Annotated in this window: 395 protein-coding genes, 4 tRNA genes and 5 pseudogenes (1 of these 404 cut by a window edge); 176 read left to right on the top strand and 228 right to left on the bottom strand. The window is 66.2% G+C overall.

All coding sequences use genetic code 11. From position 1 onward, the window contains the following. Positions 1-110: 110 nt before the first annotated feature. From pdxT to ACZY0X_RS24390, 11 genes are all read right to left on the bottom strand, one after another. Positions 111-695 carry a pyridoxal 5'-phosphate synthase glutaminase subunit PdxT gene (gene pdxT / locus ACZY0X_RS24440; protein WP_463774075.1) on the bottom strand — a complete coding sequence of 195 codons (585 nt, stop codon included), beginning with the start codon at positions 693-695 and terminating at the stop codon, positions 111-113. Next, entirely contained in the window at positions 692-1,537 is an 846-nt protein-coding gene (gene tesB, locus ACZY0X_RS24435) for an acyl-CoA thioesterase II (RefSeq protein WP_463774074.1), read from the bottom strand. Before tesB ends, pdxT begins: the two co-directional genes overlap by 4 nt. An 8-nt stretch (positions 1,538-1,545) precedes the next feature. Then, a complete protein-coding gene (gene pdxS, locus ACZY0X_RS24430; protein WP_463774072.1) occupies positions 1,546-2,466 on the bottom strand; it encodes a pyridoxal 5'-phosphate synthase lyase subunit PdxS in 921 nt (306 codons plus the stop codon). Between the two features lie 77 nt (positions 2,467-2,543). Then, entirely contained in the window at positions 2,544-3,575 is a 1,032-nt protein-coding gene (locus tag ACZY0X_RS24425; protein ID WP_463774070.1) for an NUDIX hydrolase, read from the bottom strand. Beyond that, positions 3,572-4,696, bottom strand: a complete 1,125-nt coding sequence (locus tag ACZY0X_RS24420; RefSeq protein ID WP_463774069.1) for a glycosyltransferase family 4 protein — start codon at positions 4,694-4,696, stop codon at positions 3,572-3,574. Before ACZY0X_RS24420 ends, ACZY0X_RS24425 begins: the two co-directional genes overlap by 4 nt. Further along, positions 4,696-5,697, bottom strand: a complete 1,002-nt coding sequence (locus ACZY0X_RS24415; RefSeq protein ID WP_463774067.1) for a phosphatidylinositol mannoside acyltransferase — start codon at positions 5,695-5,697, stop codon at positions 4,696-4,698. The genes ACZY0X_RS24420 and ACZY0X_RS24415 overlap by 1 nt, the downstream gene beginning before the upstream one ends. Beyond that, positions 5,694-6,371, bottom strand: coding sequence for a phosphatidylinositol phosphate synthase (pgsA, locus tag ACZY0X_RS24410; protein WP_463774065.1), 678 nt, complete (start codon positions 6,369-6,371; stop codon positions 5,694-5,696). The genes ACZY0X_RS24415 and pgsA (ACZY0X_RS24410) overlap by 4 nt, the downstream gene beginning before the upstream one ends. Then, positions 6,368-6,949 carry an ATP adenylyltransferase gene (locus ACZY0X_RS24405; protein ID WP_463774127.1) on the bottom strand — a complete coding sequence of 194 codons (582 nt, stop codon included), beginning with the start codon at positions 6,947-6,949 and terminating at the stop codon, positions 6,368-6,370. The genes pgsA (ACZY0X_RS24410) and ACZY0X_RS24405 overlap by 4 nt, the downstream gene beginning before the upstream one ends. 80 nt (positions 6,950-7,029) lie before the next feature. Next, positions 7,030-9,084, bottom strand: coding sequence for a threonine--tRNA ligase (gene thrS / locus ACZY0X_RS24400; protein ID WP_463774063.1), 2,055 nt, complete (start codon positions 9,082-9,084; stop codon positions 7,030-7,032). A gap of 64 nt (positions 9,085-9,148) precedes the next feature. Continuing rightward, the gene (locus ACZY0X_RS24395) at positions 9,149-9,583 is read right to left on the bottom strand and encodes a TIGR02611 family protein (RefSeq protein WP_463774062.1); all 435 of its coding nucleotides are present in this window, start codon (positions 9,581-9,583) and stop codon (positions 9,149-9,151) included. After that, entirely contained in the window at positions 9,580-10,200 is a 621-nt protein-coding gene (locus ACZY0X_RS24390; protein ID WP_463774061.1) for a PaaI family thioesterase, read from the bottom strand. Before ACZY0X_RS24390 ends, ACZY0X_RS24395 begins: the two co-directional genes overlap by 4 nt. A 12-nt stretch (positions 10,201-10,212) precedes the next feature. Here ACZY0X_RS24390 and ACZY0X_RS24385 point away from each other — a divergent pair, with 12 nt between their 5' ends. Next, positions 10,213-10,761, top strand: coding sequence for a DUF1990 domain-containing protein (locus ACZY0X_RS24385; protein WP_463774059.1), 549 nt, complete (start codon positions 10,213-10,215; stop codon positions 10,759-10,761). Here the strand turns inward: ACZY0X_RS24385 and ACZY0X_RS24380 are convergent. The 5 genes from ACZY0X_RS24380 to ACZY0X_RS24360 all read right to left on the bottom strand — a co-directional run bounded on the left by ACZY0X_RS24380 (position 10,733) and on the right by ACZY0X_RS24360 (position 15,803). After that, complete coding sequence (locus ACZY0X_RS24380) at positions 10,733-11,824, bottom strand: hypothetical protein (RefSeq protein WP_463774058.1); 1,092 nt, start codon at positions 11,822-11,824, stop codon at positions 10,733-10,735. The two genes, ACZY0X_RS24385 and ACZY0X_RS24380, sit on opposite strands and share 29 nt — an antisense overlap. 49 nt (positions 11,825-11,873) lie before the next feature. Continuing rightward, positions 11,874-12,764, bottom strand: a complete 891-nt coding sequence (locus ACZY0X_RS24375) for an SDR family NAD(P)-dependent oxidoreductase (protein WP_463774057.1) — start codon at positions 12,762-12,764, stop codon at positions 11,874-11,876. A gap of 31 nt (positions 12,765-12,795) precedes the next feature. Beyond that, complete coding sequence (locus ACZY0X_RS24370) at positions 12,796-14,010, bottom strand: CaiB/BaiF CoA transferase family protein (protein ID WP_463774125.1); 1,215 nt, start codon at positions 14,008-14,010, stop codon at positions 12,796-12,798. A gap of 116 nt (positions 14,011-14,126) precedes the next feature. Further along, positions 14,127-14,549 (bottom strand): nitroreductase family deazaflavin-dependent oxidoreductase, encoded by a 423-nt coding sequence (locus ACZY0X_RS24365; protein ID WP_463774056.1) that lies wholly within the window; start codon positions 14,547-14,549, stop codon positions 14,127-14,129. Between the two features lie 54 nt (positions 14,550-14,603). Next, complete coding sequence (locus tag ACZY0X_RS24360; RefSeq protein ID WP_463774054.1) at positions 14,604-15,803, bottom strand: thiolase family protein; 1,200 nt, start codon at positions 15,801-15,803, stop codon at positions 14,604-14,606. Between the two features lie 64 nt (positions 15,804-15,867). On the opposite strand from ACZY0X_RS24360, the gene ACZY0X_RS24355 reads away from it, so the two are divergent. Further along, positions 15,868-16,221 carry a Zn-ribbon domain-containing OB-fold protein gene (locus ACZY0X_RS24355; RefSeq protein WP_463774053.1) on the top strand — a complete coding sequence of 118 codons (354 nt, stop codon included), beginning with the start codon at positions 15,868-15,870 and terminating at the stop codon, positions 16,219-16,221. 4 nt (positions 16,222-16,225) lie between these two features. Here the strand turns inward: ACZY0X_RS24355 and ACZY0X_RS24350 are convergent, their stop codons facing one another. Beyond that, a complete protein-coding gene (locus ACZY0X_RS24350; protein ID WP_463774052.1) occupies positions 16,226-17,854 on the bottom strand; it encodes a PucR family transcriptional regulator in 1,629 nt (542 codons plus the stop codon). Positions 17,855-17,994: 140 nt separating this feature from the next. Between ACZY0X_RS24350 and ACZY0X_RS24345 the strand changes: the two genes are divergently transcribed. Together ACZY0X_RS24345 and ACZY0X_RS24340 are read left to right on the top strand one after the other, a co-directional pair. Next, positions 17,995-19,485, top strand: a complete 1,491-nt coding sequence (locus tag ACZY0X_RS24345; RefSeq protein ID WP_463774050.1) for a CoA-acylating methylmalonate-semialdehyde dehydrogenase — start codon at positions 17,995-17,997, stop codon at positions 19,483-19,485. Between the two features lie 131 nt (positions 19,486-19,616). Beyond that, positions 19,617-20,999, top strand: a complete 1,383-nt coding sequence (locus ACZY0X_RS24340; protein WP_463774049.1) for an aminotransferase class III-fold pyridoxal phosphate-dependent enzyme — start codon at positions 19,617-19,619, stop codon at positions 20,997-20,999. A 2-nt stretch (positions 21,000-21,001) separates the two neighbouring features. On the opposite strand, the gene ACZY0X_RS24335 is transcribed toward ACZY0X_RS24340, so the two are convergent. Next, on the bottom strand, positions 21,002-21,868 hold the full coding sequence (locus ACZY0X_RS24335) for a polysaccharide deacetylase family protein (RefSeq protein WP_463774047.1): 867 nt from the start codon (positions 21,866-21,868) through the stop codon (positions 21,002-21,004). A 61-nt stretch (positions 21,869-21,929) separates the two neighbouring features. Here ACZY0X_RS24335 and ACZY0X_RS24330 point away from each other — a divergent pair, with 61 nt between their 5' ends. Further along, complete coding sequence (locus tag ACZY0X_RS24330; RefSeq protein ID WP_463774045.1) at positions 21,930-22,322, top strand: MerR family transcriptional regulator; 393 nt, start codon at positions 21,930-21,932, stop codon at positions 22,320-22,322. Here the strand turns inward: ACZY0X_RS24330 and ACZY0X_RS24325 are convergent. Both ACZY0X_RS24325 and ACZY0X_RS24320 read right to left on the bottom strand, forming a co-directional pair. Further along, positions 22,297-23,607 carry an NtaA/DmoA family FMN-dependent monooxygenase gene (locus tag ACZY0X_RS24325; protein WP_463774043.1) on the bottom strand — a complete coding sequence of 437 codons (1,311 nt, stop codon included), beginning with the start codon at positions 23,605-23,607 and terminating at the stop codon, positions 22,297-22,299. The two genes, ACZY0X_RS24330 and ACZY0X_RS24325, sit on opposite strands and share 26 nt — an antisense overlap. Positions 23,608-23,670: 63 nt before the next feature. Next, the gene (locus ACZY0X_RS24320) at positions 23,671-25,197 is read right to left on the bottom strand and encodes a purine-cytosine permease family protein (protein WP_463774042.1); all 1,527 of its coding nucleotides are present in this window, start codon (positions 25,195-25,197) and stop codon (positions 23,671-23,673) included. Between the two features lie 148 nt (positions 25,198-25,345). Here ACZY0X_RS24320 and ACZY0X_RS24315 point away from each other — a divergent pair, with 148 nt between their 5' ends. The 3 genes from ACZY0X_RS24315 (at position 25,346) to ACZY0X_RS24305 (ending at position 29,764) form a co-directional block, all read left to right on the top strand. Further along, positions 25,346-27,052: a tetratricopeptide repeat protein gene (locus ACZY0X_RS24315; protein WP_463774040.1), complete on the top strand. Its 1,707-nt coding sequence runs from the start codon at positions 25,346-25,348 to the stop codon at positions 27,050-27,052. Positions 27,053-27,211: 159 nt separating this feature from the next. Beyond that, on the top strand, positions 27,212-28,363 hold the full coding sequence (locus tag ACZY0X_RS24310; RefSeq protein WP_463774124.1) for an LLM class flavin-dependent oxidoreductase: 1,152 nt from the start codon (positions 27,212-27,214) through the stop codon (positions 28,361-28,363). Positions 28,364-28,378: 15 nt separating this feature from the next. Next, positions 28,379-29,764: an NtaA/DmoA family FMN-dependent monooxygenase gene (locus ACZY0X_RS24305; protein WP_463774039.1), complete on the top strand. Its 1,386-nt coding sequence runs from the start codon at positions 28,379-28,381 to the stop codon at positions 29,762-29,764. 2 nt (positions 29,765-29,766) lie between these two features. On the opposite strand, the gene ACZY0X_RS24300 is transcribed toward ACZY0X_RS24305, so the two are convergent. The 6 genes from ACZY0X_RS24300 to prpD form a co-directional block, all read right to left on the bottom strand. After that, a complete protein-coding gene (locus ACZY0X_RS24300) occupies positions 29,767-32,109 on the bottom strand; it encodes an arylsulfatase (protein WP_463774037.1) in 2,343 nt (780 codons plus the stop codon). Between the two features lie 178 nt (positions 32,110-32,287). Beyond that, entirely contained in the window at positions 32,288-33,490 is a 1,203-nt protein-coding gene (locus ACZY0X_RS24295) for a cytochrome P450 (RefSeq protein ID WP_463774123.1), read from the bottom strand. Positions 33,491-33,611: 121 nt separating this feature from the next. Further along, a complete protein-coding gene (locus ACZY0X_RS24290; protein ID WP_463774036.1) occupies positions 33,612-36,995 on the bottom strand; it encodes a pyruvate carboxylase in 3,384 nt (1,127 codons plus the stop codon). A 4-nt stretch (positions 36,996-36,999) separates the two neighbouring features. Next, the gene (locus ACZY0X_RS24285; protein ID WP_463774034.1) at positions 37,000-38,100 is read right to left on the bottom strand and encodes a bifunctional 2-methylcitrate synthase/citrate synthase; all 1,101 of its coding nucleotides are present in this window, start codon (positions 38,098-38,100) and stop codon (positions 37,000-37,002) included. Continuing rightward, a complete protein-coding gene (gene prpB, locus ACZY0X_RS24280) occupies positions 38,097-39,014 on the bottom strand; it encodes a methylisocitrate lyase (protein WP_463774033.1) in 918 nt (305 codons plus the stop codon). Before prpB ends, ACZY0X_RS24285 begins: the two co-directional genes overlap by 4 nt. After that, positions 39,011-40,516, bottom strand: coding sequence for a 2-methylcitrate dehydratase PrpD (gene prpD, locus ACZY0X_RS24275; RefSeq protein ID WP_463774032.1), 1,506 nt, complete (start codon positions 40,514-40,516; stop codon positions 39,011-39,013). Before prpD ends, prpB begins: the two co-directional genes overlap by 4 nt. A 118-nt stretch (positions 40,517-40,634) precedes the next feature. Here prpD and ACZY0X_RS24270 point away from each other — a divergent pair, with 118 nt between their 5' ends. Continuing rightward, the gene (locus ACZY0X_RS24270) at positions 40,635-42,050 is read left to right on the top strand and encodes a short-chain fatty acyl-CoA regulator family protein (protein ID WP_463774030.1); all 1,416 of its coding nucleotides are present in this window, start codon (positions 40,635-40,637) and stop codon (positions 42,048-42,050) included. Here ACZY0X_RS24270 and ACZY0X_RS24265 read toward each other — a convergent pair. Continuing rightward, complete coding sequence (locus tag ACZY0X_RS24265) at positions 42,037-44,937, bottom strand: MMPL/RND family transporter (RefSeq protein ID WP_463774029.1); 2,901 nt, start codon at positions 44,935-44,937, stop codon at positions 42,037-42,039. The genes ACZY0X_RS24270 and ACZY0X_RS24265 overlap by 14 nt on opposite strands. Next, complete coding sequence (locus tag ACZY0X_RS24260; protein ID WP_463774122.1) at positions 44,934-45,350, bottom strand: MmpS family transport accessory protein; 417 nt, start codon at positions 45,348-45,350, stop codon at positions 44,934-44,936. Before ACZY0X_RS24260 ends, ACZY0X_RS24265 begins: the two co-directional genes overlap by 4 nt. A gap of 152 nt (positions 45,351-45,502) precedes the next feature. On the opposite strand from ACZY0X_RS24260, the gene ACZY0X_RS24255 reads away from it, so the two are divergent. Next, positions 45,503-46,156 (top strand): TetR/AcrR family transcriptional regulator, encoded by a 654-nt coding sequence (locus tag ACZY0X_RS24255; protein ID WP_463774028.1) that lies wholly within the window; start codon positions 45,503-45,505, stop codon positions 46,154-46,156. Positions 46,157-46,176: 20 nt separating this feature from the next. Here the strand turns inward: ACZY0X_RS24255 and ACZY0X_RS24250 are convergent, their stop codons facing one another. The 8 genes from ACZY0X_RS24250 to ACZY0X_RS24215 form a co-directional block, all read right to left on the bottom strand. After that, positions 46,177-47,484 carry a cytochrome P450 gene (locus tag ACZY0X_RS24250; RefSeq protein WP_463774026.1) on the bottom strand — a complete coding sequence of 436 codons (1,308 nt, stop codon included), beginning with the start codon at positions 47,482-47,484 and terminating at the stop codon, positions 46,177-46,179. Then, positions 47,481-48,704 (bottom strand): cytochrome P450, encoded by a 1,224-nt coding sequence (locus ACZY0X_RS24245; protein ID WP_463774025.1) that lies wholly within the window; start codon positions 48,702-48,704, stop codon positions 47,481-47,483. Before ACZY0X_RS24245 ends, ACZY0X_RS24250 begins: the two co-directional genes overlap by 4 nt. A 24-nt stretch (positions 48,705-48,728) precedes the next feature. Beyond that, positions 48,729-50,207 (bottom strand): aldehyde dehydrogenase family protein, encoded by a 1,479-nt coding sequence (locus ACZY0X_RS24240; RefSeq protein WP_463774024.1) that lies wholly within the window; start codon positions 50,205-50,207, stop codon positions 48,729-48,731. Then, entirely contained in the window at positions 50,200-51,225 is a 1,026-nt protein-coding gene (locus ACZY0X_RS24235; protein ID WP_463774022.1) for an SDR family oxidoreductase, read from the bottom strand. The genes ACZY0X_RS24240 and ACZY0X_RS24235 overlap by 8 nt, the downstream gene beginning before the upstream one ends. Before the next feature lie 8 nt (positions 51,226-51,233). After that, positions 51,234-52,379 carry a spirocyclase AveC family protein gene (locus ACZY0X_RS24230; protein WP_463774021.1) on the bottom strand — a complete coding sequence of 382 codons (1,146 nt, stop codon included), beginning with the start codon at positions 52,377-52,379 and terminating at the stop codon, positions 51,234-51,236. Positions 52,380-52,406: 27 nt separating this feature from the next. Next, positions 52,407-53,522 (bottom strand): ABC transporter substrate-binding protein, encoded by a 1,116-nt coding sequence (locus ACZY0X_RS24225; RefSeq protein WP_463774020.1) that lies wholly within the window; start codon positions 53,520-53,522, stop codon positions 52,407-52,409. A 44-nt stretch (positions 53,523-53,566) separates the two neighbouring features. Continuing rightward, positions 53,567-54,430, bottom strand: a complete 864-nt coding sequence (locus tag ACZY0X_RS24220; protein ID WP_463774018.1) for an AAA family ATPase — start codon at positions 54,428-54,430, stop codon at positions 53,567-53,569. A gap of 162 nt (positions 54,431-54,592) precedes the next feature. Next, on the bottom strand, positions 54,593-56,266 hold the full coding sequence (locus tag ACZY0X_RS24215; RefSeq protein ID WP_463774017.1) for a nitric oxide reductase activation protein NorD: 1,674 nt from the start codon (positions 56,264-56,266) through the stop codon (positions 54,593-54,595). Positions 56,267-56,745: 479 nt separating this feature from the next. On the opposite strand from ACZY0X_RS24215, the gene ACZY0X_RS24210 reads away from it, so the two are divergent. From ACZY0X_RS24210 to ACZY0X_RS24200, 3 genes are read left to right on the top strand one after another with little or no spacing between them, the layout of a single operon-like run. Continuing rightward, the gene (locus ACZY0X_RS24210; protein ID WP_463774015.1) at positions 56,746-58,023 is read left to right on the top strand and encodes a TetR/AcrR family transcriptional regulator; all 1,278 of its coding nucleotides are present in this window, start codon (positions 56,746-56,748) and stop codon (positions 58,021-58,023) included. A gap of 14 nt (positions 58,024-58,037) precedes the next feature. Next, on the top strand, positions 58,038-58,967 hold the full coding sequence (locus ACZY0X_RS24205) for an NmrA family NAD(P)-binding protein (protein WP_463774014.1): 930 nt from the start codon (positions 58,038-58,040) through the stop codon (positions 58,965-58,967). A 10-nt stretch (positions 58,968-58,977) separates the two neighbouring features. After that, positions 58,978-59,931 carry an FAD-dependent oxidoreductase gene (locus tag ACZY0X_RS24200; protein ID WP_463774012.1) on the top strand — a complete coding sequence of 318 codons (954 nt, stop codon included), beginning with the start codon at positions 58,978-58,980 and terminating at the stop codon, positions 59,929-59,931. Between the two features lie 2 nt (positions 59,932-59,933). On the opposite strand, the gene ACZY0X_RS24195 is transcribed toward ACZY0X_RS24200, so the two are convergent. Beyond that, on the bottom strand, positions 59,934-60,227 hold the full coding sequence (locus ACZY0X_RS24195; RefSeq protein WP_463774010.1) for a hypothetical protein: 294 nt from the start codon (positions 60,225-60,227) through the stop codon (positions 59,934-59,936). A 447-nt stretch (positions 60,228-60,674) separates the two neighbouring features. Here ACZY0X_RS24195 and ACZY0X_RS24190 point away from each other — a divergent pair, with 447 nt between their 5' ends. Next, positions 60,675-61,358 carry a glycosyltransferase gene (locus tag ACZY0X_RS24190; RefSeq protein WP_463774008.1) on the top strand — a complete coding sequence of 228 codons (684 nt, stop codon included), beginning with the start codon at positions 60,675-60,677 and terminating at the stop codon, positions 61,356-61,358. Positions 61,359-61,672: 314 nt separating this feature from the next. Here the strand turns inward: ACZY0X_RS24190 and ACZY0X_RS24185 are convergent, their stop codons facing one another. The 3 genes from ACZY0X_RS24185 to ACZY0X_RS24175 all read right to left on the bottom strand — a co-directional run bounded on the left by ACZY0X_RS24185 (position 61,673) and on the right by ACZY0X_RS24175 (position 66,772). After that, positions 61,673-63,280: a GAF domain-containing sensor histidine kinase gene (locus ACZY0X_RS24185; protein WP_463774006.1), complete on the bottom strand. Its 1,608-nt coding sequence runs from the start codon at positions 63,278-63,280 to the stop codon at positions 61,673-61,675. Between the two features lie 313 nt (positions 63,281-63,593). Continuing rightward, a complete protein-coding gene (locus ACZY0X_RS24180) occupies positions 63,594-65,633 on the bottom strand; it encodes an MFS transporter (RefSeq protein WP_463774005.1) in 2,040 nt (679 codons plus the stop codon). Between the two features lie 146 nt (positions 65,634-65,779). Next, positions 65,780-66,772 carry an Acg family FMN-binding oxidoreductase gene (locus tag ACZY0X_RS24175; protein WP_463774004.1) on the bottom strand — a complete coding sequence of 331 codons (993 nt, stop codon included), beginning with the start codon at positions 66,770-66,772 and terminating at the stop codon, positions 65,780-65,782. A gap of 199 nt (positions 66,773-66,971) precedes the next feature. On the opposite strand from ACZY0X_RS24175, the gene fdxA reads away from it, so the two are divergent. From fdxA to ACZY0X_RS24155, 4 genes are all read left to right on the top strand, one after another. Next, complete coding sequence (gene fdxA / locus ACZY0X_RS24170) at positions 66,972-67,325, top strand: ferredoxin (protein WP_463774002.1); 354 nt, start codon at positions 66,972-66,974, stop codon at positions 67,323-67,325. Between the two features lie 191 nt (positions 67,326-67,516). Next, complete coding sequence (locus ACZY0X_RS24165; RefSeq protein ID WP_463774000.1) at positions 67,517-68,386, top strand: universal stress protein; 870 nt, start codon at positions 67,517-67,519, stop codon at positions 68,384-68,386. Positions 68,387-68,476: 90 nt separating this feature from the next. Beyond that, positions 68,477-69,118 (top strand): hypoxia response regulator transcription factor DosR/DevR, encoded by a 642-nt coding sequence (gene dosR / locus ACZY0X_RS24160; RefSeq protein WP_463773998.1) that lies wholly within the window; start codon positions 68,477-68,479, stop codon positions 69,116-69,118. A gap of 60 nt (positions 69,119-69,178) precedes the next feature. Continuing rightward, positions 69,179-70,900 carry a sensor histidine kinase gene (locus ACZY0X_RS24155; RefSeq protein WP_463773996.1) on the top strand — a complete coding sequence of 574 codons (1,722 nt, stop codon included), beginning with the start codon at positions 69,179-69,181 and terminating at the stop codon, positions 70,898-70,900. A 9-nt stretch (positions 70,901-70,909) separates the two neighbouring features. On the opposite strand, the gene ACZY0X_RS24150 is transcribed toward ACZY0X_RS24155, so the two are convergent. Continuing rightward, positions 70,910-71,800: a universal stress protein gene (locus tag ACZY0X_RS24150; protein ID WP_463773995.1), complete on the bottom strand. Its 891-nt coding sequence runs from the start codon at positions 71,798-71,800 to the stop codon at positions 70,910-70,912. A gap of 140 nt (positions 71,801-71,940) precedes the next feature. After that, the gene (locus tag ACZY0X_RS24145; RefSeq protein ID WP_463773994.1) at positions 71,941-72,930 is read right to left on the bottom strand and encodes an Acg family FMN-binding oxidoreductase; all 990 of its coding nucleotides are present in this window, start codon (positions 72,928-72,930) and stop codon (positions 71,941-71,943) included. Between the two features lie 397 nt (positions 72,931-73,327). Between ACZY0X_RS24145 and ACZY0X_RS24140 the strand changes: the two genes are divergently transcribed. Further along, positions 73,328-74,686 carry a wax ester/triacylglycerol synthase family O-acyltransferase gene (locus ACZY0X_RS24140; RefSeq protein ID WP_463773992.1) on the top strand — a complete coding sequence of 453 codons (1,359 nt, stop codon included), beginning with the start codon at positions 73,328-73,330 and terminating at the stop codon, positions 74,684-74,686. Between the two features lie 5 nt (positions 74,687-74,691). On the opposite strand, the gene ACZY0X_RS24135 is transcribed toward ACZY0X_RS24140, so the two are convergent. The 3 genes from ACZY0X_RS24135 to ACZY0X_RS24125 form a co-directional block, all read right to left on the bottom strand. Continuing rightward, on the bottom strand, positions 74,692-75,573 hold the full coding sequence (locus tag ACZY0X_RS24135; protein WP_463773991.1) for a universal stress protein: 882 nt from the start codon (positions 75,571-75,573) through the stop codon (positions 74,692-74,694). After that, positions 75,566-77,899, bottom strand: a complete 2,334-nt coding sequence (ppsA, locus tag ACZY0X_RS24130) for a phosphoenolpyruvate synthase (protein ID WP_463773990.1) — start codon at positions 77,897-77,899, stop codon at positions 75,566-75,568. Before ppsA ends, ACZY0X_RS24135 begins: the two co-directional genes overlap by 8 nt. 90 nt (positions 77,900-77,989) lie before the next feature. After that, on the bottom strand, positions 77,990-79,486 hold the full coding sequence (locus ACZY0X_RS24125) for a bifunctional aminoglycoside phosphotransferase/ATP-binding protein (RefSeq protein WP_463773989.1): 1,497 nt from the start codon (positions 79,484-79,486) through the stop codon (positions 77,990-77,992). Positions 79,487-79,636: 150 nt separating this feature from the next. Here ACZY0X_RS24125 and ACZY0X_RS24120 point away from each other — a divergent pair, with 150 nt between their 5' ends. Then, the gene (locus ACZY0X_RS24120) at positions 79,637-80,638 is read left to right on the top strand and encodes an Acg family FMN-binding oxidoreductase (protein WP_463774120.1); all 1,002 of its coding nucleotides are present in this window, start codon (positions 79,637-79,639) and stop codon (positions 80,636-80,638) included. 34 nt (positions 80,639-80,672) lie between these two features. Here the strand turns inward: ACZY0X_RS24120 and ACZY0X_RS24115 are convergent, their stop codons facing one another. Then, positions 80,673-81,656 carry a 1-phosphofructokinase family hexose kinase gene (locus ACZY0X_RS24115; RefSeq protein WP_463773988.1) on the bottom strand — a complete coding sequence of 328 codons (984 nt, stop codon included), beginning with the start codon at positions 81,654-81,656 and terminating at the stop codon, positions 80,673-80,675. A 114-nt stretch (positions 81,657-81,770) separates the two neighbouring features. Next, the gene (locus ACZY0X_RS24110) at positions 81,771-82,199 is read right to left on the bottom strand and encodes an Hsp20/alpha crystallin family protein (protein ID WP_463773987.1); all 429 of its coding nucleotides are present in this window, start codon (positions 82,197-82,199) and stop codon (positions 81,771-81,773) included. A gap of 250 nt (positions 82,200-82,449) precedes the next feature. Between ACZY0X_RS24110 and ACZY0X_RS24105 the strand changes: the two genes are divergently transcribed. From ACZY0X_RS24105 to ACZY0X_RS24065, 9 genes are all read left to right on the top strand, one after another. Next, positions 82,450-83,127, top strand: coding sequence for an SRPBCC family protein (locus ACZY0X_RS24105; RefSeq protein WP_463773986.1), 678 nt, complete (start codon positions 82,450-82,452; stop codon positions 83,125-83,127). An 87-nt stretch (positions 83,128-83,214) separates the two neighbouring features. Further along, the gene (locus ACZY0X_RS24100; protein WP_463773985.1) at positions 83,215-85,497 is read left to right on the top strand and encodes a heavy metal translocating P-type ATPase; all 2,283 of its coding nucleotides are present in this window, start codon (positions 83,215-83,217) and stop codon (positions 85,495-85,497) included. Between the two features lie 189 nt (positions 85,498-85,686). Further along, the gene (locus tag ACZY0X_RS24095) at positions 85,687-87,342 is read left to right on the top strand and encodes a sensor histidine kinase (protein ID WP_463774118.1); all 1,656 of its coding nucleotides are present in this window, start codon (positions 85,687-85,689) and stop codon (positions 87,340-87,342) included. 115 nt (positions 87,343-87,457) lie between these two features. Continuing rightward, positions 87,458-87,724: a hypothetical protein gene (locus ACZY0X_RS24090; protein WP_463773984.1), complete on the top strand. Its 267-nt coding sequence runs from the start codon at positions 87,458-87,460 to the stop codon at positions 87,722-87,724. Next, positions 87,721-89,517, top strand: coding sequence for an acetate--CoA ligase (gene acsA, locus ACZY0X_RS24085; protein ID WP_463773983.1), 1,797 nt, complete (start codon positions 87,721-87,723; stop codon positions 89,515-89,517). The genes ACZY0X_RS24090 and acsA overlap by 4 nt, the downstream gene beginning before the upstream one ends. A gap of 35 nt (positions 89,518-89,552) precedes the next feature. Next, positions 89,553-90,497: a pyruvate dehydrogenase (acetyl-transferring) E1 component subunit alpha gene (gene pdhA / locus ACZY0X_RS24080; protein WP_463774117.1), complete on the top strand. Its 945-nt coding sequence runs from the start codon at positions 89,553-89,555 to the stop codon at positions 90,495-90,497. Further along, the gene (locus ACZY0X_RS24075) at positions 90,494-91,471 is read left to right on the top strand and encodes an alpha-ketoacid dehydrogenase subunit beta (protein ID WP_463773982.1); all 978 of its coding nucleotides are present in this window, start codon (positions 90,494-90,496) and stop codon (positions 91,469-91,471) included. Before pdhA ends, ACZY0X_RS24075 begins: the two co-directional genes overlap by 4 nt. After that, positions 91,468-92,649 carry a dihydrolipoamide acetyltransferase family protein gene (locus ACZY0X_RS24070; RefSeq protein ID WP_463773980.1) on the top strand — a complete coding sequence of 394 codons (1,182 nt, stop codon included), beginning with the start codon at positions 91,468-91,470 and terminating at the stop codon, positions 92,647-92,649. Before ACZY0X_RS24075 ends, ACZY0X_RS24070 begins: the two co-directional genes overlap by 4 nt. A 4-nt stretch (positions 92,650-92,653) precedes the next feature. Beyond that, positions 92,654-92,896, top strand: coding sequence for a phosphopantetheine-binding protein (locus tag ACZY0X_RS24065; RefSeq protein ID WP_463773978.1), 243 nt, complete (start codon positions 92,654-92,656; stop codon positions 92,894-92,896). On the opposite strand, the gene ACZY0X_RS24060 is transcribed toward ACZY0X_RS24065, so the two are convergent. Then, positions 92,893-93,885 carry an Acg family FMN-binding oxidoreductase gene (locus ACZY0X_RS24060; protein WP_463773976.1) on the bottom strand — a complete coding sequence of 331 codons (993 nt, stop codon included), beginning with the start codon at positions 93,883-93,885 and terminating at the stop codon, positions 92,893-92,895. The genes ACZY0X_RS24065 and ACZY0X_RS24060 overlap by 4 nt on opposite strands. Positions 93,886-93,920: 35 nt before the next feature. Further along, positions 93,921-94,790, bottom strand: coding sequence for a universal stress protein (locus ACZY0X_RS24055; RefSeq protein ID WP_463773974.1), 870 nt, complete (start codon positions 94,788-94,790; stop codon positions 93,921-93,923). Between the two features lie 381 nt (positions 94,791-95,171). Here ACZY0X_RS24055 and ACZY0X_RS24050 point away from each other — a divergent pair, with 381 nt between their 5' ends. After that, a complete protein-coding gene (locus ACZY0X_RS24050) occupies positions 95,172-96,533 on the top strand; it encodes a wax ester/triacylglycerol synthase domain-containing protein (protein ID WP_463773972.1) in 1,362 nt (453 codons plus the stop codon). Here the strand turns inward: ACZY0X_RS24050 and ACZY0X_RS24045 are convergent. From ACZY0X_RS24045 to ACZY0X_RS24025, 5 genes are read right to left on the bottom strand one after another with little or no spacing between them, the layout of a single operon-like run. Beyond that, positions 96,482-97,015 carry a hydrogenase maturation protease gene (locus ACZY0X_RS24045; protein WP_463773971.1) on the bottom strand — a complete coding sequence of 178 codons (534 nt, stop codon included), beginning with the start codon at positions 97,013-97,015 and terminating at the stop codon, positions 96,482-96,484. The two genes, ACZY0X_RS24050 and ACZY0X_RS24045, sit on opposite strands and share 52 nt — an antisense overlap. Then, positions 97,012-98,304 carry a Ni/Fe hydrogenase subunit alpha gene (locus tag ACZY0X_RS24040; RefSeq protein WP_463773970.1) on the bottom strand — a complete coding sequence of 431 codons (1,293 nt, stop codon included), beginning with the start codon at positions 98,302-98,304 and terminating at the stop codon, positions 97,012-97,014. The genes ACZY0X_RS24045 and ACZY0X_RS24040 overlap by 4 nt, the downstream gene beginning before the upstream one ends. Beyond that, the gene (locus ACZY0X_RS24035; protein ID WP_463773968.1) at positions 98,301-99,059 is read right to left on the bottom strand and encodes an NADH-quinone oxidoreductase subunit B family protein; all 759 of its coding nucleotides are present in this window, start codon (positions 99,057-99,059) and stop codon (positions 98,301-98,303) included. The genes ACZY0X_RS24040 and ACZY0X_RS24035 overlap by 4 nt, the downstream gene beginning before the upstream one ends. Next, a complete protein-coding gene (locus tag ACZY0X_RS24030) occupies positions 99,060-99,875 on the bottom strand; it encodes an FAD/NAD(P)-binding protein (RefSeq protein ID WP_463774116.1) in 816 nt (271 codons plus the stop codon). 31 nt (positions 99,876-99,906) lie between these two features. Continuing rightward, positions 99,907-101,004 carry a 4Fe-4S dicluster domain-containing protein gene (locus ACZY0X_RS24025; RefSeq protein WP_463773967.1) on the bottom strand — a complete coding sequence of 366 codons (1,098 nt, stop codon included), beginning with the start codon at positions 101,002-101,004 and terminating at the stop codon, positions 99,907-99,909. 151 nt (positions 101,005-101,155) lie between these two features. On the opposite strand from ACZY0X_RS24025, the gene ACZY0X_RS24020 reads away from it, so the two are divergent. Both ACZY0X_RS24020 and ACZY0X_RS24015 read left to right on the top strand, forming a co-directional pair. After that, a complete protein-coding gene (locus ACZY0X_RS24020; RefSeq protein WP_463773966.1) occupies positions 101,156-101,590 on the top strand; it encodes a pyridoxamine 5'-phosphate oxidase family protein in 435 nt (144 codons plus the stop codon). A gap of 237 nt (positions 101,591-101,827) precedes the next feature. Beyond that, positions 101,828-103,873, top strand: a complete 2,046-nt coding sequence (locus ACZY0X_RS24015) for an erythromycin esterase family protein (RefSeq protein WP_463773964.1) — start codon at positions 101,828-101,830, stop codon at positions 103,871-103,873. 21 nt (positions 103,874-103,894) lie between these two features. Here the strand turns inward: ACZY0X_RS24015 and ACZY0X_RS24010 are convergent, their stop codons facing one another. Then, positions 103,895-104,770 carry a 3-oxoacyl-ACP synthase gene (locus ACZY0X_RS24010; RefSeq protein ID WP_463773963.1) on the bottom strand — a complete coding sequence of 292 codons (876 nt, stop codon included), beginning with the start codon at positions 104,768-104,770 and terminating at the stop codon, positions 103,895-103,897. Further along, complete coding sequence (locus ACZY0X_RS24005) at positions 104,754-105,857, bottom strand: 3-oxoacyl-ACP synthase III family protein (RefSeq protein WP_463773962.1); 1,104 nt, start codon at positions 105,855-105,857, stop codon at positions 104,754-104,756. Before ACZY0X_RS24005 ends, ACZY0X_RS24010 begins: the two co-directional genes overlap by 17 nt. Positions 105,858-105,964: 107 nt before the next feature. Between ACZY0X_RS24005 and ACZY0X_RS24000 the strand changes: the two genes are divergently transcribed. Then, positions 105,965-106,639, top strand: coding sequence for a hypothetical protein (locus ACZY0X_RS24000; RefSeq protein ID WP_463773960.1), 675 nt, complete (start codon positions 105,965-105,967; stop codon positions 106,637-106,639). A 53-nt stretch (positions 106,640-106,692) separates the two neighbouring features. Here ACZY0X_RS24000 and ACZY0X_RS23995 read toward each other — a convergent pair whose 3' ends face one another. Both ACZY0X_RS23995 and ACZY0X_RS23990 read right to left on the bottom strand, forming a co-directional pair. Beyond that, positions 106,693-107,577, bottom strand: a complete 885-nt coding sequence (locus tag ACZY0X_RS23995; protein WP_463773959.1) for a universal stress protein — start codon at positions 107,575-107,577, stop codon at positions 106,693-106,695. A gap of 5 nt (positions 107,578-107,582) precedes the next feature. Beyond that, on the bottom strand, positions 107,583-108,173 hold the full coding sequence (locus ACZY0X_RS23990; protein WP_463773958.1) for an Rv1733c family protein: 591 nt from the start codon (positions 108,171-108,173) through the stop codon (positions 107,583-107,585). 237 nt (positions 108,174-108,410) lie between these two features. Here ACZY0X_RS23990 and ACZY0X_RS23985 point away from each other — a divergent pair, with 237 nt between their 5' ends. Together ACZY0X_RS23985 and ACZY0X_RS23980 are read left to right on the top strand one after the other, a co-directional pair. Beyond that, the gene (locus tag ACZY0X_RS23985; RefSeq protein ID WP_463773956.1) at positions 108,411-109,406 is read left to right on the top strand and encodes an Acg family FMN-binding oxidoreductase; all 996 of its coding nucleotides are present in this window, start codon (positions 108,411-108,413) and stop codon (positions 109,404-109,406) included. A gap of 17 nt (positions 109,407-109,423) precedes the next feature. After that, positions 109,424-109,957 carry a GNAT family N-acetyltransferase gene (locus ACZY0X_RS23980; protein WP_463773955.1) on the top strand — a complete coding sequence of 178 codons (534 nt, stop codon included), beginning with the start codon at positions 109,424-109,426 and terminating at the stop codon, positions 109,955-109,957. A gap of 39 nt (positions 109,958-109,996) precedes the next feature. Here the strand turns inward: ACZY0X_RS23980 and ACZY0X_RS23975 are convergent, their stop codons facing one another. The 4 genes from ACZY0X_RS23975 to ACZY0X_RS23960 all read right to left on the bottom strand — a co-directional run bounded on the left by ACZY0X_RS23975 (position 109,997) and on the right by ACZY0X_RS23960 (position 112,090). Then, a complete protein-coding gene (locus tag ACZY0X_RS23975; protein ID WP_463773954.1) occupies positions 109,997-110,902 on the bottom strand; it encodes a universal stress protein in 906 nt (301 codons plus the stop codon). Further along, positions 110,895-111,173, bottom strand: coding sequence for a DUF1918 domain-containing protein (locus ACZY0X_RS23970; RefSeq protein ID WP_463773952.1), 279 nt, complete (start codon positions 111,171-111,173; stop codon positions 110,895-110,897). The genes ACZY0X_RS23975 and ACZY0X_RS23970 overlap by 8 nt, the downstream gene beginning before the upstream one ends. Before the next feature lie 74 nt (positions 111,174-111,247). Then, positions 111,248-111,724 carry a hypothetical protein gene (locus ACZY0X_RS23965; protein WP_463773951.1) on the bottom strand — a complete coding sequence of 159 codons (477 nt, stop codon included), beginning with the start codon at positions 111,722-111,724 and terminating at the stop codon, positions 111,248-111,250. 84 nt (positions 111,725-111,808) lie between these two features. Next, complete coding sequence (locus ACZY0X_RS23960) at positions 111,809-112,090, bottom strand: SHOCT domain-containing protein (protein ID WP_463773950.1); 282 nt, start codon at positions 112,088-112,090, stop codon at positions 111,809-111,811. 521 nt (positions 112,091-112,611) lie between these two features. Here ACZY0X_RS23960 and otsB point away from each other — a divergent pair. Then, complete coding sequence (otsB, locus tag ACZY0X_RS23955) at positions 112,612-115,914, top strand: trehalose-phosphatase (RefSeq protein WP_463773948.1); 3,303 nt, start codon at positions 112,612-112,614, stop codon at positions 115,912-115,914. 60 nt (positions 115,915-115,974) lie between these two features. Here the strand turns inward: otsB and ACZY0X_RS23950 are convergent, their stop codons facing one another. Then, entirely contained in the window at positions 115,975-116,922 is a 948-nt protein-coding gene (locus ACZY0X_RS23950; protein ID WP_463773947.1) for a universal stress protein, read from the bottom strand. 347 nt (positions 116,923-117,269) lie between these two features. Here ACZY0X_RS23950 and ACZY0X_RS23945 point away from each other — a divergent pair, with 347 nt between their 5' ends. Continuing rightward, entirely contained in the window at positions 117,270-118,277 is a 1,008-nt protein-coding gene (locus ACZY0X_RS23945) for a zinc-binding alcohol dehydrogenase family protein (protein ID WP_463774115.1), read from the top strand. Positions 118,278-118,419: 142 nt separating this feature from the next. On the opposite strand, the gene trxA is transcribed toward ACZY0X_RS23945, so the two are convergent. From trxA to ACZY0X_RS23930, 3 genes are read right to left on the bottom strand one after another with little or no spacing between them, the layout of a single operon-like run. Further along, positions 118,420-118,794: a thioredoxin gene (gene trxA / locus ACZY0X_RS23940; protein WP_463773946.1), complete on the bottom strand. Its 375-nt coding sequence runs from the start codon at positions 118,792-118,794 to the stop codon at positions 118,420-118,422. A 34-nt stretch (positions 118,795-118,828) separates the two neighbouring features. Next, positions 118,829-120,031 carry an NAD(P)/FAD-dependent oxidoreductase gene (locus ACZY0X_RS23935; RefSeq protein WP_463773944.1) on the bottom strand — a complete coding sequence of 401 codons (1,203 nt, stop codon included), beginning with the start codon at positions 120,029-120,031 and terminating at the stop codon, positions 118,829-118,831. A gap of 26 nt (positions 120,032-120,057) precedes the next feature. Continuing rightward, positions 120,058-121,437, bottom strand: coding sequence for an MBL fold metallo-hydrolase (locus ACZY0X_RS23930; RefSeq protein ID WP_463773942.1), 1,380 nt, complete (start codon positions 121,435-121,437; stop codon positions 120,058-120,060). Between the two features lie 204 nt (positions 121,438-121,641). On the opposite strand from ACZY0X_RS23930, the gene ACZY0X_RS23925 reads away from it, so the two are divergent. The 4 genes and pseudogenes from ACZY0X_RS23925 (at position 121,642) to ACZY0X_RS23910 (ending at position 123,797) form a co-directional block, all read left to right on the top strand. Beyond that, on the top strand, positions 121,642-122,235 hold the full coding sequence (locus ACZY0X_RS23925) for a rhodanese-like domain-containing protein (protein ID WP_463773941.1): 594 nt from the start codon (positions 121,642-121,644) through the stop codon (positions 122,233-122,235). A 6-nt stretch (positions 122,236-122,241) separates the two neighbouring features. Further along, complete coding sequence (locus tag ACZY0X_RS23920) at positions 122,242-123,117, top strand: sulfite exporter TauE/SafE family protein (RefSeq protein WP_463773939.1); 876 nt, start codon at positions 122,242-122,244, stop codon at positions 123,115-123,117. Between the two features lie 62 nt (positions 123,118-123,179). Next, the gene (locus ACZY0X_RS23915) at positions 123,180-123,449 is read left to right on the top strand and encodes a metal-sensitive transcriptional regulator (RefSeq protein WP_011891882.1); all 270 of its coding nucleotides are present in this window, start codon (positions 123,180-123,182) and stop codon (positions 123,447-123,449) included. Positions 123,450-123,481: 32 nt separating this feature from the next. Next, positions 123,482-123,797, top strand: a pseudogene (locus ACZY0X_RS23910) (DUF302 domain-containing protein). 131 nt (positions 123,798-123,928) lie between these two features. On the opposite strand, the gene ACZY0X_RS23905 reads toward ACZY0X_RS23910, so the two are convergent. Then, entirely contained in the window at positions 123,929-124,897 is a 969-nt protein-coding gene (locus ACZY0X_RS23905; protein WP_463773938.1) for an alpha/beta fold hydrolase, read from the bottom strand. Positions 124,898-125,045: 148 nt separating this feature from the next. Here ACZY0X_RS23905 and ACZY0X_RS23900 point away from each other — a divergent pair, with 148 nt between their 5' ends. Beyond that, the gene (locus tag ACZY0X_RS23900; protein ID WP_463773937.1) at positions 125,046-125,960 is read left to right on the top strand and encodes a universal stress protein; all 915 of its coding nucleotides are present in this window, start codon (positions 125,046-125,048) and stop codon (positions 125,958-125,960) included. Between the two features lie 43 nt (positions 125,961-126,003). Beyond that, positions 126,004-126,873, top strand: coding sequence for a universal stress protein (locus tag ACZY0X_RS23895; RefSeq protein ID WP_463773935.1), 870 nt, complete (start codon positions 126,004-126,006; stop codon positions 126,871-126,873). A gap of 236 nt (positions 126,874-127,109) precedes the next feature. Here the strand turns inward: ACZY0X_RS23895 and ACZY0X_RS23890 are convergent, their stop codons facing one another. The 3 genes from ACZY0X_RS23890 to ACZY0X_RS23880 form a co-directional block, all read right to left on the bottom strand. Further along, a complete protein-coding gene (locus ACZY0X_RS23890; RefSeq protein ID WP_463774113.1) occupies positions 127,110-127,988 on the bottom strand; it encodes a universal stress protein in 879 nt (292 codons plus the stop codon). 176 nt (positions 127,989-128,164) lie between these two features. Beyond that, on the bottom strand, positions 128,165-129,859 hold the full coding sequence (locus ACZY0X_RS23885) for a SulP family inorganic anion transporter (RefSeq protein ID WP_463774111.1): 1,695 nt from the start codon (positions 129,857-129,859) through the stop codon (positions 128,165-128,167). A gap of 60 nt (positions 129,860-129,919) precedes the next feature. Continuing rightward, the gene (locus tag ACZY0X_RS23880; protein ID WP_463774110.1) at positions 129,920-130,162 is read right to left on the bottom strand and encodes a three-helix bundle dimerization domain-containing protein; all 243 of its coding nucleotides are present in this window, start codon (positions 130,160-130,162) and stop codon (positions 129,920-129,922) included. Positions 130,163-130,636: 474 nt separating this feature from the next. Between ACZY0X_RS23880 and ACZY0X_RS23875 the strand changes: the two genes are divergently transcribed. Then, positions 130,637-131,482 carry a universal stress protein gene (locus tag ACZY0X_RS23875; protein ID WP_463773934.1) on the top strand — a complete coding sequence of 282 codons (846 nt, stop codon included), beginning with the start codon at positions 130,637-130,639 and terminating at the stop codon, positions 131,480-131,482. On the opposite strand, the gene ACZY0X_RS23870 is transcribed toward ACZY0X_RS23875, so the two are convergent. Further along, positions 131,462-132,277 carry a universal stress protein gene (locus ACZY0X_RS23870; protein ID WP_463773933.1) on the bottom strand — a complete coding sequence of 272 codons (816 nt, stop codon included), beginning with the start codon at positions 132,275-132,277 and terminating at the stop codon, positions 131,462-131,464. The genes ACZY0X_RS23875 and ACZY0X_RS23870 overlap by 21 nt on opposite strands. Positions 132,278-132,647: 370 nt before the next feature. Here ACZY0X_RS23870 and ACZY0X_RS23865 point away from each other — a divergent pair, with 370 nt between their 5' ends. Then, the gene (locus tag ACZY0X_RS23865; protein WP_463773930.1) at positions 132,648-133,520 is read left to right on the top strand and encodes a universal stress protein; all 873 of its coding nucleotides are present in this window, start codon (positions 132,648-132,650) and stop codon (positions 133,518-133,520) included. A gap of 86 nt (positions 133,521-133,606) precedes the next feature. On the opposite strand, the gene ACZY0X_RS23860 is transcribed toward ACZY0X_RS23865, so the two are convergent. Further along, positions 133,607-134,050 carry a hypothetical protein gene (locus tag ACZY0X_RS23860; protein WP_463773929.1) on the bottom strand — a complete coding sequence of 148 codons (444 nt, stop codon included), beginning with the start codon at positions 134,048-134,050 and terminating at the stop codon, positions 133,607-133,609. Positions 134,051-134,309: 259 nt separating this feature from the next. Here ACZY0X_RS23860 and ACZY0X_RS23855 point away from each other — a divergent pair, with 259 nt between their 5' ends. The 3 genes from ACZY0X_RS23855 (at position 134,310) to ACZY0X_RS23845 (ending at position 136,030) form a co-directional block, all read left to right on the top strand. Continuing rightward, on the top strand, positions 134,310-135,026 hold the full coding sequence (locus tag ACZY0X_RS23855; RefSeq protein ID WP_463773928.1) for a VIT1/CCC1 transporter family protein: 717 nt from the start codon (positions 134,310-134,312) through the stop codon (positions 135,024-135,026). Between the two features lie 49 nt (positions 135,027-135,075). Then, a complete protein-coding gene (locus ACZY0X_RS23850) occupies positions 135,076-135,537 on the top strand; it encodes a DUF2231 domain-containing protein (RefSeq protein ID WP_463773925.1) in 462 nt (153 codons plus the stop codon). 142 nt (positions 135,538-135,679) lie between these two features. Further along, positions 135,680-136,030, top strand: coding sequence for a cupin domain-containing protein (locus tag ACZY0X_RS23845; protein WP_463773924.1), 351 nt, complete (start codon positions 135,680-135,682; stop codon positions 136,028-136,030). A 36-nt stretch (positions 136,031-136,066) separates the two neighbouring features. Here ACZY0X_RS23845 and ACZY0X_RS23840 read toward each other — a convergent pair whose 3' ends face one another. Continuing rightward, positions 136,067-137,266 carry an NAD(P)/FAD-dependent oxidoreductase gene (locus tag ACZY0X_RS23840; RefSeq protein WP_463773923.1) on the bottom strand — a complete coding sequence of 400 codons (1,200 nt, stop codon included), beginning with the start codon at positions 137,264-137,266 and terminating at the stop codon, positions 136,067-136,069. A gap of 30 nt (positions 137,267-137,296) precedes the next feature. Beyond that, a complete protein-coding gene (locus ACZY0X_RS23835; protein ID WP_463773921.1) occupies positions 137,297-138,676 on the bottom strand; it encodes an MBL fold metallo-hydrolase in 1,380 nt (459 codons plus the stop codon). Between the two features lie 199 nt (positions 138,677-138,875). On the opposite strand from ACZY0X_RS23835, the gene ACZY0X_RS23830 reads away from it, so the two are divergent. The 6 genes from ACZY0X_RS23830 to ACZY0X_RS23805 all read left to right on the top strand — a co-directional run bounded on the left by ACZY0X_RS23830 (position 138,876) and on the right by ACZY0X_RS23805 (position 143,153). Further along, a complete protein-coding gene (locus ACZY0X_RS23830) occupies positions 138,876-139,469 on the top strand; it encodes a rhodanese-like domain-containing protein (protein WP_463773920.1) in 594 nt (197 codons plus the stop codon). Positions 139,470-139,554: 85 nt separating this feature from the next. Further along, positions 139,555-139,824: a metal-sensitive transcriptional regulator gene (locus ACZY0X_RS23825; RefSeq protein ID WP_011891882.1), complete on the top strand. Its 270-nt coding sequence runs from the start codon at positions 139,555-139,557 to the stop codon at positions 139,822-139,824. Positions 139,825-139,856: 32 nt separating this feature from the next. Next, the gene (locus tag ACZY0X_RS23820) at positions 139,857-140,270 is read left to right on the top strand and encodes a DUF302 domain-containing protein (protein WP_463773919.1); all 414 of its coding nucleotides are present in this window, start codon (positions 139,857-139,859) and stop codon (positions 140,268-140,270) included. Between the two features lie 87 nt (positions 140,271-140,357). Continuing rightward, the gene (locus ACZY0X_RS23815) at positions 140,358-141,128 is read left to right on the top strand and encodes a sulfite exporter TauE/SafE family protein (RefSeq protein ID WP_463773918.1); all 771 of its coding nucleotides are present in this window, start codon (positions 140,358-140,360) and stop codon (positions 141,126-141,128) included. Positions 141,129-141,891: 763 nt separating this feature from the next. Then, positions 141,892-142,686 (top strand): polysaccharide deacetylase family protein, encoded by a 795-nt coding sequence (locus ACZY0X_RS23810; protein ID WP_463774109.1) that lies wholly within the window; start codon positions 141,892-141,894, stop codon positions 142,684-142,686. Beyond that, the gene (locus ACZY0X_RS23805) at positions 142,683-143,153 is read left to right on the top strand and encodes a DUF6319 family protein (protein ID WP_463773916.1); all 471 of its coding nucleotides are present in this window, start codon (positions 142,683-142,685) and stop codon (positions 143,151-143,153) included. The genes ACZY0X_RS23810 and ACZY0X_RS23805 overlap by 4 nt, the downstream gene beginning before the upstream one ends. 6 nt (positions 143,154-143,159) lie before the next feature. Here the strand turns inward: ACZY0X_RS23805 and ACZY0X_RS23800 are convergent, their stop codons facing one another. Beyond that, positions 143,160-143,402 carry a hypothetical protein gene (locus tag ACZY0X_RS23800; RefSeq protein ID WP_463774128.1) on the bottom strand — a complete coding sequence of 81 codons (243 nt, stop codon included), beginning with the start codon at positions 143,400-143,402 and terminating at the stop codon, positions 143,160-143,162. Then, a pseudogene (locus ACZY0X_RS23795) lies at positions 143,344-143,516 on the bottom strand (SPFH domain-containing protein); the annotation flags it as partial. The gene ACZY0X_RS23800 and the pseudogene ACZY0X_RS23795, both read right to left, overlap by 59 nt. 170 nt (positions 143,517-143,686) lie before the next feature. Between ACZY0X_RS23795 and ACZY0X_RS23790 the strand changes: the two are divergent. Both ACZY0X_RS23790 and ACZY0X_RS23785 read left to right on the top strand, forming a co-directional pair. Next, positions 143,687-144,487, top strand: a complete 801-nt coding sequence (locus ACZY0X_RS23790; protein ID WP_463773915.1) for a universal stress protein — start codon at positions 143,687-143,689, stop codon at positions 144,485-144,487. Then, positions 144,480-145,832 carry an acyltransferase family protein gene (locus ACZY0X_RS23785; protein ID WP_463773914.1) on the top strand — a complete coding sequence of 451 codons (1,353 nt, stop codon included), beginning with the start codon at positions 144,480-144,482 and terminating at the stop codon, positions 145,830-145,832. Before ACZY0X_RS23790 ends, ACZY0X_RS23785 begins: the two co-directional genes overlap by 8 nt. On the opposite strand, the pseudogene ACZY0X_RS23780 reads toward ACZY0X_RS23785, so the two are convergent. From ACZY0X_RS23780 to ACZY0X_RS23765, 4 genes and pseudogenes are all read right to left on the bottom strand, one after another. Further along, a pseudogene (locus ACZY0X_RS23780) lies at positions 145,752-146,371 on the bottom strand (phosphatidylglycerol lysyltransferase domain-containing protein); the annotation flags it as partial. The gene ACZY0X_RS23785 and the pseudogene ACZY0X_RS23780 overlap by 81 nt on opposite strands. 323 nt (positions 146,372-146,694) lie before the next feature. Then, the gene (gene mgtA, locus ACZY0X_RS23775) at positions 146,695-149,328 is read right to left on the bottom strand and encodes a magnesium-translocating P-type ATPase (protein WP_463773913.1); all 2,634 of its coding nucleotides are present in this window, start codon (positions 149,326-149,328) and stop codon (positions 146,695-146,697) included. Positions 149,329-149,550: 222 nt separating this feature from the next. After that, entirely contained in the window at positions 149,551-150,018 is a 468-nt protein-coding gene (locus ACZY0X_RS23770; protein ID WP_463773912.1) for a hypothetical protein, read from the bottom strand. 207 nt (positions 150,019-150,225) lie between these two features. Beyond that, positions 150,226-150,300: transfer RNA gene (locus ACZY0X_RS23765), tRNA-Val, on the bottom strand. A 114-nt stretch (positions 150,301-150,414) separates the two neighbouring features. Here ACZY0X_RS23765 and ACZY0X_RS23760 point away from each other — a divergent pair. The 4 genes from ACZY0X_RS23760 to ACZY0X_RS23745 all read left to right on the top strand — a co-directional run bounded on the left by ACZY0X_RS23760 (position 150,415) and on the right by ACZY0X_RS23745 (position 151,323). Continuing rightward, positions 150,415-150,951 (top strand): DUF6636 domain-containing protein, encoded by a 537-nt coding sequence (locus ACZY0X_RS23760; protein ID WP_463773911.1) that lies wholly within the window; start codon positions 150,415-150,417, stop codon positions 150,949-150,951. A 109-nt stretch (positions 150,952-151,060) separates the two neighbouring features. Next, positions 151,061-151,133, top strand: a tRNA-Gly gene (locus ACZY0X_RS23755). A gap of 27 nt (positions 151,134-151,160) precedes the next feature. Beyond that, positions 151,161-151,234, top strand: a tRNA-Cys gene (locus ACZY0X_RS23750). A gap of 14 nt (positions 151,235-151,248) precedes the next feature. Continuing rightward, positions 151,249-151,323, top strand: a tRNA-Val gene (locus ACZY0X_RS23745). A gap of 294 nt (positions 151,324-151,617) precedes the next feature. On the opposite strand, the gene ACZY0X_RS23740 is transcribed toward ACZY0X_RS23745, so the two are convergent. From ACZY0X_RS23740 to ACZY0X_RS23725, 4 genes are all read right to left on the bottom strand, one after another. Beyond that, on the bottom strand, positions 151,618-151,989 hold the full coding sequence (locus ACZY0X_RS23740) for a heme-binding protein (RefSeq protein ID WP_463773910.1): 372 nt from the start codon (positions 151,987-151,989) through the stop codon (positions 151,618-151,620). 163 nt (positions 151,990-152,152) lie between these two features. Then, positions 152,153-152,647 carry a hypothetical protein gene (locus tag ACZY0X_RS23735; protein WP_463773909.1) on the bottom strand — a complete coding sequence of 165 codons (495 nt, stop codon included), beginning with the start codon at positions 152,645-152,647 and terminating at the stop codon, positions 152,153-152,155. Positions 152,648-153,002: 355 nt separating this feature from the next. Continuing rightward, positions 153,003-153,452 carry a nitroreductase family deazaflavin-dependent oxidoreductase gene (locus ACZY0X_RS23730; RefSeq protein ID WP_463773907.1) on the bottom strand — a complete coding sequence of 150 codons (450 nt, stop codon included), beginning with the start codon at positions 153,450-153,452 and terminating at the stop codon, positions 153,003-153,005. A gap of 34 nt (positions 153,453-153,486) precedes the next feature. Next, entirely contained in the window at positions 153,487-154,791 is a 1,305-nt protein-coding gene (locus ACZY0X_RS23725) for a cytochrome P450 (RefSeq protein ID WP_463773905.1), read from the bottom strand. 120 nt (positions 154,792-154,911) lie between these two features. Between ACZY0X_RS23725 and ACZY0X_RS23720 the strand changes: the two genes are divergently transcribed. The 7 genes from ACZY0X_RS23720 (at position 154,912) to ACZY0X_RS23690 (ending at position 158,884) form a co-directional block, all read left to right on the top strand. Beyond that, on the top strand, positions 154,912-155,577 hold the full coding sequence (locus tag ACZY0X_RS23720) for a TetR/AcrR family transcriptional regulator (protein WP_463773903.1): 666 nt from the start codon (positions 154,912-154,914) through the stop codon (positions 155,575-155,577). Between the two features lie 31 nt (positions 155,578-155,608). Further along, positions 155,609-155,950: a hypothetical protein gene (locus ACZY0X_RS23715; RefSeq protein ID WP_463773901.1), complete on the top strand. Its 342-nt coding sequence runs from the start codon at positions 155,609-155,611 to the stop codon at positions 155,948-155,950. A 39-nt stretch (positions 155,951-155,989) separates the two neighbouring features. Then, positions 155,990-156,496, top strand: a complete 507-nt coding sequence (locus ACZY0X_RS23710; protein WP_463773900.1) for an SRPBCC family protein — start codon at positions 155,990-155,992, stop codon at positions 156,494-156,496. Between the two features lie 31 nt (positions 156,497-156,527). Then, a complete protein-coding gene (locus ACZY0X_RS23705) occupies positions 156,528-157,262 on the top strand; it encodes a Clp protease N-terminal domain-containing protein (RefSeq protein ID WP_463773898.1) in 735 nt (244 codons plus the stop codon). Positions 157,263-157,290: 28 nt separating this feature from the next. After that, positions 157,291-157,713, top strand: a complete 423-nt coding sequence (locus tag ACZY0X_RS23700) for a PPOX class F420-dependent oxidoreductase (RefSeq protein ID WP_463773897.1) — start codon at positions 157,291-157,293, stop codon at positions 157,711-157,713. Positions 157,714-157,799: 86 nt separating this feature from the next. Next, on the top strand, positions 157,800-158,348 hold the full coding sequence (locus ACZY0X_RS23695) for a hypothetical protein (RefSeq protein WP_463773896.1): 549 nt from the start codon (positions 157,800-157,802) through the stop codon (positions 158,346-158,348). After that, positions 158,345-158,884, top strand: coding sequence for an N-acetyltransferase family protein (locus ACZY0X_RS23690; protein ID WP_463774107.1), 540 nt, complete (start codon positions 158,345-158,347; stop codon positions 158,882-158,884). The genes ACZY0X_RS23695 and ACZY0X_RS23690 overlap by 4 nt, the downstream gene beginning before the upstream one ends. A gap of 10 nt (positions 158,885-158,894) precedes the next feature. Here the strand turns inward: ACZY0X_RS23690 and zapE are convergent, their stop codons facing one another. After that, on the bottom strand, positions 158,895-159,929 hold the full coding sequence (gene zapE / locus ACZY0X_RS23685; protein ID WP_463773894.1) for a cell division protein ZapE: 1,035 nt from the start codon (positions 159,927-159,929) through the stop codon (positions 158,895-158,897). Between the two features lie 34 nt (positions 159,930-159,963). Between zapE and ACZY0X_RS23680 the strand changes: the two genes are divergently transcribed. The 4 genes from ACZY0X_RS23680 to msrB are packed head-to-tail and all read left to right on the top strand — an operon-like array spanning position 159,964 to position 164,058. Further along, positions 159,964-160,755 carry a pyrimidine reductase family protein gene (locus ACZY0X_RS23680; protein ID WP_463773893.1) on the top strand — a complete coding sequence of 264 codons (792 nt, stop codon included), beginning with the start codon at positions 159,964-159,966 and terminating at the stop codon, positions 160,753-160,755. A gap of 23 nt (positions 160,756-160,778) precedes the next feature. Continuing rightward, on the top strand, positions 160,779-162,347 hold the full coding sequence (locus ACZY0X_RS23675) for an alpha/beta hydrolase (RefSeq protein WP_463773892.1): 1,569 nt from the start codon (positions 160,779-160,781) through the stop codon (positions 162,345-162,347). 32 nt (positions 162,348-162,379) lie between these two features. Continuing rightward, positions 162,380-163,654 (top strand): arabinofuranan 3-O-arabinosyltransferase, encoded by a 1,275-nt coding sequence (gene aftC / locus ACZY0X_RS23670; protein ID WP_463774106.1) that lies wholly within the window; start codon positions 162,380-162,382, stop codon positions 163,652-163,654. Beyond that, positions 163,651-164,058, top strand: coding sequence for a peptide-methionine (R)-S-oxide reductase MsrB (gene msrB, locus ACZY0X_RS23665; RefSeq protein ID WP_463773890.1), 408 nt, complete (start codon positions 163,651-163,653; stop codon positions 164,056-164,058). The genes aftC and msrB overlap by 4 nt, the downstream gene beginning before the upstream one ends. Before the next feature lie 18 nt (positions 164,059-164,076). On the opposite strand, the gene hemQ is transcribed toward msrB, so the two are convergent. Genes hemQ through hemE form a run of 3 tightly spaced genes read right to left on the bottom strand, consistent with a single transcriptional unit; the run spans position 164,077 to position 167,226 of the window. Further along, positions 164,077-164,769 (bottom strand): hydrogen peroxide-dependent heme synthase, encoded by a 693-nt coding sequence (gene hemQ / locus ACZY0X_RS23660; RefSeq protein WP_463773888.1) that lies wholly within the window; start codon positions 164,767-164,769, stop codon positions 164,077-164,079. A 28-nt stretch (positions 164,770-164,797) separates the two neighbouring features. Further along, positions 164,798-166,180 carry a protoporphyrinogen oxidase gene (locus tag ACZY0X_RS23655; RefSeq protein ID WP_463773887.1) on the bottom strand — a complete coding sequence of 461 codons (1,383 nt, stop codon included), beginning with the start codon at positions 166,178-166,180 and terminating at the stop codon, positions 164,798-164,800. Continuing rightward, a complete protein-coding gene (hemE, locus tag ACZY0X_RS23650; RefSeq protein ID WP_463773885.1) occupies positions 166,177-167,226 on the bottom strand; it encodes a uroporphyrinogen decarboxylase in 1,050 nt (349 codons plus the stop codon). Before hemE ends, ACZY0X_RS23655 begins: the two co-directional genes overlap by 4 nt. Positions 167,227-167,304: 78 nt before the next feature. On the opposite strand from hemE, the gene ACZY0X_RS23645 reads away from it, so the two are divergent. Both ACZY0X_RS23645 and ACZY0X_RS23640 read left to right on the top strand, forming a co-directional pair. Further along, entirely contained in the window at positions 167,305-167,886 is a 582-nt protein-coding gene (locus ACZY0X_RS23645; RefSeq protein ID WP_463773883.1) for a DUF3000 domain-containing protein, read from the top strand. A 1-nt stretch (position 167,887) separates the two neighbouring features. Then, positions 167,888-169,171 carry an HRDC domain-containing protein gene (locus tag ACZY0X_RS23640; protein ID WP_463773881.1) on the top strand — a complete coding sequence of 428 codons (1,284 nt, stop codon included), beginning with the start codon at positions 167,888-167,890 and terminating at the stop codon, positions 169,169-169,171. Between the two features lie 11 nt (positions 169,172-169,182). Here ACZY0X_RS23640 and ACZY0X_RS23635 read toward each other — a convergent pair whose 3' ends face one another. Further along, positions 169,183-170,097: an alpha/beta fold hydrolase gene (locus ACZY0X_RS23635; protein WP_463773879.1), complete on the bottom strand. Its 915-nt coding sequence runs from the start codon at positions 170,095-170,097 to the stop codon at positions 169,183-169,185. A 22-nt stretch (positions 170,098-170,119) separates the two neighbouring features. Then, positions 170,120-172,033 carry a 1-deoxy-D-xylulose-5-phosphate synthase gene (gene dxs / locus ACZY0X_RS23630; RefSeq protein ID WP_463773876.1) on the bottom strand — a complete coding sequence of 638 codons (1,914 nt, stop codon included), beginning with the start codon at positions 172,031-172,033 and terminating at the stop codon, positions 170,120-170,122. Between the two features lie 312 nt (positions 172,034-172,345). Between dxs and nhaA the strand changes: the two genes are divergently transcribed. Next, entirely contained in the window at positions 172,346-173,689 is a 1,344-nt protein-coding gene (gene nhaA, locus ACZY0X_RS23625; RefSeq protein ID WP_463773873.1) for a Na+/H+ antiporter NhaA, read from the top strand. Between the two features lie 25 nt (positions 173,690-173,714). Here nhaA and ACZY0X_RS23620 read toward each other — a convergent pair whose 3' ends face one another. Then, a complete protein-coding gene (locus ACZY0X_RS23620) occupies positions 173,715-174,905 on the bottom strand; it encodes a class I SAM-dependent RNA methyltransferase (RefSeq protein WP_463773872.1) in 1,191 nt (396 codons plus the stop codon). Beyond that, positions 174,902-176,893, bottom strand: coding sequence for an APC family permease (locus ACZY0X_RS23615; protein ID WP_463773870.1), 1,992 nt, complete (start codon positions 176,891-176,893; stop codon positions 174,902-174,904). The genes ACZY0X_RS23620 and ACZY0X_RS23615 overlap by 4 nt, the downstream gene beginning before the upstream one ends. Before the next feature lie 109 nt (positions 176,894-177,002). Between ACZY0X_RS23615 and ACZY0X_RS23610 the strand changes: the two genes are divergently transcribed. Together ACZY0X_RS23610 and ACZY0X_RS23605 are read left to right on the top strand one after the other, a co-directional pair. After that, positions 177,003-177,677, top strand: coding sequence for a potassium channel family protein (locus ACZY0X_RS23610; RefSeq protein WP_463773869.1), 675 nt, complete (start codon positions 177,003-177,005; stop codon positions 177,675-177,677). A 36-nt stretch (positions 177,678-177,713) separates the two neighbouring features. After that, positions 177,714-178,373, top strand: coding sequence for a potassium channel family protein (locus tag ACZY0X_RS23605; RefSeq protein ID WP_463773867.1), 660 nt, complete (start codon positions 177,714-177,716; stop codon positions 178,371-178,373). 21 nt (positions 178,374-178,394) lie between these two features. Here ACZY0X_RS23605 and ACZY0X_RS23600 read toward each other — a convergent pair whose 3' ends face one another. From ACZY0X_RS23600 to ACZY0X_RS23590, 3 genes are all read right to left on the bottom strand, one after another. Next, a complete protein-coding gene (locus ACZY0X_RS23600) occupies positions 178,395-179,846 on the bottom strand; it encodes an MFS transporter (RefSeq protein WP_463773866.1) in 1,452 nt (483 codons plus the stop codon). Between the two features lie 10 nt (positions 179,847-179,856). Further along, complete coding sequence (locus ACZY0X_RS23595; protein WP_463774105.1) at positions 179,857-180,510, bottom strand: DUF3159 domain-containing protein; 654 nt, start codon at positions 180,508-180,510, stop codon at positions 179,857-179,859. 92 nt (positions 180,511-180,602) lie between these two features. After that, positions 180,603-180,974: an OB-fold nucleic acid binding domain-containing protein gene (locus tag ACZY0X_RS23590; protein WP_241399496.1), complete on the bottom strand. Its 372-nt coding sequence runs from the start codon at positions 180,972-180,974 to the stop codon at positions 180,603-180,605. Between the two features lie 133 nt (positions 180,975-181,107). Here ACZY0X_RS23590 and ACZY0X_RS23585 point away from each other — a divergent pair, with 133 nt between their 5' ends. Continuing rightward, on the top strand, positions 181,108-181,806 hold the full coding sequence (locus ACZY0X_RS23585; protein ID WP_463773865.1) for an alpha/beta hydrolase: 699 nt from the start codon (positions 181,108-181,110) through the stop codon (positions 181,804-181,806). A gap of 20 nt (positions 181,807-181,826) precedes the next feature. Here ACZY0X_RS23585 and ACZY0X_RS23580 read toward each other — a convergent pair whose 3' ends face one another. Then, on the bottom strand, positions 181,827-182,621 hold the full coding sequence (locus ACZY0X_RS23580) for a DUF3710 domain-containing protein (RefSeq protein WP_463773863.1): 795 nt from the start codon (positions 182,619-182,621) through the stop codon (positions 181,827-181,829). Further along, positions 182,621-183,085 (bottom strand): dUTP diphosphatase, encoded by a 465-nt coding sequence (gene dut, locus ACZY0X_RS23575; protein WP_463773861.1) that lies wholly within the window; start codon positions 183,083-183,085, stop codon positions 182,621-182,623. Before dut ends, ACZY0X_RS23580 begins: the two co-directional genes overlap by 1 nt. Positions 183,086-183,110: 25 nt before the next feature. On the opposite strand from dut, the gene ACZY0X_RS23570 reads away from it, so the two are divergent. Then, positions 183,111-183,590, top strand: a complete 480-nt coding sequence (locus tag ACZY0X_RS23570; protein ID WP_241399500.1) for a DUF3093 domain-containing protein — start codon at positions 183,111-183,113, stop codon at positions 183,588-183,590. A gap of 14 nt (positions 183,591-183,604) precedes the next feature. On the opposite strand, the gene ACZY0X_RS23565 is transcribed toward ACZY0X_RS23570, so the two are convergent. Beyond that, a complete protein-coding gene (locus tag ACZY0X_RS23565; protein ID WP_241399501.1) occupies positions 183,605-183,907 on the bottom strand; it encodes a DUF4193 domain-containing protein in 303 nt (100 codons plus the stop codon). A 176-nt stretch (positions 183,908-184,083) separates the two neighbouring features. On the opposite strand from ACZY0X_RS23565, the gene cei reads away from it, so the two are divergent. Next, the gene (gene cei, locus ACZY0X_RS23560) at positions 184,084-184,734 is read left to right on the top strand and encodes an envelope integrity protein Cei (protein ID WP_463773859.1); all 651 of its coding nucleotides are present in this window, start codon (positions 184,084-184,086) and stop codon (positions 184,732-184,734) included. Positions 184,735-184,741: 7 nt separating this feature from the next. Here the strand turns inward: cei and ACZY0X_RS23555 are convergent, their stop codons facing one another. Next, positions 184,742-185,590, bottom strand: a complete 849-nt coding sequence (locus ACZY0X_RS23555) for an inositol monophosphatase family protein (protein WP_463773858.1) — start codon at positions 185,588-185,590, stop codon at positions 184,742-184,744. Positions 185,591-185,738: 148 nt separating this feature from the next. Here ACZY0X_RS23555 and ppgK point away from each other — a divergent pair, with 148 nt between their 5' ends. Further along, complete coding sequence (gene ppgK, locus ACZY0X_RS23550) at positions 185,739-186,536, top strand: polyphosphate--glucose phosphotransferase (protein ID WP_463773856.1); 798 nt, start codon at positions 185,739-185,741, stop codon at positions 186,534-186,536. A gap of 66 nt (positions 186,537-186,602) precedes the next feature. Here the strand turns inward: ppgK and ACZY0X_RS23545 are convergent, their stop codons facing one another. Then, on the bottom strand, positions 186,603-189,374 hold the full coding sequence (locus ACZY0X_RS23545; protein ID WP_463773855.1) for an AAA family ATPase: 2,772 nt from the start codon (positions 189,372-189,374) through the stop codon (positions 186,603-186,605). A 399-nt stretch (positions 189,375-189,773) separates the two neighbouring features. On the opposite strand from ACZY0X_RS23545, the gene ACZY0X_RS23540 reads away from it, so the two are divergent. Beyond that, positions 189,774-191,144: an RNA polymerase sigma factor gene (locus ACZY0X_RS23540; RefSeq protein ID WP_463773854.1), complete on the top strand. Its 1,371-nt coding sequence runs from the start codon at positions 189,774-189,776 to the stop codon at positions 191,142-191,144. A 95-nt stretch (positions 191,145-191,239) separates the two neighbouring features. Here ACZY0X_RS23540 and ACZY0X_RS23535 read toward each other — a convergent pair whose 3' ends face one another. Beyond that, positions 191,240-192,271, bottom strand: coding sequence for a glycosyltransferase (locus ACZY0X_RS23535; protein ID WP_463773852.1), 1,032 nt, complete (start codon positions 192,269-192,271; stop codon positions 191,240-191,242). A 124-nt stretch (positions 192,272-192,395) separates the two neighbouring features. Further along, positions 192,396-193,178 carry a hypothetical protein gene (locus ACZY0X_RS23530; RefSeq protein WP_463773851.1) on the bottom strand — a complete coding sequence of 261 codons (783 nt, stop codon included), beginning with the start codon at positions 193,176-193,178 and terminating at the stop codon, positions 192,396-192,398. A 57-nt stretch (positions 193,179-193,235) separates the two neighbouring features. Here ACZY0X_RS23530 and ACZY0X_RS23525 point away from each other — a divergent pair, with 57 nt between their 5' ends. Further along, complete coding sequence (locus ACZY0X_RS23525; RefSeq protein ID WP_463773849.1) at positions 193,236-194,327, top strand: methyltransferase; 1,092 nt, start codon at positions 193,236-193,238, stop codon at positions 194,325-194,327. 10 nt (positions 194,328-194,337) lie between these two features. Continuing rightward, positions 194,338-194,706 (top strand): RidA family protein, encoded by a 369-nt coding sequence (locus tag ACZY0X_RS23520; RefSeq protein WP_463773848.1) that lies wholly within the window; start codon positions 194,338-194,340, stop codon positions 194,704-194,706. Here the strand turns inward: ACZY0X_RS23520 and ACZY0X_RS23515 are convergent. Next, entirely contained in the window at positions 194,691-195,059 is a 369-nt protein-coding gene (locus tag ACZY0X_RS23515; protein WP_463773846.1) for a DUF952 domain-containing protein, read from the bottom strand. The genes ACZY0X_RS23520 and ACZY0X_RS23515 overlap by 16 nt on opposite strands. Positions 195,060-195,188: 129 nt before the next feature. On the opposite strand from ACZY0X_RS23515, the gene ACZY0X_RS23510 reads away from it, so the two are divergent. Together ACZY0X_RS23510 and ACZY0X_RS23505 are read left to right on the top strand one after the other, a co-directional pair. Then, on the top strand, positions 195,189-195,380 hold the full coding sequence (locus ACZY0X_RS23510; protein WP_463773845.1) for a DUF7455 domain-containing protein: 192 nt from the start codon (positions 195,189-195,191) through the stop codon (positions 195,378-195,380). 63 nt (positions 195,381-195,443) lie between these two features. Continuing rightward, complete coding sequence (locus ACZY0X_RS23505; RefSeq protein WP_463773844.1) at positions 195,444-196,454, top strand: YihY/virulence factor BrkB family protein; 1,011 nt, start codon at positions 195,444-195,446, stop codon at positions 196,452-196,454. Here ACZY0X_RS23505 and ACZY0X_RS23500 read toward each other — a convergent pair. Further along, the gene (locus tag ACZY0X_RS23500; RefSeq protein WP_241399513.1) at positions 196,444-196,680 is read right to left on the bottom strand and encodes a DUF3039 domain-containing protein; all 237 of its coding nucleotides are present in this window, start codon (positions 196,678-196,680) and stop codon (positions 196,444-196,446) included. The two genes, ACZY0X_RS23505 and ACZY0X_RS23500, sit on opposite strands and share 11 nt — an antisense overlap. Before the next feature lie 76 nt (positions 196,681-196,756). Here ACZY0X_RS23500 and ACZY0X_RS23495 point away from each other — a divergent pair, with 76 nt between their 5' ends. The 3 genes from ACZY0X_RS23495 to ACZY0X_RS23485 all read left to right on the top strand — a co-directional run bounded on the left by ACZY0X_RS23495 (position 196,757) and on the right by ACZY0X_RS23485 (position 199,075). Further along, positions 196,757-197,158, top strand: coding sequence for a DUF3099 domain-containing protein (locus ACZY0X_RS23495; RefSeq protein ID WP_463773842.1), 402 nt, complete (start codon positions 196,757-196,759; stop codon positions 197,156-197,158). A 147-nt stretch (positions 197,159-197,305) separates the two neighbouring features. Further along, positions 197,306-198,265, top strand: a complete 960-nt coding sequence (locus ACZY0X_RS23490) for a sigma-70 family RNA polymerase sigma factor (RefSeq protein WP_463773840.1) — start codon at positions 197,306-197,308, stop codon at positions 198,263-198,265. A 120-nt stretch (positions 198,266-198,385) separates the two neighbouring features. Continuing rightward, positions 198,386-199,075 (top strand): metal-dependent transcriptional regulator, encoded by a 690-nt coding sequence (locus ACZY0X_RS23485; protein ID WP_463773839.1) that lies wholly within the window; start codon positions 198,386-198,388, stop codon positions 199,073-199,075. On the opposite strand, the gene ACZY0X_RS23480 is transcribed toward ACZY0X_RS23485, so the two are convergent. Further along, positions 199,056-200,123: a DUF4192 domain-containing protein gene (locus ACZY0X_RS23480; protein ID WP_463773838.1), complete on the bottom strand. Its 1,068-nt coding sequence runs from the start codon at positions 200,121-200,123 to the stop codon at positions 199,056-199,058. The genes ACZY0X_RS23485 and ACZY0X_RS23480 overlap by 20 nt on opposite strands. Positions 200,124-200,381: 258 nt before the next feature. Here ACZY0X_RS23480 and ACZY0X_RS23475 point away from each other — a divergent pair, with 258 nt between their 5' ends. The 8 genes from ACZY0X_RS23475 to sthA all read left to right on the top strand — a co-directional run bounded on the left by ACZY0X_RS23475 (position 200,382) and on the right by sthA (position 209,817). After that, a complete protein-coding gene (locus ACZY0X_RS23475; protein WP_463773837.1) occupies positions 200,382-201,362 on the top strand; it encodes a substrate-binding domain-containing protein in 981 nt (326 codons plus the stop codon). A 49-nt stretch (positions 201,363-201,411) separates the two neighbouring features. Continuing rightward, entirely contained in the window at positions 201,412-202,503 is a 1,092-nt protein-coding gene (locus ACZY0X_RS23470) for a galactitol-1-phosphate 5-dehydrogenase (RefSeq protein ID WP_463773835.1), read from the top strand. Positions 202,504-202,506: 3 nt separating this feature from the next. Further along, entirely contained in the window at positions 202,507-204,066 is a 1,560-nt protein-coding gene (locus ACZY0X_RS23465) for an FGGY-family carbohydrate kinase (protein WP_463773833.1), read from the top strand. Further along, a complete protein-coding gene (locus ACZY0X_RS23460; protein WP_463773831.1) occupies positions 204,066-205,028 on the top strand; it encodes a sugar-binding transcriptional regulator in 963 nt (320 codons plus the stop codon). The genes ACZY0X_RS23465 and ACZY0X_RS23460 overlap by 1 nt, the downstream gene beginning before the upstream one ends. Further along, positions 205,018-206,565, top strand: a complete 1,548-nt coding sequence (locus tag ACZY0X_RS23455; RefSeq protein WP_463773829.1) for a sugar ABC transporter ATP-binding protein — start codon at positions 205,018-205,020, stop codon at positions 206,563-206,565. Before ACZY0X_RS23460 ends, ACZY0X_RS23455 begins: the two co-directional genes overlap by 11 nt. Continuing rightward, positions 206,558-207,565, top strand: a complete 1,008-nt coding sequence (locus tag ACZY0X_RS23450) for an ABC transporter permease (protein WP_463773827.1) — start codon at positions 206,558-206,560, stop codon at positions 207,563-207,565. Before ACZY0X_RS23455 ends, ACZY0X_RS23450 begins: the two co-directional genes overlap by 8 nt. A 33-nt stretch (positions 207,566-207,598) precedes the next feature. Next, positions 207,599-208,297, top strand: coding sequence for a deoxyribose-phosphate aldolase (gene deoC / locus ACZY0X_RS23445; protein WP_463773825.1), 699 nt, complete (start codon positions 207,599-207,601; stop codon positions 208,295-208,297). 104 nt (positions 208,298-208,401) lie between these two features. Beyond that, a complete protein-coding gene (gene sthA, locus ACZY0X_RS23440; protein ID WP_463773824.1) occupies positions 208,402-209,817 on the top strand; it encodes a Si-specific NAD(P)(+) transhydrogenase in 1,416 nt (471 codons plus the stop codon). Here the strand turns inward: sthA and ACZY0X_RS23435 are convergent. Beyond that, entirely contained in the window at positions 209,814-210,599 is a 786-nt protein-coding gene (locus ACZY0X_RS23435; RefSeq protein ID WP_463773822.1) for a trypsin-like serine peptidase, read from the bottom strand. The two genes, sthA and ACZY0X_RS23435, sit on opposite strands and share 4 nt — an antisense overlap. A gap of 161 nt (positions 210,600-210,760) precedes the next feature. On the opposite strand from ACZY0X_RS23435, the gene ACZY0X_RS23430 reads away from it, so the two are divergent. From ACZY0X_RS23430 to ACZY0X_RS23420, 3 genes are read left to right on the top strand one after another with little or no spacing between them, the layout of a single operon-like run. Then, entirely contained in the window at positions 210,761-211,738 is a 978-nt protein-coding gene (locus ACZY0X_RS23430; RefSeq protein ID WP_463773821.1) for a proteasome assembly chaperone family protein, read from the top strand. Positions 211,739-211,762: 24 nt separating this feature from the next. Next, positions 211,763-212,788 carry an alpha/beta fold hydrolase gene (locus tag ACZY0X_RS23425; protein WP_463773819.1) on the top strand — a complete coding sequence of 342 codons (1,026 nt, stop codon included), beginning with the start codon at positions 211,763-211,765 and terminating at the stop codon, positions 212,786-212,788. Between the two features lie 48 nt (positions 212,789-212,836). Continuing rightward, on the top strand, positions 212,837-213,535 hold the full coding sequence (locus ACZY0X_RS23420) for a PhzF family phenazine biosynthesis protein (RefSeq protein ID WP_463773817.1): 699 nt from the start codon (positions 212,837-212,839) through the stop codon (positions 213,533-213,535). Positions 213,536-213,548: 13 nt separating this feature from the next. On the opposite strand, the gene nrdR is transcribed toward ACZY0X_RS23420, so the two are convergent. Together nrdR and ACZY0X_RS23410 are read right to left on the bottom strand one after the other, a co-directional pair. Continuing rightward, complete coding sequence (gene nrdR / locus ACZY0X_RS23415; protein ID WP_463773816.1) at positions 213,549-214,013, bottom strand: transcriptional regulator NrdR; 465 nt, start codon at positions 214,011-214,013, stop codon at positions 213,549-213,551. A 95-nt stretch (positions 214,014-214,108) separates the two neighbouring features. Further along, complete coding sequence (locus ACZY0X_RS23410) at positions 214,109-214,555, bottom strand: LysM peptidoglycan-binding domain-containing protein (RefSeq protein WP_463773814.1); 447 nt, start codon at positions 214,553-214,555, stop codon at positions 214,109-214,111. Between the two features lie 208 nt (positions 214,556-214,763). Between ACZY0X_RS23410 and lexA the strand changes: the two genes are divergently transcribed. Then, positions 214,764-215,462: a transcriptional repressor LexA gene (lexA, locus tag ACZY0X_RS23405; protein ID WP_241399532.1), complete on the top strand. Its 699-nt coding sequence runs from the start codon at positions 214,764-214,766 to the stop codon at positions 215,460-215,462. Between the two features lie 15 nt (positions 215,463-215,477). Here lexA and ACZY0X_RS23400 read toward each other — a convergent pair whose 3' ends face one another. Together ACZY0X_RS23400 and ACZY0X_RS23395 are read right to left on the bottom strand one after the other, a co-directional pair. Beyond that, positions 215,478-217,598, bottom strand: coding sequence for an LGFP repeat-containing protein (locus tag ACZY0X_RS23400; protein WP_463773812.1), 2,121 nt, complete (start codon positions 217,596-217,598; stop codon positions 215,478-215,480). Between the two features lie 159 nt (positions 217,599-217,757). Beyond that, positions 217,758-218,930, bottom strand: coding sequence for an acyl-CoA dehydrogenase family protein (locus ACZY0X_RS23395; protein ID WP_241399534.1), 1,173 nt, complete (start codon positions 218,928-218,930; stop codon positions 217,758-217,760). Positions 218,931-219,036: 106 nt separating this feature from the next. Here ACZY0X_RS23395 and ACZY0X_RS23390 point away from each other — a divergent pair, with 106 nt between their 5' ends. Continuing rightward, positions 219,037-221,316, top strand: coding sequence for a molybdopterin guanine dinucleotide-containing S/N-oxide reductase (locus ACZY0X_RS23390; protein ID WP_463773810.1), 2,280 nt, complete (start codon positions 219,037-219,039; stop codon positions 221,314-221,316). 22 nt (positions 221,317-221,338) lie between these two features. On the opposite strand, the gene ACZY0X_RS23385 is transcribed toward ACZY0X_RS23390, so the two are convergent. Further along, positions 221,339-222,052, bottom strand: a complete 714-nt coding sequence (locus tag ACZY0X_RS23385; protein WP_463773809.1) for a FadR/GntR family transcriptional regulator — start codon at positions 222,050-222,052, stop codon at positions 221,339-221,341. 228 nt (positions 222,053-222,280) lie between these two features. On the opposite strand from ACZY0X_RS23385, the gene ACZY0X_RS23380 reads away from it, so the two are divergent. The 4 genes from ACZY0X_RS23380 to ACZY0X_RS23365 are packed head-to-tail and all read left to right on the top strand — an operon-like array spanning position 222,281 to position 226,384. Beyond that, on the top strand, positions 222,281-223,201 hold the full coding sequence (locus ACZY0X_RS23380; protein ID WP_463773807.1) for an ABC transporter substrate-binding protein: 921 nt from the start codon (positions 222,281-222,283) through the stop codon (positions 223,199-223,201). Positions 223,202-223,257: 56 nt separating this feature from the next. Further along, entirely contained in the window at positions 223,258-224,835 is a 1,578-nt protein-coding gene (locus ACZY0X_RS23375; RefSeq protein ID WP_463773806.1) for an amino acid ABC transporter permease/ATP-binding protein, read from the top strand. Beyond that, the gene (locus ACZY0X_RS23370) at positions 224,832-225,269 is read left to right on the top strand and encodes a RidA family protein (protein WP_463773805.1); all 438 of its coding nucleotides are present in this window, start codon (positions 224,832-224,834) and stop codon (positions 225,267-225,269) included. Before ACZY0X_RS23375 ends, ACZY0X_RS23370 begins: the two co-directional genes overlap by 4 nt. Then, on the top strand, positions 225,266-226,384 hold the full coding sequence (locus ACZY0X_RS23365) for an acetamidase/formamidase family protein (RefSeq protein WP_463773803.1): 1,119 nt from the start codon (positions 225,266-225,268) through the stop codon (positions 226,382-226,384). The genes ACZY0X_RS23370 and ACZY0X_RS23365 overlap by 4 nt, the downstream gene beginning before the upstream one ends. Before the next feature lie 32 nt (positions 226,385-226,416). Here ACZY0X_RS23365 and hflX read toward each other — a convergent pair whose 3' ends face one another. The 5 genes from hflX to ACZY0X_RS23340 are packed head-to-tail and all read right to left on the bottom strand — an operon-like array spanning position 226,417 to position 231,385. Continuing rightward, positions 226,417-227,814 (bottom strand): GTPase HflX, encoded by a 1,398-nt coding sequence (gene hflX, locus ACZY0X_RS23360; protein ID WP_463773801.1) that lies wholly within the window; start codon positions 227,812-227,814, stop codon positions 226,417-226,419. A 51-nt stretch (positions 227,815-227,865) separates the two neighbouring features. Then, complete coding sequence (dapF, locus tag ACZY0X_RS23355) at positions 227,866-228,732, bottom strand: diaminopimelate epimerase (protein WP_463773800.1); 867 nt, start codon at positions 228,730-228,732, stop codon at positions 227,866-227,868. A 50-nt stretch (positions 228,733-228,782) separates the two neighbouring features. Next, positions 228,783-229,736, bottom strand: a complete 954-nt coding sequence (gene miaA, locus ACZY0X_RS23350; RefSeq protein WP_463773799.1) for a tRNA (adenosine(37)-N6)-dimethylallyltransferase MiaA — start codon at positions 229,734-229,736, stop codon at positions 228,783-228,785. Further along, positions 229,733-230,479, bottom strand: coding sequence for a class III extradiol ring-cleavage dioxygenase family protein (locus tag ACZY0X_RS23345; protein ID WP_463773797.1), 747 nt, complete (start codon positions 230,477-230,479; stop codon positions 229,733-229,735). Before ACZY0X_RS23345 ends, miaA begins: the two co-directional genes overlap by 4 nt. Before the next feature lie 9 nt (positions 230,480-230,488). Continuing rightward, on the bottom strand, positions 230,489-231,385 hold the full coding sequence (locus ACZY0X_RS23340; RefSeq protein WP_463773795.1) for a DMT family transporter: 897 nt from the start codon (positions 231,383-231,385) through the stop codon (positions 230,489-230,491). Between the two features lie 207 nt (positions 231,386-231,592). On the opposite strand from ACZY0X_RS23340, the gene ACZY0X_RS23335 reads away from it, so the two are divergent. Further along, positions 231,593-232,912, top strand: a complete 1,320-nt coding sequence (locus tag ACZY0X_RS23335; RefSeq protein ID WP_463773793.1) for a DUF349 domain-containing protein — start codon at positions 231,593-231,595, stop codon at positions 232,910-232,912. Between the two features lie 14 nt (positions 232,913-232,926). Here the strand turns inward: ACZY0X_RS23335 and ACZY0X_RS23330 are convergent, their stop codons facing one another. Both ACZY0X_RS23330 and miaB read right to left on the bottom strand, forming a co-directional pair. Beyond that, positions 232,927-233,529 (bottom strand): Rv2732c family membrane protein, encoded by a 603-nt coding sequence (locus ACZY0X_RS23330; protein WP_463773792.1) that lies wholly within the window; start codon positions 233,527-233,529, stop codon positions 232,927-232,929. Further along, the gene (miaB, locus tag ACZY0X_RS23325) at positions 233,517-235,049 is read right to left on the bottom strand and encodes a tRNA (N6-isopentenyl adenosine(37)-C2)-methylthiotransferase MiaB (protein WP_463774104.1); all 1,533 of its coding nucleotides are present in this window, start codon (positions 235,047-235,049) and stop codon (positions 233,517-233,519) included. The genes ACZY0X_RS23330 and miaB overlap by 13 nt, the downstream gene beginning before the upstream one ends. 190 nt (positions 235,050-235,239) lie before the next feature. Between miaB and ACZY0X_RS23320 the strand changes: the two genes are divergently transcribed. Genes ACZY0X_RS23320 through ACZY0X_RS23305 form a run of 4 tightly spaced genes read left to right on the top strand, consistent with a single transcriptional unit; the run spans position 235,240 to position 238,475 of the window. After that, positions 235,240-235,968, top strand: coding sequence for an amino acid ABC transporter ATP-binding protein (locus ACZY0X_RS23320; protein WP_463773791.1), 729 nt, complete (start codon positions 235,240-235,242; stop codon positions 235,966-235,968). A gap of 39 nt (positions 235,969-236,007) precedes the next feature. After that, the gene (locus ACZY0X_RS23315) at positions 236,008-236,844 is read left to right on the top strand and encodes a glutamate ABC transporter substrate-binding protein (RefSeq protein WP_463773790.1); all 837 of its coding nucleotides are present in this window, start codon (positions 236,008-236,010) and stop codon (positions 236,842-236,844) included. Between the two features lie 40 nt (positions 236,845-236,884). Then, on the top strand, positions 236,885-237,565 hold the full coding sequence (locus ACZY0X_RS23310; RefSeq protein WP_463773788.1) for an amino acid ABC transporter permease: 681 nt from the start codon (positions 236,885-236,887) through the stop codon (positions 237,563-237,565). A gap of 31 nt (positions 237,566-237,596) precedes the next feature. After that, positions 237,597-238,475 (top strand): amino acid ABC transporter permease, encoded by an 879-nt coding sequence (locus ACZY0X_RS23305; RefSeq protein WP_463773787.1) that lies wholly within the window; start codon positions 237,597-237,599, stop codon positions 238,473-238,475. A gap of 51 nt (positions 238,476-238,526) precedes the next feature. Here ACZY0X_RS23305 and ACZY0X_RS23300 read toward each other — a convergent pair whose 3' ends face one another. Further along, on the bottom strand, positions 238,527-239,009 hold the full coding sequence (locus ACZY0X_RS23300) for a carboxymuconolactone decarboxylase family protein (RefSeq protein WP_463774103.1): 483 nt from the start codon (positions 239,007-239,009) through the stop codon (positions 238,527-238,529). A gap of 183 nt (positions 239,010-239,192) precedes the next feature. On the opposite strand from ACZY0X_RS23300, the gene ACZY0X_RS23295 reads away from it, so the two are divergent. Continuing rightward, complete coding sequence (locus ACZY0X_RS23295; protein WP_463773786.1) at positions 239,193-240,092, top strand: RNA polymerase sigma-70 factor; 900 nt, start codon at positions 239,193-239,195, stop codon at positions 240,090-240,092. Between the two features lie 11 nt (positions 240,093-240,103). Here ACZY0X_RS23295 and recX read toward each other — a convergent pair whose 3' ends face one another. Together recX and recA are read right to left on the bottom strand one after the other, a co-directional pair. Beyond that, complete coding sequence (gene recX, locus ACZY0X_RS23290) at positions 240,104-240,679, bottom strand: recombination regulator RecX (RefSeq protein WP_463773784.1); 576 nt, start codon at positions 240,677-240,679, stop codon at positions 240,104-240,106. Next, positions 240,648-241,700, bottom strand: a complete 1,053-nt coding sequence (gene recA, locus ACZY0X_RS23285) for a recombinase RecA (protein ID WP_241399550.1) — start codon at positions 241,698-241,700, stop codon at positions 240,648-240,650. Before recA ends, recX begins: the two co-directional genes overlap by 32 nt. Positions 241,701-241,935: 235 nt before the next feature. Here recA and ACZY0X_RS23280 point away from each other — a divergent pair, with 235 nt between their 5' ends. From ACZY0X_RS23280 to ACZY0X_RS23205, 16 genes are all read left to right on the top strand, one after another. Then, positions 241,936-242,265: a hydrogenase maturation nickel metallochaperone HypA/HybF gene (locus ACZY0X_RS23280; protein ID WP_463773782.1), complete on the top strand. Its 330-nt coding sequence runs from the start codon at positions 241,936-241,938 to the stop codon at positions 242,263-242,265. A 1-nt stretch (position 242,266) separates the two neighbouring features. Then, positions 242,267-243,058: a hydrogenase nickel incorporation protein HypB gene (hypB, locus tag ACZY0X_RS23275; RefSeq protein ID WP_463773781.1), complete on the top strand. Its 792-nt coding sequence runs from the start codon at positions 242,267-242,269 to the stop codon at positions 243,056-243,058. Positions 243,059-243,186: 128 nt separating this feature from the next. After that, positions 243,187-244,242: an NADH-quinone oxidoreductase subunit B family protein gene (locus ACZY0X_RS23270; protein WP_463773779.1), complete on the top strand. Its 1,056-nt coding sequence runs from the start codon at positions 243,187-243,189 to the stop codon at positions 244,240-244,242. Between the two features lie 29 nt (positions 244,243-244,271). Beyond that, positions 244,272-246,071, top strand: a complete 1,800-nt coding sequence (locus ACZY0X_RS23265; protein WP_463773778.1) for a nickel-dependent hydrogenase large subunit — start codon at positions 244,272-244,274, stop codon at positions 246,069-246,071. 3 nt (positions 246,072-246,074) lie between these two features. Beyond that, complete coding sequence (locus tag ACZY0X_RS23260) at positions 246,075-247,046, top strand: NifU family protein (protein WP_463773776.1); 972 nt, start codon at positions 246,075-246,077, stop codon at positions 247,044-247,046. Further along, a complete protein-coding gene (locus ACZY0X_RS23255; protein WP_463773775.1) occupies positions 247,046-247,702 on the top strand; it encodes a DUF5947 family protein in 657 nt (218 codons plus the stop codon). The genes ACZY0X_RS23260 and ACZY0X_RS23255 overlap by 1 nt, the downstream gene beginning before the upstream one ends. Continuing rightward, complete coding sequence (locus ACZY0X_RS23250) at positions 247,699-248,346, top strand: DUF6084 family protein (protein ID WP_463773773.1); 648 nt, start codon at positions 247,699-247,701, stop codon at positions 248,344-248,346. The genes ACZY0X_RS23255 and ACZY0X_RS23250 overlap by 4 nt, the downstream gene beginning before the upstream one ends. Continuing rightward, positions 248,343-249,674 (top strand): hypothetical protein, encoded by a 1,332-nt coding sequence (locus ACZY0X_RS23245; RefSeq protein ID WP_463773772.1) that lies wholly within the window; start codon positions 248,343-248,345, stop codon positions 249,672-249,674. Before ACZY0X_RS23250 ends, ACZY0X_RS23245 begins: the two co-directional genes overlap by 4 nt. Continuing rightward, entirely contained in the window at positions 249,674-249,793 is a 120-nt protein-coding gene (locus tag ACZY0X_RS23240; RefSeq protein ID WP_463774101.1) for a DUF6893 family small protein, read from the top strand. The genes ACZY0X_RS23245 and ACZY0X_RS23240 overlap by 1 nt, the downstream gene beginning before the upstream one ends. A 12-nt stretch (positions 249,794-249,805) precedes the next feature. Beyond that, positions 249,806-250,309, top strand: coding sequence for a hydrogenase maturation protease (locus ACZY0X_RS23235; protein WP_463773771.1), 504 nt, complete (start codon positions 249,806-249,808; stop codon positions 250,307-250,309). 6 nt (positions 250,310-250,315) lie between these two features. Further along, positions 250,316-250,570, top strand: a complete 255-nt coding sequence (locus ACZY0X_RS23230; protein ID WP_463773769.1) for a HypC/HybG/HupF family hydrogenase formation chaperone — start codon at positions 250,316-250,318, stop codon at positions 250,568-250,570. After that, positions 250,567-252,873, top strand: coding sequence for a carbamoyltransferase HypF (gene hypF / locus ACZY0X_RS23225; protein WP_463773768.1), 2,307 nt, complete (start codon positions 250,567-250,569; stop codon positions 252,871-252,873). The genes ACZY0X_RS23230 and hypF overlap by 4 nt, the downstream gene beginning before the upstream one ends. 14 nt (positions 252,874-252,887) lie before the next feature. Next, complete coding sequence (locus ACZY0X_RS23220; protein WP_463773766.1) at positions 252,888-253,193, top strand: HypC/HybG/HupF family hydrogenase formation chaperone; 306 nt, start codon at positions 252,888-252,890, stop codon at positions 253,191-253,193. Beyond that, entirely contained in the window at positions 253,190-254,290 is a 1,101-nt protein-coding gene (hypD, locus tag ACZY0X_RS23215) for a hydrogenase formation protein HypD (protein WP_463773765.1), read from the top strand. The genes ACZY0X_RS23220 and hypD overlap by 4 nt, the downstream gene beginning before the upstream one ends. Then, entirely contained in the window at positions 254,283-255,362 is a 1,080-nt protein-coding gene (hypE, locus tag ACZY0X_RS23210) for a hydrogenase expression/formation protein HypE (protein WP_463773763.1), read from the top strand. The genes hypD and hypE overlap by 8 nt, the downstream gene beginning before the upstream one ends. A 5-nt stretch (positions 255,363-255,367) precedes the next feature. Then, positions 255,368-256,096: a DUF6390 family protein gene (locus ACZY0X_RS23205; protein ID WP_463773762.1), complete on the top strand. Its 729-nt coding sequence runs from the start codon at positions 255,368-255,370 to the stop codon at positions 256,094-256,096. Positions 256,097-256,102: 6 nt separating this feature from the next. On the opposite strand, the gene ACZY0X_RS23200 is transcribed toward ACZY0X_RS23205, so the two are convergent. Together ACZY0X_RS23200 and ACZY0X_RS23195 are read right to left on the bottom strand one after the other, a co-directional pair. Then, a complete protein-coding gene (locus tag ACZY0X_RS23200) occupies positions 256,103-256,297 on the bottom strand; it encodes a DUF3046 domain-containing protein (RefSeq protein ID WP_241399566.1) in 195 nt (64 codons plus the stop codon). Positions 256,298-256,306: 9 nt separating this feature from the next. Beyond that, the gene (locus tag ACZY0X_RS23195; RefSeq protein WP_463773761.1) at positions 256,307-257,479 is read right to left on the bottom strand and encodes a glycosyltransferase; all 1,173 of its coding nucleotides are present in this window, start codon (positions 257,477-257,479) and stop codon (positions 256,307-256,309) included. A gap of 77 nt (positions 257,480-257,556) precedes the next feature. Here ACZY0X_RS23195 and ACZY0X_RS23190 point away from each other — a divergent pair, with 77 nt between their 5' ends. Beyond that, positions 257,557-257,994, top strand: coding sequence for a limonene-1,2-epoxide hydrolase family protein (locus ACZY0X_RS23190; protein ID WP_463773760.1), 438 nt, complete (start codon positions 257,557-257,559; stop codon positions 257,992-257,994). A 67-nt stretch (positions 257,995-258,061) separates the two neighbouring features. Continuing rightward, positions 258,062-258,586, top strand: coding sequence for a P-loop nucleotide/nucleoside kinase family protein (locus tag ACZY0X_RS23185; RefSeq protein WP_463773759.1), 525 nt, complete (start codon positions 258,062-258,064; stop codon positions 258,584-258,586). Between the two features lie 50 nt (positions 258,587-258,636). On the opposite strand, the gene pspM is transcribed toward ACZY0X_RS23185, so the two are convergent. The 4 genes from pspM to pgsA (ACZY0X_RS23165) all read right to left on the bottom strand — a co-directional run bounded on the left by pspM (position 258,637) and on the right by pgsA (ACZY0X_RS23165) (position 261,449). Then, positions 258,637-259,455 carry a phage shock envelope stress response protein PspM gene (pspM, locus tag ACZY0X_RS23180; protein ID WP_463773757.1) on the bottom strand — a complete coding sequence of 273 codons (819 nt, stop codon included), beginning with the start codon at positions 259,453-259,455 and terminating at the stop codon, positions 258,637-258,639. Positions 259,456-259,466: 11 nt separating this feature from the next. Then, positions 259,467-260,276, bottom strand: a complete 810-nt coding sequence (gene pspA, locus ACZY0X_RS23175) for a phage shock protein PspA (RefSeq protein WP_463773755.1) — start codon at positions 260,274-260,276, stop codon at positions 259,467-259,469. A 167-nt stretch (positions 260,277-260,443) separates the two neighbouring features. Then, positions 260,444-260,767, bottom strand: a complete 324-nt coding sequence (gene clgR, locus ACZY0X_RS23170) for a transcriptional regulator ClgR (protein ID WP_463773754.1) — start codon at positions 260,765-260,767, stop codon at positions 260,444-260,446. An 85-nt stretch (positions 260,768-260,852) separates the two neighbouring features. Further along, on the bottom strand, positions 260,853-261,449 hold the full coding sequence (gene pgsA, locus ACZY0X_RS23165; protein WP_463773753.1) for a CDP-diacylglycerol--glycerol-3-phosphate 3-phosphatidyltransferase: 597 nt from the start codon (positions 261,447-261,449) through the stop codon (positions 260,853-260,855). Between the two features lie 68 nt (positions 261,450-261,517). On the opposite strand from pgsA (ACZY0X_RS23165), the gene ACZY0X_RS23160 reads away from it, so the two are divergent. Further along, on the top strand, positions 261,518-262,006 hold the full coding sequence (locus ACZY0X_RS23160; RefSeq protein ID WP_463774100.1) for an amino-acid N-acetyltransferase: 489 nt from the start codon (positions 261,518-261,520) through the stop codon (positions 262,004-262,006). Here the strand turns inward: ACZY0X_RS23160 and ACZY0X_RS23155 are convergent. Further along, positions 262,003-262,845, bottom strand: coding sequence for a hypothetical protein (locus tag ACZY0X_RS23155; RefSeq protein ID WP_463773751.1), 843 nt, complete (start codon positions 262,843-262,845; stop codon positions 262,003-262,005). The genes ACZY0X_RS23160 and ACZY0X_RS23155 overlap by 4 nt on opposite strands. A gap of 119 nt (positions 262,846-262,964) precedes the next feature. Continuing rightward, a complete protein-coding gene (locus ACZY0X_RS23150) occupies positions 262,965-265,535 on the bottom strand; it encodes an FtsK/SpoIIIE family DNA translocase (RefSeq protein WP_463773750.1) in 2,571 nt (856 codons plus the stop codon). Positions 265,536-265,796: 261 nt separating this feature from the next. Between ACZY0X_RS23150 and ACZY0X_RS23145 the strand changes: the two genes are divergently transcribed. Genes ACZY0X_RS23145 through ACZY0X_RS23135 form a run of 3 tightly spaced genes read left to right on the top strand, consistent with a single transcriptional unit; the run spans position 265,797 to position 267,822 of the window. After that, on the top strand, positions 265,797-266,111 hold the full coding sequence (locus ACZY0X_RS23145) for a putative quinol monooxygenase (RefSeq protein WP_241399575.1): 315 nt from the start codon (positions 265,797-265,799) through the stop codon (positions 266,109-266,111). Between the two features lie 11 nt (positions 266,112-266,122). Beyond that, a complete protein-coding gene (locus tag ACZY0X_RS23140; RefSeq protein ID WP_463773748.1) occupies positions 266,123-266,944 on the top strand; it encodes a mycofactocin-coupled SDR family oxidoreductase in 822 nt (273 codons plus the stop codon). A 2-nt stretch (positions 266,945-266,946) separates the two neighbouring features. Further along, positions 266,947-267,822, top strand: a complete 876-nt coding sequence (locus ACZY0X_RS23135; RefSeq protein ID WP_463773746.1) for an SAM-dependent methyltransferase — start codon at positions 266,947-266,949, stop codon at positions 267,820-267,822. Positions 267,823-267,842: 20 nt separating this feature from the next. Here ACZY0X_RS23135 and ACZY0X_RS23130 read toward each other — a convergent pair whose 3' ends face one another. The 13 genes from ACZY0X_RS23130 to ACZY0X_RS23070 all read right to left on the bottom strand — a co-directional run bounded on the left by ACZY0X_RS23130 (position 267,843) and on the right by ACZY0X_RS23070 (position 282,165). Continuing rightward, a complete protein-coding gene (locus ACZY0X_RS23130) occupies positions 267,843-270,011 on the bottom strand; it encodes a thiamine pyrophosphate-dependent enzyme (RefSeq protein WP_463773745.1) in 2,169 nt (722 codons plus the stop codon). A 28-nt stretch (positions 270,012-270,039) separates the two neighbouring features. After that, positions 270,040-271,218, bottom strand: a complete 1,179-nt coding sequence (locus ACZY0X_RS23125; protein WP_463774098.1) for an acyl-CoA dehydrogenase family protein — start codon at positions 271,216-271,218, stop codon at positions 270,040-270,042. Between the two features lie 47 nt (positions 271,219-271,265). Next, a complete protein-coding gene (locus ACZY0X_RS23120; RefSeq protein ID WP_463773744.1) occupies positions 271,266-272,501 on the bottom strand; it encodes an amidohydrolase family protein in 1,236 nt (411 codons plus the stop codon). Then, complete coding sequence (locus tag ACZY0X_RS23115) at positions 272,502-273,638, bottom strand: FUSC family protein (protein ID WP_463773741.1); 1,137 nt, start codon at positions 273,636-273,638, stop codon at positions 272,502-272,504. Then, the gene (locus ACZY0X_RS23110) at positions 273,625-274,140 is read right to left on the bottom strand and encodes a (2Fe-2S)-binding protein (RefSeq protein ID WP_463773739.1); all 516 of its coding nucleotides are present in this window, start codon (positions 274,138-274,140) and stop codon (positions 273,625-273,627) included. Before ACZY0X_RS23110 ends, ACZY0X_RS23115 begins: the two co-directional genes overlap by 14 nt. Then, positions 274,130-275,011, bottom strand: coding sequence for an FAD binding domain-containing protein (locus ACZY0X_RS23105; RefSeq protein WP_463773738.1), 882 nt, complete (start codon positions 275,009-275,011; stop codon positions 274,130-274,132). The genes ACZY0X_RS23110 and ACZY0X_RS23105 overlap by 11 nt, the downstream gene beginning before the upstream one ends. Then, complete coding sequence (locus ACZY0X_RS23100) at positions 275,008-277,290, bottom strand: xanthine dehydrogenase family protein molybdopterin-binding subunit (protein WP_463773736.1); 2,283 nt, start codon at positions 277,288-277,290, stop codon at positions 275,008-275,010. Before ACZY0X_RS23100 ends, ACZY0X_RS23105 begins: the two co-directional genes overlap by 4 nt. A 50-nt stretch (positions 277,291-277,340) precedes the next feature. Further along, positions 277,341-278,132, bottom strand: a complete 792-nt coding sequence (locus ACZY0X_RS23095) for an ABC transporter permease (protein ID WP_463773735.1) — start codon at positions 278,130-278,132, stop codon at positions 277,341-277,343. Further along, positions 278,129-278,980, bottom strand: a complete 852-nt coding sequence (locus ACZY0X_RS23090; protein WP_463773734.1) for an ABC transporter permease — start codon at positions 278,978-278,980, stop codon at positions 278,129-278,131. The genes ACZY0X_RS23095 and ACZY0X_RS23090 overlap by 4 nt, the downstream gene beginning before the upstream one ends. After that, positions 278,977-279,780: an ABC transporter ATP-binding protein gene (locus ACZY0X_RS23085; RefSeq protein ID WP_463773732.1), complete on the bottom strand. Its 804-nt coding sequence runs from the start codon at positions 279,778-279,780 to the stop codon at positions 278,977-278,979. Before ACZY0X_RS23085 ends, ACZY0X_RS23090 begins: the two co-directional genes overlap by 4 nt. 31 nt (positions 279,781-279,811) lie before the next feature. Then, the gene (locus tag ACZY0X_RS23080) at positions 279,812-280,807 is read right to left on the bottom strand and encodes an ABC transporter substrate-binding protein (protein ID WP_463773730.1); all 996 of its coding nucleotides are present in this window, start codon (positions 280,805-280,807) and stop codon (positions 279,812-279,814) included. Positions 280,808-280,876: 69 nt separating this feature from the next. Beyond that, the gene (locus ACZY0X_RS23075; protein ID WP_463773729.1) at positions 280,877-281,170 is read right to left on the bottom strand and encodes a hypothetical protein; all 294 of its coding nucleotides are present in this window, start codon (positions 281,168-281,170) and stop codon (positions 280,877-280,879) included. Beyond that, positions 281,167-282,165, bottom strand: a complete 999-nt coding sequence (locus ACZY0X_RS23070) for an LLM class flavin-dependent oxidoreductase (RefSeq protein ID WP_463773727.1) — start codon at positions 282,163-282,165, stop codon at positions 281,167-281,169. Before ACZY0X_RS23070 ends, ACZY0X_RS23075 begins: the two co-directional genes overlap by 4 nt. A 98-nt stretch (positions 282,166-282,263) precedes the next feature. Between ACZY0X_RS23070 and ACZY0X_RS23065 the strand changes: the two genes are divergently transcribed. Continuing rightward, positions 282,264-282,899 (top strand): SRPBCC family protein, encoded by a 636-nt coding sequence (locus tag ACZY0X_RS23065; RefSeq protein ID WP_463773725.1) that lies wholly within the window; start codon positions 282,264-282,266, stop codon positions 282,897-282,899. Here ACZY0X_RS23065 and ACZY0X_RS23060 read toward each other — a convergent pair. From ACZY0X_RS23060 to dapA, 4 genes are all read right to left on the bottom strand, one after another. Next, positions 282,880-283,350, bottom strand: a complete 471-nt coding sequence (locus ACZY0X_RS23060) for a RidA family protein (protein ID WP_463773724.1) — start codon at positions 283,348-283,350, stop codon at positions 282,880-282,882. The genes ACZY0X_RS23065 and ACZY0X_RS23060 overlap by 20 nt on opposite strands. Next, on the bottom strand, positions 283,347-284,111 hold the full coding sequence (locus tag ACZY0X_RS23055) for a GntR family transcriptional regulator (protein ID WP_463773722.1): 765 nt from the start codon (positions 284,109-284,111) through the stop codon (positions 283,347-283,349). Before ACZY0X_RS23055 ends, ACZY0X_RS23060 begins: the two co-directional genes overlap by 4 nt. A 105-nt stretch (positions 284,112-284,216) precedes the next feature. Further along, the gene (locus ACZY0X_RS23050) at positions 284,217-285,884 is read right to left on the bottom strand and encodes a ribonuclease J (RefSeq protein WP_463774097.1); all 1,668 of its coding nucleotides are present in this window, start codon (positions 285,882-285,884) and stop codon (positions 284,217-284,219) included. 17 nt (positions 285,885-285,901) lie between these two features. Continuing rightward, complete coding sequence (gene dapA, locus ACZY0X_RS23045) at positions 285,902-286,804, bottom strand: 4-hydroxy-tetrahydrodipicolinate synthase (protein ID WP_463773721.1); 903 nt, start codon at positions 286,802-286,804, stop codon at positions 285,902-285,904. Between the two features lie 74 nt (positions 286,805-286,878). Here dapA and ACZY0X_RS23040 point away from each other — a divergent pair, with 74 nt between their 5' ends. Further along, a complete protein-coding gene (locus ACZY0X_RS23040; RefSeq protein WP_463773720.1) occupies positions 286,879-287,478 on the top strand; it encodes a nucleoside deaminase in 600 nt (199 codons plus the stop codon). 61 nt (positions 287,479-287,539) lie between these two features. Beyond that, positions 287,540-288,076 carry a hypothetical protein gene (locus tag ACZY0X_RS23035; RefSeq protein ID WP_463773719.1) on the top strand — a complete coding sequence of 179 codons (537 nt, stop codon included), beginning with the start codon at positions 287,540-287,542 and terminating at the stop codon, positions 288,074-288,076. A 9-nt stretch (positions 288,077-288,085) separates the two neighbouring features. Here the strand turns inward: ACZY0X_RS23035 and ACZY0X_RS23030 are convergent, their stop codons facing one another. From ACZY0X_RS23030 to ACZY0X_RS23015, 4 genes are read right to left on the bottom strand one after another with little or no spacing between them, the layout of a single operon-like run. After that, complete coding sequence (locus tag ACZY0X_RS23030) at positions 288,086-289,186, bottom strand: GGDEF domain-containing protein (RefSeq protein ID WP_463773717.1); 1,101 nt, start codon at positions 289,184-289,186, stop codon at positions 288,086-288,088. Continuing rightward, entirely contained in the window at positions 289,183-290,412 is a 1,230-nt protein-coding gene (locus tag ACZY0X_RS23025; RefSeq protein ID WP_463773716.1) for a winged helix-turn-helix domain-containing protein, read from the bottom strand. The genes ACZY0X_RS23030 and ACZY0X_RS23025 overlap by 4 nt, the downstream gene beginning before the upstream one ends. Continuing rightward, complete coding sequence (locus ACZY0X_RS23020; protein WP_463773715.1) at positions 290,409-290,891, bottom strand: dihydrofolate reductase; 483 nt, start codon at positions 290,889-290,891, stop codon at positions 290,409-290,411. Before ACZY0X_RS23020 ends, ACZY0X_RS23025 begins: the two co-directional genes overlap by 4 nt. Then, complete coding sequence (locus ACZY0X_RS23015) at positions 290,888-291,688, bottom strand: thymidylate synthase (protein ID WP_463773713.1); 801 nt, start codon at positions 291,686-291,688, stop codon at positions 290,888-290,890. Before ACZY0X_RS23015 ends, ACZY0X_RS23020 begins: the two co-directional genes overlap by 4 nt. 186 nt (positions 291,689-291,874) lie before the next feature. On the opposite strand from ACZY0X_RS23015, the gene ACZY0X_RS23010 reads away from it, so the two are divergent. Together ACZY0X_RS23010 and ACZY0X_RS23005 are read left to right on the top strand one after the other, a co-directional pair. Next, positions 291,875-292,612 (top strand): dienelactone hydrolase family protein, encoded by a 738-nt coding sequence (locus ACZY0X_RS23010; RefSeq protein WP_463773712.1) that lies wholly within the window; start codon positions 291,875-291,877, stop codon positions 292,610-292,612. Between the two features lie 83 nt (positions 292,613-292,695). Beyond that, positions 292,696-293,610: an HpcH/HpaI aldolase/citrate lyase family protein gene (locus tag ACZY0X_RS23005; protein ID WP_463773711.1), complete on the top strand. Its 915-nt coding sequence runs from the start codon at positions 292,696-292,698 to the stop codon at positions 293,608-293,610. Here ACZY0X_RS23005 and ACZY0X_RS23000 read toward each other — a convergent pair. From ACZY0X_RS23000 to ACZY0X_RS22980, 5 genes are all read right to left on the bottom strand, one after another. Continuing rightward, positions 293,604-294,059, bottom strand: a complete 456-nt coding sequence (locus ACZY0X_RS23000; RefSeq protein WP_463773709.1) for a hypothetical protein — start codon at positions 294,057-294,059, stop codon at positions 293,604-293,606. The two genes, ACZY0X_RS23005 and ACZY0X_RS23000, sit on opposite strands and share 7 nt — an antisense overlap. A 107-nt stretch (positions 294,060-294,166) precedes the next feature. Then, on the bottom strand, positions 294,167-295,207 hold the full coding sequence (locus ACZY0X_RS22995) for a cation diffusion facilitator family transporter (RefSeq protein WP_463773708.1): 1,041 nt from the start codon (positions 295,205-295,207) through the stop codon (positions 294,167-294,169). Then, a complete protein-coding gene (locus ACZY0X_RS22990; RefSeq protein ID WP_463773706.1) occupies positions 295,204-295,608 on the bottom strand; it encodes an ArsR/SmtB family transcription factor in 405 nt (134 codons plus the stop codon). Before ACZY0X_RS22990 ends, ACZY0X_RS22995 begins: the two co-directional genes overlap by 4 nt. 107 nt (positions 295,609-295,715) lie before the next feature. Continuing rightward, positions 295,716-296,138 (bottom strand): nuclear transport factor 2 family protein, encoded by a 423-nt coding sequence (locus ACZY0X_RS22985; protein WP_463773704.1) that lies wholly within the window; start codon positions 296,136-296,138, stop codon positions 295,716-295,718. A gap of 385 nt (positions 296,139-296,523) precedes the next feature. Further along, on the bottom strand, positions 296,524-297,258 hold the full coding sequence (locus ACZY0X_RS22980) for an SDR family NAD(P)-dependent oxidoreductase (protein WP_463773701.1): 735 nt from the start codon (positions 297,256-297,258) through the stop codon (positions 296,524-296,526). Between the two features lie 126 nt (positions 297,259-297,384). On the opposite strand from ACZY0X_RS22980, the gene ACZY0X_RS22975 reads away from it, so the two are divergent. Next, positions 297,385-298,035 carry a TetR/AcrR family transcriptional regulator gene (locus ACZY0X_RS22975; protein ID WP_463773699.1) on the top strand — a complete coding sequence of 217 codons (651 nt, stop codon included), beginning with the start codon at positions 297,385-297,387 and terminating at the stop codon, positions 298,033-298,035. Positions 298,036-298,440: 405 nt separating this feature from the next. On the opposite strand, the gene ACZY0X_RS22970 is transcribed toward ACZY0X_RS22975, so the two are convergent. From ACZY0X_RS22970 to ACZY0X_RS22960, 3 genes are read right to left on the bottom strand one after another with little or no spacing between them, the layout of a single operon-like run. After that, complete coding sequence (locus ACZY0X_RS22970) at positions 298,441-298,866, bottom strand: nuclear transport factor 2-like protein (RefSeq protein ID WP_463773698.1); 426 nt, start codon at positions 298,864-298,866, stop codon at positions 298,441-298,443. Then, on the bottom strand, positions 298,863-299,804 hold the full coding sequence (locus tag ACZY0X_RS22965; protein WP_463773697.1) for an SDR family oxidoreductase: 942 nt from the start codon (positions 299,802-299,804) through the stop codon (positions 298,863-298,865). Before ACZY0X_RS22965 ends, ACZY0X_RS22970 begins: the two co-directional genes overlap by 4 nt. A gap of 28 nt (positions 299,805-299,832) precedes the next feature. Further along, positions 299,833-300,465 carry an NADPH-dependent F420 reductase gene (locus ACZY0X_RS22960; RefSeq protein WP_463773695.1) on the bottom strand — a complete coding sequence of 211 codons (633 nt, stop codon included), beginning with the start codon at positions 300,463-300,465 and terminating at the stop codon, positions 299,833-299,835. 89 nt (positions 300,466-300,554) lie between these two features. On the opposite strand from ACZY0X_RS22960, the gene ACZY0X_RS22955 reads away from it, so the two are divergent. Then, positions 300,555-301,034 (top strand): MarR family winged helix-turn-helix transcriptional regulator, encoded by a 480-nt coding sequence (locus ACZY0X_RS22955; RefSeq protein ID WP_463774095.1) that lies wholly within the window; start codon positions 300,555-300,557, stop codon positions 301,032-301,034. Between the two features lie 134 nt (positions 301,035-301,168). Here ACZY0X_RS22955 and ACZY0X_RS22950 read toward each other — a convergent pair whose 3' ends face one another. Genes ACZY0X_RS22950 through dapB form a run of 3 tightly spaced genes read right to left on the bottom strand, consistent with a single transcriptional unit; the run spans position 301,169 to position 302,853 of the window. Then, positions 301,169-301,621, bottom strand: coding sequence for a flavodoxin family protein (locus ACZY0X_RS22950; protein WP_463773693.1), 453 nt, complete (start codon positions 301,619-301,621; stop codon positions 301,169-301,171). Positions 301,622-301,633: 12 nt separating this feature from the next. Beyond that, complete coding sequence (locus ACZY0X_RS22945; protein WP_463774094.1) at positions 301,634-302,068, bottom strand: tetratricopeptide repeat protein; 435 nt, start codon at positions 302,066-302,068, stop codon at positions 301,634-301,636. A 47-nt stretch (positions 302,069-302,115) separates the two neighbouring features. Beyond that, a complete protein-coding gene (dapB, locus tag ACZY0X_RS22940; protein WP_463773692.1) occupies positions 302,116-302,853 on the bottom strand; it encodes a 4-hydroxy-tetrahydrodipicolinate reductase in 738 nt (245 codons plus the stop codon). A gap of 106 nt (positions 302,854-302,959) precedes the next feature. Here dapB and ACZY0X_RS22935 point away from each other — a divergent pair, with 106 nt between their 5' ends. Further along, positions 302,960-303,862, top strand: a complete 903-nt coding sequence (locus tag ACZY0X_RS22935) for an NAD-dependent epimerase/dehydratase family protein (protein ID WP_463773690.1) — start codon at positions 302,960-302,962, stop codon at positions 303,860-303,862. A gap of 16 nt (positions 303,863-303,878) precedes the next feature. Here ACZY0X_RS22935 and ACZY0X_RS22930 read toward each other — a convergent pair whose 3' ends face one another. Next, positions 303,879-304,751: a hypothetical protein gene (locus tag ACZY0X_RS22930; protein WP_463773689.1), complete on the bottom strand. Its 873-nt coding sequence runs from the start codon at positions 304,749-304,751 to the stop codon at positions 303,879-303,881. Positions 304,752-304,938: 187 nt separating this feature from the next. Here ACZY0X_RS22930 and ACZY0X_RS22925 point away from each other — a divergent pair, with 187 nt between their 5' ends. After that, positions 304,939-306,603 carry a serine hydrolase gene (locus ACZY0X_RS22925; RefSeq protein WP_463773687.1) on the top strand — a complete coding sequence of 555 codons (1,665 nt, stop codon included), beginning with the start codon at positions 304,939-304,941 and terminating at the stop codon, positions 306,601-306,603. 77 nt (positions 306,604-306,680) lie between these two features. Here ACZY0X_RS22925 and aldR read toward each other — a convergent pair whose 3' ends face one another. Next, positions 306,681-307,196 (bottom strand): HTH-type transcriptional regulator AldR, encoded by a 516-nt coding sequence (aldR, locus tag ACZY0X_RS22920; RefSeq protein WP_463773686.1) that lies wholly within the window; start codon positions 307,194-307,196, stop codon positions 306,681-306,683. 95 nt (positions 307,197-307,291) lie between these two features. On the opposite strand from aldR, the gene ald reads away from it, so the two are divergent. Continuing rightward, the gene (gene ald, locus ACZY0X_RS22915; protein ID WP_463773685.1) at positions 307,292-308,407 is read left to right on the top strand and encodes an alanine dehydrogenase; all 1,116 of its coding nucleotides are present in this window, start codon (positions 307,292-307,294) and stop codon (positions 308,405-308,407) included. Positions 308,408-308,493: 86 nt separating this feature from the next. Continuing rightward, positions 308,494-309,060, top strand: coding sequence for a DUF4334 domain-containing protein (locus ACZY0X_RS22910; protein ID WP_463773683.1), 567 nt, complete (start codon positions 308,494-308,496; stop codon positions 309,058-309,060). An 11-nt stretch (positions 309,061-309,071) separates the two neighbouring features. Here ACZY0X_RS22910 and bla read toward each other — a convergent pair whose 3' ends face one another. The 6 genes from bla to ACZY0X_RS22880 all read right to left on the bottom strand — a co-directional run bounded on the left by bla (position 309,072) and on the right by ACZY0X_RS22880 (position 315,698). Further along, complete coding sequence (gene bla, locus ACZY0X_RS22905; RefSeq protein ID WP_463774092.1) at positions 309,072-309,986, bottom strand: class A beta-lactamase; 915 nt, start codon at positions 309,984-309,986, stop codon at positions 309,072-309,074. Then, complete coding sequence (locus ACZY0X_RS22900) at positions 309,983-311,284, bottom strand: M16 family metallopeptidase (protein ID WP_463773681.1); 1,302 nt, start codon at positions 311,282-311,284, stop codon at positions 309,983-309,985. The genes bla and ACZY0X_RS22900 overlap by 4 nt, the downstream gene beginning before the upstream one ends. Beyond that, the gene (locus ACZY0X_RS22895) at positions 311,262-313,550 is read right to left on the bottom strand and encodes a polyribonucleotide nucleotidyltransferase (RefSeq protein WP_463773679.1); all 2,289 of its coding nucleotides are present in this window, start codon (positions 313,548-313,550) and stop codon (positions 311,262-311,264) included. The genes ACZY0X_RS22900 and ACZY0X_RS22895 overlap by 23 nt, the downstream gene beginning before the upstream one ends. Before the next feature lie 285 nt (positions 313,551-313,835). Continuing rightward, complete coding sequence (gene lppU / locus ACZY0X_RS22890; protein WP_463774091.1) at positions 313,836-314,324, bottom strand: LppU family putative lipoprotein; 489 nt, start codon at positions 314,322-314,324, stop codon at positions 313,836-313,838. Positions 314,325-314,344: 20 nt separating this feature from the next. Continuing rightward, positions 314,345-314,614, bottom strand: coding sequence for a 30S ribosomal protein S15 (gene rpsO / locus ACZY0X_RS22885; protein WP_463773677.1), 270 nt, complete (start codon positions 314,612-314,614; stop codon positions 314,345-314,347). Positions 314,615-314,720: 106 nt separating this feature from the next. After that, the gene (locus tag ACZY0X_RS22880) at positions 314,721-315,698 is read right to left on the bottom strand and encodes a bifunctional riboflavin kinase/FAD synthetase (protein WP_241399633.1); all 978 of its coding nucleotides are present in this window, start codon (positions 315,696-315,698) and stop codon (positions 314,721-314,723) included. An 82-nt stretch (positions 315,699-315,780) separates the two neighbouring features. Between ACZY0X_RS22880 and mntR the strand changes: the two genes are divergently transcribed. Together mntR and ACZY0X_RS22870 are read left to right on the top strand one after the other, a co-directional pair. Continuing rightward, positions 315,781-316,476 (top strand): manganese-binding transcriptional regulator MntR, encoded by a 696-nt coding sequence (mntR, locus tag ACZY0X_RS22875; protein WP_463773675.1) that lies wholly within the window; start codon positions 315,781-315,783, stop codon positions 316,474-316,476. Positions 316,477-316,493: 17 nt separating this feature from the next. After that, positions 316,494-316,925, top strand: coding sequence for a type II toxin-antitoxin system Rv0910 family toxin (locus ACZY0X_RS22870; RefSeq protein ID WP_463773672.1), 432 nt, complete (start codon positions 316,494-316,496; stop codon positions 316,923-316,925). Positions 316,926-316,946: 21 nt separating this feature from the next. Here the strand turns inward: ACZY0X_RS22870 and truB are convergent, their stop codons facing one another. From truB to ACZY0X_RS22855, 3 genes are read right to left on the bottom strand one after another with little or no spacing between them, the layout of a single operon-like run. Continuing rightward, a complete protein-coding gene (gene truB, locus ACZY0X_RS22865) occupies positions 316,947-317,834 on the bottom strand; it encodes a tRNA pseudouridine(55) synthase TruB (RefSeq protein WP_463773670.1) in 888 nt (295 codons plus the stop codon). Continuing rightward, a complete protein-coding gene (pptT, locus tag ACZY0X_RS22860; RefSeq protein WP_463773668.1) occupies positions 317,831-318,496 on the bottom strand; it encodes a 4'-phosphopantetheinyl transferase PptT in 666 nt (221 codons plus the stop codon). The genes truB and pptT overlap by 4 nt, the downstream gene beginning before the upstream one ends. Next, positions 318,493-319,458, bottom strand: coding sequence for a metallophosphoesterase family protein (locus ACZY0X_RS22855; protein WP_463773667.1), 966 nt, complete (start codon positions 319,456-319,458; stop codon positions 318,493-318,495). Before ACZY0X_RS22855 ends, pptT begins: the two co-directional genes overlap by 4 nt. 130 nt (positions 319,459-319,588) lie before the next feature. Here ACZY0X_RS22855 and ACZY0X_RS22850 point away from each other — a divergent pair, with 130 nt between their 5' ends. Then, positions 319,589-320,173: a DUF3558 domain-containing protein gene (locus ACZY0X_RS22850; RefSeq protein ID WP_463773665.1), complete on the top strand. Its 585-nt coding sequence runs from the start codon at positions 319,589-319,591 to the stop codon at positions 320,171-320,173. A 9-nt stretch (positions 320,174-320,182) separates the two neighbouring features. Next, entirely contained in the window at positions 320,183-321,820 is a 1,638-nt protein-coding gene (locus ACZY0X_RS22845) for a CocE/NonD family hydrolase (RefSeq protein WP_463773664.1), read from the top strand. On the opposite strand, the gene ACZY0X_RS22840 is transcribed toward ACZY0X_RS22845, so the two are convergent. Beyond that, the gene (locus tag ACZY0X_RS22840) at positions 321,809-322,357 is read right to left on the bottom strand and encodes a DUF1802 family protein (RefSeq protein ID WP_463773662.1); all 549 of its coding nucleotides are present in this window, start codon (positions 322,355-322,357) and stop codon (positions 321,809-321,811) included. The two genes, ACZY0X_RS22845 and ACZY0X_RS22840, sit on opposite strands and share 12 nt — an antisense overlap. Positions 322,358-322,364: 7 nt before the next feature. Continuing rightward, on the bottom strand, positions 322,365-322,634 hold the full coding sequence (locus ACZY0X_RS22835) for a DUF2277 domain-containing protein (protein ID WP_463773660.1): 270 nt from the start codon (positions 322,632-322,634) through the stop codon (positions 322,365-322,367). Positions 322,635-322,679: 45 nt separating this feature from the next. Here ACZY0X_RS22835 and ACZY0X_RS22830 point away from each other — a divergent pair, with 45 nt between their 5' ends. Further along, positions 322,680-323,435: an enoyl-CoA hydratase gene (locus ACZY0X_RS22830; protein WP_463773659.1), complete on the top strand. Its 756-nt coding sequence runs from the start codon at positions 322,680-322,682 to the stop codon at positions 323,433-323,435. Positions 323,436-323,512: 77 nt separating this feature from the next. Here the strand turns inward: ACZY0X_RS22830 and ACZY0X_RS22825 are convergent, their stop codons facing one another. Further along, positions 323,513-323,968: a cupin domain-containing protein gene (locus tag ACZY0X_RS22825; RefSeq protein WP_463773658.1), complete on the bottom strand. Its 456-nt coding sequence runs from the start codon at positions 323,966-323,968 to the stop codon at positions 323,513-323,515. Positions 323,969-324,103: 135 nt separating this feature from the next. Between ACZY0X_RS22825 and ACZY0X_RS22820 the strand changes: the two genes are divergently transcribed. Genes ACZY0X_RS22820 through ACZY0X_RS22805 form a run of 4 tightly spaced genes read left to right on the top strand, consistent with a single transcriptional unit; the run spans position 324,104 to position 328,568 of the window. After that, positions 324,104-325,015, top strand: a complete 912-nt coding sequence (locus ACZY0X_RS22820; RefSeq protein ID WP_463773656.1) for an IclR family transcriptional regulator — start codon at positions 324,104-324,106, stop codon at positions 325,013-325,015. Next, the gene (locus tag ACZY0X_RS22815; protein WP_463773654.1) at positions 325,012-326,187 is read left to right on the top strand and encodes an amidohydrolase family protein; all 1,176 of its coding nucleotides are present in this window, start codon (positions 325,012-325,014) and stop codon (positions 326,185-326,187) included. Before ACZY0X_RS22820 ends, ACZY0X_RS22815 begins: the two co-directional genes overlap by 4 nt. Positions 326,188-326,235: 48 nt before the next feature. Beyond that, complete coding sequence (locus ACZY0X_RS22810) at positions 326,236-327,561, top strand: MFS transporter (RefSeq protein WP_463773653.1); 1,326 nt, start codon at positions 326,236-326,238, stop codon at positions 327,559-327,561. Then, positions 327,558-328,568, top strand: coding sequence for an LLM class flavin-dependent oxidoreductase (locus ACZY0X_RS22805; RefSeq protein ID WP_463773651.1), 1,011 nt, complete (start codon positions 327,558-327,560; stop codon positions 328,566-328,568). Before ACZY0X_RS22810 ends, ACZY0X_RS22805 begins: the two co-directional genes overlap by 4 nt. A gap of 441 nt (positions 328,569-329,009) precedes the next feature. Here ACZY0X_RS22805 and ACZY0X_RS22800 read toward each other — a convergent pair whose 3' ends face one another. Further along, on the bottom strand, positions 329,010-329,297 hold the full coding sequence (locus tag ACZY0X_RS22800) for a hypothetical protein (protein ID WP_463773650.1): 288 nt from the start codon (positions 329,295-329,297) through the stop codon (positions 329,010-329,012). 392 nt (positions 329,298-329,689) lie between these two features. Here ACZY0X_RS22800 and ACZY0X_RS22795 point away from each other — a divergent pair, with 392 nt between their 5' ends. Together ACZY0X_RS22795 and ACZY0X_RS22790 are read left to right on the top strand one after the other, a co-directional pair. Next, positions 329,690-330,562 carry a potassium channel family protein gene (locus ACZY0X_RS22795; RefSeq protein WP_463773648.1) on the top strand — a complete coding sequence of 291 codons (873 nt, stop codon included), beginning with the start codon at positions 329,690-329,692 and terminating at the stop codon, positions 330,560-330,562. A 233-nt stretch (positions 330,563-330,795) separates the two neighbouring features. Beyond that, positions 330,796-331,038: pseudogene (locus ACZY0X_RS22790) on the top strand (WS/DGAT domain-containing protein); the annotation flags it as partial. Between the two features lie 165 nt (positions 331,039-331,203). Here ACZY0X_RS22790 and ACZY0X_RS22785 read toward each other — a convergent pair. The 7 genes from ACZY0X_RS22785 to rimP form a co-directional block, all read right to left on the bottom strand. Then, positions 331,204-332,532, bottom strand: a complete 1,329-nt coding sequence (locus ACZY0X_RS22785) for an MATE family efflux transporter (protein WP_463773646.1) — start codon at positions 332,530-332,532, stop codon at positions 331,204-331,206. Between the two features lie 17 nt (positions 332,533-332,549). Then, the gene (locus ACZY0X_RS22780) at positions 332,550-333,557 is read right to left on the bottom strand and encodes a DHH family phosphoesterase (RefSeq protein ID WP_463773644.1); all 1,008 of its coding nucleotides are present in this window, start codon (positions 333,555-333,557) and stop codon (positions 332,550-332,552) included. Continuing rightward, positions 333,532-334,038 carry a 30S ribosome-binding factor RbfA gene (gene rbfA / locus ACZY0X_RS22775; protein WP_463773643.1) on the bottom strand — a complete coding sequence of 169 codons (507 nt, stop codon included), beginning with the start codon at positions 334,036-334,038 and terminating at the stop codon, positions 333,532-333,534. The genes ACZY0X_RS22780 and rbfA overlap by 26 nt, the downstream gene beginning before the upstream one ends. Beyond that, a complete protein-coding gene (gene infB, locus ACZY0X_RS22770; RefSeq protein WP_463773641.1) occupies positions 334,039-336,864 on the bottom strand; it encodes a translation initiation factor IF-2 in 2,826 nt (941 codons plus the stop codon). A 102-nt stretch (positions 336,865-336,966) separates the two neighbouring features. Continuing rightward, a complete protein-coding gene (locus ACZY0X_RS22765; protein ID WP_463773640.1) occupies positions 336,967-337,218 on the bottom strand; it encodes a YlxR family protein in 252 nt (83 codons plus the stop codon). Positions 337,219-337,359: 141 nt separating this feature from the next. Continuing rightward, entirely contained in the window at positions 337,360-338,403 is a 1,044-nt protein-coding gene (gene nusA, locus ACZY0X_RS22760) for a transcription termination factor NusA (RefSeq protein ID WP_463773639.1), read from the bottom strand. Continuing rightward, positions 338,400-338,960, bottom strand: a complete 561-nt coding sequence (gene rimP, locus ACZY0X_RS22755; RefSeq protein WP_463773638.1) for a ribosome maturation factor RimP — start codon at positions 338,958-338,960, stop codon at positions 338,400-338,402. The genes nusA and rimP overlap by 4 nt, the downstream gene beginning before the upstream one ends. Before the next feature lie 177 nt (positions 338,961-339,137). Here rimP and ACZY0X_RS22750 point away from each other — a divergent pair, with 177 nt between their 5' ends. Both ACZY0X_RS22750 and ACZY0X_RS22745 read left to right on the top strand, forming a co-directional pair. After that, on the top strand, positions 339,138-339,650 hold the full coding sequence (locus ACZY0X_RS22750) for a hypothetical protein (protein WP_463773636.1): 513 nt from the start codon (positions 339,138-339,140) through the stop codon (positions 339,648-339,650). A 107-nt stretch (positions 339,651-339,757) separates the two neighbouring features. Further along, positions 339,758-340,333: a ferritin-like domain-containing protein gene (locus tag ACZY0X_RS22745; RefSeq protein WP_463774089.1), complete on the top strand. Its 576-nt coding sequence runs from the start codon at positions 339,758-339,760 to the stop codon at positions 340,331-340,333. Here ACZY0X_RS22745 and ACZY0X_RS22740 read toward each other — a convergent pair whose 3' ends face one another. Genes ACZY0X_RS22740 through mqo form a run of 10 tightly spaced genes read right to left on the bottom strand, consistent with a single transcriptional unit; the run spans position 340,334 to position 353,165 of the window. Beyond that, positions 340,334-342,085 (bottom strand): proline--tRNA ligase, encoded by a 1,752-nt coding sequence (locus ACZY0X_RS22740; protein WP_463773634.1) that lies wholly within the window; start codon positions 342,083-342,085, stop codon positions 340,334-340,336. Positions 342,086-342,134: 49 nt separating this feature from the next. Further along, positions 342,135-342,821, bottom strand: coding sequence for a VOC family protein (locus ACZY0X_RS22735; protein ID WP_463773632.1), 687 nt, complete (start codon positions 342,819-342,821; stop codon positions 342,135-342,137). Beyond that, positions 342,818-344,299, bottom strand: coding sequence for an MFS transporter (locus ACZY0X_RS22730; RefSeq protein ID WP_463773631.1), 1,482 nt, complete (start codon positions 344,297-344,299; stop codon positions 342,818-342,820). The genes ACZY0X_RS22735 and ACZY0X_RS22730 overlap by 4 nt, the downstream gene beginning before the upstream one ends. 57 nt (positions 344,300-344,356) lie before the next feature. Next, entirely contained in the window at positions 344,357-345,937 is a 1,581-nt protein-coding gene (locus ACZY0X_RS22725) for an MFS transporter (protein WP_463773629.1), read from the bottom strand. A 22-nt stretch (positions 345,938-345,959) separates the two neighbouring features. Further along, the gene (cobA, locus tag ACZY0X_RS22720) at positions 345,960-347,180 is read right to left on the bottom strand and encodes a uroporphyrinogen-III C-methyltransferase (protein WP_463773628.1); all 1,221 of its coding nucleotides are present in this window, start codon (positions 347,178-347,180) and stop codon (positions 345,960-345,962) included. A gap of 19 nt (positions 347,181-347,199) precedes the next feature. Further along, on the bottom strand, positions 347,200-348,588 hold the full coding sequence (locus ACZY0X_RS22715; RefSeq protein WP_463773627.1) for a cobyrinate a,c-diamide synthase: 1,389 nt from the start codon (positions 348,586-348,588) through the stop codon (positions 347,200-347,202). Between the two features lie 47 nt (positions 348,589-348,635). Beyond that, positions 348,636-349,250 carry a cob(I)yrinic acid a,c-diamide adenosyltransferase gene (cobO, locus tag ACZY0X_RS22710; protein ID WP_463773626.1) on the bottom strand — a complete coding sequence of 205 codons (615 nt, stop codon included), beginning with the start codon at positions 349,248-349,250 and terminating at the stop codon, positions 348,636-348,638. A gap of 22 nt (positions 349,251-349,272) precedes the next feature. After that, positions 349,273-351,174, bottom strand: a complete 1,902-nt coding sequence (locus tag ACZY0X_RS22705) for a magnesium chelatase subunit D family protein (protein WP_463773624.1) — start codon at positions 351,172-351,174, stop codon at positions 349,273-349,275. After that, entirely contained in the window at positions 351,164-351,628 is a 465-nt protein-coding gene (locus tag ACZY0X_RS22700) for a GNAT family N-acetyltransferase (RefSeq protein ID WP_463773623.1), read from the bottom strand. Before ACZY0X_RS22700 ends, ACZY0X_RS22705 begins: the two co-directional genes overlap by 11 nt. A 10-nt stretch (positions 351,629-351,638) precedes the next feature. Further along, positions 351,639-353,165, bottom strand: a complete 1,527-nt coding sequence (gene mqo, locus ACZY0X_RS22695) for a malate dehydrogenase (quinone) (RefSeq protein ID WP_463773621.1) — start codon at positions 353,163-353,165, stop codon at positions 351,639-351,641. Between the two features lie 142 nt (positions 353,166-353,307). Here mqo and ACZY0X_RS22690 point away from each other — a divergent pair, with 142 nt between their 5' ends. Both ACZY0X_RS22690 and mtr read left to right on the top strand, forming a co-directional pair. Beyond that, on the top strand, positions 353,308-354,351 hold the full coding sequence (locus ACZY0X_RS22690; RefSeq protein ID WP_463773619.1) for an alpha/beta hydrolase: 1,044 nt from the start codon (positions 353,308-353,310) through the stop codon (positions 354,349-354,351). 5 nt (positions 354,352-354,356) lie between these two features. Continuing rightward, positions 354,357-355,751 carry a mycothione reductase gene (mtr, locus tag ACZY0X_RS22685; RefSeq protein ID WP_463773618.1) on the top strand — a complete coding sequence of 465 codons (1,395 nt, stop codon included), beginning with the start codon at positions 354,357-354,359 and terminating at the stop codon, positions 355,749-355,751. 142 nt (positions 355,752-355,893) lie between these two features. Here the strand turns inward: mtr and ACZY0X_RS22680 are convergent, their stop codons facing one another. The 10 genes from ACZY0X_RS22680 to ACZY0X_RS22635 form a co-directional block, all read right to left on the bottom strand. Next, complete coding sequence (locus ACZY0X_RS22680) at positions 355,894-358,797, bottom strand: MMPL/RND family transporter (protein ID WP_463773617.1); 2,904 nt, start codon at positions 358,795-358,797, stop codon at positions 355,894-355,896. Continuing rightward, on the bottom strand, positions 358,794-359,219 hold the full coding sequence (locus ACZY0X_RS22675) for an MmpS family transport accessory protein (protein ID WP_463773615.1): 426 nt from the start codon (positions 359,217-359,219) through the stop codon (positions 358,794-358,796). Before ACZY0X_RS22675 ends, ACZY0X_RS22680 begins: the two co-directional genes overlap by 4 nt. Next, a complete protein-coding gene (locus ACZY0X_RS22670; RefSeq protein WP_463773612.1) occupies positions 359,212-359,712 on the bottom strand; it encodes a MarR family winged helix-turn-helix transcriptional regulator in 501 nt (166 codons plus the stop codon). The genes ACZY0X_RS22675 and ACZY0X_RS22670 overlap by 8 nt, the downstream gene beginning before the upstream one ends. Before the next feature lie 337 nt (positions 359,713-360,049). Continuing rightward, positions 360,050-361,165, bottom strand: coding sequence for a Nickel transporter NicT (nicT, locus tag ACZY0X_RS22665; protein WP_463773611.1), 1,116 nt, complete (start codon positions 361,163-361,165; stop codon positions 360,050-360,052). Between the two features lie 89 nt (positions 361,166-361,254). After that, positions 361,255-361,575, bottom strand: coding sequence for an ArsR/SmtB family transcription factor (locus ACZY0X_RS22660; protein WP_463773610.1), 321 nt, complete (start codon positions 361,573-361,575; stop codon positions 361,255-361,257). 9 nt (positions 361,576-361,584) lie between these two features. Beyond that, the gene (locus ACZY0X_RS22655) at positions 361,585-362,304 is read right to left on the bottom strand and encodes a FadR/GntR family transcriptional regulator (RefSeq protein ID WP_463773608.1); all 720 of its coding nucleotides are present in this window, start codon (positions 362,302-362,304) and stop codon (positions 361,585-361,587) included. 4 nt (positions 362,305-362,308) lie between these two features. Next, positions 362,309-363,082: a 3-oxoacyl-ACP reductase gene (locus ACZY0X_RS22650; protein WP_463773606.1), complete on the bottom strand. Its 774-nt coding sequence runs from the start codon at positions 363,080-363,082 to the stop codon at positions 362,309-362,311. Continuing rightward, positions 363,083-364,447, bottom strand: coding sequence for an aldehyde dehydrogenase family protein (locus ACZY0X_RS22645; protein ID WP_463773605.1), 1,365 nt, complete (start codon positions 364,445-364,447; stop codon positions 363,083-363,085). It lies immediately after the preceding gene. Continuing rightward, complete coding sequence (locus ACZY0X_RS22640) at positions 364,444-365,202, bottom strand: gamma-glutamyl-gamma-aminobutyrate hydrolase family protein (RefSeq protein WP_463773603.1); 759 nt, start codon at positions 365,200-365,202, stop codon at positions 364,444-364,446. Before ACZY0X_RS22640 ends, ACZY0X_RS22645 begins: the two co-directional genes overlap by 4 nt. Further along, a complete protein-coding gene (locus ACZY0X_RS22635) occupies positions 365,183-366,532 on the bottom strand; it encodes a glutamine synthetase family protein (RefSeq protein WP_463774088.1) in 1,350 nt (449 codons plus the stop codon). Before ACZY0X_RS22635 ends, ACZY0X_RS22640 begins: the two co-directional genes overlap by 20 nt. A gap of 192 nt (positions 366,533-366,724) precedes the next feature. Between ACZY0X_RS22635 and ACZY0X_RS22630 the strand changes: the two genes are divergently transcribed. Together ACZY0X_RS22630 and ACZY0X_RS22625 are read left to right on the top strand one after the other, a co-directional pair. Then, a complete protein-coding gene (locus tag ACZY0X_RS22630) occupies positions 366,725-368,305 on the top strand; it encodes an amino acid permease (protein ID WP_463773602.1) in 1,581 nt (526 codons plus the stop codon). A 65-nt stretch (positions 368,306-368,370) separates the two neighbouring features. After that, positions 368,371-368,742 (top strand): cupredoxin domain-containing protein, encoded by a 372-nt coding sequence (locus tag ACZY0X_RS22625; RefSeq protein WP_463773600.1) that lies wholly within the window; start codon positions 368,371-368,373, stop codon positions 368,740-368,742. Positions 368,743-368,759: 17 nt separating this feature from the next. Here ACZY0X_RS22625 and ACZY0X_RS22620 read toward each other — a convergent pair whose 3' ends face one another. The 5 genes from ACZY0X_RS22620 to ACZY0X_RS22600 all read right to left on the bottom strand — a co-directional run bounded on the left by ACZY0X_RS22620 (position 368,760) and on the right by ACZY0X_RS22600 (position 373,083). After that, the gene (locus tag ACZY0X_RS22620) at positions 368,760-369,323 is read right to left on the bottom strand and encodes an alpha/beta fold hydrolase (RefSeq protein ID WP_463773599.1); all 564 of its coding nucleotides are present in this window, start codon (positions 369,321-369,323) and stop codon (positions 368,760-368,762) included. Positions 369,324-369,387: 64 nt separating this feature from the next. After that, complete coding sequence (locus ACZY0X_RS22615; protein WP_463773597.1) at positions 369,388-370,050, bottom strand: hypothetical protein; 663 nt, start codon at positions 370,048-370,050, stop codon at positions 369,388-369,390. Positions 370,051-370,059: 9 nt separating this feature from the next. Beyond that, on the bottom strand, positions 370,060-371,547 hold the full coding sequence (locus ACZY0X_RS22610; protein ID WP_463773596.1) for a cobyric acid synthase: 1,488 nt from the start codon (positions 371,545-371,547) through the stop codon (positions 370,060-370,062). A gap of 73 nt (positions 371,548-371,620) precedes the next feature. Next, positions 371,621-372,481, bottom strand: coding sequence for a type I methionyl aminopeptidase (gene map, locus ACZY0X_RS22605; RefSeq protein WP_463773594.1), 861 nt, complete (start codon positions 372,479-372,481; stop codon positions 371,621-371,623). Positions 372,482-372,498: 17 nt separating this feature from the next. Beyond that, positions 372,499-373,083 carry a TetR family transcriptional regulator gene (locus ACZY0X_RS22600; RefSeq protein WP_463773593.1) on the bottom strand — a complete coding sequence of 195 codons (585 nt, stop codon included), beginning with the start codon at positions 373,081-373,083 and terminating at the stop codon, positions 372,499-372,501. A 59-nt stretch (positions 373,084-373,142) separates the two neighbouring features. Here ACZY0X_RS22600 and ACZY0X_RS22595 point away from each other — a divergent pair, with 59 nt between their 5' ends. The 3 genes from ACZY0X_RS22595 to ACZY0X_RS22585 are packed head-to-tail and all read left to right on the top strand — an operon-like array spanning position 373,143 to position 375,827. Further along, on the top strand, positions 373,143-374,234 hold the full coding sequence (locus ACZY0X_RS22595) for a DUF1214 domain-containing protein (protein ID WP_463773592.1): 1,092 nt from the start codon (positions 373,143-373,145) through the stop codon (positions 374,232-374,234). Then, positions 374,231-375,400 carry a sulfotransferase family protein gene (locus tag ACZY0X_RS22590; RefSeq protein ID WP_463773591.1) on the top strand — a complete coding sequence of 390 codons (1,170 nt, stop codon included), beginning with the start codon at positions 374,231-374,233 and terminating at the stop codon, positions 375,398-375,400. The genes ACZY0X_RS22595 and ACZY0X_RS22590 overlap by 4 nt, the downstream gene beginning before the upstream one ends. A 43-nt stretch (positions 375,401-375,443) precedes the next feature. Beyond that, a complete protein-coding gene (locus ACZY0X_RS22585; protein WP_354525029.1) occupies positions 375,444-375,827 on the top strand; it encodes a PaaI family thioesterase in 384 nt (127 codons plus the stop codon). Positions 375,828-375,861: 34 nt separating this feature from the next. Here the strand turns inward: ACZY0X_RS22585 and ACZY0X_RS22580 are convergent, their stop codons facing one another. From ACZY0X_RS22580 to dxr, 6 genes are all read right to left on the bottom strand, one after another. Next, positions 375,862-376,470 (bottom strand): DUF1707 SHOCT-like domain-containing protein, encoded by a 609-nt coding sequence (locus ACZY0X_RS22580; protein WP_463774086.1) that lies wholly within the window; start codon positions 376,468-376,470, stop codon positions 375,862-375,864. Positions 376,471-376,539: 69 nt separating this feature from the next. Beyond that, positions 376,540-378,363 carry a penicillin-binding transpeptidase domain-containing protein gene (locus ACZY0X_RS22575; protein WP_463773590.1) on the bottom strand — a complete coding sequence of 608 codons (1,824 nt, stop codon included), beginning with the start codon at positions 378,361-378,363 and terminating at the stop codon, positions 376,540-376,542. 214 nt (positions 378,364-378,577) lie between these two features. Then, a complete protein-coding gene (locus tag ACZY0X_RS22570; protein WP_463774085.1) occupies positions 378,578-379,432 on the bottom strand; it encodes a GNAT family N-acetyltransferase in 855 nt (284 codons plus the stop codon). Positions 379,433-379,487: 55 nt separating this feature from the next. After that, positions 379,488-380,624 (bottom strand): flavodoxin-dependent (E)-4-hydroxy-3-methylbut-2-enyl-diphosphate synthase, encoded by a 1,137-nt coding sequence (gene ispG, locus ACZY0X_RS22565; protein ID WP_463774084.1) that lies wholly within the window; start codon positions 380,622-380,624, stop codon positions 379,488-379,490. A 32-nt stretch (positions 380,625-380,656) separates the two neighbouring features. Next, a complete protein-coding gene (locus tag ACZY0X_RS22560) occupies positions 380,657-381,886 on the bottom strand; it encodes a M50 family metallopeptidase (protein ID WP_463773588.1) in 1,230 nt (409 codons plus the stop codon). Continuing rightward, positions 381,883-383,064: a 1-deoxy-D-xylulose-5-phosphate reductoisomerase gene (gene dxr, locus ACZY0X_RS22555; protein ID WP_463773587.1), complete on the bottom strand. Its 1,182-nt coding sequence runs from the start codon at positions 383,062-383,064 to the stop codon at positions 381,883-381,885. The genes ACZY0X_RS22560 and dxr overlap by 4 nt, the downstream gene beginning before the upstream one ends. A 181-nt stretch (positions 383,065-383,245) precedes the next feature. Between dxr and ACZY0X_RS22550 the strand changes: the two genes are divergently transcribed. Continuing rightward, positions 383,246-383,923, top strand: coding sequence for a fasciclin domain-containing protein (locus ACZY0X_RS22550; RefSeq protein WP_463773586.1), 678 nt, complete (start codon positions 383,246-383,248; stop codon positions 383,921-383,923). Positions 383,924-384,044: 121 nt separating this feature from the next. Beyond that, positions 384,045-384,635: a fasciclin domain-containing protein gene (locus tag ACZY0X_RS22545; protein ID WP_463773583.1), complete on the top strand. Its 591-nt coding sequence runs from the start codon at positions 384,045-384,047 to the stop codon at positions 384,633-384,635. 18 nt (positions 384,636-384,653) lie between these two features. Here ACZY0X_RS22545 and sigI read toward each other — a convergent pair whose 3' ends face one another. Further along, positions 384,654-385,529 carry an RNA polymerase sigma factor SigI gene (gene sigI / locus ACZY0X_RS22540; RefSeq protein WP_463773582.1) on the bottom strand — a complete coding sequence of 292 codons (876 nt, stop codon included), beginning with the start codon at positions 385,527-385,529 and terminating at the stop codon, positions 384,654-384,656. Positions 385,530-385,609: 80 nt separating this feature from the next. Here sigI and ACZY0X_RS22535 point away from each other — a divergent pair, with 80 nt between their 5' ends. Both ACZY0X_RS22535 and ACZY0X_RS22530 read left to right on the top strand, forming a co-directional pair. Then, the gene (locus ACZY0X_RS22535; RefSeq protein WP_463773581.1) at positions 385,610-386,446 is read left to right on the top strand and encodes an NAD(P)H-binding protein; all 837 of its coding nucleotides are present in this window, start codon (positions 385,610-385,612) and stop codon (positions 386,444-386,446) included. A 15-nt stretch (positions 386,447-386,461) separates the two neighbouring features. After that, a complete protein-coding gene (locus ACZY0X_RS22530; protein WP_463773579.1) occupies positions 386,462-386,911 on the top strand; it encodes a nitroreductase family deazaflavin-dependent oxidoreductase in 450 nt (149 codons plus the stop codon). Positions 386,912-386,993: 82 nt separating this feature from the next. Here the strand turns inward: ACZY0X_RS22530 and ACZY0X_RS22525 are convergent, their stop codons facing one another. The 5 genes from ACZY0X_RS22525 to ACZY0X_RS22505 form a co-directional block, all read right to left on the bottom strand. Continuing rightward, a complete protein-coding gene (locus tag ACZY0X_RS22525) occupies positions 386,994-387,803 on the bottom strand; it encodes an IclR family transcriptional regulator (RefSeq protein WP_463773578.1) in 810 nt (269 codons plus the stop codon). A 297-nt stretch (positions 387,804-388,100) separates the two neighbouring features. Then, positions 388,101-388,253, bottom strand: a complete 153-nt coding sequence (locus ACZY0X_RS22520) for a hypothetical protein (protein ID WP_463773576.1) — start codon at positions 388,251-388,253, stop codon at positions 388,101-388,103. Continuing rightward, positions 388,250-389,281 carry a 4-hydroxy-2-oxovalerate aldolase gene (gene dmpG, locus ACZY0X_RS22515; RefSeq protein ID WP_463773575.1) on the bottom strand — a complete coding sequence of 344 codons (1,032 nt, stop codon included), beginning with the start codon at positions 389,279-389,281 and terminating at the stop codon, positions 388,250-388,252. Before dmpG ends, ACZY0X_RS22520 begins: the two co-directional genes overlap by 4 nt. After that, complete coding sequence (locus tag ACZY0X_RS22510; RefSeq protein ID WP_463773573.1) at positions 389,278-390,240, bottom strand: acetaldehyde dehydrogenase (acetylating); 963 nt, start codon at positions 390,238-390,240, stop codon at positions 389,278-389,280. Before ACZY0X_RS22510 ends, dmpG begins: the two co-directional genes overlap by 4 nt. A gap of 2 nt (positions 390,241-390,242) precedes the next feature. Then, positions 390,243-391,061: a 2-keto-4-pentenoate hydratase gene (locus ACZY0X_RS22505; protein WP_463773571.1), complete on the bottom strand. Its 819-nt coding sequence runs from the start codon at positions 391,059-391,061 to the stop codon at positions 390,243-390,245. 117 nt (positions 391,062-391,178) lie between these two features. Here ACZY0X_RS22505 and ACZY0X_RS22500 point away from each other — a divergent pair, with 117 nt between their 5' ends. Next, positions 391,179-392,408, top strand: coding sequence for an NAD(P)/FAD-dependent oxidoreductase (locus ACZY0X_RS22500; protein WP_463773570.1), 1,230 nt, complete (start codon positions 391,179-391,181; stop codon positions 392,406-392,408). Positions 392,409-392,693: 285 nt separating this feature from the next. Here ACZY0X_RS22500 and ACZY0X_RS22495 read toward each other — a convergent pair whose 3' ends face one another. From ACZY0X_RS22495 to ACZY0X_RS22480, 4 genes are all read right to left on the bottom strand, one after another. After that, complete coding sequence (locus ACZY0X_RS22495; RefSeq protein WP_463773568.1) at positions 392,694-393,590, bottom strand: dioxygenase family protein; 897 nt, start codon at positions 393,588-393,590, stop codon at positions 392,694-392,696. Beyond that, positions 393,587-394,648, bottom strand: a complete 1,062-nt coding sequence (locus ACZY0X_RS22490) for a maleylacetate reductase (RefSeq protein ID WP_463774082.1) — start codon at positions 394,646-394,648, stop codon at positions 393,587-393,589. Before ACZY0X_RS22490 ends, ACZY0X_RS22495 begins: the two co-directional genes overlap by 4 nt. Continuing rightward, positions 394,642-396,435 carry an FAD-dependent oxidoreductase gene (locus ACZY0X_RS22485; RefSeq protein ID WP_463773567.1) on the bottom strand — a complete coding sequence of 598 codons (1,794 nt, stop codon included), beginning with the start codon at positions 396,433-396,435 and terminating at the stop codon, positions 394,642-394,644. Before ACZY0X_RS22485 ends, ACZY0X_RS22490 begins: the two co-directional genes overlap by 7 nt. Positions 396,436-396,589: 154 nt before the next feature. Further along, positions 396,590-398,137 carry a helix-turn-helix domain-containing protein gene (locus tag ACZY0X_RS22480; RefSeq protein ID WP_463774080.1) on the bottom strand — a complete coding sequence of 516 codons (1,548 nt, stop codon included), beginning with the start codon at positions 398,135-398,137 and terminating at the stop codon, positions 396,590-396,592. Positions 398,138-398,372: 235 nt separating this feature from the next. Here ACZY0X_RS22480 and ACZY0X_RS22475 point away from each other — a divergent pair, with 235 nt between their 5' ends. From ACZY0X_RS22475 to ACZY0X_RS22460, 4 genes are all read left to right on the top strand, one after another. Next, a complete protein-coding gene (locus ACZY0X_RS22475; protein ID WP_463773565.1) occupies positions 398,373-399,983 on the top strand; it encodes a class I adenylate-forming enzyme family protein in 1,611 nt (536 codons plus the stop codon). Further along, complete coding sequence (locus ACZY0X_RS22470) at positions 399,940-401,178, top strand: FAD-dependent oxidoreductase (protein ID WP_463773564.1); 1,239 nt, start codon at positions 399,940-399,942, stop codon at positions 401,176-401,178. Before ACZY0X_RS22475 ends, ACZY0X_RS22470 begins: the two co-directional genes overlap by 44 nt. A 34-nt stretch (positions 401,179-401,212) precedes the next feature. Beyond that, positions 401,213-401,677 (top strand): MaoC family dehydratase, encoded by a 465-nt coding sequence (locus ACZY0X_RS22465; protein WP_463773563.1) that lies wholly within the window; start codon positions 401,213-401,215, stop codon positions 401,675-401,677. A 71-nt stretch (positions 401,678-401,748) separates the two neighbouring features. Next, complete coding sequence (locus ACZY0X_RS22460) at positions 401,749-402,543, top strand: IclR family transcriptional regulator (RefSeq protein WP_463773561.1); 795 nt, start codon at positions 401,749-401,751, stop codon at positions 402,541-402,543. Here the strand turns inward: ACZY0X_RS22460 and hcaB are convergent. Genes hcaB through ACZY0X_RS22445 form a run of 3 tightly spaced genes read right to left on the bottom strand, consistent with a single transcriptional unit; the run spans position 402,540 to position 405,169 of the window. Continuing rightward, positions 402,540-403,370 carry a 3-(cis-5,6-dihydroxycyclohexa-1,3-dien-1-yl)propanoate dehydrogenase gene (hcaB, locus tag ACZY0X_RS22455; RefSeq protein ID WP_463773559.1) on the bottom strand — a complete coding sequence of 277 codons (831 nt, stop codon included), beginning with the start codon at positions 403,368-403,370 and terminating at the stop codon, positions 402,540-402,542. The two genes, ACZY0X_RS22460 and hcaB, sit on opposite strands and share 4 nt — an antisense overlap. A 25-nt stretch (positions 403,371-403,395) precedes the next feature. Next, positions 403,396-404,385 (bottom strand): VOC family protein, encoded by a 990-nt coding sequence (locus ACZY0X_RS22450; protein ID WP_463773556.1) that lies wholly within the window; start codon positions 404,383-404,385, stop codon positions 403,396-403,398. Beyond that, the gene (locus ACZY0X_RS22445; RefSeq protein WP_463773555.1) at positions 404,336-405,169 is read right to left on the bottom strand and encodes an alpha/beta fold hydrolase; all 834 of its coding nucleotides are present in this window, start codon (positions 405,167-405,169) and stop codon (positions 404,336-404,338) included. Before ACZY0X_RS22445 ends, ACZY0X_RS22450 begins: the two co-directional genes overlap by 50 nt. Positions 405,170-405,453: 284 nt before the next feature. Here ACZY0X_RS22445 and ACZY0X_RS22440 point away from each other — a divergent pair, with 284 nt between their 5' ends. From ACZY0X_RS22440 to ACZY0X_RS22430, 3 genes are read left to right on the top strand one after another with little or no spacing between them, the layout of a single operon-like run. After that, positions 405,454-406,794, top strand: a complete 1,341-nt coding sequence (locus ACZY0X_RS22440; RefSeq protein ID WP_463773554.1) for an aromatic ring-hydroxylating dioxygenase subunit alpha — start codon at positions 405,454-405,456, stop codon at positions 406,792-406,794. Continuing rightward, the gene (locus ACZY0X_RS22435; RefSeq protein ID WP_463773552.1) at positions 406,791-407,360 is read left to right on the top strand and encodes an aromatic-ring-hydroxylating dioxygenase subunit beta; all 570 of its coding nucleotides are present in this window, start codon (positions 406,791-406,793) and stop codon (positions 407,358-407,360) included. The genes ACZY0X_RS22440 and ACZY0X_RS22435 overlap by 4 nt, the downstream gene beginning before the upstream one ends. A 6-nt stretch (positions 407,361-407,366) precedes the next feature. Then, entirely contained in the window at positions 407,367-407,750 is a 384-nt protein-coding gene (locus tag ACZY0X_RS22430) for a bifunctional 3-phenylpropionate/cinnamic acid dioxygenase ferredoxin subunit (protein ID WP_463773551.1), read from the top strand. Positions 407,751-407,805: 55 nt separating this feature from the next. Here the strand turns inward: ACZY0X_RS22430 and ACZY0X_RS22425 are convergent. Beyond that, a pseudogene (locus tag ACZY0X_RS22425) lies at positions 407,806-407,930 on the bottom strand (TetR/AcrR family transcriptional regulator) (its annotated part continues 183 nt past the right edge of the window); the annotation flags it as partial.

The following is a 407,930-nucleotide window of genomic DNA, read 5'->3' as shown; positions in this document are numbered from 1 at the left end:
ATCCTGGTCGCGGCCCTACTCAGGTGTCAGCGATGTCCCGAGACATACAAGTGTCAGCGATGTCCCGAAACAGAACAGAGCGCTCAGCGAACGAAACCGCGCCGAAATCGCTAGAGGGAGGCGACGAACAGCTTGTGCACGCGACGGTCGCCGGTGACCTCGGGATGGAACGCGGTCGCCATCACGCGACCCTGGCGCACCGCCACCGGGTGTCCGGCCGCACTCGCCAGCACCTGCACATCGGGTCCGACGCGCTCGACCCACGGCGCCCGGATGAACACGGCGTGCACCGTATCGTCGAGACCCTCGAACTCGACATCCTGCTCGAATGAGTCGATCTGACGTCCGAAGGCGTTGCGTCGCACCGTCATATCGATGCCTGCGAGCGGAAGCGCCTCGCGGCCGGGCACGCCCGCGTCGTTGATCTCGGTGGCCAGCAGGATCATCCCGGCACACGATCCGTAAGCCGGCATGCCGTCCGCCAGGCGGCTGCGCAACGGCTCGAGCAGATTCAGTTCTCGCAGCAGGTGGCTCATCGTCGTGGACTCGCCACCGGGGATGACCAGCGCGTCGACGGCCTCCAGCTCGGCCAGCCGCCGGACGGTTGACGCCTCGGCGCCGGCCTCCCGCAGCGCGGCCAGATGCTCTCGGGTATCGCCTTGCAGCGCAAGGACACCGACGTGTGGGCTACTCACCGGCGCGGAGGCGTGAAGTCACGCTCGTAACGGGTCAACCCCTCCTGCATGACGGCCGCGACCATCTCGCCGTACTGGTTGAACAGCTTGCCCTGCGTCAGGGCCCGGCCGCCGCAGGCCGATGGCGACGACTGGTCGTACAGCAGCCACTCGTCGGCGCGGAACGGCCGCATGAACCACATGGCGTGATCGAGCGAGGCGATCATCATGTGCTTGCGCTCGTCGGGATGGTTGACCTGGGCCGAACCCAGCAGCGTCAGGTCGCTCATGTAGGCCAGCGCACAGATGTGCAGCACCGGGTCGTCGGGCAGCGGATCGCTATGCCGGAACCACACCTGTTGCTGGCTGGCCTTGCCCGGCAGCAGTGCGACCTGGTCACGCGGCACGATGCGGACGTCCCACTCGGCGAACTGTGCGAACCCGGCGTCGTCGAACGCACCGCCCGACCGGAACCCGGGCAGGTCGTCCGGCGGCGGTGCGGCCGGCATGGCGTCCTGGTGCTCGATACCGCTCTGGTCTGACTGGAACGACGCCGACATCGAGAAGATGGTCTTACCGTGCTGGATGGCGTTGACCCGCCTGGTGCAGAACGATCCACCGTCACGCAACCGCTCGACGGTGTACACCGCAGGCGCCTTGGCGTCGCCAGGCCGCAGGAAGTAGCCGTGCAGCGAGTGCACCTGGAACGTCGGGTCCACAGTGCGCACCGCCGACACCAGAGACTGGCCTGCCACATGCCCACCGAAGGTGCGCTGCAGAAAGCCAGACTCCGGGCTGAAGACACCACCGCGATAGATGTCGACCTCGAGTTGCTCGAGATCGAGTATCTCCTCGATTGCCACCGTGGCGGCTACCAGCCGCGTTCGGCGAGCCGGTGCGGCTGCGCGATGTCCTCGACGTTGATGCCGACCATGGCCTCACCCAGCCCGCGCGACACCTTGGCCAAGGCGTCGGCGTCGTCGTAGAAGGTGGTGGCCTTCACGATTGCCGCGGCCCGGGCGGCGGGGTCACCGGACTTGAAGATGCCCGAACCGACGAAGACACCCTCGGCGCCGAGCTGCATCATCATCGCGGCATCGGCCGGGGTGGCGATACCGCCAGCGGTGAACATCGTGACGGGCAGCTTGCCCGCGCGAGCCACCTCGACCACCAGGTCATAGGGCGCCTGCAGTTCCTTTGCGGCGACGAACAACTCGTCCTCCGACAGGGAGCTGAGCCTGCGGATCTCGCCGAGGATGGTGCGCATGTGGGTGGTCGCGTTGGAGACGTCACCGGTGCCGGCCTCACCCTTGGAGCGGATCATCGCCGCACCCTCGGTGATGCGTCGCAGCGCCTCGCCCAGGTTGGTCGCGCCACACACGAAGGGAACCGTGAACTTCCACTTGTCGATGTGGTTGGCGTAGTCGGCCGGGGTCAGCACCTCGGACTCGTCGACGTAGTCCACGCCGAGGCTCTGCAGGATCTGCGCCTCCACGAAGTGACCGATGCGAGCCTTGGCCATCACGGGGATGGTGACCGCGGCGATGATGCCCTCGATCATGTCCGGATCACTCATCCGCGATACGCCACCCTGGGCGCGAATATCGGCGGGCACACGCTCGAGCGCCATGACAGCGACGGCGCCAGCGCCCTCGGCGATGCGAGCCTGCTCAGGGGTGACGACGTCCATGATGACGCCGCCCTTGAGCATTTCGGCCATACCGCGCTTCACGCGGGCGGTGCCGGTCTGGCCGGCATTGACCGACCCGTTGGTACCAGGTGCGGTATTCACTGCTATCTCCTCCAATTAAGTACTGATTCAGTCTAGTGGCCAGCACAAATCGAATCGATCCGCAGGGCATCGCGAGTTCAGCGGATCGACTGAAGCTCGCCCCCGCGGGCCGGTCGCGCCGCGTTCACCAACGCATTGGCCTCGGATAATCGGTCGCCGAGCTGCACCGGATAGACCAACTCTCCCCCGGCCACCAACTCTCGGATGTCGGCATCATCACACCACCGGTGCCCGTGGATGTACCGGCGTTCGAGCGCGGTGCGGCCGCCCGAGGCCGGCTCGAAACGGGTCGTGCGGTGCAGGAAGAACATCTCCTCGCTGCGAATCACCGCGCCATTGAAGTCGATCACCGCATCGCGCCGCCACACCGGGCCGATCAGATCCTCGGCTGCCACCACGAGTCCGGTCTCCTCGCGGAGTTCACGCGCCGCGGCGTCGGCGAGATCCTCCCCGGGATCAACTTCGCCGCCGATGGTGAACCACCACCGCGGCGCGGGACTCGACTGCTTCGCCGGGTCGGATCCGCAGAGCAACAACACGGCGCCGGTCTCGTCCAACAGGATCACTCGTGCCGACGTGCGACGGCCGGCCTGCCCGACGATGGTGCGCGTCCCACGTTCTGATATCTCGAAATAGCTTGGCATCGCGGCGGTTCCACCGAGGTGCAGCCAGCGCACCAGAGGTCGCTCACGAAGCGCGAGGGTGTCGCGAACCGCATCGTTGTGGAAGCGCCGCGCCAGCAGCACCCGCGCCTCGGCGTCGGCCAGTTCGGCCACCAGCGACACGGGTACCGATTCCGGATCCACCAGCGTCAGCTCGTCCGACAGCTCGTTCTCGGCGGCTTCGCGTGCGGACCGCGGTGCGCGTTCGGCGGCGTCGGCCAGCGCCGTCAGACGGTGCCCCGGCGCGGTTCGCCCGTATGCGTCGGTGGCGACCGCACGGGCCACCACCGCGCGCCGCGCCAGCGCCCCGTCGAGCGCCTGCCAGGACAGGTCGTATCGGACGTGTAGTCGATCGAGGCGGTTGGCGGTCTGGAAGGCCCACACGCCGCCGATCAGCAGGACTGCGGCCACGAGCGCGAGGACTATCACCACGAGCCAGGTGGTCACGATGCCACCTGCACCTTCGCGCCCGCACCGGCCACCGTCTCGTACACCTGCATGATCTGCCGCGCCACCACCGACCAGTCGTAGCGGTGCACCGCCTCGGCGGCCGCCGCCACGTAACGGGCCCGTGCCTCGTCATCGCTCAGCACCTCGATCAGCGCCGTGGACAGCGCCGCGGAGTCGTCGATAGGCACCAGTCGGCCCGCCCTGCCGTCCTCGAGGACCCGCCGGAACGCGTCGAGGTCGCTGGCCACCACCGCGGTTCCCGCTGCCATCGCCTCGACCAGCACAATGCCGAAGCTCTCGCCGCCGGTGTTCGGCGCGCAGTACACGTCGGCACTGCGCATCGCCGCAGCCTTCTCGGCGTCGTCGACCAGCCCGAGGAAGCGCAGGTGACCTGCCAGCTCGCCAGCCTCCTCGGCAAGCTCCTCCTCGTCGCCGCGGCCCACGACCAGCACCTCGACATCCGGGAACGCCTCAACCAGGCCGGGCAACGCACCGATCAGCACTGCCATGCCCTTGCGTGGTTCGTCGAACCGGCCGAGGAACAGCACCGAGCGTCCCGGCCGGGGGTAACCGTCCAACTTGGGGCCAGAGGCGAAGGATGCGACGTCGACTCCGTTGGGGATCTCGACGGCGTCGGACCCGAGGGCCTCCATCTGCCAGCGCCGAGCCAGGTCGGATACCGCGATGCGGCCAACGATTTTCTCGTGCCACGGCCGTAGAAACCCCTGGAAGACCGAGAGAGTGAACGATCTGGTGGTCGAGGTGTGGAAGGTGGCGACGATCGGACCCTCGGCGATCATCAACGCCAGCATCGACAGGCTCGGCGCGTTCGGTTCGTGCAGATGCAGGACATCGAAGTCACCCTCGATGAGCCACTTCTTGACCTTGCGGTGGGTCGCCGGTCCGAAGCGCAGGCGCGCCACCGAGCCGTTGTAGGGAATGGGGACGGCCTTCCCACCCGAGACGACGTAGTCCGGCAGCGTCACATGCTTCGACGACGGCGCGAGCACGCTGACGTCGTGGCCGTAGCCGCGCATCACCTCGGCCAGTTGCAGAACGTGCGCCTGAACTCCGCCCGGCACGTCGAACGAGTAGGGGCACACCATCCCGATCCGCATCAGGGCCCGCCTTCGGTCCCCGGTTCTCCCCCACGCACGGGAGGAGTCTGTGGCTCGCCCATGAGCCGGGACCGGCGCTCCTCGGATAGATCGGCGATCCACTGGGGCTGCATCATGTGCCAGTCAGCGGGGTGCGCCGCGATGTCGGCGGCGAACTGGTCGGCCAACGCCTGGGTGATCGCGCCGACGTCCCCCGACGACGCGTCCAACGGAGCGTGGAACCGTATCGCGGTCACGTCGGGTTCGTACCAGGTGTGCACGGGAATCAGCGCCGCACCCGTCTCCAGGGCCAGTCGGGCCGGCCCCGCTGGCAGGCGCGTGGACTCGCCAAAGAAGTCCACCGGCACCCCCGAGCGGGTCAGATCTCGATCGGACATCAGGCAGACGAGACCGTTGCCGCGCAGACGCTCGGCCAGGATCTCGAACGGTGGCCGTTCTCCGCCCGTCAACGGCACGACCTCGAAGCCCAGGCTCTCCCGGTAGTCGACGAACCGGTTGTACAGCGATTCCGGCTTGAGCCGCTCGGCGACGGTGGTGAACGGGCCGTAGGCGTTGACGAACCAGACCCCGGCCATGTCCCAGTTGCCACTGTGCGGAAGGGCCATGACGGCACCCTTGCCCGCCTTCAACGCGGCGGCGACGTGCTCATCGCCCTGGACGGCGTCGTTCAGCCGCTGAGTCAGCACCTTGTGATCCATTGAGGGCAACCGGAAGGCCTCCCGCCAGTATCGGGCGTAGGAGGCCAGCGAAGCACGGATCAGACCCTCCGGCACCTCGGCGGCGGGTACTCCGAGCACTCGGGCCAGGTTCTTGCGGAGCTGCGCGGGTCCACCGCCACGTGATGCGTACCAGGCACCTGCCTCAAACGCGTTGCGGGCCGCGAACTCCGGCATCGCGCGCACCATCCGCCACCCGGCGGCGTAGCCGAGGTCGCTGAGTTGGCCGCCCAGCGGCAGTCGGATGCCGCGCACGCTCGGCAGTCCAGCGGAGGGCGTACTCATGACTCGCTCGCATCCTGGACGTCGGCAGGCGGCGGGGCGCCGTCCCGCAGCGGTTCCACCGCGCCTGGGGAGGTCCGCACCGAGTGCAGTCGCTGACCGAGTGTGATGAGGCTTGCGGCGGCGAGCACCCACATGGCGACGTGGATCAGCCACGGCACGTGCAGGAACCACACGCCCGAAAGGCCGGCACCGATCAGCACGATGAGCAGCCGTTCGGGGCGCTCGATCATCCCGCCGTCACCGCGCAGCCCGTTGGCCTCGGCGCGGGCCTTGATGTAGGAGATGACCTGTGACGTGACGAGACAGATCATCGTGGCGACCACCAGCTCGGTGCTGTGCGCACCGAACGCCGCCCACCAGAGCAGACCGCAGAACACCGCGCCGTCGGCGATCCGGTCGCACGTGGCATCCAGTACCCCGCCGAACCGCGTGCTGTAGCCGCGCTCGCGCGCCATCGCGCCGTCGAGCATGTCGGCCAGGACGAAGAACGCGACCGCGAATGCGCCCCACCACAACTGGCCCATCGGGAACAACGTCAGCGCCGCGATGACGGTGCCCGCAGTGCCGATGATGGTGATGCTGTCCGGGGTCAGCCCCGTGCGCAGCGCTGCCCTGGCGACGGGGCGACTCAATTTCGCGTAGGCCGCACGGGTCAGCAGGTAGAAGTCGCTCACGGGTGGTTGGCCCACTCGTTCGCGAGGAGTTCACGGGTGTCGCGGAGCAACTGCGGGATGACCTTGGCGCCGCCGATGACGGTGATGAAGTTGGCGTCGCCACCCCAGCGGGGCACCACGTGCATGTGCAGGTGCTCGGCCAGCGATCCGCCGGCCGAGGTGCCGAGGTTCAGTCCGACGTTGAACCCGTGCGGCCGCGAGATGCTCTTCATGACGCGAATCGCCTTCTGCGTGAAGGCCATCAGCTCGGCGCTCTCGGGTTCGGTCAGGTCCTCGAGTTCGGCGACCCGGCGGTACGGCACCACCATCAGGTGGCCCGGGTTGTACGGATAGAGGTTCAGCACCGCGTACACCAGTTCACCGCGGGCGACGACGAGGCCGTCCTCGTCCGACATGGTGGGGATGTCCGAGAACGGTTCGGAGGACTTTGCCGAACCAGACTTGATCGCCCCGACGATGTAGGTCATCCGGTGTGGCGTCCAGAGCCGTTGCAGGTGGTCGACATCGCCGACACCGCGATCGACCACCGTCGCCGCGTCGTCACCTAACCCGTCGTGCGCCGTCTGCTCTTCGCGCAAGCGCTCATCGTGCGCCGTCTGCTCTTCGCGCAAGCGCTCATCGTGCGCCGTCTGCTCTTCGCGCAAGCGCTCATCGCCGCTCACGTCGGGGCGCCCACCTCGAGCAGTTCCGCAGTGGGAACAACGTTCTCGCGTGCCGCGATCCAGCCCGCGATGGCCTCGACGGCGGCGTCGCGCGGCACACCATTGATCTGAGTGCGATCGGTGAACCGGAAGCTGACCGCGCCGGCCTCGACGTCACGATCCCCCGCCAGAAGCATGAACGGCACCCGTTGGTTGGTCTGGTTCACGATCTTCTTGGCCATCCGATCGTCACTGGCGTCGACCTCCGCGCGAATGCCGCGCTTCCTCAGTTGCGCGACAACGTCATCGAGATACTCGACGTGGCCGTCGGCGACGGGGATCCCGACCACCTGCACCGGCGCCAGCCAGGCGGGGAACGCTCCCGCGTAGTGCTCGGTGAGCACTCCGAAGAAGCGCTCGATCGACCCGAACAGCGCGCGGTGGATGAGCACCGGGCGCTGGCGGGTGCCGTCGGCTGCGGTGTACTCGAGCTCGAACCGGTCCGGCATGTTGAAGTCGAGCTGGATCGTCGACATCTGCCAGCTGCGCCCGAGCGCGTCCTTGACCTGCACGGAGATCTTCGGCCCGTAGAACGCCGCGCCACCCGGATCGGGTACCAGGTCCAGGCCGGAGGCCTCGGCGACCTCACGCAGAGTCGCGGTCGCCTCGTCCCAGACGTCATCGTCGCCGACGTACTTCTCCGGGTCCTTGGTCGACAGCTCCAGGTAGTAGTCGTCGAGCCCGTAGTCGGACAGCAGGTCGAGCACGAACTGCAGCAGCGAGGTGAGCTCGTCACGCATGTGCTCGCGGGTGGTGTAGATGTGCGCGTCGTCCTGCGTCATCCCGCGCACTCGGGTCAAGCCATGCACGACACCGGACTTCTCGTACCGGTACACCGAGCCGAACTCGAAGAGCCGCAACGGAAGTTCCCGATACGACCGACCCCGCGACCGGTAGATCAGATGGTGCATCGGGCAGTTCATCGGCTTGAGGTAGTAGTCCTGCCCCGGCTTGCGGACGGCGCCGGCCTCGTCGAACTCGGCGTCGATGTGCATCGGCGGGTACATGCCGTCGGCGTACCACTCCAGGTGACCTGAGGTGACGTACAGGTCCTTCTTGGTGATGTGCGGGGTGTTGACGAACTGGTAGCCGGCTTGCGAGTGCTTCTCCCGCGAGTAGTCCTCCAGCTCCTTGCGAATGATGCCGCCCTTGGGGTGGAAAACGGGCAGACCGGAGCCCAATTCGTCTGGGAAGCTGAACAGATCGAGTTCCACACCGAGCTTGCGGTGGTCGCGGCGCTGCGCCTCCTCGAGCAGTTCGAGGTGCGCCTCCATCGCCTCCTGCGACTCCCACGCGGTGCCGTAGACCCGCTGCAGGCTGGCGTTGGCCTGATCACCGCGCCAGTACGCCGCCGAACTACGGGTCAGCTTGAACGCGGGAATGAACTTGGTGGTGGGGATGTGCGGGCCGCGGCACAGATCACCCCAAACGCGTTCGCGCGTGCGGGGGTTGAGGTTGTCGTAGGCCGTCAGCTCGTCGCCGCCGACCTCCATCACATCGGGATCGCCGGACTTGTCGTCGACGAGTTCGAGCTTGTAGGGCTCGTTCGCGAGTTCCTCGCGCGCGGCGTCCTTGGACTCATAGACCCGCCGATCGAACAGCTGTCCGTCCTTGACGATCTTCTGCATGCGCTTCTCGAGCGCCGCGAGGTCCTCCGGAGTGAAGGCGCGAGGCACGTCGAAGTCGTAGTAGAAACCGTTGGCGATCGGCGGGCCGATGCCGAGCTTCGCCTCCGGGAACAGGTCCTGCACCGCCTGGGCCAGAACGTGCGCCGTCGAGTGCCGGATGACACTGCGACCGTCCTCGGTGTCGGCCGCGACGGGCGTCACGTCGACATCGGTGTCGGGAGTCCAGGACAGATCACGCAGCCGGCCCTCGGCGTCACGCACGACGACGATCGCGTTGGACGCGCCCCGGGTGGGCAATTCTGCCGCGCGGACGGCGGCCGCCGCGGTCGTCCCGGCAGCGACCCGGATCGGGGCTGCGGGGGCGGTGCTGGCGACGGCACTCATCGGTCGACTCCTAATGATGGATCCTGGGTGTTCACGGACGCGACCATGCTATCGGTGGGGGTGCTCACGACCCCAGGCCGATCGGACTCTTGAGCCAGGGCCACTCGATGCCGACCAGATTCGCCGACCAACTGAGCGCACCGAAGAGCCACAGCGTCGCGAGAACCACGGCACACGTGAACACCACGCCCAGCACCTGCACCCACATGCCCTGCGCCTTGAACCAGTCCATCACGCGGTCATAGCGTTCGCGGGTGAACCTCAGCGCGTGCCGGGCCCAGGCGAACTCGGAGGCCAGAATCGCCAGGCCGACGAAGACGATCGCCCAGCCCGGGCCGGGATAAGGAATCGCGAGAATGCCGACGACGAGCACGACCGCACCCACCACCCCGACGACGATGCGGTAGGTGAAGTTCGCCGCGGGGCGCTCGCGCAGCTTGTCGCGCCAACGCGCCCAAGTCCGGACCCGCTCCAGATCGCCTTCGGTGTCCCCGGTCACGGCTGTCCCGGGTTGAGCTTCACGAACAGCGCCTCGGCCTCGCACAGCACGTCATCGCCATCAAGCAGTCGGCCCACGACGAAGATCTTTCGACCCTCGATCCGGTCGATCCCAGCGTCCACCTGCAACTCCTTGTCGATGGGTGCGATTCTGCGGTAGTTGACGTGCAGAAACGCCGTGCGGTTCTTCGGGCTCCCGCTGAGTGTGAAGGCGGTGAAGCCCAACAGCGAGTCGAACAGGTGCGCCAAGACCCCGCCGTGCACGGCTCCGTTGCGGCCAAGGTGGTAGCGGCGGAACGAGGTGGTGCCACGGAGGCGTCCATCCTCGCCCGTATGCAGGTCGGACGGTATCGAGAGCACGCTGCCGTGGCCCGGCAGATCCATCCGCCGGCCCGACGGTGAGTGCCACTCGTCGGCGTCGAACGGCGCCAGCAGGCGGTTGACGTCATCGAGGAGGTCGGCGGCCTTGGTGATCACCTCGTCCGGCGCGTCGGCGGCCCTGGCGTGGTCCTGCAGTTCGCGTACGGCCTCGACGAACCGGCCGTAGTCGGGGCCGCCCTGATTGGTCGGCACCGGCGGATTGAACCCACCTCCGGCATGTGCGTTGTCGAGTGTCACGGGTCCCACCGTATGGGCTGGTTCATCGCACCCGGTGGCAAGGTGGGCCAGGTGATGCGCCGGCGAGCACTGAGCGACCTGTCCGACCTGCCCCTGACGTACGCCGAGGTGGGCGCGACGGCGGGGCCGCTGCCTGCCGGATATCACCACGTGCACCAGTCGGCGGCGATCGGGCACGGCAGGGCCCGCTTCGAGGAGGCGGCGGCCGCGGTCATGCGGTGGGGCATGCTGCGCGGTGCCGGCGCACGGGTCGAGGCGACCTCGGAGGTGGCCGCCGTGGGCTCGGAGGTCATCGTCACCCTCGGGCCGGTGAGCGTGCCGTGCCGGGTCGTCTACGTACTCGACGAACCGGACCACCGCGGGTTCGCCTACGGCACGCTGCCCGGTCACGCCGAGACCGGTGAGGAACTGTTCGCCGTCCGCTACGACGCCGCCGATGACACGGTGTACGCCGAGGTGACGGCGTTCTCCCGGCACGGCACGTGGTGGAGCAGGCTGGCGGGTCCGCTGACCTCCCTTGTCCAGCACGTGGTCAGCAAGCGCTACGTACGGGCTGTGTAGCGGGGTCAGGGCCGCGTGCAGTCGACCGCGCGGCGACCTCGACCTGATAGGACAGGACCGCCATCGCGAACAATCCGATCGACAGGTTGATCAACGCGCCGAACCCCTCGGTGGCGAAGTCGACGAGCGCGTTGAGGAGAGTGAAGATCAGCGCCGCGTTGCGCAGCCAGCGCAGCGGCCACACCTCGCCGGTGCGGCGTCGCGCGATCATGGCCGGCAGGGCGATGCCGAGGGTCAGCATCGCGGTGACGAGCAGGATCACTGACGGCACGCTGAGGCCGTCGAGTCTCACAGAGAGGTCGTCGTCCTCGTAGAAGTAGCCGCCCAGCGCGACGCCCAGGGCGCCCAACGACACACCCAGGAATGATCCGAGCACCAGCAGCCAGCCGACGACGGGCACCCATCGGGGGCTGCGGAAGAAGTCGGGGATCAGCCCGAGCGCCCACTGTCTGGCGGCGTGCACCCGATCGGATGCCGGGTCAGCCGAGACGAGCAGTCCCTCGATGAGGCGGGCCTCGTCGGCATCGGCGCCGAGTTCGCGGGCGCGGTCGACGAGGGTGAGTCCGATCTCGCGGCGACGGGTGGCCAGGCCCCTGGCGACACCGTCGGCGGCGATGCTCGCAGCCGATGCCAGGCACTCGCCGGCATTCAGCGGTCGAATGTCTCGGACCATCCGGGCTCCGACCAGGATGACAACCACCAGGATGTACATGATCTCGGCGGCGGGTCCGTAGAAGTAGTCGTTGTCCTTGGTGACGAACTTCCCGATCTCGTCGAGGAAGAGCCCGAATCCGATGCCGCCCAACACCACGCACAGCATGCGGGTTCCGAAACCCAGTGCCATCCACCCGATGACCAGCGCCAACATCATCAGCGCGCCGCCCCACAATGCGTGCGCGATGTGCAGGTTGCCACCGCCAATCTGGGGATAGCCGGTCAGCTCCAGATAGCCCCTGGTGATCAGGATCGTCAGGATGGCGATGATGATGAACGCCTCGGCGGCGCTCGAGCCGATTGCGCTGCGCGTGATCGCGCCGTGGCGCCTACGACGTGACGCTGCCACGTAACCTCCGGTCAATGAGACTGATTCACCGCATGGTATCGCGCAGCGCCTAGACGGGAAGCGTTGTGCCGGTTTCCTTCTCGGCGAACTCGACAACCCGCGCACCCAACTCGTAGTCGCACGCGACGGCGGATCGCCCGATTAGCACCGGACCCCCACGTAGACCCATCCGACCCTCAACCCCGACGTAGCTGCCGGGCGGGATCGGCTCGCTGATGCAGTACAGCGTGGGCGCCGCTCCCTGCTCGATATCGTTGGCGAGGTACTTGCCGACCGCCTGCACCCCGCGATGCGCCAGCGCCATCAGCGGCTTGTCCGAGACATGAGACAGGTTGGAGGCCACCCATCCCGGGTGGGTGAGCTGGGCGACGACCGGCGAATGTGCCACGCGCAGTCGGCGATCCAGCTCAAGACCCCACAGCATGACGGCGAGCTTGGAGCGCTGATAGGCACCCATCGCGGTCCACTTGTTGGCGCGCAGGTGCATATCGTCAAGGCGCAGCGTGGCGGACTTGTGCGCCTCGGAGCCGACGTTGATGATCTGGGACCGCACCCTGGGAAGCATCAGGTTGGTCAGGGCGAACGGCCCCAACAGGTTGGTTCCGAGCGTCATCTCGAAGCCGTCAACCGTCTCGGCGCGATGCTGGGTCACCACGCCCGCATTGTTGATCAGGATGTCGACGTCGCCATCGAGTCGATCGCCGAACGAGCGCACCGAGGACATGTCGGCCAGGTCGAGTGCGACCACCGAGGTGGATCCGCCGATCTCGGCGGCGCGTTGCGCCCCCAGGGTTGTGTTACGCACGGCGAGCACGACGTGCGCTCCGGCGCGCACCAGCACTCGGGCCGTGCCGAGGCCAACGCCGTTGCTGGCTCCCGTCACGACGATCCGTTGACCACTCAAGTTGCCGAGCCGTGCCGGTGACCACTGTGACGTCATCGTGCCGACCCTACAGAGACGCGGGCAGATGTCAGGCGATCGCGCCGGAGTCCTTAAGGGCTGCGATCCGATCCCAGTCCAGCCCGATCTCCATCAGCACCAGCTCAGTGTGCTCGGACGCCTGTGGCGCACGCGTGGTCTCGAGCGGCTCGTGGTTGAACTGAACCGGGCCGCGCACCACCTTGAACGGGGCGCCACCGTCCGCCGACTCGACCTCGACGATCATGTCGTTGGCGATGGCCTGTTCGTCGGTGGCGAGATCGGTCAGGCTCTGGAACGGGGCCCACTGGCCCCGCATCGTCTTGAGGTGCTCGCGCCAGTAGTCGAAGGGCTTGCTGCGGAACGCATCCGCGATCAGTTCAACGGCGGCCGAGGCGTTCTCGATAAGCGGCATCACATCGCAGAATCGCGGGTCGTCGGCGAGCTGCGGCAGGCCCAGGTGCTCGAAGGCGTCGCGGATGTAGCCAGTCGGGCTGACGATGCACAGGTTGATGGTGCCCCCGTCGGAGGTCAGGTAGTTGCCTAGGAACGGATTCACCGACGGGGCAACGGAATCCGGCATCAGCGAGCGCATCGTCTCCCCGGTCTCCATGCCCTGGGTCACGCTCGCACCCGCGGCCCACCACGCCGTGCTGAGCAGCGAGACGTCGATCTCGGCGGCCTCCCCCGTGCGCTCCCGATGGAACAGCGCGGCCGAGATGCCGCCCGCGATGTTCATCCCGCCAATCGAGTCGCCGAACGCGGGGATGCCCTGGGACAGTGCGCCGCCGATCTCCTCCGGCGTGAGCGCGTGTCCGACACCGCTGCGCGTCCAGAACGCCGTGCCGTCGAATCCGCCGACCAGTCGTTCCGGACCCTTGTCGCCGTAGGCGCTGCCGCGGGCGTAGATGATGTTCGGGTTGACCGCACGGATGTGCTCGACGTCGAACTTGTTCTTCTGACGCTGCGCCGGCATGTAATTGGTGAGGAACACGTCCGCGGTCTTGGCGAGTTCGTAGAGGACTTCCTGCCCCTCGGCGGTCGACACGTCGATGCCGACGCTTCGCTTGCCGCGGTTGGGGTGCTCGATCAGCGGATGACGGTTGGGGTCTAGTTGGAAGCCGCCCATGTTGATGAAGCCGCGCTGGGTGTCACCGCGCACGGGGTGCTCGACCTTGATGACGTCGGCTCCCCAGTCCGCCAGAATCGCGCCCGCGGCGGGCACGAAGGTGAACTGTGCAACCTCGAGAACGCGTACGCCCTCCATCACCTTGATCACGTCAGGACTCCCAACATCGTCGTCAGCCGGCCTTACATCTGAAGCTCTTACTGTAAACGATGCGGCAATGTGTTCGGGGGGGCGCGTTCCAGCCGCGCCGGCGGTCACCGCACCGGGGTCAGTGCGACGACCGGGATCTTCCTCGTCGTCTTCTTCTCGTAGCCGGCGAAGCCTGGATATCGACGAGCCTGCTCGGCGTACTTCGCGTCACGCTCGTCGCCGTCGAGTTCGGTGGCGACGACATCGAACTCCTCATCGCCGACCTCGATGCGGACCTGCGGATGGGCACGCAGGTTGAAGTACCAGGCCGGGCTCGTGTCGGCACCCGCCTTGGAGGCGAACACCAGGTAGCGATCGCCGTCGGCCAGATACATCATGATGTTGGTGCGGGGCTCGCCGGTCTTGGCGCCCTTCGTGTGCAGGATCAGCAGCGGCGCACCCTCGAACTGACCACCGACCCTGCCGTGATTGCCGCGGAACTCCGCGATGTTCTTCGCATTGAAATCGTTCAAATCGTTCTCGGCCATTGGGGCCTCCTTGCTCATCCGACAGATCGTGCATTCGACAGATCCAGGTTGCCCTCAGCGGGTGAGAACCATGCATCCGGCGATGGGACCGCCGCCCGCGGCAACCAGCGCCGTCTCCGGCTGTCGGCGAACCTGCCGCTGCCCGGCCTGACCCCGCAGCTGCAGGCACGCCTCGTGCAGCACCCAGTAGCCGTGCATGCGGCCAGCGGAGAGCTGACCGCCATAGGTGTTGAGCGGAAGCACCCCATTCAGGGCGATCCGGGATGCCCCCTCCACGAAGGGTCCACCCTCACCGTCCGCGCACACACCGAGCGCTTCCAGCCACGCGATCGTCAGGAACGTGAAACCGTCGTACAGCTCGGCGATGTCCATGTCACCCGGCGTGAGGTCGGTCCGCGACCACATCTGCGCCGCGGCGTCGACTGAGGCCATCTTCGGGAAGTCGTCGCGGTGGAACCAGCCACCGGACCCGTACGTCCCACCGATGGCCTCGATGCCCACCGCCGGATTCGGGCAGTCCGGCCCGTAGTCGCGATGCGACACCACCACGGCGATCGACCCATCGACGGGAACGTCGCAGTCGTAGAGACCCAGCGGCGTCGAAATGGGACGGGACGCGAGATAGTCGTCCATCGTCATCGGATCCTGATAGGCCGCAAGCGGATTGAGTGCCGCATTGCGTCTGCTGTTGATGGCCAGCCAACCCAGCTGTTCCCTCGTCGTGCCATAGAGGTCCATGTGTCGACGACAGTGCATCGCCACCCAGTTCGACGCTGAGTATGCGTGGGCGGCAAGCAGCTCGCCGACGTCGTCGTTGGCTCCGACCCGTCGTCGCTGCCCGGGCTCACGCGGCTCGACCGGCGGGGACGTCAGCGCGTTCGGCTCGGGCGGGGGTCCCGACGAGTCGATCATCGACCCGCCCAGCATGCCCACGGTGCGGTAGACCAGGACGTGCCGCGAACGGCCCTGCGCGACCGCGAGGAACGCCGACATCAGGGGGCTCAGCAAGCCAGCGGTGTCGAAGCCCGAACTTCGGTTCTGCGCATCGATGCCGAGCGCCTCCACCACGTGCTGGCGCGGTGTGTCGCCGAGCGTGGCAACGCCATCGATGTCCGCCGGCCTCAGGCCCGCATCGGCGATGGCGGCAGATGCCGCCTCGATGGTCAGCTCCAGACCGGGGATGCCGGTGCGGCGGCCGATGCGGGAGATGCCGACCCCGCTGATGATCGCGTCCTTCTCGAAATGCGACGACACGAGGCTCCATTCCCCTCCGGCAACCGGGGCCACCTCGAGGGACGTGGCCGGTAGGTTGACCATCATGGCAGGACAGCTCGTCGTCCCGTACTGCGAGACGTGTGCACTGTGGAGCCTTCCGCCCTCCTCGGACTGTCCCGACTGCGGAGCGACGCTCACCGGGCGGGCGGTGTCCGGCCACGGCACGGTGTTGACCTGGACCGTCAACCACCATCCCTTCAATCCCGCGGTGCCGCTGCCCTATGTCATCGCCATCGTCGAACTCGTCGAACAGCCGGGTTTGCGTCTCGCGGCCAACATCGTTGACTGCCAGCCTGACTCGGTGTGTGCCGGCATGCCGGTTCAGGTGCGATTCGAGCGTCACGTGCTCGATCCCGAGCCGGTCTTCGCGCCCGTGTTCGGCCCGCTGCTGCACTAGTGCGTCAGGTGCTGCTGACGACGGCGGGTGCCGCGCGGCGCCGCGAGTCCAGGATCATCACTGCCACGTGCAACGACGCCATCGACTCGGCATCGTCGAGGTCGACGCCGAGGATCCCCGCGATCGCGGCCAACCGCTTGTAGAGCGCGGGACGGCTGATGTGCAGCCGCTGGGCCAGCTCGGCCTTGTTACCGCCCAGCTGCAGGTACTGGCGGAGCACCGACAGGTTCGACAGCTCACCGACGATATCGCTGGCCAACAGCGCGTTGAGCTCGGTCTCGGCGAAGTTCTGCACCCGCGGGTCGTCGCGCAACAGCGCGATCAGCCCGCGCAGCCGCACGTCTGACGCCCGGAAATAACTCCGCGATCCCGCACCCATCGCCATGGCAACCTCCGCCACGTGTGCGGCGTCAGCCAGTCCGTGGATGGTGTCGATGACGCTCTCCCCGGCAGGCCCGATCGCCAGGACGGTGTCCGAGGCGCCGCTGACACGCCGGATCTCTCCGCGTAGTTGATCGCCAAGTGCAGTGAGCGCCTTGTCGTTCGCTCCCCCACGCACCGTCCCCAGGGATAGCACCGCGCCGATCTCGCCGTCCCGTCGAATGGTGAACAGCCCGGTGTGCCGCGCGGCGTTCACGGTGTGTGCGACGACGTCGAGCAGCGCGACGTTGCGGCGTTGCGCGGCCACTGGATCCGCACTGTCCTCGGCCCGCTCGACCCTGACCACAGCGGGCAGATAGCTTGCTGCCCTGCGTAACCCGAGCGCGTGCGCCCGGGCAGCGGCCTCTCTCTCGTCGGTGATGCGGCTGCGCAGCACGTTGTCGATGAGGCCGCTCTGGGCCTGTTGGTGCAGTCCCGAGCGGTCCCGCTCGATCATCCGGTGCATCGCCAGCGCCGCCGCCGCGCGTTCGAGGACCCGCTTCGCCCGTGCCGGATCTGCCGCCTGGCGCGGGACGATGAGCCTGCCCCACTCCTCAGAGCGCGGGCCGACCGACGTCACCTCCCAGGATTCGGCACCACCTCCCGCAGCCGGCACGAGCCGCGAACGGCGTTCCCAGTCGTGCAGCAGCGCCGCCGCGGCGGGTCCGCTGGCCGATGCGGCCAGGGCCTGGTGCGCGAGGTCCTCGAGCACCACCGGTTCGTCGAGGATTCGTGCCGCGGCCTCCACGATTCCGGCGGCGGACGCCCGCTTCATGCTCAGCTCCGTGAAGGCCTCGTGCACGCGACGGTCGAACGCCATCTCCTCGTACTGTTCGGCGACGATTCGGCGGTGCACCGCCTCGGTGACCTCCACGAACTTGATCTCGCGGTGCAGCGCGACCAGCGCCAGATTCAGCCGCCGGGCGGCGTCGACGACGCTGGCCGGCACTTTTGCCAACACCCTGCCCAGTTCCACGACCACGCCCAACGCACCCGCTTCAGCGAGACCCTCGAGATAGGTGCGCGCGTTGCGGTGCAGCGGTGCCCCGGTGGTCAGCACCAACTCGCCACCCTGCAGCAGGGTGGAGAGGTCGGCGACATCGCTGACGTGAATCCAGCGGATCTCGTCGTCCCAGCGGCGGTCGCTGAGGATCTCGGGCTCACCGCGCTGCAGCACCGGCAGTCCAACGACGTCTGAGATGGTCAGGGGCATTTACACACTGTAATGCCTGGGCTTCAATCGGTGACGGTGTGTTCGGTGCGGAGCCCAGCCTTCCGCTGCAATGATCAACGGTGTCACCAGCAGCGCGGCTGGTTCCTGCCCCTTTATCACCAGCACGAGAGGTCCTCTGCATGCGCACCATCGATCATTGGATGAACAACGAGGCCTTCGCCGGCACCAGCAGTGCCACCGCGCCGGTGACGAATCCGGCCAGCGGCCAGGTCACCGGACAGGTCGCCCTGGCCAGCGTCGAGGACGCGCGAGCGGTCATCGACGCCGCCGCGGCCGCATTCCCCGCCTGGCGCGACACCTCACTGGCCAAGCGCACCCAGATCCTGTTCAACTTCCGCGAACTGCTCAACTCCCGCAAGGGTGAACTCGCGGAGATCATCACCAGCGAGCACGGCAAGGTCGTCTCCGACGCGCTGGGTGAGGTGTCACGCGGCCAGGAAGTCGTCGAGTTCGCCTGCGGCATCCCGCATCTGCTCAAGGGCGGCTTCACCGAGAACGCCTCGACCAATGTCGATGTCTACTCCATCCGCCAGGCACTGGGCGTCGTGGGAATCATCTCCCCGTTCAACTTCCCCGCCATGGTTCCCATGTGGTTCTTCCCCATCGCCATCGCCACCGGCAACACCGTGGTTCTCAAGCCCTCGGAGAAGGACCCCACCGCCGCGCTGTGGATCGCCAACCTCTGGAAGGAAGCCGGCCTGCCCGCCGGAGTGTTCAACGTCCTGCAGGGTGACAAGACCGCCGTCGACGAGCTGCTGACCAACAAGGCCGTGAAGTCGGTGTCCTTCGTGGGCTCCACCCCCATCGCGCAGTACGTCTACGCCACCGGCACCGCCGCGGGCAAGCGCGTCCAGGCCCTGGGCGGGGCCAAGAACCACGCCGTCATCCTGCCCGACGCCGACCTCGACCTCGCCGCAGATGCCATGGTCAACGCAGGCTTCGGCTCCGCGGGCGAGCGCTGCATGGCCATCTCCGCGGCCGTGGCCGTCGGACCGATCGCCGACGACCTCATCGCCAAGATCACCGAGCGCACCATCGGCCTCAAGATCGGCGACGGCACCAAGAACTCCGATATGGGCCCGCTCGTCACCAAGGCCCACCGCGACAAGGTCGCCTCCTACATCGACGCCGGCGAGGCCGACGGCGCCAAGATCGTCGTCGACGGCCGCAACGTCACCGCTGACGGCGGTGCCGACGGGTTCTGGCTCGGCCCCACCCTGATCGACAACGTCACGCCCGAGATGAGCATCTACACCGACGAGATCTTCGGCCCCGTGCTCTCAGTCGTGCGGGTCGAGACCTACGACGAGGCGCTGAACCTGATCAACGACAACCCCTACGGCAACGGCACCGCCATCTTCACCAACGACGGTGGCGCCGCACGACGCTTCCAGAACGAGGTGCAGGTCGGCATGGTCGGCATCAACGTGCCGATCCCCGTCCCGATGGCCTACTACAGCTTCGGCGGCTGGAAGGCCTCGCTGTTCGGCGACTCCCACGCCCACGGCATGGACGGCGTCAACTTCTTCACCCGCCAGAAGGCCATCACCCAGCGGTGGCTGGACCCCAGCCACGGCGGCATCGAACTGGGCTTCCCCCAGAACGCGTAACCCCCAACCCCCGACCCCAGCCCTCGAGACTGCGGTGAGATCGCTGAAACCCCTCGTTCCACGATCTCACCGCAGTCTCTACACCGGGGTTCCCCACGCGACCATCGCCTGATGAGTGAAAGATGTGTTCCATGACCGTGACCAATGACGCCGCCCTCCTGCCCAACGGCCTGTCCGTCGACGAGGCTCGCCGCGAGGCTGCGCGCGCCTACGAACTAGACCGTGCGCACGTGTTCCATTCCTGGTCGGCGCAGGCCGAGATCAACCCGATGACGATCACCGCCTCGGAGGGCTGTTACGTCTGGGATGGCGACGGAAACCGCCTGCTGGACTTCTCGTCGATGTTGGTCAACACCAATATCGGCCACCAGCACCCGAAGGTGGTCGCGGCCATCCAGGCGCAGGCGGCCAAGCTCTGTACCGTCGCGCCGCAGCACGCCAACGACGCCCGATCCGAGGCCGCGCGGCTGATCGCCGAGCGCACCCCGGGCGACCTGAACAAGGTGTTCTTCACCAACGGCGGCGCCGACGCCGTCGAGCACGCGGTGCGCATGGCGCGTCTGCACACCGGGCGCTACAAGGTGCTGAGCCGCTACCGCTCCTATCACGGCGGCACGGAGACGGCGGTCAACTTGACCGGTGATCCGCGGCGCTGGCCCAACGATCACGGGAACGCCGGCATCGTGCACTTCTTCGGGCCGTTCCTCTACCGGTCGCGTTTTCACGCCACCACCGAGGCCGAGGAGACCGAGCGCGCTCTCGACCACCTCCACGAGACGATCCGCATGGAGGGTCCGTCGACCATCGCGGCCATCATTCTCGAGTCGATCCCCGGCACCGCCGGCATCATGATCCCGCCCCCGGGCTACATCGCCGGCGTCCGGCAACTGTGCGACGAGTACGGAATCAAGTTCATCGCCGACGAGGTCATGTCGGGCTTCGGCCGCAGCGGAAAATGGTTCGCCATCGAGCATTTCGATGTTGTTCCTGACCTGATGACGTTCGCGAAGGGTGTCAACTCCGGCTACGTGCCGCTGGGCGGCGTGGCGATCAACTCGGAGATCGCCGAGACCTTCGCTCATCGCGCCTACCCCGGCGGTTTGACGTACTCCGGCCATCCGCTGGCCACCGCCTCCGCCGTGGCCACGATCAACGCGATGGCCGACGAGGGCATCGTCGAGAACGCGGCGCGTATCGGCGAGCAGGTCATCGGGCCCCGCCTGCGCGAGATGGCCGGCCGGCACCGTTGCATCGGCGAGGTCCGCGGCACGGGTGTGTTCTGGGCCATCGAACTGGTCGCCGACCAGGAGACGCGGGAGCCGTTGGCACCCTACGGTTCCAGCAGCCCGGCCATGAACGCCGTTGTCGGCGCCTGCAAGCAGGGCGGGCTCTTGCCGTTCGCGAACTTCAACCGGATCCACGTGGTGCCGGCCCTCAACATCAGCGATGAGGACGCCAACACCGGCCTCGACATCCTGGATCGGGCTCTGGAGACCGCAGACGCCGCGCTCTGAGTTCAGCGCGCGTCCAGGAAGTGGGCGGCGATCTCATCGCTCGTGGTCAGCCAAGCATCGGGCTGTCCGGCCAAGTACCTCAAGGCTTGATCGAGGTACTTGTGCCGGAACGGCTGGCCGATCACGAAGGGATGCAACGCCAATGCCATCACACGGCCGCTGGACGACGAGTCAATCCTCAGCTGCTCATACTGGTCCTTGACGATTTGGACGAACTCGTCTCCAGTGCATCCCCTTCCGAACATCAGTAGATCGTTGAGTTCCACCGAGTACGGAACACTGATGACACCCGGGACGGTGAGTGGATAGGGCTGGTCGTCGTTCGTCCAGTCGAGGACGTACTGGAAGCCCAACTCCGCCAGCAGTTCGGGCGTGTGGTGCGTCTCCGTCAGACCCGGCCCCATCCACCCGACAGGCCGCCTGCCAGTGGCAGCGGAGATGGTGTCGGTGATCTCCCGCAGGACTCGGCGCTCCTCGTCGACGGGCATGTCCGTGTGGAGCACCGAGTTCGTCCGGCCGTGCGCCAACCACGTCCAGTCGCGCTCCAGCCCGGCGGAGACGATCTGCGGGTAAGCGTCGACGACCGTGGAGTTCAGCAGGACGCTGGGCCGGATGCCGTGGCTGTCGAGGGCCTCGATCGTTCGCCAGATCCCGACCCGGGCGCCGTAGTCGCGCCAGCCGTAGTTCAACGCGTCGGGGACGAGATCTGCGGTACCCGGCCAGATGCTTGTCGACGGCCGGTCCACCAGGAAGTGCTCGACGTTCAATCCGATGTAGACCGCCACCTTGGCCCCGTCGGGCCAGACGATCGGTGCGCGCTCGGTGATCGGGCTGTAGGCGAAGGGCGGTGCGGGGTTTGATGTCGTCATTCCCGCACGGTAAGGGCTGACACCAATGTCAGGTTCAAGTGAAGTCCGGTATAACGGTCACATGCGAATTGGCGAACTCGCACGACGAACCGGTGTCAGCGAGCGCTCCCTGCGCTACTACGAGAGTGCGGGCCTGCTGGTCTCGGAACGCAGTGGCGGCGGCCATCGCGAGTACACCGAGGCGGCCGTGGATCGGGTGATCCACATTCAGGAGTTGTACGCCGCCGGGCTACCCAGCCGAACGATCGCGTCGCTCCTACCGTGTATGCGCGACACCGACGGCGGTCCCACCGAATCGGCGACGCCGCGGCTCGTCGAACGGCTCACCGCCGAGCGCGATCGCATCGACGAGGAGATCCGCGGCCTGGCGAACTCACGCGCCGTTCTCGACGACGTCATCGTCGCCGCGTCAGGCGCCGAGGTCGCACTCAGAACGCCAACAGATTGTCCTTGAACAGCTTGTGCTCGTATGAGGTTCGGGTGAGGCCGCGGCGCTGCAGCTCGGGCACCAACCCGTCGACGACCTCGATCACGTACCGGCGGGTGAGACGCATACCTGGCGCAGTGAACAGGAAACCGTCCCCTCCGACCTCGTCCATCAGTGCCTCGAGTTGGTCGGCCACCGTGGCCGGGGTCCCGACCAGGGCATCCTCAGTGGACAGATACGCGGCGGTCAGCTCACGCAGTGTCTTTCCACTGCCGCGCTGCAGGAACGCCTCGAGAGATCCTCGTTCACCGTTGGTCTGAAGGTCGTCGGGCAGCGGCTTGTCCAAGTCAAAGCTGGTGAAGTCGATCTCGGTGATCGCAGCCAGATGCGCCAGTGTCTTCTCGAGGTAGTACTCGTTGTCGACCAGGCGCTCCAGCTTGGCCCGCGCCTCCTCATCGGTCTCACCGAGATGCGGGGTGCACAGGAACAGCACCTTGATGTCATCGGGTTTGCGACCGTATTCGGCTGCACGCCTGCGAATGTCGTCCCGGTAGGCGATCATCCCCTGCGGGTCGGCCGCCGTTCCGACCACGGTGTCGGCGTACTTCGCGGCGAAGTCCTTACCCTGTGGTGAGCCACCGGCCTGCGCGAGCACGGGGTGGTACTGCGGCGAGGGAACGGTGTTGAGCGGGCCACGACTCTTGTAGTACTCACCCTCGAAGTCGATGGTGTGCACCTTGGTGTGGTCGACGAACGTCCCGGTCTCCCGGTCACGCACTACGGCGTCGGGCTCCCACGAGTTCCACAGTGCACGAACCAGATCCACGTACTCGTGTGCACGGGCGTAGCGCTCGCCATGGCGAGGCAGGTGGTCCAGCCCGAAGTTCTGCGCGGAGCGGTCCTCAGCCGAGGTGACCATGTTCCAGCCGAGCCTGCCACCGGTGAGGTGGTCGAGCGTGCTGCATAGCCTGGCGAGCAGGAACGGCGGGTAGAACGTCGAGGACAGGGTCAGGACGAGCCCCAGATTCTGGGTGACGTTGCCCAGCAGCGGAATCAGCGGTGCCGGATCGTGTTTGGGCGAGTGCAGCGCGTGTTTGAGTTCGCGTTCGAACGTCCCACCGTAGGCATCGGACACCATGAGCTTGTCCTCGAGCAGCAGATAGTCGAACTTCGCCCGCTCGAGGTGTTGAACCAGCTCCACATAGAAGCTGCCCGACCAGTCCTGCCCGCCGGTGGAACCCCACTGCTCGTTCCACCCGTCGACGCAGAAGTTGGCGAACCAGCCCAGGTGAAACCTCTTGTCATACGACACTTCGGGTAAATCCCTTCATCGTTCGGCCGAACATTCGGCAATTCGGGCTAAGGCGCGTCGCAACTAGGGCCCGTCGAGCAACCCGTGTTCCAGCGGTGGGCGGTGATCGGCGGTGTCGGCCGACTCCTCGACGGCCGCCAGACGGGCGTCGCTCTCCCGAATCGCCTGCTGCTCGCCTGTGCGGTCCTGGCCGCGCGTGAAGGCGTAGTACACCAGCGCCGAGACCACCAGACCAGCCAGCCACGAGATGTCGATACCGCCGAGCAACGCGCCGATCGGGCCAGTGAAGTACGGCAACACCGCGAAGGGCACCATGGCGGCAAATCCCAGGAAGTAGGCCGCGATTCCGCGCCACGACCATCCGCCGTACACGCCACGGGGGGTGAACAGGTCGGTGATCGCATACTCGCCCCGACGCACGAAGAAGTAGTCGGTGAGGTTCACCGCCGTCCACGGCACCAGCAGGAACAACATCAGCGACAGGGCGTTGCTCGCGGCGTTGATGACGTGGTCACCGAATGGGAGTGCCACCACGAGGTAGATCACGATGGTTGCCGCTGTGACGGCAATGCGCAGGGCGCGGCTCGGCCGAACCCGGCGAACCAGGTCCACGCCGGTGAGAAACTGCAGCGTCACGCTGTATGCGGCCGTCGCGGTGCACACGACCAGAGTCGCCGCAGATGCCAGCGCCAGCACCGCACCGAAGCCGCCGAACACGTTGTTCCCGGCCTCGTGCAGTGCCACCAGGGCATCCTCTGCCTCATAGTGAGCGGAGAGCCACGCACCCAGCGTTATCAACCACAGCGCCGAGATACCGGCTCCCACATACACACTCGAGATCAGCGATCGCGAGGAGGTCTTGACGGGCAGGTACCGCGTGTAGTCCGACACCACCGGGGCGAGTGCCATGTTATAGGCCGCCGAGACCGCGAACACCGTGAAGAATGCCGAGAGCACGAAGCCGTGCTCACTGGAGGACGGTTCGGTGCCGCCTGCCTTCCCGAGCGCGACGGCCAGCGAGAACACCAGAACCAAGGGGACGGTGACGTAGAACACCAGCCGCGAGATCCGGTGCAGATAGTCGTGGCCTGCGATCGCGAATGCGCCGCCCACCAGGTTGACCACCAGTCCGATCACCACCGGCGGCCAACCGAAGATCTGCGCCAGCCCCTGTGCGGTCAGGATGGTGTACACCACGCCGAACGCCAGGTAGCAGGTCAGCGACATCGCGACGACGACGATGACGCCGTAGAAGCCGAACTGTGCCCGCGACTGGATGATCTGCGGCAGACCCAATCTCGGACCCTGTGTGGCGTGGAAGGCCATGAAGAACGTGCCAACCACCAGGCCCAGCGCCGAGGCCAGCACGGCCCAGCCGACGCTGAGACCCAGCGCCGGCCCGGTGAAGCCCAGCGCGATGGTGAAGAAGCTCCAGTTGGCGATGAAGAACAGTGGACTCACGCGCCACGGGGTGCCATGACGCTCGCTCGGGGTGATCCAGTCGATCGACCGGCTCTCGATACTCGAGTAACGACGCACTGGCACGTCGACTGCGGAATGCCCTGTCTCCGGCACGATCTCTGTAGACACGAGGGGTGATCCTCCACCCGAGCGCACTCGAGGAACAGCCATCTCGTCGGGGTGATTATTAGTCGACGGCCACAGGGACGGGCTCGTCGCGGCCGACGCCCGCTCGCGCTAGGGTCGCCTCGGATCCATCGACCTCGGAAGGCCAGCCATGGACGACTATCCCTTCGACCTCGGTGGGTACACGCGCCCCATCACCACGACGTCAGCGGTGGCCCAACGATGGTTCGACCGCGGCTTGAACTGGGTCTTCGCCTACAACCACGAAGAGGCCGCGCTCTGCTTCGGTAAGGCTCTCGAGCATGATCCGGGCTGCGCGATGGCGCACTGGGGCCTGGCGTACGTGGCGGGGCCGAATTACAACCGGCCGTGGGAACTGTTCGACGACGACGAGATCATCGAGACGCTGCGGACGTCACGGCAGTCGTGTGCTCTCGCGCGAGACAACGCCGATGGCGCGTCCCCGGTGGAGCGCGCGCTGATCGACGCGCTCCAAACTCGTTACCAGTCCGAGGTTCCCGCCCCGGATCTCTACGTGTGGAGCGCGGAGTACACCGATGCGATGCGCGGGGTGCACCGGCAGTTCGGTGATGACCCCGACGTCGCCACCCTGTTCGCCGAGGCGATGATGAACCGCACGCCATGGCAGATGTGGGAGCTGCGCAGTGGACTGCCGACGGCGGGTGCCGACACGCTCGAGTGCCGCGCGGTCCTCGAAGCGGCGATCGACCACAACCGCGCCGCGGGTCGCCGGCCGCACCCCGGGCTGTGGCACCTGTACGTCCATCTCATGGAGATGTCGCCCACCCCTGAGTCGGCGCTGCGAGTCGGTGACGAATTACGGCGGCTGGTACCGGATTCCGGCCATCTCGCGCATATGCCGACCCATATCGATGTGCTGTGCGGAAACTATCAGGACGTCGTCCAGTGGAACCACATCGGCATCGAGCGGGACGTCCGCTATTGGAAGCACGCCGGGGCACTCAACTTCTACTCGCTCTACCGGGTGCACAACTATCACTTCAAGCTCTACGGCGCGATGTTCCTCGGCCAGTTCGAGCCCGCGATTGACGCCGTCGCGGCGATGCACGACACCATCCCCGACGAACTCGTCCGCATGGAGAGCCCCGCCATGGCCGACTGGCTGGAGGGCTACATGTCGATCGGCACCCATGCCCTCGTTCGGTTCGGCAAGTGGCACGAGCTCATCGACGATCCACTGCCCACCGACCCGGATATCTACTCCATGACGACCGCGATGAACTATTACGGCAAGGGCGTCGCGCATGCCGCACTGAAGCAGCACGATGCCGCAGCCGAGGCACAGCGGAACTTCGAGGCGGCCGCGGCGACTGTCCCGGAGACCAGGCGCATGCATGTGGTGCCCTGCCAGGACATCCTCGGTGTCGCCCGGGAGGTACTGGCCGGCGAGATTGCCTATCACGCAGGCGAATACGATAGGGCATTCCACCATCTCCGAAACGCGGTGCGGCGTGAGGACGATCTGCCCTACGACGAGCCGTGGGGCTGGATGATGCCAAGCCGCCACGCCCTGGGGGCACTCCTGCTCGAGCAGGGTCATCTCGAGGAGGCCGCGGCAGTCTATGAGGCCGACCTGGGACTGTCGGACGAGGTGATCCGTTCCAACCGGCACCCCAACAACGTGTGGGCCCTGCTCGGACTGCACCGCGCCTACGAGGCCCTTGGACGCACCGCCGAGGCGCGCGTCATCAAGCCACTCCTCGACGTGGCCTCGGCACGGGCGGACACCTCGATAGCGTCGTCATGCTTCTGCAGCCGACCGCTGGATGCCTCGGTAACGCCGGCCGGTGGCAGCACCGGATGCTGCTCCGCCTGACAGGCCGCAGGAATCAGCCTGCGTTTGACCCTTGAACGCGCTGCACACCGCAGGACACTGGTCGTATGTCCACGCACAGGCAGGAATGGCTCGCGGCCGGCTGGGCGTTACTGCAGAGACAGCGATCGAATGTGAGGTCCCACCGTGTCCGATGAGCCGATGCACCTCGCCGTGGCCCTCGACGGGACGGGTTGGCACCCGGCGTCCTGGCGCGAGCCGGACGCCCGTCCCGCCGGACTACTGAGCCCGGCGTACTGGACCGATCTGGTCACCGAGGCTGAGCGCGGCCTGCTGGACTTCGTCACCATTGAGGACGGCCTGACACTGCAGTACGACGACGCCGTGGGCGCCGACAACCGAACCGACCGGGTCCGCGGCCGTCTGGATGCCGTACTGATCGCCGCGCGGGTCGCGCCCCGAACCCGGCACATCGGGCTCGTGCCAACAGCTGTGGTGACGCACACCGAGCCGTTCCACCTGTCCAAGGCGATCGCCACGCTGGACTACGTGAGCACCGGTCGCGCGGGTGTCCGCGTTCAGGTGTCGGCGAACCCGCATGCCGCGCGTCACTTCGGCCGCCGCGTCGTAGCCGACTCATCCAACGGCGACATCACGCGCGAACTGCTTGCCGAGGCAGGCGATTACATCGAGGTGCTCCGTCGGCTGTGGGACAGCTGGGAGGATGACGCCGTCATACGCGATGTCGCGTCGGGGCGCTTCGTCGACCGGAACAAGCTGCACTACATCGACTTCGAGGGCGAGTGGTTCTCCGTCAAGGGTCCGTCGATCACCCCGCGACCGCCCCAGGGGCAGCCGATCGTCGCCGCCCTCGGGCACGGCGAGGCGTCCCACGCGCTGATCTCGACGAGCGCCGACGTCGAGTTCGTGACGCCACACGGAGCCGCCGAGACGACCGGCATCGTCGAGGCCATCGCGGCACTACGACCCGCCGGCCTGGCGCCGGTGCGGGTGTTCGCCGATCTGGTGGTGTTCCTCGCCGACACTGCCGCAGAGGCCGCGGCGCGGCGCGAGCGGCTCGACGAACGTGCCGGGATCGAATACACCAGTGACGCGCAGGTATTCGTCGGCACCCCGGCGCAGTTGGCCGACGTGCTGCAGCAGTGGCATGCGGCAGGCGCGACCGGGTTCCGACTGCGGCCGGCCACCCTCCCCCACGACCTGATTCAGATCACTGCGGGTCTGGCCCCCGAGTTGCGCCGTCGCGGAGCGTTCCGAACCGAGTACTCGGCCACCACATTGCGGGGGACGCTGGGACTCCCCCGCCCCGCCAACCGCTACGCGACCGCATGAGGATCAGGAACGCTGATGAGTAGACCAAGCACGAACAAGCCCATCAAGCAGATTCACCTCGCCGCCCACTTTCCCGGGGTGAACAACACCACGGTGTGGAGCGATCCCGCGTCCGGCAGCCACATCGAGTTCGACTCGTTCGTCCAGTTCGCCCAGGCCGCCGAGCGCGGCAAGTTCGACTTCATGTTCCTCGCCGAGGGGTTGCGGCTGCGAGAGCAGAACGGCGAGATCTACGACCTCGACGTCGTCGGCCGCCCGGACACCTTCACCGTGCTCGCGGCACTGGCCGCCGTGACGGATCGCCTGGGCCTGACGGGCACCATCAACTCGACGTTCAACGAGCCCTACGAGGTGGCGCGGCAGTTCGCGTCGCTGGATCACCTCTCCGACGGCCGTGCCGCATGGAATGTCGTCACATCGTGGGATGCGTTCACGGGCGAGAACTTTCGGCGCGGCGGCTTCCTAGCCGAGGATCAGCGCTACGAACGCGCCGAGAGTTTCCTGGACGCGACCCATACGCTGTTCGACTCCTGGCGCGGCGATGAGATCGTCGCCGACAAGGACAGTGGGACGTTCCTGGCCGACCCTGCCGCCGGCGCGTTCTCGTACGCCGACGCGCACTTCGACATCAGCGGCCGGTTCAACGTGCCGCGCAGTCCGCAGGGCAGACCGGTCATATTCCAGGCCGGTGACTCCGACCGCGGGCGCCAGTTCGCGGCTGCCGCCGCGGATGCGATCTTCTCCCGGTACGGGACGCTCGAGGAGGGCCAGGCCTTCTATGCCGACGTGAAGGGCCGCCTGCCCGCGTACGGCCGTCGGTCCGAGGACCTGCTGATCCTGCCCGCCGCGACGTTCGTGCTCGGTGACACTGACGCCGAGGCAGCGGACCTGGCCCAGGAGGTGCGCCTGGCACAGGTGTCGCCACAGACGGCGATCCGATTCCTCGAACAACTCTGGAACCGCGATCTGTCCGATCACGATCCGGACGGTCCACTGCCGTCGGTTGATCCGATCGTCGGCGAGAACACCATCGCGCGCGGCCGGGCCAGCGTACGGATGCACCGCGACCCGATCGAGACAGCCAATGAATGGCGCGCCAGGGCGCAGGCCCACAATCTGACGACACGGGAACTGATCATCGAGGTCACTGGCAGGCAGAACTTCATCGGCTCCGCTGACACCGTCGCCGAATCGATCAACCACCTTGTCCAGAACGACGCCAGCGATGGGTTCATCCTGGTCCCTCACGTCACCCCCAGCGGGCTCGACCCCTTCGTCGATCAGGTGGTCCCGCTCCTCCAGGAGCGCGGCGTCTTCCGCACCGACTACGAGGGCGCGACGTTGCGCGACCACCTCGGACTGGCGCTGCCTAGCCGAGCAGCGGGCAGTGTGCGGTCCTAGTTCTAGGTGTAGGCGATATGAACGCCGTGGATACGGCCCTCGAACGGAAATGGCGCGCGTTCGCGGTAGTCCAGCGACACCGGTGAGCCCAGGCAGGTGCCGATGTCGAGGCAGTCATTGGCGGTGAACAACAACGACACGCTGACCGGCACCTGCCCGGCCGCGACCGTGTCCTCGTTGACTGCCAGCGTCACGTCTAGGGGGCCACCGGGGCGCTGCTCGGCATAGCGGGTCGCTACCGTGATGGTCGCTCGTCCGGCGTCGATCTTGGACTTGGAGCGAAACTTGGTGCGCGACAGGATGAACAGGTTGTACTCGTAGCAGAGATAGCCCTCGTCGAGGTAGCACGTGAGTCCGCCGGCCGCGGCCCCCAGCGCGTAGAGCACGCCGTTGGCGTTCGCGGGGATGTCGGCTGTGATGGTGACGACATTGTTCTTGTTGCCCAGGGCGGGGGCACAGAATTCGGGCATCCGCACCATATCGCCGGCGAAATCCCATTCTCGGTAGGGCGGGGCGATCCGCAGCTCGGGGTGGTACAGCGGTACCCACAGGCCGCCGCCGATGGGCAGCACGCCGTTACGGGCCGCTTCGATCGCGAACATCTCCCGCATCTGGGTGAGCTTGTCGGGAAGCTCGTCTGCGAGATCGCAGGCTTGCGACCAGTCCTCGTCGAGGTGATACAGCTCCCACTGGTCGTGATCGGGGGTCCAGGTGGCGATGCCTTCGGGCAGTCCAGGCACCCAGGGCAGCCGGGGGCCACGCGCAGACGCTAGCCAACCGTCGTGATAGATGGCGCGACTGCCCATGACCTCGAAGTACTGAGTGTTCTTGCCCCCGGGCGCTGTCCGGTCGGTCAGGGTGCGGGCGAAACTGACACCGGCGATCGGCATCTGCGGTTCCCCGTTAACCTCCCGCGGCGGCGCGATACCCACGACCTCGTAGATGGTCGGTACGACGTCGTTGCAGTGCAGGAACACCGGGCGCGGGGCCGGGTCGGGGCTGATCTTGGCCGGCCAGCGCACCGCCATCGGATTACGGGTGCCGCCCAAGTGCGACGCCAGCAATTTCATGCCCTTGTACGGGGTGGAGCCGGCCCACGCCCAACCCGCGTGGTACTGGTTGTCCACCAGCGAGGACCCCAACACATCCAGGCCGCCCAACTCGTCAAGGGCATCGATGTGCTGACGTACCGTGGTGGGAATACCGTTCTGCGCCAACAGTTCGGCGATGGTGCCGTTCTGGCCCTCACCCGAGGACCCGTTGTCACCCCAGATGTAGAAGAACAGCGTGTTCTCACCGTAGCCGAGCGCCTCGAGCTCGTCGGTGAGACGGCCCACCTGAACATCGACGTGTTCGGCGTAACCGGCGGCCACCTCCATCAGGCGGCGCTGAAACGGTTTCTCGTCGTCGGGAATGTCCTCCCACGCGGGCAGGGTCCCGTCACGCTCGGTGAGCAGGCAGTCCGGAGGTATCCAGCCCTTCTCCTTGGCTCGATCGAAAACCCTCTGCCGGTACGCATCCCAGCCGTCGTCGAACTTTCCCTCATACTTATCGGCCCATTCCTTCATGATGTGGTGCGGACCGTGCAGGCAGCCACTGGCCCAGTACATGAAGAACGGTCTGTCTGCGTTGAACGCCTTGTGCCGGCGCAGCCAACCGATCGCGTCATCGGCCAGATCCTCCGACAGGTGATAGCCCTCCTCAGGCGTCTTCGGCGGCGAGACCACAGTGGTGTTACGCACTAGATGCGGCTCGTACTGCGAGGCCTCACCAGCGAGGAATCCGTAGAAGTACTCGAAACCCAGTCCAGTGGGCCAATTCTCGAAAGGTCCCGCCGCGGTGGTCTCCTCGGCAGGGGTGTTGTGCCACTTCCCGAACGCCGAGGTCGCGTAGCCGTACTGTTTGAGCACCTCGGCAACCGTGGCACTGGAGCGCGGGATCTTGCCGGCGTACCCGTCCCAGTCGTTGGCCAACTCGGCGATCTGGCCGTTGCCGATCTCATGATGGTTACGCCCGGTCAACAACGAGGCACGGGTCGGTGAGCACATCGCGGTGGTGTGAAACCTGTTGTAGGACACCCCTTCACCGCAGATTCGATCCAAGGTCGCGGTGTTGACTTCGCCACCGAACGTGGAGGGCAACCCCGGACCGGCATCATCGATGAGCACGATGACGATGTTGGGGGTGTCCTCATGCAGGCGGCGCGGCACCTTGCGCGGGGTGTATGTCGACTCCTGCAGCGTGCGGCCCGCGATACTGGCCGAGGGCACCGGCGCGAAAGGCAGCACACCTCCGTTCGGCAATACCGGAGCTACCACCTGCGCACCCAGATCCTCAGACAACACTGCCCCTTCCTAAGGCACACTGCCGCTATGGCCCACCCAGGTCGGGTAGGCCACATCGCCGCGTCACACCGACCGGAACTTTACTGTGCACCACCGGACCCCCACCCGTCTTGACATGTCAGGACACACTCTTGACAGGAAGAGACATGCCGGTGATTAGTTGGACGGCGCCGACCGCTTAGGGCAGCACGATGCGTAATTTCTCCCAGCCGCGCACGGTCGAGGTGGGCGCCAGTTCGGCGGTCTCTCTGTCGACATCCCAGTCGGGCCAACGGTTCAGCATCTCCTCGAGCGCGACGCGCCCCTCCAGCCGAGCCAGGTTCGCGCCGAGGCAGTAGTGGACACCCTTGCCGAACGTGAGGTGGGAGATGTTGTCGCGGTGCACGTCGAAGGTGTCGGGGTCGGTGTAGCGCCGCGGATCACGGTTGGCTGCACCGAACAACAGCAGCATCGCGCTGCCTGCTGGAATGGTCTGGCCATAGCACTCGATGTCCTTGGCCATGTAGCGGCCGATATGTGGGCCGGTCGGCTCGAAGCGCAGTGTCTCGTCGATGGCCCGGTTCACCAGTGCGCGGTCCTCGTTGATCTGGCGACGTTGATCGGGATGGTCGGCGAGGACTCGCGCGAGCCAGCCGATCAGCCGGCCAGTGGTCTCGTTTCCGGCTCCGGCGACCACCTGCGTGTAGTGCAGCACCTCCTTCCGGGTGAGCTTGCGGGTCTCGCCGTTCTCGTCTTCGAACTCGACGTTGAGCAGTTCGGTCATGAGGTCGTCGGACGGATTGTGTGATCGCCACTCGACGTACTCGGAGTAGATCCGACCGTCGGCGATGGCGTCGGGATTGGACACCCTCATCGGCGCCCCAGGCTTGGTCCGCAGGTTCGCGTCGTTGGCGTCGCGCACCGCGATCTGCTCGGATTCCGGTATCCCCAGCAGCATTCCGATGACGCGCATCGGCATCATCGATGCCAGTTCGGCGATGACGTCGAAGCCTTCGGTGCCGACGTGCGGGTCCAGGCAGCTGACGCAGTAATCGCGGATCTGCCCCTCGATGGCTGCCATCCGGCGTGGCGTGAAGACTCGCGACATCAGGCCCCGCAGCATTGAGTGGATGGGCGGGTCCTCGAACATCATGACGCCCTTGGGCATCGGGAAGTCCGACTTGATCAGCTCGAGGATGTCGCTTCGGTCGTTGGAGAAGGTCTCCCAGTTGGCAAGCGCGCCCTCGACGTCGGCGTGCCGCGATATCGCCCAGAAGTCGTAGCGCTCGTTGTAGTAGAGCGGCGCTTCCTCGCGCAGTCGCGCGTAGACGGGATATGGGTCCTTGACGATGCCGACGTCATAGGGGTCGTAGTAGACCTCGGTGCCGTTCGTGGTTGTCATGTCGTTCGCGGCTGTCATGGCAATCCCCTGTTTCACCTCAGACGATGTTGAGCGATCGCTCAACATCGTTGGATGTCGCATGTCTAGCAGCAATCGCGCGCGGCGGTCAAGGGTGGCCGGCTCAGGTGAGCACCACGAGGAGGTCACCCGCCTCGACCTGCGCAGTCCGTGACACCGCCACGCGGTTGACGGTGCCCGCCCTGGGCGCGGTGATCGCGGCCTCCATCTTCATCGCCTCGATCGTGGCAATGGACTGCCCGGCCGTGACGGTCGCACCGACTCCCACGGCCAGGGTGACGACCCCGGCGAACGGGGCGGCGACATGATCGGGGTCGGTCTTATCGGCCTTCTCCGCCGTCGGCACGGCGGCGGCGGCGCCGCGGTCACGCACTGCCACCGGGCGCAGCTGGCCGTTGAGGACGAACATGACGGTCCGCATGCCACGTTCGTCGGCGTCGGAGATCGCCTCCAGGCCGATGATCAACTCGACTCCGCGTTCGAGTTGGACGCGGTGCTCCTCGCGCTGGCGCAGCCCGTAGAAGAACTGGTTGGCACTCAGCCGTGAGGTGTCGCCGTACAGCTCGCGGTGCTCCTCGAATTCCCTTGCCGGACCGGGGAACAGCAGCCTGTTCAGCGCGGCCCTCCGCGCCCGGCCGGGCTCGGTCAACAGCATCGTGTCGGCGGCGCTCAGCGTCTCGGTTGGCTTGGCCTGCGAGCGACCGGTCAACGCCTTGGTCCGCAGCGGTTCCGGCCAGCCGCCCGGCGGGTCACCGAGTTCACCGCGCAGGAAGCCGATAACCGACTCCGGGATGTCATACCGCGCCGGATCGGCGGCGAACTCGTCGGCGTCCACGCCCGCGCCGACCAGCGCCAGCGCCAGGTCACCGACAACCTTGCTCGACGGCGTGACCTTCACCAACCGGCCGAGTACCCGATCCGATGCCGCATAGCTGGTCTCGACGTCCTCGAACCGGTCCCCCAGCCCGAGCGCGATGGCCTGGGTCCGCAGATTCGACAGCTGACCTCCCGGAATCTCGTGGCGATAGACCCGTCCGGTCGGTGCCGGTAGCCCGGACTCGAACGGCGCGTACACCTTTCGCAGCGCCTCCCAGTACGGCTCCAGATCACACACCGCCGACAGCGACAGTCCCGTGTCGAAGCACGTGTTCGCGGTCGCGGCCACGATCGCCGACAGAGCGGGCTGGCTGGTGGTGCCCGCCAACGGTGCGGCCGCACCGTCGACCGCCGAGGCTCCGGCCTGCCACGCCGCCAGATATGTGGCCAGCTGACCACCGGGAGTGTCATGGGTGTGCACGTGCACCGGCAGGTCGAATCGTGACCGCAACGCGCTCACCAGCGTCGTCGCCGCCTGCGGGCGCAACAAGCCGGCCATGTCCTTGATGGCCAGCACGTGTGCCCCAGCATCGACGATCTGCTCGGCGAGCTTCAGGTAGTAGTCCAGGGTGTAGAGCCTCTCCCCGGGATCGGACAGATCACCGGTGTAGGACATCGCGACCTCGGCCACCGCAGAACCGGTCTCACGCACCGCGTTGATCGCCGGGCGCATCGACTCGACGTTGTTGAGCGCATCGAAGATCCTGAAGATGTCGACACCCGTTGCGGTCGCCTCTGCCACGAATGCGTCGGTCACCAGATCCGGGTACGGCGTGTAACCCACGGTGTTGCGACCACGCAACAGCATCTGCAGACAGATGTTGGGCATCGCCTCGCGCAGCGCGGCCAGCCGCTCCCACGGATCCTCCTTCAAGAATCGCAGTGCCACATCGTAGGTCGCGCCACCCCAGCACTCGATGGACAGCAACTGCGGCGTCATCCGCGCGACGTACGGCGCAACCGCCAACAACCCCGTCGTGCGCACCCGGGTGGCCAATAGCGACTGATGGGCGTCACGAAACGTCGTGTCGCTGACCCCGAGCGCCGGTGACTCCCGCAGCCACCGGGCGAAACCCTCGGGACCGAGATCGTCGAGTTGCTGCCGGCTTCCGGCTGGCGGTGGGATCGTCAAGTCCAACGAGGGCAACTTGTCATGCGGATACACCGTCGACGGCCGCGGCCCGTGGGGCCTGTTCACCGTGACGTCGGCCAGGTAGTTGAGGATTCGGGTACCCCGGTCTGCCGATGCGCGTGCCGTCAACAGCTGGGGGCGCTCGTCGATGAACGACGTCGTCAGCCGTCCCGCTGCGAAGCCGGGATCCTCAAGCACCGCGTGCAGGAACGAGATGTTCGTCGACACCCCGCGGATGCGGAACTCAGCCACCGCACGCCTCGACCGCGCCACCGCGGTGGCGAAATCCCGTCCCCGACAGGTCAGTTTGACCAGCATCGAGTCGAAGTGCGCGGAAATCTCGGCCCCCACATTGGTGCCGCCGTCCAGTCGGATCCCGGCACCGCCCGGCGTGCGGTAGGCAACGATGCGACCGGTGTCGGGCCGGAACCCGTTCGTCGGATCCTCCGTGGTGATCCGGCACTGCAGCGCCGCGCCACGGACCTGCACCGACGCCTGATTCAGGCCGAGGTCGGTCAACGAGTCCCCGGATGCGATCCTCAGCTGCGCCGACACCAGGTCGACGTCAGTGATCTCCTCGGTCACGGTGTGCTCGACCTGGATTCGCGGATTGCACTCGATGAACACGTGCTGTCCACGCTCATCGAGCAGGAACTCCACCGTGCCCGCCCCCGAGTAACCGATATGGCGGGCGAACGCGACAGCGTCACCGCAGATTCTCTGTCGCAGCTCCTCCGGCAGGTTCGGCGCTGGCGCGACCTCAATAACCTTCTGGTGGCGACGCTGGACACTGCAGTCGCGCTCGAACAGGTGGATTACGTCGCCGTGTCGATCGGCGAGGATCTGTACCTCGATGTGACGCGGGTTGATGACGGCCTGTTCCAGAAACACCGTCGGGTCCCCGAAGGCCGCCTCTGCCTCTCGCGACGCCGCCTCGATCGCCTCCGGCAGAGCAGATGGCTCCGCCACGCGGCGCATCCCACGTCCGCCACCACCGGCGACCGCCTTGACGAACACCGGAAACGTCATTGCCGACGATGCGGCCACCAGGTCCGGCACCGACGCCGACGGTTCCGTGGAGACCAGCACTGGCAGGCCCGCCGCACGCGCAGCTGCGATGGCGCGTCCCTTGTGGCCCGTCAGCTCAAGGAGATCCGCGGGCGGTCCGACGAACACCAGCCCCGCCTTCGCGCACGCCGCCGCCAACTCCGGGTTCTCCGACAGGAAGCCGTAGCCGGGGTAGACGGCGTCAGCGCCACACCGTTGCGCCGTCTCGACGATCTCGTCGACCGACAGGTATGCGCGCACCGGATGCCCGACGGCACCGATCTGGTAGGACTCGTCGGCCTTGGATCTGTGCAGCGAATTGCGGTCCTCGTACGGGTAGACGGCGACCGTCGCGATGCCGAGTTCGAAGGCGGCGCGGAACGCCCGGATCGCGATCTCTCCGCGGTTGGCCACCAGCAGCTTGGTGATCACAGGCTCAGACCAGTGCGCGTTGCGGCTGGCCCGAGTACTCGCTCAGTGGGCGAATCAGGGCATTCGATGCGGACTGCTCCATGATGTGGGCGGTCCAGCCGGTGATGCGGCTCATCACGAACATCGGTGTGAACATGGGGATGTCGAAGCCCATCAGGTAGTAGGCCGGCCCGGTCGGGAAGTCGAGGTTGGGCTTGATTCCGGTCGCCGCCGCCATGTCACGCTCCAGGACCTCGTAGATGTCCAACCAGCGGCGCCCGTCACGGACAGCGGCGACGCGCTCCAACGCCGCCCTCATTGTCGGCACCCGTGAGTCACCGTTGCGATACACCCGGTGGCCGAAGCCCATAACCTTCTGCTTGCGGGACAGCTTGTCGGCCAACCACTCCGGGGCTCGCTCGGCGCTGCCGATCTCGAGCATGTCGTGCATGACCGCCTCGTTGGCCCCGCCGTGAAGCGATCCCTTGAGCGCGCCGATTGCCGCGGTCACTGCGCTGTAGATGTCGGACTGCGTCGAGGTCACGACGCGTGCGGCGAACGTCGACGCATTGAAACTGTGTTCCGCGTACAGCACCATCGACTGCTCGACGGCCTTGACGATCACAGGCTCGGGGACCTCCCCGAAACACATGTGCAGGAAGTTCTGTACGTATCCCAGATGGCTGTGCGGGGCGATCGGGTTCAGACCACGTCGACGCCGCATGTCAGCGGCCACGATGGTTGGCAGCACGGCGAACATCCGCAGGGACTTCGCCTGATTGGCACCTCGGCTGCTGTCGTCCTCCGCCGGGTCCTCGGCACCGAGGTAGCTGATCGCCGTTCGCACCACGTCCATCGGATGGCAGTTGTCGGGCAGCTTCGCCAGCAGCGACAGCATTGAGTTGTCGAGACGACGTGTCGCCCTCTCCCGTTGGCAGAACAATGCGAGTTCCTGGTCGTTCGGCAGTTCGCCGTACCAGAGCAGATAGGCGACCTCCTCGAAGCTGCACCGGGCGGCGAGATCCTGCACGGGGTAGCCGCGGTAGGTCAGCGTGTTGGTCTCCGGCACCACCTTCGATATCGCGGTGGTGTCCACCACCACGCCTGCCAATCCCTTGTAGATCATCGTGCCACCTGCTGAACGTTGAAGTTGTACACGTCGGAGTCGAATGTGTTGTAGTCGGCATAGCGCAGCAGCTCGTAGAGCCGACTGCGCTGCTGCATACGGTCGAGCAGGCCGGACTGTGTTCCCACAGTGGCGATCTCACGCAGTCCCGCCTCGACCGCGTACATCGCCAGCCGCAATGTGGTGACCGGGTAGATGACGACGTTGTAGCCGATGTCGCTCAACTGCGCGGAGGTCAGGAGCTCGGACTTGCCGAACTCGGTCATGTTGGCCAGCAGCGGTGTGTCGACGGCCGCACGGAACCGCTCGAAGTCGGCCGGTGATGCCAGGGCCTCGGTGAAGATGAGATCGGCGCCGGCGTCGGCATAGGCCTTAGCCCGGTCTATGGCCGCGTCGATCCCCTCTGTCCCCGCGGCATCGGTGCGCGCGCACACAATGAAGTTCGGATCGCGCCGCGCGGACACCGCTGCCCGAAGCCGCTTCACCATCTCCGGGGTCTCCACCACGGCCTTGCCGTCAAGGTGGCCACACCGTTTCGGGTTCACCTGATCCTCGAGATGGCACCCTGCCAGGCCCGCGTCCTCGAGAAGCGTGACGGTGCGGGCCGCACTCATCGGCTGACCGAAACCGGTATCGGCGTCGATCAGGGTCGGCAGTTCGGTCGCGGCAGCGATCTGGCCGCCGCGAGCTGACACCTCGGTCAGCGTCGTCAACCCGATGTCGGGTAGCCCGAGATCCGCGGACAGCACCGCCCCGGACACGTAGACCCCGTCGAACTCGAGTTCGGCGACCATCTTGGCCACCAGCGGCGAGAATGCTCCGGGAAGGCGTAGCAGGCCACCGGATTCCAGTGCGGCGCGAAAGCCCGCCCGCTTGTCCGCGGCTGACGTGACGGACCCGAGCAGGCCGCTCACCGGAAGATCCCCGAGGGGACAGTCGGAGCCTTGCCCAGCACCCGTGGGTCAACCCGCACGTTCAGCGCACTCAACGCTCCGGGCCGCAAACCCGATATCGCATCGACCGCGGTCAGGAATCGCTGCTGCTCGTCGACCTCAACGACACCGGCGGCGAGTTCGGTGAACTTGGCGACGTACTGCTCACGTCCGAAGGGCCTGGCACCCAACGGGTGGGCATCGGCGACCGCGAGTTCGTCGACGATGGTGTCACCGTTCTTCAGCGTGATGACGGCTTGTGCACCGAAGGCCTTCTCCGCGGGGTCATTCGAGTGATAGCGCCGGGTCCACTCGGGATCCTCGACCGTGGAGATCCTGCCCCACAGGTCGATGGTGTCAGGTCGGTGCGCCCGCTCGGGTGCGTACGACCTCTCGTGATGCCACTCGCCGTCCTGCAGCGCCACCGCGAAGATGTACATCACGGAGTGGTCCAGCGTTTCGCGCGACGCACCCGGGTCGAACTTCTGCGGATCGCCCGAGCCGGTTCCGATCACCACATGGGTGTGGTTGCTGGTGTGCAACACAATCGACGCGATCTGGTCGAGATCTCCGACGCGCTCGCGCATCCGGCGGGCAAGGTCGATCAGCGCCTGGCTCTGGTACTCGGCCGAGTGCTCCTTGGTGTAGCTGTCCAGGATCGCGCGCTTGGGCTCGCCGGGACCCGGCAGTGGCACCTGGTAGGTGTGCTCCGGACCTGCCAGCAGCCACGCGATGACGCCGTCCTCACCCTCCCAGATCGGGGCGGGCGAGCCCTCGCCGCGCATGGCTCTGTCGACGGCCTCGATCGCGACCTTTCCCGCCCATGCGGGTGCAAACGCCTTCCAACTTGAGATGAGGCCCTTGCGAGACTGACGTGTCGCGGTGGTGAGGTGCAGCGCCTGGCCGATGGCGGCGTAGATCGTCTCCTGGTCGAGGCGCAACATGGTGCCCAGGCCCGCAGCCACCGACGGTCCCAGGTGTGCGACATGGTCGATCTTGTGCTGGTGCAGGCAGATTCCCCGCACCAGATCGATCTGCACCTCGTAGGCGGTGGCGATGCCGCGGATCAGGTCGGAGCCCCGCACGCCGAGCTGCTGTGCCACTGCGACGAGCGCCGGGATGTTGTCACCGGGGTGCGAGTACTCGGCTGCCAGGAACGTGTCGTGGAAGTCGAGTTCACGGACCGCCACACCGTTGGCCCACGCCGCCCATTCCGCGGACACGGTGCCCTCGACGCCGAACACGCAGGCACCCCGGCGGGCCTTGTGCGCCAGGGCCTGGGCGCGGGCCACAGTCACCGGCCTGCGGATCACCGAGGCCGCCGATACCGCGGCGTTGTCGATGATCCGGTTGACCACCATCTCCTCGACCTCCGGGTCGACCGGGACGGGGTCGGCGGCGACCTCCGCGATCTTGGCGGCCAGGTGCTCACACCTCGGGAACTCTTCGGCGCTGCGTCGGGTACGAACGTCGTGACTGTGCATGATCCGCACGGTACGCAGCCCGTTCCACCTGCAAAAGGCCCTGTAAGTGCGTAATTTTGCGTCCTTTGGCGAAGCATTTTGCGAACGTTGCGTAAGGCCGTGCGGTTAGGCTGTGACGGTGGCGAAGACCTTCGTGGGAGCCCGCCTGCGCAGGCTGCGGGAGGAACACGGCCTGACCCAGGTCGCCCTTGCGCGTGCGCTCAACCTGTCGACGAGCTATGTGAACCAGCTCGAGAATGACCAGCGGCCGGTGACGGTGCCGGTGCTGCTGTCGCTGTCGGAGCGCTTCGATCTACCGACCCACTACTTCACCCCGGAGTCCGATGCGCGCCTGGTGTCGGACCTCCGCGAGATCCTGGCTGACGGGCCCGCGACGCCGGCACAGATCGAGGAGCTGGTAGGCCGCATGCCTGCCGTCGGCCAGACGTTGATCAACCTGCACCGCAGGCTGTTCGACGCGACCACCGAACTCGAGGCCATGCAGGTGCGCGCGAGTGCCGACTCGCCCACGCCAATCCAGCAGCCGATGCCGTTCGAAGAGGTTCGTGACTTCTTCTATGACCGGAAGAACCACATCGCCGAACTCGACCTCGCCGCCGAGGAGCTGTTCGCCCGGCAGTCAATGCGGATCGGCGGCCTGGACACGCAGCTAGCCCATCTGCTCGACACCGAACTCGGCATCAGCGTGGTGATCGACGATGGTGAGACGTTGGGCGCCAACGCAAAACGGTTGTTCCGGCCCGACACCCGCACGCTCCGCATCGCACGGTGGCTGCATCCCGGCCAACGCGCGTTCCAGTTGGCCACCCAGTATGCGCTGCTCACCCATGCCGATCTGATCTCCGCGTTGGTCGCGACCGACGACCAGCTCAGTGTTGAGGCGCGTGAGGTGGCCCGCGTCGGCCTGGCGAATTACTTCGCGGGTGCGCTGCTGCTGCCCTACCGGATCTTCCTGTCGGCCGCCGAGAGCCTGCGCTATGACATCGACCAGCTCGCCCGCCGCTTCGAGGTGGGATTCGAGACCGTCTGCCACCGCCTGTCGACCCTGCAGCGGCCCGACGCCCGCGGAGTGCCGTTCATCTTCGTGCGGACCGACAGCGCGGGGAACATCTCGAAGCGGCAGTCCGCCACGGCATTTCACTTCTCGCGCGTCGGCGGCAACTGCCCCCTCTGGGTGGTCCATCACGCGTTCTCGCGGCCCGGCGAGTTCATCACCCAGGTGGCGCAGATGCCCGATGGGCGCACCTACTTCTGGATCGCCAGGACGACCACGTCGAGTCACAGCCGATACCTGGGGCCGCACAAGAACTTCGCCATCGGTCTCGGATGCGATCTGGCGCACGCCGAACGGCTCATCTACTCGGCGGGCATCGACGTCACGGACACCGATACCACCGTGCCGATCGGAGCGGGCTGCAAGATCTGCGAGCGACCCGCCTGCCCGCAGCGGGCCTTCCCCTATATCGGGCGTGCGGTGAAGGTCGACCCGCACGCCAGCAGCGACCTGCCGTACCCGACGATCACGACGTCGTGACCGTCGGCTCCGCGGCCACGTCCTGGCGCGGCCAGGGTCGCGGAACCGGACGCTGACGTACACGCTGTGGCCACCAGAACCAGCGACCAAGCAGGGCCGCCAGGGATGGTGTCATGAGCGACCGCACGACGAACGTGTCGAACAGCAGGCCCAGACCGATCGTCGTACCGACCTGACCGATGACGATCATGTCGCTGACCGCCATGGAGATCATGGTGAAGGCGAAGACCAGACCTGCCGAGGTGACCACTGAGCCCGTGCCTGCCATCGCTCGGATGATGCCGGTTTTGAGCCCGGCGTGGATCTCCTCCTTCATCCGGGACACCAGCAGCAGGTTGTAGTCCGCGCCGACGGCGAGCAGCACGATCACCGTCATCGGCAGCACCATCCAGTGCAGCGGGATGCCGATGAGGTGTTGCCAGATCAGAACCGAAAGGCCGAAGGACGTACCAAGACTCAGCACCACAGTGCCCACGATGACCGCCGCGGCGCCGATGGCGCGCGTCAGCACCACCATGATGAGGAAGATCAGGATCAGCGAGGCCACTGCGGCGATCAGCAGGTCGTAGTCTGCGCCGAGCTGCATGTCCTTGTTCATGGCGGCGCTGCCGCCGACGAAGACCGTCGATCCTTCCAGCGGCGTGCCCTTGATGGCGTCCACAGCGGCGGTGCGCAGCGGTTCGATGTGCGACGTGCCCTCCTCGCTGAGCGGGTCACCCTGGTGATTCACCGTGAACCGCACAGCATGACCGTCGGGCGACATGAAGAGCTTCATACCGCGTTGGAAATCGGCCGTACCGAAGGCCTCCGGCGGAAGGTAGAACGTGTCGTCGTTAAGCGCTGCGTCGAACGCCTGACCCATCGCGGTCGCGTCATCCTGCGTCGCCATGTTCTGATCCTGCTGAGCCTTCTGCGCCTGATACTGGTTGAGCATCATTTGCTTCTGGTTCTTCATCGTCTGGATCATCGCCGGCATCAGCGCCGCCATCTGCGGTGTCAGCTCGGCCATGCGCTCGAGATCGGGCACTATGGCCTGGAAGTCGTCGGACATCTGATTGATGCCATCGAGGCTGTCGAAGACCGACCGCATCGACCAGCACACCGGGATGTCGTAGCAGTGCGGCTCCCAGTAGAAGTAGTTGCGTATCGGCCGGAGGAAGTCGTCGAAGTCGGCGAGGTGATTACGCACCTCGCTGATGGTCACCGAGGTGTCCGACATCTTGTCGGCCATCCGGCGTGTGACGTCGGCCAACTCCAGCGTGATGCCCTGCATCTTCGTCATCGAGTCGATGGTCACCTGCATCTCGTTGGCCTGCTTGAGTGAGTTCTCAAGCACGATCTGCTGGTAGTCGTTGTTCATCAGTTGGCCAGTGCTGCTCTGACTCATCGAGTAGGCCAGCGAGGCGTGTTTGATCGGTTTGCCGTCGGGCCGCGTGATCGTTGTCACCTGCGCGATACCGTTCACCCGAGCCATAGCCTTGGCGATCTTGTCGATCACCAGGAAGTCGGCGGGATTGCGGAGGTCGTGGTCGGCCTCCACCATCACCAGCTCGGGGTTCATCTTGGCCTCGGAGAAGTGCCGGTCGGCGGCCGCCTGACCGACGTTCGCGGGGATGTCGGCGGGGAGGTAGATGCGGTCGTTGTAGGTGGTGTGGTAGCCGGGCAGCGCAAGCAGGCCGACGAGGCACAACACGATTGCCATCACCAGGACGGCGCCGGGCCACCGCACGGTGGCCGCACCGACGCGGCGCCAGCCGCGGGCACCCTTGGTGCGCTTGGGTTCGAGGATCTTGCCGAACCGGGTGACGATCGAGATGACCGCGGGTCCCATCGTCAGTGCCGCGGCGACCACGATAGTCATGCCGGCCGCCAACGGGATGCCCATGGTCTGGAAGTACGGCAGTCGCGTGAAGTGCAGGCACAGCGTCGCACCGGCGATGGTCATGCCCGAAGCCAGCACGACGTGAGCCGTGCCGTGGAACATGTCGTAGTAGGCCGACTCTCGGTCCATCCCCTTTCTTCGCGCCTCGTGGTAGCGCCCGATCAGGAAGATCGCGTAGTCAGTGGCCGCGGCGATCGCCAGCGTCACAACCATATTCGTCGCGAAGGTGGTGAGCCCGAACACTTCGTGATACCCCAGGAAGGCGACGATCCCGCGGGCTGACAACAGGCCGACCATGACCATGCCCAGCGTGATCACCGTCGTGATGACCGAACGGTAGATCAACAGCAGCATGATGGTGATGACGCCGAATGTCAGCGCCTCGATCGTCTTCATGCTGGCATCGCCGACGGCGTTCTGATCCGTCGTGGTCGCTGACGGGCCTGCGACGTAGGCCTTCACACCAGCGGGGGGCTCGGCGCCCTCGGCGATTTCTCGAACCGACTCGACCGACTCGTTGGCCAGGGCCTCGCCCTGGTCACCGGCGATGTACACCTGGACGTACGCGGCCTTGCCATCGATGCTCTGAGCACCGGCCGCCGTCAGCGTGTCACCCCAGAAGTCCTGGACGTGCTGCACATGCGTGGTGTCGGCACGCAGTTCGCGCACCATCTCGTCGTAGAACGCGTGCGCGTCCGCGCCAAGCGCTTCGTCGCCCTCGAGCACGATCATCACCGAGCTGCTGGTGTCGTACTCCTGGAACACCTGGCCGACGCGCTTGACCGCGATCAACGACGGTGCGTCGTTGGGGCTCATCGACACTGCGCGGAGCTTGCCGACCACCTCGAGCTGCGGGACGGTGGTGTTGAGGATCGCGACGATGGCGATCCACACCAGGACGATCGGGATGGCGAAGGCACGGATGAACCGCGGCAGCCACGGGCGAGCCGCGTGCCGAGCAGGCGGCATGGCATCCGTTGGGGTGTCGTCGATTAACGTGCTCATGCCGCCTTCACCAAGCAGTACGTCGCGGCATTCACGCCCTGCGCCGTCCTTTCGTCCTTGACCTCGTCATCGACTGTGACTCGGCAGCTGATTGATTGACCGTCGCTCTGAGCGAGCAGGTTCGGCATGACGGACGGAATCGTCGTCTCCAGGGTCAGTGACCACGGCAGCGCTACCTCGCCTGTCTTCTGCGGCAAACCGTCGAGGTCGGTGTAGTTGATGACGGCGGTGGCCCCAGTCCCAAAGACCTCGTACGTCACGATCTTCGGGTTGAAGTTCTCCGCCGTGTCGGTTCCGATCGGCGTCACCACTGCCCCGTCGGAGCCGAACACCGACCGCAGGTTGGCCACCGTGAAGACGCCGATTGTGACGGCCGCCACCATGAGAATGGGCAACCAGACGCGTTTGAGCATCACGAAGACTGCGGTCACGGTTGACCTTTCGAGGAGTTAACAACGACACCGCGAGCAGGCGCGGAAGATCTAGGTAGGCAATCTAAGCGCGGAAGTGGATAGAGTCAATCCGGTTATAGACACGCGTTACGCACGTCACTAAAGTGGGCGTTGTGATTGACAAACCGGGTCGAGGGCTGCGCAAAGACGCCGAACGCAATCGGCAACGCGTGCTCGATGCCGCGCGCGAACTGTTCGCGGAAAGGGGCATGGAGGCCACGCTCAACGACGTCGCCCAGCATGCGAAGGTCGGCGTGGGCACCGTCTACCGACGATTCGCCACCAAGGAGGAACTCGTCGATGCGATATTCGAAGACGGTATCGAGCAGATGGTGGCGCTCGCAGAGTCAGCTCTGCAACAGAAGAATTCGTGGGATGGCTTCGTCTGGTACGTCGAGCAGCTCTGCGAACTGACCGCCACTGACCGTGGCCTGCGCGAGATGGTCTACAGCACGGCCTACGGCGGGTACCGCTGCGAGTGCGCGCGCGATCGACTTACTCCCCCGATCACCAAGCTCGTCGAGCGGGCGCGGGACGACGGCCACCTACGGCCGGACATCGAGCCATCCGACATGCCGATCATCGGCTTGTTGGCGGGAACGGTGAGTGAATGGGCCGGCCACGTCGAGCCCGAACTATGGCGCCGATACGTCGCGCTGCTGCTCGAGGGCATGCGTCACCGCGATGGCCAGGACGGCCTCGGCACCAACGCGCTCAAATCCGAGCAGATGGACGAGGCGATGCGCGGCTGGCGTCCCTCCGGATGACCTGACCTAAGCGCCTCCCGTCACACCGGGTCGAACTCCACGTGCAGTGAGGTGAGCCCACGCATGATGAACGTCGGTTCGTATTCGTAGTGGCGGTCCTCGGCGGGCCCGTGCGAGGCCTCGGCGATCCTGATGTTGGCCATCCGGTCCAACACCCGGTTCATTGAGATCCTGGCCTCCGAACGTGCCAGTGGCGCACCGGGACACGAGTGCGCGCCGCGGCCGAACGCAACATGCTCGCGCACGTTGCGGCGGTCGTGATGGAACTCGTGTGGGTTGTCGAACTTGCGTGGATCACGGTTGCTCGCGCCGGGCAGCAGCATGATGATCGTGCCTGCCGGGATGTCGACACCGCCCACGCTCGTCGTCGTGCGGGCCAGCCGGAAGTGGCTCTTGACCGGACTCTCCATGCGCAACGCCTCTTCGAGGAACGCCGGGATCAAGGCCCGGTCATCGCGTAGCGACTGTGCGATGTCGGGGCGTTCGGCGATCACCCGCATGCCGGTGCTGAGAAGCTTCGTCGTGGTCTCCATGCCCGCGGCGAACAGGAAGGTGGCCAGCTTGACCACCGCCTCCACCTCGGGCACCGTGCCGTCGGGGTAAGTGGCCGCGGACAGTTCGGTCAGGACGTCCTGGCGCGGCTCTGCGCGCCGATCGGTGATGTACTCCCTGAACTTGTCGTCCAGCCACACCAGTGGGTTGTGCGCGACGGTGTCGCCGCCACCGACCTCGCCGATGACCTCGTTGCCGAGCACCGCGCGGAACTCGGCGTGGTCCGCAATCGGCACCCCTAGCAGGTCGGCGATGACCAGCATCGCGAACGGCTTGGCGTACTCCTCCATGAACTCGCACGAGCCCTTCGCGATGAACGTGTCGAGTTGCTCATCGGCCAAGCGCCACATGAACGCCTCGTTCTCGCTGAGCCGCTTGGGCGTGATGAGCCTGCTCAGCAGACCACGCGTCCTGGCGTGGAGATCGGAGTCCATGGTCACGACGTGCTCGGCCATCGGGATGGTGGCGCGGTGCTCCTCGATGAGCGCCCCGATATCGTCGCCCTCCGGAGTGAAGGGCAGCGGCGGGAATGGGCCGGCCACGGCCACACAGGACGAGAACGCGCCGTCCTTGTAGGCCGCGAGCGCCTCGGCGTGCCCCGTGATGGCGACCACGCCGTGCGGGCTCGCCGGCCGGACCGGACAGTCCGAGCGCAGATAGTCGTAGTACGGATAGGGATCGGGTACGAGTGCGGGGTCGAAGAAGTAGTCGACGGTCTCGAAGTCGAGCTTCTCGGAGTCGGCCGTCTCGACGTCATTGCCGGCGTGCTGAGTCATCGTGACATCACCGAGTCGAACAACACCGGCAGTGACGTCGGCGAGCGGAACACCTGACCTCGAATGTGTGGGTCATCCCCGTCGGGATCCAACCGCAGGTTCGGTAGCCGGTCCAGGAGAAGGTTGACGGCAGTGCGCATCTCGAGACGCGCGAGGTGCATGCCCAGGCACACGTGGACACCGTGTCCCCAACCCAGATTCCCCTTCGCCGTGCGAAAGATGTTGAACTCATCCGGATCGTCCCATCGATCCTCCTGCCGATTCGTCGAACCAAGCATCGGAAGCACCGAGCACCCCTCGGGGATGGACACCCCACCGAGTTCGGTGTCGCAGGTGGTGGTGCGGGTGATGGTCAGCAGGGGCGGATTCCACCGCACCGACTCCTCGATTGCCTGCGGTAGCAGTGCGCGGTCGGCGCGGATCGCATCGAGCTGCGACGGGTCCGAGAGCAACCCGAAGAGCAGGTTTCCCAGCGACCTATAGGTCGTCTCCACCCCTGCGGGCAGCAGCAGCCGTAGAAACGAGAAGATCTCCTCATCGGTGAGTTTCTCACCGTCGATCTCCGCCTCAGCCAGCAGACTGATCAGATCGTCCTTCGGATCAGCCCTGCGTGCCTCGAGGATCGGTGCGAAGTACTCACACAGGGCTGCCGCCGCCGCAAGGCCGCGCTCTGGGTTCATGATCCAGCTCAGCAGCGATATGGACCAGCGCTGGAACTGCGGGTAGTCCTCCTCCGGCAATCCCAACAGGCCTGCGATGATGCGGCTCGGGAAGTCGAAGGTGAACTCCTTGACGAGGTCGGCCCGGCCGCTCGCCGCGAACCCGTCGATCAATTCATTGCCCACACGGCCAACCAGTTCGTCCTGCCAACGCGCTAGAGACTTCTGCGAGAACGCCTTCGACACGAGGCCACGGAGCCTGCCGTGCACGGGCTCGTCCATGCCGAGCATCACCCGCTCCCCGAGCACCGGGCCGAACGCCGCGATGACGCCCGAGGAGGAGTAGGTCAGGTTGTCGCGCAACATCTGCTGGGCGTCCTCGTAGCGGTACACGATGAAGACGGGCTTGCCAGCCTCCCCGGGCATCGCGGACATGTCGATCCGCTGGACGGGCTCCTCTCGTCGAAGCCTGGCCAGCTCCGGGTACGGATCCCGCACGTCACCCGAAACGGCGGCGTCGAACGCCCCAAAGTCCTCGAGATCGTCGAAAAGCTGTTCCATCATTGAACTCCTTGCGGCTGAGCGTTATTGGGCTGGGTACGCCACGGACTTGATCTCGGTGTACTGGCTGAAGCCCGCGAGTCCGTTCTGGCGGCCGACGCCGCTGTCCTTGTAGCCGCCGAACGGTGTGTCCGCGCCGTACCCAGCTGTGCCATTGAGCCCGATGAAGCCCGCACGTAGACGGCGGGCCACGGCCAGCGATCGGTCCAACGAACTCGACATGACGTTGCCGGCCAGCCCGTACGCGCTGTCGTTGGCGATTCGAATCGCGTCGTCCTCGTCCTCGTAGGGGATGACGGCCAGAACAGGGCCGAAGATCTCCTCCTGCGCGATCGTCATCTGGTTGTCGACATCGGTGAACAGTGTTGGGCTGACCCAGAATCCCCGGTCGAACCGTTCGGGCGGTTGGGCGCTTCCGACCAGCATGGTGGCCCCCTCATCGATCCCCTTGCGGATGTAGCCGAGGATCCGCGACTGTTGCCTTGCTGAGATCACCGGACCGCACAGGGTGGCGGGATCCTGTGGATCGCCTGCGGCGATGTTCTCGTAGATGGCCTGCAGAAGTGCGACACCCTCGTCGTAGCGCGAGCGCGGCAACAGCATTCGGGTCGGTGCCGCACAGCCCTGCCCGGCGTGTAACAACGGTCCGATGCCGATCAGGCACGCCGTGTTGAAGTCGGCGTCCTCGAGCACGATGGTCGCCGACTTGCCGCCTAACTCCAGGAAGAGCCGCTTCATGGTGGCGGCGCCTTTCTCCATGATCCGCTTGCCGACCACCGTCGAGCCGGTGAAGGAGATCATGTCGACCTTGGGCGAGACTGTCAGCTCCTCGCCCACGAAATGGTCCGACGCGGTCACGACATTGACGACGCCCGCGGGGATATCGGTCTGCTCGGTGATGAGCCGACCGAGTCGCGTCGCGTTGAAGGGGGTGTCGGGCGCGGGTTTGAGGACCACGGTGTTGCCGGTGGCCAGGGCTTGCCCGAGCTTGTTGATCGTGACCTCGAACGGGAAGTTCCACGGTGTGATGGCCCCGACCACACCCACCGGCTCGTACCACACCTTTCGCGTGGTGTTGACCCCTGTGACGGACACCACGGTGTCCCCGAGATCGGTCTCCCACGGAAAGGTCTCGATCAGCCGAGCCGGATATCTCAGGCCATCAGCAAGGGGTGCATCCAGTTGTGGTCCGTGCGTGACCGCGCGCGGGCAGCCCACCTCGCGGATGAGTTCCTCTCGCAACTCCTCGATCTCACCCTCGATGGCGTCGTGCAGCTGTTCGAGGCAGCGCTTGCGAAATCCGCGGTTGGTCGACCAGTCCGTGTCGTCGAATGACCGCCGCGCGGCATCGATGGCCCTGTGCATATCGGCCCTCGAGCCGTCGGACACCTCGCCGAGCACCTCTTCGGTGGCTGGATTGATGTTCGCGAACGTGCCGGCCTCACCGTCGACGAGTTTGCCGTCGATGAGCATCCGCCGCTCGTGAGTGGGAGTCTCAGGCATCTGTTCCGCTCCCCCGTTCTGTCGGTCGACTCGGTTTGGGTTTCGGACCGAGCTTCATGACCACCACCGCGATTCTTTGCATCACCGGTGCGGGCAGCGTCGTTGCAGCGCGGATCATCGCGCGCTGGCCGAGGGTCAACGACGCAGTGCCGTCGCGTATCGCACCCTGCCTGGGCAGACCCATGGCGAGCCGACTCATCTGGTACATCCCACCCTGGGACAGGAACCTGCTGGACAGCAGCAGCATTCGGGCATCGGATCCGACCGGATGTCTGGTGTAGGGCGCCGTGCCCTCGAGTGCCGCGCGCAGCGCACGCGCGAACTTGTCCGGCGACTTCGCGATCCGCATGGCCAACCGTCCGCGCCTGTCGATCCTGTTGTGCAGCGGTGCGTACGGGCCGTCGAAGTCACGCAGGTCGGTCGTGCCCGCGTCGGTGATGATGTCAGTGTCGAAGGTGCCGGTCACCAGGACGGTGACACCGAGCCCGAACGGGGCGATCTCCCCCGCCAACGATTCGGCCCACCGCTCGACTGCACCCTTGGACGCCGAGTACGCCGCGATCGAGGGCATACCCCGCACCCCACCCGCGCTGGACACCATGACGATGCGACCTCTACCCGCCGCCCGCATTCCCGGCAGCAGCGCTTGTGTGAGTCGCACCGGACCCAACACATGGGTCGCAAACATGCTCTCCCACAGTTCCAGTGGTGATTCCTCGACCACAGCGGCCGCCGAGATGCCCGCGTTGTGGACCACGGCGTACGGAGCACCCACGGCCGCTTCGATGGCCTTGGCGGCGGAATCGATAGACCCCGTGTCAGCGAGATCGAGCGGCACGGCGATCAGCCGGTCGTCGTCGGCGGCGGCTCCTGTCGCCTCACGCAGCAGCGCAAGGCCCCGCTCGGGTGACCGCATCGCTGCGACCACTCGCCAGCCCTGGCCGTACAGATGCTTGGCCGACGCGAAGCCCAGGCCCCGCGACGCACCCGTGATGACGACACTTCGCGCTTCACTCAAGTTTCTCGTCACCCATCCGCGTTCTCAGGTGCACAACGACCGTCGCCAGCTGGCGGGGCCTCGACGTCGGGCCGTCCGTTCGGCACCCCGCTCTGCCATGTGGCCCACTTCCCGACTGAGTACGGACCCACCGCGCCTTCCTTCTCGTAATATCCCTGCGGGTCATACACTTTGGCCTCTGGGTAAGGCCACGGACACGCAACCGAGGTGGCCAGACCGCTGGCCTTGATCGCCGCGAACCAGGCGCCGTAGGCGAAGTACGCGACGTTGATGATCGCGAACATCACCAGGAACGTGCCGAGCACGGGCTTGCTCGGAAACAGCCTCGCCTTGGCGGCGAGCTTCTCCGCCACCGACTTTCCGGTGTCGTCGCGGTACACGAGAATGCCGGCCGGCACCATGACGAAGGTGACGGCGAAGGACTCCCAGATCAGTGGGAACTGGAACGGGGTGCCGACAAAGATCGAGCCGAACGGGATCACCTGCGAGTAGATGTACATCCCCGTGCGTATCGAGCCGATCTCGAGGGCCGCGTCGAAGACGAACCCGATCACCAGGATCAGCAGCCCCAGGCTGATCAGCGGGTGGCGCCAGACGAAGGCCTCCGGATCCCGCTTCGCCTGGAGTTTGCGCAGCACCCATACCGCGACGAAGTAGGGGCCGAAGTAGAACGTCACGTAGCCGAACACGATGAACGGTTCGACCGTCGGCGACATCATGATCAGGGGCCACGATTCCGGCCAGTGCAACAGATCGGGGTTGTAGACCGCGAACGGCGCCCAGTTCATGATCGGGTCCTGCCACACGATCAACGTCGTACAGAGGAACATGAGCATGATCGGACTGCCCGGGTTGCGTCTCCAGCCGATGACGAAGATGACAATCAACTGCACCAGCAGCAGCGCGGTTCCGAGTTGGACCCACAACATCCAGTTGTCGACCCCGAAGAGGTACTCGACCGGCCGGGGTCTGCCCTCGGTGTTCGGATTTGCCACCCGGGGGTCGAGCGCGGTGCGCGAAACGACGACGAACAGCGCGACGAACGTGACGACCGCCGAGGCGCTGATCCAACGGCCCCAACGAATCTCGTTCGCACCTGGACGCGCCGGGGCCGATTTCTCCTCAAGCAGTGGTGCCGATTCCTCGGTTGTCATTCCGCTCCTCGCGTGCGCGCCGTCATGTCACTCCTGCCCGAAACGGTCGACGAGGTGCGAGGTAACCCCGTCGGCATCGAGAGTCCGCGCCACCAGGTACCCCGATCCCATCCATGCGCGGCGCGTCCACTTGCCAAGGGACACTCGGGTTCCCGGTGCCCCCGACGCGGCGGGCACCATCTTCACCCGCTCCAGCGCCTCCTTGACCCCACGTGGGCTCAGCGGATGCGAGTCAGTGAAGGCGCACACCAACGTGGTGGCCACGTCACGATTGACCACGGGTACGCAGTACTCGGGGCGACGACCGCCGTACCTCTCGGCGTAACGATCGAGGAAGTCCTGCCCGATCGGGTTGCCCTCGTCGTACTGGTCGACACCGATCCACCCCATGAACGCGTTCCACATGACCGGATTGACCCAGGCGTTCTGGAACGCCGTGGTGGTGAAGCGGGGCGGATCCCACTCCAGCGCCTCCAGTGCGGGATTGATGAAGACGATCCCGAAGCCGAAGCCGAGATGCACGACGGACTCGGCCTTCGCCTCGTGCAGCGTACGAACGGCCTCGTTGATGTCCTGCGCGGTCTGCGCGATGGCGACCTCCGCGACGATGCGAATACCCTTGCGCCGACAGGCGCTCCGGAGATTCTTCACATAACTGTCGCCGATGAGGCTCTGCTCGACGAGTACGCCGATCTCCTTGAGTCCACGCTTGGCCACCAGGTCGGCGATGAAGATCGGTTCGTCGGTCATCGAGCCCTGAGGGAAGGCGAAGGTCCACTCGCCGAGCCAGTCGTCGGTGCCGGTGACGCTGAGCGCAGGGACGCGGAAGCGTTCCTCAATGGCCTCCCGCAGCGGGACGCAGTTGTCGGTGATGTTCGGGCCGAACACCGCCAGGCAACCCTCGTCGACGAGTTCGCCGAAGGCGTCGATCACCGCCTTGACCGAACCCTTCGGCAGTCCCTCGACCTCGCGATAGATCATCTGCACCGGACGATCCATTAGGCCTTGCTCATAAGCCTCCTCGAAGACGAGGTCGAAGCACTGGGTGAAGTCGGCCAGCATCTCCTCGGGAAACCCCGGCGGCAGCCTGAAGTCCATGAGGTAGCCGACCTTGATCGGCTCGGCAGTGCTCTCGTACGACACGTGACCTCCCTCGAAATTCGTTCAGCACAGTGCGTCACACACGGTCAGGCTCCTGCCGGCCCCAGGTAGACGTCGATCATCTCGACCAAACCGCGGGTGACGTTTGGGTCGTCGGTCAGCGGGCCGGCGATGGCCGCGCGTGCGGCGTCCCGAGGGGTGAGCCCCTCGGCGATCAACCGGCCCGCGGCGATCAGGACTCGCGTCGAGGACACCTCGCGGAGTCCGCCGGTCTCCAATCGGCGGATCGCGCCGGCGAGGCGGACCAGCGCTGCCGCGGTATCGGAGTCGATGCCAGCCTCGAAGGCGACGATCCCCTCCTCGACCTCGGGGCCGGGGAACGTGAACTCGATGGCCACCATTCGTTGACGCGTCGAGTCCTTGAGGTCCTTGAGCACGCTCTGATAGCCGGGGTTGTAGGACACCACCAGACCGAAGCCGGGAGCCGCGTTCAAGGTGACGCCGAGGCGGTCGATGGGAAGTTCACGACGGTGGTCTGCAAGCGGATGCAGGACCACGGTCGTGTCCTGCCTGGCCTCGACGACCTCATCGAGGTAGCAGATGGCACCCTCGCGCACGGCGCGCGTCAGCGGCCCGTCCACCCATTCGGTGTCGCCGCCGCGTAGCAGGTAACGCCCCACCAGGTCGGCGGTCGTGAGGTCATCGTGGCAGGAGACGGTGATCAACGGGCGATCCAGGTCATGCGCCATCGCCTCGACGAACCGGGTCTTGCCGCACCCCGTCGGACCCTTCAGGACTATCGAAAGACCCTGCCGATAAGCGGCTTTGAAGACCGTCTCCTCGTTCGCGACGGACACATAGAAGGGGCGCTGGGCCCGGCCGCCGGCGGGCGCCGCGGAGTTGTCGAACTCCAGAGTTCCCAGCGCATGATCGGCGGCGTTGCCTGGCATCGCATCCCTTTCTCGGCGCCCCGTCCATCGGATCGCGTCAACCCGCGAAACCGCGACGGAGACCGTCGCGGTGCGAGTGTGGCGAGCGTAGCGCGGAACAGATGTTTGGTACAAGTGTGGCGCGCAAATTGCCGCAGGCAAACCCTTGTCGGACTCGCACTTTCACGACACCTTCCGGCGCCGCGCCTCGGCACGGTTGAGTGCCACGCGGAACAGGGGGCCGATGACGCGGCTCAATTGACCGGGCTCGGCGATCGTCGCGTGGGCCGCGGTTCCAAAGACCCGCCGCAGCTCCTCGACGTCCGTTCCCGCGCCGACCGTCAGGCACAGGCACCCGATGCCCTCCCGAGTGACCTCACTCAACGCGCGACGCGCGTCAGCCGCGCCGTACACGCGCTCATAGCCGTGGTCGTAGGCCAGCCCATCGGAGAGGACGACGAGCAGTCGGCGTGGGGTGCCCGCCCGCTCGCGCAGCACCGTGGCGCCATGCCGGATGGCCGCGCCCAGCCGCGAGTAAGCGCCGGGCCGCAGCCCATAGAGCCGTCGCATCGCCGCGGTGTCAAACCGCTCGTCGAAGCGCTTGATCGGCGTCATGTTGACCGCCGAACGCCCCTGTGAGCTGTACGCGAAGAGCGCGACCCGATCCCCCAGTTCGTGTAGCGCCGTGGTCATCGCCGCGGCCGCGGTCCGTTGCTGTTCGTGCACAGTGCGCCCGCCACCTCCGGCCTCCGCTGCTGACCCCGACACGTCGAGCAGGATGAGTACGGACAGATCTCGGCGCCGCCGCAGATTGTCGACGTAGACCGAGTCGTCAGGCGCCGATCCCGCCGCGAGTTCCACCTGCATCTCGACGGCTGCATCCACATCGATGTCATCGCCCTGCGCCTGGCGGTGGTGCCGACTGAGGCCCATTCCGAGCCTGTTCAACGACCGTCGCAGCGCATGACCGTCAGGGGTCGACCAGCCCTCACCGAGAACCGTGGCCTCAGCCTCCACCACCGTGCACCAGCCCTGGCGATAGCGCTTGTGGTGAACGTCCCACTCCGGATACGTGATGCCCTTGATCGCGTCGTCGGCCGTGTCTCGATCAGGCGACGGCGTCAACGAGGACACCACGGCGCCCGCTCCACGCGTCGCCAACCATCGTTGATGGGTGGCCGCGTCCGCGCCAGGTTGGCCACCACCGCCGAGCTGTCTGACCTTGCTCATCATCTTGGCCAGAAGCCTGCCGATGCCGCCCCCGCCGGCCGGGCTCGAGAACAGATCAATCACGTCCTCCTCGGTGTCGGCTTCTGCAAGCAGTTCGGACAGTTCCCCCTGCGGCTTCTTGGCTGGGCGGTGTCGGGCCGTGGCGGCCGCCCTCGACTTCTCCGCAGCGCGATGCTCGGCGAGCAGCCTGCGCGCATGAATCGTGCCAAAACTCGCAGGCGTCGGGCCGATGGCCGCACGACTCTCCGCCATCGCCAGAGACGCGGAGGGCGATGCGCTCGAAACGTCGGGACAACCATCGATCAACGACCGCATGGATATCGGCAGGAACGGAGCGTTGACGCCGAGTGCGCGCCGGCCCTCGACAGCCAGGTAGCGGTCAGCCAGCGCCTGCCGCTTCGCCAGCCTGGCCACGATGTCGGGTTCCAGACCACCCGCCGCGAGCAGACTTGCCTGCACGGTCAGCGATTCGAGTTGCGAACGCAGACTGGATGCGGCGTCGACATAGACCGTCCTGCCGTCTGTCCACGCTGGCTCACCCGCCTCCAGGGCGGCCACCACCAGGGGGCGCCCGGCCACCGCCGAGGCGAACAACCCCAGCCGTTCCACCACGGTGTCGTTCGCCACTGAGCTCCCTTGCGACGGGTCCGAGAACATTGACCAAATATCTGTTCCAACGTAGGGTCCGGGGCGCCCGCCAGTCAATCGATCACTGCATTCAGGTGCGTGGCGTCGGAACGGGAAATGGCAGGAACCGCATCATGATCGAATTCACCGGGCAGGTCGCGGTGGTCACAGGATCGGGTCGCGGCCTCGGTCGGCTGTACGCCAACGCCGCGATCGCCTTCCCCGACCACACACGCTGACATGAGGATCACCGAGGCGACATCCGACGCGGCGGGCGCGCGGTACAGCACCCTATCGGCGCAGGTCGGTAGGATCGCCAGGTGGCGCACCCGGGAACTTCCACGACCCCGAAACCGCCTCACCGCTGTTCTGAACCGCCGTTCTGACCTCTGACAGGAGCCGACATCGACGCCTCATCGACGACGGGCCAGCACGGACGTGGCCCAGCGAGGGCTCGGCAGTCCCGGTCGGGTCCCGTCGTGGCCGGTGCGCCGTCGACCGGCAACGGAGGCTTCAGCGGTAATGACGCGACTCGGCGCACCGAGATCCTCGAGACCGCCAATGCGGTGATCGCCACGTCGGGTCTGCGGACGTCGCTGCAGCAGATCGCTGACGCTGCCGGCATCCTCGCGGGCAGCCTGTATCACCACTTCGAGTCCAAGGAAGCCATTCTTGTCGAGTTGATCCGCCGCTACCACGCGGAACTCGACCGCATCGGAGAGATCGCACTGCAACGTCTCGACGAACCCGACGCCAGGCCCGCCGAGGAACAGATCATCAGCCTGTGCTGCGCGATCGCCCGCTGCGCGGTCGAACACCGTGCCGCCCTGCAGATGTCGTTCTACGAGGGCCCAAGTGCCGACCCCGAACTCGCGGAGCTGACCCGACTGCGCCCGGCGAAACTGCTGGCGGCGATGCAGCAGGCGTTGCGGGCCGGCCGATGGAGTGGCTACATCCGGCCCGACGTCGACCTCCCCGTCGTCGCCGACCGCATGGTCCAGAGCATGCTTCACGTGGGCCTGGACATGATCCGCCACAAGGCCTCCAGCGATCAGGTCGCGACGATGATGTCCAAGATCGTCCTTGCCGGACTCGCTGCGCGGGAGCGCAGCGATGCCGAGCTGGACACCTCAGCGGCATTCATTGCGGCACAGGGCGTCATCGACACCTGGGGTGATGACGCAGACACGGATGACAAGGCGGCGCACGTGCGTGCGGTCGCGCGTACGGAGTTCGGCCGGCGCGGCTACGAGATGACCACGGTGCGTGACATCGCCTCGGCGGCGGGCCTGGGCACCGGAACCGTGTACCGCGTGATCGGCTCCAAGGACGAACTCCTGATGTCCATCATGCTGTCGTTCGGCAAGAAGGTTGGGGGTGGCTGGACCGCCGTGTTGCAGTCCGACTCGACACCGGTGGAGAAACTCGACGCGCTGTCCTGGCTCAACATCAATGCCCTGGATCGCTTTCCCGACGAGTTCCGCATCCAGCTGGCGTGGATGCGCCAGTCCCCGCCGGACACAGCCGATCCCGGGTGGTCGTTCAGCATGCGCGTTCGACAGATGAAAACGCTTCTGTCCGAGGGCATCAAGTCCGGCGACATTGGGATCGAGAGCCCAACGGCCGAAACGCTGGCCCGCTGCGTCATCGGCATCCAGTGGATTCCCGAGAACATCCTGCAGGACCTTGGCACCCGCGACAGCCTCATCCTGTCCCGCGACACCGTGCTGCGCGGCGTCGCGGTGCGCACGGACTGAACGGGGGCGCACCCATGAGCGAGCACGTCGACTATCTGGTGACCGGGGCGGGCGGCGGCATCGGCGGGGTGAGCCGCTCCGTGGTGCAGCTACTGATTGGCGACGGCGCGAGGGTTCGAGCGATGGTGCATCGGGAGGACGAGCGCGCCGACGCGCTCAGGACCCTTGGTGCACAGGTGGTGGTGGGTGACCTCACGGACCCCGGCAGCGTCGTCGCCGCGCTGCGCGGAGTGAAGCGGATGTTCTTCAATATGAGTGTCTCACCGTCGTATCTGACGGCGACCGCCATCGTCTGCGCCGCTGCCCGTGAGGACGGTGACGTCGACACCATCGTGAACATGTCGCAGATGACGGTGTCGCAGATGACGCTGACCAGCACCGAGGAATCGGACCAGCACCGACTGCACTGGCTGGCCGAACAGGTCATGGACTGGTCCGGACTGCCGGTCACCCACATCCGGCCCACGGTGTTCATCGACAACCCACTACTGACGTTCCTCAACGCCGAGTCAGTCCGCGAGCGGCACGTGCTCGCCCTGCCGTTCGGCCGCGGCCGGACCTCACCGATTGCCGCGAGTGACGTCGCCCGTGTCGTCACCGAACTCCTGCTGCACCCGCAGCGCCACCGCAGCCACGTGTACGAGTTGACCGGACCGGAGGTCCTCGACATCGACGGCCTGGCCCAAAGTTACTCGCGCGCGCTGCAGTACCCGGTGACGGCGCAGGACATGGCGCTCGAACAGTGGCGGCAAGACATACTGGCTGGCGCGGGCCTTCCACCTCACGTCGAGCAGCACATCGCCACGATGGCGCGGCTGCATCGTGACGGCCGTTACGACCGCCTCACCAACGACGTCGAACAGGTCACCGGCCGGCCCCCGATGACGGTCGCGGATTACATCAGCGCGAATCCGCAGAAGTTCATCGCTGGCTGGAACGCGTAATTTCGGACCCGTGACCACGCCACTACGGGCCGTCGTGGTCGGCTCCGGGATCAGCGGGCTGACCACGGCCATCTACCTGCTCGAGGCCGGTCACGCGGTGCAGATCGTGGCCGCCGAACCCACTATGTCCACGACCTCGGCTGTGGCGGCGGCGGTCTGGTTCCCGACCCATGTCGCGCCGTGGGAGCGGGTGTCGGGGTGGGGCGAGGACACCTTCGGCGTGCTGGCCGAACACGCGGCGGCACAGGTGCCGGGGGTGATCATGCGCGAGTCGCTGGGGCTCTATCGGGAACCGCCGGGCGAACCCACGTGGGTGAGCGCAGTCGGCGGTGTTCGCGACGCGCGGGCCGACGAACTTCCCCCGGGCTATGCCTACGGCTTGCGGTACGCGGTGCCGCTGGCGGAGATGTCCCGGTACCTACCGTGGCTGGTGGCCCGGGTCCGCACCCTCGGCGGGCAGTTCACCCAGCGACACCTGCAGTCGCTGAATGACGTGGGCCGCGGTGCCGACGTCGTGGTCAACTGCGCCGGGCTGGGTGCTCGCGAACTCGTCGGCGATACGTCGATGTACCCGGTGCGGGGTCAGATCGTGCGGGTGAGCAATCCCGGCCTGACCATGTCAGTTCGCGATGAACTCCATCCCGGCGGCCGCGCCTATGTGCATCCGCGCACGACGGACTGCATTCTGGGCGGCACGCTGGACGTGGGCCAATGGAACACCACGCCCGACCCTGCCGTCGGTGCGGCAATCCTGGCGCGGTGTGCCGACCTGGTGCCCGCACTGCGCGGTGCGGAGTTGCTTGAGCACGTCGTCGGGCTGCGACCGGGGCGTCCCACCGTACGGCTCGAGGAGGGCGAGCGGCTGAGATCCGGTGCGAGAGTGGTGCACAACTACGGGCACGGCGGCTCGGGCATCACGTTGTGCTGGGGCTGCGCCCGTGAGGCTACCGCGCTCGTCGGCTGATCTCAGAAGGGCACGTCAATCTCGCCGTTCGTGGTGTTCCCCTCATCGTGATTCGGGTTGATGTACCCCAGTCGGTAGGGGGCAACGGGATTGGTGCCATACGGCACGAGCGGATCGGTTCCGGTCCCGTCCGGCGTTGGCACAGTCGTGGCCGAAACACCCGGATCGGCGACGATGTTGCTTTGCGGGACGGGCACGGAGCCGGCATCGGCGGCTGCAACAGGTGCCAGACCCACTGCGGCACCGATCGCGGCCGCGGCCAGCCAAGGTGCGATGGACTTGATCCTTGTCGTCACGAGATTCTCCTCTTCAGGTCGCCGGATCCGGCTAGTCAAATCATTACGCTCGGGCACACCGGAGTCGCTCCTGCTGACACCCCCTCAGCGGTGGCACTGGCAGGTCTGCACCCATACCGGCCAGCAGGGGGCAGTGACGCCCAGTAGCAGTGACGACTTTGCGGTGGATGACGGGGATTCTCAGGTCATGGGCGCGCAATCCGATAACTCCGCACAAGACGCACCGCCAGACCCCGGTGTCGCACAGGCCCTCACAGATGGATGCCACTTGGTGGTCGAGGCCCTCAAGCTCAACGGCGTCAACACCATGGTTCAGATCTCGGACTCAATCGTCTTCACGTTGGGCGGGTTGCCGCTAGCAGGTAGGTCCGCGGTGGCGCCTACCGGAAGGCAAGACTCCCGTCAGCGCTGACGACACCGACGCCACGGACCGTAATCCTAAGAGTCATGACTACAGCGCAGGTCTCCCCGATCGCGCGGCGAGCGCTCACGCTGCTCGATCCAGCTACTGCCCGCTCGATGGTGGGCCTAGCCAACATCCCGACCATCGCCGCGATGGGTCCCTTCGACGATCGCTTGGACGCCCAACGATTGGCCACCGCATTCATCGCCGTGCGCCAGTGCTGCACAGCGCAGCTCGTTCTCGTGGGAGCCGGCCGCCAGCGCACGACTGTCACGCGCATGATCTTTGTGCAGGGCCTCGGGAACAGCGTGCGCGCGGTGTGCGACTGTAGCGACGACCAACGGTCAAATCTCATCGCCGCCGCAGATCTCGTCGTCCTCGGCAGTTCGTCGGGGAGCATCACGCTGCTGGATGTGCTGGCCGCGGGCCGACCGGTGGTCGCCCCGGCTGACCCGGAAACCGTACAGCTGGTGCTACCCGCCATCGCCGGAATCGTCTACCGGCCGGGCGATGTCGTCGGGTTGGAGAGCGCACTGCTGCGCCTCCTGACGACACCGGTGCTGCGCCGCGGAATGGGCGGTCGCGCAAGGCACGTTGCGCGCCGGCACCGTATGGAGAGCGTGAGGTGGCCGATGAGTTCCGGCCAGCAGGAACCAAGGACGGATGGCAGCAGGGACGACACACGTGCGATGGCGGACGATCGTGGAGGTAGTCCACTCAAGGACTGACCACCAAGAGGAGAAGGTCCACCGTGCGAATCAAAATGAGTTCGGCAACATCGCTTCTGGCGGCTGGAGCGATCGCGGTCGCCCTCGCTGCGGCACCGACGGCCGCAGCGGAATCCGGCGTGCCACAGTCAGCTTGCAGCAGTGGCTCGCCAGGCACCGAGTGCGTGTCACCGGGCAATACTCAGATCAATGACTCACTGTCACCCGATTTCACACCGCAGTATCCCGACTTCGCCCTGTTCGGCTTTGGCGGCCACTTCGGTCGCGGACACCGTTAGCAGTCAATGACTTCGGAGAAGCACAAGATCTGATAGCTAGCAAGGGATCTCGACGAGCAGTGACGTCCCGCTCCCCGGATGGCTGCGGATGGTCATCTTGCCGCCGATGGCCTCGACACGGTCTGTGAGGCCCACCAGTCCGGACCCCTTGACGGTATCAGCCCCGCCGATACCGTCGTCTTGAATCGAGAGACGAAGGCTCACAGAACCGGTATCCACCCCGACCCGCACGACAGACGCCTGCGCGTGCTTGACCGCGTTCGTGAGTGCTTCAGCGACGACGTAGTAGACGGTCACCTCTGCGGATTCGGGTAATCGTCGCTCAACGGTGAGATCGAGTTCGACGGGCACAGCGGAGCGACGCGCCAGGGTTTTGAGCGCCGGGCCCAGTCCTCCCTTGGACAGGATGGCCGGGTGAATCCCACGGGAGAGATCCTGCAGGTCCTTCGAGACCCCGGCCACACTCGTCACGAGGTGAGCGATCTGTTCCCTGAGCGATTGCAGTTCGGGCGGCACGCTGGCCTCCACGGTACGCAGGCCAAGCCCCAGTGAGACGAGCCGCTGCTGAGCGCCGTCGTGCAGATCCCGCTCGATCCGGCGCCGGGCGCCATCGGCTGCGGCGACGATCCGAACCCGAGATGCGGCGAGTTCGGCGTTGGTCTGTGCATTCGCAATGGCCGTCGCGACGAGATCCGCAAAGTCCCCGACACGCCCCTCGGTATCGGGGGGCAGTGGCTCGGACCGCGGCGAACCGACGACAGCCACACCCCAGAGTCGACCGTCGACGACGACCGGCGCTCCCACCCCGCCACGGAGCCCCAGCTCACGAATCTTCGCCGCGGCCGGGCCGGCGGCATCGTCATGGTTGTCCAGCCGGGCTGGACGCCCGGTGCGCCGCACCCTTGCCGCGACGTTGTCGCCCTCGAGAGGGAACTGCTCGCCGACCGGCATCGGCGTCGCACCGGGCGTGTCCCAGGCCGCGAGCAACGTCGCCCCGCCATGGGGCTCGTAGCGCCACACCGCCGCATTGGGTACGCGGTGGGCCTCGGCCAACTCGAGCGCCACCGCCGAGAACACCTCAGACGGGGGCACTCCGCGGGCCACCAGTGTCGCGATGCGCCGCAGGGCGGCTTGTTGCTCGGCGAGCACACTCAGTTCCTCGGCGAGCTCGCTGAGTTTGGCGTGGCTCGCCTCAGCCTGCCTACGGCGTTGGACGGCTTCGGCGGCACGCGACCTGGCCAGCGACGCAAGGCCTGCCGCCGCCGCCGCGACGATGAGGAAGACGGTGATGGCAACCCAGTTCTGCTCCCAGATCGCCGTGACGGTCCGACCCGTTGTCATGTGGTGGAAGTGCACGTAGATAAGGGCGCTGGCCAGAGCCATCGCCATCGCCAGGGCGAAACCCCACAGTATCGCGATGAACAGGACGCCCAGCAGAAAGACCACACCGAAGATGTTTCCGGGGCCGACACGTTCGAGCTGGCTCACCAGAGCGCACTCTGCTGCGATCAGCAACGCCGCGACGGCGATGCCGAGCAGCAGGGGCGGGGATGTCGGACGTAGTGGCAGGGAGAGCAGCTGCGGCGCTGATGCCGACTCAGTCTCAGACCTGGAGGCGACCCCCATCCAAGGGGGCCCCGGCATCCAACCGGGCATACGTGGCCGTCTCTGCGTCATGGCGCAAACTCACACATCGATCTTGCGGACTATCCCGCGTGCCACTCCAAACGATACGCCGCGCATGACTCCCAGAATCGCGCTACCGGCCGTCAGTTGTCATCAATGCTGACGCCCACCACTCGCCTGCAGCTAGCTGCAATGCGGGCGTACCGGCCAGCTGCAATGTCCACGGGGCTCGGGGGGGATCACCGCCCCCGCCAGACACAGAACCGCATCGACGCGCCACGTATCGTGCGAGTTCGCGTCTGCTCGCGGAGGATCGTGGGCACTGGGCCGTCTATTGGCGCGGGACCGGGTCACTCGAGCGCCAGCGATCCCGCGACGTCACGGCTGGGTGTGCGGTCCGCGGACGTTGCCCCGGTGGACGTGACACGCGCAGCGGCTCGGTGTGTGCGTGCGGCGAAACCCATTGCGGTGAGCCGTCTGCCGTCCTGATGCGATGATTCTCCTGGTCGATCCCGTCAGACAGGCGGCCGAGGTACCCGATGAGCGCGGCCACGTCACCGTCGTCCCAGCGAGCCAGGACCGCCTCAAGTCCGGTGATGTTCGCCGCCCTCTGATTCTCGAAGATCGTGCGCCCCCGCTGGGTAAGCGAGAAGCGCGGCGGCGCAGCGTGATCGGCAGTCGGCACCCGGCTGACGATCCCGTCGCGAATGAGCGTGACGAGGCGTTCCTCGACCGCGCGGGTGGGACTGTCGAGCGCGCTTGCGAGCTCTGTCAACGTCAGTGGGTAGGCGCCGCCCAGGAACACGGCAGTCACGTAGTCACCTTGATCGAGACGGTAGGGCACCGAGGGAATCTGCAGCCGCACCGCCGCCTGCCGTCCGAGAGTGGTCATCACGCTCTCGAGGTGCTGGGCGCGGCGGCGTGCCGGGGCCGGAGCCACCGCCTGTTCAGCACCGGCCGGCACGGGAGTCGAGGTGGGAATGAGTAGTGCGATCACGGCAGCGAGTGCCGCGGCACCGCCCGCGATCAGCAGCGCGGTGCGAAATCCGGTGAGCGACGGGATCGTGTGACCGGCGACGAGGACGCCCGTCTGCACCAGGACCGCGCTCATGACAGCGCTTGAGGTTGATGTTCCCAATGACCTTGCCAGGGAGTTGATTCCGTTCGCAGCGGCGGTCTCGGACACGGGGACAGCGGCGTTGATCAAAGTCGGCAGCGCGGCGAACGCGAAGCCCACGCCAATGCTCCCGATCACGCTGAAGGTCAGCACTCCGACCGGGCTGCCAAGCATCTGGGTGCCAGCCAGGTACCCGACGGCGATGATGACGGAGCCGAGGACAAGCGTGAATCGCGGCCCGCGCGCGGCGATGACCCTGCCGGCGACGGGTGACGCGGCCATCATGGCGAGGCCGCCGGGTGCCATCCACAAACCGGCCGCCACCATGGTCTGACCCAGTCCGTAACCGGTGGTGCTGGGCATTTGGAGTAACTGTGGCCCGATCAGAGACGTGGCGAACATCCCGAAACCGACCGCGATCGACGCCAGGTTCGTCAGCAGCACCGGCTTCTTGAGCGTGGTCCGGATATCGACCAGGGGCGCTGGCGCCCGGTTCTGCCACCACCCGAACACAATGAACACGCCGATCGACGCGGCCAGCAGCCCAAGTGTGCCGGGGCTGGTCCATCCCCAACTCGCACCCTTGGAGATGGGCAGCAGCAGCATCACGAGGCCAGCCGCGAGCCCGATCGCGCCGAGGAAGTCGAAGCGCCCCACGCCCTCCGAGGGCAGGATATCGGGGACCAACGTCGCGAAGAGCAGACCGGATCCAAGGCCGAGGGCCGCGGCGCACCAGAACAGCGCGTGCCAGTTCAGGTGCTCGGCGATGATCGCCGACAGCGGTAGACCCAAGGCGCCACCGACGCCCAGTGATGCACTCACCATCGCCATCGCACCCCCTACCCGCTCCGCGGGGAGTGAGGCACGGAGCACGCTGATGCCAAGCGGAATAACAGGTGCGCCGAACCCCTGCAGAGCGCGGCCAATGATCAGCGGGACCAGCGAAGTGGTCAGCGCGGCGACGAGGGAACCCGCGGTGAGCAGGACCGCGCATGCGATGAGAACGCGTTTCGCGCCGAACATGTCGCCGAGGCGGCCGAACACCGGTGTGGCGATGGCGCCCGTCAGCAGCGTGGCTGTGACCACCCACGACGCATTCGCTGAACTGGTGTTGAGCAAGTCCGGCAGCTGTGGGATGAGCGGGATGACCAATGTCTGCATCAGGGAGACCGATATACCCGCCCCGGCGAGCGCCGCGATCAACAATCCGCCGCCCCGGGGTGGCGCTGCGCGCTCCACCAATTGATTAGCCATGCGAAATACTTTAGAATGATTAGATGAGCTATGCAAACTGGAGACCAAGGGGCGTCTTAGGACTCCCCCGCCATACTCCGAGACTCAAGCGACCGTATAACGAAGGGGTAGAGAACCTTTCGCATTCATCCGGATCGAGATGCGGACTAGCCCAGCGGCGCTCCGTCGATTGAGCTGACCACCTCATCGAGTGGTCGGCGGGGGGTCGACGGCAACGGATCGGCGCCGATGGGAGCCCAACCGACGCGGAGCATCATCTGGGGAAACTCGGAGCCACCGAACACCTCCGCTTGAATCGCTGCGCGCGTCGCCGCGATCTCCAACGGTTCGGTGACCGGACAGCTCGACAAGCCGAGCGACGTACAGGTCAACAACGCCATACTCGTCGCCTCCCCGGCGCGCAGGCGGGCCAGATCGTCGTCCGCGGTGGTGCCCAGGGCCAGCAGAACCGCATGATCCTGGTCGGCAACGGCGTTGCCGGACTGGGGCAGGACGCTGCCGGCGAAGATGCGCCCGGGTAACGGAGCGGAGGCAATCGGATCGGGGGTGCTGTGTGCCGGCACACCCGCGGTCGATGCGTACCGACCACTCCATGTCGTCAGCTCCCGAAGATAGTCAGCGTCGTGGACGTGTTGCCAGACTGCCTGCGCCACAATGGCTCTGATATCGGTCGACATGTCGACGCTACGCAACTGGACGCCCATGCGCGCCACCCTCCTCCCGACCGTCGCGATGTCGGGAGGAGGGACGGGCCAGCTGCTGAACACCCGGCGATCGGTGCGCCGTCGAGGAATGGCGGCGGTCAGTGAGATGTCCGTCATGCTCGGTTCGCAACGCGACACCCGAATCGATGCCAAGTGGTCGCGGTCAGCGGCATCGGGCAGCCGCGTGACGTTGCTCTGCCAACCCAACGCCGAAAGGGCGACCACAGCGTGTTGCAGCGATGCACCGCAACTCACCATCAGATCCCGTCGATCGGGATCCGTTTGCGTCAGGTGACGGGTGGTGTCGGCGTGCAGATGCAGACTCTGATCGCCCACCTTCCAGCGCCACGGTTGGGAATTGTGCACCGACGGCGCCCGTGTCGCCAGTGACAGCGCCGTCCTGATGGTTTCGACATCGGGAAACTGTGGGTTCATGGCGACTCCCCTCTCGACGGACTACAGCCCGTCACATCTTGCCGCCGCGTCCCATTCCTCCACCAGAGCAGGAGGTCCCGGGAAGTCGATTCCGTCGAACACCGCAGCCGACACGCCCGAGGGCTAGAGGACGAAGGTCACTAATGCCGGTGTCGTTCGGCTCCCGCGCGACACCGTGCCGACCCCCTACCCTCGTGCCATGACCTACGTGATCGGCTCAGCATGTGTTGACGTGATGGACAAGTCGTGTGTGCTTGAGTGCCCCGCGGACTGCATCTACGAGGGAGCACGTTCGCTGTACATCAACCCCGACGAGTGCGTGGATTGCGGCGCCTGCAAGATCGCGTGCCGACTTGACGCCATCGAGTACGAGACCGACCTGGCAGACGATGAGCTGCGGCACCTCGCCGACAATGCCGCATTCTTTGAGACGGTCCTCGCCGGCCGCGACGAACCACTGGGCTCGCCAGGTGGCGCCTACGCTCTCGGGCCAGTCGGCGTCGACACCCCGCTGGTGGCGGCGATGCCGACGAAAGCGCCGTCGGAGCACTGATGACACCGATCGAAAGGACGGCCGTGAAGAACCGACGCCGGGGTCACCCGCACGGCGCCCAGATCTGATTCGAACTGGCTGAAGCGGCATCGCTCAATGAAGCACTGCGACTCCACGACGCGACGACCGAAGTCTGACGTTCCGCACATCAACTTCACATAGTCGTCTGAACCAACCGCTTGGAGCGCAAGATGCACGAAATCTCACCGCATCATCCCGCCATTGTTGTCGGGATCGATGGCTCACGTGGTGCCGTCGACGCCGCGCTGTGGGCAGTCGACGAAGCGATCAAGCACGACCTACCGCTACGACTGGCGTACGCGATCGAGCCGAGTTATTCCGCGGGAACTGACAGCCAAGCGGAGGCCCGCGCGTTCGCGATAGCCGAGACTGCAGTGCGATACGCGGCAATGGCCATCGAGTCGCTCGACAAGCCCGTCAAGATCGAAGTCGAGATCAGGCAGGGCCGGGCGACGGAGATGCTCAGGGAGGCGAGTCGCGCTGCGCCAATGCTCTGTATCGGCGCCGTCGGCATCCGGCATGCGACTTCGGGACCTGTCGGGTCGACCGCGTCTGCCCTCGCCGCCTGGGCGCACTGTCCAGTCGCCATCATTCGCAGCCACGTCGACTCGTCGACCATGACCACATCGGTGGTGGTGGAAGTCGACCAGTCCCCGGAAGGCGACGTGGTGCTTCAGCACGGAATCGACGAAGCGTTATTACGCGGTGCTTCATTAGTGGCGATCAGTTCATGGCAGCCTCGCGTCACCGACGTCCACGACGCGCAAGCAGTCAAGGAACAGAACCGCGTAGTCAGAGCCGAACTGAATCGGCGGTTAGAGCGTGCGAAATGCCATCATCCCGAACTCGACGCACGGTCCGTTTCCGCCCACGACAGTCTGCTCGACTACCTATCGCAGCATTCGCACACGATCCAACTTGTCGTCATTGGCCGCCGGCGAATCCACGGCGTCGCGGAGATGGTCGGGCCGCCTAGCTATGCGGCGTTGCGCGACACTGACTGCTCAGTACTCGTGTGCACTTCCAACGGTGCGCTATGACGGGGCGCAAAACCGCATCGATCGCCTATCGTTCAGTGAGACGGAGCATTGCTACCGGCCTTCGTCGCAGCCAACCGAAAGGTTGAAACCATGGTTACCGTCTTTCTCGTCGACGACCATGAAGTCGTCCGACGCGGATTGATCGATCTGCTGAGTGCGGATCCCGACCTCGACGTGATCGGTGAGGCCGGAACAGTCAGCCACGCAATGGCCCAGATTCCGGCTCTCCGGCCGGACGTCGCCGTCCTCGACGTGCGATTGCCCGACGGCAACGGCATCGAACTGTGCCGCGACCTGCTCTCCCGCCTGCCTGACCTTCGTTGTCTCATGCTCACGTCGTTCACATCCGACGAGGCGATGCTCGACGCCATCCTGGCCGGCGCCAGCGGATATGTCGTCAAGGACATCAAGGGCATGGAACTCGCAACCGCCATCAAGGAGGTTGGATCGGGACGGTCCCTGCTGGACAATCGCGCCGCTGCGGCGTTGATGGCGAAGCTGCGCGGAGCGGCGGAACGATCCGACCCACTGTCGGGGCTCACAGATCAAGAGCGCGTACTTCTCGGTCTGCTCGGCGAGGGGTTGACCAATAAGCAGATCGCCGATCGAATGTTCCTGGCTGAGAAGACGGTAAAGAACTACGTCTCACGCCTTCTCGCCAAGCTGGGCATGCAGCGCCGCACCCAGGCAGCAGTGTTCGCAACGAAACTTGACCGACCACGGGGCAGCTAGGGATTAGTTCGGCTGCTCAGTCTGCTTCCGAGGGCCGGATACGAGTGTGACAATGAAGCCGTGACAGAAGCGACTGGTCCGAGAGGTGGCAGCACGCCACCGCCATTCCGAGACACACTGTCGCAGTTGCGGCTACGTGAACTCCTCAGCGAGGTGCAGGTCCGCGTCGAACAGATCATTGCAGGACGCGACCGGATCGATGGACTTCTCGATGCGATGCTGACGGTGACTGCCGGTCTCGACCTGGACACCACGCTACGCACCATCGTGCACACGGCCATCGAATTGATCGACGCCCGCTATGGAGCGCTTGGGGTCCGCGGTCAAGACCATGAGCTGGTCGAGTTCATCTACGAGGGCATCGATGAGGAGACTCGACGCCAGATTGGCCATCTCCCCCAGGGGCGGGGGGTGCTTGGCCTACTGATCGACGAACCCACGCCCATCAGGCTGGAGAACATCCACGATCACCCCTCTTCAGTCGGCTTCCCACCCAATCACCCTCCGATGCGCACCTTCCTCGGAGTTCCGGTGCGCATCCGAGACGAGGTGTTCGGCAACCTGTACCTCACCGAGAAGTCGAACGGGCAGTTCTTCAGCGACGACGACGAAGTGCTGGCCCAAGCGCTTGCGGCAGCGGCGGGCATCGCTATCGACAATGCGCGACTCTACGAGCAGGCACGCACCCGAGAGTCCTGGATGCAAGCAACTCGCGATATCGCCACCAAACTGCTGTCCGGAATCGATCCGGCAGAGGTGTTCCGGCTCATCGCCGACGAAGCTCTCAGCCTGACCGGTGCGGACGTCGCGTTGGTTGCCGTGCCTGCCGAGGCCGAAACTGATCCGATGACAGCCAGTGAACTCGTCATCGTCGAGGTGTCAGGCGCAGTCAACCAGATCGACCGGACCACGCTGATCCCACTGTCTGGGAACATAATTGGCGACACATATCTGAATCGCACCCCGTATCGCGGCCTTCACGCACACGGGCTCGACGACATCCTCGGTGATGCGGGACCAGTCTTGGTGCTGCCACTACGCACCACCGACACGGTCGCGGGAGTCGTGATCGCGGCGCGGCCCGTCGGTGCGGTGCCGTTCAACGATGCTCAGCTCGATGCGATGGCGACCTTCGCCGATCAAGCGGCGCTGGCCTGGCAGCTCGCGACGACTCAACGGCAGATGCGAGAGCTGGACATCCTCACCGACCGCGATCGGATCGCCAGAGACCTTCACGACCACGTCATCCAACGGCTGTTCGCCATCGGGTTGGGGATGCAGGGCACCATCGCCCGCGTTCGGTCAGCCGAGGTTCAGCAGCGGCTCTCCGACTCAATCGACGACCTGCAGGGTGTGATTGTGGAGATCCGTACCGCAATCTTCGATCTGCACGGCAACTCTGCGGGTCCCACCCGTCTCCGCCAGCGCCTCGATGAGGCCCTCACACAGTTCGCCAGTGTCGGTGTACGGACCAAGTCACAATTCAGTGGCCCGTTATCTGTAATCGAGCCCCCTCTGGCCGACCACGCCGAAGCCGTGGTGCGTGAGGCCGTCAGCAACGCTGTACGCCATGGCGGCGCGACTGAAGTCTCTGTTTTGGTCGAAGTCAACGACGACCTACGCATCGAAGTCGTCGACAACGGCTGCGGAATCGGAGACAACATCAGCCCGAGCGGACTGATCAACCTTCGTAACCGTGCGGAGGAGAGCGGTGGGACCTTCACCGTTGCCAGGGCTACCGCCGGCGGGACGGTGCTGCGTTGGTCGGCACCGTTACCATGAACCCTCCGGTTAGCCCTGCCGCGCCACAATAACGGGCATCCGGACGGCTTGTAGCACTGCCGAACTCACCGATCCCAGCAGCATCCCCGTGAATCCTCCACGCCCATGACTTCCCACTACCGTTAACTGCGCCGTCTCGGACGCGGCGACCAGCCGATCAGCGGGGTCGCCGCAAACCAGGCGGTGATCAACCGCGACATCGGGGTACCTCTCATGCCAGCCGGCAAGCCGTTCCGACAGCGCTTCCTTACCCACCTCCAGCTGGCCATCCCAATCGATGTTCGCCCAGTCGCGGATACCGTCGTCCGCCCATGAGTGCATCGCGATCAGTCCCACGCGTCGCCGCGAGGCCTCGTCGAAGGCGAGCGCGGTCGCCTTCTCCGACGCGGGGCTCCCATCGATGCCAACCAGAACCGGCGACTGGGCTGGGTGGTCCATCATCGGATCCTCGTCGTGGATCACCGCGACGGGACAGTGCGCATGCTGCGCCAGCCCGGCGCTGACCGAGCCGAGCAACCGACGCTTCACCGCGCCCATGCCGCGGCGACCCACCACGATCATCGCGGCGTCCTTGGACAGATCTACCAACGTCGGGATGATGGCGCCGGCGTAGGACTCTTGGTTCACGGCGATCGGCCTGAAGTCGAGGATGGCCCGGTCTGCGACATGCCTTGCGTCGTCCAATATCTTGCGGCCTCGGTCGTCACGCCACGCCGAGTAGCCGTCGAGCACTAGTGGCTCGGGCCACAGACCAATCGCGGGCTCCGGCATCACGTGCACTAGCGTCAATGGAACATGCCGCATCGCGGCATCTCGCGCCGCCCAGTCGGCGGCGACAGTGCTCGACGGTGACCCGTCGACCGCCACGATGATGCGCTGATTATCTGTAGAGGACGACATTTCTGCTCCCGTGAATAGCGCGACTAGAACCGCATCTTGGGTGAACCTTGACAAGACAATCGTGGTCTCTCATCGTGAGATCCACGAGGGCCGAAAGGCACCAGGGACCAACGACTCCACCGCCCCGATCGCGCACGTCACTAGAACCGCAGTCCGTCCAGCCGGGTCACCACCTCGTCGAGTGGACATCTCGGAGTTGGCGGAAGCGGATCAGCATTGACAGGAGCCCATCCCACTCGAAACAGCATCTGGGGAAAGCTGTCGTCATCGAAGGAGTCGGCTCGGACGGTGTCGCGCGTCTCCGGGATCTCCAGCGGCTCGGTGACTGGGCAGCTCGCCAATCCCAGCGCCGTAGCGGTCAGGAGAACAACGCTGCTGGCCTCTCCCGCGCGCAAACGGGCCAGGTCATCATCAGCTGTGGTACCGAGCGCCAACAGCACCCCACCATCGGCGCTGGCGGACGCATCTGGCGGTTGCGCCAGAGCAGTGCCCGCGAAGAGTCGCCCTGGTAGCGGCGAGTTCGGATCGGTCGCGGGGGCGTTGCGTGCTGGCACGCCGGCGGTAGAGGCGTGCCGGCCGCTCCAGATCGTCAACTCATCGAGGTAGTCCTGATCAATCGCGTGTTGCCAAACCGCCTGGGCCAACGCGACTCGAAGATCGGTCGTCGATTCGAGTCGACGCATCAAGACGCCCATGCGAGCGGCTCTCGCCCCCATCAACGAGATGTCACCGTGTGACACCGACCACGCGCTGTAATAGCGTCGGTCGGTCCGCCGCCGTGGAATCGCCGCCGCCAGCGCGATGTCCACCTCGTTCGCAGCGTGGCGCTGCGGCTCGATCGCCGCCAGGTGCAACGGCTCGGCGGGATTGGGAAACCGATGGATCCTGCTCTGCCAGCCCAAGGCGGCCAGCGCTACAACGCAATGGTGCAGCGCCGCACCGCAACTGACCATCAGATCCCGCCCGTCGGGATCGGTGTGCACGAGGTGCCGCTTCGGGTCGGCATACAGGTGCACACTGTCGGCGCCAACGCGCCACTGCCACGGTTGAATGTTGTGCACCGACGGCGCCCTGATTGCCAACGCCAGCGCGGTACGCATCGTTGCGGCATCTGGAAAGTGCGTGCTCATCCGACGAGTAACCTCCGTGGCGTTCGATCTGCCCATCAACATTGCATTGTCGCGATGGCGCGGATGTAGGGCAGGAAGTCACATTCATCGGGTCCGACCGTCACGTCCGGCGGACCGCAGCAGTGCTTGGCTCGCCCCGGACAGCGCCGTCTTCGGCATTGCGCAACAGGGCAATTCGGACACCAAAACCTGAACGGGTGATAATACCGGAGGGGACTTTGGTCCCCCGAACACCGGGCCTATTGCCCTCCTCCACATCAGCGGCGAGTTCGTACGCTTCGGGCATGGCCTATGTGATTCCTTTGGACTCCCCTTCCGGGATACTCCGGCTTGGGAGAGCCGGCGTCGGCATCCCCCTACCTGCCTCCCGGCACTGCTGACCAGGAGACCAACGACCATGCGGTCACAACGGCTCTCCGCTCTCGATGCCGGGTTCCTCGAGGCCGAGGACTCCGACCGGCACGCGAGCCTGGCGATCGGGGCTGTGGCCGTGCTCGAGGGTCCACCGCCGTCCATGAGTTCCTTGGTGTCGACTATCGGCGATCGAGTGATGCGAATCCCGAGATGCACCGAGGTCCTACACTCCCATCCCTTGGATCTCAGCGCCCCAGAATGGGTCCACGACGATGACTTCGACGTGCGCCGCCACGTGCGGCGTACCGCTGCACCGCAACCCGGCGACGACGCGGCGCTGTTCGGCGTCGTCGCCGAGTTGATGGAACGCCGCCTCGACCGTGGCCGACCGTTGTGGGAGTGCTGGATCATCGACGGGCTCGCATGCGGACGTTGGGCACTGGTCATCAAGGTCCACCACAGCGTCGCAGACGGGGTCGCCGCCAGCGCCATGCTTGCGGCCCTGTGCGATGACGAAGCCAAACCGACCCGCTCACCCCTTCCCCGTGAGGCGTCGCGTGGACAACGTCGTGCCCACCTGCCCGACCTGAACCCGGCGGCCTGGCTGACCGGAGCGTGGAGCACCTCACTCGGGGCCGTGCGTATGGCCTACCGGATCACCGCGGGTGCGGCGGAGATCGCGGCGGGAATCGCAGCACCGGCGCCACGGGACATGACAGGGCCTCTGACCGACCAACGCAGCTACAGCGCGGCGCGGGTGTCGCTCACAGACGTGAAATCAGTCTGCCAGCGATACGGCGTCACGGTGAACGATGTCGCCCTGGCTGCCATCACGGACAGTTTTCGCGAAGCCATGGTGCGCCACGGTCAACAGATCCGACCGAACTCGCTTCGCACACTGGTACCCGTGTCGCTGAGAGAACCAGATGCGCTTCATGTCCCGGACAACCGGGTTTCGGTGATGCTTCCTCTACTTCCCGTCGAACAGGCTGAGCCGTTGCAGCGTCTCCGCACGGTGCACAGCCGGCTAACCCGATCAAAGGACAGCGGACAGTCTCAAGCCGGCAGCTTCGCAGTGTCGGCATTCGACCTCCTGCCATTCCCCTTGACAGCGTGGATGGTTCGGATTCTCACCCGTTTGCCACAACGCGGCGTAGTCACGGTCGCCACCAATGTGCCGGGGCCCCGTGATCGCATCAGGGTGATGGGACGCGACGTACTCTCCCTGCTGCCCGTACCACCTATTGCGATCCAGTTGCGCTTGGGCATAGCAATACTGAGTTACGCCGACGAACTGGCGTTTGGTGTCATCGGCGACTTCGATGCAACCCTGGGCGCCAATGAGATCGCTAAAGGAATCCAGGACGGCGTGAGCCGTCTCGTCTCGGCCGCGGGAGAGTGACGGTCCTACCCATCGCCGTCGAGGGGACACACTACGACGGGCACCTCGGAATGATGAAGTAAATGTAGGCTTGTCGAACCGAATATGCTACGAACCAGTGCATTTCGACGCCGACTGCCGACGACCACAAGTTGGGCATCCTTGATGTGCATACCTAGTGCACGACCCGCGTTGAGGGCCTCGCCGACAAGTGTGACGTTGACTCGAGGATGTCGTTCTCGCCACCGATCAACCCGCGCGTTGAGATGCTGCCACTCAGCATGTACCGATGCATCCCCCGCCATCGTGGATGGCGCTGCTGCAGGCCCTTTCACCACCCATGAGTGAATCACCAGCAGGGGTACATCGAACCGGTCAGCGAGTTCGAACGAAGTGCGCAAAGCACCACCGTCGCAACTTGACCCGTCAACACCGACCACGATCGGTTGGCCCGTCAGTGCAATCGAGTGGCCGCGCCACGCCACGATTGGACACGACGCGTGGGCAAGCGTCGTCAATGTGGTCGACCCGAAGAGCAATGCCCCCGTTGCGGTTACGTCATCACACCCGAGAACCAGGAAGCGCGCCATCCTGCTCAGCGCGGTGAGCGCCTCGTCGGCCGGCTCAGCCGCTGAGGCAGATGTCACCTCCAAGGCCGGGTGGTCAGCGCGGACGGCCTCCTCGGTCGCCTTGAGAATCATCTCCGCACCTTCGCGGTGCTCGGCAATCGCTGCGGCTCGCATTGCCGCGGCAGTGCCCGACGGGTTGTGTCCCAGGTATGGCATCGCGGTAACGATGTGTAGCGGCGCGTCGAGTCGGACGGCGAGCGCGCCGGCCCACAGTGCCGCGCGCAGCGCAACGGTGGAACCGTTCACCCCGACCACGACCGGCGCGGCAAGGTCAGACATGGATCCGCCCATCCGTTGCGACGACAGGATCGTCGGTGCGGACTGCCCCGCGCTGACGAGCCGATTTCAGCAGCAGCCGGCGTTCGGCCGCTGCGACAATTCTCCGTACCGGCGACACCGCGTCCGGGTTGACCGAGATGGACGTGATTCCCATGCCGACGAGATACTCGGCGAATGCGGGATTCGACGACGGCGCCTGTCCACACAACGACGACGTGATGCCGTGGCGGTTTGCGGTGCGAATGATCTCGCCGATCGCATCCAGCACGGCAGGGTCAGCCTCGTCGAAGAGTTCGGCGCAGAGTTCTGAATCACGGTCCACCCCGAGCATCAGCTGGGTCAGATCGTTGCTGCCTATCGACACGCCGTCGATGCCCATTCCGATGTATGACGGGAGCCAATGCACCACCGAGGGCACCTCGGCCATGATCCAACGGTGTAGCCCTCGCTGACGCCCCAGGGGGCTCGCGTCGACCAGCGTGAGGCACTCTTCAAGTTCCCAGCGCGTCCGAACAAAGGGAATCATGAGGTGGACATTGGGATGGCGCTCGCGAACCTGGGCCAACGCGCTGAGTTCGAGCGCGAACAAGTCCGGTTCTCGGATGTACCGATAGCAACCACGAAAGCCGATCATCGGGTTGCGTTCGACCGGCTCATAGGACGAACCTCCACGAAGGGCGCGAAACTCGTTACTGCGGAAGTCCGTGGCGCGGTATATAACTGGCCTCGGGGAAAAGGCGGCGGCGATCCTGTCGACGGCCGTGAACATCGCATGCACCAGGTCGTTCTGCCTGCCGCTGGCAATCAGCTCGCGGGGGTGCTGGCCATCTAGCGCCTCGGTGAGCATGAACTCCGCGCGCAGCAGTCCGACTCCGTCCACGTCTTGAGCAGCGACTACGTCGGCGGTATCGGGCATCGCGAGATTGACATAGATCCGGGTCGCCGTGACAACACTGTGGTCCCCACTCGTTGGCGACTGCGCATCGATCGTCTTGGCGGTCACCACTCGCCGCCCAGCGCGGACCTCACCGGTGGCGCCATCGACAGTCACCAGTACCCCATCGGCCAGCGTGTCGATCGCCTTGCGGGCGCCCACGATGCAGGGCACACCGAGTTCGCGCGCCACGATGGCCGCGTGGCAGGTCATTCCGCCGGTTTCGGTAACCAGAGCCGCTGCCCGGCGGATCGTCGGAAGCCAGTCGGGATTAGTCATCGGAGCCACGAGGATCTCACCATCGCGGAGGCCAGTGCCCTGCTCCGGGTGCTGCAGGATGCGGACGGCGCCGGTCGCCGTGCCCGGCGCCGCAGGCAGCCCTCGGACGAGAACCTCGCCCTCGCCGTGTTTTTCAGTCTCGGGTTCGTCGATGTCAAGCGTGGTGATCGGCCGGGCTTGCACAAGCCAGGTTACTCCAGCTGCGATGGCCCATTCGATGTCCTGCGGATAGCCATAGTGCCGTTCGGCGGCTACCGCCAGCCTCGAGATACTCTCGATGGCAGAGTCGTCGAGCACACGGGACGCGGCGATCTCGGGATCGAGTGTCACGGTGACGTCGTGATCATCGTCGCCGCGAACGATCTTGAATGGCTTGAAACCAATGGAGGTGGTGAGCACCTTCATTGTGGACTTCTCAATGACATAGGTGTCTGGTTGAACACTGCCGCTGACCACCACCTCGCCCTGTCCGAACGCCGCCTCGATGACGATTCGATCGCGCTCGCCGGTCGTGGGATCCGCGGTGAAGGCGACACCCGCCTGACTTGGATCGACCATCTGCTGCACCACGACAGCCATTTCCGGATCACCCGGGTAGTTCCGACTTCGGCGGTAGGTCACCACCCTCGGCGTGAAGAGCGACGCCCAACACTGGACGACGGCGTCGATGATCGCCTCGGGTCCGCGCACGTTGGTGATGGTCCTGTTCATCCCCGCGAACGAGGCATCACGTCCGTCCTCACCGGTTGCGGAGGAGCGAACGGCGACCACGCAGGATTCTCCCAGTCCCCGGTAGGACGCTAGGATCTCGCTTCGCACGAGATCGTTGAGACCAGCCTTGGCCACCAGGCTGCGCAGCCTTCGGCACAGCTCGTCGAGGCGACCGCCTTCGTCGGCGTGTGTCAGCGCCTCCTGATGGAGTTCGGCGATCTCGTCACCAACCCCGCCGATGTGCATTGAGTCCCGGTAGCCTTCCCGCATCACCACGAACGCCGGCGGCACGGGGAGCCCGGCACCGATCATCTCGCCGAGATTCGCACCCTTTCCGCCAGCCCGATCGGCGTCGCCGATGCGGATATCGGCAATGTCGCGAACGTACTTCTGCTCATTCATGTCCTGGCTCCAATCGTTGCTGAGCGGGCGTTGTGTGCGACGCCCGTACCGTCATGTAGACGGTCCCCTCTCTCGCGATGGCAACGCGATTCAGATTGCTAGACAGCAAACTTCCAGCGCCTCGGCGACAGAGTCACCCAGTGGCCGGTCGGTAGCTATACGGCGAGCCCCTGCCCAGCTGTGTTCCTCGGCGGCCATGGCAGAGGCGATCCGCGGGTCGGCATCCGACGTGGTGTTCTCACGCTGCTCGATGCGTGCCGCAGCCTGTCGAAGTGGTAGCGAGCACTCCAATTCGACTGTCGGACTGCGTTCTTGGCGACCCACGTCGCGCGCCATTGCACGGTGGCGTGGATCACGCCAGGTGGCGTCTAGAATCACCGACCGGCCACTGGCGACAAGTCGCCGGGCTCGGTCCAGCATCGCCGTGTAAACCACGTCCACGTTGTCCGGGCTGTAAAGGCCTGTGTTGTACTCACCAATCACACCGTCGATATCGCCGTGTGCCTCGACCTCTCGACGAACGTCGTCGCTGGAAATCACCTGAGCGTCCAGACTTTGGCCCAGCGCCCTCGCCAACGTCGTCTTACCGGTGCCCGGAGCGCCACCGACCAGTACCAGTCGCACCGTGGCCGCGCGCAGGTGCCGCAGTGCAAGGCTGAGATGCCGCCGCGCGGCGTCTGCGGCCGCATGATCTCCCTGTTCAACTCTGATGCAGTTGACCTTGGCGCGAACGACAGCTCGGTAGGCGATGTAGAAATGGGCCAATGCCGCTGGCGCTGGGTCCTCGGCGCGACGCCGATACTCCTCGAGGAAAACCATGCTCAGCTCACGTCTGCCGAGAAACTCCAGATCCATCGCCAGGAAGCAGGCGTCGTCGAGTCCGTCCACATAGCGCAGCTCATCATCGAATTCCAAGCAGTCCAGCAGTACTGGCCCCTCGGGGAGGCAGAAGATATCGTTCGCGATCAGGTCGCCGTGCCCGTCGACGATGCGATGACCGGTGATGCGACCTGTGATAAGCGCTGTACGCCCGTCAATGAACGACAGCGCCCGTCGCTCCACTTCGTCCAAGACTTCGCCGTCCAGTACCGTCCCGACGTGAGCACGCAGCTCGTTCAGATTCTGCTGCCACCGAGTGCGGATCGCCGCCGCCTCCCCGCTGCGATCGATCGTTCTGGACCGCGCAGCGCCGGCGTGAAATCGTGCGATCTTATTGGCGATCGCGGCAAGGTGACCTTCGACGGCCTCACCACGCCGGACCATCGAGGAAAGCCGCAGCGCATCGGGGTAGCGCCGCATGACGACGACGGGCTCCACCGCCCCGCCGGTCGGGCCGGTCAAGTGGGCGACCCCGAGGTAACTGTCGTCGGCGATTCGGCTGTTGAGCCGAACTTCGCGCGCACACGCCTCTTCGCGCCGTTCCACCGTGCTGAAGTCCAAGAAGTCGGTGACGACCGGTTTCTTTCCCTTGTACGCCCGATCACCGATCAGAACCACCAGGCCCGTGTGCGTCTCGCGGATCTCGGGGGGCTCAGCAAAGCGAACGTGGACGCCGGGCGGGACCACGTTCTGCGGTGCTGGGTTCATACCGTGATCGTCGCTTGGCCGAGCGAACTCGAATAGCGTCCTCTGACCCGTTTCGCGCGCCACAGGTCCTCTTCCGCCAGGGTCCAAAGACCCTGTTGACCAGTGCAGTCGAGGCGCGATAGTTCGCCGTAGGCAACAGGAGGACCCATGATGTCGAAGACCGCGGCGCCCCGGGGCGTCATCGCCGATGCCGTGCACATCGCGTGCCGCGCACCGTCGTTCCACAACAGTCAACCGTGGCGCTTCAGTGGCCAGAACGACGGAGCCGTGCATCTTTACGTCGACCGTAGCCGCATCCTCGACTCCGATTCCTCAGGTCGACAGGCACTTATCAGTTGCGGAGCGGTTCTCGACCACTTCAAGGTCGCGATGGCCGCCGCCGGTTGGACCGCCAACGTCGAGTACTACCCGAACCCCAACGATCACACGCATCTGGCATCGATCGAGTTCGCACCCATGTCATTCGTCACCGACGCTCATCGTCGCCGCGCAGATGCCATCCTGTCGCGGCATACCGATCGGTTGCCCTTCGCGGCGCCCGAGAATTGGGAGAAGTTCGAACCCCTGCTGCGCCGTGTCGTCCACGACGATATCGTCATGCTGGACGTGCTACCCGAGGATGCCCGGCCACAGCTTGCCGAGGCGTCCCGGCTGACGGAGTCCCTGCGGCTCTACGACTCCTCCTACCATGCCGAACTCGCTTGGTGGACCGGCCCATTCGAGGTCTCAGAGGGAATCCCGCACAGCTCGCTGGTCTCCGCCGCCGAAAACGAACGCGTTGACATCGGTCGCAGCTTCCCGGTCGCACACAATACTGAGCGACGACCGCAGGTCACCTCAGATCACTCGAAGGTTCTCGTGCTGTCTGCGCTCGATGACACCCGCCACGACATACTGACCTGCGGAGAGGCGCTCTCCGTGACACTGTTGGAGGCCACGATGGCCGGAATGGCCACTTGCCCGTTGACCCACATGACCGAACTGCGCGCCAGTTGCGACATCGTCAGCGCCTTGACCGGGCATTCTCTGCCCCAGGTGCTGATCCGGGTGGGCATCGCCCCGGCGTTGGAGGAGGTGCCGCCCCCCACACCGCGGCGGCCCCTGCGCGACGTCCTCACCTGGCAGCCATCGGCCGCCGATAAGTCGCCCTGAGTGCACGAATCATCGAACGCCGCGTTCACAAGAGTCACTTGCAGACGACGCCGATCTCTGATGGCGGGCTGACCATTTCGAAGAGGCGCTCCACCTCGGCACGGGTCGGACTCGCCGTTCCCGGCGTCCTCAGCATCGCGGTGCCCGCGGCTATCCCCAGACGCACCGATTCACTCAACGACCAGTACCGGCTCAACCCCACGGTGATCGCGGCGACCATCGCGTCTCCGGCACCGACACCGCTGATGGCCCGCACCGGAATCGCCGAGAATCGCTGGCAGGTCGTGGCAGTGACCAACAACGCACCGCTGCCGCCGAGAGACACCACGACGGACTGTGTGATGCCACGCTCGACGAGTTCTCGCGCTGCGCCGACCTGATCCTCCTGTGTCTCAAGCGCGCGGCCGACATAATCGCGCAGTTCGCGAAGGCTCGGCTTGAGCAAGAACACTCCTCGAGTCACACCGGCAAGCCCGCCTCCGGAGGTGTCGAGAATCAAATGTGCGTTCAGCTGCCGGCAGAGGTCCGCGACCCTCTGGTAGAAGTCCGAAGGCACACCAGGTGGCAGACTACCGCTGGCGACGACGAATTCCGCTGATACCGCCGCCATTCTCAGCTGATCCAGACACTGCGCCTGTTCGACCGAGGTCAGGTGGGGTCCCCGCAGGACGAATCGAAACTGGCGTCCGGTCTTGATCTCGTCAACGGTGAAACTCTCGCGCGTGGCCTCCGCAATATCGACGCGGCGCAGTGGAACCCCTGCCCGTGCCACCAGGTCAGCGACCAGTCCGCCGGTTGGACCACCGACGGGAAGCACAGCCGATACCGCCGCACCCAGGACGTGGGCGATCATCGCCACATTGATGCCACCTCCGCCAGGGTCGTACCGCACCTCACCACACCGGATCTTGTCCGTGGGGACTACGACGTCGGCGTCGGTCGTGATGTCTAGCGCGGGGTTCATGGTCAGTGTCACGATCGGCACGCTGCCGTCGACTCGGCCAGGGACTGGACCCATCCGGAACGACCTCCTCATCGAAAAACGCGATATCGCAAGCCAGCTGGCCACCATGCTGGTGCCAGCCATGTGAGGGCTTCAGAACCGGGAACCGACTGCCGGGGTCGACGCCGATCAACTCGTCAACTGCACCTCGACGTGTTTCTCGATCGGCTTGGTATCGCCCACAGGCACCGATATCGTCAGAATCCCCTTGTCGTACGACGCCTTGATACCGTCTTCGTCAGCTCCCTGTGGGAGCGTCACCGACCTGACGAACGAACCGTACGCGAACTCCGAACGCCCCTGGGATTCCTTCCTCTCGCTGCGTTCAGCCTTGATGGTCAGTTGGCCATCTCGGACGGTGATATCCACGTCCGTAGCCGGGTCTACGCCGGGTAGTTCGGCACGCACCTCATAACTGCCGGCCTTGAGTTCGTCCTCGAGCCGCATCACGTTGCTATCAAAGGCCCGCAAGCCGGCCCACGATGGGAAGCCAGCCAATAGGTCGGCGATCTCCGGGAGCAGTATGCGTTGTCGCCTCTGCGCGGGAAGTGTGGTCATCTCTCCTCCTCCTGGGCGCGGTGTCCTGATTACACCTGCCACTGAATCGGACCACCTGCCCTCCGCGGACCATAGAGACAGAAGTCCTCTGATCATCGGGCCGTTCGTCGGCGATGCAGTGTGCCGCGTTCGTCCTCTGTGGGCTGGACGCCGACAGCGCGGTCGTGCCGATCGTCGCTCTGTCCAAATCCCGGAACATAGGGACGACCGGCCCTATCCCCCGGAGCGGAAACGTCACAGTGTGTGGAGTATGAGCCTTGATGGACGACGGCTAGTGCTGGCCACAGGGACCGGTTTGCTGCTGTACGCAGCGCGAAGGTACTTCCGCAACTGGGGTACCACCAAGAGCGAGAGCCGGATGAACTTGCCCGGTGACGAGTTGATCCGCGAGCCGATGCTGCGGATCACCGAAGCGGTATGGATCGAGCGGCCGGCGGCCGCAGTCTGGCCATGGCTTGTACAGATGGGCCAGGACCGCGGCGGACTCTACGGCTATGCGTTCCTGGAGAATTCGATTGCGCTGCATCATCGCAACGCCAACCGGATCCACGCGGAGTGGCAGCACCTCGCGCCCGGCAACCTCATTCGCCTGGCCCCCAGGGGATGGCTCGGGCTGCGCGACGGCCTCACGCTGTCCGTCGCCGACGTCATTGAGGAGCGGGCCATAGTCCTGCGCGGGGCGCCGCCTGGCTTGCCATGGGAGACCGTGTGGTCGTTTCACCTGGTTCCCTACGGGGACGATAGGTGCCGAGTCCTGGTTCGCACCAGGGTGGGCTTGCGCCACCCTGGCGAGGTTCTGCTCGCAGAGGCCGTTGAGCCCGTGAACGCGTTGATGACACGAGGCATGCTGCGGGGCATCCGCCGCCGGGCCGAACGCGCACCCATCGGCCCTCAGCAGTCGGTGACGCCGGCATCGCCGACTGGGTGAGCCATGATTCGGCGTCCATCACACACTAGATTTCGACCACCGTTCACGCGGCCGAACGTGGGCCGTGAAGCGCTGAGCCAAACACTGATGCGCACATTGGTCGTTGCGACGTGTGGGGCGCTGCTCGCCGGTGGCGTCTCATGGCTCTTCGGCATGACCGAAATCTCCGACAGGTTATGGGCCGCAGGCACACTGATCGCGTTGGTGCCTGCCTGCTGGTTCGTGGTGGCCGCGTTGCGGCGCGGTCAGTTCGGCGTCGACGTCCTCGCGGTGCTCTCCCTCGTGGGCACACTCGCAGTGGGCGAGTATCTGGCAGGGGCGTTGATCGGGGTCATGCTGGCGACCGGACAGGCACTGGAGAGCGCGGCGCAGCGGCGAGCCACCAAGGATCTGCGTTCGCTGCTCGAACGAGCACCGAAGTCGGCTCGGCGCCGCACCGCCGATGGCGTGGTCACCGTGCCCCTTGCCGACGTCAAAGTCGACGACATCCTCGTCGTCGGCCCCGGTGAGGTGCTGCCCGTCGACGGGAGGATCGCCTGCGACTGGGCGGTTCTCGACGAATCCGCGTTGACTGGCGAGAGCCGACATATCGAGCTGCCGACTGGCCAGGAGGTTCGAAGTGGCGCGGTCAACGCCGGGGGCGTCATAGAGATCAGAGCAACCGCCACCGCCGAGGACAGTACCTACGCGGGCATTGTGCGATTGGCTCGCGAGGCCGCCGCGACGAGCGCTCCCGTCGTCCGGCTGGCCGACCGGGTGGCCCAGTGGTTCCTTCCCCTGGCACTGCTGGTCGCCGGATCGGCATGGCTGTGGAGCGGGTCAGCCGTGCGCGCAGTCGCCGTGCTGGTGGTCGCGACGCCCTGTCCGCTGTTGCTGGCGGCTCCCGTGGCGATCACATCCGGGTTATCGCGGGTCTCACGGTTGGGTGTGATCGTCCGTGGCGGCGGTGCACTGGAGAACCTCGGCCGTGCAACCACTCTGGTGCTCGACAAGACCGGCACGGTGACGAGCGGTCAACCTCGGAGCACGGACGTCGTCACCGCTGACGGTTGGTCGAGGGACGAAGTGATGCGCGTCGCCGCCTCTGCTGATCAGTTCTCCCCCCACGTGTTGGCGAAGGCGATCGTCAATGAGGCCATCAAGCGTGGCCTCCGCCTCAGCCCGCCGGTCGAGATAGTCGAGGAGCCCGGCAAGGGCGTCGCGGCCACGGTCGATGGCAGGCGAGTCACGGTGGGCAGTCATGCGCTACCCGCTGACCCGCCTCCATGGGCTGTGGCAGCGGTGTCGCGGGCGGCATTCGACGCGGCCGCCATTGCATGGCTCGATGTCGACGGCCAACTCGTCGGGGCGATTCTGCTCCTCGATCCCCTGCGTGCCGACGCACCACGGACGATCCGCCGACTGCGCGCGGCCGGGATCGACCGGGTGATCATGCTCACCGGAGACCGTGCCGCTCCGGCAGAGCAGATTGGCGCGGTGCTCGGTATGGACGAGGTGCGAGCCGAGCAGTCCCCGGCTGAGAAGGTGGCGGGGGTGCGCACGGAACGCGAATCGGCGGTCACCGTCATGGTTGGCGACGGGGTCAACGATGCACCCGCCCTCGCCGCTGCCACGGTCGGCGTGGCGATGGGTGCCCACGGCTCGACCGCCAGTTCGGAAGCGGCGGACATCGTCTTGACTACCGATCGGCTCGACAGACTTGCCGACGCGATGTTTGTTGCTCGCCGGTCGCGTCGGATCGCCGCGCAAAGTGCCATCACCGGGATGGTGTTATCCGTTGTGGCGATGGGGTTCGCCGCGGCCGGGCTGTTGCCGCCGGCCGCAGGCGCGTTCCTTCAGGAGGCGATCGATCTGACGGTCATCCTCAACGCCCTGCGGGCGGTGCGGCCGGGAGCAGGTGAGGCACCCGTCCTGCCCGCCGACGCGCAGGGGCTGATCCGCCGGTTCTCCGCTGAGCACGACGCGATGCGCAACGACCTGTCACTGTTTCGGGACACCGCACGCCTCATCGCCGTGGGCGACCGCGTCGCGGCCTTGGCCTCGCTGCGAGAGGTCGATGCCTTCGTTCGCCACACATTGCTGCCTCACGAACACGCCGAGGACCGATCGCTCTACCCCGCATTGGCGCACCCACTGGGCGGCGCGGAGGCCACCGCGGCGATGAGCCGGATGCACGCCGAGATCGACCGCCTGGCCTATCGCCTCCATGCGCACCAGTGCGCCGCCGATGCCATCGGCGAGGTCGGCGACGAGCAGGCCGAGGATCTGCTGGCCTGTCTGTACGGATTGCATGCCCTGTTATCTCTCCACTTCGTCACCGAGGAGGAGAATTACTTCGCACTTCTGCCGGACCGTGCTGGCGACAGCTAACCTCCCGGTCGGTCGACGGCGTCCCAGGTTGGCCAGGGCAAAAACCTGGTTTCACTGAACCTCGCCCATCGTGGCCAGTTGGAACTATGCTGCGCCGGTCTCCCTAGACGCCGGAGGTACGGGCACGTGGGCATCGACGATGACGATATTGCGTTTGCCACATTGGGGCGGCGCTCCCTCGTCGACAGCATGCATGAGCAAATCGACGAGTTGCTCGGTGCCCGTGACCAGATGGAGCGCCTCCTGCGGGTCGTCGTCGGGCTCGCGTCGGACCTCGACCTCGACGCCACCCTCCATCGAATCGTGACCTCGGCGATGCAGCTAACAGGTGCGCGTTACGGGGCTCTGGGTGTCCGGGGCCCAGATGGCACCCTCGTGTCGTTCCTGCACGCCGGAATGGACTCTGACACCGTGCAGCGGATCGGCCACCTGCCCGCGGGCAAGGGCGTCCTCGGGGTGGTGCTCGACCAAACGGAGCCACTGCGGCTCGACGACCTGACCGCACATCCCGCGGCGGTCGGATTCCCCGATCACCACCCTCCGATGCGCGCGCTACTCGGAGTTCCGATCACCATCCGACAGGAGACATTCGGCAGCCTTTACCTGACGGAGCCGATCGCACGGCAGGTGTTCACGGAGTCCGACGAGATCGCCGCGCGGGCTTTCGCGTCGGCGGCCGCCGTCGCCATCGACAATGCCCGACTGTTCGACCGGGTGCGCGCCACCGCCAAGTGGGTGGAGGCCAGCAGAGCGATCACCGCTGCGCTGGTGTCCGAGGTCCATCCCGTGGCGGAGCCGTTGCGATTGATTGCGGAACGAGCGTGCGAGTTGACTGACGCCGAGCAGGCCATCGTGCTCGTACCCCGTGCCACCGACGTTCCGGAAGACGAGGTCGACACGCTTGTCGTCTCCACGGCAGTGGGATTGATGGCCGACGACGTAGTGGGGCGGGAGGTCCCGGTGGAGGGTTCGACGACCGGTGCAGTCTTCCGCTCGGGAGTTCCGTTGATCACAGAAGCGTTCAGCCACCCCATTTCGGCCTTCACCGATGTCGGGCAGCGGCCAGCGATCGTGATGCCGCTGCGCGCACAGCAGTCCATCCTGGGAGTCCTCGCCGTGGCTAGGCATGAGAGCCAAAGCCCCTTTGATGCAAGTCATCTCGAGTTGATGAGCGACTTCGCCGATCACGCCACCGTCGCACTCAGCTTGGCTGCCAGCCATGAACACGCAAAGGAGAACTCGGTCATCGCAGATCGTGAACGAATCGCGCACGACCTGCATGACCACGTCATTCAGCGGTTATTCGCAGCGGGAATGGACTTGCAGGGCACGATCGCCCGCTCACGGTCTCCCGAGGTCATCAAACGCCTGAACGGTACAGTCGACGATCTGCAGACCACCATCGACGAGATTCGCAAGAAGGTCTTCGCGTTGCAGTCGTCCACGCTGGATAACGGCTTCCGCCTGACGATCCAGAACGCGATCGCCGATCTCACCGAGGACCGCGATATCGAGACCACGGTGCGTATGTCGGGACCATTGAGCGCGGTTGACCAGGAACTTGCCGAGCAGGCGACACCATTCATAGTCGAGGCAGTCAGCAACGCGGTGCGACACTCCGGCGCTCAGCGGCTCATCATCGATGTGAACGTCGCGGACGAGCTGACCATCGACGTCACGGACGACGGCTGCGGCATTTCCCCCGACATCACGCGACGCAGTGGCCTGGCGAATCTGCGTCACCGCGCTGAATCAGTGGGCGGTAGCTGCGATATCGGCGCGGCAGACGGCGGCGGCACCCACGTCCGGTTTGTCGCACCGCTGGGGACGTCACTCGCCGAGTGACGCTGCGGAATCGCCAGATAGCGCCACTTCGCCAGGCCGATGACTTTCTTCTCTACCCGCGCCGAGATCCGCGCACCACGATGAAAGCACATCACCTCGTTGAGGAGGCGACCCAATGGTCAACGCCCTGCACAGCCACCCACACCGACGCACCGAACTCGACACCATTGCCTGGGAGTTCTTGGGCTCCGAGTTCACCGAACACATCTACGCCGATTGGCCCATCGGCCGCCGTGTCGATGCCTATCTGCGCCACCACGCGCTCACCGAGTTCTCCGATGATGGCTCGGTCCGCGATGCACTGGTGGAACGCATCATGGCGAATATCGGTCACGCACGCCGTTCCGGCGTCCTGCCAGCGAGCCCACAGCACGCATCGTGAGCGTCATCCGCAAGGGTCCCCGTGACTTGCGCGTACCTCCCAACCTTCGCGACTGGGACGAGGCGCGGGCCGATTTCTCCTGGTCCGCCTTGCCGCCGTTGTGCGAGGGCATGGCGGAGGGCGGCTGCAACATCGCCTACGCAGCGGTCGACAGGCACGCGGCGGGACCCGAAGCGACGCACACAGCGCTGCGCTTCGTCACGGAAGCCGACGATTCGACCGAAATGCGGACCCACGACATCAGCTACGCCGAGTTGGGACGGTTCACGCGCCAGTTCACAAACGTGCTCCGCTCGCTCGGCGTTGGCAAGGGCGACCGCGTCTTCGTGATCCTGGATCGCCGCCCCGAGCTCTACATCACGATGCTGGGTGCACTACGCAACGGTAGCGTGGTCTCCCCTCTCTTCTCGGCCTTCGGACCGCAGCCACTGGCAACACGAGTATCGATCGGCGAAGCCAAGGTCATCGTCACCACCTCGGCCATCCATCGACGAAAGATCGCTCAAATCCGCGATCAACTACCCACGGTTCGGCACGTCCTGCTGGTGGACCACGACGCAAACACCGAAGACGAGCCAGGAACCCTCGACTACCAGCGGCTGATGGCACAGGCTGACGACGACGCACCGATCGAACCCACCACTGCCGACGACGCAGCGTTACTGCACTTCACCAGCGGGACCACGGGCACGCCGAAAGGAGCGATCCACGTGCACGGCGCGGTCACCATGCATTACATCACTGGACTGTATGCCCTGGACCTGCACTCCGATGACATCTTCTGGTGCACAGCCGATCCCGGATGGGTAACCGGAACGTCATACGGCGTCATCGCACCGCTGCTGCATGGTGTCACGTCGATCGTCGACCAAGCCGAGTTCGACGCCGAGCGCTGGTATCAGATCTTGCAGAACGAGGACGTCACGGTGTGGTACACCGCACCGACCGCGATCCGCCTGCTGATCAAGGCAGGCCCGGAAGTGGCGGCACATCACCACTTTTCGAGTCTGCGATTCATCGCCAGCGTCGGTGAACCACTCAACGCCGAGGCCGTGTGGTGGGGAAAGCGAGTACTGGGCCTGCCGATCCACGACAACTGGTGGCAGACCGAGACCGGTGGGATCATGATCGCCAACACGCCGGCCTGCCCCATCAAACCCGGTTCAATGGGGCGTCCACTTCCAGGTGTCGACGCCTACGTGGTCCGGCGCAATGAGGACGGCTCGGTCGCGGACCTCTCCGAACCCGACATGGAGGGCGAACTCGCGCTGCGATCGGGTTGGCCCTCAATGTTCCGCGGGTACCTGCACGACGACGAACGCTACCGAAAGTGCTTCTCCGGTAACCTCTATCTGACTGGAGACCTCGTCAAGCGCGACAGCGACGGCTACTTCTGGTTCGTCGGCCGAGCAGATGACGTGATCAAGTCATCCGGACATCTGATCGGCCCCTTCGAGGTGGAGAACGTGTTGACCGATCATCGCGCTGTCGCCGAAGCCGGGGTGATCGGCAAGCCAGATCCCACCGTTGGCGAGGTCGTCAAGGCGTTCGTCTCGGTGCGGGAGGGCTTCATCGGCGATGACGCGCTGCGCCGAGATCTGATGGCTCACGCGCGCAGACGATTGGGCGCGGCGGTGGCCCCCAAGGAGATCGAGTTTGTCGACGATTTGCCGCATACCCGATCGGGCAAGATCATGAGGCGCCTGCTCAAGGCGCGTGAGCTCGGACTGCCCGAGGGCGATACATCGACGGTGGAGGTCCCCACACGCCGGGCGCAGGAGGTCCCTTCGTGACCGCGCACGACCTGGCGCATGCACTGCTAGCGGACATGGTGCGGGTTCGTCGCATGGAGGAACAGTGTGCAGAACTCTACGGCGCAGCGAAGATCCGCGGATTTCTCCACCTCTATGTCGGCCAAGAGGCCGTCGCCGCGGGCTCACTGCGCGCGCTGGGACCCGAGGACGCCGTAGTCGCAACCTATCGAGAACACGCACACGCGCTGCTGCACGGCATCCCGATGACTTCGATCATGGCCGAGATGTTCGGCAAGCGGGAGGGATGCTCAAGGGGTCGGGGCGGTTCGATGCATCTCTTCAACTCAGCCGCTCATTTCTACGGGGGCAACGCCATCGTCGCCGGTGGCCTTCCCCTGGCCGTCGGCCTCGGACTCGCTGACTCCATGCTGCGCAGAAACCGGTTAACCGCATGCTATTTCGGTGACGGGGCAGTGGCCGAGGGCGCCTTCCACGAATCCCTCAACATGGCTGCGCTGTGGCGGCTTCCCGTGCTCTTCTGTTGTGAGAACAATCTGTACGCGATGGGCACCGCACTCGAACGAGCCCAGTCGGAGACCGACCTCGCGGCGAAGGCAGCGGCCTATCGGGTCCCGACGGCAAGCGTCGACGGAATGGACGTCGTCGCCTGCCACACTGTGACACAGCAGGCAGTGGAGCACATTCGCACCGACGGCGGCCCGTTCTTCATACAGTTCCGCACCTACCGATTCCGAGCACACTCGATGTTCGACCCCGAACTGTACCGACAGAAGAGCGAGGTCGAACAGTGGCGCAAACGCGATCCCATCGCCATGTTCAGCCAGCAATGCATCGCAGATGGCACACTGTCCGCGACCGATGTCGATGACATCGAGGTCGCCGCGCAGGTCGAGGTAACCGGCGCGGTCGCGTTCGCCGAGGCCGGGACGTGGGAGGACGTCGCCGACCTCGAACGCGATGTACTGACACCCGCCATCGCTGCAGAGGTGTCCCAATGAAGATGACTTACCGCACAGCGGTGCACGACGCCATCGAGGAGGCCATGACACAAGACCCCCGGGTGGTGCTGATGGGCGAGGACGTGGGCCGGTACGGCGGCACCTACGCTGCGACAAAGGACCTACTCGAGGAGTTCGGGCCTGAGCGGGTTCGAGACACCCCTCTGTCAGAGTTGGGATTTGTCGGCGTCGGCATCGGTGCGGCGCTTGGTGGCTTGCGACCGATCGTTGAAATCATGACGGTGAACTTCAGCCTCTTGGCACTCGATCAGATCGTCAACACCGCGGCTGCATTGCGGCACATGTCCGGTGGGCAGTTCTCGGTACCGCTCGTGATTCGCATGGCGACGGGTGCGGGTCGGCAACTCGCCGCCCAGCACTCGCACAGCTTGGAGGGGTGGTACGCCCACATTCCGGGCATCAAGGTGGCCGCTCCCGCCACCGTCGTCGATGCCTACGGCATGCTCGGACCCGCACTCGCCGACCCCGATCCCGTGCTCATCTTCGAGCATGTGGGGCTCTACAACACATCGGTCGATATCGATCAACTGGTGGCGACCGACATCAGCGGCGCGGCGCTGCGCCGCCGAGGCGCAGACGTCACCCTCGTCACGTACGGCGGTTCACTGCCGAAGACCCTCGATGCGGCCGCAGAGCTGGCTGGATCCGGAATCGATTGCGAAGTGATCGATTTGCGAATGCTCCGGCCGTTGGACATGGACACGGTCCTAGCGTCCGTGCGTAAGACCAACCGCGCAGTGGTAATCGACGAGGCTTGGCGGACCGCAAGTTTGGCAGCCGAGGTCAGCTCCAGCATCGCCGAGCGGGCGTTCTTCGACCTCGATGCTCCTGTCGCCCGGGTGTGCAGTGCCGAGGTGCCGATGCCGTATGCGAAGCATCTCGAACAGGCCGCACTACCTCAGACCGAGAAGATCGTCAGCGCAGTGCACGGACTGTTCGGGAAGAGCCAGTGATCGAGTTCACCATGCCCGCCCTCGGTTCGGACATGGACGAGGGCACCCTCGACGAATGGCTGATCGCGCCCGGCGACGTCGTCACCCGGGGACAGATCGTCGCCGTTGTGGAGACCACCAAGGCCGCGGTCGAGATCGAATGCTGGCATGACGGCATCGTCCAGGACTTGTTGGTGCCGGTCGGCGACACCGTGAAGGTCGGAACGGTGTTGGCAACACTGCGGGAGACGACAGCACAGGCACAACCGGCACCGCATCCTCCGACGGTGTCCAAACCCACGCCGCCACCGACGATGCCTCCGAAAGCCGAGAGCGGGACTACCGCGCCACACCGACGAAGGTGGGTCTCCCCCGCCGCACGGCGTCTCGCCAACTCGTTGGGCGTCGATGTGGAGTCCGTGGCCGGAACCGGCCCACAGGGGGCAGTGACAATCGCCGACGTGGAAGCATCCGCTGCTCCAGCACCGCAGCCACGCCGAACCGAGGGCACCGCCACGACCACCGACCGCGCCGCGCAGATGCGCAAGTCCATCGCCGCGGCGATGAGCAGGTCGAAGCGGGAGATCCCGCACTATTACCTTGCGAGCGAAGTGCACATGGACGCCGCGCTCAGGTGGATGGCCGAACGCAATGCGGGCCGCCCGATCACCGAGCGACTTCTGCCAGCGGCCCTGCACATCAAAGCCGTTGGCAGAGCGGCCCAACGCCTCACCGGGTTCAACGGGTTCTGGCGCAACGACGGCTTCGAACCCGCGGACGGCGTTCACGTCGGGATCGCGATATCGCTGCGCGGTGGCGGACTCGTCGCACCCGCGATCCACGACGTACCCGATAAGGGGATCGACCAGCTGATGCGAGATCTCACCGATCTGGTTGCGCGGGCCAGAGCAGGGTCGCTACGCAGTTCGGAGATGTCGGACCCGTCGATCACCGTCACGAATCTCGGCGACAAGGGAGTCGACACGGTCTTCGGGGTCATCTATCCACCGCAGGTGGCGCTGATCGGTTTCGGAACACCGGCACAGCGTGTGTATGCCGCCGACGGGGCGATTCGGGTAGGCACAGTGTCGCAGGCCACCCTCGCCGCTGACCACCGCGCCAGCGACGGACACCAAGGGGCATTGTTTCTGAATGAGATCCGTCTACTGCTGGAGCAGCCGGAGAGTCTGGACGGGTGACGATATGACGAGTAGAGACGAGGTTCTTTCGGCGTTAACCGACGTCGCTCCGGAAGTGGACGCCGACGACATTCGTGACGAGGTCGCGCTCCGCGATCAGGTCGACCTCGACTCGATGGACTGGCTGCGGTTTCTCATCGCGATCAGTGAGAGGTTGCGGGTGGACATCCCAGAGTCCGAGTATGCATCCCTTCGAACGCTGGCCGACATCGTTCGTTACACGGATCAGCACCCACCGCGCCGTTAATCTCTCGATCGGATCTCGAAAACATCGCTGATGGGCCGCCGAGGTGTAGGCGGCGGCACGTCCTCGCCCTGCGGGGCCGCGCCGACGCGAATCAAGGCTTGCGGGGTGGCGGTGGTCTGATCGATCACCGCCGCAATGAGGTTTCTGCCCGCGCGTAGTTCGGTGATATGTGTGAGCGTGCACGTTGCTAGGCCCGCCATCGTAGCCTCGAGCAGCACGGAGGAGAGAGTCTCGCCGCACTGCAGGACGCTGACGCGCTGGTTGTCGTATGTGGACAGGACAACAACCTTGGAGCGATCGTGGCCGAGACCAACACGCCTGTTGGAGCCCGAGTCGACCGGGAACCTGCGTCCGACGTCGACACGGTCACGCTCGTCGGCAGAGATGAGCGCACTCTGCGGGACACCCTCACTAAACCTGAAAGCTTTTGTCCACCAAGCCAGTTCGTCGTGATACGACCTATCGTACATACGCAGCGAAGCAGTGAGCTGAGAGGCCTCCGCCAATACCGCTCGAAATTCATCGGGGACCACGTCAAGTCGCACCGCCTCTGCGGTGACGGCACGGTGCAAGTGCGCCTCGGTCAGATTCCAATCGGGGGGCTCGTTGAAGGGCAACCGGTCGGTGCGACGACGCAAGATGGCCTCGGCACGGCCCCGGTCGCCGTCGGTGATGTGCTCCATGGCAGTGAAGTCGACCGAGGCCAGCAGGACCGGATCATCGGGATTGGGAAGTCTATCGACAGCAACTGTCCACCCCGCAGCTGCCATGGCCACCCGGAAGTGGTCCAGCACTGCGCCGCAACCAAGTAGAGCTGACCTTCCCGAGTGGTCGGTTGCGTGCAATACGCGATCGCTCTCCAGGAAGAGCCGGACCGCATGGTCGTCGACCACCCAGCGCCATGGCTGACTGTTGTGTAGTGACGGCGCGCGGCAGGCCAACCTCACCGCCTTCTCCACCAGTGCGGTGTCGACATCGCTGTTTCGCATGCGATCGGTCCCTCAGCGCGCTCCTGGTGTCACCGCTAGTCACGAATCACTATCACCGGACACTTCGCCGTCTCCGCGACAGCCGTGCTCACGGAGCCGAGAAGCAGGCCGGCGAAGCCGCCACGGCCTCGACTTCCGAGCACCACAAGTTGAGCATGCTGGGACTCATCGAGCAGCCAGCGTGCCGGCTGATCGCATACGACCCGCCGCCGGACCCGCACATCTGGATACTGTTCCTGCCATCCTGCGAGACGCTCGCCAAGAACCTCGTGTCCCCGGTCCTCATACTCGCGCCAGTCCATGCCAAGCGCCGGAAAGACCCCGACATCACTCCACGCGTGCAGCGCAACCACATCAACGTGACGCCTCGACGCCTCGTCGAACGCGAGCGCGGTCGCAGCCTCGGAGGCGGGCGATCCATCGATGCCCACCAACACCGGTGAGTCGTCACTCACCGCCGGCGCGTGATCCCCGCGAACGACCGCGACAGGGCAGTGGGCGTGGTGCAGCAAGCTCCGGCTGATGGAGCCCAGTATCGCGCCGCCCACCCCACCGAGACCTCGGCTGCCCGCAACGATCATCTCTGCGTCGCGTGACGCTTTCACAAGGCCCGACGCGACATTGTCGTGCAGCACGAGCGTCTGAATGTCGGGCGATCGCGCATCGCCGACCTCGGCCTGAAACTGCTTCTGTGCCTGATCAATAGCCTGCTGTGCGTTGTCCTCCTGCCAATCGGAGAAGCTCGGCCCGAGGTTGGCCACGGGCCAGGTGACGACTACCGGGGCCACGACGTGCATTAGCGTGACAGCCGTGTCGCGTAGCACAGCCTCGCGGGCCGCCCACCTTACGGCTGCGCCTGACTCCGCTGATCCGTCAACGCCGACCAGGATTCCGAATTTCGACATCTCACACTCCTCCGAGCTGCTTCCGCACCGCAGTCGTCACCGACGGTAGGCCATCGGGAACGCGCGAAGCAGGGCCGTTGGTCCCTCAGCACGATGTCACTGGTCCTCACTCGAGTCGGCCCACGGAAACACTCACTGCGAGAATGCTGTTCGACACCCCACGGGGTCCGGACCGCGACCCCAAGTCGACGTTGAAACCAACGGGATGGAACGGGACACGCGATGAGATGGGACCAAAGCACCACGAGAGAAACCACCTTCGACTCTACGGACAGACCCAGCGATGTTGATGGGATGGGCTGAGCTGACCCGGCGAGGAGACCACCGATGGGCATCCCAGCACCAATCACCCCTCAGGGGTTGTGACCGTCGCGGCCTGACATGGCGGAGTTTCTCAGCAACACCGATGCGTTCGTCTGGTCGATCGAAGCCGATCCCCGGCTCCGATCCACCATCGTCACGTTGATTCTCCTCGACCGTCTCCCGGATTGGCGCGAGCTGGTTAACCGGTTCGACTTGATCAGCCGAAGGTTGCCGACATTCCGACAGCGCGTGGTGCAGTCGCCGGCGCCCGCACCACCGCGTTGGGAGGCGGATATCGACTTCGATCTGGCATTCCACGTGCGTCGAGTGTCAGCAGCTGAACCGGCATCCATCGAGACTCTCCTGGAAATGGCTCGGATAGCCGCGATGGCCGACTTTGATCGGGCACGCCCGCTCTGGGAGGCGACCCTGGTCGACGGCCTCGCCGATGGAGGCGCAGCGTTGCTCTGCAGGCTGCACCATTCGCTGAGTGACGGTATCGGTGCGGTGGATATCGCACGGATCCTGTACGACGAGTCAGCGGAATACAGGCATGATTCCCTGCCACCGGCTCCGTCACCACCGGAGGTGGGACGTCTCGCACTGATCCGACATTCGGTAGCTCATGGAGCCGGATTCGCTGCTGGCGCACTCTCGGCTTCGGTGAAGTCCGCACCCGTTCTACTCGCCAGCAGCGTCCTGCACCCGATCAGGTCCTGTACAGGTCTTGCCGCTCTCGCGGTATCTGTTGTGCGAACGACGCGGCCGACACGACAACCTGGGTCTCCGATAATGGTGAGGCGCACCCGTGTCAGACGCCTCGCCGTGCACGACGTGCCGAAGGCGCGTCTACAGATGGCAGGCAGGGCCGGTGGCGGCTCGCTCAACGATGCCTTCATCGCCGCTGTGGTGGGCGGGCTGTGTCGGTATCACGAGAAACATGCGGCGAGGGTCGACCACTTCACCGTCACGATGCCTGTCAGCGTCCGAGCCTCGACCGACCCGCTCGGCGGTAATCGGGCGACATTGATGCGCTTCGACGTTTCTGCGGCAAACAAGGACCCCGCCCTCCGAGTCCGTGCCATCCATCAGCACACCAGCGGGCTGCGCGCCGAGAAGTCATTGGCGCACACACAATTGATCGCGGCCGGTCTCAATCTCGCGCCCCGTTGGTATGTCGGGTCGGCCTTGCGAGGTGTCGACGTGGTTGCCAGCGACGTGCCAGGGTTCCAGAAGCCGGTTTTCCTGGCCGGTGCCGCGGTACGGAGGCAGTACGCCTTCGCACCAACCATCGGTGCCGCCTTGAACGTCACGCTTCTGTCGTATGTCGACACCTGCGCCATCGGGATCAATGTGGACAGCGGCGCCATTCCGGATCTCGACGCGTTCTACGACTGCCTGATCGCCGGCTTCGAAGAGGTACTGGCACTGGCAGACTGAGCGTTCAGCCAATCGTGGCACCGCTCCGCCGTCTCGCAGATTCCGAGTTCGTCGAGCACGAGTTCCGCCGCGCGCGGGACAACCGCGGCCACCGACGGCGAGAGCCCGATCCCGTAACCGGCGTCGGCGATATCGATGCTGAGCACCACCAGCCGGTCGGGCATCTGGCCCAAGCACGCGCCGAGCGCACACACCTGCGGTACGCCCATCGCGTGCGAGCTCACCACTCTCAGGTCGGGCGCGTCGCCCGCCACCCACCGACGGATCCGGCCCGGATCGGCCCCATCTCCCATGGCTCCGTCGACGACCACCGCCACGCGGGCACCCGCCCATGCGTCGAAGAACATTCCAGGATCTCCGATATCTGTCACCACCCGCAGACCGGCGAGGTTGCCCTTGCTGATCGCTTCGGCAACCGCGGGGCCGACGCCGTCGTCGCGGCGGAAACGGTTGCCGACTCCAATGACTACGGCGAAGCTCATCGCCGGTCAATCGTCAACGTCAGGAAGTGTGCCGAGCAGGATATGCACGGGTCGTGGTTGCGAATTGATCTCTCGCACAGCGCAGTCAGTGTCGCATCGTCCTCGTTCAGGTTCGCGGCGACAAGGCAGGCCATCTCGTGTTCGATCGCCGCCTGGTTCTGCGCCGTCGGCGGGACGATCGTCGCGGCCCGGATCTGCCCGTCCCCGTCGATCTCGTAGCGGTGGTAGAGCAGGCCGCGTGGCGCCTCGCTGACACCGTGTCCGATGCCCTCGCGCGCCGGGACGTCGACGAATGGGCGCGGGGGCCGCTCGTACTCTGCAATGATGCGTAGCGCCTCCTCGACTGCGTACACGACTTCGACCGCACGGATCACGATGCTGCGGAAGGGATTACGGCACTGCGGTCCAATCCCTGCGTCCGCGGCCGCTTGGCGAGCGACAGGTGACAGCGCTGAGGAGTTCAGCGAGTACCGCGCCAGTGGGCCGGTCAGATAACGGCCGCCGTCCAAGGCCGCGTGCAGGGCGGTCGAGTGCCGCACCTGCGATTCCACGACGTGGTCACTGAACTCGGACACCGCGAACGTCGGCCCCAAGCTGCGTCGAAGTGTTCCACCTTCGATCGCGTAGCCGTGCTGGTTGGTAACCGCGAGGAACTCATGGTCGTACTCGACGTCAGGGAAGTCGAGCTCGGCCACCGACCGCAACGTAAACAACGCGTCATCAAGCGCGCAGCGCAACATCTCGGCAAGCGGTCGTAGCTCAGCTGGAGTCGGCACCGAGTAGAAGCCACCCAGGCGCACGTTGACCGGATGGATCGCGCGGCCGCCGATCTGCTCCATGATCCGGTTCCCGGCCCTCTTCAGCGCAAGTCCGCGTTCGATCAGTCCGGGGCGCTCCTTGGCCAGACTGATCGCGTCCGGATAGCCGAAGAAGTCGGGCAAGTGCAACAGGTAGATGTGCAGAGCGTGGCTGTGAATCCACTCCCCGCAGTACAGCAGCCGGCGCAGTGCCACCAGTTCCGGCTCGATGGTCACCCCGCAGGCGTCCTCGATGGCATTGCAGGCGCTCACTTGATACGCAACGGGACAGATGCCGCATATGCGAGCCGTGAGATCGGGAGCCTCCGTGTACGCCCTGCCTCGCAGGAACGCCTCGAAAAAGCGCGGCGGTTCATAGATGTTCAGTTCAACGCGGTCCACCACGCCGTCGCGCAGGTTGACACGCAGTGCGCCCTCGCCTTCCACGCGAGTCAACGCGCCGACCGCCACTGTTCGAACCTCCGACGTCATCGATCGTTCCTCTCGGCTCTGAACCGTGCGACGTTGAACGTCGAGAACACCCGCTCGACATCCTCATCGGCCATGCCGTCGCGGCGCAGCAAGGGAATCAACGCGGCGGTATTCGGCGTGACAGCTGGACCAAAGCATCCGTAGCAGCCGCGGTGGAACGTCGGGCAGAGCGCTCCGCAGCCGGCATGCGTCACCGGCCCGAGGCAGGGAATGCCCTCGGCGACAACCACGCACGTCACGCCGCGGTTCTTGCACTCGGTGCACACGGTCTTGGCCGGTAGCCTCGGCTTGCGCCCGACCAGCAGTGCGGCCAGCGTGTCGAGGAGCTGGCCGCGGTCGATCGGGCACCCCTGCAACTGGTAGTCGACTGTGACGTGCGCTGACGCCGGGGTTGAGGTCGCAAGCGTGTCGATGTACTCGGGCTTGGCGTAGACGACGGAGGTGAAGTCCTTGATGTCTGCGAAGTTGCGGAGCGCCTGTACGCCACCGGCGGTTGCACATGCCCCGATCGTGACCAGAACCTTGGACTGCGCTCGGATCTCCCTGATTCGCTGCGCATCGGCCGCCGTCGTGATCGAGCCCTCCACCAGGGAGACGTCATAGGGGCCGCCGATGATCGTGCTGGAGGCCTCGAGAAAGACAGCGATTCGCACTTCCTCTGCGATCGTCAGCAGTTCGTCCTCGCAGTCCAGGAGTGTGAGCTGGCAGCCGTCACACGATGCGAACTTCCACACCGCCAAGCTGGGCGACGTCATCTACAGCTCCTTGATCCGCAGAAGCGACTCGGCGACGTCATAGCCCACTACCGGGCCGTCACGGCAAAGCAGCAGGGGCCCCAGTTGGCAGTGCCCGCACCAGCCGGTCCCACACTGCATGTTGCGTTCCAACGAGACCTGGATATCTCGGTGGGCCATCCCCTTTCGCAACAACTCTTCAGCGCAACTGCGCATCATCGGTTCCGGGCCGCACAGGAAGGCGGTGGTGTGCTCGGGCCTCAGAGGTAGCCGGCGGAGCGAGTCCGTGACGACACCAACCTCGCCCGGCCACCCCTGTACCGGGACGTCAACGGTCAGGTGCACCTCGACCAAGCCGCCGGACGCCCAAACCCGAAGTTCCTCGCCGTACAGAAAGTCGTCACGCGATCGGGCACCGGCGATCAACGTCACCCGGTCATAGCTGTCGCGGCTGGCCAATGCGCCGAGCACCACGGGCCGAAGGGGTGCCAGGCCCACCCCGCCCGCGACAATGATCACGTCACGATCCGCCGCCCCCGCCATACCCCAGCTCGTGCCGAACGGTCCGCGCATGCCGATCACCGTGCCCGCCTGCGCGTGACGCAGCGCTTCACTGACAGCGCCGACCGACCGGATCGTGTGGCAGATCGCTTCCTCGGCCGGCGTCGGAACCCCGCTGACCGAGACGGCGATCTCCCCGATCCCAAAGGCGTACATCATCATGAACTCGCCGGGTTGCGGTGCGGGCAGCGATTCACGCACCGGTCGCAGCCGCAGTGTCGCGGAATCGTGGTTCTCGGCGACTCGACTGTGAACGCGGTAGGGCGTTGGGCACATCGCCGACGCTGTGCGCGGCCACGTCGCGCTCTCAGTCAAGGTCGCCCTCCGCGAGTTTGGAGAGAACATTCATCTCCTCCGTGATGTCAATACCCGTGGGACACCATGCGATACACCGCCCGCACCCCACGCATCCGGACGTGCCGAACTGGTCATGCCAACTGCTGAGCTTGTGCGTAAGCCAATGCCGGTAGCGCGAGGGCCCACTTTGCCGGACGCTCCCCTCGTGTACGAATGTGAAGTCGAACTCGAAGCACGACGCCCACTCCATCCACCGCTCGGCGTGCTGTCCGGTCAAGTCGGTGACATCCTCGACCGTCGTGCAGAAGCAGGTCGGGCACACCATGGTGCAGTTGCCGCAGGTCAGACAACGACTCGCGACCTCCTCCCAGTGTGGCGACTCCCGCGACTCGACCAGTAGGTCACGCAGGTCGCCCGCTGGCATCTGACGGCCCATCTTGTCTGCCGCTGCTGCGACATCACAACGAGCAGAATCGATCTCCGTCTGCTCGGCGTTGCGTTGGGGTAACGCTGCGAGCACCTCTGCTCCTTCATCGCTGCCGACGTCCACGACGTAGCGCCGACCATCGCTGTCGACGCGCTCTGTCAGCGCCAGGTCGTAGCCGGGTCCCACCGCTGGACCGGTGCCCATCGAGGCGCAGAAGCATAGACCGCCCGGTTCAGTGCAGTTGACGGCCACGACGAAGATTCGTCGCAGCCGACCGACGAAGCCCTCGTCGGGATGCGTGCCCTCCCCCAATACTCCGGTCAGGACGCCGATGGCCGCCAGATCACAGGCGCGTACTCCGATGAATGCATATCGCGGGACCTCTTCAGGTTCGGTACCGTCGGACGACCACACCCGCTGGCGCGGTGGATGAAGATACTGCTTCCAGGACTGCGGGCCGGCCGAGTGCCCGAACAGGGCATCATCCCCGCGACGGCGAAGTCGATAGTGTCCGGGTCCGACGTCGACACCCCATCCGCGCGGTAGGTCCTCGGCCGAGGTGATCTGTGTGAGAACGATGGCGTTGTCCGACACCGTCGGGCCGATCACCTGATACCCGCGGTCGATGAGCACAGAGATGAGGCGGGCCAACCCTGCGGGTTCGATCACCGCGCTAGTCATGCAGACAATCGTGCGCCGTGCTGCATCTCGACGCAGGATCATTCGGTCCCATCGTTTGGTGCCAAAGGTCCCTGGCGGAGGTCGTTGGCTCCTCGCATCGGGGACTTTGGACCACTGCTTCTGGCGTCAACCCGTCGGTAGGGTCACGGCCATGACCACGGAATTTCAACCGGTATCCATTCTGTCGGAGACCGAGTGCTGGGATCTCATCTCAGGTAGAGCCCTCGGACGCCTGGTGACCAGCGTCGATAACCAGCCCGAGATCTTCCCTGTCAACTTCGCCGTTCAGCGCCGCACGGTGCTATTCCGGACAGCGCAGGGAACGAAGCTGGTGAGCGCGGCAATCAACAACGATGTCCTGTTCGAAGTCGACGATCACAATGTCCTGGAGGGTTGGAGTGTGATCATCCGAGGGACGGCTCGCACCCTTCGCACCCAGGAGGAGATCGACGAAGCGGAGCAGGCGCAACTACTTCCCTGGACGGCCACTTCGAAGCAACACTTCGTCCGGATTCGCCCACTGCGGATCACTGGTCGGCGATTCGTGTTCGGCTCGGAGCCCGAGGGGGACCCCGAGGCCGTCTAACGCGCCCATAGTCCTGCGCTCGATATCACCCGCGGCGACGTTCCTTCAGACCATCGCGACATCGTCGGTGGAAATCAAATCAGTTGCGGGACAACGCAGACAATCGGCACCGTTGGGCGGGACTTCGGTCCCTATTCGCGGTGGCTACCCCGTGGTCAGATTCAGGTGGACTGCCACACGGGCGTCGAGCGGGCAACTGGTGACACCGCTCGACAACTGCACGAACGGAGCACCGAGATGACTCGTTCACAGAGGCCGCTCAGGAACACGCCTCGCCGCATCTTTCGTGATCGCCGAGAGGCCGGGCGAGTTCTCGCCGGCCTGCTCAGCGCCTACCGAGGGCGCGACAACGTCATTGTCCTTGGCCTAGCGCGGGGTGGGGTCCCGGTGGCATGGGAGGTGGCAGCGGCCCTTGGCGTTCCTCTCGACGCGTTCATCGTGCGGAAGTTGGGGGCACCCGATCACGAGGAATTCGCCATGGGTGCACTGGCGAGTGGCGGTCGCGTCGTGGTCAACGACGACTTGGTGCGGGCACTGGGGGTGACGCCCCAACAGCTGCGCGATGTCGCCGAACGCGAGGGGCGGGAACTGATTCGGCGCGAGGCGGCATATCGATGCGGTCGCCCACCACTGGAGGTGACAGGCAAGACAGTGATACTGGTCGACGACGGTCTCGCCACCGGCGCCAGCATGCTGGCGGCGGTGCAGGCGCTGCGTGAGGCAGACCCCGCCGAGATCGTGATAGCGGTGCCCGCGGCTCCCGAGTCAACCTGCCGAGAGTTCGAGGCCATCGTCGACGACGTCGTATGCGCAACGATGCCAACACCCTTTCGCGCGGTCGGAGAGTCCTTCTGGGATTTCACTCAGGTAACTGACGGGGAGGTTCAAGATCTTCTCACCACCCCGACCACCGGGTTCGCCACGGCGAAACTCCGAACAGCCGAGACAGCGGCGGAGGTGATCGGACGGGCAGCCGTCGATGCTCCTGCCGGGATGCCTCCGTTGGAGGTGCTCGAGGAGATCGTGGGCGATGCGACAATCGTCCTGATCGGCGAGAGTTCTCATGGCACGCACGAGTTCTACGACGCTCGCGCCGAGATCACCAAGTGGCTCATTGAGGAGAAGGGGTTCGACGCCGTTGCCGCCGAGGCGGACTGGCCCGACGCCTATCGCGTGAACCGATATGTCCGCGGGTTGGGCGAAGACGGATCCGCGAGTGAGGCATTGAGCGGATTCGAGCGATTTCCCACTTGGATGTGGCGCAACGCCGTCGTCCGTGACTTCATCGACTGGCTCCACACCCACAACCGAGTCCATCAAGAACGCGGCGAACGGCAAGCGGGCTTCTATGGATTGGACCTCTACAGCCTGCACCGGTCGATGCAGGAGGTGATCGCCTATCTCGACAGCATCGACCCACGCGCGGCAGCGCGCGCACGTGAGCGATATGCGTGCTTCGACCACGCCTCTGCAGATGACGCCCAGGCGTACGGCTTTGCCGCGGCATTCGGTGCGGGTCTCTCCTGCGAGCGACAAGCAGTCGATCAACTGGTGGACATCCAACGCAGCGCCCTGGACTATGCGCGTCGCGACGGGCTGCTCGCCGAGGACGAGCTGTTCTACGCACAGCAGAACGCGCAGACGGTCCGCAACGCGGAGGTGTACTACCGCGCAATGTTTGGCGGGCGAGTCACGTCGTGGAATCTGCGCGACGAACACATGGCACAGACGTTGAAGGCGCTCCAGAATCATCTCGGTCGCCATCGCGACGGTACGCCTGCTCGAATAGTCGTGTGGGCTCACAACTCCCACGTCGGCGACGCGAGGGCCACCGAGGTCGGAGGTGACGGACAGCTCACACTGGGCCAGTTGGTTCGAGAGAGCCACGCTAACGCGTCGCGATTGATCGGATTCACAACGTACTCGGGAACGGTGACAGCAGCCAGTGAGTGGGGCGGCGTTGCCGAGCGCAAGATCGTCAGACCAGCGCTGAACGGAAGCGTCGAGGAGATGTTGCACGAGGTGGGCAGAACGGCCTTCCTCGTGTCGCCAATCATCAGCGAGGCCGCCGCGGAACCAATGGACACGGTCCGGCTCGGGCGAGCCATCGGAGTGATCTATCTGCCGGCCACCGAACGTCAAAGCCACTATTATCACGTCCGCCCCGGCGAACAGTTCGACGCAGTGATTCACATCGACCACACCCGAGCGCTGGAACCACTCGAAACCACCAGCCTGTGGGTGGCAGGCGAAACCCCCGAAACCTATCCGACTGGTCTATAGCGTGATTCCCACTGTCTGACCTCACCGAGGCAGTTGATACAGGGCGGCACCCGCGGTGACTCCTGCCCCCGCCGCTACGAGTAGGACGAGTCCGCCAGGCAGGCCCCCTCGCGTTCCACGCTCGAATGCGGCCGCCAGCGAGGCCGTGTGCATGCGCTCGTCCTCCGCGACGGTTATGAGTTCCTCACCGATGTCGAGCATCTCGGCCAATCGCGAGCGGAATCCGGGGCGGGCGGGTGCCGCGATGATCGCATCGAGATCCTCGACACGTAGGGACGACGCCGTGAGACACTCGGCCACCGATTCGGCAGCAGCGGAGGCGAACCGCTGGTCGAGTTCGGTGGACCGATGGAAGCGAAGTACGTTGCGCCGGTCGATCATCCCAACAGTGGCGTTGAAGCACTCGCCCCCGTCCGGATTGCTTGACCAGTGCACCCGTCCGAGTCCCCGGTCACCGTCTGCCCATTCGCAGAGCAGCGCCGCACCGGTGGGTGAGAACGGAAAGGCCACACTCATGTGGCGTCCAGGATCGGCATCACTGGCCACCACCAACGCGCAGTCGATGGCACCGGACTTGAAGAATCCATCAACGATCTGCAACGCGGTGAGCACTCCACACGACCCGTTGGCGATGTCGAAGGAGAAGGTCCCGTGCGCGCCATAGTGAGGGTCCTCGGGATTGGCACCGATGTCCTCCTGGATCATCGCCGCGAGGGCGGGCTCGCCCAGGTTACGGTCGCGATAGATTCCGGCGTTGACAATGAGGTCGACATCCTGCGGTCTTCGGCCGGCCCGGGCGAGGCAGTCCGTGGCCGTCTTCGTCGCCAAGCGGAGGCCGCTGTGACGACTCCGCCAACCGCCCGCGGCGACCTCGACTCGATCAATCAGGGTGCCCATAGCGATTCACCAGATCGTCGTCCAAGCTGATCACCACGATGCCGATCTCCAGCCCGGATGCCAAGGCGATCAGCGCAATCCTCTCCCCCGGCCGTATGTGGCCCGCCTGCAGCTCCTCGATCAATGCCACCGTGTGCGTCGTCGATGCGGTGTTGCCGTACCGGTCAACGGTGATCACCGCATCGTGGCGCGGCCGGTCGCCGAATTCAGCGGCGACCTTGACCATCCCCTTGCGTATTGCCCGGGCCGAGGTTTGATGGGTGATCACGTGGTCGATGTCGTGGAGAGAGATACCCGCGGCGTCCAAAACCTCGTGGAGCAACAACGGAGTGTCGTCCATGGCTGCACGCTGAATTCCCCTGGCATCGGTGAACATTCGGGCGCCGGGCTCAGAGCCCTTCGGATAGGCCAGGCATAGCCGACTGTAGTCGGCGACCGTGGTGAATCCGGCGATCTGGATGCCGGGCGATGCGACGGGCGCCCGCTCTAGGAGGAGCGCCGCACCCGCGTCACCGAGGGTGAGCGACGCGAGCTCCCTACTCATGATGCTGCGGATGTGCCGTGCCGCGTTCTGGCCGAGCTGCGATATGTACTCGCCGCTGACAAGCAGGGCCCGTTCAATGGCACCCTGTCGAATCCAGTTGTTGGCGACGGTGACAGCGGTCAGCATGCCGGCACAGGCGTTGGACAGGTCAAAGGTCATCGCCTTCGTGGCCCCGATCTCCCGGGCCACGTTGCCGCTCACCGTCGGCTCCAACCATTGAGTGAGTCCACCGCGGAATTTGGTGATACTGCAACTGATCACCACGTCGATCGAATCACCCGGTCGCTGCGCCGTGGCGAGGCAGTCGCGCGCGGCCGCGGTCGCAAGGCTGTAGGAATCCTCGTCCCCCGTCGACACGCGACGCTCTCGGATACCCGTCAACCTCTCCAGATCGACGTGTGTGCGGTGACGCGTGGTCGACATCAGCTCGTCCGTCGACAGACGCGCGGGCGGGAAGTAGCGCCCAGCTCCGGCCACGCGCGTGCGAAACGGTGCGACGGCTCCATGCCCCGACTGCTCCATCACAAGCCAGTGCGTGCGCATAGTGCAAGCGTGCACCCCCAGCGCACCGGCGAGAAGTGCGCTTTGGGCCCAGCCGGTGGGGACCTTGGACCCTTTGGCTGCGTCTGGCGCCTACCTAACCTGCGCACATGGGCACACAACGGCCATGGCTGGCGGGCCTGATAGCACTCAGTGGCGCCGTCGTTCTGTGTCGGGGCAGGCTGCGGCAGTTGATGTTCGCCTGGGGCGCCGACGACGACGAAGTCACCGACCCCCTACCCGGCGACGAGCTGGTGATGGACAGCGCACCGAGGACCACCCGCGCGATCAGCATCGACGCACCGACCACAAAGGTGTGGCCGTGGCTGGCGCAGATCGGCGAGGACCGCGGTGGCTTCTACAGCTATTCCTGGCTGGAGCGGCTCGCCGGAGCACGCATTCGCAACGCGAGGACCGTGCACTCCGAATGGCAGGACATCCACGTCGGCGACAACGTGTGGCTGGCCCGGCGCTACGGAGACAGGGCACGGCAGGTAGTGGCGAAGGTCAAGCCGGAATCACATCTGATCTTGATGTCACCCGAGGACTTCCAGCGCGTGCAGCGCGGGGAGAGGGCCTCGGGATCATGGGGGTTTCACCTCCATCGGAAGAACGGATGGACGCGGCTGATCGTACGTGGCAGCGGCGGGCCGGTCGGCCACATCTGGTTCGACGTTCCGCACTTCGTCATGGAGCAGAAGATGATGCGTGGAATTCAGCATCGCGCAGAGCAGTTGAGACGAGAAACCGTCGTGTCCTGTATCCACCATGAGGCGGTGCGATAAACCCCGGTGCTCGTTGACGTCCGTCCGACGCCAACTGCCCGAAACTGAAGCGCTCAGGATTGCCGAGCGACAATCACCGGTGTCCGAGCCGACTGCGCCACAGCTGAGCTGACCGACCCGAGCAGCATCCCTGTGAAGCCTCCGCGACCGTGGCTGCCGACAACCGTCAGTTGCGCAGCATCCGACTGCGCCAGCAGCTGATGTGCGGCGCGGTCGGGTACGACGACACGTCGCACGCCGACGTCGGGATATTGCTCCTGCCACCCAGCGAGCCGCTCGGCGAGTGTCTCCTCGGCCTCCTCCCTCAGCCCCTCCCAACTGAGGGATGGCCAGTCAAAGGCCGGGTAATCACTCCATGCATGGACCGCGACGAGGTCGACTCCTCGCCGCGACGCCTCGTCAAAGGCGATCGCGGCCGCCGGCTCTGACGCCGGCGAGCCGTCGACACCGACCACAACGGGAGCCCCGGACGGTCGCTCCGCCATCGAATCCTCGTCATGAATGACCGTGACCGGACAGTGCGCATGGTGGACGAGTCCCCAACTCACAGAACCAAGCAGCTGCCGCCTGATCGCCCCCAGGCCGCGGCAGCCGACCACGATCATGAAGGCATCTCTCGACCGCTCTATCAGAGTGGGCAACACAGCCGTACTCACGATCTCACATCTGGTTCGGATTGTGGTTGACCCCTCGGTCACTTCCTCCACGATGCGTCTAGCATCACGCAATACCTCGTCTCCATGCATCTTCCCACGCTCGGCGAGATCATCCGGAACGGTTGCCCCGGTGGCGATCATGGGTGGCGGCGCGACACAAAGGATACGCAGTGAGAGGTTACGCATCATCGCGTCTCGAGCCGCCCAGGCGACCGCGGCCTTCGACGGCAAGGAGCCATCCACACCGACAATGATGCCGTCGTGCGGACTGGATTCGGACATCTGCGTCATTGGGGATTCTTCCGGTCGCCGCCCTCCGAGATCTTGTTCATCTCCAGGTCCCACTGCGCGAACCGCCGAATGTCAAGCCGCCACCGGATGGCGCACAGAACCCCGGCGACGGAAACCAAGACCCCCAACCAGACCACGAGCGCCAACACCGATGCCTCCGCCGCCGCGCGGCTGGAAGATCTCGGAGGCGCTACGTCAAGACCGTTATCGTCTACCCAAATGCGGTTCTGGTCCCCGCTTTTCGCTCGACTAGACCACTTGATCACCTCGACGTGCTGCTGACCGGCTGCATTCCCCTTCGTCCGGGCTGCATTCATGACATCGCCGGGTCCATACGCTCGATCACCACCTCCAACCGTGGTGGCGGTCACCGGGTGTCGATGCTGCATCTCTATCGAATAGAGGCGGGCGCGGGCGTCATACGTCGACGTACCGAAAGCACAAACGACAGGGGTCGCCACCGCGAGGATCAGGACGGCCGCGATGAGAGACCAGGCTTCGATCCGATCACTTCGGCGCACCAGCGTGTTGTGGCCCAACAACCGAGTGAACCAGTTGCGCCGTGTGTCAATCATGAAGATGTCCATGTCGTCTCCTCCCGTACCCGCATTGGGATGACCAACTGATCCTTAACGCTGAAGACGCCGTCGTATTAGGGCCCAAAGGCCCGGTCCCGGCGGCCACATGTCATCGCCACGGGCCAGGGCCGGCACCGCGGGGACCTTCGTCCCTGCCGGATGAAACAAACGACTCTAAGGCACGCCTGTCATCGACGGTAGGTTTCGGACTGGAGCTATCCCCGAGACGACCGCGCGGAGGATGACATGACGACGCCTGTCACTCCGCCGAACACGATCAGCGCTGGGCAGCTTGTCAGAATCGTCGACACTGCCTGCCGCGCACCCTCGCTGCACAATAGCCAGCCCTGGCGATGGAGTTTCGATACCGGCGTCCTGCGACTTACCGCCGACCACGCCCGGGTGGGCCACCACACCGACAGCACCGGTCGAGAGGTGATTCTGTCCTGCGGCGCCGCATTGGATCATCTTCAGGTGGCCGCCGCCGTGACCCGCCGGCAGGTCGTCATCGACAGACTTCCCGACCCGCGCGATCACGACCTCCTAGCAACCGCGACCTTCCACCACGCGGACGCAGTGGATGAGCACGACCGGGCGTTGGCCACCGCAATCGAGCACCGTCGCACTGACCGGCGTCCGCTCGCCGCTCCCGAGCCGTGGGCAGACCTTGAAGCGCGACTCCGGGCAATCCTCGATGGCACCGTAGTCGACCTGGACGTGATCGATGACAATGGACGGCCTGCGCTTGCAGATGCATCGCGTCGCAGCGAGCAGAATCGTCGCGACGATGCATCTTACCGATATGAATTGCTTTGGTGGACCGGTCATTCTCACGTTAGCGATGGCATTCCGCCAAGTGCGCTGCCATCGGCCGCCGAGGCTGAACGCGTCGACATTGCACGTGACTTCCCGGTCTACAGCAGTGGCGATCTCAGCTCGCATACTGACCGCGATCGCTCGAAAGTTCTCGTTCTGTCCACCTTCGACGACAGCCGCCGCAACACCTTGGAATGCGGAGAGTCGCTGTCTCGGGTACTACTCGAGTGCACCGCGGCCGGTTTTGCGACGTGCCCCCTCACACACATGATCGAGGTGCACGACAGCCGCGAGGTGGTTCGTCGGCTCATTGGCCGACACACCGAACCGCAGGTGCTGATCCGCGTTGGCGTTGCTCATGACACCAATTCACCTCCGGCTCGCACACCGCGCCGCCCGGTCGATGAAGTGCTCCACATCCGTTGATCACGATGAGCCACTCAATGAATACCCATGAGTTCTCCAGCATGGCAACACTTATCGACGGCGCAGAGGTAACCCTGCGAAGCCTGTGCGCCGAGGACTACGACGCCGTCGTCGCCCTGGCTGCCGACCTCAGTGTCGAGGAGCGATATCTGCGGTTCTTCACGGCGTACCCGGCCCACATCGGTGAGTGGGCTATGTCGCTCACCAGACCCGTCGACGGGTTCGTCGCGCTCGGCGTCTTTGAGGCCGGCGAGTTGATCGGAGTCGCGAACTACGCAGAGTCAAGCGAGCCGGGCTGTGCCGAGATCGCGGTTGTCGTCGCACACGAACAGCATGAGCGCGGGGTCGGCACCGCGCTGTTGCGCGCACTCGGCCACATCGCAAGAGATGCTGGCCAGCATCGTTTCGTTGCCGAAGTTCTTTGCGAGAACAACGCGATACGCAAAGTAATCAGCGACGCGGGATGGCCTGTCACACAGCATCGCGACGGATCGGTACTCAGCGTTGAGGTGGACCTCGATTCCATCGAACAACGGTCGTACCCCAATTGACTGAAGGCGGTGTCGTGGAATGTCACGAGCAAATTGCGGCTAGGGCCGACGCGCCACAATCACAGGGACTCGAGCCTCCTGAGCCACTGCGGTGCTGACCGAACCGAGCAGCATCCCAGCGAACCCACCTCGGCCATGACTGCCCACGACCAGAAGTTGAGCGTTCTCGGCCCGGTCGAGAAGATGGCGGGCAGGTTCCTCGAATTCGACCACCCGATGGATACTGACGTCCGGATAGCGTTCCTGCCAGCCAGCGAGCGATTCGGCGAGCGTCTTGTCCGCCGCCAACCTCAGCGCCGAGACCTCCATGCCAGGCACTGTCGACATGTCCGCATCACTCCAGACGTGCAACGCCACCAAATCGACACCACGCCGGGATGCCTCGTCGAGCGCCAACGCCAGCGCCAGCTCCGAGGCTCGCGATCCGTCGACTCCCACCACCACGGGCAGCCGTGAGGCGTCAGGCAGCGATGCCCCCTCAGCGTGGACCACCGCGACGGGGCCATGCGCGTGATGGATCAGTCCAGTGCTGATCGACCCCAGCAGGCGACGCTGTCGTTCGGTTCGTCCACGGCAACCCGTCACTACCAGTTGTGCGTCTTTGGACAGACCAGCGAGGACAGAAACCGTTACACCATAGAGCAATTCACCGTGGATCTCAGGCCGTTCGGCGCCGACAAAGCTGTTCTCGATCGCCTCGACGGCGTCGGCGATGATCCGTCGCCCCTCATCCTCCTGAGCCTCGACGATCTCCTCAGGGATTTCGTACGCAGGCCAGCCCATTGGCGACGCCGCCACACTCACTAGAGGCGAGATGACGTGCACAACCGTGAGCGGCACGTGACGCATCGCCGCCTCATACGCCGCCCACCTCGCTGCCACACCCGCCAATGAGGATCCGTCGGTACCCACCACGACTCCGTGGTGCGGGATCGGATCAGGCATGACGCGCCCCCTTGCTGCGATGGGCGATCTCTGACTGCACCGCGCCGAACCGCCGTTGGGCGCGTTCGTCAGCGTCCGCCTGCTCCGTGGGGGTGACGACGACCGCGTCGCTACCCGGGATCACCGTCGTCTCATGACCGCTGTCGAGCCACCGCACCACGAACGGGGGTGACCCATCGGCTGAGTGCACCTCGGTGATCAGCCCCCGTTGGTCCGGCCGATCGACCGTCGTGCCCTTGATCACCAGCCAGTCGCCTACTTGCGCCTTCATGAATCGTTCCCTTCCATTCGAGGTTCAATCGTGGGCTGACGAAGGTCCCTGCCCCGGCCGGCGACTAGGGGCAGTCAGGCCTCGGTGAGTATCTTGTTGACTAAATCTTGAGCTTCCTGGAGTTGGTGCTCGGCTTGCTCCAGGTCAGATCGGAACTCCCCGGCGTAATGGTTCTGCGATCCGGCCACCGCCGCCAGACACAGGTGAGCAGCGGCGTGGGCATCCTCGATCGCCCCACTCAGGGCCGAGGTCAGAGCTGGTTCAGGTGCGGGTAACCGCGCCCCAAGTTTGAGTTCTCCGGCGTCGTGCATCTTTTGGCAGGCTGCAGCCACGGCCCCGTCGTCACCTATTGCGAGCCCGTGTTGAGTGTCGTCAATCGCGGCCCGCAGCTCCTCGACATCCGTGTGGCTGGCCGCCCACCAGCGCTGCACCGGCACCGGCGCCCCCGCTGGATCCTCCGCGACCCTACTGATAGTGCCATGGCCAACGCTGCCGATCAGCGGTGCGACCGTGCCCATAGTGAGTATCGCGACAGTAACGATGCCCAGCACAGTTCCTCGCCACGGATAAGGGGCAGTACCGATCACGTCTTCGACCTCAATTCGAGTCTTCACTGTTTGCCAACGCGTCGAAGGTCATCCGCGCCCGGCTTCGCGGAGCACGGCGGCGCGGTCTCGGTACTCTGACTCGCTGATCTCACCCCGCGCGAACCGTGCGGCCAATACGTCGGCAGGAGAGACCGATTCGTACGGCGCCTCCCGTTGGATGTGCCTGTGATCGGTGAGGTACTTGACGAGCGCTACGAGGCTTCCAATTACCAGCACCCAGAACACCGCGGTCAGTGTCGCCATTCCGGCGAACCCCCACCAACCCATGTCGTGGCCATACCAGTACATCATCGTGGTGCCTCCGATCATTAACTCAGCTGAACCATTCTCCGAGTTATCGGCGGTCCCCCGTAGGGTCGATATCCACCGATGCCCAGGACTTTCGGCCCTGCAGCGGTGGCGTCGTACCGGGAATCCTCATTGGGGTGACGCCTGGGACCGAACAGCACGTGCCAAGTGATGTCACACATTCAATCGGCGACTGCCGGTCGGTGGTGATCGATGCGCGCCGGCACGACGCGGTGCTCTTCGATCTCAATGGAGTTGTCACCGCCGTGGACTCGACGGTCGCTCTGGCACGCCGCCTGCGTCACGCGCACATTGCCACGGCGGTTTACGCGTCGAACATGAACTGCACCGCTGTCTTACACGCTGCCGGATTGGATGATGTCTTCGATGTTCAGGTTGCCGGGCAGACCGCAGAGGGCGGGGAACCCGATCCTGGTCTGTTACTGGAGGCGGCAGGCCGCCTTCGGACACGCCCTGATCGATGCGTGGTCGTTGACCAGACGAGAACCGGTGTGCTCGCTGGCCGCAACGGAGGATTCGGAATGGTCGTCGGCTTCGATGCCGGTGACCGCGAAGGCGATCTCATAGCCTGGGGCGCCGACGCTGCCGTCACTGACCTCTCGTCGGTGACCGTGCGCGCCGGTTATCGACGCGTGTCCTCCCTCGATAAGGCACTCACGTCTGTCGAGATGCTCGGCGTGGTCCTCGCGACGCGACAGGCGGCGGTCTTCGCCGACTTCGATGGCACTCTGAGCGCCATCGTCGATGACCCCGCAGCGGCCCGCATCCTCCCGCTGGCTCGAGACGCCCTTACTGCGCTGGCCGCTTTGTGCCCCGTCGCCATTCTCAGTGGGCGTGACGTACTCGACGTCCGTGCCAGAGTCGATGTGCCGGGCCTCTGGTATGCCGGCAACCACGGGTTGGAGATCGTCTCCCCCAACGGCGCCCACCACGACAACGGAGAGGCGCTCTCGTCGGATCCCGCCCTGACGCGCGCGGAGAATGCCCTGCGAGAGCAGCTGAACGGTGTTCCCGGCGCGGAGGTGGAACGCAAACGGCATGCTGTCACCGTCCACTACAGGCGAGTGGAACCGAAACTCGTAGCAGCTGTCACTTCGGCTGTGCATATCGCGGGACGACGCGAGGATTTGCGAGTCATGCACGGACGCAAGGTGATCGAACTTCGACCGGACATGGACTGGGACAAGGGCACGGCGCTTCTCTGGATCGTCAGCCAACTCGGCGCCAAGGACGTGACACCGCTGTACCTGGGTGACGATCTCACCGACGAGGATGCTTTCGACGCCGTGGAGCGGGACGGTGTCGGGATCGTGGTGGGCCACGATGAGGACGGCGATCGACTGACATCCGCGCGCTTCGCGGTGGACAGTCCTCAGCAGGTCGCCGAGCTGCTCACCGCGGTCGAATCTCGACTCGACACGGAACGGCGGCAATCCCACGCGGCATGGTCGGTCATCTTCGACGGTTACGACCCGGGAAGCGAGCTTCATCGGGAAGTACTGTGCGGTATCGGAAACGGCTACATCGGTACCCGGGGAAGTGCTCCCGAGGCCAAAGCCGGCGCGTCGCACTACCCCGGCACGTACTGCGCCGGGGTGTACAACCGCCTGACCGATCGCATCGGCGGGAGCACCGTCGACAACGAGAGCATCGTCAATCTTCCCAACTGGTTGCCGCTGACCTTCGCGATCGACGACGGGCCGTGGCTAGACCTTGACGGCGCCACCCATCACGTAGTCAGCTATCGCCAAACCATCGACTTTCGCCGAGCTGAGCTGTTGCGGGAGTTCCGCGTACGCGACGACAGCGGACGTGTCACCTCGGTCAGCGAACGTCGATTCGTGTCGATGCACGACCCACATCTGTGCGCGCTGTCGACCACAGTCACGGCCGATAACTGGTCAGGAACAGTGCGATTTCGTTCCACTATCGACGGTGGAGTCGCCAACAGCGGGGTGAGGCGCTACCGAGACCTCTCGGGAAGGCACCTGAGCACGCCACTATTCTCCCCATTGGGCGCCAACGCAATCGCGTGCGAGACACAAACTGTGCAGTCCCACATTCGCGTTGCGATGGCCGCCCGCACCGCGATCTCTGGCGAAGGCCTCGCACCCGTTGTTCGCCGTGCGCTGGCAGAGGACACGGAGGCAGGTGACGTCATGAGCGTCGCGATCACGTCAGGCCAATCGGTAACCGTGGAGAAGGCCGTCGTCATCTACACCAGTCGCGACCGTGCGATCTCAGAACCGCGAGAGGCAGCCGAAAGGGCGGTGGCCCGGGTCGGCGGGTATGCCGCCCATCTCGGGGATCACCTGACAGCTTGGTCACATCTGTGGGAGGGGTTCCAACTGCAACTCGATGGCGATGTGGAGCGGCTTCGGGATGTCCGCCTACACATCTTCCATCTTCTGCAGTGCGTCTCACCTCACATGGCTGACTGCGACGCAGGGGTTCCAGCACGCGGGCTGCACGGTGAGGCATATCGCGGGCACGTCTTCTGGGACGATCTGTTCGTGGTACCGGTGCTGAACCTGCGCCTTCCCGACGTGACCCGCTCGATACTGCGGTACCGCTACCGGCGCCTCGGCGAGGCGTGCCACTCCGCAGTTGCGGCAGGCTATTCCGGTGCGATGTTCCCATGGCAATCCGGCAGCGACGGCCGTGAGATGAGCCAGAAGTTGCACCTCAATCCGCGTTCAGGACGTTGGAACCTTGACCCCAGCGCACTCGCCAATCATGTGGGTGCTGCGATCGCGTACACGGTGTGGCAGTACTACCAGGTCACTGCAGACCTAAAGTTCCTCACCAGCATTGGCGCGGAGATACTGATCCAGATTGCACGGTTCTGGGCCAGCCGGGCACGGTTCGACCCCTCGCGCGATCGGTATGTCATTGACGGCGTCATCGGACCCGACGAGTTCCACACGGGTTACCCCGGACGTCCTTACTGCGGAGTCGACAACAACGCGTACACCAACGTAATGGCAGTCTGGACCATCTTGCGGGCGATGGAAGCCCTGGATGCGTTGCCTACACCCGACCGCCTCGACCTTGTCGAATCACTACACCTGCATGGTGCCGAATTGGCGTTGTGGGATCAGGTCAGCCGACGGATGTTCGTACCCTTCCATGAAGGTGTTATCAGCCAGTTCGAGGGATATGAGAGTCTTCCTGAACTCGACTGGGCACGGTATCGAGAACGCTACGGAAACGTCGGCCGAATGGACCGAATCCTTGAGGCAGAGGGTGACGACGTCAACAACTACAAGGTTTCCAAGCAGGCCGACACGTTGATGCTGTTCTACCTACTGTCAGCCGACGAATTACGTTACGTGCTAGGCCGTTTGGGGTACCAGTTCGGCCCCGCCCAAGTGCCCAGGACCATCGACTACTACCTCAATCGCACGACCCACGGATCGACCTTGAGCGCCGTCGTGCACTCCTGGGTGCTCGCCCGCGGCAACCGCGCCCAGGCGACGGACTACTTTCAGCAGGTGCTGGACTCCGATATCGCCGACGCTCAAGGAGGCACCACGGCCGAGGGAATTCACCTGGCCGCCATGGCTGGAAGTATCGACCTGCTCCAGCGGTGCTACGCCGGCCTGGAGGCCAGGAACGATCGACTCATCCTGGGTCCAATGTGGCCGGAAGACGCTGGGACGCTCGGATTCTCAATTCACTATCGGGGACACCGGCTACACCTTCGGATCTCGGGGCGATCCGCGAGCATCGTCGCAGACCCCTCTGATGCGCCCCCAATCGCCGTGGAGTGCCGAGGGCACATCCAGACTCTGCCAGCGGGAGCCGCCATCACCGTCGGTTAGTTCGGCCATCAGGGAAGACTGCGAACGAGTCCTGGGCCAGGTGATGGGGGGTATGCGACTTCACCGGTTCTCAACGTCGGCCTCAGTGCCGTACTGCTCACCACCCAAAGAGGATTCAGCCAACGTGGAGGACGCAGGGCATAGGACGACGGGTCGCGGTGAGTGGTGCAACAGACTCAAACTAGTCGACCCCAGCAAGGCGCTGGCGACGTTACCTCGGCCGCGCGGACCGACGACAATGAGTTGAGCGTCGGCAGCGGCGTTCAGAATCAATCGACTGGGCCTGCCTCCGTCGACGAGATAGGTGACGTCGACTCCGGGCCAGCGGTTGGCGACCGGAGCAGTGATATCCATGAGTTGGCGCCTCGCCTCACCCTCGAGCGCCAACCAGTCGATGCTGCCGGGAATGTCGGGCTTCCCGTGTGGACGCCGCGCTGAGATCGCATGTACCGCCCTGAGTTCGACATGGAGAAGATGGGCGAGCCTGAACGCAGTCTCGAGAGCGGCGTGTGAGTGCTGGTCGTCATCGACGCCAACGACGATGGCCTGCCGGTTCGGAGAAACGACCGCGCCTCGCCACGCGACCACAGGACACGCCGAGTAAGCGGCGACCGACAGCGTCGTGGATCCGACAAGGAACGCCTCGCTCGGAGACACGTCCGCGCAAGCGAGGACGATCATGCAGGCATCCCTGCTCAGTTCGGTCAAGACCTCGTCCAGCGTGCGGTGGCTCAGTGTCCGCGAGATTGCCAGCCCGGGGCAATCGGCACGAACAGCCTGAGCCACCCGGTCGAGCACCGCCTGACTCACCTCCCGGGGATACGCCCCGGCGTCAGCCTGTCTCGCTGTCGTGATCTCCAGCAGAGCTTCATCGACACTACGCATGACGTGCAGGAGGTGCAGCGATGCGCCTAGCCGCTCCGCGATCACCCCGGCCCATCGAGCAGCCTTCGACGCGCTGGCACTGCCGTCAACCCCGACCACGACTGACGGTCCCGTTCCCCTCATTGCCAATCCCTTCGTAGCCAGACCGTTCGGTGTCACGCGGTCCGAGCACATCGACGCCGACGCACACATCACGATGGTGCCGACATCCGCGACGAGCCGGATAGGCGCCAAATGCCCCTTCCGGGCGGCGAAGGACTCCTGCGCGCAGAGCACAAAGGCCCTTCCTCCGCATCCGCCCAGTTGTCCAGAGCGCCGATCAGCCACAGCAAGCGGGGCGATCCAGATACTCTTCGATGAGTTTCTGCGGAGTACCCCTGCGGCGAATGACGTGCGTAGCTGGCGGCCCGCGAAGGTAGCGGCAAGGCTTCAACGCGGAGGTAGCGATGACAGCGATCGATGCGGACACGATGGCGGCGTGGATTGTCCGCGCACCCGGTCCGATCGAGTCCGAACCGATGAGTTACGTACGCAAACCAATACCGCGGCCCACACTTGGCGAGTTACTCGTTCGCGTGCGCGCCTGCGGGGTCTGTCGCACCGACCTTCACGTCAGCGAGGGCGACCTCACGCCACACTCGGATCGCATCACACCTGGCCATGAGGTGGTGGGGTCGGTGGAGGAACTCGGCCCTGAGGTGTCGGGCTTTTCGGTCGGCGACAGTGTTGGCATCGCATGGCTGCGCAAGACGTGTGGCACGTGCCGATACTGCAGTCGGGGCGCGGAGAATCTATGCCCCAACTCGCGGTACACGGGATGGGACGACGACGGCGGATATGCCCAATACACCACGGTGCCAGCCGCATTCGCCTACCGCCTGCCGAGCGGGTACGCCGATATCGAACTTGCTCCCCTACTGTGCGCAGGCATCATCGGCTATCGAGCACTGCAACGTGCCGGTCTCCCCCGAGGGGGACGCCTCGGCATCTATGGTTTCGGAGGCAGTGCGCACCTCACCGCTCAGATCGCAATCGCACAGGGCGCAACCGTGCACGTGATGACCCGGGGGGCGCAGGCGCAGAGGTTGGCTCTCACCCTTGGCGCGGCGTCCTCGACGGGTGCCGATGGCACGCCACCGGAACCGTTGGACAGCGCCGTTCTGTTCGCACCGGTTGGCGATCTCGTGCCAGTCGCGTTGCGCGCCCTTGACCGCGGCGGAATCCTGTCGATCGCGGGTATTCACCTCAGCGACGTGCCCCCCTTGAACTACGAACGCGAGCTGTTCTACGAGCGCGAGATCCGCAGCGTCACGGCCAACACCCGCGCGGACGGCGAGGCGTTTCTGCGATTCGCCGCAGAGAATCATCTGCGCGTGACGACTCACGAATACCCGCTGACACAGGCCCAGCAGGCCCTCGCCGATCTGAAGGCGGGCAGCTTCGATGGCGCGGCGGTGCTCCTCAACGACCTCGACTGAACAACTGCCCTCGTCGGAGGTCCGCGTCAGGACTCGCAGATCAACCGCCTCGCTGCGCAACCTACGATCGGTCCCGCCTACGCGGCGGACCACCGGCACACCACCTGAGCAATCGGCGGCAGGCGACAATCCGGGCACTCAGTTAGGCCGAAGCCGCTGACTTCCGTGCGGCGATCTTGGCGCGGACCTCTGCCATATCCAGTGTTTTGACCCGGTTGATCAGGTCCTCGAGCGCTGCTGGCGGCAGCGCACCAGCCTGGCGGTAGACGAGCACGCCGTCCCGGAACGCCATCACCGTCGGGATCGACTGAATGTCCAGGGTGGCGGCCAGGTCTCGCTCGGCCTGGGTGTCGACCTTGGCGTGCACGACATCGGGGTGTGCTTGCGACGACCTCTCGAAGACTGGGGCGAAGGCGCGGCATGGGCCGCACCATGACGCCCAGAAGTCCACGAGGACAATCGAATTGTCGGTGATGGTGGACTCGAAGTCATCGTAGGTCAGATTCTTGGTGGTCAATGCAGTGTCCTTCCTGTGTGTGACAGTGGAATTGTTACGCCAGGCCCTTGAGCATCAGGTTCCAGTACATGAACGGCAGGCCGTACTTCTTGAGGTACCAGTACGCCACGTGGGGCTTGGTCGGGTCGAGCACGGGGATCGACGGCGTCAGGTTCAGGTCGTAGTCGAACTCGGCGAGCAACATCGCGTGCGAGGACGTGACGATCGGGCACGACCCGTACCCGTTGTAGCTAGCACCCAGGGGTCGGTTCGCGAGGAACGCGGCGATGTTGTCGGCCACGACGGGGGCCTGTTTGCGGATCGCGGCGCCGGTCTTGGAGTTCGGTGAGGATCCGGCGTCGCCGAGGCTGAACACGTTCCGGTATCGCACGTGTTGCATGGTGTGTTTGTCGATCTCGACGTAGCCCATGGCGTCACCGGTCGACAGCGGGCTGGTCTTGATCCAGTCCGGCGCGGATTGGCGTGGCACGGCGTGCAGCACGTCGAACCCCAGCATGGTGTCGGTCCCGCCGGCGGCGACGCTGGTGACACCGACCTTGCGTCCCGCCGCGTCGATGGAGGTGACCTCGGAGTTGGTGTGCACGGTGATGCCGTAGTGGGCGATGACCTTGTCGAGGCTGTCGGCGATCGCCGGAATTCCGAAGGGCCGCGCCCCCGGCATGACGAGGTGGACGTCGATGTCCTTGAGAACGCCTTGGCGGCGCCAGTAGTCGGATGCCAGGTAGGCGATCTTCTGCGGAGCACCGGCGCACTTGATCGCGCCGGAGGGAACCGTGAAGACGGCGGTCCCCGATCGCAGGTTGCGGATGAAGTCCCAGGTGCGCGGTGCGAGGTCGAACCGGTAGTTCGACGACACCCCGCCCTTGCCGAGGGCGTCCTGCAATCCCTCGGTGCGGTTCCAGTCCAGCTGGATGCCGGGGCACACGACGAGCACGTCGTACGCGTAGGTCGACCCGTCGGCACAGGTCACCGTGTTGCTGTCGGGGTCAAAGGCGCTGGCGGCGTTCCTGATCCAGGCCGCTCCCTTGGGCATGACCGAGGATTCGGCACGCTCGGTCGTCGACGCCTTGGCCTGGCCGCCGCCCACGAGCGTCCACAGCGGCTGGTAGTAGTGCTTGTCGGAAGGCTCGATAACCGCGACGTCGGTGTAGCCCTTGCGGAGCAGGCGGGCCGCGACCGAGATGCCGGCGGTCCCGCCGCCGACGATCAGGATCTGATGCTTGGCCGTGATGGTCATGGTGCGTGGTCTCCTTCTTTATTCGTTCAGGCGTTCTGGTGGGAGTCGTGCCAGGCGCCGTATCCGCCCAGGATGTCGCTGACGTCGGTGAAGCCGTTGTGCCGCAGCAGGCTCGCGGCCACTGAGGATCGGTAACCGCCGGCGCAGTAAACGACCGTCGGCGCGGTGGGGTCGAGCTCGTTCAGCCGGCTGGGTAACTGGCCGACCGGGATGGTGATCGCGTTCGGGATGGTCCCCGCCTCGACCTCGCCCGGGTTGCGCACGTCGACGATCTGCACGTTCGCCAACTCCGAAACACGCTGATCGAAGGCCTTGGCCGTCAAACGGGATGCCACCTGAACGTCGTCGCGGTGGGCCAGCATCGCCTCGAACGGCTTGTCCAGGTAGCCGATCACCCGGTCGAAACCGATCCGCGCCAGCCGATTCTTGCCCTCCAGCTCCTGACCCGGCTCAGTGAACAGCACGACATCGACATCAGAGGGCAGCACCGACCCGGCGAACTCGGCATAGCGACCCTCCAGACCGATGTTGATGGCATGACGCAGATGCCCCAGGGCGAACTCCTCCGGTGAGCGCCCGTCCACCAGCACAGCACCTCGACCGATCGCCTCGATGACCTGCTCGTAGGTCATCGCCGTCGGCACCTTGGCCTCGTCCAGCAGCTCACGATCCTTGCGATTGAGGATCGCGTCGTAGACGAAGTAACCCGGCGCGGGCGGCTGCCCCTCGGTGACCAACTCCATGAACGTGGCCTTGTCGGGCGCACGCAGCGCGTAGTTCGTCTGCCTCTGCTCCCCCATCGTCGACCACAGATCCGTCGACAGGTTCTTGCCGCACGCCGACCCCGCGCCGTGCGCCGGGTACACCCGCGTCGCATCCGGCAGCGTCATCAACTTGTTGTGCAGCGAGTCATAGAGCTTGTCAGCCAACTCCTCACGGGTGAACCCGATCGAGGCCAACAGGTCGGGCCGGCCAACGTCGCCGATGAACAACGCATCACCGGTCAGCACACCGTAGGGAACCTCATCCCCGGCGTGCTCGTAGACCACGATGCTCATCGACTCAGGCGTATGCCCGGGTGTATGGCGGAACTCCAACGTCACCTCACCCAGTGAGTAGCGCTCACCGTCGGCCACACCCATCGACTCGAACTCGGTCTCAGCCACCGAGGAGTACACGATCTTGGCTCCGGTGGCCTTGGCCAGCTCCAGATGCCCCGACAGGAAGTCGGCATGAAAGTGCGTCTCGATGACCAGCTCGATCCTCAACCCGAGTTCCCTGGCGTCGGCGACATACTCGGCCACATCACGCTGCGGGTCGACAACAACTGCACGCCCAGTGTTTTCGTCACCGATCAGGTATGACGCATGGGACAGGCAGTCCAGGTAGTACTGCTGGAAGATCATCGCTCTCCTCTTTCTGTTGATGTCGGGGTCATGCCATCCTCGCATATACCCCTATGGGTATAGAAAGTACCCCATGGGGTATTTCATTCCCCGCTTGACAATACCCAAGGGGGTATGCCTACCATCGCGTAGAACAATACCCCCGGCGGTATTAGAGCTCTAGAGGCTTTCGTCACCGTCGGCCCTGCCGGAAGGAACCTGACCATGACCGCTCCCGCCACCATCGACTCGCAGGATCTGCGCGACCGCCTCGGTTCGACCGCTCCCCCGCGGGTTCTCGACGTGCGAACCCCTGGCGAGTTCGAGACGGCGCATATCGCCGGTGCGTATAACGTGCCGCTGGATCTGCTGCGGGAACACCGCGACGAGATCATCACCCACCTCGACGAGGACGTCGTCCTAGTGTGCCGCTCGGGTCAGCGCGCCGCACAGGCCGAGGAGACCCTGCGCAACGCCGGACTGGCCAACGTCCACATCCTCGACGGCGGCATCACCGCCTGGGAGGCCAACGGATTCGCGGTCAACCGCGGCGCACCACGCTGGGAACTCGAGCGCCAGGTGCGCCTCGTCGCCGGCTCGATCGTGCTATCCAGCGTCCTGGCCAGCATCGCCGCACCGAAACTCAAATGGGTCGCCGCGGCCATCGGCGGCGGACTGACCTTCGCCTCGCTGACCAACACCTGCGCCATGGGCATGGCACTGTCCAAGCTGCCCTACAACCGCGGCGCCACCTGCGATGCCCAGACCGTCGTGTCCCAACTCGTCGGTTCCGGCCCCAACGGCCAGAAAGCGAGCTAGCCGATCATGATTGCGCTCACCATCGGCCTGGCCGTATTCGTCGGCATCGCACTGGGATTGCTCGGCGGCGGCGGGTCCATCCTGACCGTCCCGCTGCTGGCCTACGTGGCCGGCATGGACGCCAAACAAGCCATCGCCACCTCACTGCTGGTCGTCGGCGTCACCAGCGCCATCGGCGCCATATCGCACGCACGGGCCGGCCGAGTGCAGTGGCGCACCGGTCTGATCTTCGGCGCAGCCGGCATGGCCGGCGCCTATGGTGGCGGCCTACTCGCCCAATTCATCCCCGGCACGGTCCTCCTCATCGGATTCGCCGTCATGATGATCGCCACCGCCATCGCCATGCTGCGCGGACGCAAGAACATCGATGTCCGCGGGAGCGGACAGCACCTGCCGGTGCCCAAGATCCTCACCGAGGGCCTGGCGGTCGGCCTGGTCACCGGCCTCGTCGGCGCCGGCGGCGGATTCCTGGTCGTACCCGCCCTGGCCCTGCTCGGCGGACTACCGATGCCCATCGCCGTCGGTACCTCACTGATCGTGATCGCGATGAAGTCGTTCGCCGGCCTCGGCGGATACCTTGCCAGCGTCCAGATCAACTGGACGCTCGCACTCGCCGTCACCGCGGCCGCTGTGGTCGGCGCGTTGATCGGCGCCCGCCTGACCGCGATGGTCAACCCCGATGCATTGCGAAAGACCTTCGGCTGGTTCGTACTCGCGATGTCCTCGGTGATCCTGGCCCAGGAGATCCACCCGAGCATCGGAATCGCCGCCGCGACGCTCACCGCGATCGCCGCGGCCGCGACCCTCGCGTGCACCCGGTACGCCCACTGCCCGCTACGTCGTCTCACCGGCACTGCGGCCTCCGGATCAGCCGCCGCATGATGGACGTTCGGAATACCCCCGCGGGTACCATGGCTATAACGTCCGTAGAGAGGAGCAACACCATGGTCGGTGACGAAGACGCAATCGCCGCAGTACTCAATCGACTTCGCAGAGCACAGGGGCAACTCGCCGGAGTGATCTCGATGATCGAACAGGGCCGCGACTGCAAGGACGTCGTGACACAGCTCGCTGCGGTATCGCGCGCACTGGACAAAGCCGGCTTCAAAATCGTCGCGACCGGACTACGAGAATGCCTGACCGGCGAGGCCGCAGACGGCCAACAACCCATGACCGAGGCCGAGCTGGAGAAACTGTTCCTGGCGTTGGCCTGACCCGCTCAACATCGACAAGAGATGGAGAAACTGTGAGCTACGCAATGTCCACAACACTGCACACCACATTCGAGGACGCGGTAGCCAGAACCCGAAAGGCACTGGCAGATCAGGGCTTCGGTATCCTGACCGAGATCGACATGAAGGCCACACTCAAAGCCAAGCTGGACCAGGACATGGAGGACTACCTGATCCTCGGCGCGATAGACCCCAGGTGAGGTTCAGCTCTCCGATCAGCCTGGAGTTCGCGAGGTCGCCGACGAGGCCGCGACCAGACTGCGAGCCGCACTCGACTCCCTCAAGTCCACCGATACCCAATGGCACTTACGCCGGAGCACAAGAGCGTGACCCGGATCGCCATCTCGAAACCGACAGTGGCGCACCCGTTCACCGACAAGGAACCCGAATGCACTTCTCTCCCAGGACACCAGCGCCGTAATCCGGGCTCCTCCGCGTCCTCTCGAGCGCACATCGATCCGTCAGCGTACGTCGCCGTCGCGCGGCACCAAGTTCCGCCGCAGGAAGTCGACGTGAGCTGCCGTCACCTCTTGCTGCACGTCACCGTGGTACATCTCGAAGTGGCTGACGGGATACTCGCAAATCTCGTAGTGCGGGACTTCAGCCACCTTGCGCCTGATGTAGTCACTGGACACGACCTCGTCGTCGCGAGCCAAGGTCACCAGCAGCGGCGCGCTGATCCGTTCGAGCGCTCCCCTCCGGTAGCGCGGTGCGGTAAACAGAAACCGTGGGGTGACCCTGTTGCACCAGGTCGGCGAGCTCCGCTCCAGGGTGTCGAACAGTCCCCCGAGCGACGGATCGCTGAAGACGGCTCGTCCAGGCTTGCCATAGACGCGAATGTAATGGGGCTGACGTCGCAGCGCACCGGCGACGGCGTCCAGCACGGCTGCACACGACAACCGGACAGTCGCAAGGGCGATCGCCGCGCGACTCAGCCGAAGGCCCGGTCGCTTCGCGCGACCACGCGTTCCACGAAAGAGATCGAGCGCCGGCACGTTCGCGACGACTGCGGCAATCGACGAGTCATTGGCCGCCAGATCGAGTACGTGACTGCCGCCTAGCGAGGTCCCCCACAACGCGATCCGGTGTTCGTCGATGCCGTCGCAACTGCGGGCGAACTCGACGGCGTTGCGCAGATCGGTGCGTTGGCGTGATGTGCTGATCAGCTGGCGCGGCTGTCCCTCGCTGGCCCCCAGGTAACGGTAGTCAAAGATCAACGCCGCGAGGCCACTGGCGGCGAAGCGGCCCGCGAAGTCCGGAACGATCCAATCCATCGTGCCGGAGAATCCATGTGCCAGCACGACACAGGGCACCTCGTCTGGTGTGTCGGCCGGGCGATACAGCACCGCAGCACAACGGCTGCCCCCAGATCGAAAGAACACAGAGCTGGTGTGGAATGCCATGACCGGGCCGACGCGCTCCTGGTCCACCAGCCGCCTCCCCTCCAAATTCCTGCGATGAAGCTCCATTCGACTTCATTCGACTGGATCGTCGACGGGTCCGACAGGGCTGAACGGGTCCTCAGTTGAGGACCAACGGCTCCTGCCACGGCGACGTCCACTGTCTAGCCTCAGCACCATGATCCATGAAACCCACCGTGGCATCGTCGTGGGTGTCGACGGTTCACCGTCGTCTAACGCCGCCGTCGTGTGGGCCGCGCGCGACGCCGAGATGCGCGGCGTCCCGCTCAACCTGGTCCATGTCGTCAATCCTCTGCCGGCTGCCGCTGAGGGTTGGTCGGGGTTTCCGACGGCAGACTATGTGCGGTTCCAGGAAGAGCAGGCACGTCTGCATCTCGACCACGCGCAACGAGTCGCTGTCAACGAAACCGCGTCCGGTCGGGCGGTGCAGATCACGACCGAGGTATTGCACGGGGCCATTCTCCCCGGCCTCGTCGACTCGTCCAGGAGTACCGACATGGTCGTCGTGGGTTGCCGTGGCGAGGGTGCGGTATCTGGTGCGCTACTCGGATCGGTGAGCTCCGGGCTCGCGCATCATGCGCTTTGCCCGGTTGCTGTCATTCACGACGAGGGTTCACCGACTGAGCAGGAATCTGGGGCACCGGTGGTGGTCGGCATTGACGGCTCGCCCACCTCGGAACTCGCCACAGAGATCGCCTTCGATGAAGCATCGCGACGCGGTGTGGACCTGGTCGCGCTGCATGCGTGGACAGACATGGGTGCCCTTGAGTTTCCCCGCGTCACTTGGTCTCCCATCGAATGGCGGAATATCAAAGAGCAGGAGCAGGAGGTCCTGTCCGAACGTCTCAGCGGATACAGCAACCGCTACCCCGATGTCGTCGTGCGCAAGCTGGTGGTCAGCGACCGACCGGCACCGCGGCTACTCGAGCAGGCGCAGAACGCCCAGCTGGTAGTGGTGGGCAGCCATGGTCGGGGCGGATTCTCCGGCATGCTGCTCGGCTCGGTGGCTCGGGCCGTGCTGCACTCGGCGCGGGTTCCGGTGATCGTCGCACGCAAGACCGAACACCGCTGAGGCGGTATCGAATTCGTGATACCGAGATCTGAGGAGAACGATGATGGCAGTCCGGGCGGTCATGGGTTACGACGGCTCGCCGGAGGCGGGCGCCGCGATTGACGTAGGCGGGTTGCTGTTCCCTGGGGCTCATGGGTGGATCACCTATCTGTGGGTTCCGCCGTTCGCCAGTGACAAGGTGCGGCGGCGACTGCGCGCACGCGCACGCGACGTCAACGATTTGGTCGCGATGGTCGAGGCCGAGGGCGAGCATCAGGCCCAGCGCCTCGTCGCGACGGGAGTGACATTGGCGAACGCGGCCGGGTGGGACGCCGAGCCACTACTCATACGGACCTGGGGTGGCGAGGGGTGGCGGATCTCGCAAGCTGCGGAGGACGTGAACGCCGACGTCGTTGTGGTTGGGTCTCGGGGTCTGGGAGGCACTCAAGCGCTGCTGGGCAGCGTGTCCGACATAGTGGTGCACTACGGTTCCCGACCCATGCTCATCGTCCCCCACCCGATGTTGGCTGCCGAGTATTCAGCACTCCCAGAGGGACCTCTGATCGTGGGCTGGGACGGCTCTGCCGGCGCCAAGAGCGCATGCGCTGCGGCCTCGAGCCTCTTCCCAAACCGGGACCTGCTGCTGATATCGGTCGGTGAAGACACTGGCGCCACACCACCACCGGAGCCGGATGGCACCGGACACCGGAGGATGGAGACGCACGATGTCGCAAGAGGCCGTGGCTTCCACGCGCACGCGATCGCTGATGCGCTGATCGTGGCCGCTCGCGACCACAACGCCGCAGCAATAGTCGTCGGGTCACGCGGACACTCGGTGGCTCGCGAGATCCTTCTTGGCAGCGTCGCCATGGCAACACTGCACAGCACCGAGCGACCGGTCATGGTGGTGCCGCGCGAGTGGGGAGTTCCCTAGCGGTACGGGCCGCCCGTGTTGGACTTGCGGCGCGCCACATCTATCCGGCTTCCGTCTCGCGACCGCAACACACCGTCGACTGGATATCCGGACCCCGTCGCTTCCACCGACTCGTCGGGCGTCCAGATCTCATGCACCCTCATCTGGTTCTCGGTGAGGGTGCCGGTCTTGTCAGCGCAGATGACGGTGGTTTGCTTCGGTGCGTCATTCGATACCGGAGCCGGTCCGATCGAATGTCATCGCGGACGCACCACCGTTACCGGGATGCGTACGGACTGTGCAACCGCAGAACTGACTGACCCGAGCAACATACCGGCGAAACCGCCTCGACCGTGGCTTCCCACCACGATCAGCTGTGCATGCTTTGACTCCTCGAACAGCCACCGGGCAGGCGTTCCGCTCTCCAGCCGACGCCTAACGGATACGCCGGGGTAGCGTTCCTGCCATCCGGAGAGTCGCTCCGCTAGTACTTCGGCTCCGATTTGTTCGTATCCAGGCCAATCGATTCCGAGCGCCAACAGCGCCCCGGTGTCGCGCCAGGCATGAACGGCAACGAGACCGACCTTGCGGCGATCAGCCTCCTCGAATGCCAGTGCCGTGGCCGCCTCAGACGCAGGCGACCCGTCGATGCCTACAACGACGGGGCCGTCCACCGGCAGTTCGTGATCAGGCGCGTGCACGACCGTGACAGGGCCGTGGCCGTGGCGAATCAGACCAGAACTAACCGAGCCCATCATCATTCGACCGAATGCGCCCGCTCCCCGGCTCCCGACGACGACCATTCGCGCCTCCTTCGACGCATCGATGAGCGTCGGAAGAACACCCCAGTAGCGAACTTCGCTTCTCACATCGAGCAACTCCGACGGCACGCTGGAATTCAGTATCTGACGGGCGCGCTCGATCACTGCGCTGGCGTTCTCGCGCTCCCACTCAGTGACCAGAGCCTTGACCGGGACGTTCGGTACGGTGGCAAACGATGGCGGGACGCCGTGCATCAGCGTGATCGGCGCACCAGTTAGGCGTGCTTCTTCGCCCGCCCATTGCACGGCGGCGTCTGACTCCTTTGAACCATCGACACCAACAAGGATCCCGTACCGCGTTGCTTCAGACGACATGGTAAGACTCCAATCACTACGAGCGTTGGACATTCGACTTACGCACTACCACCGCAGCAATTGCGAAGCGTCCCAATTGATGTGATGCACGCTATTTGCGAGTTGCGCAACGGCACAGGGCCGTAAGTCCTCACACCAGGTGCCAGTGGGCCCTCTGGGGCACCGTGGACGCCACGTCACGAAGCCGAATCGTCGACGTCGCGTGACCGCTTGAAGGCGTCGACAGCAGTCGGCAGCGTCATGAATATGCGGCCTTGACCGATGCCATCGAGGATACCGGCAGCCTCCATCGCATCACGCAGGTCCTGCTTGACCCTCGCCATGGCGAAGACTATGCCGCGGCGCTCGCATTCGAGTCGGAGTCGGTCCAATGCGTCCATCGCCGTCAGGTCCACCTCGACGTTGGCCTCGGCATTGAGCACGAACCATAGGACGGGCGTCGGTGACTGGTCCACGGCGGCCAGGGCACGGCGGCGAAAGTCCTCTGCGTTCGCGAAACACAGCGGGGCGTCGTACCGGTACACCAGGAGTCCCGGGATTGTGCTCGCATCCGGATAGTCGTCGACGTCGTGCATGCCTGCGAGACCAGGCACGAGGCCTTGCACGCTGTCGTGTGCACGGGCGATACGCCGGAGCAGGTCCAGGATCGAGAAGACGACGGCGGCGAGGACTCCGTAAAGCACTCCGAATAGGGGGACCGACGCCGCAGTCGTTACCGCGAGAAGCAGTTCGCTCCGACGGAATCGAGCGAGACGTCGGAATTCGCCAACGTCAATGAGTTTCGTCGCCGCGTATACGACGAGGGCACCAAGTGCCGCCGAGGGAATCAACGCTACGACGCTCCTGCCCGCAACGATCACGCCCAATAGAGCGAACAGGGTGACGAGTGCATATACCTGCGTACGGGCTCCTGCAGCCACCGCAAGTGCCGTGCGGCTTCCACTCGAACTGACAGGAAATCCGCGGAGCATCCCGACTATCACGTTGCACGCGCCGAGCGCCCGCAGCTCAGCATTCGCATCGATGTCACCTTCCGTGCGACCGGCGAAGCCTCGTGCCGTCAGAACATCATCGGAGAATGCGACCATCGCAATCCCCATGGCCGGCACGATCAGGTCTCGGACCGCCGCGGCAGACACCTCCGGCACTCCGAGAGGCGGAATGCCGGACGGTATGGCCCCAATGACGTTGATTCCATGATTCGACAGCCCGAAGGCCGCGACGACGACGGTGGCACCCACCGCGCCGATCAGAGGGCCCGGGACGCGGGGCGCGCGACGCTCCAGCGTGATGACCGTCGCGAGGACCACGGCTCCCAGCGCCAAGGTAGGCCAGTGCGTGCACGCCACGTCACCGGCGAACTCCCTCACTCGACCGACGACGTCACCGCTCACCGTGGGTACGCCAGTCAAGGAGTTCAACTGACTGACGACCATCACGATCGCAATACCTGTCATGTACCCCACCAGGACCGGCTTCGACAGGAGATCTGCGAGAAATCCCAGTTTCATCAGCCCCGCCACGAAACACACGACTCCCACCAGAATGGCCAGTGTCGCGGCGTATACGGCGTACACCGCTGAGCCCCGGTCGGCAACCACTGACACCAGGACGGCCGACGTCATCAGCGCGGCCGTGGACTCCGGGCCGACCGCCAGCAGCCTGGAGGATCCGAGGACGGCGTACACGGCCAGCGGCGGAAGCGCAGCCCATAGACCGATCGCTGGAGTCAGGCCGGCCAGGGAGGCATAGGCCAACGCCTGCGGCACTAGATAGGCCGCGACGCTCAGGCCAGCCAGCGCGTCGTCACGAAGCCAGGACCGATGGTATCCCTGCAGATTGGCAAGCCCCGGAAGCCAGCCGTGCCCTATGACGTGGCGGCCGGCCCCTGTTCGCCCTGCACCAGATGCGCCATGTGGCAACGACGAACCTCATCCCCCCGAGTGAGTACCTGATGGCGTGGCCGTGGGCGACCCGCTGGGGTGGCGTCCGATTGACCGCATCAGTCGCAAACTGCGATTGAGTGTCAGTGGAATCAGATGCGATGTGATCTTCGCGTTGGCGGCCAGGTGCTGGTACGCATCTACGACGAGTCGTTCGATGTCACCCCGCGGATGGTAGGGATACTCGGCGCTGATCGTGTCGACGACTCGGCGCAGTTCATCCAGGTCCATCTGCGTCGCGCCGACGCCTGACGAGCCATTGTCGCGATCACCAGTCAATGTGGCAAGCGGATCCGTGGTGTCAGTGTGTTCGTCGATGCAGTCGAGGTCACAGCTCATGATCGCCTCTCCATGCCCTAACCACTACAACGGTGGGTTATGCACCAAGATAGATCGTTGACTCTGACACTCTTAGAGTCGAAGGGCCTCGGACAGCACAGCGTTCGGCCTCAGTTGCCCGAAGATCCTGGGCGATTGAGCTTTTCACTGACCTGCCGCTAAACCGCACGGCCCAAGCGTCCGGTCGCTGTGCACTCAAAACTGCCTTGTCCCGCGGCGCCACCCGCCGGACCATCGAATGTCGCGAACGGTTGACGCCGGGACCTTGTGCCCCCAGCCCCGGGACCAACTGCTCTGATCAGCCGTTCGTCCGAACTCATAGCGTCGTCTCAACACAGACCGTGACGAGAGCCCTAGGAGGAGATCGTGATCGCGCAGGATGACGTGAAACCGATCGTCGTCGGCGTCGACGGTTCGGATGCATCCGTCGGCGCCGCGTTGTGGGCGCTCGAGGAGGCAGTGAACCGCAACGTGCCGCTGCGACTGGTGAGCGTGACGGGCATAGCCCGTACGCGTGCCTCGGAGCGGATGCCGAACCCGGAGGTCGAGTACTCGGAATCCGCGCTGCGAATGGCGTCTGCGGCCGTCGTCGCGAACGGTAAGCAGGTCAAGCTCGAAACCGAGATATTGTGGGGGCCAGCGTCCTCCGCGTTGATCGCCGAGTCCGCCAACACTGCCCTTGTCTGTGTGGCCTCGGTGGGCATCGGTGCGGTCGCCCGTGCGCTCCTCGGTTCGACGGTCACGGCCGTCGCCGAAGGCTCGCAGTGTCCCGTCGCGGTCATTCGGCCCACCTCCGCCACCCAGGGCAGCTGGGTGGCCGTGGCAGTGGACACGTCGGTCGGCGACGATGCGGTCGTTGAGTACGCGTTGCACGAGGCTCGTCTTCGCCACTCGCCCTTGATCGCCGTCGGTGTGGGATGCAACCTGTTCGGTGTGAACACACCCGAGGCAACCACGAACCGAACGCGCGAGTGGGCACACCGGTATCCAGACATCGAGATTGAGACGGTCCCGACCTGGTCGAGCCTCGCGGACTTCCTAGCCAAACATCATGACGATCTGTCCCACCGTCACGGCAGGAACGATGCCACCGTGAGCGGTCCCCTGGCGGTCATCGGCAGCTCCGAGGTATCGCAACTCTCTGGGCTCGTCGGGCCGCACGGGGACGGCCCAGTGCAACACGCGCAATGCTCAGTCCTGGTAGTGCGCTGACCAGGTGGGGTCTCGTACGACAAGCACCGAGCACCAGGACTTGCGCAGGACCTTGCGTGTCGCAGGGGCGGTGAGTTCCTCGATCAAATCGCGTCTGCCTTGTCCAACCACCAACAATTGATCGATGCCGGCGCTCTGTCTCAGCAAGTTGAGAAAGTGGTGGGGCATCGGCAGGGAACAGAGTTGGACGTCGGCACGATCCTCGCTCCTCTGCTCGAGGAAGCCATCCAGAGACGAGACGCCGTCGTCCGACCACGCCGTGAGCGCCAACAGGGGGGCCTGACGCAGGATCGACTCGTCGAACGCCGCCTGGAATACCTCGTGAGCTTCCGCGGAATCGTCGAGGACAACCACGATCCAACGACGGTATGAGGGATCACTGTGGTTGGCGTGGCGACGCACAATCGCCACCGACGACCGCGCCGCGCGAACAACCGCGTTGACGGTGGCGCCACGATCGCCGGGTGACGAGTCGTGCGTGCCCTTGTGTCCGAGGCAGATCAATGCGCATCGGCTGGAGTAATGGACGAGTGTTTCACCAGGACTCCCGTAGAGAATCTCGGACTCGAGCTTGACCGGTTTGCCTGTCGCAGCGACGGCCTCCCAGGCGGCGTGCAGCGCATGTTGCCCCGCTACCAAGGCGTCGTCACCGTCATCATCCCGTTCCGTGTCAATCACGTGAATGAGCCGTAGTGCGGTGTCACGAGAAGTTGCCTCGTCGGTTGCCCACAACGCAGCACGCAAAGCTGACTTCGAACCGTCGATGCCAACGGCGACGGGCGCAGAGCCATCCATGGTCTCTCCTGGCTGAGATCCTGTAGATGTATTGAATCTAGAGCGGACCCGAGCGGCCTGACACTGCCGAAGGTCCTACACGAAAGGCCCATGGTCCCGCACAGCGATTCGCTGCTCATCACCGCAGAATGGCGGACCTGGCCAAAAAATACTGTGGGATGCCACCTTTCGAGGTCAGCCGCGCGATGCTGGCACATCCCGGCTCGCGCAATAGGGACCGGTAGCTCGCTTCGACACCACAGCACCACCGATGGTGACAGCAGATGTGCAGGACCTCCGGCGGTGGGCGAGGGACCTTCGGCTCTCACGGCGCGATCCGTGCTCGGCTTACGTTTACCTCGACGATCCACTGATCAATCGGAGATCTGACATGCAGAGATCAAGCCCGCCCTCCCCGGCGGTGATCGTCGGTGTAGACGGCTCCCGTGCCTCCATCGAAGCCGCGTTGTGGGCGATTCCCGAGGCGGTCGACCGTGAGATCCCGCTGCGCCTGGTCTACTCGATCGAGGGACACGACACGCAACTGTGCGGCGGTCGGACTTACACGCAGGACTTCGGCACTGCCGACAGCGCGATTCACTCTGCAATCCTGGCAATCGAATCGACGAACCAGCCGGTGAAGATCGAGGTAGACATCACTCACGGTCAGGCGACCAACGCGTTGCTGGCCGCATCCCACTCGGCGGCGATGGTGTGCGTCGGCGCCCTAGGCCTCAACGGGGCCGCCGGCCGCCACGGCGGCTCCACCGCCGCGGGATTGGTCTCCAGGGCTCACCAACCCGTGGCGGTCGTGCGACGAGTCGTGTCGGCTGACGCGGCCCATCCCAAATGGATCGTCGCCGAATTCGATCGTGACCCCGCATGCACCTCGGTAATTGGAACGGCCGTTGACGAGGCACGCCGCAGAGGCGCGCCGCTACGAGTGCTGACCAGTTGGCGACCGCAGTTCACCGACATTCACGACCCCCGTTCGGCAGCCGAAGGAAAACGGCTGATGAAATCCAATCTTGATCGCTCCCTTGAATGTTGGCGGCGGTCGCACCCAGAACTCGACATCCAGGCCATCGCTGTCAGTGGCGGCGCTCTCGGCTACATCGCTCAGAACGTCGAGTCGATTCAGCTCGTCGTCATCGGATCGCATCGACGCGACGGGCTGGCTGAGTTCGTCGGCCCCGCAGCCAACGCAGCATTGCACGGCACGAACTGCTCCTTGCTCATCTTGGAGCGACCGAGGTCTCTGTGAACGCGACGCGCGGCCACGGAAGGAGCATCAGTCGCCCGAGTCACCCGGTCGGCCGGACGCGGTGTCGGCCACACCCGTGAATTCGGTCATCGCACCGAGGTCGGGGTTTTGGCGCTTCGCCCCATCGGCACCCAACCCACGTAGCTGAGGTAGATGCCCGTCACGGCAGCAAGCACCATGACAGCCTCCCACCATCCGCCCGAGTTCTTGAGGGAGTTACCCGCGGACACGTAGTCGTTGGGTACAGCCAGCAAAAGCGCGCCCTTGAGTACGGTCAACCAGCCGATGAGCGACACCATGACTGCCGGGGCGCTGTCGTAGCGCGTATGGAGGGCGATGATGACCAGTCCGAAGAGCAGGACGAATGCACCGCTAACCCAGGCCCATACCGGGCTCGCGCCGAATTCGGACAGTACTGCTCGCACGTCGGAGGCACGCACCAGCGCGATGACGGTCACGACCACCAGGTAGGGGCCGAGGACGCGGGCGAATAGTTGGGTTCTCGGTTCGATCCGTCGCGAAGAGTTCATTGCTCGCACCTCCATGCCGCTACAGTTGCGCACCGCTATCCGACCACGGAATCGCATTGCGCCATAGGGAACTAAGTCCGTCGGGACGAAGACATTCGTCAGTGAGTGCGGTAGTTGCGCTGCAATGCTCCCTCGCGCCTATCACACCCGCTGATCGGCGTCGGAGGTCGGGATCGGCCCTGAACCCACTGCCCCCCAGGCGCTTTGGCTAGGCTATGTTTGCTAGCGTTGCACCCTCCGCGTGGCTAGCGTGACGCTCATGACGGCGACCCAACCGCACCCTAGCGAGCCCCACCAAGGCTCAGTGTCGGCCAAGCTCAATTGGCTGCGCGCAGGCGTGTTGGGTGCAAACGACGGCATCGTCTCCATTGCTGGCATCGTCGTCGGTGTCGCCGCCGCGACGACCGAGAGCGGGCCCGTCCTTACCGCCGGAGTTGCAGGCCTCGTCGCCGGCGCCATCTCAATGGCGTTGGGCGAGTTCGTCTCTGTGAGTACGCAGCGCGACACTGAAAAGGCGCTGTTGGCCAAGGAACGCCGCGAGCTGCGCGACTATCCGCTCGCTGAACTCGATGAACTGGCGATCCTGTACGAGGAAAGGGGCTTGTCGCCCAAAACGGCACAAATAGTTGCACGAGAACTCAGCGACCACGACGCCATCAAGGCCCATGCAGAGGTGGAACTCGGCATCGACCCAAACAACCTGACCAACCCGTGGCAGGCGGCGCTTTCCTCGGCCCTGGCGTTCACGATCGGCGCACTGCTTCCATTGCTCGCGATCCTATTACCATCCGATGCGTGCCGTATCCCGGTCACGATGGCGGCGGTGCTATCGGCCCTTGCGGTCACGGGTCTGACGTCGGCCAAACTTGGTGGCGCGCCGTGGAAGGCAGCAATCTTCCGCAACGTCGTCGGCGGTGGCCTCGCCCTAGCCGCCACCTACGCCATCGGCCATCTGGTCGGTGCGGTCACCAGCTGACCCCCGTCACGTCCATCCAGCCTGTGCAAGCCCACAGAGGAGCGCATCAATGTCGACTGTCCAGGGGCTTCCAGCCCACGTGCTACTAGTGCACTTCATCGTCGTGCTGGTCCCCCTTACCGCGGCCCTGTCAGTCCTTTGTGTCCTCTGGCCCGCGGCGCGTCGACGACTGATCTGGCTCGTCGCCTTTCTGGCGGCTGCCGTCGCAGCTCTCACACCGCTGACCACCGAGGCCGGCGAGTGGCTGGAGCACCGTATCCAACCGACCGATGTCCTGCGCGCCCACACTGCGCTCGGGGACACCATGCTCTACTTCGCGCTAGGCCTGATTGTCGGTTCGGCCTTGCTGGTGTTCATCCACCTACGCGAGCACCATCAACGCCCTTTGCCGACACTCATCACACTCACCATCGCAGTGGTAGTCCTTGCAACCAGCGTCGCCGCGGTGGTGCAGGTCTACCGAATAGGCGACTCGGGCGCCAGGTCCGCCTGGAGCGAGGAAGCCAAGTGAACTCGGTATCGACAGATGTTCCCGCAGTGACCATTCGGCCAAGGCCGATGACGCCCCCGATCGGCCACGCGCCGCGCAGTGGCCGATTACGGTGAGAGCGGACCAAGGATTGACGAGACACCGAGCGACACGAGGAGGACGGGTGAACAAGTTCTCATTGACGGCGAAGGCCCGAGAACAGCTCGCGGCAGCGGGACGTGCCAGCAGTGGGCGCGGTGCCCACACCGTGTACGGCGGCCACGAACACGTGCTCCGGCAGACGGTGATCGCGCTGGTGGCAGGTCAGAGGCTCGACGAGCACTCGAATCCGGGTGAGGCAACCGTCCATGTCCTCCTCGGACGGGTGCGGCTCATCGCGGGCGACAACACCTGGGAGGGCTCGGCGGGCGATCTGATCGTGGTACCCGATGCGCGGCATGCACTCGAGGCCGTCGAGGACTCGGCAGTTCTGCTCACCGTCGCTAAACTGCCCGCACGGGATGACGGCTCGTAGTGAGCGTTCAATCGTCCCGTGCGGTCAGCTGAGTTACTAGGCGAGGCCCTTGAGCATCAGGTTCCAGTACATGAACGGCAACCCGTACTTCTTGAGGTACCAGTAGCCACGGTGCGGCTTGGTCGCGTCGATCACCGGGAACGACGGCGTGACCTTCATGTCGTAGTCGAACTCGGCGAGCAACATCGCGTGCGAGGACGTGACGATCGGGCACGACCCGTACCCGTTGTAGCTAGCACCCAGGGGTCGGTTCGCGAGGAACGCGGCGATGTTGTCGGCCACGACGGGGGCCTGTTTGCGGATCGCGGCGCCGGTCTTGGAGTTCGGTGAGGATCCGGCGTCGCCGAGGCTGAACACGTTCGGGTATCGCACGTGTTGCATGGTGTGTTTGTCGATGTCGACGTAGCCCATGGCGTCACCGGTCGACAGCGGGCCGGACTTGATCCAGTCCGGCGCGGATTGGCGTGGCACGGCGTGCAGCACGTCGAACCCCAGCATGGTGTCGGTCCCGCCGGCGGCGACGCTGGTGACACCGACCTTGCGTCCCGCCGCGTCGATGGAGGTGACCTCGGAGTTGGTGTGCACGGTGATGCCGTAGTGGGCGATGACCTTGTCGAGGCTGTCGGCGATCGCCGGGATGCCGAACAGCCGCGGTGTCGGCACCACCAGGTGGACATCGATGTCCTTGAGAACGCCTTGGCGGCGCCAGTAGTCGGCGGCCAGGTAGGCGATCTTCTGCGGTGCTCCCGCACACTTGATCGGACCCGACGGCATCATGAACACCGCACTGCCCGAACGTAAGTCGCGGATGAACTCCCACGTGCGCGGCGCCAGGTCGTACTCGTAGTTCGACGACACCCCACCCTTGCCGAGCGCGTCCTGCAATCCCTCGGTGCGATTCCAGTCCAGCTGGATACCGGGGCAGACCACGAGCACGTCGTACTCATATGTCGCGCCATCACTGCAGATGACCGTGTTGCTGTCGGGGTCGACGGTGGCCGCGGCGTTCCTGATCCAGGTCGCTCCCTTGGGCATCACCGACGCCTCGGACCGCTCAGTCGTCGACACCTTCGCCTGCCCGCCCCCGACCAGGGTCCACAGCGGCTGGTAGTAGTGCTTGTCGGAAGGCTCGATCACGGCGACGTCGGACTGTCCGTTGCGCAGCAGACGGGCCGCGACCGAGATACCGGCGGAGCCCCCTCCGACGATCAGGATCTGATGTTTCGCGGTGGTCATGAATTCCTTTTCCTCATTCTCTGTTGGCGCCTAGACGCTCTGGTGGGAGTCGTGCCAGGCGCCGTATCCGCCCAGGATATCGCTGACGTCGGCGAACCCGCTCTGCCGCAGCAGGCTCGCGGCCACTGAGGATCGGTAACCGCCGGCGCAGTAAACGACCGTCGGCGCGGTGGGGTCCAGCTCGTTCAGCCGGCTGGGCAACTGGCCGACCGGGATGGTGATCGCGTTCGGGATGGTCCCCGCCTCGACCTCGCCCGGGTTGCGCACGTCGACAATCTGCACGTTCGCCAACTCCGAAACACGCTGGTCGAAGGCCTTGGCGGTCAGCCGGGACGCGACCTGAACGTCGTCCTGGTGGGCCAGCATCGCCTCGAACGGCTTGTCCAGGTAGCCGATCACCCGGTCGAAGCCGATCCGCGCCAGCCGATTCTTGCCCTCCAGTTCCTGACCCGGCTCAGTGAACAGCACGACATCGACATCAGAGGGCAGCACCGACCCGGCGAACTCGGCATAGCGACCCTCCAGACCGATGTTGATGGCATGACGCAGATGCCCCAGGGCGAACTCCTCCGGTGAGCGCCCGTCCACCAGCACAGCACCTCGACCGATCGCCTCGATGACCTGCTCGTAGGTCATCGCCGTCGGCACCTTGGCCTCGTCCAGCAGCTCACGATCCTTGCGATTGAGGATCGCGTCGTAGACGAAGTAACCCGGCGCGGGCGGCTGCCCCTCGGTGACCAACTCCATGAACGTGGCCTTGTCGGGCGCACGCAGCGCGTAGTTCGTCTGCTTCTGCTCCCCCATCGTCGACCACAGATCCGTCGACAGGTTCTTGCCGCACGCCGACCCCGCGCCGTGCGCCGGGTACACCCGCGTCGCATCCGGCAGCGTCATCAACTTGTTGTGCAGCGAGTCATAGAGCTTGTCAGCCAACTCCTCACGAGTGAACCCGATCGAGGCCAACAGGTCGGGCCGGCCAACGTCGCCGATGAACAACGCATCACCGGTCAGCACACCGTAGGGAACCTCATCCCCGGGATGCTCGTAGACCACGATGCTCATCGACTCAGGCGTATGCCCGGGTGTATGGCGGAACTCCAACGTCACCTCACCCAGTGAGTAGCGCTCACCGTCGGCCACACCCATCGACTCGAACTCGGTCTCAGCCACCGAGGAGTACACGATCTTGGCTCCGGTGGCCTTGGCCAGCTCCAGATGCCCCGACAGGAAGTCGGCATGAAAGTGCGTCTCGATGACCAGCTCGATCCTCAACCCGAGTTCCCTGGCGTCAGCGACATACTCGGCCACATCACGCTGCGGGTCGACAACAACTGCACGCCCAGTGTTTTCGTCACCGATCAAATACGACGCGTGCGACAGACAGTCAAGGTAGTACTGGATGAACTTCATCTTTCGGATCCTCTCGTTTCGGGGAAGGGCAGTGCCGATACGACTACGGCACACATACCCCTACGGGTATATCAAGCACGATACCCATGGTTCGCATTCCCGCTTGGACGTACCCCCAGGGGTATATGTACTATGGGTGTCACTATACCCCAGGTGGTATAGGAAGGCATCCCCGCAGCGCAACCAGGAGGACATCCATATGACCGCACCAACCACCATCGACTCGCACAATCTCAGCGCCCGACTCGAGTCGGCAAAGCCACCCCGGATCCTGGATGTGCGAACCCCTGGCGAGTTCGAGACGGCACATATCGCCGGTGCGTATAACGTGCCGCTGGATCTGCTGCGGGAACACCGCGACGAGATCATCAAGCATCTCGACGAGGACGTCGTCCTAGTGTGCCGCTCGGGTCAGCGCGCCGCACAGGCCGACGAGACCCTGCGCAACGCCGGACTGGCCAACGTGCATGTCCTCGACGGCGGCATCACCGCATGGGAGGCCAACGGCTTCACGGTCAGCCGCGGCGCACAACGCTGGGAACTCGAGCGCCAGGTCCGCCTCGTCGCCGGCTCGATCGTGCTATCCAGCATCCTGGCCAGCATCGCCGCACCGAAACTCAAATGGGTCGCCGCGGCCATCGGCGGCGGACTGACCTTCGCCTCGCTGACCAACACCTGCGCCATGGGCATGGCACTGTCCAAGCTGCCCTACAACCGCGGCGCCAACTGTGACGCGCAGTCCGTGGTGTCTGCGCTCATAGGCGCCAACCGTCCTGCCCAGCGCGCGAACTAGCCGACCATGCCCGACCGCGGCATGATGCCGGAGATATACCCCCGCGGGTACCATGGCTATAACGTCCGTAGAGAGGAGCAACACCATGGTCGGTGACGAGGACGCAATCGCCGCAGTACTCAATCGACTTCGCAGAGCACAGGGGCAACTCGCCGGAGTGATCTCGATGATCGAACAGGGCCGCGACTGCAAGGACGTCGTGACACAGCTCGCTGCGGTGTCGCGCGCACTGGACAAAGCCGGCTTCAAAATCGTCGCGACCGGACTACGAGAATGCCTGACCGGCGAGGCCGCAGACGGCCAACAACCCATGACCGAGGCCGAGCTGGAGAAACTGTTCCTGGCGTTGGCCTGACCCGCTCAACATCGACAAGAGATGGAGAAACTGTGAGCTACGCAATGTCCACAACACTGCACACCACATTCGAGGACGCGGTAGCCAGAACCCGAAAGGCACTGGCAGATCAGGGCTTCGGTATCCTGACCGAGATCGACATGAAGGCCACACTCAAAGCCAAGCTGGACCAGGACATGGAGGACTACCTGATCCTCGGCGCCTGCAACCCACCGCTGGCGCACCGCGCGATCACCGCCGACCGCCAAATCGGATTGCTACTGCCGTGCAACGTGGCCGTGCACGCCGACACCACAGCAGATGCCAACACCGTGATCGTCGACGCGATGGACCCACAAGTGATGGTTCAACTCTCCGATCAGCCTGGAGTTCGCGAGGTCGCCGACGAGGCCGCGACCAAACTCCGAGCCGCACTCGACTCTCTCAAGTCCACCGACAGCGAATAGCAGTACCGTCCGAATGACGTGCCACCTGACTCTGCGCTACGACTATGCGCCGCCGTCCCCCTCGCGCCATCACACGGTTTATCGACGATGACCATCACTCTCGCCTTGGTTTTCGGTGGAGTCATCGGAGTGCTGCTGGGCCTCCTGGGCGGTGGCGGTTCAATCCTGGCAGTGCCAGCGCTGGTGTACGCGGTGGGACTGGACATGGATCAGGCAATTCCCGTGTCACTGATCGTGATTGGCTTGGCATCCGCTGTTGGGGCGCTACCCAAGATCCGCGCCCATCAGGTGGAATGGCGCCTGGCCGGGATTTTCGCCGCAGCCGGAATTCCCGCGACCTTCGCCGGTGCTGCGATCGGATCACACCTTCCTCAGTCAGCACTGTTGCTCGGCTTTGCCGCAGTGATGGTGATCGCTGGCATCCGGATGCTCAGCGGCAGTGAACGCACCGGCACGGCCTGCAAGTCCAGCGAGGGCATCAACTGGCGACGCTGCATCCCGCGCTCGATACCCGCGGGGCTCGCCGTCGGGCTCCTGACCGGACTGTTCGGCGTAGGTGGCGGCTTCCTGATCATCCCAGCCCTGGTGCTGATGTTGGGCGTGACCATGCCGATCGCAGTGGGGACCTCACTGCTGATCATCGTGGCGAACTCGGCCGCCGGCGTCATCTCGCATCTACCCGGTCTGGACATCAACTGGACGGTCGCGGCGGCGTTCGCCGTGACCGCGACAACCGCCTCGTTAATCGCCGGCCACTTGGGCACACGCATGAACACCGCGCGGCTGCAGCACTGGTTCGCCTACCTGGTCTTCACCATCGCCGCGTTCGTCATCGTAGACACTGTTTTCTTGCGCTGACACAGCGTTCGACGACCGCACCGTCAACGCTCCGCTATGGGCGCGGCATATTGGGTGCGGGAGTATCTGGCGAAGGTCTAGGTGTCAGCCAACCGCCCGGCCCCATCATCCCGCCCGGCCCCGAAGATTGACCGGGGGTCATTAGGTCGTACCGGTCGTAACCGTGATACCCGCCGTGGAAAGGACCTGACGTCCTGCCGACGAAAAACCCTGAGAAGAAAACTACGGCGACCACGAACACGACACCGCCAACAATGCCTACCCACGCGAATGCCTGGTTCAATCGGTTTGGACGTTCGTATCGGTCATCGGAGTAGCGCCGATCCGTAGGCGCCGGCGTCTCCTCTACCGGACCCACCGCTGTGCGAGATGCCATTGATTCAGCCATAGGCCAAGAATGCCCCTGAGATACCCCCGAGGGTAGGGACTAACGGTTCTACTCGAGACGGCCGTCCGACCTCACCGAGGAACGCACCAAATGTGTACGCCGCCCTCACAACACCCTGTTCTCAACCCCAGAGGATTCACAGGACGTTCGCCGAGAACCGACAGGCCCGCCGAGTATTCTGTGTCAATGACTTGGGGCACTTGATGGTTCGCGCTCCGGCGCGAACGGGTCCGCCGCGCCTTCGGCGACCCGTCACCATGTGAAAGCTGGTGCACAATGGCTCAATTCAATCGCCGGACGTACTGTCAGGCATGCGCGCTCGGCGCCGTCGTGGCGAGCGCCCCCGCCTTCAGGGCCGGCACATCGCCGGGGCCGATACCCGGAGCCCGGGTAGCGCCACCCGTCGGTGTACTCACCCGCCTCCCCGGCGAGGGAACTCAACTGGCTCTCACAGTCGACGACGGGTGCAGCACCGCCGACGTCGCCACCATCGGGCAGTTCTGCGCCGCCACCGGGATGCGGTTGACCTTCTTCGTCAACGGGGACAACGACTCCTGGACCGTCAACGCTCCCCTGCTGCAACCGATGGTCGCCTCGGGGCAGATCCAGCTGGGCAACCACACCTGGTCCCATCCGAACATCACTGACATCAGCCCCGCTGCCATCGCCGACGAGATCGCGAGAAACGCCACGTTCCTGCGCAACACCTACGGTGTCGACGGAACTCCCTATTTCCGACCGCCATTCGGCGACCACAATCCCGACACAGACCGCATTGCCGCCGACCACGGCTACAGCACAATCACGCTGTGGAGCGCCGAAATCGGGGATTCGTTACCGACCAACGAAGCCGCGATGATCGCCAACGCCCAGAATCAGCTTCAAGCTCAGCAGATCGTGCTCGCTCACGCGAACCTGCCCCCATCAGCCACGTGCTGCCCCAACTCGCTGGCATCATCACGGACGGGGTCTGCAGACCGTCACCCTCAACGACGTGTTCTCCTGACCGCTGTGCGGCGCTGTCCCGCCAGCCGTGGGTTTGGTGTCAGGACTTCGTCCTGTGGGCGCGAGTCGCACGGCCCCGAGCGTCGAACATGTGTTCTAATGAAGCTCTCGCGCCAGCCCGCCCACTGCGGGCGATGTTCTAAAAGGAGATCGCCGAAACAATGACTGTAGACACTCTGGCAGTAGCACCGTCCACCGACTTCGACACCCCCGACGCCCTGGCTCCTTCAGTCGAGAGCGCCTCGCCTGAGAGTGCGTCAGCGCCCGCCCCTGAGCCAGCTGCCGAGGTGGCACCCTCAGTCGCTGAGCCGTCCGCCGACGAGACGCCCAGGAAGGCTCCAGCCAAGAGGGCGGCCGGAAAGAAGGCCAAGACAATCGAGCTGACGCTGACCGTCACAGGTACCGCCGACGGTGAGTGGCACGCCGAACTCAAGCAGGGCACCACCTACCTCGCGCGCAACATCGCGGTCGCGGCCGCAGCGGTCTCCCGCGCGGCCAAGGAACTGCACACGGACCTCTCCACCCCAATCGACGAGATTATCGAAGCGGCACGCTCCCAGCAGGCCGCCAGGGTCGCCGCCCTCGAGGCCGAGCTAGAGGCCGCGCGCAAAGTCCTCGCCGATCTGGACTGAGTTCTCTTAACCAACCCCCGCCGCGCTCCGCCTGCGAGTCATCCACAGCGCGATCGACAGAGCCGCCGTTCCAGCCGCTACAGCCAGCGGTGCCATTGGCAGCGACACTCCCACGAGCAACAGCAGCCCGAAGGCCACCCCCACTGCGAGCAGTCCCAGCCGCAGCACGTTCCAGCCGGGGATCACGCGGGGCGTCACCGAGCGCGGCTGCGGCGAGCGATTCGCCCTCGGCGGCAATGATCTTGGCACGCTTCTCCCGCTCGGCCTCGGCCTCGCGCGCCATTGCCCGCTTCGTGCCATCGGGCAATTGGATGTCCTTCAACTCCACTACGGTGACCTCAACAGCCACTCCAAGGTCCCCACCGATGACGGACTTCGTCCCGGCGGCTGCGCTGCGCCCGAACATCTTTGCAGCCCTGCGAATTAGAGGTCTTTGGACCCATGGGATAGGGGCCGAAGGCGGCAGCGACCAACGCCGGAGAGCAAATATCGTGATGCGCAGGACGTCGAGTTCGACAGATGTGGAGCGCACGATGAAGCCGGCAAATGTCATCGTGGTTGGCATCGACGGTGCCTCATCAGCAGTACGTGCGGCGACATGGGCCGTCGACAAAGCCGTCAGCCGCGACATACCACTGCGACTGGTACACGTCATCCAGTCCACGGCGACAGACATCCACCGCGAGATGGATGACGCGGAGACAGCACTGCGGCAGGCTCGTTCGGCGGTGGCTCAGACTGGTCACGCCGTGAAGGTCGAGACCGCGATCCTGCGCGGGCCCGTCGCGGAGACGTTATCGGCCGCGTCAGCGGACGCGGCCATGGTCTGCGTGGGATCGGCCGGCGTCGACCGATCTGCGCGAAAGTACATTGGCGCCACGGGCACTGCTCTTGCCAGACGTGCGCACTGTCAGGTGGCGATCGTGCGCACGGGTGACGATGCAGGCACTCCCACGCCGGGTGAGGTCGCCGTGGTCATCGACGACCCCGGGGAGATCGACTCGGTTCTGCACGTGGCGCTGGACGAGGCGCGCCTCCGGCACACAGCGCTGCTGGTGCTCAACCTGACGTCATGGCGAATTCACGAGATCGCGCCCGAGCAGGCCGACTGTCACGTGACCGGATGGCTACGGCGTTACCCTGATGTCCCCTCCCGAGCCGTCATGGTGTCTGACAACATTGCGGCGTTTCTCGCGCAGCACAGACCAGCGGTGCAACTGACCGTCGCGGCCAACTCCCGCGATGGGACGGCCGCCGAACTGGCCCGGCCCTGCGGCCGCCTTCTGCTACGCGACACCGATTGCTCCGTTCTGCTGGTCCAGCCTCGTGGATGAGCCGTCAGTACGGCTGCAGGCCCGTGAGTTCTCCGCGGACCTGTACCGGATTGTTGCCGTGGTGATCGTCGTGGTCGGCCACTGGCTGCTCGCAGCCGTCACCTACAGCGATCGACGATTTGGGTACGACGAAGTCCTCGTCGCGTTGCCCTCGACGCAGTGGTCTACCTGGTTCTTCCAGGTGGTTCCGGTGTTCTTCGTGGTCGGCGGCTACGCCAACGCCGCATCGTGGATGCGGCGGCGCACCGCCGACGAGGCCGAGTGGGGACCATGGCTGCGACACCGCGTAGCCGGAATTCTCGGCCCGGTCACGGCCTACGTGGCGTTGCTGCTCGCGCTAGTGGCAGTTTCGGCGGGAGCCGGCGTGGCCTCCCACCAACTGGCCATGATCACGTGGCTGCTGTCCATGCATCTCTGGTTTCTGCCGGTGTATCTGGTGGTGGTGGCCATGACGCCGTTCGCGCTGGCCGCGCAGCGGCGCTGGGGTCTGAAGGTCCCTGCGATGATGGCCCTCGGCGTCGCCGCCGTCGATGTGAGCACCCGCGCCGGTCACGTGCCGATGCTCGGATGGCTGAACTACGCGTTGTGCTGGGGAGCGATCTACCAGGCTGGGATTGCGTGGCACAGCGGCGCCCTCCGTGGACGTCGCGCCGTGCTGGTCGCTCTATGCGGGGCCATCGCGTTGGCGACCGTGATCGGGCTGGAGCTGTACCCGGTGAGCATGATCGGCGTGCCCGGCCAGGCTGTCCAGAACACCTCTCCCCCATCGGTCGCGTTGATCTCGTTGGCTGCAATTCAAGCCGGGGTGCTCATCGCGGCCGCTCCTACGGTGGGCACTTGGTTGAGACGAGCGCGCTGGCGTCGCTACCTGGCCATGGCCAACGACAACGCGTTGGCGCTCTACCTGTGGCATCTGGTCCCCATCGTGGTCGTGGCGCTCGTTGCATACCCGTTCGGACTGCTGCCGCAGCCCGAACTCGGTTCGGCGTCGTGGTGGTGGTGGCGACTGCCGTGGGTAGCCGTCTTGTCCGCGGTAACCGTCGTCGAGTTGGCGCTCCTGTGGTTCGGCCGGTCCGTCTTCGCGCGACCGCTACCGAACCTCGTTGTGGCGCTCCCCATTCGGCTGTCCGAGGGGGTGCAGGTGGTTGGTACCGCCATGGCCGTCTGCGCATTGTGGCGTTTTGCCGGTGACGGGTTCGCACCGACCGGACACTTTCCCATGGTCAACGCGTTGATCTATGCGGCGGGAGTGGCGCTGGTCTGTCTAGGGCCGGCCGATACCGGCGGCCCGAGTCGGCAGGCGTCGACGGCGCGGCAAGAACTCGAGGGGCAACAGCACCAGTAGTGCGGGCACCAGGTGTCTGAGAGACAGCAGCACATAGCGCCGCTCACCCATCGCGTGATATTTGCGAAGGTATCGATACAGCGACTCCAGGCGAATCAGGGGATCACCCAGGTGAATGAGGACGTAGAAGAACCGCTGCGCCACTCCACGATTCGTGTCATCGAAGATCTCTGGGAAGGCCGCGAACGCAAGCGAAAGACGTCTGGCGCCATGCTCTCTGGCCCAGGTGATCATGTCGACGCTGAGGCGCTCGTCGATGCCGTTGGGGGCACCGGGTCGCCGCCACGGCATGTCGAGGGAGACGTCGTTGCCCCCGCCCGCCAGCGCATAGCGGTGAAACGCTTGGGCGGCAGCCTGTGCTGACTGCAGCCCAGCACCAGAAGCCGCCAGCCGCGCGAGTGACACATCGCGGCGAAGGCGTTGACCAGATCCCGGAATTGCGTTGGATCTCCGATTGGATCCCCGCTGACGACCGCGAACCCACCCCGGGTGCCATAGGCCAACATCGCCTCGCCGTCGGAGCTGAAGAAGGTGCTCTTGCGCGAGCGCGCCAAGACGTCGCGCTGCCCGGGAATCGACGTTGACAACGATGCACTCGTTCGTCGTGACGTTGAGTAGCCGCAACATCAGGTTTCGCATACCTGCGCCGCCAAATCGTCGAAGCCGCCAACGAGGGCCTTAGGTGACTCGGTGCGGCTCATCGGTGGGCTCCACATTCGAATTCAATAGAGGTCCCGCTGCCGAGACAATTGACTGAGAGCGATGTACATAGGTGCCGAAAGTCCCTGGCACTGCGGCAGATGGCACCCGTCAGGAAGCCCTTCTCCCCCAGGCATCACCATCGCAGACGCATAGCACACACTCAGCCTGCGTGGCTGAATCGCGCAGCGCGCCGGTGTATTCGGTGCTCGGAGCCGCGGGTGCGGTGAGGCTGTCCGTGCAGGCGGATCGGGTCGGAGTAGAACACCTTCTTCGTCAACTCGACGAGCACCAGGTAGGCAACGGTCATCGCGAACAGGGCCGCGAAGAACACCCAAGGCAGCGATGTGAAACCCAGCGTATGAGACAGCGGAGACAACGTCAGCCCGATGCCCACTCCGATCACTGCAAGCGTCGTTACCGTCAGCACTCCGCCGGGCCTGCTGCGGTAGAAGGGGATGCGGCGGGTTCGGATTGCGAAGATGATAAGCGTCTGGGTCGCAAGGGACTCGACGAACCAGCCGGTGCGGAACTCGTCCGGTCCCGCGTGCAGGACACCCAGCATGAGCCCGAACGTCATAAAGTCGAACAACGAGCTGATGGGTCCGAACGTGAGCATGAACCGCCGAATGAAGGCAATGTTCCAATGGGCGGGAGCATGCAGCTGTTCCTCGTCGACACGGTCGGTCGGGATGGCGAGCTGTGAGCTGTCGTAGAGCAGATTGTTCAGAAGTATCTGACTCGGCAGCATCGGCAGAAACGGCAACACCGCCGATGCGGCCGCGGCGCTGAACATGTTGCCGAAATTGCTGGACGTGCCCATCAGCACGTACTTGATGGTGTTGGCGAAGATGCGGCGGCCCTCCGCGACACCGGTGGCCAAGACCCCGAGATCCTTCTCTAGCAGGACCACGTCGGCTGCGTCCTTGGCGACATCGGTGGCGGTGTCGACTGAGATTCCGACATCTGCGGCGTGCAGGGCGAGCGCGTCGTTGACGCCGTCGCCGAGAAACGCCACTGACCGCCCGTGCCTGCGCGCCGAGGTGACGAGCCGTGCCTTCTGTTCCGGGGAGATCCTGGCGAAGATGGTGCAACCCTGCACCCGCTCGTCGAACGCGGCGTCATCGAGCGAGTCCAGCTCAACGCCGGTCACGGTGCCCTTGCAGGCCAATCCCAGTTCGGCACAGACCCTTTCCGCAACGCGGGGGTTGTCGCCGGTGGCCACCTTGACCTCGATGCCAAGAGTCGCCAGTTGCGCCAGCGAATCCCTGGCGGCGGCCTTGGGCTCGTCGGCGAAAATCAGGAATCCGTCCAGCGTCACGTCCGATTCGTCATCGACGTTGATCGTCGACAACTGCGGAGCCGGCTTGCTGGCGACGGCCACCACGCGTCGACCATCCGCGAACAGGTTCTCCAGCGTGTCGGCCGCCGAGGCGGGAAACTCCACACACTTGGCCATGACCTGCTCGGGCGCTCCCTTGACTACCAGCACCCGACGGTCTCCGTCATCGACTAGTGCCGAAGCCGCACGACGTGTGTGATCGAACGGCAACGCCGACACGACCTGCGTGGTCATCGTGCCGAGATTCGAGACGCGCGGCGACTCCCACAGTGCGGCGTCCAGTGCGTTTGCGGCTGCCCCGTCCTCGCCCGGAACCAAGGCGGTTGCCAACAGTCCCAACCGAAGTACTCGGTCTGCAGGTTGGCCGACCGGGTCGACCGCGTCCACAAAGGTGATACGTCCGTCGGTCAAGGTGCCCGTCTTGTCGGTGATCAACACATCGACATCGCCGAGGTCTTCGATGCACACCAACCGTTTGACCAGAACCTTGAGCTTGGCCAGTCGAGCCGCACCCGTGGCCAGGCTGGTGCTGACGACTGCCGGCAGGAGCTGCGGTGTGATGCCCACGGCAATGGCCAGGGCGAACAGGACCGACTCGATGACCGGTCGCTGCAAGAGCAGATTGGTCACCAGAATCATTCCGGTCAGCGCGAGCGCTACCCACAGCAATAGGTAGGAGAACTGGCGGAGCCCCACTTGGAAGGCCGTCTCCGGTTGGCGCGTTCCGAGCCCGGCCGCGATGCGGCCGAACTGCGCCTCCGCGCCGGTGGCGTAGACGATGCCACAGCCGTCGCCCGCGCTGACGATTGTGCCCATGAAGGCGATGTCGGACGAATCAGCCAGCGCGACATTCGCATTCGTCGAATCGGTCGCCTTCGCGGCGGGGTTGGACTCGCCGGTCAGAATGCTCTCGTTGCACTCCAAACCAGAGACCTCGATCAGGCGCACGTCGGCGGGAACGACCTGACCCAGGGCGAGCCGGATCACGTCGCCGGGTACCAGCGCCGTCACGTCAACTGCCTGGAACCGTCCGTCCCGGAGCGCAGTGGCACTATGACGGAGGCTCGAATGCAGTTGTGCTGCTGCCCGTTCGGCACGGTACTCGTTGAAGAAGCCCAGCCCGATGCTAGCCGCCAGAATCACCCCGATGATGATTGCCTGCGTACTGTCGCCAAGGAAGAACGACAGCGCGGCGGTGCCCGCCAACAGAATGAGAAGGGCACTTCGCAGTTGGCGTCCGAGTATGACGAGGGCATTGACCCCGTGTGTTCGGATCGCGTTGGGACCGTACCTGTCCAATCGCGCCGCGGCCTCAGTCCCGGACAGTCCCTCGGTCGAGGAGTCCAACCAGCCCAGCACCTCGCGGGGAGCTGCCGAGGCCACCTGGGGCGCGGAGAGTGGCTGCTGCGGGTTGGCACGACTCCGTGCGGCCGGAGCGCGGCTCGATACGTTCACCCGCCGCGAGCGACGATGACTATTCCACAGTGCGCCGTAGCGGTTGCCATGTCACCTCTTTCGATTGGCGGGCGGCTACGTCCAATACTCACCTTCGCCCGGCAGGGATCCATCAGTCCCTGTCAGAAGGTTCCAACGCCCCCGGCGTCGCACAAGCGACAGGCATGATCGACTTCGCGAAGTTCCCTGTGGGGGAAGCGATTAGCCGCGCGGCCTGATAGCCTAGCCGACGCGCAGGGTGTCTTGTGTGTCATCTGATCGCCTACTGTGCGGCCCGTGGCGTTCGGGCGCCCACCCCTCGTACGTCAGGTATAGCCCGACGACAATCAGGACGACATAGGCGCCCCGCCACCATCCAGTGGCACCGATCGCGTGGTCGGCCAGCGAAGTGAAGGTATCGGGGAAGGCAAGCAGAAGTATGCCGCGAACCAGGACGATCCAACCGATAGCCGACACGATGATGGCCGCAGCGCTGCGCCAGTATTGATGGAACGCGATGATGGCGATGCCACCCATCGTGGCGAAGGCGCCCATCACCCACGGCCACACGGCCGTCGCAGTGAACTCCGAGAGCAGAGTCTTCATGTCGGGGGCACGCAACACCGCCACCGCCGCGACGATGGTGAGGAACGGGCCCAGCACCCGCGCGAATTGACGAGTCCGCATCCGAGAGAGTTCGGAATCAGTCATGGTGGTCCCCGTCCAGCGATCGGTCGTGGTGACATCGGTGATTCTCTTGACCATCCGACCGCTCGGTGCAACGGCAGCACAGAGTCCAATGACCCTTTCGAACCTGCGGAAGTCCTCCCTGCGGCGGATGATGCCGATAGGCGTCTGGCCGAGGATTCTCGGCCGCCACATCGCGAGCCTGAAGAGGCTCAGAAATCGAGATTTTGGTGGTGGTCCCGGCTGGTTTCGAACCAGCGACCTTCCGCGTGTGAGGCGGACGCTCTCCCCCTGAGCTACGAGACCGGGGATACCGTCAACCATACGACTGACGGACGCAGAAGATTAACACGGGGGTGGCCGGGTTCCAGAACCGCGACCGCCCTACCGACGCCCTCGACCCCCGGTAGGGTCACCGCAATGACGCTACGAGCTGGGGTTTTAGTGGCGGTCCTCGCCGCTTGCGCGCTGTCGGGATGCAGCGGTCAGGACGCGGCGATCACCACGGCATCGCCCACGTTGTCGCGCGCCAGCACGCCCCACGACCCGGAGCGCACTGCGTCGCCCATGACGGGCCAGAAGGCGACGCCGACCGCCGACAGCGACGCCGTGATCGCCGCGGTGGTCAGCTTCACGTCCCCCAGCGGCAACGTCGCCTGCCAACTCGGTGCGACCGCCGTCCGGTGCGACATCTTGGACCGGGACTGGACTCCCCCGCCCCGACCGGCCGACTGCCAGTTCGGCTACGGACAGGGCATCACGATGTCGGCCGGCGGAGACGCGGAGTTCGTCTGCGCGGGCGATACCGCGCTCGGCACCGGCCAGCCCCTGCCCTACGGCGAGTCGATCTCGGCCGGTGCCCTGGGGTGCGACAGCGCGGAGTCGGGTATCACGTGTCGCGACACCGAATCCGGGCGCGGCTTCGCCCTCTCGCGGGAGGGTTACGAGATCTTCTGAGGGTCGTTGTCACACCCGCAACACCCGTCCCGGCTAGGGGATTTGTGTGCCGCGACTCGCGTCGACTATTGTTCATTTTCGCAACGGCCGACGATCTCGGCCGTAGCGTGCGGATGTAGCGCAGTTGGTAGCGCACAACCTTGCCAAGGTTGGGGTCGCGGGTTCGAATCCCGTCATCCGCTCGAAGGTGCAGAAGCATCAACCCCAGCGGTGGAGTGGCCGAGTGGTGAGGCAACGGCCTGCAAAGCCGTGCACACGGGTTCGATTCCCGTCTCCACCTCCAATGTTTCGACCCCGGCGCGATTAGCTCAGCGGGAGAGCGCTTCCCTGACACGGAAGAGGTCACTGGTTCAATCCCAGTATCGCGCACCAGCATTACCGCAGCTAGATAGCGGTTTTCAACCCCAACGAGGGGCCGCGTGAACTCCACGCGAACTAGTTCAGCAATCGTCGCGGAACGCTGAACACTACGACCAACTCCCCCAAAGCCGATAGCCGGTCGACTCGTAGGCTGCGGCGCTTAGGGTTCGTGTTCGCGGGCTCCGGTGAGTGCACCCTCATGGTGCCGACATCGTATGGAAGCAGCCGCGGCCTGTAGCCAGACTGCTCAGGGCGACCACCTCACGGCCTACCTCAACGGCCGCCATTGGCCAACCGCACCGCCCGTTAGGGCTTGGGGAGGTTGGTTCCGGTTCCGCAGCGGTTCCGCTGGTCGGCCAGCGGCTGGCGGATGGCTTGGAGTTCGGCCTGCTCCCGCGGATTCGCCGCGAGATAGTCCTGCACCTGGGTCCGGATCTGGTCACGCGGCTGGCCTTGAAGGCTGGTGAAGAAGTCGTTCACCCACGGGTGAGTGAACAGGTATGCCGACGTCCCAGCTGAGACACCAGCCCGCACCTGCGCCACGTCTCCGGCGGTGCAGTTGGGAGGGAGATCGGCCAGCGCCGAAGGGGCCGCGGCAAGAAGCATCGCACCGGCGACTGCGCCGATACCGATCGCACCGATAACCGTGCGACGCGCTAGACAGTCATTGAGCAACATCGTTGGACTCCTTTGCAATTGGAAACGAAGAGCCATTGTCACCAGCGATCTCTGACAATGCTCAGCCAAGCAGAATCAGTCGCGGCTTTCGCGCCTTGCCGTTAACCCATTGCACGAAACCCCCTGTTCGGATTGGGTGCTACTCGTTGCCGAGTTGCCCGCGCTACCGGCCGCGGCCGCCGCCACCGCCACCGCGTCCGCCGCCCCCGCGAGGGATGTCGACCTTCGGGACGTCAACCTTCGGAACGTTGAAGTCCGGGACGATATCCGCGACCTCGGGGACATTGAAGTCCGGGACGATATCCGCGACGTCGGGCACGTTCACGTTCGGCACGTTCACATTGGGCACGTTCACGTTCGGCACGTTCACGTTCGGCACGTTCACGTTCGGCACGTTCACGTTCGGCACGTTCACGTTCGGCACGTTCACATTGGGCACGTTCACATTGGGCACGTTCACATTCGGAACGTCGATGATGTCCGGGCCGGGAATGTTTGGACCGGGAATGTTTGGACCGGGTTGGCTCGGGAACGGCGCGATACCCCCGAACTGCGCCTCCGCCGGACCGGCTGCCACCGGGGTGACTGCAGCGATGCACGCTGCGACAACAAATGCGCGAACCATAATGAACCCCCCTAAGAACTCGCTGACCTGCAAAGTATTGGCGCCTGTCAGGCTCTGCGGGCCTAAACCACAGTCTTGGGGTTGATATTTGTCGAACCGTCGGCGAGGTACCTCCCGACGGCACCTCGGGACCACAGTCCCGTGGTGACGGCTGCCCTGTTCCTATTGGGATGTGGGCCATTGTCGGTACCAGTGCCGATCCAGCCTCGAGGGCTCCAGGTGGCCGTCGGCGTCGCAGAGAAGAGTCACGAAACACATTCAGTGTCAATGCATTTGACTAGAGTCTGATCAAGAGAGGGCTTGTCTCTCTCGCAGGCCCATTGCGAACGCGCCAAGCGTGCGGGTATCGACTATTGGACGCCACAGCGCGGCCATGACGCAGTCGGCTTCAGTCCATCAAGGCGGCGAGGAGGGCGCTGCGATCGGGAGTGCGAACGGATCGCACCGCCGCGGGCAGCTCCGCTGAGTCGACGGGGATGACGCGGGGATTGGTCAGTCGATATCGCCGGCCACGATGCAGAACCCCCGCCGAGCCCGCGGCTGCGACATTGCGGATCCAGTCCGATTCGACGCCGTAATTTAGAACCACCACCAACTCGTCGCCCTCTACGAACACCATCACCGGAGTCCGGTAGGTCGTGCCGGATCTTCGACCCCGATGCTCGATGACGGCCATGTGGCGCAGCCGAGACGCCCAGAGCCGCTGAATCGGATTCGTGACTCGTTTGTTGAACCGCGCGATGAAGCGCATCACGCGCGGACCCAGGATCGCCGAGATCCGCTCCGCCACTACGGCGATCCGATCGGCGACACCATTCGGCATCGGCACCCCCTCCATCGCTGCCCTCCCCCGGCTCACGAACCTCAGCCGGTCATTGGGCGGCCGCGGCCCGCTGACTGTGCAGCCGGGCCGGCAGCCGCGTGTAACCGAACAGGTTGACCAGCCCGCGCCGTCGCGGGGTTTCGGTCAGATCCAGTTCCGGATATGCCTCGAACAGCGCGCGCAACGCGGTGGCACCCTCGATGCGGGCCAGCGCCGCCCCCACGCAGGCGTGCACACCCGACGCGAACGCCAGGTGCTCGCGCGCGTTGGCTCGGGTGATGTCGAAGGCGGCGGGGTCGGTGAACACTCGCGGGTCCCGATTGGCACCCCCGAGAAGCAACACCACCGTCTCCCCGGCCCGAACGTGCTGGCCGGCGATCTCGACGTCACACTGCGGCGTGCGTGCGGTCATCTGCACCGGACTCTCGAAGCGCAGGATCTCCTCCACGGCGCCCGGCCACAGCCCGGGGTCCTCGCGCAGCAGTGCCAGTTGCTCGGGATGGCGCAACAGCAGAGCGATGCCATTGCCGATGAGGTTCACCGTGGTCTCGAAGCCCGCCCCGACCAATAGTGCCGCGTTCGCGGTGAGTTCACGGTCGGTCAGGGTGGCATCCCCGGACAACCGGCTGAACGGATTGTCGCCCACGTTGTCGGCGCGCATGCGGTCGAAGTGCTCGCCGAGAAATCCGTCCATGCCGCGCAATCCGTCGATGGCCCGGCGGTAGGACCTCCACCCGATGCCGATGTCCAGCAGTGGCGCGCCACAACGGCCCCACTCCAGCAGCTGCGCGTGCGCGCCCGCGGGTAGGCCCAGGATCTCGGCGATCATCGCCACCGGCAGTTGCGCCGCGTAGTCCGCGATCAGGTCGGGCCGCGCGGTCGTGTCGAGTCGATCGATCAACTCCGCGGTCACCTCGTCGACGCGCGCTTCGAGTGCCTCGATCGCGCGCGGCGTGAAGCTCTGCGCCACCAACTGCCGATACCGGGTGTGGTCGGGCGGATTCATGACGACCATCGCCGGCGGCTCCACCGGGTTGGCCACCTTCGGGTCGGTCCTGGACAGCACCGCCCCCAACGGCCATGGAAGCTCCATATCCGTGGGCGCGGTGACACCGAATCGCCTGTCGCGCAGGATCTCTCGACACACACCGTGGTCGACGCTGACCCAGACGAACGGGCTCCGCACCAACGGCCCCCGCACCCTGAGCTCCTCCATCACCGGGTAGGGATCGTCGCCCTGTCCGTGATTGGCGATCAGCCGCGCGAAGGGGTCGCCGCGACGGGCCCGGATCGCCATGAATGCCCGCGGCACTGCGTGCAGCGCCGCCCACCGTGCGCGTAACGCGATGCCCATGCGACTCCCCGTTCAGGCGTGAACTCCTGTGAGATGTGCGAGACATTGATACTCTAAATGTCTCGCACGTTCCGTCGCCACGCTACGTCGATCCGCGCGAGCAGGCAAGGAGGAATTCCCGTGGCTTCAACCCGGACATCGGAGTTCGTGCGACGCCTCGCCGAACCCGACCCTGCCGTCCTGGCCAGGGTCAGCCAGCCGGACGCGATCACCACTCGCATCCTGGACGCGACGCTCGAGCAGGCCGAACTCGTCGGAATCCGGCGCACGACCATGGAGGACGTCGCCCGCCGCAGCGGTGTCGGTCGGGCCACCCTCTACCGGCGCTTCCCCACCAAGGACGCCCTCATCGACGCCCTGGTGCTCGCCGAAGCCCGCCGCTACCTCGACGGCAGCGCGCAGGCCCGGTCACGGGCCGCCACCCTCGAGGACCGACTGGTCTACGGCACGGTGTTCACGGTGACCTTTCTTCGCGAGCACACGCTGCTCAAGAAGCTGCTGCGCACGGAACCGGAGACGATTCTTCCCAGCCTGACCATCGACGCCGGCGCGATCCTCGATTTCGCCACCGACCACTCCGCCGCACTGCTTCGAACCGACCTCTACGGGACGAGCGCGACGACAGCCGCCCAGGAGCGCCACCTGCGCACCGTCGCCGAACTCCACACCCGACTCACGTTGTCGTTCATCGTCACCCCGCACACCGGCATCAAACTCACCACCATCGGTGACACCCGGGCATACGTGCGCACCTACCTCCTGCCGATGGTCACCACGGCCGGCTGAGCGACCCCACCGCGTCACTAGACTGCACAGCATGAAAGCCGCACTGATCGCCATCGCCGCGGCGGTACTGCTGCTGGCGGGTTGCAGCGGGTCACCCGACCCCGCCGAACTGAGCAACAAGGTGCGCGATTCCATGCAGGAGACGCTCACCAACGATCCGAACTTCTCCGACTACGACATGGAAGTCGTCAAGGTGACACTGGAGCAGCCCGACGGCGCCGAGTACAAGGGCGTGGCTACCGTCCGCACCCCCAAGGGCACCGAGCGCGACGTCCCCGTGGAGGTCACCTCCGACGGATCCGACCTGCAGTGGCGGACCGAGCCGGGCGCCTTCACCTTCGCAGCGCGGGAAGTGTTCGACGGCGCACCGTAGGCACTACCGCCGACCCCGGCAGCCTGACAGCATCGGGGAATGACCGACCGAATCGAAGTCCAGCGCGCCATTCCCGCTCCCCCGTCCGACGTCTTCGCTGTGCTGTGCGATCCCCACGGGCACGTCGCCATCGACGCCACCGGGATGCTTCAGGACGCCGATGGCGACGCGGTGTCCGCGGCCGGCGACAGCTTCGTCATCCACATGGATCGCGAGTCGCTCAACGACTTTCCGCTCGGCAAGTACGACGTGACCGTCCAGATCACCGAGTACGAGAGGGACCGTTTGATCGCCTGGACCATCGTCGGGAACATCAAGCCGCAGATCGGCCACGTGTACGGCTACCGACTCGAACCCGACGACGCCAACCCCGGCGGCACGCTGGTCACCTCGTTCTACGACTGGTCCGACATCGACCAGCACTGGCGCGACGCCGCGATCTTCCCCGTCATCTCCGAGGCGGCGCTGCGCGGCACCCTGGGCATCCTCGATCGGACCGTCCGGCGCGGCTACCCCCGCGGCGAGAAGGCGTCAACCCAAGGTTGACGATTCCCGATCGTCAACCTACGGTTGACGCATGACCGAACCAGCCGCCGCCGCGCGCATCACCAACCCCGTCAGCCTCGATGAGCTCATCACCGCCATCAAGACAGTCCACGACCAGCCGCTCGAACAACTCACCGACGCCGTCCTGGCCGGCGAGGCCCTCGGCGAGGTGGCCGACCACCTCATCGGCCACTTCGTCGACCAGGCCCGCCGATCGGGCGCGTCGTGGACCGAGATCGGCAAGTGCATGGGCGTCACCAAGCAGGCCGCCCAGAAGCGGTTCGTCCCCAAGGCCGAGGCATCCCCGCTCGACCCGAACGAGGGCTTCAACAGGTTCACCCCACGGGCCCGCAATGTCGTCGTCGAATCCCAGAACACCGCCCACGCCGCCGGGAACAACCAGATAGGACCGGAGCACATCCTGCTTGCGCTGTTCACCGACTCCGAGTCGCTCGCGGTGACGCTGCTGCGCGGACAGGGTGTCGACGCCGCCGCGGTCGCGACCGTGGTGTCCCTGCCCCCACGGGCCGACGAGATGCCCGCCCTCATCCCCTTCAGCGGACCCGCCAAGAAGGTGCTCGAGTTGACGTTCCGCGAAGCACTTCGCCTGGGACACAACTACATCGGCACCGAGCACATCCTGCTCGCCCTATTGGAGAGCGAGGGCGATCAGGGACCTCTGCATGACCTCGGCGTCGACAAGCAGCGTGTCGAGACCGAGCTCGTCGACGCGCTGCGGTCGATCACCGGAGCCGATGGGGAATGAAACGCGCGCCGCGACCGTAGGACACGGTATGAGACTCGACGACTCCGCCCGCACGCTCATCGGTTCCGGCGCCGACGCCACGCTGGTCACCATCAACGCCGACGGCAGCCCGCAGGTGTCGATGGTGTGGGTGGCACTGCAGTCGACCGATAACGGTGACGAACTGGTCAGCGCGCACCTGGCCGAGTACCAGAAGACTCGCAACATCCGCCGCGACCCGCGCGTCGCCCTCACCATCGCGGCTCCGGCCCAACCCGGTCAGCAGACCCCGTACCTGGCAATACGCGGTACCGCGCGCATCGTCGAGGGCGGCGCGCCCGAACTTCTCACTGACCTGGCGCAGACGATGCTCGGCTCCAGCGAGCACTTCCCGCCACCCAATTCGCCGGCGGGTCTGCTGACCCGGGTGCGCATCGACAGGGTCGGCGGCGTGGGCCCCTGGGCATCCTGACCACTGAATCCGTCGTCGCCGCTGCACCGATGTGCCATCATGCGAGGCAGCAACGGAAGCGGTGGGCGATGAGGAGTGGGAATTCAATGGGTGTTCAGGCGAAGCACATCGGTCGACGCATGTTCGTCCTCCTCATCGCCACGATGGCCGCCCTCGGTCTCGCCGTCGCGCCTCCGGCGACCGCAGACCTGATTCCCATCGGGAACCTGAACCAGACGCTGCGCGTCGAGTACAAGGGCCTCGTCGCCGACGTCACGGTGCACGACGTGCTTCCCACCCCAGCGCCGCCGGGCTACATCCCCACCGGATCGCCGCGCTGGCGCGACCAGGGCGGCCCGTGGCGCGCGGCCGTGACCGTGCACATCATCCAGACGCCCAGCCCGTTCGCCGCGTCGCTGATGTTCGCGTTCAACGGGAACACCCCCTACGGGGACTCGTACGCGCCCAAGAACACCGACGCCCCTGACGCGCTGACCACGGCGCTGCAGAACGCGCCGGCCGGCGCGACGGTCAGCGGGGGCGTGTACTGGCAGGTCTACCGGGACCTCGTCACCAACGTGGTCCTGCTCAACCCGCAGTCGGGCATGCAACTGGCCCAGTGGAACATCTGGCAGCCGGGCACACCGCTCCCCTGACCGCCGTGCCCGTCGAGGTCTCCACTCCCGGCGACGCGGATCTGGCGGAACTCGCCGACGTCGCGGCCCGCACCTTCCCGCTGGCCTGCCCTGCGTCGGCGACGACCGACAACATCGCGGCATTCATCGCCGAGAACCTGTCCCTGGATCGCTTCGGCGAGTACCTCGCCGACCCCGACCGCGCGGTGCTCGTCGGTCGCGACGGCGACCGAATCGTGGGCTATGCCATCCTGATTCGAGGCGTCGGTAGCGACGCCGACGTCCAACGCGCGGTGACCACCGAGCCGGCGGTGGAACTGTCCAAGATGTATGTGCTGCCCGACGCGCACGGGTCCGGTGCGTCCGCGGCCCTCATGACTGCCGCACTGGACCGGGCCCGCGAACTCGGTGCCGCCGCCGTCTGGCTCGGCGTCAACCAGAACAATCAACGCGCGCAACGGTTCTACGCCAAGCACGGCTTCAGTGTCGCCGGCACCAAGACCTTCCGGCTCGGCGAGGGCCTCGAGAACGACTACGTGATGACGCGCGCGCTCTGAACGAGCGCGGCTACTCCCGGCCTGCGTGGGTCAGCGCGAGCAGACGCGACGTGGCCCGCAGGTACTTCTTGCGGTAGCCGCCCGCCAGCATCTCCTCGCTGAACACGGTGTCGATCTTGGAGCCCGAGGCCATCACCGGGATTCCCGCGTCGTAGAGCCGGTCGGTCAGCGACACCAGCCGCAGTGCCACGCTCTGGTCATCCAGCGGGTGGACCCCAGTGATGAAGACCTCCGACACGCCCTCGATCAGCGCCTGGTAGCGCGACGGGTGCATGGTCGCCAGATGCGCACACAGCGCGTCGAAGTCATCCAGGGTCGCTCCCGCCACCTCGGCCGCGCGCGCCCGCACGTCGTCATCGCTCGGCAGCTGCGGCGCCGGAGGCAGGTCGCGATGCCGATAGTCCGGACCCTCGATGCGCACGGTCGTGAAGATCTGCGACAACGCGGCGATCTCCCGCATGAAGTCCTGGGCGGCGAACCGACCCTCCCCCAGCTGCTCGGGCAGGGTATTGGACGTCGCCGCGATCGACACACCACGCTCCACCAGCGCCGACAGCAGCCGCGAGATGAGCGTCGTGTTCCCCGGATCATCGAGTTCGAACTCGTCGATGCACACCACCGAGTAGTCGGCCAACAGCTCGATGCACTCGATGAAGCCGAAAACCCCTGCCAGCTGGGTCAATTCACCGAACGTCGCGAACGCCGCCGGCCCGGTCTCCGCTGCCGAAAGCCGGTAGTACGTCGATGCGAGCAGGTGGGTCTTGCCGACACCGAACCCGCCGTCGAGATACACCCCGACACCCGGAAGCACCTCACGCTTGCCGAACATCTTCTTCTTGCCCGCCCGACGCAGCACTGCCTGATCGCAGAACTCCTGGCACAACTTCACGGCGGCGGCCTGTGACGGCTCACCCGGATCGGGCCGGTAGGTGTCGAAAGCGACATCGGCGAAGGTCGGCGGCGGGACCAACTGCGCGACCAGCCGCTCAGGTGTCACCTTGGGCTGCCGATCGGTGAGATGAGTAATGCCCGTGGCCCCGTTCATGCAGGCACCCTATCGACGTGTTGCAATTAATCCCGTGTCCGATGCCCACGCTGCGACGGAGCTCACAGAGCTGAAGGCTGTGGGCGCGTCGTTCGAGGCCGACGACGACCGCCTCGCCAGCTACTACTCCTACCCCGACGACCTGGACAGATGCTGGGTGCGGGCCAATATGATCGCCAGCCTTGACGGCGGCGCCACCGACGACGGCACCGTGGGCGGCCTGGCCGGGGTCGGTGACCGCGCACTGTTCGCGAGGATGCGTCAGGAGTCCGACGTGATCCTGGTCGGGGCGGCCACGGTGCGCATCGAGAACTACTCCGGGGCACAGGTGTCGGCCGCCCAGCGACTCGCGCGCCACCACCGCGGGCAGGCCGAGGTGCCGCCCATCGCCGTCGTCACCCACACCGCCGACTTCGACCACGACGCGAAGCTGTTCACCCGCTCCGAGGTACCGCCGCTCATCCTGACCTGCCGCGAGACCGTCGGGGAGGCCCGTCGCCGCCTCGGCGGGCTGGCCGAGGTGCTCGACGCCTCAGGCCGCCACGCCGACCGCGTCGACCCGGCATCGGTGTTGGAGATCCTGGCCGATCGAGGACTGCGCCGCGTGCTCACCGAGGGCGGCCCCCAACTGTTGAGCCTGTTCATCGAGCACGACCTCATCGACGAACTGTGCGTGACGATCGCGCCGATCCTGGTCGGCGGGCAGGCCCGGCGCATCGCCACCGGTTCGGGTGAGGTGCACACCCGCATGCGCCGCAGCCACCTGCTCACCGACCCCGAGGGTTACCTGTACACCCGCTACGTCAAGGCCGACGAGGAACGTTGAGCCCGATCGCTACTGTGGTCAGCATGTATCGGCGTCGTCACCCTCTCCGGGCTCTGTGCCTTGCGACCGTCACGGTGACCGTTCTGGCCGGATGTGCGCCGATCCTGGCCGCCAACCCCCGCTACGCCACCGACTCCGGCGCACGCCCGCAGGGCGCACCCGTGACCACCGAGGCCCCCAAGGGACCGCCTCCCATCGAGGTCCCCAAGAACGAGCTGTCCTGGCGTGACTGCACGTCGCGGACGTTCAGCGTCGCCGGCGTGGCACCGCCACCCGGGGTGAGCCTGGACTGCGCCGAGTACGACTCCCCCCTGGACTCCATCAACGGCGCCTCCGGAACGCTGAGCATCGGCGTGGTGCGGGCTAAGTCCGTGGGCACCCCGTCCGACGCGGGCCCCCTGGTGATGACGACCGGCACCGACATCCCGTCGTCCGTGCAGCTGCCGGTGTGGTTGTCACGCAATGGAACCGACGTGCTCAAGACCAATCCGGTCGTGGCCGTCGATCGCCGCGGCATGGGAGTGTCCGGCGAAATCGACTGCCGCGACCTGTACGACCGCCAGGAGATGCTCGACCAGGCGCAGTTCGAATCGGGTGACGATCCGGTCGCCAACCTGGGTTCCATCGTGCAGACCGCCACCACCAGCTGCACCGACACCATCGCCCCCGGCGACTCCGCCTACGACAACGCGCACGCCGCCGAGGACCTCGAACGGCTCCGCAGCACCTGGGACGTCCCGACGCTGGCGGTTCTCGGCATCGGCAACGGCGCCCAGGTGGCGCTGGCCTACGCCGGGTCACATCCCAACAAGCTCTCGCGCCTCGTCCTGGACTCACCGCTGCCCCTGGCTGTGGGCGCCGAGGCCGCGGCCGAACAGCGGGTGAAGGGTCAGCAGGCCGCGCTGGAGGCATTCGCCGCCCAGTGCGCGGCCACCGCGTGCGCCCTGGGCCCCGACCCCAAGGGCGCCGTCGACGCCATGCTGGCCGCCGCCCGGGACGGACGTGGACCCGCGGGCGCCTCGGTGGCGACCCTCACCGACGCCATCGTCACCGCGCTTGGCTTCCCCAGAGGTGACCGCGTCGCCTCCACCAACGCGCTGGCCGGCACGCTGGCCGCAGCCCGCGGCGGGGACACCGGCGGGCTCAACGCCCTGATCTCGCAGGCCGAATCGATGCGCCAGTCCGACGGGCAGTTTGTGAACTCGTGCAGCGACGCGCTGAACCGGCCGACGCCCGACCGGGTCCGCGAACTGGTGGTGGCGTGGGGCAAGCTCTACCCGCAGTTCGGCAGCGTGGGCGCGCTCAACCTGGTCGACTGCCTGAACTGGCCGAGCAGCACGCCGCCCAAGGAGCCCAAGGGCCTGGAGATCCCGGTCCTGCTGCTCGGTGTGCAGAACGACCCGATTGTCGGCAATGAGGGCGTGGCCGCTGTCGCCGCCACCGCCATCAACGCGGGGGCATCCAACCGACGGGTGATCTGGCAGGGCATCGGCCACGGCGCGTCGATCTACTCGCAGTGCGCCCTGTCACCGGTGCAGGCCTACCTGGCCAGCGGCACCTTGCCGGGCACCGACACGTACTGCCCCGCCTAGCGGGACCCCCACCGGCTTCGTTATAGGGTTCGCTGGTGGCGGTACCCGAATCCCTTCTGAGCGCCTTCCGGCCCCGCACCTCCCCACCCAGTGTTGCGACGGTGTTGCGTTCGGTGTTGTGGCCCATCGCGATCCTGTCGATCTTCCACCGCAGCTACGTGCTGGCGACCAACGGCTACATCACCGACGACTTCGGTCCCGTCTACCGCGCCGTCATCAACTTTAAGCTCGGCTGGGACATCTACAACGAGAACTTCCAGCACGTCGACCCGCACTACCTGTACCCGCCGGGTGGCACCTTGCTGCTGGCACCGTTCGGCTACCTGCCCGTCGACGCGTCCCGGTACTGGTTCATCTTCTTCAACACCGTGGCGATCCTGCTGGCCGCGTACTTCCTGCTGCGACTGTTCAAGTACTCGATGGCCTCAGTGGCCGCCCCGGCGTTGATCCTGGCGATGTTCGTCACCGAATCCGTCACCAGCACACTCGTTTACACCAACATCAACGGCTGCATCCTGCTCGGCGAGGTGCTGTTCCTGATGTGGCTGCTCGACGGCCGACGCAACCGCGAGTGGCTGGCCGGCATCGCCATCGGCCTCACCCTGGTGGTCAAACCGTCCTTGGCACCGCTGCTGCTCCTGCCGGTGCTGAATCGCCAGTGGCGACCGCTGGTCGGCGCGTTCGGCGTACCGCTGGTCTTCAACGCCGTGGCGTGGCCGATGGTCAGCGACCCGATGAACTTCATCCACCGCACCGTGCCCTACATCCTGAGCACCCGCGACTACTTCAACTCGTCCATCCTCGGTAACGGCATCTACTACGGCCTGCCGATGTGGCTGATCCTGGCCATGCGCATCGTGTTCGCGCTGCTGGCCCTCGGCAGTCTGGTACTTCTGTACCGCTACTACCGCACCCGCGACCCGCTGTTCTGGATGCTGACGTCCTCCGGTGTGCTGCTCATCGCGTCCTACCTGGTGACGTCGCTTGGCCAGGGCTACTACTCGATGATGCTGTTCCCGTTCCTGATGACGGTGGTGCTGAAGAACTCGGTGATCCGCAATTGGCCTGCGTGGCTGGCGATATACGGGTTCATGACGATGGACCGCTACCTGCTCGCGCACTGGCCCACCACCGGCCGCTTCCTGGAGTACATGAAGATCACCTACGGCTGGTCGCTGATGCTGATCGTGGTGTTCTGCGTGCTGTACTTCCGTTATCTCGACGCCAAGTCCGACGGCCGCCTCGAGGACGGTATCGATCCGCCGTGGATGACGGACGATGGAGAGCGCGCTAGCGTTAAGGCATGAGCCCCAAAGTTGAACTGACCGACGATGAGTGGCGCAAGAAGCTCACCCCCGACGAGTACGCGGTACTTCGCCAGGCGGGCACCGAGCGGCCCTTCACCGGCGAGTACACCGACACCAAGACCGAGGGCGTCTACCAGTGCCGCGCCTGCGGCACCGAACTCTTCCGCAGCACCGAGAAGTTCGAATCCCACTGCGGCTGGCCGTCGTTCTTCGACCCTGCCGACTCCGACGCGGTCATCCTCAAGACCGACGACTCGATGGGCATGCGTCGCGTCGAGGTGATCTGCGCGAACTGCCACAGCCACCTCGGGCACGTGTTCGAGGGCGAGGGTTACCCGACCCCGACCGACCAGCGGTACTGCATCAACTCCATCTCACTGAAGCTGGTGCCCGCGCAGTCCTGAACTCTCTTCGCGAGGGTGTCAGGGCAGTCGGGTGACCAGGTCCTCGACCGCGACACGCGGGCCGGTGAAGAACGGCGTCTCCTCGCGGACGTGGCGGCGCGCATCGGTGTAGCGCAGCTTCCACATCAGCTCGACGATGCGACCCAGATCGGGGCCCTCGAACGCCAGGATCCACTCGTAGTCACCGAGCGCGAACGCGGGCACCGTGTTGGCCCGGACATCCGGGTACTCGCGGCCCGCCATGCCGTGCTCGACGAGCATCTTGCGGCGCTCGTCATCGGGCAGCAGGTACCACTCCAGTGATCGCACGAACGGGTACACGCAGATGTAATCGCCGGGATCCTCCCCCGCGATGAACGCGGGAACGTGGCTCTTGTTGAACTCGGCGGGCCGGTGCAGCGCCACGACACTCCACACCGGGTCGCTGACCAGACCGAGTCCCGTGCGACGGAACGCCCGGTAGGTCGCCTGCAGTGACTCCACCCGCTCGGCGTGCGTCCAGATCATGAAGTCGGCGTCCGCGCGGAACCCCGCGACGTCATACAGCCCACGCACGACGACGCCGTCGGCCTCCTGTTGCTTGAGGAAGGTCGCCGTCTCGTCGATGACCGCAGAACGGTCATCCCCCAACGCCTCCGGTTGCACGGAGAAGACCGACAGCATCATGTACCGGGTCATCGAGTTGAGCGCGTCGTAGTCGAGCTTGGCCATGGCTCCATCGTGCCACGTCCGTTGTGGGCTACTCGGCGGCGGTGGCGACCGCCACAGATGCCGCCGCCCTGGTGCCCGAGGCCACGCAGGCGGGCACGCCGATGCCGTCGAGGTAGCCACCCGCCACCGCGACCGTCGGTGGCAGACCGGCACGCAACTGCGCGACCAGATCTGCGTGTCCCGGACCGTACTGCGGCATCGCATCGATCCACCGCTGCACGAGGCAGTCCTCGGGATCGGGCCGAATCCCGAACAGCTCGGCCAGGTCGTCGGCCGCCCACGACAACAGCTGCTCGTCGCTGGTATTGCGGGCCAGGCTGTCGCCGAACCTCCCGAACGACAACCGCAGCAGCTCGACGTTGCCGCGACGTCCCCATTTGCGTGAGGTCAGCGTTATCGCCTTGGCGTGCAACCGTTCCGCGCTGGCCACCAGCACACCCGACTGCTCGGGCAGCGGCGTCCCGCCGGGCAGCGCCAACACCACCAGCGCCGTGGACGCCACCGCGATGCGCCTGGCCGCCGCCGCGGTGCTCGGCGCGAACGGTTCCACGATTCCCGGCAGCAGCGGCGCAGGGACGGCGATCACGACGGCGTCAGCGTGGCTGTGCCCGCCGTCGTCGTCGATCAGGGTCCAGCCGCGACCAGCCCCCTCGATGCGCCGCACCCCCACCTGCGCCCAGCCGAACCCGGCCCGCCGGATCAACTCGTCGACCAGTACGCGGTAGCCGCCGTCCACAGCGCCGAACACCGAGCCGGCGCCCGGCGGTGGCCCCAGCCCCGAGGTGGCCTCCCGCACCGCATCGGTCAGGCTGCGCGCGCCACGGTCGAGCGCCGCGGCCAACGTCGGCACCGACGACCGCAGGCCGATGGTGGCCGCCGACCCCGCATACACGCCAGCCAGCAGCGGGTCGACCGACCGGGCCACGACCTGACTCCCGAACCTGTCGCCGACCAGCTCGGCGACCGCCGGGTCCGCCCCGCGACGCCACGGCAGCGGGCGCGCCCGCTCGTCCGCGATTCGCGCAACGGTTGCGTCGTCGACCAGCCCGGCCATCGACGCGGCGTTCGCCGGAATGCCCTGCAACGTGCCCTGCGGCATGGGATGCAGTCGCCCGCCCGCGAAGATCAGCGGTCGCACGCCGGTCGTGCCGACCTGCCTACCCGCCAGTCCGAGTTCGGCCAGCAGCGCCGGGACCTCCGGGCGGCGCGCGATGAACGCCTCCGCGCCGACGTCCACGGTCTGGCCGCCGACCTGTTCCGTGCGCAGCACACCGCCGAGCCGGTCGGCGGGGTCGAACAGGGTTATCGACGCATCGGGGCCCGCGGCCATTCTCAATCGGTAGGCCGCGACCAACCCCGAGATACCGCCCCCGACAACACAATAGGACGGTGGGCGCGACCGGGCAGTCACAACGAGTGGACCAGCGCCACGGCATCGGAGATGATGCCCGGATCGGTGGCGGGCAGCACACCGTGCCCCAGGTTGAACACGTGGCCGGTGGCACCCGCGGCGATCGCGCGCCTGCCGTCGGCGACCACGGCGCGCACCGAACGCTCCACGGCCGGCCAGCCCGCCAACAGCACCACCGGGTCGAGGTTGCCCTGCAGCGCCTTGCCCGGACCCACCCGGGGCGCGGCGTCCGCCAGCGAGGTTCGCCAGTCCACCCCGACGACGGTGGCGCCGGCCTCCCCCATCGCACCGAGCAGTTCGGCGGTGCCGACCCCGAAGTGCGTCATCGGCACGCCTGCGTCGACGAACGCCTCGAACACCCGGGTGCTGTGCGGCAGGACGAAGCTGCGGTAGTCGGCCAGCGACAGCGTGCCCGCCCAGGAGTCGAACAGCTGGATGGCGTCGACCCCCGCGTCCAGCTGCGCGCGCAGGAACGCGATCGTGACGTCGGTCAGCTTCGTCATCAGCGCGTGCCAGGTGTCGGGTTCGCCCAACATCATTGCCTTGGTCTTCTCATGGTTGCGGCTCGGACCACCCTCCACCAGGTAGGACGCCAGCGTGAACGGCGCTCCGGCAAACCCGATCAACGGCACGTCGCCCAGCGCGCCGGTCAGCATGCCAATGGCGTCGACGACCGGCGCAACCTGCCCGGCGTCCAGCGGACGGACCGCGGCGACGTCGCCCGCGGTGCGGATCGGATGCGCGATGACCGGCCCCACATCGGGCACGATGTCCAGGTCAATGCCTGCAGCGCGCAGTGGGACGACGATGTCGGAGAACAGAATCGCCGCGTCCACACCGTGCCGCCGCACCGGCTGCAACGTGATCTCGCAAATCAGTTCTGCGTCGAAGCAGGCCTGCATCATCGTGTTCTTCGCCCGCAGGGCGCGATACTCCGGCAGCGAACGCCCAGCCTGACGCATGAACCACACAGGCACGTGGCTTGGCTCGCGGCCAGACGCAGCGGCGAGATAGGGAGACTTGGGCAGGTCACGACGGGTATTCATCGGGGTCCATGCTGCCATGTCGGATGACTTCGGCGCGCCTGCGCCACCACCAGGCATGATCGGCTAGCGTCAAACGTCGTGACCTCCGCCGAACCGGCTCCATTCCGCGAAGCCGTCGCGGCGATGAGTGCGGCGATCGTACGGCCGGAGATCGAACTCGGCCCGATCCGGCCGCCGCAGCGACTCGCACCGTTCAGCTACGCGCTGGGCGCCGAGGTCCGCCACCCCGAGACCGCGATCGTGCCCGAGCGCTCCGAGGGCGACGCCTTCGGGCGGCTCATCCTGCTGCATGACCCCGAGGGGGCCGAGGCCTGGGACGGCACCATGCGGCTGGTCGCCTACATCCAGGCCGACCTCGACTCCATGGAAGCCGTCGACCCGCTGCTGCCCGAGGTGGCGTGGAGCTGGCTGGTCGACGCCCTCGAGACCAACGCCGAACACGTGACCGCCCTCGGAGGCACGGTGACGGCGACGACATCGGTCCGCTACGGCGACATCTCCGGTCCGCCGCGCGCCCACCAACTCGAGCTGCGGGCGTCGTGGACTGCGACGAACCTCGAGTTGGGTCCGCACGTCCAGGCGTTCTGCGAGGTGCTTGAGCACGCCGCGGGACTGCCGCCGGCGGGTGTGACCGACCTGACCTCCCGCCCGCGCACCTGAGATGCCGGATACCCCCTCACCCGAGACGCAGACGCCCGGGGAAGACACCGAGCCCGAGGCCACACCCCTACTGGCCCCGGCCGACGGCGTGCCCCCGCTGGCCATCTATCCCAGTGACATCGAGAGGGCGGCAACGCTTCTCGCATCGGGCACCGGGCCGTTCGCCATCGACGCCGAGCGAGCGTCGGGCTTCCGCTACTCCAACCGCGCCTACCTGGTGCAGATCCGCCGCGAAGGCGCTGGCACCGTCCTGATCGACCCGGTCAACCACGGCGCCGATCCACTGGCCACGGTGGCGCCGGTGGCCGAGGTTTTGGCGACAGACGAGTGGATCCTGCACGCCGCCGACCAGGATCTGCCATGTCTGGCTGAACTCGGCATGACGCCGCCGAGCCTGTACGACACCGAGTTGGCCGGTCGGCTCGCGGGCTTCGACCGGGTGAACCTGGCCGCGATGGTGCAGCGCCTGCTGGGGTTGCACCTGGTGAAGGGCCACGGCGCCGCAGACTGGTCCAAGCGCCCACTGCCCGCGGATTGGCTGAACTACGCCGCGTTGGACGTCGAGGTACTCATCGAACTGCGCGCGGCCGTCGCGGCGGTTCTCGAGGAACAGGGCAAGACCGAGTGGGCCGCCCAGGAATTCGAGTACCTCCGGACCTACATCGCCGCACCCACCCGGCGTGACCGCTGGCGTCGCACGTCGGGCATCCACAAGGTGCGCAACCCGCGCGCCCTGGCTGCGGTGCGCGAACTGTGGACCGCTCGGGACTCCATCGCCTCCCGGCGCGATATCGCACCGGGACGGATTTTGCCGGACTCGGCGATCGTGAACGCCGCCACCGCGGACCCCGACACCATCGAGAAGCTGACCGCACTGCCGATCTTCGGTGGCAACAGGCAACGCCGCAGCGCGCAGGTGTGGCTGGACGCGCTGGCCCGGGCACGCAACACCGAGGATCTGCCCACATCGTCCGACCCGCAGACCGGTCCGCCGCCTGCCGCACGATGGGCCCGCCGCAAGCCGGAGGCCGCCGCGCGTCTGGAAGCGGTACGGGCCGGCCTGGCCGACCTCTCGCAGCGGGTGAACGTGCCCAGCGAGAACCTCCTCACCCCCGACACCGTGCGACGACTGTGCTGGGACTGGCAGCCGGTGCCGGACACCGCGTCCGTCGTCGAGGCGTTCCTCGCCGACGCCGGAGCGCGAGCGTGGCAGCGCGAGTTGACCGTTCCCGTGCTCGCTCAGGCGTTGGAGACCGCGGCGAGCGCCGAGGCGTCGCAGGACTGACGCTCGAGCACTCAGCGCCCCAGCACGCGGTCCACGTGCTCGAGGAAGTGAGTCAGCACGGCCTCGGGTGCCTCGATCTGCGGCCAGTGCGCGATATCGTCGGCCAACATCACGACATCGGCGTCGGGGATCACCTCGCGGTACCGGTCGGCCATGTGGCGGCCCGAGTTCGGGTCGATCGGCCCGTCGATCAGACGCATCGGCACGCTGGTCTGCCGCATCGCCCGCACCCAGCGATTGCGGTGCGTGTACCGGTCGTTGAGGAATCTGCCGACCTGGTGCATGACGCGCTTGCCGTCGTTGAATTCCAGGATCTGGTGAAACTGCTCGAGCATGTGCGGTGTCGGCTTGGTGTTGGGGCCGAACATCTCGTTGAGGGTCGGCTCCAGCAGCTTGCGTGACAGCGCACTGCCCTGGACATGACTCATGATGTCGCCCAATGGTGTGCGTGACATCAGCTTCTGCATCAGGCGCGGGGTGTAGGCCTCGTTGAACATGCCGCCGTTGAGCCACGTGATGGACTCGAAGCGCACCGGCCGGTAGGACCAGTCGCCGAACTCATGCCGCGCCAACAGTTCCTGGCCGACCGAGTCGCCGAGATCGTGCGCGAGCATGTGGCACTGCTCGACGCCGAGATGCGCCAGCAGCGCCTCGTGCATGTCGGCGTGGTCGTGTACCGAGTATTGGTAGGCCACCGGCTTGGCCGAGAATCCCATGCCGATCATGTCCGGTGCGATGACTGTGAACCGCTCGAGCAGCGTCGGCCAGATCAGCGACCAGTCCCACGAACTGAACGGATAGCCATGGACCAGCAGCAGCGTCGGCCCCTCACCCAGGGGCAGGCCCGCAACCTGGTAGAAGATATCGAAGCCCAGGTAGTCGAAGTACTGACCGGCGGCCTTCCAGCGCTCGAGATCGGCGTCCATGGACCGAGCCTAGGCCGCGGCGTCAGTCGACCCGGCCGGTGACGCTCGTCTCGCCGACGGTGCTGGCCAGTGCGGCCACCCAGCCGGTGATCTGGCGGGCGATGTTCTGGTCAGTCAGGCCGGCCGCGGCCAGCACCTCGCCGCGCGAGGCGTGGTCGGAGAACTCCTGCGGCATACCCACGTCACGGCAGGGCACGTCGACCTCTGCCCGGCGCAGCGCCGACGACACCGCCGACCCGATACCACCGTGAACGCCGTTGTCCTCCAGCGTCACGACGAGCTTGCGCGTCCTCGCCATCGACACCACGACGTCAGACACCGGCAGCACCCAACGCGGGTCGACCACGGTCACGCCGATGCCCTGCTTGCGCAGACGCTCGGCCACCGAAAGCGCCATCGAGGCGAAGGCCCCGACCGCGACGAGCAGCACGTCATCGGACAGACCGTCCGCGGGAACCGCGAGCACGTCGACCCCGGAGCGCCGCTCGAGCGCGGGAATGTCCTCGCCCACCGCACCCTTCGGGAAGCGCACCGCAGTGGGCCCGTCCTTGACCTCGAGGGCCTCGCCGAGTTCCTCGCGAAGCCGCGCCGCGTCCCGTGGGGCGGCGACCCGGATGCCGGGGACGACACCGAGGATCGAGAGGTCCCAGACTCCGTTGTGGCTCGCCCCGTCGGGTCCGGTGACACCGGCGCGGTCGAGCACGATCGTCACCGGAAGCCGGTGCAGGGCAACGTCCATCATCAGCTGGTCGAAGGCCCGGTTGATGAAGGTCGAGTAGATGGCCACGACGGGGTGCATGCCGCCCATCGCCAGACCGGCAGCCGAGGTCATGGCGTGCTGCTCGGCGATGCCGACGTCGAAGAACCGGTCCGGGAAGCGGTCACGGAAGGCACTGAGCCCGGTGGGGCCGGGCATCGCCGCGGTGATCGCCACGATGTCGCGGCGCTTGGTCGCCCGCTTGATCAGTTCGTCGGAGAACACCGACGTCCAACCCGGGGCCGCCACCGACGTGGACAACCCGGTGTGCGGGTCGATCACGCCCGTCGAGTGCATCTGCTCCTCGTCGTCGTTCTCGGCTGGCCCGTAGCCCATGCCCTTGCGGGTGACGACGTGCACGATCACCGGCGCGTTATAGCCGCGTGCGCTGCGCAGCGCCGCCTCGACCGCGTGTTCGTCGTGCCCGTCGATGGGGCCGACGTACTTCAACCCGAGGTCGGTGAACATCACCTGGGGCGACAGCGCGTCCTTGATGCCGGCCTTGACGCTGTGCATGCACTGGTAGCACAGCTCGCCGATCAACGGCACGCCGCGAACCGTGTCGCGGCCCTTCTCGAGTAGCCGCTCGTATCCCGGCTGCAGGCGCAGGCCCGCGAGATGATCGGCGAAACCACCGATGGTCGGGGCGTAGCTGCGGCCGTTGTCGTTGACCACGATCACCACGGGCCGCTTGGAGCCGGCGATGTTGTTCAGCGCCTCCCAGCACATGCCGCCGGTCAGCGCACCGTCACCCACAACGGCGACGACGTGGCGGTTGCGATGTCCGCTCAGTTCGAAGGCCTTGGCCAGACCGTCCGCGTAGGACAGGGCGCTGCTGGCGTGACTGGACTCGACCCAGTCGTGCTCGCTCTCGGTGCGCGACGGGTAGCCCGACAGGCCGCCCCTCATCCGGAGGTTGTCGAAGTCCGCGCAGCGGCCAGTCAGCATCTTGTGCACATACGACTGGTGCCCGGTGTCGAAGACGATCGGGTCGTGTGGGGAGTCGAACACCCTGTGCAGCGCCAACGTCAGTTCGACGACACCGAGGTTGGGACCGAGGTGTCCGCCCGTCGCGGCGACTTTGTGGATCAGGAACTGCCGGATCTCGATGGCGAGTTCGTCCAGCTGCGACTGCGTTAGGTGCTGCAGATCAGCGGGTCCGCGGACCTGTTCAAGCATCTCGTCAGTTTACGCACGCGAACCTCACGCAGTCCTGTCAAGGCGGTTAGACATGGGCCACACCCTGGGGTCGGCCACGGTCGGCTGAATCCGCGACGACGCAGGTCAGCTCCCCCGCATCCGCCCGCAACCGCGGCTGCCAGCACGGCCTTTCCGGGTTCCGGCGTGTCCGCGGTGTCGACGCGCGTCACACATGCGACATGGCACGTCGGCCGTGCTCGCCGCGCTAAACTCCCGTTCAGGTGTGCCGGGAAGTCTGGTCGGCGAATGGACGCCCCATGCCCAGACCCACCACCAAACGAGGTGCTCTTGTTGCCCGACGATCAACAACCCCGCCGCTCGGTTACCCGAGCCCTGCTGAGTCGCGGCTCGTGGGCCGAGACATCGCGGGTGTCCGACATCCTCCGCAAGGAGACCGTCGGCGGGGCCCTGCTGCTCGTCGCGGCCGTCGTGGCCATCGGATGGGCCAACTCGCCGTGGGCGGCGTCCTATGAGGCGCTCGGCGACCTGCGCGTGGGCACCGACCAGTTGGGCCTGCACCTCAACCTGAGCCTTGGCACCTGGGCCGCCGACGGACTGCTGGCCATCTTCTTCTTCGTGGTCGGCCTCGAACTCAAGCGCGAGTTCGTCGCCGGCGACCTGCGCGACCCCAGCCGCGCGGCCCTGCCCATCGCTGCCGCGGTCGGCGGCATGGTGGTGCCAGCGCTGATCTTCGTGGCCTTCACGGCCCAGGTCGGCGGCACGGCCATGAAGGGATGGGCCATCCCGACCGCCACCGACATCGCGTTCGCCGTCGCGGTCCTCGCGGTCATCTCCACGCACCTTCCGGGGGCACTGCGGACCTTCCTGCTCACCCTGGCCGTTGTCGATGACCTCTTGGCGATCACGGTGATAGCGGTGTTCTACACCGACGACATCAACCTCGTCGCGCTCGGCCTGGCAGTTGTGCCGCTATTGCTGTTCGCGCTGTGCGTGCAGCGCCGCATCCGGTCACCGTGGCTGCTGATACCGCTGGCGCTGGCGACGTGGGCCCTGGTGCACGAGTCGGGCGTGCACGCGACGGTGGCGGGCGTCCTGCTCGGCTTCACCGTGCCGGTGCTGCGCAGCCAGGCAGCGGGCGGTCCGGATGCCGGGCCGGGTATGGCCGAACACATCGAGCACATCATCCGCCCGGTCTCGGCCGGAGTGGCCGTGCCGGTCTTCGCGTTCTTCGCCGCCGGCGTCACGATCGGCGGTCTGGACGGGCTGGCCTCGGCCCTGAGCGATCCCATCGCGCTGGGCATCGTGTTCGGTCTGGTGGTGGGCAAGGCGATCGGCGTCTTCGGCACTACTCGGATCCTCGCCGCGGTCACCCGGGCATCGCTCGACGGCGCACTGCGCTGGATCGACGTTTTCGGCATATCGATGCTGGCCGGCATCGGCTTCACGGTGTCGCTGCTGATCGGCGAGTTGGCCTACGGCCCGGGCTCCGAGCAGAGCGAGCACGTCAAGATCGCGGTGCTGACGGGATCACTGCTCGCCGCCGCACTGGCCGCGATCCTGCTGCGGCTGCGCAACCGGCACTACCGCGCCGTGTACATCGAGGAGACGCGCGACCACGATCACGACGGGATACCCGACGTCTACGAGGAGAACGAGGCCCCTCGCGCTCCGTGACTGGGCACGGGAGTCACGCGGCGGGTCAGCCCCGGGTGAACACCGCGATGCACTCCACGTGGTGCGTCAGCGGGAACGAGTCGAACACCCGTAACGCCTCGACGGCGTAGCCGTGGCCTGTGTAGAGCCCCACGTCACGCGCGAACGACGCCGCCTCACAACCGATGTGGACGATGCGCGGGACGTCGGCAGCGGCGAGCAGATCGATCACCTCGCGTCCTGCACCGGTCCGCGGCGGATCGAGCACCGCGACGTCGGCACGGCGCCTCTCGCCGGTGAGCGCACGTCGCACGGAGTCCGTCACCACCGAGACGCAGCTGAGGTCGGCCAGCGCCGACCGCGCCGCCCGCGCCGAGCCACGCGAGGTGTCCACCGTCAGCACCCGGCCCGACTCCCCCACCCCGTCGGCCAGGACTGCCGCGAAAACGCCTGCGCCGCCATACAAGTCCCATGCCGTCTGGCCGGGTTGCAGCATGGCGTACTGCGCGACCAGATCGCTGTAGAGCTGAGCCGCCCCGCGATGCGCCTGCCAGAACGCCGTCACCGGCACACGCCACACCCGGTCGCCAACACGCTGGGTGGCCTCGTACTCGCCCTCGATCACCTGCGTCTGAGCTGACTTGCGAGCGGTGCGCGGTCCGGTCTGGACCACGTGGCGCGAACCGTCGTCATCGAGCGCGACGTGGATCTCGGCACCCGGCGGCCAGCGCGACCCGTCGAGTCCATCGAGCATCCCGGCGGGCAGTTGCGCACAGTTGAGGTCGGTCACCAGTTCGGGGCTGTGGTAGCGGTGAAAACCCGCCTGGCCGTCTCCCGTCGTCGCCAGTCGCACCCGGGTGCGCCACCCCGTCGCACCGTCGGCATCGACCTCCTCGGCCTCCCCCGTCCACGCGAAGCCACCGAGACGTCCCAACTGATTGGCGACCACCTCACCCTTGAGATGCCTTGCGGCCGAGGGCTTCATGAACGCCAGGTCACAGCACCCCGAGCCGTCGACACCGGCGATCTGACACAGCGAGTCCACCCGGTCCTGCGACGGCTCGAGGATCTCGACGGCGACCGCGTGCCAGTGCTTGGCGCGCTCGTCGGTCACCCGCGCGAGAACCCGTTCGCCGGGCAGCGCGTAGCGCACGAACACCACCCGTCCGTCGTGACGGGCGATGCAGCTGCCGCCGTTGGCCGCCGGCCCGACGGTCAACTCCAGTGTGGAACTCATTCCAGGTAACCCCTTCGAGCGTCGCCGGGAGCGGACTGCGGTTTGAGATTCTTCAACCGCTCCGACGAACTCAGTTGGTAAGGCACCGAGGTCACCATGACCTGCGGCTCGAACAGCAGACGGCCCTTGAGCCGCAGTGCACTCTGATTGTGCAGGACCTGTTCCCACCAGTGTCCGACGACGTACTCGGGTATGAAGATTGTGACTACCGTACGCGGCGAGTCCTTGGTGATCCGCTTGACGTACTCGAGTACCGGACGCGTGATATCGCGGTACGGCGAGGCAATCACCTTGAGCGGCAAGGGGAAGTCACTCTCCTCCCATGCACCCTTCAGCGCCCGCGCCTCGGCGTCATCGATGCTGACGTGGATCGCCTCGAGTTCGTCTGGTCGTGTTGCCCTGGCATACGCCAGCGCACGCTTGGTCGGCAACATCACGTTGGACACCAGCACGATCGCGTGGTTGCGACTGGGCAAGACCATGTCACCGCCCTCATCGGCCTCGAGCAACTCCTGCCGAACCGAGGCGTAGTGCTTGTGGATCAACTTCATGATCGCGAAGAGCACGCCCATCGCCAGGATCGCGATCCAGGCCCCGGCCGCGAACTTGGTGACGACGACCACCAGCAGCACCGATCCGGTGCAGATGCAACCGATGGTGTTGATCGCTCGGGAGCGCTGCATCTTGCTGCGCGCAGCGTCGTCGGTTTCGATGCGCAGCAGCCGGGTCCAGTGCCGCACCATGCCGATCTGGCTCAGCGTGAACGACACGAAGACCCCGACGATGTACAGCTGGATCAGCGCGGTGACCTCAGCCTGGAACGCGATAACGAACCCGACCGCGGCGAACGCCAGAAACAGGATGCCGTTCGAGAACGCCAGCCGGTCACCACGGGTGCGGAGCTGATGGGGCAGGTAACTGTCCTGAGCGAGAATCGATCCCAGCACCGGAAAGCCGTTGAACGCGGTGTTGGCGGCGAGCATCAGGATCAACGCGGTGACGAGAGCGATGAGGAAGAGCCCGAGCGGGAAGTCGTGGAACACCGCATCGGCCAGCTGCGCGATCAGCGTCTTCTGGTGGTAGTCGGCCGGCGCGCCGATCAACTGCTCGTGCGGCCGTTCGGCGATCTGCACGCCGGTCGCCTTGGCCAGCAGGATCATGCCCATGAACAGGCTGACCGAGATGCCGCCGAGCATCAGCAGGGTCGTTGCGGCATTGCGTGACTTGGGTTTCCGAAACGCGGGCACGCCGTTACTGATCGCCTCGACACCGGTCAGGGCAGCCGACCCCGACGAGAACGCCCGTGCCACCAGGAACACCAGGGCGAACCCAAGCACGTCACCGTGCTCGGAGTGCATCTCGAAGCCTGCGGACTCGGCCCTGAGCGGCTGATCGAGGACGAGGATCTGGAAGAAGCCCCAGCCCAACATGAGGAACATGCCAATCATGAACGCGTAGGTGGGAATTGCGAACGCCGTACCGGACTCACGGATTCCGCGAAGGTTCAACGCCGCGATGATCAGGATGGCGGCGACGGCGAACAACACCTTGTGCTGTGCGATGAACGGCACCGCCGAGCCGATATTGGCCATCGCCGACGACATCGACACCGCCACCGTCAGCACGTAGTCGACCATCAGCGCGCTCGCCACCGTCAGCCCCGCGGTGGAGCCAAGGTTGGTGGTGACCACCTCGTAGTCACCGCCACCGGATGGATAGGCGTGCACGTTCTGCCGGTAACTGGCGATCACGATGAGCATCACCGCCGCGACCGCCAGGCCGATCCACGGTGCCATCGTGTACGCCGAGAGCCCGGCCACCGACAGCACCAGGAAGATCTCCTCCGGCGCATACGCCACCGACGACAGTGCGTCAGATGCGAACACCGGCAGCGCGATGCGCTTGGGTAAAAGCGTGTGGGCGAGCTTGTCGCTGCGGAACGGCGTTCCTAGGACCAGTCGGCGTGCGACGGTCGAGAGCTTGGACACGAGAGCCAAGGGTATGCCTATGTGCCGCGAACCGTCCCAATAGCTGTAGCGTTCGTCAGTGCGCATGTTGGGCACAACGATCTCTGGATAGCGCTGGGAGGACCGACGCGTGCGGGTAGTGGTGATGGGATGCGGCCGAGTGGGCGCGTCACTGGCGGACGGTCTGGCCCGCATCGGCCATGAGGTGGCCGTCATCGACCGTGACGGCACGGCATTTCACCGGCTGTCACCCGAGTTCCCCGGTGAGCGCGTGCTGGGCATGGGCTTCGATCGGGACGTCCTGCTGCGGGCCGGAATCGAGGATGCGGGCGCTTTCGCCGCGGTCTCCTCAGGTGACAACTCCAACATCATCTCCGCACGGGTGGCTCGCGAGACGTTCGGCGTCGAGCGTGTGGTCGCCCGGATCTACGACGCCAAGCGCGCCGCGGTGTACGAACGCCTCGGCATCCCGACGGTGGCCACCGTGCCGTGGACCACCGACCGGCTGCTCAACGTGCTGACTCGTGAGACCGAGACCACAAAATGGCGCGATCCGTCGGGCAATGTCGGCGTCGCCGAGCTGCCGCTGCACGAGGAGTGGGCGGGCCATCGCGTGACCGCGCTGGAGGGTGCGACCGGCGGCCGGGTCGCGTTCCTGATCCGCTTCGGCAGCGGCGTGCTGCCCGACCAGAAGACCGTGATCCAGGCGGGTGACCAGGTGTATCTGGCCGCGGTATCCGGTCACATCGCCGAGGCGATGGCGATCTCCGCCCTGCCTCCCGCCGAGGACATCGACGACCAGTGACGAACGACAACCAGTGAAGAACCAGGTGAGGCCCCAGTGAAGGTCGCCATCGCAGGAGCCGGCGCAGTCGGCCGGTCCATAGCCCGCGAACTCGTCGAGAGCCACGACGTGACACTGCTCGAGCGCAATCCCGAGCACCTCGATGTCGATGCCATTCCCGCCGCGCAGTGGCGACTCGGAGACGCGTGCGAGCTGAGCCTGTTGGAGTCGGTCAAGCTCGAGGACTTCGACGTGGTGATCGCCGCGACGGGCGATGACAAGGCCAACGTCGTGCTCAGCCTGCTGGCCAAGACGGAGTTCGCAGTGGACCGCGTGGTGGCCCGCGTCAACGACCCCCGCAACGAGTGGCTGTTCGACGAGAACTGGGGCGTCGACGTCGCGGTGTCCACGCCGCGCATGCTCGCGTCATTGGTCGAGGAGGCGGTGTCCGTCGGCGATCTGGTCCGGCTGATGAGCTTCCGCAAGGGCCAGGCCAACCTCGTCGAGATCACGCTGCCCGATGACACACCGTGGGGCGGCAAGGCCGTCAAGCGGCTGGAGCTTCCGCGCGACGCGTCACTCGTGACGATCCTGCGCGGGTCGCGGGTGATCGTGCCTCAGGACGACGAACCCCTCGAGGGAGGCGACGAGCTGCTCTTCGTCGCGGTCGCCGAAGTCGAGGAGCAGTTGCGCGAGCTGATCCTGAACGCCGGCTGATTCCACACTCGAGCCGAGCGGTCAGTCCGTCCGCGCGAGCGCTGGCGGTGGTGGCGATCGGTCGAAGCATCGGGCGGACGCCTCGGGCGCCACGCGACGATAGTCACACTGGCTGTTGCTGATGCCGATGGCCGAGACGACCCCGGCGACCGCGAACAGCACCGCGATCACGACGGCCGCCTGGCGGAAGCCCTCGAACTCCCCCGGCGGAAACCCGGAATCGCCACCCGCGCCGATGATCACACCGGTGAAGGCGATCGCCACCAGGCCCGCGATCCGCGACACCGCATTGTTCACCGCTGAGCCGATACCACTCTGCGTGGGATCCACGGCCGCCAGGACCGCCGAGGTGAGCGGTGACACGGTGATCGACAGACCGAGCCCGAAGACCACCAGACCCGGCAGCATCTGCGTCCAGAAGTCGAACGGCTCGCGCACCGTGGTGAGCAACAGGAAGCCTGCGGCGGCCACCAGCGGGCCCACCGCCATGTAGACGCGGGGACCGTGTGCGCCCGCCAGGGCACCGAAGCGTGGCGCGAGAACGAATGACAGCACCGCGATCGGGAGTGTGGCCAGGCCTGCCATCGACGCCGACATACCGGCGCCCTCCTGCAGGAACAGCGCCACCACAAGCGTGCCGAGTGACACCCCCGCGTAGAGGAAGACCGTCGCCAGATTGCCGACCGCGAAGTTACGGGCGGCGAACAGCCCAAGCGGCATCATCGGATTCGGTACCCGGTGTTCCCACACCGGAAAGGCGACGAGGAGGCAGACACCCACCGCCAGACCGACCAGCACGGCCGGATGGGTCCACCCAAGCCGCTGCTGCTCGATGAGCGCGATGACAGTGGCCGCCAGCCCGAGCGCGCCCAGGACGGCGCCGACGACGTCGATACGTCCTGCGGTGCGGCGAGGTTCGTCGGCGGGCAGCCGGGTGATGAGGTACAGCGTGACGGCCAGGGGGATCACGTTGATACCGAAGACCCACCGCCAGTTCAGCGCATCGACGAGCAGCCCGCCCAGGGGTGGTCCGATGACGAATGCCGTACCGGTCCACGCCGTCCAGGTGCCGATGGCCCGGGCCTGTGCCGCGCCGGTGAACCGGGCGTTGAGCATCGCCAGCGAACTGGGCACCAGGAACGCCGCACCGACACCCTGCACGCACCGCGCGGCGACCAGGACCCATCCGCTGGGTGCCAGCGCGCACAGCACCGATGCGACGGCGAAGATCACCACCCCCAGCCGCAGCACCCTGAGCCTGCCGAACTGATCCGACACCGCACCGGCGACGAGGATCAGCGCACCCAGTGTCAGCAGGTAGCCGTCGATAACCCATTGCTGCAGCGCGAGGCCGCCACCGAGGTCGGCGGAGATCGCGGGCAGCGCCAGATTGACCACCGAACCGTCCAGGAAGGCCACGAACGACGCGAGCACCGCGACGGCGAGCACCAGCCGGTCGGCGGTCCGCGGCATCACATGCCCGTCAGTCGGTGGGCGTCGGCCCCGACGCGTTCGACGTCTCGGACGCCTGCGCCGACGTCCCGTCCTCGACGGCCCGTGCCTTCTCGTCCGCGTGCACGGCGCGCTGGGCGGCCCGGATAGCGAGGTAGGTGACAAGTGCCGCAATGGCCGTCAGCGGCCATCCCATGGCGATACGGGCCACGCCGAGCAGACCCGTCTGGTTCTCGTCGTAGAGGTGGTTCTGCACCACGAACCGCGCGCCGAACACCAGCACCCAGGTGAGCGTCGCAAGGTCGAACGCCCTGACCGCCCGGCGCACCTCGCGCCAGCCCCGGTCGCGTCCGTTGGCCCATCCCCACACGTAGCCGACGATGGGCCGCCGGATCAGCACTGACAGGGCGAACACCCCCGCGTAGATCAGCGAGGACCAGATACCCAGCAGGAAGAAGCCCTTGGACTCGCCGACGATGTAGGCGATCAGCGCGCTGACGCCGACGGCGAAGAATCCGGAGACTGCTGGCTGCAACGACTCCCGGCGGATCAGCCGCCACACCAGGATGAGCGTGGCCACACCGAGTGCGGCGTAGATGGCGGGCATCAGGCCGGCGAACGACGACACCGGCACGAAGACAACCACCGGCAGCGACGAGTAGATCAGGCCGCTGATGCCGCCCATCTGCTCGAGGATCGCCTGCGCGTTGAGCTTGCTCTCCGGCCGGTCCTGCCCGTCCGATGCGGTCTCGTCTGCAGCCCCGTTGTCGGGACGAGTCACTTCTGGATCTCGTAGTGCGGGTTGTAGATGGCCTTGCTTCCGTTCTCCAGCTTGCCCATCCTGCCGTGCACGCGCAGCGTTCGACCTGACTCGATGCCCGGGATGCGGCGCTGGCCCAGCCAGACCAGCATCACCGAGTCGGTGCCGTCGAAGAGTTCGGCGCGCACACCACCGGCGCACCCCTTCGCGGCGGTCTCCACGCAACGCAGGGTGCCGACCATGGTGACCTCCTGGCCGCGCTGGCAGTCGATTGCCTTCTGCGCGCCGGTCTGGGCCGCCTCGTCGCTGAGCGCCGCTACGTCGTGTTGTTCTGGATCTTCCGTCAGACGACGGGTGAGCCGACGCAGATAGCCTTCGGCCGTGGCCATGTCTCTCCTGACCGCTGTGGCGAATCCACCTTGGATCCTGACCCCTCGCCACCGTAGACCTCTTGGTAGGGATTCGCCACGTCGCTCCTGGCGTTGCGCGCGGGTGATTTGACGCACACGGCACGATCGTCTGATGGCGCTGAATCTGAGCGGGGCGACGGTCGTTCTGCTGCCCGGAACGGGCTCCGATGACGACTACATCTACCGCGTGTTCGCCCCCGCCCTGCACGACGTGGGTGCCACCGTGGTGACACCGCCGCCGAACCCGAATCGCCTCGTCGACGGGTATCGCGACGAGTTGGATGACGCAGCGCGCTCGGGCCCCATCGTGGTCGGCGGGGTGTCGATCGGCGCGGCCGCGGCACTGCGGTGGGCGCTGGATCATCCGTCCCTGGCACTCGGCGTCCTGGCCGCGCTGCCGGCGTGGACGGGGTCCCCGGCCGACGCGCCTGCCGCACACGCCGCGCGTCACACCGCACATGTGCTGCGCAGGGATGGGCTGGCCTCAGCGGTCGCGCAGATGCGCGCGTCGAGCCCGCAGTGGCTGGGCGAGGAGTTGACCAGGTCGTGGGTGAGTCAGTGGCCCGCCCTGCCCGACGCCATGGAGGAGGCGGCGGGCGTCGTCGCACCGACGAGCGATGAGATGGAGACGCTCGCCGTCCCGATGGGGGTCGCGGCCGCCACTGATGACGCGGTGCACCCCATCGAGGTGGCGTTGGAGTGGGTCAGCGCGGCTCCGCACGCGGCGTTGCGCACCGTCACACTCGAGCAGATGGGCGCTGACCCGGCAGCACTGGGCCGCGCATGCCTGGCCGCCCTGCTGGAGGCCTGACCTCTTTAGGTCGGGCGGTCCTAGCCGCCCGTGATGGTCCGCAGCTGCTGCATGGCCGAGCCCTGCTCACTGCGGCGCGCCGCAGGCGCGGGCGGCTCGGGTTGCTGCTGCTGCAGCTGCTGAGCCTGCGCGGCGACCATCTGCTCGGCGCGAACACGCAACCGCTCCACCAGCGACTCGGACAACTGCAGCGGCAACATGGCGCGCACCGGCTGCGGCGTGTCACCGCGGCGGATGACCGCGTCAGCCAACGCTTTCCGTGCCTCGTCCGCGATCTTGTCGGCCAACTGCGGCGGGCCGATGGCCGCACCGCGGACCATCCACCGATAGCCGTCGACACCGATGAACCGCATGACGACGGGTTCGGGGCCGTTGGTCACGACACCGACGACCTCGCGCCCCCAGGGGCCGTCCTCGATCGACACCTGCGCGTTGTCCTTGCGCAGCGAGTCGGCGATCTCGGTGACCACCTCACGCCACAGTCCCCCGGTCTTCGGGGCGGCCCACGCGGTGAGGTTGTAGCGCCCGTTGGGCGTCACCATCCACACAGCGGTCGGCACGCCCTGCTGATTGACCTCGAAGACCAGCTCTGCGGTCTCGTCCTCAGGGATCAGAACCGAGCCGAGGTCATGACGACCGACCGTGGCGTGGCTCGCATCGTCGAAGTCGCCGATGTCGAACGGACCGTCGAGATCGTCGTCAGCGACGTTCGCAGCGTCAGTGTTCGCAGCATTCATGTTCGCAACATCCGTGTCCTCCGGAGCCGGGCCGGTGGCCTCGTCGCTGCCGGTGTTCTTGCGCCTACCCAGTGCCATCACAAACTCTCGTGTCCGCCAGAGGAACCGTGGCCGCCAACGCCACGGCTGGTATCAGCCAAACCTGCCTCGTCGAACGATGTGACTTCGACCAACTCGGGAAGTTCGACTCGTTGTACCAGTAACTGCGCGATGCGGTCGCCGCGGCGCACCGCAATGGGCTGCTCGGGATCGGTGTTGATCAGCGTCACCTTGATCTCGCCGCGGTAGCCAGCATCGACTGTGCCCGGGCTGTTGACGATCGAAAGCCCCACGCGGGTGGCCAAACCGGACCGCGGATGCACTAGACCGACCATGCCGTGCGGGATCGCGACGGCGATTCCCGTTGGCACCAGGGACCGGTGTCCCGGCGCCAAGTCGACGTCGACGGCGCTGTACAGGTCGACGCCGGCATCGCCGTCGTGCGCTCGAGTGGGCATGGGCAGTTCGCGATCAAGTCGCACTACCGCCAGTGAGGTGGGCACGTTGCACGAGATTACTCTTGGGCGCGTGTCCGAGACGCGTGCAGCCACCGAATCGTTGCGCTACCGCGAGCGCCTGCGTGTGCCGTGGTGGTGGTGGCTGCCCGGCATCGGCCTGGCGGCGCTGATCGCGTTCGAGGTCAACCTCGGCATCGCGGCCATCCCCATGTGGGTGCCGTTCGTCGTCCTGACACTGGTGGCCGCCGCGGCGCTGACATGGTTGGGCCGCGTTGACGTGCGTGTCGTCGCCAGTGGGGACGACACCGAACTCTGGGTGGGCCCCGCGCACCTTCCCGTGAGCGTCATCGCGCGCATGGCCGAGGTACCTCGCTCGGCCAAGTCGGCAGCGCTGGGTCGCCAACTGGACCCCGCCGCCTACGTCGTGCACCGGGCGTGGATCCCCTCGTTGGTGCTCATCGTCCTCGATGACCCCGACGACCCGACGCCGTACTGGCTGATCAGCAGCCGTCACCCCGACCGCCTGCTGGCGGCGCTACGCGGCGACTGAGGCTGGCGCCTGCGTCAGGCCGCGCAATCAGTGCAGATCATCGCGCCGTTCTTCTCGCTGGCGAGACGACTGCGGTGATGCACCAGAAAACAGCTCGAACACGTGAACTCGTCGGCCTGCTTGGGAACGACGCGGACAGACAGTTCCTCGCCCGACAAGTCTGCGCCGGGTAGTTCGAACGACTCAGCCGTTTCGGTCTCATCGACGTCGACGACGGCGGATTGTGCCTCGTTGCGGCGAGCCTTCAGTTCCTCGAGGGAATCCTCGGAAACGTCATCGGTCTCGGTACGCCGCGGGGCGTCGTAGTCGGTAGCCATTTACCTCTTCCCCTCCGTAACCTTGCGACAGAGCTTTGTACCAGCGCAGAACGCATCCGCCAAATGATTCGTGCCCCGATCACCGCCGGAATGGATGTGATTTATATCACATGCCGATTCCTCGGGTGGGGACGCAGGTGGAAGAGGACGGCACTGCCTGCCCTTAAGGTGCAGGGGTGGTCGCGCAAATCACCTCCGGTACGGCGTTCGACAAACACGGCCGTCCGTTCCGTCGACGCAACTACGTCCCCGGTCTCGCGATGCTGGCTGCACTCGCCATCGTGTCGTTGATGGTCTGGGTAATCGCGTTCAACCAGCCCACCGACGTGCAGGAAGTCGCGGATTGCAACGCTCCGCCGGCGCCGACGGAGCCGAACCAACCCACCCTCGGCGACCGGGTCACGGCCTCGACAATGTCCGAGGTGGTTCCGGCCAAGCTCGCCGACACCAAGATCCGCGTGCTCAACGCCAGCGGTCAGGGCGGACAGGCCGCTGAGGTCGCGGGCGCCCTGCGCGACCTCGGCTTCGCCCAGCCCACCGCCGCCAACGACGCGGTGTACGCCGGCGAGCGACTGCAATGCCAGGGCCAGATCCGGTTCGGCCCGGCGGGACGCGCCGCCGCGGCATCGCTGTGGCTGGTGGCCCCGTGCACCGAACTGTTCCAGGACGAGCGTGGCGATGACACCGTCGACCTGGCGATCGGCACCGAGTACACCGAACTCAGCCACAACGACGACATCGAAGCGGTGCTGACCGCCCTGCGACCGGAGGCGACGCAGCCGCCGGACTCATCGCTGCTGACCAAGATCCAGTCCGTCACCTGCTGACTCGCCGCTAGCGCATCGGCGCGCCCGCACGACGCAGCGCGGCATCGAGATCACCCGCAATGCCCGGCGCCGCGGCGACGATCAGCTCACCGCCGCTTCCGTCGATGGGCGGCAGATCCACGACGGCGCCTGCCTCGGACGCCACCAGTGCACCCGCCGCCCAATCCCACACGTGCACGCCGTCCTCGAAGTAGGCGTCCAGCCGGCCTGCACCGACCATGCACAGGTCCAGCGCGCACGATCCGATGCGCCGCACGTCGCGGACCTGGGGCAGGATCTGCGCAAACACCTCGGCCTGGCGTATCCGGCCGTCGCGCTCGTAGGCGAAACCGGTGCCCACCAACGCCATCGACAGATCCGTGATCGGCGTGCACGTCAATCGCGTCAGCTCGGTACCACGCCGCAGCCATGCGCCATGGCCCAGCGCCGCGGAGAACACCTCACCGGTCGCGACATTGGCCACCGCGCCCGCCACCGACCGGCCGTCCACCTGAACACCCACCGACACCGCGTACGCCTCGACCCCGTAGACGAAGTTGACCGTGCCGTCGATCGGGTCGAGCACCCACAGCGGCTGCCCCGGCTCCGCGTGCACGGACCCGCCCTCCTCCTCGCCGAGCACCGGCTCGCCAGGGCGCAGCACCGCCAGCCGGTCCCTTAGCAGTCGCTCGGTCTCGGTGTCGACGATCGTCACCGGATCGGTCGGCGTGGCCTTGCTCCGCACCGCCGACGCCCTCTCCGCGCTGCCAGCGCCGAACACCTCGGCACGACGACGGCGGACGAAGTCGGCGGCTTCTGCGGCAAGGTCCTCGGCAACCGTCCGCAGCGTCGTGGGTTCAGAGTCGATGTCAGTCACCGGCCCATCGCAGCACAGAAGCCATCGCAAGGCCAAAGCCGATCACAGGACAAGCCGATCCGGTTGCGCGGCAGCCCCACAAGACCATTGCCGACCCACTAGTGTGTGGATCGCGTCGCACCTGCCGGCCTCTGGAACAGGAGTGCTCATGACCGCCACCGACACGTCTGCAGCAGACTCGGGCACCGAAGGCACACAACACCGCGGTTTCGGAGTCGACGTCGGCGGCAGCGGGACCAAGGGCGGCATCGTCGACCTCGCCACCGGTCAGCTGATCGGCGAGAGGTTCAAACTGCCCACCCCCCAACCCGCCACCCCGGACGCCGTCGCCAAGACCGTCGCCGCCGTCGTGCGCGAATTCGGCTGGACGGGCAGCCTCGGCGTCACGTACCCGGGCGTCGTCACCGACGGCATCGTGCGGACCGCCGCCAATGTCGACAAGGCGTGGATCGGCACCAGCGCGCGTGACGCCATCTCGGCCGAACTCAACGGTCAGGAGGTGACTGTGCTCAATGACGCCGACGCCGCCGGGCTGGCCGAGGAGCGGTTCGGCGCGGGCCGCGACAACACCGGTGTCATCGTGCTGCTGACCTTCGGCACCGGCATCGGCTCTGCGGTAATCCACAATGGAATCCTGCTGCCCAACACCGAATTCGGCCACCTCGAGGTCGGCGGGAAGGAGGCCGAGCACCGTGCGGCCTCGTCGGTGAAGGACCGCAAGGAGTGGAGTTACGAGCGCTGGACCGAGGAGGTGACCAAGGTTCTGGTGACCATCGAGAACGCGATCTGGCCGGACCTCTTCATCGCCGGCGGCGGCATCAGCCGCAAGGCAGACAAGTGGATTCCGCTACTGAAGAACCGCACGCCCGTCGTCGCCGCGACGCTGCTCAACACGGCGGGCATCGTCGGCGCCGCAATGGCCTCCGATAAGGGCACCACCACCTGATCTCGCGGCGGAAAACCGATACAGCACAACGATGTTCGATGCTGTTCGGTGGCTTCGCGCCGTCCGTCAGCCCTCGATGAGTTCGGAGTGGCTGGCCAACTCCGCCCGGGTGCGCACACCGAGCTTGCGGTAGATGCGGCTGAGGTTGTGCTCGACCGTCTTCGGGCTGATGAACAGCGCAGCGGCGATGTCCCGGTTGGTCATCCCCGCCGCCGCGTGCCTGGCGACGCTGATCTCCGACGGTGTGAGATCGGAGTCCCTGTTGCGCGCCACGTTCACCCGGGCCAGTTCGGCGCGGGCCCGATCGACCCACAGCCTGGTCCCCAACTGTCGAAACTCCGTCACCACCTCGGTGAGAGCCTGGGCCGCAACCTGCTTGCGGCGTTGCCTGCGGGCGAGCTGACCGACGAACAGTTGCGTACGGGCCCGCTCGAATGGCATCGGCAGCCGGTCGTGTTCGGCCATCGCCTGGTCTGCCATCTTCTCCGCGCCCACCACATCGCCGCGCGCAGCCAGCATCATGGCCCGACACCGCGCACCGACGGCCAGCATCCACGGCCGGTCGAGTGCGGCACCGTTGCGCTCCAGTGCACCGATCAACGGCTCGGCGTCGTCGAGACGACCAAGCGCGACCATCGCCTCGACCGCGTCGGGGATGTAGGACGCAGCGATGATCTCGGTCCCCCCGTCGGGGTCGAAGCCGGCCAGGATCGGCGCGAGCGCCTCCAGTGCGTCGGCGTGGTTGCCGCGCGAGACCTCGAGAAAGCCGAGGATCATCATCGGCCACGCGGCCAGCTGCGGCGCATCACACCGGTGCGCGCCGGCGATCGCGGCGTGAATCTCGGTTCGCGCGTGCTGCTCTCGCCCCTGGTAGGCCCACACCAGCGCTCGCTGTATCCGAGCGATGACCAGTGAGTACTCCCCGCCAAGGTGTTCTGCGCGCTGCATCATGTCGTCGGCGACCACCTCGGCGGCCCCAAACCGCGCCATCCAGACGTTGATCATCGACAGGTGCCGCGACACCTGCATCATGTCCGCGTCGGACCCGCGCTCGATGCAGCGGCGACGAACCATCATCATGGTCGTCCGGGCCTCGTCGAGCCGACCGAGCCACGCCTGCGTCATGGCATCGGCGGTGCGGGCCCGCGCGGGCACCGGCACGTCGGCGTCGGGGTCCTCGAGTTCCAGGGCCCGCCGCAACGCCTCCTCGTCGCGGCCCTTGCCCTGCCCGCACTCCAGAGCCACGTGCATCGCCAGGGCCTGACTGATCACCGCCGGGGCGCCGAGAAGTTCGGCCTGCTCGACGGCCGACGCCGTGTGCTGCAACGCATCCGCATACTCACCGGTCCAACCCTGCGCCAGAGCCAGTCCCAAGTGTGCCCGGACCAACAGCAGTGGGCTGCCCTCGGCGTCCTCGAACACCGAGGACAGAAGTTCCTTGGCGGGACCGAAGTCGTTGTCGTAGATCCATGTACCGGCCAGCAGGATGGTCGCCGTCGCGCGCTGCGGTCCGGGAGGTAGTGATTCGGTGACGGGCTTGAGGAGCTTGCGGGCCCGACGGGTCTCATGGGCCCGCAAGTGGTGCCTGGCGGCGCGCCGTCGGCGGGCGGGAGTGTCGCCGCCCAACTCGATCGCCAGCTCGGTCAGCTCGGCCGCCGCGGCTGCCGCGCCGCGCGCACTCGCCTCATTGGCGGCGGTGTCGAGTGCGTTCAGAGTCTCGGGATCGGCGCTGGCACTGCCGAGAGCCATGTGACGGGCCTTGAGTTCGGGCTGCGTCTCGACGCTCGCCAGCGCGCGGTGCATGCGACGACGGCGCGCCGGACCGGCCTGGGTGTAGATCCCGCGAGCCAGCAGTGGATGGCTGAACCGCACCTGATCACCGTCGATGACGACGATGCCCTCGCGCTCGGGGCCCCCGAGCAGTTCCTCGACGCGGGTCACGTCCACCCCGGTGGCCTCGGCCAGCAGCTTCACGGTCGGCTCCGCCACGCATCCGGCAGCGAGCAGCATGTCGGCGACGGCCGGGCTGAAGTGTCCGGTGCGCAACTGCATCAGATCGGCCAGGGTGCGGGGCAGTACGGCGTCTGCGCTGACCGACTGTCCGTCCACCGCGCGCGCCAATTCCAGAGCGTAGAAAGGATTCCCGCCTGAGGCCTCGGCGATCCGCACCATCGTCGGCCGTGGAAGGGCACGACCGAACCGCCCACAGATGATGGTGTCCAGTGCCCCCAGCGTCATGGGTCCCACCCGCAACCGCTTGACCGCGCCGGGATCTCCCAGCTTCAGCCAGGGCGCGGGAGTCGCGCCCTGTGAATCGGTGCGCTCGGTGATCACCAATCCGACTCGGCCCGCGAGCCGGCGGGCGGCGAACTTCAGCACGGGCTGACTCGAGGAATCCAGCCACTGTGCGTCGTCGATCGCGATGAGAACCGGCGAGCGCACCGTCAGCGCGGTGACAACCGACACCAGGGCGGACGCGGTCACGCGTTGATCGGTGGGAGGGCCTTCGGCGCTGGCTCGCAGAAGCACCCGGTCAACGGCAATGCGCTGCAGATCGGGCAGCTGGTCGAGGACGTCTGGCTCGATTTCGGCCAACAGGTCTGCAACCGCCGCGTAGGTCAGCACCGACTCCGCTTCACCGGCGCGGGCCGACAGGATCCGGTACCCCGCACGCCGCGCATGCTCAACCGCCTCATTCCACAAGGTGGTCTTACCGATGCCGGACTCCCCCGCGATGACCAACGCAGACGGGCGCGCCGCAGCCGTCATCAGGAGGATGTCGACCGCCTGCAGCTCGACCGTCCTACTGACCGCTGCGAACGACACGCCGTCAATCATCGCAGCTAGCAAAGCAGAAGGCACCCCCAACTCCGCTCCGATAGTTCCCTACGGAACGACATATCAGCCCTTCATGGTCCCGTCGGCCGGCGATCTGTGAGGTTCCCGAGCGGCTGATGTCGGTCCTGGCTACGAACTGGCCGAGACGGCCTCGTTGCCCGGAGTGGCGCGCACTGCAGCCCTATCTGCCCCGCTGGAGCACGCGCGCGGCTCGCCGACATCGAGTTTTTGCGCTCGAGGCGGGCGGTCGCCCACTCTGTCGTTACAATGGTCAACGGCGGCCGCACAACGAATAGCGGCAGTATCCGAACTGCGATCGACGCCAACATTCGAGAGCCGACAATTTTTCGGTGGCGCATGCCCACGCCCCCGATCCAGCAAGACCGTAAGGGGTGTCCCGTGACCGCGACGAAGGCAAAGTCGGCGACAGACGAGCCGGTGAAGCAGGCCGTCACCAAGGCGCCCGCTAAGAAGGCCGCTCCTGCCAAGCGCGCCACCAAGGCCGCCGCTAAGACCGGCCCCAAGGCGCCCGCGAAGGGCACCCGCGCCAAGAAGGCCACGAGCGTCGATGACGATGTGACGACCGCCGACAACGTCGATGTGTCTGATGAGGACATCGACGTCGACGAGGCCGATATCGAACTCGAGGACATCGACACCGAGGACGACGACACCGAGGACTCGGCCGACGCCGCCACCCCCGCAGTCAAGACAGCGGGCAAGGCCACCGACGAGGAGTCCGACGACATCGCCGAGCCGTCCGACAAGGACAAGGCCTCCGGTGACTTCGTCTGGGACGAAGAGGAATCCGAGGCACTGCGCCAGGCCCGCAAGGACGCCGAACTCACCGCTTCGGCGGACTCGGTCCGCGCCTACCTCAAGCAGATCGGCAAGGTCGCGCTGCTCAACGCCGAAGAGGAGGTCGAACTCGCCAAGCGCATCGAGGCCGGCCTCTACGGCACGCAGCAGCTCGCGGAGAAGGCCGAGAAGGGTGAGAAGCTCACCACGCAGTACCGCCGCGACATGCAGTGGATCTGCCGTGACGGTGACCGCGCGAAGAACCACCTGCTGGAGGCCAACCTCCGCCTGGTCGTGTCGCTGGCCAAGCGCTACACCGGCCGCGGCATGGCATTCCTGGACCTGATCCAGGAGGGCAACCTCGGTCTGATCCGCGCGGTCGAGAAGTTCGACTACACCAAGGGTTACAAGTTCTCCACGTACGCCACGTGGTGGATCCGCCAGGCCATCACCCGCGCCATGGCCGACCAGGCCCGCACCATCCGCATCCCGGTGCACATGGTCGAGGTCATCAACAAGCTCGGCCGTATCCAGCGCGAGCTGCTCCAGGACCTGGGCCGCGAGCCCACGCCGGAGGAGCTCGCCAAGGAAATGGACATCACGCCGGAGAAGGTGCTGGAGATCCAGCAGTACGCGCGTGAGCCCATCTCGCTGGACCAGACGATCGGCGACGAGGGCGACAGCCAGCTCGGCGACTTCATCGAGGACAGCGAAGCCGTCGTCGCGGTGGACGCCGTGTCGTTCACCCTGCTTCAGGATCAGCTGCAGAGCGTCCTGGAGACGCTGTCCGAGCGTGAGGCGGGCGTGGTCCGGCTGCGCTTCGGCCTCACCGACGGCCAGCCACGCACGCTCGACGAGATCGGCCAGGTGTACGGGGTCACCCGCGAGCGCATCCGTCAGATCGAGTCCAAGACGATGAGCAAGCTGCGCCACCCGAGCCGTTCCCAGGTGCTGCGCGACTACCTGGACTAGACGAGAACGACGAAATGGTCGCTACCAGCGTGCTGGTAGCGACCATTTCGTCGTTGTGGGCCTAGCTCTCACATCCGTCGCCGACCACTGATGGCCTATGCGTTCGGCGTGCCTGATCTCTCGGCGATGGCGTCGTCCAAGACGGCGAGCAGCTGCTCGACATGGCCTTCGATGGTGAAGTTCTGGGCCGACACGCTGGCGTTACCGCCAAGCCGTGCGCGCTCGGTCGCACCCACTGGGCCGAGAACCTGCTTCAGCGCAGCCACATAGCTCGCCACGGTCCCCTCGACGATGAGGCCCGTCTCGCCGTCGTCGATGTGATCACGTACTGCCAGCGCATCGCTCACGATGGTCGCCTTGCCGCTTCGCATCGCATTCAGATACGTCTGTTGACCGACGGCCCGGGTGAGCCCGGCGCGTATCGGCGTGACGACGGCATCGGCGCCGGCGAGCAGCGACAGGAACTCCGCGTGTGAGACAGGTCCGGCCTCGACATTCGCGGGCAGGTCCGCACGTCCGTCCAGCTGATTGGTGGCCAACACGAACGTGGTTTCCGGCATAGCCCGTGCCGCTTCAAGAAGTCCCTCATAGTCCCGGAAGGGATTTCCACCGGCAAATACATAGCCACTGGCCCGCTGTGCCGGTTCGACCTTGTGGGCGTGTTCGATCGTCGAGAAGAACGGGGCGAATCGTATCTTGGCCGCGGGCACGTTCCACAACTGCGGAAACAACGTCAGCTCTTCGGATGAGTAGACGACGAAGCGGTCGATCACCCGTTGCGCCAAGTGAACGATCACGTACTCGAGGCGACCCCGAAGCCCGCCATCGCGCTGCCACATCTCGCCGACCATCATCACTACAGGCCGGCGTCGGCGGGGAATGAGCGCCGCGGCCGCGGCCGCCAGCAATTCCACGTTGAACCGGCCGGTCGAACTGTCCAGCACGACCGGTTTGTGTGCCAGCAGAGCGCGGAACACGCGAAGGAAGTTCGTTGCCTCCGCGCGTAGGGAAGGGGTCCCACCAAGTGGGGCGGCGATGGGATCGGTGCGCTCCCCCAGGTAGTCCAGCGTCGCGGCGAACCTTGCGCCGGGGGCCGGATGCTGCCAGGTTGCGTTGCCGGCCGTCATCCGGGACATGCTACAAGCGGCCACTTGACGTGGGCATCCCGGGAGATCGTGGCCGCCACCAGCACCGGATGCCGATCCCGAGTTTCGAGCAACCCACTGTTGCCCCGGGGCTCGTCGGGCGCGCTCAGCGCCGCTCGCGCACCTTGTACGAGGCCGGCCACGACTCCCGGGACTCGTCTCCGGTGAGTGGAGTCCCCTTTCCGAGGACCTGAACGGCGTAGGCCTCCTTACCGGCGCCCACCTCGCGATCAGCCTTCTCCTTGGCCATATACAGCAGTTCGTCGATCGCGAGTTCGCGAAACGCCACGAACGTGGTCTTGCGGACGACGTCCGGGCTCAGCGCCGCCGCCACCATCCGGTCAGTGAGGACACGGCCGGCCAGCACCGCGAGCCCCAGCGCGATGACCGGGACCACCCAGTAGCCGACGACCGACAGTGGGGTCGTGTCCACGAGGCTGGCGTCGCGCGCCACGATCGGGGGAATGGCCGACGACACCGTCATGACCGCGAAGGCCGCCACCCAGATCCATGTCACCAGCGCGGTGACCGGTTCGAACGGATCGCTCTTGACGACCTCGGCGGGCTGGTCGGCTTCGGCGAACTCCCGGACGAAAGGTTTGCCGACCAGAACGCCGACCAGGGCCGCAAGCAGGATGCCCGCACCGCTCAACGTCAGGATCCAGCGCTCCATGAACGTCTGACTCAGCGTGAACGTCAGGATCGCGAGCACCGAAAACGTTCCGATGGCCCCGATTTCGAGCGAGCTGACCGTCGAACGGCGGGCCCGGCTCACGATCAGAGCCACCACCGCCACCGCGAGCGCCACCAACACCGCGACGGCGAGGGGGACGTTCCCCACGAGTATCCAATAGACGACCCACGACACGAAGCCCGACAGGATTCCCATGATGGCTGAGTCTAGGCAAGCCGACCAGGGATGCACGCAGGTATATCCTTTGCCTTCGTGCCCGCAACCGCGAAGACCCCGCCCACCTGGCTGATTAACACAATTGGCCGCATCCGTAACGCCCTCGGCACGGCCAGCCGATCGGCCGTGCCCGCCAACATCGCACTGTTGGAGATCAGCCAGGGCGCGTGGTTGACCCAGGCCCTGTACGCCGCCGCCCAACTCGGTATCGCCGACGAGCTTCGTGACCGTCCACGCTCGAGCTCCGACATCGCGTCCGCCGTCGGCGCCGACCCCGGCGCCACCTACCGACTGATGCGGGCACTGGCTGCCAACGGGTTGCTCAAACTGCACCGCGACGGACGATTCTCGCTGACCCGCGTTGGCCAAGCGCTGCGCTCGGACTACGACGGATCCATGGCCCCGATGATCAAGTTGATCGGCCACCCTTCGCACTGGGAGCACTGGGGCAACCTGCTGTACTCGGTCAAGACGGGCGAGTCGGGGGCGGAGAAGCTGCGCGGCATGCCGGTGTTCGACTATCTCGACACCGATCCCGAGTATGCGAAGGTCTTCAACGACGCCATGACGGGCGTGTCCGCGATGGCGATTGAGGCCGCCGTTCCGGCCTACACCTTCTCCGGCCACAAGCTCATCGTCGATGTAGGCGGCGGCCACGGGGCGCTTCTGGCCGCGGTGCTCGCCACGGCACCCGGTGCCCGCGGTGTGCTGTTCGACCTGCCGTCGGTGATCGCCGGCGCGGGTCCCGAACTCGACCGGGCCGGGGTGTCGGATCGGTGCACCAAGACGGGCGGCTCGTTCTTCGAGGCGGTGCCCGAAGGCGGCGATGCCTACCTGATGAAGACGATCATCCACGACTGGGACGACGAGAAGTCGCTGACGATCCTGCGCAACATCCGCACCGCGATCGCCCCGAACGGCAAACTTCTGCTGTTCGAGTTGGTGCTTCCCGAGGGCGCACCGTCGCATCCCGGAATGCTGCTCGACCTCGAGATGCTGGTGCACCCCGGTGGATGCGAGCGCACCCCGAGCGAATACCGGGATCTTTTGGCGCGCGCCGGGTTCCGGATGACTCGTGTCATCGGGACGGCGGGGCCGATGTCGATTGTCGAAGCGGTGCCGGCGTGAGGACGCGGTGATGCCCGACCGGTTGAACGTCTCGTCGGGTTCCCCGTTCGAGGACCAGGTCGGCTACTCGCGCGCGGTGCGCGTTGGACCGCTCGTCGTCGTCGCGGGCACCACCGCACCGGGTGACGACGCCACGACTCAAGCGCGGGAGGCATTGCGCCGCATAGAGTCTGCATTGCTCGACTGCGGCGCATCGATGACCGATGTCGTTCGGACCCGGATGTTCGTCACCGACATCACGCAGTGGCCAGACATCGCGGCCGTGCACGCCGAGGCGTTCGGCGACATCCGGCCCGTGACGACAATGGTCGAGGTTTCAGCCCTAATCGCGCCGGAACTTCTGGTCGAGATCGAGGCCGACGCCTACGTCCCCGAGTGACCGATCGCCGCGAAGCTCCCGTCCTCGCCAGGCAGGTACGTCGTGACACTTGTCACAGCGCGGGCCGGCAGCGGGCCGTACAGATGCGGGAAGGTCATCGCCTCGGGATCGCCCGGAACGCCGGGCTCCCACCGCACGGGTGCGGTCAGTAGCGACGGGTCCAGCGTCAGCAACAGCATGTCCGTGCGCCCGGCGAAGAGTCGGTTCGCGGGTAGGTGCACCTGCTCCGGGCTGGACAGATGGACGAATCCGCTATCCTCCAGCGACGGCGGCCGACGCTCCCCCGTGACGCGAGCCCGTTCCCACTCCTCTTGGGTGCAAAGGTGCACCAGCTGATGCGATTCCGCAGGCATCGGTCCAGTGTGGCGGAACGGCAACTCGGGTATCGGGTGAGACACGACACACCGGTGAACGCTTGGGGAACAACCCCGGACGCTCAAACGTCTGACAGAGTAGAGACACGCGAGACCGGAGGAGGAGCCATGAACGCAACTCTGACCAGCCCTGAATTGACCCGGGCTGATCGCTGTGACCGTTGCGGCGCCGCCGCTCGCGTCCGAGCGAAGCTGCCGTCGGGAGCTGAACTGCTTTTCTGCCAGCACCACGCCAATGAGCACGAGGCGAAGCTGGTCGAACTGTCAGCCGTCATCGAGGTTAGCCCGGTCGACGCCTGACAGACCCGCCGATCGGCACCCGTGCGGGCGCAATCGGTCCGCGTCGGTAATGCTGGTCTGGTCATGAGCGACCAGCCACAGCCAGTCAGACCGTCCAAGCACCACATTTGGCGGGTTACCAAGCGCACTCTCTCGAAGAGCTGGGACGACTCGATCTTCTCGGAGGCTGCGCAAGCCGCCTTCTGGTGTGCACTGTCCCTGCCTCCCCTGCTGTTGGGGATGCTGGGCAGCCTGGCATGGGTGGCGCCGCTGTTCGGGCCCACCACACTGCAGACGATCGAGAATCAGTTGATCTCAACGGCGGCGAACCTGTTCTCGGGCAACGTCGTCAACGAGATCATCGAGCCCACCATCTCCGACATCGTGGCGGGTGCCCGCGGCGAGGTGGTGTCAGTGGGTTTCGTGATATCGCTGTGGGCGGGGTCGTCGGCGATCTCGGCCTTCGTCGACTCGATCGTCGAGGCGCACGACCAGACTCCCCTGAGGCATCCAGTGCGCCAACGGTTCTACGCGCTGGGCCTGTACATGATCATGCTGCTGGGCGTCATCGTCACCGCGCCGTTCCTCGCGCTCGGGCCGATGAAGGTTGCCGAGTACATCCCCGACAGCTGGGATCACGTCCTGCAGTACGGCTACTACCCCGTGCTGTTCCTCGGCCTGGCCATCGCGGTGGGCGTGCTCTACCGGGTGGCACTGCCCAAACCGCTGCCATCGCACCGACTGGTGTTCGGCGCCCTATTGGCCGCGACGGTGTTCATCATCGCGACGGTGGGGCTGCGCGTGTATCTGACCTGGATCACCGCGACGGGCTACACCTACGGAGCGCTCGCCACACCTATCGCGTTCCTGTTGTTCGCGTTCTTCCTGGGCTTCGCGATCATGATCGGCGCCGAACTCAACGCGGCGATCGAAGAGGAGTGGCCGGCGCCCGACACGCACGCCAAGAGGTTGCGCGGCTGGCTCGAGGAGAAGGCCGAGTCACTCAACGGTGACAGCGGCGCGAGCAGCGTCTCCGTCGAGGACGAGAAGCCCGCCGCGCCCACACCGCACGAGGGAACCGCGACTACTTCTTGAATCCCTCGTAGATCCGCTTGCAGTCCGGGCACACCGGTGAACCCGGCTTGGCCGACTTCGTCACGGGGAACACCTCGCCGCACAGGGCGACGACGTGGGTTCCCATGACCGCGCTCTCGGCGATCTTGTTCTTCTTCACGTAGTGGAAGACCTTGGGAGCGTCGTCGTCCGTGCCGTCGTCGGCGCGTTCGTCAACGTCGGTCCGCTCGATCGTCTGGGTTTCCATACCTACATTGTGCATCGCCACGCTTCGGTAATGAACCGACGGTTTACACCGAACGCAGGTGTGGAACGATGGAGGTATGAAACACGGCCATGAGCTGAGTTTCGACGACGACGGTCAGCCGGTTCTCATCACCCGTGCGGCGGTGCCCTATGAGGAGCAGCACCGCGAGCGTGTGCGCAAGTACCTCACGATCATGTCGTTTCGCGTTCCAGCTCTGATCTTCGCAGCAGGCGCCTACGGCATATGGCACAACGGACTGATCTCCTTGGCCATCCTGGTGGCGTCCATTCCGCTGCCGTGGATCGCCGTGCTGATCGCCAATGACCGACCGCCGCGAGAGCGTGAGGAGCCACGGCGCTACGCGTCGCGGCGCAAGATTCCGCTCTTCCCCACCGCCGAACGGCCCGCGCTCGAAGAGGCCCCCCTCGCCGTGCCGCCGCCCGATTCGGCTGAGACACCGCGCGACGTTCCGCACTGAGCGAAATCTGGCTCACTTCTCAGGACATTCTCAGGTCGTCGGCGAGAAACTGCAGCTCAGCAGGTGTGTAACTGGCGGCGAGTGGGAACTCTTTGGACTGTCCCGACGTTGAAGTTCATGACAGTTCCAGCCGAGCAGGAGGCAGTAATGGCGAGTGCTACCGCAAGCCGCATCGAGTCCGATCTCGACAGCCAGAGCCCAGCCGCTGACTTGGTGCGCGTGTACCTGAACGGCATTGGCAAGACTGCCTTGCTCACCGCCGCCGATGAGGTCGAACTCGCGAAGCGCATCGAAGCCGGCCTATATGCCCGACACGTCCTGGCCACCAAGAAACGTCTCGGCGAGACCCGCAAGCGCGACCTCGCGGCGATTGTTCGGGACGGCGAGGCGGCCCGCCGCCACCTGCTGGAGGCCAACCTCCGTCTCGTGGTGTCACTGGCCAAGCGCTACACCGGTCGCGGCATGCCACTTCTGGACCTGATCCAGGAGGGCAACCTCGGACTGATCCGCGCGATGGAGAAGTTCGACTACGCCAAGGGCTTCAAGTTCTCCACCTACGCCACATGGTGGATCCGCCAGGCGATCACTCGCGGTATGGCCGACCAGAGCCGCACCATCCGGCTCCCCGTCCACCTCGTCGAGCAGGTCAACAAGCTGGCCCGGATCAAGCGTGAGATGCACCAGAACCTGGGCCGCGAGGCCACCGACGAGGAACTGGCCGAGGAGTCGGGCATCCCCGCCGAGAAGATCGCCGATCTCCTCGAGCACAGCCGTGACCCGGTGAGCCTGGACATGCCGGTCGGCAGCGACGAGGAAGCCCCGCTGGGCGACTTCATCGAGGACGAGAACGCCATGTCCGCCGAGAACGCGGTGATCTCCGAACTGCTGCACACCGACATCCGCCACGTGCTGGCCACGCTCGACGAGCGCGAGCAGCAGGTGATCCGGCTGCGGTTCGGTCTGGACGACGGCCAGCCCCGCACTCTGGACCAGATCGGCAAGCTCTTCGGACTGTCCCGCGAGCGGGTCCGTCAGATCGAGCGCGAGGTGATGTCCAAGCTGCGTCACGGCGACCGCGCGGAGCGCCTGCGTTCCTACGCGAGCTGACCTTTCTCGTCCTGTGATGCCCGTCGCGATGTGCGGCGGGCATCACTGCGTGACGCGACCGTGGTGCAGCCCGCTTCGCGCCCCGACAACGGTAGACTCTTCCCGACGGAGGGCGGCAACATGAACGATCTCATCGACACCACCGAGATGTATCTACGAACCATCTACGACCTCGAGGAAGAGGGCGTGGTGCCACTGCGCGCGCGCATCGCGGAGCGTCTCGAGCAGAGTGGCCCCACCGTCAGCCAGACCGTGTCGAGGATGGAGCGCGACGGCCTCCTGCACGTCGCCGGTGACCGCCACCTGGAACTCACCGACAAGGGACGGGCCCTGGCCATTTCGGTCATGCGCAAGCACCGGCTCGCCGAGCGTCTGCTGATCGACGTCATCGGGCTGCCCTGGGAGGAAGTGCACGCCGAGGCATGCCGCTGGGAGCACGTGATGAGCGAGGACGTCGAGCGGCGCCTGGTGCGGGTGCTCGACAACCCCACGACCTCGCCCTTTGGCAACCCGATCCCCGGTCTCGCCGAACTCGGTGTCGCGCTGCCCAACCCCGACGATGGCAACCTGGTTCGGCTCACCGAACTTCCCGGCGGCTTCCCGATCGCCGTGCGGGTGCGTCTGCTCTCCGAGCACGTCCAGGGTGATGCCGACTTGATCACCCGACTCAAGGACGCCGGCGTGGTGCCCAATGCGCGTGTCACCGTCGAGGTCAGCGACCACGGCAGCGTCATGATCATCATCCCCGGCCACGAGCAGGTGGAGTTGCCCCACGATATGGCCCACGCGGTCAAGGTCGAGAAGGTCTAGCCCCGCGTGTGCCGAACAGGCTTCGCGGCGGCAGCGTGACACCCAGCTGCTGCGCCAGCCGGTAACCGCTGCGCGCCAGTTCCCGAATCTGCTCGGGCCGCATGCCGGTCCGCAGCGCCTGATCCAGCATCCTCGCCATCCGATGGCCGCCATCCCCCCGCAGCGCCGCCTCCAGTGCGATACCGGCCAGCGGACCGTCGCCTCGCGCGTAGGCGGAGAACGCCAGCAGAACCAGTGCATCGACTCGCCACCGGTCCGGAAGCGTGCGGGCCAGTAGCGCCCACAGCGACTCCGCCTGTGCGGCATCACATCCCACCGCCAACGCGTAGAGCATGTCCCGGACTCGCGGATCACTCAGCGCGCCCGCAATCCGGGTGAGATCGGCATCCGATGGCCAACGCCCACGTCCCGTGGCCGCCGCTGTGGCGATGGCGTGCTCGACGTCGGCGCGAGTGTCCGCGTCCGCCCGCTCGGCGCCGCGGGAGGACGCCGCATCGGCGATGGCTGCCCGCAATGCCCGTACGCGAGCGGGATCGGTGACCGTGATGACCTCCAGCAGTTCGGCGCGCGTGCCGTAGAGGCGACGCCCGCCAAGCACGGCCTCGGCGGCCACCGGTGACGCGCACGGGTCGTCCACGGTGCCGCTGCGACCGCACCCGTCCGCGCAGTGCCATCGCCCGCCTGCGCAGACGCGGTCCACGACGTACGCCTCCGCCAGGTCAATCCCGCGGTTCTCCAGGGCCGACGCCAGGGCATCGGCGAGGCGGCGGTGCTCGTCGTCGCACATGCGGCATGCCGCGCCGTCGGCGTCCACGATCACCGCCATCGCGGTGTCAGAACCGCTGCCGGCCGCGAGATCGGCGATCTCCTCGACCGTGACGATCAGCTCCTCGGACAGGTCGGCTCGCATCACGCACCCCATCGCACCGTCCTGAAGGGTCGCGAGGACCAGCGAACTCTCGGGCGTGAACCCCAGAACCGCGGGCAACGCGGCGATCAGGGCGCCGGGCCGGTTGTCGTGGAAGTCACCAGTATTGGATGTGGTCATGCGCCGAACGTGACATCAGCTGCCGTCTGGTTCTCGACACGATGGCGGCATCGGCGGCCTAGCTGTGGATGAAGTCGGGTCTGGGGATGGAAGTTCACCCGGTATTGACGCCGTCGGCATGCGCTCGAGTCTCGGCGACACCATGCGTGCGCATATGAGCAAAATGATGCTCATCCGTTGACGCTGTCACATCTCCCTCCCTAACGTGATTGTCGTCATGCGCGGCCCAACCACCGGCGCGCACAGCTAGGAGGAAACGTGAGACTCGCAAAAGCCCTCTCGGGAATCGCGCTCGGAGCCGCAATGGCCATGGCGTTCTCCGGGTGCTCAGTCCCAGGTGACGACGCCGCCCAGAGCACCACCGTCGTCGACGGACCGCTCAAGATCGGCTTCAGCCAGGCCACTCAGCAGAGCCCGTTCTACGTCGCGCTCACCGACGCGGCCAAGGCCGAGGCGCAGGCCCAGGGTAATGAGTTCTTCTACGCCGATGCCAACGGCGACGTGACCAAGCAGAACAACGACGTCCAGGACTTGATCACCCGGGGTGTCAACGTGCTGGTGATCAACCCTGTCGACCCGAAGGGCATCACACCCTCCCTGGCGGCAGCCAAGGCGGCGGGCATCAAAGTCGTCACCGTCGACCGCCCGGTCGAATCAGGCGCCGCGGCGTTCGTCGGCCGCGACAACAAGGCCATGGGCCAGCTCGTTGGGGAGGCAGCCGTGAGCACGCTCGGGCCGGCCGGGGGCAAGATCATCGAGATCCAGGGCGACGCAGGTGGCGCGGTGGCGCGGGATCGCCACGACGGATTCCAGGCGGCGGTGGCGGCTCAGCCCAACATCACCATCATCGACGGTCCCTACTGCGACTACACCAGGTCCAAGGCTGTGACAGCGATGCAGGATCTCCTGCAGGCCCATCCCGACCTCAAAGCCGTCTACGCCCAGAACGACGATATGGCGCTGGGCGCTCTGCAGGTGTTGACCGAGAACAACCGCACCGACGTCAAGGTCTTCGGGGTCGACGGCCTGATGGAAGCAGTGCGTGCCATCGCCAACGGCGACCAGTACATCGCCACCGCGCTCAACGATCCCAACGCCGAGGGAAAACTGGCGATTGAGACTGCGGTGAAGGTCGCCCGCGGTGAGACCGTGCCGGAGTTCGTCGACGCCGGAACCGATTTGGTCAACAAGTCCAACGCACCAGCGCTTCAGGGCGAATCAACGTTCGCCGCGGCGTAGCGAGCCGAGTTTCAGTCAGCCAAAGACAATGCACGAGGAGAAACTTCTGATGACAACCGAGGCCCCCGCCCCGGCAACCGTGTCGGCCCCACAGACTCTGCCCCAGCGCATGACCGCGGCGGTGATGTACGCGCCAGGCGACATCCGGGTCGAGCAGGCGCCGGTGCCCAGTCCCGCACCCGGTGAGGTGCTGCTCAAGGTCGCCGCCTGCGGCGTGTGCGGCTCCGATATCCCCCGGATGCTGCGCAACGGTGGCTACGTCATGCCGATCATCTGCGGGCATGAGTTCTCCGGCTGGGTCGTCGAACTCGGCGCAGGCGTCGACGGATTCGAGGTCGGCGAACTCGTATCGGTCCCACCGCTGATCCCGTGCCGGCGCTGTGACTTCTGCTCCGACGGCGCGTTCGGACTCTGCGAGAACTACGACTATTTCGGCAGCAGATCCGACGGTGCCTACGCGCAGTACGTCGTGTCCCCGGTCGGCAATCTGCTGAAACTGCCCGCGGGCATCGATCCTCGCGCAGCCGCGATGCTGGACCCGGCCGCCATCGCACTGCACGGACTGTGGAAAACGAACCTGCGGGCCGGGCACCGCGTCCTGGTGATCGGCGCAGGTCCGATTGGGCTCTTCGCAGTGCAATGGGCAAAGCTGCACGGCGCCAGCCAGATTGTGGCAGTCGACCTCAGTGAGGAGAAGGCCGCCATGGCCCGCGAGGCTGGTGCCACCCACGCGGTGCAGAGTGCCGAGGAGGCCCGCGCCCTGGGTGGCCGCGGCTACGACGTAGTGCTCGAGTCCGCGGGCGTGCCCGCGACAGCCGACATGGCGGCGAACCTGACCGGCCCGCACGGACACGCGGTCTTCGTCGGCATCCCGCATGCGCCGGTAACGCTGGAGAAGGAGACCTTCAACCAGTTCATGCGGCTGGAGACCAGCCTGCACGGCTCGTGGAACTCATTCTCCGCACCGTTCCCCGGCGACGAGTGGCGCACCTCGGCTCAGATGATGGCCGAAGGAAAGCTGAAGTGGGAGTTCATGATCACTCACGAACTGCCGTTGTCGGCACTGCCGGACATGATGCAGCAGCTCGGTGACCGCTCGATCTTCTCGTCAAAAGTTCTGTTCATGCCCAACGAGGACTGAGTCATGGGAATTCTTCTGTCGATCGACCTCGGCACCGAAGGCGCACGCATCGGTGCGTTCACCGAGGACGGCACCCCGTTGGGCACGGCCCACCGCCCGTACTCGACTCACCACCCCAGGCCGGGGTGGGCCGAGCAGGATCCGCGGGACTGGTGGGCCGCGATCACCGCCGCAACCCGTGAATTGCTGGGCAATGACCCGTGTCGGGCAGCCGGCCAGGTCATCGCCATCGCCGCGTCGACAACCGCCTCAACGGTGGCCGTTGTCGACGCGGCCGGAACACCGCTACGCCCGGCGATCCTCTGGATGGACGCGCGCGGTGCGGCGGAATCGGAGCGAACCGCACAACTGAGCGGGCAGCATCCGATCCTCGACTGGTCGGGCGGATCCGATGCCGCGGAATGGCTACTGCCCAAGGCGATGTGGCTCAAGAGTCACGATCCCGACGCGTACCGATCGGCCGCGCGCATCGTGGAGGCCGTCGACTACATCACGTTCCGGCTGACCGGCCGATGGGTCGGTTCGCAGATGAACGCCGTGTGCAAGTACAACTACGACTCCATCGCCGGGCGTTTCCCCGTGGAACTCTATGCCGCGCTGGGCATGGAGGACCTCGTCGGCAAGCTGCCTGATGAGATCGTCGAGGTCGGCGGTGTCGCGGGCACCCTCACCGAGAGCGCGGCTGCCGATCTGGGCATCCACGATAAAGCGATTGTGGCCGTGGGCGGTATCGATGCGCACGTGTCTCTGCTGGCCTGTGGGGGCAAGGTGGACGGGCTCGTCTCCATCGTGTCCGGCACGTCGTCGGCCATCGTCACCGAAGTGGACGAACCGACCACCTCCAACGAGGTGTGGGGCCCCTACCCCGACGCGTTGAATCACGGTAAGTGGCTGGTCGAGGGCGGTCAGGTCACCAGCGGTTCGGTTCTCAAGTGGACTGGTGAGTCCATCATGGGCGTACGCCGCGAGGATCTTCCGGCGCTCATTGATCAGGCGAGCGCGGTTGACCCGGGTGCGCATGGTCTGCGAGCCCTCGATTACTTCATGGGCAACCGCACGCCACACCGGGAGGCCCGCCTGCGTGGTGCCGTAGTCGGGCTCACCCTGGGGACGACGAAAGCGGAACTTTACCGGGCGATGGTCGAAGCCGTCGCGTGCGGGACCCGCAGTGTTGTCGACTCATTCGAGCGGTCCGGGGTGCCCTGCGAACGGCTCGTCTTCTCCGGTGGCATCGAGCGGAACTCGTTGTGGCAGCAGGTGACGATCGACGTGCTCGGCCGACCCGCCGAACTGGTGATCGGCGAGAACCTCACGCTGAGGGCCTGTGCGGTGATCGCGGCGACCGCCGCCGGGATCGTTCCGAGCCTGCGCGCCGGATCCCAACTGTTCGCCCCTCGGGTCCGGATGCTGGAACCCGACCCGAAGCGAATAGCGGTCTATGACAAGACCTTTGACGACTATCAGCGGCTGACCGCCGCGCTGCGCCCGATCATGTGTGACACCGCCGACGGCGGTTCTGGCGCAGGCGTGGCCGCGCGCCGCGCGTTCCGGGTGATGCGCTGATGAGCGCGGCCGCTGACGAGAGCCACACGGGCCTGCTGCTCTATGTTGCGCAGTGCTACTACGAGCAGGGCCGCACCCAGGAGGACATCGGGTCCGAGCTTCACCTGACCCGATGGAAGGTGGGACGACTGCTCGACGAGGCCCGCGGGGTGGGCCTGGTACAGATCAGGATCGTGCACCCGCAGGCGCGCCGCACAGACCTCGAAGTCGCGATGCGCAGCCGGTTCGGACTACGCGAGTGCGTGGTGGTGCCGGGCCCCGACAACCGCGACCCGGACAGCGAGCACGTCGCCGCGGCCGCCGCCAACTACCTGAAGTCAAACTCGTCGTGGATCACCACCCTGGGCGTCTCCTGGGGCAACACTCTGCAGCAAGTAGCCGCGGTGCTGCCCGACGGATGGACACGCGGTATCGAGGTCATTCAGGCCAACGGCGGGGTCAGCCGATCCGTGCATCCCACGAAGGCGGCCAACATCGTGACAAGCATCGCCCATAGCGGAAATGGCCGGGCCACCCTGTTGCCGGTACCGGCAATTGTCGAGCGAATCGAAACGCGTGATGCGCTCTACACCGAGGGTTTCGTAGAGGACGTGCTGTCCCGCGCCCGTAAGGCAGAGGCGCTCCTGTTCTCACTGGGGGCGCTCGGCCCGACGTCAGTCCTCGTCGAGTCCGGTGCAGTCACGCCTGCCGAACTCGCCCAACTCGACGCGGCCGGCGCCTGCGGAGACATCCTCGCCCACTACATCACCACCACCGGTGATATCGCCTACCACGATATCGACAGGCGAACAGTCGGTCTCAGCCTCGACGACGTCAAGAACGCCAACTGCGCGATCGCGGTGGCAGCGGGAACACACAAGGTCCCCGTCATCAACGGCGCCCTGACCAGCGGGCTGTGCTCGGTCCTCATCACCGACGAACCCACGGCACTCGCCGTGCTGGAGCACCGATATGACAAATAGCCACACCATCAGTTCGACACCGCCGGACCAGGTTGTCGACGCCGAGCGAGTCACCGCACTGCGGATGGCCGATATCGTGAAATCGTTTCCGGGAACAAGGGCGTGCGATGGCGCGAGCCTCGAGGTCGCCAGGGGCGAAGTGCACTGCCTGCTCGGCGAGAACGGTGCCGGCAAAAGCACCCTCATGAAGATTCTGTCCGGCTCCTATACGCCGGATTCGGGAACGATCACTCTCGGCGGCGAGGACGTCACGTTCACCTCCCCCATCGATGGTGTCCGGGCCGGGATCAACACGATCTACCAGGAATTGGACCTCGTCCCGGACATGACCGTGGCACAGAACCTGTTCCTGGGCCACGAACCGCTGCGCGGCCCGTTCGTCGCACGCCGGGAACGAGATCGCCTGGCAGCCGAGGCGATCACCCGGGTCGGCGGTGGCTTCGCACCGTCGGATGTGGTGGCCAATCTGTCTGTGTCCGATCAGCAACTCACGGCGATCGCGAAGGCACTCACCACCGATGCCCGCGTCATCATCATGGATGAGCCCAGCGCCACGCTCACCGATCACGATCTCGCTGAGGTGTTCCGCGTCATCCGCGAACTCACCGCCGCGGGCAAGTCCGTGATCTACATTTCCCACCGCCTCGACGAGGTGAAGGAGATCGGTGACCGCGCTACCGTGATGCGCGACGGCGCCACCGTCGGCGTCTTCGACGTCGCGACGGTGACCAAGGACGAACTGGTCGAGGCAATGATCGGCCGTGGCCTGCAACCCCACACGCCGCGCCCAGCCCGCCCGGACGGCGAGAGAGCCGAACTGCTCGAGATCCGCCGCGCCACCATCCCCGGAGTGATCGACGTATCGGGCATCGCTGTCCGGCGCGGGGAGATCGTCGGGCTGGCGGGGTTGGGCGGCGCCGGCCGTTCCACGCTGTTGGCGACCCTGTTCGGCGACAGGCGTGGCATGCTCGACCTGACTCTGAGTGGCTCCCGCATCACCCGGCAGACCCCCCGGGGCGCTGTCTTGGCCGGAATCGGCCTGGTCCCCGAGGATCGCAAGAGCCAAGGTCTGTTCCTCGAGCAGTCGATCCTGCGTAACGCCGGCATCGCGGCGTTGGCGCCGTTCGGCATCAACCCCATGAAAGCTGTTAGACGGCTGTGCACGCCGCCACTGCGGCGCCTCGGTGTCAAGTTCTCCAGCATTGATCAGCCTGTCGGTGAGCTCTCCGGCGGTAATCAGCAGAAGGTTGTGCTGGCCAAGTGGATGGCCCGCGGAATTGACCTGCTACTGCTCGATGAACCCACCCGCGGATTGGACATCGGCGCGAAAGCCGATCTGTTCGAACAGGTTCAGGCGCTGGCCGAGGCCGGTGTGGGCGTGTTGATGGCCTCCAGCGAGCTGAGCGAACTCACCGAGAACTGCGATCTGATCTGGGTCATGCACGAGGGCAGGAACATCGCGGCATACGACCCGAGAACCACATCGTCGGCGGACATCGCCCGCTGCGTTGTCACAGGAGGAAACGACCTTGACTGACCTCATTCAGAGCCCCACTCCGCACGCGCCGTCCACCACAGCTGGTACCGCGCGCACACGTCGCCAGAACATCATCGTGCGGTTCAATCTGCTGTTCATCTTCGCTGCATTGTTCGTCGTCGCATCCGTCACCGCCCCGCAGTTCCTCACCTCACAGAACCTGGCGAACCTGCTCCAGCAATCCAGCCTCACCGGCATCGTCGCGATAGGCATGACTGTCGTGATTCTCACCTCTGGCATAGACCTGTCGGTGGGAAGCGTTGCGGCACTGTCGGGAATGCTGGTCGCGATCCTCATAGGCCTGGGGGTCGCCTGGCCCATCGCCATGCTGTTGGCCATCGCGAGCGGGCTGGTGCTCGGCGGGATCATGGGTGGATTGACGGCCTACCTAGCCTTGCCGGCGTTCATGATCACGCTGGCCGGGATGCAGAGCATCCGCGGTCTCACCTTCCTGACCACCAACGGCACACCCACAACCGCCGAGATTCCGATCGGCCTGCGGTTCTTAGGCGCAGGAACCATCGCCGGCATTCCGGTCGTCGGGCTGATCTTTGTCATCACCACAGTGATCGTGGGTCTGGTTCTGCGCCGCACGACCTTCGGTGAACACATCTACGCGGTCGGCAGCAACGCCAAGGCGGCACGGCTATCCGGGCTGCCGGTACAGCGCATAACCACTGCGGCGTATGTGATCTGCGGCGGATTGGCTGCGCTGGTCGGTGTGCTGCTCACCGCACGGCTCACCATCGGTCAACCCACGGCCAACACCGGGCTGGAACTGGACGCCATCGCTGCGGTGGTGTTGGGAGGGACCAGCCTGTTCGGCGGAAAGGGCGGTGTGATGGGCACATTCATCGCTGTGCTGCTGCTGTCGGTGCTGCGCAATCTCTTCAACCTGCTGGGGCTGAGTTCGTTCTTCCAGATGCTTGTGACCGGGCTCATCCTGATCGCGGCGCTGATCATGAACTACGTCCTCGACCGTCAGACCAAGACCGCCTGAAACCCAGGCAACAACAGAAGGGCTTCGAATCCGATGACTACCGACACACAGCTGACCACCACTGCGGTCGCCGCAATGATCGACCACACCCTGCTCAAGCCGGAGGCGACCGCGGCCGACGTGGAGGCGCTGATCGCCGAGGCAGTGGCACTGGGCACGTACTCGGTGTGCGTGTCACCATCGATGCTACCGATCAGCGTCCCTTCCGACTCGGGCCTGAAAGTCGCAGTGGTGTGCGGCTTTCCGAGCGGGAAGCACAGCTCTGCGGTCAAGGCTGCCGAGGCCGCCGAAGCAGTGCGCCTCGGCGCGGACGAGATCGACATGGTGATCGACATCGGGGTGGCGAAGGAGGGCTTGTTCGACCGCGTCGAGGCCGATATCGCAGCGGTGCGCGTCGCCACGCCGGCGCCGACGGTACTGAAGGTGATCATCGAGTCGGCCGCGTTGACCGACGACGAGATCGTCGGGGTGTGCCGTGCAGCCCTGGCAGCGCGCGCCGACTTCGTCAAGACCTCAACGGGTTTCCATCCGGCCGGCGGTGCCAGCACTCACGCGGTCGAGCTGATGTACCGCACCGTCCACGGCGGTGGACTCGCGGTGAAGGCATCCGGCGGTGTGCGCACCCTCGAGCAGGCACAGGCGATGATCGCGGCGGGCGCAACACGGCTCGGCGTGTCGGGATCGAGAGCCCTGCTCAGCACGTCTGGTCCCGAGGTGGCATCCGACTACTGACAGGCTTCCCATCGGGAAGAAACTGTGGCCCGTGGGGACGGTGTTCACCCGGTATTGACGCCGTCGGCATGCAGGGTTGAGGCAAGCGGCGTAGGACTACACCCATGGGTTCCTCGCAGGAGTACGACCTCGTCGTCATCGGATCCGGTCCCGGCGGCCAGAAGGCTGCCATCGCGGCGGCCAAGCTCGGCAAGTCGGTCGCGGTGATCGAGCGAGGCCGGATGCTCGGCGGCGTCTGCGTGAACACCGGCACGATCCCGTCGAAGACGTTGCGCGAGGCCGTCGTCTACCTCACCGGTATGAGCCAGCGCGAGCTGTACGGCGACAGCTATCGCGTCAAGGACAAGATCACCCCCGCCGACCTGCTGGCCCGCACACAGCACGTGATCGGCAAGGAGGTCGACGTCGTGCGCGCTCAGCTGATGCGCAACCGCGTCGAGTTGTACGTCGGGCACGCCCGCTTCGTCGACGACCACTCCATCCTGATCGAGGACCCGTCGCGGGCCGAGCGAATCACCGTCTCGGGCCGACACATCGTCATCGCCACCGGCACCAAGCCGGCCCGGCCCCCCGGCGTCGAGTTCGACGAGGATCGCGTCCTGGACTCTGACGGGATCCTGGACCTCAAAACCATTCCGACCTCGATGGTCGTCGTCGGCGCCGGGGTCATCGGCATCGAGTACGCCTCGATGTTCGCCGCGTTGGGCACCAAGGTCACGGTCGTGGAGAAGCGCGCGGCAATGCTGGAGTTCTGCGACCCGGAGATCGTGGAGTCGCTGCGCTTCCATCTGCGGGATCTGGCGGTCACGTTCCGGTTCGGCGAGGAGGTGACCGCCGTCGACGTCGGCTCTGCCGGCACCGTCACCACCCTGGCCAGCGGCAAGCAGATCCCGGCGGACACCGTCATGTACTCGGCGGGACGGCAGGGACAGACCGATCACCTCGACCTCGACGCGGCCGGTCTGGAGGCCGACGATCGCGGGCGCATCTTCGTCGACGAGAACTACCAGACCAAGGTCGACCACATCTACGCCGTCGGCGACGTCATCGGCTTCCCCGCGCTGGCCGCCACCTCAATGGATCAGGGCCGTCTCGCGGCGTATCACGCGTTCGGCGAGCCGTGTAAGGGCATGACCGAGCTGCAACCGATCGGCATCTACTCCATTCCGGAGGTCTCCTATGTCGGAGCCACCGAGGTGGAACTGACCAAGGACTCGATCCCCTACGAGGTGGGGGTGTCGCGCTACCGCGAACTCGCCCGCGGCCAGATCGCCGGTGACTCCTACGGCATGCTCAAACTGCTCGTCTCGACCGAGGACCTACGCATCCTGGGCGTGCACATCTTCGGTACGTCAGCGACCGAACTGGTGCACATCGGCCAGGCCGTGATGGGCTGCGGCGGCACCGTTGAGTACCTGGTCGACGCCGTCATCAACTACCCGACGTTCTCAGAGGCCTACAAGGTCGCCGCACTGGACGTGATGAACAAGCTCAGGGCACTGAGTCAGTTCCGCGCCTAGCAGCCGTCGTCCAGCATCGTCGGGGCATCGTCACCCTCCCCGCCCGCCTCGGCGCGCTCCAACAGGTGCGCCACGGCAGGTCCGAAGGGCGCCGAGTAGGACACCGCCTCGTCGCAGCCACCACCGTCCAACCCGCCGGTCAGACCCGCGATCGTCGCGCCGGACACCCAGGGCGAGCCACTCGTGCCGTCGGACAGCCCCGTGCAGGGCAACGCGGGGTATCCCCGTTCGGTCGCCGTGGTGGCGGTACTGCACCCGACTGGTCCTCCCCCGATGCCCAGCGCGTAGCCGGTCAGCGTGATCGCCACACCCTGGCGCGGCGCGGAACCGAGCACGAAACCGCCACCCGCTGCCGACTCGACCGAGTCACCGCCAGCCCTGCTCACTCGGGCGATGGCGTAGTCCGCCACCGGGTCCTGATCGGACACCCAGCGAGGGTCCAGGTAGACCGCGTCGATGTGCCAGAAGTCCTCTGGCTCTGCGTCATCGGAGAAACCAGGCACGAAGTAGGCGTCGATCCCGTCGGATATGCAGTGCGCCGCGGTGATGATCAGATCACCGTCCTTGGAGTCGAGCACCGAACCCGAGCAGGTGTGCAGCGTCTGGTTGCCGAGGAACACGGCACCGATGCGCCGGTCCGGTTCGACAGACGCCGCGCTCGCCGCGGTCGCCTCGACTCCGGCCGGATGCGGGGGCACCGCCGGTCGCGGGGACACCGCCCGGTCGGAACACCCCGGCGCCAGCGCCACCAGGGCGGCCAGCGCAAGCATCCGGATCCTCATCTGACGATGGTGCCCGATGTACCTAGGAATTCGCCCAGCACACTGTCGCGTTCATAACGAAGGGTGGGCCTGCGATGGCAGATACCCCAACGTGCGGGACACTAGAGATCACGGAGTGTGGCGGTCCGACCGTCGATGACCCGTGGTGAGGAGGCAAGGCGATGGCCGACAACCCGGAACAGCAGTATCAGCCCGAACAGAACGGGATGTACGAGCTGGAGTTCCCCGCACCACAATTATCGCTGCCCGATGGTCGGGGGCCCGTGATGATTCACGCCCTCGAGGGCTTCTCCGACGCAGGTCACGCCATCCGGTTGGCCGCCACCCACCTCACGGACACTCTCGACACCGAGCTCGTCGCGTCGTTCGCCATCGACGACCTGCTGGACTACCGGTCGCGGCGACCGCTGATGACATTCAAGACCGATCACTTCACCCACTACGAAGATCCCGTGCTGAACCTCTACGCCCTGCACGACAGCGTGGGCACGCCGTTTCTGCTGCTGGCGGGCATGGAGCCCGACCTGAAATGGGAACGGTTCATCGCGGCGGTTCGTCTGCTGGCAGAGCGTCTCGGCGTCCGCAAGGTCATCGGACTGGGCACCATTCCGATGGCCGTGCCGCACACTCGCCCGGTCACCATGACCGCGCACGCCACCGACAAGGAACTGATCGCCGAGCACCAGCCGTGGGTCGGTGAGGTTCAGGTCCCCGCGAGCGTGTCGAATCTGCTCGAGTACCGGATGTCGCAGCACGGGCACGAAGCCCTGGGATTCACCGTGCACGTACCGCACTACCTGGCACAAACGGACTACCCGCCCGCAGCCGAGGCCCTGTTGGCCGAGGTCAGCAGGGCGGCTGCGCTGCAGATTCCGCTCACGGCACTCGGTCAGGCGAGCGCGGAGGTGCACACCAAGATCGCCGAGCAGGTCGAGGCCAGCACCGAGGTCGCTCAAGTGGTTTCTGCGCTGGAGCACCAGTACGATGCTTTCGTCGCTGCTCAGGAGAACCGGTCACTGCTGGCCCGGGACGAAGATCTGCCCAGCGGCGATGAACTGGGCGCGGAATTCGAACGCTTCCTCGCCGAGCAGGCCGGTGACGAGCCCACCGACGGGCGCGACGGACCTGCATCGCCCTGACGGGCCCGACGACGGAGTTGGCGGATGACGACGGACCAGAAGTCCCACCTACGACCCGTGCGTGAAATCGTCCCGACGTTGGAGTACCGCACCATCCACGGATACCGTCGCGCCTTCCGAGTGGCCGGATCCGGTCCCCCGATCCTGCTGATTCACGGCATCGGCGACAACTCCACGACATGGACCACGGTCCAGACCAAGCTCGCGCAGCGGTTCACCGTCATCGCGCCCGACCTGCTGGGTCACGGGAAGTCGGACAAGCCGCGCGCCGACTACTCGGTCGCCGCCTACGCCAACGGCATGCGCGACCTGCTCAGTGTCCTCGACATCGAACGAGTGACAGTGGTCGGTCACTCGTTGGGCGGCGGGGTCGCCATGCAATTCGCCTACCAGTTCCCACAATTGGTGGACCGGCTCATCCTCGTTGGCGCGGGCGGCGTGACCAAGGACGTCAACGTCGCACTGCGCATCGCGTCCCTTCCGATGGGCAGCGAGGCCCTCGCAGCGCTGCGCCTGCCCATGGTGTTGCCCGCCCTGCAACTGGTCGGCCGAGTGGGCGGCGCCCTGTTCGGCAAGACCGGTGTCGGCCGCGACATCCCCAACATGCTGCGCATCCTGGCCGACCTGCCGGAGCCGACGGCGTCATCCGCCTTTGCCCGCACCCTGCGTGCAGTGGTGGACTGGCGGGGCCAGGTGGTCACCATGCTCGACCGATGTTATCTGACCGAATCCGTTCCCGTTCAACTGATCTGGGGATCAAAGGACTCGGTGATCCCCGTGAGTCACGGCCGCATGGCGCACGCGGCGATGCCGGGCTCACAACTCGAGATCTTCGAGGGCTCAGGCCACTTCCCCTTCCACGACGATCCGGACCGCTTCGTTGCGCTCGTGGAGACGTTCATCGACTCGACAGCCCCCGCGACACACGACCAGGAAGCACTTCGGAACCTGCTGCGTACGGGTGTCACCGAGGCCGACTTGACCGGTCCCACCGGCACCCGGGCCGCGGTGCTGGACGCGATGGACACCGACGAGCGCAGCGCCACCTGAGGTCGCAGAGCCGCCCAGTCCGGCCGCCCGACGACGTAGCATCGGCAGATGGCTATCGACGTGACCGTGTTGCGCGTCTTCACCGACTCCGACGGCAATCACGGCAATCCCCTGGGCGTGGTTGACGCCGACCAAGTGCCCCCCTCCGACCGCCAGCGCATCGCCACGCAATTGGGTTACAGCGAAACCATTTTCGTCGGACTGCCGGCACCAGGAGCCACCACCGCCATAGCGCACATCTTCACCCCGACGACCGAGCTTCCGTTCGCGGGGCATCCGACCGTGGGAGCGGGCTGGTGGCTGCGCAACCGCGGGACGCCGGTCAACACGCTGCAGGTGCCCGCCGGGGTGGTGCAGGTCGAGCACCAGTCTGCACCCGACGGTGAGTTCACCACGATCACCGCGCGCGCGGAGTGGGCACCGGAGTTCTCCATTTACGAAATGTCATCGATCGACGAGGTCCTAGCCGCCGATCCAGATGACTACGCCGAGGACGTCGAGCACTACGTGTGGTCGTGGAGCGATCGGGCCGCCGGTGCGATCCGGTCGCGGATGTTCGCCAGCCACTTCGGCATCCCCGAGGACGAGGCCACCGGTTCGGCGGCCGTGCGCATGACGGACTACTTGAGTCGCGATCTCTCCATCACGCAGGGCAAGGGTTCACACATTCGCACGTCCTGGGACGCCCAGGGCTGGGTGAAGGTCGCAGGCCGGGTCGTCGACGACGGCACCAGGCAGATCGACTGACCCGCTCGCCCGGTCAGCTGGAGGGGGCGACCTTGCGGTGCGCGCGCAGCGCCTCGATCTCACGTTCGAAGTCATCGGCCGAGGAGAACGACCGGTACACCGAGGCGAACCGCAGATAGGCCACCTCGTCGAGGTCTCGTAGCGGGCCAAGAATCGCCAGACCGACCTCATTGCTGGCAACCTCGGGTGATCCGGCGGCGCGGACGGTGTCCTCGACCTGCTGAGCCAGCAGGTTCAGCGCGTCGTCGTCGACCTGTCGGCCCTGGCACGCCCGGCGGACGCCCTTGATCACCTTCTCCCGACTGAACGGTTCGGTGACCCCGCTGCGCTTGACGACCGCCAACACGGCGGTCTCGACGGTGGTGAAACGCTTGCCGCACTCCGGGCACGAGCGGCGGCGGCGGATGGCCTGCCCCTCATCGGCCTCACGGGAGTCGACCACTCGAGAGTCAGGGTGACGGCAGAACGGACAGTGCATCACCGCTCCTTCGCCGCCTATGACCAGCCCGGGCAACCCGGTCGCATACGAGCGTACCGTCGCACGGGCGCAGGGTTCACGGCGCACGGCGCACGTCAGCCCACGGGGGCGATAAGCGTCTGCCCGGCATCGACCGCGGCGGAATCCAATTCGTTGAGCTCACGGATCTGATCAACGACCGCACCGGTGGGCGCATCGGGGGCCACGCGACGGGCAAGCTGCTGCAGCGACTCCCCCATTTGCACCTGGACGACGGCCAGCTGGCCCGGCACGGGCTGGGGCACCTCGGGCGGGGCGCCGAACTGGGCCACTAGTCCGAGCCACACCGTGATGCCGGCTGCCATCAGCGCCAGCAGCACCGTCGTGACCGGTGTGATGGGCTTGCGGCGGTGCGAAGCCCGCGACATCAGAACGCCGGTGCCGCGGTACCGCAGCGGCTCCGCGGCCGGCCGACGGCGTTGCGGACCCCGCGACACATCGGGACGTCGCCGCACCGGGCGAGCGATGAGATCGGTCGGGTTCTCCCTGGTGATGATGGTCATCTTCGAGCCTTTCGGTGAAGCGGCGGAGCGTGTGTTCGCTTGTGTGTTCGAAATATAATCGATCAGGTGTTCGATGAATAGAACATGTGATCGAACTGTTGCAAACGATATCGGCGACCACCGACAAGTTCCGGCCATCGCGCGCCGCCTCCGACACGCGTCGAACACATGTTTGATTATCGGAGTTGACAGGACTAGATTCGCCAACATGAGTGACAGCAGCGACACACGAGACGGAAGCGACGACACACCTGTGCGCCGTGACGCCGCGCTGACCGAACGTCAGCGCACCATCCTCGAGGTCATCCGCAATTCGGTCACCACCAGGGGATATCCACCGAGCATCCGAGAGATCGGCGATGCCGTCGGCCTGACCTCGACGTCATCGGTCGCACACCAACTGCGCACGTTGGAGCGCAAGGGCTTCCTACGACGCGACGCCAACCGGCCCCGCGCGGTGGACGTGCGCGGTTCCGACGACATGGTGACCCCGATCGTGACCACCGACGTCGCCGGCTCAGACACGCTGCCCGAACCCACCTTCGTACCCGTTCTCGGCCGGATCGCCGCGGGTGGTCCGATCCTTGCCGAAGAGGCGGTGGAGGACGTCTTCCCCCTGCCGCGCGAACTCGTCGGCGAGGGATCGCTGTTCCTTCTCAAGGTCGTCGGCGAGTCGATGATCGACGCCGCGATCTGTGACGGCGACTGGGTGGTCGTGCGTCAGCAGAATGTGGCCGACAACGGCGACATCGTGGCCGCCATGATCGACGGCGAGGCAACGGTCAAGACGTTCAAGCGCACCCGGGGACAGGTCTGGCTGATGCCGCACAACCCGGTGTTCGACCCGATCCCCGGTAACGACGCGGCCATCCTGGGCAAGGTCGTCACCGTCCTCCGCAAGGTGTGACGGCGGTCAGCCGCGTCAGCCTCTGACGAAGCCGTTCGTCAGAGCGAATTCCTCACTGGCGAACCAAACCTCGGCCTTCACCCGGTCGTACTGCTCCGAGCCGGGTAGCCAGTACAGTCCCGTCTTGGTGTCAGCCTTGATCGGATATCCAGCAGGGGCACCATCACCCTCATCGGAGGCCAGCCGCAACGACGTCTGAGCCGGTGCGGGCTCATCGAGCTGTATGGCCGCATGCCGACCGCTGGGCGGCCCACTAACGGCCTCCGCCTCCTCTGGGCGAGCCTCCTCTGGATGATCCACCGCTGCGGGGTCGACCGCCTCGGCGGCGTCCGCGGCCTCGAGGTCATCGTCGACGGCCTCGGTGTCCTCCCAGACCTCCGAGGCCTCCGAGTCCTCCATGGTCTCCTCGTCGGTGGAGTCGCGCTCCTCGACGACGCTCACAATGAGGTTGGGCTTCGTGTCGATCGCGTCCTGATCGAGGGAGAATCCACCGTCCAACGAACGTGCGGCGGGAACCTCCGGCGGCACGGACGCGGCCGGGGTCGCGGGGCCACCGCCCTCGTCGTCCTTCGGCATCGCCCACGCGCTCAACGGCACGAAGGGCTGCTGCTGGCTGGCCGGTGTCGGGCCTGCTGACGGCATCGGGCCGGACGCGAAGTCGTTGCCCTCGTCGTCGTCATCGTGATCGTGATCGTCGTCGTGATCATGATCGTCACGATCGCCGTCGTCATAGTCGTCGTAGTCGTCGAAGCGGTCTATCGGTGCGCGGTCCTCACCGCGCCGCCGGTTCAGGATCACCGCGACGACCACGGCACCCACCAGGACGAGTACGGGTATGAGGGCGAGTGCCCACCACCACTTCTGATACCACGGCTGCCCGCCGTCATCGCTTGCCGGCCCGGTGGCCTGGGGGGCCCTCGGGGCGTCCTGACCGGGCACCGCGAGACCAGCGAGCGCGTTGGCCAGATTCGGCGGCTCGGTGGAGAACTCGTTGCTCGCACGATCGAACGTGATCGCCCCGTTGGCGAACTTCTGGGTGATCACATCGCCGTTTTCGGTCTGATCTGCGGTCGGCGCACCGAGATCGCCGGTCGCGCCGCCGAGTTTGGCCCAGGCCGCGTTCATCGCGCCGCGCACGATCACAGCGCCGAAGTCCGGCGTCCAGAAGATCACCGGCTCGTCGGGGGCGGCGAACTTCGCGATGCGACTGGCGGGGGCGAGACCACCATCGGCCTCGGAGGCGATCGGGAAGCCGAGGTCACTCGTCGGCCCGCCCACGCTCTCGTACTTCTCCAGCAGCTGGCCTGTGATCACATCGGCGCCGTGGTCGGGGCTGTAGAAGATCTTGCCGCCGCCGAACGCCTGCACCAGATTGCCGTCGCCGACAGGTTGCGGCGGTCCGTCGGGGGCGCCGAGTGGGCCAAGCGGCCCACCCGCGGCGCGCCGCGCCGCATTGATCTCCGACGTCGCGTCGCCCGGGATCTCGAGACCCTTGAGCTGATCGGCCAGCTCCGGCGGGGTGGTCGTGAAGGTCTTGGTGGCCCGGTTCCACGACAGCTCGCCACCGGTGAACTTCTGAGACACCACCTCACCGCGGTAGACCTCGTCCTCCGTCGGCACACCGAGAACACCCGCGGATCCGCCAAGCGCGTCCCACGCCGCGTTGATGGCGCCACGAACCACCCGCGCACCGGTGTCGGGGGTGAAGAAGATGACCGGCTTGTCGACCGCACTGAACGTCGTGTTGCGACTGTCGGGCGCCCGGCCCGCACCCTCATCGATGTTCGGGAAGCCCAGATCACCGTCCGCGGGCCCGCCGAGCGCCAGATACTTGTCCAGAATCGCGCCCTGCATGATGCGCGCACCGGTCTCGGGGGTGAAGTAGATCCGCCCGCCGGCAAAGTTCTGACCGAAGCCAGCGCCGACGGCATAGACGCCACCGTCCTTGGGACCCAAGGTGCCGGTGTCACCACCGTTGGCATCCCAGACCTGTGTGATCGCGGCGTCGGCGTCACCCTCGGGTGTCGCCCACGCGATCGGGGCCATCGGGGCCAACGCCACGACAGCAGCAACCAATACGAGCGCCACACTCGAGCGCCCCACGAACCTGCCCAGCAGGTTTTGCAGCCCAGTCATCGTTCCTCCCCGCGACACACTGAGGGTTCTCTGCAAGTGTCGCGTCCGTCAACCTTGCGTCAGGCGACGTCAATCTTGAGGGATATCCAGGCCGTGGCGTGTAAGTGTCGCGTCACCTGCGCGCCGACTGCGGGCCCCTCGCGCGTCGATTTCGGGCCATCAGACGCCGAGGCTACGGCCGATGATCTCCTTCATGATCTCGGTCGTGCCGCCGTAGATCGTCTGGATCCGGGAGTCCAGGAAGGCGCGTGCCACCGGATACTCGCGCATGTAGCCGTACCCACCGTGCAGTTGCAGGCAGCGGTCATTGAGGCGGACCTGAGCCTCGGTGGAGAACCACTTGGCCATCGCGGCCTGTTCGACGGTCAGCTTCTCCTCGAGGTGCAGTTCGATGAACTGATCGACCATCATCCGGACGACGGTGGCCTCGGTGGACAGCTCGGCGAGCGTGAAACGGGTGTTCTGGAAGCTGCCGATCGGCTTTCCGAACGCCTTGCGTTCCTTGGTGTACTGCAGCGTCTGCTCCAGCACCTCCGCCATGCCCGCAGCGGCCACCACGGCGATGCTGATGCGCTCCTGGGGCAGGTTCTGCATCAGGTAGACGAAGCCCGACCCCTCTTCACCCAGCAGGTTCTCGGCGGGCACCCGCACATCGACAAACGACAGCTCGGCGGTGTCCTGGGCGTCCAAGCCGATCTTGTCGAGGTGGCGGCCGCGCTCGAAGCCCTCCATGCCGCGTTCGACGACCAGCAGCGAGAAGCCCAGCGCGCCCTTGTCGGGGTCAGTGCAGGCCACGACGATGACCAGGTCGGCATGGACGCCGTTGGTGATGAACGTCTTGGCACCGTTCAGGATCCAGCTGCCGTCCTCCTGCTTGACCGCACGGGACTTGATGCCCTGCAGGTCGCTCCCGGTGCCCGGTTCGGTCATCGCGATCGCGGTGATCAGCTCGCCCGAGCAGAAGCCCGGCAGCCAACGCTGCTTCTGCTCCTCGGTGGCCAGCCGCAACAGGTACGGCGCGACGACGTCGTTGTGCAGTGCGAAGCCCAGACCGCTGTAGCGGCCGACGGTGGTCTCCTCGGTGATGACGACGTTGTAGCGGAAGTCCGGGTTTCCGCCGCCGCCGTACTCCTCGGGCACGGACATGCCGAGGAAGCCCTGCTTGCCCGCCTCGAGCCAGATACCGCGGTCGACGATCTTGTCCTTCTCCCACTGTTCGTGGAACGGAGCGACGTGGCGCTCCAGGAAGGCACGAAATGCGTCGCGGAACAGTTCGTGCTCGGGCTCGAACAGCGTGCGCTCGAACTTGATCACCTGACTGGACGCGGCCATGAAGGAACCTCCGGATCGACGGGCTGGAATTGCCCACAACCCTATCCCACCCAACCGGATGGTTGATACCCGCGGTACCGTTGTCGTGGCCCCTAAGATCATCGGCATGGTCTCCGGTTCGAGTCTCACGCACTGGGGCGCGTTCACCGCCGACGTCACCGACGGCGAGATCACCTCGGTTCGGCCGATGACAGGCGATGCCGATCCCTCTCCCCTGTTGGGAAACCTGCCGGGGTCGCTGCGGCACCGCTCGCGGGTGACTGGGCCCGCCGTGCGACGCGGCTGGCTGGAGAACGGACCCGGGCCCACCGATCTACGCGGCACCGAGGAGTTCGTCGCCGTGTCGTGGGACGAGCTGACCGAGCTGCTGGCCGACGAACTGCGCCGCGTGGTCGGCGAACACGGCAACGAGGCCATCTATGGCGGCTCGTACGGCTGGGCCAGCGCAGGGCGGTTCCATCACGCACAGAGCCAGGTTCACCGCTTCCTGAATCTGCTGGGCGGCTACAGCTTCTCGCGGCACTCCTACAGCCTCGGTGCCACCGGGGTGATCATGCCGCGCGTTGTCGGCACCCATGACGACCTGTTCAAGCGGTCCACGGACTGGAACGTCATCGCCGAACACACCGATCTGATGGTGTGCTTCGGGGGCATCGCACTGAAGAACACCGGCATCAACCATGGCGGCACCACCGCCCACCCGACCCGGGATGCCCTGCGCCGCCTGCGTGATCGGGGCGGCCAGATCGTGTCGATCTCACCCCTGCGCGACGACGTCGAGGGTGACTGCGAATGGCTGGCGCCGAGACCCGGCACCGATGTGGCGATCATGCTCGCGCTCGCGCACGTACTGGCCACCGAGTCCCTGGCCGACCGTGGGTTTCTCGATCGCTACTGCACCGGATACGACCAGTTCGAGCGCTACCTGCTCGGCCTCGACGATGGGGTGCCCAAGTCGCCGCAGTGGGCAGCAGACATCAGCGGTCTGCGCGCCGAGGACCTGATCACGCTCGCCAGACGCATGGCGTCGAGCCGGACGATCGTCACCGTGAGCTGGTCTCTGCAACGCGTCCGGCACGGCGAGCAGGCACCATGGATGGGCCTGGTCCTCGCGGCGATGCTCGGCCAGATCGGGCTTGCCGGAGGTGGTTTCGGGCACGGCTACGGATCCATGAACGAGCCGGGACTACCGCCGCTTCGGTGCCGGCTGCCCACCCTGCCGCAAGGTATGAACCCGGTGCGGACGTTCATCCCGGTGGCCGCGGTCAGCGATATGCTGCTGCATCCGGGCGAGACATTCGACTTCAACGGCCGTCGTTTGACCTACCCCGACATCCGACTGGTGTACTGGGCCGGCGGCAACCCGTTTCACCACCACCAGAACATCGCGCGACTGCGCCGTGCGCTGGCGCGGCCCGAAACCGTGGTCGTGCACGACCCCTACTGGACGGCGATGGCCAAGCACGCCGACATCGTGGTGCCCTCAACCACCGCGTTCGAACGCGACGACTACTCGGGTTCGCGGAACGACCCGCTCCTGGTGGCCATGCCAGCCCTCGCAGCACCCCACGCCGACTCGCGCGACGACTACACGACGTTCGCCGCGCTCGCGGAGCGGCTTGGTTTCGGTGAGCAGTTCACCGAGGGCCGCAACGCCCAACAGTGGCTGGTGCACCTCTACGACAAGTGGTCGGCGGAACTGGATTTCACAGTGCCCAGTTTCGATGACTTCTGGGCTGCGGGCTCACTACGCCTGCCCACCGAGGACGGTCTGACCCTGCTCGCCGACTTCCGCGCCGACCCCGTCGACCACCGATTGGGGACACCGAGCGGCCGCATCGAGATCTTCTCGTCCGATATCGACGGATTCGGCTACGACGACTGCGCCGGTCACCCGACCTGGTATGAGCCATCGGAATGGCTCGGCGGCGAACGGGCCACGAGCTATCCCCTGCACCTGCTGGCCAATCAGCCCGCGACCCGGTTGCACGGGCAGCTCGACGGCGGCGCCACCAGTCAGCACTCCAAAGTGCAGGGCCGCGAACCGATCCGGATGAACCCCGCCGATGCGGCTGCGCGCAACCTGTCCGATGGTGACGTGGTCCGCGTCTTCAATGACCGGGGCGCGTGCCTGGCCGGCGTCGTGGTGGACGAGGCCCTGCGGCCTCATGTGGTGCAGCTGTCCACCGGCGCCTGGTACGACCCTCAGGACCCCACCGACCCGGGTGCGATGTGTGTTCATGGCAACCCCAACGTGCTGACGGCCGACATCGGGACGTCATCGTTGGCCAAGGGATGCACCGGCGCGCACGTGCTGGTCGAGATCGAGCCGTTCACCGATCCACTCCCCCCGGTGCGCGCCCACATCCCGCCCGAGATCGTCTAGCGGACACCGCCGCGGTCTGCGCTCACAGACGTGTTGCCTTCGCGATGAGTTCACGCACGTCGCGCAGGTGGTCGTCCATGGCCTGACGCGCAGCGAGTCCGTCGTGCGCCTGCACGGCATCGAAGATCGCCTGGTGCCCGCGAACCGATACGCGTCGCGCCCTCTTCGTGGCGTGTGAGTACTGGCGAACTTCGCCGGTCCACTCGCTCGCCATCGCGTGTATGGCGGTGAGCAGAGGGTTCTGCGCGGCCTGCGCGAGAAGCAGGTGAAACTCCACATCGAGGCGCAGGGACTCGGCCGGCAGCAGATTCTCGTGCGACCTGTCGAGGACGTCGCGAAGCTGTAGAAGGTTGGCCGGGGTGGCACGGTGTGCGGCGAGGCCCGCGACCGACGGCTCGATAATCGAACGTAGCTCGGCGGCGTGCTCCTGCTCGGTTCCGCCGACCGACATGGCGAGCAGTTCGTCCACGCCCGCGGTCGGCGCCAGCACGATCGTGCCGCGCCCCTGGGTGCGCGAGATGAGGTGCTTCGACTCGAGTTCGTGCATGGCCTCGCGCAGCGACGATCTCGACACCGACATCGAGGTGGCGAGTTCGCGTTCCGACGGCAGCCGGGTTCCCGGCACGATCTCCCCAGTCGCGATGAGACGCTCGAAATGGGCTGCGAGCGCGACGGATACGTTCTGCGATCGCCTGTCCAGCGGCGGGATCATTCCCACGGCTTCTGGTGCGTTCATTCTCGGGCTCCTTCTCCAGCGGAGAGGTTCATCATAGGCATGATGGTCGGACCATAGATAGCGGGCCGAGCTGCACGTTTCCATCAGAATAAGTCCCTGTTACGAGTCGCATCTCAGGTGGAGAGCGCCGCGATCGCCGGATAGCGTTGCGCCCTAATTGGTCCGACCAACCGACCTTTCAAAAGCACGCCCAACTCCGCTCGTCTCGCCCCACAGAAGGAGATTCTGATGAATTGCTCACGCCGGCTGGCCTCCCTTGCCGTCGCTGTCCCCGCCACCATCGCACTCCTCGCAGGTTGCTCATCGTCCGCCGGCACGTCAGCCGCAGAAGATGCCGGCGACTACGCCGATCTCGCCTCATCCAAGGCCTGTACCGACCTGCGCACCCAGTACCCAGAGTTCGACGGGAAGACGCTCACCAACGCGATCAACCCGTACACCCCGGGCTACGAGACCATCAATCCCGATAATCCAACGGAGTACCAGGGTTTCGACATCGACCTCAGCAACGCACTCGGTGCCTGCCTCGGTTTCAGCAACGACTACATCCCCGTCGGATTCGCTGAGCTCATTCCGACCGTCGCGAGCGGCCAGGCCGACTGGATCGTCTCCAACCTCTACGCGACGGAGGAGCGCGCGGCCGGTGGTGTCGACTTCATCAGCTACTCAAAGGTTTTCGACGGAATCCTCGTTGCCAAGGACAACCCCAAGGGAATCACCGGAATAGACACCACGCTGTGCGGCCTGACAGTCGCGCTCAACAAGGGGTATGTCGAGGTACCACTCGTCGAGGCCGTGGGTCCCGCCTGCGAGGCCGCCGGCCTCGCAGCACCGATCGTCAGCCTGTTCGACTCGAGCGCCGACTGCGTGCAAGCCATCCTCGCGGGTCGTGCGGACGCGTACATGAATGACGTCAACACCGTCATCGGCTTCATCGCCGCCCATCCCGAGGATCTCAGCTCCGCCGAAACGGTCATGCTCGACTACACCATCGGCATCGGCGTACCGCAGGGCAAGCACGAGTTCCGTGACGCCATCCAGGCCGCGCTGACGCAGGTGCAGACGACAGGACTGCAAGACGAACTCGCCGCCAAGTGGAAGCTGCACGAGAACGCGGTAGCCGAGCCGACCATCCTCAGCGTCGGCTAACCCCCACTGCGACACAGACATCGCGAACGCCCCGGACGAAAGAGCACCCAGAGACAATGGAAGATTTCCTTCACTACCTAACGCTGCCCTGGCTGCTGGAGGGCATGCTCTTCACCCTTCAGCTCACGGTCTTCGGGTTTGGCGGCGGCCTCGTTCTCGGCCTCCTCCTCGCCGCGCTGCAGCTGACGAGATTTCGGGCGCTCACGGCGATTGCCCGCACCTACGTCGTCATCTACCGCGGAACCCCGCTGATCCTGCAGCTCGTCTTCGTCTTCAGCGTGCTCCCGCACATCGGCGTCACGCTTCCACCGTTGGCCGCCGGCGCCGTCGCACTGGCGATGAACGAGGCCGTCTTCATCTCCGAGATCCTGCGCTCGGGAGTCAAGGGTGTGGACCCCGGGCAGTCTCTCGCCGGTCAGGCGCTCGGCCTGCAGCCCCGCACGCTCATGCGCCGCGTCATCGCCCCACAGGCGTTCCGATCCATGGTTCCCGCCCTCGGCAACGAGTTCATCTCCACCATGAAGAACTCTGCGCTGGCGTCGATCATCGCCGTACCGGAACTCACGCTCCGCACACAGCAACTCGCCTCAGCCACCTTCGACTACTTCGCGATCTACTTCGCGACGGCGGTGATGTACCTCGCCCTCACCGCCGTACTCAGTGTGATCCAGTTGCTTCTCGAGGACGCTCTCAACCTCGACCGCACCAACGGCCGATCACTGCTCTCCCGACTGATCTTCAGTCGCCGGGCGAGTGCGCTGGCCGAGTCAGGCACCGCGGACGTCGCCACCGCCGATGCCGACGAGGTCTCGCCACAGGGCCCGGTCGCATACGCCTCTGGTGCCGCGCGACAGGAGATCGGCGAGACAATCCTCGAAATCTCGGACGTGCACAAGTCATACAACGCCAACCACGTACTCAAGGGCATCACAATGTCGGTACGGCAAGGCGAGGTCATCGCGCTTCTCGGGCCCAGCGGGTCAGGCAAGAGCACCCTGCTGCGCACGATCAATCATCTCGAGTCTGTCGACTCCGGCACGATTCGCATCGGCGGCGAGGCGCTCGGCTACAGCCAGCTGGGCGTGCCGCTTCCCGAGGGCCAGATCGCTCGCGCTCGGGTCGCGGCCCGGGTTGGCATGGTCTTTCAGCAGTTCAACCTGTTCAACCACCTGACGGCGAAGGAGAACATCGCGGCCCCGCTGCGATGGATCCAGCACCTCGGCAAGGAAGAAGCCGCCGAACGCGCCGACGCGTTGCTCTCGCAGGTCGGCCTGACGGCCAAGACCAATGTCCTGCCACGCCACCTCTCCGGCGGGCAGCAACAGCGCGTCGGCATTGCCCGCGCCCTCGCCGCCCAGCCCCGGGTTCTGCTCCTCGATGAACCGACAAGTGCGCTCGACCCCGAGCTCGTCGCCGAGGTGCTCGAGGTGATTCGTGGGCTCGCCCACGAACACGGCCTGACGATGATCATCGCGACCCACCAGTTGCGCTTCGCGCTCGACGTCGCCGACCGCGTCGTCTTCATGGCCGGCGGAGTGGTCGTCGAAGAGGGAACCTCCGACCAGGTGATCAACCAACCGCGGAACGCCGTCACCGCACGCTTCGTCAACTCGATGGGACCAGCAGAGGTATGACCACCAAACAGACCTTCAACTTCAGTGCTGCTGAAGGGATTCCGCCTCAGGTAGGCCCGTTCGCCCATGCGACCCGCTGGGGCGACACCCTGTACCTGACCGGCCAGATGCCCACCGACCCTGCAACCGGAGAACTCGTCGACGGCCACGTCGCCGAGCAGACGAACCAGGTCTTGAAGAACCTTTCGGCCGTGCTCGCACAATTCGACGCGAGCCTCGACGACGCCCTCATGGTGCGGGCCTACCTCACCGACTTCAACGACTTCGATGCGTTCAACACCGAGTACGTGAAGTGGTTCACCGGCCCTCTGCCCAGCCGCACCTGCGTCGGCACCACCGGCCTAGCGGTCCGGGCGGTCGTCGAAATCGATCTCATCGCCGGGCTCACCAGCCCGCGATTCACCACGGCAACAGCACAGACGGAGGCACCATGACATTCCCCACCCTCCATCCGGGTGAAGGCGCCATTTGTGGCCGCCACTATCTGCCATCTCGCGCCGATGAGGTGCTCTGGGGATGGCTGCCCAACGCGCAGAACGAGCCGGCGCTCACCGTGACATCCGGCGACAGCGTGACGATCGATACCGTCAGCCACGAGGGAATCCTCGAAGACCAGGGGCGTGACCCTGTTCCCTACCTTGCGCAGTTCGGCGTCGAGACTGTGCTGCGGGATGTCGTCGACATCGCGGCGGCGAGCACTCTCGCGCACCCCGACGATGCCGGTCCACACATCGTGACCGGGCCGATCCGCGTCGCTGACGCGCGCCCGGGTGACGTGCTCAAGGTCGAGATCCTCAACCTCGCAATGCGCGTTCCCTACGGCCTCATCAGCAACCGGCACGGATTCGGAGCGCTTGCGGGTGAGTTTCCGGAGTTCCCGGACTCCGAACCCGTGCGCGCGGTCGACCAGATCGTATCGATGGGAACCATCAGCCACTTCAGTTGGGTCGAGAGGCGCAACGGCGAACTCGTCGGATTGATGTCCGCCGGCAGCGGCCGCACCGTCCAGTTTCCCATCAACCCGTTCCTCGGGATCATGGGAGTCGCCTGCGCGACAGAGGATCTGGTGCCATCGGTGCCCCCTGGGGACCACGGCGGCAACATCGACATCAAGCACGCCGCGACGGGTTCGACCCTCTACCTGCCCGTGCAGGTAGACGGCGCCAACTTCTATGCGGGTGACCCCCACTTCGCGCAGGGAAACGGCGAGGTCGCACTGACGGCGCTAGAGGCGTCGCTTCGTGCGACGTTGCGACTGACCGTATTGAAATCTGATGACGCCCGGGCCGCGATCGGAGCGCTCACCAATCCGGTGGTCGAGACCGCGACGCACTGGATTCCTACCGGTATGAACGCCGACCTCGACGAGGCGATGCGCCTCGCGGTCCGCAACGCCATCACCTTTCTTGACACGCGACTCGGTGTGCCACGGGACGTCGCGCTCGCCTATCTCTCGGCGGCCGGCGACTTCGAGGTGAGCCAGGTCGTTGATGCGATCAAGGGCGTGCACTGCATGATCCGCAAGGCCGACTGGGCCGCCTGGGTCTGAACTGCCGTATCCGTCACCCCAAGTGGCGCCGGCTAGTACGTCGCGAACTCGCGCAGTCCGGCGGCCAACGACTTCGGCACCCGCGCCTTGATCCGCGTGCCGTCATCAGTGTGCTCGGTGGCGTCGATGCGTCCGTCGGCGTGGACCCGCGCGACGAGGTCACCCCGGTCATACGGAATCGTGACGTCGACAGACTCGTCGGTGGGCGTGACCATTTCGGCCATCCGCGTGCGCAGCCGGTCCAGCCCGTCGCCGGTGTGCGCCGAGACGAACACCGCGTCGGGCAGCGCTCGCCGCAACTGGGCCAACGTGAGATCGCTTGCAGCGTCGGTCTTGTTGACCACCAACAGTTCTGCTGCCGGCGCCTCGTCATACTCCGTGGCCACATCGCTGATGACTGCGCGAACCGCGCTGATCTGCGCCAGTGGGTTGGCATCGGAACCGTCGACGACGTGGACCAGCAGATCGGCGTGGACGACCTCCTCCAGCGTCGAGCGGAATGCCTCCACCAGCTGGGTGGGCAGGTGCCGGACGAAGCCGACGGTGTCGGTCAGCACGAACGGTCGACCGTCGTCGAACTGCCCACGACGCGTGGTGGGTTCGAGCGTTGCGAACAGTGCGTTCTCGACCAGAACACCTGCACCGGTGAGCGCATTGAGCAGGCTCGACTTGCCCGCGTTGGTGTAGCCGACGATCGCAATCGCTGCGACGTCGCTCTGCACCCGACGGCCGCGCTGGGTGTCGCGGATCTTCTTCATGTCCTTGATCTCGCGGCGCAGCTTCGACATCCGCTCACGAATCCGGCGACGATCGGTCTCGATCTTGGTCTCACCGGGTCCACGCGTGCCCACTCCGCCGCCGCTGCCGCCCGCGCCGCCGCCCTGACGGGACATCGACTCGCCCCAGCCGCGAAGCCTGGGCAGCATGTACTCCATTTGGGCAAAGGCGACCTGCGCCTTGCCCTCTCGGCTGGTTGCGTGCTGGGCGAAGATGTCCAGGATCAGGGCCGTGCGGTCGATGACCTTGACCTTGACGGCCTTCTCGAGCGCGTTGAGCTGGGCAGGGCTCAGCTCGCCGTCGCAGATGACGGTGTCCGCGCCGGTGGCCTCGACGATCTCGCGCAGTTCGGCCGCCTTACCCGAGCCGATGTACGTCGACGGATCGGGTTTGTCGCGCCGCTGGACCAGGCCCTCAAGGACCTCGGAGCCCGCGGTTTCGGCCAGTGCGGCGAGTTCGGCCATGCTGGCATCGGCATCGGCGGCGCTTCCGTCGGTCCACACGCCGACCAGGACGACCCTTTCGAGCCGCAACTGGCGGTACTCGACTTCGGAGACATCATCGAGTTCTGTGGACAGACCTGCCACGCGGCGCAGTGCGACGCGGTCTTCGAGGTCGAGTTCGCCCGTGCTCGGGATTCTTGGATGAGTCATGTAATTACTGATGGTGCCCTTTCGGGGTTGCCTCGTGCATCCGATTTTCTGCTACTGCTCCCGCCACCACTGCTCGGAGACCTCGCCGTGAGCCACCAGCACCGAGGGTCCGCGCAGGAAGCTGGAGGCGTCGGTGATGCTGACCTCGACCTCACCGCCGGGGATGCGCACCCGCAGGGTTCCGGTTTCGGTGTTGCCGTGACGCAGCGCTGCGACGACCGCGGCCACGGTTCCGGTGCCGCATGACCGGGTTTCGCCGACACCCCGCTCGTGGACGCGCATCGACACCGCGCCGTCGGCCGGGGCGGTGAGCACCTCCACGTTGACGCCGTCGGGGAACAGCGCGGCATCGAACTCGACGGGGGCCGCCACGTCCAGCGCGCGCAGATCCTCCTCGGTGAGAGTGGGCTCAACGCAGGCCAGGTGGGGGTTGCCGACGTCGACGGCCAGCCCGGTGAAACGCCGGCCACCAACGACGGCGGATCCGGCGCCCACCTGGTTGGCCTTGCCCATCTCGACGGTGATGTCGGCGCTCAGCGCGTCGTGGGAGTGCAGGACGACGGGTCGCGGCCCGGCCAGCGAGCCGACCACGAACTCATCCCTCTCCTCCAGGCCGCTGGCCCGCAGGTAGTGCGCGAAGACCCGCACCCCGTTGCCGCACATCTGCGCCACGGAGCCGTCGGCGTTGCGGTAGTCCATGAACCAGTCGCCGGCGGCGACGCCCTCGGGCAGGCGATCGAAAACGCCCGCGTTCAGTGCGGCACCCGCCGTCGTCACCCGCAACACCCCGTCGGCGCCCAGGCCGCGCCGACGGTCGCACAGTGCGGCCACCGACGGCGGCGTCAGACCCAGGCGGGCATCGAGGTCGGGAAGCACCACGAAGTCGTTCTGTGTGCCGTGTCCCTTGGCGAACTTCACCTGATCAGGATACGTTCCGGATTCCCGGGTCGCTTCGCTCCTGCCCGCCGCTACGAATCCCCCGGTCGCTCCGCTCCTGCCCGCCGTCCGCGCCACGCACGGAGCGTCGCCGCAACGTTGCCGTCCGCCGCGCCGTCCAGCCAGTGGATGCGGTGATCGCGGCGGAACCACGACCGCTGACGGCGCACGTAGCGTCGCGTGCCGATGAAGGTGCGTTCGGCGGCGTGGGCCAGCGCCTCTTCCGTCCCGCCCGCATCGAGGGCCTCCAGCACCTGTGCGTATCCGAGGGCTCGGGATGCGGTGACCCCGTCGCGCAGCCCGCGGTCGCACAGTTCGGCCACCTCGGCGACGAGCCCACCGGCGAACATCAGATCGGTGCGCGTCTGGAGACGTTCGTCGAGGCGCTCGGTCTCCCAGTCCAACCCGATGATGAGGGTGTCCCAGCGCGGATGTCCGATGGTGGGCGCGCTCGCGGCGAACGGCTGCCCCGTCAGCTCGACGACCTCCAACGCGCGCACGATGCGGCGGCCGTCGGTGGGCAGGATCGAGGATGCGGCATCGGCGTCGACGCGGGCGAGTTCGGCGTGCAGCGCGGCGACGCCCACCTCGGCGAGCCGGCCCTCCCACCGCCCCCGCACATCGGGATCGGTGGCCGGGAACGTCCACTCGTCGAGCAGCGACTGCACGTAGAGCATCGATCCGCCGACGATGATCGGCACCGCACCCCGGCCGGCGATGGCCTCGACGTCGGCCGCCGCGGCCTGTTGGTATCGGGCGACCGTTGCGGTCTGCGTCACGTCGAGAACGTCGAGCTGGTGATGCGGGATGCCTTGGCGCTCGGGCACGCTCAGCTTCGCGGTACCGATGTCCATCCCTCGGTAGAGCTGCATGGCATCGGCGTTGACGATCTCCACACCCGCGCCGCTCAACTGCTCCGCAACGGCCAGCGCCAGCGCGGACTTGCCGGTGCCGGTGGGTCCGACGATCGCAATGGGCCGTGTCACTCGACCGATTCCCCGGTCGCTTCGCTCCTGCCCGCCGGAACCCAGACACCCGCGAAGTACCCCACACCGTAGGGCGCACCGCGGTAGTACTCGCGCGCCGACCACGACGTGGGTTCGGCGAGTCCGGCGAGGACCTCGAAGGCAACCGCCCCGACGATGCCGCCGCCCAGACTGGCCAGCGCGGCCACGTCGGCGGTGGCCAGTGCGTCGTCGAGGGCCTCCTGCACGGGTACCGACGCGGGGTCGTGCCCGCCCGGCGCGGACGGGATGAGGGTGTTGGCGCCGTCGGCAACCACCAGAACGCCGATCGGGTCGGAGGTGGCGTCGATCTCCGCGCGCAGCGCCCGGCCGATGGACAGCGCAGCGGACGCGTCATGGCTGGCGGCGTACGCCCGCACCTGCGTGCTCCCCTTTGGGTTGCACTGCCCGCGCACCCAGCCGGTGATGAGCGCGCACAGGGGCAGCGGGCGCACCTCCCCTTCAGGGCCAAGCGCCCCAGGGCCGAGCGCCTCAGGGCCGAGCGTGACGGGGACATCGACGCCGTAACCCGCGAATGTGCCAGCCGACCCGGATTCGATCACCTCGTCGGCCGCGGCGACCCCGATCGCCACCCAGCGGTCCGGCAACTCCCCCGCCGCACGAAGCACCGCGGCGCGCAGCTCGTCGCACTCGGGTGCGGCGCCTGACGCGAGTTGGGGCACCATGACGGGCGCGGACGGTACGACAGCAATCGCGCTCAGCACGAGACCACGCTATCCAGCATCGCGGCCACCCGATTCGCTGGCACCCGCGCTCTCGGCCGTGGCAGCCTCACCGCGGGCCAGGGCGGCGGTCGCGACCACCATCACCGTGAAGGCGACGACGAGGGTGACCCAGCCTGCATCGCCGGGTCGCAACGTCTCGCCCAGGATCACCACGCCCAGCACCGAGCCCACGACGGGTTCGGTGACGGTCATGGTCGGCAGTGACGCCGTGAGCGCCGCCGCCCGGAACGACGACTGCTGCCACGCGGTGCCTGCGACCGCGACGGCCGCCCACGCGTAGAGCTCGGGAGTGCGCAGCAGTTCGGTGACCCCGTCGTCGAGGCGGTCCACCACACCCTTGGTCAATACCGCGAACACGCCCCACAACGCACCGGAGACCAGCGCGAGCAGCACCGCACCGGTCGGCCCGGGGAGGATTCGCGCCCCGATGACGCACAGCACCAGCGCCGGGCCGAGCACCGCGATGACCAGTGACCACGTCTCGAACGACGCCCGCGACACACCCTCGGTCGGGTTGCCGACCGTCACGATGACGACGACCGCCGACGCGAGCAGTGCCGCCCACATCCACTGGAACCGCGACACAGGTTGACCGGTGATTCTGGCGTTGATCGGCAACGCGAACAGCAGAGACGTGACCAGGATGGCCTGCACCAGGAGCACCGAGCCCAGACCGAGCGCGGCGGCCTGCAGCCCGAAACCCACTGCGGACACCCCGCTGCCCAGCCACCACTGACGGTCTCGCAACAGGCGGGTGAACAGGCCGAGGTGACTGACCGGTTCGTCGGTGACCTCGTGCGCGGACCGCTGGTGGATGACGTCGCCGATGGCGATGAACAGTGCCGCGCCCAGAGCCAGGAGGGCGGCGATATCGGTCTTATCCACGGCGCTCGGCAACCTCCAACCGTTCACCTCCGGCAGCTCTGGGACGGCGTCGCATGTGCTCGCCGGGACCCGAGCTTAGGCAACGACTCGCGCAAAGACGTGGGCACGCCGGACGCCACCCTGTTTAATAGCGTGCGAAGAGCCAAATGGCGCCGCGTTGCGCGGCAGGAGCGTGGGCCCCACGCAGAGTGCATGAGGATGACGGACATGACGACCAGCGAGTCAGGCAGCACACCTAAGCCCACACCCCGACCCGGACCACCGCGTCCGGCTCCCCGGCCCGGGGGTTCTGCTCCGACAGTGGTCACCGCCCCCGCTGCCGACCCGCACCAGTTCGGACGCGTCGACCCCGACGGCACCGTCTGGTTGATCACGTCGGCAGGCGAACGGCAGATCGGTTCCTGGCAGGCCGGCGACAACGAGGCTGCGTTCGCGCACTTCGGGCGCCGGTACGACGATTTGCACACCGAGGTCGCGCTGATGGAGCGACGGCTCGCGTCGGGCACCGGTGATGCCCGAAAGATCAAGTCCGCGGCCACCACGCTGGCCGAGGGGCTGCCGACCGCGGCGGTCCTCGGCGACGTCGACGCGCTGGCAGCGCGTCTGACGGCAATCATCGGGCAGGCCGATAGCAGTGCCGCCGACGAGCGTCAGCGCCGCGACGAGCACCGGGCCACCCAGACCACCCGCAAGGAGACGCTGGCCGTCGAGGCCGAGGAGATCGCCAACGACTCGACGCAGTGGAAGGCGGCGGGCGACCGGCTGCGCGAGATCCTCGACGAGTGGCGCACGATCACCGGACTGGACCGCAAGACCGACGACGCGCTGTGGAAGCGCTACTCGGCGGCGCGGGAGACGTTCAACCGTCGCCGCGGATCGCACTTCGCCGAACTCGACCGGGAACGCGTCGGGGTCAAGCAGGCGAAGGAGGCGCTGTGTGAGCGCGCCGAGGCGCTGTCGGATTCCACCGACTGGGGCCCGACGAGTTCGACGTTCCGTGACCTGCTCACCCAGTGGAAGGCCGCGGGACGGGCGTCCAAGGACCTCGACGACGCACTGTGGCGCCGGTTCAAGGCCGCCCAGGACAAGTTCTTCTCGGCCCGCAACGCCATCAACGCCGAGCGCGACGCCGAGTTCGAGGCCAACGCCACCGCCAAGGAGGCCCTGCTGGTCGAGGCAGAGGCCATCGACATCTCCGACCCGGACGCGGCGCGTGCCGCTCTGCGCACGGTCGGCGACAAGTGGGACGCCCTCGGCAAGGCACCGCGCGAGCGCAGCGCCGAACTCGAACGACGCATGCGTGCCGTCGAGAAGCGAGTTCGTGACGCGGCGTCGTCAGGGTGGTCGGATCCGGAGGCTCAGGCCCGGGCCGACCAGTTCCGGATTCGCGCAGAGCAGTTCGAGCACCAGGCCGAGAAGGCCGAGGCCGCGGGACGCACCAAGGACGCCGAGCAGGCGCGCGCGAGCGCAACGCAGTGGCGGGAGTGGGCCGAGGCCGCGGTGGAGGCGCTGGGTAAGAAGCGCTAGGTAGGCAAGAAGCGCTAGGCGTCGGGACGGTTGGGACCTGCGGCCGGGTGGTCGCCCGGCCCATCCAACAGACCCTTGCGCTGGTTCTCCGCCATCTGCTGACGGCGCGCCTCCTCGGCGGCCAGCTGCAGGGCGGTACGCGACCAGACCACGCGAATCCAGTGGAACGTCAACAGGATCACGGCGATCCAGGCCACGACGAGCCCCAGCCCGGGTCCGGGATGAGGCTCCGCGACGGTCTGGCGCGACCACACCGCGAGCATGCCGATCGGGCACGCCACCGCTGAGCCGGCCAGCGCGATCCAGGCCAGCGCCCATCTGCGGGTCAGGAGCGCCAGGATCGAGAAGCCGACGCTGAACACCAGGATCAGCCAGAGGAACACGCGCGACGGCAACGCCACGGCTGCCTCCCCGGCGGCGTCGGTGCCCAACAGGGCGTCGAGCCCCTTAGCCGCGCCGGTGTGCGGCAGCACGAACGACAGCAGAATCACGAACACCAGGCCCGCCACGACCAGAGCCCTTGCCCCCGGGTCGATCTCACGTGCGACGCGACGTTCCGCGTCCTCGATATCGCCCTTGAACTCGTCGAACTCCCCGTTGCCGCTCACTTGGAGCATCCCGATACCGCGGGTTGCGGGCGCGGCATGCCGATACCTGGCATGCCGAGTCCGACATTGGTGGTCACCTTGCGACCCTCCTCGTGTGCGTCTCCGGCCCTGGTGCGCCGATGGTCGATTACATCTGCGTCGGCAATCAGGTGGTGGGGCGCGGCGCCGGTCACCGTCGTGACGATCACATCGCCCGGGCGGACGTCGCGGCCACCGGGCGCGAAGTGCACCAGACGGCCGTCTCGCGCCCGACCCGACATCCTTGCCGTGCTCGAGTCCTTGCGCCCCTCACCGGTGGCGACCAGGAGTTCGACGACAGTCCCGACCTGTGCGGCATTCTGCTCCAGGGAGATTCGCTCCTGCAGCTCGATCAGACGTTCATACCGCTCCTGCACGACCGCCTTGGGGAGTTGGTCGGGCAACTCGGCGGCCGGCGTGCCGGGACGCTTCGAGTACTGGAACGTGAATGCCGTTGCGAAGCGCGCGCGGGCCACCACGTCGAGCGTCGCGGCGAAGTCCTCCTCGGTCTCGCCGGGGAAGCCCACGATGATGTCGGTGGTGATGGCGGCGTGCGGTATGGCCGCACGAACCCTGTCGATGATGCCCAGGTAGCGCTCGGCACGGTAGGACCGGCGCATGGCACGCAGAATGCGGTCCGATCCGGATTGCAACGGCATGTGCAGGGTCGGGCAGACATTGGGGGTGACGGCCATGGCCTCGATCACGTCATCGGTGAACTCCGCGGGGTGCGGAGAGGTGAAGCGAACCCGCTCCAGCCCCTCGATGCGCCCACACTCACGCAGCAACTTGGCGAATGCACCCCGGTCGCGCTCGACATCCGGATCGGCGAATGAAATGCCGTAGGCATTGACGTTCTGACCCAACAGCGTGACCTCGAGGACGCCCTGGTCGGCCAGCGCCTGCACCTCGGCGAGGACGTCGGCGGGATGGCGGTCGACCTCCTTGCCGCGCAGCGCGGGAACGATGCAGAACGTGCAGGTGTTGTTGCAGCCGACCGAAATGGAAACCCATGCGGCGTACGCGGATTCGCGGGTGGCGGGCAGAGCGGACGGAAACTCCACCAGCGCGTCGGCGATCTCGACCTGCGCGACCCGGTTGTGCCGGGCACGTTCGAGCAGGGCGGGCAGCGACCCGATGTTGTGGGTGCCGAAGACCACGTCCACCCACGGCGCCTTGGACAGCACCGCCTCGCGGTCCTTCTGCGCCAGGCAGCCGCCGACGGCGATCTGCATGTCGGGATCGGACGCCCTGCGGGGAGCCAGGTGGCTGAGGTTTCCGTACAGCTTGTTGTCGGCGTTCTCCCGCACCGCGCAGGTGTTGAACACCACGATGTCGGCGTCGGAACCGTCGGCCGCACGCTCGTAGCCGGCGGCGTCCAGCAGGCCGGCGAGCCGTTCGGAGTCGTGCACGTTCATCTGGCAGCCGTAGGTACGGACCTGATAGGTGCGGGCCACAGTGCGCTCGGATGCTGGGTCGACGACTCCCGCTGGGCGCCCTTCGACGCCCATCGGGGCGCCGTCGGTCACCGTCGAAGTCACGGCCCAATGGTACGGCGGCTGGTCCGGAGGCCCAATTCGGTCAAACTCGCCGGAATTCCGAGAGCCCGGCGAGCAGGGCGTTCCCTGGGTAAGGTCTGTCCGCATGGAGAGCGACGGGTCGGCGTCCGCAGTGAGGGAACCGGCTTCGATCAGCCACCCGATGATCTCAATGCAGGGGGTCAACAAGCACTTCGGCGACCTGCACGTGCTCAAGGATATTGACTTCGAGGTCGATCGGGGCCAGGTCGTGGTGGTGCTCGGGCCGTCCGGTTCGGGCAAGTCGACGTTGTGCCGGACTATCAATCGGCTGGAACCAATCGACTCCGGCACCATTTCGATCGACGGTCAACAGCTGCCGTCGGAGGGTCGCAAACTCGCCGACCTACGCAGTGACGTCGGCATGGTGTTCCAGTCGTTCAATCTGTTCGCGCACAAGACGATTCTCGAGAACGTCACGCTCGCCCCGATGAAGGTCCGCAAGGCCTCCAAGGAGCAGGCGCGGGCCAAGGCGATGGAGCTGTTGGAGCGCGTCGGTATCGCCAATCAGAAGGACAAGTACCCGGCGCAGCTCTCGGGCGGCCAGCAGCAGCGCGTGGCCATCGCCCGGTCCCTCGCGATGAATCCCAAGGTCATGCTGTTCGACGAGCCCACCAGCGCGCTCGATCCTGAGATGATCAATGAGGTCCTCTCGGTGATGACGTCACTTGCCGAGGAGGGCATGACGATGCTCGTGGTCACCCATGAGATGGGCTTCGCGCGGCGAGCGTCACACCGTGTCGTCTTCATGGCCGACGGCGCAATAGTCGAGGACGCCAAGCCAGAGGAGTTCTTCTCCAACCCCAAATCCGATCGTGCCAAGGACTTCCTCGGCAAGATCCTCAACCACTGACGCCCAGCACCCCATTTTGCCCGCCGAAAGGAACTGACTGTGCCACTCAAGCCCTCAACCCGAACCCTGCGATTCCGGGTCGCCGCCGCCGTCGCGATCGCCATCGCCCTACCCCTGTCGCTCACCGCGTGTGGCGGTGGAGGCGGATCCGATGAGGGCAAGATCGTCATCGGCACCAAGTTCGACCAGCCCGGCCTGGGCCTGAAGAACCCCGACGGCACCGTGACCGGGTTCGACGTCGATGTCGCCACCTACGTGGCCAAGGAACTGGGCTACACGCCGGAGCAGATCGAGTGGAAGGAATCGCCCTCGAGCCAGCGTGAGACGTTGATCCAGAACGATCAGGTCAAGTTCATCGCCGCCACCTACTCCATCACCGACGCGCGCAAGGAGAAGGTGTCCTTCGCCGGGCCGTACCTGGTCACCGGCCAGAGTCTGCTGGTGCGTGCGGACAACACCGACATCACCGGCAAGGACTCGCTGCAGAACAACAAGAAGCTGTGCTCGGTGTCCGGATCGACTCCGGCACAGCGGATCAAGGACGAGTACCCCAGTGTGCAGCTGCAGCAGTACGACACCTACTCGGCGTGCGTCGAGGCCCTGAAGAACGGTGCGGTCGACGCGGTGACCACCGATGAGGTCATCCTCGCCGGTTACGCAGCCCAGAGCCCGGGCACGTTCAAGATCGTCGGCGAGCCGTTCTCCGAGGAGAACTACGGCATCGGCCTGAAGAAGGGCGACACCGAACTGCAGACCAAGATCAACGACGCCATCACGAAGATGGAGGCCGACGGCGCGTGGAAGGCCGCGTTCGAGAAGAACCTCGGGCCCGCCGGAATCGCGGTGCCCACTCCCCCGACTGTCGACAAGAACTGACGGTCATCGACGAGAGCTGACGGGAGCCAGCGGAGTCCACGTGGAGGTCTTCTCCGAGTATCGCGGCCAGATTTTCGAGGCGTTCTGGACCACGATTCAGTTGACGGTGTATTCGGCCGTGGGTGCGTTGATCCTCGGTACCGTGCTGGCCGCCATGCGGCTGTCACCGGTGCCGGTGCTCAAGTGGCTCGGCACCGCCTACGTCAACGTGGTGCGGAACACTCCGCTGACCCTCATCATCCTGTTCTGCTCGTTCGGCCTGTCCCAGACGCTCGGCCTGACACTGGTGGACGCGCAGTCGATGACCTCGATCGAGGACAGCAACTTCCGGCTCGCGGTGCTGGGCCTGACGGTCTACACGGCGGCGTTCGTGTGCGAGACGGTGCGGTCCGGGGTGAACACGGTGCCGCTGGGTCAAGCCGAGGCGGCCAGGTCGCTGGGCCTGACGTTCGGCCAGAACCTGCGAATGATCCTGCTGCCGCAGGCCTTTCGCGCGGTGCTCATCCCAATGGGATCGGTCCTCATCGCGTTGACGAAGAACACCACCATCGCCTCGGCGATTGGCGTGGCCGAGGCCGCGCTGCTCATGAAGGAGATGATTGAGAACACCGCTGCGCTGCTGGCGATCGGCACCATATTCGCGCTGGGCTTTGTGGTGCTGACGCTGCCGCTCGGCTTGCTCTTCGGTTGGCTGGGCAAGCGACTCGCGGTGGTGCGGTGATGAGCGCTCGCGCGAAGAACGGAGCACCCCGTTGAGCGGATCAGTCCTCTTCGACGCGCCCGGCCCCCGCGCCAGGGTGCGCAACCGGCTCATCACCGTGGTCACGGTCGTGCTCGCGGCACTGGTGGCCTGGGTGGTCTACGGGCGGCTGGAGAGCAAGGGCCAACTCACCAGCGCCAAGTGGGAGCCGTTCCTCACGGCGAACCTGTGGACCACCTACGTGCTTCCGGGTGTGCAGGGCACGCTGACAGCCGCTGCCGTGTCGATCGTGCTGGCGCTGATCCTGGGGCTTCTGCTCGGTGTCGGCCGGATGTCCACGCACAGACCACTGAGTTGGGCGTGCGCGGTTTTCGTGGAGTTCTTCCGCGCGGTGCCAGTGCTGATCATGATGATCTTCGCGTACTTCCTGTTCGCGCTGTACGACGTCTTCCCATCCAAGTACCTCGCACTGGCCGGCGTCATCACCGGTCTGACGCTGTACAACGCCGCGGTGATCGCCGAGATCGTCCGCGCCGGTATCAACGCCCTGCCGCGCGGCCAGTCCGAGGCCGCATCGGCCCTTGGCCTGCGCTGGGGCCAGACCATGCGGTCGATCATGCTGCCGCAGGCGATCACGTCGATGCTGCCGGTGCTGGTATCGCAGATGGTCGTGGTCCTCAAGGACACCGCCATCGGCTACCAGATCACGTTCGTCGAGATGGTTCGACAGGGCACGGTCGTGGGGGCCGCGTACGGCAATTACGTACCCGCCCTGATCGTCATCGCACTGTTGATGATCAGCCTCAACTTCGCGCTGTCGGCACTGGCGACACGGCTGGAACGCCGAATGCGCCGGTCCCGGCGTGGACCGGCCCCACTCGAGATCGAGGCCGTCGAACAGGAGGGCGCGCCCGGCGCCAAGGCGGTTTAGCCGTGCAGTTCGGATCGAAACCCCCTGGGCCGGGCACGGTTTTCCTGGCGATCAGCGCGACGCAGCCAGCATTCCGGCCTCGTACGAGCCACCCTTCTGGTGCACGATCACGGCGAGCCGGTTCGCAGCGTTGATCATCGCCACCAGGACGACCAGGGCAGCGATCTGGTCATCGTCGTAGTGCTTGCTCACCTGGGTCCACGTATCGTCGGACACGCCAGTGCTGGCGTCGGCCAGCCGGGTGCCCTCCTCGGCTAGCGCCAGCGCGGCCGCCTCAGCCTCGGTGAACACAGTGGACTCGCGCCAGGCTGCGACCAGGTTGAGCCGGGTCGCGGACTCACCGGCGGCCGCGGCCTCCTTGGTGTGCATGTCGATGCACCAGCCGCATCCGTTGATCTGGCTGGCGCGCAGACTCACCAACTCCTGGGTGGCCTTGGGCAGCGGCGACTGTTCGATCACCTGCCCGACGTTGGCGAATCGCTTGACGAACTTGATGCCGAGCTCGTTGGTGAACAGGTTGATGCGGGGTTCCATGGTGTCGTCCTCACTCGTCGTGTTTGCAGTGACGGACATGAGACGCCGATGGACAGATGCCCGTGACACCCGTGCAATGTGATGCACGCCACATCACTCGGCAGCGGCCCCGATGTCACAACATGGCGGTCGCCGGTGTCATGTGGTCGGCACTATTGAGAAGTGGACAGTGAGGAGTCGCCCATGCCGGACACGCCGCGGCCCGCAGACCCAGCCACCGAGGTGTTCCTCGCCCACCGAAACCTGCTCTTCACCGCCGCCTACGAACTGCTCGGCTCGGCGTCAGACGCCGAGGACGTCCTGCAGGAGACCTGGCTGCGGTGGGTCGACGTCGACCTGGACGGGGTGCGCAATCAGCGCGCCTATCTTGTCCAGATCGCCACCCGCCAGGCGCTGGGCAGGTTGCGGACGCTGCGTCGACGCAGGGAGTCCTACGTCGGGTCCTGGCTGCCCGAGCCGCTGCTGACCACACCCGACGTGGCCGAGGACGTCGAGCTGGCCGACAGCGTCTCGATGGCGATGCTGCTCGTGCTCGAGACCCTGACCCCGACCGAGCGGGCGGTGTTCCTGCTGCGCGACGTGTTCGCGCTGGAGTACGACGAGATCGCCGACGCCGTCGACAAGACCCCGGCTGCGGTCCGTCAGATCGCCCACCGGGCACGCTCACACGTCGCGTCCCGCCGACCGCGCGGCATCGTCTCGGCGGCCGAGTCCCGAGATGCACTCGGGGCGTTCCAACGAGCCATCGAGACAGGCGATCTACAGGGCCTGGTCGACATCCTCGCGCCCGATGTTGTGCTGCTCAGCGACGGCGGCGGTGTGAAGCAGGCCGTGCTGCGTCCCATCGTGGGGTCCGACAAGGTGGCGCGCCTGCTGACTGCCGGCATCCCCAGGATCGCCGGCCAGATGTCACTCGAGCCGGTGCAGATCAATGGCGGTCCGGCACTGCTCATCCGGCTCGACGGAGAGATCGATGACATCGTGGCCGTGCGGATCGACGACGGTCTCATCACCGGCCTCTACATCGTGCGCAACCCGCACAAGCTGACCTACCTGCACAGCGAGACCGCTCTGCGCCGTTGAGCCTGACACCGCTAGACGCGCCGACGCTCCCGCTCGGCGGCCAATGCCACCTTGACCACGTCGAAGGCCATCGACTGACCGTAGCCACGACGGGCCAGCATCCCAACCAGCCGCCGCATCACCTTCGCGTCGTCGGCCTCGTCGGTGAGCCGTTCCCGGCGCAGCTTGTCGGTGACCAGTTCCTCGGCCCGCTGACGCTCGGCACCCGCATCGATATCGGCCAGCGCCGCGGCGATGATCTCGTCATCGACGCCCTTGGTGCGCAATTCGGCAGCCAAGGCGCGCTTGCCCTTTCCCGCGTTCATCCGCCGAGAACGGACCCACTGCTCGGCGAAGTCCTCGTCATCGATGAGTCCGACAACGACCAACCGGCCCAACACTCGCTCGCTCACATCGTCGGGGTAACCCCGCTTGGTGAGCTGTTCAGCCAACTCGGCCCTGGTGCGTGCCCGCGCGGTGAGCAGGCGCAGGCAGACCGCCCGCGCCTGCTCCTCGCGTGAGGCCGCCGAAACGGGGGCGGCCCCTTGGTCGTTGGACTCAGAAGTCCTGTTCGACTCAGAAGTCGACTGGGGCGGGAAGGACTTCATCAGCACTGACATCGTCGGTGACCACGGCTCCGATGCCGAGCTTCTCCTTGATCTTCTTCTCGATCTCGACGGCGGTGTCGGGGTTCTGGAGCAGGAAGTTCCGGGCGTTCTCCTTGCCCTGTCCCAGCTGCTCACCCTCGTAGGTGAACCAGGAGCCGGACTTGCGGACGAAGCCGTGCTCGACACCCATGTCGATGAGCGAGCCCTCCTTGGAGATGCCCTTGCCGTAGAGGATGTCGAACTCGGCCTGCTTGAACGGCGGCGCCATCTTGTTCTTGACGATCTTGCAACGGGTGCGGTTGCCCACCGCGTCGGTGCCGTCCTTGAGCGTCTCGATACGACGCACGTCCAGGCGAATGGAAGCGTAGAACTTCAATGCCTTTCCACCCGTTGTCGTTTCGGGCGATCCGAACATGACGCCGATCTTCTCGCGGAGCTGGTTGATGAAGATCGCGGTGGTATTCGAGTTGCTCAGGGCACCGGTGATCTTGCGCAGCGCCTGGCTCATCAGCCGCGCCTGCAGACCGACGTGGCTGTCGCCCATCTCGCCCTCGATCTCCGCCCGTGGAACCAACGCGGCCACCGAGTCGATGACCAGGATGTCCAGCGCGCCCGAACGGATCAGCATGTCGGCGATCTCAAGCGCCTGCTCACCGGTATCGGGCTGTGAGACCAGCAGCGCGTCGGTGTCCACGCCGAGCTTCTTGGCGTAGTCGGGATCCAGTGCGTGCTCGGCGTCGATGAACGCTGCGATGCCGCCAGCGGCCTGCGCGTTGGCGACCGCGTGCAGCGCGACGGTGGTCTTGCCCGAGGACTCCGGCCCGTAGATCTCGACGACCCGGCCACGCGGCAGCCCTCCGATACCCAGCGCCACGTCGAGGGCGATCGACCCGGTCGGGATAACCGAGATCGGCTGGCGAACCTCTTCACCAAGCCGCATCACCGAACCCTTGCCGTGACTCTTCTCAATCTGTGCGAGAGCCAGCTCGAGAGCCTTCTCGCGGTCGGGGGCTTGCGCCATGGTGGTGTCTCCGTCCTTGTGTGTGTTCGGTTGATCGGTGTCGATCAGTTGGCCGTGACGCTAGATCAGGCCACCGACACGTCCCGCGGTCGAACGATCCCCACAGTAGACGAACACCTGTTCGATTCAAGTGGACACGCCGGTGACGGTCCCCTGTCGATATCGCGGCTCCGAACCCCTGCGGCGCGAGTCGACCTATCGTGGGGACATCAGGCCCTCGAAGCTTGGGGCGAACATGCACGAGATGGCGCTAACGCAGAGTCTTGTCGAAGCGGTGTGCGAGCACGCCGCCGGTCGCCGCGTGCACAGCGTGAAGTTGGAGGTCGGGGCGCTGTGCGCCGTCGTACCGGATGCCATGACGTTCTGCTTCGAACTCGCCGTCGAGGGCACCGTCGCCGACGGTGCCCGCCTCGACCTCGACATCCGCCCCGGGACCGCCCACTGCCGCGGCTGTGGCGGCGACCTCGAACTGACCGACCTGATTCTGTTGTGCCCCTGCGGCAGCGCCGATCTCGAGGTGCTGACCGGACGGGATCTGCGAATTCTCTCAATGGAAGTGAGCTGACATGTGCGCAACCTGCGGCTGCGGTGAGGACGCGGCGACCGTCACGCTCGCCGGCGAGACCCACCCCCACACTCACCCCCATTCCCACTACCACGAACACCCACACGAACACCCGCACTCGCACGAGGCGGAGCGACAGACCATCACCCTCGAGGAGAGGGTTCTGGCAAAGAACGATCACCTCGCGGAGCACAACCGTCAGCGGCTCGCCGAACGTGACATCCTGGCCCTCAACCTGACGAGTTCACCGGGTGCCGGTAAGACCACACTGCTGGAACGCACCATCGCCGAGTGGGACAACCGACGACCCGTCGCCGTCATCGAGGGTGACCAGCAGACGCTGCTCGACGCCGAGCGGATCCGGGCCACCGGATGCCGGGCCGTCCAGGTCAACACCGGCGCGGGATGTCACCTGGACGCCGACATGGTCGGACGCGCACTCGACGCACTCGATCCCGAACCCGGCACGCTGCTGTTCATCGAGAACGTCGGAAACCTGGTATGCCCAGCACTTTTCGACCTCGGCGAGCGCGCCATGGTGGTGGTCATCTCAGTCACCGAGGGTGCGGACAAGCCGCTGAAGTATCCGCACATGTTCGCGGCGGCCTCGCTGGTCGTGATCAACAAGGTCGACCTGCTGCCCTACGTCGACTTCGACCTCGACATCTGCACGGCCAACGCAAGGTCGGTCAACCCGAACGTGCAAACCATTGCGCTGTCCGCCACGACGGGTGAGGGCATCGAGTCCTGGCTGCAGTGGATCGCACACTCAGCCGCAACGCCCGTCCGATGATTGATCCGGCAAGGACCCGTTGACAAGGCAAACAGCGGCGAGTAAACCCGAAAGCAGCGACGCGCAAGTGGGCCGAAGGGCGACTCCTGCGCCGTAGGGACCCCAGCCCGGTCCCGGAAAGCTGCAGCATGCCTACAGAAGCTGCCAGAAAAGCGGAAGACACACTGATCCACGTTCTGTGGATCAACGCCGGCCTGAGTTGTGACGGCGACTCCGTGGCATTGACGGGCGCCACCCAACCAAGCATCGAGGAGATCGCGCTCGGCGCACTACCCGGCTTGCCTCAAGTCGCAGTGCACTGGCCGCTCATCGACTTCGAGTGCGGACCGACGGGCGGTGCAGACGACTTCCTGGAATGGTTCTTCAAAGCCGACCGCGGCGAGTTGGAGCCGTTCGTGCTCGTCGTCGAGGGGTCCATCCCCAACGAGAAGCTGCACAGGGAGGGGTACTGGTGCGGGTTCGGCAACGACCCGTCGACCGACCAACCCATCACCACCAGTGAGTGGCTGGACCGGCTCGCGCCCAAGGCGACGGCGATCGTCGCCGTCGGCACGTGCGCGACGTACGGCGGCATCCACGCGATGGCGGGCAACCCGACCGGCGCGATGGGCGTGCCGGACTACCTCGGCTGGGATTGGAAGAGCAAGGCCAGCATCCCGATCGTGTGCGTGCCCGGCTGCCCCATCCAGGGCGACAACCTGTCCGAGACGTTGACCTACCTGCTCTATATGGCCACCGGTCAGGCGCCGATGATCCCGCTCGATGAGGCGCTGCGACCGCAGTGGCTGTTCGGTAACACCGTGCACGAGGGGTGCGACCGGGCCGGATACTACGAACAAGGCGATTTCGCGACCGAGTACGGATCGCCGAAGTGCATTGTGAAACTTGGCTGTTGGGGTCCTGTCGTCAAGTGCAACGTACCGAAGCGGGGATGGATCAACGGCGTCGGCGGCTGTCCGAACGTCGGCGGTATCTGCATCGGGTGCACCATGCCCGGCTTCCCGGACAAGTTCATGCCCTTCATGGACGAGCCACCTGGCGGCCTGGTTTCGTCGACCGCATCGGGCATGTACGGCTCGGTGATCCGTCCACTGCGCAGGATCACCGGGCGCACTCTCGACAAAGAGCCGAAGTGGCGCCATCCGGGCAAGGAACTGACCACAGGAGCGAAGCGCACCTGGTAGGTGCGCGGCGCACAGAAAGGCAGAACCCAATGACAACCACAGTTCCTGGACCCCAGCACACCAAGAAGGATCCGAGCACGCTGGTCGACATGTCCTGGGATCCGATCACTCGCATCGTCGGCAGCCTCGGCATCTACACCAAGATCGACTTCGAGAACCGCGAGGTGGCGGAGTGCCACAGCACATCGTCCATCTTCCGCGGCTACTCGATCTTCATGAAGGGCAAGGATCCTCGCGACGCGCACTTCATCACCAGCCGGATCTGCGGGATCTGCGGTGACAACCACGCCACCTGCTCGTGCTACACGCAGAACATGGCCTACGGGGTCAAGCCGCCCAACCTCGGCGAGTGGCTCATCAACCTGGGCGAGGCCGCGGAGTACATGTTCGACCACAACATCTTTCAAGAGAATCTGGTCTGCGTGGACTACTGCGAGAAGATGGTCTCCGAGACAAATCCGGGGGTGTTGGCCAAGGCCGAGAACACGCTGGCGCCGAACTCCGACGCCCATGGTTACCGCACCGTCGCCGACATCATGCGTGCACTGAACCCGTTCACCGGCGAGTTCTACCGTGAGGCGCTGGTCGTCAGCCGGTGGACGCGCGAGATGTTCTGCCTCATGGAGGGCAAGCACGTTCACCCGTCGACGCTGTATCCGGGCGGTGTCGGCACCGTGGCGACGATTCAACTGATGACCGACTACATCACCCGACTGATGCGCTACGTCGAGTTCATGAAGAAGGTCGTCCCGATGCACGACGACCTCTTCAACTTCTTCTACGAGGCGCTGCCCGGTTACGAGAAGGTCGGCCTGCGACGCACTCTGCTCGGCTGCTGGGGCTCCTTCCAGGATCCGGAGCACTGCAACTTCTCCTACCGGGACATGGAGAACTGGGGTAACAAGATGTTCGTCACACCAGGTGTGGTGGTCGACGGCAAGCTGGTCACCCACTCCCTGGTGGACATCAACCTGGGAATCCGAATTCTGTTGGGCAGCAGCTACTACGACGACTGGTCCGACCAGGAGACGTTCGTCAAGACCGATCCGCTGGGCAACCCCGTCGATCGGCGCCACCCGTGGAATCAGCACACCAACCCCAAGCCGCAGAAGCGCGACATGGACGACAAGTACAGCTGGGTGATGTCACCGCGCTGGTTCGACGGCAAGGACCATCTGGCGCTCGATACCGGTGGCGGTGCACTGGCGAGGTTGTGGAGCACCGCACTCGCCGGACTCGTCGACGCGGGTGGGTACGTCACGTCCACCGGGCACAGCGTGCGGATCAACCTGCCCAAGACGGCGCTCAAGGGTCCGGTCGAACTCGAGTGGAAGATCCCGCAGCACGGCAGCAACACCATCGAGCGAAACCGGGCCCGTACCTACTTCCAGGCCTACGCCGCGGCATGCGCGTTGCACTTCGCCGAGCAGGCCCTGATCGAGATCCGGGCCGGCCGCACCAAGACGTGGGAGAAGTTCACCGTGCCGGACGAGGCCATCGGCTGTGGTTTCACCGAGGCGGTGCGCGGTGTGCTCAGTCACCACATGGTGATTCGGGACGGCAAGATCGCGAACTATCACCCGTATCCCCCGACCCCCTGGAACGCCAGCCCGCGCGACAGCTACGGAACCCCGGGACCGTACGAGGACGCCGTCCAGGGTCAACCGATCTTCGAGGAGAACGATCGGGAGAACTTCAAGGGCATCGACATCATGCGGACGGTCCGCAGCTTCGATCCGTGTCTGCCCTGCGGGGTCCACATGTACCTCGGTGAGGGCAAGACGCTCGAGAAGCTGCACTCACCGACGCAGTCCGTCACCGGGGAGTGACATATGGCCTCGACAGGACGACCAAGCCCGGAGGCACCCGACGACGACGCGCGATGGCGGACAGCAGGTGATCGCATCCAGAGCCTGCTGGACGCCAGTGTGGGCAGCGGCACGGTGGTGCGCGAGCGCACCGAGCAGCTGGCTGGTGAGCTGACGGAACTGTACGGCACGGCGCTCGAGCGGATCATGGCGATCGCGGGCCGGTCGGATCCGGATCTGCTGAGCCAGTTGGCCTCCGACGACCTCGTCGCCAGTCTCCTGCTCGTGCATGGTCTGCATCCGCATGGTGTGCGACGAAGGATCGAGGACGCACTGGAGCAGGTGCGGCCCTACCTGGGCTCCCACGGTGGCGACGTCTCCCTGCGCGATGTCACCGAGGACCCCGCGGACCCCGACGGCCTGGTGGCCCGCCTGCAGTTCGCGGGTAGCTGCAAGAGCTGTCCGTCCTCGGCGGTCACCCTGCAGTTCGCCGTCGAGGATGCCGTCCGCGCAGCCGCACCCGAGGTCACCACGATCGAAGTGGTGGCCGCAGAACCGGATCCGGGAGCATCGTCGGGTCTGATCTCGGCGGACACGCTGATGAGCCGTGTCCACACCAGGGAGGCCACCGGCGCCACCTGGCACCCGCTACCCGACATCGGGAATCTCGGCCCCGGTGAGGTCGGCGGTTTCCTGGTCGCGGGCGTGCCCATACTGGCCTGCCGCGTCGGTGACAATCTCTTCGCGTACCACGATCGATGCGGGCGCTGCGACGAGTCGATGGCGGGCGCGGCACTGCATCGTCCGATGGGCGCACCGATCGGCGAGGCCGCGCTCCGCTGCCCGCGCTGCGGTGCCCACTTCGACGTCGTGCACGCCGGTGCCGGCCTGGACGGCGGCCCGGGGCTCGCACCGCATCTCGACCCCATCCCGCTGCTGCCTCGCGACGGCATGCTGTCGGTCGCGGTACACGCCGAGGCGTCCGGGGTGATGTGATGGCCGGGGCGGGTGCGTACGACGTGCTGACGAGGATTCGGGCCAACAAGCGACCCGCGCAGCCGGTCGGTGAGCGCTGCGAGATGTGCGCCGAGCCGATCTCCGAAGAGCACCAGCACGTGGTGAATGTTGCAGCACGCCAACTGATGTGCACGTGCCGCGGCTGCTATCTGCTGTTCGCCGACCAGCACGCCAAGCTGCGCTACCGGGCTGTACCCGATCGGTATCTCACGTTCGCCGAATTCGACTTGGACCGGCGCGCATGGGACGCACTGCAGATCCCCGTCGGGCTGGCGTTCTTCTTCCACAACTCCGAGATGGACAAGACTGTGGCCTTCTATCCCGGTCCGGCCGGCGCCACCGAATCCGAGTTGGACCTCGACTCCTGGAGTACCATCGGCGGTGCGTCGCTCGCCCTGAGCATGCTCGCCGATGACGTCGAGGCGCTGCTGGTCCGGGTGCCCGACCGAGAGCACGTGGGCCCCGGGACCGATGCCGCCGCCGAGTGCTACCTGGTGCCAATCGACACCTGCTACGAGTTCGTGGGCAGGTTGCGAATGTTGTGGCGGGGCTTCGACGGTGGCCAGGAGGTACGAGCGTTCGTCGACGACTTCTTCGATCGAATCAAGACGCGCAGCAAGGTGGCCAGCTCGTGACCGGCCTGACGTTCACCGTTCTGGATGTGCTCGCCGAACCGTACTCGGCGACGCCGCGGCTCACCGCGCGCATCGGTATCGTCTCCAGCGACGACGAGCCGATCCAGGCCATCGCACTGCGCTGCCAGATTCGCATCGAGCCACTGCGGCGTCCCTACTCCGACGAGGAGGCCGACGGCCTGCTCGACCTGTTCGGTCCGCGCGAGAGGTGGGCCAACACCCAACGCACGTTTCTGTGGCAGCACAGCACCGCGATGGTGCAGGGCTTCACCGGCGTCACCGAGATCTCGATGCCGTTGGAGTGCACCTACGACTTCGAGGTTGCGGCGTCGAAGTATTTGCACGCCCTGCGCGACGGTGCGATTCCGCTGTTGTTCCTGTTCAGTGGAACGGTTTTCGTCCAGGGCGAGCGTGGCTTCTCGGTGCGCCAGGTGTCATGGGAATGCGAAGCGCAGCACGAGATGCCGGCGTCGGTGTGGCAGGACCTGATTCGCTCGCACTACCCGAACGCCGGGTGGGTACGGCTCGGGCATGACACCGTCGCCGCGCTCGCCGCCTACCGCTCTGCCCACGGAATGCTCGACTTCGAGGATGCGGTCACCACGCTGCTCACCCAAGCCTCCCGGCCCGAGGAGGTCCGATGACCAGCACGTGGGACCGGGCCCGCGCCATCGCCGACGCGGTGCTCTACGAGGGCTACCTGCTCTATCCCTATCGGGCCACATCCAGCAAGAACCAGTCCCGTTGGCAGTTCGGCGTGGTGGGGCCACCTGGCGCTTCCGATGCAGGGTTCGGCGAGGACGACACCCTGTCCGCGCAGTTCCTGATCGACGGGGACGGGGCGCTGACCCTCGTCGTGCGCTTCCTCCAGCTTCAGCATCGGCGCGCCGAGCGTGATGCCGGCGGCGGGCGGTTCGAACCCGTCGACGAGCTGACGAGCGGCCCGCAGTCCTGGGTCACCTGGGACGAGGCGGTGGAGTGCGAACTCACCTTCGGACCGCTCGACGCCGCGGACTGCGCGCGGTCGCAAACCCTGCCCGTCACGGTGAACGCGGGCACCGATACCGAACTCGTCGACGGCGGCCGCCTCGTCCGCACAAGGCACGCGATCCGGGCCGAACTGTGTGTCACCGGCGAGCACGACGAGGGCCTGCTCCGTGTGACGACAACGATCCGCAACACAGGGCCCGCGGCCACCGACAAGGCCACCGCGATCGCCACATCCCTTATCGGGACGCACATCATCGCGCACGTCGAGGGCGGCGAGTTCGTCTCACTGCTCGAACCACCCGAGCCCGCGATGGGTCCGGTGTCCCGTTGCGTTCAGCACCGATGCTTCCCCGTCCTGGCCGGGCCGCCCGGCGACACAGACCTGCTGCTGATCTCGCCGATAATCCTCTACGACCATCCCGAGATCGCTGAACAGAGTGAGGGTGCACTCTTCGACTCAACCGAGATCGACGAGATCCTGACCCTGCGGGTGATGACCATGACCGACGAGGAGAAGGCGCAGGCCCGCGCCACCGACCCGTTGGCCGCCGCGCTGATCGATCGCTGCGACTCGATGTCGCCGCAGGATATGCAGCAACTGCACGGTGTCCTGCGCGACCCGCGCGCCGGACTCATCCCCGAGATTCCCCACGGGGTCGACTGGTGGGATCCGCTGGCCGACAAAGCCGTACGTCCCGACGTCGACGCCGTGCTGGTCGACGGGGTGCGAGTCGCCGCGGGAAGCCGGGTACGGCTGCGGCCTAGTAGGCGCGCCGACGCACAGGACATCTTCTTCGCCGGGAAGTCGGCCCGGGTCACCTCTGTGCACGAGGACGTCGACGGCCAGAGGTACGTCGGTGTGATCGTCGAGGACGACCCGGACATCGAGATGCCGGATTCCTACGGCCGCTACCTGTACTTCGCCCCCGAGGAAGTCGAACCGCTCGAACCAAGAGTAGTCAGCCCAGATAGGAGTTCATGATGGATGTAGTTGGTTGGGTCGCAACGGGTGTCATCGCTGTCGCCATCGTCGGAGGGGTGGTGATCGGACTCCGGTCGATCCCCGACCTGCAGCGATACATGAAGATGCGGAACATGTAGTCCGGTCGCGGGATGACGATACGGATCCTGGTCGCCGGAATCGGCAACATTTTCCTCGGAGACGACGGATTTGGTTCCGAGGTGATCAGGCGTGCGTCATCGGCGCTGTGCAACCGTGACTTCCCGGGTGCGACCGTCACGGTGGTCGACTACGGCATCCGCGGCATGCACCTGGCGTATGACCTCCTCGAGGACTGGGACGCGTTGGTGCTCGTGGACGCGCTGCCCGATCGTGGCGCACCGGGCCTGCTGCACGTGTTCGAGGCCGATCACGAAACCCTTTCGCCCACAGCTGGTCTCGAAGCACACAGCATCGATCCGGCGGCGGTGATCGGCACGCTGAAGGCGCTGGGCGGCACTCCGCCCAGGACGATCGTCGTCGGCTGCGAAGTGGCCGACATCGGCGAGGGCATGGCGCTGTCCGAACCTGTTGCCGCATCCGTGACCGACGCCGTCACTGCCATCGACGACGTGCTGTCGCGATTGCGCGCACCGGTATCCGCGAGGGAGGGCTGAACAGCCATGTGTCTGGGAATTCCTGGTCGGGTGATCGCCATGGTCGAGGGGTATGGCGATCAACTCGTGCTCGTCGACGTCGTCGGGAAGGCCAGGAAGGTCAACATCGGCATGCTGCCCGAGGAGACGTTCAATCCCGGCGACTGGGTGATCATCCACATGGGCTTCGTCGTCGAGAAGACCGACGAGGCAGGCGCGGACGCCGCTATGGCGGGCCTGGAACTGATGGGTTCGGGCCCCATGGAGGACGATTCGCCATGACCACCCGCCGCCGGACCCGGATCTGCGTGCACGGCGTCGTGCAGGGCGTCGGCTTCCGTCCGTTCGTCTACACCACGGCGGCGGCGCTAGGGTTGTCCGGCTCGGTGCGCAACGACAGCTCCGGGGCGATCATCGAGGCCGAGGGCGACGGACGTGCCGTCGACGAGTTCACCCGGCATCTGCGCGAGAGCCCACCGCCGCTGGCCGTTATCGGGGCCGTCGAGTGTCACGACATCCCGCTCGTCGGGGGCACCGGATTCGAGATCGCCGACACGTCGCGGTCCGGTGGTGGCCGGACCCTGGTCTCCCCCGACGTCGCGATGTGTGCGGACTGCGCGGCCGAACAACGCGATCCGGCCGACCGGCGTCACCGGCACGCGTTCATCAATTGCACCAACTGCGGTCCCCGGTTCACGATCATCACCTCGGTCCCCTATGACCGCGCCGCCACGACGATGGCCGACTTCCCGATGTGCCCCGACTGCGCACGCGAGTACGCCGACCCGGGTGACCGCCGATTCCACGCCCAACCGGTCTGCTGCCCCGCCTGCGGTCCAACGCTGACCTACCGCGACCACGACGGCCACACCGAGCGTAGGGAGCAGGCACTCGCCAGCGCCCGGCGCCTGCTGCGCGACGGCGGGATCCTCGCGGTCAAGGGCATCGGCGGCTACCACCTGGCCTGCGATGCCACCAACGAGACCGCGGTCAGCGATCTTCGGAGACGAAAGTGCCGCGGCGACAAGCCGTTCGCGGTGATGGTGCCAGACCTGGCCGCCGCGCACACGGTCACCTTGCTGGATGACGCGACGGCGCGCGTGCTGTCCGGTCCGCAGCGCCCGATCGTGCTCGCCGAACGGCGGGCCGCCGCCCCGATCGCCGCATCGGTGGCTCCGGGCAATCCCGACCTCGGGGTCCTGCTCGCCTACGCCCCGCTGCACATCCTGCTGTTCGGGCTGCCCGGCGACGAACCGGGTCCCGACACGCTGGTCATGACGTCGGGAAACCTTGGCGGCGAGCCGATCTGCTTCACCGACGATGACGCCCTGGACCGCCTCGCGCCGCTCGCCGACGGCTGGCTGCTGCACGACAGGCCGATCCTGGTGCCGTGTGACGACTCGGTCGTGCGTGTCCTGCGCCTCGGCGGCGCCGAGGATCGGGACGGCCAACAGTTGCCGATCCGGCGCTCCCGCGGCTATGCGCCGATGCCGGTCTCGCTGCCCGTGTCGGTGCCGCCGACGCTCGCCGTGGGCGCCGATCTGAAGAACACCATGGCCGTCGCCGACGGCAGATACGCGTGGCTGAGCCAGCACATCGGCGATATGGACGATCTCGCCACGCTGTCCGCCTTCGACGCCGCCGCCCGCCACCTCTGCGCCCTGACCGGCGTCGAGCCCACTGTTCTCGCCGCTGACGCGCACCCGCGCTATCGCTCGACCGCGTGGGCGCACCGCAACGCCGGTGCCCGACCGGTGCGCTCCGTTCAGCATCACCACGCCCACATCGCTGCGGTGATGGCCGAACACGGGTTGGACGGCAACCGGCAGGTGCTGGGATTCGCCTTCGACGGCACGGGATACGGCCCCGACGGTGCGGTGTGGGGCGGTGAGGTGATGCTGGCCGATTACAAGGAGTACCGCAGGCTGGCCCATCTCAAATACGTTCCGCTGGCCGGTGGGGACACCAGCGTGCTGCGTCCCTACCGGATGGCGCTGGCCCATCTCTGGGCGGCGGGCCTACCGTGGGACGCCGACCTCGCCCCGGTCCGGGCATGTCCGCCCACCGAGCGGGGCGTCCTGGCCCACCAGTTGGAGACCGGCCTGGCGTGCGCCCCGACATCCAGCATGGGGCGGCTCTTCGACGCGGTCGCGGCCCTGGCCGGTGTCCGGCAGGTGATCGCGTACGAGGCTCAGGCGGCCATCGAACTCGAGGGCCTTGCCCGTGGCGTCGACTGCGGTACCACCGGCTACGCCTTCGGTATTGACGCCGAGGGTCCGACGACCATAATCGACCCCGCACCGCTGTTCCGGGCCGTCGTCGCCGACGTTCGTGACGGCGCACCGCCCGGTCTGATCGGCGCCCGGCTGCACCGCGCCGTCGCCCGTCTGATCGTCGACCTCGCCATCGCGTTCGAGAAGCCGACCGTGGCGCTGACGGGTGGGGTCTTCCAGAACGCGCTGCTGCTGCGGATGGCGGTCGACGAACTGCGCACCAACGGAATCGACGTACTGACCCACCGACACGTCCCGCCAAACGACGGCGGTATCGCGCTCGGTCAGATCCTGGTCGGGACATCGGGATAGGAACGGAGGACACCATGTGTTTAGCGGTGCCGGGAAAGATCGTCAGCATCGTCGACCGTGACGGCACGCTGATGTCCACGGTGGACTTTGGAGGTCTCCGCAAGGACGTCTGCCTGGAGTACATACCCGACGCTGCAGTCGGTGAGTACGTGGTCGTCCACGTCGGTTTCGCGATCCAGCGACTGGACGAGGAGTCAGCCATCGCAACGCTGGCGGAGTTCGAGCATCTTGGGGTGCTCAAGGAGGAGTTCGGCGACGGGTTCGAACTGGCTGCCCGACAGGCCGGCGTGCAGAACCCCAACGAAGCGAGGTCATCATGAAGTACCTGGACGAGTTCAGCGATCCTGACCTGGCAGGCAAGCTCATCGAGCAGATCAAGGCCGTCACCACCCGCCGTTGGTCGATCATGGAAGTGTGTGGCGGACAGACGCATTCGATCATCCGACACGGCATCGACCAACTGCTGCCCGACGAGATCGAGATGATCCACGGCCCCGGATGTCCGGTGTGCGTGACGCCGCTGGAGATGATCGACAAGGCGATGGAGATCGCGTCACGGCCCGATGTGATCTTCTGCTCGTTCGGCGACATGCTGCGCGTGCCCGGCAGTGACAAGGACCTGTTTCGCATCAAGAGCGAGGGCGGTGACGTCCGCGTGGTGTACTCCCCGCTGGATGCCCTGACCATCGCCAGGGACAATCCGACCAGGCAGGTGGTGTTCTTCGGCATCGGCTTCGAGACCACCGCACCCGCGAACGCCATGACCGTGTATCAGGCCAAACGGCTTGGCATCGAGAACTTCTCGCTGCTGGTGTCACATGTCCTGGTACCGCCCGCGATCTCGGCGATCATGGAGTCACCGACATGCCGGGTGCAGGCGTTCCTCGCGGCAGGCCACGTGTGCGCGGTGATGGGCACCGACGAGTATCCGGAACTGTGCGAGAAGTACTCGGTGCCGATCGTCGTCACCGGGTTCGAGCCGTTGGACATCCTCGAGGGCATCCGTCGGACGGTGTTACAACTCGAGTCGGGCAGACATGAGCTCGAGAACGCCTACCCCCGCGCCGTCCGCGCCGAGGGCAACAACCCGGCCAAGGCCATGCTGGCCGACGTGTTCGAGGTGACCGACCGGGCGTGGCGCGGTATCGGCGTCATCCCGCACAGTGGGTGGCGACTATCGCCCGCCTACCGCGACTACGACGCCGAGCACCGGTTCGCCGTCACCGACATCCACACCGCCGAGTCCACCGTCTGCCGGTCGGGAGAGGTGCTGCAGGGCCTGATCAAACCCCACGAGTGCGCGGCGTTCGGCACCACCTGCACGCCGCGTAATCCCCTGGGGGCGACCATGGTGTCATCAGAGGGGGCGTGCGCGGCCTACTACCTGTACCGGCGTCTCGAGGTGAGTCATGCCTGACTCGACGACCAGCCGGCCCGCCACCATCGACATGGAGCAGTGGGTGTGCCCGATACCGTTGCGCGGGTCACCGAACATCGTGATGGGTCACGGTGGTGGCGGCGCGATGTCGGGCGAGCTGATCGAGCATCTGTTCCTGCCCGCGTTCGGGCCGGCCGCCGACGCAGGCATGGGCGACTCGGCGGTGCTGACGTTCGGGTCACAGCGGCTGGCATTCTCGACCGACTCGTTCGTCGTCAAGCCGCTGGTCTTCCCCGGCGGCACGATCGGCGACCTTGCCGTCAACGGGACCGTCAACGACCTCGCGATGGCGGGTGCCCAGCCCATCGCCCTGTCGACGGCGTTCATCCTGGAGGAGGGCACGGCGCTCGACGACATCGCCCGTGTCGCACAGGCTCTGGGCACCGCCGCACTCGCGGCCGGGGTGAAGCTGGTGACCGGTGACACCAAGGTCGTCGACGCGGGTCACGGCGACGGCATCTACGTCAACACGGCGGGCATCGGCCTGGTCGACCCCCGTGCCGACATCCGGCCGCAGCGCGCCGCGGTCGGGGATGCGGTGATCGTCAGCGGCGACATCGGTGTGCACGGTGTCGCCGTGATGAGCTGCCGCGAGGGGCTCGAGTTCGCCACCACGGTCGCCAGTGACACCGCACCGCTGAACGGACTGGTGGCCGCCATGATCGACTCGGGCGCCGACGTTCACGTGTTGCGTGACCCCACCCGCGGTGGCGTGGCGGCGACGTTGAACGAACTCGCCAAGGCGGCCGGGCTCGGCATCGCGCTGGACGAACGGTCATTCCCCATCCCCGCCGATGTGCGCGACGCGTGCGGCCTGCTGGGACTCGATCCGCTACAGGTCGCCAACGAGGGCAAGCTGGTGGCCTTCGTCCCGGCCGGGGACACCGATCGGGTGCTGGCCGCCATGCACGCGCACCCGCTGGGCGCCAGGGCGACGGTGATCGGCACCTGCGTCGCGGAGCACCCCGGCATCGTGGTCGCACGGACCGCCCTGGGCGGCACCCGAGTGGTCGATCTGCCCATCGGTGAACAGCTTCCGCGAATCTGTTGACATCCATGACGTCGACCGCGCGCCTGCGGGTGGGCCACGAGGAGTTCGCCCGGTACGCCTTCCCGCCCAACGAACTCGGCTACTGCGGTCCAGCTGACGCCGGCGATCCGTTGCGCCGAAGTTCCGCCGAGCTGGCCGCCCACGCCAGGGAGTTCGACGGCGCGTGGCCCTACCTGGATGCCATTGCGGACGCGGCGCGCATCACCGACCCGCTGGATCCCGAGGTGGTGCGCACGTACTGGATCGGCGGCCCACTTCTTGCGGCGGTGAACCCCGACGTGCTGCTGAGCAGGCTGCGGGCCGCCTTCACCGGGCAGGTCACCGGAATACTCGATGACCTGGCGGCCCGGCAGGCGCTGGCCCACCACAACTTTCACGTTCTCGCCGTCTACCCCTGGATCCGCTTCCTGGACCGCGACCCCGTCAAACCGGTCCAGGTCATGGGTGACTGCCGGATCCGCTGGGGCGTCGTGGAGTCGGTTCAGGGTGACCACGTGGTGCTCGCCGCACGGCCGCTGGCACTCGTCCACGGCACCCTGGCACTCGGCGACCCCGTCGAAGACCGGGTGCGTTGGCGCAGGGACGGCGTGTCGCTTGCGCCGAGACCGGCGCGGGGCGCGACGGTGTCGGCGCACTGGGACTGGGTGTGCGGCACGCTATCCGATGATCAAGCCGCGGCGCTGGCCTCCGCGACACAGGTGGCCCTCGATATCGTCAACGCGGCGAGGAGATAAGCGGGTTCACCACTGGTCCTTCGGGACGTCGAAGTCGGCGCACAGCGCCCGCCAGACATCCCTGGGCTCGACACCGTCCTCGATGGCCTGCGCGGCGGTGCGACCGCCCAGTGCGGTCAGCACGTGGTCGACCAACAACGATGACCCTCGCACCGAACCGAACCGTCCGTTGACGAGTTCGGCGAATTCCGTCAGCCGCATCCGACCAACCTACGCGGAGGCGCCGAGCGCTTCATGGCACACCCGTACCGGATCCGCGACCGTGTCGGCACCGGCACGCGCCGCGAGCGCGCGCTCGCGGTAGCCCGGCGATGACAGCACGTCGGCCGCCGCGGCCGCCACCGCATCGGCGGTCAACGGACGGATGAGACGGCCACTGCCTTGTCGGACAACTCGATTCGCGATCTCCCACTGGTCGCCACCACCCGGTACGACCACCAGCGGCACGCCTGCCAGCAGTGTCTTGGCGACGATGCCGTGTCCAGACCCGCAGATCATCAGATCCGCACGCGTCAGCAGCTCGTCCTGTCTACCCAGGCCGACGACCGCCCAGGGGGGCACCGTGGTGTCGGGCCCACCCAGCCGCGACACCGCGACCCGCGCACCGGTCGGCAACGTCTCCCCCGGTATCAGCGCCGCGAGCGCGACCTCCGCCAGCCCCTCGGCACCGGTGGTCGCCGTCGAGGGCGCGACAACTACCAGCGGACCATCGCCGGGTGGGACCTCGAGCACCGACGACGTCGGCTCAAAGTGCAGTGGACCGACGACCACGGCCTCATCCGGCCAGTCGGGCCGCGGCACCTCCAAGGCAGGCAGTGTGGCGATGAGCCTGCGCAGGGGGCCGGGATCGTCCGACGGCAGGCCGATTCCAGCTCGTGCCGCGTCCCGCTCGACGGTGCCGCGCCGGATTGATCGCGCGGTCAACGCACGCATCACGCTGTCGCGCAGGCGGCCCTTGAATCCGACGCCGGGCGCCAAGCCGCTACCCAGCGGCGGAAGCCCGCGCGACGGCCGGTACAGCGGGTTCGGGCTCAGTTCAACCCACGGAAGACCGAGGAGTTCAGCCGCCATACCGCCGCACGTCGTGATGACATCGGATACCACCAGGTCAGGTGCCAGGTCACGGATCCGCGGCGCGTTGAGAACCGCCATCCTGGCGCCTCGCCGGTGAAGCTTGGCACCCGAGTCGGTGTCGTCGTCGTCATCGGTCGGGTCCAGGCCGTCGAGTTCGATCGCGTCGACACCGGCGGATCGGGCCGTGTCGAGCCATTGCCTACCGGTCAGCAGCGTCGGATGGTCACCGGCGGCGAGAAAGCGAAGGCACAGTGCTATCGCCGGAAACGCATGTCCTGGGTCGGGCCCGGCCACCACCGCGATGCGCATCGGCACTACCCTGCCACAGGCCCCCGCCGCTACGGCGATGAGCGCTCGCGCGAAGAGCAAATAGTTAAGCTGACGCCATGACTCAGCAGACACCAGATGTCACGGGCGCGATCAACGCGAGCACCGTCGAGACCTTCCTGTACGCACTGCAGACACAGGACTTCGAGACCCTGGACTCACTCCTGGCCGATGACGTGGTCTACCAGAACGTCGGCCTGCCGACGATCCGCGGCCGCTCCCGCGTGGTGAAGCTGCTGCGCGGCATGGAGGGCAAGATGGGCTTCGAGGTGAAGTTCCACCGCAACGTCGCCGAGGGCTCCACCGTGCTGAACGAGCGGACCGACGCCATTGTGCTCGGCCCGCTGCGGGTGCAGTTCTGGGTGTGCGGTGTGTTCGAGGTCGAGGACGGCCGCATCACGCTGTGGCGGGACTACTTTGACTTCCTCGACATGCTGAAGGCGACCGTCCGGGGTGTTCTCGGCATCGCGGTCCCCGCCCTGCGCAAGTCCATGTGACGGGCCTGGGGCCTAGCGCCTGTCAAAGCAGTCGTCCACCAGTTGGTCTCCCTGGCACGATCTGGGTGTGACCACGTTGTACCTGATCGTCGGCCTGCCCGGGGCAGGAAAGACCACCAGGGCTCGGCTGCTCGCCAAGGAGCACAGCGCGCTGCGGCTGACGCCGGATGAGTGGATGATTCCACTGTTCGGTGGGCCGGAGGCGGATGGGAAGCGCGACGTGCTCGAAGGACGACTGCTCTGGCTTGGCCTGGAGGCGCTGAGACTTGGCACGGACGTGGTCCTGGATTTCGGATGCTGGTCTCGTGACGAGAGGTCCGCGATCCGCTGGTGGGTGGAGTCTTTGGGCGCGTCCTGCCGCCTTGTCTACGTGCCGGTGGACCAGGAGACCCAACATGCTCGGATCGCCCAACGCCAGTCGGCCACCCCGGATCAGACGTTCCCGATGAGCGAAACGGACCTCCTGCACTGGAGGACGCTGTTCGAGGAGCCCGACGCCGAGGAACTTGACGGACATGAGGTTGGAGATCCGCCTCCTGGGTGGTCAGGATGGCTGGAGTGGGCCGCCGATCGGTGGCCGTCGCTCATGTGACTGTCCGACCTAATCTTGGTGCGGCCCAGCAGGGGCCCGCCGGACAAGCCCTAAGCGCCGCGCAGGTGTCCGAGTTCGTCGAACGCCTGCGCCCACCCGGCCAGGCGGTCGGTCGCGGCGCTGAGTTCGTACCGTTGGCGTTGAGCCGACATCGGGGAACTCGACATCGATCCGGAGTTCGCCGCGGACACCAGCTGCGCCGCGGCGGTCACCATATCGCCGTACTGGCGGCTACCGGCATCGAGCTGTGCGGCGAAGCTCGCGATGGTCGACGCCAGATGGGCGCGTGACTGCGGCGCGGCATGCGCGGCCCTCTCCATCGAGACGATCTCGTTGGCCGTGGCCGTCATGGTGGCGGCTGTCCGGTTAGCGGCCATCACCACCTCGTTCAGCTCGTCTGAGGGCAGCATGTGCCCCCGTTCCATGACGCCGAGCAGTGAGAACAGCCCACGTTCGGATGACGCCAGTGCGGCCATCGGCTGACGGGCCGCCGATCCCCATGCTGGCAGCCGTCGCAGATTTCGCTCCGCAGGCAGCGGCGCCCGCTTGAGCCAGCGGTAGCGCAGGAACGCCAGGGTCGACAGGAACGCCGCACCCACCGCGATGGGGGCCGGAATGAGAAGCGCCCACGCCGGGGTCTCCCAGGACGCCAGCACGGCGGTCACCACGATCCAGAAGCCGGACGAGAACGCGAGGAACATCCCCGTCCGAAACGCCCACTTGCGCTTGCGCAGCAACTTGGCCCGCGGGTCGGCGGCGGCGCCCAGCTTCTGCGCCAGCACATCGGACATCTCAGCCGCGGTGTCGACGCCACGCTGCGCGAGCGTGCGCCAGGCCTCATGCCGTCCGCTTCGGTAATCCGCTGCCATGATCGTGAGAGTTACTGCGACAGTGGGTTTTCCGGCGCAACCGCGGGCGGGTTCGCCGCAGGCGTGGCCGGGGCGGCGGCGCCGCCTGCGGACAAGGACTCACCGCGCATGGACGCGCGGATCTGCTCGAGCCGAGAGTGCCCGGCCATCTGCACGCTGGCCTGCTGCACTTCCATCATCCGGCCCTGCACGGAGTTCTGTGCGAGTTCGGCGGCGCCCATCGCGTTGGCGTAGCGCCGCTCGATCTTCTGGCGCACCTCGTCGAGGCTCGGCGTGGTGCCTGGGGCGGCCAACTCGCTCATCGACTGCAGCGAGGCGCTGACCTGCTCCTGCATCTTGGCCTGCTCGAGCTGGCTGAGCAGCTTGCTGCGCTCGGCGATCTTCTGCTGCAGCATCATGGCGTTCTGCTCGACGGCCTTCTTCGCCTGGCCCGCGGCCTGCAGCGCCTGGTCGTGGAGGCTCTTGAGATCCTCGACGCTTTGCTCGGCGGTTACCAGCTGAGCGGCGAACGCCTCGGCGGCGTTGGTGTACTCGGTGGTCTTGGTCGCGTCGCCGGCAGCGGTGGCCTGATCAGCCAGCGTCAGTGCCTGACGCACGTTGACCTGGAGCTTCTCGATGTCGGCGAGCTGGCGGTTCAGTCGCATCTCCAGCTGCCGCTGGTTGCCGATCACCTGTGCGGCCTGCTGAGTCAGAGCCTGGTGTTGGCGCTGCGCGTCCTCGATCGCCTGCTGGATCTGCACCTTCGGGTCGGCGTACTCGTCAACCTTGGAGCTGAAGAGCGCCATGAGGTACTTCCACGCCTTGACGAACGGATTGGCCATGAGTTCGTTCCGCCTTCGTGTCTATTCGATGCTTTGTGTCGTTTCGATGCCCACCCGCTGGGGGCCGGCCGCGTGCCTGTGTTCGCGCTAGCTGCCAACCTATCGGTTTCGCGCAGACCACCACACCCCTGCAGGCGATTTCTCGGTCCGTGGCGCGACCGAAAGGCCTATGCGACCGCCATCGTGACGGCCTGCGGGATGACGACCTTCGTGGCGACGTCGATATTGCCGATCGCGCTCGCGAGCCGCCCGGCCTCCCTGCGCTCCATCTGCTGGCCCGCGTCGGTCAGGACACGGGACAGGGGCACGTCGAGCGCGGTGCAGATCGCACCCAGCAGCTCGCTGGAGGCCTCTTTGCGTCCCCGCTCCACCTCCGAGAGGTAGCCGAGGCTGACGCGGGCGTCATCGGACACCTCGCGCAGGGTCCGACCCTGCGAGGTCCTGGCTTGACGCAGCACGTCACCGATCACTTCGCGCAGCAATGCCGTCATGGTGGGCTCCTTGCTCTGGGTCACTCGGCGGTCACTTCACGAAGAACGCAGACGCGCCTCGATTTGGTTCCCGAAACCCGACAGATCACCCGATGGCGGGTCGGCGTCGCGACTGCCTGACCGCCGAGACCACGTAGTCCGCGCCCGTCACGACGGTGAGGATGATCGCGGCTCCCATCAGAATCCACGCCAACGACAGCCAGGCACCTGAGACTGGAAGCACGAACAGCCCGATCGCCACGGCCTGCACCAGGGTCTTCAGTTTTCCCCCGCGACTGGCGGGAATGACACCGCGGCGCAGCACCGCGAAGCGCAGCAGCGTGACGCCGACCTCACGCGCCAGGATCACCACCGTCACCCACCACGGCAGGACCTCGAGCACCGACAGACCGATCAACGCGGCACCGATGAGGGCCTTGTCCGCGATCGGATCGGCCAGCTTGCCGAACTCGGTCACCAGCCCGTAGCTGCGCGCGATCTCGCCGTCGAGCCTGTCGGTGATCACGGCCGTCGCAAACACGACGAATGCCGCTACTCGCCAGAACGTTTCATGGCCGTCACCGACGAACAGGGCGACCAGGAACACCGGGACGAGGACGATTCGCAGCGCCGTCAACGCGTTGGCGGCGTTCAGCACATGGACGCGCGGAACCACGGGATCGGTATCTGGTGGCCCTGGCACCGACACAGAATATCCGTTGCACCTACCGATACTCTCCACCTGTGAGCCCAGCGCCTCTTAACGAGCCCATGTCGGTTCGGCGCGCCCGGACCTCCGACGTCCCCGCCATCAAGGAATTGGTGGACATCTATGCCGGAAAGATCCTGCTGGAGAAGAACCTCGTCACCCTGTACGAGGCCGTGCAGGAGTTCTGGGTGGTCGAGATCGACGACGAGGTGGTGGGCTGCGGCGCGCTGCACGTGCTGTGGTCGGATCTCGGCGAGGTGCGCACAGTCGCCGCCCACCCCAAGGTCCGCGGCAGGGGTGTCGGGCACGCGGTGGTCGCGGCGCTTCTGGACGTGGCCCGCGAGCTACGGCTCGAGCGGATCTTCGTGTTGACGTTCGAGACGGAGTTCTTCGGACGGCACGGCTTCGAGGAGATCGCCGGAACGCCGGTCACCGCCGAGGTCTACGAGGAGATGTGCCGGTCCTACGACATCGGCATCGCCGAGTTCCTGGACCTGTCCTACGTCAAGCCCAACATCCTGGGCAACACCCGGATGCTGTTGCTGCTCTAGCGGTTTCGGCGTGCGCGCGCCTGCCGCACCCACTCGACGATGCTGGCGTCGGTGTCCTCGGCCGTCACCCGGACGTCGATCCATCCCAGTCCAGTGACCGTGTCGTGGCGCCTGATCCCCCGGCCGAACTCGCGGCGGGTACTCCAATGGTGGTTGCCCTCGTAATCCACGCCGACCATGACGTCGCGCCAGCCCATGTCGAGCACGGCGACACGTCGACCCCATTCGTCGTACACCGGGATCTGCGTCTCGGGACGCGGGAAGCCAGCGCGAATGAGAAGGAGTCGAATCCGGGTTTCCTGGGGCGACTCCGCGCCTGGATCCATCAGATCGATCGCCTTGGCGGCTGCGCGGATGCCACGCCTGCCGCGATACCGCTCCGCCAGCAGCTCAACGTCAGCCGGCTTGAGTCTCGCCGCTCCGGCAATTGCATCGAGCGCGGCGACGGCGCGATCGACGTCGTACCGCCGGGCGATGTCCAATGCAGTCCGAACAGGGGTCGTCACCGCGATACCGCCGATGACCTGGACTTCGTCATCCTCGACGCGGTCCGACCACGTCCGGATGCCAGGCGGCGGGCGGCGGTTTGGGTACAGGAGTTCGGCTGGTGCCGATGCGTCGACCCACTTCGCACCATGCAGCGCGGCCGCCGACTGACCGGCCACGACACCCGCGCGGCCGGACCAGAGCCACGCCGCCTTGGCGCGCGATATCGCCGACAGCTCGACCCCACGCGAGATGTAGACATCGCGGTGTACGGCGACGAATCGGCTTCGCAACGCGTAGGGCGTCAGCCTGCCCGCGCCGACCGCCTCCGTACCGATGAATGGCTCCCCCATATGGGGAGTGTGCCTACGACCGCCGACAGTTCGCCGAGCGTGCCGCCACTGCGAGAATCCGACGGATTCTTCGCAGTGGTGTCACGTTCGGCGAGGACTAGTTAGAAGTCGGGGACTAGTTAGAAGTCGGGTTCGTCGTCGTCGTCGGCGTCGCCACCGGCGGCATCAGAACCCCCGCGGATCAGCATCAGCGTGCCCGCCAGTTCGTCGGCCTTGACCAGCACCTCACGCGCCTTCGAGCCCTCTGACGGCCCGACGATGTTGCGCGTCTCCATCAGGTCCATCAATCGGCCGGCCTTCGCGAACCCGACCCGCAGCTTGCGCTGCAGCATCGAGGTCGAACCGAACTGCGAGGACACGACGAGTTCGACGGCCTGCAGGAAGACGTCCATGTCGTCGCCGATGTCGGGGTCGACGTCGGAACGGTCCCCGGTCGGCTTGGCCTTGGTGACGCCCTCCACGAACTCCGGCTCGGCCTGCGCCTTAGTGGCCTCGACGACGGCGTGGATCTCCTCGTCGCTGATGTAGGCACCCTGCAGACGGATCGGCTTGTTGGCCCCCATCGGCAGAAAGAGCCCGTCACCCATACCGATGAGCTTCTCCGCGCCCGGCTGGTCGAGGATGACCCGGCTGTCGGTCAGCGATGACGTGGCGAACGACAGCCGCGAGGGCACGTTGGTCTTGATCAGGCCGGTGACGACGTCCACCGACGGGCGCTGCGTGGCCAGCACCAGGTGGATGCCCGCGGCGCGCGCCTTCTGCGTGATCCGGACGATCGCCTCCTCGACATCGCGGGGAGCCGTCATCATCAGGTCGGCGAGCTCGTCGACGATGGCCAGAATGTAGGGGTAGGGCTTGTAGACCCGCTCGCTGCCCAGCGGCGTCGTGATCTCACCCGAGCGGACCTTCTCGTTGAACACGTCGATGTGCCGCACCCGTGACGCCTGCATGTCCTGGTAGCGCTGCTCCATCTCCTCGACCAGCCACGTCAGCGCTGCCGCAGCCTTCTTCGGCTGCGTGATGATCGGGGTGATCAAGTGTGGGATGCCCTCGTACGGCGTCAGCTCGACCATCTTGGGGTCGATCAGGATCATCCTGACCTCCTCCGGCGTGGCCCGCGTCAGCAGCGACACCAGCATGGAGTTGACGAAGCTCGACTTGCCCGAGCCCGTCGAACCCGCGACCAGCAGGTGCGGCATCTTGGCCAGGTTGGCCGAGATGAAATCGCCCTCGATGTCCTTGCCGAGACCGATGACCAACGGATGGTGGTCGCTGCGGGTGGCCGGGTCGGTGAGGACGTCGGCCAGGCGAACCATCTCGCGGTCGACGTTGGGCACCTCGATGCCGACGGCCGACTTGCCGGGGATGGGCGCGAGCATGCGCACGCTCTCGGTGGCTACCGCATAGGCGATGTTGCGTTGCAGCGCGGTGATCTTCTCGACCTTCACGCCGGGGCCGAGTTCGACCTCGTAGCGCGTGACGGTCGGTCCGCGGGTGCATCCAGTGACGGCGGCGTCGACCTTGAACTGCTGCAGGACCGAGTTGATCGAGTCCATCATCTTGTCGTTGGCGGCCGTGCGCAGCTTCGGCGGGTCGCCGGCGACGAGCAGGTCCAGTGGCGGCAGTGCGTAGGGCCCCTCGACGACACGGTCGAGCACCGCGGTCATTTCGGCCTCGGGCTTCTTCGGCTCCTTCTTACGCCGCGCAGGACGAACCGGCTCGGGGACCGTCGGGGTCTCATCGGCCAGCGGGTAATTGTCGAACGGAGTTCCGGCGGGCTCGGGCGACTCGGCGGCAGTCCACGCCGGGGCGGGGTCCTCGCTGTAGCCGGCGGGCTCGTCGTAGTAGCCGTCCGAGAAGTCCTCGGCCTGCTCGCCCGGACGGTCGTCGTACTCGTCTTCGTCGTACTCGTCTTCGTCGTCGTCGCAGTAGTCATCGTCGTCGCGGTATCCGGTGGCGAACAGCGCCCGCACCGTCTCCGGAACCTCACGGATCGTGGTGCCCGTGACCAGCAGGACGCCGAACAGGACTCCCATGAACAACAGGGGTGCGGCGATCCACGGCGTGAGACCGTCGGACAGCGGGCCACCGATCGCGAAGCCGGTGAAGCCCGCGGCGCTGCGGCGTGCGATCGGGTCGGCGGGCGAGCCGGCCCACAGATGCCAGAGCCCGAGGGCCGGGAGCGCGATCATGGTGGAACCGAGGATCAGCCTCGGGCGTGACTCGGGCTGGGGTTCGGTGCGCATGAGCACAACCGCGCCGCCGATGAGCAGCAACGGGACGAGGATCACCGCGGAACCGATCACCGTGCGCACGGCGACGTCGATCCAGCCGCCGACCGGCCGGGCCGCGTCGAACCACGAGCTGGCCGCGATGACGACGGCGATACCGAGCAGTGCCAGGGCGATACCGTCGCGGCGATGGCCGGGTTCGAGGTCACGCGCACGACCGATCGATCGTGCGGTGCTGCCCGCCCCCTTGGCCAGCATCAACCAACCGGCGCGCGCACCGCGCCCGACGGCCGCGCCCGCGGAACCCGCACCCGATGCGCGCGCCTTGCGGGCGGGCGGCTTCCGAGCCGGCGCCTTTCGACGCGGGGACGCAGGACGCTTCGGGGCGCTGCCGCTTTTCGAAGCCGCCCCTGACCTGGTATTTCGCGTGCCAGATCGGCTGACGGTCTTACTTGCCATGCGGGTAAGCCTAGTCGCAGTAGACCCATTTGCACCATCAGCCACACAGGTAACAGTTCGCTAACCATCCGACAACGAAAGCTGCAGGTAGACAGCGTGCGCCTCACCTGCGCAGACGCCTCGAATGGGCGATTTGGGCGCGGTTTTGTTCGCTGGGCGAATGAAAGCGCGCCGAAATCGCCAGGAGGTGGCCAGGTGACCGGCAAGTGTGCGCAGTAATGTCGTGAGCTGAATCACTCATCGAGCAGTCCGAGGAGCACTATGCCCGTCGTCGTTGTCGCCACCATGACCGCCAAGCCCGAGTCCGTCGACACGGTGCGGGAGGCATGTAAGAACGCCATCGAGGCAGTGCACGCCGAGCCCGGTTGTGAGCTGTACTCGCTGCACGAGGCCAACGGGACATTCGTCTTCGTCGAGCAGTGGGCCGACGAGGAGGCGCTGAAGGCACACAGCACCGCACCCGCGATTGGCGCACTCTTCGGCGCGGTGGGCGAGCACCTCGACGGCGCGCCGGACATCAAGATGCTGTCGCCGGTGGTCGCCGGGGACCCGGCCAAGGGTCAGCTGCGGAGCTAGCGGAACCTGATATGGGATCGCTCACCGGAAAAGTCGCCTTCATCACCGGCGCCGCCCGTGGCCAGGGTCGCGCGCACGCAGTCAAACTGGCGTCCGAGGGCGCCGACATCATCGCCATCGACCTCTGTGACCAGATCGCCTCGGTGCCCTATCCCCTGGCCACACCGGATGACCTGGCAGAGACGGTCAAGCTCGTCGAGGAGACCGGTGCGCGAATCGTCGCGTCGCAGGCTGATGTTCGTGACCGCGCGGCGCTCAAGGAGGCGTTGAAGGCCGGCGTCGAGGAACTCGGCGGACGCCTCGACATCGTGATCGCCAACGCGGGGATCGCCCCGATGGACGGCGAGGACGCGTGGGGTGACGTGCTCGACGTCAACCTCACCGGCGTCTACCACACCGTCGACGTGGCGATGCGACCAATGATCAAGGCGGGCAACGGCGGAGCGATCGTCCTGACCAGCTCGGTGGCGGGCCTGGTTGGCCTGGCATCACCGGTGGCGGGTTCGGTCGCGTACGCCGCCGCCAAGCACGGGATCGTGGGACTGATGCGGGTGTACGCCAATCACCTTGCGTCATTCAGCATCCGGGTCAACTCGATTCACCCCGCCGGTGTCGACACCCCGATGATCGACAACGACTTCACCCGCAGTTGGCTCCAGGGCATGGCCCAGAAGAGCGCGGGCGGCGGACCGGATATGCGGAACGCGTTGCCGGTACAGACCCTGGAAACCGAGGACATCGCCAATGCGGTGCTGTGGCTGGTGTCCGATGCCGCTCGCTACGTCACCGGGATCACGCTGCCGCTCGACGCGGGCTACGTCAACAAGAGGTAGCGATGTCGCGAAACCCCGCCGCGGGCACGGCCTTCGGACCGATGGTCCTGTCCGCGGTGGAGCAGTGCGAGCCACCCGAGCGACGGTTGGTCGACGACGATCTGGCGGCGCCCTTCCTCCCGTTACCGTTGCAGGCCGTCGTCGCCGCGACACGCTGGACGCCCGTGCGCCGAGCCGTGATCGGCGCATCGGAGCGGTACGGCCCGGGGCTGTGGGCCAATATCGCCTGCCGCAAGCGCTACATCGACGACAACCTCACCGCTGCACTCGGTGACGTCGACGCCGTGGTGGTCCTCGGCGCAGGCCTCGACAGTCGGGCCTACCGGCTGGCCCGCCGCAGCGACGTACCGGTCTTCGAGGTCGATCTGCCGATCAACATCGCGCGCAAGCAAAACATCGTGGCGAAGGTTCTCGGCGTCCCACCCCCGTCGGTACACCTGGTGCCAGTCGACTTCGAGCGCGACGATCTGCTCAGCGCACTGGCAGGCAGTGGCTACCACGCCGAGAGTCGAACGTTCTTCGTCTGGGAGGGTGTCACGCAGTACCTGACCGAGTCGGCGGTGCGCGCGACGTTCGACCGACTGTCCTCAGTCGCGGCGGGCAGCCGGATCAACTTCACCTACGTCCGATCCGACTTCCTCTCCGGTGCCGCGCTCTACGGCGCGGACACACTGCACCGCAAGTTCGTTCGCAAGCGCGAGATCTGGAAGTTCGGCATGCACCCCGAGGACGTTGCGGCGTTCCTCGCCGGTTACGGCTGGCGGCTGCGGGAGCAGCTCGGCCCCGACGAGATCCGTGACCGCTACATCCGCCCCGCCGGCCGCAACCTCACGGCGTCACAGATCGAGTGGTCGGCGTACGCCGAGAAGATCGATTAGCGCGTGGCGGTGCCCGCCAATTAGATCGGAGCGGTGCGCGCCAGTTTGACCGCGGCCTCGAGGATGGTGTCCTCGGACAGCATCACCGCCAGGGCGGCGTCACCGAGCGGTATGAAGCTGTCATCGCTCGCGACCCGGGCCATGCCACCGGTGTAACCGTGATCGATCAACGCTGTCAGCACGCCCTCGCTGACACCACCACTGGCACGCGTCTCGTCGACGACCAGCACCCGGCCCGTTGCCGTGGCCTCGGCGAGAATGTCGTCCACCGGAAGTGGGGCGAGCCACCGTAGATCGACCACTCGCACGGCGATGTCGAGCGGCGCCAGCCTGCGCGCCACGCGCAGACTCATACGCAGGCCGTTGCCGAACGTCAGGATGGTGAGATCACGGCCGTCCCCGTAGGTGCGTGCGCGCCCGACCGGCACCACGCCACCGGTGTCGTCGGCGAGCCAGAGATCGTCGCCGTCGTCGTACAGGTCACGGGTGTGGTACAGCGCGATCGGCTCGAGGAACAGGCAGACCACGCCCGCCGACCGGGCCGCGGTGGCGCACGACCTCATCATCGCCGCGGCGTCGTCGGGCCGGGCGGGGGAAGCGATCACGACACCAGGGAGGTCGCGGATCGCGGTGATCGAGTTGTCGTTGTGGAAGTGTCCGCCGAATCCCTTCTGGTAGCCGTAGCCGGCGATTCGGACGACCATCGGATTGCGGTACTGCCGGTTGGAGAAGAACTGGAGCGTGGCGCCCTCGCCGCGGATCTGATCGGCGGCGTTGTGCAGGTAGGCCAGGTACTGGATCTCCGGAATCGGCAGCAGCCCTGACACTCCCGCGCCCAACGCGAGCCCCAGGATGGACTGCTCGTCGAGAAGTGTGTCGAAGACGCGGGCCGTACCCGCCCTGGCCTGCAGCCCGCGTGTCACCCCATAGACGCCACCCTTGCGGCCGACGTCCTCGCCGAACACGACGGCCCCTGGGTCGGTGGCCAGCACGTCCTGCAGCGCGCGGTTGATGGCCTGGGCCACCGTGATCGGCGCCGAGGGGGTTGCCGTGGGCGTCGGTGCCGCGGCGGCCTCGGTGGCACCGACGGCCTCCTCGAGAGCATCGCGCAGTGGCGTCATCACCGCGCGCGGGCCGTCGAGTTGGGCGAGGTCGGCGACCTCGGTGGCCATCTCCAGGATCTCGGTCCGCTTGGCCTCGTAGGCCTCGATCACCTCTTGCGGATCGAGCACCCCCGCATCGATGAGCAGTCGCGCGGTGCACAGCACCGGGTCGCGGTCGAAATCACCGGTGATCTCGTCAGGTTTGCGGTAGGCCGGCTCGTAGTCCGAGCCAGCATGTCCCATCAACCGGACGGTGCGCAGGTGAAGGAATGCGGGACGACGTTGTGTCCGTACGTATTCCGCGGCCCGCTCCGCCGTCGCGAGGACCGACGGCAGATCGGTGCCGTCGGCGGCGAAGTACCGCAGATCGTCTCGGTTTCCATAGGTCCGCGCGATCCAACCCTGCGGTGTTCGCACGCTGATGCCGATGCCGTTGTCCTCACAGACGAAGAGCAGTGGCATAGGCACACCCTGATACGCGGTGTGCATCGCGGCGTTGATGGCGCCGACCGCCGTGGAGTGGTTGGCCGACGCATCACCGAAGCTGCACACCGCGAGTGCATCGGCGGGCCACGGGCATTCGACGCGCAACTTGCGCGCCCGAGCGATCGAGAACGCGACGCCCAGTGCCCGCGGAAGGTGGGAGGCGATCGTCGACGTCTGCGGGATGACGTTGAGGTCGTGGCGGCCGAACACCTTGTGCCGGCCACCGGAGATCGGTTCCTCGGTAGCGGCGACCAACCCCAGCAGGACGTCGCGCAGTGGGTCGCTGCCATGCACCTGGCTCGCGCGGGCCAGGAAGAAGCCACCCGAACGGTAGTGCAACAGCGCTGGATCGGTGGGCCGCAGCGCGGCGGCGACCGCCGCGTTGCTCTCGTGGCCTGAGGAGCCGATGGTGTAGAAACCCTTGCCGTGTGACCGCAACCAGCGTGCCGCCAGGTCCAGATGCCTGCTACCCAGCTGTGCATCGAACACGTCCAGGCAGCGCTGCGGTGACAGTCCTTGCAGCACGGAGGGATCCGCGGTCTCGGGGCCTGTCAGCTCGGAGATCGTCGCGGTGAAGTACTCATCGATTGATTCGGCCACTTTACTCTTCTGACCCTTCCCGACTCGGTCAGCGGAACGCGGCGGTGCCGGTGAGGGCCTGCCCGATTACCAGAGTATGCATTTCGCTGGTGCCCTCATAGGTCAACACCGACTCCAGGTTATTGGCGTGCCGCATCACCGGGTACTCCCCCGTGATGCCACTGGCACCCAGAATGGTGCGAGCAGTGCGGGCGATCGCGATGGCCTCCCGCACGTTGTTGAGCTTGCCGACGCTGACCTGCTCGGGGCGCAGCCCGTCGGTGTCCTTGGCCCGGCCGAGGTGCATCGCCAACAGGAACGCCTTGCCGTACTCGAGCGTCATATCGGCGATCTTCTGCTGGGTGAGCTGGAATCCGCCGATCGGACGGTCGAACTGGACTCGGGTCTGGGCGTAGGTGAGCGCGGTCTCGAGGCAATCCCTGGCTGCGCCGACCGAACCGAACACGATGCCGAAGCGGGCCTCGTTGAGGCAGCTCAACGGCGCGCGCAGGCTGATGGCGCCTGGCAGCCGGGCACTCTCAGGAAGGCGGACGTCCTCAAGGACCAGTTCACTGGTCACCGATGCCCGCAGCGACATCTTCGACTTGATGGTGTGTGCGGTGAAGCCGGGCGTGTCGGTGGGGACCGCGAAACCGCGGATCCCCTCGTCGGTGCGGGCCCACACGATCGCGACGTCGGCCACCGAGCCATTGGTGATCCACATCTTGGTGCCGTTGAGGATCCAGTCATCGCCGGACCGGGTGGCGCGCGTGCGCATTCCGGCCGGGTCCGAGCCGAAGTCGGGCTCCGTCAGCCCGAAGCACCCGATCTTGCGGCCGGCGGCCATCTCGGGCAGCCACTGCTGCTTCTGCTCCTCGCTGCCGAAGGCGTGCAATGCGAACATCGCCAGCGACCCCTGCACGCTGACCAGCGACCGGATTCCCGAGTCACCCGCCTCGAGTTCCAGGCAGGCCAGTCCGTACGCCACTGCCGACGTGCCCGCGCAGCCGTAGCCCTGCAGGTGCATGCCCAGGACACCGAGTTCGCCGAGTTCGACGGCAAGTTCACGGACAGGCAGTTCGCCGCTCTCATACCACGTCGCGATCTCCGGGGCGATGCGACTCTTCACGACGGTCCGCACGGCGTCGCGAATCTGACGCTCCTCGTCGTCGAGCAGACTGTCGACGCGCAGCAGGACGTCGGGGCTGGTCGGGCCGGACTCCTGCACTGAAGCTCGAGACACGTTGACTCCTAATATCGTTGGATGTTGACAGCTCAGCAGCAGCCGGACGAGTGGGCCCCCACCGGGACAGGGCACGCCGCCTGTTGGCGCACTTCGGCGCCGCGCCATGTGACCGACCGGCTCGGTGGTGGCGTCTGCTCACTGCGGGTTGCGACCAGCGGGACACCGTCGACCAGGACGGACGCGATACCGGGCAGGTCGCCGAGCGCGAACGACTCGAGTGCGTTGGTCGCGGTCGAGCCGGTGATGGGGCCGAGCACCAGGAGATCGGCGGGCATCCCCTCGGCGATGACCCCGGTGTTCAAGCCGTGCGCCCGTGCCGTCTGCCCGGTGGCCGCGGCAACGGCCGACACGGGGTCGACGCCGCACACCGACGCCAGATAGCAGATATTGCGCAGCATTCCGCGGGGAATCACCCCTGTGCCGCCGGGGGTGTCGGTGCCCAGCGTGAGCCGGCCGAGCCCGTCGCGCCGGGTGAGTTCGTCGACGACCAGTGTGGTCGCCCGATAGTTGTTGGAGCTGCACACCTCCACATGCGTGTCGGGCAGACCCGCGATGATCGCCACAATGTCGGCGTCCGGCGGCGGGATGGGGCCGCCCGAGATGTGCCCGACGATATCGGGGCTGACAGCCAGCACCACGTCGGCGCCCGCCACACGGCTCGACCCGGACCGGGACACTCCGCCGGAGTGCATCTTGACCGTCATACCGCGGTCGTGAGCCCACTGCATGTATCGCTGGGCCTCACCGTCCCCCAACCGATTCCAGTCGTAGAAGATGAACTTGAGCTGGTCGATGCCCTCGCGGTGCGCACGGTCGAAGTGCTCCTCGGTCATACCGGGTACGAGGAGCACAGTGCCCGCGTTGACCTTCACCCCGGAGGGGCGCATCCGCCCCGTGGTGTGCTTGGAGGTGATCGCGATGCTGAGCACGAGTTCGGGTGTCAGTGCGTCGAACGCCAAGCCAGGGATGTGGAGTTCACCCGCGGACACCATGGACGTGGTGCCGCCGTGCAGGTAGTTGTGAATCCATCCGACGGCGTCCTGCGCCGGTGTCCATTCGCCAAAGGTCGGATGGACGTGGCCGTCGATCAGGCCGGGCATCACGGTCAGCCCGCCCGCGGACAGCACCTGGTCAGGCGCATCGACATCGGTACCGATGCCGGTGATGACCCCGTCCTGCACGACCAGTGTGGTGTCACGGAGCGGCGCGATGGCCCGGTCGCCGTGCACAAGGAGGCCGATGTCCTCCACGAGCAGCGTCGTCATCTACACACTCCTTGTTTGGATTTTGTATACACTATCCGAATTCTCGTCATCGGGGAAGTCGTCGGGTCTTCTGCGAGATCCGATGCGGCCCAACAAGGGAAGACGGCCCAGCATCGGAAACCCGAAGACCACCGCCAGCACGATCACCGCGCCCACGAGGTTCATCGCGAGCCGCACACCGCCCTCGTACCACGGGAACAGCTGCGGGTACTCGCTGATCACCAGCAGCACAGGCGGGCCGGTCACCGCCCACCACGTGTAGTTCACCGGTCGCAGCGCCATGGCCAGGGTGAACAACACCACCGTGACCACCGCGACGACGGGAACGGCGGGATGCGTGCCCAGTAGCACCGCCGCGATCAACGCCCCCACCGCGTTGCCGGAGAGCCGTTGTGCCAGACGAATTCCGGTGTCGACCGCCGCGGGTTGCACCGTCAGCAACACGCTGGTGATCAGCCAGTGCCCGCCGACCAGATCGGCGGGCAGCATCGCCGCGATCACCACCGCGGCACCGACGGCGACACCCACCCGGGCGGCGTGGGAGCACCGCGCCTGCCACGACGTGCGGGAGGCTGCGGCTGGCTCGGCACGGGGATCGCGCCTGGTCGCGCGAATCGCCTCAGCGCATGCGAACCATGCCGCCCACGCGATGCCGACGACCACGACCCCAATTGCATACGGCCACAGCACCGCCGCCGCCGACGCGTCACCAGGGCCGGCGCGATGCACGTCGACGCCGACCAGAACCACCGCGAGACCCGCTGTCGGCCCGACGCGCTCGAGCAGGCCGCCGCACACCGCGGCGGCGACAGTCGCCATGCCGAGGGTGAGCGGATCACCGGCGGTGAGCACCGCCACGGTCGCACCGGCCAGCACGGTGAGGCCACGAATCCCGATGACCGCCAGGGCTGGACGCAGTGTCGTCGGCAGTGACGGCACCGCGGTCAACACGAATCCCAGTGCCACCGCCGAACCGAGTTCGGCACATCCCAGCGCTGCGGACACGCCGAGAATCGCACCCAGCCCCAGTGCGAGCCAGGCCGCCATCCCCCATCGGCTCCTGCCCACCGGCCGCAGCAGATCGGCGGCGCGCCGCCGTGGCGACGTCACCGGCGTGACACCGTCAGGTCTCTTCACTGTCCGCACTGTCCAGCGGCGCCGCCGCGTCCAGCACGGCGGCAACGATCGCCTGATAACCGGTGCACCGACAGATGTTGCCGGACAACGCCTCACGCACGGAGTCGGCGGTCAGCGGCTTCTCGGCGTCGGGGTCGCGTAGTAGCTCAGTGGCGGTCACCAGGAAGCCCGGCGTGCAGAAGCCGCACTGGAGTCCCCCGCGTTCGGAGAAGTTTCGCCGCAGACGCGCGGCCTCCTCGAATTGGTCGAGACCCTCGACTGTGTCGACGCGCAGGCCGTCGACCTGAACGGCCAGCGTCAGGCAGGCACGCCCCGACCGGCCCTCGACGAGCACCGAGCACGCACCGCACACACCGTGCTCGCAGCCCAGGTGGGTACCGGTCAGACCGAGTTCGTCGCGCAGGAAGTCGGCGAGCGTGAGACGCGGCGGAACGGATCGCCTGATGAGCCTTCCGTTCACCGTCACCGAGACGGTCACCGGCGATGGGGTGTCAGCGGACAACTTCGGCCTCCCCTCGTTGTGCGGCCACCCGTCGCGTGGCATCGGTCAGCGCCTCAGCCAGCGCGGCCGCACACAACCGGCGGGCGTAGTCGGCATCGTCAGCGGCCGGTTCCGTGCGCGCCGCCCAGTCCGCGGCGAGGTCCTCCCAGAGCTGGTCGGATGGCTCGCGGCCCACCGCCTCAGCACCGACGAACAGCAGCGGGCGGTCGGCCACGCTGAGGACGGCGGCGCGAACCTCCGCCACCGTGCCGTCGGGCCCCAGGGTCAACAGACAACCCGCTCCGGCGAGTCCGTAATCGCCATGCTGGTGGGCGTATTCGACGAAACCCCAGCCCTGATCCGGCCGGATCGCAGGCACCGAGATCCAGGTGATCATCTCGTCGGGCTCCAGGGCGCTGGTGTAGAACGACACGAACATCTCGTCGGCGGCCACCTGGCGCTTACCCCTGGTCGCCGACTCGACGTGGAAGGTGGCGTCGAGAACCAATGTGGCCAATGGCATCTCGGCGGCGGGGTCGGCATGTGCGACTGAGCCGCCGATGGTGCCCCGGTTACGGATGCCGACGTGCCCTATGTAGCGGGCCGCGTCGGCGAGCAACGGAGCGCGTGCGGCGATCAGCGGGTCGACCTCGACGGTGCGGTGGGTGACCATTGCGCCGAGCACCAGATCCTCGGTGTCATCGAAGATCCTGCTCAGTTCGGTCAGCCGGCCGATATCGATGACCGCGGTGGGCCGGGCGAGCCGCAGGTTCATCAGTGTCAGCAGTGACTGGCCACCCGCGAGTAGCTTCGCGTCAGGGTTCTCGGCCAACAACCGCAGGGCTTCGCCGACGGAATCCGGTCGGTGATAGGTGAACTCGGCGGGCTTCACGAGGCCACTCCGGCCAACGCCCGGCAGAGATTCCCCGTCTCGATCGGTGTCGTGGTGACGTGATAGCCGCCGCCCAGTGCGTCGTCGACGGCACAGGCGATGGCGGAGTACACCGCGATGGTGCCACTCTCCCCCGCGCCCCGGACACCGATCGGGTTGGCCGGGGTGTCGACCTCGAGATGGTGGACGATCACGCTGGGGACATCGGTGGTCAGCGGAAGGTGATAGGCGGCGAAGCTGGTCGACGTCGGCTCCCCCGCCGGTGAGTAGCGCCACGCCTCGAACAACGCGCCGCCAATCCCCTGTGCCACCCCGCCGACGATCTGTCCCTCGACGATGCGGGGGTTGATCTCGCGCCCGCCCTCGTGAGACACCGCGTAGCGCAACACCTTCACGATGCCGGTCCGCCGATGCACACCGAGGATCACCGCGTGCACGCCCATGGTCCAGGTCACCGTCTCCACGCGGTAGACCGTCGTGACGTCGAGGGCGGCGCCGCCCTCACCCGCGCCGCCGACTCGGCCGGCCGCTGCGAGCTCGTCCCAGCCGATCGCCTCGGCGTGCGCGGTGAACCGCCCGTCCGCGTAGTCGGTTTCGGCGACCTCCAGCAGCTCGGCGGCCCGATGCGAGGCGAGTTCGATCAGCTCGCCGCATGCCTGGTGCACAGCGGAGCCGGCGAGGATGGCCGAGCGGCTCGCGAACGTCCCGACGCCCTCGGGCAGCCGCTCGGTATCGGAGACGACATAGCGCACCTGCGCGATCGACACCCCCAGTGCCTCGGCGGCCACCTGCGCGAACACCGTCTCGTGGCCCTGGCCCGCCGACGCCGCGCCCGCGGTCACCTCGAAGTGGCCATTGGGCAGCAGGCGCACCCGGGCGGTCTCGTGTGGCCCGCGGCCGGTGGCCTCGAGGTAGGAGGACAGCCCGTACCCGATGCGGTGATCGGGATGCTCGGCGGCGCAGGCGTTCACCTCCGAGTCGGGAAGCGCATGGGTGACCGACTCGAGGCATGCCAGGTAGTCACCGCCGTCATAGGCGATGGGGACACCGTCGCGGTACGGGATCGGTCGGGCATACGGCATGTCGGCGGCGGTCAGCAGGTTGCGCCGGCGGATCTCGTCGACGGAGATTCCCAGCGCCGCCGCGGCCGCGTCCAGGCTGCGCTCCAGGGCGAAGGTGGCCTCGGGGCGTCCGGCGCCACGGTACTGCGCGACGAGTGTCTTGTTGGTCAGGACGGCGCGACCCCTGACGTGGACGGCGGGAATCCGATAGGGCCCCATGAGGTGGATCGCGGTGTTCGCGATGATGCCCGCGACCCAGAGGCTTCCTGCGCCGATGTCGACGAGGAAGTCGTCCGACCAGGCCACGATTCGTCCGTCGGCGTCGACCGCTAGCCGCGCCCGGTGTAGCTGATCCCTGGCCTGCGCGCTGGCGACCAGATGTTCCTGCCGGTCCTCAACCCAGATCACCCGCCCGCCGGTGTGCCGGGCCAGAGCGGCGAGCACGATCTCCTCGCCGTAGACGTTGGCCTTGGTGCCGAAGCCGCCGCCGACGTCGGGCACGGACACCTTGACGTCCTCGCGCGGCCAGCCGGTCACACCGCACACGGCGTTGCGCACCATGTGCGGTACCTGGGTCGATGTCATGACCTCGATCCGTTGCCTCGCGATGTCGAAATGGGCCAGCACTCCGCGACACTCGAGCGGGACGGCGCCGTGGCGCTCCATCCGATAGGTGCCCTCGACGACGCGGTGGGCCGTCGCGAACGCGGCGTCGGGGTCTCCGAACGAGTACTCCAGTCTGGCCGCCTCGTTACCCGTCAGGTGATCGAACAGGACGGGACTCGTCGACTCCAGCGCCGCCTCGGCATCGACGACCGGTGGCAGCACTTCGTAGGACACCTCGACGTTCTCGGCGGCGTCCTCAGCCAGGTAGCGGTCGTCCGCGACGACGACCGCGATCGGCTGCCCGACGTAGTGCACGAGATCGGAGGCGAGAATGGGTAGGCGCTGGTCGGCGAGAACCAGTGACGTGGCCGCGGTGAAGTCGGGGTCGGGCGTGGTCAGGGACGGGATCGGCGCCCCGGCCAGCCCGAGGTCCTCGGCGACGTACACACCGTGCACACCGGGCATGCGTTCGGCTGCCGCGGTGTCGACCCCGGTGATCCTCGCGTGCGCCTGGCTGGACCGCACGAAGACGACGTGGTGAGCGCCCGCGGCGTGATCGGCGAGGAATCGTCCGTTCCCGCCGAGCATGCGGTCGTCCTCCCGACGCCGCACCGAACTCCCGATCCATCCTCGGCCGGAGTCAGGCTCACATTCCTGCCGGGTCAATGGAGTCGTTTCTCCCACTGCCACAGAGCGATCGAGATACCGAACGAGATCGTGATCAGCAGCATGATGGTGGCGACCATCGATGGGTAGTCACCGTGGCTGTACGCCTGCAGCACGACGCGTCCCAGACCCCTTCGGGTGGCGAAGAACTCGGACAGCACAACACCGACCACGGCCAGGCTGACGGCGAGCCTGATTCCGGTCAGCAGTGGCCTGCGGATGGCCGGGAAGATGATGTGCACCAGCGTCTGCCACGCGTTGGCGCGCACCGAACGGGCCAGCTTCCAGTAGACCTTGGGGATCTCCTGAACACCTGTCGAGACGTTGATGAGCACCGGGAAGAGCGCGAACAGCACGCCCATCACGACCTTGGAGCCGGACAGGCTGAAGATCGGCAGAAGCACCGGGTACAGCACGATCTTCGGGATGCCGTTGAGCATGATGATGAGCGGCTCGAAGATCATTCGCAGGTGGCGGGACAGCCCAAGCAGCAAGCCGGTTCCCCCGCCGATGGCGGTCCCGATGACGAACGCCATTCCGACCGACTGCGCGGTGACCTGCAGATCGAACAGATAGGCCGGATCGGACAGATTCTGGAACAGCACCGTGAGGGTCTGTAGCGGCGACGGGATGACGAACGTCAGGCCGGACATCACCTGCCAGCCGATGACGATGAGCACGGCGACCAGGGTTGCGCCGAACAACTGGTTGCTCAGCAGCGCGCGTGCGGAGAACTGCCGCGGTGATCGCTCTGGGCTCTCGGTGGTCTGCGGCACTGTGGCGGTCATGTGTTCCTCCCTCGCAACAGCAGCCGCTCGACGCTTGCGAGAACGACGGTGAGCAGACACGACAACAGGAGCACGACCACGATGTAGGCGAACATCTCGGTGTTGTCGAAGATCTCGTACAGATACCGGATCCGGTAGCCCAGGCCAGCCTGGGCTGTCGTGAACTCCATCGCGATGGTGCCGATGAGCGCGTAGACGACGGCCAGTCGCAGGCCGGCGACGATGAAGGGACCGGCGGCGGGGATCGCGATCGCGAACAGCGTCTGCCGCGGCGATGCCCGCAGCGAGCGAGCGAGTTTCAGGTAGACCGGCGGCATCTGGTTGAGACCGACCGCGGTGTTGAGTGCCATCGGAATGGCCGCCATGATCGTGGCCAGGATGATCACCGACATGGCGTTGATACCGACCAGGACGATCATCACCGGATAGAACAGCACCAGCGGCACGGCATAGAACGACACCAGATACGGTTCGAAGACCCTGCCGATCAGCGGAACCTTCCAGAACAGAAGGCCTGCGGCGAATCCCAGCAGACAGCCGAGCACGATCGACGCCGCTACCTCGACACCCGTGCGCTGCGCGTCGAGCCAGAACTGGGGTTCAGTCAGAAGGCCGCCCAGTGCGCCGAAGATCACCGACGGCGCGGGCATCACATGATCGCTCCACCACCCTGCGCGCGAACCGATCTCGGCGAACACGATGAACAACCCGACCAGCACCACCGTGGCGATGACGCTGTAGGCCGTGCTGCCGATCCGAGGCTTCCGCGCCGACGATTCCGGTGCCGCGCCGTTGGGTGGCGTGGCCTCCATGGGTGGTACGTCGGTTTCCGAGAGGGAGGTGGTCACGTGGCCGCAACCTCCTGCTGCTTGAAGCCGCGCATCGACTCGGCCTGCAACGAACCCCAGATTCGGTTGTGCAGTTCGTTGAAGCGCGGCGTCGACACGACGCTCGCGTCGCGCTCATCGGGCAGATCGATGTCGACGACGTCGATGATGGTGCCCGGCCGGTAGGACATCACCCAAACCTGCTGGGACAGCAGGATTGCCTCGGAGATGTCGTGCGTGACGAACATGATGGTCTGCTGGGTGCTGGCCCAGATCTGTCGCACCTCGGCGCCGAGGAACAGCCGTGTCTGCTGATCGAGCGCGGCGAACGGCTCGTCCATCAAGACAACCTCGGGCTGCACCGCAAGGGTCCGAGCCAAGGCGACGCGCTGGCGCATGCCACCGGAGAGCATCGAGGGGTAGGACTTCTCGAAGCCGCCGAGTCCGACGAGTTGGATTGTCTCCAAGGCACGTTGGCGCCGAGTCGCCTTGGGGACACCCCCGATCATCTCCATGGCGAAGCTGACGTTCTCCTCGACGGTGCGCCACGGCAGCGTCGAGTCCTCCTGGAACACCACCCCGATCTTGGGGTCGGGGCCGGTGACCGGCCTGCCCGCCACACTCACTGTGCCGGTGGTGGCCTTCTGCAGACCCGACACCACCGCGAGCAGCGTCGACTTACCGCATCCGCTCGGTCCGACGATGGACACGAAACTCGAATGCGGGACGGTCTGATCGATGCCGGTGACCGCGGTGACCTTGCGTGCTGGTGTGTCGAAAACGACTGACACGCCTGTCATCTCGATGCCCTGTGCGTTCACAGCGATACCTCTCCGATCGGTGGTTGTGGGATCAAAATGACGTCTGGGCGTCCTCGGGCAGGTACTGCTGATCGAGCACCGTGGCCCAGTCGACGGGTGCCTCGATCTGTCCGGCGCCGACCATCAGCTCCGAGAGGTTCTTCAGCCCGTCGGCGTCGACCTTCAGTGAGTAGCCCTTGGCGAGGTCCGGGGTGCTCTTGAAGGCCGCCTTCATCACGTCGGGCGAAACACCCACCAGGGGTGCGATTTCGGTGGCGGCCTCGTCGGGGTTCGCCACCACCCACTCGTTCAGCCGGTCGGCGACCTTGAAGAACTTCTTCAGGTTCTCGGGGTTCGCATCGGCGTAGGAGGTGTTGACGGCTACCAGGTCGGCAGGAAGGTCACCGAGAACCTCGCGTGAGTCGACCAGGACCTCGGCGTTCTCGGACGCCTGCTTCTCGGCGATGAACGGCTGCATAGCCCAGCCCGCGGTGATCTGGTTCGCCTTGGCGGCCGTCCAGTTATCCCCCATCTGACCGACGGCCTGGGACTTGATCCCATCGCCGAGTTCACGTTCGAGGCCCTTGACCAACAGCTCGGTTGAGGATCCCGCCGAGCTGAAGCCCAGCGTCGCCCCGTCGATGCTGCGCCCGGGGGGACTGATCCAGGAGAAATCGTTCATCTGGAACCACGGCGCGATGACCTTCAGGTTCGAATTGTCCTGCTGTGCAGCCAGAAGCACCGAACTGTTCCCCGCGATAGCCATATCGGCGTCACCGCTGGTGACCACGCGCAGCGTGTTGCCGCCGCCTCCACCGGAGAACAGGTCGACCTTCAGGCCCTCCTCCTCGAACCACTTCTTGTCGATTCCGACCTGCAGGATCGCCATGAAAGGCAGGCTGTCCACACCCGTCGCCGAGATGCTCAGCGTATGGGTGTCGGTGCCACCTCCGGCAGGGCCCGCGGATTCGTCGGCGCATGCCGTACCGCCAATGAGCAGGGCCGATGCAGCGATGACCGCACCGAAGAGCTTGGGGAACCGTGACATCAGGGAGGCCTCCGAAGGGTCGTTGAATATTGGATACACTATACGAACCACTGTGATCTACGTCAACATTTAGCGGTGCCGTGACCGCGACAACACACCGGCAATCTCCAGCCCGGCCGCCACGCCGAACATCGCCGCCGCCGCGACGAGGCGCGACCCAGCTCGCGACGGTACCGCCCTGACAGATGCCGCGTCCGAGTGCGCTCGCGGTACCGACGGCTCGATGACCGCCTCCCCACTGACTGATGCCGCCGACACACCGTCAGCCGGCGTCAAAGCGCGCTTCAACGGTGGCGGAGCTCCAGGCGTGGCACTACCCGGGGCGGGATACCCGCCCTGGTCAGCCGCGCCCGGAGCCGTCACGCCCGAGAACCATCGATAATCTCGGCGAACGCCCGGATCGTTCCCTCACGACTCTGCCCGGGCCGCACGAAGGGGACGATCGACACCTGATCGACGCCCAGCGCCTCGATCTCCTTCAGACGCTGCGCGCACTCATCCCGGGTGCCCGCCAGTGCGAAAAGATCGACGAGTTCGTCCGGGACCAGGTCGGCGTGCGCGGCCTCGGTGTTCATGTGCTCGTAGTAGTTGTACTCATCGCGGATGCGGTCAATGACCTTCTCCAGCGCGGGATCCACACGTGCGGGCAGCGGCCGGATGGCAACTCGCGAGACGTGCGCCCGGACAAGATCGCGCGCCTCGGTGCTGTCATCTCCGATGGCCGTGGGTGTCCACAGCACGATGTGCAGGTCGTCCAGCGTGCGACCGCTCTGCGCCGCGCCCTTCTCGATGGTCTGCAGCGCCGCCTCGATGAACCGGGGTGCGGTACCGACCAACACGATCACGCCGTCGGCGATCCGCCCGGACATCTCCAGGATCTTGGGCGCGGAGGCCGCAATGTAGATCGGGATGTCCATCGGGGCGGTCAGGTAGTTCAGGTGATACTCGGCGCCACTGGTGGCCTCCGCGACCTTCTCGCCGCGGAAGAGCGCGCGCAGGTCGTTGATCGACTGCTCCAGTTCGGCGAGCTTGAGGGGTTTGAGCCCCATCGTCCGCAGTGAGGAGTCCCCGGTGCCGATGCCGAGGGCCACCCGACCGCCGGTGAACTCGGCCAGCGTCGCCCACGTCGAGGCCAGCAGCGACGGATGCCGGGTGACGGCATTCGTCACGCCCGTGCCGAAGACGATCCGCTCGGTGCCGACCGCGGCGGCGCCCATCACCGTCGAGGACTCGCGCCAGATGTTCTGCGAGTCGCCGAACCACACATTGTCGTATCCCAGGTCCTCACACAGCCGGACGTAGGAACACATCGCCCCCGTCGGCTCGGTGGGAAACAATCCGACACCCTTGCTCAGCATGCGAGGAACCTCCGTAGGCTAACGTTGTATATCGTATCCAATCGTAGGTGGATGGGTTCCGGTTCCACAACCGCTAGCCACAAAACGGGAGGCAGACAATGCGACTCGTCAACGAGTTCTCGGTCGATGCACCGCTGGACGTCGCCTGGTCGGTCCTGACCGACATCCCCAAGGTCGTCGAGTGCATCCCCGGTGCCGAACTCGACAGCGTCGACGGCGACGACTACCACGCTCACGTCGCCATCAAGGTCGGGCCCGTGGGAATGACGTTGGCGGGCATGGCGACTCTGCTCAGTCGCGACGACGAGACCAGGCAGATGGTCGTCCGAGGCAATGCGCGCGACCGAAAGGGCAACGGGTCGACTGAGGCCACGGTGCGCATGGTCGCGCGTGACGACGCCGGCCGCTCGGTGGTCACCGTGACCACCGATCTCGAACTCAGTGGCCGCATCGCACAGTTCGGGACGGGTGTCATCACCCAGGTGAGCAACCGAATCATCGGGCAGTTCGTCGCGCGTCTCAACGCCCTGATCGCCGGTGACGACACAGCCGTGCCCGCCGGCCGCACCGGAAAACCCGTGGCCCCGGCGTCGGTCACGTCGCCGAGTGACTATCCCCGATCCGACTGGGCCCGATCCGACCGGATGACGTTGGCGCTCACCGCAATTGCCGGCGTTGCGCTCGGCTTGGCGATCGGGCGGTCCGTGGATCGTCTCAGCTGCCCGCCTCGGTGAGGCTGACCACCAGGTCCAGTTCCACACACGCCCCACCTGGCAGCGAGGCCACCCCGATGGCCGTTCGGGCGTGCGCGCCGACGTCCTCGCCGAACACGTCGAGCAACAGACGTGACGCTCCGTCGATCACAGCTGGGTGGGTGTCGAAGTCCGGCACCGCACGGACGTACCCGCGCAACGCGACGACGGCGCCCACCGAGTCGATGCCGATCGCGGCGTCGATGGCACCGAGCAGATTGAGTGCGGCCAGTCGCGCCTGCTCACGAGCCACGTCGACGGTCACATCGGCGCCGACGACGCCGCGCAGTGCAGGCGTCCCGTCGCGTCGCGCCGTGGCACCTGAGACCCACAGCTGATCGCCGCTCCGGCGGCTCGGGTAGTACGCGCCCTTGGGCGGCGCGGGAGCGGGGATCACCAGGCCCAGCTCTTGGAGCCGGGCGGTGGCCGTCACTGCTGCGCTTCCGCGGCCTCCGCGGCTTCCGCGCCGAGGATGCGATGGATGGGTTCGATGGCATGCGAACGGTGTTCGTGGTTGAGGGCCACCAGACGCTCGACGTCGCGGTCGGCCATCGCGTCGATCATCAGGACGTGCTCGCCCGCGACCTTCGACATGTCGAGCAGCGGCGCGTAGAGCGGCCGGTACGCGTCGGCCGTGTTCCACAGTTGCGTGACGATGCGCTTGGTGCGCGCCATTCCGCTCCCCTGGAAGGTCAGGAAGTGGAACTGCCGGTTGGCGACACCGACGGCGATCAGGTCACCCGCAGCGGTCGACGCCTCCATCCCGGCATTGCATGTGCGCATCTCGTCGACGATCCCGTCAGTGACACCCGGCATCGCATCGCGAATCAGGGCCTCCTCCAGGATCGCCCGAAGCTTGAACACCTCGACCAGATCGTCGAGGCTCAATTTGGCCACCCGGTAGCCGCTGTGCGGCACGTAGGTGATGTATTCCTCGGCCTCCAACGTCTTGAGTGCCTCGCGCACGGGGATGCGCGACATGCCGAACTGCTCGGCGAGGCTCTCCTGGACGATCCAGCTGCCGGGCGCGAGCTTGCCCGTGGTGATGTCATGGCGAAGCGCCTCGGCGACGGCCTGTTGCGCGGTCTTTGGCCGGACGAAGTCCGATCGCTGACCTCGGACGGCGTCACCGGAGTGAGTGCCCTTGGCTGCGCTCTTGGCGTTCGAGCGCTTGGTGTCGGTGCGCGGTGGCATCGGCCCTCGCTTTCAGCTGATATTGGATACTCTATGCGATCAGCATGGCGATGGGTCAACCCCACGCACGGCGTTTCGTGGCCGTGGCGAGCTCAGGCGTGGCGGTCAGTCGACCTCGAGGATCGTCGGCACGATCATCGGCTGCCGGCGATAGGTCTCCCCCACCCACTTGCCGACGGCGCGGCGAACGGCCTGAGCGATGCGGGTCGGGTCGGTGACCTTCTCGGCTGCGAGGGCCTCGAGGGCCTCCTCCACCTTGCGCACTGCGGGCTCGAGCGCCTTGGGGTCCTCGGAGAATCCGCGCGAGTGCAGGTGCGGTGGGCCAGCGGGCTTGCCGGTACCCCGCCGCAGGGCGAGGGTGATGGCGATGAATCCCGATGACAGCGTGAGCCGTTCACCCAGCGTGGACTCGCCGACATCCCCGGTGACCAGACCGTCGACGAACATCTTGCCCACCGGCACCGCGCCCGCGATAGAGACGGCACCGTTGACCAGATCGACGCTGACGCCGTTTTCGGCCAGCATGACGTTCTTCTCCGGCACCCCGCTGAGTACGGCCAGCTTGGCGTTGGCCCGCAGGTGGCGCCAGGTGCCGTGCACCGGCATGACGCTGCTCGGCCGCACGCCGTTGTAGAGGAACATCAGTTCACCCGCATACGCGTGGCCCGTGACGTGCACGCGCGCTTGAGCATTGGTGACCACACGCGCGCCGATCTTGGCCAGCGAGTCGATGACCCCGTACACGGCCTCCTCATTGCCGGGGATCAGCGACGACGACAGGATGATCAGGTCGCCCGCGGTCAACGTGATGCTGCGGTGCTCGCCGCGCGACATGCGTGACAGGGCCGCCATCGGCTCACCCTGGGTACCGGTGGTGATCAGCACGACCCGATCGGCCGGCATCTCCTCCGCGGCACCGATGTCGATCACGTCGTCATCGGACACCGTGAGGAACCCGAGTTCTCGCGCGATGCCCATGTTGCGCACCATCGAGCGCCCCACGAAGGAGACCTTCCGCCCCAATGCCACGCCGGCGTCGATGATCTGCTGCACCCGGTCGACGTTCGACGCGAAGCACGCCACGATCACCCGGCCGTCGGCGCCGCGGATCAGCCGGTGAAGGGTGGGCCCGATCTCACTTTCGGACGGGCTCACGCCCGGATGCTCGGCATTGGTCGAGTCGCAGAGGAACAGGTCGACGCCGTCGTCGCCGAGGCGGGACATGCCAGGCAGATCGGTGGGCCTGCCGTCGAGGGGCATCTGGTCGAGCTTGATGTCACCGGTGGCCAGGACCGTCCCGGCACCTGTGCGTAGGGCGACCGCCAGACAGCCGGGGATCGAGTGGTTCACCGCGAAGTACTGGCACTCGAAGACGCCGTGCGTGCTGCGCTGCCCCTCGGCGACCTCGACCATCACCGGTTTGATCCGATGCTCACGACACTTCTCGGCGATGAGCGCCAGGGTGAATTTGGATCCGACGATCGGAATGTCGCGCCGCAGCTTGAGCAGATGTGGGATGGCCCCGATGTGGTCCTCGTGGGCATGCGTGATGACGACGGCCTCGATCTCGTCGAGCCGGTCCTCCACGTGCCGGATATCGGGCAGGATCAGGTCGACGCCGGGCTCATCGTGATTGGGGAACAACACCCCGCAGTCGATGATGAGCAGCCTGCCGAGATGTTCGAAAACGGTCATGTTGCGGCCGATTTCGCCGATTCCACCGAGCGCGGTGATGCGGAGGCCACCCGGCGCCAGTGGCTTCGGCGGAATCAGCGGTGCGCCGGGGCTGCTCACGTGAGTACCGTGGCCGCGCGCATGTCGGCGGCCAACTCCTCGAGTTGCTGCGCGGTGGCCGGGACCTGCGGCAGGCGGGGGTCCCCCACCTCGACGCCCAGCAATCGCAGCCCCGCCTTGCTCAACGTGACGCCACCGAGTCTGTTCTGGGCGTTGTTGAGCGGGCCCAGGGTGACGTGGATTTTGCGCGCGGTGGCGATGTCGCCGGAGTTGAAGGCGGAGTACATGTCCCGCAACTGGCTCGCCGCGAAGTGACCCCAGACGCTGATGAAGCCCGAAGCGCCCATCGCCAGCCAGGGAAGGTTCAGCGAGTCATCGCCCGAGTAGTACGCGATGCCGGTCTCCGCCATGATCATCGCGCTGCCGTGCAGATCGCCCTTGGCGTCCTTGATGGCGGCGATGTTCGGGTGCGCCGCCAGCGATCGAATGGTGTCCCACTCGATCGGAATCGCCGAGCGCGGCGGGATGTCGTAGAGCACGTTGGGCAGGGCGGTCGCATCGGCAACCGCGGTGAAGTGCGCCAACAGACCCGCCTGCGGCGGCCGTGAGTAATAGGGCGTCACGACGAGCAGGCCGTGCGCGCCCTCGGCTTCGCACCGCTTGGCCAGGTGCACGCTGTGCGCGGTGTCGTAGGAGCCGGCTCCGGCAATGATGCGGGCGCGGTCGCCGACGGCCTCCAACACCGCGCCGAGCAGGGCGATCTTCTCGTCGTCTGAGGTGGTGGGCGACTCACCTGTGGTGCCGGAGACCACCAGGCCGTCACACCCGGTGTCAACCAGGTGTGTGGCGAGCTTTTTGGCCACGGCCAGATCAAGGGAGCCGTCCGGGCCGAACGGCGTCACCATGGCAGTCAGCACGGTGCCCAGACGTGCGCTGACGTCGAATCCACTGGCGGTCACGGGTGTCAAGGTTACCCGTTACGGCTCGCCATTTTGCGAGCGCGGTACGCGCACGGGCGGCGGTAGGGTTGCGCATGACTTCTTCGATGGCGACTCCGGCCATCGCCTCGCGCCTGCTCGACGTGATCGATCAGGACATCCTGCCGCTGACCGAGCGCGGAGTCTCCGAGGGAAACAAGGTGTTCGGCGCGGCGATCCTGCGCAAGTCCGATCTGTCGCTGGTACTCGCGGGCACCAATGACGAGACCGTGAACCCGCTGCTGCACGGAGAGGTCAACACGCTCAACCAGTTCTACCTACTGCCGGACCGGCCGCCGACCACGGAACTGCTGTTCGTCACCACCCACGAGCCGTGCACGTTGTGCATGTCCGCCATCACCTGGGCCGGGTTCGACAACTTCTACTACTTCTACAGCCACGAGGACTCTCGGGACGCCTTCGCCATCCCGCACGATCTGGTCATCCTCAAGGAACTGTTCGGGCTCGACCCGGGCGGCTATCGCAGAGTCAACGCGTTCTGGACGGCGTACTCGATCACCGCGCTCGCCGACGCCGAACCCGAGCCGCTACGCAGCCAGTTGCGCGCGCACGCGCAGCGCATCCGGGAGCGCTACCAGGCGCTGTCGGATCGGTACCAGGAGTCCAAGGGCGAACACGACATTCCGCTGAGCTGAGCGCGCCGCCCGTTCAGCCTTGAGGTCCACCCACCGACAGATCCATGCCGAGGAGGAAGACGTGCGTGGTCGGACGATCGTTCTGACAATTCCGGTTACCGCGCTCCTCACCCAGCCCCTGTGGGCGCCTCAATGGGGTGCGGGCGTCCTCGGCGAGTTCGCCGGTTTGGGGATCGTCTGGGGGTCTGCGGCCATCGCCGTCTTCTTCGGTCTGGTCGCGTTGTTCGTCATGAGCCTGCAGCGGATGCTTGGGGCGATCCCCGCGTCAGCCCGCGCGCGCAGCCCGAGGTCGATTTGGCTGATGTGTGCGATCCCGTTCAACTTCGTCGAGGACTTCGAGATCGTGACCGACATCGCAGCCTCCCTGCGTGCCGACGGCCGCACCCCGAGGCTGACGGTGACGTGGTGGTGGCGGTTGGGAATCGCCTGGGCCGCGGCGCAGATCGTGTCGCTGCTGCCCGGCGCCGTCGGGCTCATCGGCGGGGCGCTCGCGATCGTGGCATGGATCGCGCACTGGACTCTCACGGCGGTGCTGACGCGGCGGCTTCGCCAAGGTGCGACCGGCGGATCGATCAGTGCAGCGAACGCGGCCGCGTGAGTGATCGCCTCACTCCGCGGAAACCTGATCGAGATGCGCGTACTGGATACGATCGCCGCCTGCCCGCTTGGACCGGTACATCGCCGCGTCCGCCACATGGATGAGCCGGTCGACGAACTCCGGATGCTTCATCGCGGTGCCGGGTTCGACGATCACGCTGCACGTGCCGAGGCTCGCGGTGATCTGAAATGGCGTGGCGGCGATCCCCGCGCGGATGCGTTCGACGGTCTTGGCGTGCTCGGGCGCGGGCTCACTGTCGGCGATGACGAACTCCTCGCCGCCGAGTCGGCCCATGACCGCATCGCCGCTGCAGTTCTCCCGTAGGACGGCGCCAACGTCGGCCAGCGCCTCATCACCGACGGCATGCCCCCGGGTGTCGTTGAGCTTCTTGAACTCGTCGAGGTCGATCATCGTGATGTTGAGCCGGACATGGTCCAAGCCCTGCTGGGCCACCGCGATCTCGTGGACCGCGTTGTACACCGAGCGCCGGTTGAGCAGACCTGTGAGCGGGTCGCGATCGGAGTTTCGCAGGTCGATACGCAAAGTGTGCACCAGCAAGTGGATTCCGAACGGCACTCCGAAATTGAGCGCGACCACGGTGAGGACCGACGCGATGGTCAGCGCGGTGTCGCCGGTGGCGACGATCAGCCGGCTCGCGGTGATCGCGGCGCAGATCGACGCCAAGACGAAGTTTCCGATGACGTGGGCCATCACGTGGAAGTAGGCGAGGAACCCGCCGATCACCGCGAATATCGTGCATCCCATCAGACCGGCGTAGGGGCTGGACACCACCAGACAGGTCGCCGCCGTACTCGCCGAACAAACGACGTTGTAGACCAGGGATTGTCGACGAGTCGGCCACCGGATCAACCACAGCAGTGCGGCGCCGAACACACACACCGCGGCGACGATCGCGACGCCCCTTGCGGTGGAGTTGTCCGGCCCCAGGGGGCTGCCGAGCATCAACAGCGGCACCGCGCCGAGCATCGCCGTGAATGCGAATGTGGCCAGCCGCCACTGCAACTGCAGCCCGCGGTCGTGCAGGTAGATGCTGAACCAGTCGAACTGATCCGTCTGCCGCCACCACCCCATCGCCGCAGTGAGCCTCACGAGACTGGCACCATACCGAGCCGCAGCGCCGCGCGCAGCGCGGCCGCCAGGTCGCCGCGCTCGCCCACCGTGACGTCGTCGCAGCCCAGCCACGACGCCATCGAGCGCAGTTCAGCGGCCAATGCCCCCGCCACGTGAGCGCTGTCCTGACCCGGTTCGGTGAAGGCCCCCACGACGTGCAGCGCGCCGCGGATGCGCTCGGTCTTGAGGTCGACGCGCCCGACCAGCCGACCGTCGAGCAGGAACGGCCACACGTAGTAGCCGAACCGTCGCTTCGCGGCGGGTGTGTAGATCTCGATGCGGTAGTGGAAGTCGAACAGCCGCTCGACCCGCGGTCGGAAGAAGATCAGTGGGTCGAACGGGCACAGCAGCGCGGTGCCACGGTCCCGCCGCGCGACGGACTGACCGGCGCGCAGGTAGGCCTGAGCACCCCACCCGTCAACCTCGACGGGCTCAAGTTCGCCCGCCGCCACCAGAGCCGCGATCGCGGGTTTGACCTGCTTGGCCGCCAGGCGGAAGTAGTCGCGGATATCGGCTTCGGTGGCCACCCCCAGTGCGGTCGCCGCCCTCAGCGCGAGCTCGCGGACCGCCTCGCGGTCGTCGACCTCGCGGTTCACCACCTCGGCGGGCAGGACACGTTCGGTGAGGTCGTAGTGGCGGGCGAAACCCACCCGCGTCGCCGTGGTCAGCACGCCCGATGACCACAGCGCCTCAGCCACCCACTTGGTGTCGCTGCGATCCCACCAAGGACCCTTCCTTCCGCGCGGCTCGGTCTCGAGGTGTGCCTCGATCTGACCCGCGGTCGCGGGGCCGAGTTCGGCGACGGCGGTGACGATGTTCTCGGCCAGTCTCGCGTTCTTCTTGACGATCTCGGTGCCCCACCGGCCGTGCTCGTACTCCCGCATGCGCCACCGCAGCAGCGGCCAGTCGTCCACCGACATCAGCGCCGCCTCGTGGGCCCAGTACTCGACGAGCAGCCTCGGTGAGCGCGCGCTGTGGCTCCACGCCGCCCGGTCGAGAACGTCGCGGTCATAGGGTCCGAGCCTGCTGAACACCGGCGCGTAGTGGGCGCGCACCGCCACCGACACCGAGTCGAGCTGGAGCACCTGGATGCGCGAGACGAGCCTGCGCAGATGGGCTCGCGTGATCGCCCCAGCGGGCTTGGCATCGCCGAAACCCTGGGCAGCGATAGCGGTGCGGCGCGCCGCGTCGGCCGACAGCCTCACCGGCGCGAGTAGCTGCAGAACCGGTATCGAATCCCCGACGCGCTGGTCAGCCAGTCGCCCTGGGTGCCGACCCATTGCTCGTCGAGGACCGGAGCCATGGCGTCACCGTCCTCGCGTGGGAGGTCCGCGTCCACCTCGGTGACATCGCATCGCGTCGCCAGGGGCAGGGCCAGCGCATAGATCTGTGCGCCACCTATCACCCACGTCTGCTCATCGGTCAGTGCGTCGTCAAGGTCGGCTACCACCGTCGCTCCATCGGCCACGTAGTCAGCTTGCCGAGTCACTACGACATTTCTGCGCCCCGGCAGGGGCCGCACCCTCGCCGGCAGTGACTCCCACGTCAGCCGACCCATGACGACGGTGTGGGCATGAGTGAGTTCCTTGAAGCGCGCCTGATCCTCGGGCAGCCGCCAGGGGATGCCGTTGTCGCGACCGATGATGCCGGAGGTGGACTGCGCCCAGATCAGTCCAAGGCTCACACCGCCACCGGAGCCTTGATTCCCGGATGCGGGTCGTAGTTGACGATCGCCACGTCCTCGTAGACGTAGTCGAAGATCGAATCACGCGGTGCGAGAACAAGTTCCGGGTATGGACGCGGATCCCGACTGAGCTGGAGCGTGACCTGTTCCACGTGGTTGTCATAGATGTGGCAGTCGCCGCCGGTCCAGACGAACTCGCCGACCTCCAGGCCCGCCTGCGCAGCCATCATGTGGGTCAGCAGCGCATAGCTGGCGATGTTGAAGGGCACGCCGAGGAAGAGGTCGGCGCTGCGCTGATACAGCTGGCAGGAGAGCTTGCCGTCGGCGACGTAGAACTGGAACAACGCATGGCACGGTGGCAGCGCCATCTGCGAGATCTCGCCGACGTTCCACGCCGAGACGATGTTGCGCCGCGAATCGGGATCGCGCCGCAGCAGCTCCAGCGATGCGCTGATCTGATCGATGTGCTCCCCCGAAGGCGTCGGCCAGGATCGCCACTGCACGCCGTAGACGGGGCCGAGATCTCCTGTCGCACTGGCCCATTCGTCCCAGATAGTGACGCCGTGCTCATGCAGCCAGGCGATGTTGGAGTCACCGCGCAGGAACCACAGCAGTTCATAGACCACCGACTTGGTGTGCACCTTCTTGGTGGTGAGCAACGGGAAGCCGGCGGCGAGGTCGTAGCGGATCTGGTGACCGAACAGACTGCGGGTGCCGGTGCCGGTGCGATCCGCCTTCGGCGTCCCGGTCTCGAGTACCAGCCGTAACAGGTCCTCGTAGGGCGTGAGGATGGGCACCGGATCAGCTTACGTCGAAGCACTGACGCAGCGCGCCCGACACCTAACCCCTCGCCGAACGTGAAGAAATGTGCGAGATCCCGACTGGATCTCGCTCATTTCTTCACGTTCGGCGAGGGGCTTGGGCCGGAGTGTCGTCCGACACCGTCCACCACCGCCTCAGGGCATGGGAGTAGAACGGATGCCATGCCGACGATGACCGACACCATCACGACAACCGATGGATCCTGCCCCGTCACGGTGGCCACCCCCGAGGGCGACGGCCCGTGGCCGGGCGTGGTGATGTACCCCGACGCCGGTGGGGCACGCCAGACATTCACCGAGATGGCGCAGCGACTCGCCGACCTTGGCTACGTGGTGCTGGTGCCCGACGTCTACTACCGCGACCCGGGCTGGGCGCCGTTCGAGATGACGACGGTGTTCGGCGACGCCGATGAGCGCAAACGCCTGTTCGGAATGATCTCCAAGGTCACACCCGAGATCATGGCCGCGGACGCGGCGGCGTTCTTCGACTACCTGCAGGGCCGACCCGATGTCAGCGGCAGCGCGTTCGGCACAACCGGTTACTGCATGGGCGGGCGCACGTCTCTCGTGGTGGCGGGCCGGGTGCCCGAGCGGGTGGCCGCCGCAATGTCGTTCCACGGCGGCGGCCTGGCCTCCGACGACGCCGGCAGCCCGCACCTGCTCGCCGACGTCATCCGTGCGACGGTCTACGTCGGCGGCGCCAAGGATGACGCGTCGTTCACCCCCGAGCAGGCCGAGACGTTGGACAAGGCGTTGACCGCGGCGGACGTCGAGCACACCATCGAGATCTACGACGCGGGACACGGCTTCGCCGTACCGGACAACGGCCCTTACGACGAGGCCGCCGCCGAGCGGCACTGGCAGGCGATGGAGAGCGTGTTCGGCGCGAACCTGCGCTAGCCGCGGCGCGGTGGACCACCCTGCGAGACGGCATCGGACCCACCGCTTTGCCTCGCCGGAGTGCGGTACGCAACCATTGACGGGTGTACGACCAGAACTTCACCCAGCCCGAGCCCGGCGAACCCGGTTCTCGCATCGACCCGGTGTTGGCCCGCAGCTGGCTGCTGGTCAACGGCACACAGTACGACCGGTTCGCTCCGGCCGCGCACTCCCGTGCCGACATCGTCGTGCTCGACATTGAGGATGCCGTCGCCCCCAAGGACAAGACTGCCGCCCGCGACAACGTCACGCGCTGGTTGAGCGACGGCAACTCCGACTGGGTCCGCGTCAACGGTTTCGGCACGCCCTGGTGGGCCGACGACCTGGCGATGCTAGCCGGCACCTCGGTCGGGGGCGTCATGCTGGCGATGGTCGAGTCCGTCGACCACGTCACCGAGACCGCCAAGCGGCTGCCGGGCGTGCTGATCGTCGCGCTCGTCGAGACGGCTCGCGGCCTCGAGCGCATCACCGAGATCGCGGCGGCGAAGGGCACCTTCCGGCTGGCGTTCGGCATCGGCGACTTCCGCCGCGACACCGGGTTCGGCGACAACCCCGCGACCCTGGCTTACGCACGGTCACGGTTCACCATCGCCGCCAAGGCCGCGCATCTGCCCAGCGCCATCGACGGGCCGACGGTCGGGTCCAGCGCGCTCAAGCTCAGCGAGGCCACCGCGGTGTCCGCCGAGTTCGGCATGACAGGCAAGATCTGCCTTACACCCGACCAGTGCTCCACCGTCAACGAGGGCCTCTCCCCCTCACAGGATGAGATCACCTGGGCCAAGGAGTTCTTCGCCGAGTTCCAGCGCGACGGCGGCGAGATCCGCAACGGGTCGGACCTGCCGCGGATCGCCCGCGCCAACAAGATCCTGGATCTGGCCACCGCATACGGCATTCACGAGTCCGAGTTCGGCGACGACCCCGATCACGTGCCCGCCCCCTCGGACACCTACCACTACTGATCGTCGCGCTGGCTTTTGAGCGACCGTAGCGCCCGCGCAATTCCCCGACTGGCGTACAGCCCGGCCAGGACCGACGCGATGATCATCACGATGAACATCAGCAGCCAGTTGGAGCGGCTGTGCGGAACGTTCCACCACACGATCGTGAACAGGATGCCGCATATGAACACCACGATGTCGCGCCAGTTGCCCTGATAGGACATCGCGACCTCGCGAATCGACCGGCTCTTGTCGACACTCGCGATGATGTCGTCGACGCGCAGGTCGATCACGCGCTGGAGTTCCGCACGTCGTTCCACCTGTTCCGGCGGCAGACTCTCCAGCAGATCCATGTCCTTCTTGATCATGCCGCGCACGTCCGGTGGACGTAGGTTCCCCGCGGCGATGCCGAGCAGGGCTCCACCGGCGATTGGGGCGCCGGCCATGGCGAGTTCTGCGATACCGGGCATGGGTCTCCTCCGTCAGTACACCAGCGGAACTCGACCGTATCGAAGAAGCGCGGCCATTTCGCCCTGTCGGCGGCGGCGCGCCCTGCGGTCCTGTCGATCAGTGTCTGTCAGTTAACAGGTGAGCCGTGGTGCGCCGGGTACGCGTGGATCAGGGCAGTGGCCAGCTTGGGGACCGCGTGGGTCAGCTCGTGCTCGGCATCGTGAGCGATGCGATGCGCCTCTGCCAGGTTGACCTCGGGGTCCACGTCCAGCTCGACATCGGCGTGCAGCCGGTGGCCGATCCAGCGCATCCGCACACTGCGGACTGACCGGACACCGGGGCGGGCGGCCAGCGTTTCCTCGGCGATCTCGATCAGTCGCGGGTCCACACCATCGAGCAAGCGGCGGAACACATCACGCACCGCGGTACGCAGCACCGCGAGGATCGCCACGGTGATCAGCAAGCCGATGATGGGGTCGGCCAGAGGGAACCCCAGGGCAACACCTCCGGCGCTCAGAAGCACGGCCAGGGACGTGAACCCATCGGTACGCGCGTGCAGGCCGTCGGCGACCAGGGCGGCCGAGCCGATGCGACGCCCGACGCGAATCCGGTAGAGCGCGACCCATTCGTTGCCGATGAAGCCGACGAGCCCTGCCACGGCCACCCACCCGAGGTGCTCTATCGGCTGCGGATGGATCAGCCGCATCACGGCTTCATAGCCCGCGACGATCGCGGACAGAGCGATCATCGCAACGACGAAGAGTCCGGCGAGGTCTTCGGCGCGGCCGAACCCGTAGGTGTATCGACGGGTCGCGGCCCTCGTGCCCAAGGCAAATGCGATCCACAGCGGCACTGCTGTGAGTGCGTCGGAGAAGTTGTGAATGGTGTCGGCGGCCAGCGCCACCGACCCCGAGATCACGACGACGATGATCTGAGCGACGGCGGTGGCGCCGAGCACCACCAGGCTGATCTTGACGGCGCGGATGCCGGCTGCCGACGACTCCAAGGCGCTGTCCACGCTGTCGGCACTGTCGTGGGAGTGCGGCGCGAAGATCTCCTTGACCACTCCGCTCAGACCACCGCGGTGAGCGTGTGAGTGGCCATCAGCATGGCCACCGTCGTGGTCGTGTCCATGGCCTGCGGCGGCCACCCGGGCCTCGTGGGTCATGACTGGCGCCCCTCGCCGTTCATCGTGTCGGGGTGCAGCGCCGCGAGTTCGGCGGCGTTGCGGTGATGACCCGGCACACCCGGGCCGGCGTGCTCGGCATTGAAGACCGCATCGGTGACCAGTTGCCCGATGTGCTCGTTATCGAGGCTGTAGTAGATGGTCGTGCCCTCGCGGCGGGTGCGGACCAATCGGGCCATTCGCAGCTTCGCGAGATGTTGCGACACCGACGGCGCGGGTTTGCCGATATGCGCGGCCAGGTCATTTACCGACAGCTCCCGACTCGTCAATGCCCACAGCACCTGGACGCGGGTCGCATCGGCCAGCATCCGAAACACCTCGACAACCAGATCGACTTGATCATCGGGCAGCCGCCGGGTACAAGCACCCGTATCTGCATTCATACGCAGATAATAGCGCTGCTCGGCTCAGCCCATCAATGTCGCCGCGACCGTGGCACTCAGATTCCAGTACGCCTCAAGGTCTGCCTTCGAGGGCACGGCGTTCGTCGTTACTCCTCGTTCGTGCGCAGTTCCCAGGGCTGCGTGCCGAGTGCATCCGCAAGGTGGCCCTGCATATCGACGCCGGCAGGCAGCGGGCGCCACCATATGGTCACCTCGGCGATCTTGCCGTCCTCGTCGAGCAGGAATTTGTCCATCCCGTTGACCACGGTGTCTTCGATCTGCAGCCGGAAGTACGCGGCGTGGTGCGTCTCGCCGCTGAGGACCTCTTTGTAAGTGAGGTCGGCCGCCGCGCCGACCTCTCGCATCGCTTCCAGGACTGCCTCGCGGCCGGTGACTGGCTCGTCGCTGAGCGGGCCGTACATCACCACGTCCTCGGCGAGGATGCTGGAAAGAGCGTCTTTGTCTGCGCCGCCGTGCATGCAGTCGACGAAGAATCTCACGGTGTCGCGGTGCGGGGCGAAGGTGGTCATGGCTACTCCCTGTTGTGTTCTCGCTTGTGGCGTGTGAGACCTGATCGGCAGGGCTGCCCGTTCGCGTCGGTGTGCCCAGACCGTGAAGGGTGAGACGAACGCGCCAACTAGGAATCAATTTCGTCGATTCCCGCTAGCGCCATAGTCAGTGGTTGCATGGGCCTTGAGCTGAGTGACCGCGGGTCGCGGCAACCTCACTGCGGAGCCGGACTCGCGAGGTCGCCAGGCCCGGGGCGGTGGTCGAAACGGCGCGGCTAATCGATGACCCGAATACCGGACGACCACAACGGATTACCGGAAATCGGAAGGCCGGTACCCCTCTGCACTGGTGGCCACGGCCGGGGGCGCGACGACGTCGTTGTCGGCAGACAGCCGTTGTCGCTCACTAGATCACTGTGGTGCCGCCGTCGACCACCAGCTCCATGCCATTGACATAGCTCGAGTCGTCGGAGGCGAGGAACAACGCGGTCGAAGCGATCTCCTCGGGGCGGCCCATCTCTCGCCGCGGGATCACCGATTCGAACTGCGCCTTCATCTGCTCGTCCATCACCTCCGCCAACATCGGCGAGGCGACCTGGCCGGGGGTCAGCACGTTCACCCGGATCTTCCTATCCCTCAACTCCGACACCCACACCCGTGCATAGGCGGCCAGCACGGCCTTACTTCCCGCGTACACACTCCAATTCGGGTAGCCCCGCAGCGACGCGTTCGACCCGGTCATGAAGATCGAGCCGCCATCGTTGAACAACGGCAGCGCCTTCTGGACCGTGAACAGCGTGCCGCGCGCGTTCAGCCCGAAGGCGGCATCGAAGTCCTCCTCGGTAATCTCGCCGAGCTTGGCCTGCGCGCCAGTCCCGGCACTTGCCCACAACACGTCGATGGCACCCTTTTCCTGCTGGACCGTGTTGAACAACCGGTCCAGATCGTCGAGGTTGGCCGAGTCGCCCTGCACGCCGGTCACGTTCCGACCGATCAGTTCGACGGCCTGGTCCAGCTCGTCCTTTCGTCGGCCCGAGATGAAGACGTGGGCCCCCTCGTCAACGAACAACTTGGCACCGGCCAGCGCCATACCGCTTGTCGCGCCGGTGATTACCGCAACCTTGCCATCGAGTTTTCCCATGATGACTCCATTCATTCGGTAGTGCCGATCTTATGTACACCGTTCTGCGTACTTAACGTATCGCACGGTTGCGCGGAACTCAAGCTATGCACACCGGTCAGTACCCAACTGGGTTAGGCTGGCGGTATGACGGAGCTAGAGAAAGGGCCGCGAGGCCTGCGCCGCGGCAGGGGCGCACGAGAGCGCATCCTCGGCGCGTCGCAGCAGCTGTTCCGCGATCAAGGCATCAACAACACCGGCATGGACCAGCTCTGCGCGGTGGCGCAGGTGTCCAAGCGCACGTTCTACCAGCACTTCACCGGCAAGGACGAGCTGATCGCCGAACACCTACGCCGATTCGATCCCGACATCCTGCCCGAAGTGTTCGACCGCACCGACCTCACACCTCGCGAACGGCTCCTGGCCGCCTTCGACATCCACGCGCCGCTTTGCCCGTTCATCGCGGCGGCCGTCGAAATCCACGACCCGAGCCACCCCGCACGCGTGCACGCCCGCGACTACAAGACGGCCTTTGCCTCGCGGCTCACCGAAACCGCCCGCGAGGCCGGCGCCGCCAACCCCGAACAACTCGGCGAACAACTGGCGCTGCTCCTGGATGGCGCCTCGGCCCGCAACCGAGTCCTCAACGCCGAAACCTTCGCCACCGCCGCCGCCATCGCAGCCGTCCTCGTCGACAACGCCATCCCCGTCGCAGCGGCACCGTCCGCCACAGGCGCGAGCCTGTCGTCTGGGACGAGGCCGCGCGCCGGATCCGGTGGCGAGCTCAGCCGAAGTTGACGCCGAGCGAGAAGTTGTAGTTAGCCCCGCCATTTCGGCCAACGCCTTCCGATAGCCAGCCGCGGCCCGTGTCTTCGAGATCTGCGAGCCCGCGAAACAATTCGATGGTGATGGGGTGCGAGATGATGACAAGGCTCCTCAAAGTGCGCCCCAGGCTACGTCACCACCCCGATTTCGGGATTACGCGGCGGCTGGTTTGATCCAACGATCAGCTCAGGCTGTCTGCAAAACAGCCGAGCCTAGCGGCGCCATCTGGCTGGCATAAAACAACTTTCGTGGATCGCCGGCACTGCAGAAGTGGGCATCACTCCCCCGGCGCACGACGGGGGTAGGAGGGAAAGATCTCGACGCCGGCGGAATTCGATGAATGCACCGAGTGCCCGGGCGTTACGCACGTCCTCCTTGTCACTCCCCGTTCGTGCGTAATTCCCAGGCCTGCATGCCGATCACGTCCGCAAGATTGCGCTGCAGCGCGACGCCGGCCGGCAGTGTGCGGTAGAAGATGCTCACCTCTGCGATCTTGCCGTCCGCGTCGAGCAGGACGAAGAATATGCCGTTGACTGCGGCGTCTCCGACTTGCAGCCGAAAGTGTGCGGCGTGGTGGGTTTCGCCGCTAAGGACCTCCATATAGGTGTCGTCGGACGACAGTCCGTTGACGGTCTTTATGGTGTCCACGGCTACCTCGCGGCCGGTGACTGGCTCATCGCCGAACGGGCTGAACAGCACCACGTCCTCGGCGAGCAAACGGGTAAGGGTGCCTTTGTCTGCGCCGCCGTTAATGCAGTCGACGAAGGACTCCAAGGTGTCGCGGTGCGGGGCGAAAGTGGTCACGCGCTTACTCCAGAGAAGTAGTGGCCGTTGTCCAAATCGGCGAGCAGTTTGGGTTGAGTTGGTTCCCACCCCAGGCCCTGGCGCGTGATGAGGTTGGACGCCGGGAGGTCCATGGTGACCAGATTCGTGAACATTCCGAAGTATCCCGGCAGCATCAGCACGTCCGCGGGAATGCTGACGGCGGGCAGGCCGAGACGGACGCCGATGGCTTCCGCGATTTCGCGGAACGGGATGCCCCCATCCTGAACCGCGTGCCAATATCTACCGGCCGGCCCCTTCTCCAACGCCAGGCGGAACACGGATGCGACATCGCGGATGTGTACGGCGTTCCACGCATTCATGCCGTCTCCGGGGTAGCCGACGAAGCCCTTCTCCTGCGCGAGCGCGATGAGCCCTGGAAGGAAGCCGGCACTATCGGTCGTGCTGTGCGCGATCAGCGGAAGCCGCACGATCGAAGACCGCACTCCCCGCTCGGCGAGGCCAACTACAGCCCGTTCCACGACGTTACGAACACGCAGCGTGCCCTTGTGCTCCTCCCCGCCGGGAAGGGCCGGGTCTTCTTCGGTGGCCGGTCGGCCCAGGCTTCCAGGCGAGCCGATACTGCCAGCTGCAACCAGCGGCTTTCCGGTCCCTTCCAGTGCCTCGCCGTAGGCAAGCATGATCGGCAGCTCCGCGGCGGCCACGGCGTCCATGCCGCCGGAGGGAAGCAGGTCTTGCCTGTGCGCGACGTGGATGACGCCGTCGGCGTTCGCAGCCGCCTCCTTCAGCCCGTCTAGATCTTCGAGGTCGCCGCGACGCACCGTCGCGCCTTGCGCGGACAGGGCCGCGGCGGCCGACTCCGACCGGGCAAGGCCGGTGACCTCGTGCCCGGTGGCGATGAGCTCGGGGATGATGTACGAACCGGAATGGCCGGTCCCGCCAGTGACGAAAACGCGCATGTGACTGTCCTTTTGAGGGTAGGGGCGCTCAGCTGAGGATGCTGACGCTCAGGGCGAAGTTGGTGTGCTTGACAGAGTGCGCGACGAGGCTGATCTCCAGCAGGGCCACGTTCTCCAGTGCGCGCGCCATCGGCAGGTCACCGACGTCCAGCGGGTGCAGTCCCAGGCTCTCGATGAACGCCGAGACCTGTGACTTCGCCTCCTCGTCGTCGCCGGCAATGAACACGTCCAACGGGCGACCCTCGGCTGAGCCGGCCGCCAGAACATCGGCGAACAGCGTGTTGAACGCCTTCACGACATGCGCGCCGGATGAGGCAGCCTTGGCGATCTCCTGCGCCCCGGAACTGCCGTCGGGGGTGACGAAGCCCTTGGCATCGGGGGCGACAGGGTTGGTGATGTCGACGATCACCTTGCCCTTCAGTGCGTCCCCGTACCTGCTGACCACGACCGCCGCGCTGGCATACGGCACGGCGATGATGACGATGTCCCCCGCCGGGGCATCGCCGGCCGCACCGACAATGGCGCCGTCGAGCGCGGCGGCCAATTCGTTGGCTTTGGCCGGGTCGCGGCCGATGATCTCGACTGTGTTGCCGCCTGCCAGCGCCCGGTCGGCTAAGGCGCTGGCCATGTTGCCCAGGCCGATGATGCTGATGCTGCTCATTTCGTATCCCCTCTTGGAACGGAAAGGTTGACTCCTCAACCATACCCGGAATGGATGAGGAGTCAACCAACCCGGGTAGTATGCGGGTCGTGGAACCGAATTGGCTGAACGCTCGTGAAGACCGCGCCTGGAGCGCCTTCATACACGCGCATGATCAGATCGAGGTCCATCTGAACCGTCGACTACAGGAATCGGGCCTGTCCGGAGCCGACTATTCGGTCCTGGCGGTGCTCTCGGCTCTCGACGGGGACCGCATGCCCGCTCACGCGCTGTGCAACGCACTGGGCTGGGAGAAGAGCCGTCTCTCCCACCAGGTGCGGCGCATGCAGAAGGACGGGCTGATCAGCCGCGAGCCCAACCCCAACGACGCGCGCAGCACGATGGTCTGTCTGCTGCCGGCTGGCCTCGCCGCGATCGAGAAGGCGGCACCGAGGCACGTGGAGGACGTCCGCCGGAACTTCATCGACCTGTTCACCCCGGCTGAGCTCGACATGCTCGCCGCCCTCAACGAACGAGTCCTGCACCACCTGGCCAAAGACGACTCCCCCGCCGACAACGAGCCCGCATAGCCTTCATCAGCCGTGGGCATTTCAGCCCCCCGCCGGGCGAAGCAGCAATCGTGGTCATGTGCTTGGAGATCAGAAGGGGCGATTGACGGCGCGGATGGAACGGCCCCGCGCTCACCTCCACATGGCCGAGCAATTCAATCCATCAACTGGGCGGCGACCGTCGCGCCGAGGTTCCAGCACGCCTCAAGGTCGGCCTTCGAGGGTTTACCCGACACGACGACCGTCTGGGCAGCCTGTTCCCAGCCCAACGCGCCGGTGATGCCCGCCAACGCGCGCTCGGCTCCCTCAGTGCCTTCGTTACCGTGCAGCCATACACCGAAGGGTCTCCCCTGCGTCGAGTCGAGGCAGGGGTAGTAACAGACGTCGAACGCATGCTTGAGTGCGCCGCTCATGTACCCGAGGTTGGCCGGGGAACCAAGCAGGTAGCCGTCTGCCTCCAGCATCTCGACGGGTGACACCGTGAGCGCCGGACGCCGCACGACATCGACACCCTCGATATCGGGGTCGGTGGCACCGGCCAGCACTGCCTCGAACATCTCCTGGCAGTGCGGGGATGGCGTGTGGTGCACGATCAGCAGCGTCTTCACTCGGCGCAGCCTCTACTCTTCGCGCAAGCGCTCATCGCCGCGCTCCATCTCGACCGCCTTCTTCATCGTCTCGCGCGCCCGGCCCCGATCGCCGGCGTAGTCGTAGGCGCGTGCCAGCCGATACCACCGTCGCCAGTTGTCGGGGTCGCTCTCGAGTTCGGCGCGCACCGAGTCGAACAACGCGTCGGCGGCCTGTCGCTCGATCCGCCCCGACGGACGTCGCGGCAGGTCACTGACATCGAGTTCCATTCCCTCATCGCGCATCTCGCGCGCGAGCCGCTGGTGGGTGAACCCTGCGCGCAGGGTCGCAATCATGGCCCACAGCCCGACTATGGGCATGAGGAATATCGCGGCACCGAGACCGATCGCGGCGGGTTCACCCGAGGCGATCAGGAGCACACCCGTGCGTCCGAGGAACACGAAGTAGACGACGAGCGCCAGACACATGAAACCGATCAGGATCTGGATGCGCAGGGCCCGCGCGCCGTCGGAGTTCACGACAGGTCGAGGAGCGGTTCTATGCCGATGGTCAGACCCGGCCGCTTGGCGACGTTGCGCACCGCGAGCAGCACGCCGGGCACGAACGACGTGCGGTCCAGGCTGTCGTGCCGGATCGTCAGCGTCTCGCCCTGGGTACCGAAGATGACCTCCTGATGCGCGACGAGACCGGCCACCCGCACCGAGTGCACCGGAATCCCGTCGACATCCGCGCCGCGAGCGCCCTCGAGCCCCGTGCTGGTGGCATCGGGGTTGGGCGCCATCCCCTTTCGGGCCTCCGCGATGAGCCGCGCGGTCCGGGTCGCGGTACCCGAGGGCGCATCGGCCTTGTGCGGATGATGCAGTTCGATGACCTCGACCGACTCGAAGAAGCGGGCCGCCTGCTTGGCGAACTGCATGGACAGCACCGCGCCGATGGCGAAGTTCGGGGCGATGAGGACCGATGTCCCGGGTTTGGCCGCCAGCCACTGCTCGATCTGGGCGATGCGCTCGTCGGTGAACCCGGTGGTGCCCACAACCGCGTGAATCCCGTTGTCGATGAGGAACTTCAGATTGTCCATGACGACGCTGGGGTGGGTGAAATCCACGACAACGTCCGTCTTGTTCTCGGTGAACCCGCTCAGCGGGTCACCGGCGTCGACACCCACCGAGAACGTCAAGTCCTCTGCGGCCTGCACGCCGTCCACGATCGTGGCCCCGACCTTGCCCTTTGCGCCCAGCACACCCACTCGCATGACTGCGAGCCTAGTCGGCGGCGCGGGCGGAGTTCCCCAGACCTTCCAACCAGCCCGTCGCACCGATTGTCCGCCCAGCTGTGACGATCCGCCCTAGCATCACCGCATGCGTGGCTCCAAGATCCTCATCACAGGCCCCACCGGGCAGGTCGCTGCTCCCCTCGCCATGGCGCTGGCCGCGGACAACGAGGTGTGGGGCATAGCCCGTTTCACCGACTCCGCCGCGCGCGCCGAACTGGAACGGGCCGGAATTCGGTGCGAAACGGTCAATCTGGCCGCGGGCGACTTCTCCGGCATCCCGTCCGACTTCGACTACGTGCTCAACCTCGCCGTGGCCAAGAGCGGCAGGTGGGACAAGGACCTGGCCGCGAATGCGGAGTCGGTGGGGCTGCTCATGGCCCACTGCGCCGACGCGACGGCGTTCCTGCACTGCTCCTCGGCGGCCGTCTACGACCCGCCGGACGACGAGCCGCGAACCGAGAACGCGGCGCTCGGCGACAACCACAAGGCGCTGTTCCCGACGTACTCGATCTCGAAGATCGCGGGTGAGGTGGTGGCGCGGACGATGGCGCGTGCGCTCGGCGTGCCCACGATCATCGCGCGGCTCAATGTCCCGTACGGCGACAACGGCGGGTGGCCGTTCTACCAGATGGAGATGATGCTCGCCGGCGTCCCGATCCCGGTGCCGCCGGGTGGTCCGGCCCGATACAACCCGATCCACCAGGACGACATCATCGCGATGCTGCCGAGGCTGCTCGAGGCCGCGTCGGTGCCCGCGACCACCGTCAACTGGTGCGGTGAGCAGACCGTCAGCCTGCAGGAGTGGTGCGACTACATCGGTTCGCTCGTCGGCCGGGAACCCATCTTCGAAGTCAGTGACCAGGCGCTGCGGGGCGGCCCCACCGACACCACCTTGTTGCGCGACCTCGCCGGGCCGAGCGCCGTCGACTGGCGTGACGGCATCAGGCGGATGGTGACGAAGTTCCACCCCGAACTGGTGGCTGACTGACGCTGCTGCCTCGCGGCTACTGCCCGCCGAGTTCGACGACGGCCGCCTGCGCCTCGCCCAGTTCGGCCGTCGCGGCCTCGACCCGGTCGGCAGTCGTTCGCGCGGCGCGGGTGGCGGCGTCGAGTGCGTGCTCGGCCGCGTTGACCTCGTGCTCGGCTGCGGCCAGCTTCTCCAGCAGTTCCTCGTAGTGGCGGCGGGCCGTGGCGACCTTCCTCTCGCTGTCAGTGACGGTGAGGCGCGAACCTTCTTGGGCCGCCCGGGCCACCTCGATCTCGGCGGCCGCGGCGTCGCGCCGCGCTCTGGCGGCCTCGAGCTCCACCTCGCTGCTCCCGCCGGCGTCGGCTGCCTGCGGACGCGGCTTTCGCGAGGGGGCCGGCGCATTTCGCGGTGATGACGAGACGGACTCGGACGCCCCGAAATCCCCGAATCCCGACCACTGCTCGGCCTTGGCGAGTCGACCCAACCGGCCCGCCACCTCCGCATCGGCGATTGCTGCTTGCAGTGTCGCGGTGACGTCGTCGCGGAGCGCGGCGGAGACGACCGCGATGTCAGCCGACGCGAACGCGCCGTCCACCAGTTCGTGCACGAGTCTCCGGTGCACACTGCTCAGTTCGCGGATCTGCGCGCCGTTCATCTCGGCGTGCGCGGTCCGGAGTGCATCGCCCAGCTCAGCCATCCGGTGTTGCGCGGCGGGGTCGCAACGGATGAAGTGGTTCACCACCCAGGCCGCCACCGTGGGCCGACGCGCTGCGGCGATGACCTTTGCGGCCTCGGAGTCCCCACGCTTGCGCGCCGCTGCGGCCAACTCCTTGCGCAGCGCCGTGAACTCCTCTGGCCGCACGCCGTAGAGGGTGTCGAGGTCTTCGTCGAGATCCTTGTCGACGTTCACCGCACGACTCGCATGGCCGAAGCCTAGTGCTACACAACGCCCGGTCACGGGCATTCTCGCTGGTACTGTCCAACGAAAATAACTCCCTCCCAATCCGCGCTACCCGCGTGCATGCGAGGCCATCACGACCGTCGTCACGCAGAAAGCATTGGGGTGCAGTGATCTTCACTCGTTCTAGGGATGTCTTGTGACCGAGCACGACGACGCGACGTCGGACCCGCAGCGTAAGCGCAGGGGTGTGCACGTCTCGCGACGTCAAGCCCTTACCGTCGCCGGAGGGGCGATCGCAGGCGGTGCCGCGGTAGCGGCGGCGATCCTGCCGACACGCCACAATGGCGAGGCTGCCGCACCGGCGGGATCCACCGGGGCGAGCGCCCCGACGGTGGCGACGACCACCCCGGGTGGCGGTCTACCGCTGCCCGCGACGGTGCCGGCCGATGCGTCGCCGGAGTTCCGGGCGGTGGCCGACGCGGTCATCGAGTCAATGCGCGCCAACCGTATTCCCGGCACCGCCCTGGGCATCCTGTCCGGGGACCGGGAGGAGCACGCGGCCTTCGGTGTCGCCAGCGCGAACACCCTGGCACCGGTCAGCGGCGAGACCCTCTTCCAAATAGGCTCGTTGGCAAAGACATTCACCGCAACCGCGATCTGGCGCCTCGTCGAGCAGGGCGCCATCGACCCGGATGCGACGGTGCGCACCTACATCCCGGAGCTGCGCCTGGCTGACGAGGCCACCGCCGCGGCCGTGACCGTCAACAACCTGCTCGACCACTCGGGCGGTTGGTGGGGCGATGAGGGCACCGACACCGGCGACGACGATGACGCGATCGCCCGGTTCGTGGCCGAACGCCTGCCGCAGTTGCCGCAGATCTTCCCGTTGGGAAAGTTCTTCTCCTACAACAACTCCGGATTCATCGTCCTTGGCCGCGTCATCGAGAAGGTCACTGGAAAGCCCTACCAGACGGCCATGAACGACCTGCTGCTCGGCCCGCTGGGGCTGACCGCCAGCACCTTCGACCGGCCAACGGTGCTGGCGCACCCCTACGCCGATGGGCACTTCGCGGGCGATATCAACGGATCCGACGGTGTGACGGTGCAGACGCCGCTGTGGCTCCCACGCAGCGTCGATCCGGCCGGCGGGCTCTGGTCGAACACCCGCGACGTACTGCGGTACGCCCGGATGCACCTCAGCGACACAGTCGACGGCGAGCCTGAACTCCTGTCCGCCGACACCCAACGGAGCATGCAGGAACCGGTCATGCCAGTCCCGGGGTTGCCGATCAGCATGGGGCGCAACTGGTTCGTGCAGGACATCGACGGCGTCCGCGTCATCATCCACAACGGCGACACACTCGGTCAGCACACCGTGTTCATCGCAATACCCGAGCAGCGTTTCGCTCTGGTCCTACTCACCAACAGCCTGTCCGGTGGAGTACCCGCCGAACTCGCGACCATCGACGCCGCCATGCGCGCCTATCCGGGTCTCGCGCCGCTGGTGGGCAAGGCCGGACTGTCCCGTGCGGCAATGGCTCCGGCCGGCGCGAAGACCATCACCCTGCCTGCGGCCGAACTGGCCGATTACACCGGCCGGTTCGCCGATCCGGGCGTTGTGAGCACTTTTACCGTGGATGACGGAAAGCTCACCCTGCAGTCGGAGTTCAAGAAGGTGCCCAACAGCATGGCGCCCGCCGTGGGTCCGCAGCCGCCAAAGACTCCGATAGCGCTCGAATTCCTCGCGAGGGATGCGGGCACAGTCGGCGGCGGGATCATCCCGTTCGTGCGCAACGACGCCGGGCAGGTCGGCTGGGCGGCCTCGGGGCTGAGGCTGATCCCCCACGTAAAGCCCACCTGAGCAGTCGCTACCGACTCGGGATCGCCCGCGCTATTTAGCCTCGGCGAGAGCCTGATCTTGGTCGCGTCGCACGTCCATCACACCGGTGACGCACCGCGCAGATGCTCGAAGATGAGGGACGTCTGGGTGCCCGCCACGTCGGCGTCGGAGTTGAGGTTCTCCACCACGAACGCGCGCAGATCGTCGGTATCGCTGGCCGCCACGTGGATGAGGAAGTCCTCGGCACCGGCCAGGAAGTAGACGTCCATCACCTGCGGACGCCGCCGCACGTTCTCGATGAAGCTGCGGATCTTGCCGCGCGCGTTGGCCTGCAGGCTGACCGAGATCATCGCCTGCAGCGACAATCCGATCGCGGCGGGGTCGATGTCGGCATAGAAACCGCGAATGACGCCGAGGTCCTGGAGCCTTCGCACCCGCCCGTGACACGTCGAGGCGGCGATACCGACGGCCTCGGCCAGTGCGCTGTTCGACATGCGGGCGTCGAAGTGCAGCGCGGTCAGGATGCGACGGTCGGTGTCATCGAGGTCAGCCGGTCGAACATCCTTCGATGCACGAGACTCGCCGCCGACAGAATCCGATGATCGTTCACTCATCACACAAGTTTATCGAAGTTTCATCATCCCTATTGCTACACGGTCGATGTTTCTTCACAATTTAGGAAGTTCAACGTCAAATCCAAGGAGCGATCATGCGCGTCGGAATCCCGACCGAGATCAAGAACAACGAGTATCGCGTCGCCATCACCCCCGCCGGTGTTGCCGAACTGACCCACCGTGGTCATGAGGTGCTGATCCAGGCCGGCGCGGGCGAGGGTTCGGCGATCTCAGACGCCGACTTCAAGCGAGTCGGTGCGCAGCTGATCAACAGCGCCGACGAGGTGTGGGCCGAGGCGGATCTGCTACTGAAGGTCAAGGAGCCCATCGAGGCCGAGTACAGCCGCCTGCGCGGGGGCCAGACGCTCTTCACGTACCTCCACCTTGCGGCATCGAAGCCGTGCACCGACGCCCTGATCGCGTCCGGCACCACGTCCATCGCCTACGAGACGGTTCAGACCGCCGACGGCGCGCTTCCCCTGCTGGCACCGATGAGCGAGGTCGCGGGTCGGCTCGCGGCGCAGGTCGGCGCCTACCACCTGATGCGCACGCACGGTGGCCGCGGCGTCCTCATGGGCGGCGTTCCCGGAGTCGCGCCCGCCAACGTCGTGGTGATCGGCGGCGGCATGGCCGGCGACAACGCCGCTGCCGTCGCCAAGGGTATGGGTGCCCGCGTCACCGTCTTCGACCTCAACATCAACACGCTGCGCAAGATCGACGCCGAGTACGGCGGCAGCATCGAGACGCGTTACTCGTCGCGCCTCGACTTGGAGGACGCGGTCAAGGACGCCGATCTCGTGATCGGCGCGGTCCTGGTGCCCGGTGCGAAGGCGCCCAAGCTCGTCACCAATTCGACTGTCTCGCACATGAAGCCGGGCGCCGTGCTGGTGGACATCGCCATTGACCAGGGGGGCTGCTTCGAGGACTCCCGTCCGACCACGCACGACGACCCGACGTTCGCCGTGCACGACACCGTGTTCTACTGCGTCGCCAACATGCCGGGTGCAGTGCCGCGGACGTCGACCTATGCGTTGACCAACTCGACGCTGCCATATGTCCTCAAACTCGCCGACAAGGGTTGGAAGGCCGCCTGCGCCGCTGACGCCGCGCTGGCAAGGGGACTCTCGACGCACGAGGGTGCGCTGCTGTCCGAGCAGGTCGCCGCCGACCTCAACATGCCGTTCACCGATCCGGCGAGCCTGCTGGCCTGAGCCTTCTCTCCGCCTCGCCCGGTCGGTGTCCACGTGGCACCGGCCGGGCGATGACCTTTTTGACACCTGTCAAGTACGGTGTGAGCATGACCCTCGCAGACGTGCTGCCCGATGCGCCGACCACCACCGCGGACGCCCTTGACCTCTTCGACGCCTCGCCAGCCGTCAGCACGGAGTTCATGCTCGGCACCTGGCATGGTGACGAAATGCCCACCGATCATCCGTTGGACGGGATGCTTGCCGCCAGCGGCTGGTGGGGCAAGCAGTTTGTCGACGGGGAAAACGTTCACCCGCTGCTGTTTCCGACGAGGGACCGCGGGGCACTGTGGGCAGTCAACCCGGTTCTGGCGTTCAGTGGCCTGGGACTGGCGACCCGAATCCCGGCGGTGAAGAACCAGAACCTCCGAGGTCTGATCAACGCCCTCTCCCCTGCCCTCAGGACGCGTACGGCGAAGGCGCGGCTGCGGACGACGCGCTACCGCGACGTCGACACGGCGACGATGATCTACGACCAGCTGCCGATCAACGACGTCTTCCGCAGGCTCGACGGTGTGGCTGGGTCCGATGCGGTCATCGGCGCGATGGATCTGCGCGGCCTGAGCCGTCCGTACTTCTTCGTGCTGCGGCGCGACGACTCGCTTCGCCTGCGTTAGCCCCGCGAGGTTTAGCCCGCACCTGACTGGATGAGATGAGGCACCAGTAGCGCCGTCAGCTCACCGATCATCGGCCGCAACGTCTCCGCGTCGGGATCATCGGTACGGGTTCGCGTCATGATCGCCACCTGCAAGCGCTGGCCGTCGGGCCCATAGGCGATGCCGACGTCATTGCTGCTGGCGTAGTCACCGCTGCCGGTCTTGTCCGCGGTCGTCCACCCCTGCGGCAGCCCCGCGCGCATGCTCGAGGTCTCGTTGGCGCGCATCCAGGCCTCGAGTTGGTCGCGCTGCGGCAGAGCGAGCACGTCGCCGGTGAGTAGGTTCGCAAATCCGGTACCGAGTCCGCGCGGAGTGCTGGTGTCGCGCAGATCGCCCGGGATCGCGGAGTTCAACTCGATCTCCCAGCGGTCCAGTCGGGCGGCGTCATCGCCGATGGTGCGCGCGAAATCGGTTATGCGCGAAGGGCCGCCGATGATGCGCAACAGCCAGTTACCCGCCGCGTTGTCACTACGCTGCAGCGCCGCCTGACACAGTTGCGCGATCGTCATGTTCGCGCCGACCCGGGTCTGCGTGATCGGCGAGTTCGGCAGGATGTCGGAGTCCTCGATGGTCACCTCGTCGGTGAGGTTCAGTTCACCGTGTTGTGCCTTCTGCAGAACCCGCGCGGCGGCGTAGGCCTTGAACGTCGAGCACATCGCGAAGGGGTCATCGGCGCGGTGCGCCACCGAGCGACCCGAGCCCAGATCGGTGGCGAACACCCCCGCATAGGCGTCGTACTTGTCCTCCAGCGCGCCGATCTGCTCCTCGATTCCAGGGGGCGGCGCAGCGGGCTTAGTCGGCGTCGGCTCCGTCGAGGTCGAGCAGGCGGCGAGCGCGACCAGCGCACCACCGCCGATCAGCAGGCTGCGCCGCGATGCCTGCATCAGCTCGCCAGGGCCCGCAGTTGCTTGGGAAGTGAACGCTTGCCGCGGTGCGGCCCCAACACAGCAGCGCCGTATGGACGGGTAAGCAGTTGGCGGGCAATGAGATTGACGTCGTCCAGCGTGACGGCGTCGATCTGCGCCAGTGACTCAGGGATGCTGCGGTGCTTGCCGTAGTTCAACTCGAGTCGACCCAGTCGATGCATCCGTGAACCCGAGTCCTCCAGGCCGAGCACCAGTCCACCGCGCAGCGCGCCCTTCGCGATCCGGCACTCGTCCTCGGTGATGCCGTCGCGCGCAACCTCTTCGAGCACGTCGGTGGTTACCCGCACCACCTCGTCGAACCGCTCGGGCAGGCAGCCCGCGTAGACCGACAGTGCGCCGGCATCCGAGAACGTGTCGATTGTCGAGTACACCGAGTACGCCAACCCGCGTGTCTCCCGGATCTGTTGGAACAGGCGCGAACTCAGGCCGCCACCGAGGGCTCCGTTGAGCACCGACAGAGCCCAGCGGTGCTGCCAGTGCCTGCCGGGGGTGCGGACCCCGAGGAACATGTGGGTCTGCTCTGTGTCCCTACCGACCATGTGCAGGCTCGGTGTGCCCGGTACTCGACCAACACCCTTACGGGGGGCCACCGGATCCCGACCACCGGCCAGTCGCTCGCCGAAGTGCTTGCGCGCCAACCTGACAACGTGATTGTGGTCGACGTTGCCCGCCACCGCGAGAACCATCCGCTCCGGGGTGTAGCGCCGCACGTGAAACGAGTGCAGCTGCGCCCGGGACATGTCGGAGACCGACTCGATACTGCCGATCACGGGCCGGCCCACGGGATGCTCGCCGAACATCGCCGACAGGAAGACGTCCCCCAGGGTGTCCTCGGGGTCGTCGTCGCGCATGGCGATCTCCTCGAGCACGACGTCACGCTCGACCTCGACGTCGTCGGCCGCACAACGACCACGCAACACGACGTCGGCGACGAGGTCGACCGCGAGTTCGATGTCGGTGTCGAGCACGTGCGCGTAATAGCAGGTGTGCTCGCGCGCGGTGAACGCGTTCAGCTCGCCGCCGACGGCGTCGACCGACTGCGCTATGTCGACGGCCGAACGTGTCGGCGTCGACTTGAACAGCAGGTGTTCGAGAAAGTGGGCGGCGCCGGCCACGCTTGGTCCCTCATCGCGTGACCCGACGCCCACCCACAGCCCGACAGATGCCGAGTGCACCGACGGGAGGAATTCGGTGACGACGCGCAACCCTCCGGGGAGGGTTGTGCGTCGTACCGAATCAGTTGGTTGCGTTCGCGGCATCTGCGGGCGCTGCAGCCGAATCCGAGGATTCAACCTCGCCTGCACCATCCGTGGGGGCGGCGGCAGCATCGTCTTCAGCGACCAGGATCAGCGAGATCTTGCCGCGGTTGTCGATGTCGGCGATCTCCACGCGGAGCTTGTCAGCGACCTTCACCACGTCCTCGACCTTGTTGATGCGCTTGCCGCGGCCGAGCTTGGAGATGTGCACCAGCCCGTCGCGACCCGGCAGCAGCGAGACGAACGCACCGAAATCGGTGGTCTTGACCACGGTTCCGAGGAAACGCTCACCGATCTTGGGCAGCTGCGGGTTGGCGATGGCGTTGATCAGATCGATCGCGGCCTGCGCCGACTCGCCGTTGGACGCGCCGACGAACACCGTGCCGTCGTCCTCGATGGAGATCGAGGCGCCGGTCTGCTCGGTGATCGAGTTGATCATCTTGCCCTTGGGCCCGATGACCTCACCGATCTTGTCGATCGGCACCTTGATCGTGGTGATCCGCGGTGCGAACGGGCTCATCTCGTCGGGCTCGTCGATGGCCTCGGCCATGACCTCGAGAATCGTGATGCGGGCGTCCTTGGCCTGAGCCAGCGCGGCGGCCAGCACGTGCGACGGGATGCCGTCGAGCTTGGTGTCGAGCTGCAGCGCGGTGACGAACTCCTTGGTGCCTGCGCACTTGAAGTCCATATCGCCGAACGCGTCCTCGGCTCCGAGGATGTCGGTCAGGGTGACGAAGCGCCGCTCGGTGCCGCCGCCCTCAAGCTCGACGTCATCGGACACCAGGCCCATCGCGATACCCGCGACGGGTGCCTTCAGCGGCACACCGGCGTTCAGCAGCGACAGCGTGGACGCGCAGACCGAGCCCATCGAGGTCGAGCCGTTGGAGCTGAGCGCCTCCGAGACCTGACGGATGGCGTACGGGAACTCCTCGATGCTCGGCAGCACCGGCATGAGCGCACGCTCGGCGAGCGCGCCGTGGCCGATCTCGCGCCGCTTGGGCGAGCCGACGCGGCCCGTCTCACCGGTCGAGTACGGCGGGAAGTTGTAGTGATGCATGTAGCGCTTGGACGTCTCTGGTCCCAGAGAGTCGATCTGCTGGGCCATCTTGACCATGTCCAGCGTGGTGACACCCATGATCTGGGTCTCGCCGCGCTCGAACAGCGCACTGCCGTGTGTCCGCGGAATCACGGCGACCTCGGCCGACAGCGCACGGATGTCGGTCACGCCACGGCCGTCGATGCGGAAGTGGTCGGTCAGGATGCGCTGGCGAACCAGCTTCTTGGTCAGCGAGCGGTAGGCCGCGCCGATCTCCTTCTCACGCCCGGCGTAGGTCTCGCCCAGGCGCTCGAGCACCTCGACCTTGATCTCGTCGGTGCGGGCGTCGCGGTCAGCCTTACCAGCGATCGCCAGTGCCTTGGACAGCTCGTCGGTGGCCACCGAGGACACCGCGTAGAACACGTCGTCCTGGTACTCGGGGAAGACCGGGTAGTCGGCGGTCGGCTTGGCGACGGCGTCGGCCAGCTCCTGCTGGGCTGCGCACAGCGCGGCGATGAAAGGCTTGGCAGCCTCGAGGCCCTCGGCCACGACACTCTCGGTGGGCGCACCGGCACCGCCCGCGATGAGGTCGATGACGTTATCGGTGGCCTCGGCCTCGACCATCATGATCGCGACGTCGTCGGCGGTCTTGCGGCCGGCGACGACCATGTCGAACACCGCACCCTCAAGCTGCTCGACGGTCGGGAACGCGACCCACTGGCCGTCGATCAGGGCGACGCGCACGCCGCCAACGGGGCCGGAGAAGGGAATCCCCGAGATCTGGGTCGACGCGGACGCGGCGTTGATCGCCAGCACGTCGTACAGGTCCTTGGGGTCCAGGCTCAGGATGGTGACGACGACCTGGATCTCGTTGCGCAGCCCGGAGATGAAGGTGGGGCGCAGCGGCCTGTCGATCAGGCGGCAGGTGAGGATGGCGTCGGTGGAGGGGCGGCCCTCACGACGGAAGAACGAGCCGGGGATGCGGCCCGCGGCGTACATGCGCTCTTCGACGTCGATCGTCAGCGGGAAGAAGTCGAAGTGCTCCTTCGGCTGCTTGCTGGCCGTCGTCGCCGACAGCAGCATGGTCTCGTCGTCCAGGTAGGCGACGACGGCGCCGGCGGCCTGCTTGGCGAGGCGACCGGTTTCAAAGCGAATGGTGCGGGTGCCGAAGCTCCCGTTGTCGATGACGGCGGTGCTTTCGAAGACGCCGTCTTCGATTTCAGTTGCAGACATACGTGTGTCAGACCTCTTTGATTCTCGTGTTCATCTGTTTCGCGTCATCACGTACGAGAACCCGGGAATCCTGACGGCCGTCGATCGAAGCGGCCGGTTACAGGCACCGGCAGCCACTACCGAAGACCGCCCATGCGAGCGGGCGCTCGTCGTGACGCACTGGAGCGGTCGCGCGATCATGCGCGAGTCGCACCTCTATGTTCGAGCCGCATTGCGGCCCAAAACACGTCTATGTTACACCGCGGCAATTGCCCGACCCGCGGTGTCGGTCGAAGACCGACCGGCTCAGGCCACATCCTCGACACACACCGTGAACTGGCGTTCGTCGTACGGATAGCCCAGGCCGCTGGTGCACTGGTCGGCGCTGGCCACGTCGTGCAGGATCTGCGTGGCGCGCTGGCGATTCGGCGCCGACGCGTCATCGCAGTCGACGCGCACCGGGTCGGTGGCGTTCTCCGGGTCGATGCTCATGCAGCCACCGACCACCCAGTCGATGTCCATGCAGATCGTGGGCCCGGAGCCGCTGAACGAACTACGCGTCGAGTAGTAGGAGTCGACGTCGGCGGGGCACCCGTCGGTGTTGTCGACGGTGGCCACCACCTTGAAGTTCGATGCCGGGCTGCCGCAGTCCACCTTGCTGGTCTCTGGACGGTCAGGGGGTCCACCGACCTTGAGGCAGTCACCCACAGCCATGTCCGCCGCCGCAGCCGATGAACAACCGGGCAGCACGGCAACGACCACTGCGGCGGCGAGCGCCGCTGCGACTGTGCGCAGGTGTCGTGGAGCCAACTGTGTCAGCGACGCAGGCCCAGGCGCTCGATCAGCGAGCGGTAGCGCGCGACGTCGACCTTTGCCACGTACTTGAGCAGGCGGCGACGGCGACCCACCAGGAGCAGCAACCCACGACGCGAGTGGTGGTCGTGCTTGTGCATCTTGAGGTGCTCGGTCAGGTCGGAGATCCGCTTGGTCAGCATCGCCACCTGCGCCTCAGGCGAACCGGTGTCGGTCTCATGCAGACCGTACGAGGCCAGGATTTCCTTCTTCTGCTCGGTTGTGAGCGACACGAAACTACTCCATCTATCGGTCCGCGAGGGGATTGTGAAAAGGGCACGGCCACCGCGAACTGCAGCACGTGCCGGGTCGCCGGAAAGTCTAACAGCGACCTGGCGATTAGAAGGAATCGCGCAGGATCGACCTGGCCCGGGCGGTATCAGCGTCCATCGCGGTAATGAGGTCCTTGGCCGAATCGAACTTCTCCTGCCCGCGGATCCTGGCCACGAAGTCCACGGCGACGTGCTGGCCGTACAGGTCGGCCTCAGCGTCCAGAACGAACGCCTCCACGGTGCGGGTGCGGCCGGAGAACGTCGGGTTGGTACCCACCGACACCGCGGCCTGGTAGCGCTCGCCGGGCGTCACGGTGCCCATCACGGGTCCGTGCCCCAGCACCGTGAACCAGGCGGCATACACCCCGTCAGCGGGGATCGCCGAGTACATCGGCGGTGCGACGTTCGCGGTGGGGAACCCCAGCACTCGGCCGCGACCGTCGCCGCGGACGACGACGCCCTCCACGCGATGCGGGCGACCCAGCGCCTCGGTGGCCGCCGCCATGTCGCCCGCGTCCACGCACGAGCGGATATAGGTGGACGAGAACGTCACCGTCTCGTCGCGGTGATGTTCGGACACCAGCGAGATGCCCTCGACGGCGAAGCCGAACCGCTCACCGGCCCGGCGAAGCATCGCGACGTCACCCGCGGCCTTCTTGCCGAACGTGAAGTTCTCCCCCACCACGACCTCGACGACGTGCAGTCGCTCGACGAGCAGCTCGTGGATGTAGCGCTCCGGCGTCAACTTCATGAAGTCGGTGGTGAAGGGCATGACGAGGAAGACATCAACCCCCAGTTCCTCGACCAACTCGGCGCGCCGGGTCAAAGTGGTGAGCTGGGCGGGATGGCTTCCGGGGAAGACCACTTCCATCGGATGCGGATCGAATGTCATCAACACGGCCGGGACACCCCGCGTCCGGCCTGCCTTCACGGCATGGTTGATGAGTTCTGCGTGTCCACGGTGAACTCCGTCGAACACACCGATGGTGACGACGCATCTGCCCCAGTCCGTGGGGATCTCGTCCTGCCCCCGCCAGCGCTGCACATCGACAAGGGTACGGCTCAATGGTGTCGGTGGGCGCGCTGGATCCCCCCGTTGAGGTGATGATTGCCTAAACTCATCAATCGTGAGTCCTGAAAGCAACCCCCGCGACCTGTCGTCGGTCGCACAGGACTACCTGAAAGTCATCTGGACGGCCCAGGAGTGGTCCCGCGAGAAGGTCAGCACCAAGATGCTGGCCGAGCGTCTCGGGGTGTCGGCCAGCACGGCATCCGAGTCAATCCGAAAGCTCGCCGATCAGGGCCTTGTCGATCACGAGAAGTACGGCGCCGTCACGCTCACCGAAGCCGGCCGGCAGGCCGCGCTGGCGATGGTCCGCCGCCACCGTCTGATGGAGACCTTCCTCGTCAACGAGCTCGGCTACGGCTGGGACGAGGTGCACGACGAGGCCGAGATCCTCGAGCACGCGGTGTCCGACCTGATGCTGGACCGCATCGACGCCAAGCTGGGCTATCCGACCCGCGACCCGCACGGCGATCCCATCCCCGCCGCCGACGGCCGCGTCCCCACCCCCGACGCCCGCCAACTCTCGGTGTGCCGCGACGGCGACGCGGGGACCGTCGCGCGGATATCCGATTCCGATCCGGAGATGCTGCGCTACTTCGACAGCGTCGGCATCAGCCTGGACTCGCGGCTGCGGGTGGTGGCCCGCCGCGACTTCGCCGGAATGATCTCGGTCGCCATCGAGCCCGCCGACGGGGCGGATGCCACCACAGTCGATCTGGGCAATCCCGCCGCCGAGGCCATCTGGGTGATCGCCTAACCCCCTACGATCCGTGGATGGCGAAACTCGAGTTGTCCCGCAAGCTGGCCCTCTCCCCCGAACAGGCGTGGGCCCACGCCTCGGATCTGGCCGAGTTGGGCGACTGGCTGTGCATGCACCAGGGGTGGCGCTCGGAACTACCCACCGAGCTTGAGATCGGCACGACGATCATCGGGGTGGCGGGCGCCAAGGGTATGCGCAACCGCGTCACGTGGACCATCAAGAAATTCGATCCCCCAGCGCTGCTGGAGATCACGGGCGACGGCGTCGGCGGCACGAAGTACAAGCTGGCTCTGAAGGTGACCCCCAGCAAGGAGGGTTCCACCTTCAGCGTGAAGATCGACCTCGGCGGCGCACCGCTGTTCGGCCCCATCGGCATGGCGGCCGCCCGCGCGGTCAAGGGCGACATCGAACGCTCGATCAAGAAGTTCGAGGAGCTGTACGTCTGACTCCCCGCACCAGAAACTGAGCTACAGCGTGGCGGGGCGGATCACGACGACCGACTTGGTGCGCGCGCCGTCGTCGCGCAGCAGTGCAATGACGTCGCCGTCGGGTGCCGTCGCCGCGTAGATACCGTCGATGCCCGCCGGGGTCATCGCTCTGCCATGCCGCGCCGACTCCGCCTCTTGCGCAGTGAGCTCGCGGCGCGGGAAGGCCAGCAGACAGGCCTCGTCGAGCGGGTAGCTCAACCGCGGTCCATCGGCGAGGTCCTCGAGCGTGCGCGACTCCCCCAGGCCGAACCGGCCGACGCGGGTGCGCCGCAGCGCCGTCAGGTGGCCACCGACATCCACCGCAGCGCCGACATCACGCGCCAGCGCCCGGATGTAGGTGCCCGAGGAGCAGTCCACGTCCACGTCGACATCGACGAAATCGCCCGCCCGTCGAATGGCGGTCACATCGAAACGGTAGATCCGGACGGGGCGGGCCGCCAGCTCGACGGTCCTGCCCTCGCGTGCCAGCTTGTAGGCCCGCTCACCATCGACCTTGATCGCGCTCACGGCCGAGGGGATCTGCGCAATGTCGCCGCGGAGTGCGGCGACCGCCGCACCGATCGCCGCGTCGGTGACGTGACCCGCCGGAACCGTCTGCAGCACTTCGCCTTCGGCGTCCTCCGTCGAGGTCGTCTGACCGAGCCTGATGGTCGCCGCATACGACTTGTCGGTCGCGGTGAGAAGGCCGAGGATCTTGGTGGCGCGCTCGATGCCCACGACGAGAACACCTGTCGCCATGGGATCCAGCGTGCCCGCGTGCCCGACCTTGCGGGTGCCGAAGATGCGCCTGCACCGCCCGACGACGTCGTGGCTGGTCATACCGCCGGGCTTGTCGACGATCACCAGACCGGGTTCGGGTGCGCTCACAGCACTATCGCCGTCAGCACCAGACCCTCACGCACCGACCAGCGTCCACGCAGCGTGTTCAGCGGGGGTCCGGACTCCGCGGAGGGGTCGATGAGGACACGGGAGTGAAACGTTCCCGCCGCACCCGAGCCCTCCACGTCGAAGCTGATGTGAGCGTCCTCGAAGCCAAGCCAGCGATGCGTCAGCGGGAACCAGGCCTTGTAGGTTGCCTCCTTGGCGCAGAACAGGATTCGATCCCAATGCAGTTCGGTGGGCAGCGCGGCCAGCTCATGGCGTTCGACAGGCAGACTCACGGCGTCGAGGACACCCTTGGGCAGTTCGCCATGCGGTTCGGCGTCGATGCCGACCGATCGAATCTCTCCCGCGCGGCCAACCACCGCGCCTCGGAAGCCATCACAGTGCGTCAGGCTGCCGACGATGCCGTCGGGCCAGCACGGTTCACCCTTGTCCCCCTTGAGGATCGGCACCGGCGGCACACCGAGTTCACCGAGCGCCTGCCGCGCGCAGTGGCGCACGGTGACGAACTCGTTGCGCCGCTTGGCGACCGAGCGCGCAACGAGCGGCTCCTCCTCGGGCAGTGGCGCCAGACCCTCGGGGTCGGAGTACAACTCGGCAGCAACGACCACATCGGGTAGCACGCCGGACAGCAGCCTGCTCGTCACTGCCCGAACCTCCGGTTCGAGATCCGCTGCTGCATCTTCTGCGCGTTCTCGCGCATCTCCGGCGTGATCTCGAAGTGTCCGCCGAAGTCGTTGAGGTAGCCCGGCGGGTACTTCGGGTCGGGCAGGATCTGACGCATCCAGCGATAGGGCTTGCGACGCCGCCACTCCCGCGGGTAACCCACCGAGACCTCCTCGAACCGCACACCGTCGTAATAGGTGGTGCGCGGGATGTGCAGATGGCCGTAGACCGAGCAGATCGCGTTGTATCGGGTGTGCCAGTCGGCGGTGGCTGTGGTGCCGCACCACAGCGCGAACTCCGGGTAGAACATCGCGTCACACGGTTCACGAACCATCGGGAAGTGGTTCACCAGGACCGTCGGCGTCATCCAGTCCAGCTCTTCGAGCTTCTTGCGGGTGGTCGCGACCCTGTCGCGGCACCAGGCGTCACGCGTGGCATAGGGCTCGGACGACAGGAGGAACTCGTCGGTGCCGACGATGTTGCGCTCACGCGCCACGGCCAGCCCCTCGGCCTTCGTCGCCGTGCCCTCGGGCAGGAACGTGTAGTCGTAGAGCAGGAACATCGGCACGATGGTGGCCGGTCCGCCCTCCTCGTTCCACACCGGGAACGGGTGCTCGGGAGTGACGATGCCCATCTCGTCGCACATATTGACCAGGTAGTCGTAGCGGGACCGGCCGAATATCTGCATCGGATCCTTGTTGGTGGTCCACAGCTCGTGGTTGCCAGGCACCCAGATCACCTTCGCGAACCGCTTGCGCAGCAGGTCCAGCGACCACCTGATGTCATCGGTGCGTTCGGCGACGTCACCGGCAACAATCAGCCAGTCGTCGGGGGTGGCCGGAAACAGCGACTCGGTGACGGGTTTGTTGCCCGTGTGCCCGATGTGAAGGTCGCTGATCGCCCATAGAGTCGGGTGACGGTGTTCCCGTGACGTCGCAGACACAACTGCTCAGCCTACTTGCGCGCGCAGCCCGTGTTCACCGGGCAACTAGAACATGTTCTGATTTACTCACCTTGCGGCGCCTACAGACTTGTAGACTCCCCGCAGTGACCGACCAGCGCGAGGGAGTCCAATGACCACCAAACTGCGTCTGCTGTCAGCGATGTGTGCGCTGATCGCGGCGGTGGCCGTGGTCTGGCAGACCGAGCCGACCGCCGCGAACATCGCCGACGGGGTCGATCTGCGTTCCACGTCCATACCCCTGACCGGCGCTTCTGCAACCATCAAGTGGCCGGTCATCGAGACGGTGGACCCCAAACCGTTCGATCCGTGCAAGGAGATCCCGCTCGACGTGATCGGGCGCATCGGCCTGGGCTTCACGCCGCCGATCCCCGAGGACGGGCTGCGGTGCCACTACGACGCGGGCAACTACCAGATGGCGGTCGAGGCGTTCGTCTGGCGAACCTTCGAGCAGACACTGCCCGCCGACGCGGTTCAGCTCGACATCCAGGGCCACCGCGCCGCCCAGTTCTGGATCATGAAGCCGACTGACTGGAACGACCGTTTCTGGGTGACCTGCATGATCGCCTTCAAGACCAGCTACGGCGTTCTCCAGCAGTCGCTGTTCTACGCGCCGGACTACTCGGCCACCGACGTGGACTGCCTCCAGACCAACTTGCAGCGCGCCAACGAACTGGTGCCGTATTACAAGTTCTGATCGTCGCGAATGAGCCCCAAGAGCGTCGCCCTTCACGCGCTGGGCCGGGCTCTTCGCCTCCCGCCGCAGACGACGGGGTTCACCGTGCGCCGCGGGGTGAGCGTGCCGATGCGCGACGGGGTGGCACTGCTCGCCGATCACTACGTACCCGACACCGCCACCCCCGCCGGGACCCTGCTGGCGCGCTGTCCCTACGGTCGCGGGTTTCCGTTCTCGGCGCTGTTCGGCAGCGTCTACGCCGCGCGCGGATATCACGTGGTGTTCCAGAGCGTGCGCGGCACGTTCGGCTCCGGCGGTGAGTTCACGCCGATGGTCAACGAGGTGGCCGACGGCGCCGACACCGTCGCGTGGCTGCGCGAACAGCCGTGGTTCACCGGATCCTTTGCGACCATCGGGTTGTCCTACCTGGGCTTCACCCAGTGGGCGCTGCTGGTGGACCCACCACCGGAGCTGACGACCGCCGTGATCTGCGTGGGTCCCCACGACTTCAACGCCGCGACGTGGGGCACCGGATCGTTCGCCCTCAATGACTTCCTCGGCTGGAGCGATGCCGTCTCCCACCAGGAGGACCCCGGTTTCGCCGAGTTCGTACGGCGGGTGAGGTCACGTCGCGACCTCGCCAGGACCGCGAGCCAGGTACCGATGGGCGCATCAGGCCGCGGCCTGCTCGCCGCGGGTGCGCCCTGGTGGGAGTCCTGGGTGGAGCACTCCGACTCAGATGACGAGTTCTGGGAACCCATGCGACTTGGCGCGGCTCTGGACCGTGTCGACGTCCCGGTCCTGCTGTTCAGCGGCTGGCAGGATCCGTTCCTCGAGCAGTCCCTGACGCAGTACACGCGCCTCCGGGATCGCGGCGTACCCACCGCGTTGACGGTGGGCCCGTGGACGCACGCCCACCTGACGACGAAGGGTGCCCCCACGGTCCTGCGCGAGTCGCTGGCGTGGCTGGACACCCACCTCGCCGGCGGGCCCGCGGTGTCACGCAGCCCGGTGCGCGCCTACGTCAACGCCACCGGCTGGACCGAACTCCCCGACTGGCCGCCTCCGATGGGCGAGTCGGTGCTGTACCTGCAACCCGCGCACCGGCTTTCGGAGAATCAGCCAGATGCCGGCACACCGCCGTCGACGTTCACCTTCGACCCCGCCGACCCGACACCGACCATCGGCGGCAGGCTTCTCTCCCCCGACGCCGGCTACCGCGACGACAGTGCGCTTGCCCGGCGGGCCGACGTCGTGGATTTCACCGGGGACCCGCTACCAGCCGACCTGTACGTGGCCGGCTCGCCGGTCGTGGAACTGGCACACTCCTGTGACAATCGGTTCAACGATGTCTTCGTCCGGCTCAGCGAGGTCGACGGTAAGGGTCGGTCCCGCAATGTCAGCGACGGATACGTCAGGCTCACAACCGATTCCGGGACAGTCCGACTCGAACTCGACGCCGTGGCGCACCGCTTCTCGGCTGGTTCGCGGATCAGGATTCTGGTGGCGGGCGGCTCCCACCCGCGTTTCGCCCGCAACCTCGGCACCGATGAGCCGCCATCCTCGGGCAGCGCCATGAAAACCGCGACGCACAGGGTGCACCACGGCGAGGGCGGAATGTCACGCCTAGTCCTGCCGTCGGGCTCGATGCTCCCGTCAGGCGACTGAGTCACGCACCCGGTCGGCGACAGCCTGCAGCGCGTCGTCGTCGTGGACCGGCTCGCCCCACTGCGGTTCGACGGGCAGGTCCACCCAGCTCGTGCACCCGGCGAAGGCGGGCGTGCGCTCCAGGATGAGCGGCGCGCGTAGCGGTATCGCCGAGACGACCAGCACCGTCAACCGGTGTCGGGGCCGAAAGTCCAGCCGCTCGGCGCGTACCGACTCCGGTGTCCAGATGTGCAGGTCGGCGATCTCGGCGATCCGCTCGGGCTGGTTGACGCTGATGGCGGCAACGACCTTTGCACCGGCCCGGACCGTCACTGCGGTCTCGGTGCTGTCCGGTGCGGCCGCCTCGAGCAGATCGCGATGCTCGGGACGCACCCGTTCTGCGTGGCCGTGGGCGATCGTCGGGAAGAACAGGAACTCCGACGCATCGAGGGCGAAGCGCTTCTCCCCGATGCCGCCCTTTCGGAGCAGCACCGTCTGGCGGCCGTCGAGCATCGCGTGGACTGCCGCGCTCCACTCTTTGAGCGCAGGCGTGCTCACCTGGGTGCTAGCCCCTGGCGGCGATCCGCGCCCGGACCTCGGGGCGGCGAAGCGGCGGCACCGTCTTCGGCGGCTGCCGTCGGGGCGGCAGTACCGACAGCAGGCGCATGGTCGTCGCGGTGACCTCCGCGACGGCAGCCTCGAACGCATCCTCGTTGGCCGCGGTCGGACGGGTGATACCGCTGACCTTGCGGACATACTGACGCGCGGCGGCCTCGATCTCCTCCGTGGTCGCGGCCGGCTCGAGGCCACGCAATTCGGTGATGTTCCGGCACATGGGACCCAGGATAGGCCAGCTCGAGATGCCGGATACCGTGAGCAGATGACCGATCCCGTCCTGCTGATCGACACCACCGACCGCGTGCGCACGCTGACGTTGAATCGCCCGAAGTCTCGCAACGCCCTGTCGAGGGATCTGCGCACCGCGTTCTTCGCGGCGCTGCGCGACGCGGAGGCTGATGACGATGTCGACGTAGTGATCCTGACCGGTGCCGACCCCGTGTTCTGCGCCGGTCTGGATCTGAAGGAACTCGGCGACAGCACCGAACTGCCCGATATCTCCCCGAAGTGGCCGGCGATGCGCAAACCGGTGATCGGTGCCATCAACGGTGCCGCGGTGACGGGCGGGCTCGAGTTCGCTCTGTACTGCGACATCCTGATCGCCTCGGAGAAGGCCAGCTTCGCCGACACGCACGCCCGCGTCGGCCTGCTGCCCACCTGGGGGCTGAGCGTTCGGCTCCCTCAGAAGGTCGGCATCGGGATGGCGCGTCGAATGAGCCTGACCGGTGACTACCTGTCGGCGGACGACGCGCTGCGCGCCGGTCTGGTCACCCAGGTCGTCTCCCACGACGACCTGTTGCCGACCGCGCGGGCCGTGGCCGCCTCGATCGTCGGCAATAACCAGCGTGCGGTCAGGGCGCTGCTGGAGTCCTACCACCGCATCGACGAACAGCAGACCAGTGCCGGACTGTGGATCGAGGCCAAGTCCGCCACGCAGTGGATGCGGGAGACCAGCGGCGACGATATCGCCGCGAGCCGCTCTGCGGTGATGGAGCGCGGGCGCAACCAGGCGCGTTAGCCTGTGCCCGCCACGGGACCGCAGGCCAATGCCGAAGCCGCCGCCGCGGCGTGCGACGGCGGCTTGGCCTGGGCCCGTTAGCGTTCCAAGTCCGCCGCGGCGACTTCCTTCACCTCGGCCACGTTGAAGCGGCCTTCATAGATCGGCCCCTGACCAGTCGTTGGACCCTGGTACTGCAGGAACAAGATCCGACACCCGTTCTCAGTCTTCATCTCGTACTCGAAGTGCGGGTCCTGCATGTACACCAGGTCGCCGGCACGAAGGACCGTCTCGCCGTATTCGCACTCCCCCTCGATGACGTACCACATCTGTGCGAAATCGTGCTTGTGCAGCGGGAATCCCGACCCCGGAAGGTAGTTGATGATGCCGGCATTGGGCTGAGTCGGATCCTCATCCGAGGGGTGGAACACCATCTGGGTGGTGTTCTTGAACCGGCCCATCTTCGGTTCTGTGTCGTCAGGACGACGGACGATCGGCGCGTTATGAGTCTTCATGGCCTCTGTCGCGGTCAGCAGCTTCTCGGCGGTGGACACTTTCACTGATCCCTCTCTTGTGCGGGTGCTCAGAACGCCATAGGCAATTCGACATCAAATCCACTCGAGAATTGACACTCGATACCTATCGTTCAGCTATACTGAACACTGTTCTAATTACAACCAGAGCATGGCATGCACTTCCGGCGTCGGTCAACCAACATTCGTTGGCACAGCGATCAATTGCGCCAAATGCATGTGGTTGACCTCACACGGTTGGTCTGCCATGCTTCGTTCCGTCAAACAGAATGGTGTTCAGCAGTGCCGAACAACAACCCACCCCGGTCTCGATCAGTGGAGCGTGCCTTGTCCATCCTTTGCGAACTCGCCAAAGACGACTCCCCAGTGGGCATCAGCGACTTGTCGCGACGCACCGGCTGCTCGAAGAGCACGGTGTACTTGAGCCTGCAGACGATGCGCGCGATGAACTTCGTCGTGCAGGATCCGGGTACCGAGCGCTACGGACTCGGTCTGGCGGCCGCTCAGTTGGGCGGGGCCGCCCGCGATAACTCCCGCCTGGTCACCGCGCTCTCGGACCCCATGAGCGAACTCGCGGCACGGTCGTCAGAAGCCGTGTCGCTCGGCGTCCGGACCGCGGACGAAGTTCTGTTCGTCAAGCGTTTCGAAACGTCACACGCGCTGGGTACCAGTATTCGCGAAGGCACCCGAATGCCCCTGCACACCTCTGCAGCTGGGAAAGCCATCCTGATGGGCCTCACCGACGAGGAACTCATGACGATGTTCCCCGACGAATCACTGCCTGTGCAGGGCAGCAATGTCGTTGGCAGCCGCACGGAATTGCTCAGCCAACTCGCCACCGCACGTGAGGTTGGCTACGCAACCAGCGAGGACGAGTGGCGGGCCGGAGTTTCGGCGGCCGCGGTGCCGATCGTGATCGGCGGCGAGATCGTCGCATCAGTCTCGATCGCAGGTCCAACGTCACGCTTTCGCGCATCGCTTTGGGTCAACGACCTACTGGCGCTGGCGCGCCCACTCCACAATCCCGGACCCGACAACGCACCGGACACCAAGAAGGAGCAGGAATGAGCCACTCGCTGGCCGTGACGAATATCGGAACGCTGATGACCGGGGACATCGAGGCACCGATTGCGGAGGCCGACACCGTTCTCATCGTTGACGGCCTGATCACCGGAGTCGGCACGCGCGCTGACTTCTCCGCCGACAGCTGGCTGGATGCGGCGGGAGCCACTGTGCTTCCGGGACTCATTGACAACCACATCCACCCCGTCGTCGGCGACTACACCCCGCGGCAGTCACAAGCCGACTTCCTCAGCGGGTTCGTGCACGGCGGCGTCACCTCGGCGGTCTCTGCGGGTGAGGTGCACACCCCCGGCCGACCGACCGATCCGGCCGGCACCTGCGCACTGGCGGTGCTCGCCCACAAGGCCTTCGCCAAGTTCCGGCCCGGTGGAATCCGCGTGTACGGGGGCGCCGTCCTCCTCGAGAATGGCCTGACCCGTGAGCATTTCGTGGAGATGGCCGCCGCGGGCGTGCACCTCGTCGGCGAGATTGGGATCTCGGGCGTACAGGACCCCGAGCAGGCCGCGGAGATGACCGGATGGGCGCAGGACGCCGGGATGACCGTGATGGTCCACGTCGGCGGGAAATCCGTGCCGACCAGCCGCACCATCGACGGCGCGTTCTGCGCACTGGTCAAGCCTGACGTCGCCGCACACGTCAACGGCGGCCCCACGGCACCGGCCTTGGACGATGTGCGGACCATCCTCGACCAGACAAGCGCCGCAGTCGAGCTGGTCTACAACGGCAATCAACTTGCTGCCGTTGAGGTCTCACGGATGCTTGCCGACAGTGGCGAACTCGATCGGCTAGTGCTCGGGACGGACTCACCAGCGGGCGCCGGCATCGCCGCGGGCGGAATGCTGCGGCTGATGGCCACGATGTGCTCGATGGCCGATGTGCCGCCGGCAGTCGCCGTCGCGACCGCGACCGGCAACACCGCCCGGGTCCGACGGATACCCGGCGGCCGGCTTCGTGTCGGCGAGCGGGCCGACCTCGTCGTCGCCGACGCCCCCGACGGCAGCAGGGCCGACGATATGGCCGCTGCTTTGGCGCTTGGCGATACCCCGGCGGTGGCCGCCGTGATCGCCGGCGGCGAGATCGTGGTGCGGCGCAGCCGAAACACGGCTCCACCGCGGCGGGTGCCGCAGTTTCCACGCGAGGACTTGGTCGCCCACTGACCGGTCCAGAACGAATAGGCGCAGTATCCAACAAGAAAGGAGTTCCGTATGACAGTGCGGAACGACGGCACGCCAGCCCTCAGAGTACTCATGTCGAGCTTGGTCGGCACGACTCTGGAGTGGTATGAGTTCTTCGTCTACGGTATCGCCGCTGCGTTGGTCTTCAACAAGGTCTTCTTCCCCGAATTCGACCCGCTCATCGGCACTCTGCTGTCGTTGTCAACATTCGCTGTCGCCTTCATCAGCCGCCCCATCGGTGGCGTCATCTGCGGGCACTTCGGGGATCGCATCGGTCGCAAGCGAATACTCATACTGACCCTCACAGTCATGGGCGCCACCACGTTCGCAATCGGTCTCCTGCCGAGCTTCGCCACGATCGGGGTTGCCGCGCCAATCCTGCTGGTGGCACTGAGGTTCATCCAGGGACTGTCGCTCGGCGGCGAGTACAGCGGTGCCGTTCTGATGAGCGTCGAGCACGCCGCACCGGGAAAGCGCGGACTCTACGGCGCGGTCATCAACACCGGGGCATCCTGGGGCATGTTGCTGGGTAACGGCATCTTCCTGTTGCTGTCCTCGCTGAGTGACTCCTCGTTCGCGCAGTGGGGCTGGCGAATCCCGTTCCTGACGAGCGCCATTCTTGTCTTCGTCGGGATGTACATGCGCCTGCACATCGAGGAGAGCCCGGCGTTCGCGCAGCTACAGGACGAGAACGAGGTACGCAGACAGCCGATCCTCGAAGTGCTGCGTGACCATCGGCGCACAGTACTGGCGATGGCGTTCTCCTACATGATCAACGGCACGTTCTTCTACACTGCGACCGTCTTCTCATTGACGTACGGGCAAAACCACCTTGGCTTGCACCGGTCGCACGTGCTGTGGATGGTCATGGCGGTCACCGTGGTCGCGGTCTCGGGCACACTCTATGTCGGCTGGCTGTCGGACCGCATCAATCGAAAGCGCCTGTACCTGTTCGGCATCGCCGGTTTGACTGTCATGCCGGTTGCGTGGTTCGCGCTGTTCACCACCGGATCGACGCCGTGGATGCTGCTCGGTTTTGTCCTCGTCTACATCCCCTACTGCTTCAACTACGGCGCCATGCCCACCTTCTTCGCGTACTGCTTCCCAGCCGATGTCCGCTACAGCGGAATGGGGCTCGGCTACACACTCGGAACCGTCCTCGGCAGTGCGACCGCACCGATCGTGTGCACCTTTCTGCTGGATCGCACCGACGGCTGGCCCGCCATCGCGGGCTACATGGCCGCGGTGGGGGTGGTCTCATTCATCGCCACGCTGTTCCTCAACGAACAGCAGACCACCGCTGTCGGCGGTCCGGGCTCCATCAGTGACAAGCCGTCGACGCTGCTCGCCCGATGAGCGGCACCACACCACGTGTCGGCCTAGCCCTGTATCCGACCCAACCCATCAACGATATGGTCAAGGCTGCGAAAGTCGCTGAACATCACAGCTTCTCGACACTATGGATCGGCGACTCACAGAACATCTGGCGCGAGTCATTCACCGCGATGGGCGCAATTACACACAGCACCAACAGGATCGGTATCGCGACAGGGGTGAGCAATGTGGTTACCCGCCACCTGGCGACGGTGGCGGGCGGGTTCGCCTCACTACAGGAAATGGCCCCGGGTCGCGTGATCGCCGGGTTGGGGACCGGAGATTCATCACTGGCCACCATCGGCAGAGCACCGATGCGCACCAACGACCTCGAACGCGCCGTCGGCATGCTGCGATCGCTGACGTCGGGGGAAGGGGTCACACTTGACACTGGACCTGCGCAGGTCCGCATCACCTACGCCTCAGCCCGTACCGCGGTCCCAGTTCACCTCGCGGCATCGGGACCCAAGATGTTGGATCTCGCCGGCCGGGTCGCAGACGGCGTGGTACTGCTCGCCGGCGCAGACCCGGATGCGATCCGAAAGGCCTTGGCACGGGTTACCAGCGGAGAGATCACCGCAGGCAGGCAAGCGGGGTCTGTGTATCGCGTCCTGTGGCTACCCATCGCGGTGGAGGACGACTCCTCGCAGGCCCGACGACTGGTCCGGCCGCATGTCGCCAGGACCGCACTACGGCCACACCCCGTGGCGCTGCCTGCCGAGCTGGTCCAGGAGGTATCCGAACTACGGCGCCGCTACGACTACTACCAGCACATGTCCACTAGCGCGGGTCACGCGGAACATGTCTCGGCCGAGCTGACCGCGCGATTTGCCGTAGCCGGTGATCCCGGTGAGGTGCTGGCGCAGTTGCGTGAACTGTGTAGGTTGCCGATCGACGAGATCGCGCTCGTTCCGTTCGCGGCCGATGAGAGTTCTCGGATTACCACTGCGGTGAGATGTCTGGAACTGGTCGAGGCTGTCGCTGCGTAGGCTCATGAGGGGTCAGCGGCCTCAGGCATCTACGGAGTGCTCCGCGACGGCCTGGTCCGGTCGTCCCGCATGACCACTGCTGCCCACCGCCTGCGCCATCGCTGCCAACTACGGTGACACCCCCGTGTCTTGCGTTGGTGCCCGCCTACTTTCATATCGCCCGGTCTTCTCGTCGAGTCGGATAACCGCATGCCCTCCTCGGCGGCCACACCAGTGAGCGCTTCGAACTGACCCCACGCGATGACGCTTCGCCAATTCGTCAGGTCGTCCACGCACTCGACCTCGAAACACACGTCGGGATTGGACAGCATCGCCACTCGTCATTCTGTTCCTTTGCGCCAATACCGCGATGCCGTCCTGAAACAGGCAGAGGAACGAGTCGATGAACTCAGACCGCCGCGAATGCTGTGGTCCCGCCAGAGCATCGTGGGAGTCGCAGCGTCACTTCTCCTCGCCATCCGAGGTGCTCAGCGCACGGTCGGTACTGCGGATCAGGTTGCGGTTGAATTGATATTGCGCGGTGGCCAGGGTGTCGGCCAGTTCGATGGCGGCGTCGACGATCTTTGTACGGAGCGGGTGGACGGCTTCGGGGATGACCTCGTCGAGCGTGCGACGGAACTTCCGCAACGCTTCGGCTGCGGCGTGCTGACCGACCCTGGCCGACTCACGCACCTCCTCGAGCAGCTCGCTCGAGGGGGCGGACGCTGGGGATTCGGTGGCCTTCGTCATGTTGGTTCCTTCTCCTAGTGGGGTGTTGCGCCGCCACGTTATTCGGTGCGGCGGCCACCGCAATACCGCCGAAAGTCCCGCGTTGGCTGCCAAACGGTCCCTGCCGTCGCCACACGTCAGGCTGATGTCAGCAGACTGCAGTGACCTTGGCCCCTAGCGGGCGGTGGCCCACGATGTTGCGATCACGACGTGCGAAGACCGACCAGCGCAATCGAACGTGCCAACCCAACCGATCTCATTCACCTGCCGTGCAGGAGTCGGCGCCAGTTCAACTGTCCGCCAACGGGAGACGAGTCCACGTCGGACTCCGTCGCCGCAAGGCCGGCGAGTGCGCCACCATCAGCCAGAGCACTGCCTGCTGACGCGCCGCTGAGCTTGGGAGGAATGATGTGATGAACTGGGTGGTCGCAGTGGTCGGGGGCGTGCTCGTCGCAGTGGTGGTGCGCGACGTGTTCCACACGCTCTTTCACCCGATAGGCCACGGCAGCATCGCGCCACAAGTGATGAAATTCGTGTGGTGGGTACTTCGGCTGGCCCATCCCGATCGTCGGATCGCGTCGTTGACGGGCCCTCTGGGTATCGCCCTGGTTGTGTTGATCTGGGGCGTGTTGGCCGCCGGGGGTTGGGCAATGCTGTACTTCGCTCAGATGCCGGCGGGTTTTGCCTACAGTACGGAACTCAATCCTGCTGCACGCAACGACGTGCTCGATTCGATCTATCTGTCACTGGTCACGATCGGCACGCTTGGCTTCGGCGATATCGTGCCGACATCACCGTGGTTTCGCCTGATCGTTCCGCTCGAGGCCCTGTTCGGGTTCATGTTGCTCACTGCCGCCGTGTCCTGGGTTCTTCAGATCTACCCCGCTCTTCATCGCAGACGGGTGTTGGCGCTGCAGCTGTCAACACTGCGCGAGGCGCGCCGCGAACAGTCAGCTCTGGGGATCGACAGCGTTCCCGTTGCCGTTCTCACCGGGATCGCCGCCGCTGTCGTCGAGGCTCGGAACGATTTCACCCAGTACGGAGCGACGTACTACTTTCGCGACCTTGAAACGGACGCTTCCTTGGCATTCTCGCTTCAGTACGCGGCCCAACTCGCTGATGAGGCCCGCGGGAGTGCGCACCCGCAGACCCGTATGGCGGGCGCTCTCATCACAGCTGCAGTCGACAGCCTCGCCGGACTTCTCGCCGAAGAATTCCTGCAACTCGACGGAGACACCGCGGCCGTCATCAAGGCCTACGCGGCGGACCATCGGCACACCACCTGAGCGGCCGGCGCGTCAGGCGGTACTCCAGCCACGGCACTGAGTCATCACGGGTCCGATCACGGTGGCAGGGACTGAATCCCCGAACACGGGCGCCCGTTGTCAGTTCCGCAACAATGCGGTGATGCCCCGGCGCTCGACTCGGCTGGAGAAATTGGTCCTCAACACTCGGGAGCGAAGTCCCTTTCGCGTCTACGGGACGCGGTCGTAGCGTCGGACTCATGGCGGAACTCAACCACGGTGCGCATGTCGAGGACATCTATCCCGTGTCCGCCGTATATGCCGGCCAGGCTTTGAACGTGACGACCTGCTCCTACGCCGATCGCATCGGCTTCGGATACGTCGCCGGCTGTGATGCACTTCCCAACATCGACTCACTGATATCGATGACTGAACAGTCACTCACCGAACTCGAGGTGGCAGTCGGGTTGGCGTCCAGCGGGTCTCGTTCGCACGGTGGTCCCATGTCAACCCACTGAGGGGACCAAATTCCATACCGCGGGCCATCGAACAGCGGCGACGCCGATGACCCACCCACTCGCGACGAGGAAGTCGAGGTGGCCGCCGGGTCGGTGAGCGCTCAGTTAGCCCTACCCGGGAGGTGCCAGCTCGGCCCCCGTCCGTACCCGCATGGCGACGGGGTACTACCCCGTCCCGGCCACCAGCCAGCGACCGGAGCACGCCCGCCACCCGACGAACACCAGGCGCAGCACCATGAACGTGGTCAGACCGGACCAGATGCCGAGCAACCCCCACCCGAATGCCAGGGACATCCAGACCAGCGGCAGGAACCCAATCAGGGCACTGGCCAGCGTCGCATTGCGCATGAACCGCGCATCCCCGGCACCGAGCAGCACGCCGTCGAGCGCGAACACGACGCCCGCCACCGGCAACTGCGCGACCAGGAACCACCACGGCACGCCGATCTCGTCCAGCACCGAGCGGTCCGAGGTGAACAGCGCCGGGAGCGCCGACGAGCCCACCGCGAACGCCGCCGCCAGCACCGCCGCACCCAGCGTCGAGACCACGGTCACGCGCCACGCCACCGACTTGGCATGCGCCAACTGACCCGCTCCCAGCGCTGCACCGACCAGCGACTGGGCGGCGATCGCCAGCGAATCCAGAACCAGGGCAAGGAAACTCCACAGTTGCAGCACCACCTGGTGCGCGGCCACCGCCGCCGCCCCGAAACGCGCGGCGACCGCCGCGGCGGAGACGAAACACGCCTGGAACGCCAGGGTGCGCACCACCAGGTCGCGACCCATCACGACCTGAGCGCGCAGCACCGCGAAGTCAATGCGCAGCGCGACCCGCTCGACCAGCAGTGCCCGGCAGAACATCACCGCGGCCAGCCACTGTCCGACCACGTTGGCCACCGCCGAACCGGCCAGCTCCATCCGGGGCAGTCCCAGCCACCCGTAGACCAGCAGCGGACACAGCACTGCCGACACCGCAAAGCCCGACACCACGTAGCGCAGCGGCCGTGCGGTGTCCTGCACGCCACGCATCCAACCGTTGCCCGCCAAGGAGATCAGGATCGCCGGCGCGCCCAGGATCGCGATCCGCAGCCAGGGCAGCGCCTCCTCGGCGATCTCTCCGCCGTCTGCGATGACCGCGAGCAGCGGCACCGCGGCCGCCTGGACCGCCGCGACGACCACCAACCCGAGGCCGATCGCCAACCAGGTGGCCTGCACGCCCTCCTCGACTGCCGCACGCCGGTCCCCCGCCCCGAAGAACCGGGCCGCGCGCGCCGTCGTCCCGTACGACAGGAATGTCAGTTGCGAGGACACCAGCGCCAGAACGAGTCCGCCGATCGCGAGCCCCGCGAGCGCGAGCGCTCCGAGTCGACCCACAACGGCCAGGTCGAACAGCAGGTAGAGCGGTTCAGCGGCCAGTACGCCCAGTGCGGGTAACGCAAGACCGGCGATTCGCCTGCCGGTCGCCGGTGCCGGCTGCTCCGGCGAATCAGCCAAGGCGCGCGTTGACGCGGTCAGCCAAGCGCATCAGCGAGCGCCTTCACCACGTCCTCGACCGGGCCGGTCGCGGAGTAGCCGGCGGCGAACCGGTGCCCACCTCCGCCGAATCGGCCTGCGACGACTGTGAGGTCCACCGCCGCCTTCGCCCGCATCGACACCGACCAGCGCTGGGGAGCGATCTCCTTGAACACCGCGGCCACCTCGGCCTGCGAAGTGGTGCGCACGATATCGACAATGCTCTCCACCTCCTCGAGCCGGGCGGCGCTGAACTCCTGATGGGGCACAACGGCATACACGAAACCGAGTCCACCCAGCGCCTCGGGCGCGAGGCGTGCCGACGCCAGCACGCGCGACAGCATCGGAAGCCACGAGAACGGGTGTGTGTCGAGCAGGGTGCGACTGATGGAGGCGTTGTCGACCCCGAGTTCGAGCAACCGCGAGGCGAGGCGGTGCGCCCGGGCGGTGGCCCACCGGAACGATCCGGTGTCGGTTGTCAGGCCCGCGTAGAGGCAGTGCCCGACGGGTGCGTCTATCGGCTCACCCCACGCGTCGAGAAGCTCGGCGACGAGCATCGTGGTGGAGTCCGCCGACAGATCGACGTAGTTCGCGGTGCCGAACAGCTGGTTCGACGCGTGGTGGTCGATCACCAAGACCTGCCGGGCACAGTCGGCCACACCCCGCAGTGCGCCCAGCCGGTTGACGCTGGGGATGTCGACTGTGACGACCAGATCGGGGTCACGCCGCATCGCGTCCGCGGCCACCAGCAGGTGACCACCCGGCAGCGACTGCAGGGACTCCGGCAGATCGGCTGGTTCGGCGAACGCGACCTCGACGGCCTTGCCCACGCGCTCCAACACCAATGCCAGCGCCAGCCCGGCGCCGATCGTGTCGGCATCGGGATAGACGTGACACAACACCGCCACACTGGCTGCACCGGAGAGCAGTGCCGCCGCGCCATGCGCATCGACGCGTGCGGCCGCAGCCTCGGGTACTAGCTCAGTCGTCGGTTCGATCGTTGTCACCGGTGTCCTCAGCGTCGGAATCGTCATCAGGCTCGTCGCCCGATTCCTCGCCCCCGACCACACGGTACGGGTCAGCGTCACCGGCCGGTGTGGCACCCTCACGAATCCGTGCCACATCGGCGTCGGCGGCACGCGCGCGTGCCAGCAGTTCCTCCATGTGTTGCGCCGTGTCGGGCACCTTGTCCAGCACGAACGCCAGCGTCGGGGTGAAGCGCACACCCGTGGCGGCGCCAACCTTGCTCCGCAGGATGCCCCTGGCACGCTCGAGTGCCTTGGCGGCTCCGTCGTAGTCGGGTTCGTCCTGCAGCGTCTCGCCACGAACCGTGTAGAACACTGTGGCGTCGTGCAGGTCACCCGTCACCTTCGTGTCCGTAACGGTCACGAAGGCCAACGGGGGATCCTTGATCTCGAACTCGATGGCTGACGCGACGACCGTGCCGATGCGCTTGGAGAGCCGTCGTGCGCGACCCACGTCAACCATTTAGGTGCGCTCCTTCTCCACGAGTTCGTACGCCTCGATGACGTCGCCTTCCTTGATGTCGTTGTACGTCAAGGTCAGGCCACACTCGTAGCCGTCGCGCACCTCGGTGGCGTCCTCCTTCTCGCGCTTCAGCGACGAGATGGTGACGGTCTCGGCAACCACGACGTTGTCACGCAGCAACCGTGCCTTGGCGTTGCGCCGCATGATGCCCGAGGTGACGAGGCAGCCGGCGATGTTGCCGACCTTCGACGACCGGAAGATCGCCCGGATCTCGGCGCGGCCGAGCTCCTTCTCCTCGTAGACCGGCTTGAGCATGCCCTTGAGCGCGCTCTGGATCTCGTCGATGGCCTGGTAGATCACCGAGTAGTACCGGATGTCGACACCCTCGCGGTTGGCCAGCTCGGTGGCCTTGCCCTCCGCACGGACGTTGAAGCCGATGATGATGGCATTCGAGGCCGACGCCAGGTTGACGTTGGTCTCGGTGACACCGCCGACGCCGCGGTCGATGACACGCAGCTCCACCTCGTCGCCGATCTCGATGCCCAGCAGGGCCTCCTCCAGCGCCTCGACGGTGCCGGAGTTGTCGCCCTTGAGGATCAGATTCAGCTGAGAAGTCTCCTTCAACGCTGCATCGAGATCGTCCAGGCTGATGCGCTTACGGCTACGTGCGGCCAGCGCGTTGCGCTTGCGTGCACTGCGGCGATCCGCGATCTGACGGGCGATCCGGTCCTCGTCGACGACCAGCAGGTTGTCACCGGCACCGGGCACCGACGTGAAGCCGATGACCTGGACGGGACGCGAAGGCAGGGCCTCGATGACGTCCTCGCCGTGCTCGTCGACCATGCGTCGGACACGCCCGTAGGCGTCACCGGCCACGATCGAGTCGCCGACCCGCAGCGTGCCGCGCTGGATGAGCACGGTGGCCACGGGGCCGCGGCCACGGTCCAGGTGCGCCTCGATCGCCACACCCTGGGCTTCCATGTCGGGGTTGGCCCGTAGATCCAGCGAGGCATCAGCGGTCAACAGCACGGCTTCGAGCAGCGCATCGATGTTGATGTTCTCCCTGGCGGAGATATCGACGAACATGGTGTCGCCGCCGTACTCCTCGGCCACCAGGTTGTACTCGGTGAGCTGCGCCCGGATCTTCGCCGGGTCGGCGCCCTCCTTGTCGATCTTGTTGACCGCCACCACGATCGGCACGTCAGCGGCCTGCGCGTGGTTAATGGCCTCCACCGTCTGCGGCATGACGCCGTCATCGGCAGCGACCACCAGAATCGCGATATCGGTGGCCTTCGCGCCACGGGCACGCATGGCGGTGAACGCCTCGTGACCCGGGGTGTCGATGAAGGTGACCAGACGCTCGTTGCCGTCCAGTTCGGTGAGGACCTGGTAGGCGCCGATGTGCTGGGTGATGCCACCGGCCTCACCCTCGCGGACATTGGCCTTACGGATCGTGTCCAGCAGGCGGGTCTTGCCGTGGTCGACGTGACCCATGACAGTGACGACCGGCGGACGGAACTGCAGATCGTCCTCGTCGCCCTCGTCCTCGCCGTAGGTGAGGTCGAAGGTCGACAACAGCTCACGGTCCTCGTCCTCAGGGGACACGACCTGCACGACGTAGTTCATCTCGCTGCCGAGCAGCTCGAGCGTCTCGTCACCTACCGACTGAGTCGCGGTGACCATTTCGCCGAGGTTGAACAGCGCCTGCACCAGCGAGGCCGGGTTGGCGTTGATCTTGTCGGCGAAGTCGACCAGCGACGCGCCGCGGGCCAACCGGATGGTCTCACCGTTGCCGTGTGGCAACCGCACACCACCGACGACCGGTGCCTGCATGCTCTCGTACTCGGCGCGTTTCGCCCGCTTCGACTTGCGGCCACGACGGACTGCGCCGCCGGGACGACCGAATGCACCTGCCGCGCCGCCGCGCTGGCCGGGACGACCACCGCCGCCACCGCCACCTGGGCGTCCGCGGAAGCCACCTGCGGGTGCGCCGCCTGGGGCTCCGGCACCGCCGCCAGCGCCACCGCCGCGGTAGTTACCACCACCGCCACCGGCACCACCGGGACCGCCGGGACGACCACCGCCGCCACCGGGACCACGGCCGCCGGGGGCGGGACGCGGGCCACCGGGACGACCCATCGCGCCTGGTCGGGCACCTGGGGGACGTGGCGGCATGTTGCCGGGTGTGGCTCCGGGACGCGGGCCGGGGCGCGGGCCACCTGGGCCTGCCGCGGGACGCGGGCCACCGGGACCGGCAGCGGGACGCGGTGCCGGACGCTCGACCGGCTGCTGCGACGAGAAGGGGTTATTGCCCACGCGCGGGGCGCGCGGTGCGGGCTTGGGGGCGCCGGGAGTGGCTGGCGCCGGACCAGGTCGGGGACCCGGTGTCGGACCTGCCGGTGCGGCGGGCTGGGCCGGTGCACTCGCGGCAGGTGCTGGTGCCGCGGCGGCGGGTGTCTGCACCGGTGTCGGAGCCGGAGCCGGAGCCGCGGGCGGCGCAGGAGGTGCCGGTGGTGCGGGCTTCGGACCGCCGGGCTTGGGTGCCGAGGTCGTGACGCCACCGTCGGCTGCCGCGGGTGCGGCACCGGGCTTGGGCCCGGCCGATGCGGACGGAGCGGCTGCGGCTGCGGGCTTCGCCGGTGCCGGCGCGGCCTTGGCGGGCTTGCCTGCACCGAATGCCTCGCGCAACCGGCGCGCCACGGGAGCCTCCACTGTGGAGGATGCGGACTTAACGAATTCGCCCTGATCACTCAGACGGGCGAGAACTTCCTTGCTGGTGACACCGAGTTCTTTAGCCAACTCGTGCACGCGGGCCTTACCTGCCACTACTACTACTCCTGTCTGGAGGCGACAGCGGTGGTAGGCCGCGCCTCGGGTTTAGCTATGACGCATGGTCATCGAGACTTCACGGTGTGCTCATGTTCTTCGCTACCTGTTCTGTTGCCGGGCGGCCGTGTCCTTCAATCCCTCGAAGTACTCGGCCACCGCGGATGTGTCCGGCGGACCGGTGATGCGCAACGCTCGGGTGAAAGCCCGCCGCCGGATCGCCGCATCGAGGCACTGCGGGTCGAGATGCAACCACGCACCCCGCCCCGGCAGGTTACCCGCTGAGTCAACGGTTACGGCGTGATCGCCATTCCCGTCACACACAGCGGCTACTCGCAGCAAGTCGACAGCCAACTCTCGCCTCCTGCAACCGACACACGTTCGCACCGGGCCGAGGGGCCGATCGGTACTCTCGCGCGCCGAGGCAGGAGTCTCGCGCTGGATCACGGCTCAGTCTAGCCTCACCCGTTGCCCCAGACAGAATCGCGTGTCGCGCTACCTGTCACGCTGGGCGCCGTGGGCCGCCCCCGAGTGCGGCGGACCCTCCGGCGTGGGCGCCGCGTCGCTGCGAATGTCGATCCGCCAACCGGTCAAACGGGCAGCGAGACGTGCGTTCTGCCCCTCCTTGCCGATCGCCAGCGACAGCTGGAAGTCGGGCACCACGACACGCGCGGCACGACCCGCCTCATCGATGACCGAGACCGACACCACCTTGGCCGGTGACAACGCATTCGCGACGAACCGTGCCGGATCCTCGTCGTAGTCGATGATGTCGATCTTCTCGCCCGACAACTCGCTCATCACATTGCGAACCCGTTGGCCCATCGGCCCGATGCAGGCTCCCTTGGCGTTGAGGCCCGGCATCCGCGATGTCACGGCGATCTTCGAGCGGTGCCCGGCCTCGCGGGCCACGGCGACGATCTCTACCGATCCGTCGGCGATCTCGGGAACCTCGAGCGAGAACAGCTTGCGAACCAGATTGGGATGGGTGCGCGACAGCTCGATCCTGGGCTCACGAACACCGCGGGTGACCCCGATCACGTAGCAGCGCAACCGATCACCGTGTTGGTAACTCTCGCCGGGGACCTGCTCGGCGGGCCTGACCATGCCCTCCGACCCCTTGCTCTCGGTGCCCAGGCGCACAACGACGTTGCCCCGCGCGTTCTCTCGTGCATCACGCTGCACGACACCCGCCGCGATATCACCCTCGCGGGCGGAGAACTCGCCGAACATGCGCTCGTTCTCCGCGTCACGGAATCGCTGCAGCATCACCTGCCGTGCGGTGGTCGCGGCGACGCGGCCGAAACCCTCTGGGGTGTCGTCCCATTCCTGAATCAGGTTGCCGTCGGCGTCGGTCTCGCGGGCCATCACCCGCACGACGCCGGTCTTGCGGTCGATGTCGATCCAGGCGTCGGCCTCGTGCCCCTCCGTGTGGCGGTACGCGGTCAGCAGCGCGGTCTTGATCGTCTCCAACAGCTCATCGACCGCGATCCCCCGATCCACTTCGATGGCATGCAACGCAGCCATATCGATGTTCATTCGTCGACCTCCTCTCCGGAATGGCCGGCTAACTCGAGCTCTCGCCGGTTTGGTGGTGAAAACTCCACTTGTACAACAGCTTTGACAATTTCACTAAGAGCTATGTCACGCACCTCGTATTTCGCGCGCCGACTGTCGGCGACCACCACGCTCACGGTGTCGCCCACGAGTTCGCCCAACCGGCACTCCAGAGTGGAACCGTCGGACATCGACAGCGCCACCTTGCGACCGCGTGCACGCCGGTAGTGCCGTTCAGTGGTCAGCGGACGGTCCACGCCCCGCGACGTGACCTCCAGAACATAGGGGTCGAACTCCCCCGACGACGATTCGAACGCGTCGAGCAGCTCAGATGCGACACGCGACAACTCCGCGACGTCTTCGAGATCGAGGTTCTCCTCGCCATCGGCGACCACCACGATGCGGGGCGGCCGAGACACGGGCTGAACGGCAACATCCTCGACGTCGTACCCGCGACGCGCGAACTCAGCCTCGAGTAGCTCGGTCACCTGCGAAGAAGTCGGCAAGTGCGGGGACCGTAGCGGTTGATCCGATGCCACGGCGAGCTCCTCGTCTTGAGTTGTGCGGACGTGATCCCGGGCTACTGACCCTCGGGATCGAGTATCAACGATACGCCAGTCCCGGACGCCCGATTGGCCAACGACAGGTCAGCCGGTCGAACGCACGGCCGACTGATCGGATCGCGCGGGATGGCAGGATGACCCACGATGTCGAACGTGACCAGCACTCCCTCCCTCAGCAGGCGGCATGTCCTGATTGGTGCTGCCGCCCTGGCGCTGCTGAGCACCACATCGGTCGCCTGCGGGTCCAAGACCCCCCCAGCCGATCTCAGCTCACTGGTCACCCAGATCGACCTCGCCCGGGCCGACAGCCAGTTGGCCGCGGACGCAGCAGCGGCCACCCCGGCGCCCGTCGCCGCGGCACTGACCGTCGTCGCCGCCGAGCGCGCCGCGCACGCCGAGGCGCTCACCGAGGAGATCATCCGTGTGACAGGCCAGGAACCGACGTCCTCGAGCGCCTCCGCGACCTCTACGTCACCGCCTCCCACCCCGGGAGCGCCCGTGGCCGCTCCAACACCGCAGGACGTCGTCGTGGCTCTCGCGAAGTCCGCAGGCAGCGCCGCCCAGGCGGCCGCCGAACAGGCGGGTTACCGCGCCGGATTACTCGGCTCCATCGCGGCGGCGTGCACCGCCGCGTACACCGTCGCCCTGGCCGAGGTGGCGCCATGACAGGGCCGCTGCCCGGACCGGCGACGACCGCACCGGGCACCACATCAGCCACCACGCCGGTGCCGCCCACCACCAGGTCGACCACGACCGCGTCGACCACGACGTCCATGCCGCCCGCCACCAGCAACCCGCCCCCGGCCCCGCCCGTGGCCACGACGACTGAGCCGCCCAGCACCACCACGACGACTCAACCGACGACGACCACCTCGGAGTCGCCGACGAGCCGGACCACTGACCCGGCACGCCCCAGCGACGGACCCGACGCGGCGCTGTTCGACGCCGTCGCGACCGAGCACGGCGTGATCTACGGGTACGGCCTGGTATCGGCGCACTCCGCACCCGACGTCAACGACATCGTCGCCGAGGCGATGGCCGGGCACCGCAAGCTACGTGAGGACGCGATCGCCCGGCTGACCGATCGCGATGTCACCGCGCCCCTGCCCGCCGTCGGCTACGAGATCCCCATCGAGGTCAACACACCGCAGGACGCGGCCCAGCTGGCGACGCGGATGGAGGAGGACAGCGCGGTCGCATGGCGAGCGGTTCTCGAACAGGCAACGACCACCGAGGACCGCACGTTTGCCGTGACGGCGCTGACGCAGGCGGCGGTCACCGCGGCCAAATGGCGCGCCGTACTCGGCACCTCACCGAGCACCGTCGCGTTCCCCGGAGGCACCGAGTAGCTAGGTACCGCCGGCCAGTGCCTCAGCGATTGTCGCGGCAGCCGAGTCGACCGGAATCTCGCGGTTCTCACCGGTGAACCGGTTGCGCAACTCGACCACGCCGTCGGCCCACCCGCGGCCGACCACGACGAGCCACGGCACCCCGAGCAGTTCGGCGTCCTTGAACTTCACGCCGGGTGAGGCCTTGCGATCGTCAAGAAGCACCTCGAGCCCCAGCCGATCCAGTGCACCGGCCAGTTCCGTCGCGCCAGTCCTGGCGTCGTCGTCCTTGTTGGCGATCACCACGTAGGCGTCGAACGGCGAGACCGCACTGGGCCACCGCAGGCCGAGATCGTCATGGTGCTGCTCGGCAATGACGGCGACCAGGCGCGACACCCCGACACCGTAGGAGCCCATGGTCAGGCGCACCGGCTTACCGTCCTCACCGAGCACGTCGGCGGTGAAGGCGTCGGTGTACTTGCGGCCGAGCTGGAAGATGTGGCCGATCTCGATACCGCGCGCCGACACCAGCGGGCCCCTGCCGTCGGGCGAGAGGTCGCCGTCGCGGACCTCGGCCGCCTCGATGGTGCCGTCGGGCGTGAAGTCGCGGCCGACCACCAGGTCCAGAACGTGCTTGCCCTGCTCGTCGGCGCCGGTGAGCCACGACGTGCCGTCCACGACCCGCGGATCGACCAGGTAGCGAACACCGTTGGCCAGCAGTCCCTTCGGGCCGATGTAGCCCTTCACCAGGAACGGATGCTTGGCGAAGTCGGCATCACCGAGCATCACGTACTCAGCCGGCTCGAGAGCCGCGCCAAGCCGCTTGTCGTCCACTTCGCGGTCGCCAGGCACGCCGATGGCCAGCAGCTCCCACTCACCGCCGGGCTCGCGGACCTTCATCATCACGTTCTTCAACGTGTCCGCCGCGGTGAACTCGCGGCCGAGGCCCGCACCGTTGGCCCAGTCGACGAGCGTGGCGATGGTCGGCGTGTCACCGGTGTCGTGGACGACCGCTTCCGGCAGCCCGTCGAACGGGATCGGCGCGGGCGGCGTGGTGATCACGGCCTCGACGTTGGCGGCGTAACCCGATTCCACGCAGCGCACGTAGGTGTCCTCGCCGACCTCACTCTCGGCCAGGAACTCCTCCGACGCGCTGCCGCCCATCGCGCCGGAGACCGCCGACACGATCACGTACTGCACGCCCAGACGCGCGAAGATCCTCTGGTAGGCCTCGCGATGGGCGTGGTAGGCGTCCTTCAGCCCGCCCTCGTCGACGTCGAACGAGTACGAGTCCTTCATCACGAACTCGCGGCCGCGCAGGATGCCCGCGCGCGGACGCGCCTCATCGCGGAACTTGGTCTGGATCTGGTAGAGCCGCAGCGGGAAGTCCTTGTAGGAGGAGTACTCCCCCTTCACCGTCAGCGTGAAGAGTTCCTCGTGGGTGGGCCCGAGCGCGTAGTCGTTGCGGCGACGGTCCTGCAGCCGGAACAGGTTGGGCCCGTACTCGGTCCACCGGTTCGTCTTCTCGTAGGGCGCGCGCGGCACCAGCGCCGGGAGCAGGATCTCCTGTCCCCCAATGGCGTTCATCTCGCTGCGGACGATCGCCTCGATCTTGCGCAGCACGCGCAGCCCGAGCGGCAGCCAGCTGTACAGCCCGGGACCGACGGGCCGGACATAGCCGGCGCGGATCAGCAGTTTGTGGCTGGGCACCTCGGCGTCGGCGGGGTCGTCTCGGAGGGTGCGAAGGAAAAGCTCGGACATGCGGGTGATCACAGCCGACAACCTTAGCGATGTCCGGTGGGGTCGCTGCTCGTCGCGTCCGTCAGTCGCGTCCCTGCCAGGTGCACACGCACACCTCGTTACCCTCCGGATCGGCCAGCACCCAGAATGCGGGCGCCGCATCGGCGCTGACCAGCGTGCCGCCGGCGGCCAGCGTGGCGTCGATCCGCGGCTGGGCCACCTCGGGTGCAACATCGACGTCGATGTGGATCCGATTGCGTTGGGGACGCGGGGCGTCCATCTGCTGAAACCAGATGGTCGGCCCGCGCCGCAGCGGGTCACACAGCGCGCCCTCCGGCAGGTCAACCGACGTGGGTTCGTCGATATAGCCGGTCACGGCCTGCCAGAACGGCCGGATCCCGGGAATGTCGAGCGCGTCGATGGCGATCTCGATCGCCTGTGGCGTCACCGACCCCTCGCCGGGGCGAGTGTCCAGGGACCGTTCGGCCAGGGCGGCCGTGATGCGTGGCGCCAAAGACAGGTCGTGGTCGGTGACCCGTCCGGCAGCGAGTGTCTGCAGGTGTAGCACGACCCGGTCGGCGTGCAGATCGACGCGCAGGTGCCCGTCCCCCTCATCGCCGACGGCGTCCACCGCGGTGGCGGCGGCCCGCACCGCGGCGGGCAGTGACGGCACAGCCACGTGGGTGATGAGCACACCGAGGATCAACCGCCAGCCCAGCGGATCGCCGATCTGCGATATCTGGCCGCGGGTCGGCATCGCGTCGCTCACAGTTCGCCCGCCTCGACCGCTTCACGGGTGTGCTGCGCGCGGGCGATGTCGCGGGCGGAGAAGCCGATCCAGAACGCGGCAACACCCACCAGGATCGCAACCCCCGCCACCCACAGCAGCGAATAGGTGTAGCCCTGTCCCAGCGCGTCGAGTTGGGCGGGCGTCATGTTCTTCACCGGTCCCGTCGTGCCGCCGAGGTAGAGCGTGCGGGAGGTCTGCACGGCCATGATGATAACCAGCACCAGCGGTCCACCGAGGTTCTGCACCATGAGCGTGATCGCCGCAACCGGCCCGATCTCACTCGGCCCGACACCTGCGACGGCGCACAGCGGCAGGATCACCGAGATGATGCCGATTCCGAAGCCGCCCACCACGATCGGCCCGAACAGGTCCGGGAAGTACGGGATGTCGCGGGTCAACGTGGAGCCGTAGAGCATGGCCGCCAGGACGAACAGGCCGCCGCCGATGATGAGCCAGCGCGGCGCGAACAGTGGCGCCAGCCTGGTGGCCAGGACGTTGCCGACGCCGACCGCAGCCGCGAACGGCAGGAAGCAGATCCCGGCACGCAGCGCGGAGTACCCGAGGACGTCCTGAGCCAGCAGGCCGACCATCACCGTCACGGTCAGCAACACCCCGCCGCCGAGGAACCACGCGGCGAACGTCGCCACCCGATTGCGGTCGTTGAACACCGAGAACGGCACCAGCGGGTTGTCGGCGGTGCGTTCCACCACGAAGAACGCGACGAAGAAGCACACCGAGGCCACCGCGGCACCGATCACCCACGGGTCGACCCAACCGCGCGGCGGGCCCTGGGTGAAGACCAGGACGGCCGAGGTGCAGCCCAGCGTGGCCAACAGCGCGCCCGTGATGTCGAGTTTGAGCCGCTCGTGGGTGGTCTCGGCGATCTTGAACACCGCGATCGCGATGATGACGATGCCGATCGGCACGTTGATCAGGAACGCGAGCCGCCAGGAGATGACGGTGAACAGGCCACCGAGCACCAGGCCGAGGACAGACCCGCAGGCCTGCATACCCGCCGACACCGCCATGGCCTGATTGCGCGCATGGCCCACGGCGTAGGTCGTGGCGATCAGCGCCAGTCCCGTCGGCGCCGCGACAGCCGCGCCGATGCCCTGCAGCGCACGCGCGGCGATCAACGTGTACTCGTCGTTGGCCAGCCCGCACACAAGCGACGCGATGGTGAAGACGCCGACACCAGACAGGAAGGCCCGCTTGTGCCCGATCGCGTCACCGACACGGCCGCCGAGCAGCAGCAGACCGCCGAACGCCAGGACGTAGGCGGTGATGACCCAGCTCTTGCCTGCGTCGGAGAGGTTGAGGTCGGCCTGCATCTGCGGCAGCGCGACGATGACGATGGTGCCGTCGAGCGTCGACATCAGCTGTATGCCGGTGATCGCGATGATGGCTGTGCCGAGCACCGACGAGGACAGCGGTGCGGTACTGCGCTCGGCAGACATGCCTTGCGACACTACCGATTGGTGACGACACCTATTGGCGACAACGCCGTGGTCGAGTTAGATCTCTCCGGCGTCGAGGGCGTCCTTGGCCTCCTGGGCGTGCGCGACCTGCTCAGCGGTGTAGCCGATGAACAGAGCCACCGCACCGACCACGACCGCGACGGCCGCCACCCACAGCAGGCCGTAGGTGTAGCCCTGGTCCAGGGCGTGCAGCTGCGCGGCGTCCATGTTCTTCACCGGACCGGTGGTCCCGCCCAGGTAGAGCGTGCGCGACGTGATGACGGCCTGAATGATCGCCAGCACGACGGGTCCGCCGAGGTTCTGCAGCATCAGGGCGATGGCCGAGACCGGGCCGATCTCGTCGAAGCCGACGCCCGCGATGGCCGAGATCATGAGCGGCACCACGATCATGCCGATGCCGAGTCCACCGACGGTGATCGGGATCACCAGGTTCGGGAAGTAGGGGATGTCGCCGTGCAACGTCGAGCCGTAGATCATCGCCGCCAGCACCAGGACGCCGCCCGCAATCACCAGCACCCGCGGCGGGAACCGCGACGCCAGGAACGAGGACAACCCGAGCCCGATGCCCAGCGCGATGACGAACGGAATGAAGCCGATGCCGGCGCGCAGGGCGCTGTAGCCCATGACGTCCTGGACATACAGTCCGATCAGCACGGTCAGCGTGAACATCACGCCGCCGGCCAGGAACACCGCCGCGAACGTGGCGACCCGGTTGCGGTCACGGAACAGGCTGAACGGGACGACGGGGTTGACCGCGTTGCGCTCGACGTAGACGAAGGCGGTGAAGAAGACCAGCGCCGCCAATCCGGAGCCGAGCGTGAGGCTCGACGACCAGCCCTTCTCAGGCCCCATCGAGAAGCCGAAGACGGCGGCCGTACAGGCCAGGGTCGCCAGGATGGCGCCCGCGGCGTCCAGCTTCATCCGCTCGCGGTTCGTCTCGCGCAGCGTCTTGCGCGCCAGGTAGATCATGACCAGGCCGATGGGCACGTTGACCAGGAACGCCCAGCGCCACGACACCTCGGTCAGGGCGCCGCCGACGACGAGGCCCATCACCGACCCGACGCCGGTCATCGCGGCGAACACCGCGGTGGCCGTGTTGCGCGCCGGACCCTTGGGGAACGTGGTGGCGATCAGCGCCAGGCCGGTCGGCGAGGCGATCGCCGCGCCGACGCCCTGCAGCAGACGCGCGAGGACCAGGGTGGACTCGTCCCACGCGATACCGCACAGGACCGAGGCAATGGTGAAGAGGCCGACGCCCACGATGAAGGTGCGCTTGCGGCCGATGGTGTCGCCGAGGCGGCCACCGAGCAGCATCAGCCCGCCGAACGTCAGCACGTAGGCGGTGATCACCCAGCTACGGCCCGCGTCCGACAGGTTGAGCTCGTCCTGAATCTTAGGGAGCGCAACAATGGCGACGGTGCTGTCCATCGTCGCCAGCAGCTGCATGCCGCCGATCGCGATGACGGCAGCTAGGAACCGCTGAGATGGCAGCCAGGCTGGGTACCAGCTGCTTCGCTTCGTTTCATCGGCTTGCACGCGGACTGGAAGGGCCCGCTTGCTGGCGCCTTCGGCGTCATTTCGGGCCGCGGCGCGCTCTTCATCGCTGAGAGCGGTCATACCGGGTTACCTTACAGTAATCTTAAGAACCCTTTATCTGGCGAAAGGCCGCGACGGACCCGATCACGATGATCGCGGGAGGTCGGATGCCCTCGGCGCGGATGTCCTCGCCCGCGGCCGCAAGGGTGGTGCGCAGGGTCCGCTGTGAGGCTGTGGTGCCGTGTTGTACGACGATCACCGGTGTATCCGCTGGTCGGCCGCCTTCCAACAAGACCTTCGCGAAAAGCTCGATGCGCTCGACGGCCATCAGCAGCACGATCGTGCCGGACAGCGAGGCCAGCGCATTCCAATTCACTAACGATTCCGGATGGTCAGGTGCGAGATGCCCACTGACCACCACGAATTCGTGATTTACGGCCCGATGGGTGACCGGAACACCGGCCAATGCGGGCACCGCTATGGCACTCGTCACACCGGGCACGACCGACACGGGAACCCCCGCCTCGGTGCACGCCAGGACCTCCTCATAGCCCCGCGCGAACACGAACGGATCGCCGCCCTTGAGCCGGACGACGAACTTGCCTGCCCTGGCACGGTCGATGAGGACCGCGTTGATGGCGTCCTGCGCCATGGCCCTGCCGTACGGGATCTTCGCGGCGTCGATGACCTCGACGTGCGGCGCGAGTTCGGCCAGCAACTCCGGAGGCGCGAGGCGATCGGCGACCACGACGTCGGCCTGTGCGAGCAGTCTGCGGCCCCGCACGGTGATGAGTTCGGGGTCCCCGGGGCCACCGCCGACCAACGCGACCGTTCCGCGCATCGCCTCGGTGACCTCGTCGGTGAGCACGCCGCTCTGCAGGGCCTCGTGGATGGCGTTGCGGATCGCCGCGGATCGGCGGTGGTCGCCGCCGGCCAGCACTCCGACCGACAGCCCCTCGTACTCGAAGGAGGCGGGTGTCACGGCCGTGCCGTCGCGTGCGGCGTCGGCGCGCACGCAGAACACGTGCCCGCGCTCGGCCTCGGCGACGACGGCCGCGTTGACTTCTGCGTCGTCGGTGGCGGCGATGGCGTACCAGGCGCCGTCGAGGTCACCGTCGCGGTAGTCGCGCACCTCCAGCGTGATGCCGGGTTGCTGGTCGGCCAGGGCCTCGACGGCGGGCGTCGCAGCCCGGGCGACGACGTGGACGTCGGCGCCGTTGGCCAACAGAAGGGGCAACCGGCGCTGGGCGACAGTGCCGCCGCCGACCACGACCACCTTCCGGCCGGACAGTCGGAGTCCGACGAGATAGGCGTTGTCAGTCACGTTGCTCCTCGCGTGCGCGTCACCCGGCGAGCTTAGAGGCTGCCGCCGCGGCCACGAAGCGGGTCACCGCCAATGGATGCGCCGCGGCATGGGTGTGCAGATAGGCGGCATGAACTCCGGCGTGCACCGCACCGTCGGTGGCCGTGGCCCCGCGCGCCTGGCCACCCGTCCGAAATACCCACGCGGGGTCATAGTCTCGGGCGAACGTCACCTTGGTGCGGTGGAACTCGTGGCCCACGACGCGCGCACCCGTCGGGTGCACCGACGAGTCAGACGTCGCGACGGCATCGCGGTAGCCGATGGTGAGCTTGTCGGTGAACCGCGCCGTCCCCGCGAGCACACCGCACATCGGTGTGCCGTCCAGGTCGTCGACGAGGTAGACCAGCCCGGCGCACTCCGCGTGAACCGGGGCACCCGCGGCCGCGAGCGCCGAGATCTGCCCTCGCACAATGTCGTTGGCGGAAAGCTCGGCGGTGAACTGCTCGGGGAAGCCGCCGGGCAGCACCAGCGCGTCGACGGCGCTCGGGAGCGGGTCGAGCAGCGGATCGAACTCGACCACCTCTGCGCCGGAGGCTGTCAGCAGCTCGATGTGTTCGGGGTAGCCGAAGCTGAACGCGCGGCCCGCGGCCACCGCCACGACGACCCCGCCGGTCACGGGTTCGGCGACCGCCGGATCCCATGGCGCACCCGGTACGTGCGATCGGGCAGCGGCGAGCACCGCGCCCGTGTCGACGTGCCGGGCCACCAGTTCGGTCATCGCCTCGACCGCGCGCCGTGCCAGCGCTCCGTGTTCGACCGCCGTCACGAGGCCCAGATGCCGTGACGGAACCGACAGTTCGTCGGCGCGTGGGATGGCGCCGAACACGTGCACCCCGGCCTGATCGCAGGCCTGGCGCAGCACCTCCTCGTGGCGCGGCGAGCCAACCCGGTTGAGGATCACGCCGGCGATGCGGACGGTCTCGTCGAACGTCGAGAACCCGTGCAGCAGCGCCGCGATGCTGTGACTCTGGCCGCGCGCGTCGACGACCAGCACCACCGGCGCACCCAACAGGCCCGCGACATGAGCGGTGGATCCGCGGGCCGCACCGGCCCAGGCCGGGTCGATTCGGCCGTCGAAAAGCCCCATCACGCCCTCGACGACAGCGACGTCAGCGCCAGTGGCACCGTGCCGGTACAGCGGACCGATCAGCGAGTCCCCCACCAGCACCGGATCGAGGTTGCGCCCCGGTAGGCCGGTGGCCAGCGCGTGGTAACCGGGGTCGATGAAGTCGGGCCCGACCTTGAAAGGTGCGACGCGCTGCCCGGCTCGCCGCAACGCGCCCATCAGTCCGGTGGCCACGGTGGTCTTACCGCTGCCCGATGACGGCGCCGCGATGACGACGGCGGGGGCTGCAGACGAGGTACTCACCACACTGGCTCACTCACCACGCTGGCCCACTCACCACGCTGGCCCACTCACCACTCGATGCCGCGCTGACCCTTGCGGCCGCTGTCCATCGGATGCTTCACCTTGGTCATCTCGGTGACGAGGTCGGCGGCGTCCAGGAGCCGCTGCGGGGCGTCCCGGCCGGTGATGACGACGTGCTGGGTACCCGGTCGGGCGGCCAGAACCTCGATGACCTCGTCGGTGTCGACCCACCCCCACTTCAACGGATAGGTGAACTCGTCGAGGACGTAGAACCCGTGCCGTTCCTCGGCGAGCCTGCGGGTGATCTCGGCCCAGCCGTCGGCGGCGGCGGCCGCGTGGTCGACGTCGGATCCCTGTTTACGCGACCAGGACCAACCCGAACCCATCTTGTGCCACTGCACCGGACCGCCCACGCCGCGCTCGTCGTGCAGGCGGCCGAGTTCGGCGAAGGCGGCCTCCTCGCCGACCTTCCACTTGGCGCTCTTGACGAACTGGAACACCCCGATGTCGAACCCCTGGTTCCACGCTCGCAGCGCCATCCCGAACGCCGCGGTCGACTTCCCCTTGCCGGGGCCGGTGTGCACCGCGAGCAGCGGGGCGTTGCGGCGCGCCTTGGTGGTCAACCCGTCGGCGGGCACCTCGATCGGTTGGCCCTGTGGCATCAGCGTCTCCCCTACCGGTTGTTCAGGCGGCGAGTTCGGTCCCGGCCGTGACCAGCCGGGTGAGCGAATCGGCGCGCAGGTGTGCCAGGCGCACCGCGGGCGCACCCAGTTGTCGGGCGAGTTCGTCGGCCAGACCCAGTCGCACGTAGGACGTCTCGCAGTCGACCACGACAGCCGCGGTGCCCTCGGCGGCCAGCAGCCCCGCGGCAGCCCTGCTGCGGCCCAGCGGATCGGCACCCCCGGTGGCGCGGCCGTCGGTGAGGATCACCACCAGCGCACGCCGGGCACGGTCGCGCGCCTTCTCCCGCAGGACGAGATCGCGCGCGGTGAGCAGACCCTGCGCCAGCGGCGTCTTACCGCCGGTGTCGAAGTTGGACAGGCGGCGGCTCGCGATGTGCACCGATGACGTCGGCGGCAGCACGACATGTGCCTGCTGACCGCGGAACGTGATCACCGCGACCTTGTCGCGGCGCTGGTAGGCATCGCGCAGCAGCGACAGGGTGGCGCCACCGACGGCTGCCATCCGGTCGCGCGCTGCCATCGAACCGGAGGCGTCGACCACGAAGATCACCAGGTTGCCCTCGCGGCCCTCGCGGATCGCTCGCCGCACATCGTCTGGCGATACCGACATCCGCCCCGCGCCCGATTGGTGCCCCGCCGCGGCCAGCAGCGTGCCGAACAGGTGCACGCCGTGACCGGCTCGAGGATCCTCGGTGGCCGCCACGGTCGTACCGGTGCGGTTGCGCGCCCGTGAACGCCGGCCGGGGGCACCCTCACCGACGCCGGGCACCACCAGTGCCTTGGTCTTGAACGTCGACGACGCCGGCGCGTTCGGACGCGATCCCGACGACCCCGGCCGAGTCGAGTTGCCTTCCGCGGGAGGCTCTCCGGCCGAGGGCTCGGAGGCGCCACCACCGCCGGGCGGGTCTGGGTCAGGATCGGGGTCGGACTCGGGGGCATCCGCCGATTCACCGGCCTGCGTCATGGCCTCGTCGAGCACATCGGGGTCCAGACCTGGGTCGTCGAACGGATCGCGACGACGCCGGTGCGGCAGCGCGAGTTCGGCTGCCACGCGAATGTCCTGTTCCTCAACGACTATTTTTCCCGTCGCTTCGCTCGCCCCGGCGATAGAGCCGCGCCACGCCGCGTGAGCCACCGCTGTGCGGGCCACCACCAGATCGGCGCGCATACCGTCCACGTCGAAGGCCGCGCACAGCGCTGCGATGCGACGTAGTTCACTGTCCGGCAGCACGACATCGGCGACCGACGCGCGGGCTTCGGCAATGGATTTGGCGAGCTGCGCGTCCTCGTCGGCATAGCGCGACGCGAATTCCGCCGGGTCGGCCTCGAAGTCCATCCGGCGCCGGATCACCTCGACGCGCACGTCGACGTCGCGCGAGGCGCGCACGTCGACCGTCAGTCCGAACCTGTCGAGCAACTGCGGACGCAGTTCTCCCTCTTCGGGATTCATGGTGCCCACCAACATGAACCGCGCATCGTGACTGTGCGAGACGCCGTCTCGCTCGACGTGCACCCGGCCCATCGCCGCGGCGTCGAGAAGCACGTCCACGAGGTGGTCGTGCAGCAGGTTGACCTCATCGACGTAGAGGACCCCACCGTGTGCTCGGGCCAGCAGACCCGGCGAGAACGCGTGCTCGCCGTCGCGCAGAACCCGTTGCAGGTCCAGCGAACCCACGACGCGGTCCTCGGTGGCGCCGATCGGCAGTTCGACCAGCCTGGCGTCCTCGTCGATGGCGGACAACACGTCGGCGAGCGCCCGCACCGCCGTCGACTTCGCGGTGCCCTTCTCCCCGCGAATCAGCACGCCGCCGATCTCGGGTCGCACCGCGCAGAGCACCAGCGCGAGTCGCAGTCGGTCCTGGCCCACCAACGCGCTGAACGGGTAACCGGGTTCAGCCGCCATGGGAACCACCATTGCGCAACATCGGAACGTGCGGGATTCCGTCGTCGAGGAACTCGTCACCGTCACGGATGAATCCGTGCTTGGCGTACATCTCCTCGAGGTAGGTCTGTGCGTTGACGCGGCAGGGGTAGTCGCCAACCTCGGCGAGCGCGGCCTGCATCAGACGGCTGGTGTGTCCGTGCCCGCGCTCGGCGCGCTTGGTGCACACCCGACCGATGCGGAACTCCTTCTCACCGCCCGGGTGCTCCTCCATCAGCCGCAGCGTCGAGACCACGCGGCCGTCGGTGTCCTCCAACCAGAAGTGCCGCGTCTCGGCCAGCAGGTCGCGGCCATCGAGTTCTGGATACGGCGTGGCCTGCTCGACAACGAACACCTCAACGCGCAGCTTGAGTAGTTCGTACAGCGTTGCCGCGTCGAGGTCCTTGGCCCAACTACGCCTCGGAGCGATCGTCACGTGGTGACCATCACACCGACGCCGCGGCCTGGGCTGCGGCGACCTGTGCCTTGGGCTCGTCGAGCTTGAGCACCTTTGTGCCCCAGTCCCAGACCTCTTCGTACAGCTTCGGCGCCCCCGAGAGCTCGGTACCGAAGGACGGCACCATCTCCTTGAGCTTGGGCCGCCATGTCTCGAAGCGATCCGGGAAGCAGCGCTCCATGACGTCGAACATCGCGGGCACGGCGGTCGATGCACCCGGGGACGCACCGAGCAGACCCGCGATGCTGCCGTCCTCGGCCGACAGCACCGTCGTGCCGAACTCCAGCACACCGCCGGCACCCTTCTTGCGGATCACCTGGACGCGCTGGCCAGCCACATCGAGCTCCCAGTCCGAGGCCGTCGCGCTCGGAGCGAACTCACGCAGGTCCTTGACCCTGTCGTCCTCGCTGAGCAGAAGCTGGCTGACCAGGTACTTGACCAGGCTGACCTCGGTCAGACCGACACCGAGCATCGATGCCAGGTTGTTGGCCTTGACCGACAGCGGGAGGTCGGTCACCTTGCCCTGCTTGAGGAACTTCGGCGACCATCCCGCGAACGGCCCGAACAGCAGCCACGAGCGGCCGTTGATGACACGGGTGTCCAAGTGCGGCACCGACATCGGCGGGGCACCCAGCGGCGGAGCGCCGTACACCTTGGCCTGGTGACCGGCGGCCAGCACGGGGTTGTTGGTGCGCAGGAACTCGCCGCCGACGGGGAAGCCGCCAAATCCCTTGGCCTCCTTGATGCCCGACTTCTGCAGCAGCGGCAGCGCGCCACCGCCAGCGCCCACGAACACGAATTTGGCGTTGATCTTCCGCTTGCCCCGAGTGCGCCGGTTGATCACATCGAGCGTCCACGTGCCGTCGGACTCCTTGTGCAGGTCACGCACGTCGTGGCCGAACAGGGTCGTCATACCGCGCTGGGCGGTGTAGCCGATCAGTTGCCTTGACAGCGAACCGAAGTCGACGTCGGTGCCGGCCTGCGTCCAGTTCAGGGCGACGGGATCGGAGAAGTCCCGCTTGGCCGCCATCAGCGGAAGCCGGCGAGCGAACTCGTCGCGGTCGTCGATGAACTCCATGGTCGCGAACAGGGGGTTGGTGACCAGTGCCTCGCGACGATTGCGCAGATAGTCGACATTGCCTGCCCCGTGCACGAAGCTCACGTGCGGAATCGGGTTGAGGAAGCTGCGGACGTCGGGCAGCACACCGTTCTCGACGGCATACGCCCAGAACTGGCGCGACACCTGGAACTGCTCGTTGACGTGGACGGCCTTGGCGGTGTCGATCGTGCCGTCGGAGCGCTGCGGCGTGTAGTTCAGCTCACACAGTGCCGAGTGACCTGTCCCCGCGTTGTTCCACGGGTCGCTGCTCTCCGCGGCGGCGCCGTCGAGGCGTTCGATCAACGTGATCGACCAGTCGGGTTCCATCAGTCGGAGCAGCGCGCCGAGGGTGGCGCTCATGATGCCGGCGCCCACCAGTACGACGTCGGTCTTCGCTGTCTTGGCTGCCTCAGTCACCTGTTCTTCGGCCCTTCGTGATCGCGCACCCGTATCAATACGGCTCAGTAACCACTAGGTTATCCCGCCGCCCGCTGCTTCCCACCGCCCACCGGCCCTGCCGTACCCCGCGACGACACTCCCCGCGGCTAAGGTGGCTGTCGTGACACGGTGGGAGCCCGATGTGCTGCCCGGCTACTGGCAACAGACCATTGCGCTCGGCATCGATCCCGATGGTGAGGGAGATCTCTTCGCCACGCTGGTGCGCCGCGGCGACGGGGGCACTGCGCGCCGAGCCGTCCTGGCACTGCACGGGTACACCGACTACTTCTTCAACACCGAACTCGCCGACCGTTTCGCCGAACGTGACTTCACCTTCTACGCCCTCGACCTGCACAAGTGCGGCCGATCATGGCGCACCGGGCAGACCCCGCACTTCACCACCGACCTGGCCAGCTACGACGCCGAACTGCTCCGTGCACTCGACGCCATCGCGACCGACACCGCTGGGGCGCAGGTGTGCATGTACGGGCACTCGGCGGGTGGTTTGATCGCGTCGCTGTTCCTCGACCGGGTTCGCCAGCGCGCCGCATCCACCGATGTCGACGGGTTGGTGCTCAACAGCCCGTTCTTCGATCTGCACGGGCCCGCGATCCTGCGGTCGGCGCCCACGTCGGCCGCGCTCGCCGCGCTGGCCCGCTGGCGGAAGCTGCACATCATCCGCAAACCAACCGAGGGTGGGTACGGGACGAGCCTGCACCGCGACTACGCGGGCGAGTTCGACTACGACCTGGAGTGGAAACCACTCGGCGGTTTCCCCGTCACGTTGGGGTGGATCAATGCGGTCCGTCGCGGTCAGGCCCGGCTGCACCGCGGGCTCGACGTCGGCGTCCCGAACCTGATTCTGCGCTCGGGCCACAGCGTTGCCGAGGCGCCCGATCCCGAGGCAATCCAGCGCGGTGATGCCGTCCTGGACGTCACACAGATCGCACGATGGGCCGGCTGCGTCGGAAACCACACCACCGTCGCCCCCATCGTCGATGCCAAGCACGATGTGTTTCTCTCGCTGGCGCAGCCACGCGCTGCCGCCTACCGCGAGCTGGATCGGTGGCTGCAGCGTTTCCTCGACACCGGCCGCGACGACACAAGAGACGACCAACCCGACGAAACCATCTCTCCCCCCTGCACTCAAACCGGACAAGGCTGATACGCGTGGAGCACTACGACCTGACCATCATCGGAACCGGCTCTGGCAACAGCATTCCCGATCCCGCCGCCGACCCGCGCTACGCCGACATGCGGATCGCGATCTGTGAGCAGGGCACGTTCGGCGGCACCTGCCTCAACGTTGGCTGCATCCCCACCAAGATGTTCGTGTACGCCGCCGAGGTGGCCCAGACCATCCGGCACGCAAAGGTTTACGGCATCGACGCGACCATCGACGGTGTGCGGTGGCGCGATATCGTGTCGCGGGTCTTCAGCCGCATCGATCCGATCGCCGAGGGCGGCGAAGACTACAAACGCGGTCTGCCAGGCGTCGATTTGTACCGCAGCCACACGCGGTTCGGACCCACCCAGCCCGACGGCCGATACACGCTGCGCACCGACGCGGGTGAGGAGTTCACCTCAGACAAGGTGGTGATCGCCGCGGGCTCGCGCATCAATGTTCCCCCGGCAATCGTCGATTGCGGCGTCGACTACCAGACCAGCGACACCATCATGCGGATCCCGGAGCTGCCCGAACATCTGGTGATAGTCGGCGGCGGATTCGTCGCCGCGGAGTTCGCGCACGTGTTCTCCGCGCTCGGCGTGCAGGTGACCATCGTGGTGCGCGGCGACGGCCTGCTCACCCACTGCGACGAGACGCTGTGTCACCGGTTCACCGAACTCGCGAAGGCGAAGTGGAATGTGCGCACCCGCGAGAACATCGTCGGCTCACATCACGACGGGGACAGCATCGTCCTGGAACTCGATGACGGTGACACGATCACCGCCGACATGCTCCTGGTCGCCACCGGGCGCATCGCCAACGGCGATCTGCTCGACGCCGACCTTGCCGGTGTGGCAGTCGACGAGAACGGCATGGTGGTGGTCGACGAGTACCAGCGGACCACCGCGCCTGGCATCTTCGCACTCGGTGACGTGTCGTCGGCCTACCAGCTCAAGCACGTCGCCAACCACGAGATGCGGGTCGTGCGACGCAATCTGCTCCTCGACTGGGACGACACCGCGTCGATGGTCGCCTCCGATCACCGCTTCGTCCCGTCGGCGGTGTTCACCGACCCCCAGATCGCCACGGTCGGGCTCACCGAGGCGCAGGCCCGTGAGCAAGGCGTCGATATCGCGGTCAAGGTGCAGAACTACGGCGACACCGCCTACGGCTGGGCCATGGAGGACAAGACCGGGATCGCCAAGGTGATCGCCGACCGCTCGACCGGCCTGATCTTGGGCGCGCACCTGATGGGTTACCAGGCGTCCTCGCTCATCCAGCCGCTCATCCAGGCGATGAGCCTGGGCCAGACGGCCGAAGAGGTTGCCAAGGGCCAGTACTGGATTCACCCGGCGCTGTCCGAGGTCGTCGAGAACGCGCTGCTGGGCCTCGACTAGCTCCCGCCTACTCATGAGTGGATCACGCCACCGAACGTAAACGCACTGCGAAAAAGTCGCGACTCTTTCGCAGTGGCGTCACGTTGGAAGGCCCAGTCGAGCATTCCGACCAATCAGCGACTCACGACACCAGCCTGCGCGCCTACGCTTGCACCGGAAGTGCCGCTGTGTCCACGTCATCGTTGGGAGGTGGCGACGGCGGCGACTTCCGAAAGTGGTTGTCACCCCGCGGATACACGACCTGCGGCCACCAGAACCACCGGCCCAACAGTGTCGCGATCGACGGCATGAGCAGAGAACGCACGATGAACGTGTCGACCAACAGTCCGATGGCGATCGTGGAACCCATCTGGGCCAGCACGATCAGCTGGCTGCCCATCATCCCCGCCATCGTGGCCGCGAACACCAGCCCGGCTGATGTGACCACACCACCCGTACCCGCCATGGAGCGGATGATGCCGGTCTTGAGGCCCGCGTGGATCTCCTCCTTGAATCGCGAGACCAGCAGCAGGTTGTAGTCCGATCCCACCGCCAGCAGGATGATGACGGACATCAGCATGACGAGCCACTGCACCTGGATACCGAACAGGTCCTGCCAGATCAGCACCGAGATACCGAATGACGCGGCAATCGAGCTGGCCGCCGTGCCGACGATGACCAGCGATGCCACCGCGCTTCGGGTCAGGATGAGCATGATCATGAAGATCAACGTCAGTGACGACACCACGGCGATCATGAGGTCGTACCTGGCGCCGTCCGACATGTCCTTGTAGGTCGCGGCCACCCCGCCGAGGTAGATCTTCGCGTCCGACAGCGACGTCATCTTCAAGGCATCCTGCGCGGCCTTGCGAATCGAGTCGATCCGGCTGATTCCCTCGGTTGTCGCGGGATCGGTCTCGTGCGTGATGAACATTCGCGCTGACTTGCCGTCCGGTGACATGAACATCTTGAGCCCGCGCTCGAAGTCGGGGTTCTGGAAGGCCTCCGGGGGCAGATAGAAGAGGTCGTCGTTCTTTGCGTCGTCGAACGCCGCACCCATCGCCAAGGCGGTGTCGTTGGATGCCTCCAACTGGTCGAGCAGCGCCTTCTGCGAATTGTAGGACGCCAGCGACAGGTCTCTACTGGTCTTCATCGACGCGATGGTCTGTGGCAGAAGTGCCGTCAACTGAGGAGCCAGCGCCGCCAATTGGTCGGTGTTGCCCTGCACCGCCCCCGTCGCGTCAGTCAGTTCGCTGATCCCGTCGAGGGAATCGAAAAGCGACCTCGCCGCAGCGCACAGGGGGATGTCGAAACAGTGCGGCTCCCAGTAGAAATAGTTCCGCATCGGCCGGAACTGGTCATCGAAGTTCGCGATGTTGTCTCGTACTTTCGCGGTGATCGCGAGCAGTTCCTGCGACTTGGCCGCCGAGTCCTGCGTGAGTGCGGTCTGCTTGAGCGAGAGTTGGTACTGCTCCTCCAGGATGTCGATCGAGACCTGCGTTGCGTCAGCCATTTTGAGCGTGTTGGCCAGCTGGTCCCGCTGGAACGGCAGGTTCATATTGTTCGTCTGTCCCTGAACACTGGTCTGGAACGGAATCGAGCTGTGCTGGATCGGAATCCCAAGCGGCCGGGTGATGTTCTGCACCATGGCGATGCCCTCGGTGTGCATGACGTTGCGTGCCACCGCGTTCAGCACCAACATGTCGGCGGGGTTCCGCATGTCGTGATCGGCATTGACCATCAGGATGTCCGGGTTCATCCTGGCTTGTGAGAAGTGCCGGTCGGCGGCGGCGAAGCCTATGTTCGTCGGAGCGTCCTGTGGCAGGTAGTAGCGGTCGTTATAGGCCGGCTTGTAGCCCGGAATGGCCACCAAGCCGATCAGCACCACGAAGAGGCTCGCCACGAAGATGGGTGCTGGCCAGCGGACCACGGCCGTGCCGATGCGCCGCCAAAACCGGCTCTGGGGAGGGCGTTTGGATTCGTACAGTCCCGCCCGGCTACCGAGAAAGAGGACGGCCGGCCCGAGCGTGACGGCAATCGCCACGACCACGATCATGCCGATCGCGACGGGTGCGCCCATGGTGCTGAAATAGGGCAGCCGCGCGAAGCTCAGACAGAACGTGGCCCCGGCGATGGTCAGACCCGAGCCCACGATGATGGGAGCGACCGACTTGATCGTGGTGTAGTAGGCGTCCTCGCGGTCCTCCCCCATACCGCGCGCTTCGCGGTAGCGGCCGAACAGGAAGATGCCATAGTCGGTGGCCGCCGCGATCGCCAGCATCGTCAGGATGTTGCCCGCGAACGTCGTCAGTCCGAACGCGCCATGACTGGCCAGTACGGCCACGACTCCGCGCGCCGTCAGCAGTCCGAGGAACGTGAGGAACAGCTGGATGAGCGTTGTGACGATCGAGCGGTAGACGACCAGCAGCATGCCGGCGATCGCTACAAGGGTGAGCAGGGTGATCGTTGCCAGGCTGGCATTTCCGATGACGTGTAGGTCGTCGGTGAGCGATGCCGGACCCGCGACGTAGGCCTGCACGCCTGGCGGTGCCGTCGTATCGGCGATGACCTCGCGAACGGCCTGAACGCCCTCGTTGGCCAGTGTTTGCCCCTGCTCGCCGGCCAGGTTCAGCATCACGTAGGAGGCCTTGCCGTCGGCACTCTGTGCACCGGCCGCCGTCAACGTGTCACCCCAGAAGTCCTGGATGTGCTGGATGTGTTCGGGATCCTGGCGCAGCTTGCGGATGATCTCGTCGTAGTACTGGTGAGCATCGGGGCCGAGTGCCTGTTGGCCCTCGATGACCACCATGATCGTGCTGTTGGAGTCGAACTCGCCGAAGTTTGCACCCATCAGCTTCATCGCCTTCATCGAAGGCGCGTCCTCGGGCGCCATCGGAGCCGAATGGAGCTCACCGACGACCTCGAGTTGCGGCGCGACAACGTTCACGACGACGGCAAAGGCGATCCAGAACAGGATGATCGGCACTGCGAGGATGCGCAGCGCGTGCGCGAAGCGTGGCCGATTGTGTTGGTCGGCAGCGACGGCCGGGGGCGTGGTATGGGTCATGCGGACTTCACCAGGCAGTAGGTCTGGGCGTTGACCCCATTGGCTGATTTCTCCTCACGGACGACTCCGTTCACTGTGACGCGGCAACCGATCTCGTCGCCGTCGCTGCGTGCCATGAGATTGGCGCTGACGGTGGGCAACGTGGTCGACAATGTGACCGACCAGGGCAGCGGCACGTTGACCAGATGCACATTCGCGTCGGGATCGAAGTAGCTGATTTGGGCAGTGGTGCCCGGCGGGCCGTACACGTCGTAGACCATGACCTTCGGGTTGAACTGCACGATCTCGATGCCGGCACCGGCGTTGGCGTTGAGATCCTCGGAGGCGAACTTGCCGTGCAATCGCGAGACGACCAAGCCCGAGATCGCGAATACGACGACCAGCACCAGCGGAATCCATACCTTCTTCAGCACGCTACCCATCGGAATGCCTTCCGCTGGTGGCTGGTTCGGCTTCGGGACAACCGTCGGCCTCGGCGGCCAGCCGAACGAGAAGGGGAAATGCGACCCGCGCGGCAAGCCACAATGCGCTCTCCTCCTCGGGCGTCAGCGTCGCCAACAACTCCCCCAGGCGTTCCCGGCGGACTTGCCTCCGAGCGTCCAGAACTTCCTGGCCATGCTCGGTTATTCCGATGAGGGCTGCGCGGCCATCGTCTGGGTCGGCGAGCCTGGTGACCAGATCCTGCCGCTCCAGCCGCTGGACCAGCTGAGTCATCGACGGTTGACTGATCCCCTCCTTGGCCGCCAGCGCCGTCAACCGGATCGGGCCCTCCCGACACACCCTGTTCACCGCGTACGCCGCGGACGGGCTCAATTCGGCACGGTCGGCTAGGAACCGCACCGTCAGGTCCACCGCCTCATCCAGAAATCCGCCGATGCATTCGCTGGCGCCGCCATCTGTCGGCGAATTTTGCATACCGTACCTATATCACGCGCACTATGTAGCAGCAATGCGGACCTGGGTCCACGGCATCACAGCAACTTCACAGAAATGCCTGCTCCCGTTGCGGTTTCAGGGCGACAGGCAGGTTGCCGGGCGGTCCACCGTTCATGACCCCACCCGTTGCCACCCGATTCAACATCGCGACCCAGAACGGTACAGGTGTAGTTGAGATATGTTGTTACACAGTCAGTCTCACTGGAATTCGTCACCGTGCGGCATCCGGTTCTAGCCTCAGGCTCCAGTCCGTCCGCTTCAGCGGTTCCATATCTACATAGTGTGCGTGATACGAATCCTGGGGCCGCGACCTCGGCTAGGTGACGGGCGGGCTCCACCGTTCCTCGATCCGACCGAAGTGCCAGACGGCCAAGGCGATCAGCCAGGCCACGACGAACAGCCCGACGATCATGAAGCCGACCATCTCGAGGTCGGCTGACCCCACGAACGCCAATGGCCCAGTCTCGACGCCGAGACGATCGGCCAGCAGTCCCGCGAGGACGATGACGCCGATGACGAGTGCGACGAGCACCGACAGCACTGTCACAGTCAGGTTGTAGTAGACCTTGCGGACCGGTTTGAGAAACGCCCAGCCGTAGGCGCGGGCCATGAAGATGCCGTCGAGCGCGTCGAAGAGGCTCATACCCGCCGCGAACAGGACTGGCAGCACGAGGATGGCGTACCAGGGCAACGTGAATGCCGCCGTGCCCGCCGCCAGCACCAGCAGCGCCACCTGAGTGGCGGTGTCGAAGCCCAGACCCATCAGGAGACCGACCGGGTAGAGGTGCCACGGCTTGTCGACGCGCCGCATAACCCGGCCGAGCAACCGGGCCAGGAAGCCGCGGCTGTGCAGCTGCCGTTCGAGTTCGGCCTCGTCGAACTCGCCGGTGCGCATCGTGCGCAGCACCTTGGCGATACCGAACACGGCGAACAGATTGGTGAGGCCGATCAGGATGAGGAACGTCCCGGCGACCAGGGACCCGATGAGCCCGAGGGTCTGCAGCATCGGCGAACCCTGGTCCTGCACCGGACCGACGAGAGCGCGCACTCCGAGAGCGAGCAGCAGCGCCAGACCGAACACAACGCTGGAATGCCCTAGGGAGAACCAGAATCCGGCGCTCAACGAGCGCTTGCCCTCGCCGACCAGTTTCCGGGTGGTGTTGTCGATGACGGCGATGTGATCGGCGTCGAAGGCGTGGCGCACTCCGAGCAGGTAGGCCGTCACCCCAAGGCCGACGCCGAACACTCCCGCCGATCCGAGCGTGATGTGTTGCGGTGCAACGGCCAGGACCAGCACACCCCATCCGACGAGATGCAGCAGGAGGACGACGGCACCGATCACAGCGATCGACGTCCAGTCCGCCCGCTGGAAGCTCGGAGTCGACGCTGATTCGCGCGGTGTGGGGTTGACTGCGCTGACCTGGGCGCTCATCAATCCGACACTAAGACCATGCACCACATCTGTCTAGGTGAACAGATGACATCACTCGCCACCCCGCCCGCCAAATCAGATTGGGTGTGTCAGCCGTGCCGCGCACCGATCCAATGCAGCAGGTCGTGCACGATTTCGTCATCGAGCCGGTACGCCACCGAACGGCCCACCCGGGTACTGGTCACCCAACCCTGCTGGCGCAGCACCCGGAGGGCCTGCGACACGGCGTTCTCTGACCTGCCCAGCGCGGCAGCGAGATCGCTGACGCATATGCCGGGCGCGCGGTGCAGGCTGAGCAGGATCTCCAGACGGTGCGGGTCGGACAACAGATCGAAACGCTGTGCCCAGCCGCCGGTGTCGACGTCGGCCAGCGCCGACGAGGCCCGCTTGACCACCGTCCGATCCGCCACACCTGCAATTTAGTCCAGGAAACCGTGCAGCAGGGCTGCCGAACCCCAGACGTGGGCGGTCATCACCTCCGCGGCTCGCTCACCGTCACCGGCCAGGATGGCCATCACGATGGCCTCGTGCTGTTCGTCGGAGTGGGCGATGTTGCGGGCCAGCAGCGGGATCTGGTCGAGCAGCTCGTTGAGGCGCATCCGGTTGTCCGCGACCAATGGCACGACCGACGGCGTCCCCGCCGCCTCGGCGATCGCTAGATGCAGCCGCGAGTCGAGCCTGCGGTAGTCCTCGGGTTCGGCGTCACGCACGTCGGCCAGCCGGGTCCACAGCGTCTCGCGCTCGGTGGCGGTGAGCGTTCGACTCGCCGCCATCCGCGCCGCGCCCACCTCGAGGATCTCGCGAAGCCGCAGGGCATCGTCGATGTCTGCGCGACTGAACCGGATGCCCTCCGCGCTCGTCGAGGGCAGTTCCTCGGCCAGGAACGTGCCGCCGTACCGACCGCGCCGAGAGACGAGGTAGCCCGCCTCGGCCAGCGACTTGATGGCCTCGCGGACAGTGTCGCGGCTGACACCAAGCCGGACGGCCAGCTCACGTTCCGGGGGCAGGGATTCGCCGGGCGCCAGCAGACCGAGCCTGATGGTCTCCAGCAGCCGACCCACCGTGTCCTCGAACGCGTTACCCAGCCGCACCGGGCGCAGCAGCGTCTCAGAGCTGGGCATCGGATCGGGATTGGTCATGGTGCTAGAGCGGCGTCACGTAGTGACCACTGATGCCACCGTCGACGAGGAAGCTCGACGCGGTGATGAACGAGGCGTCGTCGCTGGCAAGGAATGCGACAGCGGCGGCGAGTTCCTCGGGTTCGGCGAACCTCCCAACCGGAACGTGCACCAGTCGACGAGCGGCCCGCTCGGGGTCCTTGGCGAAGAGTTCCTGCAGCAGCGGGGTGTTCACCGGACCCGGGCACAGTGCGTTGACCCGGATACCCTGACGCGCGTACTGCACCCCGAGTTCACGCGACATGGCCAGTACCCCGCCCTTCGACGCGGTGTAGGAGATCTGCGACGTCGCCGATCCCATCACCGCGACGAAAGACGCCGTGTTGATGATCGAGCCGCGTTGCTGCGGAACCATGTGCCGCAGTGCGGCCTTGCAGCAGAAGAACACCGACTTGAGGTTGATGTCCTGCACCCGGTCCCACGCGTCGATGCCGGTGTTCTCGATCAGGTCGTCCTCCGGCGGGCTGATGCCGGCGTTGTTGAAGGCGATGTCGACCCCACCGTGCACCTCGACCGCGGTGTCGAACAATCGATCGACCGCGACCTGATCCGAGACGTCGACCTGGACGAAGGTGACGTTCAAGTCGTCGGCGACGGACTTGCCTGTGGTCGAGTCGACGTCACCGATGACGACGATGGCGCCCTCGGCCCGCATGCGCTTGGCCGTCGCCAGTCCGATGCCGCTGGCGCCGCCGGTGATGACGGCGACCTTGTCCTTCAGTCGCTGGGTCAGGTCCATTCAGTTCTCTCCGATCGCGTAGAACACATTCTTGGTTTCGGTGAAGTGCAACGGTGCGTCCGGTCCGAGCTCGCGGCCCAGCCCCGACTGCTTGAAGCCGCCGAACGGCGTGCTGTATCGCACCGATGAGTGCGAGTTCACGCTGAGGTTCCCGGCCTCGACGGCCCGCGACACCCGCACCGCGCGGGACAGGTTCTCGGTCCAGATCGAACCCGACAGACCATACGGGGTGTCGTTGGCCAGCTCGATGGCATCGGCCTCGTCGTCGAACGGCAGCACGGTGACCACCGGTCCAAAGATCTCCTCGGTGACGGTGCGGTCGTTGCGCTGCGGCGTCAGAACGGTCGGTGGGAACCAGTAGCCCGGCCCCGTCGGTGCCGAACCGCGGAACGCCACGGGCGCATCGTCGGGAACATAGGCAGCGACGGACTCCCAGTGCGGCTTGGACACCAGGGGGCCCATCTCGGTGCCGCGAGCCGTGGGGTCGCCGACGGCAACACCCTTCACCGCCGTCTCGAACAGCTCCATGAAGCGGTCGTAGACGTTGCGCTGCACCAGGATCCGGCTGCGCGAGCAACAGTCCTGGCCGGCATTGTCGAAAACGCCGTAGGGCGCGGTGGCCGCCGCTCGCTCGAGATCGCAGTCGTCGAACACGATGTTGGCACTCTTGCCACCGAGTTCCAGAGTGACCCGCTTGACCTGGGCTGCCGCGCCTGCCATCACTCGCGTGCCCACCTCAGTGGAACCTGTGAAGACGATTTTGCGCACATCGGGGTGGGTGACGAACCGCTCCCCGATCACCGACCCGCGACCGGTCAGTACCTGGAAGAGATCTGGATCCAACCCGGCCTCGGCAGCGAGTTCCGCGAGCCGGACGGTCGTGAGCGGCGTCCACTCCGCGGGCTTGACCAGGACGGCGTTACCCGCCGCAAGCGCGGGCGCGAAACCCCACGCCGCGATCGTCATCGGAAAGTTCCACGGTGTGATGACGCCGACCACGCCGAGCGGCTCGTTGAACGTCACGTCGAGGCCACCGGCGACCGGTATCTGCTTGCCGGTCAGGCGCTCTGGGCTCGCCGAGTAGAACTGCAGGACATCGCGGACGTGGCCGGCCTCCCACTCCGCGTTGCCTATGGGGTGGCCCGAGTTCGCCACCTCGAGCGCCGCGAGTTCGTCGACGTGCGCGTCGACGACGGCGGCGAAGGCACGCAGTCCCGCGGCACGCTCGGCGGGAGCGAGCTTGGCCCAGGCCCTCTGGGCGACCTTGGCCCGGGCGATCGCGTCGTCGGTGGCCTCGACGTCAAGGTGCTCGACGGTCTGCAGCACCTCCTCGGTCGCCGGGTTGATCACCTGGGTGGCCGTCATGCGTTCACTCTCCTCATCGAATACGTCTGGGCTGCCTCGACGACTCCGGCGAACAGCCGTAGGTCATCGAGTCGTTCTTCGGGATGCCACTGCACCGCGACAACCCACGAGTCCGGGTGGGCTGTCGTGTCGATCTCCACCGCCTCGATAACGCCGTCGACGGTATCCGAGGCGCTGACCACGAGGTCGCGACCGAGCGTGGCGATCGCCTGGTGGTGGTAGCACTGGGCATCGATGGACTCACCGACGAGCCCGGCCACCCGGGTCCCGGGCACGGTCCTGATACTCGAGGTGGTGAATATGGCGTTGCCCGCCTGGTGCCTGGTGTGTCCCACCACGTCGGGCAGGTGCTGGTGCAGCGTACCGCCGAGCACCACGTTGAGAACCTGTGCGCCGCGGCAGATTCCGAGGACCGGAAGACGACGCGCCAGCGCACCCCGCAACAGCGCGAACTCCCAGGCGTCCCGATCGTCTGCCGGCTGGTCAGTCGTCGGATGCGGCGCCTGACCGTACGTGGCGGGGTCGACGTCGCGGCCTCCCGTGATGACGAGTCCGTCGAGACCGTCGAGCACCCGGCCTGCGATGTCGTCGTCGACAGGCTGCGGCGGCAGGAGCGCGGCGATGCCGCCGGCATTGGTGACGCCCTGGACGTAGATGGCGGGCAGGAAGCTGGCGCGCACGTCCCACACGCCGGTCTGCGCCTGCTGCAGATAGGTGGTGAGACCCAGAACCGGCCTAGAGACGTTCGAACCCACGGCGCCTCTCCCAGTCAGTCACAGACGAGTTGAACGCGGTGAGTTCGACGCGCGCGTTGTTCAGGTAGTGGTCGACGACGTCGTCACCGAACGCCGCGCGTGCCACTGCCGATGACCCGAAGAGTTCGGCGGCCTCGGCCAGGGTCGTCGGAAGACGTTCTGCACCACTGGTGTACGCGTTGCCCTCGCACGGGTCAGGAAGCTCGAGGCCCGCGTCGATGCCATGCAGTCCGCCCGCGATCAGCGCCGCCACGGCCAGGTACTGATTGACGTCACCTCCGGGCGCGCGGCACTCCATCCGCAGACCGCTCCCGTGTCCGACCACGCGCAGCGCGCAGGTGCGGTTGTCCAGGCCCCATGCGACGGCGGTGGGGGCGAAGCTTCCGTCGGCGAACCGCTTGTAGGAGTTGATGTTCGGTGCATAGAACATCGTGAGTTCGCGCAATGTCTCGAGTTGGCCCGCGATGAAGCTGCGAAACATCTTGGACATGCCAAGCGGATCGGACTCGTCGGCGAACACCGCGTCGCCATCGATGCCTCGAAACGAGATGTGAATGTGACAGCTGTTACCTTCGCGCTCATCGTATTTCGCCATGAATGTCAGACTTTTGCCGTGCTGATCGGCGATCTCCTTGGCGCCGTTCTTGTAGATGGTGTGGTTGTCACACGTGACCAGCGCGTCGTCGTACCGGAACCCAATCTCCTGCTGCCCCAGGTTGCACTCGCCCTTGACACCCTCGCAGTACATGCCCGCACCCTCCATGCCCAGGCGGATATCGCGCAGCAGCGGTTCCATTCGGGTCGAGGCGAGCATGGCGTAGTCGACGTTGTAGTCGGTGGCGGGCGTCAGGTTGCGGTAATCGGACTTCCACGCGTCGCGATAGGTGTCGTCGAACACCATGAACTCGAGTTCGGTGGCGGCGACCGCACCCATGCCCCGCTCGGCGAGCCGGTCGAGCTGCGTGCGCAGGACTCTGCGCGGCGCCTGCGTCACCGTGGTGCCGTCAGTCCAGGACAGGTCGGCCATGACGAGCGCGCTGCCGGGCAGCCACGGCAGCAGCCGCAATGTCGAGAAGTCCGGTGTCATCACCATGTCGCCGTACCCGGTCTCCCAGCTGGAGATCGCGTACCCGTCGACGGTGTTGTTGTCGACGTCGACGGCGAGCAGGTAGTTGCAGCACTCCGCTCCGTGCGCAGCGACCTCGTCGACGAACAGCCGCGCCGAGATGCGTTTACCGGTGAGCCGGCCCTGCATATCGGCGAACGCCACGACCACGGTGTCCACGTCACCGGCCGCGATCAGGCCCTCCAGCTCGGTTTGCGACAGCATGCCCTTGCCGGTGCTCGTCTTCGACGTCACGTGCGCTCCCCTGTCAGACATGCCGGAAATTCAACCATTGGATCCCATCCCACCATTAAAGATGAAGCGGATTTACACAACTGTCACCGCCAAAGGTAGGACACCAGACCAATGGAGCCTTATTGTCCCCCTAGATCATGTGCCGCCTAAAAGGAGATCACCGTGCCAGAGGGTCACGAAGCACTGAATGACGACGAGTTACACCTCGCCTCGCTGGGCTACACGCAGGAACTGAACCGGTCCTGGTCCGGCTTCTCCAACTTCGCCATCTCGTTCTCGATCATCTCGATCCTGGCGGGCTGTTTCACGTCGTTCGGCCTCGGCTGGAACAACGGCGGGCCCGCTGCCATCGCGTGGGGCTGGCCGATCGTCTCGGTGTTCATCCTGATCATCGGCCTGTGCATGTCGGAGCTGGTGTCGGCGTACCCGACGTCGGGCGGAATCTACTGGTGGGCGGCCAAGCTCGGTGGCCCCAAGGCAGGCTTCTACACCGGTTGGCTCAACTTGATCGGCCTGATCGCCATCCTGGCGTCGGTGTCCTACGGCTGCGCCACGTTCCTGGACCTCACGCTCGGCACGTTCAGCGAGACCTGGCTGGCTGGATACAGCCTGACTAGGACCTTCATCCTGTTCGTCATCATCCTGGCAGTCTCGGCGACGATCAACATCTTCTCGTCGCACCTGCTGGCGGTGATCAACAACGTCTCGGTGTGGTGGCACGTCGCCGGTGCGGCCGCGGTCATCCTGATCCTCTTCCTGCTGCCCGAACAGCACGCCAGTTTCGGTGATGTGTTCACCCAGACCATCAACAACAGCGGCATGTTCGGCGGTGAGATGTCCGGCATCGGCGTGCTGCTATTCGTGTTGCCGATCTCGGCGATTCTGACGCAGTACACGATCACGGGCTACGACGCGTCGGCACACCTGTCCGAGGAGACCAAGAGCGCAGCCGACGGCGCGGCCAAGGGCATCTGGCGGTCCATCTTCTACTCCGCGATCGGCGGCTGGATCCTGCTGCTGTCGTTCCTGTTCGCGGTCAACGACGCCGAGGCGGTGTCGGCGGGCGGCGGTGCCGTCGTCGGGATCTTCAATCAGGCGCTGGACTCCCAGTGGGTGGTGATCGTGCTGCTCATCTCGACTGCGGGCCAGTTCTTCTGCACCACGGCGTGCCAGACGAGCGCATCGCGCATGCTGTTCGCGTTCAGCCGGGACCGCGCGGTGCCCGGGCACCAACTGTGGTCGAAGGTCAGTGCCAAGAAGGTGCCCGCCAACGGCGTCGTCGTCACGGCGGTGCTCGCGGCCGCGATAACCCTGCCCGCCCTCGTCGAGGTCGACATCAACGGCGCACCGGTGCCCGTGGCGTTCTTCGCGGTGGTCTCAATCGGCGTCGTCGGTCTGTACCTGTGCTTCGCGGTGCCGATCTACCTGCGCTGGCGAATGGGTGACGACTTCCAGGTCGGCAAGTGGAACCTGCGCGGCCATCACAAGTGGATGGCACCCGTCGCGGTCGTCGAGATCATCATCACCTCGGCCATCGCCATGTTCCCGACGTCCTCGGGTGGTGTGTTCTGGGGCGACTCCTTCGAGTGGAAGTACGTCAACTACACCCCGCTGCTGGTGGGCGGCGTCCTGATCCTGCTCTACATCTACTGGCACGTGTCGGTGAAGAAGTGGTTCACCGGGCCGATCAAGCAGGTCGAGATCACACCGACCGGCGAAGAGGTCATCCTCGATAATTCGTGAGGACAGGGCGCTGGGGAACTGAACCATTTCGACCCCCCGACCGTGTCTCTCACATGAGGTCACGAATGACTTTCCCGCTCGTCCGGCGCCGTGCGCTCTGGGCGGTGATGTGCCTTGCTACGGTCCTCGCCGCAGCGTGTGGATCGTCGGGCCCCGCCAGCACTTACGGATCGACCGCAACCCCCGCGTCGGCGGCGAAGATCACCATTGCCAGCCACAGCTTCGGTGACCCGATCACCGTGCCGCCCGGAGCACAGATCAGCGTGGCCAACAATGACTCGGCCGAACACTCCGTCACCTCCGACACCGCGGGCGCGTTCGATGTCCACATCGAGGGCAACGCCGACGGATCGTTCACCGCACCGACCGAGCCCGGATCGTATCCGTTTCACTGCACGTATCACCCATCGATGCACGGCACGCTGATCGTTCAGTAGTGTCGGCCCGCTGACCCTCACCAGGTGCTGGTTCGCATCACGATCTCGGCCGCCAACTGGGCCGTGGATTCCTGCGCGCTGCGACGCCCGAGCAGCTCGACCACGCGGTAGTCGCCGTACACGAAACGCTGGCTCGCCTTCGCGACCGAACGTGCCGCCGGGGAGCTGACCAGGGCGGTCGTGTTGACCTCGACCGGTGGACAGGCATTGTCGCGGATCAGGCCGGTCTGATCGGCCACGCGTGGGTGACCCCGGTCAACGACCACCAGCCCGATGAAGCGGTCCAGGCGGGTCGCGGCGAGTTCCCAGGCCAGCTCACCACCGAGTCGGTCGCCCACCAGCAATGCCCACCGGACGCCGAGCGTGTCGAGGATGCCGATCACCGCCTTTGCCGACAGGCGTGGATCCGGCCCAATCACGACAGTCTTCAGCGATGCGGTGTGCAGCCGCTGACACACGCCGTCATACGCCGCCGGTCCCTGGTGGGCCGCCCCGAGCAGCACCACGACGGCCCCGTTGTCCGGGCCGGACACATCGACGGCAGCGGGTATCCCGTCGACGGTCATCACGGTCGAGGGCATTCGGCCACGCTACAGGGAAACTGATCATGTTGGGGGCTGGTTTCGGCGTGCGTTCGCCCAGGGCTCAACGGTCCGCGAGACGGTCGGTCTGCTTTGCCGCGATATCCAGAAAAGTCTGCGGCAAAGCGGCTTTGACGGCGATCGTCGGGTTGGGAGTCGGGAACGCAACGGCGAAAACCGCCGACTCCCCAGCGTTGGCGAACCAGAAGTAGACACTGCTGTCACCGGAGCCCAGTGTCATCGTCTGCCGATAGGCCAGTGTCTGCTCACGCGAGGTGTCCAACCGGGTGGTCGCCATCGGAATGCCCGGGGACGCTGTGTCGAAGAACGTCTCGAACCGTGCGCACCGCTCCGCCTCTGCGGCCAGCCCGTCGAGGTCCAGCGGCCACGACAACACCGTCATCAGAATGCGGGCGCCGTCGTAGCCGACGACGTACTCGACTGCGCTGCCCGCACCGCGCTCAGCCGACGCGGAGATCACCCGGCTCAGCCCGTCCGAGCATCCCTTCGGGCTGGACAGCATCGCGGGCAGCCCGCCCGACGCGTCGGAGGCGGCCGGGTCCTTGTTCATGCGGTCATAGGTCACACCCGGCGGGAAGTCGTCCGCAGTCAGGACGGCCTGCTCGATGCGGGCGCCGGGCCAGGTCGCCGTTCCCTCGACCGAATTCGCGCAGCTGCCGGTTGCCAAGGCGATGATCGCGATGACAGCCACCCGCAGGGCGCTCATGACGCCAGGCTAACCCAGCGCCGAGGTGATCACCGGCCGTGGCGGTGGGCCCCCGCTCAGCAGGCCCATGAGGGCGTCGACATCGACGTGCTCGCAGAGCAGATCGGCCATCAGGTCCAGTTGACCGTCGCGACGCGCGGTGACGTCGATGTCGGCGGCGACCTCGAAGTCGTCGCGGCCCGCCGCCTGTGCCGCGTCGGTCAGCCACCGACGGCGCAGCTCGTCGTTGTCAAGCAGCCCGTGCCAATGCGTGCCGTAGACGTGGTCGTGCCGAATCCCCACTGACAGCCAGTCGTCCTCGGCGTGACGGGTGAGCTGACCGTGGTGGATCTCGTACCCGGACAACGGCTCATCCCAGTGCTGCAGGGTTTTGACCGGGTCGAACACGATATCGGCGTCCAGCAGGCCCAGACCGGCGACATCGGCGCGGCCGGATTCGACGGCGTCGTCGATCCGGCGGCACAGCATCTGAAAGCCGCCGCACACCCCGAGTACCGCCCGGCCGGCGGCGGCGTGCGCGATGACGCCGTCGGCCAGGCCCCGCTCCCGCAGCCAGGTCAGATCGGACACAGTCGCCTTGCTTCCCGGAAGGACCACCGCGTCGGCATCGGCGAGGTCGGCGGGGTCGGTGACCCACCGCACCAGCACCCCCGGCTCACACGCCAGCGCCTCCACGTCGGTGGTGTTCGAGATGCGCGGCAGCCTGATGGCGGCGACCCGCAGCCAGCCCGTGCCGCGCGGCGCCTGGGGCACTCCCACGGCACGGTGAGCGTGCACCGACAGTGAGTCCTCGGCATCCAGCCACAGGCCCTCGCTGTAGGGCACCACGCCGTAGGTGGGCCTGCCGGTGAGGTCACGCAGTTGGTCAAGGCCGGGTGCGAGCAGTGCGGCGTCACCGCGAAACTTGTTGACGATGAAGCCGGCGATGAGCCGTTGGTCCTCGGGCTCGAGCACCGCTACGGTGCCGAACAGGTGCGCCAGCAGTCCGCCGCGGTCGATGTCGCCGACCACCACCACCGGCAGCTCCGCGGCACGCGCCAGACCCATGTTGGCCAGGTCGGTGGCGCGCAGGTTGATCTCTGCCGGTGAACCCGCACCCTCGCAGATCACGGCGTCGAATTCGCCTCGTAGCGAGGTGAGTTCGTCGATCACCACCTCGGCGAGCCGGCTGCGGTGAGTGAAGTAGTCGCCGGCGCTGACCGACCCCGTCACCTTGCCACGCACGACGAGCTGCGATGTCCGGTCGGATCCCGGCTTGAGCAGGATTGGGTTGAACCGGGTGCTGGGCGCCAACCCCGCCGCGCGTGCCTGCATCGCCTGCGCGCGGCCGATCTCACCACCGTCGGCGGTGACCGCGGAGTTGTTCGACATGTTCTGCGCCTTGAACGGCGCGACGCGGATACCCCTGCGCGCCAGCAACCGGCAGAGGCCTGCGACGACCATCGACTTGCCCGCGTCCGACGTCGTCCCCGCGATCAGCAGCGCTGAGCCACTCATCGTTCCCCCGCGAGCAGACACAAAACTGCCCTATTTACGCGAGAAATGGGCAGTTTTGTGTCTGCTCGCGGGTTCATTCGGCGAGTGTGAGGATGTCCGCGCCGTCGTCGGTGACCACCAGCGTGTGCTCGAACTGCGCGGTCCACTTCTTGTCGACGGTCGCAACCGTCCAGCCGTCGTCCCAGATCTCGTAGTCCAGCGAGCCGAGGTTGATCATCGGCTCAATGGTGAACGTCATCCCGGGTTCGAGGATGGTCTCGACCTCTGGCTGGTCGTAGTGCAGGACGACGAGGCCGTTGTGGAACGTGGTGCCGATGCCGTGGCCGGTGAAGTCGCGAACGACGTTGTAGCCGAACCGGTTCGCGTACGACTCGATGACGCGCCCGACGACCGACAGCGCGCGCCCCGGCTTGACGGCTTTGATCGCCCGCATGGTCGCCTCGTGGGTGCGCTCGACGAGCAGACGGTGCTCCTCGGACACGTCGCCGGCCAGGAAGGTGGCGTTGGTGTCACCGTGCACACCGTCGATGTAGGCGGTGACGTCGATGTTGACGATGTCGCCGTCCTGGATCACTGTCGAGTCGGGGATCCCGTGGCAGATGATCTCGTTGAGCGACGTGCAGCACGACTTCGGAAAGCCCTTGTAGCCCAACGTGGATGGATAGGCGCCGTGGTCGAGCATGTATTCGTGCGCCACACGGTCCAGGTGATCGGTGGTGACGCCGGGGGCCACGGCCCTGCCCGCCTCCGCCAATGCGTTCGCCGCGATCCGGCCTGCGACGCGCATCTTCTCGATCACCTCGGGCGTCTGCACCCAGGGTTCGCTGCCCTCGACCACCGTCGGCTTCCAGGCGTACTCCGGCCTGGGGATCGAGGCGGGTACGGGAAGGGTCGCGGACAGCTCACCAGAGCGAAGGGCAGTGCGGACGGACATGGGACCAGCCTAAATGGTCAGCCGACCGTCAGTGCGGCCAGCGCGGTGCGCACGCGGTCCGGCAGCGACCCACCGTGGCGCAGCCAGTCGTCGAGGGCGATGCGCACCGAGGCCATCGCCAGCGCACCGATGAGTCTCGGCCGGGGATCGTCGGGGCGCAGGTCGCGCAGCCTTGGCGCCACCAGGTCGGCGATCGCGACCTCGTAGCCCACATAGATCTGCAGCGTCCACGCACTGAGAGCCGGCGATGAGCGGGTCAAGGTGGCGAGCTCTCGAACCTGGGCGCTGATGGCGCCGAAACCGTCGCCGAGGTCGTGAAACGCCGCGGCGACCGCGTCGCGGGCCGACATCTCCGGAGGCTGGGCGGCCAACTGCGCGGTGATGACGTCGAGCCAGTGCCGCGTCATGCCATCGGCGACGGCGTCCTCCTTGGAGGAGAAGTACCGGAAGAACGTCGCGCGGCCGACCTCAGCCTCGGCCGCGATCTGCTCGACCGTGGTGGCACTGAGCCCGTCCGCAGCCACCAGCGTGGCGGCGGCCGCCGCGATGCGATTGCGGGTGACCTGACGCTTGCGCACATTGAGTGCGATCGGTTCGCTCATTTCGTTGATGAGTCTACGGGCTCTCAATTGACCCGCGAGACGTAGTTTCATATGAGACTATGTCTCATATGAGCGAAGATCGCGCCCCGAAGGCGCTGGAAGCCTGGCAGTTCGTCCGCAAGATGATCGATGACGTCACGGCCGTCGTGACCGCCGACGCGCGCGATGAACGGGAGCTGCTGGACGGGTTGCGGGTGGTGTCGCGCGTGACGGCCCTGTGCTCGGAGCTGTCGGTCGAGGCCGACCCGGATCTGCCGTGGTTCTTCGACATGTGCTCGCCAACCCGGCTTGTCGGCGGCCCCAACCCCGACGGCCGCTATCTGCTCGCCATGATCCGCGGTGACCGCCGCTACCGCGTCACCGGAACACGCGGCGGCACCGCGTACCTCGGCATGCAGGTACTCGCGGGCACCGGGATGACGCCACGCCGCATGGCGGCCTATCTCAGCGATACCGACCTGCACCTCGACGGGGACGCGTTCGCCGTTGTGGTGTCCGCGGACGAACCCTCACCCGCCGAACTCGACGGTGCGCAGTGGCTCCAGATTCCCGCGGACGCCGCGTCGATCGTGGTCCGCGAGTACGTCGGCGACACCGCTACCGAGGCCCCCGCCACGCTGCACATCGCGACGCTCGGCGCCGCGGCTCCGCGTGTTCTGACGGATGACGAAGTGGCCGAACAGTTCACCGCGATGGCGTGGACCATCTTCAAGCTGGCCACCCTGCACCGCACCATCAAGCCCGAGCTGCTGACGCAACCCAACGTGCTGCTGACCGCCGAGGCCGCTGACCTCGGTGCCGCAGACACCACGCCTGACAACCTGTACATGATCGGCACGTTCGGGCTCGGCGAGGACGAGACGCTTGTGCTCGAATTCGCGCCACCCGAGACTCGGTACTGGAACGTCACGCTGGAGAACATCTGGCACGAGTGCATCGAACCGCGGCGCAGACACAGCTCGGTAACCAACAAGGGCGTCAGCGCCGACGCTGACGGAAGGGTTCGGATCGCCATCGGCGCCAGGGACTTCGGCCACGGACACTGGCTCGACACCGGCGGTCATCACCGCGGCTTCGTGGTGCTGCGCTGGCTGGACAATCCGGACGCTCCCGATGTGACCGTCACCGTGCACACGGGTGCAGCGAAATGACGAACAGATTCGAACCCGAAGCACTGATCGCCCTTGCGTGTGATGCGGCGGGCAGCGACGACTTCGGCGAACCCGACGGCTGGCGCGCCGACCTTGAGATGCTGTGCGACGGGCTCGTCAACGAGGCCAAGCTGTCCGACCTGGGCGTCGAGATAGCGGTGATGGACATCGTCGGGCCGCTGACCAATCGGTTGCGGATCACGCAGTGGCGCAAGGAGAATCCCGCGGTCGCCGCGACACCTGTGGAACGGCCCATCTTCATCGTCGGCCAGCCCCGGACCGGCACCACGATCCTGTTCGACCTGCTGGCCCAGGACCCCGACCTTAGGCCCCCGCTGACGTGGGAGGTCGACGCACCGTGGCCCCTCCCACGACCGGAGACCTATGCCACCGATCCCAGGATCGCGGCGACGCAGGCGAACATCGAGATGTCCGAGCAGCTGGTGCCCGGACTCCTGGCCCGCCATCCGATGGGCGCGCTGGTCGGCCAGGAGTGTGTGCGCATCTCGGCCGCCCAGTTCTGCAGCATGATCTTCTCGGTGCAGTACCGACTGCCCACCTACTACCGGTGGCTACTCCACGAGGCCGACCATCGGAACGCCTACCGGTATCACCGAATCTTCCTCCAGCACTTACAGTCTGGGGTTCCGGGCCAGTGGCTTCTGAAGTCACCAGCGCACCTGTGGCAGCTCGACACCCTGATCGGTGAGTATCCCGACGCCGTGATCGTTCAGACCCACCGCGACCCGCTGAACGTCATATCGTCGATTGCCGCGCTCACCCAGCACGTGCGCCGGTTGGCCTCCGAGCACGACGACATCCGCGAGTGCGCGCAGCAGTCGTGCGAGGAGATCGTCGTCGGGCTGGAACGCTCCATGAAGGTCCGCGACTCTGGGGTGCTGAGCCCAGGCCAGCTCGTCGACGTGCAATTCGCCGACTTCATCGCCGACCCGTTCGCGACCATCCACGCGCTGTACGCCGCGCTGGGCCGTGACCTCACACCTGTTGCCGAGCAGCGGATGCGCGACCATCTCGCCGCCAACCCCGGCGACCGTGGCGGCGCCCGCTACACATGGGCGGACACCGGGCTGGACGCCGATGAGGTTCGCGCGCAGGTCGCGACCTACCAGGAGCGCTTTGGGGTTCCCACCGAGGCGCTGAAGTAGCGGGCGCCGCCTCGACCAGCGGTAATGGTGTTACCGTACGGCGGTGACCGAACCGGAACACCTGCTGAAGCGGCTGGAGATGCGAGACGTCGAGGACACCGCGCAGCGGCTCGTCATCGAGATGGACAACCGCCCTGACCTCGTCAACGTCCGCGGCGCCATTCAGGGCGGCCTGGTGGCGACGCTGATCGACATCGCGGCGGGACGCCTGGCGGGCAACGTCTCCGGCGCAGGCAACGATGTCACCACCGCTGACATGAACGTGCACTTCCTTGCGCCGATCATCGAGGGTCCCGCGCGGGCGGAGGCGACTGTGGTGCGTGCGGGCCGCCGCCTGATCGTCACATCGGTCGACGTTTTCGACGCGGGCCGGGACCGTCTGGCGGCGAAGGCGACGCTGACGTTCGCCGTGCTGGAACGCCGATGAGCGCTTGCGCGAAGAGCAGACCAATCGGTAAGCGCTAGCCGCGCCGCAACCGATTCATCACGGCCCGTCGTCGCGGACCCCGGATGTCGACCGAGCCGCACACGCTGCGTCCGGTGAGGATCACGTGCGGCCTGCCCTCGGCGGGGGCGTCCTTGCGGTGGTCCCGCGCGCTGCCGACGATCACCTCGAGATCGTCGATCGACGCGCTGGCACCGTCGGGCAGCCGGATGTTCAGTGACCCGAACTTCATGTCGAGTTCGATGACCACGATGGCACCTGCGAACCGGGCCTTGGTGAGGTCCAGGTCGATCGATCCCATCCTGCGCACCAGGGCGAGTCGGGTGGGGACCACCCACTCCCCCTGCCGCTTCAGCGATCCCATCACGCCGCGGAGTTCGACACGGTCGGTAGCCGTGGTCACGATGGCACCCGGCCCGGGCAGATCGCCGACCAGGGCGGCGAGTTCGGCCTGCAGGCGGGCCCTGCTGACAGCGATGGAGCGCTCCTCGAACTCATCGATGTCGATGAGCCCGAGCGCCACGGCGTTGTGCAGGCGGCGCAATGTGCCGTTGCGGTCGGCGTCAGATATGCGCAGCACGTCGGCACTCACCACGCCCTGCGTGCGCGCGTATTCCTCGTCCATCCCGTTCATGGCGTGCTCAACGTTACCGCGCGGCACCCCGGGTGCTCATTGCCTGGATTCAGACCCAGGTCAGGCGAGGTAGTCCGGGGGCAACCCGCTGAACATGTCCTTGCACATCCGGACCGCGTACTCCGAACTACCGCCGCCGACGATCAGGGCGGCGAACGCCAGGTCACCGCGATAGCCGGCGAACCACGCGTGTGAGCCGCCCTCGAACTCCGCCTCACCGGTCTTGCCGCGGATGTCGCCGACTCCCTCGAGGTCGGTGGCGGTGCCATTGGTGACGACGAGTCGCATCATCGGCCGCAGACCGTCCACCATCTTCGGCGAGATCGGCGCGCCCGGATCGGTGATCTCCGTCGGTCGTCCCTCGATCAGTTGCGGCACAGGGGTCTTCCCGGCGGCGACGGTCGCGGCGACCAGTGCCATCCCGAACGGGCTGACCAGCACCTTGCCCTGACCGAAGCCATCCTCGGTGCGCTCGGCCAGGTTCACCGTCGGCGGCACCGAGCCGGTCACCGTCGTGATGCCGTCCACCATGTAGTCCGGCCCGATGCCGTACTGCGCGGCCGCGGTGGTCAGCCCTCGCGGCGGCATCTTGCTGGCCAGTTCTGCGAAGGTGGTGTTGCACGAACTCGCGAATGCCCGGGACAGCGGTACCGTGCCCAGGTCGAAGCCGCCATAGTTCGGCACCGTGCGATGGCCGATGTCCAGAGTCCCTGGGCACCCGAGCAGCGTGTTGGGTGTGGCCATGTCACGGTCGATCGCCGCGCCCGCTGTGACGATCTTGAACGTCGACCCCGGCGGGTAGAGCCCCATGGTCGCCGTCGGTCCGTCCGCATCCGCGGCGGCGTTCTGCGCGACGGCCAGGATCTCACCGGTCGAGGGCTTGATCGCGACGATCATCGCCTTCCTGCCGACCATGTTGACGGCGTCCTGCGCGGCGTTCTGCACTGAGCGGTCGAGGCTGATCGTGATCGACGGCGCCGGCGCGCCCGGCACCTCGTTGAGCACATCCACCTCGACGCCGTTCTGGTTCACGCTGGCGATGCGCCATCCGGCCTGGCCGTTGAGTTGGTCGGTCACGGACTGCTTGACCTGGTTGATGATCGCGGGCGCGAAACGGTCGTCGGTGGCCACCATCTCGGGCTGCGGTGTGATGACGACGCCGGGCCGCTTGCCGATCGCCGCCGACACCCGGTCGTTATCGTCCTTGCGCAACGTGATGAGACTCATGGGCGTGGCAGACGAACTCGCCAGCTCGGCGAGGCGTTGGGGGTCCAGCGTGTTGTCGAACGGGCGCAGCGCGTCGACGACGGCGACCGCGGTCGGCATCAGATCGCCCGCCGCAGCCCTGGCGTCCAGGGAGTAGTGGTAGACGTAGCCCGGCACCAGGACATCGGAACCGCCGCGTTCGTTGACCGACGCGCGGCGCGGTGCCTCGGCCCGCAGCGCGAAGGTCTGGTTCTCCCCCAGGTCCGGGTGCAGCCCGGCGGCGCTCCACCGAACGCGCCAGCGGCCTTCGTCACGGATCATGTTGAGCCGGCCGTCGTAGGTCCAGGTGCGGTCCTTCGGCAGGTGCCACGTGTAGCGGTAGAGGACGCTGCCGGTGTCCTCGGCGTACTTCGAGCCCATGATCTGCGCATCGAGACCGGTGGCCTGTAGACCCGCCCATGCCTCGGTGAGCGCAGTCCTGGCGTCTGTGGGTTTGTCGGCGAACTCGGCGGCGACCCCGGTGTCACCGGAGGCGAGTGCGGCGAAGAACGCCTCGGCGACGGGTTCGGGCCCGTTGGGCTTGGGCGTGCACGCAGTGAGCGCGCCGGCCGCGCCGACGACGACGGTGACCGCGAGCAGGGCTGCGGCCCGTGATACGGATGAGGTTCGCGATGCCATTGGGGCTGATGTTAAGAGTGTGACGAGCGGTTCTTGCGGAGGCGCACCGAGATCCAACCGTGATCACTTCGAGATTCCCTCACCAAAAGTGAATCTGACGACGCTCCAGCGCCAGAATCGTCGTCAGATTCACAAACGAGCCGAGTGCGGGCGCGGAGGTCGAGCCGGGCACGCAGGACGGTGCCGCTCCGGGTCGCCCTGCAGGGGTGCCGCGTCAGTCGAGCAGAACAGTGGCGAACGTACCGACCTGGGTGAAACCGATCCGGGTGTAGGTCGACCTGGCGATGGTGTTGAACGCGTTGACGTACAGGCTCGCGGTCCGGCCGCCGCGCACGATCGCGCCGGCCAATGCGGCGGTGCCCGCCGCACCGAGACCGCGACCGCGCCACTCGGGGTGCACCCACACGCCCTGGATCTGACCCACCGCCGGCGACTGTGAGCCGACCTCCGCCTTGAACACGACCTCGCCACGCTCGAACCGGGCCCACGCCCGACCCGTCGCGATGAGCCCCGCGACCCGACGGCGGTAGCCACGCCCGCCGTCCCCGAGCCGCGGGTCGATACCGACCTCACCGATGAACATGTCAATGGCCGCGACGAGGTAGGCGTCCAACTCGTCCATCCGGACCATGCGCACCGCGGGATCCACGGCACACTCGGGCGCCCGATCCAGCGCCATCAGGGGTTGTTCCTCACGGACGTCACGCGCTGGGCCCCAACCGCATTCGAGGCGATCCCACATCGGGAGCACCAACTCGGCGTGACCCACCAACGACGAACACCGCCGCGGAGAACTCATCGCCTTGTCCGCGAACGCGTTCACATCGGCCACACCGCCGCGCAGTGGAATCAGGTTCGCGCCGGCGAAGCACAGCGACTCACTGGGCTCACGACACGTCCACAGTTCCCCGCCGATCGCCGTCGGGTCCACACCGTGGTCGACGACCCGGGCCGCCACCATGCACGTGCCGACGGGATCATCATCGAGCACGCGCTGCACCTCGGCGGCATCACGCACCACCGTGACGCGTCGCTCGTCGGTGAGGCGAAACAGCGGTGGAGCCGACATGGAGACTCTTTCTGCGGCAAGCGCGGTGGCGGTGACCCCGCTCACAGGGACACTGTCAGCTTACGGTCACCACGGGCGAACCGCTTGCACTTGCCTCCGGACCCGACTCGGCGGCGATCCGCATGGCCTCCTCGATCAGCGTTTCCACGATCATCGACTCGGGAACCGTCTTGATCACCTCGCCGCGCACGAAGATCTGCCCCTTGCCGTTGCCGGATGCCACGCCGAGGTCGGCCTCGCGCGCCTCCCCCGGCCCGTTGACGACGCAGCCCATAACAGCCACTCGCAGCGGCACATCCATGCCCTCCAGACCCGCCGACACCTCGTTGGCGAGCGTGTAGACGTCCACCTGGGCACGCCCGCAGGAGGGACACGACACGATCTCCAGGCCGCGGGGCCGCAGGTTCAGCGACTCGAGGATCTGATTGCCGACCTTGATCTCCTCGACCGGCGGGGCAGACAGCGAGACCCTGATGGTGTCGCCGATGCCCTTGGACAGCAGAGCACCGAATGCGACGGCGGACTTGATGGTGCCCTGGAATGCCGGTCCGGCCTCGGTGACGCCGAGGTGCAGCGGGTAGTCACACTGCGCGGCGAGCAATTCGTAGGCGGCGACCATGATGACGGGGTCGTTGTGCTTGACGCTGATCTTGATATCGCCGAAGCCGTGCTCCTCGAACAGCGACGCCTCCCACAGCGCGGACTCGACCAGCGCCTCGGGGGTGGCCTTGCCGTACTTCTTCATCAGCCGAGGATCGAGCGAACCGGCATTGACACCGATCCTGATGGGGATACCCGCCGCGCCGGCCGCCTTGGCGACCTCCTTGACCCGTCCGTCGAACTCCTTGATGTTGCCCGGGTTGACCCGGACGGCCGCACAACCGGCATCGATCGCGGCGAAGATGTACTTGGGCTGGAAGTGGATGTCGGCGATCACCGGGATGTTCGCCTTCTTGGCGATCGCGGGCAGCGCGTCGGCGTCCTCCTGCCTGGGACAGGCGACGCGGACGATATCGCAGCCCGAGGCCGTCAGCTCGGCGATCTGCTGCAGGGTGGCATTGATGTCGTGTGTCTTGGTGGTGCACATCGACTGCACCGCGATCGGGTGATCGCTGCCGACGCCGACGTCGCCGACCATGAGCTGGCGGGTCTTGCGCCGCGGCGAGAGGGTGGGCGCAGGCGGTGCCGGCATACCCAGTCCGATGGAGGTGGTCACGAGGGCTCCTACTGGAAGATCCTGATGGGGTTGACCAAGTCGGCAGTGACGGTCAACAGCATGTAAGCGCCCACCACGGCAAGCACGACGTACGTGGCTGGCATCAATTTGAGGTAGTCCACCGGCCCCGCGGCCACCATCCCGCGTGCCCTGCGGATCATGTTGCGCAGCTTCTCGTATGTGGCGATCGCGATGTGACCACCGTCGAAGGGCAGCAGCGGCAGCAGGTTCACCGCCCCGAGCACGAAGTTCAACTGGGCCAGGAAGAACCAGAACATCACCCAGAGGCCTTGATCGACGGTGTCCCCGCCGATGATGCTGGCGCCGACGACGCTGATCGGGGTCTCGATATCGCGTTCGCCACCGCCGATCGCGTGGACGAGAGCGCCGACCTTGGTCGGGATCTTCGCCAGGGCCTTGGCGAGTTCGACGGACATGTCGCCCGTGAACGCGAATGTCGCGGGCACCGCTGACAGCGGGTTGTACTGGGTGGGTCCGAACCGCGCGGGCGCGATGCCGACGGCGCCGACGGCCGTCGGTTCGGCGGCGTCCTTGCTGATCCAGCGCTCGGCTCGCGTCACGTCAACGGTGGTCGTGAACTCGCGAACCTGACCGTCCTCGTCACGCTGCACGACGAACGGGGTGGGGCCGTCGAGCTTGCGCACCGCGGCGACCAGTTCATCGAACGTGGCCACGTCGGTGTCCCCAACCTTGACCAGCGTGTCGCCGGGCTGAATACCCGCCGCCGCTGCAGGTCCCGAGCCGGTGCACTGACCCGGCTCACCCTTTGCGACATCGGATGCCACGCAAGCAGTTTCGCCGACGATGGCGGTGGTGGGCGGATTCAGGTTGGGCAGTCCCCACACCATCGCGATGCCGTAGATGAGGACCAGGCCGATGATGAAGTTCATCGCGGGACCGGCGAATAGCACCGCGACGCGCTTCCACACCTTCTGCCGGTACATCGCGTATGGACGATCCTCTGGCGCGATCTCCTCGACGGCCGTCATCCCGGCGATATCGCAGAATCCGCCCAGGGGCACGGCCTTGATGCCGTACTCGGTCTGGCCGAGCTTGTTGGGTCGCATCGTCGACCACAGTGTGGGACCGAAGCCGACGAAGTAGCGCCGCACCTTCATGCCCGTCGCTCGCGCGACCCACATGTGTCCACATTCGTGCAGAGCCACCGAGATCAGAATGGCCAGGGCGAACAGCACGATGCCCACTACGAACATCATCGGGTGACTACGACCTCCTGTGCGGCGCCCACATGGGCTTTGAGGGCACCCTGTGCCCGGTCCCGGGCCCAGTCCTGCGCTTCGAGTACGTCCTCTACGGTAGCCGGTTCCGCGGACCACTGGTCTGCGGCGCGCAGCACCTCGCCGACGGTGGCCACGATGGAGGGGAAGCTGATGCGCCCGGCGAGGAAGGCTTCGGCGGCCTCCTCATTGGCGGCGTTGTACACCGCCGTGAGGCACCCACCCCGGCTTCCGGCGTGGCGGGCCAGGTCGACCGCGGGGAACACGGTGTCGTCCAGCGGCTCGAACTCCCACATGGAGGCCGTGGTGAAGTCGCACGCCAGTGCCGCGCCCGGCACCCGGGCGGGCCAGCCGAGCGCCAACGCGATCGGCAGCTTCATATCGGGCGGACTGGCCTGAGCGATGGTGGAGCCATCGGTGAAGGTGACCATCGAGTGCACGATCGACTGCGGGTGCACGACGACGTCGATGCGGTCGTACGGGATGCCGAACAAGAGGTGCGTCTCGATGAGTTCGAGCCCCTTGTTGACCAGTGAGGCCGAGTTCAGCGTGTTCATCGGGCCCATCGACCAGGTGGGATGTGCACCGGCCTGTTCGGGCGTGACGCCCTCGAGGTCAGCGGCCGACCAGCCACGGAACGGGCCACCGGACGCAGTGAGCACCAGCCGGGCCACTTCGTCCGCCGTTCCGCCGCGCAGGCACTGCGCCAGCGCGGAGTGCTCGGAGTCCACCGGCACGATCTGCCCCGGCGCCGCGGCCTTCTGTACCAGCGGGCCACCGGCGACCAGCGATTCCTTGTTGGCCAGCGCCAGCCGGGCGCCCGATGCCAAGGCCGCCAGCGTGGGTCGCAGCCCCAACGCGCCGACAAGCGCGTTCAGCACGACATCTGCCTCGGTGTCCTCGACGAGCTGGGTGACGGCGTCGGGTCCGGAGTACGACACCTCGCCGATCCGGTCGGCGGCCTCTGGGTCGGCGACGGCGACCTTGGTGACACCCGTCTCGACGCGTTGACGATGCAACAGGTCGGCATTGCCACCACCTGCGGCCAGGCCCACGACCTCGAACCGATCGGGATTGGCGGCGATCACCTCGAGCGCCTGGGTACCGATCGACCCGGTACTGCCAAGCACCAGGACGCGTAGACGATCAGGACTCACCGCTCCATTGTGCCGCGCAGGTCGGCCCGGCACCCAGTCCGCACGTCGCGACACCCAAATGTGACGCCAATCTGACGCGGGGCCACCTGACCCATCCGCATTCGAGATCACCGCGAATACCCGATGTCATCGACCTCGGGCGCCGGCAACGTCGCCCCAGACACACGGGATGGGAACAGTCATGAATTCAGCTCAACGCAAAGTGGTGGCGGCAGCAGGTCTGAGCGCACTCGCCGTATTCGGCGCGGCGGCATGTTCGAGTGATTCGGACACCGAGGCGTCCAGCAGCGCCACAGCCAGTAGCGCCCCGAGTGCGGCAGCCACGTCGGCGGTGGCGCCGACCAGCGCGCCGGCCGATCCCGCCGCCAACCTCGTCGGCGCCAGTTGCGCCGCCTATGCCGAACAGGTCCCGGCCGGTCCGGGCTCGGTCGCGGGTATGGCGATGGATCCCGTGGCCACCGCCGCCTCGAACAATCCGATGCTGAAGACGTTGACTCAGGCGGTCTCCGGTCAGCTCAATCCTGGCGTGAACCTCGTCGACACCCTCAACGGCGGCGAGTTCACCGTGATCGCGCCGACCGACGACGCCTTCGCCAAGCTCGACCCCGCCACGCTCGAGACGCTCAAGGCCGACGCACCACTGCTGACCAGCATCCTGACCTACCACGTGATCCCCGGTCAGCTGAGCCCCGACCAGGTCCCGGGCACCCACAAGACCGTCGAGGGGCAGGACGTCACCATCACCGGCACGGGCGAGGGTCTGACGTTCGACAAGTCGGCCCTGGTGTGCGGTGGCGTCCAGACCGCCAACGCCACGGTGTACATGGTCGACACCGTCATGATGCCGCCGGCCGCCTGAGAGTAGCGGCCCCCTGAACACATGAGCGGCGCCCCGGCTGACATCCCCCGTGCTCGCGCCGGGGCACCGCTCATGTCATCTCATCCATCCACCCGAATCACAGACAGAGAGTTGAAACACCATGAAACACAACGCCAAGACCATCTCGGGTTCCGCGCTCGCCGCCGTCGCCATCACAGGACTGCTGTTCTCATCGGCCGCCATCGCACAGGCTGATCCCGCCGCCTCGCTGGTGGGGCCGGGATGTTCTGCGTATGCAGCGCAGGTACCCGACGGACCGGGATCGGTCGCGGGTATGGCGATGGATCCCGTGGCTACCGCCGCGTCGAACAACCCAATGCTCACCACGTTGACCGCCGCCGTGTCCGGCAAGTTCAACCCGGAGGTCAACCTCGTCGACACCCTCAACGGTGGACAGTTCACGGTTTTCGCACCGACCGATGCCGCCTTCGCCAAGCTCGATCCGGCCACCGTCGAGAAGCTCAAGACCGATGCACCGCTGCTGACCAGCATCCTGACCTATCACGTGGTGCCCGGTCAGGCTGATCCGGCGAAGGTCGTCGGCAACCACGAGACGGTTCAGGGCGGCACCGTCACCGTCTCCGGCGGCGGCCAGGATCTCAAGGTCAATGACGCAGGAGTGGTGTGCGGCGGCGTGCAGACCGCCAACGCGACCGTCTATCTGATCGACACGGTCCTGATGCCTCGATAGCGGTTGGCGCATCAGCGATCAATGCGGCGCGACGCGCGCGGCCGGATCCGCGGTGGCCTCGATCTTCACGATCAGCCCACCGCGGATCGTCAGCACCACGACGGCGAACAACCGGCCCTCGGCAAACGCGAGCAGCGCGGGCTCACCCGGCGCGCCGGCGACCACGGTGGCGCCCGGTCCCAGGTAGCGCAGCAGGTTGGTGGCCACATCGCGCGGCCCGTGGTTGACCTGCGGCGGCGGTGCCGGATCGGCGAGCACCGTGCCAACACCCCACACGGCGGGATCGAGCACCGAGGCCAGCGCCTGGAGGTCCCCTGTGGCGCATGCGGCGATGAAGGCCTCGGTGACGCGCTGGTGTTCGTCGGCGGCGACGGCGCGGACGCGAGGAGCATCAGGAGAATCGACCGTGCGCGGGGCCGCCCCGGTGAACTTGGCCCTGGCCCGGCGCGCGAGTTGTCGGCAGGTTCCGACGGGCCGACCGACGGTCTCGGCGATCTCGTCGAACGGGAGCGCGAACACGTCGTGCAGCACGAACGCCACCCGCTCCCCCGGACTGAGTCGGCCCAGGGTCTCCATGAGCGCCCGGCTGACTTCGTCGTCGAGGGTCACTCGGTCAGCGGGGTCTGGTGTGACGGCGGGTTCGACGGCGATCTCACGATCGGGCGGCAGACTTGTCTCCAGGCGGGCTCGCGCTGACCTGAGCTGGTCGAGGCACAGCCGTCCCGCCACGACGGTGAGCCACCCTCGCTCGTCATCGATGCCGTCGGCACGCGACAACCGCAGGAACGCCTCCTGCGCGACGTCCTCAGCCTCTCCGATGTCGCCCAGCATCTGATAGGCCAGGTTGACGAGGTAGGCGCGGTGCGCGCGCCATGCGGCGCTCAGCTCGGTCATGGTCTTATGACGGAACGGAGCCCGGAAAAGTTACAGGTAGCGGTGCGTAACTTTCTGCACGCCCGTCCCGTCCTTGATTCATGTTCACAATTCTCGTCACCGGCGCAACCGGCAACGTCGGCCGCCCCCTGGTCACCCAACTCACGACGGCAGGCGTCGACGTCCGCGCGGTCACCCGCAACCCCGATAGCGCAGGCCTCCCACCGGGAGTCGACGTCTACCGCACCGCACTCGACGCACTGCCCGGCTCCGACGCGGTGTTCCTCAACTCGCGCGCGCTCGGCGATCGACTGTGCGCCACCGTCGAGGCGGCCCGCACTGCCGGAGTGCAGCGGCTGGTCGCGCTGTCGGCGATCAATGCCGACGACGACTTCGCCCGCCAGCCATCGCGCGTCCGCGGTGACCGCAACAAGGAGGTCGACGAACTCGCCGCCGGCTCGGGGCTGGAGTGGGTCAGCCTGCGGCCCAGCGTGTTCGCGTCCAACTTCGCGGGAATGTGGGCGCCGCAGATCCGTGGTGGCGACATCGTCAGCGGGCCATATGCGTCGGCGTCGGTAGCACCGATCGCCGACGCCGACATCTCGGCCGTCGCGGCGCACGCTCTGATGACCGACAACCTGGTGGGCCAACGCATCCCGCTGACCGGGCCGCAGGCGCTCACCAACGCCGAACTCGCCGAGACGATCGGTACGGCACTGGGGCGGCCGCTCGAGTACCACGAACTGCCTCCACACCTGGTGCGCCAACGGTTCGCCGACATCGGCTTTCCCGAGGCCTTCGCCGACGCCTACATGGGCCTGCTGGCCGAGACGGTCCAGCAGCCCGCGCAGGTCACAGCCGACGTCGAGAAGATCCTCGAGCGTCCGGCGACATCGTTCGCCAGTTGGGTGTCCGACCATCGGCACCTGTTCAACTAACAAGGGAGTCAACACATGTCGAGTACAACTGATCCGAGCCCGCCGCGCTGGCTCAAGCAGATGAACAAACTGGTGCTCGCGATGGGGCGACTCGGCGTTCCGGCCGGCCCGTCGCAGGTACTGACGGTGCCGGGACGCAAGTCCGGGCAACTCCGGAGCACGCCGATGACGCCGTTCGACCACGGCGGCGGCCTGTACACCGTGGCGGGCTACCCCGGTGCCGACTGGGCGGCCAATGCCCGCGCCGCGGGCGTGGGCACGCTCACGCGCGGCCGACGCTCGCGCCGGGTGCGGATCATCGAGCTGTCCGCTGCCGAGTCGAGGCCGGTGTTGCGGGCCTTCGCACGCAAGGTTCCGGTCGGGGTCGGGTTCGCCAAACGCAGCGGACTCGTCGACGACGGCACACCCGACGAGTTCGAGGCATTGGCCGGACGGTTGGCGGTGTTCAGGTTCGACCCCGCCTGAGGGCGTCAACGCTTCAGCGCACCTTGGCGATGACGACCAGCCGCAGGCACGGGACCGTTTCATGCATGGAAGCCAGGATTGACTAGACCAGAGCGTGGCGCGGCATCGCTTGGCTGGCGGCGGCGCAGACCTTGCGAAGGGCCAGGGTGAGCGCGTGGACGTCTGATCCTGAAGATGCTGAGACCGAGAGGGCAGCCAGCGGTTTGCCGTTGCGTCCCATGATCGGTGCGGCGATGCAGGTCAGGCCGAGCCGGTTCTCCTGGCCGTCGACTGCCACACCCTCGCTACGGATCCGCGCCAGTTGCCCGGCCAGCTCAACGAGCGGTGTTGCCAGGGCGGCCTCGACAGCCTCGGCGTCGTAGGCCAGCAGTACCTTACCGACTGCGGTGCAGTGCGCCGGTAGCCGGCCGCCGATGCGCGACGGTGCCGGCGCGGACCGATGACTGCGCAGTGTCGCCAGGCACACCACATCGGCGCCGTGCAGCGTCGCCAAACAAACTGTCTGCTTGGTTAATTCGAACAGCTCGGTCAGAAACGGGATCAATTGATCACGAATCCGGTCCTGCCGTGGCGCATAAACCGCCATCCCGAGCTCATGCAGCCGCGGGCCGAGCCGATAGTTCTTGCCGATCCGTTCCACCATGGCGTTGCGTTCCAGCATACCCAGCACCCGAAACGCCGTGGACTTACTCAGATTCGCGCGTCGAGCGAGTTCGCTGACTCCCAACCCGGTACGGGCCTGATCGCCGAACGCGACCAACAGGCTGAACGCCTTGTCGATAGCCGCCCGATCATCACGACGTGATTCATTGATTGAGACACTGTCATCCAACACCTCGAAGTCGACTCGGGGCTCCACCACGTTGCTGCAGCGCTCACCGCTCTGAGTCATCAGATCGGAGGTTCGACGAACAGGCCCTTGTCGGGATCGTTGAACGATTCATACGCGGTAAACCCATTCATCGCATTCGCACTACCCCGCAGGTTGCTAACCTCCGGGATGGTGAAGTAGTAGTCGTGTGGTTGTCACTTGTCCTCGTCGAGGAGGGTGAGTTCTGTCGTGAAATCACCAGCGTGACAACGAGGGTCGCGAATACTGCAGAGACGAGTTTGGTAGGGGTTGTGCTCGGGTCTTGCCAGCACCGGCGGCGGTCGCGAATGCGCTTTCCGAAGGTGCCGATCGTGACCACTACCGCTCCTGGGCTCGGTCGACATTCGCTGCATCAACCGTCAATGCGACCGCGAGGCTGAGCCCGACAAGCGCGACCAGGGTGCTCATCTCCATGGCGAAGAGGTCACCCGCAGAGATGACCGGCTTGGTCACCATCCATGTCAAGATCATGCTGACCCGCTTTCGACTGTCCCGCCTCGGGCCAGGTCAAGTGCAACGTCGACGATCATGTCTTCCTGACCGCCGACCAGACCGCGGCGGCCAACCTCAAGCAGGATCGCCCGGGTGGTAACGCCGTATCGCTGCGACGCGGCCTCCGCATGACGGAGAAAGCTCGAATACACGCCGGCGAAGCCCAGAATGAGTGACTCTCGGTCGACCCGCACGGGCTGGTCCAGCAAGGGACGGACGATGTCGTCGGCAGCGTCCTGCAGAGCGAACAACTCACAGTCGTGTTTCCAGCCGTACAGATCGGCTACCGCAACGAACGGCTCAATTGGACAATTGCCCGCGCCCGCGCCTAGCCCGGCTAGCGAGGCGTCGACCCGAGTGGCCCCCTCCTCGACCGCAGCGCAACTGTTGGCAACCGCAAGTGACAGGTTCTCGTGTGCGTGAATCCCGATCTGCGTCAACGGATCCAGTATGTCGCGGTAGGCGCGAACACGCTCGCGCACTTCTGGAACGGTAAGGTGTCCACCGGAGTCGGTCACGTACACACATTGTGCGCCAAAGGATTCCATTAGTTTAGCCTGCCGAGCCAGCTCCGCGGGTGGAGCCATATGGCTCATCATGAGAAAGCCGCTCACATCCATCCCGAGTTCGCGTGCCGTTGCGATGTGCTGGGCCGAGATGTCGGCTTCGGTGCAGTGCGTGGCGACGCGAACCGAACGGACCCCGCGCTCATGGGCCTCCCGCAGTTCAGCGATCGTGCCGATCCCCGGCAGCAGCAGGGTGGTAATTGTCGCGTTGGTGACCACCTCGGCCACAGCGTCGATCCAGTCCCAGTCGGTGTGACTGCCCGGTCCGTAGTTGAGCGAGCTACCGGCAAGGCCGTCGCCGTGGGCGACCTCGATCGCGTCGACCCCCGCCCGGTCCAGAGCCAACGCGATCTGTGCGACCAGGCTTGGCTCGATGCGGTGCCGGATGGCGTGCATGCCATCGCGGAGCGTGACGTCCTGGATGTACAACCGTTCGGTCACGCCTCTACCGCCTTGTCGAGGCCAGACGTCTCCCCAGTGATCCGTCGCGCCATCTCCTCACCCACGCGCAGCGCCGCCGAGGTCATGATGTCGAGGTTGCCTGCGTAGGCAGGCAGATAGTGCGCTGCCCCCTCGACCTCGAGGAACACCGAGATCTGCGTCGTGACCGGTGGCGCACCGGGCGGCAGCAGGGACCGTACATCGTCGCGGTCGACCGGGGTGAACTGAACCTGCTGCTTGAGCCGGTAACCGGGAACGTACCGGGCCACCTCGCTGACCATGGCTTCGATCGAAGTGCGCACCGCGTCCTGATCGGTGTCTCCAACCAGGCAGAACACCGAGTCGCGCATGATGAGCGGCGGCTCGGCCGGGTTGAGAACGATGATCGCCTTACCGCGAGCAGCGCCGCCGACGGCCTCGATGGCCTTCGCAGTGGTGTCGGTGAACTCGTCGATGTTTGCCCGCGTGCCCGGCCCCGCCGACCTGGACGCGATAGACGCCACGATCTCGGCGTAGGCCACCGGAGTCACTCGGGATACCGCGGCCACAACCGGGATAGTCGCCTGCCCGCCGCAGGTCACCATGTTCACGTTGTCGGCGCCCCGGTCGAGTTCGTCGGACATGTTGACCGCCGGTACGACAAACGGCCCGATAGCTGCCGGCGTCAGGTCGACCATCCGTTTGCCCAACGGGATCAACCTCCCGGCATTTGCGACGTGTGCATGCGCCGACGTCGCATCGAACACGATGTCGATCTCGGCGAATCCGTCAAGGGCAATGAGCCCGTTGACGCCATTGTGCGTGGTCGGCACCTTCAGCCTCCGTGCTCGGGCCAGCCCATCCGATTCAGGATCGATGCCCACCACGGCACCCACATGAAGACTGTCGGAAAGCCTCAGTACCTTGATCATCAGGTCGGTGCCGATGTTGCCGGAGCCGATGATTGCAACAGTGGTCACGGTCAGTGCCCCTTCTGATCGGTGAACTGGATCGACACCCGGCCAAGCGTCGTGATGTCGGCAACAACCTCAGCCCCCGGTGGGACCGGCGCCATCGGCCCCAGCGCGCCCGAGAGCACCACCTGACCGGCGCGCAGCGGGCGGCCAAACCGACGGGCGGTCCGGGCCAGCCAGGTCAGCGCCAGCAGCGGGTCTCCGAGGCAGGCCGATCCGTTGCCCTCGGACACCTGCACGCCGTTGACGCACATGCGCATCTCGACGGCAACCGGTTCGACTTCACTGAGCGGGAGTCGATGCTCGGACACCGCGTACAGGGCGCTCGATGCGTTGTCGGCAATGGTGTCGGCAATAGTGATGTCCCAGTTCGCGACTCGACTATCCACAATCTCAAGAGCGGCCGCCGCCCACGCCACTGCATCGCGCACCGAGTTCGAGTCGAGGTCCTCGAAGTCCAGGTCCTTGGACAATCCGAAGGCCACCTCGGCCTCGACCTTCGGTTGCAGCAGGAGGTCGTGAGGGACGCGGTCCATTGCCGACACATCCATATCCGCGAACAGGACGCCGAAGTCAGGCTGATCAACACCGAGTTGTTGCTGTACCGCTGGCGACGTCAGACCGATCTTGCGGCCGACGACAACCGCCCCCTGCGCGACCCTTTCGGACACCAGCAGATCCTGAACTTCGTACGCACGTTCGACATTGGCTGCTCCGAGGAGGTCCCGGACTGGCAGACACGGCACCCCACTCTGCGCGGCGCGCGCCAACCTGTGCGCGGCCACCACGCATTCCCGGGTGCTGATTCGTCGATCGGAGACGGGCATGCGTACAACTGTGGCCCCGCCCTGTGCAGCTGATCGCCCGTTACGTTCCGCACTGTGGAAAGCTTTTGGGGAAACCTGTTGGCGCAACGGGTTTCCTAGTGTCATGAGGGATACCGCATGACACCACCGCAAGGCGTAGTCGTCGTGGGCGGCGGCATCGGCGGCGTGACCACCGCAGAGGCGCTCCGCACAGCGGGCTACGACGGTGACATCACCATCGTCGACGACGGCGAATTCCCCTATGACCGGCCACCACTGTCCAAGAGCTATCTGGCCGGAGAGCGCAATGCCGATCAGATCGCACTTCGTTGTCCCTCTTGGTACTCCGACCACGCGGTCAGACTGATCGCCCGTACCAGCGTGACTGCGCTTTCCACGGGGACCGGCGAGGTCATGCTGTCAACCGGTACCGCGTTGCGCACAGACCGCGTCGTTCTGGCCACGGGCGGCAAAGCCGCCCGTCCCCCAATCCGAGGAATCGCGAACAGCCGCGTCCACGTCTTGCGCACCGTCGATGATGCCGACAGCTTGCGCGAAAGGCTACAGCCCGGGACCCACCTGTTAGTGATCGGCGCGGGGTTGATCGGCGCCGAGGTCGCAGCCACCGCGGTGAGCCTCGGGTGCGGGGTGGTGCTTGCCGAACCGACGCTGCCTCCGCTGGCCCGTGCTGTGGGCCTCGATCTGGCGACCTGGTTGCACGAAGCGCACGCGCGCCACGGTATCGAGACCGTCAACGCCCCCGTCAGCGAACTCAGGAATTCGCCGCTCGGCGTATCGGCGACGTTCGAAGGTGCCGACGCCGCAGTCACATTCGACCGCGTGCTGCTCGCTGTGGGCATGACACCCCAGACGGAGCTGGCAGAGTCCGCCGGACTGCAGGCCGATCACGGAATCATCGTCGACACCAACCAGCAGACCTCCGTCGCAGCCGTACTGGCGGTCGGTGACCCCGTCCGTGTCCGCCACGGCGGCACACTGGCTGCCCGAACAGAACACTGGGACGCCGCGATTCAACAGGCACAGCGTGCCGCGGCCACTATCCTGGGGACTCCACCACCGCCGGTACGGCCACCGTGGTTCTGGAGTGACCGACATGGACTCCACGTCGAAGCCGTCGGCCACATGGCCGCGGCAACGGAGACCATTACCCGCGGGGACAGGTCCGACGGCCGAGTGGCGGTGTTCGGCCTGTGCGGCAGCAGCGTTGTCGCCGTTGCCGCCGTCAATGATCCGGTCAGTATCGGCGTCGGCCGGCGGATGATCGCCCGTGGGATCAACGTCGACGTGGCGCAACTTGCTGACCCCGAAGTCAACCTCAAAACCCTTGTGCACTCGGTGCGTTCGTGAGCCAGAGCCCTCGTCTCCCCGGTTGCGGCTGCGCCACCCGTCGGAAGTGGGGAAGATATCATAGTGCTACGAGCAGCCGCCCCAGTAGCTCGTGCCGGGCATGTCGGCCAATCGCTTAGGGTTGCAGAACATCGCTGTTGAACCCGGTTGGTTCAGCGGCACTTCTCAGTACATCGAAACAGGTGCTGTAATACAGGCTCGTCGCGCGCTCGTCACGAAACCCTCCCCTTGAGCCTGACCCGCTGCGCCTTCAGCGACGACGCAAGTCCGGCGTCACCGTTGCCGTCACACCTGTGCCGGAGCCAGCACGATGTCGAAGCGGACCCTCGACCAGGTGCCCTCGATTGGCCGGCCTCCCGGCGCCGAGGTTCCAGCAGGCTGTCGGCGGAATTCCTTCACCAGCCCTTCTCGCACGCCGAAAACACTATCCTTGTCGAGCAATTCGTCACCGTGGACGAAGATATGGGTCACCAACCGCCGACACCCGGGTGCGGTCACCATGAAATGCAGATGTGAAGCACGCATCGGTGACCTACCGACCGCCTCCAACATCCTGCCGACGGGGCCGTCGTGCGGAATCGGATACGGCGTAGGCGTCACCGCCCAGAAGCCGTAGCTGCCATCCGCGTCGCTAAACAGATGCGCTCGGGCTGCCATTCGATCATCGCCATACTGCACGTCGTACATTCCGTCGTCGTCGGCCTCCCAAACCTCGATCTTGGCCTGGGGAATCGGGTTACCATCGGCATCGGTTACGGTTCCCTCCACCCAGCACGGTTCGCCGGATGCACCGCCGGAAATATCCCCACCGATCCCGACTTCGGGACTCCCCTCAACGAAGAATGGCCCAAACACAGTCGCTTCGGTGACATTCCGGTATGCCTCGTTGTTGATCGTGATGGTCTGCATCGACGCGCCGAGCACATCGGACAACAGGATGAACTCCTGGCGCCGGTCGTCGGTGATATGACCGACCTGGGTGAGGAAATCGATTGCGGTGCTCCATTCGACCTCAGTCAACCGGACCTCACGGAGCAACGCGTGCAGATGGTGTACCAACGCCTGCATCAGTTCCTTGAGTCGAGGTGCGGCGCACTCATCAAACGACCGGAGCACCCGTCCTACGAGTTCAGCTTCCCGACGCTCCTGTTCGCCATCGGTATCCGGGCATAAGCCTGTCATCGTGCAAGATCTCCTTCCCATGCCGCACGAAGCAATGCAGCAGTGTTCTCCCGCGTGAGCCGGGTCGGATTAGTGGTCTGCACGGCGGCCAGCACAGCGTCGACTGCCTCGTCGATGCCGCTTTCGGGCATACCGAGGTCACGCAATGCCATCGGCGCAGACAACGCGGCCCGCAGCGAGGCCAGGCCCTGGTTGGCCGATGGAGCGCCAAACGCCCGGGCAATTCGTCGTTCTGCCTCGGGCGCATTCGGAGTGTTGAAGGCAAGCACGTGCGGCAGTACGACGGCATGTGTCTGGGCGTGGGGCAGATTGAACATTCCGCCCAGCACATGGCAAATCTTGTGATGCAGTCCCGCACCGGCCGATGCGAAGGCCATCGCGGACAGATATGCACCCTGCAGCGCGAGTTCACGCCCCGGCAGCTCAGAGGGCGCAGTCACGACCGCCGGCAAGCCAAGGTTGAGAACGCGGATTCCCTCCTCCGCCAGCACCGCGTTGATCGGATCCTTCCGAGGTGCCCACATCGAATCCATGCAGTGCGCGAGGGCATTGAGGCCGCTGGCCGCGCTGATGCCGGCAGGGAGGGTCAGGGTGAGCGACGCGTCGTACACAATGCAACGTGGCAGGACCCGATCGTCGGCGCCGGTGACCTTTCGGGCCCCGTCTGTAAGGCCCCACACGTTGGTGGCCTCCGAACCCGAGTAGGTGGTTGGCACCGCAACAATTGGCAGCCCGCTGGTCAGCGCGACGGCTTTGGCCAGCCCGGTGGTGGATCCGCCTCCGATCGACACCAGCGCGTCAATTCTCCTATCGGCGGCCACCTTACGTGCATGGTCAGCAACTTCGAGGGGAACGTGCATGGCGACGTCGGCATGCCAGACCGTGACCGGCAGAGCCCCAACAAGGGATTCCGCCAGCGGATTCTCCGCCGGCGCCGCGATCACCATGATCCGCTCAGCGCTCAAGCCGGCGATCTCCTCCGCCAGGCCCTTGCCGCCTTCTCCTGACCCGAACCGAACCCGTTGGGACTTTGTTTCATGGACGAAGCCCATCAGCAGCGTCCCAGGACTTTCGCGACCACCGACCGAAGTACCGCTTCAGGATCATCCGGCAATGTCATTGAACGCCAGGCGATGTGCTTGTCTGGCCGAACCAACACGGCACCCGACTCCTCCACCTCGCGAAGCCTGGCCCAGTCGTAGTAGAGATCAGTCACGTCCCGGCCCGGACCTATCACCACCGGGATGATCCGGATCCCGAGTTCGTGGCTGACCGTGTGCGCTGCGCTGGCCCACGCCTCACCGGCAATTCCGGTGATCAGCGTCCACTGGGTATACGCCGCCACATCCATGATCGCTAGCCTGGTCGTGTTGTCACCGACCCATGCATGCGGCAGGTGCGAGCCTGGAACCGTCGACATTTCGTAGTACAGGTCTGGGTCCCGCACCGGGGTCGGCAGTCGCGAGCCGTCGGAGATCACGGCATCAGACTGGTAGAACTGACCGAGATCGACACCGTGAGCATTGAACTCGTAGTTCTTGAGGTTCATCGCCTCCACCAGTGCAACACGCTTCGCTGCGCCGTCGGCGGTGTTGTCCTTGCGTTCCTCGATTCGTGCCGCCATCTCGGCCTCGCCCTTGGCGTCCAGAAGACCCAATGCCTTGAAGATCTCGACGAACTCTCGGCTCGACTTGTTGGCACGCTTGACGATTCTTTCGGCGACCGGCGCACGCTCAACCGAGTACGTACCGAGTAGGCTCTCATCGGCCTCCCCTTTGAGAACGGCAGCGAGTTTCCACGCCAGGTTGTAACTGTCCTGGATCGAGGTGTTGGATCCGAGTCCATTGCTCGGCGGATGCCGATGCACCGCGTCACCGACACAGAAGACCCGGCCGCTCTGGAGACGCGTGGCGTACATCTTGTTGTTGCCCCACAGGCTCGTTCCGGTGATCTCGACGTCCAGGTCGGGCATACCCAGCAACTGACGCACTATCCTGACGGCCTCTTCATCGTCGACGACGGGTGGCGCCTCGTTGATGTCGTAGCCCCACACGATGAGCCACTCGTTCCACGGTCGCACCATGCGAACAAGTCCCGCGCCGATCCCGCCCACGTTCGCCCCGGGCTGCACGACCCAGTACAGGACCGACGGACGATGTCCGACATGGGCGGCGATATCAGCTTTGAAGGTGATGTTCATCGAGCCGGCGACGTCCATCGCACCTTCGAAGGGCAGCCCGATATCGGCGGCCACCTTCGACCGCGCTCCGTCTGCACCGATCACATACTTCGCCCGGATCGCGTACTGCTGGCCGGTGAGCCTGTCAAGCACCTCGACCGTAACTCCGGCCTCGTCCTGGGTATGGGAAAGGTACTCGGTGGAAAACCTCGTCTGAGTGCTGCGCATGGTGGCGTTGCGCACCAGAATCGGCTCCAGGTACGTCTGCGGGATGTCGACCGTTAGGCAGGGCGAAGCCAATTGGTAATCGGCCTCGCGATCCGGACGCGTGCCCCAGGTGCGGATGCGGCCGATCTCCTCACCGGCGATCGAGGTGCAGAACACCGTGTCACCAACGAGTGCGTGCTCGGTCGCGTCCGCCAGCACCTGGTCCTCGATTCCCAGGTCCCGGAATATCTCCATGGCACGTTGATTGGTGATGTGTGCCCTAGGCGTGTTGGCGGTCCAGCGATACTTCGTGATCATGATGTTGTCGACGCCGAGCGTCGACAACATCAGTGCGGCCGACCCTCCCGCCGGGCCCGACCCGACGATGAGAACGTCGGTCTCGACCTCCACGGAATCGGGCAGCGCGGTTTCGGTCAGCCCGTCCTTGAATTCCGGCACGTGCTCAGCACCTTCCTCGTATGCATCGGCGGTGATATCGCGCGGCTGCCGTTGCGGGGAGAGATGGCCAGCCGCCGTCACTCGAATTCTGCGGGCGGGGCAGCGAGAAAGAGACGGTCGAAAGCGACGAACGACTCACCAGTCGTTGGATGTTTCAGCCGACGACGCCGCGCAGCCTCAACGCCAGCAGCGTGAAGAAGCGGATCTCCGGGTCATCAAAGTCGGCGCGCAGAATCCGACCGATCCTGTCAACGCGATAACGCAGCGTGTTGACATGCAGGTGCAATGCGCGCGCAGTCTCCGCGATGCGCCGGTCTCGTTCCAGGTACGCCCGCAGTGTATTCACCAGGTCGGAGCCGTCACGTGCGTCGGCCTGTATCAGGGGACCAAGCGTTTCCAGTACCGCAGATCGCAGCGCATCCATGCCGCCAACGTGTGCGAACAGCCGGTACATGCCGAGTTCTGCCACTGTGACGATCGTCTTGTCAGCTGTGCTGTTGACAGCGACAGCCCGCGCGAACATGGCCTCCCGAACCGCGGTCGGATAGTCGGCGGCCGTTCGGCATGCCGGCCCGATCCCGGCGGTCAGTCGCTGTGGTCGGCACGCTGCGATGATCGATTCGACGTGCCCGCGCAACTGTTGCTCGTCAGACTCGGTCGGCAATGGCCACAACAGGATCACCTCGCCGTCATAGGTGGTCAGCTGCCCCCCGCTGGTGCGCGACTGCATCTCACGCTGGATCCGGTCCAACAGCGCCCGGTCTGCGGGGGTATCGCGACCGAAGCTGACGATGACGCGCGGCACGGCAGGGTTCATCCCCAGCAGGGTGGCGCGCTGCCAAATCCGCTCCAGTTCAGGAGTGTCGCCCGCAAACAAGCTGTGTACGAATTGGTCGGTGAGTCGAATCTCGGTCTCGACCTGGGCGCGCTGGCGATGAAAATCGATGCCGATGAGCCGGGCCAATGATTCCAGATGTCCCTCGGGCAACTCACCTTCGGCCAGCAGAACGGCAAGGTCGGCCCCAGGAATACGTGCGTAGGGGCCCACTGGAGCCTCAGGCGGATCCTCGGGAAGTGCGGCACGCGTTGTTGGCTTACCCGGTCTGGGCAATCCTTCTACATGAATGCGGACGCCGAGCTCATCGGATGCCGCCTCGAGTCCGGAAGCCAGTGGCTGGCCACGCAGCATCGCAAGGGTGAGCGCATCGGTAGCGCGATGAAGCCGGTCGGTGGCGCGTGCCCGCTGCAGCTCGAGTTCAACGTGCAGGGCGAGATCATCGCGCTCCCTGAGCCATTCACGTAGCATCCGCGCGATTCCCGCAATAGAGACCAGAACTTGCAGTTCCTTCTCCGAGAAGCGCCGGCTGTGACGGGTGAAGACGAAGAGGACGCCGACCACGCCATCGGGGCTCCGAATGGGCGCGCCGGCCGCAGAGATGATGCCCTCGGAGCCGAACAGTGAGGCAAAGGTATCGACGGCACGCGCATCGGCGCCATAGTTCTCGGTGGCGACCGGGACGTCACCGGCGACGATCTCCGCCGATAGCCCCGCGCCGGGCGGAACTATCGACTGCACGTGCGATTCCGGCTGCGCGAACCCCGCGATCGCCGTCATACGAAGCGCGCCGTCAACAAGATCAAGCCAGAATGCGGCATCCGCTCCGAGTAGGGACCTGGCCGCAGCCAACGTAGCCGACTCCACGTCGGCGGGAGCGCGCGCCGCGACGACATCGCGAAGGGCGGCAAGCAGGTCGAGGTGCCCTTCGGCCGACCGCGAGCGCGAGATCACGACTCGACCTTAGGGACGGTCATCACGCACGTCACGTACAGATCATACGAAGAACCCCCGATCTTTGGGCGATTCCGTACATATGTTCCTTGGCGGTCGCGATGCGACTGTGGCGTTCTACCGATTCGACGCGCAGGAGAGGACGGCCATGAGCGAACGCGAATCCAGACAGCCGGCACAGACCGTCTACCGGGCATTCCGCGGAGCGGCGGAGCAACACCCCGAGCGGGAGTTCGTCGTACACCGCACTACCCGCCACTCCTGGGGCGACACCCTTCGACAAGTCGACCGATGCGCGAGAGCGTTGCAGCGCGCCGGCATCAACGCCGGAGACCGGGTGGGGATCCTCAGCCCGACCCGACCGGAGGCCGGTATCGTGCTGTTGGCGTGCGCAAAACTTGGCGCGGTCTACCTCGGAATGGGTACCCGCCTGCAGCGTGCCGACATGGACTACGTGTGCGCGGACGCGGGGCCGCACCTGACGTTTGTGATGTCAGACCCCGCACTCGGCGACCGTACGGCTGACATGGTCGCCGCCGCCGCCGCTCACCGACTGGCCCATCCGCTAGTGCTGTCGCTCACCGTGGACGGGTCGCTATCCCCCGAGTTCGAGGCGTTCCTGTCTGTCGGACACGATGAGGACGAGGACCTACCAGAACCCGACCAGTTTGACCCGCTGGCCATCGTGTACACGTCAGGCTCAACCGGAAGCCCCAAAGGCGTTGTGTTATCACATCGGTCGTTGCTCAACTACCGGCATCTACTGCAACGCAACCCCTTACACGCACCGCGCCTCGTCTCAGACATGCCCATCGACCACATCGGGTATATCGGCAACGAGTTGATCGCTGCCATTCTCAGTGGCGGCACGATGATCCAGGTTCCGCGCTTCGACGCCCTTGAGGTCGCCGAGGCGATCGAGCGCGAGCGTGCAACGGTGTGGATGGGAGCCATTCCCACCATGCTCAATCGCGTTGTTGCCCTCGACGATCTCGATCGCCGCAACCTCTCTAGTCTCGAATTGGTCTGGTGGGTGGGCCAAGTCCCCGAGCGCACGGTGGCTACCGTGGCGGGATTCTCCGACGACATCGGCGCCTCCTACGGGATGTCCGAGATGTGCTGTATCACCCTCACCGACCCTGGAGTGTCACCCGCGCAGGCGATGACGACGGTGGGTCGGCCACTCGACGACATCGAGGTCAGATTCCGACCAGTGGCGGGCGAGCAGCGCGACGGCGAGATACTACTGCGGCGAGTCGGGATGATGGCCGAGTACTGGGGCAAGCCCGACAAGACCGCCGAGGCCATCGACCCCGAAGGCTGGTTCCACACCGGAGATCTCGGCCACCAGGAGGAAGACGGCAGCCTCGTCATAACCGGGCGCTTGAAGCTGCTGATCCGGTCCGGTGGCTACAACCTGTCGCCGTTCGAGATCGAATCGGTCATCGAATCCCACCCGGACGTGGCGATGGCGGTAGTTGTTGGACTGCCAGATCCGGAGTACGGCGAGACGGCACACGCCGTATGGTCGCCAACCGAGAATGCCAGCGCGCACGAGGATGACCTGCGGTCATACTCGCGGGAACGACTGTCCGGGTTCAAAGTTCCCAAGCGATTCCACCTCGTCGAGCGGATCCCGCTGCTGGCCAACGGAAAACCCGACCGCGTCGGTATTCGCCGGCTGCTCAGCCACAGCCTGCCGGATGCCGAGAATCATGATGCCACCACCAGTCGCGAGGAGACCATGCATGACCGCTGAAACCTACCCACTGGTCGTCGTCGGGGCCGGTCCGGTGGGCCTGACCGCCGCCCTGGCCGCCCGGCATCATCAACTGCGGGTGCTGGTTGTCGAAGCTGAACCCGAGGACCGCATCCGTCCCGGAAGCCGAGCCACGTTCCTCTTTCGGGAGACGCTCGACCTGCTGGAGCAGATCGCTCCCGGCGTTACCGCGCAGATCGTCGATAGGTCCAACAGTTGGCACTCACTGAGGACTACATACGCCGGAAAAGCGGTGTACTTCAAGAAGTTCCCCCCCTCTACACCGGGAAAGTTCGGAGCTTCGATCTCACAACGCGATACCGAGCAAATGCTACTCAGTCGCTGCCTCCAGGAAGGTGTCGAATTCCACTGGAATGCGGCGGTGTCCGGCGTGGAGTCGTCGGCAACAGGGGTAACACTCGCGCTGCCCGATGGAAACTCGGTGAGCACGTCGTACGTCGTGGCGGCGGACGGGGCTCGGTCGGCCGTGCGGCGTGCAGTCGGCATCGAGCTGGATGGTGACCGCTCGGATTCCAATTTCATCATCGCCGATGTCGACGAGGACCCCACGGCCCCATTGGAACTGACGCGAACATTCCATTATCGGCATCCCGCCGTGGGCGGGCGGAACGTGCTGATGGTGCCGTTCGGCGGAGGTTGGCGAATCGACCTCGAGTGCCTTCCGGGCGAGGATGCCACGCCGTGGATACAGGAACCACTGCGTTCTCAATGGATCGGCGCGGTGGCCGGTGCCAAGTACGCCGACAAGGTCTCTTGGGTATCAACGTACCGATTCAATCGTTCGGTAGCCAGATCGTACACAGACAAGCACGCCCGAGTGGTGTTAGCCGGTGAGGCCGCCCACCTTTTCCCGCCGTTCGGCGGCGGCCGCGGGCTCAACTCGGGGGTACCGGACGCAATACTCACCGTCGAGGCGATCGCGAATGCGTTGGCCAACCCTGACGCTGCCCGACATCTGATCACCACGGTAGCCGAAGACCGCAGGCGGGCCGGCTTGGCCAACCGGGACGCTGCATCAGCCGCATTGACGCATATGGAGGCCGCAAGCTGGCGGCTTCGAGCCCGCCAACGACTGGCCGCAATGTTGGCCCCGTGGTTCAGCTCCTTCGGAGCGTGGCTCGACCGGGGCCCGATGGGCCCCAATGTTCCGGTGACCGAGCGTTCGCGCTTCTGACGGGACCCGCAGCACATCGATCAAGGAGAGCAGAATGCGCCACATCAATGGAATACAAGGTCTGAAATCTCTTGTTGGCCAACATATCGGGGTCAGCAGATGGGTCACCATCGACCAACCGCTGATCAACTCATTTGCAGACGACACCTGGGACCACAACTGGATTCATGTCGATCCGGCGAGGGCTGAGACAACCCCGTTCGGCGGAACCATCGCGCACGGTTACCACTCAATCGCCCTGATCGGTGGCCTGATCCAGGAGATCTTCCTGATTGACCATCTGCGCATGGGCCTCAACTATGGAGTCAACAAGGCCAGGTTTCCGCAGGCCGTGCCGGTGAACTCCCTTGTGCGGCTCGCGGTCGACTTGGCCGAAGTGGTGGATTCCACCACCGACGACGGATCCGACGCACACTACCGCTGCGTCGTCGAGGTGGATGGCTTCAACAAGCCGGCATGCGTCGCCGACATCGTGTTCCGTTACTATCCGGAGCAATGACTGATGCTGTGTAACACAATACTTCACCACTTTCCGGCGGACTTCAAGCACTTTCAGTCAGGCAGGATCCGATGAATCAACCAGCGCTCCTCCTCGAGGATTTTGCAGCTCCGGAGGAACCACAGACCGGGTCAGCCCCCACCAATGCTGTCGGTCGCACCCTCGATGTCCTCGGTGCGTTCGATGGATCACGAACCGTCCTTGGTGTCAGTGAGGTTGCCGCTAGAGCCGGAGTTCCAAAGTCCACAGCCCACCGCCTGCTCAGTATCATGGCGCAGCGCGGGTTCGTGCGGCGGACCGGCAACCGTTATCGTCTGGCGGAGAGGGTATTCGAACTCGGGTCGCGGTCCCTCGAACCGAGGGGACTGCGCGAGCGTGCCATTCCTTTCATGGCAGAGCTTCAACACGCATCGCTCGAGACGGTGCATCTGGCCGTCCTGCACGGTACCCAGGTTCTGTATGTGGAGAAGATTTACGGACACGGCACGACGCCAATCCCGACGATGGTCGGCGGCCGCAATCCGGCCAGCTGCACCGCCCTGGGAAAGGCGATCTTATCGCGTTCGCTTGACGAAACAGTCGATAAGGTCGTCAGCGCGCGACTACCTCGCCTGACTCCCAGGTCCCTGCACACGCCGGATGCGTTGGTCCGCAACATATACCTGGCCCGGGACGACGAAGTTGCCGTCGAGTACGAGGAATGCCGCACCGGACTGGCTTGTGTCGCTGCCCCAATCATCAAGCCGAGCACCGGTGAGGCAGTTGCGGCGCTGTCGATCAGCGCACCTACATCCCGGTTCAACAAGCGGCTCTTCGCAGCGCAGCTGTTGAAAGCCACCGGAGCGCTAACACGCACGGTGGTCTAGCGTCGCGAGCCGAGGAGATCGGACTGCACCGCCTCCGCCAGCCGGCGTCCTCCGACGCCCATTCCGCCATCGCAGTTGTGCACTGCGCCGGTAACCGTCCGCCCGTCGGCACGCGAAGCCAGCAGAACGTAGTGACCGGTGTAATCTTCTGGGCGCAGCGGGATCTCGAGTGGCGATAGCCGCTCGACGAGCCTATCCACCGGCAGCGAATCGAACGCCGTGTCTTGTAGCTGCAACGCTCGTGGGCCCCGCAGATCACTCGGCATTCCTCCAGTTGCCACACCATTTACCCTGATGTCGGGGCACAGCTCGTAGGCGAGTTGCTTCACCAGGCCCACCACCGCATGTTTCGACGCCGTGTAGAGCGGACCTCCTCCACCTGGCCAGAACCCGGCATTGGACACCGTGAAGATGATGCCCCCTTTCGTGGCCCGCAGCTCAGGTAGTGCGGCCTTTGCGCCCAGCAGGTACGCCTTGACGTTCAGCGCGAAGACTTGATCGAATGCCTCGGATATCCGTTCTGCGGGCAGGTCTTCCAGCGACGTGCCGAAGTCCCACAGTCCGGCGTTGCCGACGAACGTGTCCACCTTCCCAAAAGTGTCGACCGTCTGCTGAACCGCTCGCTGGTTGTCGGCAAAGCTCGTCGCGTCGCCCACCACGACGCTGACCCGCTCACCAAAACGATCAGCAAGCGCTTGCGCCTTGCCCTCGTTCAGTTCGAGAACGCCGACTGAGGCGCCCTCGGAGATAAAGCGCGCAACGATGGCGCGCCCCAGTCCCGACCCCCCTCCGGTGACGAGTGCGACCTCATTGTTCAACCAGCCCATTGCATCTCCCTGCGTCGTTGCCGCCCTATACATCTGGCATGTCGGGATCACGGTGCTCGGTGTGCCGGTGCCCCCAATAGCTGGCCGCGTCATATCGGGTAGGCGTCCAAGTCCTATCGTGGACCAACTTGCCGCCGTAGCCGTATTCGATCTCGAACCCCGATGGAGTCTTCACGTAGAAAGACAGCATCTCGTCGTTGGTATGCCTACCGAAATCCAGCACGAGGGGCGCGGCACCGTCACGGGCTCTATCACACGCGCGCCCAACAATGTTCAAATCGTCGACTTCCACCATCAGGTGTCCGACACCGGTCGGCAACCCGGGCAGTGCCGCGAAGGCAAACGAGTGATGCCGTTCGTTGGCATGCAGGAACGTCGCGCTGGCGCCCGGGGCGAAGTCGATGAAATCGCTGAGTCGGAACCCAAGAATGTCCTGGTAGAGCGTAGCGAAAGCACCACCTTGGTGAACGATTTGAAATACGTGGCCCAACCCGCAGTCGCCTGTGACGAAACGAGCCCCCGTCGGTGAGACGAACGGAGCGATGGGCTCTTTCATACCCCAGAACAGCTCGATTCGATGCCCATCGGGATCGTCGAACTCGATCAGCCCGCTGACGTCGCGGCGGGCCGCACTGTCAATGCCGGCCCGGTTGACGGAGTATCCGTTGACCTGCAGCGTCGTCGCAAGCACTTCGAGTTCGCGAGGTCCCCTGACCTCCCAGCCAACAACGGAGACCGCGTCGGCGGCACCGCGCCGGACATCGATCCGCCAGGCCCTCTCGTCGAGCCGAAACAGACACCGTTCCGGGGTCCGCAGCACCGCCTGCAAGCCGAGCAGGTCGCAGGCGAACGCCTCCCACGCATCTAGGTCGGTCGCCTCGATGACCACGTATCCGAGCCCCATAACGTCAGCCATACCGTGTCCTTCTCTCGTTGATCCGTAATCTCTTCTATGGCAATTGAAATCAGCGATTGGCGATGAAGTCGGCCACCAGCCGATTGAACTCGTCAGCATGTTCGAGCTGCAGCCAATGACCGCAACGGTTCACCAGGACAAGACGAGAGTCGCGGATGAGTGAGACCAACTTCAGCGAGCCCTCCCACGGCACCACCCGGTCATCTTTGCCGTGCAAAATCAGCGCCGGCGCGGCTATGCCGGCAATTTCGTCGGCGGTGGCCTGGCCGATACCGGCGAGCCCGGCCAGTAGGAAGTTATGTAGGTGCTCCGGGCGACGCAGGGCCGATTCTGATCGTTGCCGGACCAGTTCATCAGTGGCATTTGAGGCGTCGTGGGTCATCACCTCGACGAGTGCGCGCATAGTCTCCAGCGACGGATCCTGGTAACCCGCCACCAGGATCTTCAGCCCCTCCGTCAACCCGTCGGCGCCGAACAGCGCCGGTCCCGGCGCCCGCGCGCCCATCGTGACCAGGTGCGATACCCGGTCTGGGTGCTTAGCCGCGAACTGAATCGAAGTGCCACCACCCATCGAGTTGCCGACGATCGCTGCCTTCTCGATCTCCAGTGCGTCGAGCAACTCCAGTGCCGCAGCAACGTGATCGCGCTCATCGGGTTTGACTGCGTCGGATCGGCCCCACCCGGGCATGTCGGCGGCGATGACGCGGAAGCTGTCGGACAGCGCCTCGATGTTCGGGCTGAAGTTGCTCCATCCGGTGGCACCCGGGCCACTGCCGTGCAGCATCAGGATCGGATGTCCCGCACCAGCCTCGTTGCAGTAGATCTGCCAGTTCTTGGTCTGCACAACCCGTCCGGTTCCCCCGTCGGTCAAGTCCTGCGGCATAGATGTCTCCTTCATGATGCGGGTGGCCGTCCCGGTTCGCGGGGCGATTGGTTCACTGCCCAGGCTGCGCGGTCGAGGGCCGTCGGCAAAGGCAGCCGTTCCGCCCCATGGCACAGCACGTAGGCGGTGTCCCGAAGCTCGGCGGTACCGCTAGCGACATCGCTCGACCCCGGGGAGCCAGCATTGGTTCCGAACGGTGGAACGCCCCGCAGCCATATCGATGGCCGGGCGCGCAGCCTTAGGAACCCAGCCCCGACCAAACCTCGTGCAGGTTAGGAGTGACCATGATCGATTTCACCGAACTTGTCGACCCCGAGACAGGTTGGACCAGCCCACGGATATACACCGACCCGGAGATATACGAGCGTGAACTCGAGAACGTCTTCGGTAGGAGCTGGCTGTTCCTGGCCCACGATTCTCAGTTGCCCAAGACGGGCAGTTTCGTTCAGACCTACATGGGCGAGGACCCGGTGCTCGTCGTTAGGCAGCGCGACGGGTCAGTCAAGGCGTTCCTGAACCAGTGCCGGCATCGTGGGATGCGGATCTGTCGCTCGGACGCGGGTACGAGCAAGACATTCACCTGTACATATCACGGCTGGGCTTACGACCTCGAGGGCAACCTGATCAACGTGCCCTTCGAGGACCGCGCCTACCACAACCAGATCGATAAGAGCCAATGGAGCGCCCTCAAGGTCCCGCGGGTGGCCAATTACCGGGGCTTCCACTTCGGCACCTGGTCGGAGGAAACGCCGGATTTCGAGAACTACCTCGGCGAGATGGCCTACTACTTCGACGCTCTCGCTGACCGATTCGATGGCGGCCTCGAGTTCGTCAGCGGCGCCACCAAGTGGGTCATCGACTGCAACTGGAAGTTCGCCGCTGAGCAGTTCGCCAGCGACATGTATCACGCACCGGTGTCGCACGCCTCGGCCCTACTGGCCTTGATCGACGACCCCAATCCGCCGAATCCACTGAGCGACCCGAAGATTCCCGGGCGTCAGTTCGCCGGCAATGGCCACGGCTCCGGAGGCTTCTTCCTGCCCGAGCCGGTTGTGAAGATGGCGGAATCGACCGACACCATGTACGAGTGGCTGAAGAGCCGTGAGGATGAGATGGTCCGTCGCCTTGGCGCCGACCGGGTGAGCAAGGTCAGCTTCACCCACAACACGATCTTTCCCAATTTCTCTTGGCTTGGAGCGCATTCCACAATTCGGGTATGGCATCCACGTGGCCCCGGCCAGATTGAGGTGTGGGCGTGGACCTACTTGCCTAAGGACGCGCCTCCGACAGTGAAGGCAGAGATCCGGCGGTTGACCCAGCGAACGTTCAGTCCCGCCGGCGCATTCGAGACCGACGACGGAGAGAACTGGACGGAGATACAGGCGGTACTGCGTGGCTTCAAGGCCCGGCAGAACCGGTTCCACACCGCCATGGGGCTGGGATTCGAGGAACGGGATTCCCACGGCCTACCGGGATTGTCCAACGATATCTACGCTGAGACCGCCGCCCGTGGCTTCTACCGGCGCTGGGCCGATCTGCTCGCAGGAAAGGCGTGGACAGACATCCAGCAATCCGACGAGGTGTATGCCCAAATCGTGCACAGTGAAAAGGATGTGACCGCATGACTGGATCCGAGAGCAAGGAGGCGGCCAAGCCCGCGTTCCGGACTACCGGTGTTCAGACTCAGTACGACGTCGAGCAGTTTCTCTACGCGGAGGCCGAACTCCTTGATCAGCACCGCTATTTGGAGTGGGCGGAACTGTTCACCGAGGACACCCACTACTGGGTTCCCACGCGGATGACGATGGCGAATCGGGAACTCAGCCGCGAGATCGCCGGTGAGAACGAAGCGGCCATCATTGATGACGACAAGTTCTACCTGCGGGGCCGCGCGCGTCGCTACAGTTCGGGAATCTCATGGTCGGAGGAACCGCGGTCACGTACGCGCCGCTTGATCACCAACGTCCGCATCAGCCGTCGGAACGACTCTGACGAACTGGAGGTCGCGTCCAACTTTTACGTGTACCGCAGTCGGCTGGAGCGGCATCAGGACTGGTTCGTCGGCGAACGATTCGATGTGCTGCGCCCAGTCGACGCGGCGTCGAGCGGCTACCCGTATGCGATCGCCTCGCGCAAGGCCGTGTTGGAGCAGAGCACGCTGCTGAGTCCCAGCCTAAGCATCTTCCTGTGAGTTGAAATGACTGAATTCGAAATCGACAATTTTCCTGCTATTGCGGATAAGCAGTGGGTACGCGCCTGTACATCCTCCGATATCCCGGAGGATGGGGGCTACCGGATCGACACCACGCCCCCGGTCTCCCTGTTCGCGGCGGCTGACGAGGTCTTCTGTATCGATGACACGTGTACACATGAGACCTACTCACTCGCCGACGGCTGGGTTGAGGACTGCACGGTGGAGTGCAGCCTGCATATGGCGAAGTTCTGTCTGAGGACCGGCGCGCCATTGTCGCCGCCGGCCGCGGTGGCGGTGGCCGTGCATCCGGTGGCCCGTGTCGGTGACGATCTGTTCATCGCCCTGCCACCCAGTTACCTGGCGGGCCAAGACAAGTCCGTCCGCTGACAAGCGGCCTCCGGGCGGGAGCTGCCCGTGTCCATTCTGAACTGGTCGGCCTGAACCCCTCGAGCTGCGCCCAGCTGATCATGCGGAGGTGCTCGGGTCGGCGGCACGCCAGATCGAGATCTCGCCGACGAATTCAGGCACCATGTCCGGGCGCAGCGTCACCGCGCGGAAGAACTCAGC

Source organism: Mycobacterium sp. IDUB_39 (genome assembly GCF_055419205.1).
This window is presented reverse-complemented; position numbering and strand designations above follow the sequence as displayed.

What these genes read in the sequence shown, in the direction of transcription:
- ACZY0X_RS23580 (WP_463773863.1), bottom strand. Translation starts at nt 182,621, where the DNA reads ATGGCACTGGGTAGGCGCAAGAACACCGGCAGCGACGAGGCCACCGGC.
- ACZY0X_RS22810 (WP_463773653.1), top strand. Translation starts at nt 326,236, where the DNA reads ATGACAGTGCGGAACGACGGCACGCCAGCCCTCAGAGTACTCATGTCG.
- ACZY0X_RS24040 (WP_463773970.1), bottom strand. Translation starts at nt 98,304, where the DNA reads ATGACGTCGGAGGTTCGAACAGTGGCGGTCGGCGCGTTGACTCGCGTG.
- sthA (WP_463773824.1), top strand. Translation starts at nt 208,402, where the DNA reads ATGGGTTCCTCGCAGGAGTACGACCTCGTCGTCATCGGATCCGGTCCC.
- ACZY0X_RS22910 (WP_463773683.1), top strand. Translation starts at nt 308,494, where the DNA reads ATGACCCTCGCAGACGTGCTGCCCGATGCGCCGACCACCACCGCGGAC.
- ACZY0X_RS22805 (WP_463773651.1), top strand. Translation starts at nt 327,558, where the DNA reads ATGAGCGGCACCACACCACGTGTCGGCCTAGCCCTGTATCCGACCCAA.
- ACZY0X_RS24205 (WP_463774014.1), top strand. Translation starts at nt 58,038, where the DNA reads ATGAGCGAGCACGTCGACTATCTGGTGACCGGGGCGGGCGGCGGCATC.
- ACZY0X_RS24150 (WP_463773995.1), bottom strand. Translation starts at nt 71,800, where the DNA reads ATGTCGTCCTCTACAGATAATCAGCGCATCATCGTGGCGGTCGACGGG.
- ACZY0X_RS23465 (WP_463773833.1), top strand. Translation starts at nt 202,507, where the DNA reads ATGGGAATTCTTCTGTCGATCGACCTCGGCACCGAAGGCGCACGCATC.
- ACZY0X_RS23520 (WP_463773848.1), top strand. Translation starts at nt 194,338, where the DNA reads ATGCCCGACCGGTTGAACGTCTCGTCGGGTTCCCCGTTCGAGGACCAG.
- ACZY0X_RS24110 (WP_463773987.1), bottom strand. Translation starts at nt 82,199, where the DNA reads ATGACCACACTTCCCGCGCAGAGGCGACAACGCATACTGCTCCCGGAG.
- ACZY0X_RS22670 (WP_463773612.1), bottom strand. Translation starts at nt 359,712, where the DNA reads ATGCAAAATTCGCCGACAGATGGCGGCGCCAGCGAATGCATCGGCGGA.
- ACZY0X_RS24045 (WP_463773971.1), bottom strand. Translation starts at nt 97,015, where the DNA reads ATGAGCTTCGCCGTAGTCATTGGAGTCGGCAACCGTTTCCGCCGCGAC.
- ACZY0X_RS24375 (WP_463774057.1), bottom strand. Translation starts at nt 12,764, where the DNA reads ATGACGTCACAGTGGTCACCGGCACGGCTCGGCAACTTGAGTGGTCAA.
- ACZY0X_RS23600 (WP_463773866.1), bottom strand. Translation starts at nt 179,846, where the DNA reads ATGCCGCGGACCGCCGACCGGCTGGTGCTCGCCGTCGCGGTGCTCGCG.
- ACZY0X_RS24005 (WP_463773962.1), bottom strand. Translation starts at nt 105,857, where the DNA reads ATGCGCACGCACTGGCTTGTGATGGAGCAGTCGGGGCATGGAGCCGTC.
- ACZY0X_RS23495 (WP_463773842.1), top strand. Translation starts at nt 196,757, where the DNA reads ATGAAACACGGCCATGAGCTGAGTTTCGACGACGACGGTCAGCCGGTT.
- ACZY0X_RS24100 (WP_463773985.1), top strand. Translation starts at nt 83,215, where the DNA reads ATGCGCACATTGGTCGTTGCGACGTGTGGGGCGCTGCTCGCCGGTGGC.
- ACZY0X_RS24095 (WP_463774118.1), top strand. Translation starts at nt 85,687, where the DNA reads ATGCATGAGCAAATCGACGAGTTGCTCGGTGCCCGTGACCAGATGGAG.
- ACZY0X_RS23640 (WP_463773881.1), top strand. Translation starts at nt 167,888, where the DNA reads ATGCCGGATACCCCCTCACCCGAGACGCAGACGCCCGGGGAAGACACC.
- ACZY0X_RS24365 (WP_463774056.1), bottom strand. Translation starts at nt 14,549, where the DNA reads ATGGCCGAGAACGATTTGAACGATTTCAATGCGAAGAACATCGCGGAG.
- ACZY0X_RS23725 (WP_463773905.1), bottom strand. Translation starts at nt 154,791, where the DNA reads ATGGGCATCGCGTTACGCGCACGGTGGGCGGCGCTGCACGCAGTGCCG.
- ACZY0X_RS24335 (WP_463774047.1), bottom strand. Translation starts at nt 21,868, where the DNA reads ATGACGACATCAAACCCCGCACCGCCCTTCGCCTACAGCCCGATCACC.
- ACZY0X_RS22835 (WP_463773660.1), bottom strand. Translation starts at nt 322,634, where the DNA reads ATGTGCCGGAACATCACCGAATTGCGTGGCCTCGAGCCGGCCGCGACC.
- ACZY0X_RS22560 (WP_463773588.1), bottom strand. Translation starts at nt 381,886, where the DNA reads ATGATGTTCGTAGTGGGCATCGTGCTGTTCGCCCTGGCCATTCTGATC.
- ACZY0X_RS23975 (WP_463773954.1), bottom strand. Translation starts at nt 110,902, where the DNA reads ATGCCTGATCCGATCCCGCACCACGGAGTCGTGGTGGGTACCGACGGA.
- ACZY0X_RS23335 (WP_463773793.1), top strand. Translation starts at nt 231,593, where the DNA reads ATGACGACCAGCGAGTCAGGCAGCACACCTAAGCCCACACCCCGACCC.
- ACZY0X_RS24165 (WP_463774000.1), top strand. Translation starts at nt 67,517, where the DNA reads ATGCACGAAATCTCACCGCATCATCCCGCCATTGTTGTCGGGATCGAT.
- ACZY0X_RS23150 (WP_463773750.1), bottom strand. Translation starts at nt 265,535, where the DNA reads ATGGCAAGTAAGACCGTCAGCCGATCTGGCACGCGAAATACCAGGTCA.
- ACZY0X_RS22580 (WP_463774086.1), bottom strand. Translation starts at nt 376,470, where the DNA reads ATGGACGAGGAATACGCGCGCACGCAGGGCGTGGTGAGTGCCGACGTG.
- ACZY0X_RS23970 (WP_463773952.1), bottom strand. Translation starts at nt 111,173, where the DNA reads ATGAAGGCGCAAGTAGGCGACTGGCTGGTGATCAAGGGCACGACGGTC.
- ACZY0X_RS23805 (WP_463773916.1), top strand. Translation starts at nt 142,683, where the DNA reads ATGACTGTAGACACTCTGGCAGTAGCACCGTCCACCGACTTCGACACC.
- ACZY0X_RS22440 (WP_463773554.1), top strand. Translation starts at nt 405,454, where the DNA reads ATGATCGATTTCACCGAACTTGTCGACCCCGAGACAGGTTGGACCAGC.
- ACZY0X_RS24245 (WP_463774025.1), bottom strand. Translation starts at nt 48,704, where the DNA reads ATGGAACAGCTTTTCGACGATCTCGAGGACTTTGGGGCGTTCGACGCC.
- dosR (WP_463773998.1), top strand. Translation starts at nt 68,477, where the DNA reads ATGGTTACCGTCTTTCTCGTCGACGACCATGAAGTCGTCCGACGCGGA.
- ACZY0X_RS23945 (WP_463774115.1), top strand. Translation starts at nt 117,270, where the DNA reads ATGGCGGCGTGGATTGTCCGCGCACCCGGTCCGATCGAGTCCGAACCG.
- deoC (WP_463773825.1), top strand. Translation starts at nt 207,599, where the DNA reads ATGACTACCGACACACAGCTGACCACCACTGCGGTCGCCGCAATGATC.
- ACZY0X_RS23375 (WP_463773806.1), top strand. Translation starts at nt 223,258, where the DNA reads ATGGAAGATTTCCTTCACTACCTAACGCTGCCCTGGCTGCTGGAGGGC.
- ACZY0X_RS23675 (WP_463773892.1), top strand. Translation starts at nt 160,779, where the DNA reads ATGTATCGGCGTCGTCACCCTCTCCGGGCTCTGTGCCTTGCGACCGTC.
- ACZY0X_RS23920 (WP_463773939.1), top strand. Translation starts at nt 122,242, where the DNA reads ATGATTGCGCTCACCATCGGCCTGGCCGTATTCGTCGGCATCGCACTG.
- ACZY0X_RS24295 (WP_463774123.1), bottom strand. Translation starts at nt 33,490, where the DNA reads ATGACAACCACGAACGGCACCGAGGTCTACTACGACCCCTATGACGTC.
- ACZY0X_RS23480 (WP_463773838.1), bottom strand. Translation starts at nt 200,123, where the DNA reads ATGACCACATCCAATACTGGTGACTTCCACGACAACCGGCCCGGCGCC.
- ACZY0X_RS23010 (WP_463773712.1), top strand. Translation starts at nt 291,875, where the DNA reads ATGCCGACGATGACCGACACCATCACGACAACCGATGGATCCTGCCCC.
- ACZY0X_RS23160 (WP_463774100.1), top strand. Translation starts at nt 261,518, where the DNA reads ATGTCGGTTCGGCGCGCCCGGACCTCCGACGTCCCCGCCATCAAGGAA.
- ACZY0X_RS24230 (WP_463774021.1), bottom strand. Translation starts at nt 52,379, where the DNA reads ATGACAACCGAGGAATCGGCACCACTGCTTGAGGAGAAATCGGCCCCG.
- ACZY0X_RS23000 (WP_463773709.1), bottom strand. Translation starts at nt 294,059, where the DNA reads ATGCCCGGTATCGCAGAACTCGCCATGGCCGGCGCCCCAATCGCCGGT.
- ACZY0X_RS23585 (WP_463773865.1), top strand. Translation starts at nt 181,108, where the DNA reads ATGGCGCTGAATCTGAGCGGGGCGACGGTCGTTCTGCTGCCCGGAACG.
- ACZY0X_RS24265 (WP_463774029.1), bottom strand. Translation starts at nt 44,937, where the DNA reads ATGAGCACGTTAATCGACGACACCCCAACGGATGCCATGCCGCCTGCT.
- ACZY0X_RS23985 (WP_463773956.1), top strand. Translation starts at nt 108,411, where the DNA reads ATGACGACGCCTGTCACTCCGCCGAACACGATCAGCGCTGGGCAGCTT.
- ACZY0X_RS24415 (WP_463774067.1), bottom strand. Translation starts at nt 5,697, where the DNA reads ATGAGTACGCCCTCCGCTGGACTGCCGAGCGTGCGCGGCATCCGACTG.
- ACZY0X_RS24065 (WP_463773978.1), top strand. Translation starts at nt 92,654, where the DNA reads ATGACGAGTAGAGACGAGGTTCTTTCGGCGTTAACCGACGTCGCTCCG.
- ACZY0X_RS23470 (WP_463773835.1), top strand. Translation starts at nt 201,412, where the DNA reads ATGACAACCGAGGCCCCCGCCCCGGCAACCGTGTCGGCCCCACAGACT.
- ACZY0X_RS22450 (WP_463773556.1), bottom strand. Translation starts at nt 404,385, where the DNA reads ATGCTGACGAGTTCAATCGGCTGGTGGCCGACTTCATCGCCAATCGCT.
- ACZY0X_RS24240 (WP_463774024.1), bottom strand. Translation starts at nt 50,207, where the DNA reads ATGCCTGAGACTCCCACTCACGAGCGGCGGATGCTCATCGACGGCAAA.
- ACZY0X_RS23870 (WP_463773933.1), bottom strand. Translation starts at nt 132,277, where the DNA reads ATGGATGGCTCTGCGCCCGTCGCCGTTGGCATCGACGGTTCGAAGTCA.
- ACZY0X_RS24060 (WP_463773976.1), bottom strand. Translation starts at nt 93,885, where the DNA reads ATGCGAAACAGCGATGTCGACACCGCACTGGTGGAGAAGGCGGTGAGG.
- ACZY0X_RS23695 (WP_463773896.1), top strand. Translation starts at nt 157,800, where the DNA reads ATGGGTGTTCAGGCGAAGCACATCGGTCGACGCATGTTCGTCCTCCTC.
- ACZY0X_RS22795 (WP_463773648.1), top strand. Translation starts at nt 329,690, where the DNA reads ATGAACTGGGTGGTCGCAGTGGTCGGGGGCGTGCTCGTCGCAGTGGTG.
- ACZY0X_RS22620 (WP_463773599.1), bottom strand. Translation starts at nt 369,323, where the DNA reads ATGCCCTCGACCGTGATGACCGTCGACGGGATACCCGCTGCCGTCGAT.
- ACZY0X_RS22965 (WP_463773697.1), bottom strand. Translation starts at nt 299,804, where the DNA reads ATGCGCGTTTTCGTCACTGGCGGGACCGGCCATTCCGGTTCGTACATC.
- ACZY0X_RS22645 (WP_463773605.1), bottom strand. Translation starts at nt 364,447, where the DNA reads ATGACGGCCACCCAGGTGATCAACCCGGCGACCGAGGAGGTGCTGCAG.
- ACZY0X_RS22705 (WP_463773624.1), bottom strand. Translation starts at nt 351,174, where the DNA reads ATGGCGGCTGAACCCGGTTACCCGTTCAGCGCGTTGGTGGGCCAGGAC.
- ACZY0X_RS24345 (WP_463774050.1), top strand. Translation starts at nt 17,995, where the DNA reads ATGCGCACCATCGATCATTGGATGAACAACGAGGCCTTCGCCGGCACC.
- ACZY0X_RS23230 (WP_463773769.1), top strand. Translation starts at nt 250,316, where the DNA reads ATGTGTCTGGGAATTCCTGGTCGGGTGATCGCCATGGTCGAGGGGTAT.
- ACZY0X_RS22600 (WP_463773593.1), bottom strand. Translation starts at nt 373,083, where the DNA reads ATGAGCGAACCGATCGCACTCAATGTGCGCAAGCGTCAGGTCACCCGC.
- ACZY0X_RS23300 (WP_463774103.1), bottom strand. Translation starts at nt 239,009, where the DNA reads ATGGAACCCCGCATCAACCTGTTCACCAACGAGCTCGGCATCAAGTTC.
- ACZY0X_RS22800 (WP_463773650.1), bottom strand. Translation starts at nt 329,297, where the DNA reads ATGACGAAGGCCACCGAATCCCCAGCGTCCGCCCCCTCGAGCGAGCTG.
- ACZY0X_RS24035 (WP_463773968.1), bottom strand. Translation starts at nt 99,059, where the DNA reads ATGACGTCGCCCAGCTTGGCGGTGTGGAAGTTCGCATCGTGTGACGGC.
- ACZY0X_RS24420 (WP_463774069.1), bottom strand. Translation starts at nt 4,696, where the DNA reads ATGCGGATCGGGATGGTGTGCCCCTACTCGTTCGACGTGCCGGGCGGA.
- ACZY0X_RS22900 (WP_463773681.1), bottom strand. Translation starts at nt 311,284, where the DNA reads ATGCCGCGAACGCAACCAACTGATTCGGTACGACGCACAACCCTCCCC.
- ACZY0X_RS22530 (WP_463773579.1), top strand. Translation starts at nt 386,462, where the DNA reads ATGTCGAGTACAACTGATCCGAGCCCGCCGCGCTGGCTCAAGCAGATG.
- ACZY0X_RS22545 (WP_463773583.1), top strand. Translation starts at nt 384,045, where the DNA reads ATGAAACACAACGCCAAGACCATCTCGGGTTCCGCGCTCGCCGCCGTC.
- ald (WP_463773685.1), top strand. Translation starts at nt 307,292, where the DNA reads ATGCGCGTCGGAATCCCGACCGAGATCAAGAACAACGAGTATCGCGTC.
- ACZY0X_RS24090 (WP_463773984.1), top strand. Translation starts at nt 87,458, where the DNA reads ATGGTCAACGCCCTGCACAGCCACCCACACCGACGCACCGAACTCGAC.
- ACZY0X_RS24145 (WP_463773994.1), bottom strand. Translation starts at nt 72,930, where the DNA reads ATGAGCACGCACTTTCCAGATGCCGCAACGATGCGTACCGCGCTGGCG.
- cobO (WP_463773626.1), bottom strand. Translation starts at nt 349,250, where the DNA reads ATGCCACAGGGCCAACCGATCGAGGTGCCCGCCGACGGGTTGACCACC.
- ACZY0X_RS23240 (WP_463774101.1), top strand. Translation starts at nt 249,674, where the DNA reads ATGGATGTAGTTGGTTGGGTCGCAACGGGTGTCATCGCTGTCGCCATC.
- sigI (WP_463773582.1), bottom strand. Translation starts at nt 385,529, where the DNA reads ATGACCGAGCTGAGCGCCGCATGGCGCGCGCACCGCGCCTACCTCGTC.
- ACZY0X_RS23890 (WP_463774113.1), bottom strand. Translation starts at nt 127,988, where the DNA reads ATGTCGTCTGAAGCAACGCGGTACGGGATCCTTGTTGGTGTCGATGGT.
- ACZY0X_RS23850 (WP_463773925.1), top strand. Translation starts at nt 135,076, where the DNA reads ATGTCGACTGTCCAGGGGCTTCCAGCCCACGTGCTACTAGTGCACTTC.
- ACZY0X_RS23120 (WP_463773744.1), bottom strand. Translation starts at nt 272,501, where the DNA reads ATGACGACGCTGCTCGTGGAGGACATCGGCCTCCTTGTGCACGGCGAC.
- ACZY0X_RS22820 (WP_463773656.1), top strand. Translation starts at nt 324,104, where the DNA reads ATGCACTTCCGGCGTCGGTCAACCAACATTCGTTGGCACAGCGATCAA.
- ispG (WP_463774084.1), bottom strand. Translation starts at nt 380,624, where the DNA reads ATGCCGGCACCGCCTGCGCCCACCCTCTCGCCGCGGCGCAAGACCCGC.
- hypF (WP_463773768.1), top strand. Translation starts at nt 250,567, where the DNA reads ATGACCACCCGCCGCCGGACCCGGATCTGCGTGCACGGCGTCGTGCAG.
- ACZY0X_RS24260 (WP_463774122.1), bottom strand. Translation starts at nt 45,350, where the DNA reads ATGCTCAAACGCGTCTGGTTGCCCATTCTCATGGTGGCGGCCGTCACA.
- ACZY0X_RS23565 (WP_241399501.1), bottom strand. Translation starts at nt 183,907, where the DNA reads ATGGCTACCGACTACGACGCCCCGCGGCGTACCGAGACCGATGACGTT.
- ACZY0X_RS23280 (WP_463773782.1), top strand. Translation starts at nt 241,936, where the DNA reads ATGCACGAGATGGCGCTAACGCAGAGTCTTGTCGAAGCGGTGTGCGAG.
- ACZY0X_RS23260 (WP_463773776.1), top strand. Translation starts at nt 246,075, where the DNA reads ATGGCCTCGACAGGACGACCAAGCCCGGAGGCACCCGACGACGACGCG.
- ACZY0X_RS24185 (WP_463774006.1), bottom strand. Translation starts at nt 63,280, where the DNA reads ATGCCGGGGCCCCCTTGGATGGGGGTCGCCTCCAGGTCTGAGACTGAG.
- ACZY0X_RS22960 (WP_463773695.1), bottom strand. Translation starts at nt 300,465, where the DNA reads ATGAGCAGCATCAGCATCATCGGCCTGGGCAACATGGCCAGCGCCTTA.
- ACZY0X_RS22725 (WP_463773629.1), bottom strand. Translation starts at nt 345,937, where the DNA reads ATGACCGCTCTCAGCGATGAAGAGCGCGCCGCGGCCCGAAATGACGCC.
- ACZY0X_RS24010 (WP_463773963.1), bottom strand. Translation starts at nt 104,770, where the DNA reads ATGGGCACCCTGATTGATCGAGTCGAGGTCGCCGCGGGCGGTTGGCGG.
- ACZY0X_RS22870 (WP_463773672.1), top strand. Translation starts at nt 316,494, where the DNA reads ATGGCGAAACTCGAGTTGTCCCGCAAGCTGGCCCTCTCCCCCGAACAG.
- ACZY0X_RS23385 (WP_463773809.1), bottom strand. Translation starts at nt 222,052, where the DNA reads ATGAACGCACCAGAAGCCGTGGGAATGATCCCGCCGCTGGACAGGCGA.
- ACZY0X_RS23370 (WP_463773805.1), top strand. Translation starts at nt 224,832, where the DNA reads ATGACCACCAAACAGACCTTCAACTTCAGTGCTGCTGAAGGGATTCCG.
- ACZY0X_RS23205 (WP_463773762.1), top strand. Translation starts at nt 255,368, where the DNA reads ATGACGTCGACCGCGCGCCTGCGGGTGGGCCACGAGGAGTTCGCCCGG.
- ACZY0X_RS23270 (WP_463773779.1), top strand. Translation starts at nt 243,187, where the DNA reads ATGCCTACAGAAGCTGCCAGAAAAGCGGAAGACACACTGATCCACGTT.
- ACZY0X_RS23815 (WP_463773918.1), top strand. Translation starts at nt 140,358, where the DNA reads ATGACCATCACTCTCGCCTTGGTTTTCGGTGGAGTCATCGGAGTGCTG.
- ACZY0X_RS23730 (WP_463773907.1), bottom strand. Translation starts at nt 153,452, where the DNA reads ATGGAGGGGGTGCCGATGCCGAATGGTGTCGCCGATCGGATCGCCGTA.
- ACZY0X_RS23535 (WP_463773852.1), bottom strand. Translation starts at nt 192,271, where the DNA reads ATGACGGCCGGCAACGCAACCTGGCAGCATCCGGCCCCCGGCGCAAGG.
- ACZY0X_RS23860 (WP_463773929.1), bottom strand. Translation starts at nt 134,050, where the DNA reads ATGAACTCTTCGCGACGGATCGAACCGAGAACCCAACTATTCGCCCGC.
- ACZY0X_RS22990 (WP_463773706.1), bottom strand. Translation starts at nt 295,608, where the DNA reads ATGAATGCAGATACGGGTGCTTGTACCCGGCGGCTGCCCGATGATCAA.
- ACZY0X_RS23455 (WP_463773829.1), top strand. Translation starts at nt 205,018, where the DNA reads ATGACAAATAGCCACACCATCAGTTCGACACCGCCGGACCAGGTTGTC.
- recX (WP_463773784.1), bottom strand. Translation starts at nt 240,679, where the DNA reads ATGAAGTCCTTCCCGCCCCAGTCGACTTCTGAGTCGAACAGGACTTCT.
- ACZY0X_RS24055 (WP_463773974.1), bottom strand. Translation starts at nt 94,790, where the DNA reads ATGTCGAAATTCGGAATCCTGGTCGGCGTTGACGGATCAGCGGAGTCA.
- ACZY0X_RS23770 (WP_463773912.1), bottom strand. Translation starts at nt 150,018, where the DNA reads ATGACTGATTCCGAACTCTCTCGGATGCGGACTCGTCAATTCGCGCGG.
- ACZY0X_RS23490 (WP_463773840.1), top strand. Translation starts at nt 197,306, where the DNA reads ATGGCGAGTGCTACCGCAAGCCGCATCGAGTCCGATCTCGACAGCCAG.
- ACZY0X_RS22985 (WP_463773704.1), bottom strand. Translation starts at nt 296,138, where the DNA reads ATGACCACCTTCGCCCCGCACCGCGACACCGTGAGATTCTTCGTCGAC.
- ACZY0X_RS23365 (WP_463773803.1), top strand. Translation starts at nt 225,266, where the DNA reads ATGACATTCCCCACCCTCCATCCGGGTGAAGGCGCCATTTGTGGCCGC.
- ACZY0X_RS22445 (WP_463773555.1), bottom strand. Translation starts at nt 405,169, where the DNA reads ATGCCGCAGGACTTGACCGACGGGGGAACCGGACGGGTTGTGCAGACC.
- ACZY0X_RS24075 (WP_463773982.1), top strand. Translation starts at nt 90,494, where the DNA reads ATGAAGATGACTTACCGCACAGCGGTGCACGACGCCATCGAGGAGGCC.
- ACZY0X_RS23840 (WP_463773923.1), bottom strand. Translation starts at nt 137,266, where the DNA reads ATGACCACCGCGAAACATCAGATCCTGATCGTCGGAGGGGGCTCCGCC.
- fdxA (WP_463774002.1), top strand. Translation starts at nt 66,972, where the DNA reads ATGACCTACGTGATCGGCTCAGCATGTGTTGACGTGATGGACAAGTCG.
- ACZY0X_RS22815 (WP_463773654.1), top strand. Translation starts at nt 325,012, where the DNA reads ATGAGCCACTCGCTGGCCGTGACGAATATCGGAACGCTGATGACCGGG.
- ACZY0X_RS23825 (WP_011891882.1), top strand. Translation starts at nt 139,555, where the DNA reads ATGGTCGGTGACGAGGACGCAATCGCCGCAGTACTCAATCGACTTCGC.
- ACZY0X_RS22845 (WP_463773664.1), top strand. Translation starts at nt 320,183, where the DNA reads ATGAGCCCCAAGAGCGTCGCCCTTCACGCGCTGGGCCGGGCTCTTCGC.
- ACZY0X_RS24190 (WP_463774008.1), top strand. Translation starts at nt 60,675, where the DNA reads ATGACTACAGCGCAGGTCTCCCCGATCGCGCGGCGAGCGCTCACGCTG.
- ACZY0X_RS22945 (WP_463774094.1), bottom strand. Translation starts at nt 302,068, where the DNA reads ATGTGTCTGGCGCTCGTCGTCTACTTCGTGTTCCTCGGACGCACGGGT.
- ACZY0X_RS23425 (WP_463773819.1), top strand. Translation starts at nt 211,763, where the DNA reads ATGACGACGGACCAGAAGTCCCACCTACGACCCGTGCGTGAAATCGTC.
- ACZY0X_RS23195 (WP_463773761.1), bottom strand. Translation starts at nt 257,479, where the DNA reads ATGCGCATCGCGGTGGTGGCCGGGCCCGACCCAGGACATGCGTTTCCG.
- ACZY0X_RS22730 (WP_463773631.1), bottom strand. Translation starts at nt 344,299, where the DNA reads ATGTCTGCCGAGCGCAGTACCGCACCGCTGTCCTCGTCGGTGCTCGGC.
- ACZY0X_RS23410 (WP_463773814.1), bottom strand. Translation starts at nt 214,555, where the DNA reads ATGACCATCATCACCAGGGAGAACCCGACCGATCTCATCGCTCGCCCG.
- ACZY0X_RS24000 (WP_463773960.1), top strand. Translation starts at nt 105,965, where the DNA reads ATGGGCACACAACGGCCATGGCTGGCGGGCCTGATAGCACTCAGTGGC.
- hypB (WP_463773781.1), top strand. Translation starts at nt 242,267, where the DNA reads ATGTGCGCAACCTGCGGCTGCGGTGAGGACGCGGCGACCGTCACGCTC.
- ACZY0X_RS23935 (WP_463773944.1), bottom strand. Translation starts at nt 120,031, where the DNA reads ATGACCATCACGGCCAAGCATCAGATCCTGATCGTCGGCGGCGGGACC.
- zapE (WP_463773894.1), bottom strand. Translation starts at nt 159,929, where the DNA reads ATGAACGGGGCCACGGGCATTACTCATCTCACCGATCGGCAGCCCAAG.
- hemQ (WP_463773888.1), bottom strand. Translation starts at nt 164,769, where the DNA reads ATGGCCAAGCTCGACTACGACGCGCTCAACTCGATGACCCGGTACATG.
- ACZY0X_RS23430 (WP_463773821.1), top strand. Translation starts at nt 210,761, where the DNA reads ATGGCCGACAACCCGGAACAGCAGTATCAGCCCGAACAGAACGGGATG.
- ACZY0X_RS24250 (WP_463774026.1), bottom strand. Translation starts at nt 47,484, where the DNA reads ATGACTCAGCACGCCGGCAATGACGTCGAGACGGCCGACTCCGAGAAG.
- otsB (WP_463773948.1), top strand. Translation starts at nt 112,612, where the DNA reads ATGGTCGTCGGCTTCGATGCCGGTGACCGCGAAGGCGATCTCATAGCC.
- ACZY0X_RS23710 (WP_463773900.1), top strand. Translation starts at nt 155,990, where the DNA reads ATGACCGACCGAATCGAAGTCCAGCGCGCCATTCCCGCTCCCCCGTCC.
- ACZY0X_RS24135 (WP_463773991.1), bottom strand. Translation starts at nt 75,573, where the DNA reads ATGTCTGACCTTGCCGCGCCGGTCGTGGTCGGGGTGAACGGTTCCACC.
- ACZY0X_RS23295 (WP_463773786.1), top strand. Translation starts at nt 239,193, where the DNA reads ATGCCGGACACGCCGCGGCCCGCAGACCCAGCCACCGAGGTGTTCCTC.
- ACZY0X_RS22680 (WP_463773617.1), bottom strand. Translation starts at nt 358,797, where the DNA reads ATGACCCATACCACGCCCCCGGCCGTCGCTGCCGACCAACACAATCGG.
- ACZY0X_RS24370 (WP_463774125.1), bottom strand. Translation starts at nt 14,010, where the DNA reads ATGGAGGGCGTACGCGTTCTCGAGGTTGCACAGTTCACCTTCGTGCCC.
- ACZY0X_RS23040 (WP_463773720.1), top strand. Translation starts at nt 286,879, where the DNA reads ATGACTTCTTCGATGGCGACTCCGGCCATCGCCTCGCGCCTGCTCGAC.
- ACZY0X_RS23145 (WP_241399575.1), top strand. Translation starts at nt 265,797, where the DNA reads ATGCCCGTCGTCGTTGTCGCCACCATGACCGCCAAGCCCGAGTCCGTC.
- ACZY0X_RS24105 (WP_463773986.1), top strand. Translation starts at nt 82,450, where the DNA reads ATGAGCCTTGATGGACGACGGCTAGTGCTGGCCACAGGGACCGGTTTG.
- ACZY0X_RS22590 (WP_463773591.1), top strand. Translation starts at nt 374,231, where the DNA reads ATGACGAACAGATTCGAACCCGAAGCACTGATCGCCCTTGCGTGTGAT.
- ACZY0X_RS22465 (WP_463773563.1), top strand. Translation starts at nt 401,213, where the DNA reads ATGCGCCACATCAATGGAATACAAGGTCTGAAATCTCTTGTTGGCCAA.
- nicT (WP_463773611.1), bottom strand. Translation starts at nt 361,165, where the DNA reads ATGAGCGCCCAGGTCAGCGCAGTCAACCCCACACCGCGCGAATCAGCG.
- ACZY0X_RS23705 (WP_463773898.1), top strand. Translation starts at nt 156,528, where the DNA reads ATGACCGAACCAGCCGCCGCCGCGCGCATCACCAACCCCGTCAGCCTC.
- ACZY0X_RS22830 (WP_463773659.1), top strand. Translation starts at nt 322,680, where the DNA reads ATGACCGATCCCGTCCTGCTGATCGACACCACCGACCGCGTGCGCACG.
- ACZY0X_RS23790 (WP_463773915.1), top strand. Translation starts at nt 143,687, where the DNA reads ATGAAGCCGGCAAATGTCATCGTGGTTGGCATCGACGGTGCCTCATCA.
- ACZY0X_RS23635 (WP_463773879.1), bottom strand. Translation starts at nt 170,097, where the DNA reads ATGGACGCCGATCTCGAGCGCTGGAAGGCCGCCGGTCAGTACTTCGAC.
- dxs (WP_463773876.1), bottom strand. Translation starts at nt 172,033, where the DNA reads ATGCTTGAACAGGTCCGCGGACCCGCTGATCTGCAGCACCTAACGCAG.
- ACZY0X_RS22975 (WP_463773699.1), top strand. Translation starts at nt 297,385, where the DNA reads ATGACGGAGCTAGAGAAAGGGCCGCGAGGCCTGCGCCGCGGCAGGGGC.
- clgR (WP_463773754.1), bottom strand. Translation starts at nt 260,767, where the DNA reads ATGACGGCATTGCTGCGCGAAGTGATCGGTGACGTGCTGCGTCAAGCC.
- ACZY0X_RS22655 (WP_463773608.1), bottom strand. Translation starts at nt 362,304, where the DNA reads ATGACCAATCCCGATCCGATGCCCAGCTCTGAGACGCTGCTGCGCCCG.
- ACZY0X_RS23155 (WP_463773751.1), bottom strand. Translation starts at nt 262,845, where the DNA reads ATGGGGGAGCCATTCATCGGTACGGAGGCGGTCGGCGCGGGCAGGCTG.
- ppsA (WP_463773990.1), bottom strand. Translation starts at nt 77,899, where the DNA reads ATGAATGAGCAGAAGTACGTTCGCGACATTGCCGATATCCGCATCGGC.
- ACZY0X_RS24305 (WP_463774039.1), top strand. Translation starts at nt 28,379, where the DNA reads ATGAGTAGACCAAGCACGAACAAGCCCATCAAGCAGATTCACCTCGCC.
- ACZY0X_RS24310 (WP_463774124.1), top strand. Translation starts at nt 27,212, where the DNA reads ATGCACCTCGCCGTGGCCCTCGACGGGACGGGTTGGCACCCGGCGTCC.
- ACZY0X_RS23830 (WP_463773920.1), top strand. Translation starts at nt 138,876, where the DNA reads ATGACCGCACCAACCACCATCGACTCGCACAATCTCAGCGCCCGACTC.
- recA (WP_241399550.1), bottom strand. Translation starts at nt 241,700, where the DNA reads ATGGCGCAAGCCCCCGACCGCGAGAAGGCTCTCGAGCTGGCTCTCGCA.
- ACZY0X_RS23930 (WP_463773942.1), bottom strand. Translation starts at nt 121,437, where the DNA reads ATGATCTTCCAGCAGTACTACCTGGACTGCCTGTCCCATGCGTCATAC.
- ACZY0X_RS24115 (WP_463773988.1), bottom strand. Translation starts at nt 81,656, where the DNA reads ATGGGTCCAGTCCCTGGCCGAGTCGACGGCAGCGTGCCGATCGTGACA.
- ACZY0X_RS23545 (WP_463773855.1), bottom strand. Translation starts at nt 189,374, where the DNA reads ATGATTGACGGCGTGTCGTTCGCAGCGGTCAGTAGGACGGTCGAGCTG.
- ACZY0X_RS22935 (WP_463773690.1), top strand. Translation starts at nt 302,960, where the DNA reads ATGCGTGGCTCCAAGATCCTCATCACAGGCCCCACCGGGCAGGTCGCT.
- thrS (WP_463774063.1), bottom strand. Translation starts at nt 9,084, where the DNA reads ATGAGTGCCGTCGCCAGCACCGCCCCCGCAGCCCCGATCCGGGTCGCT.
- ACZY0X_RS23395 (WP_241399534.1), bottom strand. Translation starts at nt 218,930, where the DNA reads ATGGCCGCGTCCAGTCAGGTGATCAAGTTCGAGCGCACGCTGTTCGAG.
- ACZY0X_RS23950 (WP_463773947.1), bottom strand. Translation starts at nt 116,922, where the DNA reads ATGAGGGGAACGGGACCGTCAGTCGTGGTCGGGGTTGACGGCAGTGCC.
- ACZY0X_RS23915 (WP_011891882.1), top strand. Translation starts at nt 123,180, where the DNA reads ATGGTCGGTGACGAAGACGCAATCGCCGCAGTACTCAATCGACTTCGC.
- hypD (WP_463773765.1), top strand. Translation starts at nt 253,190, where the DNA reads ATGAAGTACCTGGACGAGTTCAGCGATCCTGACCTGGCAGGCAAGCTC.
- ACZY0X_RS24350 (WP_463774052.1), bottom strand. Translation starts at nt 17,854, where the DNA reads ATGCCCCTGACCATCTCAGACGTCGTTGGACTGCCGGTGCTGCAGCGC.
- ACZY0X_RS23200 (WP_241399566.1), bottom strand. Translation starts at nt 256,297, where the DNA reads ATGCGGCTGACGGAATTCGCCGAACTCGTCAACGGACGGTTCGGTTCG.
- ACZY0X_RS23895 (WP_463773935.1), top strand. Translation starts at nt 126,004, where the DNA reads ATGGCAGTCCGGGCGGTCATGGGTTACGACGGCTCGCCGGAGGCGGGC.
- ACZY0X_RS22470 (WP_463773564.1), top strand. Translation starts at nt 399,940, where the DNA reads ATGATGCCACCACCAGTCGCGAGGAGACCATGCATGACCGCTGAAACC.
- nusA (WP_463773639.1), bottom strand. Translation starts at nt 338,403, where the DNA reads ATGAACATCGATATGGCTGCGTTGCATGCCATCGAAGTGGATCGGGGG.
- ACZY0X_RS24120 (WP_463774120.1), top strand. Translation starts at nt 79,637, where the DNA reads ATGTCGAAGACCGCGGCGCCCCGGGGCGTCATCGCCGATGCCGTGCAC.
- ACZY0X_RS23390 (WP_463773810.1), top strand. Translation starts at nt 219,037, where the DNA reads ATGGTCTCCGGTTCGAGTCTCACGCACTGGGGCGCGTTCACCGCCGAC.
- ACZY0X_RS22475 (WP_463773565.1), top strand. Translation starts at nt 398,373, where the DNA reads ATGAGCGAACGCGAATCCAGACAGCCGGCACAGACCGTCTACCGGGCA.
- ACZY0X_RS22635 (WP_463774088.1), bottom strand. Translation starts at nt 366,532, where the DNA reads ATGCTGTCGCAAACCGAGCTGGAGGGCCTGATCGCGGCCGGTGACGTG.
- ACZY0X_RS23530 (WP_463773851.1), bottom strand. Translation starts at nt 193,178, where the DNA reads ATGGGAATCCTGTCGGGCTTCGTGTCGTGGGTCGTCTATTGGATACTC.
- ACZY0X_RS23740 (WP_463773910.1), bottom strand. Translation starts at nt 151,989, where the DNA reads ATGTTGCTCAATGACTGTCTAGCGCGTCGCACGGTTATCGGTGCGATC.
- ACZY0X_RS23760 (WP_463773911.1), top strand. Translation starts at nt 150,415, where the DNA reads ATGACGCTACGAGCTGGGGTTTTAGTGGCGGTCCTCGCCGCTTGCGCG.
- ACZY0X_RS24340 (WP_463774049.1), top strand. Translation starts at nt 19,617, where the DNA reads ATGACCGTGACCAATGACGCCGCCCTCCTGCCCAACGGCCTGTCCGTC.
- ACZY0X_RS22570 (WP_463774085.1), bottom strand. Translation starts at nt 379,432, where the DNA reads ATGTCGGCTCCACCGCTGTTTCGCCTCACCGACGAGCGACGCGTCACG.
- ACZY0X_RS23080 (WP_463773730.1), bottom strand. Translation starts at nt 280,807, where the DNA reads ATGTCACGGTTCCCCAAGCTCTTCGGTGCGGTCATCGCTGCATCGGCC.
- ACZY0X_RS23505 (WP_463773844.1), top strand. Translation starts at nt 195,444, where the DNA reads ATGAGCGACCAGCCACAGCCAGTCAGACCGTCCAAGCACCACATTTGG.
- ACZY0X_RS23595 (WP_463774105.1), bottom strand. Translation starts at nt 180,510, where the DNA reads ATGGGCGGCATCAGCGGCCTGATCTACTCGTCGCTGCCGGTGGTTGTC.
- ACZY0X_RS23620 (WP_463773872.1), bottom strand. Translation starts at nt 174,905, where the DNA reads ATGAGTTCCACACTGGAGTTGACCGTCGGGCCGGCGGCCAACGGCGGC.
- ACZY0X_RS24285 (WP_463774034.1), bottom strand. Translation starts at nt 38,100, where the DNA reads ATGATCTACAAGGGATTGGCAGGCGTGGTGGTGGACACCACCGCGATA.
- ACZY0X_RS22550 (WP_463773586.1), top strand. Translation starts at nt 383,246, where the DNA reads ATGAATTCAGCTCAACGCAAAGTGGTGGCGGCAGCAGGTCTGAGCGCA.
- ACZY0X_RS23330 (WP_463773792.1), bottom strand. Translation starts at nt 233,529, where the DNA reads ATGCTCCAAGTGAGCGGCAACGGGGAGTTCGACGAGTTCAAGGGCGAT.
- ACZY0X_RS23485 (WP_463773839.1), top strand. Translation starts at nt 198,386, where the DNA reads ATGAACGATCTCATCGACACCACCGAGATGTATCTACGAACCATCTAC.
- ACZY0X_RS24015 (WP_463773964.1), top strand. Translation starts at nt 101,828, where the DNA reads ATGACTCGTTCACAGAGGCCGCTCAGGAACACGCCTCGCCGCATCTTT.
- ACZY0X_RS23980 (WP_463773955.1), top strand. Translation starts at nt 109,424, where the DNA reads ATGAATACCCATGAGTTCTCCAGCATGGCAACACTTATCGACGGCGCA.
- msrB (WP_463773890.1), top strand. Translation starts at nt 163,651, where the DNA reads ATGAGCCCCAAAGTTGAACTGACCGACGATGAGTGGCGCAAGAAGCTC.
- ACZY0X_RS23265 (WP_463773778.1), top strand. Translation starts at nt 244,272, where the DNA reads ATGACAACCACAGTTCCTGGACCCCAGCACACCAAGAAGGATCCGAGC.
- hemE (WP_463773885.1), bottom strand. Translation starts at nt 167,226, where the DNA reads ATGAATACCCGTCGTGACCTGCCCAAGTCTCCCTATCTCGCCGCTGCG.
- hypE (WP_463773763.1), top strand. Translation starts at nt 254,283, where the DNA reads ATGCCTGACTCGACGACCAGCCGGCCCGCCACCATCGACATGGAGCAG.
- ACZY0X_RS23880 (WP_463774110.1), bottom strand. Translation starts at nt 130,162, where the DNA reads ATGGACCTGGATGAACTGCGCCGAGTCGTCGACACGATCAGCGCCGAG.
- ACZY0X_RS23835 (WP_463773921.1), bottom strand. Translation starts at nt 138,676, where the DNA reads ATGAAGTTCATCCAGTACTACCTTGACTGTCTGTCGCACGCGTCGTAT.
- ACZY0X_RS22980 (WP_463773701.1), bottom strand. Translation starts at nt 297,258, where the DNA reads ATGGGAAAACTCGATGGCAAGGTTGCGGTAATCACCGGCGCGACAAGC.
- ACZY0X_RS23460 (WP_463773831.1), top strand. Translation starts at nt 204,066, where the DNA reads ATGAGCGCGGCCGCTGACGAGAGCCACACGGGCCTGCTGCTCTATGTT.
- prpD (WP_463774032.1), bottom strand. Translation starts at nt 40,516, where the DNA reads ATGCACAGTCACGACGTTCGTACCCGACGCAGCGCCGAAGAGTTCCCG.
- hflX (WP_463773801.1), bottom strand. Translation starts at nt 227,814, where the DNA reads ATGACTCATCCAAGAATCCCGAGCACGGGCGAACTCGACCTCGAAGAC.
- nrdR (WP_463773816.1), bottom strand. Translation starts at nt 214,013, where the DNA reads ATGCACTGTCCGTTCTGCCGTCACCCTGACTCTCGAGTGGTCGACTCC.
- ACZY0X_RS23220 (WP_463773766.1), top strand. Translation starts at nt 252,888, where the DNA reads ATGTGTTTAGCGGTGCCGGGAAAGATCGTCAGCATCGTCGACCGTGAC.
- ACZY0X_RS23400 (WP_463773812.1), bottom strand. Translation starts at nt 217,598, where the DNA reads ATGACTGGGCTGCAAAACCTGCTGGGCAGGTTCGTGGGGCGCTCGAGT.
- ACZY0X_RS23255 (WP_463773775.1), top strand. Translation starts at nt 247,046, where the DNA reads ATGGCCGGGGCGGGTGCGTACGACGTGCTGACGAGGATTCGGGCCAAC.
- pdhA (WP_463774117.1), top strand. Translation starts at nt 89,553, where the DNA reads ATGGTGCGGGTTCGTCGCATGGAGGAACAGTGTGCAGAACTCTACGGC.
- ACZY0X_RS22675 (WP_463773615.1), bottom strand. Translation starts at nt 359,219, where the DNA reads ATGGGTAGCGTGCTGAAGAAGGTATGGATTCCGCTGGTGCTGGTCGTC.
- rbfA (WP_463773643.1), bottom strand. Translation starts at nt 334,038, where the DNA reads ATGGTTGACGTGGGTCGCGCACGACGGCTCTCCAAGCGCATCGGCACG.
- ACZY0X_RS23245 (WP_463773772.1), top strand. Translation starts at nt 248,343, where the DNA reads ATGACCAGCACGTGGGACCGGGCCCGCGCCATCGCCGACGCGGTGCTC.
- ACZY0X_RS23190 (WP_463773760.1), top strand. Translation starts at nt 257,557, where the DNA reads ATGACTCAGCAGACACCAGATGTCACGGGCGCGATCAACGCGAGCACC.
- ACZY0X_RS22995 (WP_463773708.1), bottom strand. Translation starts at nt 295,207, where the DNA reads ATGACCCACGAGGCCCGGGTGGCCGCCGCAGGCCATGGACACGACCAC.
- ACZY0X_RS23500 (WP_241399513.1), bottom strand. Translation starts at nt 196,680, where the DNA reads ATGGAAACCCAGACGATCGAGCGGACCGACGTTGACGAACGCGCCGAC.
- ACZY0X_RS22520 (WP_463773576.1), bottom strand. Translation starts at nt 388,253, where the DNA reads ATGATCTTGACATGGATGGTGACCAAGCCGGTCATCTCTGCGGGTGAC.
- pspM (WP_463773757.1), bottom strand. Translation starts at nt 259,455, where the DNA reads ATGGCAGCGGATTACCGAAGCGGACGGCATGAGGCCTGGCGCACGCTC.
- aldR (WP_463773686.1), bottom strand. Translation starts at nt 307,196, where the DNA reads ATGAGTGAACGATCATCGGATTCTGTCGGCGGCGAGTCTCGTGCATCG.
- ACZY0X_RS24220 (WP_463774018.1), bottom strand. Translation starts at nt 54,430, where the DNA reads ATGCCAGGCAACGCCGCCGATCATGCGCTGGGAACTCTGGAGTTCGAC.
- ACZY0X_RS22615 (WP_463773597.1), bottom strand. Translation starts at nt 370,050, where the DNA reads ATGAGCGCCCTGCGGGTGGCTGTCATCGCGATCATCGCCTTGGCAACC.
- dapB (WP_463773692.1), bottom strand. Translation starts at nt 302,853, where the DNA reads ATGCGAGTGGGTGTGCTGGGCGCAAAGGGCAAGGTCGGGGCCACGATC.
- ACZY0X_RS23380 (WP_463773807.1), top strand. Translation starts at nt 222,281, where the DNA reads ATGAATTGCTCACGCCGGCTGGCCTCCCTTGCCGTCGCTGTCCCCGCC.
- ACZY0X_RS24180 (WP_463774005.1), bottom strand. Translation starts at nt 65,633, where the DNA reads ATGGCTAATCAATTGGTGGAGCGCGCAGCGCCACCCCGGGGCGGCGGA.
- ACZY0X_RS23900 (WP_463773937.1), top strand. Translation starts at nt 125,046, where the DNA reads ATGATCCATGAAACCCACCGTGGCATCGTCGTGGGTGTCGACGGTTCA.
- ACZY0X_RS23715 (WP_463773901.1), top strand. Translation starts at nt 155,609, where the DNA reads ATGAAAGCCGCACTGATCGCCATCGCCGCGGCGGTACTGCTGCTGGCG.
- ACZY0X_RS24315 (WP_463774040.1), top strand. Translation starts at nt 25,346, where the DNA reads ATGGACGACTATCCCTTCGACCTCGGTGGGTACACGCGCCCCATCACC.
- ACZY0X_RS23135 (WP_463773746.1), top strand. Translation starts at nt 266,947, where the DNA reads ATGTCGCGAAACCCCGCCGCGGGCACGGCCTTCGGACCGATGGTCCTG.
- ACZY0X_RS22460 (WP_463773561.1), top strand. Translation starts at nt 401,749, where the DNA reads ATGAATCAACCAGCGCTCCTCCTCGAGGATTTTGCAGCTCCGGAGGAA.
- ACZY0X_RS24050 (WP_463773972.1), top strand. Translation starts at nt 95,172, where the DNA reads ATGGCGGAGTTTCTCAGCAACACCGATGCGTTCGTCTGGTCGATCGAA.
- ACZY0X_RS23070 (WP_463773727.1), bottom strand. Translation starts at nt 282,165, where the DNA reads ATGCTGAGCAAGGGTGTCGGATTGTTTCCCACCGAGCCGACGGGGGCG.
- ACZY0X_RS23320 (WP_463773791.1), top strand. Translation starts at nt 235,240, where the DNA reads ATGATCTCAATGCAGGGGGTCAACAAGCACTTCGGCGACCTGCACGTG.
- miaB (WP_463774104.1), bottom strand. Translation starts at nt 235,049, where the DNA reads ATGGGCGTCGAAGGGCGCCCAGCGGGAGTCGTCGACCCAGCATCCGAG.
- ACZY0X_RS23420 (WP_463773817.1), top strand. Translation starts at nt 212,837, where the DNA reads ATGGCTATCGACGTGACCGTGTTGCGCGTCTTCACCGACTCCGACGGC.
- ACZY0X_RS22525 (WP_463773578.1), bottom strand. Translation starts at nt 387,803, where the DNA reads ATGACTCAGAGCGGTGAGCGCTGCAGCAACGTGGTGGAGCCCCGAGTC.
- ACZY0X_RS23515 (WP_463773846.1), bottom strand. Translation starts at nt 195,059, where the DNA reads ATGCCTGCGGAATCGCATCAGCTGGTGCACCTTTGCACCCAAGAGGAG.
- ACZY0X_RS24030 (WP_463774116.1), bottom strand. Translation starts at nt 99,875, where the DNA reads ATGTGCCCAACGCCCTACCGCGTTCACAGTCGAGTCGCCGAGAACCAC.
- ACZY0X_RS24025 (WP_463773967.1), bottom strand. Translation starts at nt 101,004, where the DNA reads ATGACTAGCGCGGTGATCGAACCCGCAGGGTTGGCCCGCCTCATCTCT.
- ACZY0X_RS24140 (WP_463773992.1), top strand. Translation starts at nt 73,328, where the DNA reads ATGCGGTCACAACGGCTCTCCGCTCTCGATGCCGGGTTCCTCGAGGCC.
- ACZY0X_RS23995 (WP_463773959.1), bottom strand. Translation starts at nt 107,577, where the DNA reads ATGTCCGAATCCAGTCCGCACGACGGCATCATTGTCGGTGTGGATGGC.
- ACZY0X_RS22505 (WP_463773571.1), bottom strand. Translation starts at nt 391,061, where the DNA reads ATGCCCGTCTCCGATCGACGAATCAGCACCCGGGAATGCGTGGTGGCC.
- ACZY0X_RS22850 (WP_463773665.1), top strand. Translation starts at nt 319,589, where the DNA reads ATGACCACCAAACTGCGTCTGCTGTCAGCGATGTGTGCGCTGATCGCG.
- pspA (WP_463773755.1), bottom strand. Translation starts at nt 260,276, where the DNA reads ATGGCCAATCCGTTCGTCAAGGCGTGGAAGTACCTCATGGCGCTCTTC.
- ACZY0X_RS24020 (WP_463773966.1), top strand. Translation starts at nt 101,156, where the DNA reads ATGACCACGGAATTTCAACCGGTATCCATTCTGTCGGAGACCGAGTGC.
- ACZY0X_RS22500 (WP_463773570.1), top strand. Translation starts at nt 391,179, where the DNA reads ATGACACCACCGCAAGGCGTAGTCGTCGTGGGCGGCGGCATCGGCGGC.
- ACZY0X_RS23055 (WP_463773722.1), bottom strand. Translation starts at nt 284,111, where the DNA reads ATGCCACCGCGCACCGACACCAAGCGCTCGAACGCCAAGAGCGCAGCC.
- ACZY0X_RS22610 (WP_463773596.1), bottom strand. Translation starts at nt 371,547, where the DNA reads ATGAGTGGCTCAGCGCTGCTGATCGCGGGGACGACGTCGGACGCGGGC.
- ACZY0X_RS23925 (WP_463773941.1), top strand. Translation starts at nt 121,642, where the DNA reads ATGACCGCTCCCGCCACCATCGACTCGCAGGATCTGCGCGACCGCCTC.
- ACZY0X_RS22535 (WP_463773581.1), top strand. Translation starts at nt 385,610, where the DNA reads ATGTTCACAATTCTCGTCACCGGCGCAACCGGCAACGTCGGCCGCCCC.
- ACZY0X_RS23855 (WP_463773928.1), top strand. Translation starts at nt 134,310, where the DNA reads ATGACGGCGACCCAACCGCACCCTAGCGAGCCCCACCAAGGCTCAGTG.
- ACZY0X_RS23435 (WP_463773822.1), bottom strand. Translation starts at nt 210,599, where the DNA reads ATGAGGATCCGGATGCTTGCGCTGGCCGCCCTGGTGGCGCTGGCGCCG.
- ACZY0X_RS23140 (WP_463773748.1), top strand. Translation starts at nt 266,123, where the DNA reads ATGGGATCGCTCACCGGAAAAGTCGCCTTCATCACCGGCGCCGCCCGT.
- ACZY0X_RS23510 (WP_463773845.1), top strand. Translation starts at nt 195,189, where the DNA reads ATGAACGCAACTCTGACCAGCCCTGAATTGACCCGGGCTGATCGCTGT.
- ACZY0X_RS23700 (WP_463773897.1), top strand. Translation starts at nt 157,291, where the DNA reads ATGAGACTCGACGACTCCGCCCGCACGCTCATCGGTTCCGGCGCCGAC.
- ACZY0X_RS23990 (WP_463773958.1), bottom strand. Translation starts at nt 108,173, where the DNA reads ATGGACATCTTCATGATTGACACACGGCGCAACTGGTTCACTCGGTTG.
- hcaB (WP_463773559.1), bottom strand. Translation starts at nt 403,370, where the DNA reads ATGGGCTGGTTGAACAATGAGGTCGCACTCGTCACCGGAGGGGGGTCG.
- ACZY0X_RS22650 (WP_463773606.1), bottom strand. Translation starts at nt 363,082, where the DNA reads ATGGACCTGACCCAGCGACTGAAGGACAAGGTCGCCGTCATCACCGGC.
- ACZY0X_RS22435 (WP_463773552.1), top strand. Translation starts at nt 406,791, where the DNA reads ATGACTGGATCCGAGAGCAAGGAGGCGGCCAAGCCCGCGTTCCGGACT.
- ACZY0X_RS22745 (WP_463774089.1), top strand. Translation starts at nt 339,758, where the DNA reads ATGCCGCCCGCCACCAGCAACCCGCCCCCGGCCCCGCCCGTGGCCACG.
- ACZY0X_RS24125 (WP_463773989.1), bottom strand. Translation starts at nt 79,486, where the DNA reads ATGAACCCAGCACCGCAGAACGTGGTCCCGCCCGGCGTCCACGTTCGC.
- ACZY0X_RS23960 (WP_463773950.1), bottom strand. Translation starts at nt 112,090, where the DNA reads ATGATCGGAGGCACCACGATGATGTACTGGTATGGCCACGACATGGGT.
- ACZY0X_RS22575 (WP_463773590.1), bottom strand. Translation starts at nt 378,363, where the DNA reads ATGGCATCGCGAACCTCATCCGTATCACGGGCCGCAGCCCTGCTCGCG.
- ACZY0X_RS22595 (WP_463773592.1), top strand. Translation starts at nt 373,143, where the DNA reads ATGTCTCATATGAGCGAAGATCGCGCCCCGAAGGCGCTGGAAGCCTGG.
- ACZY0X_RS22430 (WP_463773551.1), top strand. Translation starts at nt 407,367, where the DNA reads ATGACTGAATTCGAAATCGACAATTTTCCTGCTATTGCGGATAAGCAG.
- ACZY0X_RS22625 (WP_463773600.1), top strand. Translation starts at nt 368,371, where the DNA reads ATGACTTTCCCGCTCGTCCGGCGCCGTGCGCTCTGGGCGGTGATGTGC.
- ACZY0X_RS24355 (WP_463774053.1), top strand. Translation starts at nt 15,868, where the DNA reads ATGGCAGGACAGCTCGTCGTCCCGTACTGCGAGACGTGTGCACTGTGG.
- ACZY0X_RS23095 (WP_463773735.1), bottom strand. Translation starts at nt 278,132, where the DNA reads ATGACCGCCACAGTGCCGCAGACCACCGAGAGCCCAGAGCGATCACCG.
- ACZY0X_RS23235 (WP_463773771.1), top strand. Translation starts at nt 249,806, where the DNA reads ATGACGATACGGATCCTGGTCGCCGGAATCGGCAACATTTTCCTCGGA.
- ACZY0X_RS23065 (WP_463773725.1), top strand. Translation starts at nt 282,264, where the DNA reads ATGCGACTCGTCAACGAGTTCTCGGTCGATGCACCGCTGGACGTCGCC.
- ACZY0X_RS23590 (WP_241399496.1), bottom strand. Translation starts at nt 180,974, where the DNA reads ATGGCCACGGCCGAAGGCTATCTGCGTCGGCTCACCCGTCGTCTGACG.
- ACZY0X_RS24330 (WP_463774045.1), top strand. Translation starts at nt 21,930, where the DNA reads ATGCGAATTGGCGAACTCGCACGACGAACCGGTGTCAGCGAGCGCTCC.
- ACZY0X_RS22495 (WP_463773568.1), bottom strand. Translation starts at nt 393,590, where the DNA reads ATGACAGGCTTATGCCCGGATACCGATGGCGAACAGGAGCGTCGGGAA.
- ACZY0X_RS22895 (WP_463773679.1), bottom strand. Translation starts at nt 313,550, where the DNA reads ATGTCTGCAACTGAAATCGAAGACGGCGTCTTCGAAAGCACCGCCGTC.
- lexA (WP_241399532.1), top strand. Translation starts at nt 214,764, where the DNA reads ATGAGTGACAGCAGCGACACACGAGACGGAAGCGACGACACACCTGTG.
- ACZY0X_RS23865 (WP_463773930.1), top strand. Translation starts at nt 132,648, where the DNA reads ATGCAGAGATCAAGCCCGCCCTCCCCGGCGGTGATCGTCGGTGTAGAC.
- ACZY0X_RS24385 (WP_463774059.1), top strand. Translation starts at nt 10,213, where the DNA reads ATGGGCTGGTTCATCGCACCCGGTGGCAAGGTGGGCCAGGTGATGCGC.
- ppgK (WP_463773856.1), top strand. Translation starts at nt 185,739, where the DNA reads ATGACCGCCACCGACACGTCTGCAGCAGACTCGGGCACCGAAGGCACA.
- map (WP_463773594.1), bottom strand. Translation starts at nt 372,481, where the DNA reads ATGTCCGTCCGCACTGCCCTTCGCTCTGGTGAGCTGTCCGCGACCCTT.
- ACZY0X_RS24175 (WP_463774004.1), bottom strand. Translation starts at nt 66,772, where the DNA reads ATGAACCCACAGTTTCCCGATGTCGAAACCATCAGGACGGCGCTGTCA.